Source organism: Faecalibacterium sp. AF28-13AC (genome assembly GCF_003478405.1).
Taxonomy (GTDB): domain Bacteria; phylum Bacillota; class Clostridia; order Oscillospirales; family Ruminococcaceae; genus Faecalibacterium; species Faecalibacterium prausnitzii_E.
The window spans coordinates 1-334,010 of the sequence record NZ_QUFG01000004.1 but is presented as its reverse complement, the minus strand read 5'-3'; the positions used below and the strand labels follow the sequence as shown (position 1 = coordinate 334,010).

At 56.2% G+C, this 334,010-nt stretch carries 336 protein-coding genes, 9 tRNA genes, 1 rRNA gene, 2 other RNA genes, 3 pseudogenes and 2 other annotated features; of the genes and pseudogenes, 119 read left to right on the top strand and 232 right to left on the bottom strand.

The genetic code is table 11. From position 1 onward, the window contains the following. The 17 genes and pseudogenes from DWY95_RS07845 to DWY95_RS07765 all read left to right on the top strand — a co-directional run. The coding region (locus tag DWY95_RS07845) for a DNA topoisomerase (RefSeq protein ID WP_243082658.1) at positions 1–1,155 on the top strand (1,155 nt) is incomplete at its 5' end. Positions 1,156–1,170: 15 nt separating this feature from the next. Next, positions 1,171–3,042 carry a recombinase family protein gene (locus DWY95_RS07840; RefSeq protein WP_118553050.1) on the top strand — a complete coding sequence of 624 codons (1,872 nt, stop codon included), beginning with the start codon at positions 1,171–1,173 and terminating at the stop codon, positions 3,040–3,042. After that, positions 3,039–3,365 (top strand): TnpV protein, encoded by a 327-nt coding sequence (locus DWY95_RS07835; protein ID WP_118553049.1) that lies wholly within the window; start codon positions 3,039–3,041, stop codon positions 3,363–3,365. Before DWY95_RS07840 ends, DWY95_RS07835 begins: the two co-directional genes overlap by 4 nt. Positions 3,366–3,536: 171 nt before the next feature. After that, positions 3,537–3,833 carry a hypothetical protein gene (locus DWY95_RS07830; protein ID WP_117534722.1) on the top strand — a complete coding sequence of 99 codons (297 nt, stop codon included), beginning with the start codon at positions 3,537–3,539 and terminating at the stop codon, positions 3,831–3,833. A 77-nt stretch (positions 3,834–3,910) separates the two neighbouring features. Then, positions 3,911–4,480, top strand: coding sequence for a hypothetical protein (locus DWY95_RS07825; protein ID WP_117534723.1), 570 nt, complete (start codon positions 3,911–3,913; stop codon positions 4,478–4,480). An 83-nt stretch (positions 4,481–4,563) separates the two neighbouring features. Next, a complete protein-coding gene (locus DWY95_RS07820; RefSeq protein ID WP_118553048.1) occupies positions 4,564–4,860 on the top strand; it encodes a DUF3847 domain-containing protein in 297 nt (98 codons plus the stop codon). A 239-nt stretch (positions 4,861–5,099) separates the two neighbouring features. Then, positions 5,100–6,605, top strand: coding sequence for a MobQ family relaxase (gene mobQ, locus DWY95_RS07815; RefSeq protein WP_243082662.1), 1,506 nt, complete (start codon positions 5,100–5,102; stop codon positions 6,603–6,605). A 16-nt stretch (positions 6,606–6,621) separates the two neighbouring features. Further along, positions 6,622–8,499, top strand: a complete 1,878-nt coding sequence (locus tag DWY95_RS07810) for an AAA family ATPase (protein WP_118553047.1) — start codon at positions 6,622–6,624, stop codon at positions 8,497–8,499. A 122-nt stretch (positions 8,500–8,621) separates the two neighbouring features. Continuing rightward, positions 8,622–8,822, top strand: a complete 201-nt coding sequence (locus DWY95_RS07805; protein WP_022473970.1) for a transposon-encoded TnpW family protein — start codon at positions 8,622–8,624, stop codon at positions 8,820–8,822. Between the two features lie 28 nt (positions 8,823–8,850). After that, a pseudogene (locus tag DWY95_RS07800) lies at positions 8,851–9,519 on the top strand (DNA topoisomerase); the annotation flags it as partial. Positions 9,520–10,395: 876 nt separating this feature from the next. Next, the gene (locus DWY95_RS07795) at positions 10,396–10,737 is read left to right on the top strand and encodes a TnpV protein (protein WP_117449890.1); all 342 of its coding nucleotides are present in this window, start codon (positions 10,396–10,398) and stop codon (positions 10,735–10,737) included. Beyond that, entirely contained in the window at positions 10,665–18,866 is an 8,202-nt protein-coding gene (locus tag DWY95_RS07790; protein ID WP_243082656.1) for a DEAD/DEAH box helicase family protein, read from the top strand. Before DWY95_RS07795 ends, DWY95_RS07790 begins: the two co-directional genes overlap by 73 nt. Before the next feature lie 64 nt (positions 18,867–18,930). Beyond that, positions 18,931–19,392, top strand: coding sequence for an XF1762 family protein (locus DWY95_RS07785; protein ID WP_112148186.1), 462 nt, complete (start codon positions 18,931–18,933; stop codon positions 19,390–19,392). Continuing rightward, entirely contained in the window at positions 19,382–23,404 is a 4,023-nt protein-coding gene (locus tag DWY95_RS07780) for a DUF3849 domain-containing protein (protein ID WP_118553045.1), read from the top strand. The genes DWY95_RS07785 and DWY95_RS07780 overlap by 11 nt, the downstream gene beginning before the upstream one ends. Continuing rightward, complete coding sequence (locus DWY95_RS07775; RefSeq protein WP_118553044.1) at positions 23,401–23,640, top strand: transposon-transfer assisting family protein; 240 nt, start codon at positions 23,401–23,403, stop codon at positions 23,638–23,640. The genes DWY95_RS07780 and DWY95_RS07775 overlap by 4 nt, the downstream gene beginning before the upstream one ends. 1 nt (position 23,641) lies before the next feature. Continuing rightward, entirely contained in the window at positions 23,642–24,445 is an 804-nt protein-coding gene (locus tag DWY95_RS07770; protein ID WP_158577539.1) for a YodL domain-containing protein, read from the top strand. A 445-nt stretch (positions 24,446–24,890) separates the two neighbouring features. Further along, positions 24,891–25,766 carry a PASTA domain-containing protein gene (locus DWY95_RS07765; RefSeq protein WP_118553042.1) on the top strand — a complete coding sequence of 292 codons (876 nt, stop codon included), beginning with the start codon at positions 24,891–24,893 and terminating at the stop codon, positions 25,764–25,766. 89 nt (positions 25,767–25,855) lie between these two features. On the opposite strand, the gene DWY95_RS07760 is transcribed toward DWY95_RS07765, so the two are convergent. Further along, a complete protein-coding gene (locus DWY95_RS07760) occupies positions 25,856–27,463 on the bottom strand; it encodes a relaxase/mobilization nuclease domain-containing protein (RefSeq protein WP_118553041.1) in 1,608 nt (535 codons plus the stop codon). Continuing rightward, a complete protein-coding gene (gene mobC / locus DWY95_RS07755) occupies positions 27,435–27,827 on the bottom strand; it encodes a plasmid mobilization relaxosome protein MobC (RefSeq protein ID WP_158577538.1) in 393 nt (130 codons plus the stop codon). Before mobC ends, DWY95_RS07760 begins: the two co-directional genes overlap by 29 nt. A gap of 389 nt (positions 27,828–28,216) precedes the next feature. Here mobC and DWY95_RS17020 point away from each other — a divergent pair, with 389 nt between their 5' ends. From DWY95_RS17020 to DWY95_RS07705, 12 genes are all read left to right on the top strand, one after another. Then, positions 28,217–28,378, top strand: a complete 162-nt coding sequence (locus tag DWY95_RS17020; protein ID WP_158565156.1) for a hypothetical protein — start codon at positions 28,217–28,219, stop codon at positions 28,376–28,378. 145 nt (positions 28,379–28,523) lie between these two features. Next, complete coding sequence (locus DWY95_RS07750) at positions 28,524–30,185, top strand: recombinase family protein (RefSeq protein WP_118553039.1); 1,662 nt, start codon at positions 28,524–28,526, stop codon at positions 30,183–30,185. Beyond that, positions 30,182–31,714, top strand: coding sequence for a recombinase family protein (locus DWY95_RS07745; RefSeq protein WP_118553038.1), 1,533 nt, complete (start codon positions 30,182–30,184; stop codon positions 31,712–31,714). The genes DWY95_RS07750 and DWY95_RS07745 overlap by 4 nt, the downstream gene beginning before the upstream one ends. Before the next feature lie 67 nt (positions 31,715–31,781). Next, on the top strand, positions 31,782–33,386 hold the full coding sequence (locus DWY95_RS07740; protein WP_279220017.1) for a recombinase family protein: 1,605 nt from the start codon (positions 31,782–31,784) through the stop codon (positions 33,384–33,386). After that, entirely contained in the window at positions 33,383–34,987 is a 1,605-nt protein-coding gene (locus DWY95_RS07735; RefSeq protein ID WP_118553036.1) for a recombinase family protein, read from the top strand. Before DWY95_RS07740 ends, DWY95_RS07735 begins: the two co-directional genes overlap by 4 nt. Positions 34,988–35,073: 86 nt before the next feature. After that, on the top strand, positions 35,074–35,385 hold the full coding sequence (locus DWY95_RS07730; protein WP_118553035.1) for a hypothetical protein: 312 nt from the start codon (positions 35,074–35,076) through the stop codon (positions 35,383–35,385). A gap of 20 nt (positions 35,386–35,405) precedes the next feature. Further along, complete coding sequence (locus DWY95_RS07725; RefSeq protein WP_118528321.1) at positions 35,406–35,798, top strand: VOC family protein; 393 nt, start codon at positions 35,406–35,408, stop codon at positions 35,796–35,798. Between the two features lie 83 nt (positions 35,799–35,881). Then, positions 35,882–36,355 carry a hypothetical protein gene (locus DWY95_RS16795; RefSeq protein ID WP_147365168.1) on the top strand — a complete coding sequence of 158 codons (474 nt, stop codon included), beginning with the start codon at positions 35,882–35,884 and terminating at the stop codon, positions 36,353–36,355. Next, the gene (locus DWY95_RS07720; RefSeq protein WP_118553034.1) at positions 36,345–37,295 is read left to right on the top strand and encodes a hypothetical protein; all 951 of its coding nucleotides are present in this window, start codon (positions 36,345–36,347) and stop codon (positions 37,293–37,295) included. The genes DWY95_RS16795 and DWY95_RS07720 overlap by 11 nt, the downstream gene beginning before the upstream one ends. A gap of 370 nt (positions 37,296–37,665) precedes the next feature. After that, complete coding sequence (locus DWY95_RS07715; RefSeq protein WP_118553033.1) at positions 37,666–38,607, top strand: hypothetical protein; 942 nt, start codon at positions 37,666–37,668, stop codon at positions 38,605–38,607. 19 nt (positions 38,608–38,626) lie between these two features. Continuing rightward, positions 38,627–40,393 carry an AAA family ATPase gene (locus tag DWY95_RS07710; RefSeq protein ID WP_118553032.1) on the top strand — a complete coding sequence of 589 codons (1,767 nt, stop codon included), beginning with the start codon at positions 38,627–38,629 and terminating at the stop codon, positions 40,391–40,393. Continuing rightward, positions 40,374–41,966: an ATP-dependent helicase gene (locus DWY95_RS07705; RefSeq protein ID WP_118553031.1), complete on the top strand. Its 1,593-nt coding sequence runs from the start codon at positions 40,374–40,376 to the stop codon at positions 41,964–41,966. Before DWY95_RS07710 ends, DWY95_RS07705 begins: the two co-directional genes overlap by 20 nt. Before the next feature lie 145 nt (positions 41,967–42,111). Here the strand turns inward: DWY95_RS07705 and DWY95_RS07700 are convergent, their stop codons facing one another. Beyond that, positions 42,112–42,591, bottom strand: a complete 480-nt coding sequence (locus tag DWY95_RS07700) for a flavodoxin (protein WP_118553030.1) — start codon at positions 42,589–42,591, stop codon at positions 42,112–42,114. A 243-nt stretch (positions 42,592–42,834) separates the two neighbouring features. Here DWY95_RS07700 and DWY95_RS07695 point away from each other — a divergent pair, with 243 nt between their 5' ends. The 11 genes from DWY95_RS07695 to DWY95_RS07650 all read left to right on the top strand — a co-directional run bounded on the left by DWY95_RS07695 (position 42,835) and on the right by DWY95_RS07650 (position 53,059). Further along, a complete protein-coding gene (locus DWY95_RS07695) occupies positions 42,835–43,866 on the top strand; it encodes a hypothetical protein (RefSeq protein ID WP_242852940.1) in 1,032 nt (343 codons plus the stop codon). Between the two features lie 108 nt (positions 43,867–43,974). Continuing rightward, positions 43,975–44,829, top strand: a complete 855-nt coding sequence (locus tag DWY95_RS07690; RefSeq protein WP_347562011.1) for a DUF1972 domain-containing protein — start codon at positions 43,975–43,977, stop codon at positions 44,827–44,829. Further along, entirely contained in the window at positions 44,819–45,790 is a 972-nt protein-coding gene (locus DWY95_RS07685) for a glycosyltransferase family 2 protein (protein ID WP_118553029.1), read from the top strand. Before DWY95_RS07690 ends, DWY95_RS07685 begins: the two co-directional genes overlap by 11 nt. A 31-nt stretch (positions 45,791–45,821) precedes the next feature. Further along, positions 45,822–46,082: a hypothetical protein gene (locus tag DWY95_RS07680; protein WP_147365933.1), complete on the top strand. Its 261-nt coding sequence runs from the start codon at positions 45,822–45,824 to the stop codon at positions 46,080–46,082. After that, a complete protein-coding gene (locus DWY95_RS16790; RefSeq protein ID WP_147365932.1) occupies positions 46,031–46,975 on the top strand; it encodes a hypothetical protein in 945 nt (314 codons plus the stop codon). The genes DWY95_RS07680 and DWY95_RS16790 overlap by 52 nt, the downstream gene beginning before the upstream one ends. A gap of 570 nt (positions 46,976–47,545) precedes the next feature. After that, positions 47,546–48,484, top strand: a complete 939-nt coding sequence (locus DWY95_RS07670) for a glycosyltransferase (RefSeq protein WP_118553026.1) — start codon at positions 47,546–47,548, stop codon at positions 48,482–48,484. Between the two features lie 150 nt (positions 48,485–48,634). Then, positions 48,635–49,696 carry a sulfotransferase domain-containing protein gene (locus tag DWY95_RS07665; protein WP_118553025.1) on the top strand — a complete coding sequence of 354 codons (1,062 nt, stop codon included), beginning with the start codon at positions 48,635–48,637 and terminating at the stop codon, positions 49,694–49,696. Between the two features lie 30 nt (positions 49,697–49,726). Next, positions 49,727–51,034 (top strand): oligosaccharide flippase family protein, encoded by a 1,308-nt coding sequence (locus DWY95_RS07660; RefSeq protein WP_118553024.1) that lies wholly within the window; start codon positions 49,727–49,729, stop codon positions 51,032–51,034. Position 51,035: 1 nt separating this feature from the next. Further along, the gene (locus DWY95_RS07655) at positions 51,036–52,130 is read left to right on the top strand and encodes a glycosyltransferase (RefSeq protein WP_118553023.1); all 1,095 of its coding nucleotides are present in this window, start codon (positions 51,036–51,038) and stop codon (positions 52,128–52,130) included. 86 nt (positions 52,131–52,216) lie between these two features. Further along, positions 52,217–52,354: a winged helix-turn-helix domain-containing protein gene (locus DWY95_RS17380; protein WP_243082654.1), complete on the top strand. Its 138-nt coding sequence runs from the start codon at positions 52,217–52,219 to the stop codon at positions 52,352–52,354. A 24-nt stretch (positions 52,355–52,378) separates the two neighbouring features. Next, positions 52,379–53,059 carry an NTP transferase domain-containing protein gene (locus DWY95_RS07650; protein WP_243082651.1) on the top strand — a complete coding sequence of 227 codons (681 nt, stop codon included), beginning with the start codon at positions 52,379–52,381 and terminating at the stop codon, positions 53,057–53,059. Positions 53,060–53,065: 6 nt separating this feature from the next. Here DWY95_RS07650 and DWY95_RS07645 read toward each other — a convergent pair whose 3' ends face one another. Both DWY95_RS07645 and DWY95_RS07640 read right to left on the bottom strand, forming a co-directional pair. Continuing rightward, positions 53,066–53,635: an IS630 family transposase gene (locus tag DWY95_RS07645; protein WP_158577537.1), complete on the bottom strand. Its 570-nt coding sequence runs from the start codon at positions 53,633–53,635 to the stop codon at positions 53,066–53,068. Next, on the bottom strand, positions 53,580–53,999 hold the full coding sequence (locus DWY95_RS07640) for a transcriptional regulator (RefSeq protein ID WP_118553021.1): 420 nt from the start codon (positions 53,997–53,999) through the stop codon (positions 53,580–53,582). The genes DWY95_RS07645 and DWY95_RS07640 overlap by 56 nt, the downstream gene beginning before the upstream one ends. On the opposite strand from DWY95_RS07640, the gene DWY95_RS07635 reads away from it, so the two are divergent. From DWY95_RS07635 to DWY95_RS07545, 20 genes and pseudogenes are all read left to right on the top strand, one after another. After that, positions 53,991–54,626, top strand: a complete 636-nt coding sequence (locus DWY95_RS07635; RefSeq protein WP_243082649.1) for a choline/ethanolamine kinase family protein — start codon at positions 53,991–53,993, stop codon at positions 54,624–54,626. The genes DWY95_RS07640 and DWY95_RS07635 overlap by 9 nt on opposite strands. 38 nt (positions 54,627–54,664) lie before the next feature. Beyond that, positions 54,665–55,738, top strand: a complete 1,074-nt coding sequence (locus tag DWY95_RS07630) for an aminotransferase class V-fold PLP-dependent enzyme (protein ID WP_118553020.1) — start codon at positions 54,665–54,667, stop codon at positions 55,736–55,738. A 20-nt stretch (positions 55,739–55,758) separates the two neighbouring features. Next, positions 55,759–57,063 carry a Gfo/Idh/MocA family oxidoreductase gene (locus DWY95_RS07625; RefSeq protein WP_118553019.1) on the top strand — a complete coding sequence of 435 codons (1,305 nt, stop codon included), beginning with the start codon at positions 55,759–55,761 and terminating at the stop codon, positions 57,061–57,063. A gap of 7 nt (positions 57,064–57,070) precedes the next feature. Next, positions 57,071–57,370 (top strand): annotated as a pseudogene (locus tag DWY95_RS07620) (phosphoglucosamine mutase); the annotation flags it as partial. 593 nt (positions 57,371–57,963) lie between these two features. Next, positions 57,964–58,040: transfer RNA gene (locus tag DWY95_RS17015), tRNA-Leu, on the top strand. Between the two features lie 204 nt (positions 58,041–58,244). Then, positions 58,245–58,478, top strand: coding sequence for an AAC(3) family N-acetyltransferase (locus DWY95_RS17375; protein WP_243082647.1), 234 nt, complete (start codon positions 58,245–58,247; stop codon positions 58,476–58,478). Between the two features lie 16 nt (positions 58,479–58,494). After that, positions 58,495–59,352, top strand: a complete 858-nt coding sequence (locus tag DWY95_RS07610; protein WP_118553018.1) for a YitT family protein — start codon at positions 58,495–58,497, stop codon at positions 59,350–59,352. Between the two features lie 24 nt (positions 59,353–59,376). Further along, on the top strand, positions 59,377–59,910 hold the full coding sequence (locus DWY95_RS07605; RefSeq protein WP_118553017.1) for a TIGR00730 family Rossman fold protein: 534 nt from the start codon (positions 59,377–59,379) through the stop codon (positions 59,908–59,910). Between the two features lie 231 nt (positions 59,911–60,141). Beyond that, the gene (gene ligA / locus DWY95_RS07600) at positions 60,142–62,151 is read left to right on the top strand and encodes an NAD-dependent DNA ligase LigA (RefSeq protein WP_118553016.1); all 2,010 of its coding nucleotides are present in this window, start codon (positions 60,142–60,144) and stop codon (positions 62,149–62,151) included. 144 nt (positions 62,152–62,295) lie between these two features. Next, entirely contained in the window at positions 62,296–63,198 is a 903-nt protein-coding gene (locus tag DWY95_RS07595) for an ATPase, T2SS/T4P/T4SS family (RefSeq protein ID WP_118553015.1), read from the top strand. Next, positions 63,195–63,659: a hypothetical protein gene (locus tag DWY95_RS07590; protein ID WP_118553014.1), complete on the top strand. Its 465-nt coding sequence runs from the start codon at positions 63,195–63,197 to the stop codon at positions 63,657–63,659. Before DWY95_RS07595 ends, DWY95_RS07590 begins: the two co-directional genes overlap by 4 nt. A 13-nt stretch (positions 63,660–63,672) precedes the next feature. Further along, complete coding sequence (spoIIIAC, locus tag DWY95_RS07585; RefSeq protein ID WP_022257164.1) at positions 63,673–63,867, top strand: stage III sporulation protein AC; 195 nt, start codon at positions 63,673–63,675, stop codon at positions 63,865–63,867. A 32-nt stretch (positions 63,868–63,899) separates the two neighbouring features. Further along, positions 63,900–64,247 carry a SpoIIIAC/SpoIIIAD family protein gene (locus DWY95_RS07580; protein ID WP_223381487.1) on the top strand — a complete coding sequence of 116 codons (348 nt, stop codon included), beginning with the start codon at positions 63,900–63,902 and terminating at the stop codon, positions 64,245–64,247. Beyond that, positions 64,244–65,248, top strand: a complete 1,005-nt coding sequence (locus tag DWY95_RS07575) for a stage III sporulation protein AE (protein WP_118553012.1) — start codon at positions 64,244–64,246, stop codon at positions 65,246–65,248. The genes DWY95_RS07580 and DWY95_RS07575 overlap by 4 nt, the downstream gene beginning before the upstream one ends. Position 65,249: 1 nt before the next feature. Further along, the gene (locus DWY95_RS07570) at positions 65,250–65,723 is read left to right on the top strand and encodes a hypothetical protein (protein WP_118553011.1); all 474 of its coding nucleotides are present in this window, start codon (positions 65,250–65,252) and stop codon (positions 65,721–65,723) included. Next, positions 65,720–66,232 carry a stage III sporulation protein AG gene (locus tag DWY95_RS07565; RefSeq protein ID WP_118553010.1) on the top strand — a complete coding sequence of 171 codons (513 nt, stop codon included), beginning with the start codon at positions 65,720–65,722 and terminating at the stop codon, positions 66,230–66,232. The genes DWY95_RS07570 and DWY95_RS07565 overlap by 4 nt, the downstream gene beginning before the upstream one ends. Positions 66,233–66,281: 49 nt before the next feature. After that, entirely contained in the window at positions 66,282–66,902 is a 621-nt protein-coding gene (locus tag DWY95_RS07560) for a SpoIIIAH-like family protein (protein WP_118553009.1), read from the top strand. 91 nt (positions 66,903–66,993) lie between these two features. After that, positions 66,994–68,406 (top strand): DNA repair protein RadA, encoded by a 1,413-nt coding sequence (gene radA, locus DWY95_RS07555; protein ID WP_097792238.1) that lies wholly within the window; start codon positions 66,994–66,996, stop codon positions 68,404–68,406. Between the two features lie 21 nt (positions 68,407–68,427). Continuing rightward, entirely contained in the window at positions 68,428–69,657 is a 1,230-nt protein-coding gene (locus DWY95_RS07550) for a tyrosine-type recombinase/integrase (protein ID WP_118553008.1), read from the top strand. Position 69,658: 1 nt separating this feature from the next. Beyond that, positions 69,659–70,183, top strand: coding sequence for a GNAT family N-acetyltransferase (locus DWY95_RS07545; protein WP_118553007.1), 525 nt, complete (start codon positions 69,659–69,661; stop codon positions 70,181–70,183). Positions 70,184–70,483: 300 nt separating this feature from the next. Here the strand turns inward: DWY95_RS07545 and DWY95_RS07540 are convergent, their stop codons facing one another. The 24 genes from DWY95_RS07540 to DWY95_RS07425 all read right to left on the bottom strand — a co-directional run bounded on the left by DWY95_RS07540 (position 70,484) and on the right by DWY95_RS07425 (position 95,923). Continuing rightward, positions 70,484–71,311, bottom strand: coding sequence for an N-acetylmuramoyl-L-alanine amidase (locus DWY95_RS07540; RefSeq protein WP_118553006.1), 828 nt, complete (start codon positions 71,309–71,311; stop codon positions 70,484–70,486). Positions 71,312–71,395: 84 nt separating this feature from the next. Continuing rightward, a complete protein-coding gene (locus tag DWY95_RS07535; RefSeq protein ID WP_118553005.1) occupies positions 71,396–73,807 on the bottom strand; it encodes an endonuclease MutS2 in 2,412 nt (803 codons plus the stop codon). A gap of 260 nt (positions 73,808–74,067) precedes the next feature. Next, positions 74,068–74,319 carry a phage holin gene (locus DWY95_RS07530; protein WP_118553004.1) on the bottom strand — a complete coding sequence of 84 codons (252 nt, stop codon included), beginning with the start codon at positions 74,317–74,319 and terminating at the stop codon, positions 74,068–74,070. A gap of 14 nt (positions 74,320–74,333) precedes the next feature. Beyond that, positions 74,334–74,621: a hypothetical protein gene (locus tag DWY95_RS07525; RefSeq protein ID WP_118553003.1), complete on the bottom strand. Its 288-nt coding sequence runs from the start codon at positions 74,619–74,621 to the stop codon at positions 74,334–74,336. Between the two features lie 5 nt (positions 74,622–74,626). Continuing rightward, positions 74,627–75,256 carry a GH25 family lysozyme gene (locus DWY95_RS07520; RefSeq protein ID WP_118553002.1) on the bottom strand — a complete coding sequence of 210 codons (630 nt, stop codon included), beginning with the start codon at positions 75,254–75,256 and terminating at the stop codon, positions 74,627–74,629. A 17-nt stretch (positions 75,257–75,273) separates the two neighbouring features. Then, positions 75,274–76,032, bottom strand: a complete 759-nt coding sequence (locus tag DWY95_RS07515) for a hypothetical protein (protein WP_118553001.1) — start codon at positions 76,030–76,032, stop codon at positions 75,274–75,276. A gap of 15 nt (positions 76,033–76,047) precedes the next feature. Further along, entirely contained in the window at positions 76,048–77,343 is a 1,296-nt protein-coding gene (locus tag DWY95_RS07510; RefSeq protein WP_118553000.1) for a hypothetical protein, read from the bottom strand. Then, the gene (locus DWY95_RS07505) at positions 77,331–78,461 is read right to left on the bottom strand and encodes a hypothetical protein (RefSeq protein ID WP_118552999.1); all 1,131 of its coding nucleotides are present in this window, start codon (positions 78,459–78,461) and stop codon (positions 77,331–77,333) included. Before DWY95_RS07505 ends, DWY95_RS07510 begins: the two co-directional genes overlap by 13 nt. A 19-nt stretch (positions 78,462–78,480) precedes the next feature. Next, positions 78,481–79,785, bottom strand: coding sequence for a hypothetical protein (locus tag DWY95_RS07500; RefSeq protein WP_147365931.1), 1,305 nt, complete (start codon positions 79,783–79,785; stop codon positions 78,481–78,483). Between the two features lie 13 nt (positions 79,786–79,798). Further along, positions 79,799–80,626 carry a hypothetical protein gene (locus DWY95_RS07495; protein WP_118552997.1) on the bottom strand — a complete coding sequence of 276 codons (828 nt, stop codon included), beginning with the start codon at positions 80,624–80,626 and terminating at the stop codon, positions 79,799–79,801. A 27-nt stretch (positions 80,627–80,653) separates the two neighbouring features. Beyond that, positions 80,654–81,283 carry a hypothetical protein gene (locus DWY95_RS07490; RefSeq protein WP_118552996.1) on the bottom strand — a complete coding sequence of 210 codons (630 nt, stop codon included), beginning with the start codon at positions 81,281–81,283 and terminating at the stop codon, positions 80,654–80,656. Next, positions 81,280–88,029 (bottom strand): hypothetical protein, encoded by a 6,750-nt coding sequence (locus tag DWY95_RS07485; RefSeq protein ID WP_118552995.1) that lies wholly within the window; start codon positions 88,027–88,029, stop codon positions 81,280–81,282. The genes DWY95_RS07490 and DWY95_RS07485 overlap by 4 nt, the downstream gene beginning before the upstream one ends. Continuing rightward, a complete protein-coding gene (locus DWY95_RS07480; protein ID WP_263291094.1) occupies positions 88,026–88,412 on the bottom strand; it encodes an HK97 gp10 family phage protein in 387 nt (128 codons plus the stop codon). The genes DWY95_RS07485 and DWY95_RS07480 overlap by 4 nt, the downstream gene beginning before the upstream one ends. Before the next feature lie 3 nt (positions 88,413–88,415). Then, positions 88,416–89,012, bottom strand: a complete 597-nt coding sequence (locus tag DWY95_RS07475; protein WP_118552994.1) for a hypothetical protein — start codon at positions 89,010–89,012, stop codon at positions 88,416–88,418. 32 nt (positions 89,013–89,044) lie between these two features. Further along, a complete protein-coding gene (locus DWY95_RS07470) occupies positions 89,045–89,485 on the bottom strand; it encodes a hypothetical protein (RefSeq protein WP_187116969.1) in 441 nt (146 codons plus the stop codon). A gap of 149 nt (positions 89,486–89,634) precedes the next feature. Continuing rightward, a complete protein-coding gene (locus DWY95_RS07465; RefSeq protein ID WP_118552993.1) occupies positions 89,635–90,297 on the bottom strand; it encodes a hypothetical protein in 663 nt (220 codons plus the stop codon). 13 nt (positions 90,298–90,310) lie between these two features. Further along, entirely contained in the window at positions 90,311–90,643 is a 333-nt protein-coding gene (locus DWY95_RS07460) for a hypothetical protein (protein ID WP_118552992.1), read from the bottom strand. Next, positions 90,636–90,950: a hypothetical protein gene (locus tag DWY95_RS07455; RefSeq protein WP_118552991.1), complete on the bottom strand. Its 315-nt coding sequence runs from the start codon at positions 90,948–90,950 to the stop codon at positions 90,636–90,638. Before DWY95_RS07455 ends, DWY95_RS07460 begins: the two co-directional genes overlap by 8 nt. Positions 90,951–91,026: 76 nt before the next feature. Beyond that, complete coding sequence (locus tag DWY95_RS07450; RefSeq protein ID WP_118552990.1) at positions 91,027–91,296, bottom strand: hypothetical protein; 270 nt, start codon at positions 91,294–91,296, stop codon at positions 91,027–91,029. A gap of 69 nt (positions 91,297–91,365) precedes the next feature. Beyond that, positions 91,366–93,120, bottom strand: a complete 1,755-nt coding sequence (locus DWY95_RS07445) for a phage major capsid protein (RefSeq protein WP_118552989.1) — start codon at positions 93,118–93,120, stop codon at positions 91,366–91,368. A 171-nt stretch (positions 93,121–93,291) separates the two neighbouring features. Then, positions 93,292–94,545, bottom strand: coding sequence for a phage portal protein (locus tag DWY95_RS07440; RefSeq protein ID WP_118552988.1), 1,254 nt, complete (start codon positions 94,543–94,545; stop codon positions 93,292–93,294). A gap of 21 nt (positions 94,546–94,566) precedes the next feature. Beyond that, the gene (locus DWY95_RS07435; RefSeq protein WP_118552987.1) at positions 94,567–95,187 is read right to left on the bottom strand and encodes a hypothetical protein; all 621 of its coding nucleotides are present in this window, start codon (positions 95,185–95,187) and stop codon (positions 94,567–94,569) included. A gap of 62 nt (positions 95,188–95,249) precedes the next feature. Beyond that, the gene (locus tag DWY95_RS07430) at positions 95,250–95,429 is read right to left on the bottom strand and encodes an LSM domain protein (RefSeq protein WP_118552986.1); all 180 of its coding nucleotides are present in this window, start codon (positions 95,427–95,429) and stop codon (positions 95,250–95,252) included. Continuing rightward, on the bottom strand, positions 95,426–95,923 hold the full coding sequence (locus DWY95_RS07425) for a polymorphic toxin type 50 domain-containing protein (RefSeq protein WP_118552985.1): 498 nt from the start codon (positions 95,921–95,923) through the stop codon (positions 95,426–95,428). Before DWY95_RS07425 ends, DWY95_RS07430 begins: the two co-directional genes overlap by 4 nt. Before the next feature lie 84 nt (positions 95,924–96,007). Here DWY95_RS07425 and DWY95_RS07420 point away from each other — a divergent pair, with 84 nt between their 5' ends. Beyond that, on the top strand, positions 96,008–97,060 hold the full coding sequence (locus tag DWY95_RS07420) for a hypothetical protein (RefSeq protein ID WP_118552984.1): 1,053 nt from the start codon (positions 96,008–96,010) through the stop codon (positions 97,058–97,060). Between the two features lie 51 nt (positions 97,061–97,111). On the opposite strand, the gene DWY95_RS07415 is transcribed toward DWY95_RS07420, so the two are convergent. The 10 genes from DWY95_RS07415 to DWY95_RS07370 are packed head-to-tail and all read right to left on the bottom strand — an operon-like array spanning position 97,112 to position 103,972. Continuing rightward, the gene (locus DWY95_RS07415; RefSeq protein ID WP_118552983.1) at positions 97,112–98,857 is read right to left on the bottom strand and encodes a terminase TerL endonuclease subunit; all 1,746 of its coding nucleotides are present in this window, start codon (positions 98,855–98,857) and stop codon (positions 97,112–97,114) included. Between the two features lie 16 nt (positions 98,858–98,873). Continuing rightward, positions 98,874–99,929 (bottom strand): glycosyl hydrolase family 28-related protein, encoded by a 1,056-nt coding sequence (locus DWY95_RS07410; RefSeq protein ID WP_118552982.1) that lies wholly within the window; start codon positions 99,927–99,929, stop codon positions 98,874–98,876. A 1-nt stretch (position 99,930) separates the two neighbouring features. Continuing rightward, positions 99,931–101,493, bottom strand: coding sequence for a hypothetical protein (locus DWY95_RS07405; protein ID WP_118552981.1), 1,563 nt, complete (start codon positions 101,491–101,493; stop codon positions 99,931–99,933). Positions 101,494–101,514: 21 nt separating this feature from the next. After that, positions 101,515–102,030: a hypothetical protein gene (locus DWY95_RS07400; RefSeq protein WP_118552980.1), complete on the bottom strand. Its 516-nt coding sequence runs from the start codon at positions 102,028–102,030 to the stop codon at positions 101,515–101,517. Continuing rightward, the gene (locus DWY95_RS07395) at positions 102,027–102,332 is read right to left on the bottom strand and encodes a hypothetical protein (RefSeq protein WP_118552979.1); all 306 of its coding nucleotides are present in this window, start codon (positions 102,330–102,332) and stop codon (positions 102,027–102,029) included. Before DWY95_RS07395 ends, DWY95_RS07400 begins: the two co-directional genes overlap by 4 nt. After that, positions 102,329–102,673 (bottom strand): hypothetical protein, encoded by a 345-nt coding sequence (locus DWY95_RS07390; protein ID WP_118552978.1) that lies wholly within the window; start codon positions 102,671–102,673, stop codon positions 102,329–102,331. The genes DWY95_RS07395 and DWY95_RS07390 overlap by 4 nt, the downstream gene beginning before the upstream one ends. Before the next feature lie 27 nt (positions 102,674–102,700). After that, on the bottom strand, positions 102,701–102,964 hold the full coding sequence (locus tag DWY95_RS07385) for a DUF6275 family protein (protein WP_118552977.1): 264 nt from the start codon (positions 102,962–102,964) through the stop codon (positions 102,701–102,703). Between the two features lie 13 nt (positions 102,965–102,977). Then, positions 102,978–103,178 carry a hypothetical protein gene (locus DWY95_RS07380; RefSeq protein WP_118552976.1) on the bottom strand — a complete coding sequence of 67 codons (201 nt, stop codon included), beginning with the start codon at positions 103,176–103,178 and terminating at the stop codon, positions 102,978–102,980. Beyond that, positions 103,156–103,638, bottom strand: coding sequence for a hypothetical protein (locus DWY95_RS07375; RefSeq protein ID WP_243082645.1), 483 nt, complete (start codon positions 103,636–103,638; stop codon positions 103,156–103,158). Before DWY95_RS07375 ends, DWY95_RS07380 begins: the two co-directional genes overlap by 23 nt. Continuing rightward, entirely contained in the window at positions 103,625–103,972 is a 348-nt protein-coding gene (locus tag DWY95_RS07370) for a hypothetical protein (protein ID WP_118552974.1), read from the bottom strand. The genes DWY95_RS07375 and DWY95_RS07370 overlap by 14 nt, the downstream gene beginning before the upstream one ends. Positions 103,973–104,356: 384 nt before the next feature. Between DWY95_RS07370 and DWY95_RS17010 the strand changes: the two genes are divergently transcribed. Then, on the top strand, positions 104,357–104,509 hold the full coding sequence (locus tag DWY95_RS17010) for a hypothetical protein (protein ID WP_158577536.1): 153 nt from the start codon (positions 104,357–104,359) through the stop codon (positions 104,507–104,509). 154 nt (positions 104,510–104,663) lie between these two features. Here DWY95_RS17010 and DWY95_RS07365 read toward each other — a convergent pair whose 3' ends face one another. The 55 genes from DWY95_RS07365 to DWY95_RS07125 form a co-directional block, all read right to left on the bottom strand. Next, entirely contained in the window at positions 104,664–104,918 is a 255-nt protein-coding gene (locus tag DWY95_RS07365) for a hypothetical protein (RefSeq protein WP_243082643.1), read from the bottom strand. A gap of 39 nt (positions 104,919–104,957) precedes the next feature. Beyond that, positions 104,958–107,732, bottom strand: coding sequence for a helix-turn-helix domain-containing protein (locus DWY95_RS07360; RefSeq protein WP_118552972.1), 2,775 nt, complete (start codon positions 107,730–107,732; stop codon positions 104,958–104,960). After that, on the bottom strand, positions 107,729–108,289 hold the full coding sequence (locus DWY95_RS07355; RefSeq protein ID WP_118552971.1) for a DUF2800 domain-containing protein: 561 nt from the start codon (positions 108,287–108,289) through the stop codon (positions 107,729–107,731). Before DWY95_RS07355 ends, DWY95_RS07360 begins: the two co-directional genes overlap by 4 nt. After that, positions 108,234–108,551, bottom strand: coding sequence for a hypothetical protein (locus DWY95_RS07350; RefSeq protein ID WP_118552970.1), 318 nt, complete (start codon positions 108,549–108,551; stop codon positions 108,234–108,236). Before DWY95_RS07350 ends, DWY95_RS07355 begins: the two co-directional genes overlap by 56 nt. Positions 108,552–108,717: 166 nt before the next feature. After that, a complete protein-coding gene (locus tag DWY95_RS07345) occupies positions 108,718–109,155 on the bottom strand; it encodes a hypothetical protein (RefSeq protein WP_118552969.1) in 438 nt (145 codons plus the stop codon). Between the two features lie 334 nt (positions 109,156–109,489). Continuing rightward, on the bottom strand, positions 109,490–109,798 hold the full coding sequence (locus DWY95_RS07340) for a TFIIB-type zinc ribbon-containing protein (RefSeq protein WP_118552968.1): 309 nt from the start codon (positions 109,796–109,798) through the stop codon (positions 109,490–109,492). Between the two features lie 98 nt (positions 109,799–109,896). Continuing rightward, positions 109,897–110,184 carry a hypothetical protein gene (locus DWY95_RS07335; RefSeq protein ID WP_118552967.1) on the bottom strand — a complete coding sequence of 96 codons (288 nt, stop codon included), beginning with the start codon at positions 110,182–110,184 and terminating at the stop codon, positions 109,897–109,899. Further along, positions 110,177–110,518 (bottom strand): hypothetical protein, encoded by a 342-nt coding sequence (locus tag DWY95_RS07330; protein ID WP_118552966.1) that lies wholly within the window; start codon positions 110,516–110,518, stop codon positions 110,177–110,179. Before DWY95_RS07330 ends, DWY95_RS07335 begins: the two co-directional genes overlap by 8 nt. Before the next feature lie 25 nt (positions 110,519–110,543). After that, a complete protein-coding gene (locus DWY95_RS07325) occupies positions 110,544–110,798 on the bottom strand; it encodes a hypothetical protein (RefSeq protein WP_199665508.1) in 255 nt (84 codons plus the stop codon). An 11-nt stretch (positions 110,799–110,809) separates the two neighbouring features. After that, complete coding sequence (locus DWY95_RS17005) at positions 110,810–110,956, bottom strand: hypothetical protein (RefSeq protein ID WP_158577535.1); 147 nt, start codon at positions 110,954–110,956, stop codon at positions 110,810–110,812. Next, positions 110,953–111,633 carry an FAD-dependent thymidylate synthase gene (gene thyX / locus DWY95_RS07320; protein ID WP_118552965.1) on the bottom strand — a complete coding sequence of 227 codons (681 nt, stop codon included), beginning with the start codon at positions 111,631–111,633 and terminating at the stop codon, positions 110,953–110,955. The genes DWY95_RS17005 and thyX overlap by 4 nt, the downstream gene beginning before the upstream one ends. Continuing rightward, positions 111,620–111,817 (bottom strand): hypothetical protein, encoded by a 198-nt coding sequence (locus tag DWY95_RS07315; RefSeq protein WP_118552964.1) that lies wholly within the window; start codon positions 111,815–111,817, stop codon positions 111,620–111,622. Before DWY95_RS07315 ends, thyX begins: the two co-directional genes overlap by 14 nt. Next, positions 111,814–111,996, bottom strand: coding sequence for a hypothetical protein (locus DWY95_RS07310; protein WP_118552963.1), 183 nt, complete (start codon positions 111,994–111,996; stop codon positions 111,814–111,816). Before DWY95_RS07310 ends, DWY95_RS07315 begins: the two co-directional genes overlap by 4 nt. After that, positions 111,993–112,193 carry a hypothetical protein gene (locus DWY95_RS16785; protein WP_147365930.1) on the bottom strand — a complete coding sequence of 67 codons (201 nt, stop codon included), beginning with the start codon at positions 112,191–112,193 and terminating at the stop codon, positions 111,993–111,995. Before DWY95_RS16785 ends, DWY95_RS07310 begins: the two co-directional genes overlap by 4 nt. Positions 112,194–112,203: 10 nt before the next feature. Continuing rightward, a complete protein-coding gene (locus tag DWY95_RS17530) occupies positions 112,204–112,335 on the bottom strand; it encodes a hypothetical protein (protein ID WP_279220014.1) in 132 nt (43 codons plus the stop codon). Further along, positions 112,332–112,541 carry a hypothetical protein gene (locus tag DWY95_RS07305; protein WP_118552962.1) on the bottom strand — a complete coding sequence of 70 codons (210 nt, stop codon included), beginning with the start codon at positions 112,539–112,541 and terminating at the stop codon, positions 112,332–112,334. The genes DWY95_RS17530 and DWY95_RS07305 overlap by 4 nt, the downstream gene beginning before the upstream one ends. Continuing rightward, complete coding sequence (locus DWY95_RS07300; protein ID WP_147365929.1) at positions 112,522–112,890, bottom strand: hypothetical protein; 369 nt, start codon at positions 112,888–112,890, stop codon at positions 112,522–112,524. The genes DWY95_RS07305 and DWY95_RS07300 overlap by 20 nt, the downstream gene beginning before the upstream one ends. Before the next feature lie 165 nt (positions 112,891–113,055). After that, complete coding sequence (locus DWY95_RS07295; RefSeq protein WP_118552960.1) at positions 113,056–113,283, bottom strand: hypothetical protein; 228 nt, start codon at positions 113,281–113,283, stop codon at positions 113,056–113,058. A 61-nt stretch (positions 113,284–113,344) separates the two neighbouring features. Continuing rightward, on the bottom strand, positions 113,345–113,620 hold the full coding sequence (locus DWY95_RS07290; protein ID WP_118552959.1) for a hypothetical protein: 276 nt from the start codon (positions 113,618–113,620) through the stop codon (positions 113,345–113,347). 329 nt (positions 113,621–113,949) lie between these two features. Then, on the bottom strand, positions 113,950–114,117 hold the full coding sequence (locus DWY95_RS17000) for a hypothetical protein (protein WP_158577534.1): 168 nt from the start codon (positions 114,115–114,117) through the stop codon (positions 113,950–113,952). Continuing rightward, entirely contained in the window at positions 114,110–114,640 is a 531-nt protein-coding gene (locus tag DWY95_RS17195) for a dATP/dGTP diphosphohydrolase domain-containing protein (protein ID WP_187116968.1), read from the bottom strand. Before DWY95_RS17195 ends, DWY95_RS17000 begins: the two co-directional genes overlap by 8 nt. Then, positions 114,637–114,870, bottom strand: coding sequence for a hypothetical protein (locus DWY95_RS07280; RefSeq protein ID WP_118552958.1), 234 nt, complete (start codon positions 114,868–114,870; stop codon positions 114,637–114,639). The genes DWY95_RS17195 and DWY95_RS07280 overlap by 4 nt, the downstream gene beginning before the upstream one ends. Then, complete coding sequence (locus DWY95_RS07275; RefSeq protein WP_118552957.1) at positions 114,870–115,076, bottom strand: hypothetical protein; 207 nt, start codon at positions 115,074–115,076, stop codon at positions 114,870–114,872. The genes DWY95_RS07280 and DWY95_RS07275 overlap by 1 nt, the downstream gene beginning before the upstream one ends. Further along, positions 115,066–116,283, bottom strand: coding sequence for a hypothetical protein (locus tag DWY95_RS07270; protein ID WP_118552956.1), 1,218 nt, complete (start codon positions 116,281–116,283; stop codon positions 115,066–115,068). The genes DWY95_RS07275 and DWY95_RS07270 overlap by 11 nt, the downstream gene beginning before the upstream one ends. Before the next feature lie 8 nt (positions 116,284–116,291). Further along, positions 116,292–116,483 (bottom strand): hypothetical protein, encoded by a 192-nt coding sequence (locus DWY95_RS07265; protein WP_118552955.1) that lies wholly within the window; start codon positions 116,481–116,483, stop codon positions 116,292–116,294. A 322-nt stretch (positions 116,484–116,805) separates the two neighbouring features. After that, entirely contained in the window at positions 116,806–117,213 is a 408-nt protein-coding gene (locus DWY95_RS07255; RefSeq protein ID WP_118553061.1) for a DUF3846 domain-containing protein, read from the bottom strand. Between the two features lie 125 nt (positions 117,214–117,338). Beyond that, positions 117,339–117,701, bottom strand: a complete 363-nt coding sequence (locus DWY95_RS07250; RefSeq protein ID WP_118552953.1) for a hypothetical protein — start codon at positions 117,699–117,701, stop codon at positions 117,339–117,341. Positions 117,702–117,715: 14 nt separating this feature from the next. Continuing rightward, a complete protein-coding gene (locus DWY95_RS07245) occupies positions 117,716–118,255 on the bottom strand; it encodes a hypothetical protein (protein ID WP_118552952.1) in 540 nt (179 codons plus the stop codon). Between the two features lie 2 nt (positions 118,256–118,257). Next, positions 118,258–118,731: a hypothetical protein gene (locus DWY95_RS07240; RefSeq protein ID WP_147365928.1), complete on the bottom strand. Its 474-nt coding sequence runs from the start codon at positions 118,729–118,731 to the stop codon at positions 118,258–118,260. 5 nt (positions 118,732–118,736) lie between these two features. Continuing rightward, positions 118,737–122,720: a DUF5906 domain-containing protein gene (locus DWY95_RS07235; RefSeq protein ID WP_118552950.1), complete on the bottom strand. Its 3,984-nt coding sequence runs from the start codon at positions 122,718–122,720 to the stop codon at positions 118,737–118,739. 35 nt (positions 122,721–122,755) lie between these two features. Beyond that, positions 122,756–123,043, bottom strand: a complete 288-nt coding sequence (locus DWY95_RS07230; RefSeq protein WP_118552949.1) for a hypothetical protein — start codon at positions 123,041–123,043, stop codon at positions 122,756–122,758. A gap of 156 nt (positions 123,044–123,199) precedes the next feature. Continuing rightward, positions 123,200–123,751 (bottom strand): hypothetical protein, encoded by a 552-nt coding sequence (locus DWY95_RS07225; RefSeq protein WP_118552948.1) that lies wholly within the window; start codon positions 123,749–123,751, stop codon positions 123,200–123,202. Next, positions 123,748–124,281 (bottom strand): hypothetical protein, encoded by a 534-nt coding sequence (locus DWY95_RS07220; protein ID WP_118552947.1) that lies wholly within the window; start codon positions 124,279–124,281, stop codon positions 123,748–123,750. The genes DWY95_RS07225 and DWY95_RS07220 overlap by 4 nt, the downstream gene beginning before the upstream one ends. Then, positions 124,262–124,429, bottom strand: a complete 168-nt coding sequence (locus DWY95_RS07215; RefSeq protein ID WP_118552946.1) for a histidine kinase — start codon at positions 124,427–124,429, stop codon at positions 124,262–124,264. Before DWY95_RS07215 ends, DWY95_RS07220 begins: the two co-directional genes overlap by 20 nt. A 122-nt stretch (positions 124,430–124,551) precedes the next feature. Continuing rightward, positions 124,552–125,538, bottom strand: coding sequence for a DUF6353 family protein (locus DWY95_RS07210; RefSeq protein WP_118552945.1), 987 nt, complete (start codon positions 125,536–125,538; stop codon positions 124,552–124,554). Positions 125,539–125,556: 18 nt separating this feature from the next. Continuing rightward, the gene (locus tag DWY95_RS07205; RefSeq protein WP_147365926.1) at positions 125,557–126,171 is read right to left on the bottom strand and encodes a hypothetical protein; all 615 of its coding nucleotides are present in this window, start codon (positions 126,169–126,171) and stop codon (positions 125,557–125,559) included. A gap of 70 nt (positions 126,172–126,241) precedes the next feature. Continuing rightward, positions 126,242–126,568: a hypothetical protein gene (locus tag DWY95_RS07200; RefSeq protein WP_118552943.1), complete on the bottom strand. Its 327-nt coding sequence runs from the start codon at positions 126,566–126,568 to the stop codon at positions 126,242–126,244. A gap of 102 nt (positions 126,569–126,670) precedes the next feature. Continuing rightward, positions 126,671–127,453 (bottom strand): DUF6353 family protein, encoded by a 783-nt coding sequence (locus DWY95_RS07195; RefSeq protein WP_118552942.1) that lies wholly within the window; start codon positions 127,451–127,453, stop codon positions 126,671–126,673. 64 nt (positions 127,454–127,517) lie between these two features. Next, complete coding sequence (locus DWY95_RS07190; RefSeq protein WP_118552941.1) at positions 127,518–127,742, bottom strand: hypothetical protein; 225 nt, start codon at positions 127,740–127,742, stop codon at positions 127,518–127,520. A gap of 67 nt (positions 127,743–127,809) precedes the next feature. Continuing rightward, positions 127,810–127,974, bottom strand: a complete 165-nt coding sequence (locus DWY95_RS16995; protein ID WP_158577533.1) for a hypothetical protein — start codon at positions 127,972–127,974, stop codon at positions 127,810–127,812. Between the two features lie 5 nt (positions 127,975–127,979). Beyond that, positions 127,980–128,807: a DUF6353 family protein gene (locus tag DWY95_RS07185; RefSeq protein WP_118552940.1), complete on the bottom strand. Its 828-nt coding sequence runs from the start codon at positions 128,805–128,807 to the stop codon at positions 127,980–127,982. A gap of 14 nt (positions 128,808–128,821) precedes the next feature. Then, the gene (locus tag DWY95_RS07180) at positions 128,822–129,034 is read right to left on the bottom strand and encodes a hypothetical protein (protein ID WP_118552939.1); all 213 of its coding nucleotides are present in this window, start codon (positions 129,032–129,034) and stop codon (positions 128,822–128,824) included. Between the two features lie 69 nt (positions 129,035–129,103). After that, on the bottom strand, positions 129,104–129,331 hold the full coding sequence (locus DWY95_RS07175) for a hypothetical protein (protein WP_147365925.1): 228 nt from the start codon (positions 129,329–129,331) through the stop codon (positions 129,104–129,106). A gap of 66 nt (positions 129,332–129,397) precedes the next feature. Then, positions 129,398–129,625 (bottom strand): CTP synthase, encoded by a 228-nt coding sequence (locus DWY95_RS07170; RefSeq protein WP_118552937.1) that lies wholly within the window; start codon positions 129,623–129,625, stop codon positions 129,398–129,400. Between the two features lie 33 nt (positions 129,626–129,658). Continuing rightward, a tRNA-OTHER gene (locus DWY95_RS07165) sits at positions 129,659–129,728 on the bottom strand. Positions 129,729–129,842: 114 nt separating this feature from the next. Further along, positions 129,843–129,980, bottom strand: coding sequence for a hypothetical protein (locus tag DWY95_RS16990; protein WP_158577532.1), 138 nt, complete (start codon positions 129,978–129,980; stop codon positions 129,843–129,845). Positions 129,981–130,036: 56 nt separating this feature from the next. After that, a complete protein-coding gene (locus DWY95_RS07160) occupies positions 130,037–130,339 on the bottom strand; it encodes a helix-turn-helix transcriptional regulator (RefSeq protein WP_118552936.1) in 303 nt (100 codons plus the stop codon). Then, on the bottom strand, positions 130,336–130,578 hold the full coding sequence (locus tag DWY95_RS07155; RefSeq protein ID WP_347562004.1) for a hypothetical protein: 243 nt from the start codon (positions 130,576–130,578) through the stop codon (positions 130,336–130,338). Before DWY95_RS07155 ends, DWY95_RS07160 begins: the two co-directional genes overlap by 4 nt. Before the next feature lie 173 nt (positions 130,579–130,751). Further along, positions 130,752–131,156, bottom strand: a complete 405-nt coding sequence (locus DWY95_RS07150; protein WP_118552934.1) for a hypothetical protein — start codon at positions 131,154–131,156, stop codon at positions 130,752–130,754. A 39-nt stretch (positions 131,157–131,195) separates the two neighbouring features. Beyond that, positions 131,196–131,447 carry a hypothetical protein gene (locus tag DWY95_RS07145; RefSeq protein ID WP_118552933.1) on the bottom strand — a complete coding sequence of 84 codons (252 nt, stop codon included), beginning with the start codon at positions 131,445–131,447 and terminating at the stop codon, positions 131,196–131,198. 96 nt (positions 131,448–131,543) lie between these two features. Beyond that, positions 131,544–131,774, bottom strand: a complete 231-nt coding sequence (locus DWY95_RS07140; RefSeq protein ID WP_118552932.1) for a hypothetical protein — start codon at positions 131,772–131,774, stop codon at positions 131,544–131,546. Positions 131,775–131,930: 156 nt separating this feature from the next. After that, positions 131,931–132,077, bottom strand: a complete 147-nt coding sequence (locus DWY95_RS16985; protein ID WP_158577531.1) for a hypothetical protein — start codon at positions 132,075–132,077, stop codon at positions 131,931–131,933. Between the two features lie 305 nt (positions 132,078–132,382). Then, the gene (locus tag DWY95_RS07135; RefSeq protein ID WP_118552931.1) at positions 132,383–132,679 is read right to left on the bottom strand and encodes a hypothetical protein; all 297 of its coding nucleotides are present in this window, start codon (positions 132,677–132,679) and stop codon (positions 132,383–132,385) included. Positions 132,680–132,748: 69 nt separating this feature from the next. Continuing rightward, on the bottom strand, positions 132,749–133,162 hold the full coding sequence (locus tag DWY95_RS07130) for a hypothetical protein (RefSeq protein WP_118552930.1): 414 nt from the start codon (positions 133,160–133,162) through the stop codon (positions 132,749–132,751). Then, complete coding sequence (locus DWY95_RS07125) at positions 133,159–133,329, bottom strand: hypothetical protein (RefSeq protein WP_347562003.1); 171 nt, start codon at positions 133,327–133,329, stop codon at positions 133,159–133,161. The genes DWY95_RS07130 and DWY95_RS07125 overlap by 4 nt, the downstream gene beginning before the upstream one ends. 317 nt (positions 133,330–133,646) lie before the next feature. On the opposite strand from DWY95_RS07125, the gene DWY95_RS07120 reads away from it, so the two are divergent. Further along, on the top strand, positions 133,647–134,864 hold the full coding sequence (locus DWY95_RS07120; protein ID WP_118552928.1) for a tyrosine-type recombinase/integrase: 1,218 nt from the start codon (positions 133,647–133,649) through the stop codon (positions 134,862–134,864). Positions 134,865–135,046: 182 nt separating this feature from the next. Here DWY95_RS07120 and recO read toward each other — a convergent pair whose 3' ends face one another. The 10 genes from recO to queA all read right to left on the bottom strand — a co-directional run bounded on the left by recO (position 135,047) and on the right by queA (position 142,908). Next, a complete protein-coding gene (recO, locus tag DWY95_RS07115) occupies positions 135,047–135,793 on the bottom strand; it encodes a DNA repair protein RecO (RefSeq protein WP_118552927.1) in 747 nt (248 codons plus the stop codon). A gap of 213 nt (positions 135,794–136,006) precedes the next feature. Further along, positions 136,007–136,927, bottom strand: a complete 921-nt coding sequence (gene era, locus DWY95_RS07110; RefSeq protein ID WP_118552926.1) for a GTPase Era — start codon at positions 136,925–136,927, stop codon at positions 136,007–136,009. Positions 136,928–136,978: 51 nt separating this feature from the next. Then, positions 136,979–137,470 carry an rRNA maturation RNase YbeY gene (gene ybeY / locus DWY95_RS07105; RefSeq protein WP_097792245.1) on the bottom strand — a complete coding sequence of 164 codons (492 nt, stop codon included), beginning with the start codon at positions 137,468–137,470 and terminating at the stop codon, positions 136,979–136,981. A 51-nt stretch (positions 137,471–137,521) separates the two neighbouring features. Further along, positions 137,522–138,484 carry a PhoH family protein gene (locus DWY95_RS07100; protein WP_097792246.1) on the bottom strand — a complete coding sequence of 321 codons (963 nt, stop codon included), beginning with the start codon at positions 138,482–138,484 and terminating at the stop codon, positions 137,522–137,524. A 251-nt stretch (positions 138,485–138,735) separates the two neighbouring features. Next, positions 138,736–138,811: transfer RNA gene (locus DWY95_RS07095), tRNA-Thr, on the bottom strand. An 83-nt stretch (positions 138,812–138,894) separates the two neighbouring features. After that, positions 138,895–139,665 (bottom strand): hypothetical protein, encoded by a 771-nt coding sequence (locus DWY95_RS07090; RefSeq protein ID WP_118552925.1) that lies wholly within the window; start codon positions 139,663–139,665, stop codon positions 138,895–138,897. Between the two features lie 36 nt (positions 139,666–139,701). After that, entirely contained in the window at positions 139,702–140,088 is a 387-nt protein-coding gene (locus DWY95_RS07085; protein ID WP_118552924.1) for a TIGR04086 family membrane protein, read from the bottom strand. A 64-nt stretch (positions 140,089–140,152) separates the two neighbouring features. Beyond that, positions 140,153–140,467, bottom strand: a complete 315-nt coding sequence (yajC, locus tag DWY95_RS07080) for a preprotein translocase subunit YajC (RefSeq protein ID WP_097792249.1) — start codon at positions 140,465–140,467, stop codon at positions 140,153–140,155. Between the two features lie 81 nt (positions 140,468–140,548). Next, positions 140,549–141,694, bottom strand: a complete 1,146-nt coding sequence (gene tgt, locus DWY95_RS07075; RefSeq protein ID WP_118552923.1) for a tRNA guanosine(34) transglycosylase Tgt — start codon at positions 141,692–141,694, stop codon at positions 140,549–140,551. Between the two features lie 185 nt (positions 141,695–141,879). After that, the gene (gene queA / locus DWY95_RS07070; RefSeq protein WP_118553060.1) at positions 141,880–142,908 is read right to left on the bottom strand and encodes a tRNA preQ1(34) S-adenosylmethionine ribosyltransferase-isomerase QueA; all 1,029 of its coding nucleotides are present in this window, start codon (positions 142,906–142,908) and stop codon (positions 141,880–141,882) included. A gap of 154 nt (positions 142,909–143,062) precedes the next feature. Here queA and asd point away from each other — a divergent pair, with 154 nt between their 5' ends. From asd to DWY95_RS07050, 4 genes are all read left to right on the top strand, one after another. Next, positions 143,063–144,145, top strand: a complete 1,083-nt coding sequence (gene asd, locus DWY95_RS07065; protein ID WP_097792252.1) for an aspartate-semialdehyde dehydrogenase — start codon at positions 143,063–143,065, stop codon at positions 144,143–144,145. 38 nt (positions 144,146–144,183) lie between these two features. Continuing rightward, positions 144,184–145,074 carry a 4-hydroxy-tetrahydrodipicolinate synthase gene (dapA, locus tag DWY95_RS07060; RefSeq protein ID WP_118552922.1) on the top strand — a complete coding sequence of 297 codons (891 nt, stop codon included), beginning with the start codon at positions 144,184–144,186 and terminating at the stop codon, positions 145,072–145,074. 85 nt (positions 145,075–145,159) lie between these two features. Then, complete coding sequence (gene dapB, locus DWY95_RS07055) at positions 145,160–145,918, top strand: 4-hydroxy-tetrahydrodipicolinate reductase (protein ID WP_118552921.1); 759 nt, start codon at positions 145,160–145,162, stop codon at positions 145,916–145,918. Between the two features lie 46 nt (positions 145,919–145,964). Continuing rightward, positions 145,965–146,432 carry an ACT domain-containing protein gene (locus DWY95_RS07050; RefSeq protein ID WP_118552920.1) on the top strand — a complete coding sequence of 156 codons (468 nt, stop codon included), beginning with the start codon at positions 145,965–145,967 and terminating at the stop codon, positions 146,430–146,432. 118 nt (positions 146,433–146,550) lie between these two features. On the opposite strand, the gene tyrS is transcribed toward DWY95_RS07050, so the two are convergent. The 14 genes from tyrS to DWY95_RS06980 all read right to left on the bottom strand — a co-directional run bounded on the left by tyrS (position 146,551) and on the right by DWY95_RS06980 (position 159,679). Then, positions 146,551–147,768 carry a tyrosine--tRNA ligase gene (gene tyrS, locus DWY95_RS07045; protein WP_118552919.1) on the bottom strand — a complete coding sequence of 406 codons (1,218 nt, stop codon included), beginning with the start codon at positions 147,766–147,768 and terminating at the stop codon, positions 146,551–146,553. A 64-nt stretch (positions 147,769–147,832) separates the two neighbouring features. Next, positions 147,833–148,091: a binding site (T-box leader), on the bottom strand. 34 nt (positions 148,092–148,125) lie between these two features. Beyond that, the gene (gene recN / locus DWY95_RS07040; protein ID WP_118552918.1) at positions 148,126–149,802 is read right to left on the bottom strand and encodes a DNA repair protein RecN; all 1,677 of its coding nucleotides are present in this window, start codon (positions 149,800–149,802) and stop codon (positions 148,126–148,128) included. A gap of 16 nt (positions 149,803–149,818) precedes the next feature. Then, positions 149,819–150,304, bottom strand: coding sequence for an arginine repressor (locus DWY95_RS07035; RefSeq protein ID WP_118552917.1), 486 nt, complete (start codon positions 150,302–150,304; stop codon positions 149,819–149,821). A 24-nt stretch (positions 150,305–150,328) separates the two neighbouring features. After that, complete coding sequence (locus tag DWY95_RS07030; protein ID WP_118552916.1) at positions 150,329–151,180, bottom strand: NAD(+)/NADH kinase; 852 nt, start codon at positions 151,178–151,180, stop codon at positions 150,329–150,331. A 22-nt stretch (positions 151,181–151,202) separates the two neighbouring features. Further along, entirely contained in the window at positions 151,203–152,006 is an 804-nt protein-coding gene (locus tag DWY95_RS07025) for a TlyA family RNA methyltransferase (protein WP_118552915.1), read from the bottom strand. Further along, positions 152,003–153,886, bottom strand: a complete 1,884-nt coding sequence (dxs, locus tag DWY95_RS07020) for a 1-deoxy-D-xylulose-5-phosphate synthase (protein WP_118552914.1) — start codon at positions 153,884–153,886, stop codon at positions 152,003–152,005. Before dxs ends, DWY95_RS07025 begins: the two co-directional genes overlap by 4 nt. Positions 153,887–153,942: 56 nt before the next feature. After that, a complete protein-coding gene (locus tag DWY95_RS07015) occupies positions 153,943–154,413 on the bottom strand; it encodes a divergent PAP2 family protein (RefSeq protein ID WP_118552913.1) in 471 nt (156 codons plus the stop codon). A gap of 27 nt (positions 154,414–154,440) precedes the next feature. After that, positions 154,441–155,322, bottom strand: a complete 882-nt coding sequence (locus tag DWY95_RS07010) for a polyprenyl synthetase family protein (protein ID WP_097792262.1) — start codon at positions 155,320–155,322, stop codon at positions 154,441–154,443. A 13-nt stretch (positions 155,323–155,335) separates the two neighbouring features. Continuing rightward, the gene (gene xseB, locus DWY95_RS07005) at positions 155,336–155,557 is read right to left on the bottom strand and encodes an exodeoxyribonuclease VII small subunit (protein WP_243082640.1); all 222 of its coding nucleotides are present in this window, start codon (positions 155,555–155,557) and stop codon (positions 155,336–155,338) included. Continuing rightward, positions 155,535–156,758: an exodeoxyribonuclease VII large subunit gene (xseA, locus tag DWY95_RS07000; protein WP_118552912.1), complete on the bottom strand. Its 1,224-nt coding sequence runs from the start codon at positions 156,756–156,758 to the stop codon at positions 155,535–155,537. The genes xseB and xseA overlap by 23 nt, the downstream gene beginning before the upstream one ends. Next, positions 156,746–157,687 (bottom strand): glycoprotease, encoded by a 942-nt coding sequence (locus DWY95_RS06995; protein WP_118552911.1) that lies wholly within the window; start codon positions 157,685–157,687, stop codon positions 156,746–156,748. The genes xseA and DWY95_RS06995 overlap by 13 nt, the downstream gene beginning before the upstream one ends. Then, complete coding sequence (nusB, locus tag DWY95_RS06990) at positions 157,684–158,127, bottom strand: transcription antitermination factor NusB (protein ID WP_097792265.1); 444 nt, start codon at positions 158,125–158,127, stop codon at positions 157,684–157,686. The genes DWY95_RS06995 and nusB overlap by 4 nt, the downstream gene beginning before the upstream one ends. A 15-nt stretch (positions 158,128–158,142) precedes the next feature. Continuing rightward, a complete protein-coding gene (locus DWY95_RS06985) occupies positions 158,143–158,523 on the bottom strand; it encodes an Asp23/Gls24 family envelope stress response protein (RefSeq protein WP_118553058.1) in 381 nt (126 codons plus the stop codon). An 82-nt stretch (positions 158,524–158,605) separates the two neighbouring features. Further along, positions 158,606–159,679: a hypothetical protein gene (locus DWY95_RS06980; protein WP_243082638.1), complete on the bottom strand. Its 1,074-nt coding sequence runs from the start codon at positions 159,677–159,679 to the stop codon at positions 158,606–158,608. 75 nt (positions 159,680–159,754) lie between these two features. On the opposite strand from DWY95_RS06980, the gene DWY95_RS06975 reads away from it, so the two are divergent. Further along, on the top strand, positions 159,755–160,051 hold the full coding sequence (locus tag DWY95_RS06975; protein WP_223381333.1) for a YabP/YqfC family sporulation protein: 297 nt from the start codon (positions 159,755–159,757) through the stop codon (positions 160,049–160,051). A 12-nt stretch (positions 160,052–160,063) separates the two neighbouring features. Then, a complete protein-coding gene (locus DWY95_RS06970; RefSeq protein ID WP_118552909.1) occupies positions 160,064–161,212 on the top strand; it encodes a sporulation protein YqfD in 1,149 nt (382 codons plus the stop codon). Between the two features lie 41 nt (positions 161,213–161,253). Here DWY95_RS06970 and DWY95_RS06965 read toward each other — a convergent pair whose 3' ends face one another. From DWY95_RS06965 to DWY95_RS06905, 13 genes are all read right to left on the bottom strand, one after another. After that, entirely contained in the window at positions 161,254–161,622 is a 369-nt protein-coding gene (locus tag DWY95_RS06965) for a tetratricopeptide repeat protein (RefSeq protein WP_158577530.1), read from the bottom strand. Beyond that, positions 161,615–162,532 carry an Hsp33 family molecular chaperone HslO gene (hslO, locus tag DWY95_RS06960; protein WP_118552908.1) on the bottom strand — a complete coding sequence of 306 codons (918 nt, stop codon included), beginning with the start codon at positions 162,530–162,532 and terminating at the stop codon, positions 161,615–161,617. The genes DWY95_RS06965 and hslO overlap by 8 nt, the downstream gene beginning before the upstream one ends. A gap of 1 nt (position 162,533) precedes the next feature. Continuing rightward, positions 162,534–163,286, bottom strand: a complete 753-nt coding sequence (locus DWY95_RS06955) for a class I SAM-dependent methyltransferase (protein WP_118552907.1) — start codon at positions 163,284–163,286, stop codon at positions 162,534–162,536. Between the two features lie 4 nt (positions 163,287–163,290). Next, a complete protein-coding gene (gene yihA, locus DWY95_RS06950) occupies positions 163,291–163,887 on the bottom strand; it encodes a ribosome biogenesis GTP-binding protein YihA/YsxC (protein ID WP_097792270.1) in 597 nt (198 codons plus the stop codon). A 15-nt stretch (positions 163,888–163,902) separates the two neighbouring features. Next, positions 163,903–166,359: an endopeptidase La gene (gene lon / locus DWY95_RS06945; protein ID WP_097792271.1), complete on the bottom strand. Its 2,457-nt coding sequence runs from the start codon at positions 166,357–166,359 to the stop codon at positions 163,903–163,905. A gap of 12 nt (positions 166,360–166,371) precedes the next feature. Next, on the bottom strand, positions 166,372–166,908 hold the full coding sequence (locus tag DWY95_RS06940; RefSeq protein WP_097792272.1) for a Gx transporter family protein: 537 nt from the start codon (positions 166,906–166,908) through the stop codon (positions 166,372–166,374). Between the two features lie 21 nt (positions 166,909–166,929). After that, positions 166,930–168,825 carry an ABC-F family ATP-binding cassette domain-containing protein gene (locus DWY95_RS06935; protein WP_118552906.1) on the bottom strand — a complete coding sequence of 632 codons (1,896 nt, stop codon included), beginning with the start codon at positions 168,823–168,825 and terminating at the stop codon, positions 166,930–166,932. A 49-nt stretch (positions 168,826–168,874) separates the two neighbouring features. Beyond that, positions 168,875–169,615, bottom strand: a complete 741-nt coding sequence (locus tag DWY95_RS06930) for a YjjG family noncanonical pyrimidine nucleotidase (RefSeq protein ID WP_118552905.1) — start codon at positions 169,613–169,615, stop codon at positions 168,875–168,877. Positions 169,616–169,755: 140 nt separating this feature from the next. Further along, a complete protein-coding gene (locus tag DWY95_RS06925) occupies positions 169,756–169,977 on the bottom strand; it encodes a hypothetical protein (RefSeq protein WP_118552904.1) in 222 nt (73 codons plus the stop codon). Positions 169,978–170,025: 48 nt separating this feature from the next. After that, complete coding sequence (locus DWY95_RS06920; protein WP_243082636.1) at positions 170,026–171,927, bottom strand: SGNH/GDSL hydrolase family protein; 1,902 nt, start codon at positions 171,925–171,927, stop codon at positions 170,026–170,028. 25 nt (positions 171,928–171,952) lie between these two features. Further along, positions 171,953–172,612 (bottom strand): HAD-IA family hydrolase, encoded by a 660-nt coding sequence (locus DWY95_RS06915; protein ID WP_118552902.1) that lies wholly within the window; start codon positions 172,610–172,612, stop codon positions 171,953–171,955. A 171-nt stretch (positions 172,613–172,783) separates the two neighbouring features. Then, positions 172,784–173,110: a hypothetical protein gene (locus tag DWY95_RS06910; RefSeq protein ID WP_118552901.1), complete on the bottom strand. Its 327-nt coding sequence runs from the start codon at positions 173,108–173,110 to the stop codon at positions 172,784–172,786. A 62-nt stretch (positions 173,111–173,172) separates the two neighbouring features. Further along, the gene (locus DWY95_RS06905) at positions 173,173–173,490 is read right to left on the bottom strand and encodes a YerC/YecD family TrpR-related protein (protein ID WP_097792279.1); all 318 of its coding nucleotides are present in this window, start codon (positions 173,488–173,490) and stop codon (positions 173,173–173,175) included. A gap of 691 nt (positions 173,491–174,181) precedes the next feature. Between DWY95_RS06905 and DWY95_RS06900 the strand changes: the two genes are divergently transcribed. Beyond that, on the top strand, positions 174,182–175,909 hold the full coding sequence (locus tag DWY95_RS06900; RefSeq protein ID WP_118552900.1) for a carbon starvation CstA family protein: 1,728 nt from the start codon (positions 174,182–174,184) through the stop codon (positions 175,907–175,909). 96 nt (positions 175,910–176,005) lie between these two features. On the opposite strand, the gene DWY95_RS06895 is transcribed toward DWY95_RS06900, so the two are convergent. The 6 genes from DWY95_RS06895 to DWY95_RS06870 form a co-directional block, all read right to left on the bottom strand. Continuing rightward, positions 176,006–176,698, bottom strand: coding sequence for an alpha/beta hydrolase (locus tag DWY95_RS06895; RefSeq protein ID WP_118552899.1), 693 nt, complete (start codon positions 176,696–176,698; stop codon positions 176,006–176,008). Further along, a complete protein-coding gene (locus DWY95_RS06890) occupies positions 176,695–177,240 on the bottom strand; it encodes a GNAT family N-acetyltransferase (RefSeq protein WP_118552898.1) in 546 nt (181 codons plus the stop codon). Before DWY95_RS06890 ends, DWY95_RS06895 begins: the two co-directional genes overlap by 4 nt. A 137-nt stretch (positions 177,241–177,377) precedes the next feature. Then, positions 177,378–178,301 (bottom strand): translation elongation factor Ts, encoded by a 924-nt coding sequence (gene tsf / locus DWY95_RS06885; protein ID WP_118552897.1) that lies wholly within the window; start codon positions 178,299–178,301, stop codon positions 177,378–177,380. Positions 178,302–178,353: 52 nt separating this feature from the next. Then, positions 178,354–179,070 (bottom strand): 30S ribosomal protein S2, encoded by a 717-nt coding sequence (rpsB, locus tag DWY95_RS06880; RefSeq protein ID WP_097792282.1) that lies wholly within the window; start codon positions 179,068–179,070, stop codon positions 178,354–178,356. 200 nt (positions 179,071–179,270) lie between these two features. Beyond that, a complete protein-coding gene (locus DWY95_RS06875) occupies positions 179,271–181,223 on the bottom strand; it encodes an LTA synthase family protein (RefSeq protein WP_118552896.1) in 1,953 nt (650 codons plus the stop codon). A 148-nt stretch (positions 181,224–181,371) separates the two neighbouring features. Next, a complete protein-coding gene (locus tag DWY95_RS06870; protein ID WP_097792284.1) occupies positions 181,372–181,665 on the bottom strand; it encodes a YlmC/YmxH family sporulation protein in 294 nt (97 codons plus the stop codon). 135 nt (positions 181,666–181,800) lie between these two features. Between DWY95_RS06870 and DWY95_RS06865 the strand changes: the two genes are divergently transcribed. Then, positions 181,801–182,415, top strand: coding sequence for an HAD family phosphatase (locus DWY95_RS06865; protein ID WP_097792285.1), 615 nt, complete (start codon positions 181,801–181,803; stop codon positions 182,413–182,415). A gap of 75 nt (positions 182,416–182,490) precedes the next feature. Here the strand turns inward: DWY95_RS06865 and DWY95_RS06860 are convergent, their stop codons facing one another. From DWY95_RS06860 to DWY95_RS06835, 6 genes are all read right to left on the bottom strand, one after another. Beyond that, positions 182,491–182,649, bottom strand: coding sequence for a DUF1540 domain-containing protein (locus tag DWY95_RS06860; RefSeq protein WP_097792286.1), 159 nt, complete (start codon positions 182,647–182,649; stop codon positions 182,491–182,493). A 67-nt stretch (positions 182,650–182,716) separates the two neighbouring features. After that, positions 182,717–183,076, bottom strand: coding sequence for a nitrous oxide-stimulated promoter family protein (locus DWY95_RS06855; RefSeq protein ID WP_118552895.1), 360 nt, complete (start codon positions 183,074–183,076; stop codon positions 182,717–182,719). Positions 183,077–183,179: 103 nt separating this feature from the next. Then, complete coding sequence (locus DWY95_RS06850; RefSeq protein ID WP_097792288.1) at positions 183,180–183,602, bottom strand: flavodoxin; 423 nt, start codon at positions 183,600–183,602, stop codon at positions 183,180–183,182. Between the two features lie 174 nt (positions 183,603–183,776). Next, positions 183,777–184,529 carry a heparan-alpha-glucosaminide N-acetyltransferase gene (locus tag DWY95_RS06845; RefSeq protein ID WP_118552894.1) on the bottom strand — a complete coding sequence of 251 codons (753 nt, stop codon included), beginning with the start codon at positions 184,527–184,529 and terminating at the stop codon, positions 183,777–183,779. A 113-nt stretch (positions 184,530–184,642) separates the two neighbouring features. Beyond that, on the bottom strand, positions 184,643–185,194 hold the full coding sequence (locus DWY95_RS06840; RefSeq protein WP_097792290.1) for a ferritin family protein: 552 nt from the start codon (positions 185,192–185,194) through the stop codon (positions 184,643–184,645). Positions 185,195–185,334: 140 nt separating this feature from the next. Then, on the bottom strand, positions 185,335–186,696 hold the full coding sequence (locus DWY95_RS06835; RefSeq protein WP_097792291.1) for a uracil-xanthine permease family protein: 1,362 nt from the start codon (positions 186,694–186,696) through the stop codon (positions 185,335–185,337). 351 nt (positions 186,697–187,047) lie between these two features. Between DWY95_RS06835 and DWY95_RS06830 the strand changes: the two genes are divergently transcribed. Together DWY95_RS06830 and DWY95_RS06825 are read left to right on the top strand one after the other, a co-directional pair. Then, on the top strand, positions 187,048–188,184 hold the full coding sequence (locus tag DWY95_RS06830) for a cysteine desulfurase family protein (RefSeq protein WP_118552893.1): 1,137 nt from the start codon (positions 187,048–187,050) through the stop codon (positions 188,182–188,184). Positions 188,185–188,193: 9 nt separating this feature from the next. Beyond that, positions 188,194–189,063, top strand: coding sequence for an ATP-binding protein (locus DWY95_RS06825; protein ID WP_118552892.1), 870 nt, complete (start codon positions 188,194–188,196; stop codon positions 189,061–189,063). A gap of 174 nt (positions 189,064–189,237) precedes the next feature. On the opposite strand, the gene pfkA is transcribed toward DWY95_RS06825, so the two are convergent. The 6 genes from pfkA to hprK all read right to left on the bottom strand — a co-directional run bounded on the left by pfkA (position 189,238) and on the right by hprK (position 197,705). After that, on the bottom strand, positions 189,238–190,212 hold the full coding sequence (pfkA, locus tag DWY95_RS06820; RefSeq protein WP_118552891.1) for a 6-phosphofructokinase: 975 nt from the start codon (positions 190,210–190,212) through the stop codon (positions 189,238–189,240). A 239-nt stretch (positions 190,213–190,451) separates the two neighbouring features. Then, a complete protein-coding gene (locus DWY95_RS06815) occupies positions 190,452–193,967 on the bottom strand; it encodes a DNA polymerase III subunit alpha (RefSeq protein ID WP_187116967.1) in 3,516 nt (1,171 codons plus the stop codon). Continuing rightward, a complete protein-coding gene (whiA, locus tag DWY95_RS06810; RefSeq protein ID WP_118552890.1) occupies positions 193,964–194,896 on the bottom strand; it encodes a DNA-binding protein WhiA in 933 nt (310 codons plus the stop codon). The genes DWY95_RS06815 and whiA overlap by 4 nt, the downstream gene beginning before the upstream one ends. Before the next feature lie 28 nt (positions 194,897–194,924). Further along, a complete protein-coding gene (gene rapZ / locus DWY95_RS06805; protein WP_097792296.1) occupies positions 194,925–195,788 on the bottom strand; it encodes an RNase adapter RapZ in 864 nt (287 codons plus the stop codon). A gap of 12 nt (positions 195,789–195,800) precedes the next feature. After that, positions 195,801–196,739: a UDP-N-acetylmuramate dehydrogenase gene (gene murB / locus DWY95_RS06800; protein WP_118552889.1), complete on the bottom strand. Its 939-nt coding sequence runs from the start codon at positions 196,737–196,739 to the stop codon at positions 195,801–195,803. A gap of 30 nt (positions 196,740–196,769) precedes the next feature. Further along, positions 196,770–197,705 carry an HPr(Ser) kinase/phosphatase gene (hprK, locus tag DWY95_RS06795; protein WP_118552888.1) on the bottom strand — a complete coding sequence of 312 codons (936 nt, stop codon included), beginning with the start codon at positions 197,703–197,705 and terminating at the stop codon, positions 196,770–196,772. Positions 197,706–198,182: 477 nt separating this feature from the next. Here hprK and DWY95_RS06790 point away from each other — a divergent pair, with 477 nt between their 5' ends. The 4 genes from DWY95_RS06790 (at position 198,183) to DWY95_RS06775 (ending at position 202,469) form a co-directional block, all read left to right on the top strand. Further along, complete coding sequence (locus DWY95_RS06790; RefSeq protein ID WP_118552887.1) at positions 198,183–198,404, top strand: helix-turn-helix transcriptional regulator; 222 nt, start codon at positions 198,183–198,185, stop codon at positions 198,402–198,404. 230 nt (positions 198,405–198,634) lie between these two features. Continuing rightward, entirely contained in the window at positions 198,635–200,437 is a 1,803-nt protein-coding gene (locus tag DWY95_RS06785; RefSeq protein ID WP_118552886.1) for a Na/Pi cotransporter family protein, read from the top strand. Further along, positions 200,434–201,123, top strand: coding sequence for a response regulator transcription factor (locus DWY95_RS06780; RefSeq protein WP_097792300.1), 690 nt, complete (start codon positions 200,434–200,436; stop codon positions 201,121–201,123). The genes DWY95_RS06785 and DWY95_RS06780 overlap by 4 nt, the downstream gene beginning before the upstream one ends. After that, positions 201,120–202,469 carry an ATP-binding protein gene (locus tag DWY95_RS06775; RefSeq protein ID WP_118552885.1) on the top strand — a complete coding sequence of 450 codons (1,350 nt, stop codon included), beginning with the start codon at positions 201,120–201,122 and terminating at the stop codon, positions 202,467–202,469. The genes DWY95_RS06780 and DWY95_RS06775 overlap by 4 nt, the downstream gene beginning before the upstream one ends. On the opposite strand, the gene DWY95_RS06770 is transcribed toward DWY95_RS06775, so the two are convergent. Genes DWY95_RS06770 through DWY95_RS06760 form a run of 3 tightly spaced genes read right to left on the bottom strand, consistent with a single transcriptional unit; the run spans position 202,466 to position 205,759 of the window. Then, positions 202,466–203,482, bottom strand: coding sequence for a hypothetical protein (locus DWY95_RS06770; protein ID WP_118552884.1), 1,017 nt, complete (start codon positions 203,480–203,482; stop codon positions 202,466–202,468). The two genes, DWY95_RS06775 and DWY95_RS06770, sit on opposite strands and share 4 nt — an antisense overlap. After that, positions 203,479–204,303 (bottom strand): hypothetical protein, encoded by an 825-nt coding sequence (locus DWY95_RS06765; protein WP_118552883.1) that lies wholly within the window; start codon positions 204,301–204,303, stop codon positions 203,479–203,481. Before DWY95_RS06765 ends, DWY95_RS06770 begins: the two co-directional genes overlap by 4 nt. Positions 204,304–204,307: 4 nt before the next feature. After that, positions 204,308–205,759, bottom strand: a complete 1,452-nt coding sequence (locus tag DWY95_RS06760) for a spore germination protein (protein WP_118552882.1) — start codon at positions 205,757–205,759, stop codon at positions 204,308–204,310. A 69-nt stretch (positions 205,760–205,828) separates the two neighbouring features. Between DWY95_RS06760 and DWY95_RS06755 the strand changes: the two genes are divergently transcribed. Continuing rightward, positions 205,829–206,536: a DUF421 domain-containing protein gene (locus DWY95_RS06755; protein ID WP_118552881.1), complete on the top strand. Its 708-nt coding sequence runs from the start codon at positions 205,829–205,831 to the stop codon at positions 206,534–206,536. After that, positions 206,533–206,901 (top strand): DUF4363 family protein, encoded by a 369-nt coding sequence (locus DWY95_RS06750; protein ID WP_097792306.1) that lies wholly within the window; start codon positions 206,533–206,535, stop codon positions 206,899–206,901. The genes DWY95_RS06755 and DWY95_RS06750 overlap by 4 nt, the downstream gene beginning before the upstream one ends. Positions 206,902–207,018: 117 nt before the next feature. Here DWY95_RS06750 and nrdR read toward each other — a convergent pair whose 3' ends face one another. The 34 genes and pseudogenes from nrdR to DWY95_RS06580 all read right to left on the bottom strand — a co-directional run bounded on the left by nrdR (position 207,019) and on the right by DWY95_RS06580 (position 245,319). Then, complete coding sequence (nrdR, locus tag DWY95_RS06745) at positions 207,019–207,480, bottom strand: transcriptional regulator NrdR (protein WP_097792307.1); 462 nt, start codon at positions 207,478–207,480, stop codon at positions 207,019–207,021. 44 nt (positions 207,481–207,524) lie between these two features. Next, a complete protein-coding gene (gene secF, locus DWY95_RS06740; RefSeq protein WP_118552880.1) occupies positions 207,525–209,861 on the bottom strand; it encodes a protein translocase subunit SecF in 2,337 nt (778 codons plus the stop codon). Between the two features lie 87 nt (positions 209,862–209,948). Next, on the bottom strand, positions 209,949–211,232 hold the full coding sequence (locus DWY95_RS06735; protein WP_118552879.1) for an aminotransferase: 1,284 nt from the start codon (positions 211,230–211,232) through the stop codon (positions 209,949–209,951). A gap of 218 nt (positions 211,233–211,450) precedes the next feature. Then, complete coding sequence (gene clpX, locus DWY95_RS06730) at positions 211,451–212,776, bottom strand: ATP-dependent Clp protease ATP-binding subunit ClpX (RefSeq protein WP_118552878.1); 1,326 nt, start codon at positions 212,774–212,776, stop codon at positions 211,451–211,453. A 76-nt stretch (positions 212,777–212,852) separates the two neighbouring features. After that, on the bottom strand, positions 212,853–213,452 hold the full coding sequence (locus tag DWY95_RS06725; RefSeq protein WP_097792311.1) for an ATP-dependent Clp protease proteolytic subunit: 600 nt from the start codon (positions 213,450–213,452) through the stop codon (positions 212,853–212,855). A 150-nt stretch (positions 213,453–213,602) separates the two neighbouring features. Further along, the gene (gene tig / locus DWY95_RS06720; RefSeq protein ID WP_118552877.1) at positions 213,603–214,919 is read right to left on the bottom strand and encodes a trigger factor; all 1,317 of its coding nucleotides are present in this window, start codon (positions 214,917–214,919) and stop codon (positions 213,603–213,605) included. Positions 214,920–215,134: 215 nt separating this feature from the next. Then, positions 215,135–215,818 carry a metallophosphoesterase gene (locus DWY95_RS06715; RefSeq protein WP_118552876.1) on the bottom strand — a complete coding sequence of 228 codons (684 nt, stop codon included), beginning with the start codon at positions 215,816–215,818 and terminating at the stop codon, positions 215,135–215,137. A gap of 25 nt (positions 215,819–215,843) precedes the next feature. After that, positions 215,844–217,304, bottom strand: coding sequence for a threonine synthase (gene thrC, locus DWY95_RS06710; protein ID WP_118552875.1), 1,461 nt, complete (start codon positions 217,302–217,304; stop codon positions 215,844–215,846). Positions 217,305–217,402: 98 nt separating this feature from the next. After that, positions 217,403–217,765, bottom strand: a complete 363-nt coding sequence (locus DWY95_RS06705; protein WP_118552874.1) for a YraN family protein — start codon at positions 217,763–217,765, stop codon at positions 217,403–217,405. Next, positions 217,765–218,409: a ribonuclease HII gene (locus tag DWY95_RS06700; RefSeq protein WP_118552873.1), complete on the bottom strand. Its 645-nt coding sequence runs from the start codon at positions 218,407–218,409 to the stop codon at positions 217,765–217,767. Before DWY95_RS06700 ends, DWY95_RS06705 begins: the two co-directional genes overlap by 1 nt. Then, complete coding sequence (gene ylqF, locus DWY95_RS06695) at positions 218,406–219,329, bottom strand: ribosome biogenesis GTPase YlqF (RefSeq protein ID WP_118552872.1); 924 nt, start codon at positions 219,327–219,329, stop codon at positions 218,406–218,408. Before ylqF ends, DWY95_RS06700 begins: the two co-directional genes overlap by 4 nt. After that, positions 219,326–219,880 carry a signal peptidase I gene (gene lepB / locus DWY95_RS06690; RefSeq protein ID WP_118552871.1) on the bottom strand — a complete coding sequence of 185 codons (555 nt, stop codon included), beginning with the start codon at positions 219,878–219,880 and terminating at the stop codon, positions 219,326–219,328. Before lepB ends, ylqF begins: the two co-directional genes overlap by 4 nt. A 102-nt stretch (positions 219,881–219,982) precedes the next feature. After that, complete coding sequence (gene rplS / locus DWY95_RS06685; RefSeq protein ID WP_055188169.1) at positions 219,983–220,324, bottom strand: 50S ribosomal protein L19; 342 nt, start codon at positions 220,322–220,324, stop codon at positions 219,983–219,985. A gap of 207 nt (positions 220,325–220,531) precedes the next feature. Next, the gene (locus tag DWY95_RS06680) at positions 220,532–221,176 is read right to left on the bottom strand and encodes a TIGR03936 family radical SAM-associated protein (RefSeq protein ID WP_118552870.1); all 645 of its coding nucleotides are present in this window, start codon (positions 221,174–221,176) and stop codon (positions 220,532–220,534) included. Next, positions 221,151–223,016, bottom strand: a complete 1,866-nt coding sequence (locus DWY95_RS06675) for a TIGR03960 family B12-binding radical SAM protein (protein ID WP_118552869.1) — start codon at positions 223,014–223,016, stop codon at positions 221,151–221,153. The genes DWY95_RS06680 and DWY95_RS06675 overlap by 26 nt, the downstream gene beginning before the upstream one ends. Continuing rightward, positions 223,016–223,543, bottom strand: a complete 528-nt coding sequence (locus DWY95_RS06670) for a peptidase (RefSeq protein ID WP_243082634.1) — start codon at positions 223,541–223,543, stop codon at positions 223,016–223,018. The genes DWY95_RS06675 and DWY95_RS06670 overlap by 1 nt, the downstream gene beginning before the upstream one ends. Continuing rightward, positions 223,540–224,115: a M23 family metallopeptidase gene (locus tag DWY95_RS06665; RefSeq protein ID WP_187116966.1), complete on the bottom strand. Its 576-nt coding sequence runs from the start codon at positions 224,113–224,115 to the stop codon at positions 223,540–223,542. The genes DWY95_RS06670 and DWY95_RS06665 overlap by 4 nt, the downstream gene beginning before the upstream one ends. A 95-nt stretch (positions 224,116–224,210) precedes the next feature. Further along, positions 224,211–226,580, bottom strand: a pseudogene (ppk1, locus tag DWY95_RS06660) (polyphosphate kinase 1); the annotation flags it as partial. A 19-nt stretch (positions 226,581–226,599) separates the two neighbouring features. Continuing rightward, entirely contained in the window at positions 226,600–226,953 is a 354-nt protein-coding gene (locus DWY95_RS06655; RefSeq protein ID WP_118552868.1) for a helix-hairpin-helix domain-containing protein, read from the bottom strand. A 66-nt stretch (positions 226,954–227,019) separates the two neighbouring features. Further along, complete coding sequence (locus tag DWY95_RS06650) at positions 227,020–227,853, bottom strand: HAD hydrolase family protein (RefSeq protein ID WP_118552867.1); 834 nt, start codon at positions 227,851–227,853, stop codon at positions 227,020–227,022. Next, positions 227,850–228,794, bottom strand: coding sequence for an RluA family pseudouridine synthase (locus tag DWY95_RS06645; RefSeq protein ID WP_097792324.1), 945 nt, complete (start codon positions 228,792–228,794; stop codon positions 227,850–227,852). Before DWY95_RS06645 ends, DWY95_RS06650 begins: the two co-directional genes overlap by 4 nt. Positions 228,795–228,797: 3 nt before the next feature. Next, on the bottom strand, positions 228,798–229,274 hold the full coding sequence (lspA, locus tag DWY95_RS06640) for a signal peptidase II (protein WP_118552866.1): 477 nt from the start codon (positions 229,272–229,274) through the stop codon (positions 228,798–228,800). A 105-nt stretch (positions 229,275–229,379) separates the two neighbouring features. Continuing rightward, positions 229,380–232,175, bottom strand: coding sequence for an isoleucine--tRNA ligase (gene ileS / locus DWY95_RS06635; RefSeq protein WP_118552865.1), 2,796 nt, complete (start codon positions 232,173–232,175; stop codon positions 229,380–229,382). Between the two features lie 37 nt (positions 232,176–232,212). Continuing rightward, positions 232,213–233,019: a DivIVA domain-containing protein gene (locus DWY95_RS06630; protein WP_118552864.1), complete on the bottom strand. Its 807-nt coding sequence runs from the start codon at positions 233,017–233,019 to the stop codon at positions 232,213–232,215. 22 nt (positions 233,020–233,041) lie between these two features. Then, the gene (locus DWY95_RS06625) at positions 233,042–233,863 is read right to left on the bottom strand and encodes a YlmH/Sll1252 family protein (RefSeq protein ID WP_118552863.1); all 822 of its coding nucleotides are present in this window, start codon (positions 233,861–233,863) and stop codon (positions 233,042–233,044) included. Then, positions 233,847–234,311, bottom strand: coding sequence for a cell division protein SepF (locus DWY95_RS06620; protein WP_097792329.1), 465 nt, complete (start codon positions 234,309–234,311; stop codon positions 233,847–233,849). The genes DWY95_RS06625 and DWY95_RS06620 overlap by 17 nt, the downstream gene beginning before the upstream one ends. 106 nt (positions 234,312–234,417) lie before the next feature. Beyond that, the gene (locus DWY95_RS06615) at positions 234,418–235,728 is read right to left on the bottom strand and encodes an HlyD family efflux transporter periplasmic adaptor subunit (protein ID WP_243082629.1); all 1,311 of its coding nucleotides are present in this window, start codon (positions 235,726–235,728) and stop codon (positions 234,418–234,420) included. Between the two features lie 5 nt (positions 235,729–235,733). Then, positions 235,734–236,684, bottom strand: a complete 951-nt coding sequence (miaA, locus tag DWY95_RS06610) for a tRNA (adenosine(37)-N6)-dimethylallyltransferase MiaA (protein ID WP_118552861.1) — start codon at positions 236,682–236,684, stop codon at positions 235,734–235,736. Beyond that, a complete protein-coding gene (mutL, locus tag DWY95_RS06605) occupies positions 236,668–238,857 on the bottom strand; it encodes a DNA mismatch repair endonuclease MutL (RefSeq protein WP_118552860.1) in 2,190 nt (729 codons plus the stop codon). The genes miaA and mutL overlap by 17 nt, the downstream gene beginning before the upstream one ends. A 36-nt stretch (positions 238,858–238,893) precedes the next feature. Further along, the gene (gene mutS, locus DWY95_RS06600; RefSeq protein ID WP_118552859.1) at positions 238,894–241,509 is read right to left on the bottom strand and encodes a DNA mismatch repair protein MutS; all 2,616 of its coding nucleotides are present in this window, start codon (positions 241,507–241,509) and stop codon (positions 238,894–238,896) included. A 173-nt stretch (positions 241,510–241,682) separates the two neighbouring features. Beyond that, on the bottom strand, positions 241,683–242,090 hold the full coding sequence (locus DWY95_RS06595) for a YlbF family regulator (protein WP_097792333.1): 408 nt from the start codon (positions 242,088–242,090) through the stop codon (positions 241,683–241,685). 63 nt (positions 242,091–242,153) lie between these two features. After that, entirely contained in the window at positions 242,154–243,536 is a 1,383-nt protein-coding gene (gene miaB / locus DWY95_RS06590) for a tRNA (N6-isopentenyl adenosine(37)-C2)-methylthiotransferase MiaB (protein WP_118552858.1), read from the bottom strand. A 97-nt stretch (positions 243,537–243,633) separates the two neighbouring features. Next, entirely contained in the window at positions 243,634–244,023 is a 390-nt protein-coding gene (locus tag DWY95_RS06585) for a transcriptional repressor (protein WP_097792335.1), read from the bottom strand. A gap of 21 nt (positions 244,024–244,044) precedes the next feature. Continuing rightward, complete coding sequence (locus DWY95_RS06580) at positions 244,045–245,319, bottom strand: replication-associated recombination protein A (protein WP_118552857.1); 1,275 nt, start codon at positions 245,317–245,319, stop codon at positions 244,045–244,047. 180 nt (positions 245,320–245,499) lie between these two features. Here DWY95_RS06580 and nth point away from each other — a divergent pair, with 180 nt between their 5' ends. The 10 genes from nth (at position 245,500) to DWY95_RS06530 (ending at position 254,324) form a co-directional block, all read left to right on the top strand. Further along, a complete protein-coding gene (nth, locus tag DWY95_RS06575; protein ID WP_097792337.1) occupies positions 245,500–246,183 on the top strand; it encodes an endonuclease III in 684 nt (227 codons plus the stop codon). 11 nt (positions 246,184–246,194) lie between these two features. Next, entirely contained in the window at positions 246,195–246,527 is a 333-nt protein-coding gene (locus tag DWY95_RS06570) for a GlsB/YeaQ/YmgE family stress response membrane protein (protein WP_118552856.1), read from the top strand. Between the two features lie 139 nt (positions 246,528–246,666). Next, a complete protein-coding gene (locus DWY95_RS06565; protein WP_118552855.1) occupies positions 246,667–246,978 on the top strand; it encodes a PadR family transcriptional regulator in 312 nt (103 codons plus the stop codon). 2 nt (positions 246,979–246,980) lie between these two features. Next, the gene (locus DWY95_RS06560; RefSeq protein WP_118552854.1) at positions 246,981–247,493 is read left to right on the top strand and encodes a DUF2812 domain-containing protein; all 513 of its coding nucleotides are present in this window, start codon (positions 246,981–246,983) and stop codon (positions 247,491–247,493) included. A 153-nt stretch (positions 247,494–247,646) separates the two neighbouring features. After that, positions 247,647–248,147, top strand: coding sequence for a MarR family transcriptional regulator (locus tag DWY95_RS06555; RefSeq protein WP_243082627.1), 501 nt, complete (start codon positions 247,647–247,649; stop codon positions 248,145–248,147). Then, complete coding sequence (locus tag DWY95_RS06550) at positions 248,140–250,473, top strand: ABC transporter ATP-binding protein (RefSeq protein WP_118552853.1); 2,334 nt, start codon at positions 248,140–248,142, stop codon at positions 250,471–250,473. Before DWY95_RS06555 ends, DWY95_RS06550 begins: the two co-directional genes overlap by 8 nt. A 1-nt stretch (position 250,474) precedes the next feature. Continuing rightward, positions 250,475–252,286 carry an ABC transporter ATP-binding protein gene (locus DWY95_RS06545; protein WP_118552852.1) on the top strand — a complete coding sequence of 604 codons (1,812 nt, stop codon included), beginning with the start codon at positions 250,475–250,477 and terminating at the stop codon, positions 252,284–252,286. Between the two features lie 132 nt (positions 252,287–252,418). Continuing rightward, positions 252,419–253,162, top strand: coding sequence for an AzlC family ABC transporter permease (locus tag DWY95_RS06540; RefSeq protein WP_118552851.1), 744 nt, complete (start codon positions 252,419–252,421; stop codon positions 253,160–253,162). After that, entirely contained in the window at positions 253,159–253,470 is a 312-nt protein-coding gene (locus DWY95_RS06535; protein WP_118552850.1) for an AzlD domain-containing protein, read from the top strand. Before DWY95_RS06540 ends, DWY95_RS06535 begins: the two co-directional genes overlap by 4 nt. Positions 253,471–253,475: 5 nt before the next feature. Further along, positions 253,476–254,324 carry a sugar nucleotide-binding protein gene (locus DWY95_RS06530; protein ID WP_118553053.1) on the top strand — a complete coding sequence of 283 codons (849 nt, stop codon included), beginning with the start codon at positions 253,476–253,478 and terminating at the stop codon, positions 254,322–254,324. A 118-nt stretch (positions 254,325–254,442) separates the two neighbouring features. Here DWY95_RS06530 and DWY95_RS06525 read toward each other — a convergent pair whose 3' ends face one another. Continuing rightward, positions 254,443–254,727: a DUF2508 family protein gene (locus tag DWY95_RS06525; protein WP_118552849.1), complete on the bottom strand. Its 285-nt coding sequence runs from the start codon at positions 254,725–254,727 to the stop codon at positions 254,443–254,445. A gap of 276 nt (positions 254,728–255,003) precedes the next feature. Between DWY95_RS06525 and DWY95_RS06520 the strand changes: the two genes are divergently transcribed. Then, positions 255,004–255,077 (top strand) — tRNA-Gln (locus tag DWY95_RS06520). Between the two features lie 143 nt (positions 255,078–255,220). Here DWY95_RS06520 and DWY95_RS17370 read toward each other — a convergent pair. Next, positions 255,221–255,451, bottom strand: a complete 231-nt coding sequence (locus DWY95_RS17370) for a hypothetical protein (RefSeq protein ID WP_243082624.1) — start codon at positions 255,449–255,451, stop codon at positions 255,221–255,223. Here DWY95_RS17370 and DWY95_RS06510 point away from each other — a divergent pair. Together DWY95_RS06510 and DWY95_RS06505 are read left to right on the top strand one after the other, a co-directional pair. Beyond that, on the top strand, positions 255,434–256,423 hold the full coding sequence (locus DWY95_RS06510) for a nucleoid-associated protein (protein ID WP_118552848.1): 990 nt from the start codon (positions 255,434–255,436) through the stop codon (positions 256,421–256,423). The two genes, DWY95_RS17370 and DWY95_RS06510, sit on opposite strands and share 18 nt — an antisense overlap. Positions 256,424–256,594: 171 nt before the next feature. Then, positions 256,595–257,527 (top strand): AEC family transporter, encoded by a 933-nt coding sequence (locus DWY95_RS06505; protein WP_118552847.1) that lies wholly within the window; start codon positions 256,595–256,597, stop codon positions 257,525–257,527. Positions 257,528–257,589: 62 nt separating this feature from the next. Here DWY95_RS06505 and DWY95_RS06500 read toward each other — a convergent pair whose 3' ends face one another. From DWY95_RS06500 to DWY95_RS06430, 15 genes are all read right to left on the bottom strand, one after another. Next, the gene (locus DWY95_RS06500) at positions 257,590–258,636 is read right to left on the bottom strand and encodes an ATP-binding cassette domain-containing protein (protein ID WP_118552846.1); all 1,047 of its coding nucleotides are present in this window, start codon (positions 258,634–258,636) and stop codon (positions 257,590–257,592) included. Further along, a complete protein-coding gene (gene modB / locus DWY95_RS06495) occupies positions 258,633–259,307 on the bottom strand; it encodes a molybdate ABC transporter permease subunit (RefSeq protein ID WP_118552845.1) in 675 nt (224 codons plus the stop codon). The genes DWY95_RS06500 and modB overlap by 4 nt, the downstream gene beginning before the upstream one ends. Positions 259,308–259,451: 144 nt before the next feature. Further along, positions 259,452–260,336: a molybdate ABC transporter substrate-binding protein gene (gene modA / locus DWY95_RS06490; RefSeq protein WP_118552844.1), complete on the bottom strand. Its 885-nt coding sequence runs from the start codon at positions 260,334–260,336 to the stop codon at positions 259,452–259,454. Positions 260,337–260,413: 77 nt separating this feature from the next. After that, positions 260,414–261,346 (bottom strand): MOSC domain-containing protein, encoded by a 933-nt coding sequence (locus DWY95_RS06485; protein WP_118552843.1) that lies wholly within the window; start codon positions 261,344–261,346, stop codon positions 260,414–260,416. Position 261,347: 1 nt separating this feature from the next. Beyond that, positions 261,348–262,328 (bottom strand): GTP 3',8-cyclase MoaA, encoded by a 981-nt coding sequence (gene moaA, locus DWY95_RS06480; protein ID WP_118552842.1) that lies wholly within the window; start codon positions 262,326–262,328, stop codon positions 261,348–261,350. Beyond that, on the bottom strand, positions 262,321–262,824 hold the full coding sequence (moaC, locus tag DWY95_RS06475; RefSeq protein WP_097792354.1) for a cyclic pyranopterin monophosphate synthase MoaC: 504 nt from the start codon (positions 262,822–262,824) through the stop codon (positions 262,321–262,323). Before moaC ends, moaA begins: the two co-directional genes overlap by 8 nt. 45 nt (positions 262,825–262,869) lie before the next feature. Further along, positions 262,870–263,889 carry a molybdopterin-binding protein gene (locus tag DWY95_RS06470; RefSeq protein WP_118552841.1) on the bottom strand — a complete coding sequence of 340 codons (1,020 nt, stop codon included), beginning with the start codon at positions 263,887–263,889 and terminating at the stop codon, positions 262,870–262,872. Positions 263,890–263,908: 19 nt separating this feature from the next. After that, positions 263,909–264,427, bottom strand: coding sequence for a molybdopterin-guanine dinucleotide biosynthesis protein B (gene mobB / locus DWY95_RS06465; protein ID WP_118552840.1), 519 nt, complete (start codon positions 264,425–264,427; stop codon positions 263,909–263,911). Next, the gene (glp, locus tag DWY95_RS06460) at positions 264,417–265,655 is read right to left on the bottom strand and encodes a gephyrin-like molybdotransferase Glp (RefSeq protein WP_118552839.1); all 1,239 of its coding nucleotides are present in this window, start codon (positions 265,653–265,655) and stop codon (positions 264,417–264,419) included. Before glp ends, mobB begins: the two co-directional genes overlap by 11 nt. Positions 265,656–266,103: 448 nt before the next feature. Further along, a complete protein-coding gene (locus tag DWY95_RS06455) occupies positions 266,104–267,042 on the bottom strand; it encodes a hypothetical protein (protein WP_118552838.1) in 939 nt (312 codons plus the stop codon). Between the two features lie 27 nt (positions 267,043–267,069). Then, the gene (locus tag DWY95_RS06450) at positions 267,070–269,226 is read right to left on the bottom strand and encodes an aldehyde ferredoxin oxidoreductase N-terminal domain-containing protein (RefSeq protein ID WP_118552837.1); all 2,157 of its coding nucleotides are present in this window, start codon (positions 269,224–269,226) and stop codon (positions 267,070–267,072) included. A gap of 12 nt (positions 269,227–269,238) precedes the next feature. Then, positions 269,239–269,883 carry a ferredoxin-like protein gene (locus tag DWY95_RS06445; RefSeq protein ID WP_118552836.1) on the bottom strand — a complete coding sequence of 215 codons (645 nt, stop codon included), beginning with the start codon at positions 269,881–269,883 and terminating at the stop codon, positions 269,239–269,241. A gap of 21 nt (positions 269,884–269,904) precedes the next feature. After that, positions 269,905–270,813 carry an FMN-binding protein gene (locus DWY95_RS06440; protein WP_118552835.1) on the bottom strand — a complete coding sequence of 303 codons (909 nt, stop codon included), beginning with the start codon at positions 270,811–270,813 and terminating at the stop codon, positions 269,905–269,907. Between the two features lie 170 nt (positions 270,814–270,983). Beyond that, positions 270,984–271,742 (bottom strand): formate dehydrogenase accessory sulfurtransferase FdhD, encoded by a 759-nt coding sequence (locus DWY95_RS06435; protein ID WP_118552834.1) that lies wholly within the window; start codon positions 271,740–271,742, stop codon positions 270,984–270,986. A 4-nt stretch (positions 271,743–271,746) separates the two neighbouring features. After that, positions 271,747–271,971, bottom strand: coding sequence for a DUF1653 domain-containing protein (locus DWY95_RS06430; protein ID WP_097792363.1), 225 nt, complete (start codon positions 271,969–271,971; stop codon positions 271,747–271,749). Between the two features lie 195 nt (positions 271,972–272,166). Here DWY95_RS06430 and DWY95_RS06425 point away from each other — a divergent pair, with 195 nt between their 5' ends. Further along, the gene (locus tag DWY95_RS06425; protein WP_243082622.1) at positions 272,167–274,119 is read left to right on the top strand and encodes a glycerophosphoryl diester phosphodiesterase membrane domain-containing protein; all 1,953 of its coding nucleotides are present in this window, start codon (positions 272,167–272,169) and stop codon (positions 274,117–274,119) included. Positions 274,120–274,251: 132 nt separating this feature from the next. On the opposite strand, the gene DWY95_RS06420 is transcribed toward DWY95_RS06425, so the two are convergent. From DWY95_RS06420 to DWY95_RS06390, 7 genes are all read right to left on the bottom strand, one after another. Next, positions 274,252–276,132 (bottom strand): ABC transporter ATP-binding protein, encoded by a 1,881-nt coding sequence (locus tag DWY95_RS06420; protein ID WP_118552832.1) that lies wholly within the window; start codon positions 276,130–276,132, stop codon positions 274,252–274,254. After that, the gene (locus tag DWY95_RS06415; RefSeq protein ID WP_158577529.1) at positions 276,129–277,910 is read right to left on the bottom strand and encodes an ABC transporter ATP-binding protein; all 1,782 of its coding nucleotides are present in this window, start codon (positions 277,908–277,910) and stop codon (positions 276,129–276,131) included. The genes DWY95_RS06420 and DWY95_RS06415 overlap by 4 nt, the downstream gene beginning before the upstream one ends. Positions 277,911–278,005: 95 nt before the next feature. Further along, positions 278,006–278,081: transfer RNA gene (locus DWY95_RS06410), tRNA-Gly, on the bottom strand. Positions 278,082–278,111: 30 nt separating this feature from the next. Beyond that, positions 278,112–278,187 (bottom strand) — tRNA-Phe (locus DWY95_RS06405). 7 nt (positions 278,188–278,194) lie between these two features. After that, positions 278,195–278,268, bottom strand: a tRNA-Asp gene (locus DWY95_RS06400). A 3-nt stretch (positions 278,269–278,271) separates the two neighbouring features. Continuing rightward, a tRNA-Val gene (locus tag DWY95_RS06395) sits at positions 278,272–278,347 on the bottom strand. Between the two features lie 7 nt (positions 278,348–278,354). Then, positions 278,355–278,430, bottom strand: a tRNA-Gly gene (locus DWY95_RS06390). A 338-nt stretch (positions 278,431–278,768) separates the two neighbouring features. Between DWY95_RS06390 and DWY95_RS06385 the strand changes: the two genes are divergently transcribed. Next, positions 278,769–279,614 carry a sulfide/dihydroorotate dehydrogenase-like FAD/NAD-binding protein gene (locus DWY95_RS06385; RefSeq protein ID WP_097792369.1) on the top strand — a complete coding sequence of 282 codons (846 nt, stop codon included), beginning with the start codon at positions 278,769–278,771 and terminating at the stop codon, positions 279,612–279,614. A 1-nt stretch (position 279,615) separates the two neighbouring features. Continuing rightward, positions 279,616–281,010 (top strand): NADPH-dependent glutamate synthase, encoded by a 1,395-nt coding sequence (gltA, locus tag DWY95_RS06380; RefSeq protein ID WP_118552830.1) that lies wholly within the window; start codon positions 279,616–279,618, stop codon positions 281,008–281,010. A 116-nt stretch (positions 281,011–281,126) separates the two neighbouring features. Here the strand turns inward: gltA and DWY95_RS06375 are convergent, their stop codons facing one another. Next, the gene (locus DWY95_RS06375) at positions 281,127–281,897 is read right to left on the bottom strand and encodes a Cof-type HAD-IIB family hydrolase (RefSeq protein ID WP_118552829.1); all 771 of its coding nucleotides are present in this window, start codon (positions 281,895–281,897) and stop codon (positions 281,127–281,129) included. A gap of 356 nt (positions 281,898–282,253) precedes the next feature. Here DWY95_RS06375 and DWY95_RS06365 point away from each other — a divergent pair, with 356 nt between their 5' ends. The 3 genes from DWY95_RS06365 to DWY95_RS06355 are packed head-to-tail and all read left to right on the top strand — an operon-like array spanning position 282,254 to position 285,865. Next, complete coding sequence (locus DWY95_RS06365) at positions 282,254–283,009, top strand: DeoR/GlpR family DNA-binding transcription regulator (protein ID WP_118552827.1); 756 nt, start codon at positions 282,254–282,256, stop codon at positions 283,007–283,009. Further along, a complete protein-coding gene (pfkB, locus tag DWY95_RS06360; protein WP_118552826.1) occupies positions 283,006–283,911 on the top strand; it encodes a 1-phosphofructokinase in 906 nt (301 codons plus the stop codon). Before DWY95_RS06365 ends, pfkB begins: the two co-directional genes overlap by 4 nt. Positions 283,912–283,948: 37 nt before the next feature. Next, positions 283,949–285,865: a fructose-specific PTS transporter subunit EIIC gene (locus tag DWY95_RS06355; RefSeq protein ID WP_118552825.1), complete on the top strand. Its 1,917-nt coding sequence runs from the start codon at positions 283,949–283,951 to the stop codon at positions 285,863–285,865. 78 nt (positions 285,866–285,943) lie between these two features. On the opposite strand, the gene bilS is transcribed toward DWY95_RS06355, so the two are convergent. From bilS to DWY95_RS06335, 4 genes are all read right to left on the bottom strand, one after another. Then, the gene (gene bilS, locus DWY95_RS06350; RefSeq protein WP_118552824.1) at positions 285,944–286,435 is read right to left on the bottom strand and encodes a flavodoxin family protein BilS; all 492 of its coding nucleotides are present in this window, start codon (positions 286,433–286,435) and stop codon (positions 285,944–285,946) included. A 28-nt stretch (positions 286,436–286,463) separates the two neighbouring features. Next, positions 286,464–287,579 (bottom strand): bilirubin reductase, encoded by a 1,116-nt coding sequence (bilR, locus tag DWY95_RS06345; protein ID WP_097792375.1) that lies wholly within the window; start codon positions 287,577–287,579, stop codon positions 286,464–286,466. 2 nt (positions 287,580–287,581) lie between these two features. Then, positions 287,582–287,992, bottom strand: coding sequence for a bilirubin utilization transcriptional regulator BilQ (gene bilQ / locus DWY95_RS06340; protein ID WP_118552823.1), 411 nt, complete (start codon positions 287,990–287,992; stop codon positions 287,582–287,584). A gap of 116 nt (positions 287,993–288,108) precedes the next feature. Continuing rightward, complete coding sequence (locus tag DWY95_RS06335) at positions 288,109–290,025, bottom strand: diguanylate cyclase (protein ID WP_118552822.1); 1,917 nt, start codon at positions 290,023–290,025, stop codon at positions 288,109–288,111. Between the two features lie 252 nt (positions 290,026–290,277). Between DWY95_RS06335 and DWY95_RS06330 the strand changes: the two genes are divergently transcribed. The 3 genes from DWY95_RS06330 to DWY95_RS06320 all read left to right on the top strand — a co-directional run bounded on the left by DWY95_RS06330 (position 290,278) and on the right by DWY95_RS06320 (position 295,188). Then, positions 290,278–290,625, top strand: a complete 348-nt coding sequence (locus DWY95_RS06330) for an Hpt domain-containing protein (protein ID WP_118552821.1) — start codon at positions 290,278–290,280, stop codon at positions 290,623–290,625. 70 nt (positions 290,626–290,695) lie between these two features. Continuing rightward, complete coding sequence (locus DWY95_RS06325; protein WP_118552820.1) at positions 290,696–292,123, top strand: extracellular solute-binding protein; 1,428 nt, start codon at positions 290,696–290,698, stop codon at positions 292,121–292,123. A gap of 41 nt (positions 292,124–292,164) precedes the next feature. Next, positions 292,165–295,188 carry a bifunctional diguanylate cyclase/phosphodiesterase gene (locus DWY95_RS06320; protein WP_118552819.1) on the top strand — a complete coding sequence of 1,008 codons (3,024 nt, stop codon included), beginning with the start codon at positions 292,165–292,167 and terminating at the stop codon, positions 295,186–295,188. A 133-nt stretch (positions 295,189–295,321) separates the two neighbouring features. Here DWY95_RS06320 and DWY95_RS06315 read toward each other — a convergent pair whose 3' ends face one another. Next, on the bottom strand, positions 295,322–296,146 hold the full coding sequence (locus DWY95_RS06315) for an RNA methyltransferase (protein ID WP_097792381.1): 825 nt from the start codon (positions 296,144–296,146) through the stop codon (positions 295,322–295,324). A gap of 219 nt (positions 296,147–296,365) precedes the next feature. On the opposite strand from DWY95_RS06315, the gene DWY95_RS06310 reads away from it, so the two are divergent. Then, positions 296,366–297,052, top strand: a complete 687-nt coding sequence (locus DWY95_RS06310) for a YoaK family protein (RefSeq protein ID WP_118553052.1) — start codon at positions 296,366–296,368, stop codon at positions 297,050–297,052. A 224-nt stretch (positions 297,053–297,276) separates the two neighbouring features. Then, entirely contained in the window at positions 297,277–298,767 is a 1,491-nt protein-coding gene (locus tag DWY95_RS06305) for a DUF1846 domain-containing protein (protein WP_118552818.1), read from the top strand. A 45-nt stretch (positions 298,768–298,812) separates the two neighbouring features. On the opposite strand, the gene DWY95_RS06300 is transcribed toward DWY95_RS06305, so the two are convergent. Next, positions 298,813–299,316 carry a CYTH domain-containing protein gene (locus DWY95_RS06300; protein WP_118552817.1) on the bottom strand — a complete coding sequence of 168 codons (504 nt, stop codon included), beginning with the start codon at positions 299,314–299,316 and terminating at the stop codon, positions 298,813–298,815. Positions 299,317–299,515: 199 nt separating this feature from the next. Here DWY95_RS06300 and DWY95_RS06295 point away from each other — a divergent pair, with 199 nt between their 5' ends. From DWY95_RS06295 to DWY95_RS06275, 5 genes are all read left to right on the top strand, one after another. After that, positions 299,516–300,745 (top strand): class I SAM-dependent rRNA methyltransferase, encoded by a 1,230-nt coding sequence (locus DWY95_RS06295; protein WP_097792386.1) that lies wholly within the window; start codon positions 299,516–299,518, stop codon positions 300,743–300,745. Positions 300,746–300,991: 246 nt separating this feature from the next. Beyond that, positions 300,992–303,079, top strand: coding sequence for a glutamine synthetase III (locus DWY95_RS06290; protein WP_118552816.1), 2,088 nt, complete (start codon positions 300,992–300,994; stop codon positions 303,077–303,079). Between the two features lie 143 nt (positions 303,080–303,222). Then, positions 303,223–304,542 carry a glutamine synthetase family protein gene (locus DWY95_RS06285; protein ID WP_118552815.1) on the top strand — a complete coding sequence of 440 codons (1,320 nt, stop codon included), beginning with the start codon at positions 303,223–303,225 and terminating at the stop codon, positions 304,540–304,542. Between the two features lie 37 nt (positions 304,543–304,579). Beyond that, a complete protein-coding gene (locus DWY95_RS06280) occupies positions 304,580–305,149 on the top strand; it encodes an ANTAR domain-containing protein (protein ID WP_118552814.1) in 570 nt (189 codons plus the stop codon). 150 nt (positions 305,150–305,299) lie between these two features. Further along, on the top strand, positions 305,300–306,931 hold the full coding sequence (locus DWY95_RS06275) for a CTP synthase (protein WP_118552813.1): 1,632 nt from the start codon (positions 305,300–305,302) through the stop codon (positions 306,929–306,931). Positions 306,932–307,233: 302 nt separating this feature from the next. On the opposite strand, the gene DWY95_RS06270 is transcribed toward DWY95_RS06275, so the two are convergent. After that, the gene (locus DWY95_RS06270; protein ID WP_118552812.1) at positions 307,234–308,022 is read right to left on the bottom strand and encodes an RICIN domain-containing protein; all 789 of its coding nucleotides are present in this window, start codon (positions 308,020–308,022) and stop codon (positions 307,234–307,236) included. 290 nt (positions 308,023–308,312) lie between these two features. Between DWY95_RS06270 and DWY95_RS06265 the strand changes: the two genes are divergently transcribed. The 3 genes from DWY95_RS06265 to DWY95_RS06255 all read left to right on the top strand — a co-directional run bounded on the left by DWY95_RS06265 (position 308,313) and on the right by DWY95_RS06255 (position 311,604). Beyond that, positions 308,313–309,932: a DUF5046 domain-containing protein gene (locus tag DWY95_RS06265; RefSeq protein ID WP_118552811.1), complete on the top strand. Its 1,620-nt coding sequence runs from the start codon at positions 308,313–308,315 to the stop codon at positions 309,930–309,932. A 14-nt stretch (positions 309,933–309,946) separates the two neighbouring features. Then, positions 309,947–310,924, top strand: coding sequence for a substrate-binding domain-containing protein (locus DWY95_RS06260; protein WP_118552810.1), 978 nt, complete (start codon positions 309,947–309,949; stop codon positions 310,922–310,924). 119 nt (positions 310,925–311,043) lie between these two features. Continuing rightward, positions 311,044–311,604 carry a transporter gene (locus DWY95_RS06255; protein ID WP_118552809.1) on the top strand — a complete coding sequence of 187 codons (561 nt, stop codon included), beginning with the start codon at positions 311,044–311,046 and terminating at the stop codon, positions 311,602–311,604. 105 nt (positions 311,605–311,709) lie between these two features. Here DWY95_RS06255 and pheT read toward each other — a convergent pair whose 3' ends face one another. Together pheT and pheS are read right to left on the bottom strand one after the other, a co-directional pair. Then, entirely contained in the window at positions 311,710–314,121 is a 2,412-nt protein-coding gene (gene pheT / locus DWY95_RS06250) for a phenylalanine--tRNA ligase subunit beta (protein WP_118552808.1), read from the bottom strand. Between the two features lie 18 nt (positions 314,122–314,139). Then, positions 314,140–315,162: a phenylalanine--tRNA ligase subunit alpha gene (pheS, locus tag DWY95_RS06245; RefSeq protein ID WP_097792400.1), complete on the bottom strand. Its 1,023-nt coding sequence runs from the start codon at positions 315,160–315,162 to the stop codon at positions 314,140–314,142. Positions 315,163–315,237: 75 nt separating this feature from the next. After that, positions 315,238–315,482, bottom strand: a binding site (T-box leader). 415 nt (positions 315,483–315,897) lie between these two features. Here pheS and DWY95_RS06240 point away from each other — a divergent pair. Then, entirely contained in the window at positions 315,898–317,109 is a 1,212-nt protein-coding gene (locus DWY95_RS06240; RefSeq protein WP_118552807.1) for an MFS transporter, read from the top strand. Positions 317,110–317,175: 66 nt separating this feature from the next. On the opposite strand, the gene DWY95_RS06235 is transcribed toward DWY95_RS06240, so the two are convergent. From DWY95_RS06235 to pta, 8 genes are all read right to left on the bottom strand, one after another. After that, a complete protein-coding gene (locus DWY95_RS06235; RefSeq protein ID WP_118552806.1) occupies positions 317,176–318,357 on the bottom strand; it encodes an MBL fold metallo-hydrolase in 1,182 nt (393 codons plus the stop codon). Between the two features lie 213 nt (positions 318,358–318,570). Then, positions 318,571–318,919: a transfer-messenger RNA gene (ssrA, locus tag DWY95_RS06230) on the bottom strand. 69 nt (positions 318,920–318,988) lie between these two features. Beyond that, complete coding sequence (gene smpB, locus DWY95_RS06225) at positions 318,989–319,471, bottom strand: SsrA-binding protein SmpB (RefSeq protein WP_118552805.1); 483 nt, start codon at positions 319,469–319,471, stop codon at positions 318,989–318,991. Between the two features lie 102 nt (positions 319,472–319,573). Continuing rightward, the gene (gene recR / locus DWY95_RS06220) at positions 319,574–320,173 is read right to left on the bottom strand and encodes a recombination mediator RecR (protein ID WP_118552804.1); all 600 of its coding nucleotides are present in this window, start codon (positions 320,171–320,173) and stop codon (positions 319,574–319,576) included. Positions 320,174–320,192: 19 nt separating this feature from the next. Continuing rightward, positions 320,193–320,531 (bottom strand): YbaB/EbfC family nucleoid-associated protein, encoded by a 339-nt coding sequence (locus tag DWY95_RS06215; protein ID WP_055191133.1) that lies wholly within the window; start codon positions 320,529–320,531, stop codon positions 320,193–320,195. Positions 320,532–320,921: 390 nt separating this feature from the next. Next, entirely contained in the window at positions 320,922–322,814 is a 1,893-nt protein-coding gene (gene dnaX, locus DWY95_RS06210; protein WP_118552803.1) for a DNA polymerase III subunit gamma/tau, read from the bottom strand. Between the two features lie 76 nt (positions 322,815–322,890). Further along, positions 322,891–322,990: signal recognition particle sRNA small type (gene ffs, locus DWY95_RS06205), an RNA gene on the bottom strand. 343 nt (positions 322,991–323,333) lie between these two features. Beyond that, positions 323,334–324,359, bottom strand: coding sequence for a phosphate acetyltransferase (pta, locus tag DWY95_RS06200; protein WP_118552802.1), 1,026 nt, complete (start codon positions 324,357–324,359; stop codon positions 323,334–323,336). Between the two features lie 188 nt (positions 324,360–324,547). On the opposite strand from pta, the gene DWY95_RS06195 reads away from it, so the two are divergent. The 3 genes from DWY95_RS06195 to DWY95_RS06185 all read left to right on the top strand — a co-directional run bounded on the left by DWY95_RS06195 (position 324,548) and on the right by DWY95_RS06185 (position 328,790). Next, the gene (locus DWY95_RS06195; RefSeq protein WP_118552801.1) at positions 324,548–325,114 is read left to right on the top strand and encodes a uracil-DNA glycosylase; all 567 of its coding nucleotides are present in this window, start codon (positions 324,548–324,550) and stop codon (positions 325,112–325,114) included. Positions 325,115–325,180: 66 nt separating this feature from the next. Continuing rightward, the gene (locus DWY95_RS06190; RefSeq protein ID WP_118552800.1) at positions 325,181–326,266 is read left to right on the top strand and encodes a hypothetical protein; all 1,086 of its coding nucleotides are present in this window, start codon (positions 325,181–325,183) and stop codon (positions 326,264–326,266) included. 16 nt (positions 326,267–326,282) lie between these two features. Continuing rightward, a complete protein-coding gene (locus DWY95_RS06185) occupies positions 326,283–328,790 on the top strand; it encodes an ATP-dependent DNA helicase (protein WP_118552799.1) in 2,508 nt (835 codons plus the stop codon). Positions 328,791–328,810: 20 nt separating this feature from the next. Here the strand turns inward: DWY95_RS06185 and DWY95_RS06180 are convergent, their stop codons facing one another. Next, positions 328,811–329,068, bottom strand: a complete 258-nt coding sequence (locus tag DWY95_RS06180; RefSeq protein ID WP_118552798.1) for a heavy metal-associated domain-containing protein — start codon at positions 329,066–329,068, stop codon at positions 328,811–328,813. A gap of 304 nt (positions 329,069–329,372) precedes the next feature. Here DWY95_RS06180 and DWY95_RS06175 point away from each other — a divergent pair, with 304 nt between their 5' ends. Further along, a complete protein-coding gene (locus DWY95_RS06175; RefSeq protein ID WP_097792410.1) occupies positions 329,373–329,570 on the top strand; it encodes a helix-turn-helix transcriptional regulator in 198 nt (65 codons plus the stop codon). Between the two features lie 3 nt (positions 329,571–329,573). Beyond that, entirely contained in the window at positions 329,574–330,020 is a 447-nt protein-coding gene (locus tag DWY95_RS06170) for a DUF6773 family protein (protein ID WP_118552797.1), read from the top strand. Between the two features lie 42 nt (positions 330,021–330,062). On the opposite strand, the gene yfcE is transcribed toward DWY95_RS06170, so the two are convergent. Continuing rightward, the gene (gene yfcE, locus DWY95_RS06165; RefSeq protein WP_118552796.1) at positions 330,063–330,608 is read right to left on the bottom strand and encodes a phosphodiesterase; all 546 of its coding nucleotides are present in this window, start codon (positions 330,606–330,608) and stop codon (positions 330,063–330,065) included. Between the two features lie 169 nt (positions 330,609–330,777). Here yfcE and DWY95_RS06160 point away from each other — a divergent pair, with 169 nt between their 5' ends. Then, positions 330,778–331,509 carry a hypothetical protein gene (locus DWY95_RS06160; RefSeq protein ID WP_118552795.1) on the top strand — a complete coding sequence of 244 codons (732 nt, stop codon included), beginning with the start codon at positions 330,778–330,780 and terminating at the stop codon, positions 331,507–331,509. Between the two features lie 197 nt (positions 331,510–331,706). Next, positions 331,707–333,038 carry an MATE family efflux transporter gene (locus DWY95_RS06155; protein ID WP_118552794.1) on the top strand — a complete coding sequence of 444 codons (1,332 nt, stop codon included), beginning with the start codon at positions 331,707–331,709 and terminating at the stop codon, positions 333,036–333,038. A 68-nt stretch (positions 333,039–333,106) separates the two neighbouring features. Here the strand turns inward: DWY95_RS06155 and DWY95_RS06150 are convergent, their stop codons facing one another. Together DWY95_RS06150 and rrf are read right to left on the bottom strand one after the other, a co-directional pair. Beyond that, a complete protein-coding gene (locus DWY95_RS06150) occupies positions 333,107–333,625 on the bottom strand; it encodes a GrpB family protein (protein WP_118552793.1) in 519 nt (172 codons plus the stop codon). Between the two features lie 62 nt (positions 333,626–333,687). Further along, positions 333,688–333,804: ribosomal RNA gene (gene rrf / locus DWY95_RS06145) — 5S ribosomal RNA — on the bottom strand. Between the last annotated feature and the right edge of the window lie 206 nt (positions 333,805–334,010).

Genomic DNA, 334,010 nt, shown 5'->3' with positions numbered 1-334,010 from the left:
CCATCGAGTAACAAAGTCAGAAAAGTCACCTCCGAGAACTATCCTACAGACGCAGGGCGCGAGGGTGAAGCGATTTTCCGCCGTGTGTATGCTCTTGCCGGAAGCAAACTCCCCATCAAGCGGCTATGGATCAGCAGCATGGAGGATGCCGCCATCCAGCAGGGCTTTGAAAACCTGAAAGATGGTGCGGCGTATGATAATCTGTTTGCAGCGTCCGAGTGCAGGGCAAAAGCAGACTGGCTGATCGGCATGAATGGAACCCGCGCTTTTACGAAAAAGTACGGCAGAAAACAGACCATTGGCCGTGTGCAGACCCCGACGCTGGCGATGCTGGCCGAACGGCAGACCAAAATCCAGAACTTTGTAAAGGAACCCTATTATAAAGTGGAACTGTCCGGTGCGGGTGTCGTGGCGGCATCGGAACAGATGGCGCAGGAGCAGGATGCCGATACCGTTCAGGCAGCTTGCGATGGACAGTGTGCTGTGGTTGGCAGCATTGAACGCAAACGGGTGGAAAAGAAACCTCCGAAGCTGTATGATCTGACAACCTTACAGCGAGAAGCAAACCGATACTACGGCCTGACCGCCAGCCAGACCTTACAGGCTGCGCAGGAACTGTATGAAGAAAAACTGGTGACATATCCCAGAACGGACAGCCAGTTTGTGACCGAGGATATGCGCAAGACGGTGGAATCTCTGGTGCTGGCTCTGGATGGCCAGACCGTGGATGTGAGCTACGTTATCAACAACAGCAAGGTCACAGACCATCATGCGATCCTGCCGACGATGCAGGGCGCAAAGTGTAATAAGGAAAAGTTGTCCGAAACCAAGCAGAAGATTCTTTCGCTTATTATCTGGAAACTGGTGCAGGCCGTGCAGCCGTCGTTTATCTATGAGGATGTGCTTGTGACGGTATGCTGCCAGGGCAGGAACTTCACGGCAAAATATAAGGATGTTCTGCAGCCCGGATACACGGCAAAGCCTGTTCCGTTTGCAGAGCCGGAAAAGGACAAAGATGTACCGCTTCCGAAAAAGATGGAGCAGGGAATGTTTCTTCCTGTGGTACGGGCAGAGAAAAAGCAGGGCTTTACTTCGCCGCCGAAAGTCTACACCGAAGTTATATGCTATGAAAGGGGGATAAGAAATCGCCCATAGAAAGGAGAAATCATAATGAAAGCAAGGAAAACTGATAAAGGCAAGATAACCGCATTATATGAGCGGTTGAGCCGCGACGACGACCTCACAGGCGACAGCAACAGCATAATCAATCAAAAGAAACTGCTTGAAGATTATGCAAGGGAACATGGCTTTACGAATTGCGTCCACTTTACCGATGACGGCTGGTCTGGGGCAAACTTCGAGCGTCCGAACTGGAAACGCATGATTGCGGGAATTGAAAGCGGCGAAATCGGCTATGTACTGGTAAAGGATTTAAGTCGTGTCGGCAGAGATTATCTGCAAGTGGGATTTTACACAGAAGTCATGTTCAAGGAGCGGGGCGTCCGTTTTATTGCCATAGCAAACGGAGTTGACAGCGACAAGCGCGAAAGCAGCGAGTTTGCCCCGTTTTTGAATATTATGAACGAATGGTATGTGCGTGATAGCAGCCGAAAAATAACAAGCGTTCTCCACGCAAGAGGAATGTCCGGCAAGCATACAAACAGCCATTGTATTTATGGCTATAAGAAAGACCCTAATGACAAAGACCACTGGATTATCGACGAGGAAGCCGCCGAGGTAGTACGCCGGATTTACCGTATGGCGTTGGAGAGCAAAGGCCCGTATGAAATTGCCCGTATCCTTGCTTTGGAAAAGGTTGAAAGACCGTCCTATTATCTTGCACAGCGCGGCGTGGGGAAACATCAGTCTAATTTTAACCCCGCTGAACGGTACACATGGCGTGGCGGCACAGTTGCCGATATTCTATCCAAGCCGGAGTATATGGGGCATACAGTAAACTTCCGCACCTATAAAGAAAGCTACAAAGACAAACGCTCCAGAATGACACCCAAAGAGGATTTAGTCATTTTTGAAAATACGCAGGAAGCTATTATTGACAAGGAAACATGGGAGCGCGTCCAGAGCTTGCGGAAAACGATACGCCGGACGGACACCATAGGCGCGGCAAATCCTTTAACGGGCTTGATGTTTTGCGCGGATTGCGGGGCTAAGATGTATAACCACAGGGGCGGGGCTGGACTGGCGCGGGACTGGGCGGGGCGACCCAACGGCAGGAAGCGTCCAGAACGCGACGAGTACAACTGTTCCCGTTATGATTTAGGCAACCAGCACTATAATAGATACTGCACGACGCACCTTATCCGCACAGCCGTTGTAAATGAGCTTCTGCTTGAAGCTATCAAGGAAGTATGCGACTACGCGCTGAACAATGAAGCGGCATTTATGGAGCAGGTCTGCTCTGCTTCCAGCGAGCGGCAGGTGAAAGCGGCAAAGGCAATCCGGCAGAGAAAACAGCGCAGCGAGAAACGAGCCGACGAATTGAGCCGCTTAATCCGCAAGCTCTATGAGGACAATGTAAACGGCAGACTTTCTGATAAGCTCTTTGAACAAATGCTGCATGATTTTGAAGCGGAGTTAGAGAGTTTAACCGAGAGCGTTACCCAAGACGAGCAGGAGCTTGACCGTATAAGCCGGGAAACCGTCAACGCTGAAAAATTCCTTGCCCTTGTCAAAAAATATACGGATTTTTCCGAGCTTACCCCCGCCATGATAAATGAATTTGTTGAAAAAATCCTTGTCCACCAAGCCGAGGGAAAAGGGGCGAGCCGCACACAGGAGGTTGAGATTTTCTTTAACTTTGTCGGCAAGGTAGAAATCCCCCATGAGGAAATCGTACTGACAGAGGAAGAAAAAGCGGCATTGGCAGAGCAGGAACGGCGCAGAGCAAAAAAAGCTGAATACAACCGCCGCTATATGGAGAAAAAACGCAGACAATGGAGAGAACAGTGGGAACGGGAGCAGGAGCAAAAGCCCCATAAACTTCCCCCTGTCGCAGACGAGAAAGGAGAAAAGAGCGCATGAGAAGATTGATTGACAACGGTACTACTTCACCCGCCAGACCGCCCTATATCGGGCATTATGGACACTTGCGGAAAGCCTATCTTGAGGGCTACCGCCCCGATCTCTACACCGCCCTTGTTGCCAGTGAAAAACTGTATGAGCATTGTGCGGAGATTGACGCAGCCGCGCGGAGCCTGATTGACCTTATCATGCCGGAGCTTGCCAAGAGCGCGGGAGCCACCGAGGAATTGAAAGCCGCCGCGCCTATGAAGTGGGTAGGGCTGATGAACGCTTGCAAGGCACAGGCAGAAGAAATCGTAAAATATGAGCTAATCTATGCTTGACAGTCAAGAGCCGGAAAAAACAGAAATCTTGCGATAACAGCCGCCCTGACGAACCATTCCCCGTCCGGGCGGTTTTTATCGTCAAAAACGCCGTTTTCTCCAAGTCAAGAGCCGGAGAAAACACCCGAAAAATGCCCCTATTGCATAACAGGGGCGCAGAAAGGAGAGCTTATGAGAACAGGGCTTACCAAGCGGGAAAAGACCACCGACATTTGGTTTGACGAGAAAGACCCCCTTATCCATATCCGCACCCACAACACCGCCTTGAAGAAGCGTCTGCTTGCATACAGCCGCCGTTATCCGGCGATCTGCCAGCAGACCGACGCAGACCCGGAAACGGGCTGCATGGAGTTTGATATTGAGAAAGGCCGCTTCTCTTTCCGTCTGACCGCCCCATACAGTGAGGAACGGCGGGAAGCAGCGCGGCAGTTTGCCAAGGAAAACAATGCCGCCAGCAGACTGAAATGAGGTGGATTTGTTCATAATCCTGTGCTATACTTCTCTTGAAAAAAGAACAACAAATCGAAATTTTGAGGAGGTTTACTATGATATATAAGTTTACGGAAGTATTAAACGATCTTGTTAATTATTTTATTCTTGGTGACATTTTACTACTGGAAAGTTGGAAAAGAGCCAATAATCTTTCAGACGATTTGGCAACGGAATTTACCACAAATGAAAGTGGGGATAGGGCTTTTAGTGAAGGTATTGTTATCCCCATGAGTGGCATTGAAAACTATCCTTATACCGTATTGTTTAATCTCTCTGGTGATAAACCGGAGTTGTGCAAAGGGGAAAGCCGATTGCAGTTTAGAAGGAGTGGTTATTCCCTCAAAGTGGATAATAATATGCTTATGCTTTTTACATGGCACATATTAAAACAGTTTACTCCCGAAAAAGTGAAAACTCTAATTTCTTATTACAGACAGAATAAAAAGCCAATTGTCGAACTTGCAAATGGCTGGTATCATATCGAGATTTTGGGTGGAGAAACCTTGCAGGACGGGGACTATGAGCCTACATTTGAATTTGTGATACAACCAATAGAAAATGAAGAAAAAGCCGCAAATGCTGATATGAATTTAAGCTTTGAAATTATAAGTTCTGCTTATTAAAACTAAATATATTATCCACAAGGGCAGCCGAGAAAATCGACTGCCCTTTTTCCATGCCTACGGGCAGAAAGGAGCGACCAGCTATGACGAAACCGAGGGAGAAAACCCGTGAGGAATTGACCGCCGAGATTGAGGAAGGCAAGAAGAAAATCCGGCAGTTTGAAAACCGGGAGAAAATCATCAAGCAGAAGCTATCCGTCGAGGAACGCAAGGCGAGAAACCACAGGCTTTGTAAGCGCGGCGGCTTCATGGAGAGCCTTGTGCCGGAGCTGATTGCCATGCCGGACGAGGACGCGAAAGCCTTTTTACGGCTTGCCTTGATGAGCGAGCCAGCACAGGAGTTTTTGAAAAAACGAGCCGAGGATGGGAACCCAGAATAATCCCTTTGGAACAAAGGGCGCACTTATACACCCTTGCGGGCGTGTGCGCTCTGCCGAGGGCTTATCTCCGCACAGGGAGAGTTCCCCGCGCTCCGATATGGCGGCTTTGCCGCAACAAGGGGCTGCACCCCTTGCGCCGCTTCGCGGCTATCCCTGCACACCCACAAAAACAGTACACCCGCCGTTGGCGTCTGTACCATTTTTGCGGGTTTTATTATCCTATCCGGGAGGTGATACCCATAGCCATTTACCATTGGAACATCGGCATTGTGAGCCGGGGGAAAGGCAAATCAGCCGTTGCCGCTGCCGCCTACCGAAGCGGCGAAAAGCTGACAAACGAATGGGACGGAATGACCCACGACTACACCCGCAAAGGCGGTGTTGTCCATACAGAAATCATGCTGCCGCTCCATGCCCTGCCCTCTTTCTCTGACCGTTCAACCTTGTGGAACAGCGTGGAGCTTTACGAGAAAGCCGGGAACGCCCAGCTTGCCAGAGAGATTGACGCGGCACTCCCCATAGAATTATCCAGAGAGGAACAGATCCGGCTTGTCCGGGAATACTGTTCCTCTCAATTTGTTTCCAGAGGAATGTGCGTTGATTATGCCATTCACGACACCGACAGCGGCAACCCCCATTGTCATATCATGCTGACTATGCGCCCCCTTGACGAGCGCGGCACATGGGCAGCGAAATCCAAAAAGGAATATGACCTTGACGAGAACGGCGAGCGTATCCGCTTGCCAAGCGGCAGATACAAAACCCACAAAGTTGACCTTACAGGCTGGAACGACAAGGACAACACCCTCTTGTGGCGCAGGGCATGGGCTGACTATACCAACGACTTTTTGGAGAGGAACGGAAGCCCGGAGCGTATCGACCACCGCAGCAACGCCGAGCGCGGCATAGACGAAATACCCACCGTCCACATGGGCGTGGCGGCTTGCCAGATGGAGAAGAAAGGTATCGCCACCGAGAAAGGCGAACTGAACCGCAGTATTCAAAAGACAAACCGCCTTATCCGGGAAATCCGGGCGCAGATTAGCAAGCTCAAGGAATGGATTGCCGACCTGTTCAAAGCGCGGGAAACCGCCCCAGAACAGCCGCCGCAATCTCCCAACCTTGCAAATCTGTTGATGAAGTATTTGAGCGTTCAGAGAGAAAAGAGCCGGAAGTATTCGCAGAGTTGGCAACAACAGCACACAGCCGATGAACTGAAAACCATAGCGGCAGCGGTCAACTATCTTTCCGAGCATGGTATCTCTAATCTTGACGAGCTGGACGCTTCTCTTTCCTCTGTCAGTGATAGAGCCTATTCAATCCGGGAGGGAATGAAAACCGCCGAGGAACGCATGAAGAAGCTGCAAAAGCTAATTGAATACGGGAAGAACTATACAGAGTACAAGCCCATTCACGATGAGCTGAAAAAGCTGCAAAACGGCTGGACAAACAAGCGCGACAAGTACGAGGAAGCCCACCGCGCCGAGCTGACCCTATGGAACGCAGCAAGCCGCTATCTCCATGCAAATCTGCCGAAAGGAACAAAGACCTTGCCTATTGCGGAATGGGAACAGGAATATGCTGACCTCAAAACACAGAGGGACAGCGATTATACCAAACTGAAAGATACCCGCACCAATGTTTCAGAGCTTCAAAAAATCCGCAAATGCGTGGATATTGCACTCCGCGCCGACCAACCGGAGCAGGCGCAGACCCACACCAAGCGGCACGAATTAGACCGCTGAAAGGAGTTGAACTTTTATGTATTACACCCAAGAACAGATAGACCGCGCCAACCAAGCCGACCTTGCTTCTTTTCTGCAAGGACAGGGCGAGCAGCTTATCCGCGCCGGACAGGAATACCGCTGGAAGCGGCACGACAGCCTGACCGTCCGGGAAAACAAATGGTATCGCCACAGCCAGAGCAAGGGCGGCGCACCCATTGATTTTGTCATGGAGTTTTTCGGCAAGAGCTTCACCGAAGCCGTTGAAATGCTGACAGGAGAAAAAGGCGCAGCCCCGCCGCTGGACAGACCAAGCCCCGCGCCCATTTCTGACTTCCGACTGCCGCCCCGCAGCACCGACAACCGCATAGCGAGGAACTACCTCACAGCAGCCCGCCGCATTGATGAAGATGTGACGGGCTTTTTCTTTGCCAGCGGCGATATTTACGAGGAAGTCGCCCACCATAACGCCGTATTTGTCGGCAGAGATGAAAACGGCATACCGAGGTACGCCCACCAGCGCGGAACAACGGGCAGCTTCCGGCTTGATGTGAAAGGCAGCGACAAAGCCTTTAACTTCTGCTACCGAGGCGAGGGCGAAAGATTGTTTGTCTTTGAAGCCCCCGTTGACCTGCTCTCTTTTCTCTGCCTGTTCAAAAAGGATTGGCAGAAGCAAAGCTACCTGTCATTGGGCGGCGTGGGCGAAAAAGCCCTGCTCCGCTTTCTCTCTGACCGCCCGAACATCAAGACCGTTTACCTCTGCCTTGACAACGACAACGCCGGAAGCGATGCTTGCAGCCGCCTTGCGGAGCTTGTGCCGGAGGGCTTGACCGTCCACCGCCTTGTGCCGCTTTACAAGGACTGGAACGAGGTATTGCAGCACCGGGCAGAAATCGCGGACGGGAAGTATATCCGGGAAGCGATTTACGGCTTGAAAGAGCCAACCCAGGAAGAAACCGTTGAGATTATCCGCATGAGCGAGGTTGACACACAGACCGTTGAATGGCTATGGGAGCCGTATATTCCCTTTGGGAAAGTAACCATTGTGCAAGGCAATCCCGGCGAGGGCAAGACCACATTTGCCCTACGCCTTGCTGCCGCCTGCACCACCGGGGGAACGCTGCCGGGAATGAAACCCTTGCCGCCATTTCAAGTGATTTACCAGACTGCCGAGGACGGTTTGGGCGATACCGTTAAGCCCCGTTTGATAGAAGCAGAAGCCGACCTTGACCGCGTGCTTGTGATTGATGAAGCCAAGCGGGAGCTTACCCTCTCCGATGAGCGCATAGAGAAAGCAATTACGCAGAACGGGGCGCGGCTGATTATCCTTGACCCCATACAGGCGTACATGGGCGAAAAGACCGACATGAACCGGGCAAACGAAGTGCGCCCCATGTTCCGCCGCCTTGCTGATGTTGCCGAGCGTACCGGGTGCGCCGTTATCCTTATCGGACATCTCAACAAAGCTGCCGGAGGACAGAGCGCATACAGGGGCTTAGGTTCTATCGACTTTAGAGCCGCAGCAAGGAGCGTCCTTTTAATCGGGCGCGTGAAGCGTGAGCCGAATGTGCGCGTTATCATTCACGACAAATCTTCCCTTGCGCCGGAGGGAAAGCCCGTTGCCTTTTGCCTTGACCCGGAAACAGGCTTTGAGTGGATAGGCGAATATGATATAACTGCCGACGAGCTGCTGTCCGGCGCGGGCGGCAACAACGCCACAAAAACCGAACAGGCTGAAAAGCTGATACTTGACCTACTGGCAGACGGAAAAGAGCTTGCCAGCGAGGACATAGAGAAAGCCGCAGCCGACGCGGGGATTTCTGCCCGTACTGTCCGGGCGGCAAAGAAAAACCTTGACGGGCGCATTACCTCAAAGCGCATTGGCGCGGCATGGTATCACGCTCTTAAAAAGTGAAACGGCAAAATCCAAGTGGCAAAACCCAGATACCTTGCCACTTTGCCACTTCGCCACTTCAACCTCAAAACCACCGCCCCATGTATGACCGCATGGGGCTTTTCTCATGGAAAGGAGAGCCTATGAACAACGACACCAGCAACCGCAGCACCCCCGCAACCGCTTCCCCTCTGACCGTAAAGGAAGCCGCGCCACCTGTAATGATAAAGAAAATCGGAAAGACCACCTACCGCGTCAAAATCCATTTCAGTGAAACGAGCAAAGAAACCATGAGCGACAAAATCAAGCGTCTGATTTTGAATGACAGCGAAAAAAGTTCTTAAACACCCTTGACAAAACGTATCAGAAGATACCCTGCTGTCCGCAATGGAAACGGCAGGCAACAAAGAATTTGAAAAGGACACTGAGAAGAAAGGTCTGGGAACCCCTGCAACGCGCGCCGCGATTCTGGAAAAGCTGGTATCCTCCGGCTATGTACAGCGCAAGGGCAAGCAGATGATTCCCACGGAGGACGGTGTGGCCGCGATCCGCAATATCCCGGACTACCTGAAATCTGCCAGCATGACAGCTGAGTGGGAAAATGACCTGCTGCGGATGGAGCGCGGTGAGATCAAGCCCCATGATTTTATGCAGAGCATCCACGGATTGCTCGATAAAATGCTGGCTGACCTGCGGCAGATTCCTACCGTCGCGGCGGCTCCCTATTATAATAAGGTAAGCGTAGGAAGTTGCCCGGTCTGCGGAAACCCTGTACATGAGAGCAAACTCAGCTTTTGTTGTGCAGACCGCAGCTGCAAATTTGCCCTCTGGAAAGAAAGCAGATACTTGTCCAGCATGAGAAAAACGCTGGACAAGAAGATGGCGGTAGACCTTTTGAAGAAAGGCCGCACCCATGTAAAAGACTTTTATTCCGCGAAAAAAGATAAGACATTCGCCGCTGACCTTGTGATGCGCGTCGAAGATGGCCGCGCACAGTACAGCCTGGAATTTCCTAAAACACCGATGCAAACGAAAATGTAAAGGAGGTTTGACCCTTGCCACAGATTAACGATATTCGAGAATTGGCGCAACAGAACGCCCGGTATGTCAGTAACTCGCCACAGGACTGGATGAGTTATCTGGATGTGGCGGCGCGGCTGTACCGCTATTCGTTCACCGATGCGCTCCTGATCCACGCGCAGCGGCCCGATGCAACCGCCTGCGCAGAAATGGAACTCTGGAATCAGAAAATGAGCCGATGGGTCAACCGTGGCGCAAAAGGCATCGCGCTTCTGGATGATACCGGACCTCGTACCAAGCTGCGGTATGTGTTCGATATTGCTGACACTCATCTGGTGCGCGGCGGAAAAACACCGCTCTTATGGAATCTGGACAGCCACGAGCATGAGCAGGCTATCTTAGACCATCTGGCAGATACCTATGGTTTATCCCAGACAGACAGCATGAATACTGCCCTGATGGAACTGGCACAGCAGTTGACCGCCGACAATCTGGATGAAGCGATGGACGGTCTGGCCTATGAGGTGGCAGGCACTTTTCTGGAAGAACTGGACGAAGATAACATCCGCGTCCGCTTCCGGGAACTGATGACCAACAGTATCTTCTATACGCTTTCCCGGCGTTGCGGGCAGGAGCCTATGGATGTGCTGGACGATGATGACTTTATCCGTATCGTGGATTTCAACAAGCTGCCGGTACTGTCGTTCCTTGGCAACGCGGTTTCCGAACAGTGCGAAGCGGTTCTTTTTGACATTGGCCGAGAGATGCGGAAAATTTACAAAAAAGAAATCACGCAGCAGCTTGAAAAATCCGTTGACAGCTTGTATAATACCAATACGGACTTTAGCGCGTTAAAGTGTGAAATCAAAGAAAACACGACCAAAGGAGGACAAGAAAATGGAGTTGACGTATTACCGCAAGGGAGATTATCTGTTCCCGAATCTGGCCGTGAAGGACGAGCCGCAGATTATCGGGAAGTACGGGATGCTGCGCAGGACGTACCTGAAAGAGAACCGCAAGAACTGGTATCAGAGTATGCTGATGAGCGGCAGGCTGAACCAGCATCTGGCGCAGATCGAGGAAGCAGCGGAGAGCCGGGTGGAAACCCTGCTGGACAGTCTGAACGAGAAGTTTCCGGCACCGAACAAGGAGAAAGACCCGCTGGCATGGGCGGCACATCAGAACAGCCTGACGGCGATGGCAGAAGAAATCGTCTTGAAGGAATTGGTATACAATTAACCGAACCGACAACAGAACAGGATTTGAGCGAAGCAGAGGAAGAAATTGCCTCTGCTTTTTCTTTTCCTGATTTGCCGACCGTGGAACAGCAGATCCGCGCCATTGAAGCACCGATCCGGGCGCGGTATGCGGACGAGATTGTACTTGATCCTGAAGTAGTCGATGAAATTCTGCGCACAGGCAGCAACCGCAGCAAGGGCCAACTGCGCCTGATCTACAATTTTATGGTCGAGAAAACCCCGGAAGAATACACGGAGTTCGTGAAAAACGAATATGGTACGGGCGGCAAAGGCTTTGAAATTGGCGGTGCAAAGTATGCGGTCTGGTTCGATGATTTAGGGCTGCGTATTGCAGCAGGCAGCACGGCAAGGGGCGGTACGATTGCCAATGCGTTTTTATCCTGGGAGGATGTGAGCAATCGTATCCATGAACTGCTCCGGCAGGGCGAGTATGCGCCGCAGGCGGTTCTGGATGCTGCACGGCAGAATGCTTTGCAGGAACACGCGCAGACGGTGGCTTATATGGAACGTGACTTGGCAGACGGTGTTGCCGAAGCAGTGTTTCAGGATACAGCAATCTTCAGGGTCGGTTTCCCGGAACTGACAGACAGGCTGGCAGGCTTGCTGGATGATACGGATTTTCTGACTGACCTAAACGACAGATTATCTGCGCTGGGGGAAGCCTACGCCGAAGATAAAGACCTGATGCGGATGCACTTTTATAAGCCGGATAAAGTGGCAGCTCTGTTCCAGCAGTTTGCAAAGCCTTATCAGAACTACTCGGCGCGGGATGGCTTTCACTGGAATGAGTATAAGAAGTTCATCACGGAAGATGAAATAAACGCTTATTTCACACGAGGCAGCAATTATTCGGACAGTCGGCTGGCAATCTATTCGTTCTTCCTGAATCATGAGGACAAAAAAGAACGGGCCGACTTCCTGAAAGACCATTACGGAATCGGTGGCAGCAGCCATGCACTCTGCGGGGCAGATGATTCTCACGAAGATCACGATGGCAGGGGCATTTCTTTGGAGCGTGGCTCATACGGAAACCCGTATGCCAGTGTTCATCTGAACTGGAATCAGGCCGCAGGCCGGATCGACCAGCTTATCCGTGACAGTGAGTATTTGAAGCCGGCAGACTACTCCCGGATGCCTGCTTATGAACGGGAACAGATGGCAATGCGTGTGATGGGATTCTATCACCACCTGCCGAACGACGTGGAACGGCCTTATCCGCAAGACCTTTACCATGAAGAAGGACGAAAGGCTCTCGTTGAAAAGCTGGAAGCCCCTGAACAGGCGGTGGAACTGCTGGAGCAGATGGACAATGCACTGCTGTCCGTGCCGCTGGATTCGGGAGAATATGAGCGTAAGGCAGAATCCCTCTCTATCCTGCACCAATATGTCGAGGGAACGTACACGATTTTCCCGGAAAAGAAGAGGGCTGTTGAGATTGCGGTTCCTGAACAGGGGCAGATGTCCATGTTTGACTTCATGGAGCAGGAGCCGCAATCGAAAGAGCAGTCAACCGCCGCAGCGGTTGAGAAACCCCAAAAGGCAAAAGTCGTTGCGCGGTATCAGTCAACGGTGATGATGCAGGAGGGATATATCGAGGATATTGCAATTCTGCAATATCCTGATGGCAAGTTCTATAACCATTACAACTATGACGAAGAAACGGGAACAGGTACAGCAGAAACAGGGCCGTTTAACAGTCTGAATGATGCAAAGTCTGTCATTCGTCAAACGAGAGAAGATGCAAAAGCAGTAGAATCGTTTGAAAATCAGCCTAAGCAAACGTACAGCAGAGAAAACGGTAGTTTTCTGTATCTGGAAAACGACCATCTGTACCGCGTTGAGCGTTCTAATGCCTACGACGTTTATCTGAAAGATATGGAAAATTCGGCGGTGGCTGGCCGGGTCATTCCGTTACCGTCATATAGCGAAACGCTGGCGAAGAATCCGCTGAACGATTTCCTGAAACTGGATGCAGACCACACGCAGAAAGACAGCCGCTGCGTCTATAAAGAATGTCTGTACACGCTGCTGGAAAAGGTAGAGCGCAGCGAAATCTATCCGCTGCTGCGTGACCGCGATACCACCGAGGAAGAAGCGGAAAATCTGATTCGTGAAAAAATCAAGGATTTGTTTGCTTCCGGCGAGGTGGAAAATGCTACTTACTCCGAGGCTATCGACACATGGGCGCACTTTGGAGAGTGGATTCAGGAAGATATTTTCCAGCGCACCTATCAGGACGTTATTACGGACAGACGGGATGCCGTTGCACTGTATCAGGATAGCAAGGACGCACCGCAGTGGGTGCGCGGCATTATGGCTCCGTATGCAGCGGAAGAAAAGGCCGTTGAGCCGACCTTGCAGCCCCTGCCGCTGGATGAAGCCAACGAGTATAATGCGCTGAAAGAGCGTTACCCGGATGCACTGGTCGGCTACGAGCAGCACGGTAACTTTGAGTTCTACGGCGAGGATGCAAAGCGCGTTTCAGAACTTCTTGGCAGCAAGCTGTTGGAAAAGGAAACCGCACTCGGCAAGGTTGAGGTATCTGGTTTTCCGCGTGAACAGTGGGTTTCGCAGGCAATGAAGCTCTGGAAACAGGGGGAGAGTATCTATCTGTCCGGCCAGCAGGAAGATGGAACCTATGCGCAGACAAAGTATTTCCGCAGAGAGGAATACTTACCGATTAACACAACCATCGAACTGGAAGATAGAGAGTTCCGTGTGAATTCGGTCAACTTTGAACAGGGAACGGTCAGTTTGCAGGACATGACCCTTGCGAAAGAAGCCCGGTATCCGACCTTCCGAACGGAACCACTGGAGTACATTCGGCATGTGTATGAACAGGCAGATGTACCGATGGAAGAAGTGGTGGAAATCACAGTCTTTACGGCTCTGCATAATGCTGGTGTGGCTTACGAGGATTTTTCCCCGGAGCAGATGGATGTGATCTATTCGGTGGCAGAATCGGGCGGAGAGTTGGAAGATTTGCTCAATCCTGAGTTTCCGCCGGAACAGATGCAGCTGATCGCAGATGTGCAGAACAGAACGGATGCCATCAGCCGCGCAGCGGCAGAGGAAGCCCTTGAACCGCTGACGCAGCAGCCTATGACCCTGGCAGAGGTCAACCATGCAAGGCGGCAGCACAATCTTCCGCTGGACAGTGAAGCAGAAACAGAACAGCCTGTACAGCCCAAACAGGAATCTATGAACTTCCGTATTACGGACGATGATCTCGGCGCAGGAGGACCGAAAACAAAGTATAAAGCCAATGTGGAAGCCATTCGGGTGCTGCAAACGCTGGATGCAGAGCAACGGCAGGCCACTGCAGAGGAGCAGGAGATTCTTTCCCGGTATGTGGGATGGGGCGGCATTCCGCAGGCGTTCGATGAAAGCAATGCGGAGTGGTCGAAAGAGTATGCCGAACTACAGTCCCTGCTCACGGCAGATGAGTATAAGGAAGCCCGCGCCAGTACCCTGAATGCGTTTTACACTTCTCCTACGGTCATCAAGGCAATGTATGAAGCCCTGGGCAATATGGGATTGTCCAAAGGCAATGTGCTGGAACCATCCTGTGGTGTAGGCAATTTCATGGGTCTGGTGCCGGACAGCATGGAGAAGATTCGGATGTACGGTGTGGAGTTGGACAGCATTTCGGGCCGCATTGCACAGCAGTTGTACCAGAAAAACAAAATTGCGGTGCAGGGCTTTGAAACGATGCAGTTCCCGGACAGCTTCTTTGACTGTGTTGTGGGCAACGTACCGTTCGGCAATTACAAAGTGCCGGATAAGCGGTATGATCGCCACAATTTCCTCATCCACGATTATTTTATCGCCAAGAGCCTTGACCTTGTGCGTCCGGGAGGCGTGGTGGCGGTGGTAACGTCCAGCGGTACGATGGATAAGAAGGATTCCTCTGTCCGTGAGTATCTTGCCAACCGTGCCGATCTGGTAGGCGCGATTCGACTGCCGAACAATGCGTTCCAGCGCAATGCCAACACGGGCGTGGTTGCTGACATTCTGTTCCTGCAGAAGCGTGACCGTGCAGCGGTGGAGCGGGCAGAGTGGGTAGACCTTGCCGGAACGCCGGAAGGATACTCCATCAACCAGTATTTTGCGAAGCATCCTGAGATGGTGCTGGGGGAGATCACCACCGAAAGCACTCAGTATGGCAAGCAGGAAACTACGGTCAAGCCCATCGAAGGCGCAGACCTTGCCAAGCAGTTAAAAGAGGCGGTCGGCAACATCCATGCCACCATCACGGAGCCGGAAATCTCCGACGATGAACTGGATGTGCAGGAAGAACCTATCCCGGCAGACCCCAGCGTGAAGAATTTCAGCTTTACGAACGTAGATGGGCAGATTTACTACCGTGAAAATTCTTTCATGAATAAGGTGGAACTGCCTGCCGTAACTGCAGAGCGGGTGCTGGGCATGATCGCTCTGCGGGAAACCACCCGGAAGCTGTTGGATTGTCAGCTGCATGATGGTTCGGATGCTGAAGTACAGCTTTTACAGAATGAACTGAAACAGCAGTACACCGCATTTAAGGCGCAGTATGGCCTTATCAACAGCACGGCCAACAAGCGGGCGTTCCGACAGGACAGCAGCTATTGTCTGCTGGCATCACTGGAAATTCTGGATGAGGAGAAGAATCTCAAACGGCTTGCCGATATTTTCACCAAGCGCACCATCCGTAAGCCGGAGCCTGTTACCTCAGTGGACACGCCAAGCGAAGCTCTGGCACTTTCCATTGGAGAAAAAGCAAAGGTGGATATACCGTTTATGGTGCAGCTCTGCGGTAAACCGGAACAGGAGATCACGGATGAACTGGCAGGTGCGATTTTTCGAAATCCTGTGACACAGCAGTGGGAAACCTCGGATGAATACCTGTCCGGCAACGTTCGTGAAAAACTGGCCACAGCAGAAACCTTTGCAGCGAACCATGCAGAGTATCAGATCAATGTGGATTACCTAAAAAGGGTACAGCCCAAAGACCTGGATGCTTCGGAAATCGAAGTGCGGCTGGGTGCGAACTGGGTGAAGCCGGAGTATATCACGCAGTTTATGAAAGAAGTGTTCAAGACCCCGAACTACTATGCCGGGATTGACATTAAGGCAACCTATTCCGAAATTTCTGGTGCATGGAACATTTCGGGCAAGTCGCTGGATCGCGGCAATCCGCTTGTCACCAACACTTACGGAACCCTGCGGGTCAATGCCTATAAGCTGCTGGAAGATGCACTGAACCTCCGGGATACCAAAATCTACGATACGATTCACGATACGGATGGCGACCATCGTGTGCTGAACAAACAGGAAACCATGCTTGCACAGCAGGCACAGGAATCCATTCGGGAAGCGTTCAAGCAGTGGATTTTCAAGGATTTAGACCGCCGCGAGGATTTGTGTGCGACCTATAACCGGATTTTCAATGCGATTCGTCCTCGTGAGTACGATGGCAGTCACATCCGCTTCGAGGGCATGACCCCGGAAATCTCTCTGATGCCGCACCAGAAAAATGCGGTAGCGCACATTCTGTACGGCAACAATACGCTGCTGGCGCATTGCGTGGGCGCAGGCAAGACCTTCCAGATGATTGCTGCCGGCATGGAGAGCCGCAGGCTGGGCCTGTCGCAGAAGAATCTCTATGTGGTACCGAATCACCTCACGGAGCAGTGGGGCGCAGATTTCCTGCGGCTCTATCCCAATGCCAATGTGCTGGTGGCAACGAAAAAGGATTTTGAACCCAGCAATCGAAAGCAGTTCTGCTCCCGTATCGCAACCGGTGATTACGATGCCATCGTGATCGGTCATTCGCAGTTTGAGCGTGTACCGCTCTCCCCGGAACGACAGAAAGCTATTGTAGAGCGTCAAATTGACGACATTACGCTGGCTCTGGCGGATGCCCGGAGTGAGGACAGCCGCAGTTTTACGGTCAAGCAGATGGAAAAAACAAAGAAAACGCTGGAAGCAAAGCTACAAAAGCTGAACGACCAGACGAGAAAGGATGATGTGGTCACATTTGAGGAACTGGGTGTTGACCGTCTGTTTGTGGACGAGTCGCATTTCTATAAAAATATGTTCCTCTACACAAAAATGCGGAATATCGCAGGTATCGCCCAGACGGATGCACAGAAGTCCAGCGATATGTTTGCAAAGTGTCAGTATCTGGACGAACTGACAGGCGGCAAGGGCGTGACCTTTGCAACCGGAACCCCGGTCAGCAACTCGATGGTGGAACTGTACACCATAATGCGGTATCTCCAGTATGATACCCTGCAGAAGATGGGGCTGAGCCACTTCGACGATTGGGCGGCGTCTTTTGGTGAAACCGTTACGGCAATCGAGCTTTCTCCGGAAGGAACCGGCTACCGTGCGAAAACACGTTTTGCCCGGTTCTTCAATCTGCCGGAACTGATTTCTCTGTTCAAGGAATCCGCAGATGTACAGACAGCAGATATGCTGAACCTGCCTGTGCCGCAAGCAGAGTACATTAACGAAGTGCTGAAACCCAGCGAAACACAGGAAGAAATGGTAAGTTCCTTTGCAGACCGTGCCGAGGCTGTACGCAACGGCAGCGTGAATCCGAAGTTCGATAACATGCTGAAGATCACCAACGATGGCAGAAAACTGGCACTCGACCAGAGGCTTATCAATGATATGCTGCCGGACGAGCCGGAAAGCAAGGTCAATCGCTGCGTGGAAAATACATTCAAGGTCTGGGAAGAATCTGCGCCGGACAAGGGAACACAGTTGATTTTTTGCGATTTATCGACACCAAAAGCCGATGGTACATTCAATGTTTATGATGATGTGCGGGAAAAGCTGGTGGCGAGAGGTGTTCCTCGTGAGGAAGTGGCGTTCATTCACGAGTACAACACGGAAACCAAAAAGGCAGAGCTTTTTGCAAAGGTGCGTGCCGGACAGGTGCGTATCCTGATGGGGTCTACGCCGAAACTTGGCGCAGGAACCAATATTCAGGATCGATTGATTGCCCTGCATCATCTGGATTGCCCGTGGAAGCCGTCTGATCTGGAACAGCAGGAGGGACGTATTCTCCGGCAGGGAAACCGGAATAAGCAGGTGAAAATCTATCGTTACGTCACGGAAAATACGTTCGATTCGTATATGTGGCAGATTCTGGAAAATAAGCAGAAGTTCATTTCTCAGATCATGACTTCCAAATCACCTGTCCGCGCCTGCGATGATGTGGACGACACCGCGCTGTCCTATGCCGAAATCAAGGCACTGGCGACGGGCAATCCCTACATCAAGGAAAAGATGGACTTGGATATTCAGGTCAGCAAGCTGAAGCTGCTGAAAGCCAATCACACCAGTCAGATTTATAGTCTGGAATCGGATATTGCGCGCCGCTATCCACGAGAAATTACTGCGGCAAAGGGCCAGATTGAAGCTCTGAAAACAGACATGGAAGCGGCAAAACCGCTTTTGGCGCAGGATAAAGACCACTTCTCTATGGAGATCAGCGGCAAGGTGTATACCGAACGCAAGGAAGCAGGTGCAGCCATCATTGAGGCTTGCAAGGCTCTGAAAGCAGCAGGCACCGAGGGCAGGATCGGCAGCTACGGTGCGTTTGAATTGCACTCCCGGTTTGACAACTTTGATAAGGTGTTCCGCTTATCCATCAAGGGCGCGTGGAACTATTCGATGGAAGTCGGCAAAGACCCGCTGGGTAATATCCTGCGCGTTACCAATGCACTGGCAGGCATCGAAAGGACACTACCGCAGGTGGAACGCAGACTGGAAACATTGGAACAGCAGTTGGCGCAGGCAAAGGAAGAAGCCAAACGTCCTTTTGCGCAGGAAGCGGAACTGGCCGAAAAATCTGCGCGTCTTGCGGAGCTGAACTCTCTGCTCAACATGGATGAAAAGGGTAGTGAGGATGCGCTGGGAGTGGATGAGGATGCAGCCGAAACCGAGGTTGCAGATAAGCCACGTCAGCCTGTGGACTACGCAGGCCGCGTTGCAGAGCGCACTGCGGACAATGTGCGGAAACCCTCTGTGCTGGCACAGCTTCATGCAAAACAGGTAGAACGTAGCGTAGAACCGCAGAAATCCCAGAAGCGGAAAAGTCACGATATGGAACTGTAAATAGGATAACCCCGTTAGATCTCTGCAAGGAATCTAACGGGGCATTTTTGAAAAAGGAGGGCATTTGCTGACATTAACACCGATCAATCTGAAAACGGCAAACGCATTTGTGCAGCAGTATCACCGCCACCATAAACCGACGCGAGGGCATAAATTCTCAATCGGCGTATCGGACAATGGTGCGCTGGTAGGCGTTGCTATCTGCGGCAGACCTGTGGCACGGCGTCTGGACGATGGCTACACGCTGGAAGTCAACCGTCTATGTACGAATGGAACGCCGAACGCTTGCAGTATTTTGTATGCGGCGGCATACCGTGCAGCACGGGCCATGGGCTACAACAAAGTTGTTACCTACATTCTGGACACGGAGAATGGCAGCTCCCTGAAAGCTGCCGGCTACACCTGTGAGGGTAGAGCCGGAGGCTTGGAATGGAACGGCGCAAAAGCACCAAAACAGGCTGACCAATATCCGCGCCAGATGAAAACACGATGGGTCAAGAAAAAGGAGGGCTTGCATGGCAGTTGACCGCAAACAGCAGATGAAAGAAATCACGGAACGGTTGGAGCAGGGCGTAAAGGACATTTTTACATCGGAAATGTACACGACATACCTACGCACGATGGCAAAATTCCACAATTACAGCTTCAACAATACGCTGCTGATCGCTATGCAGCGGCCTGATGCCACACTGGTGGCAGGGTTTAACGCATGGAAAAACAAGTTTAACCGCTACGTCAAAAAAGGCGAAAAAGGCATCCAGATCATTGCTCCGGCTCCCATTAAGGAGGTCGAGGAACGCGAGAAAATCAACAAGGATACGGGTCTGGCGGTGCTGAACGAAAATGGCGAGCCGGAAATGGAACGTGTGGAGTATGTGGTTCCGAGGTTCCGATTGACGACAGTTTTTGATATATCGCAGACGGATGGGGAACCGATTCCGTCGTTGGAAGTGAACGAACTGACGGCCAGTGTCAAAGACTATGCGCTGCTTACGGTGGCAATCGAGCAGGTATCGCCTGTGCCGATTCGGTTTGACGAAATCGAAGGGGAAGCCAAAGGGTATTACAGTGACATAGAGAAAGAAATCTGCATCCAGGTCGGCATGGGCGAGAGCCAGACCATCAAGACGATGATTCATGAAGTAGCTCATGCGATGCTGCATAACAGCGATTTGATGAAACAGCGCGGCGAAGAAAAAGACAGGCTCACGAAAGAGACCGAAGCGGAAAGTATTGCATTTACGGTCTGCTCGGCTCTGGGCATTGATACGTCCGATTATTCGTTTCCGTATGTGGCAAGCTGGGCCAGCGGCAAGGAGATGAAGGAGCTGAAAGATTCGATGGATACGATTCGATTGACCGCAGCCGATTTTCTGGAAAAGTTGGAAGCGGCAATCGCAGAAAGGAACGCAGAGCGTATGACTGCGATGCAGTATGCGGAAAAGTTGATTGCCAATAAGGAGCAGGAAAAAACGATTTTCGATGATGAACAGCGAAACCTCATCATGAATTTTTCTTTCAAGCTGGATGACCGAGCTGCAACGGAAGAACTGGTGAACGGTCTGGCGGCGGCACTGGCCGAGGATGACAAAGAAGAAGTCAACCGCCTGATGTACGAGGCACAGGAGAAAATCGAAAATCTCCCGGATGGGATGATTGGTCTTTCGGAAATGCACGACTATGGTTATCGGAAGGATGATATGCTGCCGCTGATGAAAGACGCTGCGTTGGAATGGCATCGGGCTGGCGAAAAAATCTATCCTCTGTTTTCGGATGGTACGGCAGGCGAGTTTGCCAGCAAGGAACAAATCGCACAGCATGACGGTATTTTCGGTATCCGAACAGATGTATGGCAGAGTATTCTGCTGGAACAGCAGGAAAGTTATCTGGAAGATGATTTTACATATCCGCAGTTCCCGTTTTCGCCCATCACCAGAGAACAAGCCCTGCAGCTATACGATGAGGGAAAGCAGATCTACTTAGTCCGCACAAGTCTGCGGCCAACGATTGTTACGGAACGCGCAGAAATCGAGCGCGGAAGTGATGTGTTCCAGATCGCAACGGCAGAACTGGAACTGGAGAAGAGCCGAGAAGAATCTTTGCTGCAGAGCAGTGAGAAACAGTTCGGTATTTATCAGATCACAGAGCGTGACCCGGAACACGACTACCGTTTCATGGGACTGGACTATGTGCAGAAGAAAGGCATGACAGTTGCCCGTGCAGATTATGACCTGATCTATGCCGCACCGCTTACGGACAAGGATACGCTGGATGGCATTTATGAACGGTTCAATATCCAGCGTCCGGCAGACTTTACAGGGCATTCGCTGTCGGTTAGTGATGTAGTGGTACTCAATGATGGCAGTACGGTCAAAGCCTACTATGTGGACAGTATCGGTTTTGCGGAACTGCCGGATTTTTTCAAGGAAAGGAGTATGGATTTGCAGAAAGAGAACCTTTTGAACGAAAAATTGCAGGAAATCGAAATCTTTGATAAGTCTGGTCTTTTCAGCAATGGCCGACTGCGGGATGAAGATGTGCCGGAGGGCTTATATCGCTATGATCTGCGCGGTTCGGACTACGACCCAGGCCAGCCTATTACAGTGGAGAAAACTGTGGTGGTGAACCATGCGGCATCTGTTCTGATGGCCGAAGAACTTGACCTTGGCGCAGAGGGGCGGCTGGAACTTGGCGAGGAAGGACTGAACTTCACAGGCGCAGAGTTGACCGTGCGAGAGTTCATGGAGGAACAGCAGCAGAAAAACAATGTGCTGATCCATGGCGATTCCGACCACATCACAGTCGAGGGGCATATCGGTACATGGTATGCTGTTGATGAAACGGAGATTGGTGGCGAGAAGTTCTTTCTGCTGGAGCATGAGGAACACGGTGACATGGCGGCCTGCGTTGCAGTCAATGAGCAGGGCAAGCTGGTGGCAGAGGATTTGTGGAACGGCTTCGATGAAGATTTTCAGGAGGCCGTGCAGAAATATCTCTCTGAAAAATGGAATATGCCGAAAAAAGAAGATGTGGTGTCAGAGATCATTGAAAAGGCTGCGCCTGTGCCGGACAACAGCGCACAGGACTATTCGGATGTGCCTGTCTACTATGAGCCGTTCAGCTATGCCAAAGAAAATGACGAGGTGGATTTATACCGCATTTCCTATCGGCTGAACAGCGAGTGCAAGCAGGCAATCCATGAAGCGATTGCAGATAATTATGACGGGATGTACCTTGGCGACGATGCAGTCAGTCAGGTTGTGCAGCAGTACGGCATGGAGCGTGTGGGTTATATTCTGGCGAATACTCTGCACCACAAAAGCTATGATGGCCGTTTTTCTCATAGCAATAAGGAATGGGCAGAGCAGGTCAGCACCCCGGAACATAATGCAGACCGCATGACCTTCCGCACGGATTGGGTGGTTGACAGCCACCCGGCTATTCTGGATGGCTTTGTGACGATGTTCCGGGAAGAACTGGAAGCACAGAAAGAACAGGAACAGCCTTTCGTAAAGCAGTTCTATGTGGTCGAAAATTTGCAGGCCGCGCCTTTGAAAATTGAGCGGTTCGGCAATCTGGATGATGCAATGTCACAGTATCAGGCTCTTCCGAACCATTACATGAAAGCCTTGGGCGTGGAGAAAAATCCTGATCCTCTGCCGGGTTCACTGGATATTTTGCAGTGCAAGAACGGCATTGACACCATCGTAGAGGACTATAAAACGGTTCCGGGCTGGGATAACCCGTATATCCAGAATCATGTTGTCCAGCCGTTACAGGGAGCCTTAGCTGTGCAGGATGTGGAGTTGGCCTATGAATTGCCGGATGCCTATTTCTATATCCAGACCTGTGAGGATGGTTTCGACTATACCTTATATAATAAGGACTTCACGGAACGGGATGGCGGCATTCTCGAAACGGACGGAGATAAGCCTGTGCAGGAGGCTATGACGGAGCTGCTGGCAGAGTTCAGCTGCGATGCAGCACAGGGCAGGGTCATGGATGCAGCGGAACTGCGGGAACAAGCCGATATGGTGGCTGAACAGCAGGCAGGAGTTTTGAAAGAAAAACTCGCCGCAGAAAGATCTGCGCCGGAAGAAACGCTCAGCTTTTATGTCGCGGAGTGTTTGGAGTTCACGTTTGCTGGAGAGTTTCACGACCATCTGACAATGGAAGAAGCATTGGAAGCCTACGACAAGATTCCGTCCGAACGGATGAATGCCGACAAGTGCATTGGATTCTGTATCGAGGAAGATGGCGGCTTTGTTGGAATGTATGAGCTGGTCGTGAATGACAAAGTGCAGCGGGAGAACATCAATTCCATCAACTACTTCAGGGATGATAAGCTGGTGCAGCAGGCTATTTCCGATATGGAAAAGCTGATGGCAGCACGGCAGCAGAGCAAGGAGCAAGAACGCAACAGTACGAAAAAGTCTGTTCTGGATGCCCTGCGCAGTCTGAAAGCCAAGAAACAGGAGCAGCCTGCACAGGAACAGGATAAGCCGAAGAAAGCGAAAAAGAAAGGGATGGAGTTATGAGCAATGTACGCTTTGATGAACTGGAATTGATGCTGATGGCGATGTTTGAGCAGCCGACACTCAAAGATACGATTCAGGTGTTGACGGAGGTTCAGCCGCTTGTGGCAGAGGATGCAGAGATGTCTGCGCTTGTCCAGCAGACCATCCCGAAGATGCAGCAGTTGAATGAGCAGCAGTTCAAGGGGCTGGAGTTGGAGTGGCATAGGCCGGAGGAGCCGGAAAAGGAGAAAACGTAAAATGATAAACCAGTATAGAGTTTTCCAAATCAAAGAGGTTCATCATCAGCATTGGGCAAAATCCTATGTACAGCAGGTAGAGGACGGGTTCCTGATCCATCATCAGAATTACCAGAGTGCGTACAAAGGAAAGCCTGCACCAAGCGATACGCCAATGACAGCTCGGAAGCGGTTGGAAGAAAAGCGGCCAAATACATTTATTGGACGCGCCTTTGGTGTTGGCGATGTGATCGTATGGGATGAAGAAAAGGGCCGAAAGTTTTTCTATGTCGATAAAGAAGAACTGGTGGAGTTTGGTGGTTTTATGGATGCTGACGCAGCCGGAAACACTGTCGTCTACATGGTTCCCAATTATCAGATTGATGGAAAGACTGGAACATGGCTTCCGTATGACAGCGAAGTTGTAGAAGACGTTTGCTTTTTTATGATGCGTAACGAGCAGCGCAAAGATGCCGTTTCTCCAATCGTGGTAGATAGCAAAGGTGTATTTGTGACGGATGCGCCGAACGGCTTTGAAAATGTTCGCTCTATCCTTACAGAGTACGTTCACCGCGATAAAAAGAAACAGCCGAATATGACCGAGCATGAAAAATGCTTGACGAACGGAACGTATGAACGTGCGCGAGAATCCGGCACAGAGCAGAATTACGACATGATAGATGGCTGCGTGAACAATGTACCGAAGAAGCCACGGCGCATTGGTGGCAGATGGTCGGTGCTGGATCGGCTGCATATCAAGCAGGCAGAGCGGAAACAAAAGGAGCAGACCCAGCAACAGCAGCAGGAGCGAAGCCGGAAAGGGTAAGTTGTAAAAAGTAAGGGTTGCCATTAGGCAGCCCTTACTTTTTGTTTGTTGGCTAGCTTGAGCGAACAACAACCACCAGCTCCGCTGATGGAGTAGAAAAGTGCTTTAGCTATAAGATTTGAGCGAAGCGAGATGACAAAGAAATTGTCATCTTAGAAGATGCACTTTGCAACATAGCTCGTTAGAGCGGTAGGGCATGTAATGCAGATGAAAGATGCTTGCTCGTGGCCCCTTATAAGGGGCTTTGCTAGTATTATGCCCTTCTAGGGCTTACTCAAGCCACTGGCTCAGCCGGTGGTTTTGACTATGTGTGTAAACAAAAATGGTTCAGCCCAAAAATTGTGCACCATTTTTGGGGAAGAGTGATTGATTTAACTACAAAAATGTGGCATTATAAAAGGCAGGATAAGAGTTGATAGTAATGTAGCCAGTAGAGGAGGTAGTTATGGAATTCTTGAATTATATACTAGATAAGGTGGAGCCAATCAAGAATGCAGCGGATCTGTTGATTCTGATTTTGATGGGCGTTTGCTCGGTACATTCTGTAAAAGATAGTAGAGAAAAGGCGGCAAAGAAAGTAGCAGCGATTGTTGCAGTAGGACTGATTGGAATTTTTGTTGTAAATTATGTTTTTAATAATGTAGAGAAAACTGAGGATGTTACTGCATCGTCAAATTTGACAGTTGATACAGTTATAGTTCCAAATGTTGTTGGAATGAACACTTATGAAGCAGAACAAGTATTGGCGATTTCTGGGTTATACGTCAAAAATAAGACTGAAGAACAAAGTACATTTGTTAGCAAGCAAACTTTGACACCTAACCAAGAGGTTAATCGTGGAACTGAAATAGAACTGACAAATTCCTTGGAGCAGATTGAAATTCCAGAATGGACAGTTCAGGATTACTTCCATAAACTGATGATGGATAATACGGGGGCGTTAAGAATAGAAGAAGTTGCCGATTTTATTTACTGGTCTAAGGGAATGATAACAGTCAGAGGGATTGACCTGAATAAAGAAAAGAATCCAGATCAGGTTTCGACAGAGCGAGACTATATACCGAAAGGAATGTGCTTTGCACAATTGGATTTTAGTGGCGTTGATATTTCTAATATGGGAATGGAAATCTACTATGAATACCGTGATGATACTGTAGATAGAGGCTTTCCATTTAGAACGGAAAATAATTCGACTATGATTGCGGTTCCAGCAGGAGTTTACTTGATTCGTGCAGTTTCAGATGAAGCTACATGGAGTAAGGATGTGTATATTGATAGCTCTGCTGAGTATACAATTCAGTTAGAAAAAGATGATCAATAATGATGTGAATTAGTTTGAAAATAAACAGAGAAAAGAGCCAGACATAGGACTTTGGAAAAGTCTTGTGGATGGCTCTTTTTATGTCGATTTTAGAATGATGGTTCGTGACTGTGCTTGGGCTGGGTACGGCTGTGCTGCTGCGTGTGTTCCGCTCCGAGAATCATATCAACATTCCTGCAAGCGGTTTGCAGTTCGTGGTAGTAATCTTTGAAATAGATGTAGCTTTCGTATTGTGCGGTTCGAGCAGAAAGCAACTTTTCCTTTTCTGCTCGTAAATTTTTCATCGTGGGAATTGTGCCATTCGTGGAATTGCGTTTCAAGAATTGAACGGCTTCTTCGTATCTGGCAATTTCATCCTGATGTGCAGAACGGTACATCTTCTTGTTGCCCGCCTGCAAAAATTCTTTGTATGTAGCCTTTGTGGAAAGATACTGCCCCAGATAGTGAATCTTCTCATTCAGCAGCTTTAAGTCGGCATCGGTAGATTTGGCGGTGTTGCGGGTATCTGACATTTTGGCAGATAATTCATCGCGCGCTTTTTTCAAATCATCGTAGCTGTCGTAGCCGTGCTGCTGTACATAGACGATGGTATTTGCCATCTGCTGCAAATTGGAAATTTTGACTTTCTGAGCATAGGCGCGACTTTGCTGGGCTTTTACGCAGTCCTGCAAATTCACTACCAGACGAAGATTGGACTTGATATAGAGAACGGCAATGGGGTCAGCAACACTCCATTGCTTTTTTTCTTTTGCAGCGGTAATCGCATTACTTTCAAAAAGCGTCAGAAGATGTTCACGGTCAAAACTGGTTCCCAGCGTTCTGGCAGAGATGTATTTTTCTCTGTCCGGGAGAAGGTAACTAAATCGACCACGGTGGTCTTTTACCAAAATGTTGGATTCGGTTTGGAGTAGGCGGCTGAATTCTTCAAAAGATTTTGCTTTCTTTGCCGCAGCAGTAATGGAATCGCGCAACTTATCTTTCTCCGTTTGAAATTTGGTTTTCATGGGAGTGAAACCCTCTGCAATAAGCTCAGCGTTCAACTTGTCCAGATTGATCTGCCCGCGCTGTTTAGCATAATACTCCTGCTGCGTAATTTTGTTGACAGACGGGGAAAGCAAATCGACCTGATTGAGATTTTCCCTCAAGCAGATATTCATAAGAGATTGCTGTAAATGCTTTAGGTAATCTTTCGTCAGATGGTGTTTGTAGCCTGCTTTGCAGTCAATAGGGCGTTCCATAAAAGGCTGCTGAGGAACATCCAGTTTTCGCAGACTGTTGATTACGATATGCACATGGATATTGCCGCTGCCGTTGTGACCGTCCATGTGGGTGCAGACCAACGCCTGATGCCCCGGAAAGTTGGCTTTTACATATTCCATGCCGATGGCCTGCGCCTGTTCACCTGTCAGTCCACACTCGTCTTTGTCGGCAGGATCGAAGCTGATGAGGTAGTGGTGCGTCTTGATTTCGTCGTAATTCTGATTCTTGTGGTACTGCGCATTAAGCATTTCGCACTCCACATCAAAAAGTTCCGGTTCACAGTTTATGCCCTCCAGAAGAATATCTCGACGGAGTACCCAGTTCCCGTTTGCATCCAGCAGGGGTCTCTTCAGAACTTCGTCATGCTCATATTTCAAATAGTCGAGTGCAGCACCATAGTCTGCACTTTTACCCGCGACGTGTTTTAAGATTGCCACGATAATCACCTGCCAGTCCTGCAATTTCTTTCCGCATAGCGCGGAGGTCGGTCATGCAACGATTGATTTCTTCCAGCATGGCACGAGATTGGATGCCGCCGCTGTTGAAAAAGGCTGCAATTTGGTTCAGGTTATTTCCGATATGGGAAAGCTGTCTTGCAAAATCTCGCAGTTCTGCAATGTCGGCAACGATGTTGTAATGAACGTGAAGTTTTTCGGTTATGGCCTGTTTCCTTACATAAACGGCAACGGGATAGCCAGCCTGTTCAGCAGAACACGAAACCAGTGTGTACTCCACATCGGTAAAACGAACCATTACATTCTTAGTCCGTTTGATGCTTTCATCCTTTTTGGGGCGAGCCATAGTGTGATCCTCCTGCATTTTATAGTTGCGAAGCAACTCCCGATAAGCCGTAGGCGTTCGGCTGCGAACACATTCATGTGGAGCCAGATAGCCAAAATCCAAGATTTTGTGCGTACCGTGGGGATGGGGAACGGAATCCCCATCAAGATTGCCGGGAATGAAAAATCACGAAAGTGAGTTTTGAGTTACCATAGGCGAATCTTGCTCTAAGACAGAAAAAGACCTGTCTTTTATCGTATGCCGTAGACCTATCAAAAGAAGTCCTTCTATAAATAGGAATCCGCAGCCCCTATTTGGAATACACTTTTCAAATTTTTTTGAAATTTTTTCAAAAACTGTATTCCAAAATGCCCTTCTGGATTCCTATTAGTAAAGGGGGATTGATTTCTATGAAGCAGAAAGAACGATTTGATGAAAAGCCTAAACAGGAACATACGGAGCCTGTGCATCACAGAAAAGCCATCATCAAGGGCATCACCGTATATGAATCGTTCCGGCCGGAGGGCAGCGAACTGTGGGATTGCCTGCTGCAGAGTATGGGGAAGCACTGAAAAATAAATTTTGAAAAATGTGCGCAGCAGCTTGATTTTTGTGCGGCAGCTTGGTAAAATACAGACGGGTTAAGTGAATAGTGCAATCAAAAGCCATTAACTTTCTGGATTTTACCATGCAATATGCGTGGAGACGGGAGGTTTAATGGCTTTGTTTTTTTACAAGGAAAAGAATAAAGATATACGGGCAGCGGCCTATCTGAGATTGTCCATCGAGGATGGCGACAAGGCCGAGAGCAACAGCATCGGCAACCAGAGAGAACTGATTCGGGATTTTGCTGCAGAACGGCCAGGACTGCATTTGGTCGAAGAGTACGCTGACGATGGCTACACGGGAACCAACTTTGAACGTCCGGGCTTCAAGCGGATGATGGAGGATATTAAATCTGGCAAAATCAACTGCATCATCGTCAAGGACTTATCCCGACTTGGTCGTAATTACATTGAGATGGGAAAGTATCTGGAACAGATTTTTCCCATGATGGGGATTCGCTTCATCGCTATCAACGACAACTATGACAATGCGAACACCGAGAGCAGCGATTCGGACAGCATTGTAGTTCCGTTCAAGAATCTTCTGAACGATTCCTACTGCCGGGATATTTCCATCAAGGTGCGCAGCCAGCTGGACATGAAACGGCGCAAAGGTGAGTTCATCGGCGGTTATGCAATCTACGGCTACTGCAAAGATGAACGGAACAAAAACCGTCTGGTGGTAGACGAGTATGCAGCAGATATTGTCCGTTCTATCTACCGCAGAAAACTGGAAGGTATGAGCGCACAGGCGATTGCCGAACAGCTGAACAGCGAGAATGTGCTGGCTCCCAGCGAATACAAACGGCTGTGCGGCCTGAATTATCACAGCGGGTTCAAAGCTGGCACTCATGCAAAGTGGCAGGCAATTCAGGTGCTTCGGATTCTGAAAAATGAAGTCTACACAGGGACGATGGTGCAGGGCAGGCGGCAGAAAATCAATTACAAAATCAAGAAGATTCGGGATGTGGAAGAATCCGGCTGGATCAGAGTTCCCAATATGCACGAAGCAATCATTCCGCAAAAGCTGTTCGATACGGTGCAGGAAGTTTTGAAGTTGGACACCTGTGCATCGAAAGGACAGCAGGCTGTCAATCTCTTTTCGGGCATCGTTCGCTGCGGTGGTTGTGGGCAGAACATGGTGCGGCGCACAGTGTCGAAAAACGGAAAGAAATATATTTATCTGCACTGCGTCACAAACCACAATGGTTTAGGCTGTTCCTCACATCTTATCAGCGAAAGTAAGCTGGCCGAAGTGGTGCTGGCCGCATTGCAGGGGAAAGTCCAGCAGATCAGTGGACTGGAACATCGGCTCGATGAAATTAATGAGATTCCGAAGAATGAGCGCAGACTGAAATCTGTGGAAGAACATCTGAAGATGCTGGAGCAGGAAGAACAGAAATACCAGACCTTGCGCCGCCAGCTTTATGAAGATATGAGCAGCGGTATTGTCAGCAAGGAAGAGTATAAGGAATTCAGCCATTCCTTTAATGAAAAGGTTGAAACCATCCGCAAGGCCAAAGCAGAAATGAACCGCCAGAGGGATTGCCTGAACAATCTGGATGTGGAACATCTGCCATGGATCGAATATTTCAAGTCCTACCAAAACCTGACAAGTCTGAACCGCCGCGTTCTGGTGGAACTGGTAGAGAGCATCACCGTCTATGATAAGGAACACATTCATATTCAGTATCGGTTCGATCAGGAAATTCGCAATGTGCTGGAATATTGCAGTAGTGTTCCGGCAGCAGAAACGGAGGAAAATGCAGTATGAAGTGTGTAAGCTATACCCGGACACTTCCTTGGAAGAACCATCAAGGTGAACTGGCGATTGCCGAGCAGAATCAGCGTATTGCGGCATATCTGGCGGAACATAAAGAACTAGATTTGCTGAAAAAGTATTCTGACCGCAAGAACGATGAAAAGGCGCGTACCGCGTTTGACCAAATGACCGATGATGGCGTAGAGCGAAAATTTGATTGCATTATTGTGGCATCCATGTACTACTGCGGGCCGGATTTCCCGGCGGCACGACAGGCAATCAAGGAAACGCTCTATGCGACGGGCATCGACCTGATCGTGCTGGATGAGGGCTTGGACACCAGAACAGCCAGCCGAAAAGAAGTCGAGGACTATTTTGAAGCAAAACGCTGTGAGATGCACGCAGAAATCATGTTTGCGTGGAGAAGGAAACAAGGCGCGGGATTCCGGCTGACAAACTCTGTTCCATTTGGCTATCTCCGCAGGAATGGCGAAAGCAACATGATAAAAGATGAAGAAGTTGCTCCTTATTTAAGCGAGGCTTTTTCCAGATATGCGTCCGGTCAGAAAATGCGTGACATTGCAAAGTGGTTAAATGAGCAGGGTGTTGAACCCCCAATGAGACACAAAAAGAGAATTTTGGGAAAGCCTTATGATGCAGAATCCGACCAGTGGACAACTGATATGCTGCGCTGCTTGTTCCGAAATCCTACTTATACAGGTGCGGCGACAAATGGAAGCCGCCAGATCATTGCGGAAAACTGTCATGAACCGTACATCACAAAAGAACAGTTTCATGCGTTCCCATGCAATATGCGCGAGGGCGAAAACAACATCTCCATTCGGAAAAGCTACAAAAAGCCGAATCCGCTGGCAAAGCACATTGTCTGTATCTGTGGACGCGCACTTTGCTGGCACAAGGATAAGAAAACAGGGGAGGAACTTTTCTATTGCCGTTACTGCCGCGCACACAAGGAAAACGGAAAGAATCTGAAAGTTCCGGCAGCTACCATTTATAAAAAGGTGATGGATGCTCTGGAATTGGAACATCTGGAAAAAGAAAAGCTGACTGCAGCGATTCAGCAGGGAGCGGGCCGGAAAGCAATCGAGGTAGTCCGAGCCGAAAAGTCGGTGCAGATGAAGTCTGTTCTGGCTGAACTGAATATGGAACAGTTTCGCCGTGTACCGCTGTATGAGAGTTATATAGCCGATGAAATCACCGAAGAACAATATCGTGCCGAACTGCTGGACTACGAAGAAGCACATCGGAAATTGAATGAACAGCTTACAACAATTATGGAAGATACGCTGGTATGGGAACGAGCGTTGAGCCTGCGCAATCCATGGATTCAGCAGATGGCACAGTATAAGACCCCGGAGGAACTTGACCGCAATTTTGTGAAAAAGTATATCGAGCAGGTCACGGTTACATTACGGGACGATGGACAGGCAGAAATCAGCCTGACCATGAAAACGGATGAATGGAAACAGATGCTTAGTCGGATAGAAGTGGAGGGTACAGACAGTGGCACGAAAGAGTAGAAAAAATCTCCCGCAGCCGGAACAGGCGGCAGCTTCTGTGCTGCTCCCGGAACTGGAAGAAGCAAAAATGCCTGCGGCAATCTATGGGCGGCTTTCTGTTGAGGATGAAGAAACAGAAGAAAGCATGGAAACGCAGATCGCACTGGTGCAGGACTATATCAACCGCAGCAGGGAACTGAGCTATGTGGATACCTACTTCGACAATGGATTTACGGGAACAAATTTCAAGCGGCCTGCATTTACCCGCCTGATGAACGATGTGCGGCAGAAGAAAATCAAGTGCATCGTGGTGAAAGACCTCTCACGCTTTGGCCGCAACTATCTGGAAGCAGGATACTATATCGAAACGGTGTTCCCATTTTTGGGGATTCGATTGATTGCTGTTACAGATAATTTTGACAGTACGCGCAAAGAGGACATGGAAAGTCTGACTCTCCCGATTCGGAATATGGTCAACGCAATGTACGCGAAAGACATATCCAAAAAGATATGGACTTCTTTGCAGCGTAAGAAAGAAGCAGGCTATGCAGTCGGAAACGATGCTCCGTATGGCTATATTCGGAACCCCGTGACAAAGCGCAATGAAATTGACCCGGAAGCTGCATTTTATGTGCAGTTGATTTTCCAGTGGGAACTGATGGGTGTACCAATTTTTGAAATTGCTCGACGAATGACATTGCTGCAGGTTCCGACTCCACGGGAGTGGCATAGAAAAATGGTTGAGGGAAAAGAAGTGCTTACCTGTAAAAAGTGGGGCGTAACCACGATCCGGCACATTCTGGAAAATCAAACCTATGTGGGCGATACCATCAACAATAAAAGTACACAGAAGTTATTCGCAGGACAGGACAGGCACGACCTTCCCAAAGAACAGTGGTATGTGGCAAAGAACACACATCCGGCTATCATTGCAAGGGATGATTTTGAAAAGGTGCAAAAAATCTTGAAGAGGAATCAAAAGGTGTTCCATACAATAAGAGCAAAGTCGGAGCAGATTCGGGCAGAATATCAGAATGACCTTGCAGGAATGGTGTTTTGCGCAGACTGCGGCAGAGCGATGGAGTTTGAACGACTGCCGCATGGAGCGGAAGAAAGTAAAAAGGTCTGCTATTACATCTGCAAGGCAAGACAGGCTGACGATAAGTGCATCGGCCATCAGATTCCGGAAAAACTGCTGAAAGCCCTGATAATGGATCAGCTGCATTTGTTCATTGTCCAGCTGAGCGATAAACGGAAGGTGCTGGAAGAATTGCAGAAAATCGAGGATGTGCAGAATCCCGTTTACCGGGCAAAGGGTGAAATTATGAGCCTGACCGATAAAGTCAGCCAGATGGCCAAGAAGCGGGAACAGCTTTATGCAGACTATGTGGCTGGTGTGGTGGATTCCGAAGATTACCAGCTGATTCGGGAAGATTATTCCAGACAGTATGATGGTCTACGGGCTGCGCTGCAGGAAGCAGAAAACAAAAAAGCGGAAGTAGAACGGCAGATCGAAGAATACCTGAATATGACTTCTCATTTGGAAGAACATCTGGACAACTTTGAATTTGACATTCAGTTGGTAAAATCCCTTGTGCAGAAAATCGAAGTGAGTGCGGACAAGCGGATTCGGATTGTTTTCGGATTTCAGGATGTGTTTACAGAACTTGGAAAGGAGAGTGCAGAAACATGATTGCAGCGTATCAGCGCATTTCAAGGGCTGATGGCGACTTGGGCAAAGATGGCAAGGATAAGAGCAACAGCATTGAGAACCAGAAAGAACTGATCCAGCGGTATATCTCCTGCAAAGAAAGCCTGCAAAATGTGCCTGTGATGGATTTTGTAGATGATGGCTACACAGGCAGCAATTTTGACAGACCGGGATTCCAGCAGATGATGGATGGTGTTCGCAATGGCAAGATTGATACCATCATCGTGAAAGACCTTTCCCGGTTTGGCCGTGATTATATCGGTGTGGGCGAATACATGGAGCAGATTTTCCCCCTGCTGGGGGTTCGGCTCATTGCTATCAACGACAACTATGATAGCAATAATTATAAAGGTACAACGCTGGGGATGGATGTGGTAGTCAGCAATCTGGTAAACACTATGTACTGCCGGGATGCAGGAAAGAAACTGCGGACTGCCAATCAGGTTAAGTGGCGCAAGGGTATTACAACGGCATCTGCTGCACCGTTCGGCTATCAGTTCGACCCGGACAAAAAGGGCGCATTTATCATCGACCCGCCAGCAGCAAAAATCGTGCGGCGTATTTTCGATCTTGCGATTCTGGGATTGGGTACAAGAGAGATAGCAATGATGCTCAATGACGAAAATGTTCCTGTGCCGAGCGTATATAACAAAGAAAATAAGGCGTATGGCAAGGAAACGACCTATACCATCGCCCCAGTGATTCTTTGGGATAGTACTCGCGTTTGGAAAATCCTCACGGCGTATGTGTACACCGGGGCAATGGTTTTGGGCAAAACAAAAACACTGATTTCCGGCAAAAGCATTGTCAGAACGGTTCCCAAAGGACAGCAGTTTATTACGGAGGGAACCCATGAAGCAATCGTAAGTCGTGAAGAATTTGAAAAAGCGCAGCTTGTCATAAAGAGCAACAGCCATAAAGTGCTGATGGGCAGCGTGGACTTTCCATTGAAAGGCAAAGTTCGCTGCGGAAATTGCAGACGAGTGATGGCGCACAATTTCAAACAGACTGTTCCAACATTCTGGTGCAGAGAGGGATTGGAACTGGTTGGGCAGACCCAATGTACAGCTGAGATCTTTCAGGTCAGTGATATTGAAAATGCAGTTTTTCAGGCACTGAAAAAGGAACTCTCCCTGCTGGATGCCCTCTATGGTGATATTCAAAAAGAAGAACAGGATTTGAAAGATGCCCACAAAAAGGCAAACCGCCACAAAACTCTTATGGAGCAGGAACTTAAAAAACTGAAAGGGGAGAAGATGCGGATGTATGAAGAATATGCGGCAGGGACGCTCCTACTGGATACCTACAAGCAGAAAAAGCAGGAGTGCGATAGGAGGATTTCAGAGGTGCAGGAGCAAATTGAACAATCCAAGGCGGAAGAATCTACTCAGAGCCTTGTGCCGGGAACCGTGCGCGCAGCGGCAGAGCAGGCAGAAAATTTTCTGAATGGTACAAGACTTACGGCAAGCATGGTGTCAGCGTTCGTTGAAAACGTCTTTGTATATGGTGGTGGGCGCATTGTGGTACGGTTCAAATATGAGCAGAGCATCCAGGACGCTGCGAGAGCATTGCACAAGAGCTGAATTTCAAAAAAGGCTGCGTTGCCCATGTTGTAACATTAAAGAGTGTGTTATAATATGGGCAACAAAACAGCCGGAAAGAGGACATTATGAAAGCGATTCGATGGCTGTTAAAATTGATACTGGTGATTATGACCCTGCCACTGATCCTTACTGTATGGCTTATAAAGTGGTTTGTGGTATTCCTGCATCATTGTTCGGCATGGATTTTCTATTTGCTGGGTAGTGTGCTATTGGCAACGGCGATTCTTTCGTATCTTATGCAGCAGTCGCAAGGGATGGAAGCACTTCAAATGCTGATCGGTGGATTTGCGATTTTTATGATACCGCAGGTGGTCGGCAGTGTGGTCGTGCTTCTGGAACTGGTAGCAGTAATGCTTCGGCAGGTATGGTACATATAAAATAGGGAGGCGTACAGATAGTGAAATTGGCGGCAATTCATCATGTGGCGATTATCGTTTCTAACTACGAAAAAGCGAGAGACTTTTATGTGAACAAGCTGGGCTTTGCAGTTGTGAGAGAAAACTTCCGCAAGGAGCGGAACGACTGGAAACTGGATTTGAGTGTCGGTGACGGTGCCGATGCGATTGAACTGGAGATTTTTGCAGAGCCAAACCCGCCCAAGCGTGTAAACAGGCCGGAAGCCTGCGGTTTGCGGCATCTGGCGTTCCGGGTGGATGATGTGGAAGCTACCGTGGCAGAACTGGCTCAGATGGGAATTGAATGTGAACCGATTCGATTGGACAGCTACACCAAAAAGAAAATGACCTTTTTCTTTGACCCGGATGGACTGCCCTTGGAACTGCACGAGTGACCTTGAAAACATTTTAAGAAAATGTTATTCTTTTCTATAAGGATGGAGAAAACAGCAAAAGTAAATTGGGAGGATTATGTAAAATGGAAACATCAGTGTTGATTCAGGTTCCCTATGAATTGGAAAGTGCGTACAGTCCTCTTGAAGAACGAACAGACATTGACTACACAGTTATGTCGGTCGATAATTTTAATGTGGGCGATTTTTTGATAGGTTTGTATATTACCATATCATCTAATTCCATTATAACAGGTGTTGTAAGTGGAATGATATGGGATGTCATTAAAATCGTTTCACATGATGTTTTGGATAAATTGCGACAATCATCAAAAGAAAAAACAAGTGAAAAAATTTCTGAACAGCCCAATAAAGAAGATGGTGAACAAGAAACCTGTATTAAAGTATCCTTATGTGTTCGAGAAAACTCAAAAGATGAATATAGAATAGGTGCAGAGTATAGGATAAATAGGTATCTGAATAATGAAGATGTAAATAAAATAAGTGAAAATGTAGCGGGCCAATTGGCGGAAGCAGTGATATTACATTATGAAAAATAAGAATTATCTGAGTGACCAAATAAGGAATAACATTCCGAAACGTAACATTGAAGAAGGACGAGAAAGCGTTCGGATGTTTGTCGAAATGCTGAAAAAGCGGAAAATCAATGTAATTGATGAGGCAATCTTGAATCGCGCATACGAGGAAGAAGATTATGTTGATGAGAAAATGCTAGGATTGGTTCTTAAGGCTTTAAAAATTGATGAGCCAGTTCAATATATTCCTCGATATATAAGGAATATGAACGCTTTTCATGCAAATGGTACAAAAGTCGTTGTTGTAGATGAACTGCTGGAATATACACTTATATCGTTTCTTTTCACAATGTACTCACTTGAGAATAATAGAAGCGAGGAGAATGTAACTCGTTGCATGAAGAACTTTTACGTTCTGGAAGATTTGCAGAATGGAAAAAGAGAAATTGGGACACATAATGAAACGCAGCTTTATGAAATGTCTCTTCTCCCAGAAAACTTGATGCATACAGCAATGGATAACTACTGGACTATTTGGACTTTTTTGATAGGACATGAGTTATATCATGCTATTCATCCAGAAGATCGAAATGGAAAGGATACAGAATTAAGAGCAGATCAGTATGCCTATCGTTTGCTGATAAATTTAATAATGCAGCAGAAGAAAAACGAAGTGCCAGAAGAACTACAAGTGTTTTGGGAAGATCAATATTTATCACCGATAATACTATTTGAAATGTTTCGCTTGTTTGATGTGTATTCTGAACTAAAAGGGAAAAAGATTGTCTATCAAGATCATCCGACACCGAAAGAGCGACAGGATAATATTTTTTCGATGTTTAAAGATGACATCCCGGAAGAAATGAATACAGAAGAAGGAAACAAAGTACTGAACTTGATTCTGAACAGTAGCGAATACGCAGAGGACTGGCTTCGGTATAAAATTAGCAAGGGAAAACTTTGATGGTTAAAAAGTAACACTCGCCTAGATAAGAGAATTCTTCTCGACTAGGCGAGTGTTTTATTCTGTTAGAGTGATTTCATGTCAGAAAAAGCAAATTACAATGTCGAAAATTGCACATGAACCCATTCGAATATTGAAATAATATGGTAAATGTCAACAAATGTTGCCTTGATGTCGACGATGATTTATGGTATTATGAAAATATAACATAAAAACAATGGTGAATATGCTACTATAAGTGGTATGAAATCAAAATCGACAATTTGGTGAGTGCATTGAATCGTCCGAAAGTTGGTTTCTCTCAAGATAGTGTAATAAGAACAGCTTGGTTACTGATGCGTTGGTGTTTTTGAGATTATGGGATGTAAAAATGAAAAAACTAACAGAAAAAGAAAAATTTGAAGCAGGGAAAGCCCAGATGTATCAATATCTTGATAGTCAATATTTAGCTTGGCATATTGTTGCAGTAGAATCTATTAAAAAGTTGATACTCAATTTAGATGATTTCTATAGTGATATAACGGGAGAAAACCAACCATTGTCTATTGTGGAACATGAACAAATAAAAAACGAAGTTCGTATAGGGTGGATATTTGAAGCATTAAGTCATGCGGAACAAGCAATAGAGGATTTGTTCTCGTTTCTTATGTTATCAAAAAATATAGATACTTTTGTGAAGAATGTTGTAAATTATAATGCTACAGATGTTAAGCGATATATTTGGAATTTTAAGACAAATGATCCATCAAAATTTTTGGGAGAGTTTTTTCTTCCATATTTTGATTTGGATGATAGTTTGACATGGGCAGATCATCAAGATTGCTACATAGAATATAGAATAGCAGTTTTGAGAATGCAGACATATTTGACAGATTTAGTTTCTTTTCATAAAGAGCATTATCAAGATTATTGTCAATATAAGCATGGATTGGCAGTAGGATTAAGATATGGCAGGTATAGAAATGGAGAAACATTGACAAAAGGAGTACTGCAAACATTTGATAATCGCCCAATCAAAATTAAGAATAATACTACACCGGCTGCATTAATATTTAATCTGACACCAGAAACACAAGGGTGTTTAAGAGATTTATATAATGATTCTAACATGCTTCACTATTCACTTCACTCGTTGGATATTGATGAGATTATTAAAGTTACTGGAGAGGCCTACGAGTTGATTTCAGTGTTGCGACATAATTTAATAAAGAGGAGTAGATTGTCAGAACGCGATGAGTTTCATGAATGGGCTTTCCCATCTGGGCAGAGAGAAAAGATGATGCTTATGGGCTTCCCAATAGAAAAAGATTAGGGAGTTAGGAGAGAAAATTATGAGATTGGAAAAGGTTCGCATTAAAGGCTTCCGTAATTTTGATGATACAGAAGTCATATTCCAGAAAAAAACACTTATTATCGGAGCAAATGATGTAGGGAAGTCTAATCTCCTATACGCTCTAAGAATTCTATTTGACAAAACAATTAGTGAACATGATTTAGAATTGACAGAAAGCGACTATAATGCTTATTCTGGTACAGATACTATTGAAATAACGGCATATCTATGCGAAGTAACAGAAGATTGCTTGTTAAGTACATTTGGAAGTGCCGTCAAAGATGGAAAAGTGGTTATAAGATATACGAATCAAAAAAATGGTACATATAAAATTTTGACGGGGTATGATGTCTCTACATTGTCTGAACTTCAAACAAGACAATATATTAAGAGATTAAACATGCAATATGTTGACACAAATCGCAATCTTTTTTCTTTTTTGAGCCGTGAGAAAAGCAAGATACTTCAGATTGCAAAGGAAAAGCTTTCCGAAGAAGCAACAGCGTCAGACAGTCAAAAAATCAATGAGATTCAAAATGACTTGGATAAAATCAATGAAAGTATAAGTTCGTTACAATACATTTCTACATCACTTGCACAGGTAAATCGTGAATTAGGAGAACTGTCTGTTCATAACGAAGATCAAACAGTCCGATTTGTTGCGGGAGAAAGTAAAGCTGATAAAATGCTTGATAACTTGGTTCTCGCATATTCCACAGGAGATACTCCGTTATCGATAGGTGGAGATGGACGAAATAATCAAATATTCCTCGCGACATGGATAGCAAAACAACATTTGCAAAAAAACATTGACCATGTTACTTTTTATGCGATTGAAGAACCTGAAGCACACCTTCATCCACATCAGCAACGAAAATTATCGGCGTATATTCAGAATAGTTTTGACGAGCAAATTTTGATAACAACACATTCTCCCCATATTGCATCTAAATTTGAGCCTGCAAGTATTGTGAGATTATATTCAGAAAATAAGTACTCGTTTGCTTCTTGTGGTGGTTGCAGTGAATTACTAAAAAGTGTATTTGATAATTTTGGATATAGGCTGAACGCTTTGTCAGCGGAAACATTTTTCTCAGATGGAGTCTTTCTTGTTGAGGGAACTTCGGAGGTGTTGTTTTACACAGCGCTGGCAAGAGAGCTGAAACTTGATTTGGACAGGCATAATATATCAATTCTTTCGGTTGAGGGAGTAGGATTTAAACCTTATGTGGCTATTTGCAATGCGCTAAATATTTCGTGGGTTCTGAGAACTGATAACGACATATTTTCAAAAACAAGTGCTACTTCAGTAAAAAAATATTATGCTGGAATATCACGAGGAATTGGGATTGTTAAAGATATTGGTGATAATAAAACTGGATTGATTGAATATTGGAATCAGCATAGCCAAGAAAATGAATGGCCAAAAGATGCTGAAATTCCCGAAGATGCTAAAAAGTTGAATGAATATATTAGGACAAATATCAAAGATTTAGGAATCTTTTTATCTGCTGTGGATCTCGAAAATGATCTTGCCAGTAGTGAATTAAAAGATATGCTGATGAACCACTATGGAAAAAGAAATCATGATGATCTCGTAAACGCAATGCAAAAGAAAAAAGCAGAAAATATGATGGAATTCTTGACTAAAAACCATAAAAAACTTTCTTGTCTTGAAGAGAGCCAAATTGTAGAGCCTCTGACAAGCTTGATTCGTATTACAACGGAAAGGACAAGACCGGACAATGGTGAAAGAACCAACTGAAGAACAAAGTAAGATACTTCAACAGAAGGGCAATATTGTGATTACTGCTAAGCCGGGATCTGGAAAGACATATACAATAGTCGAAAAGATTGCCAGAGTGATTCCGGATTTGCCAGAATATAAAGGAGTAATTGCGATTTCATTTACTAATAAGGCAAGTGATGAACTAAAAAGGAGGTGTAAGCAAAGGTGTGCAGATACGAAGCAATCTTTTTTTGGCACTATTGACAAGTTTTATATTTCACAAATTATTATTCCTTTTTCAAGCCATGTTACGGGGAATATTACAGAATATGAGATTGTTGATAACATAGATGAGAGTAGCAAGTATGCACCGCTATTAGAAGAATCTTTTTCCTCAAAGAAAGAGAGTATTTTGGTTGAAGGATTACAAGAAGGTAAAATTTTTCTAAAATATACTGGTGAAACTGCATTGTACATATTAGAGAATGTACCAGGTGCGATGCAATATATCAAGGCTAGATATTCTCATATTATTATCGACGAGTACCAAGATTGTGGCGAGATACAAGATAAGGTCTTTATAAAACTTGTTGAGAGTGGATTAACAGGAATTGCTGTGGGAGACATAAATCAAGCGATATATGGTTTTACAAAACGATTCCCCAAGTATCTGATTGCTCTGATGAAAAGAGATGATTTTGCTCGCTTTGAACTTAGTAAAAATCATAGATGTCATCCGAGTATATCGGAATACTCCCTGTGCCTTTTTGGTGCATCAAAAACAGTGCCGAGAGAGAAAAGGGTTTTTAAAGTCGATATTTCAGGAGATGAGAGGAACATTGCTGCAGCAATAGATAAATACCTTCACCCAATAAAAGATAAATATGGAATAGTGAGAAATAATCAGGTCGCAATTCTTTGTAGAAGTAATAGTACAGCTTTTAAGGTGGGAGAAAACCTAAGTACACCATATAAAATATTTGAGGAAACGGTGCTAGATAGAGATAACTCTGAATGGGGAAGGTTCTTTCGAGATTTAATTTCGGCACGTTTTGATGAGTCGGTTTTTGCTGTCGATTATGCAGAACAACTTTTTTCTGAAGAACTGGAACCTCAAAAATATAGAAAAGCACTCGCGCTATGCCAAAGTATATTTTCGAATTCGTTCGAAGAATTTTGTAATGCAGAGGATAAGATAAAAGAACTTGCTGGACTGGTGTACGCACAAAAGGAAACGAAAGTAGCTTTGAATAATCTTCATTCAGTGATAAGTGATCCGCATCAGTTGAAAAATTACGTTCCGGCACGTGAAAATGAACTGAATATTATGACATTGCACAAATCAAAAGGTTTGGAATTTAATATTGTTTTTCATATGGATATGTATAAATGGATAATTCCTAACGAGTATGGCGATGAGTCGTCGGTTCAACAAGATTTGAATTTGCATTATGTAGGACTGACAAGAGCAAAAGACGCTTGCTATATTATGAATGGCACCGCGCGTTTTAGAAGTAAGAAAAATGATTATATTTTTGCAGAGCCATCTTCATTTCTTAGTAAACCAGGACTTGCGGAAAGAAGAAAGGATGTCCGGTGGGAAATGTGATCTTATGAACAAAACTGTATGAAAGCTATGCTATAAGTATGACATATAATTTACATGATGGGAAAGAAAACAATGCCCTCATAGTTGAGAGGATTCGTAAACCTTCTCGGCTATGAGGGTGTTTCATTCCGCAGGAATGTGAAAGTTACAGGCTCAGCGTTTCTATCCATGCAGACAGGTCGGCTTTGCTGGAATAGGAGTTGAACACCTTACCATGCAGCAACTTTGCACCGGGGCAGCTCGGCGCAAGTTTTTCATTGGTTTTACCCATGTCGCTGCCGCCAGAGGTGGCAAAGGGGATGATGGTCTTACCTTTTAAGTTGTAGTTCTCTAAAAATGTATTGACGATGGTCGGAGCAACATACCACCAGATAGGGAAGCCGACAAAGATGGTGTCATACTCGTCTATGTTATCACGTTTGGCAGCGATGGCAGGGCGAGAGGCCGGGTTGCTCATTTCGATGGTACTGCGAGCCTTCTTGTCCATCCAATTCAGATCGGCCTTGGTGCATGGAACTTCCGGCTGAATCTCAAAAATGTCTGCACCGATGGCATCCGCCAGATTTTCGGCAACTTTTGCGGTGACACCGCTGGCAGAAAAGTAGGCGACAAGTCTTTTGCTCATGGCAATGCACTCCCTCTGGATGATTTTGTATAGGATAAGTATAGCACGGCAGAGGAGCAGCATCAAGCGGTTGCCCATGTTATAACATCAACGACAATGTTATATTATGGACAACTATTCGTAAAAATTTAAGGATTATGAAGGAGCTGCACAGCTTGATTTGAGGAGCGATTTATGGTAAGATGAAAGTACAATAAAAGCTTATACGTTCTTGTTGAATCTACTGCGAGGAAGTGAATGCCGATGGAAAAGCAGAACACGGTAGAAAATCAGCTGGCCCACACGATAACTCAGACGGAGTTTGATTCGGACTATGATAAGACTGCTAAAAAGTTGCTGGCGAACAAGCAGATCCTGGCGCAGATTATGAAGGGCTGCGTAGATGAATACAGTGAATGTTCCGTAGATGAAATTGCTGAAAAGTATATCGAGGGAACTCCAGAGGTTGGCACGGTTGGTGTTCACGTTGATGATACAAATAGACCTCCGAAGGCTCCCGAAATAATAACTGGAAGCAATAATGAGGATTCTACGCTGACTGAGGGAACGGTGCGTTATGATGTTCGCTTTGATGCGATTGCTCCGGCCACAGCGAATGATGCAGCACAGCAGGATGTGATTCGCCTGATTATCAACGTGGAAGCGCAGACTGCTTTTAATCCGGGATACCCACTGACAAAACGTGCAATCTATTATTGCAGCAGAATGATCTCCGCACAGCACGGGCCGATATTCAAAAAGTCTGAGTATGGAAAAATCCGAAAAGTGTATTCTATATGGGTTTGTACAAAACCGTCCGATGAATTTCAGAATACGCTTACGCGGTATTCGATTCGGCCAGAACAGTTGATTGGAAATGCTACTGAGAAATCAGAAAATTATGATTTGATGAGTGTGGTAACGATTTGTCTGGGAAAACCCGATGCAGAAAACTATACAGGTATTTTGAAGTTTCTGGATGTGCTACTTTCTTCGTCAAGAGCAGCTACGGAGAAAAAGAAAATTCTCGAAGAAGAGTTTGGCGTTGCAATGAGCGAAGAACTGGAAAGAGAGGTGCTTATTATGTGCAATCTTAGTCAAGGTGTCAAGGCCGAAGGCAGAGAAGAAGGCATCGGCATCGGCAGAGAAGAAGGCATTGGCATCGGTGAGATGCGAATGCTGATTAAGCAGGTGAGAAAAGGCCGCGTGACGGTTGAAGAAGCTGCTGAAGATGCGGAAATGACGGTCGAAGAATTTAAGAAAGTAATGGAAAACACCCCGTTGCAGGCCGTATAAAGCAAAAATCATATAGAGTGTAGATAAGCCCTACAAGGCTCAAATTGGTTCAAAAACCGATTGAAAGCCTTGTTGGGCTTATTTTTTTGCGCTTTTTCAAATTTATTTGTGAAAAAAGTTGTCCAGGACTTGACATCGGGCGGACATGAGTGGATGAGGGCAAAATGGTCGGCACCAATTCGGAAGTATTGGAAAATTTCTGAGCAGATGATGGTCAAATATTGCGACCTTGCAATCTGTGATTCTGTGAATATAGAAAAGTACATCCATGAATGCTATGACAGCAAGGGCATCAAAGGAAGTAGTCCGAAAACAACCTTCATTGCGTACGGTGCGGATCTTACCCTTAGTAAGTTGGCTGACGATGATGAAAAACTGGTGAGCTGGTATAAGGAAAAAGGATTGACGAAGAAAGGCTATTACCTTGTTGTTGGTCGTTTCGTGCCGGAGAACTCCTTTGAAGTTATGATTTGGGAGTTTATGAAGAGTAAGAGCAAGAAAGACTTTGCCATCATTACGAATGTAAATGACAAGTTTTTGAATGAGCTTGAAGAGAAGCTTCATTTTAAGAACGATAAGAGAATCAAATTTATTGGTACTGTTTACGATCAGGAACTGCTGAAGAAGATTCGAGAGAATGCCTATGCGTATTTCCATGGCCATACGGTCGGCGGTACCAACCCATCTCTGATTGAAGCTCTCGGCAGTACGGATTTAAACCTATTGGTTGATGTTGGTTTCAACAAAGAAGTAGCAGAGGATGGCGCCTTGTATTGGAACCGTAAACCGGGCAGCCTTGCAAAGCTGATTGATAAGGCAGACCAAATGAGTGCAGATGAAATTGCAGAGATGGGTCGGAGAGCCAAGAAACGTGTGGCTGAAGAGTACACCTGGGATAAAATCTGCGGGCAGTATGAAGATGTGTTTACAAAAGTAGCATACGAGGGAAACTATGATGAGTGAACAATCCCTAATTTCAGTAATCGTTCCTGTATATAATGTCGAAAAATATCTGCGTCCATGTGTAGAAAGCATTTTGGAACAAACGTATAAAAATATTGAGGTAATACTTGTAAACGATGGATCCACCGATAAGAGTAAAGCCATTTGTCTTGAGCTTGCAGAAAAAGACAAAAGGATCTCTTACTACGAAAAGGCAAACAGTGGTTTGTCTGATACGAGAAATGTAGGACTAGAAAAAGCAAAGGGTGAGTATATTGCATTTGTTGACAGTGACGATTTGCTTGCGCCTAATGCAGTAAGAACTCTATATGAATTGTGTAGGAAATATGATACTGGGATAGCAGTAGGAAAGATTTCTCATTTTGTCGATGGGGAACAGCCATACTATAAAACACAAACCAGGGAAAATGTGTTTGGGAAAGATGAAGCAATTTGCAATTTTTTGTATCAAAAAGAAATATCAACGTCAGCATGCGGAAAAATATATAGAGCCAGTGACCTTAAAAACGTCAGATTTAAGTCAAACATCTTGTACGAAGATAATTTGTTTTTAAGTGATGTTTTGAATCAGGTTCAGAAGGTTATTTATACTGATGAAGAATGTTATGGATATAGGCATAGAGCCAATAGTATTACAACAAAACTTTTTTCTGAAAAAGATCTTGACATCATAGATATCGGCAAAGAATTACTACGTCGATATGAATATAAATCTAAAGAATTGAGTTTGGCCGTACACATTTACCAGGTGACAAATTGCTTAAGAATATACCTTACGGCACCAGGAGACGAAAGATTTAAAAACGATATAAATTATTGCAGAGAATATATTGAACTGCACAAAAAAGAAACTCTAAAAAATTCGAAGGCAAGAAATAAGTTGAAAATAGCATTGCTGATAATGAGATTGCCTAGAAAAATGGTAATCAAGGTACGACAACTAAATAAAAGGTGGAATTAAGGAAGCTGATTATATACAGGTGATGAGTCAAGTGAATGTTAAAAGAAAAAAACAGATGTTTATTTTGTGCTATGTTCCATTTATAATTGCTCTTTTTTTAGAGGATATGGCATTCAAAACAGGAAATATAGCCCTAATTGTCAAAGCAATTAAAGCGACTGTTGAGGTTTTACTGGTGCTGTCAGTGGTGGGAAAAAGTTGGAAAAAAAAGGGGTTCGCTTGGGTTGTATTTGGAGTGCTATGTGGAGCATTGACGCTTCTTCTTACGGGAGATTTTTTTGGTTTATCGTGATTTTGATTGCGGATGTTTTTTGTGATGTTGATGAAAAGGTTATATATAATGTGTCTATGCAAACTATGGTAGGTATGACTAGCCTAACATTGGTGTTATGTGCATTAGGGATACTTTCGGATTGCTTGACATATAGAACGGATTTTAGCACAGAAGCACGACACTCTTTAGGATTTGTTCATAGCGCATGCTTACCGCTGATTGTATTTTATATGATAACATATTGTATTTCTACCAATAGAAATATGAAAAAAATAGGAGTGCTTTCATTTATAGAAATAGTCTTATATAGCATTTGCAAAAGCCGAAATGCAGTAGTGATAACGGTAGGATTATCAATGTTAGCATTGCTGTTAAGAGATAAAAGAATTAAAAACAAAATTAAAAAGCCGCTTAATTTGGTATCCAGTTGGATTGTTTTTGTATGTATAGTTTTTTCCATTCTACCGGGATATCTTCGATATAAAGGAATCCTGTTGAATTATTGGTATGCATTTGATCAAATATTTACAAATAGAAGTATGCTGGCAGCTTCAGCATTTCAAAGCTATGGTATACCTATTGTGAACACTATGAACTATAATGCTTACACGAACACACCGGTCTATATAGATGGTTATATGAACAATGGTGTGGTTTTGGACAGTGCTTATATATATATGGTAGTTCGCTATGGAATAGCAATGCTACTATTTTTATGGATGGTGCTTCATGCATATCAAAAAAAGCAAAATATAAGCATGATGGAAAAAGCGGCATTTATAGCAGTTGTGGTAGCAAACACAATAGATAATGACTTATTAAGTTACGGGTGCTTACCATTTATTATAATAGGCATAAGAAATTTGCCTAAAATCAAGTGCAAATTACGAATTGGCAAAGGAAGGAATTAAAGATGCAGGCAAACACTAATGGGGTTCTTTACGGCATTAGTTGAATTTTTTGTGATAGAATGTGTTGAAGTAGGGTTTCCAGCAATATACCTATAACCTAATCTAGAGTGGTCTTACAAGTAAACTATGTATTCAGCAAATGAAACTTATTACAGTGGCACACAGAGTTCTTTCACTACCTGCTGCTACTTATGCCGGGCACCGCACAGTAAAGGCGACAGACTTTCTGTCGAGAGAAAGAAGAAGTATTTTGCAGCAGAACATCTTGGTTATTGTGGAGAAACCTATCAAGCACTGCGTGGAGGAAAAATCGACTGTATATACAAAGCCGTTTGTGTTCAGCGTTTCTTCGCAAGATATTCATGGCATGCCTTCTTGCGGCTAAAATCGGCTATGAATATTGCAAGAGTCAGGTTACTTTTGAGAGGTATGAAGAAATTCCTCCGTTTTTACGGTTATTGATTACATTCTGCCTCCTTAAAAGTTTCATTGCTGGACCTATGGGAAACCGAGCGTAAAGGGATAACCACAAAAGATAATTTCTGCTAAAAAAGATTGAGAGGAAATTTGATGGAGATAATAAGTGTCCTGTTATGTACTTATAATGAACCACTGAAATATCTAAAACTTAGCATAGAGTCAATACTGTCTCAAACATACACAAACATTCAATTGATTATTGTAAATGACAATCCAAAGCGAGCAGATATGGCAGACTTGCTTGCTGCATATGCCAGAGAAGATTCAAGAATAAAATATATAGTCAACCCAAGCAATATTGGACTTGTTAGTTCACTTAATGCTGGATTGAAGGACGCCATCGGCGAGTATATTGCAAGAATGGATGCGGATGATATTGCAACAAAAGATCGCTTAGAAAAGCAGCTCGAATTTTTACAGGTAAAAAGCTACGATATGGTAGGGTGTAATGCTATAAAAATAGATGAAAATGGGAAAGAAATAGGATATTTAAACGTCCCAACCGCTCATGAAAAAATCAAGGAATATCAATTATATGGAGGCTGTGTCTTACATCCAACGTGGCTTGGAAAAAGAGAAGTATTCGAAAAATTAAACGGATATAGATTAGTTTATGCTTGCGAGGATTTTGACTTCATTCTCAGGGTAATCCAAAATGGGTTTAAAATAGGTAATATGCCTGCATATGGGTTGTATTATAGAATCCGTACAGAGAGTGTTTCAAGTAAGGCAAATATCCGACAAAAGCTGACAATGTACTATCTTATTGACAATGGAGCCTATCAAAATGTTCCGTCTGTGGAAATGCTGGAGAAATACTTGAATTCAGTCAAATATAAAGATGATTTTGCAACTCTCGAAATGTATGAATTTGTAAAGGCTAATATGAAGGCTAAAAAATTCAATTTAGTCAGAATATATGATTTCTTTCGAATTGCTAGAAACAAATACTTTTATAGGAATCTGATTGAGCATCTAAAAATGAAGGAAAGAGAGAAGTATGTTACTATTCGAAATAATATAAACTAGGTTGAACAAGGCAAATATAATACGAGCTATCATAAAATGCCAACAGCCTGCTTTGCGGCAGTATTTAAATGATTGGCGATTAAACATAAGATACTTGACGCTGCCAAAGGGATTGGATTCTATTCTATTATAAAGTGAGGAGGTAACCACATGGAGAATAAAATTGTTATACCAACAGGATATATGGGTTCGGGGTCGTCCGCTGTAACAGATCTTCTGAGTGAGGTAGATGGATACTCTTGCTCCAACGGAAACTTTGAGTATGTTTTTATGCATTGCCCTAACGGAGTATTTGATTTGGAAGACAAACTCTTAAAAGGAAACAATGCTTTTCGCAGTGACGAAGCCCTTCATGCATTTTATAGTTGTATGAAAACATTATACACCAATAAATATTATTGGGTTGCTGATTATAAGGATAAGGTTGGTTCTGATTTTATGAGCTGGTGCGTGGAATTCATCAGCTCGCTCATGGATGAAAGGACTAAGGATGTCTATTGGTATTATCAAGAAAACCCTAATGTAAAAATATATATAGAGAAAACCTTGGCTAAGATCATAAAATTATTATCGTTTGGAAAAGTGGTACCAAAGCCGGGTCTAAGGTATGAGGAAATGTGGCTTTCATACACGACTCCGTCTGAGTTCTATTCGAGAGCAAAGATTTTACTGGATAAATTTTTCTTGCAAATGGGAATATCGAATTCAAATATAATATTAGATCAGCTTGTTTTGCCGCATAACCTGTATCGAATAGAGAATTACTTTGAGGATAATTGTAAGGTGATTGTGGTTGATCGTGATCCAAGGGATGTTTTTCTTCTGAACAAATATTACTGGAGAAAAGCGAATGCGACTGTTCCATATTCATTTGATGTAGAGAAATTCTGTAGCAATTATAGTAAGATGAGGCAGGCCGAAAAACAGGTGGAAAATAGAAATATATTAAGAATTCACTTTGAAGACTTGATTTATAATTATGATAGTTCTGTTTTTCAAATTCTTTCTTTTCTTGATATTCCGAAAACCTTGCATAAGGACAAGCTGACTAAATTTGTCCCGGAAAAATCAAAAAAGAACACACAAATATTTAACAGGAATATGGAATATTCTGACGAAGCACACTATATTGAAAGCAAATTGCCGCAATATCTATATAATTTTCCTTCAGTAGAACGTGAAAAATTTTCTGTGGACAATATGATTCTGTAAGAGAATTTGTAAAGGAAATGGCTGTAACACATGAGAGAAAAAATCAAAAATATTAAGGATCGAATATTTAAGAGTCACCTTGCCAGAAACTTCTTGCTGATTTTTTCTGGCGAGGGAATAAGCTCTGTATTTGGCTTTTTGGCAACCATATTTATAATTAACGCAATTGGTTCATATAAACACGGTATCCTTGTTGCCGTTCAGACATATACGAATTTGTTTTATGGCTTGTTTTCGTTTAAAACGTTTCAATCCTTAATTAAGTACTTAGCTAAAGCCGAGAGGGACAATGATCACGAGTCCGAAAAGATTTATATTAAGTGGGCCGTAATGTTGGATGCATTTTGCCTTGTAGCAACTTTGTTCTTTGGAGTGATATTAAAGGACGTTGTGATCAATATTATGGGTTGGGATCGTGCAATATCAGAGTATTGTATTTTCTATCTATGTGTTTATATGCTCAATTTTCAGGGAACCACAATTGGAGTACTAAGATACTTTGAAAACTATAAGTACGTTGTAACATCTAATATATCTTGTGCAGTTATACGATGTGTAGGTTTTTTAGGGTGCTTTGTACTCAGGTGTGATTTTAAAGCGTTTTTTTTAGTAGACTGTATAGCGAACGCAGCAAAATTTTTACTAATGAACTTTTATACTCTAAAAACTCTGGCTCAGCATAAGTTGCTTGACTTCTATAAAGTAAAACTGAAATGGTGTCCTGATTTTTTAAAGTTTAGCTTATACAGCAATTTGACTTCAACAATTGATTTGCCGGTAAATCAAATTACATCACTGATCATCAATAAATATTTAGGATTTGAAGCCACATCCGTGTATAGTGTGTTCGGAAATATCGGATCTGTAATAAATAAATTAGGAGATCCAATAAGTCAGGTAATTTATCCTGAAATGAATAAGATGATTTCGCAGAAAGATGTCGCAAGTGCAAGAAAATTATCAAATCATTTAAAGCTGATTATGTTATCGCTTTTTAGCATCAGTACTATATTCGTAGTAGCAACACATTCCCTTTGGCTGAAATATCTCATTAGTAATCCAAACGAGTATGTAATTCCTTTGATTCTGTACATTGGATATAGTTGTTATTCAAATTCCTCGATGGGTACCCATAACCTTTTCATGGCGTTGGGCTATGTTAAATACAATATTCCCATATTGTTAGTTGTAAATGCTGGATATTTGGGGCTATTACTCTTCTCCGTACAGCATTATGGTTTGACCGGTGTAATTGCTACTTACCTCCTTCAAGCATTAGCCGTTGTATTCATTAAGGAGGTAATTATGCGGAAACGTAATTACCAGGAGCTTATGTAAAATGAAAAAGAAAAAAGTGCTGTTTATTATTTGGTCCTTTAGTTATGGCGGCGGTGCAGAAAAGATACTTGCAAATATTGTTAACAATCTGGATTACGAAAAATACGATATTGATGTTCTGGAATACCTTCACGCAGATAAAATGGAACCCGTAAATGGCAATATCAAAATTTTGCCTCCGATTGTCGACATTACGCGACAGGATATGTTTTCAAAAATATACAATAAACTAATAAATTCTTCCTTAATTAAATTATTCCCGGGTCTAATAAGAAAAATGCATCTTAGAAAGATATATGATGTAGAAATATCATTTAATTACCTTATTCCAACGTTTCTATTGAGCAGAAATAGCCAAAAGCGTATAGCTTGGATACATAGTGCGATTTATGATTTGGAGGAAAATAAGAGATTAAGAAACAAGCAAAGAAAAGCATTAAGCTCTGTAAATAAGATTGTGGCAATATCGAATGCTACAGAGAAATCAATTGCTGCCGTATTTCCTGAATTCAAAGATAAAATCATAAAAATATATAACGGTTATGATTTCTCCGGTATGGTGCCAGAAGGAACTGTAACGGATTTCCAGCTGCTGTATTGTAATCGTTTTGACGAGAATAAAGATCCTTTGCAGTTTATTCGGATTGTTAAACGATTAAATGATTTGGGGCTTTCTGTAACAGCAAAAATGCTTGGTACGGGTGTCTTATTTAATGAGGCCATCAGATTAATTAGAGAGTACAAACTGGAAGCGCAGATTGAATGTGTTGGATATAAGAAAAATCCATATGCGTACTATAAGCACTGCAAGGTTTTCTGCTTAACTTCACATAGCGAGGGATTTCCAACAACATTAGTTGAAGCAATGTATTTTGGAAAGCCTTTTGTTTCCACACCCGTAGCAGGTACAGATGAGCTGTCACAAAATGAAAATTGCGGTTTTATTGCAAGAGATGAAGAAGAATATGCTATAAAATTACTTGAGTTGTTAACGACCTCAGAATTGTATAAAAACATGAGCGAATACTGCAGCAATTACGTGATAAACTATTCGTTAAAAAACCAGATTCAAGCTATAGAAGAAAATTGTTTATAACTTTATTCTTAAAAACAGCTTGCTATACCGTATAGGAAGCTGTTTAAGCACGCTCAATGTTCATAAAAACGAAAGGAAGAAGGTACATGAACAAACAAGAAAGTGACATCCTGAACGCACTTTTGCTGGAACCTTTTATCAATCAACGGATTTTAGCAGAAGTGTCAGGACATTCGTTAGGAGTAGTAAATCGTTCACTCAAGGAACTCATTAAAGCTGAGTAGCTGGATGATTCTATTCGCCCCACAATGAAAGCCATAACTGAGTTTAAGCAGAAAACTCCGCAGCGAGCTATTATCTTGGCAGCAGGGTTTGGTATGCGCATGGTTCCAATCAATATGGAGATGCCAAAGGGTCTTTTGGAAGTTAATGGTGAGCCGTTTATTGAACGTATTATCAAGCAGCTTCATGAGGTGGGGATTAAAGAAATCTATGTAGTTGTAGGCTTCATGAAAGAAAAATACGAGTATTTGATTGATGAATATGGCGTGGAACTAGTAGTAAATGCAGATTATGCGGCAAAGAATAAACTGCATTCAGTCAAACTTGCAAAAGAACATTTGGAAAATGTGTACATTATTCCATGCGATATTTGGTGTGACAGGAACCCCTTCCACCGCCATGAACTGTATTCCTGGTATATGGTTAGTGACCTGGTGGACAACGAAAGCAATGTTCGCGTCAATCGTAAGATGGAACTGGTAACTGTGCCAGAAAGCTCTGGCGGCAATGCAATGATCGGTATCTGCTATTTGGTGAAAGAGAATGCAGACACCGTTGCAGAACGTGTTGATGAACTTTGCAAAAATCAGCGATACGATGGAGCGTTCTGGGAAGAAGCACTTTATAACAAGGATCGAATGATTATTGCGGCTCGTGTGGTTCATTCGACAGATGTTGTGGAAATTAACACCTATGAGCAATTATAGCAATTTTCAAAAATAAGGCGAATAGCCGCAGGAATGGAACCAGCCTGAGCAGTCAGAAGGCGAAACTGTCTGAAAAGCACATTGTATCGCGTTCGGAAGAGTATCCAGGGTCCGTGCCTTGAATTTACGAAGGAAAGACTTCACCTTCGACCAGAGCTTTTCAATAGGATTCAGATCAGGACTATATGGTGGAAGATAAATGCATCGAACACCGGAGCTGTCCAGCAGATTTCTCACTGCCTTTGCATGGTGCGACTTCATATTATCCATTATGAGAACAGAATTTCCGTTCAGATGAGGCAGCAAATCAGTTTCCAGATACCGCTTAAACCTCTCCTCAGTTGTTCCGCCTGAGAAAGTCGTATAGCGTAGTGTCCCATCCAACTGAATCGATGACAGAATGGTCGTGTTCTTGGGCTTAGAAAGTGGTGCGGAATCAACAGCTCTGCTTCCTCCAAGCGAATAGGCATACCGCCTTGTCATATCCGTATTGCATCCGCTTTCATCCAGAAACACAAGGTCACTTGCCTTGAATCCAGATATAAGGCCGTTCCAGTCTTTTCTCTTCTGCGCCACATCGGGGACGCTCCTGTTCATTGGCATGAAGAGACTTTTTCTTCCGGCGGTATCCTGCTTTCTGAAGAAAACGCCAGACAGTATCAATACTGACAGGCAAATCCAACGTTTCAATGATTTCCAGACATGTGATATCCGGCTGTTTTTCCAGAAGCGAAAGGATGTGCTGATGATCTACATCTGACAATTTGGGCTTCTTTCCACGGAGATTCGTTTGAGTTTCGTAACTGCCTGTTTCGTTCCGACGCTTCAGCAAACGATATATCGAACAGGTGTTTACAGAAAAGCTCTTTGCCGGTTCTTTTACGCTAACGCCTTTGTCGTATGCTTCCAGAATCAATTTTCGAGCTTCATTGTGCAGCATAGTTCTCACCTTCTTTGCCTCTGTTATACCTCTTTTTGCTCAAAAGTTAAAGCACTCTCTGCCGTATTATTGAAAACTGCTATACGAGAAATTGACAGCGACTCTAATCAGTTAAAAACAGATGTCATTCGGGTGATTTGCAGAGCCTTAGAAGCAAAGGAGAAAGACGTTACAGATATTACGGTCTTGAAAAAGGGTATGACGAATCGTTTTTTCCTGTTTACTTGTAAAGGAAAGAAATATATCATGCGTATTCCTGGAGAGGAAACAGACCAGTTAATTAACCGCCGACAAGAAGCTGCAGTTTACCAAACGATTGATGGAAAGCATATCTGCGATGATATTGCATATATCAACCCGGGAAATGGCTATAAAATCACAGAGTTTCTGGAAGGAGCCAGACTATGTGATCCATCGAATTACGAAGATGTCAAGAAGTGCATGAGACGGCTACGAAGCTTCCATGAAATGAAGCTAAAAGTGAATCATGAATTTGATATTTTCGGCCAGATGGAATTTTATGAAACACTGTGGGAGGGGGCAACTTCTATATATAAGGATTACGAAAAAACAAAAGCAAACGTTCTGTCACTGAAACGAAAGACAATGAATCCCTTTAAGTGTTGAAAACAAGTGAATTAATAATTTGAAATTGGAGGATGAAGATGCTTAATTTTACAGTTGGCCCGGTAATGTCGGATGATGTAGTGCGTGCTATTGGCGCAGAACAGGTTCCATATTTTAGAACGCCAGAGTTCTCTGCTGTTATGCTTGAAAATGAAAAGCTGATAAAAAAGTTTGCGAAAGCGGGCGATGACGCAAGAGCGGTGTTTATCACTGGCTCTGGTACGGCATCTATGGAAGCAACTGTTATGAATGTCTTTGATAAGACAGATAAAGTTTTGGTTGTAAACGGCGGCAGCTTTGGCCAGCGTTTTGTTGAGTTGTGCCAAATTCATGAGATCCCGTATGAGGAAATCAAGCTAGAGAAAGGTAAAGCACTCAAAAAAGAACAGTTGGATATGTACGATGGGAAAGGCTTTACTGGATTCCTTGTGAATGTACATGAAACCTCAACAGGTGTTCACTATGACATTGAGATGATCAGTGAGTTTTGTAAGAAAAACGGAATTTTTCTGGTCGTGGATGCCATTAGCTCTTTCCTTGCAGACGATTTTGATATGAACAAACTGGGTGTACAGGTAATGATTACTGGTTCCCAGAAAGCATTGGCTTGTCCTCCGGGTGTGTCAGTTATTGTCTTATCTAATGAAGCAGTCAAGCGTGTAGAAGAGCGTGATGTGAAGTGTATGTATCTGAATCTGAAGTCTGCTCTTAAAAATGGCGAGCGGGGACAAACACCCTTTACACCAGCAGTTGGTACTTTACGCCAGATCAATGCCCGTCTAAAAGAAATTGAAGCTGCAGGCGGGGTTGAGAACGAAACAAAGAAAATTGCGGAACTTGCTCAAGATTTTAGAGATAAGATTAAGGGATTGCCTTTTGAAATCGTTTCTGAGTCGATGTCCAATGCAGTTACACCGTTGCATCCTTTGAATGTATCGGCCTATGATGTTTTTACGATGCTCAAAGATGAGTATGGTATTTGGATTTGTCCCAATGGTGGAGAAATGAAAGAGACCATTTTCCGTGTGGGGCATATTGGTGCATTGACAAAAGAGGACAACACCACGCTTGTGAATGCTTTTAAGGATTTACAGAGGCGTGGACTTTTGTGAAATGTGAGAGGAAGCAAGAAATGGTAAAAGTAATTACATACGGGACGTATGACTTGCTTCATTATGGTCATATCAAGCTGCTAGAACGTGCAAAAGCATTGGGAGATTATCTGATCGTTGGTGTTACAGCGGATGATTTTGATAAAACCCGTGGAAAAATCAATGTACAACAGTCTTTGATGGAGCGTATTGAGGCTGTACGTGCCACCGGGCTTGCGGATAAGATCATTGTAGAAGAATATGAGGGTCAAAAAATCGATGATATTCGCAGGTACGATGTGGATATTTTCACTGTTGGATCGGATTGGATCGGGAAATTTGACTACCTAAAAGAATATTGTAAAGTAGTATATTTGGAACGCACAGAAGGTGTTTCCAGTTCGGAAATCCGTTCAGAGGAGCGAAAAGTTCGACTTGGAATCATTGGCGATTCTCATATTGCTAAAAAGTACATCCGAGAAACACAATTTGTCAATGGGCTGGAAATTGCTGGTGTGTGTACAGAAAATCCGAAATATTTCGAGGAGATTCCTTTTATAACACAGGACTATGACAGATTACTTGAGGAAGTGGATGCAGTCTACATCGTTTCTACTCCTGAACATCATTACGAACAAATTCAAAGTGCGTTGGAAAAGGGAAGACATGTCTTATGCGAACCGCCTGTTGCATTAAACGAGAGGCAGAGCACAGAACTATTCTCGTTGGCGGCAAAAAAGGGCTGTATTCTGATGGATGCGCTTAAAACGGCCTATGCGACAGCATATTCACGGTTGCTTTTGCTGGCAAAAGAGGGAAAGATTGGCGAAATCTATTCTGTTGATGCTACCTGTACTAGCCTACGATCCATTGCAGAAGATGCGTGGGATAGCATTTGCGATTGGGGTCCTACAGCGATGCTTCCGATATTTAACATACTGGGGAATGATTACAAAACTAAAAATATTATTACCCATATTGATGATGAGGGTCATGATCAATTTACAAGGATCACTTTCCTTTACGATCACGCAGTTGCATCTGCAACAGTTGCCAAGTGGGTCAAATCAGAAGGTGAACTAATTATTTCTGGGACAAGAGGATATATTTATGTTCCAGCACCGTGGTGGAAAACAGATTATTTTGAGATTCGATATGAAGACGCGTCACAGAACAAACGATATTTCTATCAACTGGATGGTGAAGGCATCCGTTATGAACTTGTTGCTTTTATAAGAGCAATAGGAAGCGGACGAAATTTGGCATGTGTTGATAGCAAAGTGTCAAATAAGATTTGTGAGGTGATAGGAAACTTCTATTCTAAAGTAGATTGCGCTGTGATTTGATCAATGGGAAGTCATGCTGGCCAAAAAGCAGCCCATGAGCAAGCTGGCGGAGCCCCTGAAGATCTACCCGCAGGTGTTGGAGAATGTTCGTGTGACCGACAAGAAGGCCGCACAGGATGACGAAGCAGTGCAGGCAGCAGTCAAGTCCGTAGCCGAGGCACTGGGTGACACTGGCCGTATCCTTGTCCGTGAGTCCGGCACTGAACCGGTCGTGCGTGTGATGGTGGAAGCCCCTGACCACGATACCTGCCAGAAGTACGTCTCTCAGGTCGTGGAAGTCATCAAAAACAAGGGCTACGCTGTCTGAACCTTGCACTGAACTAAAGTAATCTTTTCAAACCTCAAACCGTGTGGGTGTGGCTACAAAATCTCATCCAGGCGGTTTTATAATAGACGAATTGCTTCATATCGAACAAATATACACGTTTTTCATTTCATCCCTCAAAATCACTTCCGGTGAAATTTCAGCAGATGAGGTAGAAGGGGGGAGAGCACAGGCAAAGTAGGGATTGGGCAAATAAACAGCAACGAGCATCACAGGTGAGAATTCATCAAGGCAGTCAGCGCATAAAAACAACTTCAATCGCTTCAAAATTTATTCTTCAAAAAATCAGCGATAACCCATCATTCAATTTCGCCCATCAATGCACCAATCAAACCGTAATTCAACCCGTCATCACATCCACCCTGAGGAGCGCATCTGGGCAAGGGCAAACGCCCCGGGTCCCGGACGCTCCGAAGATCAAGCACGACAAGATGAAACAATTTTACATGATTGACATGGAGCGAAAAATATGGTAATATCGTCTTATCAAAAAAGTGCGAATCTCTCTCGCTTACGAAGAAAAAATCTCTCTCGTAACGAAAAATCAGACGATACAGCGAATAAAAATAGAATTTGCCGAAGGCTGGCAGACACGAGGGACTTAAAATCCCTTTCTGGCGACAGAGTGCGGGTTCAAGCCCCGCCGGTGGCATGAGAAAGCTCAGAATTGTTCGTTGATTCGAATGATTCTGGGCTTTCTTGGTTCTTTGTCAAATGTTTGGCTGAAGCAGGTAAAAACGGCAAACAGGAACCAGTGGTATGACATTCAAGAGACGATACGCCTTTTTCATTAGGGTGTATCTGAAAACACCCAACGACATACACAAAACAGACCCTCCAGCAGGATCTTGCTGCCATGGGGCTGACCGGCACCGAGACAATTCTCATCCACTCCTCCATGAAAGCCATCGGTGTTGTCGAAGGCGGCGCGGACACGGTTCTGGATGTTTGCATTGCTGGCGCTGAATTTTGCAAACCGATAAGAATGCAACGATACCTCTGCGGTTCTGGATGCACCGCAGGGGTCTTTTTTGTGCAGGTCCTTTCCGAAAAGGGAAAATCATGGTATACTGTGTTGAAAAGAATTTGATTCTGGAGGAGCAAAGATGAATGATATGAAGGTAAAGACAGGTGCACTGCTGAAAGAGATGGCCGTCCTGACCGGGGCGGTCGCGATCGTTGCGGCGGGCGTCTACTTTTTTCTGGTGCCGAGCCATACATCCATCAGCAGCATTTCCGGCCTTGGCATCGTGCTGTCCAATTTTGTGCCGCTGCCCTTGTCAGTCATTACGATGATCCTGAACGTTGTGCTTCTCATTGTCGGGTTCTTTACCTGCGGCAGAGAGTTTGGCGCAAAGACCGTTTACACCAGTGTGCTGCTGCCAGTGTTTCTGGGGCTATTTGAAAAGCTGTTCCCGGAGGCTGGCTCGATGACTGGCAGTCAGGAGCTGGACGTGGTGTGCTATATCCTGGTGGTCAGCATCGGGCTGAGCATTTTGTTCAACCGCAACGCGTCCTCCGGCGGGCTGGATATCGTGGCGAAAATCATGAACAAATACCTGCACATGGAATTGGGAAAAGCCATGTCTCTGTCGGGGATGTGCATAGCGCTTTCCGCAGCGCTGGTCTATGATAAGAAAACGGTGGTCCTGAGCATTCTGGGCACTTATTTCAACGGCATCGTGTTGGATCATTTCATCTTCGACAACAGCATCAAGCGCCGTGTCTGCATCATCACCGAAAAAGAGGAGGCGCTACGGCAGTTTATCATCAATGATCTGCACAGTGGTGCGACCATGTACGAGGCCATCGGCGCATACAATCTGGAAAAACACAACGAGATCATTACCATCGTGGACAAGAGCGAGTATCAGAAGCTGATGAACTTTATCAACCGGGAGGACCCCAAGGCGTTTGTCACTATTTACAATGTGTCCAGTGTGCAGTATCAGCCCAAGACCTGAGCACCGGATGTGAAAGGAGAACCTATGAACATTACAGTTTATCTTGGAGCAAACGAAGGAAACACCCCGACGCTGAAAGCGGCGGTGCAGGAGCTTGGCCGCTGGATTGGGGAGAGCGGGAATGCGCTGATCTACGGCGGGTCCCGAAGCGGCCTGATGGGTGCACTGGCGGACAGTGTATTGGCTGCGGGCGGCAAGGTGATCGGCGTGGAGCCGGAGTTCTTTGTCAAAGGGGAACTTCAACACGATGGCCTCACGGAGCTGATCGTCACAAAGGATATGACCGAACGGAAGACGAAGATGATTGAGCTGGGCGATGCGTTCATTGCGTTTCCCGGCGGGACAGGTACGCTGGAAGAGATCGCAGAGGTGATGTCCAAAGTCTCGCTGAAGCATCTGGATGCGCCCTGCATTCTGTACGATCTGGATGGTTATTATACCGGCCTGCGGATGCTGCTGAGCCACATGATCGAAACGGGCCTGTCGTCTGAAGAACGGCAGAAAGGAATCTGTTTTGCAAAGGATCTCGCGGAGATCAAGACGATTTTGAACCGTTGATTTCATAAAACAAATCGGATTGAAATAACGCAGATGCGATTGAAACTGAAAAAATAAAACAAAGAGTAAATCGCGAGAAAGCCGTCCGCAACAAAATTTCATCTACATCAAAAACGCATAGAATGAAAAGAATACAAATCGTATAGCTTGTTTGAGCGGCACATTTCTACAGCGAAAAATTGACTCGAATGCCGCGCCGTTTTATGTTATAATAGCTCATAGAAAAGGAGCGTGGAGTATTTGGAACTGGAGCAAGCGCAGAAGCGCGTGGAAGAACTGCGCGCGGTAATTGAAAAGAACAACCGCCTTTATTACGATCAGGATGCCCCCGAACTGGAGGATTTTGAATACGATGCCCTGACACGGGAGCTGAAAGAATTGGAAGCACAGTTCCCGCAGCTGGTCACACCCAACTCACCGACGCAGCATGTCGGCGGGACCCCCAGCGGACGGTTTGCCAAGGTCACACACGCGGTCAAAATGGAAAGTCTGTTGGATGCGTTTTCGTTTGACGAACTGCGTGACTTTGACCGCCGGGTGCGTGAAGCAGGCGTCGAACCGGAATACGTGGTGGAGATCAAGATCGATGGCCTTTCGTGCAGCCTGGAATACGAAAACGGTACGCTGGTGCGGGCTTCCACCCGCGGCGACGGTGTGGTCGGCGAAGACGTGACGGCCAATGTCAAAGCCATCCGGAAGATTCCCAAACAGCTGAAGGATGCACCGGAGTTTCTGGAAGTGCGCGGTGAGGTGTATATGCCGCATGAAGCGTTCCAGCACCTTTGCGCCGAGCAGGAATTGCAGGGAGCGGCCCCCTTTAAGAATCCGCGCAATGCAGCCGCCGGTTCGCTGCGCCAGAAGGATTCAAAAATCACCGGGAGCCGTGGGCTGTCGATCTTTATCTTCAATGTGCAGCAGATTCGCGGCAAGGAACTGACTACCCATGCAGAGAGTCTGGACTACCTCAAGAGCCTGGGTCTGCCGGTCTCGCCGCGCTATCACGTGGTGCACAACATCGAAGACGCCATTGCTGAGATCGAGCAGATCGGCCAGAACCGTTCGAAGCTCGATTTTGATATGGACGGTGCCGTTATCAAGGTAAATGCTTTTGCACAGCGCGATTTGATGGGTTCGACCAACAAATTCCCGCGCTGGGCCATTGCATTCAAGTACCCGCCGGAGGTCAAGGAGACGACGCTGCGCAGCATCGAAGTAGCCGTTGGCCGCACGGGCGTTCTGACCCCGACGGCCTGCTTTGACCCGGTCTTTCTGGCGGGGACTACCGTAGCACGTGCGACGCTCCACAACGAGGACTTCATCCGTCAGTTCGGCCTCTGCATCGGGGATACCATTCAGGTGCGCAAGGCGGGTGATATCATTCCGGAGGTCATCGGTGTGACCCGCCATGAGGAAGGCGCACAGCCCTATGAGATGCCCACAGTCTGCCCGTCCTGCGGCGCACCGGTTGTGCATCTGGAAGATGAGGCGGCACTGCGCTGTGTCAACCCGGAGTGCCCGGCACAGGCACTCCGCAACATCATCCACTTTGCTTCCCGCGATGCCATGGACATCGACGGCCTCGGTACGGCGGTTGCAACGCAGCTGGTGGATAAGGGGCTGGTGCACTCGGCGGCAGACCTTTATACCCTCACGCTGGAGCAGCTGCTGACGCTGGAAAAGTTCAAGGAAAAGAGTGCGACCAATCTGCTGCAAGCCATCGCGCACTCCAGGGAAAACAATCTGGACAAGCTGCTGTTTGGCTTTGGCATCCGGAACATCGGCGATAAGGCTGCGGCTCTGCTGGCGGAACATTTCGGTTCGCTGGAAGCCATCCGGGAGGCGACCGAGGAGCAGATCAGCGAGATCGACGGCTTTGGCGGTGTGATGGCTCAGAGCGTGACCGAGTTCTTTGCAAAAGACGGCACGACCGACCTTGTCCATCGTCTGGCGGATGCCGGATTGAATATGCAGTGGAAGGGAGAACCCAAGGGCGACAAACTCGCCGGAAAAACGCTGGTCGTGACCGGCACACTGGAGACCCTTTCCCGCAATGAGGCGGAGGCGCTGATCGTAAAGAACGGCGGCAAGGCCAGCGGTTCCGTCTCGAAAAAGACGGCCTATGTGGTGGCCGGAACGGCGGCAGGCTCGAAGCTGACCAAGGCACAGGCCCTTGGTGTGCCGGTGCTGACCGAAGCAGAGTTTCTCGCTCTGTTGAACGAGGAACCAAAGCCGGAAGCCTGAATCTTTCCGGAGTCCTGAATAAAAGAAGAACCCCATCAAACGCCCGTACAGTGGAACACGCTGTGCGGGCGTTTGTGCTGCCCGGTTCTATCTTCCGCCCGGCTGCATACAGTGATGACAAGAGACGCGGAAGGAGAATGCAGGATGGACGAGTATTATCAGATGGTTCAATCGCTGCCGAGCTGGCTGGCTCGGCAGCTTATGGACATGCCGTCGGCCCTTGCGCCCGATGTGCAGGAGCTTCGGCTGCGGGTGGGCTGTGCACCAGCGTTCACGATGCGCGGGGCAGTCTGCACACCGCAGGAAACAGCGCGGGAGCTTGCCTCCTTGCAGCGGATGCTTCTGACGCCGCAGCAGATGGAGGAGATCTTGTTCACATTGTGCGGTGGGTCGGTCCACACGCATCAGACGGAGATCGCACAGGGGTATGTGACGGGTCCCTCCGGGTGCCGGGCGGGCCTTGGTGGGCGCTTTCTGCAAAACCCGGAACAGGGCGTCGTTTTGCAGGAACTGACCTCCGTCAACCTGCGCGTTGCACGTGAGAAAACTATCCCGCTCCCACAGGAACTGTGTGCAGCCATGCAGACGCATTTCATCGGGATGCTTCTCGTAGGCGAGCCGGGCAGCGGCAAAACGACGCTTCTGCGCAGCATGGCGCGGGAGCTTGTCTGCCAGAAAAAACTGGTCTCGGTGATCGACGAGCGGCGGGAGTTGTTTTCGGGCAGCTCCCGGCGGAAGTCCCCCGGTGAAGCGCTGGATGTGATCTCCGGCATCCCGAAGGGACAGGCTGTGCAGATGGCACTGCGGACACTCTCGCCGCAGATCCTTTTGTTGGACGAGCTGGGCGGTCTGGATGAGGTGACAGCGCTCGAACAGGGGTTTTTCAGCGGCGTGGACTTTATCGCAACGCTCCATGCAGCGTCCCCGGAAGAAGCGGTCGGACGCCCCCAGGTGCAGGCGCTGCAGGCGCGGGGCGCACTCCATGTGCTGGTCTGGCTCAAAGGGCGGGCGGAGCCGGGGCAGGTGCGGGAGGTGCGGTTTTTATGAGCAGTCTCTTTTTGCATGGCATCGGGGCGGTCTGCCTGGTATTCTGCGGCTGGTGTGTTGGCGATGGGGTCTGCATCCGTGCAGAGGCACATCGGCAGGCACTGCAAAAGACCATTGCCCTACTGGAACGCATCCGCCGGGAGATCGAATTCCGGCGTACGGATCTGAGAGCTTTGCTTTGTGCTATGCAGCGGGAGGGTCTTGTGGGGCAGGCAGAGCATTCGCTGCAAACGCTGGCTCCCGACCCGGCGCTGACCCGGCGGGAGCAGATCGCATTCCGGGCGTGCATGGCAGGGCTGGGCCATGCGGAAGCAGCACAGGAATGCCAGCAGCTTGCATTTTACATTCAGCAGTTCGAGACGTTTCAGACAGAGCTTGCACCGCAGCTGCGGCAAACGAACGAGCTTTCGCATAAGCTTGGCCTTGCGCTGGGGCTGGCGGCTGCAATTTTGCTGATTTGAGAGGATGAAAAAGATGGAGATCGACCTGATCTTTAAGATCGCGGCCATTGGCATCATCGTAGCGGTTCTGAACCAATTGCTGATCCGCTCCGGGCGGGAGGACCAGGCGATGATGACGACACTGGCAGGGCTGGTCGTGGTCCTGTCCATTCTGGTGAAACAGATCAGCGCCCTGTTCGTGACCATCAAATCCCTGTTCGCACTATGAGTGCGGCGGCAGCGGTCTTTGGTCTGGCGCTTGTGGCAGCATTGCTTTATACAGTGCTCAGGCGCAGTGTCCCATCCTACGCGCTGCTGCTTTCGCTGGGGGCGGCACTGGTGCTTCTGGTGCGGGTCGGGTCTGCGTTCCGGGCGGCGCTCCTCGGCATCGTCCGCCTGGGGGAGCAGACGAACGGCGCGGCCTTTTCGTGTCTGATGAAGAGCGCGGTCGTCCTGCTTCTGACGGACTACACCCACACCCTCTGCGAAGAAGCCGGAGCGGAATCGCTGGCGTGGTGTGTCGGGCTGGCCGGCCGCTGTCTGGTGCTTGCGGCGGCGTGGCCGCTGCTGGAAGAGATTTTACAGCGAATCGGGAGTATGACGGGATGAACAACTGGGATATGCGCCTTCCGGGCGCGGAGATGTGGGGGCCTTATCTGGAACAAAGCCCGGTACCGCCTGCGGCGTTCGCAGAAAACCCCTGGGAGGCGCTGCGCAGTTTTCTGCCGGAGTCCCTGCCCACGGCTCTGCATACCGCTGCAAGCTGGTATGCGGCGGTTCTGACCTTTCTGGTGCTGGGCGCCGTCATCGCACTGCTGTTGGGCGGCCATGCGGATGGAACACTGCTGGACCTCGTCTGCGCAGGGGGCTGCGGGGTCCTGCTATGGGAGAAGCTCGTGGCCCTTTCCGAAACGCTCTGCACCCAGATCGAAAGCTGGAACCGGTTTCTTCTGGGTTTTCTGCCAGTGTATGCAGGGGTCCTGACCCTGGGCGGCGAGAGCGTGGCAGGCGCTTCGGCAGGCGGTTTTCTTCTGACGCTGCTGTGTGCTCTGGCGCAGGGGCTCACGGTGCTGGTGCCGCCGCTGCTCCAATGCTATCTGGCCTTGAGCATGGCCTGCTGCATCTGTGCGGAAACCGGGCTGGGGAGCTTTTGCAAGGCGGTTGGCCGTGCGCTGGAAAAGCTGCTGGGATGGGCGGGCAAACTTCTGGTTGCTCTTTTGGGTCTGGAGCGCATCTCAACGCTGCAACTGGACCGTGCGGCCCTTCGCACCGGGCAGCTTCTGACCGGGACGGTGCCGATCATCGGGGAGACGCTGCGCGATGCCTCGGAGACGGTGCTGTCGTGCCTTCAGCTTTTGAAAAGCGGGCTGGGGCTGGCTGCGCTATTGACCATTGCAGCAGAATTCGTGCCGGTCTATCTGGGAATGCTGATCCAGCTGGGCCTGCTTTCCGGATGCGGACTTCTATGCGGAATGATGGGCAGTGAGCGCTGCCAGAGCCTTCTGGAATGCTTTGCTGAGGCGCTCCGCTGCATGATGGCGGTGACGGCGCTGTTTGCGGGGCTTGCCATTGCAGGCACGGCACTGCTCTTTGTGGTAGGGGGTGGATGAGGTGCAGAACATCAAAGCGGCGGTGGCAGTTTTCTGCACGGCGTGTATCTGCGCGGAGCTGACCGCACAGCTCACAGGGCAGGGGTGGGTCCGGCGCAGCATAAAAGCGGTGGCTGGGTTATATATTTTAGCAGTGGTCCTCTGTGTGCTTCCGCAGGCAAAAGGGGAGTGGCAGGCGTTCGCTCTCCCGGCGGCGTCTTCGGTGGAGCTGGGAACACAGAAGGAGACCGTGCTTTGCGCGGCGGCGTCTCAGCTGGAAGACACCTTGGAAGCCCGCTGCCGTGAGGAGCTGGGCGCAGAGGTCGCCATCCGCATCGAGCTGGAAGAGACAGCGGAGGGCGTACAGGTCCATTCCCTGACGGTGACGCCGATGGGAAAGGCGGAAGAAACGCGGGACGCGGTAGAGGAACTTCTTCAACATACGCTGGGCGTATCGCCTGTGTGGGACGTACCCGGCGGGGAGAATGCGCCATGAAACAGCGGGGAGAAGGAACGACATTTGATTTCCGGGCACTGCTGGAAAAGCAGAACCGCACCCGACTGGCCGTGGTGCTGGGCGGCGCGGCGATGCTGTTGCTGCTGCTCTCCGAACTGCTGCCTGCAACGCCGCCTGCGGAACCATCCGCGGCGTCGGCTTCCCAGGCGTTAGTCTACCGGGAGCAGCTGGAAGCACAGCTCCAGGACCTGATCGGGCAGATCGATGGGGCCGGGGCCACGGCCGTGATGGTGACACTGGAAACCGGGGAGGAGACCGTCTATGCTACGGACACGCAGTCGGGACAGACCCAAAGCCAGGAAACGCATGTGCTGTTGGATGACGGCACGGCTCTGGCGCAGACGGTCTATTATCCGCAGGTGTGCGGGGTCGCGGTCGTCTGTGACGGCGGGGGAGATGTCCGGGTCGCTGCACGGATCACCGAGCTTGTGCGGGCATTGCTGGATATTTCGTCTACCCGGATCTGTGTAGAACAACGCCGGCCCTGACCGGCTGTTTCCGAACCATTAAATCACAGAGACAAGGAGGAACATTTCCATGAGAGCTATTTCCAAGAACACCCGAAAAGTGACGGCGCTTACCCTGGCGGCGGCTCTGGTCGTTGCGGTCTATCTGAACTGGCAGTATGCGCGGGCGGGCGTCACGCTGGAGGAAAACGCCGTCCAGGTCGCGGCAGGAGCAGACACGGCGGACGAAGCCTCCGCGCCCATTCTGGACGGCCTGATGACCGAGGCGGAAGCCGTTTCCAGCGCCAACAAGAATTATGGAGAAGCACAGCTCGTCAGCGTAGCGAATCACAGCGGTTCCAAGTTCTTTGAAGAGGCCCGGCTCAAGCGGACCAAGGCGCACGACGAAGCAATGGACGCCGTGCAGAAAGCTTTGAAATCGTCGTCGCTCTCCGCAGAAGAGAAAAAGAGCTACACCCAGCAGTTGACAGGCAATCTGGAAGATCTCCATGCGGAAAATGAGATCGAAACGATGGTCAAGGCCAAAGGCTTCGCGGACTGCCTCTGCTTTTTGCAGTCCGGCCGGGCAGATCTGACGGTGATGACCTCCGGCGACGCACTGACAGCAGCGCAGGTGGCGCAGATCCGGGATATCGTTCTGAGCAAAAGCAGCGTGACGGCTCAGAACATCACCATCGTAGAGGTAAAATAAGAGAGCGGTTGCGGGGGTCCGCCGGATGTGGTAATATAAAGAGGAACAAACAAAGCGGGCCTGCCGCCCGGCGGGCCCCACAGGAGCGTCTATGAAAGAACCAAAACTGAAGACCGTTTACGTCTGTTCCAACTGCGGGGAGACCAGCCCGCGCTGGATGGGCCGCTGCCCCAGCTGCGGAAGCTGGAACACCATGAACGAAGATGTGGTCGCAGAGGCCCCCAAGGCGGGGCTTACCGGCGGAAAAGCCGCCGCCCCTGCCCGGCAGGAGGGAGTGACCTCGCTGACGGCGAAGCGCCTGTCGGAGATCAGCACGACAGAGGAGAAAAGCCGCATTCTGACCGGCATCTCCGAACTGGACCGTGTGCTGGGCGGCGGCATCGTGCTGGGCGGTGTGGTCCTGCTCAGCGGTGAGCCGGGCGTGGGCAAATCCACCATGCTGCTGCAGCTTTGCGGTGCCATCTCCAACCAGCACACGGTTTTGTATATTACGGGGGAAGAGTCGGTGCGGCAGGTCAAGCTGCGTGCCGCGCGGCTCAAGATCCCGCAGGAGAACATCTATCTGGTAGCCGAAAACGACGTGGACGAGATCTGCGGCCTGATCGAAAAGGAAAAACCGGACCTTGTGGTCATCGACTCCATCCAGACCATGCGCTGCATGGACATCTCCTCTTCGTCCGGCACGGTCAGCCAGGTGAAGGAAAGCGCGGCCCGGCTGCTGGCAGTGGCCAAAAAGCAGGAGATCCCGATGTTCATCGTGGGCCATGTCAACAAGGACGGTGCCATTGCCGGCCCCAAGGTCATGGAGCACATCGTGGATACGGTGCTATACTTTGAGGGCGACAAAATGCTGCCTTACCGCATCCTGCGGGCAGCCAAGAATCGCTATGGCTCCACGAATGAGCTGGGCATGTTCGATATGACGGGGCAAGGGCTGGAAGAGATCGAAAACCCCTCGCAGATGCTTCTGGAAGGGCGTCCGCTCGGCGTTTCCGGCAACTGCGTCGCCTGCACGATGGAGGGCAGCCGCCCCATTCTGAGCGAGATTCAGGCGCTTGCGACGAAAACGAATTTCCCGGCACCGCGCCGCGCCTGCAGCGGCTACGATTACAACCGCATGAACCTTCTCATCGCGGTCCTTGAAAAACGCGCCGGGTATTTCTTCGGCAACCTGGATGTGTATATCAACATCGTCAGCGGCATCACGCTGCGGGATACCGCCTGCGACCTGGCGGTCTGCCTCAGCATGGTCTCATCGCTGCTGGACTGCCCGGTCAGCGACAAATTGATCGCCATCGGTGAAGTCGGTCTGGGCGGCGAGGTGCGCAGTGTGCCCAATCTGGAACAGCGTCTGCGGGAGGCGGAACGGATCGGTTTTGAACGTGCCGTCGTGCCGAAGCACAGCCTCGCGCATCTGAATCCGGCGGATTATCCGGGCATGAAGCTCGTAGGGGCGGCTTATATCTCGGATGCGATCCATGCTTTGAAAAACGACCGCCTTTAATGAAAATGATAAGGAAACGATATGTCCATCTATCTTGATGAAAAGAATCCCAGCAAGCACAAACCGTTCGATGATGCTTCGGCGGACATTGTGGAGTATGTGCGTTATCTGGAAGTGATCGCAGGCAAAAGCGCGAACACAGCGTTCAGCTATTACTGCGATCTGCGCGGCTTCAGCCGCTTTATGAAGCGCCGCAGGGGCCTTGTGGCAGAGGATGCGGAACTGAAAGAGATCGACCCCAAAGGGCTCGACACCGCATTCTGGGGCAGCGTGACAAAAGAGGACGTCTACGAATATCTGTATTTTCTGAACCGTGAATGCGGAAACAAAAAGTCCTCCACCGCCCGGCGGCTGGCCAGCCTGCATGGGTTTTATGACTATCTGGTCAATCAGGTCAACCGCCTTTCGCAGGACCCGACGGCCTCCATCAAACCGCCCAAGCAGGATAAAGTCCTGCCCAAATACCTGACGGCGGAGCAATCCATGCAGCTGCTGGAAAGCACCCAGCATCAGAGCGATTTCCCTGAGCGGGATTACTGCATGGTCGTGCTGTTTCTGAACTGCGGGATGCGTCTGGCAGAACTGGTCGGGATGGACCTTGGCGACATTGACCTGGAACAGCGGCAGATCCGGCTGTTCGGCAAAGGCCACAAGGAGCGCATGGTCTACCTGAATGATGCCTGCATCGAAGCGCTGCAATTGTATCTCAAAAAGCGGAACACGATGGACGGTCTGGACCCCAAGGAAAAGGCCGTTTTTGTGACCCGCCGCATGAAAGACCGCATCTCGAACCGCCGTGTGGAACAGCTGGTGACAGGTGCCATGAAGGCGGCAGGGCTGAAGGGCTTTTCGACCCATAAGCTGCGGCATACAGCAGCTACGCTGATGTACCAGACCGGCAATGTGGATATTCTGACGCTCAAGCAGCTGCTCGGCCACAGCAGTGTGGGCACGACCCAGATCTATACGCATCTGCAAGAATTTCAGGTTCGCGCAGCCATTGAGCAGAATCCGCTGGGGGAAGTCCGGAAGACAAGTTTGGATACAACAAAACAAGAAGCGGGGGAGACCCGCGGGGGAATTTCGCCGAACGGCGCAGAAATGGACGCAGGAACGAAGGATGCTCCGGATGATGCAGCCGAAACGCCAACCGGGCCGATGGAAGCCTTTGATGGGGCTGCCAAAGACGGTTTCCGCGTAGATGTTTCGGCGCTGCGTGAGCCGGATGCAAGTGAGAAAATGGAGCGCTAAAATGGATTATACGAAATTTTCATGTACCTTTACGGTGCGACGGCTGCTCCGTGACGATATTCCGTCCATTTTTGCGCTTTGTGAGAAAAATCCGCAGTTTTATGAGCATTGTCCGCCGTTTGTGACGCCGGAAAAGATCGAAGCCGATATGAAGGCCATGCCGCAGCGCAAGGCCGGTCAAGAACAGGATAAGTATTATCTGGGCTATTTTGACGTCCACCAGCGGCTTGTGGCTGTGATGGATTTCATCGACCATTATCCGGATGCGCAAAGTGGGTTCATCGGATTCTTTATGATGGAAAAAGTCCTGCAAGGAACTGGCGTCGGAAGCTCGATCATCACTGAGCTGTGTGCCTGTCTGGCGCAATGGGATTATCAATACATTCGTTTGGGTTATGTGGATGGAAACGAACAAAGCAGATCGTTCTGGCTGAAAAATCAATTCACAGACACCGGCTTGAGAGATCATATAAACGATTACACCGTCGTTGTGATGAATCGTTTCTTGACAAAGACAAAAGCGTAAATCAAAACGCAGAAAAAACACACTACAAATTGCATTCATATACACCAACCGCAAAAAGGCCGCTGGGGTTCAAAATCGAGCCCAGCGGCCTTAATTGGCAAAAATTGGAGAAAAGAGGGCTTTTTCACTCCCCTATATTTCACATAACGTGCATTATACGAAACTTATGTCGATGAAAAACAGGCCCCCTCTTCTGCTGTGTTCCACGCGCACAGCTTTGCCGGGAGGCTCATTTTTCGTTTCAGTTTCAGGACGCACACCGTTGCAGGTTCAGGCTATGTGTGTTGCGCCGGGTCTGGTTTATTCCGGCAGCGGCGTGATCTCAAAATATGTACAGATGGCTTCATAATAAGCGCGGGCGGTTCGCCTGCAACCCTCTTCACTGCCAAACTGTGCAACATCGGCGGCACTGGTCACAAAGCACTGCTCTGCCAGAACGGCCGGACAGTTTGCATCTTCCAGGATGGTAAAGCTGCGCTCTGCCCGCACTTCGGTGTGGCTGGTCTCGACCAGCTGCTTTGCTTCTCCGATATAATAAATGTAACGGACTCCCCCGCGCCCCCGCAGACTGGCCCCGGCGGAACGCATGGCGCTGGCCAGGCGTTTCGCGAAATAATAGCTTTCCTGATGCCAGGTGCGGCCCGGCACACTGGGATAGCACTCGAACCCGGAGGCCGTGGAGCCTTCCGGTGCAGAGTTCCCGTGGATGGAAAGCAGCAGGTCCGGCGAGAGCGCATTGGCCGCAGCGGCGCGTTCTGCTGGCTTTGCCGTGGCGTCATAGCTTTCGCGGGTCTGGAGCGGGATAAAATTAGGGTCGGCCTCCAGCCACCCGCGCAGTGCTTCGGCGGTAGCTGCCGTCATCTCCTTTTCCGTTACGATCCCCTGCGCACCGGGGTCCGAGCCGCCGTGCCCGGCATCGATCGCAATACGATAGGGCGGCGGGCCGAAAGTAGGACGGAAATCATCATCGTCTACAGCGGGTGTTCCCTGCCCGATCGTAAAGGCTGCATGCCACAAATAAAGGCCGAAACAGATCCCGGTGAAACAGAGGCAGAGAATGACCGCGTGACGAAATGAAAAGGCCTGATTTTTCTGTTTCTTTTTGCGATGGACTGCATGTTTTGCCATATAGACTTCCCTGCTTTGAATAAAACAAAACCTGCCCGCGAGATGGTTTCCGGGGCAGGTTTCCGGGAAATGCCCGGAGAAATTTTACTTCAGTTCGACCACGGTCACGCCGCTTTCCCCCTCGCCGTAGCGGCCAAGGCGGAAGCTCTTGACCATGCGGTTTCCGCGCAGATGCTTGTGGATGGCCGTGCGCAGTGCACCGGTGCCGTTGCCATGGATCAGATAGACCACGGTCTGGCCGTTCAGGATGGCGCGGTCAATGAAGGAATCCACCTCCGGCAGTGCCTCATCGACCGTCAGGCCCAGCAGATTGCACTCCATTTTGGCGCTGCGCTGCACACGCTCTACCCTGCCGTTCGGACGGTTGGCGTCACCGGTCAGGCGGGAATACCGCTGCTGCGCCTTGGTCTTGGCCTGCGGTTCCTTGACCAGCTTTTCGGGCTGCTTCAGGCCCAGGAGCGGAACTTTGGTCTTGATGATTCCGGCGCGAACGAGGACATCGCCGTTTTTATCCGGCAGAGCCAGCACCGTTGCCAGCTGATTCAGCTCGGCGATGCAGACCTCCTGCCCCACCTTGACCTCCTTCAGCGGAACGAATTCCTTGACCGGATTGTGCACAATCTCGGTGCCGATGAAGAGCTTTTCCGATTCCTTTTTGGCGATTTCCCGCGCGCGCTGGGCTTTCTGCTGAGTGCTCATCCGCTCATCCTTCTGGAGCTGACGAAGCTCATCCGTCAAAGCGTATGCTTTGCTTTCCACCTGCTGTGCCAGTGCACGGGCCTTGGCGCGGGCTGCTTCCAGCTCATTTTCGCCCTGCTGGATGAGTTCGTCCCGCTTTTTGCGGGCGGCATCCAGCTGATGGGCAGCCTCATTGCGAAGCTCTTCCACCTCGTCCTGGCTTTCCTTGAGCTGCAGTTTCAGGTCGTCCAGCTGGCCCAGAACCGCATCCAGACGCTTGTCCTCTGCCGAAAGATGCTGCTGTGCCGCTTCGATGACGCGCTCTGGGATGCCGAGCTTCTCGCTGATGAGGAAAGCGTTGGATTTGCCGGGAACGCCGACGCTCAGCTTGTATGTGGGGCGCAGCGTCTCAAGGTCAAATTCACAGCTGGCATTGACGACGCCTTTCGTCTCCAGAGCAAAGACCTTCAGCTCTGCATAGTGGGTGGTCGCCATCAGCAGCACACCACGGCGGCGCAGCTCTTCGATGATGGCGACTGCCAGCGCAGCACCCTCGGCGGGGTCTGTGCCTGCTCCCAATTCGTCCAGCAGGACCAGTGTACGGGGCATTGCCAGTTCCAGGATGCCTGTGATCTTCTTCATGTGGCCGGAGAAGGTGGACAGGCTCTGTTCGATGCTCTGCTCGTCGCCGATGTCCACGAGGAACTCGTCAAATACGCAGATCTCGCTGCGCTCGTCGGCAGGAATAAGGAAGCCGCATTGTGCCATGGCACACAGCAGACCGGCCGTTTTCAGGGTGACTGTCTTGCCGCCGGTGTTCGGGCCGGTGATGATAAGCGAATCGTAGTCTCTGCCCAGCGCGATATCCACCGGGACGCACTTTTTGGGGTCGATGAGCGGATGCCGTGCCCGGATGAGTGAGAAGGACGAATCGGTCCGCACGGCAGGCTTAAAGGCCTTCATGTCCAGCGCCAGCCGCGCTTTGGCCAGCAGGACGTCAATTTCCAGCATGGCCTTATAGCTGTACTGGAATTGCGGCTCAATGGCGGCGACCTGTGCCGTGAAGGCAACCAGAATGCGCTCGATTTCCTGCGCTTCCTGTGCGCGGTATTGCAGGATGCGGGCGTTTGCCTCCACGACGGCCTGCGGCTCCACAAAGACCGTTGCGCCCGTGGAGGAGACATCGTGGATGATGCCGCTCACTTCGCCGCGGTATTCACTCTTGACCGGGACGACATACCGGCCGTTTCGCATGGAAACGACGCTCTCTTGCAGATATTTGGAGGTGTCCATGTTGCGGACCATAGTTTCCAGACGGTCGCGGATGCTGTTTTCGGTGGCGTGGATTTTCTTGCGCAGCTCATTCAATGTGCGAGAAGCCGTGTCAGCCATGGCATCCGGTGCCAGAATGGCGCTGGAGATCTGCTGCTCCAGGCCGGGCTGCGGGGCCAGCGCGTAGAACAAGTCGTCTGTCGGCAGCGCCTCGTGATCCGAGGAACCGTACCAGCTGCTCAGATTCTGGAAGTTACGGAGTGCGCCCGCCACCATCAGCAGTTCTCCCATCGAGAGGACACCGCCCTTGACAGCGCGGGTCACCAGCTGGCTGACACCCTCCACACCGCCGAACCGGGGCGAACCGTTTTTGATGAGCAGGCTGTTGATGGCATCTGTCTGTTCCAGCGAATAGCGGACCTCGTCCGGGTCGCACTGGGGCTCCAGCGCCAGCATCTGCGCTTTGGCCTCCCGGCAGACGCAGCCCTCGGCTGCGCGGGCAATGATCTTATCAAGCTCAAGTGTTTTTAAGTAGCTTGTTTCCATAGTACACCTTCTAACCCTATATAATTGACGCTATATCGTAATATCTGACTGTGCAATGTAGGAATAAAAATGACGTCTAACTACTGCTGTAGGAGTCGTAATTCCTACACTGCGCATCCATTACGTGTCAAAGGCACGATTCATCCATATCACAAAATAGTATACCATACTCCCTCAAAAAAGAAAACACCCTGTCAAAACTGCGTTCCCCGACCCGATCGTCGGAGCCTCTCAGTCTGGCAGGGTGTTTTGTTATTTCGTCAACTCCGGTTCTTCTCTCTGACCCGTTCTAAGGTCTTGTCCGCCTCGATGGCGGCTTCCGTGAACGAATTATTGTACCACCAGTTCACGATGGCCGTCACGATGGTCACCCCAGCGGTCACGAGCTGGTTCACGGTCTCGTTGTCGATGGGGATCACACTGTGTCCGCCCGCGCTGAGCAGCTGGTTGACCAGAGCCAGAGCGAGGCAGACGGTCCGGACGATGGTCGCGGTCGATGCTTTGTGTTCCATTTTGAAATCCTCCGTTATACGGTGTGGATGGGCAGGGCCTTGGCTCGGTTGTAAAGCTCCGTACCGGTGCCGTTCCCGCCCATCATGTGGTAAGTCTTATATAGGTATCCCAGGTTTCGCAGACCGTCCTGCGTGATGTACCCCAGCTCCATGAACCGGTAGCATTCGGTGTAGATGCGGTCGTGCAGCAGTGCCAATACTGCGTTCCAGAGGGCCTTGATCTTCGGCAGCGCAGCCAGAATGCCCGCACCGATCAGCGTACAGACCCATTGGGCCCAGTATTCCATGAGAAACTGCCACATCGGTGTCACGCCTCCTTCATCCGGGTCAGCCCGGCCCGCTTGATGATGCTGGGGTAGTCCTTGTAGGCATGGCTGAGGTCTACGCCGTTTTTCACGCCGGGCACACGCCCCTTGCTCGTATACTGCCACATCCCATGCTTGCGGGTGGGGCGCTTGCCGCGGTAGTCCGCGATCCACAGGTCGAAGTCGGTCAGCTCGTGCATCGCCAGCGCCGTGTCAGCGAAGTTCGTGTAGGTGTACACCATAGCATACAGTCCCCACGCTTCGATCTGCTTCGCCTCCATTTTGACGAGCTTCGCCAGCTCCTCCGGCCGCAGGGCTTTCAGGCTGGGGTCTTCCACGTCCACGGCAATGGGCAGCGTAAAGTCCTTGCCCTCCAATGCAACTTGCAGCTTTGCCAGCTCCTGTGCGGCATGGATGGCCGTGATGGCTTTGGTGTAGTAGTACGCGCCCACCGGCAGTCCGGCCTCCACACAGCCCCAGTAATTTTTCTCAAAGGTCGGGTCGATGTAGATGCCGCCGTATGCCGTGCTGGTCGAGACCGTCCGCAGCATCACGCCGTCCACCTTGCCGCTGGTCTTGACCTTCTTCCAGTCCACATTCCCCTGCCAGCGGGAAACGTCTAAGATCTCCATTTTGAAATTTCGCCTCCTTAGGTCGCAACTGCGTAGCTGTAATAGTCAATGTTCACCTTCAGGGTGCTGCTATACCAGCTCCAGCCGGTGTCGCTGAGTTCTCTGTCACAGGTTGCAGTCACTCTACCATCCGATGTAAAGTCCCAGCGTACATACAGATAATGGTAGTAACTACCAGGATCATCGTATACAGTCCATAACAGATTCACCGAGGAAGAGCCACGAAGAAGCTTACCTACCGTACCAATTTTAACAAATGCCACCTCGCTGCCAAAGGTTGCCATCGTGTGGGTCGCACCTTTTTCCAAGGTGTCACCCTTGATACCCGGACTTACGACCGTTCCAAGAAGAACTTCCGTTGTCTTTGCAATGGCTTGATACTTCTGTTCCAGCGTCGAGATGCGGGTGGTGGCTGACCGCAGCAGATCGTCCAACGTGGCATAGTCTACGTTGTTGTCCGTGAACACAGGCACCCAGGTCGTCCCACTCACAGTGGCACGGTTTTTCCGCAGGGTATGGTTGTTCCACTGGGTGGCGCTGCCGGTCAGGTTGCCTTTGATGCCGCCTTCCACTTTCAATTCGCCGGTCATGGTGCCGCCGCTCAGCAGCAGGTACTTCACGATGCGGTCGTTCAGGCTCTTGATGCCCTGTTCCGCCGCGCTCATCCGGGTGCCGGTCGCTTTGGCGTCGGCGGGCATGTTCTCCTGGGTCAGGGTCTGGTCGGTCAGCAGCGACAGTGTCGCCTGGTTACCGACACTCATGGGTCCAAATGCCATTTTGAAATTTCCTCCTTACGCCGCGTACTTGTAATATTTGATGTTCACCTTCAGGGTGCTGCTATACCAGCTCCAGCCGGTGTCGCTGAGTTCTCTGTCACAGGTTGCAGTCACTCTACCATCCGATGTAAAGTCCCAGCGTACATACAGATAATGGTAGTAACTACCAGGATCATCGTATACAGTCCATAACAGCTTCACCGAGGAAGAGCCACGAAGAAGCTTACCTACCGCATCAATATCAACAAATGCCACCTCGCTGCCAAAGGTTGCCATCGTGTGGGTCGCACCTTTTTCCAAGGTGTCACCCTTGATACCCGGACTTACGACCGTTCCAAGAAGAACTTCGGTCACCCCGCCAATGGCCTTGATCTTCTGTTCGCAGGTCGCGATACGGGTGATCGCATTGTTCAGGCTGGTATTCAGGGCCTTCCCCATCGCGGCGCTCAGCGAATCGCTCGTGGAGTCGCTGCTTAGGTTGTTCTGGATGCCGCGCCAGCTGTTCGTGTCCTGTCCGGGAATGCCCAGTGCTGTGATATCACTCTTCGTGATGCCCGCAACGCTGGAAACATGCCCCTGTCCGTCCACGGCCAGCTTGTAAAGCCCCAGCCCATGCCCGGTGTAGCCCGGATGGGTGTAGACGGTATCCTGTCCCGGAATGCCCAGCGACGTGATATCGCCTTTGCTTACGCCCACCACACCGGAAACATGGCCGAGCGCATCCACGGCGATCTTGTAGAGCCCCGTTCCGCGCGCCGTGTACTTCGGGTGGGTGTAGACGGTATCCTGTCCGGGGATGCCCAGCGACGTGATATCGCTCTTCACCGCCTTTGCCGCGCTCGTCACGTGGCCCAGGTTGTCCACTACGATCTTATACAACCCCGACCCGTATGCCGTGTGGCTGGGGTGGACGTAGGCATTCGCCCGGATGGCCGCGAGCACATCCGCGTTCGTCTGGTATCCTGCATCGTTCACCAGGTTGTTTGTGCCGGTCGGAATTCTAATGCTCACTCGTTTCTGACTGTCCACCGGCATTTTTGTGCCGTTCAGCAATACCTGCTCGATGACATTCTCCTGAAACTTTTTGTCGTTGTCCAGGTCTGAGATCTTGGTAGGGATCGTCATCCGAACGGCTTTTTCGCGGTCAGGGAACAGTTGCGTCCCGTTTACAAGGATCTTTTCCAGAACATTGTCTTCGCCGCCCCGTTCGTCGATGGTCTTCACCTGTGCCTGCAATGCCTTCAGCACCATGCCGATCGAACAAGCCATCTGATGCAGCTGTTCTAATTTTGCGTAGATCACATCCGCCATCCGTCTACCTCCCCGAAAGCGTCCTGCATTGCAGTCCGGAACTCTTCATTCGTTGCCCCGCGTGTCGAAATGCGTCCAGCCGCTGTCACGTCCATGCCGTCACCGATCATCACAAGGCCCAGCTCCGTCTTGGTGGCCGGGCGGTTCACGGGCTCTTCCCGCTTGAGCAGAATGACATTCACATGGATGTTCGCCTCCGGTCTGCGCACGGCATAGAACCGCACATAGCCGTCGCCGGTGCTCAGAACGCTTGCCATGCCTGCGTTTTCCGCTTCCTCCCAGTTCACAAGGTCAGTCATGCCCAGCGGGATCATGTCGGAGGTGCAGTTCTTCACGGCCACATCACAGTAATACTGGTTCGGGCCAATGGTAGGCCGCAGCGGCGTCCAGTCGGCCGTCGGCACTGCCAGAAAATAATTCAGGGTGCCCACACCGAACAGGGTCAGGATGATGTCCAGGTCTGCGTCCGGGATGCGGCGGGAAAACAGCCGAAGACAGCCCTTCCGGCTCTCCACACTGCATGCCACACCGGCCGCCGTGGCCGAGGCGTAGCTTTCCAGCGTCATGGCGGCAAACGGCGTGAACCGTTCGGTCAGGTCTTCGACCGGGATGTCGCAGTAATAGGTGAAGATGCCCTGCGCCTGCGGCAAAGTGCCCCACTTGTTCCGGTAGGCCACCAGGTTGAAGGTCTTGTAGTACCCGCCTTTGTAGTCATTTTGAAAATCGTTGACGATGTCCCGCGACCGTTCCGAGTAGAGCTTCGAGCTTTCCTCGCTCAGCTTCGAGTTTTTGGCACTCTTGGCCGAGGCCGCGGCGCTTGCCTTCGATTCTGCCGCGCTCGCCGCACTGGCATCTGCACTTGCTTTTGAGCTTGCCGCACTGGCCGCACTCTGGCTGGCGCTCTCCTTTGATTCTGCTGCGCTCTTAGCCGAGGCCGTGGCGCTCCGCTGGGCATCCTGGGCGTAGTGCTTGGCCCATTCGAGCCAGTTCTTCATCTGCTCGACCTGTTCGGTCACCCAATCTCTCACCCACTGGATCGCATAGGCGAAGTATTCGCGCACCTCGCGTCCGTACAGCGCTTTCCGGATGCCCTCAATGATCTCATCGAAACTCATCATTTTGAAAAATCACCCCGCTTTATTTGTTCAGCCAACTCAGCACGCCCCGCAATTGGTTCTTGATCGTCTTCTGGTTTGTAGTGTTCGCGTTCTGCTGGTCGGTCAGTTTTCTGGGCGGCAGGCCATATTCATACCGCTTGTTGTCCGGTGCATCCAGTGTCAGGGCCGTCTTGGTGCAAACATACCACCCATCTACTCCATGCGGTTCGGAGACCACATGGGTCTTTTTCAGAAATTGCAGCCGGTCCAGGTCCCGCCCCGTGTCTTTGTAGTCGAACGCTTCGATCATCAAACTCGGTTCTACGTCCTGCTTGTATTCCTTCAGCTGCTTGTCCGCCGTTTCCTGCAAGCTGGCTTCGGTCGTATCCCCATCCACGGTCACGATCTTCTCCACTACGCCGTATTTGCTTTCCGCTTCGTCGTTCTTCGCCACCGCCACTATGGCCGATGTGGAGTATTTCTTCCAGATCCACCACCCGTGCGATTCCGTCTTTGAGCCATACGCCGTGATCCGGGTCGCAAAGTCGTTGGGGATCTTCTCGGTATAAGTCAGGTCCAGCAGGTTCGAGCCGTAATAAATCGCCTGCTGGGTCGTCTCTTCGATGTCCAGCAGGTAATCCACACAAATGCGCCACACATCACCGGATGTTTCGATGCGCGTTCGCAGATATCCGTCGTATTCGTCCAGAAAAAGCGTGTTCAACAGGTTCCAGTGGGTGTCGATCTGGGTGCCTTTGTCGGTCGTATCAACGGTCTTCCCGTTTTGCACCGTCACTTTCCCGATGCAGATCAACCCGCAGTCAGCCCTTCCCAGAGCGAACAGCTGGTTGAACAGAGTGTCTGCATAATACGTATCGAACCATTTTGAAGTTTCGCTCCGAGCCTTCGTCAGGGTGTAAGTCGCCGGGTCCAGTTTCCAGCTCTCGTCCTGCATCACGCCAAGAGCTCCCTCGGCGTATACACGCCAGCTCCGGTCAAACTGCTTTTCCAGTTCTGTCACCCGCCCAACGAAGATGGGCTTGTCGTCTTCTTCCACGCATACCCAGCTCTTGCGCAGCTTCAGCGCGTCGTACACGGGGTTCCGGATCGTAGCAAACGGCGTCTCGATCTCATATGGGATGCTGCACTCAAAGCTGTTCAGCTGGTTTTTCTCCTGCGTCAGTACCGGGTCCAGCACGACCTGTCCGGGGACATCTCCTTCGATGTGGTCGCCCGCTGCGTCGTAAAGTGTCACCCGGTCTACCCATCGGAACCCGACCCAGCTCCCCTCGCGAAAGGCTCCTTCCGCCCGCTCGATCCTTCCGGCATATACCCGATATCCCATTTTGAAAAGCTCCTTATAAGTATGCTGGCAGGTAGGTCACATTGACCACCTGTCGGATCAGGGTCATGTTCTTCAGCTTCAGTTCATACACGTCATATCGCAGGTCGTCGTCGATGACGCCCAGCGCGATCTCTATGTTGTTTACCAGTCGGCGCTCTGCGCGGTCCGTGTAGAGTCCTGCAAGCCCTGCATACCGGTACGGCAGGGTACGGCTTTTGTAGAGCCCTGCGACCACTCCGCCCCCTCCTCTGGCCCGCACGACGCTTGGTTTTTCGGACGGCGGCAGATACAAATTTACCTGCTCCTGTCCTCTCAGCACCAGATTCTTTGCATACGGCAGCGCCAGGTCGGTCGTAAAATTGAATGGGTCCCAGAGCCAGTCGTCCTGAATGTTGTTGTATAAATATTTGAACGGGTAAAGGCTGTATTTCAGCGTAATGACTGTGTGGTCGTTCTGCTGCTTGATACCTCCGCTCACCCAGACTCTTCCAAAATAAAAGAACGCCGGGTCATCCTCCAGCCGCACAGACTGCTTCATCGGCTTTGCGATGTCTTCGTTCAGTGCTTTTGCAAGATGATCCAGCGCCTGTTTTCCAACTGGCGAGGAACCATACTGCCCTCTCCAGGATTCGGTATCCAGATAAAACTCCCAGCTTCCTTCACGGGCCTTGAATACCGCCTCGCCCGTGACACTTTTGGAAAGATACACCGCCCCGTTCCGTCCTTCGACGTCCAGGGAGATGGTCTTTTCAACCGGGGGAGCGATCACCGGGGGAGTGACCGGGATCATGTGCCAGTCATCCCAGGTGTTCTTGTCGCCAATGGTGATGGAATGATACATGCTGCTCCCTCCATTTTGAAATTTCGGTTATTGTCGTTCTTCGTTCTGGGGCGCGAAGTTGTAACTGATGGCAAATACCATCTTTCCTTCGTTGGGTTTCACACTGCTCACCCAGCACCGCCCCTCGTATTCGGCATCTCTCGGCCCGCTTACAGCCGTGGCATCCACGTGCATCCGCACTTTGCAGTCTTTTCCCTGAATAAACCGCATCAGTCGGTAGTAGGTGCTGCTCCACTCGCCGGTTCGGGTATGCCATCCGTGATATAGCTTCAGGCTCATTTCGTTCGGTCCGGGAATGCCGCATCGCATCCGCACCTTCACCCAGTCTTTCAGGCTGTTTGCGCCATAGTCATCCCAGCTCGCATGCAGGGTTCCGTCCTGGACGTAATAAAACTCCCAGGTTCCCGTCGCGTTCTTATACACCCGTCTCAGGGCAGCCGGATACTCCGGTGCTCCGTGCATCGCGGGGATGCTGACGGTCTTGCAGTTTTCTTCAAATGCGTTTACATGCAGCGGGCTCAACGGCACCAGATTCAGGTCTTTTGTCGAACAACTTTCGTACTGCCCTGCACCGTTCTTTACCAGGAACGTAACCGACGCATACTCCGCCAGCGGGTTTCCGCCGATGTACAGGCGCAACAGATCTACGCTATTCATCGCCGTCTCCGTTCTGCCCGTTCCATGAGCTTCGTATCCACATCCTCGATGATCTCTCCGACCAGCTTTCTCCGGTCAATGGAAAGCTTCATGTTCCGCACCGCCTCGCTCACCGCGTCCACCCGGCTGCCCAGGCTCTCAATGGCTGCCACGACGTCATCGTTGCCGCTTGCGGCAGCTGCTGTCGGTTCTCCATTTTGAATTTCCCGGCGCTTGGCAAAGCTGCGCATCAGCTGGGTGGGCTGTTCGAAGCGGGCGTTCAGGGTCCCGTCCGGGTCTGCGAAGGCGCTCTGCATCCAGTTGGCGCTGTTGCGCACCCCTTCCAGATCCACCACGGGCGTGATGGTCGGGCTGAAGTCCGCGTCCTCATCAAAGCAGCTCAGGATCATGTTGGCGCTCATCTGCGCAGCACTCAGCGCCGAGCGCATCACGTCGTTCATGCTCCGGTCCACAGCGTTCCCGCTGTCCGCGATGCCATTGGCAAAGCCAAGACTCATGTATTCGCCCAGCTGGGCCATCACGGTCGAGGGCGAGTGGATGCCGAAGAAGCTCTTCACCCCGTTCACAAGGCCTGTGCACAGGTTCTTGATGCCGTCACCCACAGCCTTCGCTGCCCCGGTGATGCCTTCCCACAGTCCCTTGACGAGGTTCTTGCCGACCTCCACGAACTTCGAGAACAGGTTCCGCAGCCAGTCCAGCGCCCTGCCGAAGAAGTTCTTCACCTTGTCCCAGTTCTTCACCAGCAAGGTGATGACCACTGCACCGGCCGCAACGACCGCCGCTATAAGCAGACCATGCGGGCCGAGCGATGCCGCCAGCGCCGCCAGCTTTGCACCGACCGTGGCCAGGATGCCGCCTTCTCCGCCGATGGTCGCTGCCAGTCCGGCCAGTTTGGTGCCGATCGTGGTCAGAAGCCCGCCTTCGCTCACCACACCGCCCAGTGTCGCGGCCAGTGTGCCGCTCAGCTTCTTGCCAGCGGTCGCCAGCATCGGACCGACGGTGTCCAGCACAGTCTTTCCGAAGTCGCTGCCCATAAAGTCCAGCACGGCCGCAATGCCGCTCGTCAGAGCCTGTCCCCAGTCTCCGCCCACCGCTGCGGTGATCATGCTGTACACGTCGGTGATGACTTCGGTCGCGCCTTCCCGCACCACCAGCCCGAAGGCGTTGGCCATGTTCTGTGCGGCTTGCGGGAATTTGGTCTGTACCTTCTGCCAGACGTCCTGGAATCCCTTTTGGATCGGCTTCCAGTTCCGGGCGATGGCATAGCCCAGCTGCATGGTCATCCGTTTGCCGCTGTCGTCCAAATCGAACGCCGTGGCCAGATCTTCGGCAAAGCCCACGAAGTTGTACTGTTCACCCTGCCACTCGGCCAGTGCATCCAGCGCCGCTTCGCTGTCCTTGCCGCTCTGTTTGACAGCTTCGTTGTACTTGTTCTGTTTGTTCGTCAGCTTCTTGACCGAATAGGCCATGCTGTCCAGAGCCGTACCAACGCCCAGAATGGCGGTCATCGTGCCCTGGGTGGAGGCGAGGCGCGCCTCCTTGCTGTCTGCACCGTACTGCTTGACCGCCGCCTTGTAGGCTTCCTCCCGCTGCGAGAGGTCACCGTCATTGTAGATCTTTTTCAGCACGTTCTGCCGGTTCGTGATGATCTTTTCCTGCTTTTCCAGCATGGCCAGAGCATCGTCAAAGGCGTCCAGCTGGGCCTGGTTCATATCGTTGATGAGGTCCTGCTGTTCCTTCTGCTCTTCCAGCCACTGCCGGTAGGCTTCCTGGGTCTTCAGGCTCTCTTCGCCGAACTCGGCTTTCAGCTTGGTGTACTCCTCTTCGGCGGCCGTCACGACCTTCGCCTGGATGCCGATCTTCTTGTTCAGGTTCTCGATCTTCTTGTTCGACTTTTCCTCCACCGTGGCCGTGTCTTCGTACAGGCTCGCCCACAGTTCGTACTCGTCCGTCGCGGTGCTGGCTTCGTCGTCATACCGGTCTTTGATCACCTGGAACAGCGTCGCCTGCTTCTTCCCCTTCAGCTCTGCCAGCGTCTTCTCCTCGTCGAGGTAGGTCGCATACGCATCGCTCTTCTGGGTGTCGGTGGAACTCTTCTCCGCAAGGATCTTGTCGTACTGTTTCTTCGCGATGGCCACCCGGTCGGTCTGGTCCGCGATAGCCTGCGTCAGGCTGTCGGTCTTCTTTTCCACCAGGGCTTCCACGCTCGACGTGTCGCCTTCGGTCAGCTCCCACAGTGCGTATTCCTTGTCGGCGGCGTCCATCTTGGCCTTGTTCGCCTTCAGCTTCTTGGTGTACTCGTCCACCAGTTTGTCCGCCTCGGTCTTGGTCACCTTCGTGGTGCCGCCCTTGGAGGCTGTGGGCGTGACAGTCGGGAGTGCATCGTTGATCGTATCCTGCGTTTTCTGATACAAACTGCTCAGGATACCGTATGGATTCTTCTGCACATCCGCATTTCCCTGTTTTGCGCCTGCGATCTCTGCCTTCGTTGCATTCCGACTGCCACCTGCTCTCTTCAGGCCGGTTTTTCCTGGGATTATAACGGTATCGTCCATGGCATTGCTGAAATCGTTCATCGCGTCGGACAGTCCATTTTGATACAGCAGATTACCGGGGCGCAGACTGCTCTGCTTGAATGCGTCATAAAGTTCCGGTATTTTCTTCTGAACGGCAAGGATGGTCTCGTCTATGGCCTGGAGGGCACCGTCTTTCATTACCAATGCACCAGAATAACTCGCCTGTCGCAGTTCGTCCTGTTTCGTCTTGTCGCCAATGCCCAGGATCGCACCCTCAATGATGTTCTCCGCATCGCTGGCAGCAACGTCACTGGGCGAATGGATGCCCCAGAAGGTGGTGAAGACGTTCCGGATGGCAGTTGCCGCGTGCAGCATACTGGCCTTGGCCTGCGCCAGTGCAATCGGGTCTGCAATGCCTTGTGCCAGTCCCAATGTAACATACTGGCCAATCTGAGCCATGACCTTGGACGGAGAATTCACATCGAGGGTCTTTTTGCTGGTGTCAATTACGGCATTAGCAACTTCTTCGGAAGCATCTGTGGCATCATTCTTGCTTTCGAGCTGTCCTTCTGCCACGCCCTTACTTGCGTTCTTACCAATGCTTGTGCACAGTTGATAAAGTCCTGCCGCCACGGAATCGCCATTTTTCAGTTCGTCCATGATATCCGCAAAAGGCAGTACAAAAGCCTGGGCCGAAACGCCTTTGTCCTGTCCACCCCAATTTTTGGGGTCAAGCGGATTGTGGTTTCCTGCCCATGTCGTGAACTTTTCCCACAGATCATCCAATGCGGGTTCGATTTTTTCCCACACGTATGCCAACAGTTTTACGACCGTGTCGATCACTGTTACACCCACAACATACAGGGCATTGCCAATGGAGGGAGCCGCCAGTACGATTGCATCACAGATCGACGCAATAATCGTGGCAATGGAACCGACCAGACTGCTTGAAACTTTTGCCAGCCCTTCAAAGACTCCGGCAATGAACTCCACCAGCAGCCACGCAACAGATTTGATGCCATTCAGAAAGACCTGAAAGTTCAGTCCGTTCAGTAAACTCAGACTCGATGCCAGATTTCCGATGAACATGGACGCAGAGTTGAGCGCCAGCAGTGCGCCAAGGCTCAGTGCCAGCGCACTCAGAGAAAGGCTCAGCGCTACGATTACCGGAGTCACAGGAGTCAGGATCACTGCCGCGCCACCCATCACAGCAAACGCACCGATAAGCGTCAACAGCCCTTTACCGATGGTTTCCCAGCTCAGATTACCAAGTCCCTGTAATGCAGGAACCAGTAAGTTCACTGCCGCAGCCATCATGGTCAAACTGATTGCACCGCCGATGGTACCTTTCGACAGATTCAATGCAGCCACACATGCACCCAACCCACCAGCCATTGCAAGTAATCCACGACCGATGGATTCCCAGTCCATTTCGCCGAATTTTGCAACGGTATCCTGAAGGATTTCCATGGAGGCAGCCACCAGAACAAAGCCAGTGCCCTTCCCGATGCCGAATTTTGTGCCGTTCATTAACTTTGCGGCGAACACCAGTTCGGCGCATAGTGCTCCCACTCCTGCAATACCCTTGGCAAGTGCTGTCACGCTCAGGCCGCCTAAGGCTTTCACGCTGGATGCCAGAATCCGGATGCCTGCCGCAAAAGCGATCATGCCTGCAGCGCCCTTGGTGAACCGCCCTCCATCTCTCGATAGAATGACTGCAATCACCGTCAGCTCTGCCATCACGCTGCCAAGTGCCACCACACTGCCGAACAGTTTGTCAGAATCAATGGACGAAATAACTTTCAGTGCACCTGAGAGCACCAGAACCGCAGCTGAGACAGCCACCATACCGCCAGCCAGAACGCTCAGCTTCAGGATCTTCACATTCTTCGTCAGATGGGTCATTATGTCCATTACGCCCAGCAGTTCGCCAAACGTAACGGTCAATGCCCCGATGGCAGCACCGAGACGATTCGCTTTCACCATGGAGAGCACTGCCAGCGAACCGGCCATCAATGCCACAGCCTTTGCGATTGTCATCAAAGTATCAGCTTTCTTAGCTGATTTCCATGCATCGACCGCCTCTCCCAGAGATTCGATGCAGTCTTTGATACCGCCGACCACATCCTTTGCACTGGAACCGATGGCCTTGATGCTTTCAAAGAATCCCTTGACGGAGACCAGCATGCTGGCTCCCATGCCGCCCAGAATAAACTGATTCAATTTCTCCGGGTCAAATTCATTGAATGCGTCTTTTGCACTCTGCGCAAACTGCATAAAAATCTTGTCCGCAACAGATCCAAAAGAATAAAGCACCGGGGCAGCTGCATCTACGAAGTCAGTCACCCAGGCTCCAATCGATTCCAGCGGGTGGAGCCCATTTGTGATCTCCGAAACAAATTCACCGGCAGCCGATGCCACATCCAGCAGAACATCAGCCAAAGGCTTTGCCAGGGTCAGAACCCGCGCCACGCCAGAAATGATGCCTTCCAGAATATCTTTCCCGACCCGCAGAACAGAGAAAACGCCCTCTGCGGCAGTCTTGATCTTCTTGGCCGTTTCATCACTGATGATAAGCTTCTTTGTGATACTGTCCAGCCCTTCCGCAAAGCTCTTGATCTGCTTGCCGCTCGTCGGCGGGAAGATCTCCTGGAACGCATCGTGGATGGGCTGCACCAGAGCACTCAGTGCATCCATGATGTTCCACAGACTCTGCATCAGGTGTTCGCGGCCCGAAAGCTCGCTCATACCGGCGGCATAGTCTGCCAGGCTGGCTTCTCCGGTCCGGAACTCCTCGTTCAACCGGCTCAGCGCTTCATAGTCCCGCTCAATGGCTTCCTTGTCCAGATTGCGGGCATCCAGCGCCTCGTCACTCATGGCGAGGTACTTTTCCAGGCTGACGAGGGTCACGTCCAATCCATTTTGAAGCAGCTCGGCGTTGACGCCGCCTTCCCGCAATGCGTTCGCAAAGCTGCCCGCTTCTTCAATGGATTCTTCGGTCACCGCCCCGCTGGCCAGTGCCACTTTTTGCAGCACGGTGTCGTAGGTCTCCGCCTGGTCGCCCAGCTTGTCGTTCAGCTGTTTCCAGCCGGTGTCGAGACCCTCTTTCAGCCGTTCGTTCAGCGCGTCGATGGACGGTACGAAAATATCGTACAGCCGGTTCGCCAGTTCCGTCCAGGTCTCGGTCGCTTCCTCCTTGTTGCCGAAGAAGGTCTCGAAGACTTTCATCCAGGAGGAACTGACTGCGTCCTTCGTGGAGTCGATGGCCTGCTCGAAGCTCGTTGCCTGCTGGGCCGCCAACGCCGCGCGCTCTGCCAGCTCGCCATATTGCCCGCTCAGTTTCTCCAGCGCCTCGGAGCTGGTCATGCCAGGGTTCTGCTGCACCATATCGTACGCAGCTTCCATCATGGAGGCGTACTTTTCGAAGGTCTTTTCCATGACCTTCGTGTCAGCCCACTTGTTCGAAAGGGTACTTTCGAAGGTGGCAATGGTCACCTCGCCCTCTTTCAGTTTGCCCATCTCCACAGCCGTGTCGATGAGTTCCTGTTTCAGAGCCTTGGTGGCCGTGCCCATCAGGTTGAGGCTCTTCCAGTCCTGCAATTGCAGGTGACCGGCGCTGTAACTCTGGGTCAGGTTTCGGATGGTGCTCTGGAATGCAAAGCCCGTTTTACCGGCGTCGGCGGTGGCGTTGGCGATGCCCATAATCATGGGGATCATCTTCTTGATGTCGCCGCCTGCCGCAGTCATCTGCGAAAGGGCACTCGTCATCTCGCTGAAGCTGTAACTCGTCTCATCCGAGTACCACATCAGCTTGTTCAGGTAGCCGTTGACGTTGTCGATGCTTTCGCCCGTCGCGTTCATGATGGTCTGCACATTCGAGGTCTTCTCGGTGTACTTATTCCATCCGCTGGCCACCTGGTCCACCGAAAGGCTCTTCACCAGACGTTCGCCGGTGTCCACGATCTTGTTCGTGATGTTGGTCAGTGCGGCCACAGCCATCACGTCCAGCGCGTTGAACTTCACCTTCAGGGTGTCCAGTGCGCCTTCCATCTCGTCGAAGTTCACGTTCCGCTGGGCTTTTTCGATGTTTTCGAAGCCCTTGTCCACGTCCTTGAACTGCAACTTTTCCTGGAGCCGGTCCAGAGTCTTCATGCTCTCGCGCGTGTTCTTCTCAAACTGTGCGTTGTCAAACCGCATTTCGACCACGCGCTGGTCTACTTCTCTGCTCATCCTCTCTGCACCTCCCTCCATGCTTTGCGGGCGATTTCCTCAAAGATCGGCTTCATGGCCGGGTTGATATAATCAACGCCTTCCACATAGCCGCCGTTCCGTGTGCTGTGCCCGTACTGTAAAATGACCGCGATCGGTACGTCGTCCACGACGTTCGTGTTCGACCAGGTGATCACGATGCTGTCGGCCCCTTTTGTCACCCGGTAATTCCAGCTCGCGGCGGTCTTTCCGGTGTCTTTCGGGGTCGCCTCAGCCAGCGCTGCCACGCCCCTTTTGCCGTACTCGTCCAGCACCGCATCCAGGTCCATCCGGCTCACCCGCTTCAAAAATCCGCTCGTCTTCTTAAACTTTCCCTTCTGACGAAATACAATGATTTTTGGCATTCATTACCCTCTCGCGCCATATTTCTTCATCCGCGCTGCATTCAGCTCTCTGCGCTGGCGCAGTGCGTCTTTCCGGCTCATCTTCCGGGGCGGAGCCTGCTCTTCCTGACAGACCCGGATCAGGGTCATCAGGCGGTTCAGATGCCACCGCTCGCATTCAATGGGAACCCCGGCCTGGAACATCCGGGAATATAACACCTCGCTCGTCAGCACCTTCCCCGTGCCGGGCGGCCGCCTTCTTGCGCGGCGCTTTGCGGTTCCATTTTGATTTTTTTCGCCCGGTCTCCCTTCGCCTGCAAACCAGGTCGCGGTCATCGGGTCTTCCATATATCGGTAAATAGCATTCAGGTTTTCCACCGTCAGCCGGGCGTACACCGTCGGGTCCACGCCCTGAGTCACCGTCATGCAGCGCACAAAGTCCTGCATCTGTTCCGGTGTCTTTTCGATGCTGTCGTCGAAAAACGGGATATGCCACTTGCTTTCCCATTTGGACAGGGAGACAAGCGAATACTCCAGCCGCAGCGTCACCGCCTTCGTGCTGGTAAATTCCGCCCGCCTCGCATCCCAGAGCTCCTCGCCGGGAATTGTGATCTCAAACATTCGTCTTATCTCCCTGTGGTTTCAAATGTGGGTCAGCCCTGTGCAGAGCTGGTCACTGCCAGCGTCACGGGCACGGCCTGCGCTGCCGGGTTTGCACCGGGCTTTGCGCTGAACTTGCCATTCGGGGCAAGTGCGTTGATGAACTTGGTGGCCTTTTCGGTGTCGGTCGCCAGCGACATGTAGAAGTCAGAAAATGCCTGGGTCGCCGCAAAGTTTGCGAAGATCTCCGGGCTCTTCATGAACCGGCGGCCGTCGGCGCTCTTCTCGCCGTAGGCCTTCTCGATCACGGTCTTGAACAGTTCCACCAGCTCCTTCTGGCTCTTCGCCTTCACGATGCGGTCGATGTACTCCTGCAAGCCGCCCTCCACAGAGAGGCTCCATTCGGTGATCTCCGCCTCAGTCAGGTTGAAGTAGAAGTTTTCGGTGCGCTCCACACCGTCAAAGTCGGTGTAGGTAATGGGTTCACAGATCATGGTTTTCTCCTTTCAATAGCTGCCTGTCCGCTGCCGCGGAGCCCGGCATTTTACGCCCGGTCGGGCTTTTTTTCGTCCAGCACTCGCAACACCGCCCTGCCAATGGCTCCCCTATCAGGGGAGCTGGCGAGCGAAGCGAGACTGAGAGGTTACGCAGCGGCCTTCAGCAGCTCAATGACCTCGTCCGGGGTCGGCAGAGATGCGGTGGTGTTCTCGGTGCCATACAGCTTGTCCTCCAGGGCCTTCAGCTTGGCCGGGTCGGTCTTCAGGCTGTTGATCTCCATGTGCGCGGTGGGCTTGTAGCCTGCCACGTTCACCGGGGTGGTGTCACACTCCCAGCTGAAGGTGATGGCATCCGGGCTGTCGTTCACGGTCTCGTAGCTCTTCTCGCTGGGAGAAGCGGTCGAGTTCCATGCGATGTGGATGATGTAGCCGTCATCATCGTCCATCACGGTGTCATTGCCGATGCTGGTCACCCAGCTGAAGCCAAAGGGCAGACGGCGCTGCTGGCCGATGGTCACGCCGGGCACGATCTCCGCGCTGCCGTCGCAGGCCTCGAACTCCGGCGGATACATGTAGGACTCAATGGTGTACTTGAACTCTTCCGCTGCGCGGAGACCGGCATACACCATATCGTCTGCGTGCAGCTTGGTCAGGTCTGCACCGTCGGGGCTCTCGGTCACGGCAGTCAGGCCGTTCCAGACAACACCTTTGGGGTAAGCACCCTTGTTGTCCATCGGGTACAGCACGCCGTGCTTGGTACCAGTGTGGTAAAAGCGCTCACCAGTCTTATCCCATTCCAGTCTTGCCATAGGTTCATCCTCCTTAGTAGTAGATGGTAAATGCGTCGTGATGCAGCCCGTCCGAAACGAAGTGCCGGTCGTGCTCGCACCTCGGCAGGCGCGAAGCCGCCAGCACCATCGGGCTGTCCGGTTTCGGGTCGATCACCGTCAGGGTATAAAAAAAGCGCTGCAGATAAACATTGTCATCCGCAGCGACATTTCTGATCTTGCTCCGCTCGTAGCAGATGCAGGGGTAGTTCATCGCCAGTCCGTTCTTCGGCTGGTAGTAGACGTTCTCGCTCCCGCATCGCTCTTTCACGATGGCGCGCAGCAGCTTGTCCAGCGCCAGGCGCCGGTCCAGCAGGGTATCAGCCATGGTATTGTCCTCCCAGTGTCAGGATCAGCCGCGGGAACTGCACGTCCACGTTGTCGATGGTCCATTTTGCGCCATAGAGCGTCGCATACCGCATGGCGTAGAAATGCTCCTGCGCAAAGGGGTCTGCCAGGATGCTCAGCTGGTTCGACACCGTCGTTTCACCGTTCACCTGGTCACCCAGAGCAAAACGGCGGGTGTTCCGCACAAGGTCCCCATAGTAGTCCCGCTCCTTCATGGTCTCTTCGTATACGCTCGGTTCTGTCTCCAGCGTCTCGGCGTATCCGATCTTGCCAAACCACTTGCTCATTGCATTTCACTCCATTTTGAATCGTTCAGCACAGCACCGTCCGGTCGAGCACCGCATCGTCCAGAACGGCGGGCCTTCAGGCCGGGTCGGCATCTGCGGCGGTGCAGGTCACAGCGGTGGTGCCGTCGGTCACGACCACACCGGCCGCCAGCAGCGCCACCGGCAGGTAGGTCTTGTCCGCACCCATGATGATCAGGCGGCCCAGCTTGAACGCCTTCTCCACGTCGGCCTTCTTTGCCTGGGTCTTGTGCGCCTCATCCTCATACAGCTTCTTGTCGGTGTGCAGGTAGGCAACGTAGTTTGCCACATGCAGGTCATAACCGGTCTCGTAAATGGTTTTCAGCATAACTCAATTCCTTTCTGCCTGCCCTCTGTCGCAGGGCCCGGCGTAAACCCTCTCCGTCTCGCTGTGGTTTTACGCAGCAAACTCGATGGCCATCGCGCTGAAGGGCACCGCCAGTGCGCCGGAGCAGCGGGTCTCGATCAGGTACTTCTGGGCGTTGTAGTCGATGTCAAAGTCGTCGAACATCGAAACCGCGCCGCCCTTGTCGGCACCAACGGTGTAGTCGGCCAGGTTCACGATCACGCCGATCAGCTCGCCGCCCTTGGTGCCGGTGCGGCCCTCCATCTCAGGGATGGTCAGGATCTCCTTCACGCGAAGCTTGCGGGCCAGAGCAGCCTCGTCTGCATACAGCAGGCGGCCGGTGTTGTCTTCCAGCAGCAGCATCTCGGTCAGGATGTCCTCGGTGGTGAAGAAGGTCGGGGTGCCGGAGCCACGGTAGTTCTTGCGGCTGCGCAGGATCTGCTTGATGGTAGCCTTCATTTTGTCCTCGATATTGGTCAGACCGGCAGTGGAGACCTGGATCTTGATGGTGAACAGGTCTGCGTCGTTCACGATGGGGCGGATGCAGTTCTCGTCGATCTTGTCCTCGCTGCCTGCGGGGCGGCCGTCGCCCAGAATGTAGCTCAGGGCCAGTTCCCGGTTCAGCTTGTAGCGCATCTCGTTCTTCAGCCAGGAGACCACGTCAAAGCTGACGATGTCGATAACATCGTCGCGGTCCAGCTTCTGCTTCTTGTAGACGGTGGTGGGGCTGGTGGAGCGGCGCAGCAGGCCGAAGACCTCTTCCTTCTTGAAGTTGCCCTTGATGTAGCCCTTGGCACGAGCCTCATCCTCGGTCAGATCGGCAAACTGGCTCTTGAAGCGGCTAAAGGGGATGTGATGCACACCGCCCATCACCTTGCTCACCCAGTCATCCGGCTTCTCGATGATGCGGGGCGTGTTATCGAGAAGGTGGTCATCCGGGAACAGCCAGTCGATGTTGTCGATGCTGTGGGCCAGTTCATCGGTGTCAACGCCAGCGTCCTCAAAGGCCTGCTTCAGCGTACCGTGGCTCTTGGCGCCCTTGATGATGCCGTTGATCTCTTCCATGCTGTGCTGGAGCACAGTTGCGCGGGTGTCCTTGTCAAAAACGTTCTGCTTCACGGTTTCATCCTCCTCACCGTCGTCTTCGCCGCCATTCTCCTCCAGGGCCAGTCCCACGAGAGCGTGGCAGCATTCCTTCTGCTCGTCGGTCATGCTGTTGTAGACTTGTTTGAGCGTCTTACCGTCTTTGTTTTCGTCTGCCATGTTGGCTTCCTCCTGTTTTGCGTTGTCTCCGCCGTGGGCCAGTTCCTCCAGCGGGTTGCCATCCGGGTCCATGCCGTGGGTCAGGCTCAGACCTTCGTCGTTGTAGATGAAGGCCTCTCCGCCCTCGTAGTCCTCATCGGCGCTGTGCTTGATCACCTCGTCGATGAGTGCGCCGGGGTTGCATCCTGCCAGCACGAGGCTCACTTCCCGGATGAAACCGTGCTTCACGGTCTTACCCACCTTCTGCAAACCGTTTGCGAAGATGGAAAAAGCGTTCAGGTCGCCGCTCTCCACGCACTTTCTTGCGGTCTTGCCGGTGTCCGTGTCGTTGAACTTCGCATAGGCATACACGCCGCCCGGCCGGTTCTCCAGCAGGCATTTGCCGATCACATTGCCGATGTCGCTGTGGTCGTGGTTGTAGACCATCGGCACCACCTTACCGTCGCATTCCTTGAACGCATCCTGCGCAATGGTCAGCCCGTCGTAACAGCGGGTGTTCGCTTTCGTCGCCCAGCCGCTGCAATCATAGTCAAACTTCACCATTTTGAAAAATACGCATCTCCTTTCGTAAACTCTTCCTGCCCTTCACCGCAGCGCCATGCATTTTACGGCCAGACGAAGCTTCCTTCGTCCAGCATTCTCAATACCGGCCTGCCAATGGCTAACCCCCTTCTGGCACTGTCGTGCCACCTCCCCCGGCCGGGGGAGTCTTTCCTAGTAGGGGAGCTGGCGCGAAGCGCCTGAGAGGTTTTTCTCTACGGCGGCCTGTCCGGCAGCCGCGATGTCTTCTTTGGACTGCGAGATGTTCGCATTCCGCAGTCTGTCCGCATTCGGGTCTTTCGAGGGCTTCATGCCGATGATCTGCCGGAACTCGTTGCTCGTCATGATCTCGTTGCGGGTGAACTTGTCCGCCATTTCGGCCACCATGCTCACCGGGGCCAGCTTGAACGGGTCGCGGAAATAGAGCACGGATTCGCCGTTTGCCCGCGCTTCCTCGGTCAGAAACTTCCGCTTCAGCTCATCCACGGCAGCTGCCACCAACGGTTCAATGGTCCGGTTCTCGTAGTTGGTCATCACAGTGTCGTTCGCCGTACCGTTCATGATCTCTGGTGTAATGCCCAACTGACTGTATGCCATGTTCGTCAGGTATTCCACGGTCTTCAGAAGGTTGTTTTCGAGACTGCGGTTCAACTGCGTGATGTGTTCCGTGCCGTCGGTGTACGCGATGCCGTATTTGCTTCCCGCCAGCTGCCGTTCGATCTCGGCGCGGCGGTCTTCGGCCTGTTTCTTCCGGGCTTCGCTCCTGACGATGTAAGGCAGCTGGATGATGAGGTCGAGCTTGCCGCTGCCCAGCTGGTCATCCACCACGTCCATCAGGTTCAGTTTCCGGATGAGCCGCTGAACGGTGCTGTTCGGCTCGTTCATCACAGCATAGAACGGGTTCTCGATGATGGCCACCTGCGCTTTCGGCAGGGTCAGTTCCTCCCGCTGTCCGGTCCGGTCGTTGTACACTTCCAGCCGCACGTCGTCGGGGTACCATTCCTTGATCTTGCCCACCCGCATGGATTCGATCGTCACGTCCCCGGTCTTCGGGTCGGTGTCAACGTCCACCGGCACCAGCGCCACCGCGCCTTCGTCCAGCACCGAAAGAAACAGGTCATACCGCAAAGCACGTCCCGTCTGGTCTTTGTTGCCGGATAGATTCAGGCATGAATTAAGGCCCGAATCAACGGTCTCGTCATAGCGTCCGTTTTCATCGAGCCTTACATGGTTGATGGTGATGCTGGCCGCATCCATTGCGATGCGGGTATAGATCGCGGTCAGGATGGTCCGGTCATTTCCACGGTTCAGCCGCACCCGGTCGGGCCGGTAGCTGTATCCTCCGCCATAGGAACTCTTTCCGGGAGGGTCCCGGTTCGTAAAGGCATTCCAGGCCCGCTTCAGCCTGGAGCCAAGATTTGTCGCCATCGGCGCACCTCCATTTTGATTTTATGCTTTACGGATATTGGATGCCATGGCAGCGGTTACCGCCGCTTTCTTTATAAAATCACTTCCCGTAGCATTAACTGCTGCCACAGCGATATCCCCATAATGGTTCAATACGGCATCCACGGCCACCTTGCCCGCCACGCCTCCGATTGCGCCAGCTGCACCACCAACGATTTTATTGCCAGCAGTTTTCAGCAGATCGGTCACATAGGCCTTACCAGGTGAGGTGCTCTTCTTAAGTTCCAAATACTGCTTTTCTTTCTGCATCCTTGCAATTCGCTGATTCAGCTCTTCGTCAGTCATCTTTTTGGGGTTATTAGAGCGAGCTTTCGTCGAATAACGCTCAAGCTTTTCCGCAGTTTTTCTTTGGTTACCATACCAAGGGTTAGAATCAGATTTCACCCGATTTGCCCAACCACCTTTATCCATCGGGCGAGCAGCATCCTTCAAAAGCTGCTTGGCAGCATTTCCGGCCTTCTTGACATTGCTTTTATCGTCATCTGTAGAGTACCGTTTCCTGCCAGCAGATGTCAAAGTCCCATCCCTGTTCTGGTATCTCCGCACGCCCCACTTCATGCCCTTGATACCCCAATGATAAAGTTCATCTCGGTATACCGTCATGTTCATCCTCCTCGCAAATAAAAAAACGCACCAGCTATTGGGCTGATGCGTTCAAATATCATTTATGTAATTGCAACAATTTCGGGGCCAGTAATTTCTAATTCACCATCAAGAATGATACTTTCGATTCCTTCAGGCTCATTGTCCTCTGGAAAAATATAATCTGTCATCACTCCAACATATTTATGTCCATCAGAAGTGATCACAGTCACCTTTTTCCCTTCATAAGCTCTCAATTTCATGATGTCGCGTCCTCTCTTGCTGGATAAATATGGGTGCCCTTATTAGAGTAAATGATAAGCGCATTATAGGTTTCATGCTCGACTCCATCCAGATCGATATATACTCCTATCGGCTCGTCAGACCGAACACGCTCTTTCTTTACCCATTCACCTTTCTTCGAAGAAACCAATGTTCCTGTTCCGTGAAGCCTTAGAATATATCGTTGCGCTTTATCTGCGCCAAAATAAGTATAGCTCTTACCTGGTTTGTATAAAGATGAATTACGATCATGTTCCGACTGCTTGTTTTTTCGAATACTGAGACTGACTTCGCCTTTTCGTACAGCCCTTCGCAATACGGATGAGTCTATTTTAGCACGTTCAGGCTTATCTGTATAGGGTTTATGCCCTAACTGAGCCGGAGTTCTCCGAACGCCCCATTTCATACCTTTAATTCCATAGTGATAAAGTTCATCTGGATTTCTCCATCTCCAGATGTTGGAATATTCGTGCATTCTGTATTCCTTTCACAAAATTTGTTGCAAACAACTGCTTCCTGCGGTATGATAGACTTACAAAATATGAGGAGGATTCCTGCTATGGTCGACCACGAACTGTTTCCCACTCACAATCTGAACTGCGAAGTAACCGCAAGCGATATTTCTTATGACTTCGACGATACATCCCGCTTTCGGAAGATTGAATTTCCGGAGCAGGCTGGCATTACAGCAAACGCCCTTCTGCAACTGGTTCCTGCGCAGCTTGCGGCTGACACGGCATCCAATCTCTATGTTCTCCGTTTTCCGAAGGGCGTTCAGGGGGTTTTAATGAACCTCCATCAGGGCGGTCAGTCCACCACAATGATAGACGCGGCAGGCAATTTTGCCGGAAGTGCATCACTGTACAAGGTCAATCCCGCAGCAGTTGCTGCCTTCCAGATGTTCAGTGTAGCATCTTTTGCAACAGGCCAGTATTTTCTTGCAGATATCAGCTCCAAGCTGACAGAGGTCAACCGGAAGCTGGACGACCTTCTGGCATTCCTTCAGGCATCCAAGCGTACTGAGCTGCTGTCGGAGCTTACCTTCGTAAAATATGCGCTCGCAAATTACGCAACTATCATGCTCAGTGAACCGCAGCGCATGGCTACGATCGGGAATCTTCAGCGAGCAAAAATCAAAGCGGTTGCGGACATAGAATTCTATACAGAGCAGCTGGAGAGTTCTGCTGCGGCAAAGTCCAATGAAAATCAAGCAAAAATTGTGTTGCAGAACAAACAAGGAATTGATCTTGCCTCGCAGCTTTACGCCATCAGCACGATCATGGAAGCGTATTATTCGCAAAACTGGAACCAGTCCTATCTTGCAAATATCAGCGCAGATGCAAAGCCTCTGTTTGCACTGACGCAAAACCGCATGATCAGTGCCATAACAAAGTTCTCCGACAGGATCAACAAGGACCTTGAAAGTAAGAAAAAGAGCCTGTTGAAAAGCGATGTATCACAGAGTGAACATAAAGTTCTGAAACTGTACGACACCCTGAATTCGCAATCGGAGACTCCGCTTCTTGCGTTTATCGAGGAAGCACTGGACAAGCCCTCCGAGCCATCTGAACTCTACCTCCGTTCTGACGGAAGTGTTTATCAAAAGAACTAAAAAACCGCCAGCGTACTACGTTCCATTCCGTAATGCGCTGGCGGTTCCGTTTTATTCAAACGCATCCCGGTTCCGTTTCCAAGCCACATAGGCATCCATCATAGCCGCTACGGCGTCGATCTTCTGGTCCTGCCGCTGCTTGTACAGTTTCCGGTTTCCGTTCGTGTCCACCAGTGTGATGCAATTTCCCATGGCAAACTGCATCAGTTTTTCGTCAAAGACCAGTTTCCGCTGTTCGCTCAGCTTCTTCAGTTCCCCAAGCGGCACGCTTTCCGTCATTGCACCCTGGATCACCTTGGTGATGCCGAAGCTGCCGTTCTCCAGCGCCCAGCGCTCCACGAATTCCTTCGCGTTATAGGGGTCGTAGCCAAAAGCCCGCACGTCGTACTCGTTCTCCTGGATGAACCGGTCCAGATCGTCGTAGACCTGCATCATGTCCAGCACCGTGCCGTCGAATACGAACAGTGTCCCTTCGTTCATGAACTCCTCGTATTGGTTCCGGCGGCTCATCGGCAGCTGGCTCAGGGTGTAGCTCGTGATGTAGTCCCGCGTTTTCACGCCGAAGTATCCGTTCGACAGCGGGAACAGGAAGGTGAACGAACAGAAGTCGTCGCCCATCGAAAGGTCTGCTCCCATCGCGCAGGGCATCTGCCAGTAATTCCGGCGGCGGTGGCACAGTGTCTCCTCGTAAGGGAAGAAATAGGTGTATCCTTCCATCGGCAGGTTGAACCGCTTGGCCAGAATGTCGTTCCGGGCGCTGGGCGATTTCTCGGCGCGCTCCACATCCAGCTGGTAGGTCTCGTAGCTCACGGTCTTGCCCAGATTCGGGTTTGCCTTCAGCCACATCTCCGGCTGCCCCACCTCGTCGAGGGAGTCCAGCTTGTAGTACCAGATGCTCACATGCGGGTTGATGTACTCCCCTTTCAGGATCTGCATCAACTCCATTTTGATGTCATCACCGCAGCCGTTGCGCACAGTGCCTTCCGAGCTTGCCGCCACAATGAGATAGTTCTCGTTCTTGGCCGCGCCCTGCTCGATGGCGCCGATGGGGTCTTCCCGGATGTCGCACGAGAGCCACTCGTCCACGGTCGCCACCGTGTCGCGCCGTCCCTGCAATTTCTCAATGGTCATCGGGCGCACTTCCAGCAGGCTGTTCGTCAGGAAGTTCTCGATGCCCTTCTTTGTGCTGGCCATCTTGACGCGGTCGGCCTTCGAGCCTGTCGTGTTCTGCAAACTGCCTTCGGTCATGAACTTCAGCACCGGGCCCTTTGCCCGCGCCAGCGCGGTGCGCATCGGGGCCAGCACCTCTTCGGCCTGTTTCATGGTCGGGGCGGTCGTCAGCTGCTGGGTCGTCGTGGTGTATGCCGTAAGGAAATAGGCCTGCAAAAACTCCAGATACATTGTCTTTGCCGCCGAACGGGTGATGATGAGATACTGCTTCGTCACCAGCCGTTTCTTGATGCGCCGGGTCTCGTAGTGCCCGCCCGCGCCGTGCTCGTTTGGCACAAAGACGCTCCGCTCCACGAAGTAATACCAGCCGAAGATCTCCTCCGCCCACAGCTTGAAGCTCTCCAGCATCTTCACATCGGTGCCGTCGGTCAGGGTCAGCTCGTCCTCGCAGAATGCGATAAAGCCGTTCACTGCCTTGTCATCGTACCAGATGCCAGGGTTTGCGATCAGGTCGTCGATCCGGTTCATCTCCATGGAGATTTCCCGGCAGACCGGGATCTCGCCACGCATCACGGCCTCCCGAAAGCGGCCGTAGTAGATCGGCGTGGCCGTGTTCGAGAGTGCCATGATTTATGCTCCTTCGTTATTGCAGCGTGCTTGGCGCGTCGCTCAGGTTGTGCACGATGCCGTACCAGCGGCAGTTCGTCTGCTTGCTCAGGTCCACATCGCTGAACTTGGTCACGCCCGAACCGTTGATGTCCGCGCCAAAGACCTTGTACATTGCCTGCCCGGTCGGGTTGGCCGGGAAGACATAGGCCGTCAGGCCGGTGGGCCAGGTTTCAGCAGCAATATACCATCTGAAGTTCGTGATATAGGCAAGGGTCCGCCCGTCGTAGAATTTGAATCCTCTCTGGTAGGTGTCGCAGTAGCAGTCCGAGAAGCGGGGGCCATTCACGCGAATGTACGCAAAGACCGTGTTCTCCAGCAGGGCCTTCTTGGTGTCGTTGTCGCTGTAATTGAAATCGAAGCACCAGGCGTGAACGTTGTGAAAGATGCTGCTGCCGTTGCACGAGAGCGCCGTCTTCACGTTCATGATGACGATATCGGTGTACATGGAGTCGCCGGTGTCGTAGATGCCCACTGCATCCGGATAGATCAGCGACGTCTCGATCAGACAGTTGCGCACCATCAGCTCATACGAGAGGTTGCCTTCCGTCTGGCCGTCGCTGTTGGTCATCGAAGCGTCGTTGAATTTGCCGCAGATGCCGTACCGCTGGAAGTTTTGGATGGAGATGTGGTCGATCAGGGTGCATTTCTGCCGTGCCACGGCGATGCAGTCGTCTGCCTTGAAGTTCGCGTTGACTTTACCGTTGCCCCGGATGAACATGTCCTGTTGGGGCGTTTCAGGCGGGGTCATCTTGCCGCGGATCTCGATAAAGCGGTTCACTTTGGTGGCCGCCGTGCACTTCAACTCAGCGTTGTCGAGCACCATGTAGCAGAGGTCGAGCACCAGCTTGCCGGAAAACACATACACACCCTTCGGGAAATACAGCGTTTCGCCGGGGCGCGCGGCCACCAGATCGTTGAATGCGGCCAGGTTGTCGGTGGTGCCGTCTCCCTTGAAGCCATAGTCCAATACGTTCAGCATCCCGCTGCCGCCGCCTGTGCTCAGGGTGGTGCCATTCAGGTCGTATACCATATCAGTTTGCCTCCATCAGGGTCGTGATCTGTGCGTCGGTCAGCGCCGTGTCGAATACCTGGAAGTCGTACACCGCGCCATTGAAGAAACGTGCCTTGCCGTCCGTAGTTTCGCCTGAGGCGGCGGTCCACGAAGCACCAAGGATCAGCGAACGATCCACGGTCTTGTTCGCGGCATAGTTCGGGATGTTCTTCCATTCGGTCATGGAACCGTACGACAGGAACCGGAACTGCGTCCCCTTGATCTGGAGCAGAAACTTCAGTTTCTTCCCGGATTCGATCTTGACAAAGTGACTGCCGTAGGTGAACATGTTCATGCCCACGGTTCCGTTGGTCCATGTTGCAGCCATGATGCCTCTCTGATCGTTGGTGAGATCGCTGAAGCAATCAAGTAAAACTGTCACCGTATTAACTGCACTGTCAGCCACCGTAAAGGTGGCGTACACTGTCAGATTCATGCCGGTGTCGATGGCTGCGAACGGCTTGATCCCAGTGTCGATAAATTCTTTGTTGGCCGGTACAAAAGTCTTCGGAGCTGCCAGCTTATACCGCGGCGTCGGCAGGCCGTTGCTGGGGGTTTCAGGCTGACTGGGCGTGACAGTGCTGCCACCAAGTCCTTCCGCCAGCAGGGTCTTGACTTGTGCGTCCGTCAGCGCCTTGTTATATACCTGGAAGTCGTACACCGTACCGACAAAGAAACGGGACTTGCCAGCGACTTCGACGTCGTTGGCGTCGGTCCACGAAGCGCCGATGAGCAGGCTCTTGGAGACTGTCTTGCCGGTCCCGTAATTCGAGATGCTGTTCCAGGCCCCAAATGTTCCGTTCTGGGTCGTGCGGTATGTGCCACCCTTGATCTGAATGGCCAGCTGCAGCTTGGTGTTGTCCACCAGAGTATTCGATACGCTGGAAGAATGATAGACGTTGACACCGAAATTGCCTTTGTCCCAGGTGCAACCCATGACACCGCGCTGATCGTTGCCACCACCATTGAAGCAGTCGAACAGCACAGCCGGAGAGCTGCCGGTGTATGTACCCGCCGCGACCGAGAACGTCGCAAGCAATGTCAGCTCCATGGCATCGTTCACGGTTTCGAACAGCTTCAGCCCAGTGTCAATGAACTCTTTCTTGGATTGTACAAAGGTCTTCTGCGCGGCCAGCTTATAGAGCGGAGTCGGCAGCGTATCGCTGGGGGTATCCGGTGTTCCCGGCTGGCTGGGCGTGACGGTAGTTCCGGACCCCATCCCCCATTCTGCTTTCAGAGCATTGTAGGTCGCCTGCATCGTGCCGTTTTTGTAGGCGGCATTCTCAAACAGGGCCAGAATGTAACGCTTTGCTGCATCCGAGATGCCGCTTCCGCCGCCCATGTTCGTCACGGGAAACACAAGGTTCAGTTTACCATCCTGAATACTTGCTGCGGCCTGTGCACCGGTGGTCACCGTGCCAATCGAAAGACCACCGGCATTCTTCATCTCTTCTGCAAGCTCAAGGATGGCGTCGTCCATGCCATTGAGCTGGGAAGCATAAAGGCGCTGCCCTGACCTGAAATTGTGTTTCTGATAGTTCATGTTTTGCACCTCTCATCGTCTTTATCCAAGCAGCGCCTCGTCGAAGATCGCCTCGTCCAGCACCGCAAATGTTCCGGAATAGACCGAATCGTTTTCCGCATCTTCCTTGTGGATGCTCTTCAGGCACTTCATCGAAGACGTCGTGGTGTTGAATTCCGCCACCAGCTCCTTCTCAGCATACTGCCGCATACACACGCTGAACTCCACCGTGCCGCTCACCTCGGCCGCCTGCGCGCGGATCAGCCAGGAAAACGTCAGGCTGTCACCCTCAACGGTCAGGTCGGTGGCATCATAGTAATAGTTCTTACCCGCGGCATTGATGTAGTTGATGCGGGGCGTAAACGCCGCCAGGTCCGTCCCGCGGTAAAGCCGATCCATTTTGAAGTAGAGCCGGTTCACATCCTTGTCGCCCTCTGCACCGATCACGACGGCAAGGTTCGGGATGTCGATGATGCGCAGATTCTCATCAATGGTCAGGATCACCCGGTCAACCTTTGGGGCGTCCATTGCTGCAAAAAGTTCGTCTACCGTCGTCATGCTCTCACCTGCTCGATCAATACCGGGTTTGTCTTGATGCGGGTCACTCCGTTCTGGCCGATCAGCGCCACCTTGATGCTCTTGCCGTCCGTCACTTCGTCCGGCACCATGCACTCACCGGCATCGTTCACTGCCGCCGGGTACTGGTCATTGAACAGCGCGATCTTCTTGGCGCCCAGCCAGTCCTGTTCCGCCATGCCAAAGTGGCAGAGCAAATATCCCTTCGTTCCGGCGATCACACCGGCAAAGCTTCCTTCTTTGCGCAGGCTCTGCCCGCTCACCGAGAATAAAAGCCGTCTCATTCCTCTGCCTCCTTGTCGCATGCAACATAAAGCCGCCATTCCAGCTCGCTGATCTGGTTCTTGATGGCGTCCATTGTTACCGAGCTCTGCGGCGGGTCAAACAGCAGCCGCACCTTCAGCGCTACATAACTCTTGACTGCTGCAAGGTCGGCCCGTTCCCCCGCAAAATCGCTCCACGTCGCCGTCGCGTCCGTAATGCAGAACGCATCCTTCGGCCCGACGCCCATCTGGTTCAGGATCATGAACACACTGTTGATGTGCATGATCAGGTCGGTGTCGAACACAGCATACTCCTCGGTCATCCCAAGGAGCTTCTTCACCGAGGTCAGTATACTTTCCATCTGTTCTCCTTTTTGCGCTTTATGCTTTTAGTCCGGGACGCACTTGTTATCCCACTTCTTGTAGACGTCCACATAGGTCTCACCCTTGTCGCCGTTGTGGGTGATCTCGTAATACATCCCGTCCGATACGGTGGTGCTCACCAGGGCCTTCCAGTTCTGCAGAGTTTTGCTGAACCATACGATGAACACGTCCTCCATCGTCAGCTTCTTGCCGTCAGTCACGTCCACATGGGCGTTAAAGTAGTCCACCACCAGCTGCTTTGCGCGGTTCATCATTGCTTCGTTGTTCATTTTGTTTTCTCCTTTATTGCATGTAATCTTCCACACCGGCCTGAGCAATTGCCACGTTCGCCCACAGCAGTGCCTCGTCCAGCTTCGTCAGTGCCAGACTGCGCTCTCTGCAAGGGCCGATCTTACAAAGCATCTGCTCTGCTTCCTCCAGCTTCGCGCGGATATCATTGCTGGTTTTCGTTTCCTTCGGTTCAAACGCTCGTCTCTGGTACATGTTCTTTCCTCCATGGGCAGGTGTCGCCTGGTCTTCGTTCTCCGTCTGGCAGTTTTGCATTTTGACCCGTCCCGTAATGGATGGCTTTATGCGTCGCCGCCGAAACACAAATGGCGTTCTCCGGGTCCAGCAGTTTTTTGCTGTGCTGGAGGACATCTTCTTTTGTAATGGGGTTCAGATGATGAATCGAGATCTTCGGCCGGATCGCTTTTCCGCCCTGGAGCACCCAGTCCGTGATCGGGTGGTCTTCGCATCCCAGGTCGCAGCCGTTGTCCCGCACGATGATCCGGTCCCGAAACTGCCGCCATTCTTTCGATTGATAAAACGCCTGGTTCAGCCATCGGTCAAACCCGAACGTGTCTTTCCCGACTTCCCCGTGCAGCTCCAGATACTTCAGCCGCTCTTCAAATGTCGCCAGCTGGCATAGTTCCGTGTAGCTTTTCATCTCAGCTGTCCGCATACTCGTCATCCTCGCCAAGGCCGTTGTACTTCCGCATCGCCTGAATGGCATTTGCGTACAGCTCTTCCGAGTTCTTTGCATTCTGCAACGTCTCTGTTTTCGCCCGCAGCAGCTTGTTTTCCTCTTCGAGCTTCTTCTTTTCAAGGTCCGCTTTCGTCGTCGCCAGCTTCAGAAAATGAGTCGTCTCGGCGCTGGATGCCGTACCCTCGCGCAGCCGCTTCTCCACCAGCTTCATCGCAAGGTTGATCATGTAATTTTCCTGTGCTTCCGGAGATGATGCTGGCCGGGCCGAAGCCGCAGCCGTTTCTCCGGGCGCGTTTTTCTTCGGTTTCATCCGCAATCCTCTTTTCGCACATATGTAATAAGGTTTACGCTTTTGCAAGGGTTCATGGGAGGTGTCAGGAGTATCAGCACGGCCTATCATTTGAAAGGAGAAAATGAAAACAAATGCCTTCCGTCGCAAAGGTAAAATGGACAAACTCGATCATGAACAATGTTAATTTTGGAGGCTTAACATCATGAAACCCAAAAGGAGGAACGATCTTCCTCCCATGAGCCCTTGCAAAAACCGCCGAAGCCGTAGTCTACTCCCCACAGCCTCGGCGATTGTCTTTCTTTTGTTCCCGCTTGACTTGGCATATACTTATCTGTATACTTGTTCTGGAGGTTTAACATCTTAACAGACTCGTTTATTCTGTTTGAAAGGTGGTGATACAGAATGAACGATACTTTAGAAAAAGTTATAACCTTGAAAAGCGATTATACAGTCGTCAAAAATGTTTCAGTAACTCGTGAAGATTGTCTCCGAAACATTACAATGTCTTTAGAGCAGCTTGTGACTGCTTCTATGGACACGGAACAAAAGCAGTAAAATATAAAAACACCAGTATTCTCAATGCACGGCGAGGATTCTGGTGTTTTTTCTTGTTCTTAAAGCCCAAATATCAATTTTCCCTCCGGGGAAATATCAAAGACCGGCGCGATTTGAGAGGGGGTGTCATTTTTGAGACCCCCTCCCTATGCCTTTATGCGCTTTCTTTGACGGTGTCCTCGTCTTCGAGGGTGAGCTTGAGCTTTTTATAGATGTTTAACGGATCATTCGCAACGATTTTGTCAATTGCGCGCTCAATTTCATAGGCATTTTCATTGTCTGTGAATTGAGAGGACGTCTCTGCCAGCCGCATAAGCAGACCAGAAGAGTTATAACCATGATCCGCATCGTACCGATACCACTGATCGAACTGGTCATACGGATTGTACGGGTTGTCGATCGTAGTCAAAAAGCATCGAACCATAATTCAAAGCCTTTCTGAAATATTTTATTTGTTGAGCGCACTATAAACTGTGGATTCTGCCACACCGCAAGCCTGCGCGATTTCTTTGTACGTGTATCCGCTGCGGAGCATCGCTTTTGCTTTGCTCATCTTAGCAGAAGACATAACAGATGTCGTTTTCGGCATTGCGCGCTTTACGATTTCGTCAGAATCCGAAGAATCGAGAAACTTCGTCAACATGTTGTCCGAAATTGCGCCAGCCTGAACAGCTTCCCACTCCTTATCCGTGAAGGTCACCTTTGACTTGCGGCCGCTTGCACCGACAGAGTCACGTGCACGTTGCATTTCAACAGACGAAATCTTCTTGATTTCTTTCTTGTCTTCCGTGTTTTTAGGGTCGAGGCCCTGTTCCTGGATTTTCGCTTTGATGTTGGAATTTGCAATCAGCATTGCCTTACGCTCTTTGGGCTTATTGGCGATCATTCTGTTATACTTTTCCTTCAAAGACGCAACCTCAGGAGCGTATGCTTTGGCGGCGGATGGACTATACTCCAAGCCCTTCATGTTAGCAGCCTCTTTGCGAGCCTGGTTAGCCATGGCTTTGAGCTTATTGGAAAAGTCTGCGTACAGGTTCTCCTGGATCGTGCCAGACGACAGAGTGCGGGCGTCCTTCGTCTCAGAGATAAGACTTACCGTATCCTCAGCGATACGTTCCTTGCCCGTCTTGGGATCGGTAAAGGTACGTCCGCTCTCTTTGTAGATAAACTCGCCTGTATCCTTATCAACACGGATGCTGCCACGACGCTCAGGAACACGAACCGTCTGCTTACGGCGGGATAGCAGGGTGGATGCGCCACCATACTTAGTGTTGCCGTCCTCGTCAACACGAATCTGCCACTTCTCTTTCAGCTCCTGGATTCCATTCTCTTTTTCAGAGCGCTTGTAGTCCAGCTTGTGCTTCTCGGCATCAATAACAACCATCGAATGCTTGACTGCACGAGCCAATTCATCTTCTGATGCGCCACGCAAAGTCATATCAGTGATGAGGTTGGAGATCACGCCCATCTCACGCTGCTTCTCTTCCTTCTTCATGATACGCACATGATTGGGATTACCTTCGGGTACAGCATAAGCAGTCTTAGGATCAAACCCCTCAAGTGCTTTTAGCGGCCGCGTAGATTTGATGGGCACCTTATCGCTGATAGGGATGGTCATGACGGTATCACCGTCGAAGTCGGCACCAGACAGGCGCTCTGCAACCTTTGCGTTGATGCCGATTGCATCCTGGATCTGCCCAAGATTACGCTTACCATGCAGATTCTTATTGTTTACCGTAACAATAGGAATTTCAAAAGTGCCTGCATGAGGATAACGAATCAATGCAAGCTGAGTGCCGTTCTCATAAGTCGGGCAGTAGGCTTCGTTCTCCTTGATCTTATTGATCGGCAGGATAACTTTGGTCGATTGTCCGGGGAATGCCGATGCTTTCAGAGTCATCGACGTACCTTCGCAGGTATCCGCAAAGTCGTTCAGCAGCTTCTTCTTGACCGTCGGGTTATCATAGTGCATGATTTCATCATACTGCGCTTGATAATCCGCAACCGTAAACTTCAGCTGATTCTCAATCAGCTTTTTGGGCTGCTTGGATAGAAACTGAGAGGAAACGTTTCGGGACATAGTATCCCAATCCCCTTCTTCTTTCAGTTTATTGATGGGCGACAGATGTTCTTTGCCATCAGCGCCAATGTACATACTCTGTCCGTTAGCTTTGATGGCTGCACCAAACGGGTTATCCGGGTCAGCTTTCGCTTCCTTCAAGACTTTCATCTTGGGTGTACCGGACGGTTTGTTGGTGTTGAACATGACATCAATACCATCAGGGAGATCATCCGAATAGACTGCCATGCCTTTCAGATAATGGTCTCCATCCACCAAAATACGAACCTGCGCATAGTGGCTTTTGCCGAGATCCAGATCAGGAACGCCACGACGAATTTCCATTACGCCGTCTTTGTCCAGACCGCCCTCGTCACCATAACGAATAGCAACGCGGCTTGAGTCTAGACTGGACGGGCGCTGCAGCTTCGTAAAAGTGTCCCCACCATCATCAGAATGATAATCACCCAAAGAGTCGATCTGGTCCTGATGCTGATAAGCGTACTTTTGGTCAAACTCTGGCTTGGCCAGCACCGTGATATTCGTTTGCTGGCGAATATTGGTCGGCTGCCGGATACCAACGCCATAGCGCTTGTATCCGTATTCTGCCTCCAAGGTGTAAGCAGCATTAGAAAGTTCGGTTTCTGTCACGCCAAGTACCTGATTGGCACCTTCGGAAATATCAACCATACCTTTTTTATCTACTTCTTTTTTCAAGGTATTGGCAATATTTTCAGCACGTTTGGCTTTTTGGTCGATATTTCCGGCATATTTTGACCGAACGCTCGATTCACTCATACCGAGTTGGTTCGCAATCTCCGTCCAACCGAGCCCTTTGTTGTCTTTCAGGTCCTTGATCTGCTCGTATTCAGACTGCTTCCGCAAACTGATTGCTTTACTTCTCGCAACCCGAAACTCAGTAGGGCTCAGCTGATACTCCTTGGGGAGTGTGTCGTTTATGGCATTGATGATGTCCTTTTCGGACAGCCCTTTTTTCTTCAGTGTCTCAATACGAGACAGAAAATCGCCAGAATGCTGATAAGGATTATCACCAGAACCCCACGGATAGCGACCAGAATGACGTTTGGTGCCATAGTGCTCCAAAACGCTTTCGTTGAAAGGAATGCCAAAATAGGCGCGGACATCTTTCTCGATCTGGTTCATGCTACTGCTCCTAACTTCAATTCTGCAATTACCTTATCAAACTCGCGAATCTTCTCGATGATGGGGTCAATATCCTCATACGTAGGATTTTCGATCCAAACATCGTCATTCTGGTAGATACGAGCCTCGAACTGAATATCTTTCGGTCGAATCCCGTATTCCATGCAGAACAGAGCAGCATAAATAAAGAGCTGTTCCATATGCGCAGGAACAGCTCCGGTTTTAAGATCATGGATGCGGAGAAAATCGTCGTTGAACGAAATCGCATCCGCAGTTCCAAAGCAGTTCTCACTGTAATAGAGAACCATCTCAGGAATCATGCGAAAGCCAATTGCGTCATTGACATAGGCATTGAGCGTCTTTTTGCTTTTAGGCAACTTCTGTCGGAGCGTAATGCACTCTGCTGCAAATGCGTGAAGCCTCGTGCCTTTTTCTTTTGCTTGAAAGCTCAAGTACGCATCGGCCAAACGCTGTGCGTCGTAGTTGAGCCAATGATACTTACTAGCTCCCAGAAACGCGTGCTGCCCTGTGAGCCTCGAATGATCGTTCCATTGCATTGAGTATCTCCTCCTTGTTTTCGGGATAGATAAAGGCCGCAAAGCTCATCTCGCTCATATGCTGAACATAATAGTCCTGGTTCGGGCGATGAGATGCTTTTGCTGACTTTTTACCTTCCAATGCAGCCCATGTGTCCTCATGCAAAATCAAGAGATCCGGGATACCCTGAATCTCGTTTGGATCAAGATGAACAACCATGCAGCCAGGAAAGCGTTCTTTCAGTTCCTTTACCAATCCTGTCTTAAATTTGTTTTCGAGCATAGTACAACCTCCAAAATGAAAGGAATAGTGCGTAAGACGCATTCTATTCCCCCCATAAAAGGGGATGTTTTTATCGCGGTGGTTTTTGTGAAAAAGTGTGAATTTCTGTGAATTTTGGACAAAGAAAAAGCCCCTGCGTTTTTCACGCAGAGGCTCGTTAAATCAATTAGTCAAGATACCATGCAGGATCAGCTTCTATGCCGTCCCAGTCGTAACTTGCTTCTTCTGACGGACAATTCACAATACCCATTTCTATATCACAAAGCGGGTAAGTATTGCCACAGCGATCGCATTTCCAATCTCCGTTTTCATCTTGGCGCATTTCAGAGTGGCAAACATTGCAATACTGCACACCAATGTCAAGATCCCATTCGGGAGTGTGCATCACTTCATATGTAATGCTTCCATCCAGATGTCGTGTCCAGATAATGTCTACATCGTAGTCGCCAATTGTAGACCATTTTTCTTCTCCATCATCCAGTTTTACTCGTGCGTCATAAGGCACCAAATAATTTGAAAAAGTCGCTCTCCACCGTGCAACTTCATCTTTAACACTTGCAATTAGATCAAGATCCTTACTAGACCAGTCGGCATAATTGTTCATGCGTTTTACCTCGTAGAATCAGAAGCGTTACGTTCGTACACTGTGGTTCTATGATACATCTATGTGCAAGCTTTTTCAAGCCAAAAATAGCACTGGCCAAAAACCCATTTTTCAGCGTCAATTACTATATATAATTTTTCATTTTTTTCATCAACTAAAAGAAAAAAGTGGGTTTTTGGCCAAACTGCATATTTTTAACGAATTATCGTTATTTTTAGTGGCCATTTTTGCTAAAATTTTTGACCACGAACTGGGTTTTTGACCACGAAAATGACAAATTCCGACGTTTCATCACAAAAATTCACAAAAAGCGGCAAATAAAAATGGGCAAAGATTAGAGCATTCCAGTTGCAAATGCAACAATCAGCATAAGAATAAACAGCCCTCCAGCAACAAACATAAGCTTGAATCCAGTATCGCGAGACTGTTTAATATTTCTCTCTTCCATCTCCATCCTCTTGAGCTCCAGCTCTTTCTCAGCCTTTACTCTCTGGACTTCCGCTTCGTTTACATACCGGTGCGTCTCCTGATAATCATCCAACCGAACCTTCGTCCCGCAGAACTCGCAAAACATAAAGTCCCTGTTGTCGTCTTTCACTGTCAGTTCAGCACCGCAGCTAGGGCATTTTACCGTCCGTGCCATAAAAGCACCTCCTCATCTTGGTATAAGAATATCATGGAGACGCACCATCGTCAAGATTTACGGCGGCAATTCCCAAATAATCGTATTAAACCTTTTCATTATTTCACATCCCACTCAATAATAACATTGTTCAAACTCGCACAGTATCGTTTGCCATTGATTTGAACTTTAATCTTATGATCGGTTGAGTTCATCCAGAACACATCGCCATCGCCTTCTACGTACACATCCCTAGTGTTCGGATAGTAAATTGTGATGTGATACTCCTGCTCTTCGCTCGTGGCGCTCTTGCTCTCAGCCCGTTTTGAGCATCCGCACAACCAAATACTCAGACACAGCATCAGCGTACACCAAATCAGACATATCGCTCGATCCTTATTATTCATAACTCATCAGCCTCCTTGCCGCTGCGTAGAGGAATTTCTTAACCGACCATGTATTCACACGATACTCAACGCGCAGTTTCTCCAATTCCGGATTCGGATACTCTCCTGCCCGGAACTCCATCATATCCATTGCCCTACGAAGTCTCCGATCCGCAGAACCTGGGCTACAGCTGAACTTATCTGCCAGATTGCACTCAACATCTGCCAGCGAGATGAATTGATGAACCTCCAGGTCGTGAATAACCAGTTCAATTGCCTCGCCCAGCAAGTCTCCGCCAAAGGTAAGCACAGGAGCCCTCATCTGGATGAGAAAATCATACGTTTTCTGCTGCATTTCTTGCCACCACATCCTTTCCCACTCAGGTTTTCATAATAGCATTTGCGGCATGAACTAGATATGTGGTACCGTCAATCGTGATTTGCAGCTGATCACCTTCGTAGTCAGTCCAGTTGTCCACTTTGCCTTGAACAATAGTTCCATCGGGCAACTTAATCTGTGCCCAGGAATAGGTAAAGGTTGTATCGAACACCCTATAGTTTCCACAACTGCATAACCCGATGCAGCCAACGAGCATCATCATACATGCAACGACGCAAATAATACGATTTTTCATAGTTAATCACCTCAACCAAATATCATGTAAATCAAAAGCAAGAACCATCCTGTATATCTGATGATTCTCTGTTTTTCTTTGCCGATTTTCTCAGCAAAAGACATTCCAATTGCGATAGCTTGTAAAATAATGCTTGCGAGCAGCACAATTCGCATCACTTCACTGCACCTCCTTGCGTGTAAATATCATCGAACACCACCGGGATCTTGCTCTGAAGCTCCTTCAGCAACGGGCACATAAGCTCCCTCATCTGAGGATGGGCCGCCACAGGAGTACGCAGCTTGAAGATGTTACGCAACTCACGGTAGTTGGCAGTCACGACGATTTCGGTCTTCAAGCACAGGGGCAGCACGCAACGGGCCTGTTCGGGACGCATGCCGTTGGCAATCATAAGCTTGTAGTCCTTTTCGGCATAAGTCATGGCTTCAAGGAACGAACTCTTGATCGTAACCTCGCTATCGTTCAGTTCACAATACTGCTCGCCATGAATATAAGAAGGCCAGATAAACGTCAGCTCCCCTCCAAACTTCTCCTTCGAGTAGTTGCAGTACCGGGTGCTCTCCTGCGCAAAGCTTGCAATGCGGTGCCGCACCAGCTCATTGGCAATGGCCCGGTCACAGGTGAACAGCACGGATAGCTGAGAATGCTCCAGCATAGCCTCATGCCCCTGCTTCACCAGAAAGCCCACCAGCTTCTTTGCCGACTCACCGTCCGGCGTGATCTTATCCTCGCTCTTGTAGCAGACACGGGCCACCCGCTCGATTTGCTGGAGCTCCTTAATGCCGCCCTCAGAAATATCAGTGAGGATTTCGTACTTAGGTTCAACGATTTTCATAATTAAATCTCCTTTTCATCAGTGAATCCACCATTTCGAGCTGACTGAGGCTCTTTCCGTTGCCCCTTTGCGGAACTATGATGTATCCGAGATGAGCCATTTGTTTATGGTCACAGGATTTCACTTTGGGGCACTTCTGGCATTTTGGAGCAAGAATGGTGATTGCTCCAAAGTCTTCGTTCATAAACTATCCTCCCGCTTCAACTTACACTCCCAGTCGCCGCAGATATCTCCACAAGCGAACTTCTTCGCGATATTCATGCCTTTACGGATGGCCTCCTGCTTATTGGTCGCCCTGACTTCAAATCTTTGATGTCCACCACCGTTGTCTGTGCAGGAAAAAATAAAGGTATACTTTATCATAAAATACCTTCCTTATATGCTTCTAATGCCTCTCGTAATTTGGTTACTGAAATGTTGTTTTGTCTACACCATCGCAAAGCCTCTGTCAGAATAATATCACCATTGATTACAAGGTGAGCAACAGTGTCAAGTGATGGATCTACATCTATGGTAACCATCTTCTGCAATTCGTGATCATACGAATATAAAATAGACATCTTGCTCACCTCACAGCAGAATTCCGAACAGAATGAACCAGATTATCTTCAGCGTTAACGCAATAATGATCAGCCATGCACAGATCGTAATGGTCGCCGCCAGCAAATGCCCAAGGAATGTACCAAATTTCTCCCAAGTCATACCGCACACCTCCTCGCAGCATCCACCCTGCACTCCGCAGCGTTAAGCTCAAAAATAGCAGCTGTCACAAATTCCGGGTCGCAGTGCTCAAAGTGATTCCGGGCCACTTCCAAATCCCGCAAAGCCTCCCGCAGGGTATTAACCGTCGTCGGGATCGGCTCCATGCGGAATATCTTTTTGACATACTCAGCGATTTTTCGCAGCATTTCTACACCTCCACATCTTTGTGACTTGACGAGCCGTGAGCCAGCCCTCAACATCATCATGGCCAAGTAGCTGTGTGCCCATCACCTCGATAAGCCCCTGCTCAAAGCCATAGGAACCACAACACCAAATGCCATCCCAGATACGATTTCCAGCAGCATCATATGCAACGATTTGCTCACCACCATCGAGTCGTCCGCCCGGAAGATACTCCTGATAGTCCGGTCTGTCCATCTCTGGCCGACGACGTCCATAAGTATGCGGAACCTTAGCATGCTTCAGCAGAATATCTAGCTTCTGCATCTCGGTCATGTGGTTCCAAACCCGGAGTTTCCATGTTTTCTTAGACATGTTTCTCATTTGTGCATTTCCCTTTCGTCAGCCTCCATGGTCTTTGCGATTTTATGCTGAATATAAAGCACACAGCCAGCCTGACTATCACACCCGAATGAAGCCAATAGTCCAGCAATAGCATTCAAAGAGTTCAAATCCTCCTCAGCAAATATCATTTAGCGTTCACCGTTCCTCCTGATACTCTACAATTTTGGTCACTTCACTCTGAACCCGGCGTAAGAAATCACACGCACCCAAGCAACCGCATTCCCTCAATGCCTCAGCGATATCGCCTAAAATATCTATGTCGGTTCTTGTGAGATTAACTTGAGGAATAACTTCAATATTCTCCTCTGTGATAAATGGGGTATAGTCTCCACAATGGCAGCATTTAATGTTCATACGTTGCATATAAACATCTCCTTCAACGATAAAAATAAAGAGCCGCAGATTTCTCCACGGCCCAGTTCTCTTATTTATTGAGTTTTGTATTTGCCTCAACAAATTCTTTCCTAGCTTCAATCATATAATTATTGAAATATTCGCTCCCATTATGAGCATTCATATACAGGTCATTGGCACCCATCAACTTTCCTTGATAAAGTCCAAGCGTATATCCGTCATCATATCCTTTTCCATAGCGTTCGCAATATACTTTGCGAACCTCTGCATTGTGAATACGAATCAACACACACGCCCCAACAATACCAGCAATAGTGCTAATACCAATTTTCCACGCTTTTTTCATAATAAGTATCTCCTTTCAAATATGAGTTTACCTCATAAAGGAGCTTGTTATTTTCGCGCCAAAAATAAAGAGCCGCAGATTTCTCCACGGCTCCCGCCTTTGTCAGTTCAATGCCACCCAGCAATGATACTGCCCACATGGGAGTGCATCATACGATGGATGCTTCATTCTGTACGGGCAAGCATTGCAGTTCCCCTCATTATCAGGATCTGCAAGAAATTCCCGTATCAGATTGTTATCCGATCCATCACATTTCCACTCCACATGGTTCCATTTTTCATTTGCCATAATGTAATCACCTCCATAATATGCAGAGATTTTTTCGCGCCTTACTTGGCCTTCTCCCTTTTATCCTTGAAGTTCACAGGTTTCACAGTTCCCTCCCGCGCACACTCCGTCAGGCACTCGTTGCAGGGCTCGTCCGTCTCCAGCACCTTGAAGTTCACGCACTTCGGGCAGTAGGTCGCATAATCCACTTCGCGCATCCAGTCATTCATCAGACTTCACCTCCCGAATAACTGCAAGATGATTACATTTCGGACAATACGTAAATGAATTCCCGTCTTTATAGGGTGACCAAACTTTCATTTCAGCCCATCTGTCTTCTGTGACACCAAAATGGACGCCGCATACACTACAAACAAGAGTAACTGATTTCTTTTCATTTTTCTCCTTTTGACGTTTCTTTTCTTGCGGTCTCCATCTATCATCCAACTCCGGATGGGTCTCTCGCTGGTTCAATGCCCAGAGCAGGTTCCAGCAGGCAGCGCGCAGGTGGTCCTCGTCGTCCATACCGACCATGTACTTTGCCAGATGCCGAGAAGCACTGTCCAACAGAGAATGCAGCGGGATGCCCTTATCCACGTTGTGCTCGCCATACTTCAGCGCACCCTCCTCGCAGTGCTTGCTGACCTCCATAATGCCATACCAGGGTAAAAGGTCCATCCGTCCCTTCCCTGCGTGCATATCACGCTTGGCACCGGTTTCAAACTCTGTGCGATCTCCAAAATCTTTAATCATTTGTCTTCCTCCTTTTTGAATCCTTGAAAGTCTCCTATCCCCAAGCTTCCATCTTTACAATGGTGAACGTCACGTACATGCGCACCAATTCCACAGCCCTTCGGATACCATTTGCCATCATAGGCTGCACCCGAAACGGATTCAATTGCCGTGTTTTCACTAGCAGTCGCAATAGACTCAAATAATTCTCCACACAAGCGGCACTTGTAAATTCCATGAAACAGCGCCATTAGTTTTCCGCCTCCAACTTTTCAATAATTTTCCCAATCGCGCCAATAACATAATTTCCAAGGAAATTCTGAAAAGCAGCATCATAGGTGGCGCGAAGCATCATTTTGAGCGCCAACTCATCAGAAACTGCGTAATCAGTCATTTCTTTGTTGGCTTTTTCTACGATTTCCTTGGTAAACAGTTCTCGAATATCATTACTCTCCATAAAATTTCCTTTCGTTAAATGCCTTCTTCGAGTTCAGCGCCCTCGAAATTGCCAGATCAATCCCTGCCCGGCTCTTCAGGTGGTAATACCAGAGATCCTTGTACGGCGTGTTTAGCCGGTCGATACGCCCAGACGCCTGTTCCATGATCTTGTAGGAGTAGTTCTGACTGTAAAATATAATTGTATCTGTCTTGATACAGTTCCAACCTTCTGCCCCGGCGTTATATTGTACGAGATAGACCCATCGCTCTCCATCCGGAATCGGTTGATGCTTATGCCCGTTCCATTGTGCTACTTCCACGCCTTCGTCATAGGCCAGATTCAGCAGAATATCCAGCTCATAGTCAAAGTTGTAGAAGATGATGACTCTGGGCCGGGTCATGCAAATATCTAGCACTTCCCGCTGGCGGCTCTCATCCGAATTGACGAGCTTCCGCAGCAGATAGCAGAACTCGCTGGCTGTCTCGATTGGCTTGTTCTCCCAAAGATTCCACCGGTTCTTGCAGATCGACATGTATTTCATCTTGTCATAATCTACGAAAATATTTTCATGGTGAGACACAGTTGAACGTTCAAAATCCATATCGACCAGGACCCGTTCCCGCAGCCTTACCAGACGCTGGGTATTCAAATATCGGTCGATCTTTGGATACTTTGTGCAGAATTGGCTATAAACCACATGCTGGTTATTGAAGTCTGACCGGTTACGGTAAAATCCATTTGCAATGAACACCGGAATATAATCCGTCCAGCAATCGCCGGGGGTCGCGCTGAGCAATATCCATTCGTTGCTCTGCGTGATTTTCAGGAATGCCTTTACCCATGTACCCTTCCCGACGACTCGCTGCTCGTCAAATATAAAGAACGCATTCTTTGCACCAACATACTTTCCAACGTTATTCCAGGAATCTACAACGACGGTATGCTCGTAAACATCATGCTCTTTATCCGTAGACATGTAGAAATGGGCCAGTTCTTCATCCCATTCGCCAGTATCTCGTTTCCGAGCGGTCGTGATGATGTACAAATCCGGTGGTTCTGTCATCTTAACGTAATTTTCCGTGTTCACTATCCCATCAAATAGCGTATAATAGAACGCCAAACTGGTTCTCGATTTTCCGCTTCCTACGCCTCCGCATAAGATGCAGCCAATTTTCATCCGTTTGAGTGCATCCAGCTGGTAGTCGTAGAGCGTTACGCCTGCCATCAGTTTAATTACCTCCATTCCGTGTGTACATGGATCGAAGTTTTTCTACAGTGATTTTCGTAGGCCAGCAGTGCGATAGTCGCCTCCTGTTCGTCTTCGCCTTCACCATAGACTGTGTAAGCAAAAATCTCCTTGCCGTCTTTCGTAAAGACCTTCCACTCTTTCTTAGTAGAGTCCGTGCTTTTTGCAGTAGGACGCATATTGCAAGCCCTCCTTATCAGCTTCGCGCATGATATCCTGAAGTGTGAGTTTCTTCGGCTTCGGTTCGTCTTTTTTTAGGAACCGAGCCTTTCTGCATTTCTCGCAGTACCTTTGGCCAGGATAAACGGCGTACATCATCACCCCACAATCCATACATGGCTTGTCGATCTTCCAAACTTTTGCCACAAATATCAGTCTCCTTTTGCTTTGAGTATTTGCGAGTCATGCGGGAATCGAACCCACCGTACAGCCCATGCTAATGACTCAAATAAAAAGAGTCCCAGATTTCTCCAGGACTCTTCGTTCTACATGCGCCTGAAGTTATTGCTCTTCCGGCTCACAGTAGTCGATTTTCAAATGAGATTGACCAGAAGCATCAACTTCTGCCCAGAATTTTTCCGGTCGATGGAACAGCTTCTCGTACTTTTCCAGAAGGTCCGGACTCAGCGATCCAAAATCATCTTCGGTAAGTCCGACGATCAGAAATGTTCCTGCGATGATGTCGATCGGAGTTCCATCATCGGACAAAAGTGTACGGTTGAAATTGTCCATCGAGCAGCCAAGCAACTTGCCTTCTTCATTGCAAATCATGGCTACAGGGTCGTCCCACGGATAGGTTGCCTGAATCGGGCCACCAACTTCTTTCTGCAAGGAGTCCAGACCAAGCGGGATTCGGACGATTTCGGGATAGCAATGCGCTTTGATACGGAGCACTTTAATTCGTTTCATGATGTCAACCTCCAAATCGTTCATAAATATAAATAGAGCTGTTTCCTTAGAGCCGCCATTTGCGACGTGGGCACTCACCGGCTGGACATTCGACCAGGGACTGACCCCGGCACTCAATTTTAACGTTAATACGTCTCGGCCAGGCGTCGGTTGATAACGTCCGGAGCAACATACGCAATATTTACCAGATACTGCGGAATGTCATACAGTTTTGCCGTATAATTCTCTACGATGCACCCGGCAAACTCCTTTTGGTCATCGTAGACACCGATAAAGGCGTCTGCTTCCGACATAAGCTGAATGGATTTTCCAAGATACCACAGTTGCTCATGATTGGACGCAGGTGCGTTCTCTGCGATCCACGTGTCTATCACTTCAAACTTCTCGTTGAAGATAGCCTCTGCAATATCACACAGTTGGTTGATCGTGTCATGAATCTGCCTTTCGGTGCGTCCACGCATCGGGCAGCTGACGAACAGTTTTGCCATAAAACATTCCTCCCTCAGAACGGAATTTCGGTGTGGTCGCTCGGCTCGGCCATGTCTGCTTCCGGTGCAGCATAGCGCGCATACCGTTCTGCATACGGATCGGCATCTGCATCCTGCTCCACATACATGACATCTGCATACAGGCTGTACTCGCCCGGAGTGTTGCGCTTCTCCACGAGATTGGCCTGAACGCAGACATTCTTAACCCGAATGAAATCGAGCTGACCGATCGTATCAATGTCACAGAGCAGGCGCTTGCCGGTGGTAGTGATCCAGTACACGTGCGGCGGCCACTTGGATTCCATGTTGATAGTGACCGGAGCAAAGTAGGTCGGCACAAACGGCTCGTCGTAAGTACGCTCCGGATTCGGCTTGGTCTGCCGTACCTTCACACCGAGAGCCACCAACTGATCGGCCAGTTCCTGCGTAGGAATGACCACATTGACGCGGCGCTTGTCCGAGCCAAAGCGGTCACGGCTGGGATCACCAGAGAAGTTGGTGGTAAAAATAAAACGAGTATCGTCAATATTGACTTTCTGACGCTTGGTGTACATTTTTATAAATCTCCTTTGTTCTTTTTGATATACTCAATGCATTCAATCGCATAATTCAGCTTGATAAGAGCATCAATCTGACAGCCATTGAACGCAAGCCCGTTGCTCCGAACCTTATCAAGGTCTTTGATCGTATTCTTTGCTGACCCAATCAGTTCGAGAATTTCGTCCAAAATATCATTTTGGGATTTTTCCTTCGCCTTCTGAGCAGAAGCACCAGCACACCGCTTGGAAGTATCCTTGTAATAGTCCTCCCGGCTGCCCTGAGCCTTCTCAGAGAACTTCCGAATGTGATAATTGTGTAAAATGTCCACATACAGATCTTTGGCGAGGAACTCCAATTCCCTTCCAGTGTCAAGAGTTATCTCAATCGAAGATAAACGAACGATGAAACCACCCATAATATCGGGGCCATCAGTACGGACAACATCGATTGCGCCAACGCACCTTCCAGTGTTATCATCAATCAGATACACATTTGTCACCTCACTTCAAAATTTCTTGCAGCTTCATCCTGAATATCATTCCAGGGAGGAGTCCCAGAATCATCGGCGGCGAACCATTCGAAGTCGCCGTATTTGGAGATCTCATCGACAGCTTCATTGACTTCCTTGTCGAAGTATGCCTTGTCGATATCGTCCTCCATGTGGAGTGAATAGACCGCCTCGCTTTCCAGCCAACGGTAATCCTTTGCTCCGGTCACAGAAGCATATTTCCGTTCACCGGTATCACTCAGGCCCGCTTCCCGCAGCAGCAGAGCACCACCCTTTCCCGGAATAATGGGGCAGAACTGACCGACACGTCCCACAAAAATATAATTGTGTTCGCCTTCGGGCAGGTCCTCATTTTTATCCAGATAGATGGCACCCTTCGACACAGTTTTGGTCTCGCAGAGGTCAGGAAACTCGATGGGTTCCTTCGAGAAGAGCGTCTTGAAGACATACGGCACCTGGAACTGTGTACCGGTGGCAGTCCATTTTCCGCCTTTCTTCTCGTTCTTTTCGGGAATATAACCGTACTGCGCTTTTGCCGTATCCGCATCGAGATACTTTGCAATATAAACGGCGTTGTTCACCAGGCACATCTTTTCATAGGTAGCCTCGTGTTCAAACGTGTACCCGTACTTTTTCGCAAAGTTCATGCAGAAGTCGATGATTTCAGGCGTGGCATCCGGGATTTTGATGGAATCCGTCTTGATGTGTGCCACGGTGAAACCACGCTGCTGCACCTCGTCCTGCAACGTGCGCATGAATAAAGCCCCTCGAAGCGCCACAATGTTGTTGACGTTCTTGGGGTTGCGGAACGGGTTGTCAAAGGTCGCGCTGGTCATCCCGTACACCATGTTGATGGCGATCTTCAGCGCCTGTGTCAAGGCTTTTGCCTGGCCAGGGTCATCCAGATACTTCGCAAGTTTTCCTCCGAACAGCTTCTTGGCCTTGTCGTACTCACCATGCTTTACATGAATACGCACGTCCATCAAGTCGCTGAACTGCTTGGTGTACTCGCCAAAGTAATTCATGGCCACTGCCGAATGCGGATGCATGGATGCTACGTCCAGCAGAGCGATGTTGTGGTACATCCCCGGCTCGGCATACACATAGCCGCCCATGCCGAGGTCGGTGCCGCGGAACATGTTGTGCATCTTTCCGTCATCACCGCGTACCCATTCGTAACCGGGAAACGCATTGATGATGTTCTGATCCGTCAAAATATCAGGCTCAACTTCCACCACCGAATCCGATTTACCTGTTGCCAGGTCGGTGTAGACCAGCTTCGGATGCTTCTCCCGCCCAAATATAATTCGGGCGGTTAGGCTGTTGGTCGTGTCGTTGACTGTCATTCCGGCAAGGTCTGCCAGAATCTCACGCGCAATGAAGTCCGCCTGCCGGTCTTTCGAATAGAACAGCGCTTCCGTTGCCAGAACGTCGTTGTCGCAATACTCCGCAACTTTGTCCCAAAGGCTCTTCGGCACCGGCTGGTCCCAGGGCAAGCCAAGCTCCTGATGGTGGATGCCCAGCTCGATCTCGAACTTCTTCAGGCTCTGTTTCTTCGATGAGAAGTCATAAATATCCGTATAGGATAAGTTATAGGCCTCACCAAAGAAGCCCGTATGCTGGTTGATGATCTGGTTCGACAGGGCGTAGATCTGCTCATTGGACATTCCCAGCATTCGTGCCCAGAGAATATGGTTGTCGTACTTGCGGTTGTTGAAACCGACCAGCCGATACTTTGTCAGCCCTTCGATCTCCGCCGGGCTAGGGTTGATCATCCGGTAGACTTTATCCTGCTTGGCAAACTTCCAGTTTACAAGCAGTAGGTTCGGAAACACCTCGCAGTCGAAAAATATCATGGGCTTTTCTTCCCCGGTCGGAGCGTTGCGCTCGATGTCATCTTTTGACTTGAAGTGCATTTTCGATACGATCTTGAGGCATGCGTCTGCCTGGTTGGTGCTGTTGGCCGCGAAGGCAAGGATCACATTCCGCATATCATCGATGTCATACGGCACGTTTCCTTCATACGCTTCCTCCACGATGTGCGCAATAAAGTCCACGCTGGGCTTGGTGTAGGGGCTGATTTCCTTGGCGAGTGCTTTCTTGATGAGAACACGCAGATGCCGCTCATCCTGAATCTGCTTTGTGTCAACCATTTTTTCTCCCTTCAATGGTAAGCCGCTGCTGATGTTTGCGATGGAAATATCATTGCATTTCGACAGTTTTCTCCGGAGCGAGGCCTTTCCCGTGAACACCTTCACCTCGATATTCTCGTCATAGATCCGGCTCAGTTTGGCCGCATCGCCTGTGTAAATATAATGTAGGTGGATTCCCGCACCCGATTTGCTCAGCTCTGCGTAGGTTCTGGGCCATTTGGATGCAGCTTCGAGGTTTCGCTCAAAGCTCTTTTTCCCGTCTGGCCCCGGAATATCAAAGTCGATCACAATGTGGTTCTCCGGGACTTTCACATAGTGCAGTCTCGATGTGTCCAGTACGCCCAGTCTGGTCCTGACATTCTCCCACTTTTGCAGGGGCGTGCCATTTTCGTTCGCATACTGTGCCAGACAATCCTTGCAAATATCATTGAAGAGAGAATGCTGCTCTTTGAAGTCAATCCAGGACGAAGGCGGGGGGTCATTTTTCGCAGACTCCCCCTGGGGGGTATCCGCAAATTCCTTGAACTTGTCCGCCTTGAAACCGCTGTAATAGCTGCGCACCCGCTCACCGTTCACATCGGTTTCCCGCTCCTTGTAATCCTCGAAGTAGTTCATCAGTTCTTCCCGGAAGGCACGGCGCGAATACGGATATGGCACGTTTGCAGCCGTATTGTATTCGTTGTACATTGCCCATGCCCGTTTCAGGGAGACACCGTTTTCCTTCTTGAAAATATAATAGGAATCCAGCATGAAGTTGTAGAAATCATTGGACGCACCCATCATACGAGTCGGAATATAATCGTCGTACAAACGTTTGTTCTTCTCGTACACTTCCTTGCAGTGGCAGGCGATCCCGCCAAGCTCAAAGTCCACCTTGCCCACCAGGTCGAGGTATTTCTTTGCCGGTATCTTTTCCCCGCTCGGATTCACGTCGATGAGCCGTCGGATCAGGCCCGATTTCGCATCGGTGATTTTGACCGGCTTGTTGGTGCCGAGAAACAGGAAGCACTTAAACTGGTTTGCATAAGCGCTCCGGAATTTCTCATTCACCATCATCGTCTCGTGGGAGACAAGCGAATTCAGCCGGGTATTGTCCTCGATGTGTGACAGGTCGCCGTCGTGCTGGATCGCGATCAGCGGGTTCGACTTGAACGCTTCCAGTGCAAACGCATTCGAAGATGATCCCAGCGCCTTCGAGTCGAAGGTGCCGCAGTACCCCTCGAACAGCTTCTCTACGATGTTCAACACCGTAGATTTGCCGCTTCCGGGCGGACCGTACAGCACAAGGAACTTCTGGATCTTTTTCGAGTCGCCATTGACGATGGCGCCGATGGCCCATTCGATCTTTTGACGCTCTTCCGGAGAATATAACGTGCCAACGAGCTCGTCGTAGGCGCTGATGCTCCCCTTTTCCAACGGATACGGCAGACGCTTGGACGCATAACTGTCCTTCTTGACCGGGGTGTTTGCAAATATCAATGTGTCGTCGAGGGTGTGATAGTTGTCCCGCATCTGCCGCTGGCAGTATCGGTGCCAGTTGTCGATCATGCCGGACTCCGCATCCCACATATGGAGCACCCGATAGCTGTCGTTGAGCAGCTGCTTGTGTTCCTGCACATAAATATCAAGCTCCCGGTCGATCAGCTGCAACGCATCCTGCTCCTCCGTGCTCCATAAACCGCGCTCTTCCAACCAGATCGCATAGAAATCAGAACCCCGGATCATCAAATCTTTGGATTTCTTGATGATGAATTTCGGGTAAATTTCGATCGTATTGCGTTTTCCCATCCGCGTTGCGATCATCAGGAAATCAATCATTGGCAACTGACTTCCTCCTTTCTACGAGGTCTGTGTCAGACTTCTTTTTTATCGACGCGGGCCTTACCGTCGCAGCACACGTCCTTCGGCCGCTGCTCTTCAAAGAGACGCGTCTCAGCGTTCCGTGCGCGCTCCTCTGCTTCCTTGCGCTTCTTTTCGCTCTCCTCCAGCATCGTGCAGGCCTTCATGCTGAGCCATGCCAGCCCGATGATGACCAGATTCTTGCGCATGCACTTACCGTTCAGGCGGCGGATGGTGTGGTTGGCCACCTCCAGCGCAGCCTTGCTGTTGCTCAGGTCGATCAAAATATCAGTCAGTTCCATTGTCAATTTTCCTCCAGTAATTCGGGTCAGCCAGAATCAGCCGACCAATGTTATTCTCGTCTCGACACGCCGTGATTCGCAGCATCACATGGGAATCGTCGAGTATCTTCTCAACGAATCCTTCCATAGGGATGCAGATTTTTGATTCATATGTCATCAAAACTCGTTCTCATTCAGATATGCCATCAGCTGATACCAAATATCAATCTGGCGCATATCTTCGGTCGGATGGGAAAGTGTAAAGAGGCCGCCTGCACCGTTCGGCTGGTAGTCTCTACTGTCGAATCGGTCCAGAATAAATTCAGCCCGATCCTCGCTGAAGCGGCTGTCGTCCATCGCAGCGAGGCCCAGGCTGACCACCATGTTCCAGAACCACTGGCCCACGCGGTTGCCAGCCGTCACATCTTCCATGATGTGTTCCTCCACACGGAGCGCGAGGCCCACCATCATTTCCAGCATACTGCATGGCTCACCGCCGAATGCCGCATCGATCTTCGCATACGGAATATCATTCTCCGTTGCAAATCGGTAACGCAGGTTGCTTCCATCCGTTGCCCGGCAGACGTCCATCTCGCATGCCGGGATGAATCTGCGGTTGTAGAGGAACATCAGCAGCCGGTGAAACGACAGGTTTCGCGGCTCCCATTCCCCGCAGACAATCTTATAGAGCCAGTCATAATACTGCTCTGTCAGCTTCGAAAAAGTCATTCATCTTCCTCCGATAAGACGTTTGCCCAGCACTGCTGAGCCTGAAGGATCTCGTAGTCCTTGTGATAGTTGTTGTTCCGCACATGGATCATGCTCGGCGCAAACTCACCAATGTGCTTCAGCGCCTCCGTACCGATGAGCGTCGGAATATCATCCTCGTCCACCGGTTTCGATTCGCCATCGAAAACCAGCGCGCCGTCCGTGTAATAGGTCAGGAAACTCGTCTCGTAATCATCGTTCTCGCCAAAGCGGTCCGGCTCGATGATCTCGATGGGCTCACAGGTGGCAATGGCTTCCGGGTCCGACTCGGTGCGGTACTTCCCGGCCAGCTGCTCGAAGCTCTTCTGCGTCGCCTTTTCCTCGATCGTCTGGTCCATCTCAGCCTCTTTCTGCTGGTAGTGCTCGCGGACATCCTCGATCTGATGGTCAGCGTACTCCTGATACTTTTTCAGGAGCATCCTGTGCATAAAGTAGGCGCCGCCCACAAAGCCCGCTGCAAATATCAACACGTCACGAATGGTCTTGTTCATCGTCTTCTCCTTTGATGCTCATCATGGTGAAAGCCAAACCGCCAAAGAAAAGGGAGACACTCATCAGAATGCCTCCCACGACATGGCGCTTGCGTTTGGTATCGGTCAGATAGTCTAGAAACAGAAACATATTTTCCAAACTGTCCATAACACCCTCACTCCGAAAGAACCGCCAGACCGGATACGAAACAGACTCCGGCCATGGCAGCAAAAACGTAAGAAAGTCTTTTCACGAATCTGGTCATAGCGTATTCCTCCAAAATATCAGTCTCAGATCTTGTCGATGATCGGGCCGTCGCAGTTGAACCGCAGCATCACAGAGCGCTCACCGCCGCTGATGAAACTGTTCAGAGCGTCGTCGCCCTCCACGTAGCTGGTGACGCCAAAATCTACATGGTTCTGCCGGGTCGGATCGTTCGGGTCATAGATCCAGCCCACGATCTGGCCTTCGGGCGTCTTCATGGTCACACCGCCGTGGGTGCCGATGCTGCTCAGAACGTCGTTCAGGAACAGATGCCCCTGCGTACGCAGACGCTTGTTCGCCGCCTGCTCCATCAGGAACAGATAATTCCGGTTCAGCATGTTGTCCGGCTGCCAGGTGTCCACCGTCTCGTCAAAGATGCAGGTGTAGGGGCTGGTGTGTGCCATGGCGACGTCCTTGTACTCCTTGATGGCCTCCTCAACGCCCTGCTCGTTGGTGTTCTTGCTCTCGATCTCCACGGCCTTGATGTTGTGCTCCAGTTCCTCCTGCACACGGCTGCCAAAGCGGTCTCCCACGCGGGTCTTGTATTCGTTGAATGCCTGATTCAGCGCGATATAAGCCGCCGTCAGGCTTGCATTTCGCTTGCTCATAATGTGGTGCGAGCCGAACATGCAGCCCAGCGAAGCTGCACCAAGGCCGACAGCAGGCGCGTAGACCTTGGCCAGCTTCAGGCCGGTCTGGATGTATGCCGTGGTGATGTCCTTCTTGAACTCCTTCTCGGTGTAGCTCTCGCCTTCGTCCAGCTGGAGCTCACCGTTTTTGATCTGGTCTTTCGCAGCGTGAATGCTCTCTACCGTTGCGTTGTGCTCAGCGAGAATATCCTGCGCCTTGATGGTCGCCTTGCAGGCCAGAACCGTCGCAGTTACGCCGCCGATGGCAGCGCCCACGATCATGATGGTCGGACTCGCCTTCTTCAGCTTATAGCCGTACTTGGATGCCGTGCGGGTCACAGTGGCCATGATCTCGTCTTTTTTGATGCTTTTCAGGAACTTCATAAATATCAATCCTTTCTATCAGTGCAGCGGTACGGGCTTCGGCAGAACCAGACGGTAGCCGCCCGGAATCCCCTTGATGTATGCCTGATCCAGCATATACCAGCCGTAGTTATAGTCCGTCGCCTCATTGGAAACGCCCATCAGGTCCCACAGGTCGCCCACGGTCACCTGCTTGTAGTCGCGGAGGGCGTTGTACATCTGGTTCAAAATATCATCCGCATCGCCACGGCATTCGAAGTCGATGTTCTGCAAACTCCGGCGCATCGGAGGGTTCGGATTCCCCTGCCGTCCGTTCTGATTGCCCGAATAATAGCGGTCATAACTGTTCCGCTGGGATGCAGAGCCGGAATATCCACCCGAACTCCCGCGGGAGCGGTCTTCGCCCCAGAGTGCAATGCTGATCGCCGAGTTGAAGATGCTCCACAGGCCGTTTTTGACCATTGGGACCAGATACTCCATCACGATGCGGTCTTTCACCGTTTTGAGGTCTTCCGCCAGAAAATCATTTGCGATCTTCTGAATGTCGTTCTGTTCCTTGACGGTCACCTTACCTTTGACGACCTTCTGGAACTTTTTCTTCGGTTCTGCTGGCTTCTGGCCAATGCTGGACTTCGGCATTTCTACTTGTGCCATACTGTCATCCTTTCAAAAAACAAAAAAGTAAGAGCCTACGATTTCTCGTAAGCTCTCGCTTTATCAAACATTACGCTTCCGTATTTTCTTCGTCAGAAGTTCCTTCGTTCGACTCAACTTCAATGACTTCGTTCTTCTTTGCCTTCTTCGAAGCCATCGCACCCTTGATGCGCTTGAATCCCTTCTTCGCCAGAGGGACACCATACTTCACAGCAATGCCCACGCCGAGCGCCACGCCAGCGCCAACCTTGACAATTGTGCCAAAGCTGACCCCAGCGCTGCTCTCGCAGTCGTTGTTGCAAGCAGGTTCCTCTCCCGTAACGGGAACAAGCGTCTCAACAGGAACGACCTCCGTAGAAGTCTCGTTTTCCATCATCACATTGTTCATTTCGTCCATAGTTCGTTACCTCTTTCTTTTATTAAAAGTTTATAATGTTGGAGTATTACCTCCATAAAGGAAGATGAATTTTTCGCGTCTGGCCGCGGGATGTCGAAAATATCAATACCCAAGCCACTTCGGCGGCGTCGCATAATCGAGCACCAGACAGGGCATCCCGTCCTCGTCCAGCTTCGAAGCATAGAACGTCTCGATCTCCAGCGTCGTATCGGTATCCCAGCCGAGCAGATCGCCGTTCCGGTTGTGCTCCATGCCCAGATAGTCGAACAGGTCATTTTCGGTCACCCGGAAATCACTGAGCAGCTGCTTGTTTGCACCGTTCAGGGCGCGTTCCAGTGCGTTCTTGCTCGTCCAGATATAATTCCCGGACAGGCTCTCCCAGCATTTGACCCGCTGGTCATAGGAAATATCATCCGATTTGACGCCCTTTGCCACCGGGATGTTCTTCGGTTCCGAGCATTTTGCCATCTTGTCCAGGGTAACTGCCTCGCGGATCTCCTGCTCTTTTTCCTTGCCAATGGTCTCCACGACCTTGTCCTGGTAGGTCTTCAGCGCAGATTCCGACAGTGTACAAGCCGCTGCCAGTGCTGCATTCCGGCGTTCATCCACATGGATGGCCCCAATGGTGCATGCAGCGCTCAGGCCCATGCTCACCGCTGTCGGAATATAAACCGGGCCTGCTGTCTTGATGATGGTCTTTGCATCGAGTTTTTCGACACCCAGTTCCTTCTTTTTCTCATCCAGCAGGATCATGGCCTTCGGGGTGGCCGTCACTGCAAAATAAACGGCCGTGATGCCGCCGGTAATGGCCAGTCCGCCCAGGATCTTGGATGCGTTCCGGCTCACGCTTCTCCGCGCTGCCTTTGCAAATGTTTTCAGGTTCATGTTCGTACCTCCGTAAAAATATAAAAAGAAAGAGCCTACGATTTCTCGTAAGCTCTCGCCTTTTTCAGATGTGTCCATTCTGCTTCAAATTCTCGAAGCGGATCTCTGTTTCCTTCTGACTGTCACGCTCCATCCGGATACAGTCTTCAATGTATTCGCACAGCCGAATCGGCTGCATGAACAGATACATTGCGATCGCGTTCAGCGTCCGCAGTCCGTTCAGTGCAGTGTGCTTCAGCAGCTTCACCATTGCCTGATCCAGAGTTGCATAATAATCATGGTTGTACATAAATATCAATCTCCTTTATTTGTCAGTTTGGATTTCTCTTCCATAAAGGAGCCTGAATTTTTCGCGTTTACAAGTTCTTTTCCGAAAGCTGACGGCGCACTTCTTCCTGCACCATGTCTTGCAGTTCCTCCTCGCTGCGCTGGTCCTCGATCAGGTCATGCCCGAAGCCCATGATTGCGCTTGCTGCCAGCATCGCCATGGATGCAACTTTCCACCAGTTGATATGCTTCATAAATATCAGTCTCCTTTGCTTTCCATGTAATCTTTATAAGGGTCGAAGTTCAAGTAATCTTCGATGGGTTCTTGGAATGCCGTCACATAATATACATCCAGCCCATCGTCCGTATGCTGCTTCTGATAATTAAAGTCGATCCAGTAATTATCCCACATCTCGCCGAGGTAATCGATACTCCAACCGCGATCGTCGAGTTCCGGCACGAAGTCCAGGTTCAGATATCCATAGAGTTCATTGAGCGCGATATACCCGTTGATGGCAAAGTCATGGTTGACTTCATAGAATGCCGTCAGCAGCTCGGCCTCCGTTGCATGGAAATATCTTTTGGATATCGGTTCGTAGCAAAGCAGCTTTTCAGTTGCAGCATTCTCGACGGTTCGATCTTTTTCCGTCATCTCGATGGACTTTGTCGTCTCAAAGATTGCGTTTTCCTGCTGGTCTCCAACCATCTGCCGAACCTGCGCCCGATAGGTCTGGTACGTCTTCCCCAGCGCCATGTACGCCGCCGTCAGGCTTGCGATCTGCTTCTTGTTCAGCGCATTGGAGCCCAGGATGCAGGCGATGGTGCCGCCGCCAAGAATTGCCGCCGGAACGTATGCCTTCCAGCATATCAGAACAATTTGTTTCTTTGTCAGTGGCTCCTCCACAATGCCCTGTTCATCTTCGTTGTATTTGCGCAAAGCCTCATCTACTTCGAGCAAATGTTTAGCCTTCGTAGTCGCCCGTCCGGACTCGATGGCCGTTGCTACCACACCTACAGATGCTGCCACCGCCAGAATAGTCCCGCCGTGCTTGCGTAAGAATCTCGCGCATGTTTTCGTCAGTTTCATAGTTCAACCTCCCATCACAAAATGATTTCACCGTAGAGAAGTTCATAAAGTCGATTGGACGCGGACAGATAGTTTTCGTAAATATCTGCGTCCGCACACATGCTCATGCAGTCCTCCGTGTTCTCCACCTTGGAATAGATCTGCTCAAGGTTTTCTTTGAGCGCTTGGAGTTCGCCTTTCGTCGCCGGGTCCGTGCAGCTCTGAATAATGTCGTCCAATGTTTTCATGATGTTCAGCCTCCATTTTGAAAAATAAAAGAGCCTACGATTTCTCGTAAGCTCAAGTTTGACTATTTCTCAAATATCCTTGTGATCTTGCCCCGAAAGCACTCCAGCAAAGTACGCCGTTTTCTTAAAGCTAAAACCATCATTCTGAAAACTCTTTTGAATATCATCATGAGTGATAGGATTGCCAATTGCCATGCCATGTGCAAATCCAATGCCTCCCAGCCATGTTAATTCCATAATGTTCCAAATCACAGCAGCTCCACCAATTGCGCATATAAGTTTCATTGCTTTTTTCATAAGTTCAACCTCCAAAAATATAATTCTGAGACTAATCATCTCATAAAGCATCGAGAAATTTTCGCGTCACAGTATGTCGATACTCCTCAGAATATCCACCAGATCCTTCTTGCTCATCTCGGCGTCGATATCCAGATGCACGTGAACTTTTTTCTCGTTCTCGCTGTATCCGGCAGAAATATCATTGAGATCGACGTTCACGCCGTCATATCCCCGCTTACGGATCGCATTCCGAACCGCGTCCGAAATAAGCCCACGCAGAAATGCAGACTGGATGTGCATAATGTCCTCCATAATGTAGTACCTCCAAAAAAAATATAAAAATGAAAAAGAGAATGGGCCTCGAACCCATAACCTCCACCCGAAAGTGGCGCTCTACCAATTGAGCTATCTCCTCCATAATAGAAGCTGAAATTTTCGCGTCTAAAAAAAGAAAGAGCCCATGCTTTCGCATCAGCTCTTCTCCGGGACGACCCAACTCAAGTTGTGTATACCGGTCTATCGTGAAATATCAGTCTTTCGACGGCCGGAATGCCCGACACAACAGACATACAATAAGCGTTACAATCGCCATTGCAATTGCTGTCATGATCATCTGCCCAACCGTAATCGAATAATTCCAAATTTTCTTAAAAATAGATTCGTTCATATTACATTCTCCTTTTTCTGGGCCTTTGTCCCATAAAGCACGGAGAATTTTTCGCGTTACACTCCAGTGATCCGATTTGCCCAAATATCATCCAGTTCCCTGCTGTCCAGTGTACATCCCAGCAGGCGCTTCGGACTCGTTTCCAGAAAACGCGCCAGCTGTTCCAGCCGTTCATTGCAGGGGATCGTGTATCCGTTGCACCAGAATCCCACACACGTCCGGGATACGCCCATCTCCTTTGCAAGGGTAGCCTGGCTGATCCGTCGCTCCTTCAGTTTCTTCTTCAGGTTCTCGCCGAACTGTGCCCGGTAGCGTCTGGGGTAAGAGGCTCGCACTTCGTGGTTGTTTTTCTCTGTCATATGATACTCCTGTCAAATACAGTCTCCCACCGTTCCCGCTTGATGGGCTTCATGCGCAATGCCCACATGATCTGGCGTACGGTCACGGTCGGATATTCTCCATTTTGATTTCTGCGCCCGGCATGGCTGTCGAAATATTCCTTGAATCCCCGCCGCAGATAGATCTTGTCGGTCAGCCATGGGTCGATGGCACTCCAGTAGGTCGATTTTGTCTTCTCGTTGAATCGCTGCTGGATCACACATAGCCCCCTCGCACCTTCCTTGTAAAGGGTGCACACACGGTACACAGGATGATTGCAGCGGTAGACACTTCCGTAATAACTCGTCCATTCATTGGGCGGCACTTCATGATATCGCATAAAAAATAAAGAGAGCCTGCGACTTTCGTCACAGACCCTCCTCGGTTCCTCCTTTATCTTCTGTCTGTAAAGCCTCTCTTGATCTCGTGTAAACCTTCACGCATTGCTCCGGAAAGCTGCGTCACACCGCCAGCCTCGCAGATCGACCAGTATACGGTCATCCCAATCGTGCCGACAAACGTCAATGCCTGCATCCCCAACTTTGCGATCTCAAGGTGGCGCGCCTTCGCAGCCTTCTCCTGATCATTGATGACTTCCTGCTCTTTTCGCCTCTCGTCATCCGTTTTCAGGTTCTGGTCGCTCTCCTGCGCCTCGCCCTTGAGCTGCATGTCATACAGCTTCAGTGCCGTGTTTGCCGCCGAATTGTACTCGTCCGTACCCGGTTCCAGGTCTTTGAGTTTCGCCAGCGATTGCTTCGCCGCTTCCATCAGCAATTCTTTGTTTTCGTAAGATTCCATTGATTTTCTCCTTTACAAAGTAAATTAGAGTTTCCTCCATTAAGCAGAATGTTTTTCTCGCGCCGAGATGCTCCGGACGTTCAACAGCACATGGTCCCGTCCCCGGATGTCATCCGGCGTCGTGTCCAGGTCCAGAAACATGTAATTCGGTGCGTCCTCGTCTCCCGGTGCGATCACAAGGTCTCCGACATCGTTCTGGCCCTCGCTCAGCTGGAAACCGATGGCCACGCCGATCAGAAGCCCCATCCCAAAGATCAGAACAGCAAAGATCATGCCAAGTTCAGCGTTCATTTTGAAATCTCCTTTGTACTACTATACCTGTGTTTACGGTCGTCTGCGTGATGAAAAAAATAAAAGAGCCTACGATTTCTCGTAAGCTCTCACGCCTTAGATGTCTCTGCGAATCATAAAGAGTTCGCCATTCGATACAATTACTCGAACCATTCCACGGCAGCGGATACGGTCGATTGCAACGTTGTAAGCTGCTCGTGCTGTCTCACTCGTAGCGTAGTCATGTTCCACAAACATCACTTTGCTACGGCTTTCGATAAACACGCGCAGTTTGTCCGTCGCATCGACATATCCTCTGTCGTACTTTCTCTTATTCATCTTGTTCATAATATCAATCTCCTTTCAAATTCCGGAAGACATCTCTTCCATAAAAGAAGCCGATTTTTTCGCGTTGTTTCGCAGCATTCTATGCTAGGTTAGAAAAATTCTATGTAAAAAGAAAAGAGCGTATGTTTCCATACGCCCGTTTTCCGGTAGAATCCATCAGCGGATACCACACCGAACATCATTCAGCATGAGGAGTTCTTCTCCTTCGTTCCAGCCAGCATACGGGTCGCTCATCGACTCGTTAAATGCCTTCAGGATCGAATTCATCATTTCCTCAAAACCATTCACAATATTCTTCAGCATAGTAGTTTCCTCCTATAATTGGTTTATTTCTTCCATAATAGGAGCTGAATTTTTCGCGTCTGCATAAAAAATAAGAGCCTGTGTTTCCACAAGCTCCATTTTGATTCAGTGCTTTTTCTTTGTTCTGCTTTTCACCTCGTTTGTCTTTGCTCCGATCAGCTTTGCCAGTCTGACCAGAATCACAACGATCAAAATCCAGATAATCAAGTTAAACATTTTTCATACCACCTTTCTCATAAAGGCGGCTGTATTTTTCGCGTCCAGATAAAAAGAAAGAGCCGCAGATTTCTCCACGGCTCTCGCCTTTAGCAAACGATGTAGTTCGTCGGTTTGGTTACATACTCGATGATTCCTGCTTTCTTCAGCAGCTCAAAGTCTCGTGCAATGCCGCACAGGTCATAGTTTTCGAGACTGAGCTGATACTCGCATTTCTTATGATCCTTATCACCACAGCTTCCCAGCTTGTTTACCAGCGAATCAGCGATTCGATGGTCAATCACGCAGTTCCTGAGGATGATCTCTTTCATAAGATTGCGACGATCAGTCATATCGTCAACACCCTTCACGACAATGTACATAACGGTCTTTTTTGCCTTAAACACAATAAAATCTCCTTTACATAATCAAATTTTCGTGAACTTTCGTCCATAAAGGAGCCTGAATTTTTCGCGTCATCCGCGTTCTTTGCTGAGAAGCCAGAAAAAATAACGGTAATATTCGTAGTAAAGTTCCCTACAGCAGGGGCACCCGTTTGCCCGCAGTGCATCGTAGCCGAGTCCCTCCGTGACCCCTCTTAATAAGTACGGCCCGACCGCTGAATCGAATTGCCGCATGCACCCTTCCAGAATATCAATATGGCTTGAGTAATAGACGCGTGCAAGCGCCTGGCGCTCCGTCTGGCTTTCCGGAGGGTCCCCTTTGAGGATTCCCGAAATATCGCTGGGTGAAAGCTGCCATCCGTCGATGTAGTTGAGTGCTTTTTTCCAGTCATCGTACTGGCGGCAGAAGTGCTTGAGCTCGTAGTACCGTTCTGCCGGAATATAATAGGGGTTTTTCTTCGAAAGTTTGGCCCGTTCTCCTTTCATTTCTCGCCCCTCCATTCGTAGCCAGTCTGTTCGTAGAGGAGCTTCGGCGAAATATAATAGCTGATCCGACCATACTTCGAGTCCATCTGCCGGACGTCTGTCACAGTGTGCCCGTTCCGTGTTGCCTGGCCGATCGGCAGCCAGCCTGCAATGATTCCAGCTCGCACCCATGCAGGGTCTCGTCCATAGACCCTCGCAGCCACACGCACCGGTACAGACCCCAATTTTAATTTCGCTTTGTCCATTTTTACGTTACTCCTTTTTACTTATTCTAAGAGCATTTTTCTGCATCTTAGGTTCAAAAGGATATTACCTGACAAAGTGGTCGTCTGCGTGATGTATTTTTTTCTTTTTGCCCTCAAAGGATTGACAATGAAATATTCATCGTTTAACCTAGAATAGCTTTTCAAAAATAAAAAGCCCGATTTTTTTCGAGCTTTCCATTTTGATTTGCGGTATTCTATAAAATTGTAAGGAGGTACCTATGTTAAAACCATGCCCCGAATGTCACAAGAAGGTGAGCGACCAAGCTGTTGCATGCCCTCACTGTGGCTACCCGCTAAAAGCACGACAAAAACCAGTGTATGCAAAAACATCGCAAAAGCATATGCGGCTTCCAAATGGATTTGGCCAGATCACAGAGATTCAAAATGCGCGTCTTAGGCGTCCATTTCGTGTAATGGTCACCGTCGGAAAATCGCCAGAAGGCCGTCCAATTGTCAAGCCACTTCAGCCAGTAGCCTATTTTGCGACTTATAATGAAGCGTATCAAGCACTTGTCGAATATCATAGAAATCCGTTCGATCTTTCCAATCTTGTCACGATGGATGAACTATACGCGCATTGGTATGAGGAACGAACAAGAAACGCCTCTCCGCAGGCTCTCCGGCAATATAATTCCGTTTGGGCGTACGCCGAAGAACTTCACGCCATGCCAATTCGAAGTGTCCGTGCCTGCGATCTCAAGAAGGTCATCATGACAGCCCATCGAACAATTCATGGAAAAGAACGTGCAGCATCTAACAATACGCGAAGCAAGATGAAATCAACATTCGACCAGCTGTTTGATTATGCAATGGCAAACGAGCTGGTAGATAAAAACTGTGCGCGGACGTTTTCGCTCAATATCGAGGCACCAGTCGTCCACAAAGAACACCTTACCTATACAGATGAAGAAATAGACCTTCTGTGGAAAAATATTGATCTTCCATTTGTCGACATTGTGTTGATTCAATGCTATTCGGGATGGCGGCCACAAGAACTTCTGAATCTGAAAACATGTAATGTTGATCTCGAAAAGAAGAGTTTTCAAGGTGGAATGAAAACAAAGGATGGCAAAAACCGCATTGTTCCGATTCACTCTCGGATTTATCCGCTTGTTGAAAAACACTATCTTGAATCGGTAAACGACAACAGTGAATATCTCATCACGCAGCACTTTCGCAGCACAACAAGGGTAATCCAGATGAACTACGATACCTACCTGACCGGGTTGCAAGCGATTGTGAAAGAACTTGGTTTGAATCCGGAACATCGTCCTCACGATGCACGTGTAAGATTTGTCACCGCTGCCAAGAAAGCTAAAGTAGATGAATACGCAATCAAGATCCTCGTTGGGCACCATATTCAGGATATCACCGAAAAGACATATACAAAACGTGACCTTGATTGGATGCGCGACGAAATCGAAAAAATCAATTAAAAATCCATATTGGGTTTATTCTAGCGACACGACTCCAGAAATAGAATTACTGTACGAATTACTTCATTTTCATGGCCTTTTATTGAACCTTTTTTCGAAAAATAAAACGTAGTTAAAATGTTTTTGACTTGTATCAACTCCGAGCAGTTTCCATAGTAATGATCCCTTTAGAATTTGTTCGGTCAGGGCAGAACGGATTTCAGAAATGAATAGCTCTTCAGCGGCTTGTCGAGGTGGGTCAGCGCGTATTGCTCTGCCACCGCCGACAGCTTGGCCAGACTGCCGACCGAGATCTTGAATGCAAATATTTTTTTGTCCTCTACGAGGCAGATGTGCCGCAACGCATACAGCGCACCGGCGTCCAGGTTGCACGGCTTCCCTGCCTTCTGCGCACAATCCGGGCAGAGCAGATAGCCCTCCTGCGGGTCGAGATAAAACGACGCATCGTCATACTTTCCGCACGCATTGCAGCAGGCAAGCTGCGGCAAAAAGCCGCACTCGCTCATGGTGCGCAGCTCGAACACTGCCTTGATGACGCGCAGATCCGCTTTCTGGCGGCTGATCATGTACAGGCAGTTGAGCAGAAGCCGAAGCTCCTTGCCCGCTTCGGTGCCGGTCGGCGAGAGCGAGACCGCCATCTCATCCAGATACATGGCAAGCCCCATCCCCTCGATGGAGGAAGAAACTCCGTGGAAAATGGTGTTGACCGAAGCCTCCCGGACCGTGTACATATTCCGCCCCGGAACAAGGACAAATTCCGAGTAACAAAAAAGCCCGCAGGCGCTGAATAATTTACTCTTCAGCCGCAGGCTGTTCGGCGCCGAAGCCGAGATCACACCAAGCTCCGGTGTCAGGATGGTCAGGATCCGGTCAGCCTCTTTGTACCGGGTCTCCCGCAGGACGAGCCCCATCGTTACGATCGTATCCATCAGTATCTTCTCCTGCCGGAACAGCAGGCTGTTCCGCGTTCTGCTGCCTGTAATCCAGGTAGCGGAGGATGTTTCCGGTGCAGGCAAATGCCTGCCAGCGTGCGTCAGCGTCCATAGGCCTCCCCTTTCTGCGCGGCAGATGCCGCCCATGATAGTGTTGCCTTTATCCTAGCGCACCACCCGTGGAAAATCTGTCCGAATCGCGGCGCAGGCTCAGCGATTGTTCGGGTTCTGTTTGAAGCCAAAGTTGTTCAGCAAAAACTCATTGTCACGCCAGTCGGCTTTGACTTTGACCCAGCACTGCAGGTTGATACGGCAGCCGAGGAACTCCTCGCAGTCTGCACGGGCCGCGCTGGCAATCTTTTTCAGCATCGCGCCGCCCTTGCCGATGACCATGCCCTTGTGGCTCTCACGTTCGCAGTAAATGTTGACGTCGATGTCCACAAGGTCGGTTCCGGGACGCTCTTTGAAGCGCTCCACCACGACAGCGATGCCGTGCGGGATCTCGTCCCGCATGAACAGCAGCGCCTTTTCGCGGATGACCTCAGCCACCAGCTCTTTTTCGGGCATGTCCGTGTAGGCGTCATCGTCAAAATAGTGAGGGCCTTCTACCGCATACTGGCTCAGCGCATCAAACAGCTCCTCGCAGCGGTCATCGGCGCGGACGCTGACGGTATAGATGGCATCAAAGACACCGAGCGCCTTCAGCTCTGCCTTGCGGGCTTCAAGGTCCGCCGGGTCTTTGACGAGGTCGGTCTTGTTGATGACGGCAATGGCCGGGCCGCCGCTGCTGCGCAGAGCGTCCACCAGGACCATTTCCGGCTCATTGAGTGCACCGTACGGCTCAAACAGCATCATGGAAACATCGACGTCCGCGATGGAATCGCTGGCCGTCTTGTCCATCCGTTTGCCCAGTTTGTTGTGTGCCTTGTGTACGCCCGGCGTATCGAGCAGGACATACTGCAACGGCCCGCGCGTCACCACACCGGTGATGCGGGTGCGGGTCGTCTGGGGTTTGGAGGTGACGATGGCTACCTTCTCACCGACCAGACGATTTGTCAGGCTGGATTTGCCGACGTTCGGCCGGCCGATGACGGCCACAAAGACCGAAGAGGTCTCATAATGCTGCTGCATTGGGGCTGCGTTTTTCAAAATAGAACTCCTATCCCTTCCAAGGCTTCTGTGTTATTCCGTGTAGCTGACCGTGCGGGGCAGACCGAGCTGGGTCAGCACGGCCTCTTCCTTCTCGCGCATTCGCATGGCTTCCAGACCGCCGTTCTCGTGGTCATAGCCCAACAGATGCAGCATCGAGTGCACCGTCAGGAAGGCGACTTCGCGCTGCAGCGGATGACCGTAGAGCGTGGCCTGTTCCTGTGCGCGCTCCATGCTGATGACGATATCGCCCAGCATCTTGCAGCCGTTGTTCTCATCGACATCGTAGACGCCGTTTTCGCCCAGAGGAAAGCTCAGAACGTCCGTGGGCATGGGTTTGTTGCGATACTGGTTGTTCAGCTCCGCAATGGAGGCGTTGTCAACGAAGGTCACGCTGATCTCAGCAGGGTCATCGAAATGTTCATATTCCAGCACGGCGTTGCAGGCACGGCGGATCAGGATGCGGAGGCCCGACGGGACCTTCACAGCCTTCTGGGAATTGGTGATCAAAACTTTATTGGACATAACAGTCCGCTCCTTTCTTTTTATGCTGCCTTTTTGAAAGCGTTATGGCTCTCAGCGCTTGGCGGGGTGCGCGGCGGCTTCGTATGCTTTGATGATCTCCTGGACCAGACGATGACGCACAACATCCTTTTCGGTAAAGTAGCATTGTGCGATGCCGTCCACATTTTTCAGGATCTGCAGCGCGTCCACAAGACCGCTGCGGGTACGGTCGGGCAGGTCGATCTGTGTCACATCGCCGGTCACGACCACTTTGGAACCTACACCCATACGGGTCAGAAACATCTTCATCTGTTCGGGGGTGGTATTCTGCGCTTCGTCCAGAATGATAAACGAGTCATCCAGGGTGCGTCCACGCATGTATGCGAGCGGCGCGACCTCGATGATCTGCTTTTCCACCAGACGCTCGTACGTTTCGGCCCCCAGCATATCGAACAGACCGTCGTAGAGCGGGCGCAGATAAGGGTCTACCTTCTGCTGCAGGTCGCCCGGCAGAAAACCAAGCTTCTCCCCTGCTTCCACCGCCGGGCGGGTCAGAACGATGCGAGAGACGTCTTTTGCCTTAAAGGCTTTGACGGCCATTGCAACGGCCAGATACGTTTTACCCGTACCCGCCGGGCCGACGCCAAAGGTCACTGCATTCTTGCGGATGGCGTTGAGGTATTCCTTCTGCCCAAGCGTTTTGGGGCGGATCGGACGCCCCTTTACGGTGACGGTCACGAAATCCTCCGTCAGCTCTTTGACGCGCTTTTCCTCGCCATCATGCGCAAGGCTCAAGCAATAGCGCACGGTCTGCTCTTCCAGCGGGGTATGATTCTCGATCAGAAGGAGCATCCCCTCAATGGCACGTGCCGCAGCGGCAACATTGGCGCTTTCACCCGACAGGCGAAGCATTGTGCCGCGGCAGACAGCCGTGACGGAAAACTCTTTCTCCAACAGGCGGATGTTGCGGTCACAGTTGCCAAAAACCGCCGCCGCGATCTCCACACTATCCAGTTCGATGCTCTTTTCAGCCATACGGCTCCTCCCGAAATCTCAATAGAATTCCATATTTATTGTACCACCAAAAGTGCAAGAAGAAAACTGTGAAAATTGCACAAAATTTTAGCGAAGGAATCTATCAGGCAAAAACTCGATGCAGATCATTAGAAAATGTTGCCGACAAGACCATGTTGCAAAAAGTGTTACAAAAAATTTGGGGTAGTACTTTATAAACGAGAAAAAGTCCTACGAATTTCGCAAAATCTAGCGATAATTCGTAGGACTTTTGGAGCTACTGATCCGATTCGAACGGACGACCTGCTCATTACGAGTGAGCTGCTCTACCGACTGAGCCACAGTAGCAGACCAATGTTCTGCAACGTGATGTATTCTACCATAAAAGCCGGTGAGTGTCAAGATGAGAATTTATTTTTTGCGCGAACTTCTTAGAACCCCTTCATCTGCCCGCACAGATACAGCATCCCCGTTGCGGCACCGCAGATGGGAAGCAGGAGAAACAGTGTGCGGACGAACTGGCCGACCAGGCTCCAGGCTCCGGCGGAGTAAAGCGACGTTCCGAAGGAGCAACGCTGGATCTTTCCACTGACCTGCAGCGCCAGCGCGCCGAACAGACACAAACAGCCGGCGGCAAGCGCGGTCGGAAGCCCGGATGCGGCGGAATAGACCAACAGTGCCTTCCAGTTCAGATTGGTCAACAGCTGAAAGGACAGCATCCCTGCCCCGGCCCCATAGAGGATCAGGAAACAGAAAATGGGCAGAGAACCAATTGCGGACAGACCCAGCAGAAGCAAAACGGTCAGCGCCCCGGAGGCGGTCAGAAGTTCCGTCCGGAAAAGGCCCATTGCCTGAGCCGCCGTTTCCGCTGCAAAGGAAGTCCGCCAGCAGCTGAGATAATAGTCGAGCGTTTCCAGCTCACCGGCGCTGCACAGAGCAGACAGAACACCCGCAAGAAAGGTCCCGAACAAATACGCACCCGCCAGCAGGATGCAGCTGTGATCGGCTCGCAGAGAGCGTTTCCGGGGCGTTTCCATCAGCTCCGGAACGGCCGGGACCGCTTGCGATGGCCCTTCCGCCGGGAACGGCTCGTTTGGTTCCGGAAGCGTAACTTTGGTTTTGAGCGGGGTGCTGTCCGGCACAGACGGTGCAGACAGCGGTTCCAAGGGTTCGGACGATTCTGGCTTCTGATAGACCCACATCTTTGAACTCCTCCTGTTTTGTGCTCTCGAATCGTTTCAGTGGTGCCGCCGTTCGGTGTGCAACATCCCGAAGATGCCGCCCAGACAGCCAAATAAAAACACCAGTGCAAACCGCACAAGCTGCATTTCTGCGGGTGCAAACCCGGCATAGAGACCAAACCCGGTCAGGAGCAGTACGAACATTGCCCCCTGGATGGCTCCACAGACCAGCCCGCGGCTGCGCTGAAAAAATGCAGCCAGCCACCCGCTGAACAGGCTACCTGCGCAGACTGCAGCGCTTGCCATCGGCCAGGCCGCAGCCTGCGAAAGCCCATGCCGGGCCATGAGATACGCCAGCCCTGCCATGCAGGCACCGGCAAACGCGCCGCCGATGCCGAACGCCAGCAGCGCCGCCCCTACGGAGATCTTCTTTTGTTCAGACATAAAAACGCGCCTCCCTGCACTACTGTATGCAGGAAGGCGCGTGAAAAAGTACCGGGTCTTGAAATTACTTTTTAGCGGGAGCGTTGTCCATGTTCAGCTTCTCAACAGAGCTGATGGCATTTTTGGTGAAGCGGATCTTCACGCGGTCAGCGCCGGTCTCCAGAACGAAGGTGTCGTCCTTGATGGCAACCACACGACCGATCACACCGCCGATGGTAGTGACCTGATCGCCGATCTCCAGAGCAGCACGCATGGCAGCGTCCTTCTTCTCCTGCTTCTTCTGGGGACGATAGATCATGAAATAGAGCAGAACCAGCATCAGAGCCAGGGTGAAGAACAGGCTGATGTAGCTTTCGGTCGTAGTCGTCAGAAATTGCATGGGCAAAATCTCCTCTCAAAATTCAGATAATCTTATTATAAACCCTTCTTCGGGCGGTTGCAAGGCCAAAGTGCGAAAAACTCAGATTCTTGTATCCAGGAGCTTCACATAGCGGTCATGGAAGGCGGTGAAGGTGCCTGCATCCAGCTCGTCGCGGATGCGCTCCATCAGGTGGTTGTAGAACCACAGGTTGTGCATGACGGCCAGACGCATCCCCAGCAGCTCTTCCGCCTTGAACAGATGGCGGATATAGGCGCGGGAGTAGTTCCGGCAGGCCGGGCAGCCGCAGGTGGGGTCGATGGGGCGCTCATCGCGCTCGTACTTGGCATTCTTGATGTTGATGATGCCGCCCCAGGTGTTCAGGTGGCCGTGGCGGGCGTTGCGGCTGGGCATAACGCAGTCGAACAGGTCCACGCCGCGGGAAACGGCTTCGATGATGTTGCCGGGTGTGCCGACGCCCATCAGGTAGCGGATCTTATCCTTGGGCATGTGAGGCTCCACCTGGCTGATCATCTCATACATCACATCGGTGGGCTCGCCCACTGCCAGGCCGCCGATGGCATAGCCATCGAGGTCCATCTCGGCGATTTGCTTCATATGCTCGACCCGCAGGTCGGCAAAGGTGCAGCCCTGGTTGATGCCAAACAGAAGCTGGTCCGGGTTGACGGCTCTGCCCTCGTGCTTCAGGCGGGCCATCTCCGCTTTGCAGCGGGCCAGCCAGCGGACGGTGCGGTCGCAGCTTGCCTTGGAATAATCGTGCTGTGCGGGGTTCTCCACACACTCATCAAAGGCCATGGCGATGGTCGAGCCCAGGTTCGCCTGGATCTGCATACTCTCTTCCGGGCCCATGAAGATCCGGTGTCCGTCCAGATGGGACGCAAAGGTCACGCCCTCTTCGGTGATCTTGCGCAGCTTGGACAGGCTGAACACCTGAAATCCGCCGCTATCGGTCAGGATGGGGCCGTTCCAGCGGGTGAACTTGTGCAGGCCGCCCATGTCGGCCACCAGCTTGTCGCCGGGGCGCAGATGAAGGTGGTAGGTGTTGCAGAGCATGACCTGCGCACCGATATCCTTCAGGTCCTGTGCCGACAGGCCGCCCTTGATGGCACCTGCCGTTGCGACGTTCTGGAACGCCGGGGTCTGCACGGTGCCGTGCACGGTCTTGAACTCGCCCCGCCGGGCGTCGTGCTCCTTCTTGAGGAGCTTGTACGTGGTCAAAGAAGGCATAAACGTTTCCTTTCTGTGCACGGAAAACAGCCGTGCATCCTGTGCCGCAGACCTGCGGCGTCATCAGAAATAGTGTATCAGAGAACGACGGATCGTTATCTTTCTTGATGGGATTCTTGCCGCAATCAGCATTGAGCCATTGCTTTTCTCTACATACAAATATCGCAAAAAGCGCGAATTTTGTATCAGACGATCAGCATAGCATCGCCAAAGCTGAAAAAGCGGTACTTCTGTTCCACAGCAACCTTGTATGCAGCCATGGTCTTTTCGTAGCCGTAGAGCGCCGATACCAGCATGATGAGGGTGCTTTCGGGCAGGTGGAAGTTGGTGATGAGGCCGTCGATGCAGTGGAACTGGACACCGGGATACAGGAAGATGGACGTGTTGCCGCTGCAGGCTTTGATCTCGCCGTACTTAGCGGCGACAGCCTCCAGGGTGCGGCAGCTGGTGGTGCCGACGGCGATGACGCGGTGCCCGGCGGCCTTGGTTTCCCGGATGCGCTGGGCGGTCTCCTCGCTGATGGAGTACCACTCGCTGTGCATCTTGTGGTCGGTGATCTCATCCTCCATCACGGGGCGGAAGGTGCCGAGACCCACATGCAGAGTCACTTCGGCGATGCCGACCCCCTTGGCGCGGAGGGTGTCCATCAGCTCCGGGGTAAAGTGGAGGCCTGCTGTGGGGGCGGCGGCGCTGCCCAGCTCCTTGGCATAGACGGTCTGGTACTGGCTCTGGTCTTCCAATTGCTTCGTGATGTAGGGCGGCAGAGGCATTTTGCCAAATTCGTCCAGCTTTTCATAAAGGGTCTCAGTGTCATAATAGAATGTAACGAACTTGTTGCCGTCTTCCAGCGTCTCGTCCACCACGGCGGTCAGGGTGCCGTCGCCGAAGCTGACCTTTGTGCCCGGCTGCATCCGCTTGCCGGGCTTGGCCAAGCATTCCCACTGGTCGCCCTTGACCTGGCGGAGCAGCAGCAGCTCACAGACTGCGCCGGTGGGCTGCTTGACGCCCACGATGCGGGCAGGCAGGACCTTGGAATTGTTGACGACCAGCAGGTCGCCGGGCTCCAGATATTCCGGCAGGTCGCGGAAGATCCGGTGCTGGATGCTGTCGTCTTTCTGGCTCAGGACCATGAGACGCGCGGTATCACGGGGGGCCGCAGGCTCCTGTGCAATGAGCTCTTTGGGTAAATCATACCAAAAATCTTTTTTTAACATGCTTTGCATTTGCCTTTCCGATGATTGACACGAAGGTCGTATCAATGTTATCATAAAATCTGTATAAGCAGTATCTATTATATTGCATGGGCGTCCGGTTTGCAAGCCTGCGTTCTGTGTGAATTTCGTTTTTTTGAAAGGAAAGGTGCTGGAAATGGAAAAACAGTATAAAGTTGGCGTTGTCGGTGCGACTGGTATGGTCGGTCAGCGCTTCATCACACTGCTGGAGAATCACCCCTGGTTCAAACTGACCACCCTGGCCGCATCCGGCCGCAGTGCAGGCAAGACCTATGAGGAAGCTGTCGGTTCCCGCTGGGCCATGACCACCCCGATGCCCGAAAGCGTGAAGAAGATGGTCGTGCTGGACGCTTCCAAGGTGGAAGAGGTCGCTTCGCAGGTGGACTTCATCTTCTGCGCCGTCAATATGCCCAAGGCCGAGATCAAGGCACTTGAGGAGGCTTATGCCAAGGCAGAGTGCCCGGTCGTCTCCAACAACAGCGCCAACCGCGGCACCCCGGATGTGCCGATGGTGGTGCCGGAGATCAACGCCGACCACATTGAGATCATCCCGGCACAGCGCAAGCGTCTGGGCACCAAGCGCGGCTTCATCGCCGTCAAGTCCAATTGCAGCCTGCAGAGCTATGTGCCGGCCCTGCATCCCCTGATGAAGGATTTCGGCGTCAGCAAGGCGCTGGTCTGCACCTACCAGGCCATCTCCGGTGCGGGCAAGACCTTTGACCGGATGCCGGAGATCGTGGACAACGTCATCCCCTACATCGGCGGCGAGGAAGAGAAGAGCGAGCAGGAGCCGCTGAAGCTGTGGGGCCACATCGAGGGCGACCGGATCGTCAATGCCGAGAAGCCCGTCATCACCGCACAGTGCTTCCGTGTTCCCGTCTCCGACGGCCACACCGCTGCGGTCTTCGTGAGCTTTGACAAGAAGCCCACCAAGGAACAGATCCTTGCAGCCTGGGCCAACTTCCGCGGCCCTGCGCAGGAGCTGGAGCTGCCCAGCGCACCCAAGCAGTTCCTGCACTACTTCACCGAGAACGACCGTCCCCAGCCCAAGCTGGACCGCAACACCGAGCACGGCATGGCCGTCTGCCTGGGCCGTCTGCGGGAGGACACCCTGTTCGATTACAAGTTCGCCTGCATGAGCCACAACACCCTGCGCGGTGCGGCAGGCGGCGCGGTCCTGCTGGCAGAGCTGCTGGCCGCCAAGGGCTATTTTGACTGATCTGCGTTCCCAAACACAGCAAAAGGAGATCTTACACTATGAAAAATCCTGTCTTTACCGGCGCGGGCGTAGCGATCATCACCCCGATGTACGAGGATGGCAGCGTCAATTTTGACGAGCTGGGCCGCATCATCGAGGACCAGATCACGCGCGGCACCGATGCCATCGTCATCTGCGGAACCACCGGTGAGTGCTCCACCATGACCGATGAAGAGCAGCTGGCTGCCATCAAGTTCACCGTTGATACCGTCAACCACCGGGTGCCCGTCATCGCGGGTGCCGGTTCCAACGACACCGACCATGGCTGCGCACTGGCTGCAAAGTCTGCCGAGTGCGGTGCCGATGCCCTGCTGCTGGTTACCCCGTACTACAACAAGACCACCCAGGCAGGCCTGATCGCGCACTTCACCGCCATGGCCGATGCGGCTGGGATCCCGGTCATTCTCTACAATGTGCCCTCCCGTACCGGCCTGAACATTGCCCCGGAGACGGCTCTGGAGCTGAGCAGGCACCCGCTCATCAATGGCATCAAGGAAGCGTCCGGCAACATTTCACAGGTGGCGAAGATCGCGCAGCTGTGCGGTGACGAGCTGAACATCTACTCCGGCAACGACGACCAGGTGGTCCCCCTGCTGTCCCTCGGCGGCAAGGGCGTCATCAGCGTCGTCTCCAACGTCAAGCCGGAGCTGATGCACGACTGCTGCAAGGCCTGGTTCGACGGCGACACCCGGAAGGCCTGCCAGCTGCAGCTGGAGATCCTGCCGCTGGCAGACGCCCTCTTCTGCGAGGTCAACCCCATCCCGGTCAAGTACGCCATGAACGTGCTGGGCTGGAACGCCGGTGCCTGCCGCCTGCCTCTGGTGGAGCCCAGCGACGCGCACAAGGAGAAGATCGAACAGGCGCTTGCCGCAGAAGGCCTCCTGAAATAACAACAGAACAACGCACAAATGCCCGGTGGAACGTTCTTCCGGGCATTTGGCCTTTTCGGAAAATCAAAGAACGAGGTAAGATCAAATGACGGATATTATCATTCAGGGCATCGGCGGCCGGATGGGACATGTGCTGTGCGAGATGATCGCCCAGCGGGAGGACTGCCGTGTCATTGCCGGTATTGATGTGAAAGACGGCGAGCAGAACGGCATCCCCGTTTACGACAGCTTGGAAAAGCTGGACGGCAAGGGCGATGTGGTCATCGACTTCAGCTCCCCCGCTGCCGTGGAAAAGGCCCTGCCCTATTGCGAGGCCCACAAGCTGCCCATCGTGGTCTGCACCACCGGTCTGTCCGAAGAGCTGCAGCTCAAGGTCGTGCAGCTGTCCCGCACGGTGCCCGTGTTCAAGAGCGCCAACATGTCCATCGGCATCAATGTGCTGTCTGAGCTGTGCAAGCGCGCTTCGGCCATTCTGGGTGCCGCGTATGATGTGGAGATCGTGGAGCAGCACCACCACAACAAGCTGGATGCCCCCAGTGGCACGGCTCTGATGCTGGCCGACGCCATCAACGAAGAGAACGACGGCGCATATCACTACGTTTACGACCGCTCCTCCGTCCGCCAGAAGCGCGACCCCAAGGAAATCGGCATCAGCTCGGTGCGCGGCGGCAGCATCGTGGGCGACCACGAAGTGCTGTTCTGCGGCCCGGACGAGGTCATCACCCTCAAGCATACCGCCTATTCCCGCAGCATTTTTGCAAACGGTGCCATCAATGCCGCTGTTTATCTTGCAAAAAAGGAACCGGGACTGTACAATATGGGTAACATGATCGCAGAAATGTGATCCTGCCGGATCTTGCAGCCCGTATGGGCAGAATGGAGTGTTTACTATGTACGGTGTTTCGAAGATCAGCATTGAACCCAGTCTGATGATGATCAGCGTCCAGGATGTCGAGTTCAAGGACAACAGTCTGGCACGGTATTTGCAGATTTTTGCGGATACCGGCGTCGTGGTGGATATGATCAGCCAGAGCGCACCCCATGGCACCACCATGGATTTCAGCTTTACGGCCTCGGCCAGCGACCTGCCCCTCGTGATGAAAGCCATCTCGGCCGCCAACCTTGACAAGGATGCCAAGGCCTCCCCGCTCATCAGTGTGGGCTACTCCAAGCTGAACCTCTTCGGTGAAGAGATGGTCACCAGCTGCGGTGTGGCAGCCCGTGCCCTGAACGCTCTGGCCATGGCAGATATCGAAGTGCTGCTCATCACCACCAGCGATCTGGATATTTCCCTTCTGGTTCGCGCAGAAAACGAAGATGCTGCCTACGATGTGCTGAAGAAGGCATTCGAGCTGTAAAAAAGCCCGATCGTTCTCAAATATTTTCAACGTGCAACAAGAGCCGCCCGCTTCTCGGTTTTGAGAAGCGGGCGGCTCTTAATGTTATGGGTGGTTTGCTGTGTTTTGCAAAAGCGCTTTACAGTGTGACCTTGTGGTAGATCTTCTTGCCCTTCTTGATGACGATGCCATTGGCCAGCTGCTCAGCCGTGAAGCTGACGGTGGGAGCGGCGACCTTCTCACCATCGACGAGAACGCCTCCCTGGGTGACCAGACGGCGGGCCTCGCCGTTGGAGGCGGCCAGACCGGCCTTGACCATCACGGTCAGGATGCCGATGGAGCCGTCCGTCAGGTCTGCCTCGGTCAGCTGGGTAGTGGGCATGTGCTCGGTATCGGCTGCACCGCTGAACAGGGCGCGGGCGGCGTTCTGGGCTTTGTCGGCCTCTTCCTTGCCGTGGACCATGCTGGTCAGCTCGTAGGCCAGGATCTCCTTTGCCTCGTTCAGGCGCTGATCCTTCCAGGTGGCCATCTCGTCGATCTGCTCCAGCGGCAGGAAGGTCAGCATCCGGATGCACTTCATGACATCGGCATCGCCGACATTGCGCCAGTACTGGTAGAACTCGAAGGGGCTGGTCTTGTTGGGGTCGAGCCAGACGGCATTGCCGGCGGTCTTGCCCATCTTCTTGCCCTGGGAGTCGGTCAGCAGGGTGATGGTCATGGCGTAGGCGTCCTTGCCCAGCTTGCGGCGGATGAGCTCAGTGCCGCCCAGCATGTTGCTCCACTGGTCGTCGCCGCCGAACTGCATGTTGCAGCCGTAGTGCTGGAACATGTAGTAGAAGTCGTAGCTCTGCATGATCATGTAGTTGAATTCGAGGAAGGACAGGCCCTTCTCCATCCGCTGCTCGTAGCACTTGGCGCGCAGCATGTTGTTGACCGAGAAGCAGGCACCCACGTCACGCAGCAGCTCGACGTAGTTCAGGTTCAGCAGCCAGTCGGCGTTATTCAGCATCAGGGCCTTGCCCTCGGAGAAGTCGATGAACTTTTCCATCTGCTTTTTGAAGCAGGCGGCATTGTGGGCGATGTCCTCTTTGGTCAGCATCTTGCGCATGTCGGTGCGGCCGGAGGGATCGCCGATCATGGTGGTGCCGCCGCCGATCAGGGCGATGGGCTTGTTGCCAGCCATCTGCAGGCGCTTCATCAGGGTCAGCGCCATGAAATGGCCTGCGGTCAGGCTGTCGGCAGTGCAGTCGAAGCCGATGTAGAAGGTTGCCTTGCCGTTGTTGATGAGGTCGATGATCTCCTCGTCGGTGATCTGCGCCACCAGACCGCGGGCTTTGAGTTCTTCGTACAGAGTCATGAGTTTTTTTCCTCCTGTTTTGTGGGCAGAGGGATAAAAAACGCCCCCTGCCAAAATAAATTTGGCAGAGGGCGAGAAATGTTCGCGGTACCACCTCTGTTTGCCGTTCCCTCACGGAAGCGGCCTCACGAGTGCATGCCCCAGAGTAGGACGACACTCCTGCGTTTGTAACGCTCGCACGCGGCACAGCCTACTAGAGAGTTCTCTCATTCAGCTTACAGCTCCGGGAGGTATTTCCCCCGCTGCTCTGCACGCCCCTTGCACCGACCGGGGCCTCTCTGGGCAGAGCGCTTCAGGGTACTTGTTCCCTTCATCGCCTTTCAACAAAAGCCAGTGTAGCACAATTCCAGAAACTTGTCAATCACGAGTTTCGCTCTCGGCAAGGCCCAGCATTTCCCGCGCGTTGGCACGGGAAAGCTCGGTGACATGGTCGCCGGAGATGATGTGCGCCAGAGCATCCACCCGGCCCTCCTGATCCAACGGATGGATCTCGGTATAGGTGCGCTCGTTTGCAACATTTTTCTGAATGAGCAGATGGCAGTCGGCCAGAGCGGCAATCTGTGCCGTATGCGTGATGCAGAGGATCTGATGATCCTGCGCGCTCTGTTTGAGCACCTCGCCGATGCGGCTGGCCGCCTTGCCCGAAACGCCGCTGTCGATCTCATCGTAGATGACGGTGGGCACGGCATCTTTATCGGCCATCGCGTTCTTGATGGCCAGTGTGATGCGGCTCAGCTCGCCGCCGGACGCGATCTTTGCCAGAGGCTTCGGGGCCTCACCGGGGTTGGTGGAAATATAAAATTCCACGCTGTCCTGTCCATGGCTGGCCAGCGGGCCACGCGCATGGCGGAGCGTCATCCGGACGCCGGGCATGTTGAGGAAATCCAGCGTACCGGAGATGCGCCTGTTCAGCTCCTCAAAGGCCCGCAGACGGGTCTGGGTCAGGACCTCGGCCTTGTCCCGCGCCAGAACATACAGACGGTGTTTTTCCGCTTGCAGATGTTCGGCCCGCTCCTGCGAAAACTGGATGCGGTCCAGCTCTTCTCGCGCGGTCTTTCCAAAGGCGATGATGTCTTCTACCGTGTCGCCATACTTGCGCTTGAGCTTGTAGATGAGGTCGATGCGCTGCTCGATCTCGTCCAGCTCTGCATCATTTGTATCATATCCGTCCAGCCGCCCGATGAGGTCAGCCGAGACGTCTTTGGCTGTATAATAGAGATCGAGCAGCTGCCCGGCGGCATCCGAAAGCGTGTTGTCCACCTGCGCTGCTGCGTCGATCGCGTTGGAGGCTTCGCCCAGCAGGTCCACCGCGCCGGGCGTCTCATCATCGCCGGAAAGAAGTGCATAGCACTGAGAGATCCGCTCCCGGATGGTGGAGGCGTTCGCCAGCACCTTGCGGCGGGCGTTCAGCGTCTCCTCCTCGCCTTCGGTCAGGGCGGCATCCTCGATCTCCTGCACCTGATAGCTCAGCAGGTCGATCTTCCGCTGCTTTTCGGTCTCATCGGTGATGATGGCATCCAGCTCTTTTTTGACCTTGATCAGCTCCCGGTAAACGGTATAATACGCCTGAAATGCGGCACCATTCTGCGCATAAGCGTCCAAAATCCCCTCGTGATGGGCTGGGTTCAGCAGGCCGACGGAGTCGTGCTGGCCGTTGATGTTGATCAGCCCGCCGCACAGCTCCCGCAGGATGGCGGCTGTGGCAGGCATCCCATTGATGCGGCAGGTGCTTTTGCCCTCGGCTGTGATCTCGCGGCTCAGGGTCAGGGCATCGGAGCGCTCATATCCGGCCTTTTCCAGGCTGTCCAGCACAGCACCCGGCACGTCATCAAAGGCGGCACGGATGACCGCTTTGGCCGCCCCGGTGCGCACAAGGTCTTTGGATGTCCGGTTGCCGAGAATGGCATTGATGGAGTCAATCAAAATCGACTTGCCCGCGCCCGTCTCGCCGGTGAGGACGTTCAGGCCCTTTTCAAAATGCACGTCGGCTTTCTGGATGACTGCAACATTTTCAATTTGCAGGCTGCTCAGCATGGTAATTTCTCCCGCATTATTTCTGTCCGATGTGGTGGGTCAGCTCCGAGCAGATGGTCTTTGCATCGCGCTCCGAGCGGGTCACGATCAGGAAGGTATCGTCGCCGGACAAAGTTCCGACAACATTTTTCCATTTCAGGGCGTCAAACACCTCACAGGCGGCGTTCGCCATGCCGGAGTAGCATTTGACCAGAACGACGTGTCCGGCAAAATCCACCCCCAGAACAGACTCATGGAAGATCGTCTCAAAACGGCTCTGGATCTTCGGGTTCAGCGCCTCGTTGTGGCTGGAAACATACCGGTAGCCGGTGCTCGTGGCCGCTTTGACCAGGCTGAGCTCCCGGATATCGCGGGAGATCGTGGCCTGTGTGGCATCGAATCCCTCATTTCGCAGATGGTCAAGCAGGGACTCCTGACGGCTGATCGGATGCTCCTGGATCAGCCGCAGGATCGTCTGCTGACGCTCCCGCTTGGTTTTGGCATCGCCTCGGCTGCTGGCCATATCGGTTCCCCTTTCTGTCAAAACTTACCGTCTGCCGCGCAGTTTCTGGTCGATGGCCTGAAACTGGTCGGCTTTGCTGAAGGTGATGAGCTGCACGATCTGGTCACTCAGCCGCACTTCGGCGGTGGCACCGGCATGCAGAGAATAGCCTGCCGCACCATCGCAGCTGACGAAGACTTCCTCGTCCGCGACCTGACCGACGCAGATGTTGATCTTGCGTTCCTGCGCAAACACCATGGCCGGACTGGCCAGACTGTGCGGGCAGATGGGCGTGACGACCACGCCCTTGGTCTGCGAGTCCAGGATGGGCCCGCCGGCTGCCAGCGAATAGGCCGTGGAGCCGGTTGGCGTAGCCACGATCACACCATCTCCGCGGTAATGCTCGACCAGAATGTCATCGCAGTAGATGCTGAAATCAATGGCCTGCTGCAAACGGCCTTTGGTGATGACGACATCGTTGAGGGCGTGGCCCTCCCAGCTGTCGTCGCCCAGAACGCGGACGTAAAGCAGCATCCGGTTGTCCAGCAGATAATCTCCCCGCGCAACGGCAGAGAGCTTCTGTTCCATCTCGTTAATCTCACAGGTGGCCAGAAAGCCGCAGCGCCCCAGGTTGATGCCGAGGATGGGCTTCCGGTATTCCAGCGAGAGGTTGGCCTCGTGCAGGATGGTGCCATCCCCGCCGATGGTCAGGATGACATCCGTTTTTTTGAGGCATTCCTCCTGCGACAGATACTCCACGCCCATCGTGTCGCACACAGCCTTGAGGTCGGTCTGCATCAGCACCCTGGCACCGTGGGTCAGCAGGATCTGCGCGGCCCGCTGCGAGATGCCGTAGGCCATCGCTTTGCCGGGGTTGGGTGAAATATAAACAGTCACACCCAGCACCTTCTTTCTGCTCTCAGTGGTCCAGCGTCGAATGGCTGGCTTCCACGACCTGTTTTGCCACACTGTCGTCCAGCACGGCGGGCTCTGCGCTCTTCTGCACGAACATCAGGTACTCAATGTTGCCTTCCGGGCCTTTGACGGGGCTGAAATCCAGCCCGCGCACGGCGAAGCCGTTGGCCGCTGCGTAGCCCATCGCATTGTGCAGCACCTCGCAATGGGTGGCCGGGTCGCGCACGACGCCGTTCTTGCCGACCTTTTCGCGGCCGGACTCGAACTGCGGTTTGACCAGACAGACGCCCATGGCGTCTGGTGTGGTGATCGCCTGCGCCACCGGGAAGATGTGATGCAGCGAGATGAACGAGACATCTACACTGAAAAATTCAATGGGTTCGCCCAGCTGATCGGGGGTAACGCTGCGGATGTTGGTGCGCTCCATGTTCACGACCCGCTCGTCGGTGCGCAGTTTCCAGGCCAGCTGGCCGTAGCCGACATCGACGGCATAGACCTTGACCGCACCATTTTGGAGCATGCAGTCGGTGAAGCCGCCGGTGGACGCACCGATGTCCATGCAGACTTTGCCGTTGGGGGTCAGTGGGAAGCACTGCATTGCTTTTTCCAGCTTCAGACCACCGCGGCTGACATAACCGATGTCGTGGCCGCGCACCTCGACTTTGGCGTCTTCCTTGATCATCTCACCGGCCTTGTCCACCTTCTGCTCGTTGACGAAGACGACGCCGGACATGATCATGGCTTTGGCACGTTCACGGCTCTGGATCAGGCCATGCTGAACCAGATATTGATCCAATCGGATTTTCAAGATGCAGTTTCTCCTTTCCTGTGCTCACGGACTGCCTGTGCCAGATGGGCGGCGTCCAGACCGGTCGCCTCCTTGATCTGCGGGACGGTCGCGTGGGGCAGACGAACGTTTTCAACGGCCCGGTGGATGTAAGTTCCCTTCCAGCCTGCCCGATGCAGTGCGGCTTCGAGGTGCTCGCCGATGCCGCCGCAGGCGACACACTCTTCGGCAAACAAAACGACCGGATAGCGACGGATTTCTTCAATGAGATCATCTGTAAAGGGGAATATCTTTACAAGCTTGTAGACGTCGCAGGGCAGGTTTTCCTCCCCCAGAAGCTGGGCGGTCTGGAGCACATCTTCTACTTCGTCGGCGTAGCTGACCAGTGCGACCTGCGCGCCGGGTGCCGTGTGCATCCGGTCGTACGCTTTGCCCGAACAGCCGTAAGCCGCCAGCACCGCGCTTTCGCCGCCGCGCGGATAGCGGATGGCGCGGGGGCCTTTCTGGTCCTTGCCCAGCAGGACCGGCAGCCAGTGCCGCAGCTCCGCATAGTTCGACGGCGAATAGATGGGGATGCCGACCTGGCTCAGGAAAGCCGGGTCAAAGATGCCCTGATGGGTCTCACCATCGGCCGGGACAAAACCGGCACGGTCGATGGCGAAGACGACGTTCTCATTGAGCAGGTTGACGTCGTGGATGATCTGGTCATAGGAGCGCTGTAAAAAGGTGGAATAAATGCAGACCACCGGCAGCATCCCCTGGCTGGCAAGACCGGCGGCAAAGGTCACTGCATGCTGCTCGGCCATGCCTACATCGAAGAACCGCTCCGGGTGCGTGTGTGCAAAGAATTGCAGACCGGTGCCGTACTTCATCGCTGCCGTGATGGCGCAGATGGTTTTGTCCGCTGCTCCCTCCTGATTCAGCAGGTTGCCGAATACGGTCGAGAACGATTCCTTCGGGGCGACCTCCGGGTCCGGGATGCTGTCGATGAGGTCGAACTTCGAGACGCCGTGGAAGTTGCCGGGGTTGCTCTCGGCGGGCGCGTAACCCTTGCCCTTTTTCGTGACGACATGCAGGAAGTGCGGGCCGGGCTGCTTATGGATGCTGCGCAGGATCCGCTCGACTTCCTGCTCATTGTTGCCATCAAAGGGGCCGTAGTAATGGAAGCCCATATCCTCAAACATGGTGGAGTGGTACATGGCGCGGCGCACCATGGCCTTGCTGTTCTGGATGGTCACCTTGAGCGGTGTGCCGACCACAGGCACGTGGTCCAGAAAGCTGCGCACATTCTCCTTGGCATCGAAGTAGCGGTTGGTGGTGCGCAGACGCTTGAGGTAGCGGGACAGCGCACCCACATTTTTGGAGATGGACATCTTGTTGTCGTTCAGAACGACGAGCAGATTGTCCAGGCTGCCGATGTTGTTCATTCCCTCGTAGACCATGCCGCCGGTAAAGGCACCGTCGCCGATGAGCACGATCACCTGCCCCGGCTCCCCCCGCAGCTTTTTGGCCCACGCAATGCCGATGCCGACCGACAGCGCGGTGTTGCCGTGGCCGGAAATGAAGGCGTCGTGTTCACTCTCGTTGGGGTTCGGGAAACCGGACAGGCCGTCGAGCTGGCGGAGCTTTGCAAAGCCCTCGCGGCGGCCGGTCAGCAGCTTGTGCGTATAGCACTGGTGGCCCACATCGAACACGATCTCGTCCTGCGGGGTCGCAAAGACGCGGTGCAGCGCTACCGTCAGCTCTACAGCCCCCAGGTTGGAGGCCAGATGGCCACCGGTCTTGGATACGTTTTCCAATAAAAATTCGCGGATGTCCGCACAAAGCTGCTCGACCTGCTGGCCGGAGAGCTTTTTGAGATCGCTGGGCTGCGAGATTTTTTCCAGCAAAGGCGAATTCATAGATTCACGTCCTTCTCACAATTTGGAATCAGCGGGTCTGCCCGCTAAAGATCAGCTCAGAGCGCCATCGGGTACAGCGCCCCGACCACGCAGCCGACCACAAAACCGGCCAGGACCTGCAGCGGCGTGTGGCCGACCATTTCCTTCAGGTGCATGTTCTGGAGGAAGGGGGCGTTCTTTTCCGTTACGTCGATCCACTGCTCGATCATCTTGTTCAGCACCTTGGCCTGTTCGCCGGTCTCGCGGCGGACACCCATGGCGTCGTGCATCGTGATGATGGCGACGACTGCGGCCACCGCAAAGATCGCCGAGCCGAAGCCCTCGCTCCGGGCCGTGGCGATGACCATGGCGCAGACGGTCGCGCTGTGGGCGCTGGGCATACCGCCGTCTCCCCACATCCGCTCCAGCTGGAACTTGCCCAGCAGGATAAAATTGATGAGGGTCTTCAATACCTGCGCGACGAACCACGCCAGAAGCGCCACCGTCAGGATCGGATTCAGGTTCAAAACATCGCGGATCAGTTGCATGTTATGCTCTCTTTCTTTTTTGTTTATTCAGCTGCGGCGGACCAGCAGTTCCCTGGCAAGCTGCTCCAGGAAGGCGCTCTTTTCGCCAAATTCTGCGCGCAGAGACGCGCAGGTCTGCTCGTTCAGCCTGCGGGCCAGCTCCATCGCACCCTCGGTACCGTAGAGGGTGACGAAGGTGGTCTTGCCGTTCTCGCTGTCGCTGCCGATGGGCTTGCCCAGCTGCTCCTGCGAGCCGATGACATCCAGCACATCGTCCACGATCTGGAACACCAGACCGATGCCGTAGGCGTAGCCCTCCAGCTCCCGGCACTGGGTCTCGTTGGCCTGCGCAGCGGCAGCGCCCATCTGGACGGCTGCGTTGATGAGCGCGCCGGTCTTGTTGCGGTGGATGAGGCGCAGCTGCTCTTCGGTCGCAGCCAGAGCCTCATATTTCAGATCCAGCTCCTGGCCGTAGACCATGCCGCGGCTGCCCGCACCGGCTCCCAGCGCCCTGGCCGCCCGCACATTGACGATGGCAGGGGCTTCGACGTTGGCGATGACATCAAATGCCTCGGTCAGCAGGACATCACCGGCCAGCATGGCCGTGGCCTCGCCAAATGCCTTGTGGCAGGAGGGCTTGCCCCGGCGCAGGTCGTCGTTGTCCATGCAGGGCAGATCGTCGTGGATCAGCGAATAGCAGTGCAGCATCTCCACGGCGGCGGCAAACTGGTCTGCAGCGGCGGCATCACCGTTCAGCATATCGCAGACGGCCAGCACCAGTACAGCACGGATGCGCTTTCCGCCGCCCAGCAGGCTGTAGCGGGCTGCACGGCAGACGTCCGACTCTTCGGGCAGATAGGTGTTGCAGGCAGTCTCCAGCGCAGCATTGACCCGCACCAGATACTCCTGATACTGCTTTGCGTAATCCATTGATAGATCCTCCTTAGTTGTCTGCTTCCGGCTGCGGGGCGGCGGTGCGCTTGGCGTCGATCTCGTCCAGCTGCAGCGAAGCCTTTTCCAACGTTGTGCGGCAGTAATCGGTCAGGGATGCGGCCTCCGCATAGAGCTTGACCGATTCCGCCAGCGTCGTTTCCGGCTGCTGCATCTGGTCAAGGATGCCTTCCAGCCGGTCCATTCCTTCTTCAAAGCTCTTGGGTGCTCTCATTGGGTCCCTCCACGGCATCCACGGTACAATGGATGCGGTTCACTGCGCCGCAGAGCGTCATCTTCTGCCCTTCGCGAAGGGCGTCCGGCGCACAGATGCGGCCTTTTTCGTCCTGCACGAGCGCATAGCCCCGCGCGAGGACGCCATACGGGTTCAGCGTTGCAGCCAGCGCAGCCGCATGGCGCAGACGCAGCCCGGCGTCCTGCTGCTTTTCCCGCGCGGCCGTTTGCAGCTGCCCGGAAACTGCCTCCAACTGCTGCTGACGGCCTGCAAGCTGTGCCTGCATGTTCTGCCGGGAAAGCGGCTGCACCGTTTCGTCCAGCCTATTATAGCATAAACTCAGCCTGTTTTGGATAGAAATGTGAATATTTTCTTCCAAATTGCATAATTTTCGTGAAAATTCGGCCCGGTCGGGCACGGCAAGCTCTGCCGCCGCCGATGGGGTCGGGGCGCGCTGGTCTGCCACAAAGTCCAGGATCGTAAAGTCGATCTCGTGACCGATGGCGCTGATGAGCGGTGTTTTGCAGCGGGATGCGGCCCGCGCGATGCGCTCGGCATTGAAGACCCAGAGGTCTTCCCGGCTTCCGCCGCCGCGCGCCACGATGATCTCGTCCACCTGACCGGACTTGTCCAGCCGGTCGATAGCTGCGGCGATCTCGTCAGCCGCTTCAAATCCCTGCACGTTGACCGGGCAGAGCAGCAACCGCACGGCGGGCCACCGCCGCCCGATGACGTTCCGGATATCCTGCAGCGCAGCCCCCGTCTTGCTGGTGACGAGGCCGATGCACTTCGGGAACCGGGGCAGCGGCTTTTTGCGTTCGGCGGCAAACAGACCCTCCCGGTCGAGTTTTGCTTTCAGCTGCTCAAAGGCGAGCTGCGCCGAACCGATGCCGTCCGGGAACATGTCGTTGACATAGACCTGGAACGCACCGTCTCGCTCGTACAGGGTGGCGCGGCAGCGGACGACAACCTTCATCCCCTCTTCGGGGCGGAAACCGAGCCGCCGCGCGTCCGACCGGAACATCACCGCTTTGACGCTGCTCGTCTCGTCCCGCAGCGAGAAATAACAGTGTCCGCTGCGGGCGTTCTGAACAAAGTTCGCAATCTCGCCCCGGAGGGCAAGGTCGAACAGGAGGTCGTTGGCATCCAGCAGGGTCTTGACGTATTGGTTCAGCGCCGAGACGGAGATCACTTCAGCCATAATCCGGCCTCCCGTGCGGCAAGGATGGACACACCGATGGCGTTGTCGCTGGAATACCGGCCCGGCACGAAATACACCTGCGGCAGGCGCTGCTGCACCCACACGCGGATGATGTCGCTGCTCATAACGCCGCCTGCGCAGACCACCGGCAGGCCGGGGTATTCCTTCTGCGCCGCCTTCGTCATCCGGACGACGGTATCGGCCACGCAGAGCAGGCAATATTTGCAGACGTACTCCGGGCTTTTTCCGGCTTGCAGCAGCGCATTGCACTGATTTTCCAGACCGGAGAGACTGCACGTCATCCCTTTGACGCTGGACTTTGGCCGGATGGGCTCTTCGCACAGCGCTGCCAGACGGGAGACCTCGGCACCTGCCGGGAACGGAAAGCCCAGCTTGACGCCCACGCGGTCCACGGCCTGCCCGGCGTAGAGATCACTGCTGGTGCCCAGCGTCGTGATCTGCCTGACCTCGTCGCAGAGCAGCAGGTCGGTGGTGCCGCCGGAAATGTGGAAGAGCAGCACCTTCTGGCGGAACAGCTCCTCCCCTTTGGCGGCAAACAGAGCAGCGGCGGCATGCCCCTGCTGATGGGTCGTGTGGACGAGTGGGATGCCCCGCGCTCTGGCAAAAGCCGTAGCTGCACTGACGCCCGCCAGGAAGCAGGGCATGTAGCTTCCCTCCACGGGGCGGGGCTTCTGCGAAACGCCCACCGCCGCGATCTGCGTCAGGTCGAACTCCCGGCTCAGTTCCTCCAGCATTTCGGGCAGAGCGGTGGTGTGGTGGAACAGCGCATCGCTCTGGCGGAGGCCCAGCTGGCCCTCCTTGACCGGAAGAAACCGTTTCTTTGCACAAACAACCTCTCCGGCTGTGTCAAAAACTGCCAGAGAGGTTGCATAATTGCTTGTGTCGATGCCCAGTGTATAGCGGCTCACGGCTCTTCGGACGCTGCATCTTCGGCAGTGTCCAGACCCTGCTCCCGCGCGACGGTGCCCAGCAGGCCGTTGACGAACTGGTAATCCTCATCTGCTCCGTATTTCTTGGTCAGTTCGACCGCCTCGTTGATGACGACGCCGACCTTTTTCTCGTCGCCGTACAGCATCTCTGCCAGAGCCAGGCGCAGCACCGTCAGGCTCACGCGGGGCAGACGGGACATGGTCCAGTTGCGCAGATGGCTGCTGATGAGGTCGTCCACCTCAGCAGAATGGTCATAGTAAGCGTTCAGCAACCGCTTGCCGAACACATCCACGGGATGCTCTTCATCCTCGGTGTTGTTGAGCAGAGCCTCCCGCAGGGGCACGTCACCAAACGTCTGCGAAAAAGCCAGCAGAAACGCATTCTCACGGGCTTCACGACGGGGCAAAATATTTTCCATAGTATTCCTCTCACCTTATTCCTGTTCTTCGGCGGCAACACCCGCAATGACCAGATTGACGCGGCTCACGGTCACGTTGGTCATGTTCTGAACAGCAGTCTTCACGTTTTCCTGTACTTTTTCGGCCACGGCCGGGATGCGCGCACCAAAAGCGACCACCAGATTCAGGGTTAGCTCTGCGGTGCCGTCCCGCATTTCCACGGTAACGGCCTGCTGGATGCTGGCGGCTTCCAGCAAGTCCTTCACTTTTTTGTTCTGCTTGCCGCAGGAAACCTCGGACACACCGTCCACTTCCAGTGCAGCGCAGCGCGCGATCTTGCCAATGACCTCGGTGGAAATCTGCAGGGTCCCGCCGTTAAGATCCATATTCTGTAAATCCATTCTATGGTCCTCCATCTGAAATGAGCGTTCGCTCATTCTTTTTATTTCCATCTTTGCAGGGAGCGTTCCCTGCCATTGAATGCTTATGTTTATTATATCATCTTTCGGCCCGATTCACAACTGTTTCTTTTGGTTCCGGGTCTGGCTTTTGCAAAAGGCGGGTCAGCTGGCAGACGGCAAGGCAGCACACAAAGAACACCAGCAGCAGGCAGTCCGGCGGCAGACGGCGCATCGGGACCACCTGCGGCGGCAGGGTGCTGAAGACGCTCTGCTCCCCCTGCGGCAAAAGCAGCCAGAACAGCCCCACCGAAAACGGCAGGTGGAGCAGCCGCCCCGCAAGCAGGGGCCGCAGAGTCATTTCGGGCGGGCAGAGCGCACGGACCTGCAGCAGGACCGAAAGCCCCTGCACACTGAGGGCGGCGCAGCAGAGCAGACTGCCCCACGGCCCGGTGCGGGCGGCAAGGTCGCAGCCGGAGCAGACTTCCAACAGCATGGCGCACACGGTGCCCACGGCAGGCGGGAACACAGCGCCCACCCCCGTCGCCAGCATCCGGAAGAAGAGCACAAAACCACAGAGTTTCAGATAGGCCATGGTCGCATTCGTGAGAAGGTCGGTCAGCTGTGGCGGCGGGGCTTCGGGCGGCGGAGCTGTGCACGTGGCCGGCTGCTCTGCCCCCGAAAGCCGATTCAGCAGCGCAGCCGTAAGATACCCGGCACTCCCCTGCGCCAGAAACAGCAGGATGCCAAGCTCTGTACTGTGGAGCAGCGTCTGCCCGACCGTTAGGACCACGAACGACGGCCCGGAACAGACGCAGGCGGGCAGGAGCGCATCCGCCTGACGCGGGGTGAGCTGCCCGGTGCGGACGGCCTGTGCCGCCGCGTTTGCTGCCGGGGCAAAGCCGCCGAACAGACCGATGAGCAGGACCCGCGCCGCACAGGGAGCCTGCACCCCGATGCACCACGCCGCGGGCCGGAGCGGGATGGCCAATAGGTCGCCCGCCGGGCACTGGACCAGCAGCGACGACACCACCAGAAACGGAAAAAGCGAGAGCAGCAGCGGCCCGGCGCAGAGGGCCAGACCCTCCCGAAGCGCCTGCCCGCAGGCCTGCGGCACCGCAAACGGCAGTGCGCCCGCCAGAACCGCCAACAAAAACAGACCGATCTGATACATACGCAACCCCTCCGCTTCCATATATATGGAACAGGGGGCGTTGCCTTGCATAGCAGGTACGGGGAGGGAGCGGGCGTGAAAAAACAGCGGAGCGGGCGACTTTCCCTGCGCGAATGGCTCTGGCGGATGTTCCGCCAGCCGCCGCGCGGGTTTTACGGTCAGCCGTCGGTCTACCGCAGCGGCGACCGGATGGAGATCGAGCAGTTCCGGCGCATCCTGACCTACGATGAAGAAAAGCTCTGTCTGGAATTCCGGCGGGGGCGGTTCACGGTCTACGGAGACGAACTGCACATCGAAACGCTGGCCGCGCACCGCATCACTTTGCGGGGGTGCGTTCTGCGCACCGAATTTGACGGCGACGGTGGGCATTAGGAGGAAGAGACGATGGATGTACGGCTGCTCTGGGCGGGGGTGTGGTTCACAGCGCAAAACGGCGATGCCGAAAGCCTGCTCTCCGAAGCGGCGCGGGCGGGCCTGCATCTCTCAGCGGTCTCCCCTGCACCCGGCGGCTTTTCGGGCCGGTGCGCGGCCTGGCAGTACCGAAACCTTGCGGCACTGGCCCGAAAGCGGCGGGTACGGCTGCGCATTCAGACCCGCACCGGGCTGTACTTCCGGCTGCGGCCCTTTCTGCGGCGGCGCGGGCTGTGGGTGGGTGTTTTACTGTTCGTTCCCCTGCTGGTCTGGTCACAGGATCTTGTCTGGGCCGTGGATGCAGGCAGCCTGACCACCGGGCAGCGAGCGCGGGCTGAGGCGATCCTGCGGGAGCAGGTGCAGCTGATGCCCGGAAGTGCTGTCACGCAGGAAAAACTGACCGCAGGCGAATACGCTCTTTTGCAGAGCGGCGAGTTTTCCTGGGCGAGCCTGAACTTTCTGGACGGGCGGCTCGTGGTGGAAGCAGCTGCCGCAAAGCCGGTGCCCGACATCGCCGCCGGGAAGGCAGACGGCGTCTTTGCCAAAGCGGCCGGAACGGTGGTCCGCACCAACCTTGTCAGCGGGACGATGCTTGCTGCACCGGGACAGGCTGTGGAGGCCGGGCAATTGCTCATTGGCACCTCCCGCACCGAGCGGGACGGAACGTTGATCTATGAGCCTGCCGCCGGTGCGGTCTTTGCGCAATTGGAGTGGGAGCATACGCAGGAGGAACCGCTGAACATTACTGCAAAACGGCTGACAGGAAAGCACTTTTCAAAACGGGTGATCTCAATAAATGGGCAGCGCATTTCACTTCCGTCATGGAAGCCTTTTTCAGAAGAAACTGCACTTGTGACGACACGGCATATCCAACCGGATATTCTTGGGTTTGGCCTTCCCTTTTCGGTAGAAGAGACAACGTATTCCGAACAAACAGAGCAGGAAATTCCATACACCGAAGAGCAGGCGCTCGCGCTTGCGAAACTGCACAGTTTGCAGGCGCTTTTCCACGCCTATCCGGACGCCGCGTTTGTGGCACAAAAAGAGGACGTTTCCATCGAAAACAACATTCTCTATTACCGGGTCGTTTATACCATCGTTGCCAATATCTGCGCAGAGTAAACGGCGGCAGAGAGCGAGAAACTCTCTGCCGCTGTTTCATACTATTTTAATTTTTCCAACGCATCCGTCTGTTGCTGCGCTGCCGCTTTATGATACCACACATTTGCAATTTCCAAATCTTTTGGAACAATGATTCCATTTTCATAGAACCACCCCAGATTGAATTGTGCATCGCGGTCACCATGCTGCGCGGCACGTTCCGTCCAATAAAATGCCTGTGTGAGATTTTTTTGAACCCCATAACCTTCCAGATAGAAATATCCCACTTGACATTCCGCCAGAGGATATCCCTTTTCTGCAAGTTTCAAATGTCCTGCAAAACACAATTCATATCGCTTTGTGTTCCAATACTGTTCAATCAACGCATTACATTCGTCAAGTTCTTTACAAGGAGCATAGTAATCAGACACTTTCATTTTCCTCAGTCGGCACGGGCGTTTTGTGCTTATCTACAGCCTTTTGGACCAGCTCGTTCAGGTCGAACTGATACTTGGTGTGGCAGAAGTGGCAGACGACCTCGCAGTTGGGGTCCTCGTCACGGAGTTTTTCCAGTTCCTTTTTGCCGAGGCTGAGCAGCATCTCTTCGGTGCGCTCGTGGCTGCAATCGCACTGGTATGCGACATCCCGCTCGTCGAGGACGTTGGGTTCAAAGCCCTTCAGGGCCAGCTGCATCATATCCTCCGGCGTCTTGCCCGCGCGGAGCATTTCAGTGACGGAGGGCATGGCGGCAATGTTCTGTTCCAGCTGGGTGATCTCGGCATCGGTGGCACCGGGCAGCAGCTGGATGAGATAGCCGCCTGCGCAGGCGATGGTCAGGTCTTTATCGACCAGAACGCCCAGTGCACAGACGGTGGGCACCTGCTCACTGTAAGCATAGTAGCTGGTCAGGTCTTCGGCGATCTCACCGGAGACAAGAGGTACTTGACCGACGGTCGGTTCTTTTTGCAGGCGGTTATCCCGGATGACGGTCAGCACACCGTCCATGCCGACGGCACCGCCGACATCCAGATGGCCGTTTTCCTTGAGCGGAAGCTCCACCAGCGGGTTGTCGATGCAGCCCTTCACGTTGCCGGTGCCATCGGTGCAGGCGATGAGGACGCCCGCCGGGCCGCTGCCCGAAACGCGCAGGGTGATGGTGTCCCGGTCATCCTTGAGCATGGAGCCCATCAGGGCGGCCCCCGTCAGCAGACGGCCAAGGGCGGCGCTGCAGGTCGCACTGGTCTTGTGGAGCTGCTCGGCCTTGCGGACGATCGCGGTAGAGTCCACACCGCAGAAGACGACACCACCGTTTTCCGACAGGCCGCGGATCAGATTCGACATATTATTGTTCCTCCAATTGAGTATACTGCTTGACAGCGCAGAAGAAATAGCGTTCGCTTTCCTCGGTCAGCTGCCCGAACGTCTCGCCGTCACAGACGCTTTCCAGCACAAAGCCGTGCCGCTCCAGCGCCGCACGGATGGCAGCGAGGTCGTAAGTGTATTCGTAGAACTGCTCGTGGAAATGCTCCCCGGTCTCCCGGTAGTCGATGTCCACGGTGATCTCCACCCGGCGGTCCTCGGCGCTGTAATGGTTGCGCCAGACACAGCTTGCGTCCTCTTCCTCAAAGGTGAAGGCGTTCTCCCCCAGCACCTGCTGGTGCTTGTACGGGGTGTTCATATCAAAAAGGAAGACGCCACCCTCTTCCATAAAGAACCCGGCGTTGGCAATGGCCGTGTCGAGGTCCGGGATATGGTTGAAGGTATCGAAGGTGGACACAGCACCCCGGATGGTGCCGTAGAGGTCGAGCTTGAGCAGGTCCTGCTGCAACAGCAGCAGCCTGCCCGAAAGGCCCAGCTGTTCGGCTTTGTCCCGCACGACGCAGAGCATCTCCTCCGACTGGTCGATGCCGATCATATCATAGCCCGCCTGGGTCAGCATCAGGGTCAACTCACCCGTGCCGCAGCCCAGGTCTGCCAGGATGCCGTCTGCGATACCGTGGGCGGTCAGCTCCTTGTGGATATGGGCATAGAGGGCATCGTAGTCGGCTTCCCCGTTGAATTCATCGTAGAAGTAGGCAAATTCATTGTAAGCCATGGCGTTACTCCGCATCCTCTTCGGCGACGGCCTCGTTCAGAACGGCCTGCAGCTCCGGGATGCCGTAGCCATTTTCGCCGCTGGTCAGCACGACCTTCCGGCAGCCGTAGGGCAGGCAGAGCGTTTCGAACTCCGCCTGCGTCTTGGCCAGCTGGCTCTTTTTGAGCTTGTCTGCCTTGGTCAGCGCCACGATGAACGGGATCTCATGGTAGTGCAGATACTTCAGCATCTGCAGATCGTCTGCACTGGGGGCGTGGCGGCAGTCGATGAGCTGCACCAGCAGGGTGTGGTGGCGGGGTGCCTCGAAGTAGCTGTTGATGAGGTCGTCCCAGCGCTCGCGGTCGGCGTTGCTGACCTTGGCATAGCCATAGCCGGGCAGGTCCACAAAATAGCAGTCGTCCACCGAATAGAAATTGATGGTGGCCGTTTTGCCCGGTGTGCTGGACACACGGGCCAGGTTTTTGCGGTTGCACAGCTTGTTGATGAGGCTGGACTTGCCCACGTTGGAGCGGCCGGAGAAGCTCAGCTCCGGGCGGTCACTGTCCGGCAGCTGGCTGGAAATGCCATAGCTGGCGATAAAATCCGCTTTGTTGTAGTTCATAGCTGCACTCCTTTTTCAGCAGACGGCACCCGGCTTGGGCTGCTCGGTCGTCTGCGGGATGGCTGCAGCGTCCGCAGGCTTCTTGGCTTTTTTGCCGGGGTGCGAGTGGCGGGCGGAAACGGTCTTGGGTTTGAGCAGCGCGGCGTTGAGCACCTGCGCCAGGTTGGACATGGGCAGGAACTGGATGTTCTTCTTGACCTCGTCGTCCACCTCGTACAGGTCGGAGACATTGTCCTTCGGGATGAGGACGGTCTTCATCCCCTCGCGGTATGCGGCCATGCTCTTCTCGCGCAGGCCGCCGATGGGCAGCACATTGCCGTGCAGGGTGATCTCGCCGGTCATGGCGACATCGCCGCGCACCGGAATGCCGGACAGGCAGGACACCAGCGCCGTGGTCAGGGTGACACCGGCAGAGGGGCCGTCCTTGGGCACGGCCCCTTCGGGGGCGTGGATGTGCAGGTCACACTTCTTCAGCCGCTCCGGGTCGATGCCGTATTCATTGGCGTGGACGCGGACGTAGGTCACGGCCAGCTGCGCGCTCTCCTTCATCACGTCGCCGAGCGAACCGGTGACGGTGATCTTGCCGCTGCCGTTGTCCATGACCTGCACCTCAATGGGCAGGGTCTCGCCGCCGATGCTAGTCCAGGCCAGACCGTTGGCGATGCCGATGGCGTTGGTGCGGTTGAGGAAATCGGGCTTGACCATTTTGGGGCCCAGAAGCTCTTCCAGATTGGAGCCGGTCACGGAGAAGCTCTCCACCTCACCGGATGCGATCTTGCGGGCGCATTTGCGCAGCACACTGGTGATGGTGCGTTCCAGATTGCGGACGCCGGCCTCGCGGACATAGCCGTCGATGATGCCGTACAGAGCGCTCTGAGAGAAGGTGACTTTGCCGGCCAGACCGCAGGCCTTGAGCTGCTTGGGCACCAGATGCTTGCGGGCGATGTTGTACTTTTCCACGCGGGTATAGCTGGGCAGCTCGATGACGTCCATCCGGTCGCGCAGCGGGCCGGGGATGGCACTCAGGTCATTGGCCGTGGTGATAAAGAGCACATGGCTCAGATCGAACGGCATGTCGATGAAGTGATCGTTGAAGGTGGCGTTCTGCTCCGGGTCCAGAGCTTCGAGCAGAGCGGCCGCAGGGTCGCCCCGGAAATCGCCTGCCAGCTTGTCGATCTCGTCGAGGAGCATCAAGGGGTTGGAGCTTTTTGCGGTGATCATCGCGCTGATGATCTTGCCGGGCATGGCACCGATATAGGTGCGGCGGTGGCCGCGGATCTCGGCCTCATCCCGCACACCGCCCAGGCTCAGGCGGACATACTTGCGGCCCAGGCTCTCGGCGATGGAACGCGCGATGCTGGTCTTGCCGACACCCGGAGGGCCGACCAGGCAGATAATCTGACCCTTGACGTCCGGGGCCAGCTTGCGGACCGCCAGCACTTCGAGGATGCGGTCTTTGACCTTTTTCAGGCCGTAGTGGTCGCGGTCCAGGATGTGCTGTGCCTTGGCGATGTCGAGGTCGTCCTCAGTGAAGGTGTTCCATGGCAGTTCCAGGCAGGTATCCAGATAGGTGCGGATGACCGTCCCCTCCTGGTTGCTGCTCTGCATTTTGGCCAGACGGTCCACTTCCTTGAGGAGCTTCTTCTCCCGCTCGGCGTCGAGGTGCAGGGCCGTGATCTTGCGGCGGTATTCCTCGGCTTCGGCGGTGGTGTCATCGTCCTCGCCCAGTTCCTCGCTGATCATGTGCATCTGCTCGTGCAGGTAGTAGTCGCGCTGATTCTTGTCCATGGCTTCATCGACCTTCTGCGCGATCTCCTTGTCGATCTCCAGCATCCGGCGCTCGCGGTGCATCCGCTCCACGAGCAGGCGCAGACGGCCCAGAAGCGTTCCCTCTTCCAGCACGGCCTGCTTATCCTCAAAGCGGAACAGGAGGTTGGCCGGGATATACTCGCAGAGAAACGCCGGGTCGTTGTTGGAGTTGACCGCGAACACCACATCCTTGCCGATGCGGGGGTTCAGGCTCAGCAGCTCGTCAAAGCTCTTCTTCACGTTGCGGAGCAGCGCGTCGGCCTCGGCCTCCTCGTCGGGCTTGACGGGGCGCACCGGCGTGGGGCGGACCGAAGCCAGCAGGAAGCTGCCGTCGGTGTCCATCTCGGTGAGCCGGGCGCGGTATTTGCCCTCCACCAGGATGCGGACGAGGTCGTCCGACACCCGCATGACTTGCTTGATCTCGGCCACGACGCCGTAATTGTACAGGCCGTCGGCACCGGGGTCGTCGGCCTTCATATCCTTTTGTGCGATCAGGAAAACGTTGGAGTGATTGCTGACCGCCCACTCCACAGCGGCAATGCTCTTTTCGCGGCCCACCTCAAAATGAAGCAGGTTGTTGGGAAAGACGACAAGCCCCCGCAGAGCGATGGCGGGCAGATGGAGGATGTTCCGCTCCACCCGGACCGTGACTTTTTCAGACATATGCAAAACCTCTTATTTTTCTTTTATATTGTAGCCCAGGCGGCCCAGAGCCGGCAGCAGCGCCCGGAGCGTGATGGACGTCAGTGCGCCCATCACGAGGCCGAGCACCAGCATCACCGGCGCATAATAGAGGGAGACCGCCGAGGATAAGATCACACTGGCACCCAGAAGCTGACCGATGTTGTGGAACAGCGCACCGCATACCGAGAGGATGTACCAGGTGGGACGCACCGGTGCGTGGTAATACAGCAGCCACATCACCAGCAGCGAGAGCAGACCGCCGCACAGCGAGAGGAACCCCGCCGTCCAGCCGGAGACCAGAAAGACGAACAGCGCTTTCAGGAGATCCAGCACGAGCGCCTGCTTCGGCCCCATAAAGAACAATGCGTACATCACCACAATATTCGCCAGCCCCAGCTTCATGCCCGGCAAAAGGCCGGGAAGCACCAGTGTGCCCTCAACGAATGAGAGCGCCATGGCCAGCGCAAACAGCAGCCCTGAAAGGGCGATGCTGTGGGTCTTGGAATCGTTGCGGCGGTGGTTCGGCATGAAACGGCCTCCTTCGGGTGATCATTCTTCGGTGCTGCTCTGCTCGTACTGCTCCTGTTCCTCCATGGCCTTTTCCCAGGCGGCGAACAGTTCTTCCTGATGGAAGCGCAGATCGGCAAGCTCATCGCTTTTTTCCCGCAGCAGCTGCGGGTCGTTATAGACTTCCGGCGAGTTGATCTCGTTGTCAAGCTCGACTTCGCGGGCACCGCAGGCTTCCATCTCGTCCTCACAGGCCTTGATCTTAGCCCGCAGCTCGGCGCGGCGGCGGCGCTGCTCCTTGCCGTAACCGGCCCTGGCAGGCTCGGAGGCTTTGGCCGGCTGCGCGGCGGCGGGCGCGCTGCGGCCCATCAGGGCATCGTAGCTGGGGTAGAGCGTCGCCTTGCCGTCCTCCAGATAGAGGATGGGGCATCCGAGGCTGTTCATCAGGTGCCGGTCGTGGGTGACCATGAGCAGCGTCCCGGTATAGGCCATCAGCGCCTCGGTCAGGTTCTCGCGGGTGTAGATATCCAGATGGTTCGTCGGCTCGTCCAGGAAGAGCAGGTTCGGGCGTTCCAGCACGATCTCGGCAAAGCGCAGGCGGGCCAGCTCGCCGCCGGATAGCGCCTCGCAGGGTTTGAAGACCGTCTCGCCCCGGAAGCCCAGCTTGGCCAGATGGCTGCGGACTTCCAGCTCCGTCATCCGGGGGTATTTGTTCCAGATGACGTCTATGACCCTGCCCTGCCCCAGGCGGTTCTGCTGCTGGGCAAAGATGCTGGGCCGGGCACCGGTACCCAGCCGGACCATGCCGCCGGAGGGGCGGCGCTTGCCGTCCAGCACCTGCATCAGGGTCGATTTGCCGGCACCGTTGGGGCCTGCGATGACGAGCCGCTGCCCGCGGCAGACTGTGTAGGTGAAAGGCTCCAGCAGGGTGCGCTCCCCGATGCGGATGGTCAGATTCTTCATCAGCACCAGCTCGTTCCACGGCTCCACGTCGTATTCAAAGCGGAATTTGAGCTGGTTCGTCTCATCTTTTGGGGCCTCGGTGATCTCCAGCTTTTCCAGCTGTTTGCGGCGGCTCTGGGCCATTTTGGTCGTGGAAGCGCGGACCAGATTGCGGTCCACGTAGTCCTGCAATTTTTCGGCCAGTGCCACATCGGCGTCGTGCTGCTTCTGGCGCAGGGCATCGGCGGCTTCCTTCTGGGGCAGATAGGCCGAGAAATTGCCCTTGTAGGTCGTCATGGTCTGGAACGAAACTTCCCAGATCTTCGTACAGACGTTATCGAGGAAGTAGCGGTCATGGCTGACGACGAGGACCGCTCCGGAATAGCCCTTGAGGTAGGTTTCCAGCCATTCCATCGTCGCAAAATCGAGGTGGTTGGTGGGCTCGTCCAGAATGAGGACGTCCGGCTTTTGCAGCAGCAGCTTTGCCAGCCGCAGGCGGGTCAGCTCGCCGCCGGACAGGACTGCGATGTTCTTGGTCCAGGTATCCTGTGCGAAACCCATGCCGGACAACACCTTTTTGATGTTGACGTCCATATTATATCCATCGGCTGCGTCGATGATGTTCTGCAGTGCATCGTGCTGCTCCAGCAGAGAGGCATCCTCCGGCGAAGCCGCCATCCGGCGCTCCAGGATCTGCATCTGTGCCATGGCATCCAGCACATGGGCGAAGCAGGAGCGCATCTCGCCGTAGATATCCAGCGTGGGGTCCAGCTTCGCGTTCTGTTCCAGATACCCAAGGGTGACGCCATGGGTCACACTGAACTCGCCCTCATAGTCGGTATATTCCCCGGTCAGGATCTTCAGAAGGGTGGTCTTGCCTGCACCGTTCTGGCCCACGATGCCGATGCGGTCCTCCCGCTCGACGCTGGCCGTGACATCATGCAGGACGATCTTCTCGCCGAAGCTCTTGCCCAGTTTTTCCAAATGTATCAGCATTGTTGTTCATCCAATCTTTTTGTTCCCACTTGCCGCACAGCGCAGGAGCTTAGAGCTGATGGCGGCGGTTCTTCAGCCCGACATTGGCCAGCTCTTCTGGCTCCATGACCAGCTGATACAGCTCTTCGAGATTCGAGATCTCGTAGGTCGGGCAGACCTTGCCCGGATTTTCAGCGTGGTTCGGGTTGTACCAGCAGGTATCCAGCCCGGCGTTGATGCCGCCCTGGATGTCGCTGGTGAGGCTGTCGCCCACCATCAGGACACGCTCGCGGTTCTCCACCCCCAGCGAACGGAGCGCCGTGTCAAAGATCTTGCGGTTCGGCTTTTCGCTGTCGAGTTTCTCGGAGACAAAGACCTCCTCGACGAACTCCTTCAGGCCGGACTCGGCCACACGGCGGGACTGCACCCGGTCGAAGCCGTTTGTCACAACGGCCAGCGTTGCCACCTCGGCCAGCTCCTTCATCACGTCCAGCACATTGGGCGCGGCGAGGTCCGGGTGGGTGGAGAGCTGGTCGAGATAATATTGATTCATCTCGGCACCGCTGCCTGCGGCATTCACGGCCTTCAGGAAGCGGGTGAAGCGCTCCGCCATCAGCTTGTCGCGGCGGATCTGGCCTTTTTCCAGCTGACGCCACAGCTCCCCATTGATGGTGCGGTAGGTCTGCACCGTCTCCGCATCCGGCTCGATGCCGTAGTTGCGGAGCGTATCGGCCAGCGCCTTGCTTTCGGCTGCATCAAAATCCAGCAGCGTATTGTCTGCATCGAACAGGATGCAATAGTATTTTGCCATGGTTCAGTTTCCCCTCTCTTGTTGCATGTTCCGGGGAGCTTGTCCTCCCCAGCCGGAGCCGGTCGCTTCCGGATCGCCGGATTTGCCGGATCGTAAGAACAGCGAGAAGCCAGCCCCGCCCCGGCAGAGCTGGCTTCGCCTTATTCTTCGACTATTTCATACGTTTCATCGTCGGTTTGTTCCGGGGTGTTATCTTCGCAGCGGGAAGCGGCGGAACAGGGTGTTTCCGGGCATTTGGGCATCTCGGATTCCAAAACGCCATTGTCCACATTCTCCCAGTCCATCTCGTACCAGTCCACACTGCCGTCGGTCACATCTTCCTCACCGGGAAGCCCCGGAACACGGATCTCCTCATAGAACATCCACTCACGCTCCCTTCGGAACAGCCTATGCAGCGAAGTGGAAAAGTGTCAGCGGCTTGCTGCGGCCTCGGTGTTCGCTGCGCTCGTCTCGCTGGAAGCGGACAGATCGTTCTCAGCCTTGCTTTCCGAAACTTCGGTCTTCGATTCGCTGTGGGAAGAAGCGCTTTCCTCTTTGGACTCACTCTTTGATTCGCTCTTCGACTCACTCTGAGAAGCGCTGGCCGACTCTGCCTTGGACTCGGCTTTCGACTCGCTCGTGGACGCCGATGCACTGGAAGCAGAGCTGGAGGAGTGCTCCGAACTGCTGCCGGAGGTGCTGTGGGACGAACTGGAGCTGCCGGAAGAGGCGGCTTCTTCTTTGGACGAAGCGGAAGAACCGGATGTACTGCCGGAGGAGGCTCCGGACGAAGACGAGCCGCCCGAACTCGAAGAGCTGGAAGACGAACTGCTGCTCGACGTGCTCGAACTGGACGATTCGCTGTTGACGGTCAAGGTCAGCGTGTTGCTCTTCACGGTGCAGTCGTTGTAGGTGACGACGGCGTAGATCTTATAGCTGCCGACGGCCACGGAGGAGACCGGAACGGTCACGGTCGTATGGCCTGCAGCGGCCTTGACCTCTTCGCCGTTGGCGTACCAGCGGAGATTGTCGCTGTTGGCATACTTGCCGCCGAGCTTTGCTTTGAAGATATAGGAGCTGCCGAACAGGCCCTTGCCCTCGTTGGAGATCTCGACGGACACTGCGGCAAACACGGCCGTGACGTCAATGTTCTGCTGGAACTTGTCGTCGGTGCGGGTGCGGGTGGTGACACCGTCGCTCCACTTGACGAAAACATAGCCCTCGGCGGGAACTGCCGTCACGCTGATGGTCTGGGACGCATCGGTCACGGTGTAGCTCAGGGAGGTCTTGTCGGACTCACCGCCGGAGGTCAGCGTACCGCCGCCCTTCTTTTCGACCCGATAGTGCGCTTCATAGTGAACAGGCTCAGCGGTGGAACTGCTGGCGCTCTCGCTGGCAGACTCCGAGCTGGGAGCCTGGACCGCAGAACTGGGGTTGGAAACATACTCCAGTGTGCGGGTCGGGATGTTGGCGGTATCCGGACGGCGGTCATCGGTGGTGTAGGCGTGGGTGCGCAGATAGCTCAGCGCTGCCTTGAGGCCCGCACTCTTCAGGTGGATGTCGCCGTTTGTGTAGTAGTCCGGCTTGCCGTAGCCATCCTCCCCCTTGAGGATCTCGGCGGTGTTCAGAAACTTGAGGCCCAGCTGCTCGCACAGATTGAGCAGTGCCATGTTCATATCGTCGATCCTGGCCTGATCCATGTGAGGGTAGGTCGAGTGATCCGCCGGGATGGGTGGGATGGTGTTGACGATGATATCGGTATAGGGATAGCTGGCCTGGATGGCCTGGACCAGAGCGGTATAATTCGCGATAAAGTCGGCCACTTCCATGCCGTTGTCGTTGGTGCCGAGGGTGATGACCACGCGGCGGGGCTTCATCATGGCGACAGCCTGGGCAATGGGATAGGCATTGCTGTCCTTCTTAAAGGTGACGATGCCCTCGTTCAGGGCCACCTGTGTGCCGATGCCCTCCTTGGCGCAGAACTGCTGCAGGGAGATCAGGCCGTTGTTGTACAGGCGCACCGTGTTGGAGTCGCCGATGAAGAGGGTCTCGTCCTGGTAGGACTGCCCCGCATCGGCCGTTTCTGCCAGCAGAGAAGCCGATGAATTGTCGATCTGATAGTGCTCTGCCAGATCTTCGCCGTCCGCGGGCGTTTCCGAGGAGACGGAGTCTGCATCGGGTACATTCGGGGCGTCCACTTTGCCCCGCCTGAGCAGGGTCAGAGTGATGCCGATGGTCAGCAGCGCCGCCAGCGCACACACAACGCAGACCAGAACAGCCTGCCGCTGCAAAGGAGTCATAGATTGCTTGTCCGATTGTGTCCTACGATTCATAATGATTCACCATTTTTATTCTCAATCAGCGGTCCGGCCAGGCGTTCACAAGGGCGTCCGCGAGGGCGGCGCAGCTCTCGGCCAGAAAGACCGGGTGGAACGGTTCCAGCTCATCCCGGCTGCCATAGCCGTACAGCGCACCGGCAGCGTCCAGACCGCAGTCTGCCGCACCGCGCATATCGTCGTTGCGGTCCCCGACCATCAGGACCCGTTTGCCCTTGACGCAGGGCTGCTCCAGCACATAGCGGACGACCTCGGTCTTGGTATCGCGGCTCTCGTCCATGGAGGCACCGCCGATGAAATCGAAGTATGGGGCAAGGCCCTGCTCCTTGAGAATGGGCGTCACCACCTGAGTGGGCTTGGAGGTCGCCGTGCAGAGTACAAAGCCCGCTTCCTTCAGGCGGTGGAGCATCTCTGCCGCACCGGGGAACACGCGGCACTCGTGGCTGCCCTTGACGGCATAGCTGGCACGGTAAAGCCTAGCGGCTTCCTCGACCTTGGCCGGGTCGGTGAAGTGCTCTGCGAACGTCTTGCGCAGCGGCGGGCCGAGGTAGCGGCGCAGGTTCACACCGGTGATATCTACGTTCATTTTGCGGAAGACCTCTTCCAGTGTATTCAGGATGCCGGGTGCGGAATCAATGAGCGTTCCGTCCACGTCGAATAAGATCACGTCATAGTGCTGCAAGGTTCATTTCCTCTCTTTCACACATATACAGTGTATAGTATAGCACAGTTTTCTGTATTCAGCAATTCCGCACAAAACGTTTTTTCATCTTTTGGCTAGATTGTTCATAGAATAGCCACAAACACAAAAAGCCTGCCCGGCAAAGTGCGGGCAGGCAGGGGCAACCGCCGGTTATTGCGCGGTGGTGGTGTTTTCCGTCGAGGGGTAATAGAGATTGTTGGAGATAAATTCCAGCTTATCTTTGAGTGCCAGTTCCAGATTGGCTACGGCATGGACCATGTTGGTGGCCGAGTCGTTGATCTCCAGCAGCTTGCACAGGTCTACTTCCTCCAAGGCCATCGCGGTCTTCATCTTCTGGCTCTCCGCGCAGAGGATGTGGCTGAGGGCAGACTCCTGCAGCGCAATGCTCTCCAGCAGGTCGATGACGGCCTGGTCGAGGGTGACGCGGGGCAGTGCGGGGCATTCCAGCGTAGGCGTGCAGTTGGTTTCCGTGATCATAAATCGGGTCATCCTTTCTTATATAAGGTATGCCCCATTGTATGTCCGGGCCGCTGCCTGTGTCACTCGGCGGAATCGGCTGCTTCCTTCGCAGAGACTTTTTCGATGACGTCGCGGTAGCCGCCGGAGCCGTACTGGATGCAGCGGTTGATCCGGCTGATGGTGGCCGTGCTGATCTCCACGGCTTTGACGATCTGGTCATAGGTGCTGCCACCCAAAAGCAGCTTGGCCGCTTCCAGGCGCTGCGCCATATCGGAGATCTCCTTTACGGTGCACAGGTCCTCAAAGAAATTGTAGCATTCTTCCCGTGTTTCAAGGCTCAGGATCGCATCGAACAGTGCGTCCGTGGTCGGGTTCTTTCTGGGGTTTTTCTCAGCCATAGCGGCCTCCTTTGCGGCAAGCGCCGGGTATTTGGAAGATTTTATGAGTTTGTATTATCACTTTAGCACACGAAAGCGTGAAAGTCAAGTCTTTTTACAACGTGAGTGATTTTCATATTTCAACGTGCATAGTTTTCTTCTCTTCACACATGAACAAAAATCACCTAAAAATTTTTGCCAGCATTTTTCCCGAATTGGCACATCCTCCTAACTTGCCCAAAATATATTGACAAATTATGAAATCGGGACTAAAGTATACACAATCATTCGGCAAATGCAGTGAACAGGACAAGACCTTTTCCCACACCTGCTCCCAGAGAGCTGTCGGTTTTGGTGTAAGACGGCAGCAAAGAGAGAAAGGTTATCCCCTGCGAGCAGCCGGTGCGAACCGAACAGTAGCACCTGGCCGATCCGCCCCCGTTACAGGGCGTCCCGCTCCGGTGGGGGTTCTCCCGGAGCAGGCAGAAAGTGGCTGCCCTCAAAAGCAGCAAGCGAAGTGGTACCGCGGAGAATTGCAGCCGGGAGACCGGTTGTCAGGCCTTCGTCTTCGGGTGGATGCGGTCTGCATCCAGAACGAAGATGGGGGCTTTTTTCATCCCTTGCCGCCCGGCCGCTTGTGGTTTTTGAGTGCAGCCGTCAGATGGACCCTGGCCGTTTTGCCGTTTGGAAAGAAAGGAAAGAGGTAAAAGAAATGAACACGCTGGTCATCGTTTTGATTGCAGCCGTGTGTCTGTTAGGAGCTTACACCTTCTATGGACGCTGGCTGGCAAACAAGTGGGGCATCGACCCCAAGGCTAAGACCCCCGCAGTCGTCCACGAGGACGGCCGCGACTACGTCCCCACCAACGGCTGGACCGTTTTTGCCCATCAGTTCAGCTCCATCGCAGGTGCCGGCCCTGTCACCGGTGCCATCCAGGCTGCCGCATTCGGCTGGTTGCCCGTTCTGCTGTGGGTCCTGATCGGTGGCATCTTCTTTGGTGCTGTGACCGACTTCGGCGCGCTGTATGCTTCCGTCAAGAACGACGGCAAGTCCATGGGTATGCTGATTGAGAAGTACATCGGCAAGACCGGCCGCAAGCTGTTCCTGCTGTTCTGCTGGCTGTTCTGCGGCATCGTCATCGCAGCGTTTGCTGACATGGTCGCCGGTACCTTCAATGCCTTTGGCACCGACGGTGCTCTGGTCGAGGCCGCACAGACCAACGGTGCTGCCGGCATGGTCTCCATCATGTTCATGGTGTTCGCCGTCGTCTTCGGCCTGATCCAGAAGAAGTTCAACTTCTCCGGCTGGAAGGAGAGCGTCATCAGCATCGTCTTCATCGTTCTGTCTTTCGTGATCGGTGCAAACCTTCCCATCATCCTGGGCAAGGCTGCATGGAGCTACATCACCTTCATCTACATCTTCTTTGCAGCCGTCCTGCCCATGTGGCTGCTGAAGCAGCCCCGTGACCACATGACCACCTTCATGTTCGTGGCCATGATCGTAGGTGCTGTGGTCGGCCTGCTGGTCGCACACCCCACCATGAACCTGCCCGTTTTCACCGGTTTCACCAATGAGAAGCTGGGCACCATGTTCCCCATCCTGTTCGTCACCGTGGCCTGCGGTGCCGTTTCCGGTTTCCACAGCCTGGTCTCTTCCGGCACTTCTTCCAAGACCGTGGAGAACGAAAAGGATATGCTGAAAGTCGGCTATGGTGCCATGATCCTCGAAAGCCTGCTGGCTGTTCTGGCCCTGTGTGTTGCAGGCGCTGCTGCCGCTGCGGACGGCACCCCCGCTGCAGGCACCCCGTTCCAGATCTTCAGCCGCGGCGTTGCCGGTTTCTTTGAGATGTTCGGCATCCCCGCCTACGCTGCTACCGTCTTCATGACCATGTGCGTTTCTGCTCTGGCTCTGACCAGCCTGGATGCCGTTGCACGTATCGGCCGCATGAGCTTCCAGGAGCTGTTCAGCGTCGATGACATGGAGCATGCAGAGGGCTGGCGCAAGCTGTTCTGCAACGTCTACTTCTCCACCTTCATCACGCTGGTGTTCGGCTTCATCCTGACCAAGATCGGCTACGCCAACATCTGGCCGCTGTTCGGTTCCGCCAACCAGCTGCTGAGCGCTCTGGTTCTGGCCACCCTGTGCGTCTTCCTGAAGGTCACCGGCCGCAACAACAAGATGCTCTTCCCCCCGCTGGTCATCATGCTGTGCGTCACCTTCACCGCGCTGGTCCAGCGTCTGATCGCGATGGTCAAGGCCATCAGCGCAGCCGCTTCGGTGGGCATTCCTGCTGGTGAGACCACCTGGGGCGCTGTGTTCATCGCCAACGGCCTGCAGCTGATCCTGGCTGTCCTGCTGATCGTTCTGGGCCTGAACATCGTCTTCCACTCCTTCAAGGCTTACTCCAACGCCGAGCACAACAGCGAAGCAAAGGTCTAAAAACAACTGCGGTTTTCACGATTCGTTCGTAAAAACAGAAAGAGATCCCCGCTGACGTCATCGAACCCGTCAGCGGGGATCTCTGTTTTTCTGCGCTTATAGATGCGCACCTTCCCAGGCCTGCAGCACGGCCAGCTGCGTCTCGGTGTGGAACCAGTGCTCCCCGTCGGCCAGAAGGGTCAGCTGTGCCCCGGTCGCGCGCTTGAAGCGGTCGAGCACAGCATAGGAAGTCAGCTCGTCGGCTTCGCCATAGAGCACCTGCGTGGGGGTGCGCCAGCGGAGCGGATGCTCCCGCACCCAGCAGAGATACGGCCACGAAAGCGTCTCCCCGAAAGTTGTGGGGATCTCCCCTGCCGCCTTCAGCTGCTCTTCGGTCACGTTGGCCTGCTGCATCATCCTGCCGATGAGGTCTTCCATATCCACGATGGGCGAAACGAAGAGCGCGCGGCGCAGTGCTTTCTCCTGTAACGCCAGCATGGAGAACCACGCACCGATGCTCGTGGCCCGCAGCGAAACCTGCCGCCAGTGCACCCTTGCATACTGATCCATAAATTGCAGCTCCGGGGTAACAACCCATGGCAGGAGCCGTTCGGGGCCGTTCTTCCGCTCGCCATGTTCGGGCAGATCGATGGCCAGCACCTGATAACCTGCCGGGCAGGCCTGCTCTGCAAATGCAAGAGCTTCCTCCTTGCTGCCCATTTTTCCGTGGACGTAGAGATACACCTTGTGGGAAGGCTCGCCGATGAGGAGCGCGGGGATGCCCTTCAGGGTAATGCGTTCTGTTTTCATAGCATCTTCACCATCATGATCTCGTCGCGGTAAGTTCCATCCTTGAGCTTGAAGGCATGGGGCATGGTGCCGCAGCGTTCAAAGCCAAACTTTTCATAAAGGTGGATGGCGCGGGGATTATCGCTGTACACACCCAGCTCCAGCTGTTCAAAGCCGTTGGCTTTTGCCTGGGCCACGGCCAACTGCATCAGAAAGCTGCCCAGACCACAGCCCCAGGCTTCTTTCAACACAGAGATCCCCATGACTGCACGATGGCGATACTTGATGTGCGGCCGCACCTGTGCCACACCAAACTCCCCCACCAGCTTTTCTCCGGCAAAAGCACCGACCTCACAATTCAGCGCGCTGGCTTCAGAGCCTGCCAGCCCCTTTTGCATTGCTTCCAGACTCGCTCCATCCTCTGGATAACGCGCCATAAAATGGGTTTCGCGGTAGGTTGCAAGGCGGAATGCGTTGAGCGCTTCGGCGTCGTCTGCGCACAGACTGCGCACCGTCAGCATTTCTCCGTTGGGCAGTTGGAACGCACACGGGACAATCTTCATGGTCAGCACTTCTTTCTGTTTGGAATGGGTCCATCATAACATCTTCGGTCAGGTTTTACAACCCCGGAACGCAAAAAAGGAGCCGCAGCACCCTGTGACAGGCACTGCGGCTCCCATTTTCAGCCTGGAAGCTTGAATTACTTCACCATGCTTGCGACTTCAGCAGCGAAGTCGTCAGCGCGCTTCTCCAGGCCCTCGCCCTTCTGGAAGCGGGTGAACTTGACGATCTTGATGTCGCCGCCCAGGTCCTTAGCGACCTTAGCGGTGTACTGAGCAACAGACAGGTCGCTGTCCTTGACGAACTCCTGATCGACCAGGCAGTTCTCCTTGAAGAACTTCTTGATCTTGCCCTCGATCATCTTCTGCTTGACTGCATCCGGCTTGTTGGCGGTCTTCGGATCGCCAGCCATCTGAGCAAGCATGATCTCCTTCTCCTTGGCCACGACCTCAGCAGGGACAGAAGCCTCGTCCACATAGCTGGGGTTTGCAGCAGCGACCTGCATGGCGATGTCCTTGCCGTAAGCAACGAACTCGTCCTTTGCGTCGATGTCGTTGGTGGTCTCGAAGTTGACCAGGATGCCGTGGGTGCCGCCGCCGTGGACGTAAGCAGAGCAGACGCCCTCGTAACGGACGAAACGACGGACCTTGATGTTCTCCTTGATGACCAGGATCAGGTTCTTCAGAGCCTCGTCCACGGTCTCGCCGGACTCGGTCTTGCAAGCCATCAGAGCCTCAACGTCAGCAGGGTTCTGCTTCATGATGACCTGAGTTGCCTCCTTGACGAAAGCAACGAACTTGTCGTTCTTGGCAACGAAGTCGGTCTCAGCGTTGACTTCGATGACAACACCGACCTTGCACTGCGGGCAGTAATCCGCGTAGACCATGCCCTCAGCAGCGGTACGGCTTGCCTTCTTTGCAGCGGTAGCCAGACCACGCTCACGCAGGATCTCGATTGCCTTCTCGAAGTTGCCGTCAGCCTCGGTCAGAGCCTTCTTGCACTCCATCATGCCGCAGTCGGTCTGCTTGCGCAGCTCCATAACGTCTTTTGCAGTAATAGCCATTTTTATTCTCCCTTACACGTTACTAAACGGGTTTGTTCGGAATACGGAAAAATCAGGCGTTTGCTTCCTCAGCGGGAGCTTCCTGGTTGCCCTGCTTGCCTTCCAGAACAGCGTCGGCCATTGCACCGGCGATCAGCTTGACAGCGCGGATCGCGTCGTCGTTGCCGGGGATCACGTAATCGATCTCATCGGGGTTGCAGTTGGTATCGACGATTGCAACGATGGGGATGTTCAGCTTGCGGGCCTCAGCAACAGCGATGCGCTCCTTGTGAGGATCGACGATGAACATGGCCTTCGGCAGGGTCTTCATGTTCTTGACGCCGCCCAGGTACTTGTCCAGCTTCTCCATCTCCAGCTCCAGCTTTGCCACTTCCTTCTTGGGCAGCAGCTCGAAGGTGCCGTTCTCCTGCATCTTAGCCAGCTGATCCATGCGGTCGATACGCTTGCGGATGGTGCGGAAGTTGGTCAGCATACCGCCCAGCCAGCGAGCATTGACATAGTGCATGCCGCAGCGCAGAGCCTCATCACGGATGGACTCCTGAGCCTGCTTCTTGGTGCCGACGAACAGGATGTCGCCGCCCTCAGCTGCAACTTCCTTCACGTAGTTGTAAGCCTCATCCAGCTTCTTCACGGTCTTCTGCAGATCGATGATATAGATGCCGTTGCGCTCGGTGAAGATATACTTCGCCATCTTGGGGTTCCAGCGACGGGTCTGGTGACCGAAGTGCACACCTGCTTCGAGAAGCTGCTTCATAGAAACGACTGCCATAGTAAAATACCTCCAGATATTGTTTTGCCTCCGCACACCGTGATCAGGGCACCGTATCGGACGGGCCTGACTGCCCTCCACCCGGATGGGCACAAAAGGGCATAGTGATGCGTGTGTAATGCTGAATTATAATAGCACAAAAAGGACGCGGATTCAAGAGCTTTTCGGTGTTTTTTACAAAAAGATTTTGCAGTTTTCTCTTATTTGCCGGTCGGTGCCGCTTCCAGGCCCTCCATCCCCATCCGGCTGAGGGCATAGCCCTTGCCGAACATCAGGTCGTATTGGAGCAGCCAGTGGTTGGCGCTCCACTGCTGCTGCAATGCAGTAGGCTCCTGGGTGGTGGTGCCGTCCCGGTTCATGACGGTGCCGCGGGTGTTCGTGCGGTACGCCACCTGCAGCTGGCGGTTCAGATACTGGAAATAGAGCGGCTGCTTCAGGCCGTAGATGTTCATCATGACCGGCGAAATGTCGTAGGCGGCGATGGTGCCAAGGTCCACAGGCTGCTGCGAATAGTTCGACCACATGAGCAGGGTCGTCTGGTGGAGGCGGGGGTCGGCGCTGGAATCGCTGGCATAGCCGCTCTTGGTGAAGACGTCGTAGTTGGAATCAATGGGGTTGTAATGGTCGCCCCAGAACACGAGGATGACCGGCTCGTCCACCTGAGAGAAGTAGTCGGTCAGGCGGCCCAGCATGGCGTCGGCATCCCGGATGCCGGTGGCAAAATCTTCGAGCGCCCCCAGTGTGCTCCGGCTGATGCCGGACGGAGCGTTCAGCACCTTGACGCGCTGGTCGTCGGGGTAGTTGTCCTTATTATAATTGGTGTGATTCTGCATCGTGACGGCATGGAGGAAGACCGGCGCATCGGACGAGGCCTTCATGCTCTCGTACTGCTGGATGATCTGGTCGGCCATGGAGTCGTCCGTAACAAGGCCGGAGGTCCAGTAGTGCCTGCGCACCTTGTTGACATGGGTCATCTTTTCCAGACTGAGGAAGGTGTCCAGACCCAGATTCGGATAGGCCGTGTCGCGGCTCCAGTATTTGGCCCAGAAGCAGTGGACGGCGGCGGTCTGATAGCCCTGCGTCTTGAGGTAATTCGGCAGAGAGAACATGGGCCGGGTCACATGCTGCTGATAGGGCTTGCTGCCGTTGGGCAGATAGGAGACGGAATAGCCGGTCAGCGCCTCAAACTCCACATCGCAGGTGCCGCCGCCGAAGCTGGGGCTGTAAGCCCGGCCGGAAGCGCTGGTCTCCTGCAGGCGATGGAGGTTGGCGGAAACATCCGTGTCGAACGCAAAGCCATACTGCTCCAGCTCCGAGACATCCCAGTAGGACTCGTCCATCACGTAGATAATGGTGGGGCTCTGTTCGGTCTCCCCGGCTGGCGTGACCGCCCCATAAGACGCCGGGTAGAGCGGTGCCGTCTGGTAGTTCCCGGCTGCGGCGGTGTCGTCCAAAATCTCGTTCACGGCATCTTCCGAGTAGTCGTCCGGTTTCGAGATCTCCAGATTGGTGAGGTTGGTCAGAAAACTGGTGGTGACACCGTAGTAGCGATAATAGCGGTCCTGCATCCAGGCGTCGGGCAGAATGCCGATGGCCTGGGTGACTGCGGGCTGCAGGAAGACACCGAAAAGCAGGCCGCAGACGGCCGCAGCGCTGGCCGCAGCGCCCAACACGCGGGGCTTCCAGTTCAGCTTTTTCCGCCCGCGGTAGAGGAAGAAACTGGCCACGAGCAGCAGCAGAATGATAACGATGGAGACCACCATGCTGGTCTGGATATGGATCCCGGCAGCGGAAGCAACGCCCGCCGCTTCCGAGACCTGCGCCAGATCCCACGGGAGAAACGGCTCACCGCGCAGCTGCAGCGTGTAGAAATCCACCGCCGCCGGGACACAGCCGAGAATGGCCGCGATCAGGGTCGCCAGCGGCGCGAACCGGGTCAGCCAGTCCACCATCAGCCAGATGAGGAAAAGCAGCACCCACGCCAGAAGATAGGCTTCGGCGTGGGGAAAAATGTATTGGGTCAGAGTGTCCACGGTCAGACTGCCGCGGGCGATCCACTCCGTGAGCACCACAAGCACCAGCGTGACGACCGGCGGGAAAGCCAGCCGCAGCGTATGGAGCCAGGCCGGAGTGCGGGATGCGCGTTTATTCATACAAGAACCGTTCCTTTCACTTCCTGAGCGCCCCCATGGGGCGATGATCTTTGAGTTTGCGAGCACAAATCATGGCCCACGGTTCCCTATTATAATCCTGTTTTCTGTAAAATCAAACCCCAATTCCAGAAAAACAGATGAAAAACTTTCATCCATCCAACCAGCGGCGCAGCTTTTGCCAGAACGAAGCACTTTTTTGCTCCGGCAAAGGCAGTTCTGTGCGCACCAGAACGGCATCCAGCCCGATCTTGTCGATCTCCTCCCAGGGGATGGTCAGCGTCTCGTCCCGCCCCAGCAGCCCGAACAGATGCGGCCGGCCCAGCAAAAGCAGGCTCCGGACCTGCGCGGTCTGCGGGTCAAGTTCCAGATCATCGGCCCTGCCCAGGCAGGCCCCATTGGACAGCTGCACGACCTCTTTGGCGCAAAGCTCCCGGAATGTCATCGGCTCCCCTCCCCGCTGTATGTTCTCTTTTACTGTATGCGGCAGAGCGGCGCTTGATGCAGACCGGTCCCTTGTGTTATACTGAGTGCAGCGACCAATTGGAAAACTCACCCATTCAGATCGAGGTATGTGTCGATGTATAAAAATATCGTGTTTGATTTCGGCGGCGTCATGGTCGATTTTGACCCCAAGGAGTATCTGGTGGACCGTTTCTGCAACGCCGATGTGGAGGAGCAGGTCAGCGCCCTGACCTTTGACAGCGAAGAGTGGAAGCTGCTGGACGCCGGGCTCATCACCCGGTTCGAGGCCAACCAGCGGATGTTGGCCAAAGCCAGAGAACAGGGCTGCGCCTTTGAGGTGCAGGGCGTTCTGGATGACTGGATGCACATCCTGCGCCCCCGCCGCCGGATGCAGGAGCTGGTGCAGAAGCTGAAAGCCCACGGCTACTGCGTTTATTACCTGAGCAATATTCCGGAAGATGTGCTCGACCTGCTGATGAACCGGGACATGAAGGGCCTGTTCGACGGCGGCGTAGCCTCCTGCGAGGTCCACATCAACAAGCCGGACCCCCGCATCTACAAGGCGCTGCTGGAAAAATACCACCTCAAGGCGCAGGAGAGCGTCTTCATCGACGACCGGCTGGACAATGTGCAGGCGGCCTTCCGGCTGGGCTTTGCCGGCATCCAGATGAAGGAGAGCGTCGGCACACTGGTGCGCAGCCTTGCCACCTGCGGCGTGGCCCTGCGCTGAGCCGCACCAAAACACAAACCGCCCGGTTCCATGCTGTTTTCGGCACGGAACCGGGCGGTTTTCTGCGCGTAGAAGTTACTTGGCTTCGTAATTCTGGCAGAAGTGCGGGGTCTCGATCTGCTGGGTGGTGCAGGAGCAGTGCTCCGTCACCTTGATCTGCGGCAGGTCACACTTGCAGCTCTCCACATTGTGGCGGCACTTGCAGACATCGCAGACAACACCGGTATTTTCCATTCGTTCTCACCTCTTTGAATCTGGGATGCTTCTAGGATGCCCCCATTCCGTGAGATTTATACACCGGTCACTTCTCTGCCCCGGCCTTGCGTTTGGCCCGGATGGTCACGATCACATGCCGGATGGAGAGAACGGGGTGCACCGGCAGCATCCGCGGCCCGGCCCAGCGCATGACAGTGCGGATCTGCTCCCGCATGGCAGGCTTGTAGCAGTGGACTTTGCAGGCCGAACAGAAGGTCTTCGTCTCCATGAACGGGCAATGGTCGATGCGGGCCAGCGCATAATCGCGAAGCTCCTGACATTCCGGGCAGAGCGAGCCTTTGGGGGTGCGGTGCTGCCTGCGGCAGTAGAGCGCGATCATCTCGCTCACCAGAAGTTGTTCCTCCGTGCGCTTTTTCGCAAGGTCTTTCGGGGTAGTCTGTTTCATGCGTTCCTCCAGATACAACAAAAAAACCGGCAGAAAGCCGGTGTCGTTCGGTTCTCTGTCGGTTAGTTTATCAAGACAAACTCATTTTGTCAAGAGAAAAGGCTTACCATGCAGCCAGGTCAGCGCCCAGCTTGCGGCAGGCAGCCTGGACATCGTCGTCGGGCGTCTCGTTGCAGATGAGGCCCTCTTCGCTGAACAGGACCGCGCCGTCCTCCTTGACACGCTCGCACCAATCGCGCATCCACTGGCCGTCGCCCCAGCCGTAGGAGCCGAACAGCGCGACCTTCTTGCCGTTCAGGGAACCTTCCAGAGAAGCGAACATCGGCTCGAACTCGCTCTCCTCCAGCTGCTCAGCGCCCATTGCGGGGCAGCCGAATGCCACGACGTCATATTCGCCCAGCTTGGCAGCATTCATCTCGCCGCAGGGAACGATGGTGGCGGCAGCACCTGCCCCCTCAGCGATGCAGTTTGCCATGGTCTCGGTGTTGCCGGTCGCGCTCCAGAATACGATTGCTACTTTGCTCATAATGAAGAACCTCTCTTTCAATTTAGGTTAGTATATTCTAACTTTTATCACCAGGAAAATGCGCCATCCGAAACGGACGCGCATTTTCCTGGTTAGGTTTCTCTAACCACAGATAGGATACCACAATGCGGCAGGGTTGTCAAGGCTCTTTTGCAGTTTTTTCCACTCCCCTGCTCAAAGCAGCTGCGGAACGGTGAACACCAGCGTCAGCACACCGAAAATGACCGGCTGATGGAGCAGATACAGCACCAGCGAGTGCCGCCCCAGCCAGCCCAGCGGCGGGCAGACCGACCGGCGCAGCGGCTCCATCCGTTTGCGGCCGACAAGAGGATGCAGATAGTACCCCGCCCAGAATAAAAACAGCCACGGCAGCAGCGGGAAGTAATCGGAGGAGTAAAAGGAGACCGGATAAAAGCCGAGGTATGCCGTGAGGTAGTTGGCATACAGCCCCTGCGGCAGCGCACAGCGAAGCGGGCCAAGCCCCCAATAGCCATCCATCGTGTGATAGGTCAGCGCGAACAGGATCAAACTGACCGCCAGCCCCACCGTCGGCGGGATCTTTTGCAGCCACTTCTGCACAAGGCCCGTCAGGAGCATGGCCGAGCCCAGCAGGGTCAGCACCCCAAACCAGACCACATCTTCCGGCATGAACAGCAGCGTCACCGCTGTGACCAGCACTCCGGCACCAAAGACCGCCGCGCCGCGTTTGAGCGGATGATGCCCCAGCGGCAGACAGAAGCCGGACAGCAGGATGAACACCCAGCAGATGGATTGCTGCCACAGCCGCCCCTGCCCGGCGGAATACCACGGCACCACGACCCCGAACAGATACACGGCATCCCACATGCCATGGTAGAGCATCATGCTGATGAGGTCAAGCCCGCGCAGCTCGTCCAGCAGCGCGTAACGGGATGAAGACGATTTCATAAGGAAACTTCCTTTTTCGTTTTTTGTCTCATTGTACGCTTTGCCGCCGGGTGCGTCAAGCAAAAAAGCTGCTGTGCAGCCTGAGCCACACAGCAGCCTTTGAAAAAACGGGATCAGACCTCGGTGTTGAAATAGCGCTTCAGCAGGCCCTCAAAGCCACGGCCGTGACGAGCTTCATCCTTCGCCATCTCATGGACGGTGTCGTGGATGGCGTCCAGATTCAGAGCCTTTGCCTTCTTGGCCAGATCCATCTTGCCAGCGCAGGCACCGCACTCGGCCTCAGCGCGCATCATCAGGTTCTTCTTGGTGCTGTCGGTGACGACCTCACCCAGCAGCTCGGCGAAGCGGGATGCGTGGTCGGCTTCCTCGTAAGCGTAGCGCTTGTAAGCCTCGGCGATCTCCGGGTAGCCCTCGCGCTCTGCGACGCGGGCCATGGCCAGATACATGCCGACTTCGCTGCACTCACCCTCGAAGTTTGCGCGCAGACCGTCCACGATCTCCTGGGGGACGCCCTCAGCCTTGCCGATGCCGACGACATGCTCGGTCACATAGGTGTTGCCGGTCTTCTCTACGAATGCAGAAGCGGGAGCCTTGCAGACGGGGCACTGCTCCGGGATGGAGCCTTCAGCGATATAACCACAAACGGTGCAGACATACTTTTTCATACGATAGACCTCCATAATTTCTCAGTTATTCTTTTGGCCGCCCCTGGTACGGTCGGCCTTGGTTTCTGAGCCTATTATAGCAATGATTCCTGGGTTAGTCAAGGATAATTTTTGAGAATTATTCCTATTTAATAGTTTGTTTACACCTGGAGATTGCCGCTGGTGGCAGCATCAGAACCGTCGGCAGCGTCGAACTCATAATCGTTGCCGGGCAGGATGGCGTTGAGCAGGATGCCGACGATGGCGGCGATGGCCAGACCGGACAGATTGATGGAAACGCTGCCCACCATGAAGGTCAGGCCGCCCACCGAGTTGAAGCCCAGCGCGGACACCAGAATGACAGCAGCAACGATCAGGTTGCGGCTGTTGGTGAAGTCCACCCGATTCTCGACCACGTTGCGGACACCGATGGCAGAGATCATGCCGTACAGCACGAAGCTGATGCCGCCGATGATGCCGGTGGGGATGGTGTTGATGACTGCCTCAAACTTGGGGCTGAAGCTCAGGATGATGGCCAGCACCGCAGCGATGCGGATGACCAGCGGGTCGTAGATGCGGCTCAGCGCGAGAACGCCGGTGTTCTCGCCGTAGGTGGTGTTGGCCGGGCCGCCCAGCAGGCCGGCCATGGCGGTCGCAAGACCGTCGCCCATCAGGGTGCGGTTCAGGCCGGGGTCGTTGATATAGTTGTGGCCGACGGTGGCGCTGATGGCGGCGATATCACCGATGTGCTCCATCATGGTCGCCAGTGCGATGGGCAGGATGGTGAAGAGGGCGCTGATGAACTCCGGGCTGCCGTCGATGGCGAACAAGCCCATGGCGTTCTGGTGCAGCGGGATGCCGAACCAGTCGGCGGCAGCGATGGCCTGGAAATCCACGGCGCCGGTCACGAGAGCGACCGCATAGGAGACCAGAACACCGATGAGGATGGGCAGGATCTTGACCATGCCCTTGCCCCAGATGTTGCAGACGATGACCGTGCCCAGTGCCACAAAGGCCAGCAGCCAGTTCGACTCACAATTGGTGATGGCAGAGGGAGCCAGGATCAGGCCGATGGAGATGATGATGGGGCCCGTGACCACCGGCGGGAAAAACTTCATGATGCGGCGGATGCCGAAGGTGGAGATGAGCAGGCTGACCACCAGATACAGGATGCCGGAGAAGGCAACGCCTGCACAGGCATAGGGCAGCATCTTCGTGTTGGCAACGGTCAGGTTGCCGTTGGCATCTGCCAGCATGGGGGCCACGATGGAAAAGCCGCCCAGATAGGCAAACGACGAGCCAAGGAAAGCCGGGACCTTGCCTCTGGTGACCAGATGGAACAGCAGCGTGCCCAGACCTGCGCAGAGCAGCGTGGTGGAGACGCTCAGGCCCGTCAGCAGCGGCACCAGCACCGTGGCACCGAACATGGCGAACATGTGCTGTACGCCGAGGATCAGCATCCGACCCGTGCCCAGCTGGCGCGCGTCGTAAATGCCTTTGGAGTAGTCGATTTTTTCACTCATAAAAGAGTCCTCCTTTCGCGTTTTGCTCCCAAAAAAAGAGGCATTGCCGCAAAAAAGCGACAGTGCCTCAGCTTTCGGGAAGAAAAAACATTCGGGATGGGAGAGCAGCCTCCGTGCTCCGCAAAGTTGAACCGCGCATTCTGCTCTCCCCTTCCCTTCGTACATTGTAAAGTATATCAGAAACCACCCCGTTCTGCAATGGATTTTCGGTTTTTTGGTATTCTCTCTGCGATTGCTTTCTTTTTCAGGTTTTATTCCCCTGCGGCAGCATTTTGCACCTGCATCTTGCAATCCGGCCCCCTGCGCACTATAATAATACCGATTAAATGGATTGAGATTTAAGGAGACCCAATGATCTATCTGGATTATTCCGCCAATACCCCGGCCGACCCGCAGGTACTCGACCGGTTCTGCTCCGTAGAGCGGCGCTGCATCGGCAACGCCAACTCCCATCATCAGGCAGGCACCGCCGCCAGAGCCGAGATCGACGCTGCCACGATGAAGATCGCCGCTTTGCTGGGCGTACAGCCTGCCGAGATCATCTATACCTCCGGTGCCAGCGAATCCAACAACTTCGCGCTCAAGGGGCTGGCCCGGCTCTCCCGCCATGCGGGCAGGCACATCATCTCCACCCCGCTGGAGCATTCGTCCGTCAGCGGCACTCTGACCGCGCTGCAGGAGCAGGGCTATGAGATCGACCTGCTGGACATCCGGCGGGACGGTACCGTAGACCTTGACCATCTGAAAGAGCTGCTGCGGCCGGACACCATTGCCGTGGCGGTCACGCTGGTTGACAGCGAACTCGGCGTCGTGCAGCCGGTGGAGGAAATCGCCGCCATCCTGAAGAACTACCCCAACTGCCATCTGCATGTCGATGCCACCCAGGCCGTTGGAAAGATCCCCGTCTCGTTTGAAGGGGTAGACACCATGAGCCTGACAGCTCACAAATTCTATGGCCTGAACGGCATCGGCCTGCTGCTCAAGCGGCGGAATCTGGCACTGGAGCCGCTCATCCACGGCGGCGAAAGCACTACCATCTATCGCAGCGGCACCCCTACGGTGGCGCTGGCGTCTTCCCTGGCCTGTGCGCTGGAACTTGCCGTGGAAAACCTGCCGGAACGCTCTGCCTCTGTCCAAAAGCGGAACGCGGAACTCCGCGCGGCCCTGTGCCAGCACCCGGAGGTGCGCATCAACAGCCCCGAAAATGCCATCCCGCACATCCTGAACCTCAGTGTCCGGGACGTGAAGGGCACGGTCTTTCAGCGGGAACTGGACGCCCACGGCGTCTGCGTCTCGGTCAAATCGGCCTGCTCGTCGGACGGCCTGCCCTCCCGCGCAGTGTTTGCCGTCAGCCGGGATCGCCGCAATGCCCTCTCGTCCTGGCGCATCAGTCTGAGCCATCTGACCACCGAGGCAGAGATCCAGGAATTTTTACGGGTGTTCGACGTCTGCTGCCAGCAGCTGACCGCCGCACACGGAGATCGATAAGGAGAAATCATGAAACGCGAACTCGAACCCTATCAGATGATCGAACGCAGCATCATCAAAAAATACCGCAAAGAGCTTTGGACCCCCTTCATCGTAGCCGTCAAACGGTATGAGCTCATCCAGGCAGGCGACAAGATCGCCGTCTGCATCTCCGGCGGCAAGGACTCCATGCTGATGGCAAAGCTCATGCAGGAACTGCAAAAGCACAGCGATGTTCCCTTTGAGCTGGTCTTCCTCGTGATGGACCCCGGCTACAATGAGCTCAACCGCCAGAAGATCGAATCCAACGCGGCACTGCTGCACATCCCAGTGACCATCTTTGAGAGCAACATCTTTTCGGTGGCCAACAACACCGACAAGAATCCCTGCTACCTCTGCGCCCGGATGCGCCGCGGCCACCTGTACAGCAAGGCCAAGGAGCTCGGCTGCAACAAGATCGCGCTGGGACACCACTTCAACGATGTCATCGAGACGACCGTCATGAGCATGTTCTACGGCTCCCAGCTGCAGGCTATGCCGCCCAAGCTCCACAGCACCAGCTTCCCCGGCATGACCCTCATCCGCCCGATGTACTGCATCCGCGAGGAGGACATTCTGGCCTGGAAGCGGTACAACGACCTGGAATTCATCCAGTGCGCCTGCCGCTTCACCGAGAACTGCACCATGTGCGACAATGGCGGCGGCGGTTCCAAGCGGCAGGAGACCAAGCTCCTGCTCCGCCGCCTCAAGCGCGACAACCCCAACATCGAAAACAGCATTTTCCGCAGCATCCATGCCGTCGCGCTGGACACCATGCCGGGGTATAAATCCGAAGGCGTGGATCACAGCTTTCTGGAACGGTTTCATGCGATGGAAGCAGCAGCTGACGTTGAGCTGTGAGCTTCTGCGAAAAATCATGCAGCATCGGTGGTATCATAAACAAGCTGTTTCACTAAAAAAGCGGGAATGGACCGGACGATTCCGATCCATTCCCGCTTTTCAGCTTTGTGAAACCAGTTGGAGTCAAACGCTTACAGCAAGTTCACGTACACTCAACAGGGGCTTCCTCTTTTATTAGATAGAGATCGTGTTACAAACGTCGATCAGCACCGGGTCGAGGGTCTTGGTCATTTCAAGAGCCTCATCGACGGGGTAATCCACGAGGTGCTCTCCCTTCATGCCGACGATGCGGTTGTACTTTCCCTCTTCCAGCAGGCAGACAGCGTGGTAGCCCATGGCGGAAGCGTTTACGCGGTCGCGCAGAGTGGGCGAGCCGCCGCGCTGGACGTGGCCCAGGATGGTGGCACGGGTATCAATGCCGGTGCGGGCCTGGATCTCGTTGGCGATCTCCTGCGAGTGGCCGATGCCCTCGGCAACGATGACGATGAAGTGGCGCTTGCCGGTGCGCTGCGTCTCGGTGATCTTATCGAGGATGTCGTGCTGCATGTCGAATTCCTTCTCCGGCAGCAGGACCGCCATTGCACCAGAGGCGATGGCGACGTTCAGAGCGATGTAACCCGCATTACGGCCCATGACCTCGACAACGCTGCAGCGGTCGTGGCTCTGGGTGGTGTCGCGCAGTTTGTCGATCATTTCCAGAGCGGTGTTCATCGCAGTATCGTAGCCGATGGTGTAATCGGTGCAGGCAATATCATTGTCGATGGTGCCGGGCAGGCCGATCATCGGGATGCCGCGGTGTGCCAGCTCACGGGCACCACGGTAGGAGCCGTCGCCGCCGATGACGACCAGCGCATCAATGCCGAGTTCACGGCACTTGGCAGCACCCTTGTCCTGACCCTCTTTGGTCTTGAACTCCAGGCAGCGGGCGGTGTACAGGATGGTGCCGCCGGCCTGGATGATGTTGGAAACACTGCGCAGGTTCATTTCAAAGCACTCGCCGTTCAGCAGGCCGTTGTAGCCGCGCTGAATGCCGATCATCCGAAATCCCTTGTGCAGGCCGGTACGAACCACAGCGCGCACTGCAGCATTCATGCCGGGAGCGTCGCCGCCGCTGGTCAAGACACCAATCGTTTTGATTTGCTTTTCCATAAGAGAGATTCCCTCCAATTGTTTCTTCATTCACCTCAGAGCAGTGCCCCTTCTTCCTGACACTGCTCCATTGCTTTGCTCATTTCTGATACGACTTGCCTTGAATTATTATAGCACAGTTTTCCTGTGAATCCAATACCTTTTTGAAACTCTGTTAAAATTTTGTTAAAGTATGCTTTGCTGCGAAGCTTCGATGATTTTTATGAAAGTTGCATCTGCACGATTCGTTCCATAGCACGTTATTTTGTTGCAACGTTCTTTTCGCCGACCAGACGCCGCAGCTCCTGGAAGAAGAGCGGATGGCCGGAAGTATACAGCCTGCGGGGGGCCGCAAGCTTCTGTTTGGTGTCCTCCAGATAGAAGATGACCGGCATATCACCGTCAAAAATCTCCAGCAGGTTGACGACTTTTGCATACTGCGGGCAGCTGCGCGACGGCAGACGGATATAGAGCCGCTGGGCCGCATCCCGCATCCGGTTCGGACGGTTCGCCTGCGGGTGCTTGGGGTCGTAGCCTTCAATGGGCGAGATGCTTTCGGCCATCAGCTTGGACGGCTCGTCCTCGCGGACCGACAGACGTCCCTCAATGACCACAACGGCATTTTCCCGGATGGCATCCCGGAAGACCTCCAGCACCTTCGGGAAGACGATGACCTCCATCGTGCCGGTCAGGTCTTCCACGCTGGTAAAGGCCATCAGGCTGTTCGACTTGGTGGTCATCATCCGGCTCTTGACAATGGTGCAGACGATGCGAACATGGGCATTGTCCAGCCCATGCGCTTCCTCGCCGGTCAGGGCCTTGATGGAATGGGTCGCAAACTTTGCCGACTGCTCCCGGTACGCATCCAGCGGGTGGCCGGACAGGTACAGACCGCTGACCTCTTTTTCCTGCTGCAGCAGTTCGGTATGGGAATATTCTTCGAGGTGCCGGATCTCATATACATCCTTCGACGTGCTCTGTGCTCCCCCGCTCATCAGCGAGAACAGGTCGAGCTGCCCGTCCAGATTCCGCCGGGAGTCGCTCTCCACGCTCTTGATGATACCATCCACGGCCTCCACGAGGCTGTGGCGGTTCTCGCCCATGCTGTCGAACGCGCCCGCCTTGACGAGGCTTTCCACGGCCCGGCGGTTCATTTCGTTGCCGTACAGCCGCTTGCAGAAATCATACAGGCTGGCATAGGGCTTTTCCCCACGCTCTTCCACGATGCGTTCCACAAGGTTGCGGCCCACGCTCTTGACCGCGTTCAGGCCGAATCGGATCTGCCCCCTGGCATCCGCCGTAAAGCCGCCGTTCGAAATGTTGATATCCGGCGGGAGTACCCGGATGCCCAGGCGGGCACATTCGCCCGAATACTCGATGACCTTGTCCGTATTATCGAGCACACTGGTCAGCAAGGCCGCCATGAACTCGCTGGGATAATGGCACTTGAGATAGGCCGTCTGAAATGCGACATACGCATAGCAGGCCGCATGGCTCTTGTTGAACGCATAGGACGCAAAGCTCGACATTTCGTCATAGATCTCGTTGGCGACCTTTTCCGAGATACCGTTGGCCACGCAGCCGGGGCACTCGTGGCCGGGCTCGGTGCAGCCGTGGACAAAGTGTTCCCGCTCTGCCTCCATGACCGCATGTTTCTTCTTGCTCATGGCGCGGCGGACATTGTCTGCCTGCCCGAACGAGAAGCCTGCCAGCTCACGGAAGATCTGCATGACCTGCTCCTGATAGACGATGCAGCCGTTGGTCACATCCAGAATGTGGGCCAGCTGCGGGGTCTTATAGCTGATCTTTTCCGGCTCGTGGCGGTTGCGCAGATAGGTCGGGATGGAATCCATCGGGCCGGGGCGGTACAGGCTGATGAGTGCGATGACATCTTCCAGGTTCTGCGGCTGCAGCCCTACGAGGACCTGCTTCATGCCCGAAGATTCGAGCTGGAACACGCCCTCCGTCTCGCCCTGACCCAGCATTTTGTAGGTCTCCGGATCATCGTAATCGAGCGCTGCAACGGAGAAATCCGGCTCTTTTTTCTGGATGGCCGTTTCCGCATCCCGAATGACCGTCAGTGTGCGCAGGCCGAGGAAGTCCATCTTCAGCAGGCCAAGCTCCTCGATCTCGGTCATGTTGAACTGGGTCACAGGCAGACCGTCGTTGGTAGCGAGGGGCAGATAGTAGTCGGTCGGTTCCGGGGTGATGACGACACCCGCCGCGTGGGTGGACGCATGGCGCGGCATTCCCTCCACCTTGAGGGCCGTGTCGATCAGTTCCTGGACCTTCGGGTCTGTGTCGTACATCCGCTTCAGCTCGGCCGAGACTTCCAATGCGCGCTTCAGCGTCATCTTCAGTTCCATCGGGACCTGCTTTGCGACCACATCCACATCCTGGTAGGGCATCCCCATCACACGGCCCACGTCACGGATGGCATTGCGGGCGGCCATGGTGCCAAAGGTGACGATCTGCGCTACATGGTCAGCACCGTATTTCCGGTTGACGTAGTCGATGACTTCCTGACGGCGTTCATAGCAGAAGTCCACATCGAAGTCGGGCATACTGACACGTTCGGGGTTCAGGAAACGCTCGAAGATGAGGTTGTAGCGGATGGGGTCGATGTCGGTGATGCCGACGCTGTAGGCCGCAATGCTGCCTGCACCGGAACCACGGCCCGGCCCCACCGGGATGCCCTGGCTCTTGGCGTAGTTGATATAATCCCAGACGATCAGATAGTAGTTCGTGTAGCCCATTGTCTTGACCACGCCGATCTCGTAGGTCAGGCGGTCTTTGTTGGCCTGCGGGACATCGGGGCCGTAGCGGCGCTCCAGACCCTCCCAGCAGAGCTTTTCAAAAAAGGCCTGATTGTCCATCCCGTTGGGTGCTTTGTAGTAGGGGATCTTGGTGTGGCCGAAGTCAAAATCAAAGTTGCACTGGTCCGCGATCTTCTGGGTGTTCTCGCAGGCCTCCGGCACCATGGCGAACAGATCGTACATTTCATCCGTCGTCTTGACGTAAAACTCATCGGTCTGGAACTCCATCTTATCGGCGTCCTGCATGGTCTTGCCGGTCTGGATGCAGAGAAGGATGCTCTGCATTTTGGCGTCTTCCCTGCGCAGATAGTGGGAGTCGTTGGTGGCGGCCATAGGGATGCCCGTCTCCCGCGCCAGCTTGATGAGCTGGGGAAGAACGATGGTGTCCTCTTCCAGGCCGTGGTCCTGCAGCTCAATGTAGTAATTGCCTTCGCCAAACAGGTCCCGGTACCACAGCGCTGAGCTTTTAGCCCGCTCGTAGTCCCCCGCCAGAATGGCCTGCGGGATCTCGCCCGCCAGGCAGGCCGAAAGGCAGATGAGCCCTTCGTGGTATTGTTCGAGCAGCTGCTTATCAACGCGGGGCTTGGAGTAAAACCCCTCGGTGAAGGCTGCGGAGACCATTTTAATAAGGTTCTTGTAGCCGGTCTCATTTTTGCACAGCAGGATCAGATGGTTGTTGCCGTCGATCTTGTTGACCTTATCGAACCGGGTGCGAGTGGCAACGTAGACTTCGCAGCCGATGATGGGCTTGATGCCCGCTTTTTTGGCCGCTTTGTAAAACTGCACACAGCCGTACATGACGCCGTGGTCGGTGCAGGCGATGGCCGTCTGCCCGCACTCCTTCACGCGGTCCATCAGCTGGTCGATGCGGCAGGCACCGTCCAACAGGCTGTATTCCGTGTGGATATGGAGGTGGACGAAATCCCGCCCCAGATGATTGTTTTCGCTGATCTCGCTCACTTCGTTGCCTCCTGTTCCATCCGTTCCCGCATGGTCTGCGCCAGCAGTTCCAGCTTTTTCATCCGATGCGACAGCCCCGATTTGCTGACCGGCGGGTCAAAGCAGGCACAGAGCGCCGTCAACGAGAGATCCGGATTTTCCAGCCGCTTTGCTGCTGCCTGCTGCAGCACCTCCGGCAGGGTCTCCAGCGCATTCTGCTCCTGCAAAAAGCGGATGGCCTTCAGAGTCTGCGCATTGGCGCGGGCTGTTTTGCCGAGGTTGGCGGTATCGCAGTTGGTGTGGCGGTTGATCTGGTTCCGCATCTGCTTCACGGCTTTCTGCGCATTGATCTGCGCTGCCGCCTGGGCCGCCCCCATAAACGCCAGAATGCGCTCCACGTTGGCGCAGCTCTTGACGTAAACCAGGTTCACGCCGTTGCGGCGGGTGCGGTGGGGCGCAAACTCGTGCTCGGCCAGCAACGCTTCAAAGTCTCTGGCGAGATTGGTGCGGCTCGTTAAAAATTCGATGTTGTATTCTTTTTTTGGATCTGTGACGGTTCCGCCGCAGAGAAACGCCATGCCGATGTAGGCGCTGACGCAGGTCTGGCAGCGGATCATCCGGGGGTCGATCTGCAAGCTCGTCTCGCTGCCGGTGGTGCCGAACAGTTCATGCAGCCGCATCACCTGTTCAGGCTCCCGGATGCCAAACTCGTACACCACCCCGCTGGGGCGGCTCTTTTCCAGAATGGTGCCCCGGACGCCGCAGCGGGCAAACAGCTGCTCGGCCACGCGGGCGGTCAGCTCCTGCTCCGTCTGGAGCACAAGGCCCTTGGCGTCAAAATATTTGGCAAAGCAGGCGATGCCGTAGGCCGCCGCGCGGACGCAGCAGTCCTTCTGCAATTGCAGGCTGTGCTGCGCGATCTCTTCCCGTGCCTGGGATGCAAAACTCATCTTGTCGTTCCTTCTTTGATCTGGCCGTTCAGCGGGAGGCATCGCGGTGCTGGACGCCGGGCTGGTAGCCCAGACCCTCGCAGTATTCCGCGATCTTCCGCGCAAAGGTGATGGAGCGGTGTTTGCCGCCCGTGCACCCCACGGCAATGGTCAGCTGGCTCTTGCCCTCCTTGACGTAGAGCGGCAGGGCATATTCCAGAAATGCTTCGTACCGGCGCAGCAGTTCCTGCGCCTCCGGTTTGCCCATGACGAAATCCACGACCTCCTGATCCAGGCCGGTCTTGAACTTCAGATCCGGGACATAGAACGGATTGGGCAGGCAGCGCACATCCAGCACCAGGTCTGCGTCCGCCGGGACGCCGAACTTGAAGCCGAACGACATCACCGTCAGCCGCATCGCACTTTTCGCCCCGCCGTTCTGCACAAAGAGTTCGCAGATGCGCTCCTTGTTCTGCGCGGTGGAGAGCAGCGCCGTATCCACGATATAATTCGCACGCTCCTTAAAGGGGCGGAGGATCTGGTGCTCTTTCTGGAAGGCTTCCCGCGTGGAGATGCCCTCCGCAATGCTGATCGGGTGACGGCGGCGGGTCTCGCTGTAACGGCGCATCAGCACATCGTCCGGTGCGTCGAGGAAGAGGATCTCGTAGGCGATCCCCTGCTGGTCCAGCAGGTCGAGCGCCTTTTCGATCTCCTCGCTGGAACGGCAGCCGCGCACGTCCATGGACAGCGCCACCCGCTTCAGCTTGTTGTCACCAGCTTTGGAGAATGCGGTAATGCTCGGCAGCAGTTCCGCCGGGACATTGTCGATGCAGAAAAAGCCGATATCTTCCAGCGCATTCATAGCCACAGACTTTCCTGCACCGGAAAGCCCGCTTACGATCAGCAGATCCATTTTTCTTCCCTCTTATGCTTTCACGACACGAATCTCTTTTTCCAGGTCGAACCCGGTCTTTTCCTTCACGATGGCCCGCACCTCGTCGCACAGAGCCAGCACATCGGCGCAGGTCGCGCCGCCCAGATTCACCACGAAGCCGCAGTGCTTCTCGCTGACAGCCGCGCCGCCGTGGCGGAAACCCCGCAAGCCGCACTGGTCGATGAGGGCCGCCGCAAACGCGCCCGCCGGGCGCTTGAAGGTGCTGCCGGCGCTGGGCTTGTCGAGCGGCTGCTTTTCCACCCGCTTTGCCATCAGCTCGTTCATCCGGGCTTTGATGGCGTCCGGGTCGCCCCGCTTCAGATGGAACTGTGCGCTCAGGATGCAGCCGCCGTTTTCCTCAAAGATGCTGTGCCGGTAGGAAAGGTCGAGCACGGCAGCCTCTGCCTCCACGACATCGCCGTCCTGCGTCAGATACCGCACCGACTGCAGCACATCCTTCATCTCGCCGCCGTAGGCTCCGGCGTTCATATAGACCGCACCGCCCACCGTGCCGGGGATGCCGTAGGCAAATTCCAGCCCGGTCAGGCTGTTTTCCAATGCGGCGGTGCACAGGCTCGAAAGCTTCAGGCCCGCACCGGCGACCACAGCATCATAGACCTCGCCCGGCGCTGCCCCCGGATGCGCGACCTGTTCCAGAAAGCCGATGCCCATTTTCAGGGCCATGGTCTCAATGACCACGCCCCGGTAACCGGCATCCTCAAACAGAATGTTGCTGCCGTTGCCCAGCAGGTAGTACTTCACGCCCTGCTCTTTGCAGAGTGCGATCACGCAGCAGAGCTGCTCTTCGGTCTCCGGCAGGACGAACACATCCGCCGGGCCGCCGATCTTAAAGGTGCAGTGGGCTGCCAGCGGCTCGTCTGCCCGGTAGGCAATGCCTTCGGCCTGCAGCTGTTGTTTCAATCGTTCCATAAACGCTTCGTTCCTTTTCGTATGAGAATCTTATTCGATGGTGCCTTCGAGGCCCAGACGGATGAGCAGCTCCTTGGCGGCGTTGTAGCCCATCTTCTTCTGGCGGTTGTTGATGGCTGCCGTTTCCAGCACAACGGCGAGGTTGCGTCCCGGCGAGACCGGGATGCTGGTGCTGGGGATGTTGACGCCCAGGATCTCGTAATACTCGCTTTCGAGACCGGTGCGCTGATAGTTTTTGGTGGGGTCCCAGGCTTCCAGCTGGACCACGAGGTCCAGACTCTCGCTCACCTTGACCGCGCCCACACCGAACACGCGGGCCACATTGACGATGCCGATGCCGCGCAGCTCAATAAAGTGGCGGATGTTCTCCGGGGCCGTGCCCATGATCTGGCGGTTCGAGACCTTGCGCAGCTCCACAGCATCGTCGGCCACAAGGCGGTGGCCGCGCTTGACCAGCTCGATCGCCAGCTCGCTCTTGCCGATGCCGCTGTCACCCAGAATCAGAATGCCCTCGCCGTACACCTCCACCAGCACACCGTGGCGGGTGATGCGGGGGGCCAGCTCCAGGTTCAGCACACTGATGATGCTGCCCATCAGGGTGCAGGTCGTTTCGTTGGAGCGCAGCAGCGCCACGCCGTGCTTTCTGGCCAGCTCCTGCATCTCCGGGAACGGTTTCAGCTCCTCACTGCGGCCCACGATGACAGCCGGCGGCTGCTGACGGAACAGCTGGTCCAGCGCTTCGTAGCGCTTTTCCGGCGAAAGGCCGGACAGGAAGTTCATCTCGGCCAGACCCATGATCTGCAGCCGCAGTTTATCAAAGTAATCGTAATAGCCCGCCAGGAACAGACCCGGACGGTTGACTTCCGCGATCTCGACGCTGATGTTTTCGAGGTCCTGCGGAGCGTAGACCACATCCATGCTGACCTTTTCGGTCAGCTTCTTGAGCGAAACGGTAAAATTCGCCATCGTTCTTCCTCCTGCGTGTATTCCTCAACTGCGGGCAGACCCTCCCGCAGGCATTCCTTCTCTTATTATAAACGAGATGGTTTCGGATTACAATGATTCTTTTGGGAAAAGTTCCTATTGGTGGATTGACCGCTGAAAACAGACTGACAAATAACAAGACACCCCGCTTGCTGTGCAGACTCTGCTGCGGAACAAACGGAGTGTCTTGTTTCTTCCTGTTTATTTCTTTCTAAGATATTTGATGAGCGCAATGACTAATAAAATGCCGATAATCAGCGGCAAAAGAGAAAATAACGAGAAAATCAGTTCGCCAAGTCCAATTCGCATAGTTTTTCCTCCTTCGGAAGCCGGGTTTATTTGTGGAACTATTATTTCCGTCTTGTGGTTATTATATAACATTTTGTTTTATATGTCAATATAACAAAATGTTTTCCCTATACTTTTGTTAACGGCATCCATGAGTAGAGGTGTATGCTTATGTACCAACGCATCCGCGACTTGCGAGAAGACCGGGATTTGATGCAGAAAGACCTTGCGGCCTATTTGAAATGCACACAGGTCTGTTACTCCAATTATGAGATGGGGAAGCGCGATATTCCAACAGACGTTCTCAAAGCACTCGCCATATATTACGATACCAGCGTAGATTATATTCTCGGCTTGACCGATGAACCGAAACCATATCCGAAAACATCCTAACCAACCAGCCTGGCGGAGATTCCACCGGACTGGTTTTGTTTTACTACTTTTCCGGATGTGTACCTTGCATCCACCCGATTTTCCTTTATAATAGGAAGTAAGCCCTGAAGAGCGGAAAAAGTCTGTCGCTTTACATGAATTTTACACTCTGCCGATTTCCGATTTTACATTGCGTGTCTATACTCAGAATCAGGAGAATTTCACGTCAATGAAAAGTGAGGAACGCACATATGACAATCTTCAATGTTTTTTCGCTCCTGGGAGGCCTGGCCCTGTTCCTGTTCGGCATGGACATCATGGGCAAGGCTCTGGAAAAGCAGGCAGGCGGCCAGCTGCAAAAGATCCTGAGCAAGCTGACCGATAACCCGCTCAAGGGCTTTTTCCTGGGCCTCGGCGTCACCGCCGTGATCCAGTCTTCCAGCGCCACCACCGTTATGGTGGTCGGCTTCGTCAACAGCGGCATCATGGAGCTGCACCAGGCCATCGGCATCATCATGGGCAGCAACGTGGGCACCACCGTCACCAGCTGGATCCTGAGCCTTTCCGGTCTGCAGGGCGACAGCTTCTTCATCCAGCTGCTCAAGCCCACCTCGTTCAGCCCCCTGCTGGCCTTCATCGGCATCCTGCTCTACATGGGCAAGAGCGAAAAGCGGAAGGGCATCGGCACCATCCTCATCGGCTTTGCCGTTCTGATGACCGGCATGACCGCCATGTCCAATGCGGTCACCCCGCTGCAGGATGAAGTCTGGTTCACCAACCTCTTCATCCGCTTCTCCAACCCGCTGCTGGGTGTTCTGGTCGGCGCACTCGTCACCGGCATCATCCAGAGCTCCAGCGCCAGCGTCGGCATCCTGCAGGCGCTCAGCTCCACCGGCGTCATCACCTACGGCAGCGCCATCCCCATCATCATGGGCCAGAACATCGGCACCTGCGTCACCGCGCTGATCTCCTCTGTGGGTGCCAACAAAAACGCCCGCCGCGCCGCCATGGTGCATCTGTACTTTAACATCATCGGTGTGACCCTCTTTCTGGCAATGTACTATGGCCTGAATCTGGTCCTGCACTTCACCTTTGTCAACGATACCGTCACGGCGTGGGGCATCGCTGTCATCCACTCTGTGTTCAACATTGCGGCCACGGCGGTCCTGCTGCCGTTCGCCAACGTTCTGGAAAAGCTGGCCATCCTCACCATCCCGGACGATGCCGAGAAAGAGAGCTTCGCCCTGCTGGATGAGCGTCTGCTCAAGACGCCCGCCGTTGCTGTGGAACGCGCCCGCGCCGCCACTGCGGATATGGCCGAGCTGGCCCGCGTGGGCGTGGTGCAGGCCATGAGCCTGACCCACCAGTGGGACGACACCCTGGCCCAGAAAGTCCGGGACGAAGAAGCCAAGGTAGACCAGTACGAAGACGCCCTCGGCACCTATCTGGTCAAGCTGTCCAGCCGGGAGCTGAGCCACGCCGACAGCCAGAGCGTGAACACCCTGCTCCACACCATCAGCGATTTCGAGCGCATCAGCGACCATTCCGTGAATCTGCTCAGCTCTGCCGAAGAGATCCACGCCAAGAACATCGCGTTCTCCCAGGATGCGCACGAGGAGCTGCAGGTTCTGGAAGGCGCGGTGCAGGATGTGCTGAGCCGCACGACCGATGCGTTCCGCAAGGCCGACCTGCATCTGGCCAGCAAGGTCGAACCCATGGAGACCGTTGTGGACGAACTGGTCCGCGCCATCAAGGCACGGCATGTGGCCCGCCTGCAGGCTGGCAGCTGCTCCATCGAATACGGCTTCGTGCTGGAAGACCTGCTGACCAACTATGAGCGTGTCTGCGACCACTGCAGCAACGTTGCCGTTGCCCAGATCGAAGTCGCACAGGACAGCTTTGATACCCACGCCTATCTGAACGATCTCCGCTACGGCAACGACACCAAGGAGAGCGAACAGTTCCGCCGCCGCCTGGACCGTTACCGCGAGCGGTATCTCTTCCCGGACGGTGAACCCGCCGTGGCAAGCGAAAAGGAGGACCCCAAGGCATGATCTATATCGTAGAAGACGACGCCGCCATCCGGGAGCTGGAGCAGTATGCGCTCCAGTCCAGCGGATATGACGTGCAGAGCTTTGAATCGTCCGAGAGCTTCTGGCAGGCCATGAATGCTGCCGTGCCGGAGCTGGTCATCCTGGACGTCATGCTTCCCGGTGAGGATGGCTTTTCCATCCTGAAAAAACTGCGCAACACCCCTTCCCTGCGGCGCCTGCCCATCATCATGGTCACGGCCAAATCCAGCGAGCTGGACACCGTGCGCGGGCTGGACTGCGGCGCAGACGATTACATCACCAAGCCGTTTGGCATCATGGAGTTTTTGAGCCGGGTGCGGGCTGCGCTGCGCCGCTCGGCCCCGGAGGAAAAGACGAACGTCTACGCCTTCCATGAGATCCTGCTGGACAACGCCCGCCACATCGTGACGGTGAACGACGCCCACATCGACCTGACCTACAAGGAATACAGCCTGCTCCGCCTGCTGCTGGAAAACACCAACCTGGTTGTGACCCGCGAGACCATTTTGCAGGTGGTGTGGGGCACCGACATCTCGGTGGAAAGCCGCACCGTGGATATGCACATCCGCACCCTGCGCAAAAAACTGGGCGATGCCGGAAAGTACATCTGCACCGTGCGGAAGGTCGGCTACAAACTGGCCGACAACGAGGAGGAAAACGAAGAATGAAACCACGGAGCATGGAAGAAAAAATCAGTTATCGGCTGTTCTGGATGGGCTTTGTCGGGCTGATCTGCACCGCCGTGCTCTGCATCTTCGTATTTCACAGAGCCTTCCGGGAGCAGGCATGGGCGGCGCTGGAAAACGAGGCCAGCCTCGTTGCCGCCGGGTGTGAACAGATCGACGACCCGGCCCAGCTCTCCGCCTATGTCAACGGCGATCTGCGCATCACGCTCATTGCCTCGGACGGCAGCGTCCTGTTCGAATCCGCGACCAGCCAGCAGATGGAGAACCACCTGAGCCGCCCGGAGATCCAGCAGGCCAAGCAGGAGGGCATCGGCCGCAACCGCCGCGACTCCCAGACGCTGGGGTTTGAGACGTATTACTACGCCATGCTCCTGCCGGATGGTGACATCCTCCGTGTGGCGCAGGATTCCGAGACCATCTGGTCCATCTACGATGCGGCCCTGCCGGCCATCGTGCTGAGCTGCATCGTGATGATGGGCGCAGCTGCCATGATGGCCGGTCTGCTGACCCGGAGCCTCATCCAGCCCATTCTGAAGATGACGGACGATCTGGAACACATCCAGGAAAATGTGCCGTACAAGGAGCTGATCCCCTTTGCCGAGAGCATCCACTCGGACCGCCTGCTCCGCGAGAACAACGAAAAGATGCGGCAGGAGTTTACGGCCAATGTCAGCCACGAGCTGAAAACGCCCCTGACCAGCATTTCCGGTTATGCCGAACTCATTGAGACCGGCATCGCCAAGTCTGCGGATGTGCCGGAGTTCGGCCGGAAGATCCATGTAGAAGCCAGCCGGATGATCCAGCTGGTCAACGATATCTTGCAGCTGTCCCATCTGGACAACGTTTCGGAGACCAACGACACTCCCCAGATGGAGACGGTCGATCTTCTGGATGTGGCCAAAGAGTGCGTCGAGCGCCAGAAGGTGAACGCGCAGAAGTCGTTTATCTCCCTGACCTACCTCGGCGAGAGCGCCCCTGTGCTGGGCAGCCGGAGCCTGCTGGATGAGCTGTGCCAGAACCTTTGCGACAACGCCATCCGGTACAACCGCCCCGGCGGAAAGGTCCAGCTCATCACCGCCTGCACACGGGATGGGCACTGCACCCTGACCGTCAAGGACAATGGCATCGGCATCCCGAAAGAAGCCCAGTCCAGCGTGTTCGAGCGGTTCTACCGGGTCGATAAGAGCCGGAGCAAGGCCACCGGCGGCACCGGGCTGGGGCTGGCCATCGTCAAGCACATTGCCCGCATCCACAACGCCCGCATCCGGCTGGAAAGCGAGATCAATGTCGGCACGACCATCACCGTCATCTTTGAGACCGCCCATTAAAGATCCAGCATCTTCACGCTTGCCCGCACTTCCGGGCAGGCGTTTTTTGTTGTAAAAAAGGCACCCGGCCCTTCCTTCAGCGCACGGACTGCGCCCAGCCAGAGAAGGTCTGCGCCCGACTGCCAGGCCCGGACGATGGTCTCTTCGCAGAGCGCCTCCAGCTGGCGGCACACGCTTTCCGCCACCGGCGGTGTGCCCGCCCTGCGCTGGCCGGTCAGCGTGACCGCAAAACCGTTTCCTTCCGCTTCCACCGAAACGACACAGCGCCGGAGGGTGACAGTCTCCCCTTCCAGTGCGAACTCCACCGGCATCGTCCGTTCCTGCAAGAGCTGCGCCATGGCCGTCTCGTTCGGGGAAAGCCGAGTGCTTCCCTGCGCAGTCAAAAGGCAGCTTTCCTTCTGCCATGTCACCCCGTTCTCCTCAATTTTTAAGATGGGGATCACGGCCCCCGCTGCGCACTCGTACAGATGCGGTGCCCACGCAGCGGTATCCTCAGCGGCCTGTAAAAGCGCTCCCGGAAGCGTTTCCGGGGCCGCATCGGTCTCTTCCGGTTCCGCCCCGCCGCCCGGCAGACCGCCCGGCGGAGTTTCTTCCGCCAGTTTCCCGATGCCAGCGACAAAGAGCACCCGTGCCGACAGGCGGCTGACGGATTCCGTTTGTAGAAACTCCTCCAGCTCCAGGACATCGGTTTGTGACGCTGTTTCGTCAAAGAGAAGATATTCACACAGCCGGTAATTTGCAGCTTTGGGCAGTTCCCGTTCGGCTTTGTGCAACGCAAGCGGCAGCGTGGCATCCTCGGCCGAACAGCTTCGGATTTCTGCCACGGCGTCGGAGGCATCCGCAGCTGCTTCCGGGAACTGATAGAGCAGCTGCACCGCCCAGCCGCTGCGGTTCGGCTGGACGATGAGTGCCCGCACCATGCTTTTCTCGGTGGTCTCCATCCGCAGAAAGACGCCGCACCAGAGCACCAGAATGCCCCCTGCCAGCCAGCGCAGTGCATGGGAAGCTCTCATTCCGGCACCCCCTTTTCCTGCTCCTCCGGGCGGCAGAGCAGTTCCCGCAGGACCCGCACCAGAAAGCAGCCCCGGAGCAGTGCCGCTGCCAGCCAGACGAGCAGAAAGGCTGCATCCAGCCGGGAGACACGTCCCAGCGTCCCGGCGCGCAGCAATTCATCCCCCGGAAGCGGACGGCCGGACCCAAACAGAAGTTCCTGCCCCAGCGCAAAACCGAACAGCCCCGCCAGCGTCAGAAACGGCAGCTGGAAGCAGCGCCTCCCGGTGCATCCGCGTTTTCCAAACAGAAGGGGCCACGCGATGGATTCCGCATAAAGCGGGAAACGGAGATTCCCTGTGGGTTCCGCTGCGGGGAAAAGATTCTCCCAGTGAAGCTGGCCGTGCAGGCTTCCAACGCAGGCAAGGCCCGCCAGCGCCAGTGCCCACCACAAGACCCCCGCACTGCGGGAAAAGACGTCCGGCTTCAGCTGCCAGCCCGCCCACAGCAGCAGCGGCAGAACGCCGAGGACTGCCATGGACGAAAACTGCTCCCGGCACACCTGCTGTGCCTGCCAAAGCGTCTCCCACAGCTCTGCGCCAAACCATACGGACAAAAGCAGACAGAGCAGCTGGGGGCGGATGCCGGTTTCGGAACGAAGCCCCTCTTCCCCTTCGGCGGGCATCAAGCAGGACGAAAGCAGGCCGATGCCCAGCGCCATGGGGAACCCCTGCAGCAGCAACAGCCGGGCTGGCATGGCGCTGCCGGAAGTGATGCACTGCCCCAGCACCGCGGTCAGGATGCTGAGCGGCACGGCGGCACGGAATGATCCGGTTTGCTCCATTGGCTCACCTCCGTTTCTGCCAGATGGAAAATGGATGTGCGGACAGGGTGCGGTAGGTCCGGCGGGTTACACCGTCCGGAGAAAGTGCGGTTTGCGGGAAACGCACCGGCGCACAATAGGGTACCCCCAGCGCTGACACCTGCGCCAGAGAGAGCAGAACGACCAACGCCGCGCACACAAGCCCCACAGGGCCTGCCACTCCCGCCGCCAGCAGGACCAGAAAGCGGAAGGCCGTGGCCATTTCGTAGAGGGACGGCACCACGAAGACGGCAATGGATGCAACCGCTGCAACGAGAATGACGGGTGTGCTCAGCAGACCGGTGGCGATGGCTGCGTCCCCGATGATGAGCGCCGCAACCAGACTGACCGAGTGCCCCAGCGTCTGCGGCATCCGAAGCCCTGCCTCCCGGATGATCTCCAGCAGCAGGATGACCAGCACCATCTCCCCAAACAGCGGGAATGGAGTGGCCCGCTCAGCAGCTTCGATCTTGAAGAGCAGCTGTGGCGGGAGCAGTTCCGGCAGGTAGACCGCCAGGCACACGAACACCCCCGGCAGAAAGATGCTCAGGTAGAAGGAACCATATTTCAGAAGGCGCAGGAAGGACGCAAAAAACGCAGGCTGGGCGTAGTCGTCCAGACACTCGAAGTTTTCGCCGAAGAGGGTCGGCAGGACCATTGCGGAGGGGCTCCCGTTGACGAGAACGACGATCTTCCCCTCACAGAGCTTCGCGGAGGCCACGGCGGGGCGTTCGGTGTAGCTCACCGGGGACGCTGTGCGCACCCGGCAGGGAAACAGCCAGGGCAGAAAGTAGCTCGAATCCAACAGTAGCTGCGGCTTTGCGCGGCGCAGCGTCTCTTTTACCTGCTCCACGGCGGCGGGCGAGGCCTTATCTTTGCAGTAGCAGACGGCATATTCCGTTTTCATCGCGCAGTCTGCCTGCTGCACTTCCATCGCCAGCGCTTCGGTTCGGATGAGCCGCCGCAGCAGGCTCAGATTGATCCGCAGCAGGTCGGAAAATCCCTCGCGGGAGCCGCGCAGATCTCCTTCACCGGAGGGCTCCCCCACCGAGCGGAATTTCAGGCTCTGCACCGAAAATGCCAGCCCTTTCGCACTGCCGTCCAGCAGTAAGACCGCCATTCCGGCGGTCAGGCGCTGCATCAGATTCTCCCAGTTCTCCACAGGGCTGCTCTCGGCGGGCAATGCCGAGTGACGGCTGAGCAGCTCATAGACCTGTTCCCCACTCGGCAGCGCGCCCAGCCGCAGTGGCGGCGTCTGGCGGCTGGCGGCGTCCAGCAGAAGTGCCCACAGGGATTCGAGGCTGGCCATCCCGTCAAAGAGCAGAATCGCACCCCGAATGTGGTAAAGCTCGATGCGCTTCGCATAAAAATCGGCGGAGCTGCCCAACCTAGCGTTGAGCGCCGCGAGGTTCGTTTCCAGATGTTCGGAAAGCTGCATGGCCCCATCCCCCTTTTGCAGTAGGATACCCGCCGCCGCGCCGGTTATTCCCGCAGGAGGTGTTCCGCCTTGAAGCTTTTGATCGTTCGCACCGTTTTGATCTATCTCTGCGTCCTGTTTGCCATGCGGCTGATGGGCAAGCGCCAGCTGGGTGAGCTGCAGCCGGAAGAGCTGGTCTCGACCATCCTCATCTCCAATCTGGCGTCCATCTCCATCGAATCGGAGGAAGTCCCCGTGACCGCCAGCCTCATCCCGCTCTTCCTCATTGCAGCGCTGGAGCTTCTGGGGTCCATTCTCAGCTTCCAGAGCCAGAAATTTTTCAACCTGATGTCCGGCCGGCCCAAGACGGTCATTCTGGATGGGCAGATCGATCAGAATGCCCTGCGCACCCTGCGGCTGACGACGGCTGACCTGATGGAGGCCCTGCGCGGCAAGGACGTCTTTGACCCACGGGATGTCTCCTACGCCGTTGTGGAGACGAACGGCAGCCTTTCGGTGGCGCTGCGCCCCGAAAAAGAGCCTGCCACCCTCTCCGACCTGGCACTCAAGGTCCAGCACGGTCAGGCGACCATCCCCTTTGTGCTGGATGGGCAGGTGCTGGACGACAACCTCCACTGGTGCGGCAAGGACCACGCCTGGCTGGAACGGACTGCACAGGCCAATACCCTGCTGGTGGAGGAGATCCTGCTTCTGATCGGCAACGACACCGAAGATTACTTTCTGCTGAAGAAAGAGCCTCGCCGCACGGCCCGCCCGCTCAGAAAGGAGGACTCATGAAGCGCATCTACGCCTGCCTCGGCATCGTGGCCACCCTGCTCGCGGTGGCCTTCTACAGCAGCTTCCGGGTGCAGATGTTCGCCGAAGACATCTCCGGCGACATCGACCATGCGATGGAAGCTATCCGCGAGGATGACCTGACCGGGGCCCGTCAGGCCCTTGCCGAAGGAGCCGACCTCTGCGACCGGATGCGCGAAGGAATGAACCACCTGCTCAAAACGGAAGACTTCACCGAACTGGAAGCGGCCCTCCGCGCCGCCGACGGCCATCTGGAATGGAACGCCCCCGAAGAAGCGTTCGGGGAGCTGCGCCGCGCTCAGGTCCAGGTCGAAACTCTGGCCTGGCTCGCCCGGCGCATCCTCTGAGGCAATTCAGCATTTCGCATAATCGAAATTATGCGAACGATCTGCTGCAACGAAAAAAGCGCACAGCCCTGCCGCCCCGATCCAGGCGGAGGCTGTGCGCTTTTTTGAAGGATCCTCTTATTTTTTCCGGTCGCCCATCAGCTTTTGCAGCTCCGTGAAAAAGCTCTCGACGTCGGCAAATTGCTGGTAGACCGACGCAAAGCGGACATAGGCCACTTCGTCGATCTTTTTCAGCTCCTGCATGGTCAGCTCGCCGATGCGGACGCTGGTCACTTCCCGGTCGTAGGAGCTCATCAGCGTCTGCTCAATGCTGCTGACGGCGCGTTCCAGCGACTCGTAGCTGACCGGGCGCTTAGCGCAGGCGCGCAGCATGGCGTTGAGCACCTTCTGCCGGTCAAAGGGTTCGCGGGAATTATCCTTTTTGATGACGATCAGCGGGACCGTCTCCACCACCTCATAGGTCGTGAACCGCATGTGGCAGCGCAGGCACTCCCGGCGGCGGCGGATGCGCTCGCCATCTTCGGTCGGGCGGGAATCGATGACCTTGGATTCTTCATCTCCGCAATAGGGACATTTCATGGTTTGTTCCTCCTGATTTGGTCATGTTCACGTTTGGGCGAAGCTCACGCTTTCTTTTTGCCGGTCTTGCGCTCGCTCCACAGCACCCACGCGGAAGTGGACACACACAGCGAGGTGTAAACACCACTGATCATGCCCATCATCAGCGGGAACGCAAAGGTGAAGATGCTGTCCAGGCCGTAGAGTTTGGAGATGATGCACATCACGCCCAGCGCCATCACGGTGGTGACGGTGGTGATGATGGTGCGGCGGGCCGACTGATTGACCGAGTGGTTGACCAATTCTTCGAAGGAGATCTTCTTCTCCATCAGGGTGCGGTTCTCGCGGATGCGGTCGTACACGACGACAGTATCGTTGATGGAGTAGCCCAGAATGGTCAGCATGGCAGCGATAAAGTTGCCGTCCAGCGGGGTGCGCAGCAACACGAAAGTGCCAAACACGACCATCAGGTCGTTCAGCAGGGCCAGAACGGCCATCATGCCGCCGGTCAGGCCGCCGATCTTCTGGAAACGGAAGCCGATATACAGCAGGATGAGCACCAGCGCAAAGAGAACGGCGACCAGACTCTTCTGCAGGAACTTAGTACCCATGGCTGCACTGACGTTGCTCAGCGACAACTGAACGAAGCCGTTGTCCGGGTAGGTCTCGTTCAGGGAATCCAGCAGGTTCTCCACCTGATCGGTGGTCACGGTCTCGTTGCCGGGCATGGAGATCTTCAGGGTCTGCTCCCCGGTGGCGACGTTCTCGCCGGTCTGGAGGGTCAGGTCCTTGCTGCCCAGTGCGGCAGAAGCAGTCTTCTGCACATCGGCCGTGGTGAACTCGCCCTCATAGCTCAGGGTGATCATCGCACCGCCGGTGAACTCGGTATCCAGCCGGACGCCAAACACCACCGCGCAGAGCAGGATGACTGCCATCAAGCAGGAGGAAATGGTCAGGAAGCGCTTGCGCAGGCCCACAAAGTCGATGGGCTTCTTCTCCGCAGGCTCCTTGCCGGGGCGGTCTGCACCGTAGAGCCAGGGGTCGCGCAGGGCCTTGATGGCCGCTGCCCCGCGGATCATCACGCGGGTAGCGAAGACGCCGAACACGAAGTTGAGCAGCACACCGGTGAGCAGCGTGTAGCCGAAGGCATAGATGGTGCCCGCAGTGGACGGGCCAAAGGCAAAGAAGACGAAGTGGAGCATCTTTGCAAAGAAGCCGTCCGAGGGGCCGAAGGCACCCATCAGCACGACCGCCACGATGACGATGGTCACGTTGCCGTCGATGATGGGCGTCAGGCCGCGGGCAAAGCCGCTCTTGAGGGCACCATCCAGAGACTTGCCGCTGCGCAGCTCTTCCTTGATGCGCTCGGCGGTGATGACGTTGGCGTCCACACCCATGCCGATGGCCAGGATGATACCGGCAATGCCGGGCAGCGTCAGGGTGAAGCTCTCAAACACCGGGAAATAACCGGAGACGAAGGCCAGCGTAGCCGCCACCTGACCGGCCAGTGCGATGCAGGCCAGGAAACCGGGCAGACGGTACAGCGCTGTCATCAGGACCACGATGAGGGCAAAAGCGATGAGACCGGCCAGCACCATAGCGCTCAGGCTGTTCTCGCCCAGGCTGGGGCTGATGGTGGAGTAGCTGTCCACGGTCAGCGCAAAAGGCAGCGAGCCGGAGTTGATCTGGCGGGCCATCTTGACGACATCGTCCTGCGTGAAGGGGTTGGATGCCGAGCTTGTGATGATGGCAGCACCGTCGGTAATGGCCGCATGGACCGTGGCCGTGCTGACATTCTCGTCATCCAGCCAGATGCTGATGGTGCCGCTGCTCTGGTAGAGCCGGGTGGTGGCATCGCCAAAGGCTTTGGCACCCGCATCGGTGAACTTGAGGGCCACATAATACTCCGAAGAGCTGCCGCTCACCGGGCCGTACTGCGCTGCTGCGCTCTCGACCATGGAGCCGTCCAGGATCAGCTCACCGTCCGCGCTGCTCCCCTCCCGGAAGGTCAGGTAGGCGGTGGTGCCGATCTCTTCGATGGCAGCTTCGGGGTCGAAATCCGTCTCGCCGGACTGCCACGGAAATTCGAGGATCAGACGGTCGGAATCATAGTCCACATACAGCTCGTAGTCGGTCACGTTCAAACCGACCAGACGGTTCTCAATGACGAGCTGCGCGGCGTCCAGCTGCTCATCGGTGGCATCGTAGCCGTCCGAGGGTGCAAACGTCACGTTGACGCCGCCCTTGATATCCACGCCGAAGCGTATATCCTGCGCGCCCTTGATATAGGTCCGGGTCACATCGCCATATTTGACCGCAACGCCGAAGAATGCCGTGTAGACAAACGCCGCGATCAGAAGCACTGTGACAACAAGCTGCCATGCTTTGCCTTTCGTCTTCATAAAAATCGGGAAACCTCCAAAATATAATAAACCTCCGCCGTGCGGCAGAGTTCCGCCGCGCGGGGAGATCTTCAACAACGGGGACGCTTACGCTTTCTGATCCGCAAGCAGCTTTTCCACCGTGGCCAGCTTTACGCAGACGCACAGCAGGTCCGAAGCGGTCTCCACCTCGTCCAGGCTGGGATAGGTGGGCGCAATGCGCAGATGGGAATCTTCCGGGTCTTTGTGGTAGGGGTAAGCGGAACCGGCACCCGTCAGGGTCAGGCCGCACTCCTTGCACAGGGTTGCCACACGCTTGGCACAGCCGGGCATCACGTACAGGCTGATGAAGTAACCGCCCTTGGGGTTGGTCCAGTGGGCAATGTCGCCGCAGGGGGTCAGTTCCTCGGAGAAGGCCGTCTTCACTGCATCGAAGCAGGGGATCAGGCGGCGGCGGTGCTTGGCCATGTGGGCCAGGACGCCTTCCTTGTTCTTCAGGAAACGAACGTGGCGCAGCTGGTTCATCTTATCGTAGCTGATGATCATGACCGAGAAGCGCTTGCAGATGTACTTCATGGAGTTCTCGCTGCAGGCGATCGCGGAGACGCCTGCACCGGGGAAGGTGATCTTGCTGGTGGAGGTGAACATGAAGACGCGGTCCTGTGTGCCGTACTTCTTGCACTCGTTCAGCAGAACGGGGGTCTCGATGATCTCATCGGTCAGGTGGTGGACGATGTAGGCCTCATCCCAGAAGATCTTGAAATCGGGAGCGGCCGTCTTCATCTTAGCAAAACGCTCGATCGTTTCGTCACTGTAGGTGTAGCCGTCGGGGTTGGAATACTGCGGCACACACCAGATGCCCTTGATGGTGTCATCCTCGGCCACCAGCTTCTCGACCACATCCATATCGGGGCCGTTCGGGGTCATGGGCACACTGATGAGCTCAAAGCCGAACTCCTCGGTAATGGCAAAGTGGCGGTCATAGCCGGGCACCGGGCAGAGGAACTTGCGCTTCTCCACCTGAGACCAAGGGCAGGGAGACTCCGGGAAGCCGAACACATAGCCGATGTTGATGAGGTTGTACATCAGCTGCAGGCTGGAGTTGCCGCCCACGAAGACCTCTGCGGGCTTGACACCGAAGACATCCGCAAACAGGACGCGGGCCTCATGCAGACCCTCCAGGTCGCCGTAGTTGCGGGCGTCGGTGCCGGCATCAGTGGTATAATCGGTCATCTGCAGCAGGCCCATGGCCAGATCCATCTGGTGAGGGCCGGGCTTGCCGCGGGCCATATTCAGCTTCAGGCCCATTGCCTGAAATTTTTTGTACTGCTCTTCCAGTTTTGCCTTTTCGGCTACGAGTTCGTCGCGGTTCATCTCAAAATAATTCGCCATTGAAAACACACTCCTTTATCGTACTTCCTGTTCCCACAGTGTCCGCGCCGGGCTTTGAAAAGAAGCTTCCTGCCAGAGAGAGCCGCAGCCCAGCCGTCCAGACTTTAATATTATAGCTCATATCTGCTCTTAAAACAAGCATATCTCAAAAAAAGCCCCGCCAAAAGTCATAGCTTTCAGCGGGGCAGCGGCCCGGAGCAGCCTGCCGGGTGGGCAGATCAGCTCAGGGACGTCTGATTCTTATAGCGCTTGCGGACCGCGCCGTATTCCAGCTTCGGTTCGCCGCCCTCGACGGTGTCCGCATCGATGGTCACGCGGATGATGGTGGCATCGCTGGGCACCTTGTACATGATGGGCATCAGGATGCTTTCCATCACGCTGCGCAGGCCGCGCGCACCGGTCTTGCGCTCGATGGTCTTGCGGGCGATCGCATGGAGGGCCTCGTCGGTGATCTCCAGCTCCACGCTGTCCATGTTGAGCAGCTCTTTGTACTGCTTGACCAGGCTGTTGCGGGGCTCCTTGAGCACACGGACCAGAGCGTTCTCGTCCAGGTCATCCAGCACGGTGATGACCGGCAGACGGCCGATCAGCTCCGGGATGAGGCCGAACTTGACCAGATCGTGCGGCTCCACCTTGCGCAGCAGCGCCTTCTGGGCATCGTCGGAGTTGTCCTTCAGGGAGCTGCCGAAGCCCAGTGCGGACTTATCGGTGCGGCGCTGGATGTACTTGTCCAGGCCGTCAAAGGCACCGCCGCAGATGAAGAGGATGTTGGTGGTGTCGATCTGGATGAACTCCTGCTGGGGGTGCTTGCGTCCGCCTTGGGGCGGGACATTGCTGACCGTGCCTTCCAGGATCTTCAGCAGGGCCTGCTGCACACCCTCGCCGCCCACATCGCGGGTGATGGAGGGGTTCTCGCTCTTGCGGGTGATCTTGTCGATCTCATCAATGTAGATGATGCCGATCTGTGCCTTCTGCACATCAAAATCGGCCGCCTGGATGAGCTTGAGCAGGATGTTCTCGACGTCCTCGCCGACATAGCCTGCCTCGGTGAGGGTGGTGGCATCCGCGATGGCGAAGGGCACCCCCAGCATCTTGGCCAGCGTCTGGGCCAGCAGGGTCTTGCCGACACCGGAGGGGCCAAGGAGCAGGACGTTGGACTTTTGCAGCTCCACGTCCGAGCCTTTGCCGCTCAGGATGCGCTTGTAGTGGTTGTAGACAGAGACCGCCAGCACACGCTTGGCCTCGTCCTGCCCGATGACATACTGGTCCAGGCCGTTTTTGATCTCCTCCGGGGTCAGGATGTTGACCGAGAGGTCGTCCGCAGCCTGCACACGGGCGCGGCTTGCATTGCCGCGGCTGGGGCGGTTCGAGCCCGGATGCTCCGGCTTGTCCGCGAGCAGGTCGTAACACAGGCCGATGCACTCGCTGCAGATGTTGACGCCGGGGCCGATGATCATCCGCTCCACTTCGTCCTGATGCTTACCGCAGAAGCTGCAAACCAGATCTTTTTCGTTTTTGTCTCTGCCGGAATTGTTGTTTGCCATAGCCGTTTTTCCTTATTCTGGGTCGTCAGACGCAGCGGGGTGCTCCCCTGCTGCGCCGATTGGTTTCAGCGATCCCTCAGCGGTGGGTGATGACCTCATCGATCAGGCCGTATTCCTTTGCTTGCTGCGCAGACATATAGTTGTCGCGCTCGGTATCCAGCTGGAGCTTTTCCAGCGGCTGGCCGGTGTACTCGCTCAGCATCCGGTTCATCTTATCGCGGATATAGACCATGTGCTCGGCATGGATCTTGATATCCGTGGTCTGGCCGGAAAGGCCGCCGCCCTGACCGCCTGCGATGAGGGGCTGGTGGATCATGATCTCGGCATTGGGCAGCGCAAAGCGCTTGCCCTTGGTGCCGCTGGCCAGCAGGAACGCGCCCATGGAGGCTGCCATGCCCATGCAGATCGTGGAGACATCGCACTTGATATACCGCATGGTATCGTGGATGGCCATGCCCGCACTGATGGAGCCGCCGGGGCTGTTGATATACAGGCTGATATCCTTATCCGGGTCCTGCCCTTCCAGATACAGCAGCTGTGCCACAACAAGGCTGGCCGTGGTATCGTTGACATCCTCGCTCAGCACGATGATGCGGTCATTCAGCAGACGGGAGAAGATATCGTAGGAACGCTCGCCGTGTGCCGACTGTTCCACAACATAAGGAACAAAACTCATAAAGTTCGCCTCCTGGATTGAAAATGTTTGGTATTTGCAAAATTGACCGATACGGCAAAAGAAACAGGGCCGTATCGGTCAATTTTAACAACCTTTGCTCACAAAAGCGGCGAATCACCGTTTTTGCGATGGCGGCCTTGGAGGCTGAACTTACTCAGCGTCCTCGGTCTTCTCGGCTTCCGCAGCCTTTTCCACGACGTTGGCATGGCTCTTGATGAAGTCGATGGCCTTGTTGATGGCCAGATCCTTCTTCAGGTCATCGACGTTGACCAGCTCACGGACCTTGTCCTCTTCCATCTTGTACTGGTCTGCGATGCGCTTGATCTCAGCAGAGACCTCTTCCTCAGAAGCCTCGATGTTCTCAGCGGCAGCAACAGCCTCCAGAGCCAGACGGATCTTGACCTGCTTCTCAGCCTGGGGCATGAAGGAAGCGCGGAACTGCTCCACGGTCTGGCCCATATACTTCAGGTAGTCTTCCAGGCGCAGACCCTGCTGCTCCACACGGAAGGCAAAGTCGTTGACCATCTCGTCCATACGGGTGTCATACATGGCCTGGGGGATCTCAGCCTCCATGCTCTCGATGACCTGATCGACCAGAGCATTCTCGACAGCCAGGTCATCCTGCTTGTCCAGCTGCTCCTGGTTGTTCTTGCGGATGGACTCCTTGAATGCCTCCAGCGTGTCATACTCGGAGCAATCCTTTGCCAGCTCGTCGTCCAGAGCGGGCAGCTCCTTGTACTTGACCTCGTGCAGCTTGATCTTGAAGACAGCTTCCTTGCCAGCCAGCTCAGCAGCCTGATACTCGGTGGGGAAGGTAACGTTGACATCGAACTCTTCGCCAGCAGAGTGGCCGACGATCTGATCCTCGAAGCCGGGGATGAAGGAGCCGCTGCCCAGGGTCAGGCTGTAGTGCTCTGCCTTGCCGCCCTCGAATGCAACGCCATCGACGAAGCCCTCGAAGTCGATATCAACGATGTCGCCGTTCTCAGCAGCGCCCTCACGGGTCAGCTCACGGGCGTTGCGCTCCTGCACACGCTTCAGCTCGGCATCGACGGTCTCGTCGGTAACAGTATGGACCGTCTTCTCAACGGTCAGACCGTTGTAGTTGCCGACCTTGACTTCGGGCTTGACGGCGACCTTGACAGTCAGGGTCACGCCCTCGGTCTCGTTTGCGGAATCCACGCTGACCTCCGGGCGGCCAACGGGCTCGATGCCAGCTTCCTTGACGGCTGCCTCGTATGCGTCGGGGAACAGCTCGTTGATGGCATCGTAGGTAAAGACATCAGCGCCGTACATCTTCTCGATCAGAGCGCGGGGAGCCTTGCCCTTGCGGAAGCCGGGAACTGCGTACTTCTTGCCCTCCTTCTTGAAGACATCGGCAACTGCGGCCTTGAAGGCCTCAGCGTCGATGGAGAACTGCAGCTCTGCCATGCTCTTTTCGAGCTTTTCGCACTTGATGAAATTCATTTGTGTATCCTCCACTCAAAAATTCTATTGCGTTGGGAGCGGGGTGTTCCCCCTCCCCTGCAACCGCGCACCGCGTCCTTGCTGTTTGCGAAATGCGGGGACGCGCGCGCTCAATTGGGTGCAACAATCGCGTCAAAACTTATTATAGCACGTTCCAGACACAATTGCCAGACCAAATTTTGACTTTTTGTTCTTTTTGCTCACTCTGTCCGCCTTTAATTGATGCGGTACGGGCAGAAACGCAGGCCGTCGGCACTGACGAGCTTGTAGCGGATGCCGTCCATATCGCCCTGCACGGCATAGCGGATGGCATTTCCGTGCAGATGGCCATAGAAGCAGCGCCGGATGCCATAGTCCTTCAGCGTCGCCACGATCTCCGGGGCGCTGGTGCCGGTGTAGACCGGCGGATAATGCAGGAACACGAGCTTTTCCAGCCCCGGTTCCGCAGCGTCCAGGCTCATTTTCAGCCGCCCGATCTCGCGGTTCATGACCTTTTCGTCATGCGGCTCCCCCACATCAAACAGCCAGCCCCGTGTGCCGCACAGGGCGTAGCCCTCCACCGTGTAGGAGTTGTTGTGCAGGATGTGGAGGGTATCGAAGCCCTCCGCTTTCAGGTAGGCGTTCATTTTGTTGGCCGTGCTCCACCAGTAATCGTGGTTGCCCTTCATGATGAGCTTCTGGCCCGGAAGCTGCTGCAAAAACGCGAAATCCCTGCGGGTATCGGTCAGGCGCATGGCCCAGCTGATATCCCCCGCCAGCACAATGGTGTCCTGCGGGGTGATGAGTTTGCGCCAGCTGCGCTCCAGCCGCTCTACGTAATTGTCCCACCCCGGAAAAATATCCATGGGCTTGGATGCGCCGAGGGAAAGATGGGTATCGCCAAGCACATAAAGTGCCATTCTGTTACTCCTGTTCTAGGTCAGATCACGCCTGATAGCGCAGCGCCACCTGTGCGATCTGCTCCGGGTCGATGACGGTGTGGAAGCGCTCCGCTTTCTGGCGCAGTGCCGACAGGCTGGCCGGAGCGGTGCAGCCGGTGGCCTCTTCCAGCTGCTGCATGGCCTCGAAATCGTTGGCCGGGGCGGCATGGCCCAGTGCTTCCAGCACGCTGCGCGGGAACTTGAAGGGCGATGCGGTGGAGAGCACCACCATCGGCACCCCATCCCGCTTGTGCTGAGACGCCACATGGAACGCCACGGCGGTGTGGGTATCGCAGAGGTAGTGGTCCTGCTCGTAGCGGGCGCGGATCTCCCCTGCCACCTGCGCTTCGCTGCTCCAGCCGCAGGCGAAGCTCTCCTGGATGGCGGCCAGCGTTTCGGGGCGGACGGTGTAGCTGCCCGTCTCGTTCAGCTGCTTCATCAGAGAAGCCACTTCCGTGTCGCTGCCGGTGACATGGTACAGCAGACGTTCCAGGTTCGACGAGACCAAAATATCCATGCTGGGCGAAGTGGTTTTATAGAACGCGCGCCGGGCCGTGTAAGTGCCGGTGGTGAGGAAGTCGGTGAGAACATTGTTTTCGTTGGAAGCGCAGACCAGTTTGCCCACGGGCAGGCCCATCTGCTTGGCGTAATAGCCCGCCAGAATGTCACCAAAGTTGCCGGTGGGGACGCAGAAATCCACTGCGTCGCCCAGCGCGATCTGCCCCGCCTTGAGAAGCTGGGCGTACGCAGCAAAATAATAGACGATCTGCGGGACCAGACGGCCCCAGTTGATGGAGTTGGCGCTGGACAGGCGGATGTTCCGCTTTGCCAGCTCGGCAGCAATGGCCGTGTCGCCGAAGACCCGCTTCACGCCGGTCTGGGCGTCGTCAAAGTTGCCGTGCACTGCATAGACGGCGACATTATCGCCCTCCTGCGTGGCCATCTGCAGGCGCTGGATCTCGCTGGTGCCGCCCGTGGGGAAGAACACGGCGATCTCGACACCGGGGATGTCGTGGTAGCCATCCAGCGCGGCCTTGCCGGTATCGCCGCTGGTCGCCACCAGGATCAGCGTCTTCTCGGTGCGGCCCAGATTCTTCTTGGCCTCCACCAGGAGCTTCGGCATCAGCTGAAGGGCATAATCCTTGAATGCACAGGTCGGGCCGTGCCACAGTTCCAGCGAATAGACCTCGTCCGACACGTGGGCCAGATAGCCCGCCTTGCCGTCAAATGCTTCGCCATAGGTGGTCTTTGCCGCCTCTGCGAGGAACTGCTGAGAATAATCGGTCAGGTACTGGCCCACGATGGCCGCAGCCATTTCGGGGTAATCGAGTGCACAGATCGATGCAACGTCCACTTTCGGAAAGCTCTGCGGAACAAACAGACCGCCCTCGTCCGACAGGCCCTGTGCAATGGCCTGCGAAGCATTTACCACACGGTTTCGGTCTCTCGTACTGAAAAACTGCATTGTCGTCGCTCCTTTTCGTCCGCGGGTCCACAATGACCCTTTTTTGTCGGCAGCGGCAAACGCCGGTTTCTGCCTTTTTCCCACCGGTGCATCCCCGCTCACGCGGTAAATGCACCCTTTATAATATGTACCATCCAGCGCCCGCTGTCAAGAGGGGTCACCTCGGCAACGTCAAATCGGGCGGGTGCATCGCTCTGCCCGGTCTGCTGAAGATACTGCTTTGCGGCGCGGATGAGTCTGCGCTGCTTGGCTGGTGTAACGGCGGAGGCGGGGCTTGCCAGCGGGTCCGGACTGCGGGTCTTGACCTCACACAGCACGATGGTCCCGTCCGGCTCCCGCAGGATGAGGTCGATCTCCCCCATCCGGGTGCGGTAATCGTGGGCCAGCAGCAGGCAGCCCCGCTGCTGGTAATAGCGCGCGGCGACGGCCTCGCCTTTCCGGCCGGTCTCGGCGGCATCCATCACTTGCCCTCCGGCCAATAGCCCTGCTTTTTGAGGAAGCTGCGGCGGTAGAACGGCTGGATGCCGTATTGTGCGATCAGTTCATAGTGGAGCTTTGTCGGGTAGCCCTTGTGTTTGGCCAGCTGGTACTGCGGGTACTGGCGGTCCAGTTCCAGCATGTAGCGGTCCCGGCTGACTTTGGCCAGCACCGAGGCCGCGCCGATGCTGGCGCTGGTCGCGTCGCCCTTGACCACCGGCTGTGCAGGCATGGTCAGCCCGGCCGGGGTGCGGTTACCGTCGATGAGGACAAGGTTCGGCACGATGTCCAATTCTTCCACGGCCTGCCGCATCCCGCCCATGGTGGCGTTGAGGATGTTGTCGCGGTCGATGATCTCCGGCCCCACGAAAACGATCTTGTAAGCCAGCGCTTTTTCGATGATCTCGTCAAACAGGGCTTCCCGCTTTTTCTCGGTCAGCTTTTTGGAGTCGTTGATGCCGTAGACCGGGTGTTCCGGGTCCAGGATGCAGGCAGCCACGCAGACGGGGCCGCAGAGCGGGCCGCGCCCGGCTTCGTCCACCCCGGCAAAGCAGCCGTATTCTGCCCGAATGGCTGCGTCATACGCATACAGCGGTGCGGAGATCTCTTCGTCGGAACGCCGTTTCATTCGTCGTCCTCCTGTGAAAAGTCCGCAAGGTCGTCCCGCTGGGGCGGGCACTCCAGCGAGATCCTGCCCCACTTGCAGGCGCGGAACTCGTCCACCAGCATGATGGCACAGCGCTCGGTGTTGACCTCGCCGCCGCGCACCAGCAGGCCGCGCTTGCGGCCGATGGCTTCCATCAGCTCATAGGGCGGCAGCGCCATCGTCTCGGCGTCCAGCTTGTAGCGCTGGCCCACGAGGTCGGGGTAATTGCGGCGCACCTCGTCCAGCAGGTTCATCGCCAGCTCCTCCACATCCAGGATGTCGTCCTTGATAGAGCCGATGAAGGCCAGATTGGAGGCGATGGTCTTGGAATCAAACTTTTTCCAGAGCACACCGGGCATGTCCAGCAGGTCGAACTTCTCGGTGCTGACCCACTGCTTGCCCTTGGTCACGCCGGGGCGGTCGGCGGCTTTGGCGCGGGCCGAACCCGCAAACGTGTTGATAAAGGTCGATTTGCCCACATTGGGGATGCCGCAGAGCATCACCTGCGTCTTGGCACCGCCCATGCCGCGCACCTGACGGCGCGCCAGCAGACCAGCCAGTTCTTTTTCGATGGCGGCCTGGACTGCCTTGGCCCCGCCCTTCTGCTTGGCGCTGATGGCCACACAGCCGGCATCGGCGGCACGGAAGTACCGGATCCACGCCTCTGTCACAACGGGGTCGGCCAGGTCGGCCTTGTTCAGCACATAGAGCTTGGGCTTCCGGGCCGTGATCCGCTCGATTTCCGGGTTCAGGCTGGAGAGCGGGATGCGGGCATCCAGCAGCACGAGGCTTGCATCCACATGCTGGATCTCCTGCTCCATCATCCGCAGCGTCTTGGTCATATGGCCGGGGAACCACTGGATGTTATATTGGTTTGCGAACCGGGTATCCTGATTGTTCATTTTACCACTCCAAAATCCGAAACGGGCAAAAAGCAGAGCAGCACCTTGCCCAGAATATCACGTTCATCAATGCAGCCCACGTAGGACGAGCGGCTGTCCAGCGAATTGTTGCGGTTGTCGCCCATGACGAAAACGGTGCCCTCCGGCACGGTGTACGGGAACTCCACATCATAGCCGAGATAGGTCGGCTCAGCGATGTAATCCTCCCGCAGCACTTCGCCGTTCACAGCGACGGTGCCGGTCTCGTAGTCGATGCAGATGGTGTCGCCGCCTTTGGCGATGACCCGCTTGACCAGCGGTTTGCCATAGGGCGTGTAGCTGTCCACGATGACCACATCTCCGCGCTGGGGCTCGTACCCGGCACCCCAGACGATGAGCTTTTCACCGTTTTGCAGGGTGGGCACCATGGACTCACCATCCACCTGAATGATCCGGAAAAAGAACGAAAAGATGAGCACCAGCACCAGAGCCGCCGAGATCAGCGCCTCGTACCATTCAAATGCGCCCTGGCCTTTTGCAGTTTTTGGCTGCTGTGCCGTCTGTTTTTCCATTTCCCGATGCACCTCTCAATCCAGTTTGCCGGGCAATACCCGACAAATAAAGAAAAAAGGGACAACAAGTTGTCCCTTTTCTCCCGTTTTACGCGGGGATCATCAAATATCGCTCTTGACCTTGGCAGCCTTGCCAGTACGGCCACGCAGGTAGAACAGCTTTGCGCGGCGGACCTTGCCCTTGCGGACAACCGTGACCTTCTCAACGAAGGGGCTGTTGATGGGGAAGACACGCTCGACACCAACGCCGTAGGAAACGCGGCGAACGGTGAAGGTCTCAGCAACACCACCGTGCTTCTTTGCGATGACAGTGCCCTCGAAAGCCTGGATACGCTCACGATCGCCGTCCTTGATACGAACATCAACGCGGACGGTGTCGCCAACGTTGAACTGAGGCTTTTCAGCCTTGATGCTGCCTTCAGAAATAATCTTCAGTGCGTCCATTTTTGAATCCTCCATTTGTTTTTAGACGTTCATGCACGGCTCGCCGCCGCCAGAGGACCGCCCGTTTAATGATATCGTGTCATTAACCCCGCTGTGGTTTCAGCGGACACTAACGCCTTAATAGGATAGCACAAATCGCCCGCAAATGCAAGCGATTCGTCCAAAATAATCCCAAAAATTTTCTGTTCTGCCCAAAAGACATTCTTCTCAGGCGAACAGCGTCTTTTCTGCCGTCAGGAAATGGGTGCGCAGGATGCTGGCCTCCGCCGCCGGGACGCCGAAGGTCGCTTCCAGTGCCGCCGTGAGCAGGGCAGGGTTCAGGGTAAGCTCCTGCGAAGCGGGCAGGCAGATGGAAAAACGCACCTGCTCCCCTTCTTCCGTCAGGTCCAGCGAAGGCACAAACTCCTTCAGTTCCACCGTCTTGACCTTGCGCTTGCTCTTTTTCTCCACCGGGACGCTTTCCAGCGCATTGTACGCTTCCAGTGCAGCCTTTCGCGCAGCCGGATAACGGACCTCGTAGCAGGCATAGGCGATGAGGTCGGCCTTCATCTCGACGGGGGCCACCTTCGTGACCACGATACCGGCGGGCATGATGGCATTCAGGGCCGTCTTCCACTGCTCAAAATCCGGGGCTTCGGCCTCGGTCTTGACGTCCACGCACTCGCATGCGCTCTCCTGCCCCAGCGACAACGGGCAGGCAAAGGTCATGTAGATATGGGGGTTGAAGCCCAGCGTATGCCACACCGGCAGGCTGCTGCGCTTGAGCACCCGCTGCATCACCCGCTGCATGTCCAGCAGCGAGATGTAGGAGGCCTCATTTTTCTTTTCAAACGAGATTCTGACTGTAATCAAAGCAGGGCCCTCCTAACAGATGGTTGGCGCCGCAGCCGTGGCAGGCACGGTTGCAGGGCTGGGTGGTCTGGGCCGCAAGGGCCTTCTGATACTCCCGCACCAGATATTCGTGGGTGACGCCGTAGTCCATGTGGCTCCATGGGGTCACCTCGTCCAGGCCGATGGGGCGCTGGCAGTAGAAGAACGGGTCCACGCCGAGGTCGGCGAAGGTCTGCATCCAGGTGTCGTACCGGAAGCACTCGTCCCAGCCGTCAAAGAAGCAGCCGCGCTTGTAGGCTTCCAGGATGACCGGGGCCAGACGGCGGTCGCCCTTGGCGAATACGCCTTCCAGGAAGCTGGTCTTGCTGTCGTGGTAGTTGACCCGGATCTTCCGGCTGCGGGCACGGGCGCACTCCACCAGATGCTTCTGCTTCTCGCGCAGCATCTCCTCCGTATCCATGGGGACGAACTGGAAGGGCGTGTGGGGCTTGGGGACAAAGCAGGAACAGCTGATGGTCACCTGCACCCCGCGGCCCTTGGCATGGGGCGTATTATAGTAGAGGTCCACGACCTTCTGGGCCGTCTCGGCGATGCCCTCGATGTCCTCCATCGTCTCGGTGGGCAGGCCCATCATGAAGTAGAGCTTGACCGAGGAATAGCCGTTGGCAAACGCGATGGAGCAGGTCTTTTCGATCTCATCCCAGGTGACGTTCTTGTTGATGACATCGCGCAGGCGCTGGGTACCGGCCTCGGCCGCAAAGGTCAGGCCGCTCTTGCGCACTTTGGTGGTCTTTTCGATGAGGCTCTGGGAGAAGTTGTCCATGCGCAGAGACGGCAGCGACAGGCTGACGTGCTCCTGCGGTGCCCACTCGTTCAGGTCGTCCAGCAGTTCTTCGAGCTGGCTGTGGTCGGAGGTGGACAGGCTGGACAGGCTCAGCTCCTCGTAGCCGGTGTTGGCGCAGAGGTCCTTTGCTGCCCGGTTCAGCAGGCCCGCGTCGCGCTGACGCATGGGGCGATACAAAAAGCCCGCCTGACAGAAGCGGCAGCCGCGCACACAGCCGCGCAGCACCTCAATGCTGGCGCGGTCCTGGATGGCACCCACCATAGGCACCACGAAGTTCGTCGGGGGCGCAAACTCGTTCAGGTCCTTGATGATGGCCTTGGTGATGACGGCCGGGATGTCCGGCTCGTTGGGCGTGATGGACTTCACACGGCCGTCTTCCTGATATGCCACGTCGTAGAAAGCCGGAATGTAGATGCCGGGGATCTTGGCAATGCGGCGGAGCAGCTCCTGTTTGGAGACGCCGCCCTCTTTTTTGGCCTTTTCGATCTCGGCGCAGATGCCGGGCAGCTGGTTCTCGCCCTCGCCCAGCTGGATGACATCAAAGAAATCCGCGATGGGCTCGGAGTTGCAGGCGCAGGGGCCGCCCGCCACAATGAGCGGCCAGCTCTCGTCGCGGTCCTTGGCATAGAACGGGATGTGCGCCAGGTCCAGCATGGCCAGGATGTTGGTATAGGAAAGCTCATATTGCAGGGTAAAGCCCACGGCATCGAAGGCGGTCAGCGGGTCCTTGCTCTCCATGGTGTAAAGGGGCAGGCCCAGCCGCTCCATCTCCGCCTTCATATCCAGCCAGGGCATGAACGCGCGCTCGCACCACCAGTTCGCGTGGCTGTTGAGCAGCTCGTACAAAATCTTCTCGCCGAGGAAGGACATGCCCACCTCATACGTATCCGGGAAGCAGAACGCAAACCGGACATCCATCTTCTCTTTGTCTTTGTACACGCTGCCCGGCTCGCCGCCGGTATAGCGGCCCGGCTTCTGCACCCGGCCCAGCGCTTCTTTCAGTTTCGGGTCAAACATCAAGTTCCTCCATTGACAGAACGTTTTTTCATTCGTTTTATTTTACCCGATTTCCGGGGGAATTGCAATCCTTGATTTCGCTGCCGCAGCGCCTCCCGGAGGGCAAGGCCCATCTGCGCCCCATCCAGCGGCGGGATGGGCAGGAGGTTGAATGCCCCGGTCAGGAGATTGGCCGCCCAGAATGCGCTGCCCCGGATGGTGGTCTCCTGTTCCAGCCGGACGGCCCAGAGAGCCGCCAGCAGAACGTTCGTCAGCGGCCCGGCTGCGGCCAGCCAAAACGTCTGCTGCGGCGTCATGCTGCAGCCCCGTGTGCGCATACAGAAGCCGGTCAGAGTCACTTCGATGGTCGGGAATGTGCGGAACATCGCCCAGTAGACCAGGATATGCCCCCACTCGTGGAGGAAGGCCGCGCACAGCCCCAGCCGCAGAAAGCCGCTGGCGTCGAACCAGAGCAGCACATAGAGGGCCCCGCAGAGCAGGACCGGGTCCCGGAAGATGAGCGGCCCGATGCGCAGCGCCCGCTTCATGGCAGGCCCAGCGCCTTGGCCGGGTCGTACCGGGTGCCCTGTGTCAGAAATTCAAAGTGCAGATGGGCACCGGTAGACCGGCCCGTCTGCCCGGCGGTCCCCAGGCACTGGCCCGCAGACACGACCTCCCCTGCCCGGACATAGAGATACTGCATGTGGGCATAGACCGTCTCCTGCCCGCCGGGGTGCGAGATGCGCAGGTAGTTGCCGTAGGTCCCGCTGCGGCGGGCGGCGGTCACGGTGCCGCCCAGCGCCGCCAGAACGGGCGTCCCCTCTGCGCAGGCAAGGTCTACCCCGCGGTGAAAGGCTTCTGCCCCGGTGAAGGGGTCTGCCCGCCAGCCATAGGCGTCCGAAACGCGGAACGCCGTGGTCCCCAGCGGAAAGCAGAGCGCTTCGCTCGGCTTTGCCGGTTCCAGCGACGCACCCGCCGGGGCCGCCCGTTCTGCACTTTTAGCCCGTGCCGGGAGCACGACGCCTGCCACCAGCCCCAGCAACAGCGCCGCCAGCACTCCGGTCGCCGCTGCCCGCCTGAGGATCTTCTTTCTGCCTGCTCGTCCCATTTCTGCCCGCATCGCACATTCCTCCCTTGGGGGTATTTTATGCCGGTCATCCCGTTCGGAGAACAAAAACACCCCCACAGAGCATCGTTCTCTGTGAGGGCGTGGTCTCAGCGCTTGGGGCGGAGCCAGTGGTGGAACTGTTCAAAAAGGTCCATCAGACCGCCGCGGGGCTTGGCCGGGGTGTGCGGGGCGGGATGTGTGACCGCGACCGGATGGTGCACCGTCTGTTCTGTCTGCGGGGCGGTTTCGGGCACCATGGCTGGCTTCGGTGGCTCTTTGGCAGGCAGCGGCGTCGGCTCCGAAGGGGCTTTGGGTGCTTCCGTAGCCGGTGCAGGCGTTTCCACCGGGGCGGCAGTACGAACCGGTTCCGGTCGGGCGGGTGTTTCCTCCGAAACGTCATTGCGGGCCGTCCAGTCATTTTTCAGCAGGTCGTACATCCCCATCTGGCCGTTGACGAGTGCTTCGTCCGGGGCGGCTTTGACCTTCTGGTAGCTGCCGTCCGCCTTCATCTCGCGGGCATTGACGTTATCCCGCAGCTGAAGCTGCAGGATCTCGCTGAGCTTCCGGATGAGAACAGGGTCTTCTACCCGGACGCCCACCTCCACGCGGCACTCGGTGTTGCGGGTGAGGAAGTCGCCGGAGGCAATGTAGATGCGGGTGGTGGTGCCATCGTAGAAGCTGTAGATACGGCCATGCTCCAGATAGCGGCCCACCAGGCTGCGGATGTGCAGGTTCTCGGTCTTGCCCGGCACCTCGGCGCGGACGCAGCAGATGCCGCGGACGATCATATCAATGCGGACCCCGGCGCAGCTGGCTTCTTCCAGCTTGAGGATGATGTCGCGGTCCGAGATGGAGTTGTTTTTCAGGATCATCGACGCCGGGCGGCCCAGGCGGGCGGCATTGATGACGCGGTCCATCTCATCCAGCAGGACGCTCTTGAAGCGCAGCGGGGCCACCAGCATCTTTTCGCTGGTCTCCGTCAGCTTCTGGACGGCGAGGTTCTGGAAGACGTTGGAGGCCTCCTCGCCGATGCCGAGGTCTGCCGTGATGAAGGAATAATCGGTGTAAAGCTCGCTGGTCTTCTCGTTGTAGTTGCCGGTGCCGATCTGGGTGATATAGCTGTAGCCCTGCGGGCCTTTCTTGGTGATGAGGGTCAGCTTGGAGTGGACCTTGTAATCTTCAAAGCCGTAGAGGACGGTGCACCCGGCTTCTTCCAGCTGCTTGGACCAGTCGATGTTGTTCTGCTCGTCAAAGCGGGCGCGCAGCTCCACCAGCGCTACGACTTCCTTACCATTTTCGGCGGCTTCCATCAGCGCCTGCACGATCTGGGACTCCCGCGCCATCCGGTAGAGGGTCATCTTAATGGAGATGACCGCCGGGTCCTGCGCGGCCTTTTTCAGCATGGCGATGAAGGGCCGGATGGACTGGTACGGATAGCTGAGGAGGACGTCGTGCTTTTCCACCTCGGCCGCGAGGTCATAGTCCGGCGGCGGCAGCATGGGCCGGGCTGCGGGGTAGAACAGCTCCGGGTGGCCGTCGGCTTCCATCCTGGAAGTGAGTTTGTAGAAGAAGCTCAGGTCCAGCGGGCTTTTCTGTGCAAACACCCGCTTGTGGGTCAGTTCCAGCTTCTCGCAGAGGATGCGGACGATCTCCTGCGGGGCCGTAGGCGTGACCTGCAGGCGGACTGCCGCCAGCTTGCGGCGGCGCTTGAGCAGGTCGGCCATGATCTCGCGGTAGTCGATATCGTGGTCCATCATCCCCTCTTTGACGTCGATGTCGGCGTTGCGGGTGACGCGGAAGAGGCAGGTCTCCTGCACGGCATCCTTGCCGAAGATGAGGGACGCATAGTGGAGCACCAGCTCCTCGGTCAGGGCAAACTCCGTGCGGCCGTCCCGGCGGATGACCTGCATCCGCTCTATCTGGCTGGAAATGGGGACCATGCCGAGGCTCTGCTCCCCTTTTTCCTTGAGCAGGACGCCGAGATAGATCTCCTTGTTCCGCAAAAAGGGGAACGGATGGCGGCTGTCCACGATCTGCGGGCTGAGGATGGGGAACAGCTCGCTCTGGAAGTATTTTTTCCAGAAGTGCTCCTCCTCTTTGGAAAGCGCGTTGAAGTCCACTTTCTTATAACCGCATTCTGCCAGACTTTCCAGCGCCTTCTCGTAATATTTATCACAATCCTCCTGCAAATGCGCCACCTTGGGCATGATGGCGGTCAGCTGCTCTTCGGCGGTCATGTTCGTCTTATTCTCGCGCTTGTCCCGCTCCTTTTTGGCGCGCATCAGGCTGGCTCGCTCCTGCAGCGAACCCACACGCACCATGAAGAACTCGTCGAGGTTGGAGCCGTAAATGGCCAGGAACTTGACCTGCTCGGCCAGCGGGACATTTTTATCCTTGCCCAGCACGAGCACCCGGCGGTTGAAATCCAGCCAGCTCAGTTCGCGGTTGATGAAAATGGTATCCTCTTTCATAATTACTCCCCTTTTCTGGGTTTGTTCAGCTCACATAGGCCAGTCCTTCCCAGGAAGCCACGATGCTCTCGCTGAGGCCGGGCACCCCGGCCGCATCCGCAACATGCCGGAACGGGCCGTGCGTGTCGCGGTATTCCAGGAGCGCCTGCGCCCGCTTTTCGCCGACGTTTGGCAGGATGCAGAGCGTTTCGAGGTCTGCTGTGTTCAGGTCCACCCGGATGAGCTGGACCATGGGCGTTTCGGATGCTGCCTTTGGCGTCAGCCTGGGCGGCGCAAGAGCAGCCGCCAGCAGGATGCAGACCACAGCCGCCGCTGCCGCACACAGCAAAAACAGCCGCTCGTGCCGCCGGGCAGATGCCTGAGAACCGGTTTCCTTCATTGTACCCGACTTTCCTCCAAAAAGAAAGCCCCCTGCACGAAAAATACAGGAGACTTTACACAACTTTTACGCAGACGTTTCCGCAGAGCGCACCATGCCATAGAGCAGCTCCGCCACAGCACCGGCATCGTGATCGGTGAGGGTGGTCTGCCTGGCGGCAAGACGCAACTCAGCCGGGGCATCGGCGGGGACGACGCTGTTCCCCGCCAGATGGACCAGCTCTGCCATCTGGGTGCAGTCGGCCAAAACGGTCAGCTGCTCGGCAGAATAGCCTGCCGGGGAGCAGACGGCCTGGACCATCGCACTGCCGGACACACTGCCCGGCAGAAGCGCCAGCACATCCGGGCCCATCCGCTCGGCGCGGAGGGTCACGGTGGCCTCGCCCAGCGCCTTTTCCAGCAGCGCCGTCAGGGGCACCTGCTTTTTGTCCTGATAGAACAGGATGCGCAGCACATCCTCTCCCCGGACGTCCGCCGCATTGCTCAGCACAAAGGTGGTCCACTCCTGCCGCAGGTGGGCTTCCAGAGACTCGCTCATCCGCAGCACACGGGTGGAACCGTTCTTCATCTGCAAGGCGATGCCGACGCCCGGCACACCGGGCAGCACCCGGAGGACGGATTCCTCCATCCCGGCAAAGCTGCACAGGGCCGTGCCCGTGCCCTCGGCAAAGTTGTAGGCCAGCACACCGCCGCAGACCAGCGCGGGTGCACTGAGCCGTACCCCGCCCAGCAGAGAACGCACCACCTTGGGCGACCGCTGGGAGTAGATGGTCAGCTTGCCGCCGCGGCTGGCAAACAGCTGCAGCACATCGCGGTGGAGCTGGGGCAGGCTGCCCTCTGCATTCAGAAGAAGGTTGTCGAGATCGCAGAGGACCAGCGTGTTTTCGATGGAATTGCTCATTCGTTGTTTCCTCCTGTGCGCTGACGGAGCGTGGTCAGAAAGCGGGTGAAGTAATCCGGCAGTTCGGAGTCGAACCGCAGATGCTCGCCCGTGATGGGGTGGACGAAGCCCAGTGTTTTGGCATGAAGGCACTGGCCGTGGAGGCTGGTGATGCAGTTGTGCGGGCCATAGACCGGGTCCCCTGCCACCGGGTGATGGATGGACGCCATGTGAACGCGGATCTGGTGGGTGCGGCCCGTTTTCAGGCGGCATTCCAGCATCGTGAACTCGCCCAGGCGTTCCAGCACCCGGTAGCCGGTGTAGGCATACTTGGTGTGGGGCTCGGTGGACGGATAGACGGCCATCTTCTTGCGGTCGGTCTTCGAGCGGCCCAGATGGGACTCCACAAAGCCCTCGTCCTGTGCAAAGCCGCCGTAGACGATGGTATGGTAGGCCCGCTCCACGCTGTGGACCGCCATCTGCTGGGACAGGCCGATGTGGGTGGCGTCGTCCTTGGCGACGACGAGAAGGCCGCTGGTGTCCTTATCAATGCGGTGGACGATGCCGGGGCGGATCTCGCCGCCGATGCCGGAAAGGCTGCCCTTGCAGTGCCACAGCAGCGCATTGACCAATGTGCCGTCCGGGTTGCCGGGGGCCGGATGCACCACCATGCCCTTGGGCTTGTTGACCACCAACAGGTGCGCATCCTCAAACACGATGTCCAGCGGGATCTCCTGCGGCACGGCTTCAATGGGCCGGGCGTCCGGGATCTCCAGCAGGATGATGTCGCCGGCCTTGAGCTTCAGGCTCTTGACCGGGGCCTTGCCGTTGCACAGCACATGGCCATCTGCCACCAGCGCCTGCAGCGCACTGCGGGAAAGGCCGGTATCCTCCCCGCTCAAAAAGCGGTCGATGCGCTGGCCTGCGCCCTCCGCTTCCACGATAAATTCACGCTGTTCCATGGGTCACGGCTCCTTTGCGTCACCGGAGTGCAGCTCCCCCAAAAAGATGACCAGCACCCAGAGCGCCACACCCACACAGACGCAGATGTCCGCAAAGTTGAAGACGGCGAACCTCATGAACAGCAGGTTGATGTAGTCCACGACCTCGCCGTTCAGCACACGGTCGATGAGGTTGCCGATGCCGCCGCCCAGCACAAGGATCAGCGCCGCCTGCTGCAGGCGATCGTTCCGGCTGCGGAACAACAGCCAGTATGCGACGAGGATCAGCGCAGCGCTGGTGGCCACGATCAAAAACAGCTGCCTGCCGCTGAGCAGGCTGAACGCCATGCCCTGGTTGAGCACGAACCGCAGCTCCACCACATGGGGGATGAGCGGCAGAGTGCCCACGGGCATCAGCACATGCACCGCCCAGAACTTGATGCCCTGGTCGATGCCGATGAGCACTGCCACACACAGCAGGTTAAAGATCACATAAGCCATAACGAAATACTCCCAACAGCGGGCCGGACCCGCCGGTCTTCTGATATCAAAAAGCGGCGCTCCCCTGCTCGAAAGGAGCGCCGCAGCGTTCAAACGGAAAAAGCCTTAGCCTTCCACCACGCTTGCGCAGCGGGCGCAGAGGGTGGGGTGAGCCGGATGGGTTCCGATGTCTGCGGAATACTTCCAGCAGCGCTCGCACTTGTCGCCGGTGGCGTGAGCCGCAGCCACGCCCAGACCCTCGACCGCAGAGGCAGCGCCGCCCTCGCCCTTGACCAGCTCCACCTGGGAGACGATCATCAGGTCAGCCAGCTCGTCCATGGGGATGCTGTTCAGCAGGTCATAGACGGCATCGTTGCAGTACAGGGTGACGGCAGCTTCCAGCGAAGCACCGATGGTCTTCTCGGCACGGGCCTGCTCCAGCACCTTCTTGACCTCGTCGCGGACAGCGATGAGCTGTGCCCACTTGGCCTTGAAGGCATCGTCGGCGGCATACTGGCCCGCTTTGGGCATATCCTCGAAGACGACGTACTTGTTCATGCCCTCGGTCTTGGGCATGAAGTCCCAGATCTCCTGGCTGGTGAAGCAGAGGATGGGGGCGATGATCTTATCCAGCGCGACCAGGATCTTGTACATAGTGGTCTGTGCTGCGCGGCGGGCTGCGCCGTTGGTGCAGTAGAGACGATCCTTGGTGACATCCAGATAGAAGTTGGACATGGCCACGACGCAGAAGTTGTAAACTGCGTGGTAGACTTTGTTGAAGTCGTAGACCGCATAACCGGCGTGTGCGTTGACGATCAGGTCGTCCAGCGCAGCCAGTGCCCAGCGGTCGATCTCCTGCAGCTGGTCATCGGTGACGCAGTCGGTGTTGGGGTCGAAGCCGTCCAGGTTGCCCAGGATGAAGCGGGCGGTGTTGCGGATCTTGCGGTAAGCCTCGCTCAGCTGCTTGAAGATGTTCTTACCGGCGCGCACATCGACGGTGTAGTCGGAAGAAGCGACCCACAGGCGGATGATATCAGCGCCGTAGTCCTTGATGATCTCGCTGGGCTCCACGCCGTTGCCGGCGCTCTTGTGCATCTGCTTGCCCTGCTCGTCCACGACCCAGCCGTGGCACAGAACGGACTTGTAGGGGGCGCAGCCCTTGCTTGCAACGCTGGTCAACAGGCTGGACTGGAACCAGCCGCGGAACTGGTCGCCGCCCTCCATATACATATCAGCCGGGAAGTGCAGCTCCGGGCGCTCTTCCAGAACGGCTGCATGGGTGGAGCCGGAATCGAACCAGACGTCCATGATGTCGGTGTCCTTGGTCCACTCGGAAGCGCCGCACTTCTCGCAGACTTCGCCTGCGGGGATGATCTGCTCAGCTTCGTACTTGTACCACGCATCGGAGCCTTCCTTGCGGAACAGCTCGCTGACGGCCTTGATGGTGGCGTCAGTGATGTGGTAAGCACCGCACTTCTTGCAGTAGAAGGCCGGGATGGGCACACCCCAGGTGCGCTGACGGCTGATGCACCAGTCGTTGCGGTCGCGGACCATGCCCTTCATGCGGTCGTGGCCCCAGTCGGGCATCCACTGCACGGTGTCGATGGCCTTGTAGACATCCTCACGGAACTTTGCGACCGAGCAGAACCACTGCTCCGTGGCGCGGAAGATGATGGGGTGATGGCAGCGCCAGCAGTGCGGGTACTGATGCTTGATGTGCACCTGACCCATGACGGCACCGGACGCGGTGAGGTCGGCCAGGATGGTCTTATTGGCTGCCCAGACACGCTGGCCTGCGTACTTGCCGGCCAGGTCGGTCAGATAGCCGCCGTCGTCCACGGGGACAGTGATAGGCACCTGCGGATACTTCTGGCAGACGTTGAAGTCATCGACGCCGTGGCCGCCTGCGGTGTGGACGCAGCCGGAACCGCTCTCCAGCGTGACGTGGTCGCCCAGGATGACCCAGCCCTCCTTGGGCAGGTAGACGTGCTGGTAGCGCATGAGCTCGAACTCTGCGCCGCTGACCGGCTCGCCCACGACCTCATAGTCGGTGATGTGGCAGGCATCCATGACGCTCTTGACCAGCTCGGTGGCCATGATGTGGTACTCCTCGCCGATCTTGACAAAGGAATACTCGAACTGGCCGTTCAAGCAGATGGCCTCGTTGGCGGGCAGGGTCCAGGTGGTGGTGGTCCAGATCACAAAGTAGGTCTTGTCCATCGGGATGCCGTGCTTTGCCAGCACACCGTTGGGGTCCTGGGTGACATGGAAGCGGACGAAGATGGAATCGCAGTCGTCCTCGCCGTACTCGATCTCGGCCTCAGCCAGAGCGGTGCGGCAGTCGGGGCACCAGTAAACGGGCTTCAGGCCCTTGTAGATGTAGCCCTTCTTTGCCATCTCACCGAAGATCTCGATCTGGCGGGCCTCAAACTCCGGCTTCAGGGTCAGGTAGGGGTGCTCAAAGTCGCCGATGACGCCCAGACGCTTGAACTGGTCGCTCATGATGTCGATGTGCTCGGTGGCGAACTTTTCGCAGATCTGGCGCAGCTCCAGCTTGGAGATATCCTTCTTCTTCTCGCCGACGGAGGACAGCGCCTTCAGCTCAATGGGCAGGCCGTGGGTATCAAAGCCGGGCACATAGGGAGCCTGGAAGCCCTCCATGTTCTTGTCGCGGATGATGATATCCTTGATGATCTTGTTCAGCGCGGTGCCCATGTGGATGTTGCCGTTTGCATACGGAGGGCCGTCGTGCAGAACGAACTTGGGCTTGCCGTCGTTGTGCTTGATGAGCTGATTGTACAGGTCGTTGTCTTCCCAGTCCTTGAGCATGACAGGCTCCTTTTTGGGCAGGCCTGCGCGCATCTCGAACAGCGTCTTGGGCAGATTCAACGTACTGTCGTACTGAGACTTATTCTTAGCCAATGGTTACACACTCCTCTAATTTATTGAAACGCTCCGGTCACTCGCTGAATTTGACGCCCTTGAAAGCGGCATAATCCGGCTCTGCCGGTTCTTCCTCTTCCTCTGCGCCAACGGGTGCCTGAGACGGGTCCAGCTTGATCTTGAGCTGGCTCTCATCCTTGGACCAGAAATCCTCGCTCTTGTCGTCCTCTGCGGTTTCCTCGTCCGCAGGGGCTGCATCGGTCTCCGGCTGTGCCTGCTCGATCTCCTCGGTCAAGGCCGCAGCAGTGGTCTCCTCTGCTTTTTCCTCCACAGCGGGCTCGGCAGCCTCCGGCTCCTCCTTCTGGAACTCCGGCAGGCGGCTCAGAGACTCGACATGGCTGCGGTACAGGTTGAGCACGTCGGACTTGAAACGGGTGACTTCCAGACGGACGCGGTCATACTCGCGCTCCTCTGCCAGCTTTTTATCGTTTGCTTCGTTGATGATCTCATCCGCGCGGTCACTGGCCTTCTGGAGCAGCTCATTGGCATCGCGGATAATATCATCCCCGCGCAGATTTGCACGGTGCAGGATCTCTTCCGACTTCTGGTTTGCTTCGCGGATGACGTTCTCGCCCATGCGCTGTGCATTGATGAGCGCACTCTTGAGCATGTCGCCGTCCGCCTCGTAGTTCTTCATCTCTTCGTGGAGACGCTGGTTTTCCGCTGTCAGGTCTGCGATCTGCTTGCGCAGCTCCTCGGCCAGGGCATCGTCCTGCCGGAGCTGCTCCTCGACCTTATCCAGGAAACGGTCCACCTCTTCGGTGCGATAGCCGCGGAGGTTTTTTTCAAATTGGACGCTGCGCACGTCCTGCGAGGTCAGCATAGTAGTTTCCTCCCAAATTCATTTAATATTGAAAAAACTCGATGATCGCCCGGTCTTTTCTGCTTTTTCCGGGCAGTGCCGTCAGACCAAAGCGGCCCTTGCCCCGCACGGTGAAGACATCGCCCTCATACACCGGGGCGTGGACGCTCTCCACCGGAAGGTGGTTGATCTCCACCCGGCCTGCCGTGATGAGCTCCGCTGCCATGCTGCGGCTGCAGTGGAGCATGGCTGCCAGCACCGCATCCAGCCGCAGGGAAGAAACGGTCGCCGTTTGCAGCGTCCGCTCCGCCTGCGGGAACTCCGGAAGCTCTTCCAGCGGCAGAAGCTGAATCGTGACCTCCACCCGGCCCGCCTGCAGCAGTTCCTGACAGATGAGCTGCGCCGCCGGTTCCAGCGCAAAGACATAGGCCGTGCCCGGCGCATCGGAGGGCAGGACGATGTCGCCCAGCGCCTCCCGCCGCAATTCCAGCCCCATCAGGCTGCCGAGGTAATCCTTGTGTGCCGGAAGAGCAGCCCCGGCCTGCACCCGGCAGGTGAGCCGGACGCAGCACAGCGGGCTGTCCGGCCAGCTGCCCTCCGGCTCCAGGCAGAGGAGCCGGCGCTCTGCACCGGGCCAGCCGCCCTCGAAATGATACGCATTTTCCGGGACGGCGGCGCGGTTGAGCGCTGCTCTGGCAAGATCCTGCTCCCGGTCACTCAGAAAGGCGGAATAGCGCGGGATGCCGCGGCTCTCCGCCGTGCGGGCCAGATCCTCGATGTGCCGCATCAGATAGCGCTCTTCATCGCTGCGGGCGGGGACGAAGCCCCGCACGGCTTTGGGGGCAGGATCAATAGAACGCGCCATTGTTCTCCAGCTCGTCCAGCAGATCGCCCATGATATCCACGTTGTAGGGGGTGATGATGAAGGTGCTGTTTGCCACGCGCTTGATCTGGCCGTTGTTGGCGTAGGCGACGCCGGAGAGGAAATCGACCAGGCGACGGGAAACTTCCTTGTTGGTAGACTCCAGGTTCAGGACCACGGTGCGCTTGTTGTTCAGGTGGTCGGCGATGGTGCTGGCATCCTCAAAGCGCTCCGGCTTGACCAGAACGACCTTGAGCTGGGTGGTCGCGTGGATGTTGACCACCTTGTTCTTTCTGGGGGTGCCCTCTGCGGGCTCCTCATCCTCTTCGTCTGCCCCGACGCCCAGACCGTTGTTGTTGTTCACCATCTGGGGGCCGTCGTCGATGTACTGATCGTCGTACTCGTCCTCGCTGCCGAAAAGCCCCTTCTTCAGACTATCCACAAAAGACATAGAAACTGCTCCTTTCATTCGGGCGGCTTGCGCTGCCTGGCTGATTTTGCAAAGAGATGCAAATAGCTTCTACTATTATCGGATTTTTTGCTGCAGATGTCAATAACTACAAAAGTTTTCCGTCATACAAATTTTGTCCGGAGACGATAATCTCGTCATAAAGGCGAACCTGACTGATCGAACCGGCCGTTCCGCTGGGCAAAACGATGAGATAATCGCCATCCAGCACCTGGGGGTGCTGGTCGTCCACGGGGTCGATCTTGCAGAAGCGGGCCAGGTTGCCGTACTTGACGTAGACGCCGGGGATGTAGTTCTCGCCCTGACCCTCGGCCTCGGAGCCATCCTCTTTGAGGTAATGGACCGCCGCCTGCGGCACCCGCAGGCCGGTGCTCTGCCCCACGATGACCTGCGCATTGGCCCGGTTCAGCCGCAGCACGTCGCCGTTGATGACCTCGCACGAGAGGACGAAGCGGGTCATGTCGTTCTCGGTGTCGATGTTCACTTCCTGCACGGTGGCCTTGAGGGGTGTTTCCGCCTGGCCGGGGAAGCGGATCTCCACCGAGGTCTTCCGCGGTTTTCCGTCCGAGCCCAGCAGCTTTTCGCCCTGTTTGGCCGAGCAGATGCCCGCGTAGTACCAGGTGAAGCCGGAGACGATCTTGCCCGCGCAACCGTCCAGTTTGATCTCCGGGGAGGACTCGATGTAGGCTTTCAGATCCGCAGCACCCAGTGCAAGGATGTCCTCCATGCCGGCATTGAGCCGCCCGGAACTGGCCGAACGGATAAAATAGCCCGTCTGCGGGGCGGTGATCTGGGTGGGGCTGCCCAGCTGGGCCTGCACATTGGACGCCTGCTGCACCAGCGCGGCGATCTGGTCCGAGAAGGTGGAGACCTCACCGGTGATGATCCAGAGCTTGTTCTGGGCCAGCAGATAGTCCTCCGTCTGGGCGTCGGTGTCTTCATAGTCGGAGGCATCCAGCGCATCCATCAGATCGTACAGCGCCGCCGAGCGGTCTTTGCGCAGGGACTCCATCTGCGCCGAGGTGGTGTTCTGCGATTTTTGCAGCAGGTCGATCTGGTCGTTGATCTGGGTCAGCTGCTGGCGCAGACCGGCCTGGGAAGCATCGCTGTAGACTTCCGCCACCGCAGTGCCCGCCGAGACGCGCTCGCCATCGGCCACAAGGTAGCCCAGCGTACCGTCCCCGGCCACATAGCTTTCGTTGAACAGCAGCACGCCCTCGGCATCCACCGTGTCTTCTACTGTGGCCAGAAGGGCCGTTTCGTAGGTGTTGGGTGGGAACAGCACCTGCATGGCCTGATAGAAGACATATACGGCCGCCAGCAGCAAAAAGACGATGGCAACGCCTGCCAGCGTCTTCAGTGCGCCGGGCAGCTCACGTTTTTCCTTCTCTTCCTGCATTCTGCTCATCCTTTCGTGATAAATTCCTGCGTCAGTGCGGCAGCGCGGGCCTTGAGGTCCGGTGCCGCTGCGTCCAGCCAGACCACGCCGTCCATGTGGCGGAACCAGGTCAGCTGACGCTTGGCATAGTTGCGGGAAGCCTGCTTGAGCTTCTCCACGCAGGGCGTCAGTTCCGACTCCCCCATAAAATAGGGAAAGAATTCCTTATAGCCAATGGCCTGCGCTGCCGTTTTGAAGCGGGCCCGGTTTGCAAACACGGTTTCGGCTTCGGCCAGAAGGCCCGCGTCCATCATCCGGTCCACCCTCAGGTCGATGCGGCGGTAGAGCTGGGCGCGCTCCGGGAAGTCCAGCCCCAGCACCAGTGCGCGGTAGGGCCGCTCCGGTGGGAGCGATGCCGCCTTCTGTTCGCTGAGGCGTCGGCCGGTAGCGCGGTAGTGTTCCAGCGCCCGCAGCACCCGCACCTGATTGTTCGGGTGGATGGCGGCAGCGGCTTCGGGGTCCACCTGTTTCAGCTCTTCGTACAGGGCAGCCGGGCCTTTTTCGGCCAGCTCTGCCGCCAGCTGCTCCCGCAGGCCGTCCGGAGCTTTTTCGGCCGTGAAGCGGACACCATAGAGAAAGCTCTGAACGTACAGCCCGGTGCCGCCCACCAGGATGGGCAGCTTTCCGCGGGCGGAGAGGTCGGCTTCCAGCGTTCCGGCCAGCGCAGTGAAATCCGCCACGCTGAAGGTCTGGTCCGGCTCCAGAAAATCGACAGCATGGTGCGGGATGCCGTGGGTCTCTTCCGGCGTCACCTTGGCGGTGCCGACATCGAGGCCTTTGTAGATCTGCATCGAATCCGCACTGATGATCTCACCGCCGAACTGCTCGGCCAGCGCAACGCCCAGCGCGGTCTTGCCAGTCGCGGTCGGGCCGACCACAGCGAGGACCGGGTGTTTTTTCTCAAACGATTCGGCCAAACTGCTTTTCCAGCTCCTTTCGGGTCAATTTGAGGACGCAGGGACGGCCATGCGGGCAGAAGGGCGGCACTTCACCGGACAGGATCTTCTCGGCCAGCGCCATAAGCTCCTGCGGGGAGGTGTGGTCCCCCGCCTTGATGGCTGCACGGCAGGAGATGGAGTGGAGCACCCACTCGGTCTTTTCGCTCAGGGCGTCGCGGCTGCCGTGGGCCAGCTTCGCCGCCAGCTCCACGAGAAGGTCTTCGGCGCTGCCCTGCTCCACATCGGCAGGGACCGCGCGCAGAAAGACCGAATTGCCGCCAAAGTCGTCGATCTCCAGCCCGGCACGTTCCAGCAGGTCGATGTTGGCCAGCAGCGCCGTCTTCTCCTCGGCCGAGAGCTCCACCACCACCGGTTCCAGCAGCAGCTGGCTGGGCACATCGCCGTAGGACGCGGCCAGCTTTTCAAAGAGCTGGCGCTCGTGGGCCGCGTGTTTATCAATGATGCACACCTCGTCCCCCCGCTCTGCGAGGATGTAGGTGCGGAAAAGTTCGCCCACATAGCGGAGCGGCTCCGGCCCCTCCTGAAGATCAAAGCCCATCTGTTCGGGCGTCCCGGCGGGGGCCGACGCCTCTTCCGTTTCGGCGGGTCCGGCCGCAGCGGGTTCCGGCTCTGCCGTTTTGGGCTGCGGGGCCGGGTCCCATGCTGCCATGTGGTCCTGTGCTCCGGGCAGGTCGTCTGCGTCCGGCTCGATGTCGAGCTGGGCCTCGCTGGATGCTGCACGGAAACGCGGCACAACCGGTTCGGAATGGTCAGTCTCCTCTTCCGGCCGCTTCGGGCTGTGCAGGCTGACATCCGGATTCAGGGGAGCCGAAGGTGCAACCGTTGTCCAGCTGTGCTCGCTTGGGGATGCCGTAGACGGCCCCGGCAGGATGTCCGCTTCTGCCGCTGTCGGGCGGACGGGCCGGGTGGGCACAGTCGGAGCCGAGACCGCCGGTGCAGCAGATGCCACGGAAGGGGCAGTTTTGGGGTGCTGTTCCAATGTGCCCGGCTCCGCCTGCCCCGGAATGACGGCAGCAAGCCCTGTAAAGTTATTTTTCTTTACAGCATTTTCACTCGGATTTTCGTTTTTTTCTAAAATGTTGGATTTTTCGTTGTTCTTCTCGTTTTTGGGCTCCTCGAAGGCGAACAGCCGCTCACCGGTGCCCGGTTGAGCCAACGCCAGCTTGGTGGCGTGGTACACGAGGTCGAAAATATCATTCTCGCGGGCGAAGCGGACTTCCGTTTTGGCCGGGTGCACGTTGACATCCACCAGGTCCGACGGCATTTCCAGAAGCAAGATTCCTCCAGGGAACTTGCCCTGCATCGTGGTGCCCTTGAACGCCATTTCCATGCCCGCCATCATGGTGCGGTTGCGGACATAGCGCCCATTGATATAGAAATACTGCATACTCCGGCTGGCACGGCAGCTTCTGGGCTGGGTGATGAGGCCCCACACCCGGTAGACACCCTCGCGGTTGTCCAGCTCGATGAGGTCCCGGCTGAACTCCCGGCCCAGCACGGCATACGCTGCACTGCGCAGCTGACCGTCGCCGGGGGTGACGTACTGCAATTTCCCCTCACGGATGAACTTGAAGCTGACCTCCGGGTGGCTCAGGGCCACATGGGCGACGGTATCCGCCACAAAGGTACCCTCGCTGGAATCCTTTTTCAGGAACTTCATCCGGGCGGGCGTGTTGTAGAACAGGTCCTTCACCCGGATGGTGGTTCCCACGCTGCGGGCACCGGGTTCGATGGGATAGGCTTCCCCGCCCTCGATGCGGTAGACCGAGGCGCATTCGTCCGCTTCGGTCCGGGTCAGCACCTCCACCCGCGCCACACTGGCGATGGAGGCCAGTGCTTCGCCCCGGAAGCCGAGGGTGTGGATATGGTTCAGGTCCTCCTCGGTCTGGATCTTGCTGGTGGCATGGCGGATGAACGCCGTGGGGATGTAAGCGGCTTCGATGCCGGTGCCGTTGTCGCTGATCTCGATCAACTTGACGCCGCCGGACTCGATGCTCACCGTGATCTGGGCGGCACCGGCGTCGATGGCGTTTTCGAGCAGCTCTTTGACCACCGAAGCCGGCCGCTCGACGACCTCACCGGCGGCGATCAGCTCTGCGGTGTGTTTGTCCAAAACATGGATGACTGCCATAGGTTCCCTCCCCTTTTCGTTGGTATTGCGTCAGTTTCAGCCGTTCAGGCTGCCCTTCAGGGTCTTCTTGAGCTCGTACAGGAAGTTCAGCGCTTCGATGGGGGTCAGCGTCTCCACATCGAGGGCTTCCAGCTTTTCCAGCACTTCGCTGGGCACGGCCGGAGAATTGTACTCCTGCAGGGCGTCGAAATCCATCTGTTCGACGTTGTTCTTGGGGGCGCTGGCTTCCAGTGCCCGCAGTACCTCGTGGGCGCGGCGGGTCACGGTGCCGGGCAGACCGGCCAGCTTTGCCACCTCGATGCCGTAGCTGTCATCGGCCGGGCCGCGGACGATCCGGCGAAGGAACGTGATATCTTCGCCGCGCTTTTTGACCGCGATGTTGTAGTTCTTCACGCCCTCCAGAATGCCTTCGAGGTCGGTCAGTTCGTGGTAGTGGGTGGCAAACAGCGTCTTGCAGCCAAGCCCCTTGGCCGGGTCGGAGATGTGCTCGACCACGGCGCGGGCAATGCTCATGCCGTCAAATGTGGACGTGCCGCGGCCGATCTCATCCAGAATGACCAGACTCTTTGTGGTGGCATTCTTCAGGATCTCGGCCACCTCGGTCATCTCCACCATGAAGGTGGACTGCCCAGCCGACAGGTCATCCGATGCACCGATGCGGGTGAAGATGGCGTCCACAACGCCCACATGGCATTCTTTGGCCGGGACGAAGGAGCCGATCTGCGCCATCAGCGCAATGAGGGCATTTTGACGCATGTAGGTCGATTTACCGGCCATGTTAGGGCCGGTGATGATGAGGCAGCGGTCGGTGGAGCAGTTGAGGGTGGTATCGTTTGGCACGAACAGGCTGCCCTTGAGCATCTGCTCGACCACCGGATGACGGCCTTCCACAATGGTCAGCTCGTCGCCGTCGTCCACAACGGGGCGGCAGTAGTTGTTCTCGGCCGCCACCTGCGCCAGCGCCGCCAGCACATCCAGCTCGGCGACGGCATTGGCCGTCCGCTGGATGCGGTCCAGCTGGGCGCTGATGGTCTCCAGCAGCTCAGCAAAAAGGCGGTGTTCCAGCGCGATGAGACGCTCGTGGGCACCGAGGATCTTGCTTTCCAGCTCCTTGAGTTCCTGGGTGATGTAGCGCTCGCCGCTGGTGAGCGTCTGCTTGCGGATGTAGGTCTCCGGCACCAGATTTTTGTAGCTGTTGCTGACCTCGATGAAGTAGCCAAAGACGTGGTTGTAGCCGATCTTCAGCTTGGGGATGCCGGTCTCCTGCCGCAGGCGGGTCTCCAGCTGGGCCAGGATGCCCTTGGTGTTATCGCGGATGGAACGCAGCTCGTCCACCTCGGTGTGGTAGCCCTTGGCGATGACACCGCCATCCTTTAAGGTAGACGGTGCGTCCGGGCTGACCGCCGCGTAGATCTTTTCCTTGATGTCGGTCAGCGGGTCGATCTGCGCCGCCAGTTCGGCCAGCTCCGGGCAATTGCAGCTTTCGGCCTGCCGACGCAGCCCCGGCAGGCGGTCGCAGGTCTGGGCCATGGCGTAGATCTCCTTCGGCGTGGCCGAGCCGTAGACGGTGCGGGTCATCATCCGCTCCAGATCGGAGATGTAGTGCAGCTCTTCCATGAGGTCGCCGCGCTGGACGGTCTGGTTGACCAGACTTTCCACCTCGTTCAGGCGGCGGTTGATAATGCCGCTGGAAACGAGCGGCTGTTCGATCCAGCTGCGGAGCATCCGCTTGCCCATGGCGGTGCTGGTCTTGTCCAGCACCCAGAGCAGGGTGCCCCGCTTCTCGCGGCCGCGCAGCGTTTCGGTCAGTTCCAGATTGGCCCGTGTGACCGGCGACAGCCGCATGAACTGCGCCTTGTTGTAGCAGATGACGGTCTTCAGGCGTTCGACGCCCTTGATCTGGGTGTCGTGCAGATATTCCAGCAACGCCGCCATGGCAAAGCGGACGTTGCCCTTTTCGTCGATGCCGGTCTTCGCGGGCCAGTCGCGGCCGAACTGATTTTCCAGCGCGATGGCCACAAGGCCAGGCGCATAGCGCTCCTCTTCGACAAGTTCGACGGAGCACTGCATATTTTTCTTCAGGTAGGTGGTCAGCTCCCGGCAGTCGAGGGTGTTGGGGTTCATCAGCACCTCGCTGGGGTGGTAGCGGCACAGCTCGGTGATGACAGCCGGGACGACCTTTTCCTGCCGGAGTTCCGTGATGTGGGCCGTGCCGGTGGAAACATCGGCAAAGCAGAGGCCCGCCGTGTTCCCCTTGATGAAAATGCTCGCGATGTAGTTGTTTTTATCATCCTGGAGCATACTGCTCTCGATGATGGTGCCGGGCGTGACCACACGGATGATATCCCGCTTGACGAGGCCCTTGGCCTTGGCGGGGTCTTCCACCTGCTCACAGATGGCGACCTTGTAGCCTTTGGCGATGAGCCGGGCCACATAGCCTTCGTAGCTGTGGAAGGGCACCCCGCACATGGGGGCGCGCTCCTCCTGACCGCACTGCTTTCCGGTCAGCGTCAGGTCCAGCTCCCGCGAGGCCGTCCGGGCATCGTCGAAGAACATCTCGTAAAAGTCGCCGATGCGGTAGAACAGAATCTCGTCCTTGTGTTGTTTTTTGATTTCCAGATATTGCTGCATCATGGGCGACAGTTCCGCCATGGTAGTCCACCTTTCTTGCATTGAATCCCTGTTTGAGCGCAGTTTTGAAACATCATGCCGGGAAAACCGGCCTGTGTGCGAGAGGCCGTCTGCTCTGGTTTGCAGGGAGTAACCGCTTTTGCAAGGAAAACGCGGCCTGCAAAGCGCAGCCGCGTTTTCCGTTTCACATGTGCTCAGTGGCAGCCGCCGCAGGTGGAGCAGCTGCCGGTGCAGGACGCGCTGGGTTCCTGCACGGTCATGGGGTCGCCGCCGTTCATCGCGGTGTTGATGATGGCGTCGATATAGTTGACGAGGTTCTCGCAGTCCTTCTTGGCCTCGTTGTAGGCCACCATGCCCTCATCGGCCATGATCTTGCCGTACAGATCGTTGACCTTCTCGTTCAGCTCGGAGATGCGCGCATCGCTGCGCTCGCTCTTGCCGATCTCGTTGTTCAGGTCCATGCGGGCAAGGTTGAACTCGCCGATCATGTTCTGTAGCTCCTCATCGTTGTCGTTGAGCTTGCGGGCCTGGTCGAGGGCCAGATAGCGGGGGTCGGTCTGCAGTGCCATGGCGGCACGCTTAAAGAGGTCGATGCAATCCATAAGAATAATCTCCTTTAGTGTTCTTTTTGTTTGATGGAGCCGTTCCGCTCCGGGAAATCCTGGTCAATCTGCCAGCTCGCCCAGCAGGACGGTGGCGCGGGCACCGGTGAGGTGCACATGGGCATACCGGCCCATCCAGCCGGGGTCGGCGGCGAACTCGACGGTCAGGTTGTTGTCCAACCGGCCGGAGAGGGTGCCCTCGCTGCGGCCAAAGCTCTCCACGAGGACGCGGACGGTCTGGCCCACCTGTGCTTTGACGAGGCCCATGGCGATCTCGTCCTGGATCTTCAGCAGGCGGCTCATCCGGTCGGTCTTTTCCTTGCGGGGGGTGGGGTCGGGCATTTCTGCCGCCTTGGTCCCGGTGCGCTTGGAGTAGATGAAGGTGAACAGCTGCATGTAACCGACCTTCCGGATCAGGTCGAGGGTACCCTGGAAATCCTCCTCCGTCTCACCGGGGAAGCCGATGATGATGTCGCTGGAGAAGGTGATGCCGGGCACAGTCCTGCGGGCATACTCGATGAGTTCGAGGTACTGCGCAACGGTGTAACGGCGGTTCATCTGGGCCAGCATTCGGTCCGAGCCGCACTGCACCGGCAGATGCAGGTGCTTGCACAGGTGCGGCTGCGCGGCGATGGTGTCAATGAGCTTATGGCTGGCGTCCTTCGGGTGGCTGGTCATGAAGCGGATCTGATAATCGCCGGGCACCGAGCAGAGCAGGTTGAGCAGGTCGGAAAAATCCACCTTCTCTTCCAGGCCCTTGCCGTAGCTGTTGACATTCTGGCCCAGCAGGGTGATCTCCTTGTAGCCCGCTTCCACAAGGCCCCGGAATTCGGCCAGGATATCGCCGGGCTTGCGGCTCTTTTCGCGGCCGCGGACATAGGGCACGATGCAGTAGGTGCAGAAGTTGTCGCAGCCGTACATGATGGGCAGCCAGGCGCGGAACTCGCTCTCGCGCCGGATGGGGATGTTCTCCACGATGACGGGGCGCTGGGCAGGTTCCAGAAGGACCCGCTTGTGCTTTTGCAGCTTCTGCGCAATGAGCTGCGGCAGGGTGTCGATGCCGTCCACGCCGAAGACGAGGTCCACATACGGGTAGCTCTGGCGCAGCTTTTCCACCACATGCTTCTGATTGGCCATGCAGCCGCACAGGCCGATCATCAGGCCGGGCTTTTTCTCCTTCAGGCCCTTGAGCGCGCCCACATTGCCGAAAACGCGCTGCTCGGCGTGCTCGCGGACGGCGCAGGTGTTAAAGAGGATGAGGTCGGCGTCTTCGGGTTTGTCGCACAGGCCGTAGCCGATATCCACCAGCACACCCTTGATGCGCTCGCCGTCGTTGACGTTCTGCTGGCAGCCGTAGCTGTGGACGAAGGCCAGCGGCGGGGTGTCGTATGTCTTGCGCACCAGCTCGGCAGCGGTGGCGTTGTGTTCAAATGCAATGTACTCCAATGATGAAACCATCCTTCGGTTCGATATTTTCAGAAAGCTCCTTTTAGTATACCCTGTTTTGCGCCGCAGGGCAAGTAGGAAGTGCGAATTTTTCGGTTCAGACGGAGGCTTCGGCCTGCTTTTGGGCGCAGGCCTCGCACAGGCCGAACAGGACCACCGCGCAGTCCTGCACGACGCCCTTCTGGCTGCGGACCAGCTTCATCACCTGCTTTTCGTCCACATCGGCGTCCACGACGCTGCCGCAGGCGTTGCAGTAAAGGTGGCTGTGCCAGCACAGGGTGTGGTCGAACCGGTCGGCCTTGCCGGGGATGGAGACGCGGCGCACCCGGCCCGCCTCCACCAGACTGTTCAGGTTGCGGTAGACCGTGCCGAGGCTCAGGCCGGGGCACTCCGGTGCAGCTTTGTCAAAAATCTCTTCCGCGGTGGGGTGGTCGCAGAGTTCTTCCACCTTCCGCAAAACCAGCTCGCGCTGCTTGGAATAACGCATAAGTTCCTCCTGTTGTGGTTTTTATACTTTGTCTTCGCCCTTGATGCGGGCCCAGTAGGCGCGGGTCGCCTGTTCGTTTTTGTTTTCCCCAAAGGTGTAGTACCGGACATCCCTGAGCACATCGGGCAGGTATTGCTGCTCGACCCAGTGGTTCGGGTAGTCGTGGGCGTATTTGTAGTTCTGCCCCTTAACAAGAGCATCCTCGCCGTCAAAGTGCTTGTTCTGCAGCTGGCGCGGGATCGGCCCGGTGCGCCCGGCCTGCACATCCGCGATGGCGGCATTGATCGCATCGTGGGCGCTGTTGGATTTGGGGCTGGTAGCCACCAGAATGACTGCATCCGCCAGTGGGAGCCGGGCTTCCGGCAGGCCCACCATGTTGGCCGCGTCGATGGCCGCCTTGACGATTGGGATGATCTGCGGGTAGGCAAGGCCCACATCCTCGCAGGCACAGACCATCAGGCGGCGGCAGGCCGAGGGCAGGTCCCCTGCTTCCAGCAGGCGGGCCAGATAGTGGAGCGCTGCGTCCGGGTCGGAGCCGCGCATGGATTTCTGGTAGGCGGACACGATGTCGTAATGGTCATCGCCGTCCCGGTCGTACCGCATGGCGGTGCGGCGGGTGACCTGCCGGATCATTTCAAGGGAAATATGCTTGCCTTGCTCATCCTGCGGCGCGGCGGTAACGGCAAAATCGAGGCAGCCCAGCGCCTTGCGCAGGTCGCCGCCGGCACTCTCGGCAAGGTACGTGCAGGCGTCTGGGTCCATTGTGACCGGGATGCCCTCCGATGCCGAGAGCTTTTCCAGCGCGTTGTGCAGGCCCTGCTCCACATCCGCCGCCGCCAGTGACCGGAACTCGAACACCGTGCAGCGGGACAGCAGCGCATTATAGATGTAGAAGTAGGGGTTTTCGGTGGTGGATGCGATGAGGGTGACGCTGCCGTCCTCGATGCACTCCAACAGGCTCTGCTGCTGCTTTTTGTTCAGGTACTGGATCTCGTCGAGGTAGAGCAGGATGCCCCCTGCCCCGGCCAGTGTGCCGATGTCCTTGAGGACCGCCTTGATGTCGCCGGTGCCGCAGGAGGTGCCGTTGAGCTTGTGGAGGGTCATCCCGCTGTTTTCGGCAATGATGCGGGCCACAGTGGTCTTGCCGGTGCCGGAGGGGCCGTAGAAGATCATGTTGGGGATCTTTCCGCTCTCAATGGTGCGGCGGAACACCCGCCCCGGTGCCAGCAGATGCTGCTGCCCACAGACCTCGGCCAGTGTTTTGGGGCGCAGACGCTGCGCCAGCGGTTCGTTCATCGGTCGTTCCTCCTCTTTGCTCATCTGAGACAATTTCCTGTTTATCATAGTATACCGCATTTCCCCGCTGAGGACAAGCGCTTCTTTGGCAGGGGCCTGCCCCGATATCGCAAAATTTATTTACAAACCCGTCGAAACATGGTATCATCAGGCTATCCTTATGTGAAACGAGGCGATCTCATGCGCAAAGCTTCCCCGGCGGAAGACCTTTCCGCAAAAAAAGCGCTGGCGCGCACGGTCATTGACCGATTGAAACAGGAATACCCGGACGCAGGCTGCACGTTGGACTACGACCACGCCTGGCAGCTGCTGGTCAGTGTGCGGCTGGCTGCACAGTGCACCGACGCGCGGGTGAACATCGTCGTGCAGGACCTGTTTGCAAAATACCCCGATGTGGCGTCGCTGGCAGCTGCCGAGCCGGAGGACATCGAAGCCATCGTCAAACCGTGCGGGCTGGGCCGCAGCAAGGCGCGGGATATCTCGGCCTGTATGCGGATGCTGCGTGACCGGTACGACTGCAAGGTGCCCACCACCTTTGAAGAGCTGCTGGCGCTGCCCGGCGTGGGCCGGAAGAGCGCGAATCTTATCATGGGCGATGTGTTCGGCAAGCCTGCCATCGTGACGGACACCCACTGCATCCGCCTGTGCAATAAGATCGGCCTGGTGGACGGCATCAAAGAACCGCAGAAGGTGGAAATGGCACTGTGGAAGATCATCCCGCCCGAAGAGGGCAGCGACCTGTGCCATCGGTTCGTCATGCACGGCCGGGCCGTCTGCAATGCCCGCAAACCCGAATGTGAACGGTGCTGCCTGAAGGATGTCTGCCGGTATGCAGCAGAGCAGGCAGCTGCACAAACCAAATAGGAGGTCTCATTATGATCACACTCTCGATTCTGATCGTCATCGCGCTCATCTGCGCTTTGGTCGGCTGCCTGATGGGCCTGTTCTCCCTTGTGGGGCTGCTGGCCTCGCTGGTCATCGGCGTACTGGTGGGTGCACTGGCCGGGTACATCGCAGGCCGCTTTATGGGCACCGAGACATCGTTTGCCCGCAACGCCGTCCTGGGTGTGCTGGGCAGCTTTGTCGGCGAGTTTCTGTTCGGCCTGGTCGGCATCCACGCGACCGGGAGCTTCAGCTCCTTTGTCATCTCCATCCTCGGTGCCTGCGTCTGCATCTGGGTGGACAATAAGCTGTTCAAAAAGGGCTGATCTCCCGGAGCTGTCAGCGCTCTGCATTTGCTCTCCCGTTTGGGAGAGCTTTTTTGTTTTCTCCTCTTGACAGATGTATCGCCTCGCGATATAATGCAATTACGATATATCGTATGGCGATACAAAGTGAGGCGATACAATGGAAAATCTGGCGTTAACGGAATCCACTTACTACATCCTGCTTTCCCTCTACCACCCACAACACGGTTACGGCATCATGCAGCAAACCGAGCAGCTCTCCGGCGGGCGAGTGCGGCTGGCCGCCGGGACCTTGTACGGTGCTTTGAACGCACTGTGCGAAAAAGGCTGGATCTCTCCCCTGCCCATGGAAAGCGGGAGTCGCAAGAAGGAATATCAGCTGACCCCTTCCGGGTTCGAGGTACTCAAGCGAGAGTTGTCCCGGCTGGAAGAACTGGTGACCAATGGCCGCAACATTTTACAGGAGGAATAAGCATGAGCGAGACGAAAACCCTGCACAAATGGTTCTGGGTCTGGGAATTTGAAAAAGAAGAACGCTGGCTCAACGAGATGGCACAGGAGGGCTGGGCGCTGACATGTGGCGGCTTCTGCACCTACACCTTCGAAAAATGCGAGCCGGGCGAATACATCATCCGGGTAGAAACACTGGACAACTCTTCTGATTTTGAAAATTTCATGGAGGAGCTTGGGGCCGAATCCGTTGGCCGCTGCTTCCGCTGGGGCTACTTCCGCCGCAAAGCGGAACTGGGCGAGTTCAACATGTTCTCCGACATCGACTCCCGCATCGCCCATCTGAACAAAATCGGCAAAATGCTGTTCCTGCTCTGTATGGCAAATATCGTGATTGGCCTTGCGAATTGTACCGGGGCCACCAGCAGCCGCCTGGGCTGGCTCAACCTGTTGTGCGCCGCCCTGCTGGCTTACGGGCTGGGCCGCATTCACGGAATGCGTGACGGGCTGAAACATGACCGCGCTCTCCACGAGTGACCATTTTCCCTTTGGAACGTCGTTTTTTCAGAATTTTCAAAAAGTTCATCTTTGCCCGCTTGCATTCCGGTGCAGGCGGGTATATTATTATCGCATGCAAATAGTTATCAAGTGTTAAATATTTGCAGTAGATAACAAACAAGGAGGTTCCCCATGCCGAAGGAAAACGCCCCGGAGCTGTTCGGGCTGTTCCACTACATCCACCAGCTGAGCGACGAAACCAAGCGCGGGATGAAGACATCGCTGGAAGAGTGCCCCCGGTGTCATTTCGTGATGCTGGAAGGCGTTCTGGCGAACATTGAACAGCACGGAACGGATGGAAACATCTATGTTTCCGACCTGGCCGCTGCCGTCCGGCAGCCGATGCCCGCCGTTTCGCGGTGGCTGCGCCAGCTGGAGCAGGATGGACTGATCGAACGCATCACCGACCCGAACGACCGCCGCAAGACACTGGTGCACGTCACCGAAAAAGGCCTTGCTTCCAGCCGCCAGTGCGAGCTGGCCCTCAGCGGGTATTTCGACCGGGTGGCGCGCCGCCTGACGCCCCAGCAGCTGACCCAGCTGCAGGAGCTGAAGGATGTTCTGCTGGATGCGGTGATGGCCGAAAATGCGGAATTCCAGACCAAATCGAAGGGAGACAATCAAAATGGGTAAGATCTTCAAGCAGCTGGCCCGCCACTGGGCCGCCTGCCTGGTCGTGATCGGCCTGCTGTTCGTGCAGGCGTACTGCGACCTTTCCCTGCCGGACTACACGAGCAAGATCGTGGATACCGGCATCCAGCAGGGCGGCATCGAAAGCCCCCTGCCCCAGACCCTGCGCTCCTCCACGCGGGATGCGCTGTCGCTTTTGATGAGCGAAGAGGACGCAGAGACCTTCCGGAACGCCTACGGATATTACATTCAGGACGACGGCGTTCTGAAGCTCCGCGCTGACCTGACCGCCGAGGAACGTGCTTCTCTGGAAGAGATCGTCACCATGCCGGACATCGTGCTGTATATGGCCGCTTCGCAGGCTGCCAATGGCACCGGGATGCCCGCGCAGGGCATGGTTCCCCTTTCGGAGTATCCGGCTGCTTCCAGCGAGGCCGCTGAGAGCGCAGCCTCCTCGGAAAACACTGAGGATACCGCAGCGGAGACCATCGCCCCCACTGCTACCGATCTGGACGCCGTGTGCGCCCAGTTTGCGGCCATGGCACAGATGCCGGGCTTCTCCCGCGAGATGATCCAGCAGCAGCTTGCCAGCGCAATGGCACAGATCGACGAGACGACCCTTTCCAGCATGGCCAGCCAGGCCACCCTGCTGGTCAGCCTGGAATACGAGGCGCAGGGCGTCGCGCACGACGTCCAGATGCAGTATCTCTTCCGAGTGGGCGGGCAGATGCTGGGTCTGACGCTGCTGATGGTGGCGGTCGCCATTCTGGTGGGCCTCATTGCTTCCCGCGTGTCGGCTGCCATCGGCCGTGACCTGCGTCGGCAGACCTTCTCCTCTGTCATCCATTTCTCCAACGCAGAGATCGAGAATTTCTCCACTGCTTCCCTCATCACCCGCACCACCAACGACATCCAGCAGGTGCAGTTCGTCTGCGTCATCCTGCTGCGCATGGTGTCCTATGCGCCCATCCTGGGCATCGGCGGTGTGCTCCATGTCGTGCAGGGCAACACCGGCCTTGCCTGGATCATCGTGCTGGACGTGGTCCTGCTGCTCTGCCTCATCGTGTTTCTGATGAACATCGCGATGCCGAAATTCAAGATCATGCAGACCCTTGTGGACAAGCTGAACCTCGTCAGCCGCGAGATCCTGACCGGCGTAATGCCGGTGCGCGCGTTCAGCCGCGAGACCTTCGAGGAAGAGCGCTTTGACAAGGCCAGCAAGGAGCTGATGGGCACCCAGCTGTTCACCAACCGCGCCATGGTCGCCATGATGCCCTTTATGACCCTTATCATGAACGGCACCAGCCTGCTCATCGTCTGGTTCGGCGGCAAGGCCATGGATGCCGGCAACATGCAGGTGGGCGAGATGATCGCCTTCATCACCTACACAATGCAGATCGTCATGTCCTTCCTGATGCTGGCAATGGTGGCCGTGATGCTGCCCCGCGCCGGTGTGGCCGCAGACCGCATCGACGAAGTGTGCCGCACCACCGCTTCCATCCACGACCCCGACGAAGCCGCCGCCCAGCCTGCGCGGGAGCGCAGCCACTGGAACGGTGTGGTGCAATTCGAGGATGTGAGTTTCCGCTTCCCCGGTGCCGACAGCGACGCGCTGGAGCACATCAGCTTTACCGCTGAGCCGGGCCAGACGACCGCCATCATCGGTTCCACCGGCTGCGGCAAATCCACCCTGCTGAACCTCATCCCCCGCTTTTACGATGTGACCAGCGGCAAAGTGACCGTGGACGGGATCGACGTCCGCGACATGCCGCAGGAGACGCTGCACAGCCTGCTGGGCTATGTTCCTCAAAAGGGCATTTTGTTCAGCGGCAGCATTGCAAGCAACCTGAAGTTCGGCGGCGAACAGATCACCGACGCCGACATGAAGAAAGCAGCTGCCATCGCACAGGCCACCGAGTTCATCGACGCCAAGCCCGAAGGCTACGACAGCCCCATCGCGCAGGGCGGCTCCAACGTCTCCGGCGGGCAGAAACAGCGCCTTTCCATTGCGCGCGCCATTGCAAAAGCGCCGCGCATCTATCTGTTTGACGACAGCTTCTCCGCCCTGGACTACAAGACCGATGTGACCCTGCGCCGTGCCCTGAAGGCGGAGACCGGCGACGCCACCGTCATCATCGTGGCACAGCGCATCTCCACGGTGCTCCACGCCAACCAGATCCTGGTCCTCGATGAGGGCCGTCTGGTGGGCCGGGGCACCCACGCCCAGCTGATGGCCTCCTGCCCCGAATATCAGGAGATCGCGCGGAGCCAGCTGAGCCAGAAAGAGCTGGATCTGAAAGACCTGAACACCGGAAAGGAGGAGAAGTAACATGCCGAGACCCGGACGCCAGACGACGGAACGCGCCAAGGATTTCAAGGGTACGCTGCTGCAGCTGCTCAAGACCATGGGCGCCTATAAGATCTCCCTCATCGTCGTCATCGTTTTCGCCATCCTCTCCACCATCTTCAACATCGCAGGCCCGAAGATCCTGGCCAAGGCCACCACGGCCCTTGCCACCGGCTGGATCGCCAGACTGCGCGGCGTTGGCAGCATCGACTTTGGCTACATCGGCAAAATTCTGCTCATCCTGCTGGCCATGTACCTCTGCTCGGCCGCATTCAGCTTCATTCAGGGCTGGCTGATGACCGGCCTTTCGCAGAAGGTGTGCTACGACTTCCGCCGCCAGATCAGCGAGAAGATCGACCGCCTGCCCCTCGCCTACTTTGAGAAGCGCACCGTCGGCGAGGTGCTCTCCCGCATCACCAACGACGTCGATACTCTGGGCCAGAGCCTGAACCAGAGCGTCACCCAGCTCATCACCAGTGTGACCACCATGATCGGTGTGCTCCTCATGATGCTCTCCATCAGCCCCAGAATGACCCTCATCGCCCTGCTCATCCTGCCCGTTTCGCTGGCGCTGGTGCTGCTGGTGGTCAAATTCAGCCAGAAATACTTCAAGGCCCAGCAGGCCACTCTGGGCGTCGTGAACGGCCAGGTGGAGGAAGTCTACTCCGGCCACAACGTCATCAAGGCATTCAACCGCGAAGCCGCTGTGCTGGCCGACTTCAACACCGCGAACGACAAGCTGTTCGAATCCGCCTGGAAGAGCCAGTTCCTCTCCGGCCTGATGCAGCCCATCATGAACTTTGTGGGCAATCTGGGCTATGTAGCCGTGGCCATCGTCGGCAGCGTGTTTGCCGCCAACGGCGTCATCACCATCGGCGACATTCAGGCGTTCATCCAGTATGTCAAGAACTTCACCCAGCCCATCCAGCAGCTCGCGCAGGTGTCGAACATGCTGCAGAGCATGGCCGCTGCGGCGGAGCGCGTCTTCGAGTTCCTGAACGAGCCGGAAGAAGCCCAGCTCGCCGACCCGGCCCGCCGGGCAGACCCCGCCTGCATCGACGGTCAGGTCACCTTTGACCACGTCCGGTTCGGCTATGTGCCCGAAAAGACCATCATCCACAATTTCAGCTGCACCGTAAACCCCGGCGAGAAGGTCGCCATCGTGGGCCCCACCGGCGCGGGCAAGACCACCATGGTCAAGCTGCTGATGCGCTTCTACGACGTGGATTCCGGTTCCATCACCCTGAACGGCCACGATGTGCGCGACTTTGACCGCAGCGCTCTGCGCGAGGGCTTCGGCATGGTGTTGCAGGACACCTGGCTGTTCAAGGGCACCATCATGGAGAACATCCGGTACGGCCGCCTCGATGCCACCGACGAAGAAGTCATCGCCGCTGCCAAAGCCGCCAACGCAGACCACTTCATCCGCACCCTGCCCGGCGGCTACCAGATGGAGCTGAACGAGGATGCTTCCAACGTCAGCCAGGGCCAGAAGCAGCTGCTCACCATCGCCCGCGCCATCCTGGCCGACAACCGCATCCTGATCCTGGATGAGGCCACCAGCAGCGTGGATACCCGCACCGAACAGCGCATCCAGACCGCAATGGACAACCTGATGCGCGGCCGTACCAGCTTCGTCATCGCCCACCGCCTGTCCACCATCCGGGACGCAGACCTCATCCTTGTGATGCGGGACGGCGACATCGTCGAGCAGGGCACCCATGACCAGCTCATCGAAAAGGGCGGCTTCTACGCAGACCTGTACAACAGCCAGTTCGAAGACGTTGTGGAATAAGCCACAGCTCCCTTCTCTGTGAAAATGCCTCAGCTTTCCTTCCAAAAGCTGAGGCATTTTCTTTTGTCTTTGCCGGGCGGATGTGCTATAATTGTTTTCGTTTCTTGAAGTAGGAAAGGAGTCTGGAACTCAATGGAAACTGCAGTCAAGCCCTACGCATTCAGCCGGAAGGTGTTCTGCGAAGGGATGCGGGACGGTGTGCCCATCGCACTGGGGTATTTTGCCGTCTCTTTTTCGCTGGGCATTGCGGCCCGCAACGCGGGCCTGACCCCCATCCAGGGGTTTGTTGCCAGCCTGTTCAACAATGCTTCCGCCGGAGAATATGCGGCGTTTTCGCTCATTGCCGCCGGGGCTACCTATGTGGAAGTGGCCATCATCACCCTCATTGCCAACGCGCGGTATCTGCTGATGAGCTGCGCGCTGGCCCAGCGGTTTGCCCCCGGCACACCCTTCTTCCACCGGCTCATCATCGGCTACGATGTTACCGATGAGCTGTTCGGCATCACCATCGCACGGCCCGGCTACCTGAACCCGTTTTACACCTACGGTGCCATCGCACTGGCGGCACCGGCCTGGGCCATGGGCACCGCGCTGGGCATCGTGGCAGGCAACCTGCTGCCCCTGCGGGCCGTCAGCGCTCTGAGCGTCGCGCTCTACGGCATGTTCCTTGCCATCATCATCCCCCCGGCCCGGAAGAACAGGGTCGTGGCCGTTCTGGTGGCGCTGAGCTTTGCTCTCAGCTTTGTCTGCAATTACCTGCCGGGCATCGCGTCGCTCTCCGACGGCACCCGCACCATCCTGCTCACGGTGCTCATCTCCTGCGGGGCGGCAGTGCTGTTCCCGGTTCCCACGCAAGCTGAGGAGGCCGAACAATGACATACAACAATTGGGTCTACATCGCCGTGATGGCGGCGGTCTCCTACGCCATCCGCGTTCTGCCGCTGACGCTCATCCGCAAGCCCATCCAGAATCGGTTCATCCAGTCGTTCCTGTTTTATGTGCCCTATGTGACGCTGGCTGTGATGACCTTTCCGGCCATCGTCAACGCCACCCAGAGCCCTCTGGCCGGTGCGGCGGCGCTGGTGGTGGGCATCGCCGCCGCCTGGTTCGGGGCCAGCCTGTTCCAGGTGTCGGTCGCCTGCTGCGCCGTGGTATTTGTTCTGGAATTGTTTTTGGTACGGTGATGAAGATGCAGAAGATCCTTGTTTCCGGTGCGGGCGGCTTTGTCGGGGCCCGCGTGATGCAGCAATGGCGTGAAAAAGCAGAGCTTCTTGCGTTTCCGCGCGGGTTTCTGGCGGCGGCCACGCAGGAAGACCTCTGCCGTTTTGCTGCACAGGTGCAGCCGGACGTTGTACTGCATCTGGCCGCGCTCTCTGACACCGGCTACTGCCAGCAGCACCCGGAAGACTCCCGCCGCGCCAATGTGGACGTGCCGCTCTGGATGGCGCAGGCCGCGGCCGAGACCGGTGCGAAACTCGTGGCGTTCAGCTCCGATCAGGTGTATTCCGGGGCGGCACAGGAAGGCCCCCTGCCCGAAACGCTGTCCCTTTCCCCTTCCAACATTTACGGGCAGCACAAGCTGGAAGCCGAGCAGCGGGTGCTGGAAGTCCTGCCGGACGCCGTGTTTCTGCGGGTACCCTGGATGTACGACCTGCCCGGCTATCAGCTGCCCATCCGGGGCAATCTGCCGCTGAATCTGCTGCGGGCCGCTCTGCGTAGGACGCCGGTGCAGTTTTCCGCCCACGACTGGCGGGGCATCAGCTTTGTGCGGGAGGTCATCGGGAACCTGTACCCGGCGCTCTCCCTGCCCGGCGGTGTGTACAACTTTGGCAGCGACAACGACCGCAGCATGGTCGAGACCGCACGGCAGTTCGCGGAATTGCTGGGCATTTCCGTTGCCATCGAGATCACCGACTGGCACCGCAACCTGCGGATGGATGGCTGCAAAGCCGCCGCGCAGGGCATCACCTTCTGCTCCACGCAGGAGGGGTTTGCGCGGTGCCTGAAGGAGTATAACCTCTCAGGCGGGCCACGATGACAGCCTATTCTTGGAGGATAGGCTGTTCTTCGTACAACCTGTCCGTCATCTTCGGTGACACCTCTCCTTGTAGGAGAGGCTTTGGCATTCCACAGACTTCGCCGCTTCGGAAGAGGGTTCATCCTCCCATCGGCTGGTATTTCTGCAAAATGGTATGCAGGCCAAGCTCCCGCGCCTGAGCCAGCAGATAGCGGTAGCGACACAGCAGAGCCTGTCGCTCGTAGATGTGCTGTTCGATGAGGTCAGTGTCCACCTCCAGGTCAAACATCATCTCGTTCTGGCGCAGGCAGAACAGGCACTCTTTCAGTTCCTCTTCCAGTTCCGGGTGGTAGCGTTCATGTTCCGTATCCCGCGGGATGCGGTCGGACAACAAGGTTTTTTCTTTTTGCGCAGACTGTGCCATCGTGGTTCCTCCTCTTTGTGCATCTTTGCTTCTACTGATTTCCAGTATATGCAAAGAAAGTGAGAAGGATGACGGTTGATGGAGTCCCGCCATAAGAAATCGTCTACCTCCCCGACGACTCTGCCCCATTGCTCTGACATTTCAAAATGTTCCGCGAAAGACCGTCTTTTTTCAAGATTTTGCAAAAAAGTTTGAAAAAGTGCTTGACAACTCCGGGTTTTTCCCGTATAATAGCACACGTTGAGCGGCTCACGAGCCAAACAACAAAGCAGATCTTGGGGATTTGCATAGTGGTAGTGCGGTAGACTCTGACTCTACTTGTGGGAGTTCGATTCTCTCATCCCCAACCAAAAAAGAACCAGTCGAACATGTTCGACTGGTTCTTTTTTCTCTTTGTTTCCCCTATGAACAGAAGCGCTCCGCTTTAGATTTACAGCATCTGTACAGAAGCCGCAAATCGAGACAGCGGTAATTACCCCTTGCCCGCCCCTGTTCAGGACAGCTTGATCTTCAGGTCAGCCAGCAGATTCACGGCTTCCGGCAGTGAAAATCTTGCATCTTTCAGGCGGCTGCCCAGAATATCCACCTTATATCCGATGGCATCCCGGAAATCCGCCTTGCGGCAGGTTTTCCTCTCGCAATCCGGGGTGGGTTGTGGTATACTGGAGCAGAATCCGGAAATCATCCTTTGAAACGAGGTACCCCCATGGAGATCATCATTCATCAGGCCATCCTGCATGTGCTGGACACCACCCTCGACGCCCCGGTGCTCAGCGGCAGCTGCATGGAGCCTACCGCCGAAAAAACGGCCTATTTGCAGAACCACATCGAAAAGCTGCTGGCCAGTGACGACATCCGCCAGTGCCGCCCCCTGCCGGACTCGGCCTTCAAAAACGAGCTGGAGCACAACCAGGACTTCGTGGACCTGTCCTGCCGTATCGCGGGGGTGCTGTTCGATTACATGCACGCCCACACCACCATCCCCGGTGCCGACCTGGCCGTGGTGGATTTCACCCGCGACGGTGCCCCGTGGCTGGGCATCCTCAAGCTGAACTACAAGAACGGCTACACCCACTACACCGAGACTGTGGAGGGTGCCCCGGTCAACTCCATCATCCAGCAGCGGGCCTGCCTGCCGACCCAGAGCGGCAAGGTGGAAGAAGGTGCGCTCGTCAACCTGCAGGACTACTCCATGCGCCTGCTGGAAAAGAAGTACGACATCGACGGCCACAAGGAGTTCTACCTTTCTACGGTCGTGTTCCAGTACACCCAGGCCGAACCGGAAAAGAAAAAGCTGAAGGCTATTCAGGAAGCCGCTGCGCAGGCCGTGATGGACGCCTACCAGGATGAACCCCACGCCGGGGCACAGGTCGCCATGCTCATTGCGAACCAGGCCGCCGACAACGACAACCAGGTCTCGGTGGAGCAGGTGCGCCGCCAGCTGGCCGAGGAATACCCGCTGGCCGCTGTCCCCTTTGACGACTACGTGGAGAAAAGCGATGTCATTGAGCAGTTCGAGCAGCCTGTCACCGTGACGCCCGCCCGCATCCGCCGGATGGAGAGCCGCAGCATCCACACCGCCAGCGGCATCGAGGTGAAGATCCCCACCGAGATCCTGTCCTCCGAGTCGGAAGTGGAGTTCCTCCATGACCCCGACGGCAGCGTCTCGCTGCTCATCAAGAATGTGATTTTGTGAAAGAGGCCCTCTCCGTCATTGCTTTGCAATGCCACCTCTCCCAAAGGGCGAGGCCGCGAGCAAAAGCAAACCGGCGAGGGTTTCATTTTTTCTCTTGCCAAATCCCCTGTTTTGTGCTATACCTTTTCTTGTATTCATGCTTGTATTTATGTAGCCGGGAGGAATTTGAAAATGGAACTGGCACTTATCTGCGCGCAGCAGGTCATCGTGTTGTTTTTGCTCATCGGGGCGGGCGCGGCCGCCATCAAGACCGGTGTGCTGAAGCCGGAAGGGCGGCAGACCCTCTCGAACCTGCTGGTCTACCTGGTCGTTCCGGCCATGATCGTCCACTCCTATATGATGGACTTCAGCGAGGAGATCCTGCACAACCTGCTGGCCGCGTTCGGGCTGAGTGTTCTGGCCATCCTCATCGGCACTGTGCTGACGCTGGCCCTGACTGCCCGGCAGAAAGACCGCCGGGCCCCCATCTTCCGGTTCGCATCGGTCTTCTCCAACGCAGCCTATATGGGCTTCCCGCTTATTTCGGTGCTGTTTGGGTCGGAGGGGCTGCTCTACGCCAGCGCCTACGTGACCGTGTTCAATATCCTGCTCTGGACCATGGGCTACGGCATGGTCAGCGGCAGTTCCAGCCTGAAGGAAGTGACCCGCAGCCTGCTGCGCACCCCGGTGCTGTATGCGATGGTGGTGGGCCTCGCCGTCTACCTGCTGCAGATCCCGGTGCCCGCCCTCATCGCCCAGCCGCTGGAACTGCTGAGCAACATGAACACCCCGCTTTCCATGCTCATCACCGGCATCCTCATCGCCACGGGCGACCTGAAGCAGATCGTCTGCGACCGGCACATCTGGAAACTGGCCGGGCTGCGGATGCTGGTCATCCCGGCAGTGTGTCTGGCGGCCTTTGCGGCGCTGGGTCTGCTGCGCTTCGGCATGAGCGCACAGGTGGTGCTGCTGTTGGAGTGCTGCCCTGCCGCTGCGATCACCTCGGTGTTCGCCGTTCAGTTCGGCCACGATGAGCAGTTCGCTGCCGGATGCGTGGTCCTCACCACTCTGCTCAGCATCGTCACCCTGCCCCTGTGCGCACTGGTGCTGACGGCGCTGATGTAACACGCGACGCAAAAAGGAACCGCTGCGTTTTGAACGCACAGCGGTTCCTTTTTTGTTTCCCATTATACCAGCGGCATGATGTTTTCCGGCTCCGCCCGGAGGAAGGCCGGGGTTTCCGGCGGGGGTGAGGAGAGAGTCGTTTTGGAGACCTTCCACCACAGCTTTGCGCTGCCATCCACCGAGGTGCAGATGACATTCCAGTCGAACGGATTCTCGCTCGAAGCGCCCACACGCACCGGCAGCCGGTTGTCGCTGTCCGCTGCGGCGGGCACGAGGTCATGGGCACGGATGCCCACGGCGGTGCAGTTTTCCGGCACCGGGAGCGCCACGGCAAGCTCCTGCTCCCAGCCGGTGAGATGCACCCGGTGCGCGTCCACCCGGACGCAGGGCAGGATGTTCTTGCAGCCGGTCAGGCGGGCGGCGGTCAGGCGGCGGGGGTCTGCAAAGACCTCTCTGGTCGTGCCGGCCCGGAGCACCTCGCCGCCGTCCATGACGATCATCTCGCGGCAGAGACGGTAGGCCTCGTCGCGGTTGTGAGTCACGAGCAGAGCCGTGCCGTCAAACCCGGCCAGCAGGCTGCCCACTTCGCCCTCCACTTCCTCGCGGAGGTAGCTGTCCAGTGCGCTGAACGGCTCGTCCAGCATCAGGATGCGGGGCTTGCCCGCCAGAATGCGGGCCAGTGCAGCGCGCTGCTGCTGCCCGCCCGAAAGCTCACTGGGCAGGCGGTGGGCCAGTTCCTCCAGCCGCATGGCGCGCAGGGCCTCCGCACAGGCCGCTTTGCGGGCGGCGGGGTCCTTCTCCTTTTTCAGCGCGCAGAGGATGTTCTGCTCCACCGTCATATTCGGGAACAGCGCGTAGTTCTGGAACAGCAGGCCCACGTTCCTCTGCTGCGGGGGCAGGTCGATGCCCTGCTCGCTGTCGAACAGGACGCGGCCATCCAGCACGATGCGGCCGCTGTCAGGTCTGACGATGCCCGCAATGCAGCGTAGGGTCATGCTTTTGCCGCAGCCGGATGCGCCGAGGATGGCGGCGGTGGTATTGCCCGCTGTGAACTCCGTGCGAAGGGTGAAGCCGTCGAACCGTTTGGTGATCTTGACATCCAAACTCATGTGTGCTTCCCTCCCTGCTTCTGTTTGCGTTCCAGCAGGTTGACCGCCAGCAGCACCACTGCCGAGATGACGATGTCCACCAGCACCCACTGCATCGCTCCCCTCTCATCGTTGGTGCGCCAGAGCTGATACACCGTGGTCGCGATGGTGGCCGTTTTGCCGGGGGTGTAGCCTGCAATCATGCTGGTCGCGCCGTACTCACCCAGCGCGCGGGCAAAGGCCAGCACCGTTCCGGCCAGGATGCCCTGACGGCAATATGGCATCCGCACCCGCCAGAAGATCCAGGTGTTGGAAAGCCCCAGCGTCTGCGCGGACCAGGCCAGCGTCTCGTCGAAGCTCTCGAACGCACCGCGGGCCGTGCGGTACATCAGTGGGAAGGCCACGACGATGGAGGCAAAGATGGCGCTGTACCAGTTCATGACCAGCTTGACGCCGAAATGCTCCAGAAAGAAGAGGCCCAGCGGCCGCTTGGCACCGAACAGCAGCAGCAGGAAATAACCCACGACCGTGGGCGGCAGGACCATGGGCAGGGTGAGCACCACGTCCAGCACACCTTTGAGCACACGGGGCAGCTTTGCGATATAATAGGCGGCAAAAATGCCGAGGAAGAACACCGCCGCGCAGCTGATGAGTGCAATGCGCAGGCTGTTCCATAAAGGATACCAGTCCACTTGCTTTCACCTCCCTATTTCGTCTCACAGCAGGGCCCTGCTGTTTCCGGCGTCCGGGATCCCCTTCGGCCAGTAACAGCCTGCCCGGCCTGCCAAGGGCTCCCCTGTCAGGGGAGCTGGCGAGCAAATGCGAGACTGAGCGGTTTACAGTACGGTGAAGCCGACGCTCTCGAACACTTCGCCTGCCGCAGAGGTCTGCAGATACTCCAGGAACTTCCGGGCAGCAACGGCGTTGGGGGCAGCCTTCAGGACGGCAGCCGGGTAGATGACCTGACCGCACATCTCCTTCGTGGCCTCATCCACGACCTTCAGACCGGCGCTGAAGGCATCGGTGCAGTAGACGACACCGGCATCCACGCTGGCCTCGCTGACCTGAGTGGTGACTTCCTTGACGTTGGAGCCGTAGGTGATGACTCCGGCCGCAGCCAGAGCGGCTTCGTCCAGCTCGTAGTAGGCCAGGATCTTCTGGGTGTACTGGCCCACCGGCACATCGCTGTTGCCCATGCAGAACAGGATGTCCTCCGCCTGCAGGTGCTCGGCCAGAGAATCGAAGCTGTCGATGCCCTTGTCGGCATTTTCGGGGACGCACAGGACGACCTTATTTTCCAGCAGATCCACGCGGGAATCGCTGTCCACGAAATCCAGACCCTCGGTGTTCACCTCAGCGGAAGCGGTGCTGTCCAGCTGGTTCATCTGCTTCTGACCTGCCGAAAGGAACAGGTCGCAGTCTGCGCCCTCCTGGATCTGGGTCTTCAGGGTGCCGGAAGAGTCGAAGTTGAAGCGGAAGGTCACGCCGGGGTTCTCCGCCGAATAGGTCTCAGCGATGGCGTTCAGCGTCTCGGTCAGGGACGCTGCAGCGAAGACGATCAGCTCGACGGACTCGCCCGAAGCAGCCTCCGAAGAGGCGGCGGCAGAGCCTGCCACGGAGGAAACGGAGCTGCTGGAGCCGCCGCAGGCGGTCAGGGCAGCAGATGCGGACGCGATGCCGGCAGCGCACAGGAAGCCGCGGCGGGAGATCTGGGCATTCATGGTCATTTCTCCTTCTGTTGTTCCCATAGAGTTATCGTTTACAGCGTCTCCCGCCGGGCGGGGCTGTAAAGGCCGCATTACTTCCGGGCACACTCGCCGTCCAGCCCGGCAGCGATGCGGATGCCGTGTTCGAGGCTGGGCAGGATGTACTCCAGATTCTCCTGCACGGCCTTGGGGCTGCCCGGCAGATTGACGATGAGGGTCTTGCCGCGCAGGACGCTGGCTGCGCGGCTGAGCATCCCACGCGGGGTGATGCTCAGGCTGTGGTACCGCATAGCCTCGGCGATGCCGGGGGCGCTGCGGGTGGCCACGGCATAGGTAGCCTCCGGGGTGATGTCGCGCGGGGAGAAGCCGGTGCCGCCGGTGGTCAAGATCAGGTTCACCTGTCGGCCGTCGGCCAACCGGATGAGCTGGGCCTTCAGTGCCTTGGCCTCATCGGGCAGGATCATGGTCTCCTCCACTTTGTACCCGGCGGCGGTCAGCATCTCCACGATGAGCGGGCCGCTCTTGTCCTCCCGCTCGCCGCGGGCGCCTTTGTCCGACAGGGTGATGACGGCTGCGCGCAGCGGCGGGTCTTCTTCCGGGGGCAGCAGGATCATCTCATCGCCCACATGGAGAGTGCCGCCGTGGAGCACACGGGCGAACACGCCCTCGTGGGGCATGATGCACTCGCCGGTCTGCTGTTTGATGACGCAGTCGTTGTGGCATTCCTTGCCGATCTGGGTCATCTCCAGCACGACCTCACCGACCTGAAAGCGGCTGGTGACGGGCAGATTGCGGAAATCGAACCCCTCCACAACGAGATTTTCGCCAAAGGCACCGTAATCGACCCAGATCTTCTTGCGGAAGTTCTCGATCTTTTCGGCGCTGAGCAGGCTGACCTGACGGTGCCAGTGTCCGCCGTGGGCATCGGTCTCAATGCCCCATTCCGGGGTTAGGGTGGCTTCGGGCACCTCGGTCTTGACGGTGCCGCGCTTCGGGCTGGTGCAAATGGCCAGGATCTTTCCCATATTATCCTCCGATCCGATACATCCCGCGCGTAGCCGGGACATCCTGTTTCAATTCAAAGTGGTGCTCCTGGGGCTTTTCCCAGATGGTGGTGCGGATGGCGCTGAGCAGCGCTTCGTCCGACGCGCCGCTGCGCAGGAGCGTTTTCAGGTCGCAGCCCGCCTCGCTGGCAAGGCAGGGGCGCAGAAAGCCCTGGCTCGTAAGCCGGACCCGGTTGCAGGAAGCGCAGAACTTGCCGTGCACGGCCGCAATGAAGCCCACGCTCCCCTGCCAGCCCGGCGCGGTGTAGTAGACTGCCGGGCCGTCGCCGATGCCTGCCGTTTCCTGACGGGAAAGCGGGGCCAGCTCCGGCCAGCGCTTCCGGAAGCGGGCCAGCAGGTCCGGCCCGGAGATGCAGGGCATTGCGGCCCCATAGCCGATGGGCATCATCTCGATGAAGCGCACCTGCAAAGGCTTTGTCTCCGCCAGAGCGGCCAGCGATTCCAGCTCTCCCTCGTTGACGCCCACCTGCGGCACGCAGTTCAGCTTGACGGGCAGGCCGCTTTCCAGCGCGGCCCGGATGCCCGCCATCACGTCCGCAAAGGCGTCCCGCGCGGTGATGCGGGCGAACACTTCCGGTGAAAGGGTGTCCAGACTGATGTTCACGCTGTCCAGCCCGGCGGCAAGCAGGGCGGGCAACTGCTGCGCCAGCAGCACCCCATTGGTGGTCATGGTGACACGGCGGATGCCGGGGATGGCTTTCAACTGCGCCACCAGATGGTCCACGCCTTTGCGCACCAGCGGCTCGCCGCCGGTGACGCGGACCGTATCCACCCCGCACTGCGCAAACAGTGCGGCAAGGCGGAGAAATTCTTCGTACGTCAGGATATCTTCCCGTTCCAGTTTCTCCACACCGTCCGGCATACAGTAGCGGCAGCGCAGGTTGCACAGGTCAGTGACCGAGAGGCGCAGATAGTGGATCGTGCGGCCTTTTGCATCAAACATAGCCGCCCTCCGCCCGGATGTACAGGCCGCTCTTGCCGCCGCTCTTCTTTTCCAGATGGATCTCGCCCAGCTCCATCCCCTTATCCACAGCCTTGCACATATCGTAGATGGTCAGCAGCGCGGTGGAAACACCGGTCAGGGCCTCCATCTCCACGCCGGTGACGCCGCTGGTCTTGACGGTGCAGCGGGCCTCCACCGCCCGGCGCTCCGGCAGCAGTTCGAACTCGATCTGCACCTTGGTCAGCGGCAGCGGATGGCACAGCGGGATCAGCTCGCTGGTGCGCTTGGTGGCCATGATGCCAGCCACGCGGGCCACACCCAGCACATCGCCTTTCTTCACCGTGCCGTTCTGCACGGCGGCAAAGGCGTCTTCGTTCATGGTAATGATGCCGTGGGCCGTTGCCTCGCGGGAGGTGACAGGCTTGCCGCTCACGTCCACCATCACCGCATTGCCCTCGGCATCGAAATGGGTCAGTTTATTTTCTGTTGTATTCATAAAATTCACGTTATCCTTCGTGTAGCCTTTCACAACGGAGCTGGCTCAGCAGTGCCCGAACCCACAGTTGGGCCAGGTGCAGGTGCCGCAGCCCAGGCAGAGGCCGCCCTCCCCCAGGCGGGCGATGTCCTCGGCGGTGATGGGGTCATCGGCCAGCAGACGGGGCAGCAGCAGATCGAAAATGGTCCGCTTGGCGTACATCACGCAGCCCGGCAGGCCGCAGACAGGCACACCGTCCAGATAGCTGACCAGGAACATGGCACCGGGCAGCACCGGCGCACCGTAGCAGATGATGTCAGCCCCGGTGTTTCGGATGGCCAGCGGGGTGCGGTCGTCGGGGTCCACGCTCATGCCGCCGGTGGTGAAGATCAGCTCGCAGCCCGCCGCCTTTGCTTCCAGAATGGCCGCCGTAATGCCCGCCGGGTCGTCGTCGCAGACCTTGTGGAAGACCATCTCGCAGCCGTATTCCGCCAGCTTGCGTTCCAGGATGGGGGTGAATTTATCCTCGATGCGGCCCTTGAAGACCTCGCTGCCCGTGGTGATGACCGCAAACTTCTTCTGGTGGAAGGGCAGGACGTTCAGGATGGGCTTGTCCCCCGCTGCTTTCTGCATGGCGTCCATCTTTTCCTGCTCGATGACCAGCGGGATGATGCGGGTACCGGCCAGTTTGGCTCCTTTTTTCACCGGCATGTCGCCGTGGATGGTGGCGATCATCATCTGCGGGGTGCGGTTGACCGCCAACAAAGCGGCACGGTCGATCTTGAGCAGGCCGTCGCAGTCGGCGATCAGCTCGATCTTGCCCTCCTTCGGCTCGGTGCCGTGGATGTTCCTGCCCGCAGCGGCCCGATAGAGCAGCGCGGCGGCTTCGTCCTCATGGAGGATGCCGGGCGTCTTTTCCCAGACGTACAGGTTCTCCTTGCCGATGCTCAGCAGCACAGGGATATCCTCCGGCTGGACGATGTGGCCCTTGCGGAAGCGGGGGCCTTTGAACTCGCCCGGAAGGATCTGGGTGATATCGTGGCAGAGCACCTGCCCTGCAGCGTCTTCGGTACGGATCAATTTCATAATTGCTTTCCTCTCTTCCTCACAGCGAGGGCATCTGGGCTGCGATCCAGTCGGCCAGTGCCTCCGGCTCATCCAGTGCAAAATCCGCGCCCGGCACATCGCCCACGACGGCCAGCGGCTCAAAGGAGGCCGGCTCATTGGAGATGGCGCTGCGCACGACTTCGATCTTGGGCCAGCCGCTCTCCTTGAAGCCCTCCATCAGCACCAGATCATAGCCATGGCGCTCGAACAGGGCCAGCAGATCCTGCTCGGTGAGGCGGAACGCTTCCGTGAGCAGATAGCGCTGCCCGGAAAAGACAGCCACGCCCTCGGCTCCGGCTTCGCGCAGGCGGAAGCTGTCGGTGCCGGGGACATCGGGGGTGAAATCGTGGCCGTCGTGTTTGATGACGCCCACCTTCAGCCCCCGCGCCCGCAGCAGCGGGATGAGCTTTTCCAAAAGGGTGGTCTTGCCGCTGTTGTGCACCCCGCTGACGGCAAGCACCGCCGGGTGTTTCAGGCTCAGCTCTGCGGCCAGAGCCTCTTTGCGTTCAGTATACAAAGGAAAGCACCTCCACTTCCTCGCCCGGCTCCACCGGGCCGCTGCCAGCAGGCAGCTCCACCAAAGAATTGCAGCCGATCATGGCCGACAGGCTGCCGGACGAATGGGCCTCGGTGTTGCCCTCGCCGGGGATGGCAACGGTGCTGCCCGACGCTCTGGCCCGCAGGTAGCGGTTCCCCTTGCTGGGCTTGGAAAAGCCGGTGGTCAGGGTGCGGCGGGTGCGGGGCAGGATGCAGGCTTCCTCCTGCCGCCCGGCGGCCCGCAGCAGGGCCGGAACGGCGTATTGTTCCAGAGTGGCTGCAGCGGCAAAGGGGTTGCCCGACAGGCAGAACACGAGTTTTCCTTCGACCTCTGCGGCCAGCATCGGGCTGCCGGGCTTCTGGGCGACCCCCGCAAAAATGCTCCGGGTACCCAGCATTTCCAGCACTACGGGCAGATAATCCTTCTGCCCGACCGACACGCCGCCGCTGGTGATGACGGCATCGCACCCGGTGAGCAATTCTTCCAGCTCGGCGGCGATGCGGGCCGGGTCGTCCGAGCAGTGGCGGCGGCGGACGACGAATCCCAGCTGGCGCAGGCGGGCCGCATTCTGGATGCCGTTGGCGTCGTAGATCTTGCCGGGCACCCAAGACTCTCCGGGGGCCAGAAGCTCGCTGCCGGTGGCCAGCACACCGATGGTGAGCGGCTTGTACACCGGCACTTCGGCATAACCCTGCCCGGCCAGCACACCAAGGTGGGCAGGCGTGAGCACCGTGCCCGCTTCGGCGACCAGCGCTCCGGCGGCGATGTCCTCACCCCGGAAGACCACGTTCGCGTTGTGGGAAAGTTCGGCGTAGATGCGCACGGTCTCTTCCCCGCCGTCGGTCTGCTCCTGCATCAGGACGCAGTCGGCCCCGGCGGGCAGCGGCGCACCGGTCATGATGCGGGCCGCGCAGCCGACAGGCAGTTCTGCCGTGGGGGCATCCCCGGCATAGAGCTTCATCACCACCGGCAGGGCTTTGGGGGTCATCTCCCCGGCCCCGGCAGTGTCGGCGCTGTGCAGCGCGTAACCGTCCAGCGGGCTCCGGTCAAAGGGGGGTTGGTCCATCCGGGCGCAGAGCGGCGCAGCGGCGATCCGTCCGCAGGCCTCGTCCAGCCCGACATTCTCGACCGCAGGCCGGGGCAGTGCCGCCGCGGCATCCAGCACACGGCGCAGCGCCTCGGCAGGCGCACAAAAAGGCTGTTTCATCGAAAGATATCCTCCATTTTATCCCGCAGAGAGCCGCCGTCCGCTATGGCCCGGACAGCATGCCCCCTTGTGGGTTCCATCGTTTTCAAACGGCAGGTAAAAAATGCGGGGACGTCTTGACCGAAAATCAAAACGCCCCCGCAGAAAACACGACGCACACCCCACGCGGCTGTTTGCAGACAGCTGTGCCGGGCGGGGCTCGCTCCGCGCGGGCTGTTGCAGCAGCCGTGCGCAGGGCAGGCCCCGGTGTCGGGTCGATGGGAGGAGTTCTTTTTTTCAAATTGCAGCGTTTCTTCTGCGGGAAGGCGGCCGGGTTTCCCCTGCCACCCTTGAATGCCGGTCTGCGATGCAGGCCCTTAGCATTGCGGCGCGGCGTCAGTGCCCTGCGGGTTTAGACGCCTTTGCTCAAAGAAGCTCTTATACCCTATTTAGTTTTGATCTGGAATGTTTAATCGCAGAACTCATCCACGTCGCTGATGGCTTTGGCGTAGCGGCGGGTGAGATACTGGGTGGAAAAGAGGAACCGCTCGTTCTGGTTGTTGGTCAGCTCCTCGATGTCCGCAAACTCCGGCCTGCCCTGCATGGTCTTCCAGGTCTGCTCGATCTCGTCCGGCGCAAGGCCGTAGGGGGAGCGCTGGAAGTAGCGCAGCGGGGTGGCGCTGGGGTAGATGCGGGCATTGAACCGCACCATCTCCGCGAACATCACACACAGGTCCCGGTCCTCGATGAGCTGCGCGATCATCGCGTAGTTATCGCTCATGTTGGCGCTGGAATAGTAGTAAGTGTCCTTGGCACCGGTGCGGGAGACGATGTCCTCACACTGGGGGTCCTGCGGCATCTGGGCCAGCAGCTCGTCGGCGTTTTCCACCTCCGAGGTCAGCTGGGCATGTGCCGTGACCAGAGCGGCCGCCGAGCGGGAGCGGATGTACCCTGCCAGCTGCTGCGCCGGGGTCAGCTCCGGCAGTTCCGGAGCCGTTTTGGTGGGCTGGTCTGCGTAGGGGTCGTTCTCCGCATCGGGGGCAGCAGCCAGAAAGTCCAGCAGCTCCGGCTTGGCGTCGGCCGCGTCGGTGCCTTCCGGCACAGCGGGGGCCTCCGCAGCTTCGGGCGCGGCCTCGGCTGCCTGCTGCTTTGCAGCCAGCTCGCTGGTCTCGCGCTCCACCACAGCCATCACGTCCTCGCCCGCCTTGGCGGCGCTGCCATCGAACGTGCTGCCCGTCTCTTTCAGGCGGCGGGCGGTCTCGCTGGCGGCGTCGATGCTGAACACCTCCGCCTTGGGCTTTTTCTTTGCGGCCATCTCCGCCTTCTGTAGATCCAGCACGACCTGTTCGGGGTCGGCTGCGCCATCCACAGTGGTGGTATAGCCGGGTTTGCGTCTGCCAAACAACATGGCAAATTTCCTCGTTTCTGTGGAATTTTACTCAGCGGCCTCGGTGGTCTGGGCATAAATGCCGCGCTTTTCGAGGTCGTCGGCCATATCGGCCAGGTCGAACTTCTCCAGCGTCTCGCGGGTGGGCACACCGGTGGTCAGATCCCAGCCAAAGATATTGTAGAACAGATCCTTGGCCTTTTCCATATCCGCGCGGTCCAGCTTGGTGGTGCCGGCCTCGAATGCCTTGAAATCCGGCTCCTTGTCGAAGACCCAGTCGCAGATCGCATCGTGCTCCTGGCGCAGGTTTGCACTGCCGCAGTTGTTCTGGAAGCTGATGGCGGTCATGGCGCGGAGCATCTGGGTGATGCGCTCGCCAGCCTCCTGCAGGCCTGCCTGGGTGTAGGTCTCGCCGGTCACAGCGGTCATGAAATCCGCCTGCAGGTCGAGGTCGCCGTGGTAGTTGCGCTCCTTGGAGGGAGACTGGGTCATGGGCCACATCCAGTTGCAGAGGGTGGCAGAGTCGTGGAAGTTCTTGTCGTTGACGCAGTAAGCCGCCAGCTTAGCCTTGTTCTCGTTGATGGGAGTGTAGGCCTTGGCCTTATCGTAGCAGCCCTCGCCGAAGAAGTCTTCCATGACCTTCTTGGTCACTTCATACGGAGCGCCGGAACCGGTCTCGCAGACGATCTCGTGGATCATGCAGTCACGGTTGTAAACGAGGTTGTACAGCATACCCACCTGCCATGCCTCAGCAGGGCCGTGGTGGTTGGGGAAGCCGTTGTAGATCAGGTTGGAGTTGGTTGCACCATCGTCGCGGTCCAGCCAGCTCTTGGGCAGGCCGAACTTTTCCATCATAGCCAGCGTACCCTTAGCGATGACCGACAGGTCGCCCTCGCCGTAGGCCATGCGGCGGATGAGCTCGACCTCCCAGCGGGGGTCACCGGCCTTCTCCCAGGACCAGGGCAGCGAATCGTACTCTTCCTCGCTGATGTACTTGGTGGCCTCCTCGCGGGGCATCCGCAGGATCCACAGCAGATCGCGGTTCAGGTTGCCGTAGTTGTCCCACAGGCCCATATCGTCCACAGCGTGAGCCCAGGCCAGATTGATGACCATGGTGCCATCGCCCTCGTACTTGAAGTCATGGACGCCGTCCGGGTACACGCGGGTGCCGTACAGCACGGGCATGCAGGTGTTGGAGTTGTGGGTGGGCAGGTCGTAATCGGCCAGCGGGTCCACATCGTACTCGGTGTAGCAGCGGATGGGGCAGGAAGAGCAGCCGCCGTTCTTCACGGTGTACTCCGCAGCCGGTGCGCCGAAGTCAAAGTAGCCCTTGAAGCAGCGCAGCGCCACCTTGTTGATGTCGTTGTAGGGCTGCTCGCCGGTGTCCACGGGGCCGCCGGGGGCCTTTTTCCACATGCGGCCGGGTGCGCCGGACCAGCGGTTCTTGCCGGAGGTGGCGCTGTACTCCGCCCAGCTCTGGGGCTGTGCGGGCACGTTGTGGTTGTTGTTGCCGCCGATCAGGTTGCCCATCATGTAGTTGGACAGTTCCAGCACCTTCTTGGGGTCTGCGACCTTGACACTGCCGGTGCCGCGGATGACCAGGCCCTTGAGCTTCTTGTTGCCCAGCGCAGCGCCCAGGCCTGCACCGGCAGAGTTGCCGAAGCTGGTGTTCAGGGTGGAGTAGTCCACCAGGTTCTCACCGGCAGGGCCGATGGAGGCGGACTCGAACTCGCGGCCGTTCTGCTCGATCAGCCACTTGTTGGAGGCAAAGGTGCCCTTGCCCCAGATCGCGCTGGCATCCTCCAGAGAGACGTCGCCGTCCTCGATGCGCAGGTAGACGGGCTTTTCGGAGATGCCGCTGATGATGATGCCGTCGTAGCCGGCATACTTCAGCATGGGGCCGATGTGGCCGCCCATGTGGCCGTCAATGATGGACTTGCCCTTGGACCAGGTGGAACGGAAGGTCACGTTCATGCGGCCGGAGCAGGGCACACCGGAGCCGGTCAGAGGGCCGACACCGAAGATGACCAGTGCCTTTTCGTCATAGGGGTCGAGGTCCATGGGAGCCTCGTCGTACATGATGCGGTAGGCCATGCCCATACCGCCGATGTATTTATGGTATTGGGTGTCATCCTCCGTCGTGATCTCGCCGGTGGTCAGATTGACACGCAGGAGCTTGCCTGCCCAGCCATAAGATTCAGCCATTGTTTTTCCTCCTTACAGGTCCATGTAGGCAGCCTGTGCTGCGCTGGTGACGGCGTCCCAATCCACGATGGACAGAGCGCCGGACGGGCAGCCTGCGACGCAGGCACCGCAGGCGATGCACTTGGACGACTTGCCGGTCTCCGGGTTGACGGTGGGCATGTGCCAGGGGCAGGCCTCGTGGCAGGCACCGCAGCCGATGCACTTGTCGGTATCCACGACGCGGATGCCCTGATCGTTGGTGGTGATGGCCTTCTGCGGGCAGGCGTTGCCGCAGGCAGGGTCCTCACACTGGCGGCAGGTGTCCGGGAAGTAGACCCAGCAGTTGTCCGTGCCGGAGAGCAGGCCGTTGCCGGCGCCATCCAGATTGAGGCGGCGCTGGATCTTGACGCGGCTGATGTAGGAAGAGCAGACGCCGTCGTTGGTCAGGGTGCAGTTGATCTCGCAGCGCTGGCAGCCGGTGCACAGGTCTGCGTTGACGACCAGCAGGCCCTGGGGCAGCGCCCAGGTCGCCACTGCGCCGGCATCGACCTGCTGCTGCGAGCAGCCGAACAGCGACAGCATGGATGCGGAAAGGCTCAGCCCTGCAAGGCTTTTGCCCGAAATTTTCATGAATTGACGGCGGGTCATATCCGCTGTCAGGAAATCGGTTTTTGCCATAGGTTCCATTCCTCCGTGAAGTTACTCTGCGCTGAGCACTTCGGTCACATAGAAATAACTGTTGTTGACGATGTTCGTCACGGCGGTCGAGGTGATCGTTGCACCCGTCAGTGCATCCACCTCGGTCAGGTCGGCGCTGGCGGCACCGGCGTCCTCACCGGAAGTCGTCAGTTCGGCCTGTTCCAGACGGTAGGCCGCCTGTTTTTCTGCCGACCAATCTGCAAAGGGCGATGCCTGGTCCTCGCCGTCCTGTGCGCTCTTGCTCAGGCCTGCCGCATAGAGCTTGCGGCGTGCCACAGCCTCAGCGCTGGAATCCAGCGGAGGTGCCAGCTCGTCGTCCAGCGGCTGGCCGTTCAGAGCCGAGAGCGTGAGGCCCGCCTCGTACATCTTACGGGTGGCCTCGGCCTCCGGGGAAGCATCGCTGACCCTCCAGTTGGCCGGGTCAAAATCCTCTGCGGGGGCTTCTGTTTCGCTGCTGCCTGCGGCGGCATAGCTCGTGCCGGTGGCCGGGTCGGTCACCGTGTAAGCCTTGCCTGCCAGCGCGAAAGGAGCTGCGCCCTGGTACTGGGACGTGAACTCCGGGTCTACGCACTGGCCACCGAGGGTGTCGGTCTCGCCCTGCGCCAGGATGGCAACGCTCTGCACATTGCCCGTGCTGTCAAGGGTCACGCCTGCCTCTACGTCGCTCTGGAAGCCCTTCTGGGCGCCCACCACATAATAGGTGTTCTCGTCCAGCTGGTACACCGCGCGGATGCCATAGGTAGCGGCGTCGGCATCTGCCAGGGGCAGAAGGGTGCCTGCCACCGTGGTGCGGGCACTCATCAACCCATGCAGACCCAGCGCCATTGCCAGTGTGGCCGCGCCCATGGCGGCATAGCCCGGCAGCCGTCTGCGCCACAACGGCTGCGGCGCATGATTTGCCTGCTTCATTGTTTCACCTGCCTATTCTTATCGTCATGCACGGAGAGCTTCCATGCACGAAAAACAGCCGCTCAGCCTGCTGCAACAGTGCCGAGCGGTATCTTCGTTATAAGAATAACATCATCCGCACAGGTTAGTCAACGCATACCCGCTGGATTTTCCAGATTTTTATGGAATCTTCACGGAATTCTTGCGTGAAATTCGTTCTTCTTTTGGATGAACAGCCTCAATCCGTATTCTTCCGCCAGCTCCACCGACTGAACGGTGGGCATCGTCTTGCTGACAAGGGCGGGAACACCGGCGCGGATGGCCTTGCGCACCATATCCACCGGCACCCGGCCGCTGGTGTAAAGGACGCACTCCCCCAGCGGCACTCCGTCCGCCAGTGCGCAGCCGACGGCTTTGTCGAGCGCATTGTGACGGCCCAGATCCTCGCACTGGTACAGGATGCGGCCCGCCCGCAGCAGAAAACAGCTGTGCACGGCGCGGGTGGCGCGGTAGAGCGGCAGTTCCCCGCCCATGGCTGCGGCCAGCATCCCGACCCAGGCCTCCGGCACTTCCAACTGCGGCACCGGGGCCAGCGGACGAAGGGCCACCGGAGAGGCCACGGTCAGGTTGTCGGTGCAGCAGCTCGGCACCTCCTGCCCGGCGGCGGGGGCCGCGGCCAGCGGGTGGGTCAGGTGGACGCTGACCTTGAGTCCCTCGGCGCAGACGGCCACCTGCTCGACCTCGTCGGCGGAGGCGATCCACCCTTCGGTCAGCAGGCGGCCCAGCGCCAGCTGCGGCAGAAGCTCCGGGGTGCACACCACCCGGAACGCCGTCTGCTCGTTGACGAGGAGGGCTGCGGCGTGTTCGACGGCCAGCAGCCGTTCCCCGCCCCGCGGCAGGCGGACCAGCTCGGCCCCCGGCCGGCTCCCAAAACGGTCTACGATCTTCATCCGCTCACTCCCCGATGTAGGCAAAGCGGGGCTGGACTCTGCCGTCCCGCTCCACGGTCTCGCACCACATAGCCGCCGGGCGCACCCAGAGGTCGTGGTCTCCATAGAGGGTGCGGTAGACCACCAGTTCTTCTTCGGTCTCGCTGTGGTGTGCCATGCCCAGCACTTCGTATTCCCGGCCCTTGAAATGCCGGTAGCGGCCGGGCCTGATCTCATAATGGAATTCCATCCCGTTTTCCTCCTGCTGATGTTTTTCTTATTGTATCATGATTCCGCTCCGCTGAAAAGATGCCAGAAAAATCGCCTCAAATTTTGGGCGAAACGGTCGGGAAGCGTCGCTTTCTTTTGCCGTTTTTTGTGGTATACTACTTATAAATATATAACGTTCTGAAAAAACGGATCTTTCAACCGAGGTGAGATCTTATTGAGCCGTTCCAACTGCACCCTGCGGCAGGCAAATGCCGCTTACCGGGCGCTTCGGCAGGAAACACAGGCCCTCGTCCGGCGGGCCGAAACTGCCCTCATCACCGCCATCGTACTGTATAAGCTCCTCACCGAGCTTGTGTTCCTCCCCGCCATGCGGGGCATCTGGAGCCTGACGCTCCGCGTTTCGCCGGTGAACTACCTGACGAACACCAACGCGCACCAGATCTTTACGGCCCCCAGCATTCTGGGCGGCATCGCGCTCATCGCCATTCTGGTGGCGCTCTGGAACCTGTATGAATTTTCCATCGTGCTGCACGGGCTGGACCGGGCCCGCCGGGGGGAGCCTTCCGGTCTGCCCGCCCTGTTCCGGGTCTCCCTCGCGGACATCCGCCACGTGCTGCACCCGAAAAACTGGCCCATCCTGCTCTACTGTGTGCTCCTCATCCCGTTCACGGACATGTACGTCACCGCCAGCTACATCACCCAGCTGGCCGTGCCCGAATATATTCTGGGCGTCATCCGGGCAAAGCCGGGCATTCTGGCGCTGTATGGGGCAGGCATTCTGGCCGTTGTGCTGCTGACCGTCTTCTTTGCTCTGGTGCTGCCCCTGTTCATGCTGGAACGCAAATCGTTCGGCTCCGCCGTAAAAGAGAGCTGCCGCTGTGTGAAGCAGCGGTTCTGCGAAGTCCTGACTGCGCTGGCCCGGTGGAACATCGGAGTGCTGCTGCGCACCGGCCTGCTCTTTGCGCTGGCCGCTGCCCTGCTGTACGGCATCGCGGCGCTGGTAGGGCTGGAAAGCACCCGTGCCATGCTGCTGCTCTCCCGCGCACTGCAGCTGGTGGAGCTGCCCTTCTTCGGCTTTCTGCTGGACTGCCGGGTCACCGTGGCCCAGTGCACCATCCTCGGTCTGCTCTACTTCCGGATACAGGGCCGGCCCCAGCCGGACGTGCAGCCGGGCGATAAGCCCGCCCGCCGCAGCGGCCGCCTGCTGCTGACGGCTCTTGTGGCAGGCGTCACCCTCGCGAGCTGCGCCACCACGGTCTATCTGCTCAGCCTGCCCCAGGACGACGCCCTGCTCTCGGCGGTGGGCGGTGTGACGCCCCTTGTCACCTACCACCGCGGCGACTGCTCCATTGCCCCGGAAAACACCATCCCCGCTTTCCGGTCTGCCATCCGGAAGGGCGGCGACCGCATCGAGCTGGATGTCCAGATGAGCCGGGACGGCGTGGTGGTCGTGACCCACGACACCAGCCTGAAGCGCTGCACCGGCAAAAACGCCAAGGTGTATGACCTGACCTTTGCGGAGATCGAAGCGCTGGACGCGGGCCGCTGGTTCAGCGCCCGCTTTGCCGGGACGCGCATCCCCTCGTTTGAGGAAGTGCTGCAGCTCTGTCAGGGCCGCATCGACCTGAACGTGGAGATCAAGCCCAGCGCCGCCACCCCGACGCTGGAAGCCGAGACCGTCCGTCTGCTTCGGGCCTACGGTTTCGAGGGGCACTGCGTCATCACCTCGCAGAGCTATGAGACGCTGCACAAAGTCAAGGAGCTGGCCCCGGATATCCCCACCGGCTACATTCTGGCGCTGGGCGTCGGCAACTACTACGACCTGCCGGATGCCGACTTTTTCAGCGTGGAGCATACGTTCATCACCTCCGGCATGGTCAATCAGATCCACCTGCGCGGCAAGACCATCTCGGCCTGGACCATCGCCCAGGAGGACGATGCCCGCCACATGATGGAGCTGGGCGCAGACGACCTCATCACCGACAAGCCTGACCTGGTGCATGAGCTGCTGCGCCAGAACGCCGAGATGGATACCACCCTGCTCTCGCTCCGCGATGCGATCCAGGGCTGGTTCTTCCCCGCCCCGGACGAAGAAGTTTCGGACGAGGCGGAGGATGTCATCGAAGATGTCATCGAGGACCCGGAAGAGTTCCTGGATGCCGCATGATCCCAGCCAAAAGGAGGCCCGCTATCCTGCTCATCCAGCTGGGCCTGAATGAAAGGAACCCCCTCTTCCGCCGAAAACGCAGAAGAGGGGGTTCCTGTTTTGTTCAGATTCCCTGCCGGGCAGGGGTGGTGGTCACTGGCTCAGCTGCTCTTTGTGGTACTGCAGCATATAGAGCTGATAGTACCGGCCGTGGTTGGCCAGAAGCTGCTGATGGGTGCCCTGCTCCAGAATCTTGCCGTGGGAGAGGACGATGATGTTGTCCGCATGCTGGATGGTGGACAGACGGTGTGCCACGATGAGCATGGTGCCGACGGTGCGCATTTTTTCCAGCGAGTCCTGGATGAGCAGCTCGGTCTCAGTGTCGATGTTGGCGGTGGCCTCGTCCAGGATCATCACGCTGGGCTTGTGGATGATGGTGCGGGCAAAGCTGAGCAGCTGGCGCTGACCGGCCGAGAAGTTGTTGCCGCGCTCGCGGACTTCCTCGTCCAAGCCGTGGTCGAGCTTTGCGATGAACTTGTCGGCGTTGACGTAGCGGCAGACCTCCAGGATCTCGTCGTCCGAAATGCCCTCTTCCCGCAGGACGATGTTGCTGCGAATGGTGCCGGAGAAGAGGAACACATCTTGCAGCATCTGGCCGAAGTGGCGGCGCAGCGAGGAAATTTTAATTTTCCGGATGTCGATGCCGTCGATCAGGATCTCACCCTTCTGGAACTCGTAGTTGCGGCAGATGAGGGACAGGATCGTGCTCTTGCCGGAGCCGGTGGAGCCGACGAAGGCGACGGTCTCGCGGGGGTCAACGTGGAAGGAGACGCCCTGCAGCACCCACTCGCCGGGGACATAGCTGAACCAGACGTCGCGGAACTCGATCTCGCCCTTCACCTCGTCCAGCTCGATGGCATCAGGGGCATCCACCATCTTCGGCTGCAGGTCCATGATGGAGAAGACCTTCTCCGACGAGGCCAGCGCCGATTGCAGCCAGTTGAACTGCTCGGCCAGGTTCTGGATGGGGGTGAAGAACTTGGAGATGTACATATAAAAGGTAACGACCGTGCCGCTGGAAAGGGTCTGGCCCAGAAAGCGGACGTTGTTCAGGTGGCCCATGCCGCCCAGATAGAACAGGCAGAGGATGGAGCTGATGTAGAGCATATACACCAGCGGACGGAACACACTGAACACGAAGATCTGCTCCTGATTGGCCCGGGCCAGATTCTGGCTCTTTTTGCGGAAGTCCGCCATCTTCTCGTCCTCCCGGCCAAAGATCTGGGTGACCTTGATGCCGGACAGGTTCTCGGAAAGATAGGTGTTGATATCGGTGGTCGCGTTCTTGAGCTTGCGGTTGGCCCGGCGGGAGAACTTGCGGAAGATGACCGTGAAGAGCACGATGAAGGGCACAAAGCAGAGCACCATCAGGGTCAGCTCGTAGTTCAGGCAGATCATCGCGGTGAGGATGCCCAGGATGACGAAGCAGTTCTTAGTCAGCTGCACCAGCAGATTGGTGAACATCATCGAGATGGCGTTGGTGTCGTTGGTCACACGGGTGACCAGCTTGCCCACGGGGATCTCGTTCAGCTGCTCATGGGAAAGGGACTCGATGTGGGTGAAGAGGTCCTCGCGCAGGTCTGAAATGATGCGCTGGCCCACCCGCTGTAAGATCACGGCCTGCAAATAGGTGCTGGCCATCGAAAAGACCAGTACGCCCGCATACACGGCCACCCCCGCAAAGAGGGCGTTCAGCTCAAACTCGCTGACGACCAGCTCTTCGATGGAGCCGACGATGAGGGGCGAAACGATGTCGTAGGCGATGGAGAAGAGCATCAGAAAGCCCACGAGGACGAATCGGCCCAGATAGGGCTGGGCATACCCGGCCAGGCGGCGCAGGATCTCACCGTCGTCCATGTTGCGCTCGAAGCCCATAGAGGTCTTCTTATCCTTCACGCTGACATAGGCAGCGATGAGCAGCGCGGTGATGACGCCGATGACCGCGCCCACCAGCAAAAGCGGATTCCAGCTCATGCCTCGTCACCTCCCATTTCGTCTTCCAGCCGCTGCAGATCGACCATGCGGCGGTATTCCCCGCAGGAGGCATAGAGTGCGTCGTGGGGGCCAACGGCCTCGACGCAGCCGTCTTCGAGGAAGATGATCTTATCCAGCCGCTCCACCGTGGAAATGCGATGGGCGATGAGCAGGGTGGTCTTCCCTGCCCGGCTGGCCTTCAGGTTGTCCAGAATGATCTTCTCCGTCCGGGTATCCACCGCCGAGACGGAGTCGTCCAGAATGAGGATGGGCGCATCCTTCAAAAGGGCGCGTGCAATGGAGATGCGCTGCTTCTGCCCGCCGGAAACGGTGACGCCGCGTTCGCCGAGGACGGTCTCGTAGCCGTCCTTGAAGTCCACGATGTTGTCCCGCACATCGGCCAGGCTGGCGGCCCGCTCGATGTCCTCCTGGGTGGCGTCATCCACGCCGAATGCGATGTTGTGGGCGATGGTGTCCGAGAAGAGGAAGTTCTCCTGCGGCACATAGGCGCAGGCATTGCGCACCGAGTGGATGGACACGCGGTTCACATCCTGCCCATCCACGAAGAGGGTGCCGTCCGGCACATTGTAGGTGCGGAGCAGCAGGTCCACCAGCGCGGTCTTGCCCGCACCGGTCTTGCCCACGATGCCCACGCTCTCGCCGGGTTCAATTTTGAAGGAAATGTTCTTGAGCACGTCGAACTCGCCGTCCGGGTAGCGGAAGGTCAGGTCCCGGAACTCGATGGCGCCCTTCGGGTCCTTCAGGTCGGGCACACCGGGGCGGTCGGCCACGTCGATGGGGGCATCCAGCAGCTCGGTGATCCGGTTGAGGGACGCCTTGCCGCGGGAGGTCTTCTCGATGAGCATGGACACGGCCATGATGGGCCAGACGATGGCTTCGAAGTAGCCGATGTACTCCACGAGCTGGCCTGCATTGAACCGGCCGCAGTAGACCAGATAGCCGCCGTAGCCCAGGATGATGCAGATGACCGACTCGACGAAGAGGGTCACGAGGACTTCCAGCAGGGTGGCGATCTTGGTGTAGGTGACGTTGATCTCCTCGTTCTCCTTGTTCAGCTTCCGGAAGGCCAGCAGCTCTTTCAGCTCCTTGACGAAAGCCTTGATGACTGCGATGCCGGAGAAGTTCTCCTGTGCAAAGTCGGAGAGATCCGAGAAGGCCTGCTGGCGTTCCTCCCAGCGCCGGGTCATCACCCGGCTCATCAGCGTACCGATGACGAACATGATAAGGGCCGGGATGAGGGCGAGCATCGTCAGCCGGACGTCCATCCGCCACATCTTATACAGAGCCAGCAGGCCCAGCGTCAGTGCGTCGAAGAACATCAGCACACCGTCGCCGAAGCACTCCTGGATGGTGTCGAGGTCGTTGGTATAAAGGCTCATCAGGTTGCCGACCTTGTTCACCTGATAATACTGCTGCGAGAGCTTGCGGCTGTGGTCGAACATCCGCTCGCGCAGGTCTGCCGCGACCCGCACGGCCGAGCCGAAGAAGCAGACGCGCCACAAAAAGCGCCCGATCACCATCAGGACCACGATCCAGATCATGGGCCGGCAGATGTGCTGCAGCAGCACCTCTTTGGTGAAGGCCAGCGTCTCGCCGCCCACCACCACCTGCCCCAGGTTCATGCCGTTGATGACCAGGCGGTACAGCTGCGGGATGAGCAGCTGGATGTAGTCCACCGTCAGCAGCGCCGCAAGCCCCAGCAGCAGCGCCGGGGCGTGCCTGAGATAGTAGCGGTTGATATACTTACCAAAGATCATAGGTGCAGTTTCCCCTCCTGTTCCGATTCCGAACCAATTTGGACGACTGTGCGAAAAAAGCCACCGCATCACATTTGATGCAGTGGCTTTTCGTCTGGAGCGGCCGACGAGGCTCGAACTCGCTACCTCCACCTTGGCAAGGTGGCGCTCTACCAGATGAGCTACGGCCGCAGATGCGGCACACTTGCGTGTACCGATTTTTGGTGCCTCCGATCGGAATCGAACCAATGACACGGGGATTTTCAGTCCCCTGCTCTACCGACTGAGCTACAGAGGCATAAAAGCGACCCGGATCGGGCTCGAACCGACGACCCCCAGCGTGACAGGCTGGTGCTCTAACCAACTGAGCTACCGGGCCACATGGTGGAAGTTAACGGGCTCGAACCGCTGACCCTCTGCTTGTAAGGCAGATGCTCTCCCAGCTGAGCTAAACTTCCACATAAATGGAGCGGCCGACGAGGCTCGAACTCGCTACCTCCACCTTGGCAAGGTGGCGCTCTACCAGATGAGCTACGGCCGCACATTTCATGTGTCGTGCCGGGGTTTCGTTCCCGGCGACGTTGGTTATTATACCGCACAGCGGGGGCTTTGTCAACCATAAATTTTCAAAAAAGCTCAATTTTTGCAAAAACAGCCCATCAGCGCGAAAAGTTTTTTCACGATGGCTGCGCGGGGGCCGGGGCTTTGCCCGTTCTTCACCTGTGCCGGGGCAGACACAAGCAAAATTCAATTGCATTCCCTTATCAATGAGGTTATAATAGAGTTGTCAAATGCTGCATGTTTCTGCGTCTGCACCGCCGTGCGGGTGGGCAGGCGTATTTTCATGCCGAGATTCTGCCAGAAAAAGGAGCTAACGCAATGTACAAGATCACAGAAAAAGTCGCGCTGAACCCCACCGTGACGAAGATGGTCATTGAAGCCCCGCTCATTGCCAAAAAGGCAAAGCCGGGCCAGTTCATCATTGTGCGCCCGTTCGAGGACAGCGAGCGCATCCCCCTGACCGTGGCCGGTTACGACCGCGAAAAGGGCACCGTGGACATTATCTTCCAGATCGTCGGCGGTACCACCATGGAGCTGAACAGCCTGAACGCAGGCGACAGCGTCCACGACTTCGTCGGCCCGCTGGGCCGCGCCACCGAGACCGAGGGCCTGAAGAAGGTCTGTGTCGTGGGCGGCGGCGTCGGCTGCGCCATCGCTCTGCCCATTGCCCGCGAGTTGCACGAGCAGGGCTGTGTGGTCCACAGCGTCGTTGGCTTCCGCAGCAAGGACCTGCTCATCCTCGAAGACGAGTTCCGGGCCTGCAGCGATGAACTGCGCATCATGACCGACGACGGCAGCTACGGCACCAAGGGCGTCGTGACCGCTGCGCTGGACGAGCTGGTAGCCGCCGGGAACCAGTACGACCTGGTCATCACCATCGGCCCGCTCATTATGATGAAATTCGTGGTCAAGACCTGCCAGAAGCACGGCCTGAAGAGCATCGTTTCCATGAACCCCATCATGATCGACGGCACCGGCATGTGCGGCGGCTGCCGCCTGACCGTGGGCGGCGAGACCAAGTTTGCCTGCGTGGACGGCCCCGACTTTGACGGCGACTTGGTGGATTTCGACGAGGCCATGGCCCGCGGCACCATGTACCGCCCCTTTGAGGCCAAGGCCCGCGAAAAGGCCTGCAATCTGTTCAAGACTGAGGAGGCAAAGTAAGATGGCTTTCAATATGGACCCGAAAAAGTGCCCCATGCCCACCCAGGACCCCAACGTCCGCAACAAGAACTTTGAGGAAGTTGCGCTGGGCTACACCGCCGAGATGGCTGTGAACGAGGCAAAGCGCTGTGTGCACTGCAAGAACAAGCCCTGCCAGACCGGCTGCCCGGTCGGCATCGACATTCCGGAATTCATCGGCCATGTGGCCGAGGGCGACTTTGAGGCCGCGTATCAGGTCATCAACCGCTCCTCTTCCCTGCCCGCCGTCTGCGGCCGTGTCTGCCCGCAGGAGAGCCAGTGTGAGGGCAAGTGCACCCGCGGCATCAAGAACGAGCCGGTGGGCATCGGCCGCCTGGAGCGCTTCGTAGCCGACTGGCACCGTGAGAACGTCCACACTGCTCCCATCGTGCCCGAATCCAACGGTCACAAGGTCGCCATCATCGGCGCAGGTCCTGCCGGTCTGACCGCTGCGGGCGACTTGGCAAAGCTGGGCTATAAGGTCACTGTGTACGAGGCCCTGCATGTGGCAGGCGGTGTGCTGATGTACGGCATCCCTGAGTTCCGTCTGCCCAAGGCCATCGTCCAGCAGGAGATCGACGGCCTGAAGAAGATGGGCGTGGACTTCGAGTGCAACATGGTCATCGGCAAGGTCCTGACCATCGACGAGCTGATGGGCGAGTACGGCTATGAGGCCGTTTTCGTGGGTTCCGGTGCCGGTCTGCCCCGCTTCATGGGCATTCCCGGCGAGAGCCTGAAGGGTGTGTACTCCGCCAACGAGTTCCTGACCCGCTCCAACCTGATGAAGGCATATCTGCCCACCAGCAAGACCCCCATCCGCGCCGGCAAGAAGGTCGCCGTCGTCGGCGGCGGCAACGTCGCCATGGACGCCGCCCGCAGCGCCCTGCGCCTGGGTGCTGACACCGTCTACATCGTCTACCGCCGCGGCATGGCTGAGCTGCCTGCCCGGAAGGAGGAGGTCGAACACGCCGAGGAAGAGGGCATCATCTTCAAGACCCTGTGCAACCCCGTGGAGATCCTCTCCGACGACGAGGGCTTCGTCAAGGCCATCACCTGCGTGGAGATGGAGCTGGGCGAGCCCGATGCGTCCGGCCGCCGCCGCCCCATCGAGAAGAAGGGCAGCGAGTTCACGATGGATGTGGACACCGTCATCATGAGCCTGGGCACCAGCCCCAACCCGCTCATCCGCTCCACTACCCCCGGTCTGGAGACCAACAAGCACGGCTGCATCGTCACCGAAGGCGACGAGGGCAAGACCAGCCGCGAGGGCGTGTATGCCGGCGGCGACGCCGTGACCGGTGCCGCCACCGTCATCAAGGCCATGGGTGCCGGCAAAGCTGCCGCCAAGGCCATCGACGAATACATTCAGAATAAGTAAACCGGTCCTATAAAAAAGCGGAGGTGCTGCGATGCAGCACCTCTGTTTTTTTTCCACGTTCCTTATGGTCCTCCCCTCTTTTTCATCGTACCATAAACAAACTCTTGCGAGCCTTTTCAGAGCAGCCCATGTTCCAGACAGTACCAGTAGACGCCGTCCTCTTTTACGTCACGGCAGGTATCTGCGGAAACGGCTTTCAGCCGGTCAGAGGCATTGGCCATGGCAACGCCGGTGCCGACGGCCCCGAACATCTCGATGTCGTTGTTGCCGTCGCCAAATGCCATGCTGTCGGCCTTGTCGATGCCGTAAAACTCCAGCACCTTTTCCACCGCGACCCCCTTGCCGCCGTTGGCCGGGATGATGTCCACTGCGCGGTCCCACCAGGCGGCGATCTTGGCATGGGTGACATCGTTCAGGATGGCGGGATACTCTTCCTCCCGGCCGCCCATCAGCACCTGAAAGACTTCGCCCTGCGCCACCTCGTCAAAGTCGTCGGCCACGACCAGCTTCACCCCGCCGATGGCAAAATATTCTTCGAGGTCTGGTTCGGTGCCGTTGGCCACCAGACGGCTGTCCGTGGCCAGTGCAAGGGGCCGCCCCAGTGCAGCCGCATTCCGGCGGAGGGTCACAATGTCCTCTTTCGGGATGAGGTTCTTGAAAATATCGCGCTCCGGCGTAAAACAGTATGAGCCGTTGTAGGTCAGGAGCGCATCAAACGTCACCCCCTCGAACTTCGGCATCTCCATGGGGGTACGGCCTGTGGCAATGCAGAGCCTGATGCCGTTCTGCCGCAGTTTTTGCAGAGCTTCCACCGTTCTGGGGCGGATGCCCTCTTTCAGGGGCACCAGTGTGCCGTCAATGTCAAAAAAGATGATCCTTGGCTTCATCGTATCGCTCCTCTTTTTGCGCAGATGTAGATATAGAACACCTTTATTATAGCACACGCAACCCGGCTGCCAAAGATTCTTTTTCCTTCAGATCCGAAAATCGCAATTCCGTCAAAATCCGTCACAAAGAAGCAGCTGTTTTCCGCGTTCTGCGTGAAAATCGGCTCCTTTTTTCTGCAAAATCGTTTCATGTATCCCACTTCTTGTGCGAGATGCTCAAATTTTGAAGTTTATTTTTGTTGATTCTTTTTGGCATTTCGTGATTGATTTTGACGTATTCTTTGCTATAATAGGGGCAGAGAGACGCAGAAAGCTCCAAATAAAATCACAATCCACCAAAAGGAGTGAAGATTTTCATGTTGGCAGAAGAACGCTTCGCCCTCATCCTGGATCTGCTGGCCCGCCAGCGGACGGCTACGGTACAGGAGTTGTGCGAGGCCCTGAGCGCAAGCGAATCCACCATCCGGCGCGACCTGAACGAGCTGGACAAGATGGGCCGGCTGAACAAGGTGCACGGCGGTGCCACCCTGCCGGACAGCCCTTTCCGCACCGACGAACCCACCATGGCCGCCAAAGAAGAGCTGGCTGTGGATCAGAAACACAGCATCGCGCGGGCCGCTGCGGCCCTGATCGAGCCGGAGGATTTCATCTTTCTGGACGCCGGTTCCACCACACTGGCGGTGGCGCGGGCGCTGACCGGCCCGGCCCTGCATGCCTGCTATGTGACCAACGGCGTGGCCCACGCCCGGCTGCTGGCCCAGAAGGGCTGCCGGGTGTTCCTGCCCGGCGGGATGCTGCGGCCCCAGACCGAAGCCATCATCGGGGCGGCGGCGCTCAGCGCCATCCAGCAGTACAACTTCACCAAAGCGTTCATGGGGGCCAACGGCGTGGCGCTGGAGGCCGGGTTCACCACCCCGGACCCGGAGGAAGCCGCTGTGAAAGCGGCTGCTGTCCACCAGGCGCGGGAGGCCTGGTTCCTCGTGGATGACTCGAAGTTCGCCAAAGTCTACCCCGCCGTCATCACCGACCTGCACAGCGGTGCCATCCTGACCAACCGCTGCCCCAACCCCAAATACCGGCAATTCACTTTGATAAAGGAGACGGAATCATGATCTATACCGTTACGTTCAATCCTGCCATCGACTATGTCGTCCGCCTGGACAAGGCTCTGGAAGTCGGCGAGGTGAACCGCGCCGCCGGGGAGGACTGTGTGCTGGGCGGCAAGGGCATCAATGTGTCCGGTGCGCTGCACGAGCTGGGCTGCGAGAGCGTGGCTCTGGGCTTCGTGGCCGGTGAGACCGGTGCCTGGCTGGAACGCGGTCTGGCCGCGCAGGGCCTGCGCACCGACTTCATTCATCTGGACCACGGCATGACCCGCATCAACGTGAAGATCAAAGCCGGGGAGGAGACCGAGCTGAACGGCGCAGGCCCCGCCATCCCGGCTTCGGCCCTGCACGCGCTGGAAGAAAAGCTCGATGCGCTGACCGAAAGCGATGTGCTCATCCTCGCAGGCAGCATCCCGTCCAGTATGCCGCAGGACACCTACGAGCGGCTGCTGGCCCGGCTGGACGGCAAGGGTGTGCGCTGTGTCGTGGACGCCACCCGCGCCCTGCTGGCAAACGTTCTGCCCTACCACCCCTTCCTCATCAAGCCGAACAACCACGAGCTGGGCGAGCTGGTGGGCAGAGTCCTGACCGGCGACGAGGAGATCACCGCCGCTGCCCGCGCCCTGCAAACGCAGGGTGCCCGGAACGTTCTGGTGAGTATGGCGGGCGATGGTGCTTTGCTGGTGGACGAGACCGGTGCCGTGCACCGCATCGGCTGCCCCAAAGGCAGGGTCGTCAACAGCGTGGGTGCAGGCGACAGCATGGTAGCCGGTTTCGTGGCCGGATATTTGCAGACCGGCCGCTATGACGACGCCCTCCGTCTGGGCACCGCCTGCGGCAGCGCCACGGCGTTCAGCCTGGGGCTTGCCAAAAAATCGGAGATCGACGCACTGCTCGCAGCGCTCTGAGCTGTGACGCTTTGAACGAAGGAAAGGAGAATCCCCTATGCGTATCACCTCGCTTTTCTCCCTGAATGCCATTGCGCTGGATGTTGCAGCATCCAATCAGGATGAGATCATCGACAAGGTCGTGGAGCTGCAGTCCACCCACAACAACATTCTGGATAAAGAGGCCTATAAAAAGGCGCTCTATGCCCGCGAAGAAGAAGGCTCCACCTACGTGGACAACGGCATCACGGTGCCCCATGCCAAGAGCGACGTCGTCACCCGGCCCAGTCTGGCCGCACTGCGACTGAGCAGCCCGGTGCAGTACAACCCCGACGACGACGGCAAGACCGACCTGCTCTTCGCCATCGCAGCCCCGCAGAACGGCAGCCTGCATGTGGATATGCTGGCCCGGATGATGCAGATGCTGATGAACGAGGAGTTCGTGGAACAGCTGCGCACTGCCAGAACGCCGCAGGCATTTTTGGACGCCATCGACAAGCAGGAGGAAGCGCAGTTCGGCAGCGAGAGCTTCACCGACCAGTCCATCCCGCAGGACGGCTTCCGGGTGCTGGCTGTGACGGCCTGCCCCAACGGCATCGCCCACACCTACATGGCCGCCGAGGCGCTGACCAAGGCTGGCACCAAGCTGGAGCTGCCCGTGAAGGTCGAGACCAACGGTTCCGACGGTGCCAAGAACATCCTGACCCGTGAGGAGATCGCGGCCTGCGACGGCATCATCGTGGCGGCGGACAAGAACGTGGAGACTGCCCGCTTTGACGGCAAGCCTGTACTCTTCACCCGCGTGGACGACGGCATCCACAAGCCCGAAGAGCTGATTCTGAAGATCGTGCGGGGCGAGGTGCCCATCTACCACAGCAAGGACAAGGCTGCGGGCGATGCACCCGGTGCCTCCGACAGCGCGGCCCACACCGTGTACAAGCACCTGATGAACGGTGTTTCCCACATGCTGCCCTTCGTCGTGGGCGGCGGCATCATGATCGCGCTGGCCTTCCTGCTGGACGATTACACCATCGACCCCTCCAACTTCGGCATGAACACCCCCATCGCAGCCTTCTTCAAGACGGTGGGCAGCGCCGCCTTCAGCTACATGCTCCCCATCCTGGCTGGTTTCATCGCCATGTCCATCGCAGACCGACCGGGTCTGGCCGTCGGTTTTGCAGGCGGCGTTCTGGCCATGAACGGCACCAACTTCGCGGGCCTTGCCTCCGGTGAGACCGCCGGCATCTCCGGCGGCTTCCTGGCGGCTCTGCTGGCCGGTTTCGTGGCCGGTTATGTGGTCGAGTTCCTGAAGAAGATCACCGAAAAGCTCCCCGCCAGCCTGAACGGCATCCGTCCCATGCTCATCTACCCGCTGGGCGGCATCCTCATCGTGGGTGCTGTGATGTGCGGCATCAACCCGGTGATGGGCATGATCAACACCGCCATGACCGACTGGCTCAACGCCTTGGGCGGCACTTCCAAAGTCCTGCTGGGTGCCATCGTGGCCGGTATGATGAGTGTGGACATGGGCGGCCCCTGCAACAAGGCCGCCTACGTCTTCGGCACGGCCGCGCTGGCCTCCGGCAACTATGAGGTCATGGCCGCTGTCATGGTGGGCGGCATGGTGCCTCCCCTCGCCATCGCCCTCTCCACCACCTTCTGCCCCAAAAAGTGGACCCCCGACGAGCGCCGCAACGGCATCGTGAACTACGTCATGGGCCTGTGCTTCGTCACCGAGGGTGCTATCCCCTACGCCGCCTCTGACCCGCTCCGCGTCCTGCCCAGCTGCGTCATCGGCGCAGCGCTGGCCGGTGCGCTCTCCATGACCTTCGGCTGCGCCCTGCGCGCACCCCATGGCGGCATCTTCGTCTTCCCCGTCGTGGACCACGCCCTGATGTATGTGGTGGCACTGGCCGCTGGCAGCATCGTGGGCGCCGTCATCCTGAGCCTGCTCAAGAAGACCCGCACCGAGTAACTCCCTTCCGGTTTTATTGAATCCATAAGCAAAACGGCTGGCCCTCCGTACTCCAGGAGGGCCAGCCGTTTTTGCGTTTTATTGCACTGCCTGCTTCAGGCGTTCGAGGTCTCCGGCATCCGGATGGGCCAATGCACGGTCAAAGTTTTCGATCAGCATGTCCAGATTGGAGGCCGGGTTCGGCTGCTGCTTCATCGCTTCATACCGCTGCCGCACCGACTGGGGCATCCGGCCCTGACACATATAGGTCCCCACAACGGTATTGCTGGGGTCCAGCTCCGCCTGCACGGCGCTCAGGATCTTTGCAAAATACTCCGCGCTGCCGCCGAAGCCTGCGGTGCCGAACAGAAAGACCTTTTTGCCGCGCAGCGTTTTCAAAAAGGCGTTGCAGTCTGCATCGGCATGGCCCCGGTCGGTCCAGAAGCCCACATACAGGGTGTCGGCCTCCGCTGCGGCTTCTGCCGGTGTGCCGAAGTAGCGGCAGCCTTCCTGCGGCAGCGTTTCCCGAAGGGTCTCTGCCAGCTGCTTTGTGTTGCCGGTCTGGCTGCTGTATACGATCGAGTAGCTCATACGATTCTCCTTTTTCATCGGTGTGTGTTTATTTTTCTTCCCGCCGTGCGTCGTAGATGCAGCGGGTGCCCTGGTGCGCCATCAGGCCGCCGAGGCACTTTTTGTTGCAGCGGACACAGCGGTGGATCGTTTTTGCCTGCCCCTTTTGCAGTTTGTTCACCCACTCCGGGTCGGCCAGAAGCTGGCGGCTCATGGCGGCGCACTGGATGCGCCCGGAGGCAAGCTGCTGCTCCACGAAATCGGGGTCGTTCAGGCCGCCCACGCCGCAGAGGGGCAGGCGGGTGTACTGCCGCACGGCATCGCAGAACTTGAGGAAGCAGCCCGGCTGGCCGAAGGCAGGGTGGCTGGCGGGCGGGATGGTGTTTTCCAGCGCCGAGTGGTTGGCCAGCGTGACATGGAAGCTGGTCACGCCCGCCTGTTCCAGCAGCGGCACAAAGACGGGCAGTTCTTCCACCAGAACGCCTGCGTTGCCGTAGTGGGGGTCTTCCTGCCGGACGGCCAGCTTGTAGTCAATGGGAAATTCCGGCACGGCGGCATGGACGGCCTTGACCGCTTCCACGGCAAAGCGGGCGCGGTTCTCGGCGCTGCCGCCGTATTCATCGGTGCGGTGATTGAAGATGGACGAGCTGAAGCTGCCGCACATCCGGTCGCCGTGCACCTGCACCATGTCAAACCCAGCCTGTTTTGCCAGCACCGCCGCCTTGCCGAAGCCCGCGAGGATGGCCTCGATCTTCCGCTTCGGCATTTTGGTGATGTAAGGCTCCACTTCGGCGTTCAGCTTTTCGCGCAGCTGGTCCGGGGTGAGCTTTTTGGCCAGCACGGCGGGGATGTATTTGAGCATCGCCAGCATGTTGGAATCGCTCTGGTGCAGCTGGGCGCAGACCTTGCAATCCGCCTTGTGGGCGATCTCCACGATCTGCTGATAAAACGCGAACCCCTTTGCATCGAAGAGGGATTTTTCGAACTTGCTCTTCCCCACCGGCACATCCCCGATGATGAGCATCGCGCAGCCGCCCTCGGCCAGCCGCCGGATCTCGGCAAGGTATTCTTCGTCCGGCAGGCCGAAGGTAGTGGGCGCAAAAATGATGCGGTTCTTCAGCTGCAGGCCCCCATAGTTCACAGGGCTCAGGATGGTCTCGTACATGATCACATGCTTCCTTTCTGTGCTGCTTTTTGCAGCAGTTCCAGCAGCTGGCGCTGCTCGTCGGCGGTCAGGCCGGTCAGGTTCCGGGCGTCCCAGCCATAAAACACCCGGTGGCAGACCGCAAAGGCCGTCCGGCCCTTTTCGGTCAGTTCCAGATGGTAGCTGCGGCCGCTCTTTTCTTTGGTGAGGAATCCATCCTCGGCCAGCTTGGTGAGGCTGCGCTGGGAGTGGCCCCAGTCCAGATGCAGTCTCTGCGTCAGCTCCGAGGGGGTGCAGCCGGGGTGCTTGCCCACATAGATGATAAAGTACATCATCCCGAAGCTCAGGCCCAGCTCCTGCAGCCGCTGGGTGGTGTAGGCGGCAAATCTCCTGTGCAGTGTCAGAATGCAGGAGGACACCGTAGCCGGTTCCATATGATCCGCTCCTTTCGTTCTCAACGGCCTGAGTATAGCATGTTTACTTGACAAAGTCAAGTATTTTTGCAAAGAAAAAACTCCGCATCTGTACGCGAAGTTTTTTCGGGCTGGTGTCATGCTTTGTTACGGCGCTCTTCTTCCAGCTCCCGCTTGAGGTCATCTTTGATCTCGACAAAGCATTCCAGAAGCATGGGGTTGAACGCGCCGCATTCGCCGTTCAGGATCATCTCCACCGCCTGTTCATGCGGGCAGGCTTTTTTGTAGCAGCGGTCACTGGTCAGGGCATCGTAGACGTCGGCCAGCGCCACCACCTGCGCCTCGATGGGGATCTCGTTTCCTTTCAGGCCGTCCGGGTAGCCGCGGCCGTCCCACCGCTCGTGGTGCCAGCGGGCAATGCTGTAGGCCGTTTGGAGCAGCGGCTCCGTGCAGAAGTTGTCCAGCTTGCTCAGCATATCCGCGCCGATGGTGGTATGGGTCTTGATGACCTCAAACTCCTCCGGGGTCAGCCGGCCGGGCTTGTTCAGGATCTTTTCGTCGATGGCGATCTTGCCGATGTCGTGCAGGGCCGAGGCCAGCGGGATGTTCTCCTGCATCTCGGAGGTGATGTGGTAGATGTTGGGGCGTTCGAGCAGTTTTGCGAGCACCCGCTCGGTGAGGCGGTGGATGTGCTGAACGTGCAGCCCGCTCTCGCCGTTGCGGAACTCCACCAGCTGGCTCAGCACCCCCACCAGCATGGAGGTGTTCCTCTCCCGCGCGCGGATCTGTTCGGACAGCAGGCTGACCAGCCGCCGCTGCTTGGCATAGAGCTTGATGGTGTTGAACACCCGGCGGTAGACGACGCGGGCGTCGAACGGGCGGGCCACGTAATCCGAAACACCCATTTCATAGGCGCGGCGGACGGAGGCCTCGCTGTCCTCGCCGGAGATCATGATGACCGGCAGATCCTCGATGGCGTGGTTGCGGTTCATGAAATCCAGCACCTCAAACCCATTCATCTTTGGCATCATAAGATCCAGCAGCACCAACGCGATATCGCCCATGTACTGCTGCATCTTTTTCAGGCACTCCTCGCCGTCCGCAGCTTCGAGGATGCGGTAATCCCCGCACAGGATCTCCGACAGGATGGCGCGGTTCATCTCGGAATCGTCCACGATGAGGATCTGCGGCTTTTCCTCCCGGCGGCCCGGCGCATCCTCCTGAAGCATCTCGCCGGAGACGACGACGCAGTTCTTCCGGACCTTGGCCTGATACATCAGCCGGTCGGCCTGCCGGACCACGGCATCCATGCTGTCGCTTGGCATCTGGATCAGCCCGCCGATGCTGGTCGAAAGCCGCATGTGGCTGTAGCCGGGCACGATGGCGTCATGGATCTTTTCGCAGATCCCCTCCAGTTTGATTTTGAAGTAATCCTCCGGGATGCCGGGCAGGATGAGCAGAAACTCGTCGCCGCCGAAGCGCACCAGCGCATCGGTCTGGCGGATGCAGCCGCGCACGATGGTGGCGGCGGTCTTCAGGGCCATATCGCCCGCGTGGTGGCCGTAGGTATCGTTGTAGACCTTGAAGTCGTCCAGGTCCATCAGCGCCACGCCGATGGGGCCTTTCATGCCGCGGACGATCTCCTCGTAATAGCGGCGGTTGTACATGTCGGTCAGAGGGTCGTGGTACAACTTGGTGTTGTAGCCGGAGAGTGCGCTGAACAGTGCCTCGGTGTCATCGGGTTCGACGATGGTATCGCTGTGCATCCGCTGCAGCAGTTCCAGCACATAGGGGGCTCCGTCCACCTCCATATATTGGGCCGACACCTGCACGATGTCCGGCGAGAAATATTCCAGCTTGGTGCGCTGGTCATGGTTCTCGAACGCACTCTTCACCGCGCAGTGGTGGCAGGCATAGCACAGGTCTTCCGCGTTGGGGTTGGAGCGCACGCCCTCTTCGATCCGCTCGATGGCGGCTGCATCCAGCAGACGCACATCTGTATAGAACTGCTGCAGATCGCTGATGAGCGTCTGAACTTCCTGCATTGTTTTCATCTTCGCCGTTTCCTACGCCTTTCTGCGCACCTCTCCGAATGTTGGAACAGAAAAGGCGCTTTTCTTTCCTATTATAGACGGTATTCAGCCCAAATGGAAGGGATTTTCCAAAACTTTTCTGCAAAACAGAATGCTGCCCCGCCGTTTTTCCAAAATCTGAACTTTTTCGGCACAAATGGTAGCCCTGTGAAACAAAAGGTGTTATAATAATTTTATCTATCACAAGCCATTTGACAGGAAGGGGTCCCCCACATGACGATCGAAGAATGCTACACGGCCATGGGCGCGAATTATCAGGACGTGCTCCGGCGCTTTTATAAGCCCGATATGATCCGGCGCTTTGCCCGGATGTTTTTGCAGGACACCAGTTTTCAGCAGCTGACCGATGCCATGGCCCGGCAGGACGTCAAGGATGCGTTTCTTGCGGCGCACACCCTGAAAGGGGTCTGCCTCAACCTCGGCTTCAGCAACCTCACGCCCTCTGCAGTGGCCCTGACGGAGATCCTCCGCGCGGGGAGCTTTGACGGTGCCGCCGAGCAGTATGCCCTTGTGGAGAAGGAATATCACAAGACCATCGAGGCCCTCAACGCCCTCGATTGAGTTCCGGATGGAGCCGCGGAGAGCCGGGGCTCTATTTTTCAGACCGGCTCGTTCTGGGGAAGGAGACATCATGCGATCTCGTTTTCGTCCGCTCGTCAGTCTGGTGCTGAGCGCTGCGCTGCTGCTGGGCTGTGTGGGCTGCGGCGGCAGTGCCAAGGCACCCACCACCATCACGGTGTGGAACTATTACAGCGGCGACCTTCTGAGCAGCTTCAACGCTCTGGTGGGCCAGTTCAACGCCACCGTCGGCAAAGAGAAGAACATCGTGGTCGAGAGCTTCAATCAGGGCAACGTGACCGACCTGGAAGCGAACGTTCTGGCCGCTGCGCAGGGCAAGGTGGGCGCTGCGGCTCTGCCCAACCTCTACTCCGGCTATGCCGACATGGCCTATGACCTCGACCTGATGGGCAAGGTCGTAGACCTGGCCCCCTATCTGACCGCAAAGGAGAAGGCCGCCTATGTGGACGGTTTTCTGTCCGAGGGCGACCTGATGAACAACGGGGAACTGAAGATCTTCCCGGTGGCAAAATCCACCGAGCTGCTCTACCTGAACGCCACCGACTGGGCCCCCTTTGCTGCGGCCACCGGTGTGACCTACGACGACCTGGCCACTTTGGAAGGCGTCGTGGAGGTGGCCCGCCAATACTACGACTGGACGGATGCCATGACCAGCACCCCCAACGACGGCAAGGCCTTCTTCGGCCGTGATGCGCTGGCCAACTACCTGCTGTGCGGTGCTCAGGAGATGGGCCTGACCATCTTTGATGCCAAGAACGGCGTCATGACCCTGCATTTTGACAAAGACGTCATCCGCAAACTGTGGGATAACTTCTATGTGCCCTACATCAAGGGCTGGTTCGGTGCCAGCGGCAGGTTCCGCAGTGACGACGTGAAGACCGGCAATCTGCTGGCCTACGTCGGCTCGTCGGCCAGCAGCCCCTTCTTCCCCGCCCAGGTGATGACCAACGACGCCGAGAGCCACGCCATCGAACCGGCCATCCTGCCCTGCCCATCCTTTGCGGGCTGCAGCCCGGTCGCCGCCCAGCAGGGTGCCGGCATGATCGTGACCAAAGGCACCGACGCCCAGATCCGGGCCTGCGTTGAATTTCTGAAGTGGTTCACCCAGCCGGAAAACAACATCGCGTTCTCCGTGAACTCCGGCTATCTGCCCGTGACCCACGCCGCCGCAAGCCTGAACGCCATTCAGGCCAGTGGTTTGGAGCTGACCGACATCGTCACCCAGGTGCTGGACCTCTCGCTGGATGCCGTGGAGCATGACGCCCTGTACACGACCCACGCCTTCCTGGAGGGTTCCACGGCCCGCACCACCCTGCAAAATGCCATGACCGATGCGGCGGAGGCCGACCGGGCCATCGTGAAAGAGCGGCTCGCCGCCGGGCAGACGGCCGAAGAGGCCGAAGCCGAGTTTTTGACCGACGAATACTTTGACCAGTGGTACGAATCCACGAAGGCCGCGCTGGAAGCCTACGCCGGCTGACCACCTGCCGCCCCAACCCTTTTTGAAAGGAGCACCGGCACATGAAACACTTCACCCGACACAAACTGTCCGGGGCCCGCGCAGAGCGCTCCATTTTCGGCACCATCTTCAAAGCGATGGTCGGTGTGCTGCTGGTGGAGGTCGCACTGCTCGTCGCGTCCATCTATGCGATGCGGGTCGGCCCCCAGCTGGACCAGAACGCGGAGGACATCCTCGCCATGCAGGTGGAGAACCGCAGCCGATACATCCAGACCACCCTGCACGATGCGCAGGAGCTTTCCACTCTGGAAAGTGAGATCAACACCCTGACGCAGGAGCTGCTGGACAGCGGCAGCATCGACCTTGCCACGCTGGACAGCAGCAGCATCACCGCCTACCCCCTGCTGGAAGCCGCCACCCCAAAGCTCATCGCCGCTCTGCGCAGCAGGCCGGTGACCGGCATCTTTCTGGTGCTGAACACCCATGACCTGAACAGTCGCTCCGCTGGCAATCACCTGCCCTCCATCTATCTGCGGGATCTGGACCCCGACGCCTCGCCCTCCGAAAACAATTCCGACCTGCTGTTCGAACGGGCACCAGCCCGGCTGGTGCAGGAGCAGAGCATTGCCACCGACAAGAGCTGGTCCCCCGCCCTCACCTATCAGGCGATGGCCAGAGGCTTTCTCTATGCGCCGTTCCAGGCGGCCTATGACGATGGTGCCCAGCTGAACCCGGCTGATTACGGCCACTGGACCATCGCCCCCTATGCTCTGAAAGGTGACGACCGGCAGGCCATCTATTACAGCCAGCCCCTCATCCTGCCGGACGGCACCGTCTACGGCGTCATCGGCGTGGAACTTCTGACCAGCTACCTTGCCGACAAGCTGCCCTGCGCCGAACTGCAGGGCGACGGCTCCGGCCTCTATCTGCTGGCCTGCTCCAATATGATGTTGAACCTGGACACCCTCTCGCTGGATCTTGCACCGGTCCTGTGCAGCGGCAGTTCGGCGTTTGCCAGCGGCACCACCGCTGTGGCATCCCGGCGCGGCACCGGCTGCTTCCGTCTGGTGCAGGACCATGTGCCCTACACAGCCTCCGTGATGTCGCTGAATCTCTACAACCGGAACGCCCCCTTCTCCGGGGATCGCTGGTATCTGGTGGGCATGGTGCCCACGGCCAACCTCTCGGCCTTCTCCAACCGGGTGCAGCAGATGCTCTTCCTCACCGTGCTGCTCACCCTCATCGCAGGCTTTCTGGCGAGCTTTCTGGTCAGTGAACGGATGTCCAAGCCCGTCCATCAGCTCTCCGCTGCCGTGGCCAAAGCGCAGGAAAACGCTGTGGCCATGCCGCAGCTGCCCACTACCGGCATCCTGGAAGTAGACCAGTTTGCCTCGGCCATCACCCACCTTTCGGAGGATGTGCTGGCCTCCTCCACCCGCTTTCTGCGGATCATGGAGATGGCCACGGTGGAGCTGGGCGGCTACGAGCTGCGCAGCGACAGTGTCTTTGCCACCGACAACTTCTTCCAGATGCTGGGGCTGGCCACCCCGGAGCCTCTCACGCCCCGCAGCTTCCGCAACGCCCTCTCCCGGATCGCGCATTCCAGCCTCTACCGCACCACGGATGCAGGCAACTCCGTCTTCCTCGTCCAGAAAGAGGACGAGGTGCGGTATGTGATCCTCCGTGTGACCCGCATCTGCGGCGAGACCGCCTCGGAGGTGGGCCTGCTCGAAGACGTGACCATCCCCACGCTGGAGCAGCAGCGCATCGAGCGGGAGCGCGACTACGATATCCTCACCGGGCTGTACAACCGTCAGGCGTTCAACCGGGTCTGCGCCGACCTCTTTGCCCACCCGGCCCAGCTGCACTGCTCGGCTCTGCTGATGATGGATCTGGACAATCTCAAGCAGATCAACGACACCTACGGCCACGACTGGGGCGACCAGTACATCCACCAGACCGGCCAGTGCTTCGCCGCCAACGCTCCAAAGAACACCGTCTGCTCCCGCCTGTCCGGCGACGAGTTCCTGCTGCTGTTCTACGGGTACGACACACAGGACGCCATCCGCGCCGAGCTGGACAAGCTGAGCGCCGCCCTGCGGGCCAGCTGCTCCACCCTGCCCAACGGCAAAACACTGAACATCAGCATCTCCGGCGGCGTGGCCTGGTACCCGGAGGACGGCAAAGACCTGAAGACCCTGAAAAAATACGCCGACTTCGCCATGTATCAGGTCAAGCAGTCCCGCAAGGGGCAGGTGGGCGATTTTGACATCGGCGTCTACCACCGCGAGGAGTATGCCGCCCAGACCCAGCGCGAATTCCTGCAATTGCTGCGGGAAGAGCAGGTGTACTACTACTTCCAGCCCATCTTCAGCGCACAGACCGGGCGGGTGGTGGCCTACGAGGCGCTGATGCGGGTGAACACGCCCACCCTCACCTCGCCTTCGCAGGTGATGGCGCTGGCCCACGAGCTGGACCGCCTGTACGACATCGAGCGGATCACCATGTTCCATTCCAGCGAGGCATTCGAGAAGCTGCAGAGCCGGGGCCTCATCCGGAAGGACGCCCTGCTCTTCGTCAACTCCATCGCCAATGTGGACCTGAACGATGAAGACCGCCAGGAATATCACCGCCGCTACCCCGACCTGCTCAAACAGCTCGTCGTGGAGATCACCGAACAGGAAGACCTGGACCGCGCATGTCTGGAGCGGAAGCGGAACATGCCGGGCTTCTCCGGTGCCTTCGCGCTGGATGACTACGGCACCGGCTACAGCAACGAGCTCAATCTGCTGGAACTGTCGCCCCGGTATATCAAGATCGACATTTCCATCATCCGCGGCATCGAGAAGGATCCCGACAAGCAGCAGATCGTCTCGAATATCGTGGCCTACGCCCACGCCCGCAGTATGCAGATCCTCGCCGAAGGCATTGAGGAAGAGGTCCAGCTGCGCAAGGTCATCGACCTGGGCGTGGACCTGCTGCAGGGCTACTACCTCTGCCGCCCGGCAGCCGTGCCCTCCCCCATCGCCTCCGAAGCGCTGGATGTCATCCGCGCTGCCAGCGCCGCGCATTCGGATGTCGGCTAAGTGCAAAAAAGAAACGGCCTTTCGGCCGTTTCTTTTTTATCGCAATTTTCAAAAATAGTGCTAATCAAAACGGCATCTTTGCGATATGCAGTTTGCGGATGTTGCTTGTGCATTAAAAGCGCAAACTGCTATATTATCGACCCAGCTGCCAGAATGCGACGGCGCTGGCGGCGGCGACATTGAGCGAATCGACGCCGTGGGACATGGGGATCTTGACCGTGTAATCGCAGGCGGCGATGGTGGCATGGGCCAGACCGTCGCCCTCGGTACCCAGCACGATGGCAAGTTTCGGCTCTGCGGCCAGCGCTTCGTCGTCGATGGGGACCGAGCGGTCGCTCAGAGCCATGGCTGCCGTTTTGAAGCCCATGGCGCGGAGGCGGGCCAGCCCCTGTCCGGGCCAGTCGGCGGGCGTCTCGCCCAGCTGGGCCCAGGGCACCTGAAACACCGTGCCCATACTCACCCGCACCGCGCGGCGGCACAGCGGGTCGCAGCAGGAGGGGTTGATGAGGACGGCGTCCATGTTCAGCGCTGCCGCACTGCGGAAGATGGCGCCCACGTTGGTGGAGTCCACGATGCCTTCCAGCACCGCGACGCGGCGGGCCGCTTTGCACAGCTCCTCGGCGCTGCGGGGGGCCGGGCGGCGGAAGGCGCAGAGCACACCCCGCGTCAGCTCAAACCCGGTGAGCCCGGCCAGCAGCTCCCGGTCCGCCGTGTAGACCGGGGCATCGCCGCAGCGGGTCAGGATCTCCGCCGCCGGGCCGGTGATCTGCCTGCGCTCCATCAGCAGCGAGACCGGCTCATACCCGGCGTCCAGTGCGCGGGAGATCACCTTGGGGCTCTCGGCGATAAAGATGCCTTTTTCGGGTTCCAGCCGGCAGCGCAGCTGGTTCTGCGTCAGGCGGGCGTAGGGGTCCAGCTCCGGCGCATGGAAATCGGTGATCTCGACGATGTTCGGCATGAGAATTTCTCCTTTTGGTTCCAGAATCAGTCTTATTGTAGCACAATCGGCGTTCCTTTGCAAAACATGGTGGCCATGTTCGTTTTACATGGTCGAATCCGCCAAAAATGCCGCCAAAATTTTGACAAATCCTCCAAAATGCGCTATCATAGACAGGAACTTGTGAAGAGGGGGAACCATTCCGTGTCCATCAGTCGAAAACTGTCCCGCAATGGGCAGATGTCCGAAGCGTTCTGCACCGCCATGTTCCTATCGGTCTCCGGCGGCCTGCAGGACGTTTATACCTATTTATATCGCGGCAAGGTGTTTGCCAATGCACAGACCGGCAACATCGTGCTGTGCAGCGTGAAGCTGGTCGAGGGCGACTGGAGTGCGGTGCTGCACTATCTGGTGCCGCTGTGCTTCTTTGCGCTGGGCGTGTTCACGGCGGAACTGCTGCGCCAGAAATTCCAGCAGATGCAGCGGCTCCACTGGCGGCAGCTGGTGGTGCTGTGTGAGATCGTGATGCTGTTCGTGGTCGGCTTCTTCCCGCAGGAGTGGAATCTGGTGGCCAACGCGCTGGTCTCGTTTGCCTGCGCGATGCAGGTGCAGGCCTTCCGCAAGGTGAACGGCTACGCCTTTGCCAGCACCATGTGCATCGGCAACCTGCGCAGCGGCATGGATTCGCTGTGCAGCTGGCTCGTGGCAGGCAACCGCGCCGCCCGGAGCAAGGCCTTCCACTATTTCGCCATCATCCTCCTGTTCGCGCTGGGCGCAGGCCTGGGCAGCGTGGCGCTGGGGTTCTGCGGCGCAAAGGCGATCTGGTTTTCCTGCCTGCTGCTGGCCGTGAGCTTCTGCCTGATGTTCCTCAAGGAAGACATCGAGGAGCTGGAAGAGGACATCGAAAAGCGCGAAGCCCGGCACTGAACCGGCCCGGCAAAAAGATCACGGAACACATTCCCGCACCGCAGCCCGTTCCCATCGGGCAGGCGGTGCGGGAATTTTTGCAGCAAAACGCGGTTTGACAGGGATTTTTTCATTGCGCTGCCGGGCTTGATATGGTATACTGATTTCATGTGTTAAAAACGCCCCGGCGGCCGGAACGGTGTTGGCTGCCGCTGCGGGTTTTCTTCGAGGAATAGGAGCAACGAATGAAAAAAGGATTTGACAACGACAAATACCTGCAGATGCAGTCCGAGCACATCCGCGAGCGGATCGCACAGTTCGACAACAAGCTGTATCTGGAATTCGGCGGCAAGCTGTTCGATGACTACCATGCCTCCCGTGTGCTGCCCGGTTTCCAGCCGGACTCCAAGCTGCAGATGCTGCTGCAGCTGAAGGATCAGGCCGAGATCGTCATCGTCATCAGCGCCGAAGACATCGTGAGCAGCAAGGTGCGCGGCGACTACGGCATCACCTACGACCTGGACGTGCTGCGCCTCATCGACGCCTTCCAGGAGCGGGGGCTGTTCGTGGGCAGCGTCTGCGTGACCATGTACACGGCCGCACCCGAAGTGGAAGCCTTTGAAAAGCGGCTGAACAGTCTGGGCATCCGGACCTTCCGTCATTATAAGATCCCCGGCTACCCCAACGACGTGGCCCGCATCGTGAGCGACGAGGGCTATGGCCGCAACGAGTACATCGAGACCGAGCGCCCGCTGGTGGTCATCACGGCCCCCGGCCCCGGCAGCGGCAAGATGGCCACCTGCCTGTCCCAGCTGTACCACGAGTACAAGCGGGGCGTCAAGGCCGGTTATGCCAAGTTTGAGACCTTCCCCATCTGGAACATCCCGCTCAAGCACCCGGTGAACCTGGCCTACGAGGCCGCTACCGCCGACCTGAACGATGTGAACATGATCGACCCGTTCCATCTGGAAGCCTACGGCAAGACTGCCGTCAACTACAACCGCGACATTGAGATTTTCCCGGTGGTCAACGCGATGTTCGAGCTGATCGCAGGCCAGAGCCCCTACCACTCCCCCACCGACATGGGCGTGAACATGGCGGGCAACTGCATCGTGGACGATGCCGCCTGCTGCGAGGCCTCCTGCAACGAGATCGTCCGCCGGTACTTCAAGTCTCTGTGTGCGCTCAAGAACGGCGCACAGGTCCAGAGCGAGGTCTACAAGCTGGAACTTCTGATGAACCAGGCAGGCCTTACGCTGGGCAGCCGCCCCGTAGAGCAGGCCGCTCACGCCGTCTCGGAGAAGACCGGCGGGGCACCGGCCGCCGCCATCGAGCTGCCGGACGGCACCGTCATCACCGGCAAGACCGGCCCGCTGCTGGGTGCAGCTTCTTCGGCGCTGCTCAACGCGCTGAAGAAGCTGGCCGGCATCGACCAGGAAATGGACCTCGTCTCTGCGGCCGCCATCGAGCCGATCCAGACCCTCAAGACCAATTATCTGGGCAGCAAGAACCCCCGCCTGCACACCGATGAGATCCTCATCGCGCTGTCAAGCTCCGCTGCCACCAACCCCACCGCTGCGATGGCCCTGCACCAGCTCTCCAAGCTGAAGGGCTGCGACATGCACTCCACGGTCATCCTGTCCAGCGTGGACGACGACACCGTGAAGAAGCTGGGCATCTACCTGACCTGCGAACCCGCCTACGAGGAAGAGGGCCGCAAGTACCACAAGAAATAAGCGCAACAAAAAAGAGAACCGCCGCGGCGGTTCTCTTTTTTGCATTCACAGGCGGGTCTGCACCCAGTATTCGCCCATGCTCTGGCCGGGCTGGTCGGTGACGTCATCGTTCAGGTAGTCCGCCAGACCGCAGGACGCCGGGTCCCACCCGCGCGCCTGTTCGACCGAATCGTACTCCACCTCGGCGTACCAGAACTCGGTGGGCTGGCCTTCGTCCACATGGTTCACTTCCAGCACCCGCCCGTCCGGCAGCAGATAGCTGCGGCGGATCTTCGGAATGAGCGGCCTGCCGATGATCTTCGTTTCTAAATCGTCAAACAACGCTTTATCGATGGGGCGTTCGATCTCCTCCCGCGCCAGTCCGCCGCCGGATTTGAAGCAGAGGATATAGTCGGTGCTGCCGCCCGTCCGGGCCTCCTCCCGGATGCGGACCGTTGGACGGACGCTGATATACCCCTGCCGCATCGCAAATTCCTCCTGCAGCGGCATCTCCGGGAAACCCGCTCCCTCCGGCCAGCCGTTCACCATCCATTTGCGTTCGATCTCCATTGCTTTGCCCTCATTTCTGTTGGATTTTGTATTTATTCTAACACGGTTTTATGATATTATAAAGAGGATCTGAATCAAAAAATACAGTGCTGGAAGCGGGCCGCATCGTCGGGAGCATTTTCCTCGTGCGGCGGAGAGCGCACCTCTGCAATACAGCCGCCCCGCTCAGCCTGTCGTATCTCAAACACAAGGAGTTTCTATGAAATCGACCCGCAACTATCCCATCTACAAAGTCAACAAACACGCTGAGGGGCTGCTGGTGGGCGGCCACCCGTGGGTATACGAGAACGACATCCTCGAAGCACCGGAGACCACGCCGGAGAACGGCACGCTGGCCGATGTGGTAAGCCCCAAGGGGGCCTACCTCGGCACCGGCTTTCTCTCCCTCCAGAGCAAGATCCGGGTGCGGCTCATCTCCCGCAACGCCAACGATACCTTTGACGCTGACTTCTGGCGCCGCCGGGTGGAGTATGCCTGGAACTACCGCAAGACCGTTCTGGAACCGGACGACCTCTCAGCCTGCCGGGTCATCTTCGGCGAGGCCGACCAGTTCCCCGGCCTGACGGTGGACCGGTTCCAGAATATCCTCGTCACCCAGACCCTCAGCGTCGGCATGGAAAAGCTCAAGCCCCTCCTCTTCCCCCTTCTGGCAGAAGTGCTGCGGGCCGACGGCCAGACCATCGACGGCATCTACGAGCGGAACGATGAGGCTCTGCGCGCCAAGGAAGGGCTGGCGCAGAACAAGGGCTGGTTCGAGCTGCCCGGCGAGACCCACCCCGCTTCCACCCAGACCGAGATCTGCGAAAACGGCGTTTTTTACCACGTTGATTTCGAGAACGGCCAGAAGACCGGCTTCTTCCTCGACCAGAAATACAACCGCCGCGCCGTGGCCCGCATTGCCGCCGGGCACACGGTGCTGGACTGCTTCACCCACACCGGCAGCTTTGCGCTGAACGCGGCCAGGGGCGGGGCCGCCCGCGTCACCGCTGCCGACATCAGCGCCGATGCCATCGCCATGGCCCAGCGGAACGCCGAACGCAACGGCCTCGACAACATGGACTTTCTCTGCGAGGACACCTTCGCGCTGCTGCCCCGGCTGGAAAAGGAGGGCCACCCCTACGACTTCATCATTCTCGACCCGCCCGCCTTCACCAAGGCACGCCGCACCGTCGAGAACGCCATGCGCGGCTACAAGGAGATCAACTACCGCGCCATGAAGCTGCTGCCCCGCGGCGGCTATCTGGCCACGGCCAGCTGCTCGCACTTTGCCACCGAGGAGCTGTTCATCAAGATGCTCAAGGCGGCGGCAAAAGACGCCCACCGTCAGCTGCGGCAGATCGAAGTCCGCCAGCAGGCCCCCGACCACCCCATCCTCTGGGGCGTCCCGGAGACGAACTACCTGAAGTTTTTCCTGTTCCAGGTCATCTAAAAGTCATACCAAGCGCGCAAATCTCCAAAAAAACGAGAGCGTGTTTGTGCAGAATCGTCAGTTTTGTCTATTGCCTTTTTTTGCCCTGTAAGCTATAATCATGCCATAGACAGCAACGGCGCTGTGGGTCACCTCCTGACTCGCAGCGTCGTTTTGTTTAAGCAAGCTTTCGCGTGAAAACGCATCGGCGTGGATGGGTTTTTGCGATGTGTGGAAAGAAACAAGATCAAGTAAGGAGTAGGATTTATGGCAGCAAATGTTATGGAAATCTACGGCAGCAAGGTCTTCAACGAACATGTGATGAAGGAGCGCCTGCCGAGCGCGACTTACAAGAGCCTGGAACGCACCCTGCATAAGGGTGCTCCGCTGGACATCGAGGTGGCCAACGTCGTGGCCAGCGTGATGAAGCGCTGGGCCATGGAGCTGGGCGCTACCCACTACACCCACTGGTTCCAGCCGCTGACCGGCATCACCAGCGAGAAGCACGATGGCTTCGTCTCCCCCGTGGGCGACGGCACCGCCATCATGGAGTTCTCCGGCAAGGAGCTGGTGCGCGGCGAACCCGATGCTTCCTCCTTCCCCTCCGGCGGCCTGCGCGCTACCTGTGAGGCCCGCGGCTACACCGCATGGGACCCCACCAGCTACGCCTTCGTCAAGGATGATGTGCTCTGCATCCCCACTGCCTTCGTCAGCTACACCGGCGAGGCGCTGGATAAAAAGACTCCTCTGCTGCGTTCCATGAACGCGCTGTCCAATCAGGCCATCCGTATCCTGAAGCTGTTCGGCAAGGATGTGGACTATGTGTCCACTACGGTCGGCCCGGAGCAGGAGTACTTCCTCGTCAAGAAGGAAGACTACGAGGCACGTCAGGACCTGATTCTGACCGGCCGCACCCTGTTCGGTGCTCCCTCTGCCAAGGGTCAGGAGCTCGAAGAGCATTACTTCGGCGTCATCCGCCCCGAAGTCTCCGCCTTCATGAAGGAACTGGACGAAGAGCTGTGGAAGCTGGGCGTCCCCGCCAAGACCAAGCACAACGAAGTGGCTCCCTGCCAGCATGAGCTGGCCCCCATCTTCGACACCACCAACGTTGCCATCGACCACAACCTGCTGACCATGGAGCTGATGAAGAAGATCGCCCCCAAGTACGGTCTGGTCTGCCTGCAGCACGAGAAGCCTTTTGAGGGCGTGAACGGCAGCGGCAAGCACAACAACTGGTCCATGAGCACCACCCACGAGAACCTGCTGGACCCCGGCGACACCCCCATGGAGAACCTGCAGTTCCTGGTCTTCCTGGCCGCTGTCATCAAGGCAGTCGATGAGTACGCAGACCTGCTGCGCACCTCCGTCGCCACCCCCGGCAACGATCACCGTCTGGGCGCCAACGAGGCACCTCCGGCCATCATCTCCATCTTTGTGGGCGAGGAGCTGGAAGCCGTCATCGACGCCATCGCATCCGATTCTCCCTACGCCGGCCCCACCAAGATGAAGATGGATCTGGGCGTGGATGTCCTGCCCAAGTTCAGCAAGGATACCACCGACCGCAACCGCACTTCTCCCTTCGCCTTCACCGGCAACAAGTTCGAGTTCCGTATGCCCGGCTCTGCTGAGAACCTGAGCGACTGCAACACCATCCTGAACACCGCCGTTGCCAAGGAGCTGAAGGGCTACGCCGACGAGCTGGAGGGTGCTGAGGACTTCACCTCTGCTGCCATCGCTCTGGTCAAGCGGACCATCCGCGACCACCGCCGCGTCATCTTCAACGGCAATGGCTACACCGCCGAGTGGGAAGAAGAAGCTGCCCGCCGCGGCCTGCCCAACAAGAAGAACACCCCGGCTGCTCTGCCCGCCCTCGTTGACCCGAAGAACATCCAGCTGATGGAGGACTTCGGCGTCCTGACCAAGGTGGAGATGGAGAGCCGTTACGAAGTCGAGATGGAGCACTACGCCAAGATCATCAACATCGAGGCGCTGACCATGCTCGAAATGGCCCGCAAGCAGCTGCTGCCTGCCGTCAACTCCTACATGAGCGAGGTCGCCAACACCGCTGCCACCAAGCTGGCCGTCAGCGAGGCGCTCAGCGTCCGCAGCGAGACCAAGACCCTGACCAAGCTGAGCACCGATGCCGACGCTATGAGCGACGCCATCGACGTGCTGCAGGATGTGGTGGACGCTGCCGAGGCTCTGACCAGCGAGAGCGAGAAGGCTGTGGCCTTCCACGACAACGTGATCCCGGCAATGGACGCTCTGCGTGCCGCAGCTGACGATGCCGAGACCATCTGCGGCGAGGACTACTGGCCTCTGCCCAGCTACAGCAAGATGCTCTACTACGTCTGATCTTCCAGCGCATTTCATAAAGCATCTTAGGCTGTCGAACTTCATTCGCCATTCTCCTTTTCCTATTTCTTACACCAGCCTAAAGACCTGCTCTTTTGCGAGGGCAGGCCTTTAGGCGTTTTTCTTGAGAGGAGATCATCCTTATGAGCTATACGACCCAACAGGATATCCTGGATTTTGTGGAGGACAACAACGTCAAATTCGTGCGGTTCGCCTTCTGCGACATCTTCGGCACACAGAAGAACATCGCCGTGCTGGCCGGGGACCTGCCCAAGGCGCTGGAGGACGGCGTCTGCTTCGACGGCAGCTCCATTGCCGGGTTCATGAAGGTGGAAGAGAGCGACCTGGTGCTCCGGCCCGACCTCTCCACCGTGACCATCCTGCCCTGGCGCCCCACCGAGGGCCGGGTGATGCAGTTCTTCTGCGACGTGGAACGGCCGGACGGCGACCCCTTTGGCGGCAACTGCCGGGGGTTCCTGCGCCAGATGAGCCGCCGCTTCCGCAAGCTGGGGCTGACCTGCAACGTGGGGGCCGAGTGCGAGTTCTATCTGTTCGAGAACGATGACCATGGCCGCCCCACCCGCGTCCCCATCGACTTCGGCGGTTACTTCGACGTGGCCCCGCTGGACGCAGGCGAGAACCTGCGCCGCGACATCTGCCTGACCATGGAGCAGATGGGCATGAGCCCCCAGCACAGCCACCACGAGAGCGGCAACGGCCAGAACGAGATCGACTGCCACTATGCAGGCCCGCTCAAGACCGCCGACAACGTGATGATGTTCAAGCAGATCGTGCGGGCCGTGGCCATGCGCAGCGGCATCCATGCCAGCTTCCTTCCCAAACCTCTGGCCGACCAGGCCGGCAGCGGGCTGCACATCAACCTTTCGCTCTACATGGACGGGCGGAACCTGTTTGAGGGCGACATCGCGCCCGACAGCATCGCGGGCAGCTTTATGGCGGGTGTTCTGGCACACAGCCGCGCGCTGACCGTCTTCACCAATCCCCTGCCCAACAGCTACCTCCGCTTCGGCAGCGACGAGGCCCCCAAATACGTGAGCTGGAGCCGCCAGAACCGCAGCCAGCTCGTGCGCATCCCGCAGGTGCAGGGCGACAACTGCCGCATGGAACTGCGCAGCCCGGACCCCGCCTGCAACCCGTATCTGGCCATCGGCCTCATCCTGGCCGCCGGTCTGGACGGCATCGAGCGCCGGTTGGAGCTGCAGGCCCCCATCAACAAGAATCTGTTCGACCCCGCCGTGGCCGCTGGCCTTGGGCTGGAAAAACTGCCTTCCACGCTGGAAGAAGCCGTGCAGGCCGCGCAGGAGAGTGACTTCCTGCGCGCCGTGCTGCCGGAGGAGCTCTCTCACCGCTACTACGAGGAGGAACTGAAGCGCTGCGCTGCCCTGAAGAATGCCGCCGACCCGGCAGAGTACGAGCGCATCCACTACTTCAACGCCATCTGAGCGGTAAGCTACCGGAAAAGGAAAGGAGCGATTCCGAATGGGACGTGCTCTGATCGTCAGCGCCGGAGCCAGCTCGAACGAGTATATCTCGGCACGGCTGGCGGAGCTGGGATACCCCCGGCCTCTGATCGTGCCAAGCGGAGCCGAGGCCCGGCGCAGGATGTTAGAATCGGATTTTGAGCTCATCGTGGTCAACGCGCCGCTGCCCGATGAGTTTGGCCATGAGCTGTGCGCTGCCGCCGTGGAAAAGACCGACGCGGGCGTGGTGCTTCTGGCCAAGGCCGCAGCGGCCGAACAGCTGCTGGGTTCCATGAGCGACGAGGGCGTGCTGCTTTTGAGCAAGCCGTTCTCGAACACGCTGTTTTTGCAGGCCATCCACATGGCAGCAGCCAGCAACCATCGCCTGCTGCGCCTGCGGCAGGAAAACGCCAGGATGCAGGAAAAGATCGCGCAGGTGCGTCTGGTCAGCCGCGCCAAATGCTGCCTCATCGAGCGGGAAGGCATGACCGAGGCCGATGCCCACCGCCTGATTGAAAAGCGGGCCATGGACACCCGGCGCGACCGTGCCGAGATCGCACAAGAAATCCTTGATTCTTACGAGGATTAGGATTATAATTTTATGTCAGAAAACGAGCTCCCCACAGTCTGCTTCGCAGACAGCCCCCCTCTGGGAGGGCGGCGGCATCGCCTGCGCGGTGCCGAAGGGAGCTTCTGGGAAAAGTATCAGAATCAAACGAGATAGAGGAGGACCATTTTTATGGCAAAATTCATCTTCGTCACCGGCGGCGTCGTCTCCGGTCTGGGCAAAGGCATCACGGCCGCTTCGCTGGGCCGTCTGCTCAAGTGCCGCGGCCTGAAGGTCGCCAGCCAGAAGCTCGACCCCTATGTGAACGTGGACCCCGGCACCATGAGCCCGCTGCAGCACGGCGAGGTCTTTGTGACCGACGACGGCACCGAGACGGACCTCGACCTGGGCCACTACGAGCGCTTCATCGACGAGAACCTGAACAAATACTCCAACCTGACCACCGGCAAGGTCTACTGGAACGTGCTGAACAAGGAGCGCCAGGGCGCATACCTGGGCCAGACCGTCCAGATCATCCCCCACATCACCAACGAGATCAAGAGCTACATCTACAACCTGGCCTCCTCCACCGAGGCCGATGTGGTCATCACCGAGATCGGCGGCACCACCGGCGACATCGAGAGCCAGCCCTTCCTGGAGGCCATCCGTCAGGTGGGCCTGGAGCAGGGCCGCGACAACTGCTGCTACATCCACGTCGTGCTGGTGCCCTACATCTCCGGCTCGGACGAGTACAAATCGAAGCCTGCACAGCACTCCGTCAAGGAGCTGCAGGGCATGGGCATCAACCCCGACATCATCATCCTGCGTGCCGACGGCAGCGTGGGCGGCGACATCCGCCGCAAGATCAGCACCTTCTGCAACGTGCAGCCGGAGTGCGTCATCGAGAACCTGACCATGCCCAGCCTCTACCAGTGCCCGCTGATGCTCCACACCAACGGTCTGGACGATGTGGTGGTCAAAAAGCTGAAGCTGGACGTCCCCCCTGCCGACCTGACCGAGTGGAAGCAGGTGGTCTCCCGCATCGCCACCCGCAGCAAGACCTGCACCATCGCGCTGGTGGGCAAGTATGTCAAGCTGCACGACGCCTACCTCTCCGTCATGGAGAGCCTCTACCACGCCGGTTTTGAGAACGACAGCCAGGTGGAGATCCGCTGGGTCGAGAGCGAAGATCTGACCGACCAGGCCGCCTGCAAGGAAGCCTTTACCGATGTGGACGGCATCATCGTGCCCGGCGGCTTCGGCGACCGCGGCATCGAGGGAATGATCCAGGCCGCACAGTACGCCCGCGAGAACCATGTGCCCTACTTCGGCATCTGCCTGGGTATGCAGATCATGGTCATGGAGTTTGCCCGCAATGTGCTGGGCTACGCCGATGCGAACTCCAGCGAGTTCACCCCGGACGGCCAGCACAATGTCATCGCGCTGATGGCCGACCAGCAGGGCAACATCCCCAAGGGCGGCACCATGCGCCTGGGCAAATACCCCTGCACCGTCAAGCCCGGCACCAAGATGGCTGAGTGCTACGGCGAACCGGAGATCTGGGAGCGCCACCGCCACCGCTACGAGTTCAACAACGACTTCCGCAGCGAGATGGAGGAAAAGGGTCTGGTCATTTCCGGCACCAGCCCCGACGGCCGTCTGGTCGAGACCGTGGAGCTGCCGGGCCGCGCCTTCCATCTGGGTGCCCAGTTCCACCCGGAGTTCAAGAGCCGCCCCAACCGCGCGCATCCCCTGTTCAAGGGCTTCATCGCAGCAGCTCTCCAGTTCCGTGCCGCCGCGCAGCGCAGCATGTTGAATGTGTGATACCCTCTCCGTCTGCTGCGCAGACAGCTCCCCCAAAGGGGGAGCCACTGGCGAGCCGGTTTTGACTGTGCTGAAATGAACAAAGCCCCATAAAACCATAAACAAAAGTGCTCCGCTGTTTCGATTCACAGCATCATTCCCATTGCTCTTTGTCAGAGCATGGTACAGATGCCGCTGGTCTTGACAGCGGAGCACTTTCGTTTACGATATCAAAATGCCTTCATCATTCAGCAGGAGTTGCCCGACCTGCCAAAGGCTCCCCCTTTGGGGGAGCTGGCATCGCTGCGCGATGCCTGAGAGGGTCACTTCTTTGCAGCAGCCTTCTTGCGGGCGGCGCGGCTGGTCTTCCGGGCAGCAGGCTTCTTGACCGGAGTCTTGACCGCTGCGGGGGCAGCCTTTTCTGCGGGCTTTGCCTCCATCTTAGCCGGTTCGGCCTTGGGTTCCTCAACAGCAGGAGCTGCCTCTGCGGGCTTCTCTTCCGTCTTGACTGGCTCTGCCTTGACTTCTTCCGCCTTGGGGGCCTCGACCGCAGGAGCGGCTTCTACGGGCTTCTCCTCTGCCTTGACTTCGACCTTCTCCTCAACGGGAGCGGCGGCGGGCTCGTCCTTCTTGGCAGCACGCTTTGCGCTGGCGCGGTCCTTCACCTCGGAGATGGTCCAGAGCTGATCTTCCCCGGCGGTCTCCTGCCAGATCTGCAGCTGTGCGCCATCGGAGACGCCCATGCCCACGGTGTCGATGCACTTGCCGCTGGCCCAGGAAGAGCGCAGGCGGACGGTGCCGGCGGGGGTAGGCTCCACGGTCCACATCTGGGACGTACCGCCCACATCCTCCCACAGATGCAGCCAGGTGCCGTTGGCGGTGCCAGTCATCATCAGGTCGAGAAGCTTGCCGGAAGCGCGGTTGCGGATGCGGTAGACACCGTCCCCTACGCGGATGAACGCCCACTCCTGTTCGGGCTTGTGGTCGTATTTGCCCAGACGAACGGTCTCCTCGTTCTTCGTGGAAGCAGCCGCCTCGATGACGCTGCCGGTGCGGGCAGCGATGGTGTAAAAACGATCTGCTTCGATCACAGTCTGTGCAACAGTTTTCATGATAATTCCCTCCAAATGTTTTTCTCACAAACAAATCGATCTTTTTGTCTTGTTAAATTATACCACTTGTCGTAATTTTTTACAAGGATTTCGACATTCCTTTAGCACTTTGACCAAAAAGCGTCCGCTTTTCATCTGCTTTTGCAAACTTCGACTGAACTTTCGGCCGTAACCAAATTGTAACCATGCCCAAATGTTCCAATGCAATGGATTGTCCGGGTGTTTCGTATTATAATCAAATGGGAAAGCCCATCCGCATTTCGTCCCTGTGACCTGTGAGGTACTGCATTATGAAACAGAATCTACTCCGCATCGGCTGCGCAGCGGCGGGCCTGGCACTGGCGGCGGGGGTGTTCACCTCCTGTTCGCTGCTGCCCACGCCGTCCCGGCCCGTGTCCCACCCCCAGCAAGAGGAGGACCCGCCCAAATACGACGCCTCCTCCCTGCGGGACGGCAGGCTGCGGCTCTTCTCCAGCTATGACTCCCTCGGCGGAAACACCATCCTCTGCGGCGACAAGGTGGTACACCAGTCCCCTGCCAGCGAAACGTCCTATCTGCTGACCGACAGCCAGACCGGCGAGACGAACTGGTTCGTCTGCACCTGGTCTGACCCGGACACCGCCGCCGGGCGGCGCAGCGGCATCTTTGACCGGACGGGTGAGGCGCTCTACACCTTTGACCGCGAATACGACGTCCGCCTTTCCGGCGGTGTGCTCGTTCTGACCACACCCACCAGCTTCGCCTATTCGCCCCTGCACGACCATGCAGCGGGCGACGTGCGGGTGCTGGACTTTGCTTCGGGCACTGAGTACCCCGTGCCCGAAAACGCCTACACCTGCCTTGTGGCGGGCGACCGGCTGGCCTTTGGCCTCTATGCCCCCGGCGATGCTGCGCCCGATGAAGAGAACGACGACCTCTACCAGTACGCTGCCGTTCAGATCCAGGAAAAGGACGGCACCGTGGTCTACCAGAACTTTCATAGCCTGCTGTACCGCCTTTCCGCCGGGATCGACGACCCGCTGGCCCCCGCCGACTGGGTGGAGATCGACACCTACAACGCGGACGGCACAAACCTGGAGTCCACTTCCCTGCTGAATGCGGCCACCGGCGAGGAGCGGAGCGGCTTTGTCACCTATCTCCACGCGGGCATTGCCAGCTTCCGGACCGACGAGGGCAAGTATCAGCTCGTGGATCTGGTCAGCGACATGACCAGCACCGTGCTGTGCGAGTTTAACGACTCCATCAGCGGGTACGCGCCCGGCGTGACCGTGCTCTACCGGGAGGACGGCTACCTCCTCTACGACCTGACCACCGGCGACACCCTCGACCTCTACAACATGGCCCTGGGCACCAACACGCTGGACATCTACGCCAGGGACGGCACCCTCCGCGTCTACGATATGGACACCGGTGCCATCCGGACCGACACGACGGTTGCGCCGCTGGAAGCGCTGCACCGCACTCGCCTCTACGACCAGGGCAGCGGCTGGGTCAACCTGCGCCAGTACGACAACGACAACTACGATGTGACCACCCTGACCCTCGCCGGGCCAGAGCTGAGCAAGACCCTTTCGATGGCTGACCTCACCGCCCGCTACGGCGACGACTTCGACGGCTATCTCTGGCCCGTGGCTGCCACGGAGGACGACTTCTATTTCTCCATCAGCTACCGCGGCCCCGGCAGCACCTGGCTGTACGACCTGCTGGACAGCGACGGCGCGGTCGTCCTGGCCGGGCTGGGCAGCTGCGGCGAGTACTCCCGCTACAACAGCAGTGCGCCCCTGCCTGCGGGCGTCTTCGTGGCGCGCAAGGGCTTCGATTACGGCTGGATGGACGTGGAGGGGAACTGGATCTACTGCCAGAGCATCTTCACTTCCACCAGCGACGAGACCAACAACTACTTCTATTGAGGGAGGGTTTCACCATGAAACAGTCTAAAATTTCCCGCCGTTCCTTCCTGCTGGGGCTGGGGGCCGTCTCCACGGCGGCGCTGCTGGCCGCCTGCGGAGAGGCCGCTTCCAGCGCACCGGCATCGAGTGCCGCTTCGTCCGAAGCACCCGCCTCTTCCGCCAGCGAAGTACCCGCAGCGCCCATCCTCACCGAGGACGAGTTTCCCGTCACCGACGGCTCCACGGCCTGCATCCCGCTCATTGCGCAGATCATGGCCGACACCACCGGCATGGAGCTGGAAGCGGCCCAGAGCGCCGTGACCACCAACACCACCGCCTGGGCCTGGCGGAACCTGGGCCTTTACGGCGACACCGAGAACGGCACCCGGCTCATCATCGCCTACGAGGCCCCGGAGTCCGTCAAGGAAGAGCTGAAGGCCGATGGTGCCCTGCTGGACCAGAAAGCCATTGGCCGGGACGCGCTGGTCTTCATCGTGAACGAGGACAACCCCGTCCAGAGCCTGACCCGGCAGCAGCTCCGGGACATCTACGCCGGGAAGATCACCAACTGGAAGGACGTGGGCGGCGAGGATGCCGACATCGTGGCCTTCCAGCGCCGGGAGGACTCCGGCAGCCAGACCCTGTTCCAGAAGCTGCTTATTCAGGGCGGCGAGCTGATGGACGCCCCCACCGCGCTGGCTCCTGCCTTGATGGGCGAACTGGTAGACGACATCGCCGAGTACAACAACGCGGCCAACGCCATCGGCTTCTCGGTCTACTACTACATCTCGGAGATGTATTCCAGGCCCGGCCTGCGGCTGCTGGCCGTGGACGGCGTGACCCCCTTGGCCGACACCATCGCGGACGAGAGCTACCCCCTGTGCAACGAGTTTTATGCCGCAGTCCGGCAGGATTCCGGCCCCGACACCCCGGAGCGCAAGGTCTACGACTGGCTCTCCACCGATGCAGGCCGCGCCTGCATCCAGAAGTCTGGCTATGTGGCCGCCCAATAATTTTTACTCGCGTGTTCCATTCGTTTGACTTCGTTTCCATTCTTTGCTACAATGAAGAAAAGTCTGGCGGTCTCGGCCAGATCTGCCGCAAGACGTGAAGATGCGAAGGAGAACGAACCATGCTCAACCCCCACAACCACCCTGTGGAAAGCCACGGCCGCACCGCGCTGCGCAACTACATCATCCAGGCATCCACCCTGCTGGAGATCACTCTCTCTGGGCTGGTCCTCATCGGCCTGCTGTTCAGCATCGTGCCGCTGCTGAAATGGATGCCCGGCCTGCTGTTCGACGGCAACGATGCAGAGATCCGCACATTTCTGGAACGTGCGCTGGACATCGTCATCGGCATCGAGTTCATCAAGATGCTGGCCAAGCACAGCCCCGGCAGCAGCCTGGAAGTGCTGCTCTACGCCATCGCCCGCCACATGGTGGTCGGCCACGAATCCGCCGTTGAGAACCTGCTCAGCGTGGGTGCCATCGCGCTCATCTTCGTTGTGCGCAAGTTCTTCTTCGTGCCCGCGTTCGGTGCCCACCTGCCGGACGGCAACCCTGCCCCCGACCTGACCCCGAACCAGAGCGGCATCCCTGCCCAGGAGTTCCGCCAGCGTCTGCATGACCGCATCCACGCCGAGGACCTCGACGAAGAAGAGAATGCCCCGGAATATGAGGATGCCAAGTGATTCCTCTCCCCGGAACGCACACAGCCCCCGTGCTTTGGCACGGGGGCTGTTGTTTTGGGCAGCTTGCACAGACGGCCTTTGCCCTGTTCTATTTCTTGTTTTGAATCAGCGGATCTCGATGCCGAGCTTGAACTTCAGGTTGCCCAGCACTTTTTTGACGGTGCGCTCGACCTGTTCGGCAGAGACTTCTGCGCTGGGGTCGGACAGCGTCAGGGAGAACGCCATGCTCTTCTTGCCCGCACCGAGGTTTGCGCCGCGATAGATATCGAACAGCTTCACGTCGGTGATGAGCGGGCTTGCCTTTTTGATGGTCTCCTCGATCTCGCCGCAGGTGACCTGTTCCTCGCAGACGAGGGCCAGGTCGCGCTTGACGGCAGCATAGGGGCTGAGCGGCTGATAGCGCAGCTCGCCGTCCACGCAGCTCATCAGGGCCTCGTAGTCCAGCTCACCGAGGTAGATGTTCTGGCTGTCCTTCTGTTCCTTTGCGATCTCCAGCTCGCCGTTGATCTCATTGGAGAGCTTGCCGAAGACGCCCAGACGCTTGCCGCCGCAGTAGACAGCGGCGCTGATGCCGGGGTGCAGCCAGGGCGCAGTCTCGCGTTCGTAGGTGAAGTGCAGGCCGAAACCGGCTGCCAGTGCCTCCATGGCGCCCTTGACGGTGAAGAAGTCCTCTTCCGGGCCGAAGGCACCGATGCAGAGGGTCTGGCGCTCGTGCGGATGCTCGCAGATGGGCAGTTCCTTGGCCAGATAGACCGGTGCCATCTCGAACAGACGGCCCTCGGCGTTGCCCTTCTTCAGGTTGTCCACGATGACATTCAGCATGGACGGGGTGAGCAGGGTGCGCATGATGGAGAGGTTCTCGCTGATGGGGTTCAGGATGCGGATGGCCTTGCGGGCAGCATCACCGGCGGGGATGTGCAGCATGTCCAGCTCGGCGTTGGAGTAGAAGGCCAGCGTGGATGCCTCATAGAAGCCCTGCGCCGCCAACAGGCGCTTGGTCTTGAGCTGCTGCTTCTGGTCGTAGTTCAGCCCGCCGTTGGTGACGGCAGCGGTGTTCAGGAAGGTGGGCACGATGTGGTCGTAGCCGTACTCACGGATGACCTCCTCGGCCAGGTCGGGGAAGCTCTCTACGTCCTCGCGGTACAGCGGGGCGGAAACATCCCAGCTGCCGTCGGCCTGCACGTCCACAGTGAACTCCAGACGCTGCAGGATGTCGATCATGGTCTGGTCAGGCACCGTGATACCCAGCACACCGCAGATCTTGGCGGGGGTGGTCACGATGTGCCTGCGCTCCAGCGGGCGGCCATCGGTCAGGTCGTATTCCAGCGTGGTGATGTCGCCGCAGTCCAGCTCCTGGATCAGGTGCAGGGCACGGGCGAGGCCCAGTTCGGGCGAGTGGCGGTCCACGCCCTTCTCGTAGCGGGCGGAGGAGTCGCTGTTCTGGCCCAGCGCGCGGCTGGTCTTGCGGACGGAGTCGCGGGCGAAGGTGGCGCACTCAAAGAGCAGGCTGGTGGTGTTCTCATCCATGCCGGAGTTGGCACCGCCCATGATGCCAGCCAGTGCCACCGGCTTTTCTGCATCGCAGATGACGAGGTTGTTGGGGTTCAGGGTGAACTCCTTCTCATCGAGGGTCATGATCTTCTCGCCCTCGTGGGCGCGGCGGACGTCGATGGTGCGGCCCGCGACCTTGTTCAGGTCAAAGGCGTGCATGGGCTGGCCCATCTCCAGCAGGGTGTGGTTGGTGATATCGACCACGTTGCTGATGGAGCGCAGGCCGCACAGGGCCAGATGGCGCTTCATCCAGCGGGGAGACTCACCCATCCGGATGTTGCGGACATAGTGTGCCATGTAGCGGGGGCACAGGTCGGGAGCCTCCACCTGCACAGTGATGGGGGCATCGGCATCGCAGACGGTCTGGTAATCCATGGCGGGCATGTGCAGGGGCTTGCCGAGGATGGCAGAGACCTCCCGTGCGATGCCCAGAACGGACTGGCAGTCCGGGCGGTTGGCGGTGATGGAGATATCGAAGATGTAGTCATCCAGACCGACCACCGGTGCGATGTCGGTGCCGGGGACGCTGTCTTCGGGCAGGATGAGCAGGCCGTAGACCTCCGAACCGGGGAACAGGTCATCGTTCAGGCCCAGCTCCTCGCCGGAGCAGAGCATACCGTTGGACTCAACGCCCTGCATCTTGCGGGCCTTGATCTTGATGCCGCCGGGCAGGGTGGAGCCATCCAGAGCGGCGGGCACACAGTCACCCAGCTTCATGTTGGAGGCACCGGTGCTGATGCGGATGTCGTGGCCGTAGTCGCCGCAGTCCACCACACACTTGGTCAGGTGGGTGCCCTCCTGCTTTTCCATCTCCACGATCTTACCGACGACCACCTTGCTGATGCCTGCATCCAGCGGGATCAGCTCTTCGACCTCAAACCCGCAGGAGAAGAGCTTCTCCTCCAATTCCTGAGCCGTGACGTCGATATCGACAAGTTCTTTTAACCAACTGAAAGGTACTTTCATTGTTTGCTCTCTCCCCTCTTATTCATGGAACTGCTTGAGGAACTCCAGGTTGTTCTCGAACATCAGGCCGATGTTGTTGATGCCGTATTTCAGCATGGCGATACGCTCGATGCCGATGCCAAAGGCGAAGCCGGAGTACTCATCCGGGTCGATGTTGCAGTTCTCCAAAACCTTGCGGTTGACGACGCCGCCACCCAGAACTTCGATCCAGCCGGTGTGCTTGCACAGGGGGCAGCCCTTGCCGTGGCACTCGAAGCAGCTGACATCGACCTCGACGCTGGGCTCGGTGAACGGGAAGTAGGACGGGCGCAGGCGGGTGCGGGTGTCGGCACCGAACAGCTTCTGCACGAAGGTGTTCAGGGCACCCTGCAGATCGCCCAGGGTGATGCCCTTGTCCACGACCAGACCTTCCATCTGGTGGAACATGGGGCTGTGGGTCGCGTCGGAATCGGAACGGAAGACGCGGCCGGGGATAAGCACCTTGATGGGCGGCTTCTGGGAATCCATGGTGCGGATCTGGCCGCCGGAAGTCTGGGTGCGGAGCAGGAACTCATCGGACAGGTAGAAGGTATCCTGCATATCGCGGGCGGGGTGGTCCTTCGGGACGTTCAGGCGGGTGAAGTTGTGGTCGTCGTCCTCGATCTCCGGGGCGTCCGCCACAGCAAAGCCCATGCCGGAGAAGACGTCGATGATCTGGTTGGTGACCAGCGTCAGCGGATGCAGGCCGCCGACCGCGCGGGTCTTGGCGGGCAGGGTGATGTCCACGGTCTCGGCGGCATTGCGGGCGGCCAGCTCGGCTTCCTTCACCTTGGCGGCGGCAGCATCGTAGTCCGCCTGCACCTTGGTCTTCAGTTCGTTGATGATCTTGCCCATGGCGGGACGCTCTTCCGGCGCGACGGAGCGCAGATTCTTCATCAGTGCGGGGATCTTGCCGTTTTTGCTCAGATATTCCTGCCAGAACGTGGCCAGCGTCTCCTTGGAAGAGACCTGACCGAGGCTTTCTTCGGCCTGTTTGGCCAGCTCGTCGATCATTGCTTGCATGGAAATTCTCTCCTTCTCGGTTTTCTTCTTGTTCAGCGGGTAACAAAAAAGCTCCGCCCCGCTCTGCCTTTCGGCAAAGGGGACGAAGCTGTAAACTTTACTCCGCGGTACCACCCGGTTTCCGCTCTTTTTTATAAGGAGCGGCGCTCAAACGCCGTAACGGGGCGCACCGTCCCGCACTAGCAGGCTGTCTTCAGCCGTTCACGCGGGCCGCTCAGGAGCGAACTTCGGTGCACGTCTCTCTCGGAAGCCCTTTCAGCCGGTGAAGCTTCTCTCTTTGCCGGACACACTGCACGTACTTTCTCCGTCGCTGCGTTTTTGCATATCAGGTTTTCATAACCAGAAATCATCTTACCACATTTCGGCGCGGTTTGCAAGCGCAGAAGCGGATTTTGTGGCAATTTTCCGTTTTCGCTTGTGTTTTCCGCCGGGATATGGTATGCTGAGCGCAACGTTTTACTGGAAGGAGGGTGCACCCACATGGGTTGGAACGGCTGCGTTTTCTTCAAAAAAGGAAACCCTTAAGCATTTCCGGCTCGAAGTGCGCCCATTTTTAGGAATCGCCCTCTCCGTCTGCTGCGCAGCCAGCTCCCCCCAAGGGGGAAAAGATGAAGTTTGCGCAATGCCAAAGCCTCTCCTACCAGGAGAGGTGTCACCGAAGGTGACGGAGAGGTTGTACAAAGAGACTCTAAGGATGGGCACTGTTTCATCTTGTAAAAATGAAAGGTGCTTTCCATGAAATCAAACAAAAGATCAACGCTCAACATCAAGCGGCAGCTTGGCTGTATTTATACGGCCGACTTCTTCTCCGGCCTGCGGATCACCGACGCCGTGTGGGTCGCGCTGCTGGCCGCACGGGGGTTCTCCCTGTGGGAGATCGGCCTGGCCGAAAGTGTTTTCCATATCGTCAACCTGCTGTGCGAAGTGCCCAGCGGCATGGTGGCAGATCTTCTGGGCCGCAAAAAAGCCCTTGTGTCCGGCGGTGTGCTGGCCGTCACCTCCAACCTGCTGATGGCGTTTGCACCGAATCTGTTTGCCATCTGCTTCGCAATGGCGCTGAACGCGCTGTACAGTACCCTGTTCTCCGGCACCTTCACGGCCCTTGTCTACGACAGCCTCAAGACGGAAGACCGCGAGGACGAATACCTTCAGATCTCCGCCAACAGTTCCCAGATCTCCATGCTGGCCAGTGCGCTGGGTTCGCTGGCCAGCACGGTCCAGCGGTTCCTCGGCTTTGCAGGCTTTTATCTGCTCAGCGCCCTGTTCGAGGGCGTCTCCACCCTCGCCTGCCGATGGATGAACGAACCCATCGTCACGGCAGCGCAGGCCAACCGGGCCCGGCAGCCCCTGCACGACCTGCCCGGTCAATTCATCCAGCTCGTGCAGGACAGTCTGCATGTTCTGCGCACCTGCCCGCTGGCCGCGAAGCTCATCGTATCCAGTGCGATCATCTCGGTGCCCTGCTACCTGACCAAGATGTTTTTGCAGCAGCGTCTCATTGAGCTGGGCTGGCCCACCGAAGCGCTGTTCCTTCCCCTGCTGCTGGGCGGCATCGCCTGCGTCCTCGGCACCGAGGCCGGACGCCGGGTCCGGTTCCGCTCCATGCGGCGGTTCTACGCCGTCTGTGCCCTGCTCTGCGGTGCGGGCACCCTTCTGGTGGGCACCGCGCCTGCCTGGGGCGGCATCTTCGGCATGATGCTGGTGCAAGGCGTTTTGCAGGTCTACCTCCTGCATGAGATCCAACAGCTCAACGACGCCATCCCCAGCGACCAGCGCGCCACCCTCATCAGCGTGGACAGCATGGCCTACAGTCTGCTCATGATCCCCGCCAGCCCCCTCGTCGGTGCGGTCGGCGACGCCTTCGGTCAGGCGGGTGCCGGTCTCGCCCTTCTCGGCGGCCTTGTCGCAGTGAGCGGACTGGTGCTTCTGGGGCCGAAGAAGCAATAAGAGAGTGAGAGCAAGAACAAGGACCCGACACTTCCGGTGCCGGGCCCTTGTTTTTGCTGTGTATTCTTATTTTGCGATCAGCTCTTCCGCCAGCTGCTCCATCTGTGCCTCCGATGCGGCACTGACTGCCGAACGGATGGTGACGACGTTCTCACAGACGGTGATGTTCTTCATGCCCTCCAGTTCGGTGCGCATGAGCTTGGCGGCCATGGGGGCCCAGGTGCCGTTCTCCATCAGGCCGATGGTGCGGCTCTGGAAGTTCTTGGTCTTCAGATGGGCCAGCAGGTTTTCCATCGGCGGGAAGAGGAAGCCGTCATAGGTGGCGCAGGCCAGCACGATCTTCCCGCAGCGGAAAGCTTCGGTCACGGCGTAGGAGACATCGGTGCGGGTCAGGTCCATCTCCACGACTTTGGCTCCTCTGGCGCGGAGCTTTTCAGCCATCTGGTGCGCTGCTGCGCGGGTATGGCCGTGGATGGACGCACTGGCGACCAGAATCTTCTCCGGCTCTTCGGGCTTGTAGCTGGACCAGGTGTCATAGTAGGCCAGGTACTTGCTCAGGTCTCCGGTCAGCACGGGGCCGTGCAGCGGGCAGATGGTCTGGATGTCCAGCGCAGCCGCCTTCTTCAGCAGAGCCTGCACCTGCGGGCCATACTTGCCCACGATGTTCAGGAAGTAGCGGCGGGCTTCGCTGGCCCAGTCGGCATGTTCGTCAAACTTTGCCACTGCGCCAAAACGGCCAAAGCCATCGGCGGAGAAGAGCACCTTCTCGGTGGACTCATAGCTGACCATGACTTCCGGCCAGTGCACCATGGGCGCAAAAACGAAGGTCAGCGTGTGGCTGCCTAGGCTCAGGCTCTCGCCGTCCTTGACCACCACGCGGCGTTCCTTTGCGACGGCGTCCGCGCCGAAGAACTGCTCCATATACTGGAAGGTCTTGGCGTTGCCCACCACCTGCATGGCCGGGTAACGTGCGGCCAGCTTTGCGATGTTGGCACCGTGGTCCGGCTCCATGTGGGAGACGATGAGGTAGTCGGGCTGGGTGCCGTCCAGGGCCTCGGCCAGATTTTCCAGCCACGGGTCGGTGGCGCGGGCATCCACCGTATCCAGAACGGCGGTCTTCTCGTCCCGGATGACATAGGAATTGTAGCTCACACCGGTGGGTACCGGGTACTGGCTCTCGAACAGGTCGATGGTGGTATCATCCACACCTACGCCCAGAATGGCCTCGCTGATCTTTTTCACGCTCATAACAGACATCCTCTTTTCTGTTGTATCGCTGTTCCGGCGAACCGGAAATATCTACTAGGAACCTTTCCTATTGTAGCATAAGGGTTCTCATTTTGCAAGCCGCTTATCTCTCTCCGTCAGCGCGGGAGGCTCTGTCATTGCAAAGTGCGTGAAACAGTGTGGTATAAGCAAAGAAAAAGCACCTGGATTTTAACGAATCCAGGTGCTTTTTACTGGTGGAGGCGATGGGAGTCGAACCCATGTCCGAAAAGAGTTCAGCGTAGGTGTCTCCGGGTGCAGGCGATCAACAACATTCCCTCCGCGTCACGCCGGTCGCCAGGCTAGCGCATTGGTAGCTTCATGAGTTCCTGCCGGTCCGCAAAGCTTAGGTCCGTTCAGGTGCTGTGTCTAAAGGACGCCCCGGCCCCACACGACACAAGAGTGGGCGGAACGCGCAGCACTCAGGCTGCGAGCAACTGATAATTATTGTTGTCAGTTAATTTTTTGGAGGAGTTTAGAGCAGGTCCCCCACTGCTACCCGCTGCCCAGGCCTCGCTCCCCCCGTCGAAACCTTTACGCCCCCATGAAACGCACACCGGTGAGGGTGTGCGGTGAAGCAGAGTTTCGTCCGGCTGGAACAGCCCGGAGAATCTTAGTAATACGTGCCGTTGGACTTGACGGCCCGGTCGATGGAGCGCTTTGCGTCGCGCTTGGCGGCATCGGCGCGCTTGTCGTAGAGCTTTTTGCCCTTGCACAAGCCCAGCTCCATCTTCACGCGGCCATGCTTGAAATAGAGCGAGAGCGGAACCAGCGTATACCCCTGCAGCTTGCACTGCTGGTGCAGCCGCCGGATCTCGTTCTTGTGGGCCAGCAGACGCCGCACCCGCATGGGGTCCTGGTTGAAGATGTTGCCGTGGTCGTAGGGGGTGATGTGCATTCCCTTGACCAGAAGTTCGCCGTCCTCGATATCGACCCAGCTGTCTTTCAGGTTGACGCCGCCAGCCCGCAGGCTCTTCACCTCGGTGCCTTTCAGCTCCAGACCTGTTTCCAGCGCTTCCAGAACGAAGTATTCGTGGCGTGCTTCCCGGTTGGTGGCGATGGTCTTTGTGGCCGGACGCTCTTTTGCAGGTGCCATGGGGCACGCCTCCTTTCTGTTCTGGTCTCGTTTTGTTAGTATATCACATTTTTGCGGTTTTGCAAGGCCCGTTTTTGAAGGAATTGTAAACTTTTGCCGGGTTTACAGTTCCCCGCGGCCTTCCAGCGCCTTGTACAGGGTGTTCTCGTCGGTGTACTCCAGATTGCCGCCCACGGGCAGGCCGTAGGCCAGACGGGTGACTTTGATGCCCAGCGGCTTGATGAGCTTGGCCAGATACATCGCGGTGGCCTCGCCCTCCACGGTGGGGTTCATGGCCATGATGACCTCTTTCACCTCGTCGGTGCTCAGGCGGGCCAGCAGCTCCTTGACGGTGAGCTGCTCGGCCGTGATGCCGTCCAGCGGGTTCATCAGGCCGTGGAGCACATGGTACAGGCCCCGGTATTCGCGGGTGCGCTCAAACGCCTGCACGTCGCGGGGCTTTTCCACCACGCAGATGACCGAGTGGTCCCGCTTGGCGCTGGCGCAGATGGGGCACAGCTCGGCCTCGGTATAGTTCTGGCAGACGCGGCAGCGGTGGAGCCGGGTGTGGGCCGCCTGGATGGCGCCCGCCAGCGCGGCGGCCTCGTCATCCGACATGCTCAGTACCTGATAGGCCATCCGGGTCGCGCCTTTGGTGCCAATGCCCGGAAACTTGCTGAACTCCTCGATCAGCTTGTCCAGCGGGGCTGCATTATAACTCATGGCGACGCCTCCCCGCGGCTCAGAGGCCGGGGATATTCAGGCCGCCGGTCAGCTTGCCCATCTCGGCCTCGGCGGTCTCATCCACCTGCTTGACGGTGGCGTTGATGGCCGCAGCCACCAGATCTTCCAGCATCTCGATGTCGTCGGGGTCCACGGCTTCGGGCTTGATGGAAATGCTGAGTACCTCGTGCTTGCCGTTCATCTTCACAGTGACCATCTCGCCGGATGCGCTGCCGGTGTACTCGGCGGCTTCCAGCTCGGCCTGCTTGGCCTTCATGTCATCCTGCATCTTCTGCGCCTGACGCATCAGGGCGTTCATATCGGGGCGGCCAAAACCTGCGGGCATTCTTGCTTTCATCGTTCGTAGTTCTCCTTTATTATCCTATAGAATTTTGGGATATCGAAATCTCTTAGTTGGGCTTACTATAACAGCCTGTTCTGAAAGAATACGCTTTCCTTTGTACAACCTCTCAGTCTCGCCTACGGCTCGACAGCTCCCCTGGTAGGGGAGCCTCTGGCGAGTCGGTAGTGGCTGTGCTGGACGAGCAAAGTTTTCTGTAATCGGCAACAGCCGGGCTCCGCTGTTAAGATTCACGGGTGCTTGCCTAGTATCCCTTGTTAGAGCGCAGTCCCGCAGCCGCTACCCATTCGGACAGGGCCCGGCGCTTTGCGCTCAATTGGGCCCAAGCGAACAGCAGGGCTGGCCCGATATGCCAAGGGCTCCCCTTTTAGGGGAGCTGGCATCGCGTCAGCGATGACGGAGAGGTTTCGCACTCTCCTCAATGCTCACATCCACGCCCAGCTGTTCCAGACGGCGGAGGGATTCCTCGGCGTTGGTGGCAGAGCGGTGGACAGCTTTCGGCTCGTAGGGGCCGATGGGCACGGCTACGCCGGACACCTGCGCGATGAGCTTCTTGATGAGGCGCTGGCTGTCCTTATTGGCGCGGATGAAGTCCCGGAAGGTCTTTCCGCCGTCGATGAGGACGCGGGTCCCGTCGAAGTAGCCCTTCGACTTTTTGAGGTAGGTGTAGAGCATGGGGTCTTTTTCCTGCAGCAGCCGGACCACCTCGTCCCACTGGGGGAAGGGGTTGATCCCCTCTGCCGCCACCCTGCGAGGCTTGTTGAGGGCGGGGTCTGCCGGATGCTCGGCGCTGGGCTGCACCGGGGCCGGGGCCGGTTTTTCTGCCGACGTGGACGGAGCCGCTTCGGGCTGGGCCGGAGGTGCAGGCCGGGCCGGTTCATCCCAGGGCAGCGGGGCAGCGTCCTGCACCGGCGGTTCCTCCGGAAGCGGCGGCAGGTCGTCCTCGGTGGGGGCCGCTTTGACCAGAGGTTCCGGCTGCGGTTCCGGGTCTGCCATGGAGGCAGGCGCGGCCGTCTCCGGCGCGGCCGTCTCCAGCGCGGTCTGTGTTACCGGTGCGGCGGACTCCACAGCAGAAGCTGCCGGGGCCACCGGAACGCTCACAAAGGGCTGCGGCGGGGCCGCTGCCGCAAAGGGGCGGGGCGTTTCCTGCGGGGCCGCCGGGCGGGGTGCGGCTTCCACCGCTGCCCGCTGCATCATCTGGGGCGGCTCGGACAGGCTGAAGAGGGCAAGCTCCAGCTCAATGCGCTGGTCGCTGCCGCGGGTCATGTGTTCGAGGGCGTTGCCCAAGGTGCGGATGGCCCGGATGGCCTCCTTCTGGCCCAGCTGCGGCCCTTTTTCGAGGTAGCAGGTCTCTTCCTCCGGCGACACACCGGAGAGCAGTGTCTGCCCGCCGGGCAGCGCCGCCAGCATGAGGGCGCGGTAATGGGCGATGAGTTCTTCGGTCAGGCGCTTCACATCCACCGACTGCTGCCGCAATTGGGCCAGCTGAGCCAGCGCGGTGGGAGCGTCCTGCGCCGCGATGGCGTCCGAGATGCGGAACAGATAGCTCCGGTCGGTGACGCCTGCCATCCGGCGGACCACGTCGGCGTCCACTTTGGCGGTCACGCCTGCACAGGTGTCCAGAATGGACAGCGCATCGCGCATGGCACCATCGGCCAGCCGGGCGATCAGCTCCGCGCCCTCGGTGGTCAGCTCCAGCCCCTCCTGCCCGGCAATATACTCCACCCGCTGGGCGATATCCTCCGGCCCGATGCGGGTGAAGTCGTACCGCTGGCAGCGGGACAGGATGGTGGCCGGGACTTTCTGGATCTCGGTCGTCGCCAGGATGAAGATGACATGGGCGGGCGGCTCTTCCAGCGTTTTCAGCAGCGCATTGAACGCCGCTGTTGAGAGCATGTGCACCTCGTCGATGATATAGACCTTATAATGGCAGGCGCTGGGGGTGTAGGCGGTCTCGTCGCGCAGGTCGCGGATATCGTCCACGCCGTTGTTAGAGGCCGCGTCCATCTCCACCACATCCAGAATGCTGCCGTTGTCGATGCCGCGGCAGATCTCGCACGTACCGCAGGGGTCGCCGTTGTTTGGGTGCAGGCAGTTGACCGCCTTGGCGAAGATCTTGGCGCAGGTGGTCTTGCCCGTACCGCGCACCCCCGTGAACAGGTAGGCGTGGCCAACGCGGCCGGCGGCGATCTGGTTGCGCAGTGCCGTCACGATGCCGCGCTGCGCCACCACGTCCTCAAAGCGCTGGGGCCTCCACTTGCGGTATAACGCGCGATACATCCGCTTCTCCCCTTTCTGCAATAAAAAACGGACAGCGCTGACGGGGTTTGACCCCCGCCTTGCGTAGCTCGACATACGAATGCAGGCTGACTGAAACGCACAGGGCACACCGCTTAAGGCTGCTTGGTTCCCCACCTGACCTGGTTCACAGCGGCCCCATCGTACAGGGCCCGCATCCGTATGTCGAACCGCGCAGCAGGCGCTGTCCGACAAGGCACAATTTGTGCTTGATTATTATAACATATCGGGAGGGAGATTGCAAGCCCTTCTCTGTTGTGAACGCTGGACTGCAGTTGCTGCCAATGAGAGCAGGGCCCGGCGCTTTGCGCCCAATTGGGCCCATGCGGACAGCAGGGCTGGCCCTGCCTGCCAAGGGCTCCCCTGCTAGGGGAGCTGGCTGCGAAGCAGCCTGAGAGGTTTGTTTTCAACACCTCGCGCTCTGAGAGGCTCCCCCCACAAACCGCAAAAGCCCCCGCCGGGCGGGCCGGCGGGGGCTTGGGATGCTTACTTCAGAAAAGCTCAGGACTGGCAGGCAGTGATGAGGCTCATCTTGTAGACCTCGTCGGCGTTGCAGCCGCGGGACAGGTCGTTGATGGGAGCGTTCAGGCCCTGCAGGATGGGGCCGTAAGCGGCATAGCCGCCCAGACGCTGTGCGATCTTATAGCCGATGTTGCCGGCCTCAATGCAGGGGAAGACGAAGGTGTTGGCCTGGCCAGCGACCTTGCTGCCCTTGCACTTGACCTGTGCAACTTCCGGAGCAACGGCTGCGTCAAACTGCAGCTCACCATCGACAGCCAGTTCGGGGTCCATCTCCTGGGCCTTGATGACGGCGTCGTGGCTCAGAGCGACGGTGCCGCCCTTGCCGGAGCCCTTGGTGGAGAAGCTCAGGACAGCGACCTTCGGGTCGATGCCGAACAGCTTTGCGGTCTTGGCAGTCTCGACAGCGACCTCAGCCAGCTTGGAAGCAGCAGAAACCTTGACCTCGCCGGTTGCCTTGTCGATGGTATCGGTGTAGTCAATGTTGACAGCGCAGTCGCCCATGGCGATGCGCTTCAGGCCCTCTTCGCCGCAATCGCGGTCCAGGATGAAGCAGGAGCTCACCAGGTGGGCACCCTTCTTGGTCTTGACCAGCTGCAGAGCGGGGCGGATGGTATCGGCGGTGGAGTAGGTGGCGCCGCCCAGCAGGCAGTCGGCCTTGCCCATCTTGACCAGCATGGTGCCGAAGTAGTTGGACTTCTTCAGCAGTGCGGTGCACTCCTCAGCGGTCTGCTTGCCCTTGCGCAGCTCGACCATGGCATGGACCATCTCATCAAAACCGGCGTAGTTCTCCGGGTCAATGATCTCAGCAGCGGAAATATCGAAACCACCGGCAGCGGCAGCAGCCTTGCACTCAGCCTCGTTGCCGACCATCACGACCTTCAGTACGCCCTCAGCCAGCAGCTTGCTTGCGGCCTCCAGGATGCGGGGGTCATTGCCCTCGGTAAAAACGATCGTCTTGGGGTTCGCCTTCAGCTGGGCCACCAGCGGTGCAAACATATCAGCCATTGTGATTACCTCCGAAATTACTTTGCAATTATTCATGGGCAGCACAGACCTGCCCTTCTTTTTTATTTTAGCACAACCTCTGGAAACTTCAAGACAAAACCGCAATTTTGTGGTATATTTTGTAGCAGAAGATAAAGCGCTCAATCGTTAAGAAAATGTCATTTAGTTTGTGAGAGGTTTAACGAAATATGGAATGGGAAACACTCAAGGCTCAGTGCCTTGCCTGCCGCAGCTGTGGGCTGTGCGAAACGCGGACGAACGTGGTGTTCGGTCAGGGTGCCGAGGACGCCGAGGTGCTGTTCGTGGGCGAAGGCCCCGGCCAGAGCGAGGATGAGCAGGGCCTGCCCTTTGTGGGCCGCAGCGGCCAGCTGCTGGACAAATACCTCTTCGCCATCGACCTGGACCGCAAAAAGAACTGCTATATCGCCAACATCGTCAAATGCCGCCCGCCGCAGAACCGCGACCCCCTGCCCGCCGAGAGCGAAGCCTGTATGCCCTGGCTGCGGGAGCAGTTCCGTCTGCTCAAGCCGAAGATCGTGGTCTGTCTGGGGCGTGTGGCGGCCCAGCGGATGATCCGGCAGGACTTTTCGGTGGTCCGGGAGCACGGCGAGTTCTACAATAAGAACGGCATCCTCTTCATGGCCACCTACCACCCCGCCGCTCTTCTCCGCCAGCCCCGCAGCAAGCCGGACGCCTTCGCCGACTTTCTGGCCCTGCGGGAGAAGATCCAGGAGGTCTGCGAGCACACCTACTGAGCGGCCCCGCGCCGTGACACTTTCCTTTTGTTTTGCATATTCTAGAACAAAAGTGAGGTGTTCCTTATGACAAATATCCGGACCGATTCGGTTGATTTTTTCCTCGGAGCCACCACGCCCGCCGGGTTCAAGGGCTATTTTGAGCCGCTGCGGCACGAACCGGGGATGCAGCTCTATCTCATCAAAAGCGGGCCGGGCTGCGGCAAATCCACCTTGATGAAGCACATCGCGCAGGCTGCCGAACAGAAGGGCGAACGCATCGAGAAGATCCACTGCGCCAGCGACCCCGACAGCCTCGACGGCGTCATCTTCCCGGAAAAGCGGCAGGCCATTCTGGACGCCACCGCGCCCCACACGATGGAGCCGGACGCCCCCGGTGCCGACGAGGTCGTGGTGAGCCTGTACCACACCATCGACGCCGGGAAGCTCTCCCTCCACCGTGAGGAAGTCAAGGCGCTCTTTGCCCGGAATGCTTCCCTGCGCAGCCGGGCGGCGCGGTATATCGCCTCAGCCGGGAGCCTTCTGCTGGACAGCCGCCGCGCCGAAGCCTGCTGCGCCAACTTTGAAAAGGTGCGCCGCTACGCCAAACGCCTCTGCACCCGGATGCTCCCCCGCCTGCCCGACACGGCCCGCCCCGGCGAGGAGCTGCGGCTGCTGTCGGCCATCACGCCCAAGGGGCCGGTCTTCTATCACGGCACCGTGCAGGCACTGGCCGACCGGTATATCGTCTTCCGCGACGACTACGGGGCCATCTCCCGCCTGCTGCTGGAGCTCATCCGTGCCGAGGCGCTGGCGCGGGGCTACCAGATCATCACCTGCCCCTGCGCCATGCACCCCGAAGACCAGATCGACCATCTCTTCATCCCATCGCTGCGGCTGGCCTTTTTAACGGATAACCCCTGGCACCCGGTGCACATCTCCGGTGTGCAGGCCGTGCGCTGCACCCGCTTCCTCGACCGCGAGCACATGGCCGGATTCCGCGCCCGCCTGCGTTTCAACGAGCGGGCCGCCACCGAGCTGCTGGATCAGGCCGTCGCCCTCATGGCGCAGGCCAAGAGCTGCCACGACGAGCTGGAGACCTACTACCGCGCCGCCGTCGATTTCGCCGAAGTCGAGAAGGTGACGGAGGAAACGATCAACGCAATGTTGTAAAAGCGAGGTACTGTTCATGCCCTCCCCTCAACCGATCCGTCTGCCCATCCGGCAGCTGGTGGAATTTCTGCTCCGCACCGGCAGCATCGACAGCCGCTTCACCGGCTTCGACCGCGCCAACGAGGGAGCACGCATCCACCGCAGGCTGCAAAAAGCGGCGGGTGAAGGATACGCTGCCGAGGTCTATCTGACGGCGCAGCGCGAGGTGGAGGGCCTTTTGTTTGTGGTGGAAGGCCGCGCCGACGGCATTTTCCAGAACGAAGACGGCACCGTCGTCATCGACGAGATCAAGACCACGGCCCTTCCCACTGAGGAACTGACCGAAGACCGGAACCCCTGCCACTGGGCGCAGGGTATGGTGTATGGGGCCATCTACGCCGCGCAGAACCGGCTGGAGCGGCTCAGCGTCCGGCTGACCTATTACCAGATCGACACCGACGAGATCACCCGCTACACCCGGCACTTCACCGCCGGGGAGCTGGACGCCTTCCTCACCGGCCTGCTGCGGCAGTACGCCCCCTGGGCACGGCGGCAGATGACCTGGGCCGAGGCCCGCACCGCCAGCCTGACAGCTCTGACATTCCCCTTCCCGGCCTACCGCCCCGGCCAGCGGGCACTGGCGGGCGAGATTTACCGCGCCTGCATCGCGGGCCGGAGCGGGCAGAAAAACGGCACCCGGCTATTCTGTCAGGCCCCCACCGGCATCGGCAAGACCATGAGCGCCCTCTTCCCGGCCCTCAAGGCCATCGGCGCGGGCAGCGGCGAAAAGCTGTTCTACCTCACGGCCCGCAGCACGACCCAGGCCGCTGCCGAGGATGCCCTCGCGCGGCTCCACGCCAGCACACCGGGGCTGGCCCTGCGTAGCGTGACCCTGACGGCCAAGGAGAAGGTCTGCCTCTGTAAGGATGCCGAGGGCCATCCCGCCTGCCTGCCCGAAGCCTGCCCCTACGCCAACGGCTATTACGAACGGGTCAAAGATGCCCTTGCCGCCCTGCTGGACGGTGCCCCGCAGTTCGACCGCGCTGCGCTGGAAGCCGCCGCCCGGCAGTTCACGGTCTGCCCGTTCGAACTGGGGCTTGACCTGAGCGCGTGGGCCGATGTCGTCATCGGTGACTACAACTATCTCTTTGACCCTGTGGTCCGGCTCCACCGCTTCTTCGATGCAGCGGGCGACTGGCTCTTTCTCATCGACGAGGCACACAATCTGCCCGACCGGGCCCGCGCGATGTACTCGGCAGGGTTTGCAAAGTCTGCCCTCACCGACGCCAAACGCGCCCTCGGCCGGGGCAAAAGCAGCCTGAAAACGGCCCTTTCCCGCGCCGACCGGGCCTTTCTCGAAGCGCGGAAGCAGGTGGCCGTGCTGGCTCCCCGCCGGGGCGTTTCCCCGCCCGCAGCGGACGCCGCCGGGCAGACCAGCCTTTTGGAGGAGACCCCTGCGCCGGGCATCGCCCTGCCCGAACCGCTGCTGGCACAGGAGGGCACGGTCTTTTTCCGGGAGCTGCCCGACGCCCTGCTAAAGCCGCTCCACGCCTTACAGGCCCCTTTGCAGGACTGGCTGGAGCAAAACCCCGATGCCGACGCCCACGCCCGGCTGCTGGAACTTTATTTTGCCGTGCAGGACATCACCCGCGCAGCTGACCGGTACGACACCCACTTCGTCACCCAGCTCACGGCCCGCGGCAGCGAGCTGGAGCTGGAACTGCTCTGCCTCGACCCCTCGGCCTTTGTGGACGCGAGCCTTGGCTGCGGGCGGGCGGCGGCGCTGTTCAGCGCCACTCTCACCCCGCCGGGCTACTACCGGGGCGTTCTGGGCTGCCCGGATGCCCGCGCCGTCGCCCTGGAAAGCCCCTTCCCGCCCGACCATCTGGGGCTGTACTGCCTGCCCGGCATCTCCACCCGCTACCGGGACCGGGAAGCCAGCATCCCCGCCGTGTCGGACGCACTGGCGGCGCTGGCCGGAGGAAAAGTGGGCAACTATCTGGCCTTTTTCCCCAGCTACGCCTACCTCCGCCGGGTCTACGAAGACTTCACGGCCCGGTATCCGGGCATCGCCACGCTGGTGCAGGAAAGCGGCCTGGACGACGCGGCACGGGCGGCATTTTTGCAAAAATTCACCCCGGACCCTGCGCAGACACTGCTGGGGTTCGGGGTGATGGGCGGCATCTTCGGGGAGGGCGTCGATCTGGTCGGCGACCGGCTCATCGGGTGTGCCATCGTAGGGGTCGGCCTGCCGCAGGTGAACCCCCGGCAGGAGATCCTGCGCCGCTACTACGACGAGCAGTCCGGCACCGGCTTCGACTACGCCTACCGGTATCCCGGCATGAACAAGGTGCTGCAGGCCGCCGGGCGGGTCATCCGCACCGCCGGAGACAGGGGCGTCGTCCTCCTTCTGGACGACCGCTTCGCCCGCAGCGAGTACACCCGCCTGTTCCCCCGCCACTGGCAGCACCTCAAGTACCTGAACGGCACCGAGGCCCTCAAAGAGGAGCTGGACCGCTTCTGGGGGCAGGGAAGCAGCCGTTGACCGGAACTGCCCGCGGGCCTTTATTTCTTCCAGAACGAGAAGAAGCCCTTCTTCTCGTAGGGTCTGGTCTCGGCACCGGTCACGGTATAGCCGGTGGCGGCGATGGCCTGTTTCAGCGTTTCGATGTCCAGCGCCTGCTCCGAGACGATGACCGTCTCGCCTCTGGTGTGGGAAGACGACACCTTGCTCACCTGCGCCGTCTTGCGCACCACGTCGTTGATGTGGCTCTCGCACATGCCGCACATCATCCCTTGGACTTTCAAGATCGTTTCCACCATTTCGGTTCTCCTCTCTGGATCGCATCAAGACCGGGCCATTCTGTCCGGTTTTTGTCATTTTTGTTAGTTTTAGCTAACTTTCACGGAAATAAAAAAGGCTTCGGCTCCTTCCGCCCGCACAGAATGCCGCCGGTAAGAAGCTCCTCCTTCTTTTTTCAGTGCTATCATACCACGATTCCCTGCGAAACGCAACCCCGTATCGCCGACATTTTGTAAATTATACTTGACATTTTGTCGTACAGGTGATATGCTCTGGTCAGAGGGTACGAGCGCCCCCTCCCATCCCATTGTACGAGGTGACAACATGCCGAAAAATCTGAAACTGAAAGCGGCCCGCGCCGAAAAGGATCTGACCCAGAGCGCACTGGCCGAAGCGGCGGGCGTCTCCCGCCAGACCATCAACGCCATCGAAAAGGGCGAGTACAACCCCACCATCAACCTTTGCCGGAGCATCTGCAAGATCCTGGGCAAAACACTGGACGAATTATTCTGGGAGGAATAAGCGATGAAATTTTCACTGTACAGCAAGAAAAATCAGTTTGACGAGATGCAGGAGCAAACCATGCTCCGCATCGAAGCACGGGGCTTCTGGCTGCTGTGGGCAGGGCTGCTCCTCGCCATCCTCGTGCAGATCGTTCTCCGCACACCAAGCAGTCAGTGGGTCGGCGAGTTCGTTGTCTTCATGGCCGGCTGCTGCTACTCTATCATCGAGTGCCTGCGCAACGGCTTGTGGGACAGCCACATCTGCGCAAATACCACCACCAACGTGGTAGGTTCCTTGTTTGCATGCGTCGCAGTCACTGTCGTCACCGGCCTTGCCTACGGCCATTGGCTGATCGCGCTCATTCCAGGTGTCATCACCGGCGTTCTCTGCTTTGTGCTCCTGCAAGTCTGTATGCACGTCGCCGAGAAGCGCCGCAAGGAGCTTGATAACCCGAAGGACGAAGAGTAAACAAACGGAAAAAGCCAGGCAATGCCTGGCTTTTTCCGTTTATCATACGATTTCGTGATACACTTCCCCACTCGCCAGCTCCTTCCACTGGAATATGCTGTCTTCCAGCGTCATATAACTGTGGGGGCTGTTTTCCTTCGGGATGCTCAGCGAGCCGGGGTTCAGGTAGAGGTTCCCGTCTCCGAAGCTCTCCCATGCCGGGACGTGGGTGTGGCCGTGCAACAGCACATCCCCCGGTGCCAGCGGCGGCAGATTCTTCTTATTATAAATGTGGCCGTGTGTGGCGTAGACCAGCTTTTCCCCCACCGGCAGGATGCAGTAATCCGCCATCACCGGGAAACTCAGCACCATCTGGTCCACCTCAGCCTCGCAGTTGCCCCGCACACAACACAGCTTCGGCTTCAGGCCGTTCAGCAGCGGGATGACCTCCTTCGGCGCGTAGCCGTCGGGCAGGTCGTTGCGGGGGCCGTGGTAGAGCAGGTCGCCGAGCAGCAGCAGGCGGTCTGCGCCCTCCCGCTCGAACGCCTCGACCATCTGGCGGCAGTATTTGGCCGACCCGTGCAGGTCGGATGCGATCATCCATTTCATCGTTCCATCTTCCTTTGCTGTTCAGTTGGCCCCATTATAGGGTCTGCGCTGCGGGCTGTCAAGCATTTGCCGCAGCCACGAAAAATCGTCTCTTGCCAAAATGGGGGAATCGTGGTACAGTATAGGCGTTGTATTTTTCCAAAAAATGATTTTACCACGAGGTTTTGATATGAAAAGACATTCCCGGAACACTCTGGTCTCCCTGACCGCACTGGCCCTTAGTGCAACGGTGCTCCTCACCGGCTGTTCAGAGGACGCGGCAGGCAGCACCGCCGAAACCGCTTCCGCTCCTGCTGCACCCGCCCAGTCTTCCGACACGACGGCCACCGGCGCAACCGCTGCGCAGACGTCTGAGCTGCTCGCCTCCCTGACCCATGAGGAGATGGAGGAGCTGATCTCCGGCAGCACCACGCTGGCCGAACTGGAGCAGAAGCACTTCAACCTCCCCTCCTCCGGCACCTCCGATGCGGCCACGGTTTCTCCGGAGGATGCCGCAGCTGCGCAGGCTCCCTCCGCTTCTTCCACTTCTGCTTCCCCGGCTGAGGCTCCATCTTCTTACGATGTGGAGCTTCAGGCCCTCATCAACCAACTCTACGCCGTCAAGGCCAATGCCGAGAGCGGCCTGAACAGCGCCATCCAGTCCGCAAAGGACGAGTATCACGCTCTGCCTGTCGACAAGCAGACGGCCACCCGGAAGGTCTCCATCGTGATGGGCAAGAGCAGTGAACTTCAGAAGCTCGAAGCCGACTGTGACAAGCAGGTGGATGCGATCGTTGAGAAAATGCGCACCCTGCTTCAGGAAAATGGGCAGAGCACCGAGCTTGCCGATCAGGTCAAGGCCTCTTATAAGGCTCAGAAGAGCGCCATGTACGCTTCCCTCAAGAGCCAGCTTCTCGGCTGACCCTCTTGACAATCGCTTTCCAACGTGATATTCTAGGGTTCCTAAAATATCGTGTGGATTTTTACAGCATTCATTTCAGAGCTACTTTTCGCCACACAATGGTTCGCGGAAGCGCCCCATTGTGTGGCGTTTTTTTGCGCCTTTTTGGGGGCACCGCGGGCCGTGTCCATTTGATCCCCTCAGAAAGGAAGCAGAAAATGAACGATACCTTTATGAAAACCAGACCGGTGCTCCCGCTGCTGGTCTCTATGGCCCTGCCCAACGTCATCTCGATGCTGGTGAACTCGCTGTACAACATCGTGGACAGCCTCTTCGTCGCCCGCATCAGCGAGCAGGCCATGACGGCCCTGTCGCTGGTGTTCCCGGTGCAGAACCTCGTCAACGCCATCTCCATCGGCTTCGGCATTGGCATCAACGCACAGATCGCACTCCACCTCGGTGCAGGCGACCGCGAAAAGGCGGACATCTCCGCCACCCACGGCATGGCCCTCTCGATCCTGCACGGCCTGCTGTGCACCGTGGCGGGCATCGCCATCATGCCGGGTTTTCTGCGCCGGTTCACCTCGGAGGAGTCGCTGGTCTCGATGGGCGTCCTCTACGCCACCATCGTCTTCCTGTTCTCCATCGTCAACATGGCCGACCTTGCTTTTGAGAAGATGTTCCAGGCCGTAGGCCGGATGAACACCACGATGATCGCGCTGATCGCAGGCTGCGTCTGCAACATTGCACTGGACCCGGTGCTCATCTTTGGCCTTGGCCCGGTGCCTGCCCTGGGCATTGCCGGTGCAGCGCTGGCCACAAACCTCGGCCAGCTCGTCACCCTCTGCATTTACCTCTACTGCTACGCCACCTCCGACCTCCCGGTCCGGCTGCGCCGCAGGTATCTGCACTTCGAGCCCGCACTGGACGGCAAGCTTTACGCCATCGGCATCCCGGCCATTCTGAATCTGGCCCTGCCCTCCCTGCTGGTCACTTTCCTCAACGGCCTGCTGGCAGCCTTCTCACAGAGCTACGTCACGGTTCTGGGCATCTACTACAAACTCCAGACCTTTCTGTACCTGCCTGCCAATGGCATCGTGCAGGGAATGCGCCCACTGGTCGGCTATAACTACGGTGCAAGGGAGCATGGCCGCGTCGCCAGGCTCTACAACCTGACGCTGGGCTTGAGCGCCGCCATCATGGCCATTGGCACCGTCCTCTGCCTGACCATTTCCGGCTCCCTCATCGGCCTGTTCAGTTCCAACCCGGAGACCATCGCCATCGGCACCACGGCCCTGCGCATCATCTGCCTGGGCTTCGTTGTCTCGGCAGTCTCCACCACCTCTTCCGGCGCGCTGGAAGGTCTGGGCAAGGGGGTGCCCTCGCTGGTCATCTCCCTCTGCCGCTATGTGATCTTCATCATGCCGCTGGCCTGGGTGCTTTGCCGCACCCTTGGCCCCACCGGCGTCTGGCACGCCTTCTGGATCACGGAGGCCTGCTCTGCCGCCATCGCCTTCGTCGTCTACCACAGAGCTGTCTCAAAGCGCTGAGCCTGCCCTGAAAGCACGACCGCCCCGCCGCATTGGGATGCACTCCCAGCGGCAGGGCGGTTTTTGTTTCACTCTTCCAGACCGCACATCCGGTAAAGCTCCGCAATGCACGGAGACTTATATTCCAGATACCGTTCGATGTCATCGGGGAAACGCTGTGCAGCCTGTTCTTTTACTCTGCTGTACCACTTCACAGCGTCCGGATTCTGGCGCAGAAATTCCCGGAACGTGATATGACGGCGCAGTTCTTCGGAATCTGCCGGGCAGACATACAGATGATGCAGCTGCAAATGCGGTTTGCCGGTATAGCAAAAGGCTTCCCGCCCTTCAATGCCAAGGTTTCCCTCGTGGACGTATCCAATGGATGCAAGCCGCTCAATGGCCGCCTTCAGGCATGTCCTGTCCTGGATGACAACGTCCACATCAATGCAGGGCTTTGCCGACATTCCTTCCACGGAGGTGCTCCCCACATGCTCGATGCGCAGAGCCAGCTCCCCCATCGCGGCTTCCAGCTCCGCCCGGATCGCAGAAAAATCCTCGTTCCATTTGGGATCATAGGGCAAAACGACGACATGCGTTGTTCTCATGTTTCTCTCCTTCTCTCTGCAACAAAAAACGCCCTAAGATTTCTCTTAGAGCGCTTCGTTCAAGTCGGCGACTACCTATTTTCACAAGCCGTTTCCAGCTAACTATCTTGGGCACGAGTGAGCTTAACTACTGTGTTCGGAATGGGAACAGGTGGGACCTCACCGTCATCGTCACCGACCATATGACTGGTTCAGTATACCATACGGTCTACTGTTTGTCCAGTGTTTTTTACCGCAATCCAACTTTTCAATCGTTGGCCACAACGTTGGATTGCGTATCGCAATATCTGTTGTTTACCCAGAATCTACTTCGCTGTCTTGCGATTGAAGGACGTGCCTTCAAAACTGAATAATCACTGCTAACATTTTTTCGTTGACTCTTTGA

Excerpts from the sequence above, each read along its gene's own strand:
- DWY95_RS07740 (WP_279220017.1), top strand. The coding sequence starts at position 31,782 with ATGCCTGCGGCAATCTATGGGCGGCTTTCTGTTGAGGATGAAGAAACA.
- thrC (WP_118552875.1), bottom strand. The coding sequence starts at position 217,304 with ATGCAGTTTTTCAGTACGAGAGACCGAAACCGTGTGGTAAATGCTTCG.
- DWY95_RS16995 (WP_158577533.1), bottom strand. The coding sequence starts at position 127,974 with ATGAAGCATATCAACTGGTGGAAAGTTGCATCCATGGCGATGCTGGCA.
- DWY95_RS07720 (WP_118553034.1), top strand. The coding sequence starts at position 36,345 with ATGAAAAATAAGAATTATCTGAGTGACCAAATAAGGAATAACATTCCG.
- DWY95_RS17195 (WP_187116968.1), bottom strand. The coding sequence starts at position 114,640 with ATGATTAAAGATTTTGGAGATCGCACAGAGTTTGAAACCGGTGCCAAG.
- DWY95_RS07765 (WP_118553042.1), top strand. The coding sequence starts at position 24,891 with ATGGAATTCTTGAATTATATACTAGATAAGGTGGAGCCAATCAAGAAT.
- DWY95_RS07415 (WP_118552983.1), bottom strand. The coding sequence starts at position 98,857 with ATGGCACTCTCGAACACGGCCACGCCGATCTACTACGGCCGCTTTCGG.
- DWY95_RS06630 (WP_118552864.1), bottom strand. The coding sequence starts at position 233,019 with ATGCTGACCTCGCAGGACGTGCGCAGCGTCCAATTTGAAAAAAACCTC.
- DWY95_RS07500 (WP_147365931.1), bottom strand. The coding sequence starts at position 79,785 with ATGGGATATCGGGTATATGCCGGAAGGATCGAGCGGGCGGAAGGAGCC.
- DWY95_RS06280 (WP_118552814.1), top strand. The coding sequence starts at position 304,580 with ATGGGACGTGCTCTGATCGTCAGCGCCGGAGCCAGCTCGAACGAGTAT.
- DWY95_RS07420 (WP_118552984.1), top strand. The coding sequence starts at position 96,008 with ATGGTCGACCACGAACTGTTTCCCACTCACAATCTGAACTGCGAAGTA.
- DWY95_RS06970 (WP_118552909.1), top strand. The coding sequence starts at position 160,064 with ATGGATGTACGGCTGCTCTGGGCGGGGGTGTGGTTCACAGCGCAAAAC.
- DWY95_RS07250 (WP_118552953.1), bottom strand. The coding sequence starts at position 117,701 with ATGGCAAAACTGTTCGTCAGCTGCCCGATGCGTGGACGCACCGAAAGG.
- DWY95_RS07425 (WP_118552985.1), bottom strand. The coding sequence starts at position 95,923 with ATGCACGAATATTCCAACATCTGGAGATGGAGAAATCCAGATGAACTT.
- DWY95_RS07560 (WP_118553009.1), top strand. The coding sequence starts at position 66,282 with ATGAGAGCTATTTCCAAGAACACCCGAAAAGTGACGGCGCTTACCCTG.
- DWY95_RS07145 (WP_118552933.1), bottom strand. The coding sequence starts at position 131,447 with ATGAACGCTGAACTTGGCATGATCTTTGCTGTTCTGATCTTTGGGATG.
- pfkA (WP_118552891.1), bottom strand. The coding sequence starts at position 190,212 with ATGGAAAAGCAAATCAAAACGATTGGTGTCTTGACCAGCGGCGGCGAC.
- DWY95_RS06715 (WP_118552876.1), bottom strand. The coding sequence starts at position 215,818 with ATGGCACTTTATGTGCTTGGCGATACCCATCTTTCCCTCGGCGCATCC.
- tyrS (WP_118552919.1), bottom strand. The coding sequence starts at position 147,768 with ATGACTCTGTACGAAGAACTCAAAGCCCGCGGTCTGGTGGCGCAGATC.
- yihA (WP_097792270.1), bottom strand. The coding sequence starts at position 163,887 with ATGAACTACAACAAAGCGGATTTTATCGCCAGCTATGGCATTTCCAGC.
- DWY95_RS07790 (WP_243082656.1), top strand. The coding sequence starts at position 10,665 with ATGGGCGGCACATCAGAACAGCCTGACGGCGATGGCAGAAGAAATCGT.
- DWY95_RS06305 (WP_118552818.1), top strand. The coding sequence starts at position 297,277 with ATGAAAAAAGGATTTGACAACGACAAATACCTGCAGATGCAGTCCGAG.
- DWY95_RS07305 (WP_118552962.1), bottom strand. The coding sequence starts at position 112,541 with ATGCTGCGAAAAATCGCTGAGTATGTCAAAAAGATATTCCGCATGGAG.
- DWY95_RS07450 (WP_118552990.1), bottom strand. The coding sequence starts at position 91,296 with ATGCTGAAAACCATTTACGAGACCGGTTATGACCTGCATGTGGCAAAC.
- DWY95_RS07395 (WP_118552979.1), bottom strand. The coding sequence starts at position 102,332 with ATGAGACGGCTTTTATTCTCGGTGAGCGGGCAGAGCCTGCGCAAAGAA.
- DWY95_RS06260 (WP_118552810.1), top strand. The coding sequence starts at position 309,947 with ATGAAACAGTCTAAAATTTCCCGCCGTTCCTTCCTGCTGGGGCTGGGG.
- DWY95_RS07210 (WP_118552945.1), bottom strand. The coding sequence starts at position 125,538 with ATGAAGTTCCTGAAAAGCATCAAAAAAGACGAGATCATGGCCACTGTG.
- DWY95_RS07235 (WP_118552950.1), bottom strand. The coding sequence starts at position 122,720 with ATGATTGATTTCCTGATGATCGCAACGCGGATGGGAAAACGCAATACG.
- tgt (WP_118552923.1), bottom strand. The coding sequence starts at position 141,694 with ATGCCTTCTTTGACCACGTACAAGCTCCTCAAGAAGGAGCACGACGCC.
- DWY95_RS06555 (WP_243082627.1), top strand. The coding sequence starts at position 247,647 with ATGCCGAAGGAAAACGCCCCGGAGCTGTTCGGGCTGTTCCACTACATC.
- DWY95_RS06415 (WP_158577529.1), bottom strand. The coding sequence starts at position 277,910 with ATGATCTTTGGTAAGTATATCAACCGCTACTATCTCAGGCACGCCCCG.
- dxs (WP_118552914.1), bottom strand. The coding sequence starts at position 153,886 with ATGAATTCGCCTTTGCTGGAAAAAATCTCGCAGCCCAGCGATCTCAAA.
- pfkB (WP_118552826.1), top strand. The coding sequence starts at position 283,006 with ATGATCTATACCGTTACGTTCAATCCTGCCATCGACTATGTCGTCCGC.
- DWY95_RS06895 (WP_118552899.1), bottom strand. The coding sequence starts at position 176,698 with ATGAAAACAGAACGCATTACCCTGAAGGGCATCCCCGCGCTCCTCATC.
- DWY95_RS06905 (WP_097792279.1), bottom strand. The coding sequence starts at position 173,490 with ATGGCTGAGAAAAACCCCAGAAAGAACCCGACCACGGACGCACTGTTC.
- DWY95_RS07180 (WP_118552939.1), bottom strand. The coding sequence starts at position 129,034 with ATGAAAACATTGGACGACATTATTCAGAGCTGCACGGACCCGGCGACG.
- DWY95_RS16790 (WP_147365932.1), top strand. The coding sequence starts at position 46,031 with ATGTGGAGCATTGACGCTTCTTCTTACGGGAGATTTTTTTGGTTTATC.
- DWY95_RS06440 (WP_118552835.1), bottom strand. The coding sequence starts at position 270,813 with ATGAAGCAGGCAAATCATGCGCCGCAGCCGTTGTGGCGCAGACGGCTG.
- DWY95_RS06585 (WP_097792335.1), bottom strand. The coding sequence starts at position 244,023 with ATGCGTTATTCCAAGCAGCGCGAGCTGGTTTTGCGGAAGGTGGAAGAA.
- DWY95_RS07310 (WP_118552963.1), bottom strand. The coding sequence starts at position 111,996 with ATGATAAAGTATACCTTTATTTTTTCCTGCACAGACAACGGTGGTGGA.
- DWY95_RS07770 (WP_158577539.1), top strand. The coding sequence starts at position 23,642 with ATGATAAACCAGTATAGAGTTTTCCAAATCAAAGAGGTTCATCATCAG.
- DWY95_RS07385 (WP_118552977.1), bottom strand. The coding sequence starts at position 102,964 with ATGAACAACGAAGCAATGATGAACCGCGCAAAGCAGCTGGTGGTGGAC.
- DWY95_RS07575 (WP_118553012.1), top strand. The coding sequence starts at position 64,244 with ATGAACAACTGGGATATGCGCCTTCCGGGCGCGGAGATGTGGGGGCCT.
- DWY95_RS06330 (WP_118552821.1), top strand. The coding sequence starts at position 290,278 with ATGACGATCGAAGAATGCTACACGGCCATGGGCGCGAATTATCAGGAC.
- DWY95_RS06645 (WP_097792324.1), bottom strand. The coding sequence starts at position 228,794 with ATGGAACAGCGTGAATTTATCGTGGAAGCGGAGGGCGCAGGCCAGCGC.
- DWY95_RS06150 (WP_118552793.1), bottom strand. The coding sequence starts at position 333,625 with ATGAGAACAACGCATGTCGTCGTTTTGCCCTATGATCCCAAATGGAAC.
- DWY95_RS07745 (WP_118553038.1), top strand. The coding sequence starts at position 30,182 with ATGAAGTGTGTAAGCTATACCCGGACACTTCCTTGGAAGAACCATCAA.
- DWY95_RS06155 (WP_118552794.1), top strand. The coding sequence starts at position 331,707 with ATGAACGATACCTTTATGAAAACCAGACCGGTGCTCCCGCTGCTGGTC.
- DWY95_RS07545 (WP_118553007.1), top strand. The coding sequence starts at position 69,659 with ATGGATTATACGAAATTTTCATGTACCTTTACGGTGCGACGGCTGCTC.
- DWY95_RS06620 (WP_097792329.1), bottom strand. The coding sequence starts at position 234,311 with ATGTCTTTTGTGGATAGTCTGAAGAAGGGGCTTTTCGGCAGCGAGGAC.
- moaA (WP_118552842.1), bottom strand. The coding sequence starts at position 262,328 with ATGTTTGATGCAAAAGGCCGCACGATCCACTATCTGCGCCTCTCGGTC.
- mutL (WP_118552860.1), bottom strand. The coding sequence starts at position 238,857 with ATGGCAGTCATCCATGTTTTGGACAAACACACCGCAGAGCTGATCGCC.
- DWY95_RS06930 (WP_118552905.1), bottom strand. The coding sequence starts at position 169,615 with ATGGCAAAATACTATTGCATCCTGTTCGATGCAGACAATACGCTGCTG.
- DWY95_RS07375 (WP_243082645.1), bottom strand. The coding sequence starts at position 103,638 with ATGCGGACAGCTGAGATGAAAAGCTACACGGAACTATGCCAGCTGGCG.
- recO (WP_118552927.1), bottom strand. The coding sequence starts at position 135,793 with ATGGATACGATCGTAACGATGGGGCTCGTCCTGCGGGAGACCCGGTAC.
- DWY95_RS06285 (WP_118552815.1), top strand. The coding sequence starts at position 303,223 with ATGAGCTATACGACCCAACAGGATATCCTGGATTTTGTGGAGGACAAC.
- DWY95_RS06850 (WP_097792288.1), bottom strand. The coding sequence starts at position 183,602 with ATGAGCAAAGTAGCAATCGTATTCTGGAGCGCGACCGGCAACACCGAG.
- DWY95_RS07370 (WP_118552974.1), bottom strand. The coding sequence starts at position 103,972 with ATGAAACCGAAGAAAAACGCGCCCGGAGAAACGGCTGCGGCTTCGGCC.
- DWY95_RS07460 (WP_118552992.1), bottom strand. The coding sequence starts at position 90,643 with ATGGCTGATACCCTGCTGGACCGGCGCCTGGCGCTGGACAAGCTGCTG.
- DWY95_RS07475 (WP_118552994.1), bottom strand. The coding sequence starts at position 89,012 with ATGTTTGAGATCACAATTCCCGGCGAGGAGCTCTGGGATGCGAGGCGG.
- DWY95_RS06420 (WP_118552832.1), bottom strand. The coding sequence starts at position 276,132 with ATGAGCTGGAATCCGCTTTTGCTGGTGGGCGCGGTCATCGGCGTCATC.
- DWY95_RS06540 (WP_118552851.1), top strand. The coding sequence starts at position 252,419 with ATGGAAACTGCAGTCAAGCCCTACGCATTCAGCCGGAAGGTGTTCTGC.
- DWY95_RS06530 (WP_118553053.1), top strand. The coding sequence starts at position 253,476 with ATGCAGAAGATCCTTGTTTCCGGTGCGGGCGGCTTTGTCGGGGCCCGC.
- DWY95_RS07630 (WP_118553020.1), top strand. The coding sequence starts at position 54,665 with ATGCTTAATTTTACAGTTGGCCCGGTAATGTCGGATGATGTAGTGCGT.
- DWY95_RS07775 (WP_118553044.1), top strand. The coding sequence starts at position 23,401 with ATGAGCAATGTACGCTTTGATGAACTGGAATTGATGCTGATGGCGATG.
- DWY95_RS07530 (WP_118553004.1), bottom strand. The coding sequence starts at position 74,319 with ATGGAACACAAAGCATCGACCGCGACCATCGTCCGGACCGTCTGCCTC.
- DWY95_RS06670 (WP_243082634.1), bottom strand. The coding sequence starts at position 223,543 with ATGAAGCGGGCGCTGCGCATCGGGCCGCTCATCTTCCGGGACCCGGTC.
- DWY95_RS06435 (WP_118552834.1), bottom strand. The coding sequence starts at position 271,742 with ATGAAGATCGTAGACCGTTTTGGGAGCCGGCCGGGGGCCGAGCTGGTC.
- xseA (WP_118552912.1), bottom strand. The coding sequence starts at position 156,758 with ATGGCTGAAGTGATCTCCGTCTCGGCGCTGAACCAATACGTCAAGACC.
- DWY95_RS07510 (WP_118553000.1), bottom strand. The coding sequence starts at position 77,343 with ATGGCGGATGTGATCTACGCAAAATTAGAACAGCTGCATCAGATGGCT.
- DWY95_RS06525 (WP_118552849.1), bottom strand. The coding sequence starts at position 254,727 with ATGGCACAGTCTGCGCAAAAAGAAAAAACCTTGTTGTCCGACCGCATC.
- DWY95_RS06310 (WP_118553052.1), top strand. The coding sequence starts at position 296,366 with ATGTCCGAAGCGTTCTGCACCGCCATGTTCCTATCGGTCTCCGGCGGC.
- DWY95_RS06595 (WP_097792333.1), bottom strand. The coding sequence starts at position 242,090 with ATGGATTGCATCGACCTCTTTAAGCGTGCCGCCATGGCACTGCAGACC.
- tig (WP_118552877.1), bottom strand. The coding sequence starts at position 214,919 with ATGAATTTCATCAAGTGCGAAAAGCTCGAAAAGAGCATGGCAGAGCTG.
- thyX (WP_118552965.1), bottom strand. The coding sequence starts at position 111,633 with ATGAAAATCGTTGAACCTAAGTACGAAATCCTCACTGATATTTCTGAG.
- DWY95_RS06255 (WP_118552809.1), top strand. The coding sequence starts at position 311,044 with ATGCTCAACCCCCACAACCACCCTGTGGAAAGCCACGGCCGCACCGCG.
- DWY95_RS07015 (WP_118552913.1), bottom strand. The coding sequence starts at position 154,413 with ATGCAACTGATCCGCGATGTTTTGAACCTGAATCCGATCCTGACGGTG.
- hslO (WP_118552908.1), bottom strand. The coding sequence starts at position 162,532 with ATGTCGAATCTGATCCGCGGCCTGTCGGAAAACGGTGGTGTCGTCTTC.
- DWY95_RS06510 (WP_118552848.1), top strand. The coding sequence starts at position 255,434 with ATGGAGATCATCATTCATCAGGCCATCCTGCATGTGCTGGACACCACC.
- DWY95_RS07215 (WP_118552946.1), bottom strand. The coding sequence starts at position 124,429 with ATGGACAGTTTGGAAAATATGTTTCTGTTTCTAGACTATCTGACCGAT.
- DWY95_RS06785 (WP_118552886.1), top strand. The coding sequence starts at position 198,635 with ATGACAATCTTCAATGTTTTTTCGCTCCTGGGAGGCCTGGCCCTGTTC.
- DWY95_RS07490 (WP_118552996.1), bottom strand. The coding sequence starts at position 81,283 with ATGAATAGCGTAGATCTGTTGCGCCTGTACATCGGCGGAAACCCGCTG.
- DWY95_RS06860 (WP_097792286.1), bottom strand. The coding sequence starts at position 182,649 with ATGGAAAATACCGGTGTTGTCTGCGATGTCTGCAAGTGCCGCCACAAT.
- DWY95_RS07265 (WP_118552955.1), bottom strand. The coding sequence starts at position 116,483 with ATGCGTCCTACTGCAAAAAGCACGGACTCTACTAAGAAAGAGTGGAAG.
- DWY95_RS06910 (WP_118552901.1), bottom strand. The coding sequence starts at position 173,110 with ATGATCACGGAAACCAACTGCACGCCTACGCTGGAATGCCCCGCACTG.
- DWY95_RS07200 (WP_118552943.1), bottom strand. The coding sequence starts at position 126,568 with ATGGACGAAATGAACAATGTGATGATGGAAAACGAGACTTCTACGGAG.
- whiA (WP_118552890.1), bottom strand. The coding sequence starts at position 194,896 with ATGAGTTTTGCATCCCAGGCACGGGAAGAGATCGCGCAGCACAGCCTG.
- DWY95_RS06450 (WP_118552837.1), bottom strand. The coding sequence starts at position 269,226 with ATGGCTGAATCTTATGGCTGGGCAGGCAAGCTCCTGCGTGTCAATCTG.
- DWY95_RS06190 (WP_118552800.1), top strand. The coding sequence starts at position 325,181 with ATGACAAATATCCGGACCGATTCGGTTGATTTTTTCCTCGGAGCCACC.
- bilQ (WP_118552823.1), bottom strand. The coding sequence starts at position 287,992 with ATGGAACCGGCTACGGTGTCCTCCTGCATTCTGACACTGCACAGGAGA.
- rpsB (WP_097792282.1), bottom strand. The coding sequence starts at position 179,070 with ATGGCAGTCGTTTCTATGAAGCAGCTTCTCGAAGCAGGTGTGCACTTC.
- DWY95_RS07695 (WP_242852940.1), top strand. The coding sequence starts at position 42,835 with ATGGAAAAGCAGAACACGGTAGAAAATCAGCTGGCCCACACGATAACT.
- DWY95_RS07605 (WP_118553017.1), top strand. The coding sequence starts at position 59,377 with ATGAACATTACAGTTTATCTTGGAGCAAACGAAGGAAACACCCCGACG.
- DWY95_RS17530 (WP_279220014.1), bottom strand. The coding sequence starts at position 112,335 with ATGACTTGGGAGAAATTTGGTACATTCCTTGGGCATTTGCTGGCGGCG.
- DWY95_RS06855 (WP_118552895.1), bottom strand. The coding sequence starts at position 183,076 with ATGAAACAGACTACCCCGAAAGACCTTGCGAAAAAGCGCACGGAGGAA.
- DWY95_RS06375 (WP_118552829.1), bottom strand. The coding sequence starts at position 281,897 with ATGAAGCCAAGGATCATCTTTTTTGACATTGACGGCACACTGGTGCCC.
- DWY95_RS07795 (WP_117449890.1), top strand. The coding sequence starts at position 10,396 with ATGGAGTTGACGTATTACCGCAAGGGAGATTATCTGTTCCCGAATCTG.
- clpX (WP_118552878.1), bottom strand. The coding sequence starts at position 212,776 with ATGGCAAACAACAATTCCGGCAGAGACAAAAACGAAAAAGATCTGGTT.
- DWY95_RS07140 (WP_118552932.1), bottom strand. The coding sequence starts at position 131,774 with ATGAACAAGATGAATAAGAGAAAGTACGACAGAGGATATGTCGATGCG.
- DWY95_RS06775 (WP_118552885.1), top strand. The coding sequence starts at position 201,120 with ATGAAACCACGGAGCATGGAAGAAAAAATCAGTTATCGGCTGTTCTGG.
- DWY95_RS06760 (WP_118552882.1), bottom strand. The coding sequence starts at position 205,759 with ATGCAGCTTTCCGAACATCTGGAAACGAACCTCGCGGCGCTCAACGCT.
- DWY95_RS07150 (WP_118552934.1), bottom strand. The coding sequence starts at position 131,156 with ATGGAATCTTACGAAAACAAAGAATTGCTGATGGAAGCGGCGAAGCAA.
- modA (WP_118552844.1), bottom strand. The coding sequence starts at position 260,336 with ATGAATGCCCAGATCTCCCGCCGCGGCTTCCTGTGCGCTGCCGGCATC.
- DWY95_RS06655 (WP_118552868.1), bottom strand. The coding sequence starts at position 226,953 with ATGAAGGAAACCGGTTCTCAGGCATCTGCCCGGCGGCACGAGCGGCTG.
- DWY95_RS07750 (WP_118553039.1), top strand. The coding sequence starts at position 28,524 with ATGGCTTTGTTTTTTTACAAGGAAAAGAATAAAGATATACGGGCAGCG.
- DWY95_RS06505 (WP_118552847.1), top strand. The coding sequence starts at position 256,595 with ATGGAACTGGCACTTATCTGCGCGCAGCAGGTCATCGTGTTGTTTTTG.
- rplS (WP_055188169.1), bottom strand. The coding sequence starts at position 220,324 with ATGGACGCACTGAAGATTATTTCTGAAGGCAGCATCAAGGCTGAAAAG.
- lspA (WP_118552866.1), bottom strand. The coding sequence starts at position 229,274 with ATGGCTTATGTGATCTTTAACCTGCTGTGTGTGGCAGTGCTCATCGGC.
- recR (WP_118552804.1), bottom strand. The coding sequence starts at position 320,173 with ATGAGTTATAATGCAGCCCCGCTGGACAAGCTGATCGAGGAGTTCAGC.
- smpB (WP_118552805.1), bottom strand. The coding sequence starts at position 319,471 with ATGGCACCTGCAAAAGAGCGTCCGGCCACAAAGACCATCGCCACCAAC.
- DWY95_RS06455 (WP_118552838.1), bottom strand. The coding sequence starts at position 267,042 with ATGTTGTTTGGCAGACGCAAACCCGGCTATACCACCACTGTGGATGGC.
- DWY95_RS17020 (WP_158565156.1), top strand. The coding sequence starts at position 28,217 with ATGAAGCAGAAAGAACGATTTGATGAAAAGCCTAAACAGGAACATACG.
- DWY95_RS06315 (WP_097792381.1), bottom strand. The coding sequence starts at position 296,146 with ATGCCGAACATCGTCGAGATCACCGATTTCCATGCGCCGGAGCTGGAC.
- DWY95_RS06825 (WP_118552892.1), top strand. The coding sequence starts at position 188,194 with ATGAAACGCGAACTCGAACCCTATCAGATGATCGAACGCAGCATCATC.
- DWY95_RS07455 (WP_118552991.1), bottom strand. The coding sequence starts at position 90,950 with ATGAGCAAGTGGTTTGGCAAGATCGGATACGCCGAGACGCTGGAGACA.
- DWY95_RS06735 (WP_118552879.1), bottom strand. The coding sequence starts at position 211,232 with ATGGCGAATTATTTTGAGATGAACCGCGACGAACTCGTAGCCGAAAAG.
- DWY95_RS07280 (WP_118552958.1), bottom strand. The coding sequence starts at position 114,870 with ATGGCGCTGTTTCATGGAATTTACAAGTGCCGCTTGTGTGGAGAATTA.
- DWY95_RS06570 (WP_118552856.1), top strand. The coding sequence starts at position 246,195 with ATGATCACACTCTCGATTCTGATCGTCATCGCGCTCATCTGCGCTTTG.
- DWY95_RS06265 (WP_118552811.1), top strand. The coding sequence starts at position 308,313 with ATGAAACAGAATCTACTCCGCATCGGCTGCGCAGCGGCGGGCCTGGCA.
- DWY95_RS07430 (WP_118552986.1), bottom strand. The coding sequence starts at position 95,429 with ATGAAATTGAGAGCTTATGAAGGGAAAAAGGTGACTGTGATCACTTCT.
- pheT (WP_118552808.1), bottom strand. The coding sequence starts at position 314,121 with ATGAAAGTACCTTTCAGTTGGTTAAAAGAACTTGTCGATATCGACGTC.
- DWY95_RS07405 (WP_118552981.1), bottom strand. The coding sequence starts at position 101,493 with ATGAACTATCAGAAACACAATTTCAGGTCAGGGCAGCGCCTTTATGCT.
- DWY95_RS06700 (WP_118552873.1), bottom strand. The coding sequence starts at position 218,409 with ATGAAACGGCGTTCCGACGAAGAGATCTCCGCACCGCTGTATGCGTAT.
- rapZ (WP_097792296.1), bottom strand. The coding sequence starts at position 195,788 with ATGGATCTGCTGATCGTAAGCGGGCTTTCCGGTGCAGGAAAGTCTGTG.
- DWY95_RS07670 (WP_118553026.1), top strand. The coding sequence starts at position 47,546 with ATGGAGATAATAAGTGTCCTGTTATGTACTTATAATGAACCACTGAAA.
- DWY95_RS06955 (WP_118552907.1), bottom strand. The coding sequence starts at position 163,286 with ATGGCTTACAATGAATTTGCCTACTTCTACGATGAATTCAACGGGGAA.
- DWY95_RS06385 (WP_097792369.1), top strand. The coding sequence starts at position 278,769 with ATGTACAAGATCACAGAAAAAGTCGCGCTGAACCCCACCGTGACGAAG.
- DWY95_RS17010 (WP_158577536.1), top strand. The coding sequence starts at position 104,357 with ATGAACGATACTTTAGAAAAAGTTATAACCTTGAAAAGCGATTATACA.
- gltA (WP_118552830.1), top strand. The coding sequence starts at position 279,616 with ATGGCTTTCAATATGGACCCGAAAAAGTGCCCCATGCCCACCCAGGAC.
- DWY95_RS16990 (WP_158577532.1), bottom strand. The coding sequence starts at position 129,980 with ATGAACGAATCTATTTTTAAGAAAATTTGGAATTATTCGATTACGGTT.
- recN (WP_118552918.1), bottom strand. The coding sequence starts at position 149,802 with ATGCTGAGCAGCCTGCAAATTGAAAATGTTGCAGTCATCCAGAAAGCC.
- DWY95_RS07445 (WP_118552989.1), bottom strand. The coding sequence starts at position 93,120 with ATGGTGAAGTTTGACTATGATTGCAGCGGCTGGGCGACGAAAGCGAAC.
- DWY95_RS07820 (WP_118553048.1), top strand. The coding sequence starts at position 4,564 with ATGACGAAACCGAGGGAGAAAACCCGTGAGGAATTGACCGCCGAGATT.
- DWY95_RS07540 (WP_118553006.1), bottom strand. The coding sequence starts at position 71,311 with ATGGCAAAACATGCAGTCCATCGCAAAAAGAAACAGAAAAATCAGGCC.
- DWY95_RS07440 (WP_118552988.1), bottom strand. The coding sequence starts at position 94,545 with ATGGCGACAAATCTTGGCTCCAGGCTGAAGCGGGCCTGGAATGCCTTT.
- DWY95_RS17380 (WP_243082654.1), top strand. The coding sequence starts at position 52,217 with ATGAACAAACAAGAAAGTGACATCCTGAACGCACTTTTGCTGGAACCT.
- DWY95_RS06470 (WP_118552841.1), bottom strand. The coding sequence starts at position 263,889 with ATGAAATTGATCCGTACCGAAGACGCTGCAGGGCAGGTGCTCTGCCAC.
- DWY95_RS06180 (WP_118552798.1), bottom strand. The coding sequence starts at position 329,068 with ATGGTGGAAACGATCTTGAAAGTCCAAGGGATGATGTGCGGCATGTGC.
- yajC (WP_097792249.1), bottom strand. The coding sequence starts at position 140,467 with ATGCAATTTCTGACGACTACGACCGAAAGCTACATCAGCCTGTTCTTC.
- DWY95_RS07485 (WP_118552995.1), bottom strand. The coding sequence starts at position 88,029 with ATGAGCAGAGAAGTAGACCAGCGCGTGGTCGAAATGCGGTTTGACAAC.
- DWY95_RS06770 (WP_118552884.1), bottom strand. The coding sequence starts at position 203,482 with ATGAGAGCTTCCCATGCACTGCGCTGGCTGGCAGGGGGCATTCTGGTG.
- DWY95_RS06295 (WP_097792386.1), top strand. The coding sequence starts at position 299,516 with ATGAAATCGACCCGCAACTATCCCATCTACAAAGTCAACAAACACGCT.
- DWY95_RS07735 (WP_118553036.1), top strand. The coding sequence starts at position 33,383 with ATGATTGCAGCGTATCAGCGCATTTCAAGGGCTGATGGCGACTTGGGC.
- DWY95_RS07410 (WP_118552982.1), bottom strand. The coding sequence starts at position 99,929 with ATGGTATACGACCTGAATGGCACCACCCTGAGCACAGGCGGCGGCAGC.
- DWY95_RS17375 (WP_243082647.1), top strand. The coding sequence starts at position 58,245 with ATGGGGCTGACCGGCACCGAGACAATTCTCATCCACTCCTCCATGAAA.
- DWY95_RS07480 (WP_263291094.1), bottom strand. The coding sequence starts at position 88,412 with ATGCCAAAAATCATTGTATTTCGTCAGAAGGGAAAGTTTAAGAAGACG.
- DWY95_RS07495 (WP_118552997.1), bottom strand. The coding sequence starts at position 80,626 with ATGTATCATTCCATCACCATTGGCGACAAGAACACCTGGGATGACTGG.
- xseB (WP_243082640.1), bottom strand. The coding sequence starts at position 155,557 with ATGAGAGCACCCAAGAGCTTTGAAGAAGGAATGGACCGGCTGGAAGGC.
- DWY95_RS06840 (WP_097792290.1), bottom strand. The coding sequence starts at position 185,194 with ATGAAAAAGTATGTCTGCACCGTTTGTGGTTATATCGCTGAAGGCTCC.
- DWY95_RS07275 (WP_118552957.1), bottom strand. The coding sequence starts at position 115,076 with ATGGAGAGTAATGATATTCGAGAACTGTTTACCAAGGAAATCGTAGAA.
- DWY95_RS06160 (WP_118552795.1), top strand. The coding sequence starts at position 330,778 with ATGAAAAGACATTCCCGGAACACTCTGGTCTCCCTGACCGCACTGGCC.
- DWY95_RS07390 (WP_118552978.1), bottom strand. The coding sequence starts at position 102,673 with ATGGAAAGTATACTGACCTCGGTGAAGAAGCTCCTTGGGATGACCGAG.
- DWY95_RS16795 (WP_147365168.1), top strand. The coding sequence starts at position 35,882 with ATGGAAACATCAGTGTTGATTCAGGTTCCCTATGAATTGGAAAGTGCG.
- DWY95_RS07245 (WP_118552952.1), bottom strand. The coding sequence starts at position 118,255 with ATGTACACCAAGCGTCAGAAAGTCAATATTGACGATACTCGTTTTATT.
- DWY95_RS06335 (WP_118552822.1), bottom strand. The coding sequence starts at position 290,025 with ATGAAAACAATGCAGGAAGTTCAGACGCTCATCAGCGATCTGCAGCAG.
- DWY95_RS17000 (WP_158577534.1), bottom strand. The coding sequence starts at position 114,117 with ATGAATGACTGGATGCGCGAAGTGGATTATGCGACCTACTGCCCGAAG.
- DWY95_RS06625 (WP_118552863.1), bottom strand. The coding sequence starts at position 233,863 with ATGGCGCGTTCTATTGATCCTGCCCCCAAAGCCGTGCGGGGCTTCGTC.
- DWY95_RS07085 (WP_118552924.1), bottom strand. The coding sequence starts at position 140,088 with ATGTCTGAACAAAAGAAGATCTCCGTAGGGGCGGCGCTGCTGGCGTTC.
- DWY95_RS06790 (WP_118552887.1), top strand. The coding sequence starts at position 198,183 with ATGTACCAACGCATCCGCGACTTGCGAGAAGACCGGGATTTGATGCAG.
- DWY95_RS07465 (WP_118552993.1), bottom strand. The coding sequence starts at position 90,297 with ATGGCAAGACTGGAATGGGATAAGACTGGTGAGCGCTTTTACCACACT.
- DWY95_RS07400 (WP_118552980.1), bottom strand. The coding sequence starts at position 102,030 with ATGACGACGGTAGACGAACTTTTTGCAGCAATGGACGCCCCAAAGGTT.
- DWY95_RS06270 (WP_118552812.1), bottom strand. The coding sequence starts at position 308,022 with ATGAAAACTGTTGCACAGACTGTGATCGAAGCAGATCGTTTTTACACC.
- DWY95_RS07515 (WP_118553001.1), bottom strand. The coding sequence starts at position 76,032 with ATGGCATTTGGACCCATGAGTGTCGGTAACCAGGCGACACTGTCGCTG.
- DWY95_RS07035 (WP_118552917.1), bottom strand. The coding sequence starts at position 150,304 with ATGGCCAGCAGCCGAGGCGATGCCAAAACCAAGCGGGAGCGTCAGCAG.
- DWY95_RS06765 (WP_118552883.1), bottom strand. The coding sequence starts at position 204,303 with ATGGAGCAAACCGGATCATTCCGTGCCGCCGTGCCGCTCAGCATCCTG.
- DWY95_RS07255 (WP_118553061.1), bottom strand. The coding sequence starts at position 117,213 with ATGAAACGAATTAAAGTGCTCCGTATCAAAGCGCATTGCTATCCCGAA.
- tsf (WP_118552897.1), bottom strand. The coding sequence starts at position 178,301 with ATGGCTATTACTGCAAAAGACGTTATGGAGCTGCGCAAGCAGACCGAC.
- DWY95_RS06865 (WP_097792285.1), top strand. The coding sequence starts at position 181,801 with ATGTATAAAAATATCGTGTTTGATTTCGGCGGCGTCATGGTCGATTTT.
- DWY95_RS06500 (WP_118552846.1), bottom strand. The coding sequence starts at position 258,636 with ATGAGTTTGGATGTCAAGATCACCAAACGGTTCGACGGCTTCACCCTT.
- asd (WP_097792252.1), top strand. The coding sequence starts at position 143,063 with ATGGAAAAACAGTATAAAGTTGGCGTTGTCGGTGCGACTGGTATGGTC.
- DWY95_RS16985 (WP_158577531.1), bottom strand. The coding sequence starts at position 132,077 with ATGCTGAAGAATATTGTGAATGGTTTTGAGGAAATGATGAATTCGATC.
- DWY95_RS07185 (WP_118552940.1), bottom strand. The coding sequence starts at position 128,807 with ATGAAACTGACGAAAACATGCGCGAGATTCTTACGCAAGCACGGCGGG.
- DWY95_RS06650 (WP_118552867.1), bottom strand. The coding sequence starts at position 227,853 with ATGAGCAATTCCATCGAAAACACGCTGGTCCTCTGCGATCTCGACAAC.
- DWY95_RS07050 (WP_118552920.1), top strand. The coding sequence starts at position 145,965 with ATGTACGGTGTTTCGAAGATCAGCATTGAACCCAGTCTGATGATGATC.
- DWY95_RS07625 (WP_118553019.1), top strand. The coding sequence starts at position 55,759 with ATGGTAAAAGTAATTACATACGGGACGTATGACTTGCTTCATTATGGT.
- DWY95_RS06725 (WP_097792311.1), bottom strand. The coding sequence starts at position 213,452 with ATGAGTTTTGTTCCTTATGTTGTGGAACAGTCGGCACACGGCGAGCGT.
- DWY95_RS07715 (WP_118553033.1), top strand. The coding sequence starts at position 37,666 with ATGAAAAAACTAACAGAAAAAGAAAAATTTGAAGCAGGGAAAGCCCAG.
- lon (WP_097792271.1), bottom strand. The coding sequence starts at position 166,359 with ATGTCTGAAAAAGTCACGGTCCGGGTGGAGCGGAACATCCTCCATCTG.
- glp (WP_118552839.1), bottom strand. The coding sequence starts at position 265,655 with ATGAAACAGCCTTTTTGTGCGCCTGCCGAGGCGCTGCGCCGTGTGCTG.
- DWY95_RS07595 (WP_118553015.1), top strand. The coding sequence starts at position 62,296 with ATGGACGAGTATTATCAGATGGTTCAATCGCTGCCGAGCTGGCTGGCT.
- DWY95_RS06560 (WP_118552854.1), top strand. The coding sequence starts at position 246,981 with ATGAGCGAGACGAAAACCCTGCACAAATGGTTCTGGGTCTGGGAATTT.
- DWY95_RS07335 (WP_118552967.1), bottom strand. The coding sequence starts at position 110,184 with ATGAATAATAAGGATCGAGCGATATGTCTGATTTGGTGTACGCTGATG.
- DWY95_RS07810 (WP_118553047.1), top strand. The coding sequence starts at position 6,622 with ATGTATTACACCCAAGAACAGATAGACCGCGCCAACCAAGCCGACCTT.
- DWY95_RS06195 (WP_118552801.1), top strand. The coding sequence starts at position 324,548 with ATGGAATGGGAAACACTCAAGGCTCAGTGCCTTGCCTGCCGCAGCTGT.
- DWY95_RS06290 (WP_118552816.1), top strand. The coding sequence starts at position 300,992 with ATGGCAGCAAATGTTATGGAAATCTACGGCAGCAAGGTCTTCAACGAA.
- pheS (WP_097792400.1), bottom strand. The coding sequence starts at position 315,162 with ATGCAAGCAATGATCGACGAGCTGGCCAAACAGGCCGAAGAAAGCCTC.
- secF (WP_118552880.1), bottom strand. The coding sequence starts at position 209,861 with ATGAAGACGAAAGGCAAAGCATGGCAGCTTGTTGTCACAGTGCTTCTG.
- yfcE (WP_118552796.1), bottom strand. The coding sequence starts at position 330,608 with ATGAAATGGATGATCGCATCCGACCTGCACGGGTCGGCCAAATACTGC.
- DWY95_RS06830 (WP_118552893.1), top strand. The coding sequence starts at position 187,048 with ATGATCTATCTGGATTATTCCGCCAATACCCCGGCCGACCCGCAGGTA.
- DWY95_RS07655 (WP_118553023.1), top strand. The coding sequence starts at position 51,036 with ATGAAAAAGAAAAAAGTGCTGTTTATTATTTGGTCCTTTAGTTATGGC.
- DWY95_RS06240 (WP_118552807.1), top strand. The coding sequence starts at position 315,898 with ATGAAATCAAACAAAAGATCAACGCTCAACATCAAGCGGCAGCTTGGC.
- DWY95_RS06900 (WP_118552900.1), top strand. The coding sequence starts at position 174,182 with ATGAACACGCTGGTCATCGTTTTGATTGCAGCCGTGTGTCTGTTAGGA.
- DWY95_RS07220 (WP_118552947.1), bottom strand. The coding sequence starts at position 124,281 with ATGAACAAGACCATTCGTGACGTGTTGATATTTGCAGCGGGCTTTGTG.
- DWY95_RS07340 (WP_118552968.1), bottom strand. The coding sequence starts at position 109,798 with ATGGCACGGACGGTAAAATGCCCTAGCTGCGGTGCTGAACTGACAGTG.
- DWY95_RS06355 (WP_118552825.1), top strand. The coding sequence starts at position 283,949 with ATGCGTATCACCTCGCTTTTCTCCCTGAATGCCATTGCGCTGGATGTT.
- DWY95_RS07295 (WP_118552960.1), bottom strand. The coding sequence starts at position 113,283 with ATGCAACGTATGAACATTAAATGCTGCCATTGTGGAGACTATACCCCA.
- ybeY (WP_097792245.1), bottom strand. The coding sequence starts at position 137,470 with ATGTCCAATAAAGTTTTGATCACCAATTCCCAGAAGGCTGTGAAGGTC.
- DWY95_RS07730 (WP_118553035.1), top strand. The coding sequence starts at position 35,074 with ATGAAAGCGATTCGATGGCTGTTAAAATTGATACTGGTGATTATGACC.
- DWY95_RS06170 (WP_118552797.1), top strand. The coding sequence starts at position 329,574 with ATGAAATTTTCACTGTACAGCAAGAAAAATCAGTTTGACGAGATGCAG.
- DWY95_RS07380 (WP_118552976.1), bottom strand. The coding sequence starts at position 103,178 with ATGTACCAGAGACGAGCGTTTGAACCGAAGGAAACGAAAACCAGCAAT.
- DWY95_RS07830 (WP_117534722.1), top strand. The coding sequence starts at position 3,537 with ATGAGAACAGGGCTTACCAAGCGGGAAAAGACCACCGACATTTGGTTT.
- DWY95_RS07325 (WP_199665508.1), bottom strand. The coding sequence starts at position 110,798 with ATGAAAAATCGTATTATTTGCGTCGTTGCATGTATGATGATGCTCGTT.
- DWY95_RS07825 (WP_117534723.1), top strand. The coding sequence starts at position 3,911 with ATGATATATAAGTTTACGGAAGTATTAAACGATCTTGTTAATTATTTT.
- DWY95_RS07175 (WP_147365925.1), bottom strand. The coding sequence starts at position 129,331 with ATGAAAAAAGCAATGAAACTTATATGCGCAATTGGTGGAGCTGCTGTG.
- DWY95_RS06430 (WP_097792363.1), bottom strand. The coding sequence starts at position 271,971 with ATGGAATTCCATTATGAGATCAGGCCCGGCCGCTACCGGCATTTCAAG.
- DWY95_RS07300 (WP_147365929.1), bottom strand. The coding sequence starts at position 112,890 with ATGTCTAAGAAAACATGGAAACTCCGGGTTTGGAACCACATGACCGAG.
- DWY95_RS07840 (WP_118553050.1), top strand. The coding sequence starts at position 1,171 with ATGAAAGCAAGGAAAACTGATAAAGGCAAGATAACCGCATTATATGAG.
- DWY95_RS07535 (WP_118553005.1), bottom strand. The coding sequence starts at position 73,807 with ATGGAAACAAGCTACTTAAAAACACTTGAGCTTGATAAGATCATTGCC.
- DWY95_RS06665 (WP_187116966.1), bottom strand. The coding sequence starts at position 224,115 with ATGCGGGCAGAAATGGGACGAGCAGGCAGAAAGAAGATCCTCAGGCGG.
- DWY95_RS06565 (WP_118552855.1), top strand. The coding sequence starts at position 246,667 with ATGGAAAATCTGGCGTTAACGGAATCCACTTACTACATCCTGCTTTCC.
- DWY95_RS07350 (WP_118552970.1), bottom strand. The coding sequence starts at position 108,551 with ATGCTCGAAAACAAATTTAAGACAGGATTGGTAAAGGAACTGAAAGAA.
- DWY95_RS07170 (WP_118552937.1), bottom strand. The coding sequence starts at position 129,625 with ATGGAGGACATTATGCACATCCAGTCTGCATTTCTGCGTGGGCTTATT.
- DWY95_RS06940 (WP_097792272.1), bottom strand. The coding sequence starts at position 166,908 with ATGCCGAACCACCGCCGCAACGATTCCAAGACCCACAGCATCGCCCTT.
- lepB (WP_118552871.1), bottom strand. The coding sequence starts at position 219,880 with ATGGAAAAACAGACGGCACAGCAGCCAAAAACTGCAAAAGGCCAGGGC.
- DWY95_RS07590 (WP_118553014.1), top strand. The coding sequence starts at position 63,195 with ATGAGCAGTCTCTTTTTGCATGGCATCGGGGCGGTCTGCCTGGTATTC.
- pta (WP_118552802.1), bottom strand. The coding sequence starts at position 324,359 with ATGGCTGATATGTTTGCACCGCTGGTGGCCCAGCTGAAGGCGAACCCC.
- DWY95_RS07195 (WP_118552942.1), bottom strand. The coding sequence starts at position 127,453 with ATGAACCTGAAAACATTTGCAAAGGCAGCGCGGAGAAGCGTGAGCCGG.
- bilS (WP_118552824.1), bottom strand. The coding sequence starts at position 286,435 with ATGAGCTACTCGATCGTATACAGCAGCCAGACCGGCAACACAAAGCAG.
- DWY95_RS07270 (WP_118552956.1), bottom strand. The coding sequence starts at position 116,283 with ATGGCAGGCGTAACGCTCTACGACTACCAGCTGGATGCACTCAAACGG.
- DWY95_RS07345 (WP_118552969.1), bottom strand. The coding sequence starts at position 109,155 with ATGAACAATTATGCCGACTGGTCTAGTAAGGATCTTGATCTAATTGCA.
- DWY95_RS06675 (WP_118552869.1), bottom strand. The coding sequence starts at position 223,016 with ATGTTTGACCCGAAACTGAAAGAAGCGCTGGGCCGGGTGCAGAAGCCG.
- DWY95_RS06175 (WP_097792410.1), top strand. The coding sequence starts at position 329,373 with ATGCCGAAAAATCTGAAACTGAAAGCGGCCCGCGCCGAAAAGGATCTG.
- DWY95_RS06365 (WP_118552827.1), top strand. The coding sequence starts at position 282,254 with ATGTTGGCAGAAGAACGCTTCGCCCTCATCCTGGATCTGCTGGCCCGC.
- DWY95_RS07710 (WP_118553032.1), top strand. The coding sequence starts at position 38,627 with ATGAGATTGGAAAAGGTTCGCATTAAAGGCTTCCGTAATTTTGATGAT.
- DWY95_RS06185 (WP_118552799.1), top strand. The coding sequence starts at position 326,283 with ATGCCCTCCCCTCAACCGATCCGTCTGCCCATCCGGCAGCTGGTGGAA.
- DWY95_RS07205 (WP_147365926.1), bottom strand. The coding sequence starts at position 126,171 with ATGGCACAAGTAGAAATGCCGAAGTCCAGCATTGGCCAGAAGCCAGCA.
- DWY95_RS07565 (WP_118553010.1), top strand. The coding sequence starts at position 65,720 with ATGAAACAGCGGGGAGAAGGAACGACATTTGATTTCCGGGCACTGCTG.
- DWY95_RS06985 (WP_118553058.1), bottom strand. The coding sequence starts at position 158,523 with ATGGAGGACCATAGAATGGATTTACAGAATATGGATCTTAACGGCGGG.
- DWY95_RS06580 (WP_118552857.1), bottom strand. The coding sequence starts at position 245,319 with ATGAACGAACCGCTGGCGCAGCGTCTGCGCCCCAAAACACTGGCCGAG.
- DWY95_RS06845 (WP_118552894.1), bottom strand. The coding sequence starts at position 184,529 with ATGAAATCGTCTTCATCCCGTTACGCGCTGCTGGACGAGCTGCGCGGG.
- DWY95_RS07130 (WP_118552930.1), bottom strand. The coding sequence starts at position 133,162 with ATGAAAGGAGAACGGGCCAAACTTTCGAAGAAAAACCCCTATTATATT.
- dapB (WP_118552921.1), top strand. The coding sequence starts at position 145,160 with ATGACGGATATTATCATTCAGGGCATCGGCGGCCGGATGGGACATGTG.
- DWY95_RS06545 (WP_118552852.1), top strand. The coding sequence starts at position 250,475 with ATGCCGAGACCCGGACGCCAGACGACGGAACGCGCCAAGGATTTCAAG.
- DWY95_RS07550 (WP_118553008.1), top strand. The coding sequence starts at position 68,428 with ATGTCCATCTATCTTGATGAAAAGAATCCCAGCAAGCACAAACCGTTC.
- DWY95_RS07660 (WP_118553024.1), top strand. The coding sequence starts at position 49,727 with ATGAGAGAAAAAATCAAAAATATTAAGGATCGAATATTTAAGAGTCAC.
- DWY95_RS06750 (WP_097792306.1), top strand. The coding sequence starts at position 206,533 with ATGAAGCGCATCTACGCCTGCCTCGGCATCGTGGCCACCCTGCTCGCG.
- ylqF (WP_118552872.1), bottom strand. The coding sequence starts at position 219,329 with ATGAACAATCAGGATACCCGGTTCGCAAACCAATATAACATCCAGTGG.
- DWY95_RS06920 (WP_243082636.1), bottom strand. The coding sequence starts at position 171,927 with ATGAATCGTAGGACACAATCGGACAAGCAATCTATGACTCCTTTGCAG.
- bilR (WP_097792375.1), bottom strand. The coding sequence starts at position 287,579 with ATGTACGAGACCATCCTGAGCCCTGTGAACTATGGGGGCCTGCAGCTG.
- DWY95_RS07435 (WP_118552987.1), bottom strand. The coding sequence starts at position 95,187 with ATGACGGTATACCGAGATGAACTTTATCATTGGGGTATCAAGGGCATG.
- DWY95_RS16785 (WP_147365930.1), bottom strand. The coding sequence starts at position 112,193 with ATGTCTATTTTATATTCGTATGATCACGAATTGCAGAAGATGGTTACC.
- DWY95_RS07355 (WP_118552971.1), bottom strand. The coding sequence starts at position 108,289 with ATGCAATGGAACGATCATTCGAGGCTCACAGGGCAGCACGCGTTTCTG.
- DWY95_RS06550 (WP_118552853.1), top strand. The coding sequence starts at position 248,140 with ATGGGTAAGATCTTCAAGCAGCTGGCCCGCCACTGGGCCGCCTGCCTG.
- DWY95_RS07225 (WP_118552948.1), bottom strand. The coding sequence starts at position 123,751 with ATGACTTTTTCGAAGCTGACAGAGCAGTATTATGACTGGCTCTATAAG.
- DWY95_RS07520 (WP_118553002.1), bottom strand. The coding sequence starts at position 75,256 with ATGGAGATCTTAGACGTTTCCCGCTGGCAGGGGAATGTGGACTGGAAG.
- DWY95_RS07525 (WP_118553003.1), bottom strand. The coding sequence starts at position 74,621 with ATGTGGCAGTTTCTCATGGAATACTGGGCCCAATGGGTCTGTACGCTG.
- DWY95_RS07470 (WP_187116969.1), bottom strand. The coding sequence starts at position 89,485 with ATGATCTGTGAACCCATTACCTACACCGACTTTGACGGTGTGGAGCGC.
- mobC (WP_158577538.1), bottom strand. The coding sequence starts at position 27,827 with ATGGCTCGCCCCAAAAAGGATGAAAGCATCAAACGGACTAAGAATGTA.
- DWY95_RS06980 (WP_243082638.1), bottom strand. The coding sequence starts at position 159,679 with ATGTATCAGATCGGTCTGTTTTTGTTGGCGGTTCTGGCGGGCGCACTG.
- spoIIIAC (WP_022257164.1), top strand. The coding sequence starts at position 63,673 with ATGGAGATCGACCTGATCTTTAAGATCGCGGCCATTGGCATCATCGTA.
- dapA (WP_118552922.1), top strand. The coding sequence starts at position 144,184 with ATGAAAAATCCTGTCTTTACCGGCGCGGGCGTAGCGATCATCACCCCG.
- DWY95_RS07700 (WP_118553030.1), bottom strand. The coding sequence starts at position 42,591 with ATGAGCAAAAGACTTGTCGCCTACTTTTCTGCCAGCGGTGTCACCGCA.
- DWY95_RS07705 (WP_118553031.1), top strand. The coding sequence starts at position 40,374 with ATGGTGAAAGAACCAACTGAAGAACAAAGTAAGATACTTCAACAGAAG.
- DWY95_RS06705 (WP_118552874.1), bottom strand. The coding sequence starts at position 217,765 with ATGGATGCCGCCGAGACCGGCCGGAAAGGCGAGGCCGTCGCCGCGCGC.
- DWY95_RS06320 (WP_118552819.1), top strand. The coding sequence starts at position 292,165 with ATGAAACACTTCACCCGACACAAACTGTCCGGGGCCCGCGCAGAGCGC.
- DWY95_RS07665 (WP_118553025.1), top strand. The coding sequence starts at position 48,635 with ATGGAGAATAAAATTGTTATACCAACAGGATATATGGGTTCGGGGTCG.
- DWY95_RS06325 (WP_118552820.1), top strand. The coding sequence starts at position 290,696 with ATGCGATCTCGTTTTCGTCCGCTCGTCAGTCTGGTGCTGAGCGCTGCG.
- DWY95_RS07505 (WP_118552999.1), bottom strand. The coding sequence starts at position 78,461 with ATGATGAGTTTCGATGAGATCATTGAGGGCATCCGGAAAGCGCTGTAC.
- DWY95_RS06300 (WP_118552817.1), bottom strand. The coding sequence starts at position 299,316 with ATGGAGATCGAACGCAAATGGATGGTGAACGGCTGGCCGGAGGGAGCG.
- DWY95_RS07685 (WP_118553029.1), top strand. The coding sequence starts at position 44,819 with ATGATGAGTGAACAATCCCTAATTTCAGTAATCGTTCCTGTATATAAT.
- mutS (WP_118552859.1), bottom strand. The coding sequence starts at position 241,509 with ATGGCGGAACTGTCGCCCATGATGCAGCAATATCTGGAAATCAAAAAA.
- DWY95_RS07120 (WP_118552928.1), top strand. The coding sequence starts at position 133,647 with ATGTTAAAACCATGCCCCGAATGTCACAAGAAGGTGAGCGACCAAGCT.
- DWY95_RS07100 (WP_097792246.1), bottom strand. The coding sequence starts at position 138,484 with ATGGCTGAAAAGAGCATCGAACTGGATAGTGTGGAGATCGCGGCGGCG.
- hprK (WP_118552888.1), bottom strand. The coding sequence starts at position 197,705 with ATGGCGAATTTTACCGTTTCGCTCAAGAAGCTGACCGAAAAGGTCAGC.
- DWY95_RS06215 (WP_055191133.1), bottom strand. The coding sequence starts at position 320,531 with ATGAAAGCAAGAATGCCCGCAGGTTTTGGCCGCCCCGATATGAACGCC.
- DWY95_RS07230 (WP_118552949.1), bottom strand. The coding sequence starts at position 123,043 with ATGGAACTGACTGATATTTTGATCGACCTGAGCAACAGCAAGGCTGCG.
- radA (WP_097792238.1), top strand. The coding sequence starts at position 66,994 with ATGAAAGAACCAAAACTGAAGACCGTTTACGTCTGTTCCAACTGCGGG.
- DWY95_RS07610 (WP_118553018.1), top strand. The coding sequence starts at position 58,495 with ATGAATGATATGAAGGTAAAGACAGGTGCACTGCTGAAAGAGATGGCC.
- DWY95_RS06780 (WP_097792300.1), top strand. The coding sequence starts at position 200,434 with ATGATCTATATCGTAGAAGACGACGCCGCCATCCGGGAGCTGGAGCAG.
- DWY95_RS07160 (WP_118552936.1), bottom strand. The coding sequence starts at position 130,339 with ATGACAGAGAAAAACAACCACGAAGTGCGAGCCTCTTACCCCAGACGC.
- murB (WP_118552889.1), bottom strand. The coding sequence starts at position 196,739 with ATGGAACGATTGAAACAACAGCTGCAGGCCGAAGGCATTGCCTACCGG.
- nrdR (WP_097792307.1), bottom strand. The coding sequence starts at position 207,480 with ATGAAATGTCCCTATTGCGGAGATGAAGAATCCAAGGTCATCGATTCC.
- DWY95_RS07835 (WP_118553049.1), top strand. The coding sequence starts at position 3,039 with ATGAGAAGATTGATTGACAACGGTACTACTTCACCCGCCAGACCGCCC.
- DWY95_RS07090 (WP_118552925.1), bottom strand. The coding sequence starts at position 139,665 with ATGTGGGTCTATCAGAAGCCAGAATCGTCCGAACCCTTGGAACCGCTG.
- DWY95_RS07650 (WP_243082651.1), top strand. The coding sequence starts at position 52,379 with ATGAAAGCCATAACTGAGTTTAAGCAGAAAACTCCGCAGCGAGCTATT.
- era (WP_118552926.1), bottom strand. The coding sequence starts at position 136,927 with ATGCAGCAGCATTATGAGACCTCTTCGGTCTTTGTGGCCGTCATCGGC.
- DWY95_RS07805 (WP_022473970.1), top strand. The coding sequence starts at position 8,622 with ATGAACAACGACACCAGCAACCGCAGCACCCCCGCAACCGCTTCCCCT.
- DWY95_RS07190 (WP_118552941.1), bottom strand. The coding sequence starts at position 127,742 with ATGTACAACCATGATTATTATGCAACTCTGGATCAGGCAATGGTGAAG.
- DWY95_RS06925 (WP_118552904.1), bottom strand. The coding sequence starts at position 169,977 with ATGTTCTATGAGGAGATCCGTGTTCCGGGGCTTCCCGGTGAGGAAGAT.
- DWY95_RS07330 (WP_118552966.1), bottom strand. The coding sequence starts at position 110,518 with ATGCAGCAGAAAACGTATGATTTTCTCATCCAGATGAGGGCTCCTGTG.
- DWY95_RS07290 (WP_118552959.1), bottom strand. The coding sequence starts at position 113,620 with ATGAAAAAAGCGTGGAAAATTGGTATTAGCACTATTGCTGGTATTGTT.
- DWY95_RS06870 (WP_097792284.1), bottom strand. The coding sequence starts at position 181,665 with ATGACATTCCGGGAGCTTTGCGCCAAAGAGGTCGTGCAGCTGTCCAAT.
- DWY95_RS07780 (WP_118553045.1), top strand. The coding sequence starts at position 19,382 with ATGGCAGTTGACCGCAAACAGCAGATGAAAGAAATCACGGAACGGTTG.
- queA (WP_118553060.1), bottom strand. The coding sequence starts at position 142,908 with ATGTTAAAAAAAGATTTTTGGTATGATTTACCCAAAGAGCTCATTGCA.
- DWY95_RS06235 (WP_118552806.1), bottom strand. The coding sequence starts at position 318,357 with ATGAGCGTGAAAAAGATCAGCGAGGCCATTCTGGGCGTAGGTGTGGAT.
- moaC (WP_097792354.1), bottom strand. The coding sequence starts at position 262,824 with ATGAATACAACAGAAAATAAACTGACCCATTTCGATGCCGAGGGCAAT.
- DWY95_RS06835 (WP_097792291.1), bottom strand. The coding sequence starts at position 186,696 with ATGAGTGAAAAAATCGACTACTCCAAAGGCATTTACGACGCGCGCCAG.
- DWY95_RS07315 (WP_118552964.1), bottom strand. The coding sequence starts at position 111,817 with ATGAACGAAGACTTTGGAGCAATCACCATTCTTGCTCCAAAATGCCAG.
- DWY95_RS06615 (WP_243082629.1), bottom strand. The coding sequence starts at position 235,728 with ATGCAGGAAGAGAAGGAAAAACGTGAGCTGCCCGGCGCACTGAAGACG.
- DWY95_RS06875 (WP_118552896.1), bottom strand. The coding sequence starts at position 181,223 with ATGAATAAACGCGCATCCCGCACTCCGGCCTGGCTCCATACGCTGCGG.
- DWY95_RS06535 (WP_118552850.1), top strand. The coding sequence starts at position 253,159 with ATGACATACAACAATTGGGTCTACATCGCCGTGATGGCGGCGGTCTCC.
- dnaX (WP_118552803.1), bottom strand. The coding sequence starts at position 322,814 with ATGTATCGCGCGTTATACCGCAAGTGGAGGCCCCAGCGCTTTGAGGAC.
- DWY95_RS06275 (WP_118552813.1), top strand. The coding sequence starts at position 305,300 with ATGGCAAAATTCATCTTCGTCACCGGCGGCGTCGTCTCCGGTCTGGGC.
- DWY95_RS07010 (WP_097792262.1), bottom strand. The coding sequence starts at position 155,322 with ATGGATTACGCAAAGCAGTATCAGGAGTATCTGGTGCGGGTCAATGCT.
- nth (WP_097792337.1), top strand. The coding sequence starts at position 245,500 with ATGCGCAAAGCTTCCCCGGCGGAAGACCTTTCCGCAAAAAAAGCGCTG.
- DWY95_RS06890 (WP_118552898.1), bottom strand. The coding sequence starts at position 177,240 with ATGAAGATTGTCCCGTGTGCGTTCCAACTGCCCAACGGAGAAATGCTG.
- DWY95_RS06445 (WP_118552836.1), bottom strand. The coding sequence starts at position 269,883 with ATGGCAAAAACCGATTTCCTGACAGCGGATATGACCCGCCGTCAATTC.
- DWY95_RS07360 (WP_118552972.1), bottom strand. The coding sequence starts at position 107,732 with ATGAACCAGATCGAGAAAGATGTCCGCGCCTATTTTGGCATTCCTTTC.
- DWY95_RS06485 (WP_118552843.1), bottom strand. The coding sequence starts at position 261,346 with ATGGGAAAGATCCTGGCCATTTGCACCAGCCCGAAGCGCGGCACCGTC.
- DWY95_RS07640 (WP_118553021.1), bottom strand. The coding sequence starts at position 53,999 with ATGCTGCACAATGAAGCTCGAAAATTGATTCTGGAAGCATACGACAAA.
- DWY95_RS06935 (WP_118552906.1), bottom strand. The coding sequence starts at position 168,825 with ATGCTGATACATTTGGAAAAACTGGGCAAGAGCTTCGGCGAGAAGATC.
- DWY95_RS17370 (WP_243082624.1), bottom strand. The coding sequence starts at position 255,451 with ATGAATGATGATCTCCATGGGGGTACCTCGTTTCAAAGGATGATTTCC.
- nusB (WP_097792265.1), bottom strand. The coding sequence starts at position 158,127 with ATGGAAAATATTTTGCCCCGTCGTGAAGCCCGTGAGAATGCGTTTCTG.